The following is a 461,373-nucleotide window of genomic DNA, read 5'->3' as shown; positions in this document are numbered from 1 at the left end:
TACAGCTTTAACCATAAAAAAACGGCACATACCTGATGATATGTGCCGTTAATGGCTTATAACGGCTGGTTTCAGTTAGAAATTATATTTAACCCCTAACGTGATACTGCTGTCGCTGTAGCCATTATTACCCACTTGCTGGCCGACATTACCCCACAGATTCAGCTTGTTATTGATCTGGCCTTCGACACCCAATTTCAACTCAGCAATATTGGCTGCACCCGCTTGCTTCACGGTTATACCATCGAGGGTGGTGCCAAAATCTTTGGTGTTATGGACCCAATTGGCCTCAACATATGGCTTAAATGCCGGAACGTTGGCTTTTTCAGCGGTAGGTATTGGGCTGATAAAGGCCTTCACACCCAAGCGGGTTTGAATGTTGTTATTCCCCTCGCCGGAGACTACTGTGCCATTAGTTTCTGTATGAGAATCGGCTTTCACTCCCATCCACACCACTTGAGCTTTTGGCTGAATAAAGTAATTTTGGTTAACGCTCTGGCCCACTTTGAAGGCATAGCCACTCTCGACCGCAGCAGTGAACCCTTTCGAGTCATATTTCTCGGTGGTGAGATCTTGTCCATCAACCTGATTATTAAACCAACTGTATTGCAGCCAGGTGTCAACATAAGCACCGGTATTATCCTGACTATCAGCAAACCATGTGCCATATACCCCCACACTGTAGCCATCTACCGAACCGTTGGACCGATAACCGGTTTCCTGTGCCACAGAAGAGCTGCTGCTATTGGCATAACCCGCCATAACCCCGACGCGCCACAGATCTTGTGTGTTGCGGCTCCATTGCGCCACATCACCCCCCAACTGCATCACATATCGGTTATCTTGCGTTTTCAATTCGCCACTGTCATCACGGGAACGGTTATGGCTGCCTTCATTGCGTAACCACAGGCTGGTCGTTTTCTCTTCACCCGTAAAGACATCGGTATACACTGTTTCACCGGAGCGATCAGCCAAACTGGTTACAAACATTGAGTTGGCCGCGGCCAGGTTCGCGGTATAACTTGCCGGTTCAGGGCGGCGCTCATCTGCTTGAGTGCGCAGATACCAGTCACCATCGGTCGGCGAGCTAACACCACCTTGATACAAGAAGTACTCATAGGCACCCGCCACAGCACGACCATTCAGGGTAAACTGCCCGGCAGAATCGCCACCGACATCAATGATTTTGATGCCCTCAGAGGTCCGCGCACCATTACCACCAATATTGTTCACGGTGACAAAACTTTGCCCTGCGGTATTGCCAGTAATCAACAGCCGATCGGTTACTGATGAATCACCGGCCAGAATAGTATTGAAGACCACAGTGCCGTTATCACCGGTATAATTGCCATCAATAATGAAGGTCCCGAAATCGCCGCCGGTTAAGGCATTTGGCATAATCAGGTTGCCACGGTTTTCCACATTCCCTGTCACCTGGCCGTATCCACCTAATGAGCCGGTGTTAGTAATCAACACGTCACTGACCAGATTGACGACATTGGATGCCAGTGTGGCCACCAATGTACGGGCCAATGGTGACTCATTCACCGTCAGGGTCGAGGTGGCTGTTGAACTGCCCAGTTGCAGCAAACCGTTTTCAATCGTCGTCAAACTGGCACTGACTGTACCACTATCAATTTTTACCGTGCCGCTGCCACGTTTAACCAATGTACCGCTACCGCTGATCGCGTTGGATAAATTCCAGACTGACGCCGTATCCAAGATTAGCTCACCGTTGTTTGCAACACTGCTGCTCCCCAGATTGCCTGCATTATTGGCGGTCAACACCGTCCCTGCGTCAGTGGTAAATAAGCCCGAATAGCCACTATTGTCTGCGGCCAGTTGGACATTGGCACTGTTGGAAAGTTGGACGTTGCCGCTACCCGCCAACGCGTTCAGCAGCTCCCCGCTGGTATTATCCAGATTAAGCAGGCCGTTATTGTTAATCGCTCCCGAGCCTAGCCCTTGGACCTGATACAGATGTGCTGTCGCGCCACTGGCAATGTCAGTGCTGCCAGTAAAACCACTATTAGCTTGAGTGATACTCAGTAAACCGCCGGCCAGATCCAGCTCACCAACGCCCGTCAATACGCCATCAACCTGCCCGCCATTAGTGACGGTTAACTTGCCGCTATTGAAGTCCAATGTACTGCCGGTTTCAGTGGCTAACTGACCCACCGTCTGCTGAGTCCCGTTGAGATCCACATTCGTCGCCGTGCTCATCGCCAGCAGAGAAGTTTGCCCCAGTGCTGAATCCGCAGCCAGACGGACATTGCCTGCACGCACCCATGTCGCGCCGGTATAGCTGTTGGTCGAATTCGATAACGATGCAATGCTGCCGTCATTAGCGGAAACAAAGGCCAGGTCGCCACTGCCCGTCACCTGAGCGGAGAGATCATTAGCCTGTGTACCATTGTTTGCCAAGGTTGCCGTTAATATCAGCGCGTCATTACCTGTGCTCTGCAACTCCAACGCCTTCAGCCCATAATTGACGTACAACCCATCAAAACCGGTCCCGGTGGTCATGCCGTAATTAAACGAACCCAGTGCCGCCGGTGAGAGTGCACCAGGGTTAGAAATAGACTGATAAACGGTCGCACTTAACGGGTCACCAAGTGCATCAGATAACGTCAGCTCATGCCCGGTTCCGGTCGCAGCGCCGGAGGCCAAGGTCACAATGATCTCCCCTTCATCCAGTTGCATCACCGACAAACCGCCAAGATCTGGTGTGACATTCGCTGGTAAATTAACCCGAACCTCACCGCCACCGGTGGTATCGATATTATTCGCCGTGAGGGTTCCTAAGGAGCTGATGATACCTGAGTTATCCACCAGATTATTAAACAGCAACGTACCGCCATTGAGCGCCAGCCCACCGATATTCTGTACACCGTCGGCCACGGAGGCCAGACTGCCGCTGGATAATTTCAGTGTGGAATTCGTCAACGCTGTTGTATTCAAACCATCGATATTGAAAATGGTATTTTGCAAATTCACAATGCCGCTGAATGCGCCGCCCACTGAAGAGCCGAAATCAAATGCCGTGCTGGCATCATTCTTCGCCACATTCAGTGTGCCGCTGCCGGTCAGTACATGGTCAAACAGCGCGATATCAGCCAGATTCAAGGTGGCATCCGTGATATCCACCGTGACCGCATTGTCCACACTGTTGGTGTTATTCAGGGTCACATCACTGCTGTCGGTGACCTGCAAGATACCGCTGCCGGTGACCGTATTACCAAAGATGCCGTTAAAGCCGCTCAGCGCCAGAATATCCTGTGCGCCCGCCAGGGCCACAGAGGAAGCAGCCCCCAAATTATTGGTTGAGGCCACCGTCAATTTACTGCTGTCCGCCAGCGCATACTGACCGAGGAAGCCACTGTTATTGCCGGTCAGCGACACATTCGCACCATTGTTGATATCAACAGTCGAATCCGCCACGCCGCTGAGAGCATTGGCAACCGCGCCGCTAAGACCGTTTAGCACCAGATTGGAGGTGGCGGTATCCAGATTCACAGTAGCGGTTGAAGCACCGAGATTACTGGCTTGACCGACGCTCAACGTACCGGCAGCACCGATATGGTGTGCGCCGCTAAAGCTGTTAGTGCCGGTCAGGGTCACCGCAGCGTTGGTATTGATGTCGCCCGTGCCGCTCAGCACATTGGCCAGTGCCGCATTGGCCCCGTTCAGGTTTAAATCACCCAGCACATTAATGGCACTGCTGCCCAGCGTACCGGCCCCGTTCAGGGTTGCCGACGCGCCCGACGCAATCAGGGTCTGGCCGCTTAAGCCGCTGTTAGCACCACTGACTGCCAAGTCACCGCCGTTGATGTTCAGAGTACCCGCACCAGTCAAACCGCCGGTCGCGGTTGATACTCCGCCCGCCGCCAGGTTCAGTGTCCCGCCCGCAATATTCAGGCTACTGCTGTTGGACAGCGCCCCTGTACTACTCAGTACGCCGCCCGTACCCAACGTTACCGTACCAGCATTGGTCAGTGCGCCCACGGTTTGAGTGTGACCGTTGATGTTGGCGCTGGCACCGCTGGCGATATCCAGTAATGACGTCTGACCAAAGGCACCGTTAGCCCCCAGGATCAGCTCACCGGCATTGACCGTGGTCGTGCCCTGATAGCTGTTACTGCCGTTGGCCAGCGTCAGCGCCCCATTGGTGGCATCCACCTGCAAACCACCCACCCCTGATACCAGTGCATTCAGCTCTTTATTCGAGGTCGCGCTGCTGTCTGTTGCCAGCAACAAGGCATCGGCACCGTCCGTTAACAGTTCCAGCGCGCTCAGGCTGTAATTGACATACAAACCATTACCACCGCTGCCGTTGCTGCTGGTCAGACCGTAATTATGGGTGGCATTCGCTACCGTTGTCCCGCCCTGCAAGATGGCAGAGACCACGCCTTGCGCGGTGTCGGTGACCGTCGTACCGTTGATCATCAGATTAAGACCGCTGGCCGCCCCACTCACCGTACCGGCATTAATCAGCGCCAGCATAATATCGCCCCGATCCTGATCGAGGATCGACAGATTCGGTGCCAGCACCGGATTCTGGTTAGTCCAACTGTCAGTGCCCGTCACGCTGATGGTGCCGCTGTTCAGCGCCAGATCAGTGACCGTCACCACACCGCTGGCCTGTGACTGCGGCGCTGCCCCGTCAAAAATCAGGGTGCCGCCACTCAGATCCAAGCCGTGCAACGTGCGATCATCCGTACCAACGGTGGTCACGTTATTGGCTGAGAGTTTCAGTGTGGCATTTGCCAGCGCGGCTGTGTTGCCCGCGTTTAACGCAAAGGTAGAGTTCGTCAGGTTCACAATGCCGCTGAACGCACCGCCCACTGAAGAGCCGAAATCAAATGCCGTGCTGGCATCATTCTTCGCCACATTCAGTGTGCCGCTGCCGGTCAGTACATGGTCAAACAGCGCGATATCAGCCAGATTCAAGGTGGCATCCGTGATATCCACCGTGACCGCATTGTCCACACTGTTGGTGTTATTCAGGGTCACATCACTGCTGTCGGTGACCTGCAAGATACCGCTGCCGGTGACCGTATTACCAAAGATGCCGTTAAAGCCGCTCAGCGCCAGAATATCCTGTGCGCCCGCCAGGGCCACAGAGGAAGCAGCCCCCAAATTATTGGTTGAGGCCACCGTCAATTTACTGCTGTCCGCCAGCGCATACTGACCGAGGAAGCCACTGTTATTGCCGGTCAGCGACACATTCGCACCATTGTTGATATCAACAGTCGAATCCGCCACGCCGCTGAGAGCATTGGCAACCGCGCCGCTAAGGCCGTTCAGCACCAGATGGGAAGTGGCGGTATCCAGATTCACAGTAGCCGTCGAGGCTCCCAGATTACCGGCCTGCGTTACCGTTAATGCCCCTGTGGCACCGATATGGTGTGCGCCGCTAAAGCTGTTAGTGCCGGTCAGGGTCACCGCAGCGTTGGTATTGATGTCGCCCGTGCCGCTCAGCACATTGGCCAGTGCCGCATTGGCCCCGTTCAGGTTTAAATCACCCAGCACATTAATGGCACTGCTGCCCAGTGTACCGGCCCCGTTCAGGGTTGCCGACGCGCCCGACGCAATCAGGGTCTGGCCGCTTAAGCCGCTGTTGGCACCACTGACCGCCAAGTCACCGCCGTTGATGTTCAGAGTACCCGCACCAGTCAAACCGCCGGTCGCGGTTGATACTCCGCCCGCCGCCAGATTCAGTGTCCCGCCAGTGATATCAAGGATACTGCTGTTGGACAGCACGCCGCTGTTCAGCACCCCACCCGTGCCCAACGTTACCGTACCAGCATTGGTCAGTGCGCCCACGGTTTGAGTGCGACCGTTGATGTTGGCGCTGGCACCGCTGGCGATATCCAGTAATGACGTCTGACCAAAGGCACCGTTAGCCCCCAGGATCAGCTCACCGGCATTGACCGTGGTCGTGCCCTGATAGCTGTTACTGCCGTTGGCCAGCGTCAGCGCCCCATTGGTGGCATCCACCTGCAAACCACCCACCCCTGATACCAGTGCATTCAGCTCTTTATTCGAGGTCGCGCTGCTGTCTGTTGCCAGCAACAAGGCATCGGCACCGTCCGTTAACAGTTCCAGCGCGCTCAGGCTGTAATTGACATACAAACCATTACTACCGCTGCCGTTGCTGCTGGTCAGACCGTAATTATGGGTGGCATTCGCTACCGTCGTCCCGCCCTGCAAGATGGCAGAGACCACGCCTTGCGCGGTGTCGGTGACCGTCGTGCCGTTGATCATCAGATTAAGACCGCTGGCCGCCCCACTCACCGTACCGGCATTAATCAGCGCCAGCATAATATCGCCCCGATCCTGATCGAGGATCGACAGATTCGGTGCCAGCACCGGATTCTGGTTAGTCCAACTGTCAGTGCCCGTCACGCTGATGGTGCCGCTGTTCAGCGCCAGATCAGTGACCGTCACCACACCGCTGGCCTGTGACTGCGGCGCTGCCCCGTCAAAAATCAGGGTGCCGCCACTCAGATCCAAGCCGTGCAACGTGCGATCATCCGTACCAACGGTGGTCACGTTATTGGCTGAGAGTTTCAGTGTGGCATTTGCCAGCGCGGCTGTGTTGCCCGCGTTTAACGCAAAGGTAGAGTTCGTCAGGTTCACAATGCCGCTGAACGCACCGCCCACTGAAGAGCCGAAATCAAATGCCGTGCTGGCATCATTCTTCGCCACATTCAGTGTGCCGCTGCCGGTCAGTACATGGTCAAACAGCGCGATATCAGCCAGATTCAAGGTGGCATCCGTGATATCCACCGTGACCGCATTGTCCACACTGTTGGTGTTATTCAGGGTCGCATCGCTGCTATCGGTGACCTGCAAGATACCGCTGCCGGTGACCGTATTACCAAAGATGCCGTTAAAGCCGCTCAGCGCCAGAATATCCTGTGCGCCCGCCAGGGCCACAGAGGAAACAGCCCCCAAATTATTGGTTGAGGCCACCGTCAATTTACTGCTGTCCGCCAGCGCATACTGACCGAGGAAGCCACTGTTATTGCCGGTCAGCGACACATTCGCACCATTGTTGATATCAACAGTCGAATCCGCCACGCCGCTGAGAGCATTGGCAACCGCGCCGCTAAGGCCGTTCAGCACCAGATGGGAAGTGGCGGTATCCAGATTCACAGTAGCGGTTGAAGCGCCGAGATTACTGGCTTGACCGACGCTCAACGTACCGGCAGCACCGATATGGTGTGCGCCGCTAAAGCTATTCGTGCCAGTCAGGGTGATGGCAGCGTTGGTATTGATGTCGCCCGTGCCGCTCAACACATTGGCCAGTGCCGCATTGGCCCCGTTCAGGTTTAAATCACCCAGCACATTAATGGCACTGCTGCCCAGCGTATCGGCCCCGTTCAGGGTTGCCGACGCGCCCGACGCAATCAGGGTCTGGCCGCTTAAGCCGCTGTTAGCACCACTGACCGCCAAGTCACCGCCGTTGATGTTCAGAGTACCCGCACCAGTCAAACCGCCGGTCGCCGTTGATACTCCGCCCGCCGCCAGATTCAGTGTCCCGCCAGTGATATCAAGGATACTGCTGTTGGACAGCACGCCGCTGTTCAGCACCCCACCCGTGCCCAACGTTACCGTACCAGCATTGGTCAGTGCGCCGACAGTCTGGCTGTGACCATTGATATTAGTATTAGTACCCGCCGCGGTTGTTAATCCAGAGGTCTGTCCCAGCGCATTATCGCTGCCCAGATTCAAGATACCGCCATTCACCAATGTGCTACCGGTGTAATCGTTCGTGGCATTGTTCAGCGTCATTTCGCTGTTATCCGCGCCAATAGCTAAATTACCCGTACCAGTCACTTTCGCCAGCAAGGTGTGATCAGCATTCACCGCGCCCTGTGACGTCAGCGTCAAACTTTGGCCGGAAAGTAACGTCAACTGAGTCAGACTTGACGTCACACTTAAGCCACCGCCATTGCCCGATAATCCGTAGTTATAAAGTGCCTCAGCAACTATATTGCTCCCCTGAGTAATATCTTCAGTTGTGCCATTACCCAGGCTATTACCCAAACTGTCTTGTAATGTCAGGAGCGCCAACTCAGGTGTAGAGAGCGTATTATTACTGCTGATTAATTGGGCTGAACTGCCAGTGTCCTGATCAAGTAAATTCCCGCCAGTGGTGAGAGCCGGATCAACTTGGATGGTACTGCTATTCGTCACCGCCAACGTGTCAGTGACGATTAAGCTGCCAGAGCCAAATACTGTCGTCGCACCATTTAGGGTAAAGTTACCCAGTATCTGATTGCCACTGCCTACGGTCATCAACGTACCGCCAGAGGCCACAAACAACGCATTGCCCAATGTGCTGGTATTATCGCCACTCAGGGCAAAAACAGTGTTTTCCATATCAATCGTACCGGCGAATGCCGTGCCAGTATTAACACCAAAATTGAAAATGTTATTGGCAGTATCAATGTTCAGCGTGCCAGTGCCGGTCAGTACATGGTCAAACAGCGCGATATCAGCCAGATTCAAGGTGGCATCCGTGATATCCACCGTGACCGCATTGTCCACACTGTTGGTGTTATTCAGGGTCACATCACTGCTGTCGGTGACCTGCAAGATACCGCTGCCGGTGACCGTATTGCCAAAGATGCCGTTAAAGCCGCTCAGCGCCAGAATATCCTGTGCGCCCGCCAGGGCCACAGAGGAAGCAGCCCCCAAATTATTGGTTGAGGCCACCGTCAATTTACTGCTGTCCGCCAGCGCATACTGACCGAGGAAGCCACTGTTATTGCCGGTCAGCGACACATTCGCACCATTGTTGATATCAACAGTTGAATCCGCCACGCCGCTGAGGGCATTGGCAACCGCGCCGCTAAGGCCGTTCAGCACCAGATTGGAGGTGGCGGTATCCAGATTCACAGTAGCGGTTGAAGCACCGAGATTACCGGCCTGCGTTACCGTTAATGCCCCTGTGGCACCGATATGGTGTGCGCCGCTAAAGCTGTTAGTGCCGGTCAGGGTCACCGCAGCGTTGGTATTGATGTCGCCCGTGCCGCTCAGCACATTGGCCAGTGCCGCATTGGCCCCGTTCAGGTTTAAATCACCCAGCACATTAATGGCACTGCTGCCCAGCGTACCGGCCCCGTTCAGGGTTGCCGACGCGCCCGACGCAATCAGGGTCTGGCCGCTTAAGCCGCTGTTGGCACCACTGACCGCCAAGTCACCGCCGTTGATGTTCAGAGTACCCGCACCAGTCAAACCGCCGGTCGCGGTTGATACTCCGCCCGCCGCCAGATTCAGTGTCCCGCCAGTGATATCAAGGATACTGCTGTTGGACAGCACGCCGCTGTTCAGCACCCCACCCGTGCCCAACGTTACCGTACCAGCATTGGTCAGTGCGCCGACAGTCTGGCTGTGACCATTGATATTAGTATTAGTACCCGCCGCGGTTGTTAATCCAGAGGTCTGTCCCAGCGCATTATCGCTGCCCAGATTCAAGATGCCGCCATTCACCAATGTGCTACCGGTGTAATCGTTCGTGGCATTGTTCAGCGTCATTTCGCTGTTATCAGCGCCAATAGCTAAATTACCGCTACCAGTCAGTTGAGCAGTCAGCAGTTTATTGGTATCCAATGCGCCCTGTGACGTCAGCGTTAATGTCTGCCCGGAGATTATTGCCAACCGAGTCAGCACAGAGGTTATGCTCAAGCCGCTACCGACGCCGGATAAGGTATAGTTATAAAGGGCTTGTGCTACCGTACTCGCCCCCTGAATAACACTCATTGAAGTATCAGGACCTAAACTCGCACCCGACAAATCCATGAGTGTCAGTCGCGCCAAATCTGTTGCTGATAGGGTATTGCTACTGTCAATTAATTTGACTGAGCTGCCAGTGTCTTGATCGAGTATGTTTCCGGCGGTACTCATGGCCGGATCGACTCTGATATTGCTGTCGTTTGTTACCGCCAACGTGTCGGCAGTAATTAAACTGCCATTAGAAAATGCAGAGGTACCGCCGTTGAGAATAAAATTACCTATCGCCTGATTGCTATTATCCACCGCAACCAGAGCCCCTGCAGACGCAATAAAGGAGGCATTGCTCAATGCGGCTGTATTATCACCACTCAGGGTGAAAACAGTGTTTTTCATATCAATCGTACCGGCGAATCCCGTGCCTGTATTAGCACCAAAATTGAAGGTGTTATTCGCGGTATCAATATTTAATAAACCGGTTCCCAACAGGGAGTTGTTATACGTAGCCACACCATTCAAATTCAGTGTGCCATCCAGTGAAAGGTTACTCGTCCCCAACTGATTGCTGTTGCTGACTGTTAGAGTACCGCTCTGATTCACTTGCCAATCGCCAGCAAAAGTACTGGCCTGGCTCAACGAAACATTAGCACCGTTATCAACAATGGCTAAACCATCCCCGCCGGCAACATGGCCTAATGAGGCGTTCAGTGTGCTATTGAATGTGCTGCCAAAAAGTAACTCGCTACTCGCGCTGATATTAATTGCCCCGCTACCGACGTTATCGTCAGAATTCAGGGTAATTTGGCTATCGATAAGATTGATATTAGTAAAGCCCTGTAACGACGTACCACTCGCCAGAGAATCAAATGAGTTATTGAAGTTCAGGGTATTTGAGCCACTACCGGCATTTAGAGCACCTAAATAAGTGCTCCCCAGCGTCATATTATTAAGAGTAAAAGTATCGTCGCCTGTGCCTGTTGTAATGGAGGATACCTGTGCGCCATTCTCGATAGTGACATTGTTATTCCCGTCACCCAGATTAATCGCACCATTACTTTGCGATGTGCTACCAAGAGCTAATGTATCGCTGCCGGAACCTGTGGTTAATGATCCATTCAATATCGAGTTATTATTGATTATATTTGCCGCTGTTCCGGCAAATGTCACCGCACCATTAATCGTCCCGTTATTATTCAATGTCTTTGCTGTGGTGCCTGCGAAATTAATCGCCGTTGCACCCGTTGCATTGATCAGGGTATTCGCACCAATAGTGGTCGCCGTTACTGCACCATCGGCTACTTGCAGCCCGGTGCCAGCACTGTCGGTCACATTAATGTCCAAATACGCATTACTGAGATCGACCCCACCAACAGAATTTATCCCGGTCCCCGCACCTGTCACATTAATAATATTATTGCCATTAACACTGTTGGCAAATGTCAGACCGGCCAGGCTATTTAGCGCAGTGCCCGTCACCGTGTTGAAGATGATATGGTTTAATGCCAGATTAACACCCGCCGCCTTTGAGAAAGCGGCACCGGTACCATTCAGATTAAGAATCAAGTCAGTCAAAACATGGCTATTGCTAGTGCCAGCAAAAGTTAAAGCATTCGCCGCACCCGTCGTGGTAATCGCCCCACCGACCATATTTAGCAACGCATTGGTTAGAACATTAATACCTGTTCCAGCACTGGCACTCACTGTGCCACCAGTATTATCAATATTGATTGTTTGTGCCGTGGCAGCTGAAACTGCAATCCCCGCCGTGGTGCTAGTAATCGAACCACTGTTGGTCAAACTAGCCGTGCCACTGCCATTATGGGTAAGGACTATCCCGGCAGTAGTACTGTTGATCGTGCCCGCGTTAGTGACATTAACCGTCCCACTACCGGTATCAGTGACACTGATACCGGTTGCTTTTCTGATAGTACCCTCAGCCTCATTACGAACGACCACATTGCCCGATGAGGCAGCACTGATATTAATCCCAGTACCCGCGGTGGTATTTTGCGTGCCATCAGAGATGGTCGCCGCTGAACGGATATAAATATTCCCCGTCCCTGCAAGGGTTTTGCTGGCAATAATCCCATCATTGGCCGCTCCGGCAGCAACAACAAGATTTGAACCCGCGGCCAGATTGTAGATAACATCATTAGGCGAGGCCGGACCATTGTAAATATATGAAGTTGTTGTCGTACTGGGGGCATTACTGATGACATCACCCGCCAAGTTATTCATGTTAATCACTGCACCGGAACCAAATAATCCGGTAACCGGATTATAAGAACCTATCTGTACACCATAGTTAGCCACCCCTAACGGGTTTTGGCTATCGATAGTCAGGGTTAATTTGGCACCATCATCAATCATATAGTTATACGAGGCCACGCCAACACCAACAACACCGGGTCCATTAGTGAGCCGCGTGCCCGTAATATTAACATCGGCACCATTGGCAAAATGAAGCACGCTATTCGCTGCTGTATCATTACTCCAGAATACCGCCGGATAATCAGGGCTTGTTATCCCTGTTAAGTTGAAATGTCCCGTAAATGTAATATTACTGCCTAAAACTGATTGTCTATAAGTGCCAAAATTTAAGGTAATAGGCTGGGTAATATTGCCGAATATCACTCTACCGATCTTATTGGGTGCGACCGCAGCGCTATCAACACCCATCGCAACCAGTTTTCCATTGGGTACTGACTTGATGTTATCCAAAGTGACGTCTAACCGAGTCGTGTCGTCTTGTACATACACCAGTCGGGAAACTATGCCGCTTGTGATCGCAAGCGTTGACGTAATGTCGCCAAAGTTGACGAGTTGGAACGTTGCATTTTGCGAACTCCAGGCGGCATTGTTTGTGGTTCCTGCCGCCATGAGGAAAGCATAGTTCGCGTAGTTTAAGTTATAGCCACCACCATCAATCACCAGATTTTGCCGGGCATTTGCGGCTTGGTTTACTGTGATCCCCCCAGCATATGCAGTTGCAAGATTGATATCTGCTGTCAATAGGATCGTGGTGGCAGTACTTCCCGCCCCCGCACTACTTAATGCAGCGACTAAACCTGCCGCGGTTGATACCGTCACGCAGTTTGTGCCCATAGCAGCACAATCGCCGACACTGATAGCAAAAGCAGGTTGAATACCAAACACCCCCATCACGGCGGCGGCTACAATAGCTATTTTAGGAGAAAGATGTTTACCTGATTTCTCAAGTAAAGGTGTGGCTGTGGAGCCTCGCTGGGTAGTTTTTGATTTTTTTTTTCCCTTGGCAAACTCACCGACCGCAACCCATATACTCAAGGATATATTCCAAATAACTTTAAAAATTGCGTTCATATATATCCTTAAAAGATTAAAATCTTATTGAAAGTGTATTGATGGCATCGCACCTTACAAATCAGACGAAAGAGGAAAACGTCATAAACTAATGATTCAATAAGTAAGCGATTTTCGTTTAGAGGAGAGAGAGTCCCAGGCTATCAGTCGGCGAACACACCCAAGGTGCTTCGTTTTAAATCCAGCCATCTAAAGACTAAAATAAAGTTAACATCCAACATACCTTATCTATATGTCTTTATTTATACGTATATTTAAAAAATAGAACAAGATTTGTCCCATAAGAAAATATATTGAAATGGTTATTTTTATCGGAATAAAAAACTACAAATAAAGAAAAAGTCAGCATTTAAATCCAACTTAAGAAAAATATCAAAATCAATCACCAACTAGACTTCAATTTACAGATGTATATTTTTTATTGATTATCATCAAAAAAAGATTTATCACACAAAGAAAGAGAATAATCCTACAAGGAATTAGGAATTACATTACTTTAATTACAATGCATAGTCCCATAAATCTTATATAAAATACGCCATTCGTGTTCTATGAACACAAGATTAATTCTTGATATTTCTCTATTTTAAAGATAAAAAAACATGGATGGGTGATAAGAGAAAAGAATAATATCAGCGAACCTTACCAAATCATCAGTACCGTAGACGTAATCTGGATGGTGTTTACTTATTCCTACTCATCATTTTTATCTAGTGTATCGCATCAGACTATGGGCACACATCACCTAATAAAATAGTGCTAAGCGAGTATGCCCAGAGGAATTTAATCCAGCCAGTCAGCGAGAATCTGCTGCGTCGTTTTTACTGTGATACGGTTCCCCGGAATGGACAGCTCAGACCAAACCTCATTATGTTGCGCGATAAGCTGCTGAGCCGTGGCATATTTCCGGTCCGCAGTGGTATGGGCATCAGAAGCGATGGTCAGAGCATACCCTTTACTGGCGGCAATTTTGATGGTGGTATCAACACAGTAATCCGTGGCACAACCACAAATAGTCAGATGAGTAGCCCCTAGCTGGGCAATAATAGTGTCGAGCGAGGTAAGATAAAACGAATCACACGCTGTTTTGGTAACAGAAATAGCATTCTGCGGGTAATGTAATTCCGGTAGCAGTTGCCACAATTCACTCCCTTGTGTCATTTCATCTTCTGCATGCTGTATGAAAATGACTTGGTCAGCATGGTCGATCAACTGATTAATACGAACGACGCGACCTTCACGATCAAAACGTGGATTAGCAAAAACCCCATTTTGCATATCAATGACAATAACAACATGTTCTCTGGTCACCGCCAACCTCTACAATGTATGTGGACCCGCTGTTAAGCTACAAAGGCCTTAGGGGAAAAGCCTATGCTAAGTTAAAGATCCTGACTTACACAATGGCCTAATCATACAAAACCTAATGAAAAACAACTTGATCTCGACCACCATTCTTCGCTCGGTAGAGTGCTTTGTCGGCTGACTTAATCGCATCATCAAATGAGGTGTCTTTAACATATAAAGCTGCACCGATAGATATCGTAATGTTGAGAGAGTGGTTGTCCGGTGTAATAAACAGCGTATCGCGGATATGTGTAGTTATCCGCACCAAGATCTCACTGGCAATTCTGTTATCTGCGGTATGTATTAACAGCAAAAATTCTTCACCGCCATACCGCGCCAGAAAATCATTTCCTCTAATCACTGACGTTAGTTCCTGGGCGATATCATATAAAATTTTATCACCGGCAGAATGTCCATGATTATCATTAACCCTTTTAAAAAAATCTATATCAATCAAAGCAATAAAGCAGTCCTTATGCGTTTCTCTAAAATTATCCAAATGGTGATTAATACTGAATCTATTAGGTAATTTAGTCAGTTGATCCGTCGAGGATTGGAATTGCAAAATAGAGAATTTACTAAACGTTTTTTGAAAGCGGCTAAAAATAAAATAGAGTATCGAGAGTAAAATAATGCTCATCGCGGATTTAAATATTGAACGGGGAAGGTATCCTAAAGAGATTAGCCGTTCAAAATTCAAAGCAATATTTATACATTGTGGAATGAAAACCGAAAGGAAAAAAGTAGCATATCTTTTATTATCCCAAATTTTTAGCGCTATAGATAAAAACATGAAAGACATAATGAAAATATCATAAAATGGCGATAATCCAAATACAAATACCGCATGGATAGCATAGCTTATCAATAAGGGGATTGGGCCAAAAATTAATGCTGTCAGGACAATAGGACTAATGATTAACCCATAGAGTGTCGCACTGGTTTGGTTATGAAAATCAGCAAGATAGGTTGCAGTAAAACCGGCAATCACGCCCATTAGAATTTTATAATGTAACTGATTAGGTTTTTGTCTGGTAATAATATAAAGATAAGGTAATGATATGCAAAGATAGATAATACAGACCGCATTAAAGGAACTTGTCAAAACACTCTGCATCAATTGAAACATAATATAATCTTCTACACTTAATGAACTCGGCTATAGAGACAGGTAACCAAGTAAACAGAAAAAGGAAAGTTATAACGTATGCGGATAGGTTTCCTTTAATTTTGCGTATTTTCACCATAAAGGAGCGAACTATATCGTAAAAATAATAATTTATAAATAATTATATTTCTCTTAGTCATTTCATTTAGCATAACGTAAACTTAATATCACTTACGCCAGATATTATCCCTCGTCATAAGGAGTATAAACAGGATTTAATAATTTAAAAAATACTCGAGAGTGGCAAGAAAAACATCTATTATTACAGCCACGAGGAAATAAAAAACCAGCCGCTAAGCTGGTTATTATTATTCTATCGATTGTTAAGATTTGCCGTTAAGTCGTTTATTTTTTTAGTTGCAATGTTGTCATGCAGGTTTGGCTTTCAGCTTGGGTCGCAAAAGGTGATACAGCTTTGAGGCCTTGATAACTCACTTCGATAGTCCCTTCAGTATTGCGTGGCAACCACACACCAATAAAACCATTCTGATAGCTGGTCAGTGTATCTTGCAGGATAACTTTCCCGGCTTTATCGGTAATTTTCACATCAAATGCGGTATTCGCCAATTCACCACGACAGCCAGACAAACTGTGATTGAAGCATGGGTGAGTTTGGTTTACATAGGGGGCGAATGAGAGATAGAACTTATCACCCAAGGGAAAAGAATACCGCTGTTGTTCATCGGATAAGGTGAGTTCCGCACTCGTTACCGAAGCTGAATATGCCAAAGGGCGTTCTTGTTTGGATTGATCGATGGTCTCAATCATTTGCTCAGTAGTTTTTCCCGCTAAGCCATGTTGAGTCAAAAATTCCGTTTGTGTCGTCGCCGCGGCGAAATGGCTAAAAGTGACTGCAGCTAAAGCAACAATAGCCAGTCGGGCTGTTGTTGCAAATGTCTTTTTCACTGTCATGGTATCCTTCCAGTAAGAGGAAATGTTCTAGATAAGTTGGAATAATGACTGATAATCTAAACCCTCCCCTTGGGGGAGGGTCAAAGACAGATTTGAATAGAAAGGTAAACCATTGTATAGAAATGAATTTTATTGATATAAATCAAATTAACACTCTGACGTACCCCTCAAAACTGATTAATTAATATCAGGATGTTGAGCGATAAGATTCTTTCTCTTTTTCTCAAGTTCGGCTATTTCTTGATCAATATCATCAATGTTGTGTTCGATATGATCATGGTGTTCCTGCAATATCTCTCTGGCCTCCGCCCGATCAGACGCGGCTGGCGTCGCCCCTTTCAGTGGCATATTGGCAGTCTCTTTCATAAATATTCCAGTAACCAAACCAATAACCGCCACCACCATTAAGTAATAAGCGGGCATAAACAGATTTTGCGTTGTTTCAACCAACCACGCTGCGGCCGTTGGTGTCAGCCCTGCAACCAACACCGACACATTAAATGCGATAGCTAATGCGCTGTAGCGGATATGGGTTGGGAACATTGCGGGTAATATTGAGGCCATCCCCCCCGTAAAACAGTTAAGCAAAATAGCCAGGATCAACAAACCACAAAATATCAAACCGATGATGCCGCTATTAATCAAAATAAAGCTGGGAATAGCGAGAATAAACAGCCCAATACTGCCACAAATAACAAAAGGTCTACGGCCGAATTTATCGCTCATTAATCCCATCACAGGCTGAACGAATAACATACCCAGCATGATTGCAATGATAATCAATACACCATGATCTTCAGAATAATGCAGACTATGGGATAGGTAGCTTGGCATGTAGGTCAGTAGCATGTAATAAGTGACGTTGGTGGCAATAACCATCCCGACACAGATAATCAGGCTTTTCCATTGTTTGGTTAAAATCTCACGGAAAGAAACCTTAGGTGGCTCGGCAATATTGTGGCGTGAATCATTATCAATTTTATCGACGTGCTGTTGAAAGGTCGGTGTCTCTTCAAGTGCATGACGCAAATAGATACCGATTAATCCTAATGGCGCAGCAACGAAGAACGGAATACGCCATCCCCACTCAAGGAAACTGGCTTCACCCACAATGCTGGAAATAAGCAGAACGACTCCAGCGCCTAATACGAAACCTGCAATGGAACCAAAATCCAACCAACTACCAAGAAAACCACGTTTTCTATCGGGTGAATATTCAGCCACAAAAATAGCGGCTCCGGTATATTCGCCACCAACCGAAAAACCCTGTGCCAGTTTTGCCAATAACAATAATATCGGTGCCCAAATACCTATCGAGGCATAAGAGGGAATCAGACCAATACAGAAGGTACTGACCGACATAATAATGATGGTGACGGACAGGACTTTTTGCCGCCCATATTTATCACCTAACGCACCAAAGAATAAGCCACCAAGGGGCCGAACCAAGAAAGGAACGGAAAAAGTCGCCAGCGCAGCAATCATCTGAATACCGGGATCAGCACCGGGGAAAAATACCTGACCAAGTGCAAAAGCGACAAAACCATACACCCCGAAATCGAACCACTCCATGGCGTTGCCCAACGCCGCTGCGGTGATTGCCTTCTTCAGTTTGGCATCATCAATGATTGTAATATCATTGAGTTGCATAGGTTTAACACTCTTTCTTCGTAGTCCCATTGTTTCTTCCTTATGTTCCCAATAGCTCCACTGCATAAAGCATGAAAATGATGACGCGGAGTAATACCTGTTAAAAATTCAAATTTAGTGAGATATTTATAAGAATAGTTGTAAAGCGAGGCGATGTGTAGGATAGAGCGGCCTGCAACATTTAGATAGAATAACTTAACATTATCCAAAATACATGTTAAAAGGCGAATTAAAAGCACAAAAAATAGCAATTTCCGCCATTAAATCGTAAACATCCAGACACATATACTACTCATGTTATCAGTGGGTAAATTGGCCTTACCCGCCCGTGCAAGGCCGAGTTATCGCTTTCATCCTTAAGCTGCACCCCCGATAAATGCCGTTGGAAAGATTGCTCCAACAACCAGGCTAACTTAAAAGCCGCCTGAGGATAATCCAAACCCTCTGGCCGGATATTAGAAATACAATTGCGCTCGGACTCCAACCGCCGCGTGTTCGGCCCCCAAGTCATATAAACCCCCAAACTATCCGGGGAAGAAAGCCCCGGCCTTTCACCAATCAACATGACAACCGCTTTGGCTTGTAAACACTCCCCTGCATCATCCCCTAATGCTACCCGTGATTGATGAGCCAACACTATCGGGGCCAGTGATAAGCCGAGCGTTTGCAAATAAGGTCGTAAGGCCATCACCAAAGGAATTGCCTGCCGGTGTACCGCTTTCGATGACAGACCGTCACCAATAACTAACAGAATATCGGCTTGCTTATCAGGCCATGCACACAACTGTTCACGGCTTTGCGACGATAGCTTTCGGCCAAGATCCGGGCGGCGCAGATAAGTTGCACGATCCGGCGCGGCACTGTTGACGGTAAGTGTCTGTAATCCTGAATCTGCCAGTTGATTAGCAAGATCCTCGCTGATAAAAGGCTGGTGCACGGCATCCCGTGCCTGCGCATGTGCCAAACCAAATTTCAACAGCTCTTCAGTAGGTAAGCTTGCTCCTGTACGGCCAAGAGCAATACGCGCCGCCGTGAACTGGCGCAAAACCGCCCACGAATTGCGATGTAACACCCCGTTTATTATCTCATTTCCGCTCATCAGAATGCCCCCATAGGTGGCAACTGTGCTAATAACGGATGATTGGCCGCGGTATCACGCAAGCGCCCCTGAGCATCCATAATATTCATTTTCTCTAGCCACAGACCAAACTCTGGTGCATGTTTCAGACCGAGCAATTGCCGGATATACAACGCATCATGAAACGACGTACTTTGATAATTAAGCATGATGTCATCAGCTCCCGGCACCCCCATCATAAAGGTCAGTCCAGCGGTCCCCAGTAAGGTCAGCAAGGTATCCATATCATCCTGATCCGCCTCAGCATGGTTGGTATAGCAGACATCACAACCGAGTGGGACACCCAGTAACTTGCCACAGAAATGGTCTTCCAAACCGGCACGGATAATCTGCTTACCATCATAAAGATATTCTGGCCCGATAAACCCGACGACAGTATTAGTCAGTAACGGTGAGAAGCGGCGAGCAATCGCATAAGCACGCGCTTCGCAGGTTTGTTGATCAACCCCGAAATGAGCATTACCGGAGAGACAACTGCCCTGCCCAGTTTCAAAATACATCACATTGTCACCGACAGTGCCTCGCTTGAGGCTCAATGCCGCACAGTGTGCTTCTTCCAACAAAGCCAGATTGATGCCAAAACCGGCATTTGCAGCTTCACTGCCCGCGATAGACTGGAACACTAAATCAACCGGTGCTCCGCGTTCAATCAACTTAATCGTGTTAGTAACATGCGTTAATACGCAGGATTGAGTGGGGATCTCAAAGCGACTTATCACGTCATCCAGCATATAATTAAGTTTTTCTAACAATGGCAAGCTGTCACTGGCGGGATTGATGCCAATCACAGCATCACCGCTGCCATACAGCAGGCCGTCAAGCATGCTGGCGGCGATACCCGGCAAACTGTCCGTGGGGTGATTGGGCTGTAGCCGCACACTTAAGTGGCCGGCAAGGCCAATAGTGTTACGGAATCGGGTAATAACACGGCATTTTTTCGCCACCAGAATCAAATCCTGATTACGCATTATTTTACTTACCGCGGCGGCCATTTCTGGGGTGATACCAGCACTGACTTGCGCTAGCGTCACACTGTCGGCCTGCTCGCTGAGTAACCAGTCACGAAAATCGCCGACGGTCAGATGCGCTATTGGCGCAAAAGCCTGCGGGTCGTGGCTATCAATAATCAGCCGTGTGACTTCATCCTGCTCATAAGGAATCAGCATTTGCTGTAAAAACGTTTTTAGCGGCAGATCTGCCAGCGTCATACGGGCAGCCATGCGTTCTTCAGCACTTTCTGCCGCAACGCCCGCCAGATAATCGCCCGAACGTGCCGGTGAAGCTTTAGCCATCAAATCGCGTAAATCGCCAAAGTGGTAACTACGATGGCTCAGTGTTGTCTGGTACATACTGCGTCCCTTAGTTGTTCAGGCTGCATAAACAGCCTGAACAATGATGACATTAATAGCAAGAATGGATCACTCGGCAGCACTGAGCTGTGGATCAAATGCGGCAGTAGCGCGTGAACGGTGGGTAAGACGAAAATAAATATAACCGACCAACATCATTCCAGCGAATATCAGAGCCAGCAGCGGGTTGTAATAGATCATCGCAATCAGACAGACAACCGCCAAAACTAACGCCAATGCTGGCGCAAACGGATAGAACGGCGCGGAGAATGGGCGAGTCAGGCGTGGCTCTGTTTGTCGCAGTTTGAATAATGACAACATTGAGATGATATACATCACGATGGCACCAAACACCGACATAGTGACAATATTTGCCGTCAGTGGCATGCCGCCAATAATAATCAACGAGTCAGAAAAAATAGCACCAATCCCGACAACACCACCAGCCAAAATAGCCAGGTGTGGGGTACGGAAACGGCGCGGGCCAAGGCAAAAATCTGGCGGGAATAGCCCATAATGATGCCATGGAACGAGGCTATCAGACCAAACAGCCCAAGCCATACCAGCATGTGTAACCAACCGCTGTCGCTGCCAACGATAATTTTCATTGCTTGTGGCAGTGGGTCGTTGATATTAGATAGCTTAGTCCAGTCGCCCACCCCACCGGCAAATACCATCACACCTAATGCCAGTAGCACTAAGGTCAAAATACCGCCAATAAAGGCGCGCGGAATGGTACGTTGTGGCTCTTTTGCTTCCTCTGCAGCCATCGAAGCCCCTTCAATCGCCAAAAAGAACCAGATAGCAAAGGGAATAGCGGCAAAAATCCCCGATAATGACCCGATACTGAATGTATCCGCGCCAGCCCAACCGCCTCTGACAAAGTTACTGATTTCAAAGCCTGGTGCGACCACGCCCATAAATACCAGCAACTCAAAAATGGCCAATATCGTCACCAACAGTTCGAAGGTTGCAGCAATACTGACACCCAGAATATTCAATGACATAAATATCAGATAGGCCCCAACCGCCACCCACTTTGGGTCAACTGCTGGGAATTGAACATTAATATAGGCACCAATTGCCATGGCAATGGCGGGAGGAGCAAATACAAACTCAATCAACGTCGCAAGACCAGCAATAAAGCCACCCGTTGGGCCAAAAGCGCGGTGAGCGTAAGCAAACGGCCCTCCGGCATGAGGAATAGCGGTGGTTAATTCGGTAAAACTAAAAATAAATGCCGTGTACATCGCGGCCACACCCAGAGCAGTAAACAGGAACCCTAAGGTCCCCGCTTGCGCCCATCCGTAGCTCCAACCAAAATATTCGCCGGAAATCACCAACCCGACGGCAATACCCCATAATTGAAAACTGCCCAACGTACGTTTTAATTCCGGTGCTTGTTTCGCCTGTGACATACCTTATCCCTATCAAAGAAATTTAATGGTAATAGTGCGGTCTATGGCTAAAGCAATGTTTGTACCAAATGCTAGATAACCGCTGAACAACGGAAATACCCGCACTTTAAGTAATGGGAAAAGGAGATGTAACGGGAGATAGCACTGTATGTGCGCTTTTCCCGCACTTTTTAGAGGCAAATGCACGAAGATGCAGCACCGCGAGGAAGGTACGCCTCATCCAGTCAAAAAAAACATCGTTTTGCTGCTGGGAGTACAGCACTCACTTTAATTTTCATAAATAATGCATTACGCAATGCCATAAACAAGACATAAATCACAAAATAAATAATTTATTAAAATTAAATATTCGTGATGCACTGCAAATTTAGGCTATTGCATTTTTATACAAATACTAATTTATATAAAATAATTGTGATCACAGTTACTGTTTTTCAGTGTTTGCATTTCATTAGTATCACAGATCACATTTTTTCATCGATTTGATTAAGCGCGTCGTCAAGAATAAGCTCAATTTCAGTTAATGCCCACGAGAATGAATTAATGGGTCGCCAAGATAAAATAATAATATAAGGACTCCCTATGCAGGCGCTTATCGATTTCTTTCCTGAAAATAGTATTGCGATATATCCTTCCGCCGAGCATTGGGAACACGCTATTGATTTATCAATGGCAAGCCTAATCGATAATCATGCGGTTAAACCTGAATATAGTCAGGCGATCAAAGATGCCACCCGTGAGATAGGGCCTTATTATATTTTGGCACCAGAAATAGCTATGCCGCATGCCCGCCCTGAAAATGGCGTGAACCACACCGCACTCAGCCTGACATTGCTGCGTAAAGGCGTGATTTTCGACGCTGACAGTGAACCGGTAAAATTACTAATAGGCCTGGCAGCAAAAGATGCGGACTCCCATATTTATGCTATTCAGGCATTAAGTGAAATGTTCTGTGACGATGAATCTATTACATCATTACTGAATGCTGCCAACACCGAAAATATAAAAGATATCCTTAAGCGTTATTAACCTATTCCGATAATACAATAACAAGGAATTAATATGGCTAATAAATCAATACGCGCCAAAGTACAATCCTTTGGCGGTTTTCTAACAGCAATGGTAATACCTAATATTGGGGCTTTTATTGCATGGGGGTTTATCACTGCATTATTTATCCCGACTGGATGGACGCCGAACGAACACTTCGGCAAGTTGGTCGGCCCGATGATTACCTACCTGCTACCGTTAATGATTGGTTCTACCGGTGGGCATTTGATTGGGGGTAAACGCGGGGCCGTGATGGGCGGTATTGGCACTATGGGGGTTATTGTTGGTGCTGATATTCCGATGTTTATCGGCGCGATGGTGATGGGGCCACTAGGGGGTTATTTAATTAAACATATCGATAAGCGATTGGAGAAACACATTCCAGCCGGTTTCGAGATGGTAATTAATAATTTCTCCCTCGGTATCAGCGGCATGTTGCTCTGCCTGCTGGCCTATGAAGTGATCGGCCCGGCGGTGATGGAGGCGAATAATCTGGTCAAACAAGGCATCGAAGCACTGGTGTCTACTGGCTTCTTACCCCTACTGGCGGTGATTAATGAACCTGCCAAAGTGCTGTTCCTGAATAATGCCATCGACCAGGGAATCTATTACCCACTGGGAATGCAGGAAACTGCTATCCACGGCAAATCAATTTACTTTATGGTCGCCTCAAATCCAGGGCCAGGGTTAGGTATTCTGCTGGCTTTCTCACTATTTGGCAAAGGTATGAGTAAGAAGTCAGCACCCGGCGCGATGATTATTCATTTCCTCGGCGGTATCCACGAGCTCTATTTCCCTTATGTTCTTATGAAACCACTGATGATCATTGCCATGATCACCGGTGCCATGAGTGGCATATATGTCTTTGAATTATTAGGTGCTGGCCTGGTTGCAGGTCCGAGTCCTGGTTCTATCTTCGCGTATCTGGCATTAACCCCTCGCGGTGGTTTCCTAGCTACCTGTGCGGGTGTCTTTACCGGTACTGCAGTTTCGTTCTTGGTGGGTTCCATCATCTTGAAAATGGACAAAGCCACCAGCGAAGAGAGCTTTGAAGAGTCGCAAACCGCCATGAAGAATCTAAAAGCCGAGGGCATATTGGCCAATCACCTCAACAATGATCATCCGGTACGGTTGATAGCCTTTGTCTGCGATGCCGGGATGGGGTCCAGCGCCATGGGAGCAACCACGTTTAGAAAAAAACTGGAGAAAGCCGGTTACCCGATTGCGGTAAAACATTACGCCATCGAAAACATTCCAACCGATGCTGACATCATTGTTACCCACGCCAGCCTTGAAGGCAGAGCACAGGGCGTGACGGACAAGCCATTGATTCTAATTAAAAATTATCTTGGCGACCAGGCTCTGGATATTTTATTCGAGCAATTGACTACAAGTGATAAGCCAAAGGAATCAGTATGAAAACGAAAGTGGCTGCAATATACGGTAAGCAAGATGTCCGCCTACGTGAGTTTGAATTACCCCCGATCAGCGATGACGAATTACTGGTTAGCGTCATTTCCGACAGCGTCTGCCTGTCGACTTACAAAGCAGCTTTGCTGGGTAGTGAGCACAAACGAGTACCGGGTGATGTGGCGCAACACCCTGCCATTACTGGCCATGAATGTGCGGGGGTCATTGTTGAAGTCGGTAAGAATTTAGCCACCCGCTATCGTGCTGGTGAACGTTTTGTGTTGCAACCTGCGATGGGGCTACCCAGTGGCTATTCAGCAGGTTACAGCTACGAATATTTTGGCGGTAACGCCACCTACATGATTATTCCCAAGCTGGCTATTGATCTCGGCTGTGTACTGCCTTATCACGGCAACTATTTTGCCGCCGCATCGCTGGCTGAACCGATGTGTTGCATTATTGGAGCCTATCACGCCAGTTATCACACCACACAATATGTTTATGAACACCGCATGGGCATTAAGCCCGGCGGTAATCTGGCCCTATTGGCTTGTGCCGGGCCAATGGGAATGGGGGCTATCGATTATGCCATCAACGGTGATATCAAACCGGCCCGCGTGGTGGTGGTAGATATAGATGAAGTCCGTCTGGCTCGTGCTGAGCAACTACTACCAAGAAAACAGGCAGCAGATAAAGGTATCGAACTGATTTACATCAACAGCAGCAAGCTGGATAACCCCATCGATACATTACGTCAACTCACGGGGAATCAGGGTTTTGATGATGTATTTGTCTACGCAGCTGTGCCAGCAGTCATTGAATTGGGTGATGATTTGCTGGCAGAAGATGGTTGCCTGAACTTCTTTGCCGGCCCGACAGATAAGCACTTTAAAGTGCCGTTTAACTTCTATCACGTCCACTACTCCAGTACGCATATTGTCGGTACTTCTGGTGGCTCTACCGGTGACATGGAAGAGGCACTTACGCTTTCTGCCCAGCGACGCATACAACCCTCTTTTATGATTACTCATATTGGCGGTCTGGATGCTGTACCTGAAACGGTGCTCAACCTCCCCCATATACCGGGTGGCAAGAAACTGATTTATAACGGCATTACCATGCCCCTCACCGCCATTGACGATTTTGCCGAACGAGGTAAAACGGATCCATTATTTGCGCAATTAGCCGAACTGGTCGCCGAAACTCATGGGGTCTGGAATGAAAAAGCAGAACACTATCTGTTAGCGCACTTTAACGTGGATATCGGAGTCGAGAGTGAAAACACTGGCATATGATATTTTCCGCACCACCGAACAAGCAGCAATGGCGGCCTGGCCACTGCTCGGCTGCGGTAACAAAAACCTTATTGATGGCGTTGCCGTCAGCGCCATGCGCGAGGCCTTAAATCAGATGACGATGCAAGGAAGCATTGTTATCGGAGAAGGCGAAATTGACCATGCGCCGATGCTGTATATTGGCGAACAACTCGGCGCCGGTGGACCACCTGTTGATATTGCTGTTGATCCTATTGAAGGTACCCGCATGGTCGCGATGGGGCAAGCCAATGCGCTGGCTGTGATTGCTTTTGCCCCACGAGGGATGTTGTTACATGCGCCTGATATGTATATGCGAAAATTAGTGGTAGGTGCACAAGCCAAAGGTTCCATTGACTTGCGCCGTTCACTGGCAGAAAACCTGCGCTGTGTGGCGGCTAAGTTAAACAAACCTTTAAATACGTTACGCATGATTACCCTCGACAAACCGCGCCATCAGCAGGCTATCGAACAGGCCAATGCACTCGGTGTTAAAGTTTATGCTATTGCGGACGGCGATGTGGCCGCCAGCCTGATGACCTGCTTATCCAACGGGCAGGCCGATGTGATGTATTGCATCGGCGGCGCACCTGAAGGCGTTATCTCGGCCTGTGCCATTCGTGCTTTGGGCGGCGATATGCAAGCTGAATTGATCGACTTTTGTCAGGCCAAAGGGGAAAGCGTGACAAATCGGGATATTGCCCTCACGGAGCACCAACGCTGCCAGCAAATGGGAGTTAACCTTAATCAGGTCTATTCTCTGACCGAATTGGTGCGCTCCGGGCAGATTATTTTTTCCGCAACCGGCATAACTCAGGGTGATATCGTCACCGGTATTAAGGAAAAAAATGGGGGCCAACTTCAAACCCAAACACTTTTGATTAACGGGCTGGATAACACCTGTAATATCATCAACTCCCTCCACTATCGATAATGGTGTTAAGGGTAGGATGACTGCATTAACTGAAGATGACGTACTCGAAAGGCTCGCCAGCCCTGAAAATCTCAATGATTTTCTGCTGAATGCCAATGAGATCTTATTTCAGGGTATTAAAAGCCTTCTGCCCTATTTATTTATCAATAATGATGAAGATATTCAGGAATACGCCGTCAAGCCTTTATTAGCCAAGTCAGGCCCACTGGACAGTCTGGATGTTTCTTTGCGCTTAATTTATGCGTTGGGGCAAATAACAAAAGCGGTTTATGCCGATATTTTGTTATTTTCTCAGCTCAGTGAGCATTTGCAGGAAACCGGAGATATTACTGAGTTTCATGACGATATCGTTTATGAATTTATGGGTAATCTCAATGCCGTGACCCAGAATAAAACCTTATTTCAAATGATTGAAAAGATGAAGTTTTCTGACTTCACCATTTTTAATCAGACCCGCTACGGGAATATGGTGAAAACCGGGCTGACGTTGGCAGTGACGTCATTATTACAGGAACTGACTTATGAGAGTGGAACTTAACATTAATGGGCTACAGAACAGCGCGCATTTTCCCGACCGCGATATTACTCATCTGCATCTGCCACTATTAGCCTCACTGTCTCAGCAACAACAGCAGCTTCAGCGCCGCATGGTGGTTTTTTTATGCGCGCCACCCGGTACCGGTAAATCCACCCTCGCCACATTTTGGCAATGGCTTTCCCAACGTGACACCACTCTAACACCGGTACAATGTCTGCCTATGGACGGCTTTCACCACTACAATCACTACCTTGATGCCCACCAGTTACGCAGTAAAAAGGGAGCACCAGAAACCTTTGATTTGCCTAAGCTACGTCAGGCTATCCACAGCTTGCAGCAACCTGGAGCGACCTGGCCTGCCTATGACCGCCGGTTACATGACCCGGTTGAAGATGCCATTATTGTCGACGCACCGATTATCGTGCTGGAGGGCAATTGGTTATTACTGCAACAACCCGGTTGGCAGCAGTTGAAAGCACTGGCTGATTACACTATTTATATTAATGCCGCCCCAGAATTACTGCGGGATCGCCTGATTGAGCGCAAGATCCGTGGCGGTTTATCGCCACAACAGGCCGAGGATTTTTACCTCGCCACTGACGGCCCTAATGTGTTCAAGGTATTGCAGTTCAGCCAGCCCGCCGACTGTCATTTAGTGATGGATAGCGATATGAGTTACCACAAAGCCTGAGCCACAATAAGGAAAAACCCGCCAGCGGCGGGTTTTCACTTTTACACATCGGCTCAAGGTTGCGGGTCGCTGCCAGAATCCTCTTTGCGGGTTTTCACCCATTCTCGCAGTCGCTGAATATGCAGATACAGTGCGGGAATAAACAGTATCCCCACCGCAGTGGCCATCAACATGCCACCAAACACGGTGATACCGATAATTTGACGGCTCATCGCCCCGGCTCCACTGGCAAAAACCAGTGGCATCACCCCGAGGATAAACGAAATAGCAGTCATCATAACCGCACGAAAACGCTGCTTAGCACCTTCCTGTGCCGCATCACGGATACTCGCGCCCTCTTCTCTGCGGGCTTTAGAGAATTCGACGATCAAAATCGCATTCTTAGCTGCCAGCCCTATCAGCAACACTAAGCCGATTTGCGCGTACACATCGTTGGCAAACCCCATTGCCGCCAGCCCTGCTACCGCCCCGCCTACGGCAAACACCACCGAGAGGATAACCACCAGCGGAATACTCCAACTCTCATATTGGGCGACTAAAAACAGATAGGCAAAGACCAATGCAGCAAGATAGATAAACACCACTTGCCCGCCGGTTTGCTGCTCCTGCCACGACATTCCGCTCCAGCTATAGCTGTAACCTGACGGTAAATTCTGTGCCAATAACGACTCCATAGCCGCCATTGCCTGACCAGAGCTGGCACCATCAGCCGCAGAACCGCTGATGGCTACCGAAGGGAACTGGTTGAAATTACTGATAAAGGGCGCACCCACCGAGGGGGTTAACGTCACCAGATTTGCCAGACTGACCAATGCACCATTGTCACTGCGCACATTCAGACTATTTATCTGAGCGGTGCGCTGGCGGAAATCCATATCATTTTGTAATTGCACCCGGAACATACGGTTATTCAGGGTGAAATCTCCCGCATTCATTCCCCCAAGTGACGTTTGCAAGGTTTGGAAGATTCGGCTGACCGGTACCTGTAGCAGCGCGGCGCGGTCACGATCGATACTCAGATTAGTTTCAGGCACCGAAGCGCTGAAGGTGGTAAATACCCGGCTGAGTTTCGGGTCCTGATTAGCGGCAAAAATAATTCCCTGGCTCACCTGCGCCAACTCTTGCGGTGACTGGCCTAACAGCGCCTGAATACGTAAATCAAATCCAGAAGCACTGCCCAACCCGGCAATAGCCGGTGGGTTTACTGCCATGATCATCGCCGAAGGGATAGCGGCCAAATTGGTCTGAATACTGGCCAGCACGCGATCAATATGAGGCCGTTGCCCCCAAGGTTTTAGCATCACAATGGCAAATCCGGCATTGGGCGAGTTGTTGCCGCTAAGCAAACTGAAGCCAGTGATTTTTATCACATCCTCGACGGCATCATTATCAGTAACCACTTGATACATCTGGTCCATCACCGTCTGAGTCCGATTAAGCGAAGCCCCATCTGGTAGTTGTAAACTGACAAAGAAGTACCCCTGATCTTCCTCCGGCAGGAACGAGGTGGGTAAACGCGTGTAACCCCACCAGGTTGCCAGCCCCACCAGCAGTAGCGCGGCGATACTGAATACCGCTCGGCTACTGATACGGCTGGTCAATGAAACATAACCGTCGCGGGCGCGATCAAGCCCACGATTAATACCGCCGAACAGACCGGTATCTGCCAATGTGCGCCGTTTCAGCAATACCGCACACAGCGCCGGACTTAAGGTTAATGCATTGATACTGGATAAAATCACCGCCGCCGACAGTGTTACCGCAAACTGCCGGTATAGCTCACCGATAATCCCTGGCAAAATGGCAATCGGCACGAATACCGCCATCAGTACCAGGGTGGTTGCGATAATCGGCCCGGCAATTTGAGTCATTGCCTGTCTGGTTGCTTGCGCCGGTGACAGATCAGGGTCATTCGATAATAAGCGCTCGACGTTTTCCACCACCACAATAGCGTCATCAACCACAATGGTTAGCGCCAGAATAATGGCAAACAGGCTCAGGGTATTGGCCGAATAACCAAAGATATACAGTACAGCGAAGGTGCCGAGCAGGGAGACCGGAATGGTAAGCGCGACGATAAAAGTCGCCCGCATACTTTGCAAAAACAGATACACCACCGCCAATACCACAATTAAGGTTAACGTCAGTGACACTGCGATTTCATGCAATGTTGCGGTAACCGGCAGGGTGGAGTCGTAATTGATTTCATACGTCAGGTCTGGCGGGAAAGAGGCTGATAGCCGAGCCATTTCATCCCGTACCCCATTAGCCACATTTAACGCGTTGGCACCCGGTACCGGATAAACTACTAAAAATGCCGATTCAGTCTGGTTTTGCGCAGCACTGACCTGATAGTTCTGCGCCCCCAGCGCCACGCGAGCAACATCACCTAACCGAATCATGCCGCCCTGAGGATTGCTACGAATAATCACATTAGCAAACTGTTGTGGGTCCGTTAGCCGCCCTTGTCCACTGATGGTCAGGGTTTGCTGCTGACCGGGCACCGACGGTGATGAGCCAATCTGCCCGGCAGCCGCCTGTACGTTCTGCTGTTGTAATGCTGCGACAATATCCTGCACGCTGACATTCAGTGATTCCATCCGTTGCGGATTGAGCCAAACCCGCATGCTGTAATCACGCGCGCCAAATACCTGCACATCGCCGACACCATTGATACGCGCAATGGCATCACGCAACTGAATACTGGTGTAATTGCTGACAAACAGCGCATCATGGGTTTGTTTCGGTGAAAAAACACTGACTCCCAGCAACAAGTTAGAGGCCCGTTTGCGCACGGAAATACCGTTTTCATTCACCTCCGCCGGCAGCTGAGCACTCACCTGAGAAATGCGGTTTTGCACCTCAACCGCCGCCATATCGGGGTCGGTACCACTGGCAAAGGTAATACTTAACTGATAACTGCCGTTATTAGCACTGGTCGATTCCATATACAGCATATTGCTGACACCGTTGACCTGCGCTTCCAGTGGTGAGGCCACAGCTTGTGCAACATCGCGGGCACTGGCTCCGGGGTAGACGGCACTCACGGAAACCACCGGTGGCGTAATATCAGGATATTGTTCCACCGGAATCACATACAACGACACCCAGCCAACAATGGTTATCACCAGTGCAATAACAATGGCAAACTTGGGCCGACGGATAAAGAAATGCAGCATCTGGCCTTCCCCTTAATTTACTGTCAGTGGTGTAGCAACGCTGGCGCTAACCGTCATCCCTGGCCGGACATGTTGTAGCCCTGCCACAATCACTCGTTCGCCCACTTTCAGCCCGTCAGTCACTTCATATTGTTGTTCAAACTGCTCACCCAACGTCACTTGCCGCACATCGACCTGATCTTTATCGTTCACCACCAAAACAAAGTGTCCCTGCTTATTCTGCTGCAATGCGGCAATCGGTATGACAGTAACCGGTTTTGCCATTTCTGCTGCCAGCGACACATTCACCACCCCACCGGGCAGTAATAAATGCCGTGGATTGGCAAAACGGGTACGCAGGGTAACGGTACCGGTCTGTTTATCAATTTGATTATCAACGGACTCAAAAACGCCGCGTTCCGGGTACTGCTTACCATTCGCCAGTTGAATACGAGGAGTAAAGTTGCCAAACGGCAATGTACTGCTGTCCGCAGAGGGACCTGCAACCGACAACTGATAGGTTGCTGTAATGTAATCTCGTTCATTCACTGCGATAGCTACCCGAATCGGATCAAGTTGGACAATATTGACCAACGTGCCGCTGGCAGGATTAATTAGGCTACCGACATTAAAACGGCTGTGACCAATCTGACCGGTTATCGGCGCGTAAATACGGGTAAAACTGAGCTGTAATTGCTGGATTTGCAGGTTCGCCTGCGCCTGAGCTACCGCCGCGCGGCTGATATCGCGCTGCGCTTGTGCTTCGTCAACTTCCGCCTGGCTGACCGAGCGATTACTTCCCAAACGCTGTAAGCGGGTGAGGTTCACCTGAGCATGATTAGCACTGGCAGTCGCACTGTCTAACTGCGCCTGGGCCTGCGTTACTGCGGCCTGATGCAACGCGGGATCAATTTCATACAATAGAGAGCCCTGCTTGACCATCTGCCCTTCGGTAAACAACCGCGCAGCAATAAACCCTTCGGTGCGGGTCGTCACATCCACCGACTGAATCGCCTCCACGCGCCCCAAATACTGTAACGCAGTATCCGGTGTGATTGAGGTTACGACCGAAACAGTAACCGCAGGCAGCGGTGCTGCTGCAAAAACCTGATGTGTCACAAGACTCAACAGCAAGAGCAAATTCAGCCGAGTCCGTAGGATTCGTGGCACGTAATTGATTAGCGTGGACCAAACCAAATTCAGTGTAACCATGGTCATTCCTTACTCTCGGCAAAAAGTGATAATTTCATAAAGAGCGCGCAACCTTTTGCGGGCCAAAGAGAAGGTAACGTATTACACCTATAATGATAAGAGACTAAGATTATATTCATGTTAGTTTATATTTCTTCTGAGTCTTCACTTCCTGCTGATTAAATGGATGTTTTATCCTATTTAGGATCAGCCTAAATTTTGTAAGTGCCAAGGGAACTCACTATGACGGACTCCAGCCAGCCAGAATCACCATCACGGGCAAAAGGAGATAATGTTTTCTTTGCAAAACAAACTTTACAGGCTATGGCCTTGCTGGTTGGGGCAACCATCATTATTGCAGCGGTAGGCATTATCTATATCGCCTCGCAATTAAATGAACGAGCGACATCTCAAAGTCGTTTTCTGGTAGAAAAAGCCTGGAAAATGCGGCAAGACTCAATAAAAACCCGAATAAAAGACAATGCTTTCTGGGGTGATGCTTATGAACATTTGCATGTAAAAGTCGATCCTGACTGGGCTTTTGTCAGCCAAAATCTGGGGCCTTCACTGTATAGCGACTTTAATTATGAGGGAGTGTTTGTTGTTGATGGGCTAGGAAAAACCCGTTATTCGGTCATCAATGGGCAACTGAAAGATATTAGCCTGCCCGATTGGCTCAACAAAGATATAACCCCGTTGATTGACGCCGCCCGAGCGCGGGCAGACAAACAATATATTGCAACTGAAACCATCGACGTGGCTGGGCAACCGGCCATTGTTGCGGCTGCGGCCTTAACTACTGGTAGTGATCCACGCGTTAAAACAGTGGCTGGAGCACCCTCTGTTCTGGTGTTTATCGATTTACTGACACAGCCCGAGCTAAATACCTTGGGCGAAGATTATGGTATTCATCAACTGCGTACCCCTGAGGATGAAAAAGACGCGGCATCCAGCCCGTCAGTTCTATTATCTGCCAGTGATAACAGCGCATTGACGCTGCATTGGAATCAGGATATGCCCGGCGCGCAACTGCTCAACATATTACTCCCACTACTGACGCTGGTTGCATTGATTCTTGGGCTGACCGGCTGGTTAGTTCTGCGGCGGGCGATGTCAGAAGCACGGGTAGCGGATGAAAACAAATCTGCTTTAATCGCCAGCGAAGAACGCTTTCGTCATGTCGCCGAAGCTGCTACCGACTGGTTATGGGAAACCGATGCCGATTTACGCATCACCTACCTGTCGCAACGGTTTTTGACCATTACCGGATTAAGTGTGGAGCGCTGGCTGGGGCGTAATCTTGATTCACTGTTAAATTGCGATATTATCCCGCTGCGCTCTTGGTTACAGCACACCCATCTGACTGAATCTCGCAATGAGTTGCAATGCACTTATTTCTCCGCCAAAGGCGATAAACGCATTTGCCGTATTTATGCCAAACCTATCATCCAAAACAACGAAACCATTGGGTTCCGTGGCACCGCATCGGATATCACCCGTGAAATAGAAGCACAGGAACGGATTCAGCACCTCTCTCTACATGATGCATTGACCGGTTTACCCAACCGTCTGCGAATGAAAGAATTCCTGGAAAATAAGTTACGCCATTTAGCTGCGGCCCCCCACCCGCTGGTTATCCTCAATGTTGACTTGGATAAGTTTAAACCTGTTAACGACACTTTTGGTCATGTTACCGGTGATCTGGTACTGCATCAGGTATCTGAACGCCTAAGAAGTTGTTTGCGTGATCAAGATTTAGTCGCGCGTCAGGGGGGAGATGAATTTGTTCTAATTATCACAGGTCTTGCGTCACGCAAAGAAATTGAACAGCTTTGTACGCGCGTTATCACCCGAATCGAAAGTCCTTACGTGATAAATGATCAGGATATTTATATCGGGGCCAGCATTGGTATTGCACTGGCACCTCAAGACTCAATGCAAGCCGAAGAGCTATTACGATTTGCAGATATTGCCATGTATGAAGCTAAAAACAGTGGCCGTAACCGTTGGAGCTTCTACTCCAGTGAAATGAATGAGCGCCTGATGCAACGCAGTGAGCTAGAGCGTTTTTTACGTCAGGCCGTTAAGCACAACGAATTTAACCTTTATTACCAGCCACGCTACCGTATTGAGGGAACACAACTGACGGGTGCTGAAGCCTTGGTGCGCTGGAACCACCCGATTTTGGGGCTGCTGATGCCGGATCAATTTATTGCGCTGGCCGAAGAGACGGGGCTTATCACCTCAATTAGCGACTGGACCATGCTACAGGCATGTCAGGATGCATCGACATGGCCCTCGTCACTGATTGTTTCCGTTAATATTTCTGCGGTTGAATTCAGGAACCAGCGCCTGATAGAACGAGTGCGCCAAGTCCTGCTGCTCACTGGGCTACCTAGCCATCGATTGGAGCTGGAAATCACCGAGCGGATAATGATTGAAGATGCCGATGGTGCCTTTAAAACCATGACAGCATTGAAAACCCTGGGTGTGCGCTTATCGATGGATGACTTTGGTACTGGATATTCCTCACTGAATTATCTGCGCCGCTTCCCGTTCGATGGATTGAAAATTGATAAGAGCTTTACCGATGAACTGGCCGAGTCACATGAAGGCCAATCAATTGTCGAAGGAATCATTAACCTCGGCCATGCGCTGTCCATGACGGTGACCGCCGAAGGGGTAGAAACCGCCGAGCAGCTCGGGCAGTTACAGACTCTGATGTGTGATGAAGTTCAGGGTTATTTCTTGGGTAAGCCAATGAAACTGGATGATTTATTAGTTCTTATCCGTAATACACATTATGATTGAGGGCCGTTCAGCCGCTGGCGCTCAAGGCGATAGGGCTGAGCGGTAACGCTATTTTTAAGAGGTTAACCGGGGAGAGGCTATACCAGATCGCTTATTTTCAGTTGATAAAGGCCATCTAGAAAAGCTGGAATAAAGCTACCAGGGCCTGCCACCTGCTGAGATACCTGCCCGCCGACTTGTGACATCACCCGGCAAGCCGTTGCCACATGATGTAAACGGTCGCCTTCCAGTGCGCAAAATGCCGCTACCACGGCAGAAAGTGCGCACCCCGTCCCCACTACCCGGGTCATCAGTTTATCGCCACCGGTCACGGCAAAATCACGCAGGCCGTCGGTGATATAATCCACCTCACCGGTAACCGCAACCACAGTCTGCACCTGTAGTGCCAATTGGCGAGCAGCAGGCAGTGCACTCACCGAAGAATCGACACTATCCACCCCACGCCCCATAGTCGCCATACCGCTTAATGCCATGATTTCCGAGGCGTTACCCCGTATTGCCGCCGGTTTTAGCGCTAATAATTGATGGGCAAAATCAGTACGATAGACAAGCCCGCCGACCGCAACGGGGTCCAGCACCCAAGGGGTAGAGGATTGATTTGCCGCCTGGATTGCCGCCAGCATGGATTCGGCCTGAGCGCGGTGTAACGTGCCGATATTGATAAGTAAACTGTTCGCCATTGTACTAAATTGTGCGGCCTCTTCAGCTTCAACCACCATGGCAGGAAAAGCCCCTAATGCCAGTAACACATTGGCAGTGAAGGACTGTACTACCTCATTAGTCAGGCAATGGACTAATGGCGGTGTAGTTTGGAATTGTTGCAAACAGGCCGCCGCCAGTGCATCAGGGTACGGGAGAGGAGCGATTGAAAAGTCAGAGCGAATAGTATTCATGATATCCCCCACCGGCGAAGAAGAAGGGGGACCGTTGTTTATGGACTCAACAACGATACCGCGACTTCCCTCCGCTGGTATAATCCAGATCAGGTAATACGGGTAAAATCTCAGCCATTACGCATTTAGCGGCAGGCACCCCGAGTCAACGAGCTTTATTATTAACACAATTAGCGGTAATCAAACACCATTAGCCATAATCATCACTTATGGCATTTTGACGCAGCGGCAATCAGTGCTTGCCCTAGAGACAGCCCACCATCACCGGCAGGCAGACGCTGGGGCAGCAACAGTTGGAAATCATGCAGTTGTGCGCTAAGTAACTCACGCAGTAACCGGTTATGTAGCACCCCACCTGAAAAGACAATAGTATCAATACGATAATACTGGGCCGCCTGCCGCGCCAAAGTAGCAAATCCCTGGGCCAGAGCAAAATGGAACGCATAGGCCCGCTCAGCCGGAGTGGCATTATAAGCCAACCATTGCTGCCAGAAAGTGGCTAAGTCCAGTTGGTTATCGCACAGCGGCATCGTCACTGGCGGTACTGAAACCGCACTTTGTCGCGCCAGTGCTTCCAACTGGCAGGCGGCTTCGCCCTCCCAACTTATCGATAGCGGGGCAAGATTGAGTGCAGCCGCTACTGCATCAAATAAGCGCCCAGTTGAAGAGGCCAACGGCGCATTAATCCCCCGCTCAATCGCCCGCGCCAATACCCTACCCTCCGGCTGAGGAATCACCGCACTCTCAGGCAAATGTTGCCAATTGGGGACATAGCGCTGTAACTGGGCCAGCAGGTTACGCCACGGTTGACGCGAGGCCAGATCGCCACCGGGTAGTGCCACTGCGGGCAAGCCACCAATATATTCACAGCTCGTATAATCTACTCGTAGGCATTCACCGCCCCACAATTGACCATCAGCGCCATAACCCAGCCCATCCAATGCCACACCAATCACCGCCCCACCCTCGCGAGGCCAGCCATGCTCTGCCAGACAAGCCACCAGATGGGCATGATGATGTAGCACGTCAACACAAGGGATATTCCACTGTGCTGCCAGGGTTTTCCCTAATTGGTGGCTGACGTATCCGGGGTGAGCATCCACCGCTATCACCTGTGGTGTGAAATGGTAAATATCACAAAACAGCGCCACTAACTGCTGCTGTTGCTGTGCGATATCGCGGTCTTCCAGATCCCCCAGATGTTGACTCAACACTGCATTACCATCACGCAGCAGGCAAAACGTGTTTTTCATATCCGCACCCAGCGCCAGAACTGCTGGCTGCTGGCTAAATCCCGGAGGTAACTCGAAAGCATCTGGCACATACCCTCTGGCTCGGCGTAGCATTTCAGCACTGCTGCCGGTGAGTCGCACTAATGAGTCATCGGCCCGCTGCACAATTTGCCTATCGTGCAATAACCAGTGGTCAGCAATATCTCTCAGGGCACCTAGCGCCTGCTCATTACTCAATGCCGGGGGTTTACCACGGCCATTACCGGAGGTTATCACCAGAGGCCGTCCGACCTGTTGCAGCAGCAAATGTTGTAACGGATTGGCGGGTAGCATCACGCCAATTTCAGGTAAGCCCGGTGCCAGCGCCGTACACAGCGGGCTATCAGCCCGCGACGAAACCAACACAATCGGAGCCGCAGGGCTACGTAACACGCGTAATAACGCGGCGCTATCGTTACTTTGCACGCAGCGTGATAACCAGTCGGCGTGCGGTAACATCACCGCCAGCGGCTTGGAAGGCCGTTGCTTGCGCTGCCGTAAACGGGCCACCGCAGCAGCATTGGTGGCATCTACCGCCAGATGGAATCCTCCCAGCCCTTTGACGGCAACAATATCTCCTGCCAACAGGGCGGCTGCGGCTTGCTCTAGCGCCGCAAAGTTGTGCGCAATCGATTGTCCCTCTCGCCCCGTTAGCCACAATTGCGGGCCACAATCGGCACAGGCATTGGGTTGGGCGTGAAAACGGCGATCGGCCGGATGGTCATATTCTGCCTGACAGGCGGCACATAGTGGGAATTCGCGCATGGCGGTATAAGGCCGGTCATAGGGCATGCGGTGAATAATAGTAAAACGTGGGCCACAATGGGTGCAGTTGATAAACGGGTAGCGGTAGCGACGATTGGCAGGATGGTTCATTTCAGCCAAACAGGCGTCGCAGGTTGCAGCATCCGGTACAATTTGCGTATCCATCTGCCCGGCACCGCTGTGATGAATCACAAAATCCAGTGGCGGCTGCGCCCAATGGTAGGGCGAGGTGGTGACACTATCAATTTGTGCCAATGGCGGGCAATGACGCGGCAGTGCCTGTAAGAAATCCGCCAGCGCCGGTGATTGCCACAAGTGAATCGTCACGCCCGCACTGTCGTTACTGACATCGCCCCTTAGCGCAAAGCGGTGGGCAAGCTGCCAGATATAAGGGCGGAACCCCACGCCTTGCACCTTACCTTTTACCCGCAGGCAGAGGCCATTTTTATCCACAGAAACTCCTTCACAAGGCTGCCAGCAACCTGTTTTATAGCTCGGAGATTGCGGGGCGACTGCACCGATGGGCGCTTCGACGGCTCACGCCGTTACGACCCATTCGGCACATTTCCCCACTTATCAAATAGTTAATCGCCTGTCACTTCAAGTGCGAATGGGTTCCCAAAAGTCATTGGAGTTACAGGTAGGCAGCAAGTAAGCAAATCCCGATGAGCTGACATCAGTCAGTGATTCGGGTGAGCGAACGCAGCTAACACCCCTGCGGCTTCAAGGACGAATGGGTTCCCAAAAGTCATTGGAGTTGCAGGTAGGCAGCAAGTAAGCAAATCCCGATGAGCTGACATCAGTCAGTGATTCGGGTGAGCGAACGCAGCTAACACCCCTGCGGCTTCAAGGACGAATGGGATCAGCAAATACGGGGCAATGGCTCATCCAGAGGCAAATCCAATCTACGCGAAACACCATACGCACCGCATAAGCGCACTTGTTTATTCTCAGTCACCTGCCCGATAACGGCGGCATCCTGGCCGAGTGGATGGTTATGGAGCGCTGTTAATACCACTTCTTGTGCCTCTGGTGACACCACCAGCACCAGCTTACCTTCGTTGGCAAAGTTGAGTGCATCCAGCCCCAGCAATTCGCAAATACCCCGCACCGCCGGTTTCAGGGGGAGATCTGATTCGTTGATCTCCATGCCGCAACCGCTGGCGGCCGCAAATTCATGTAGGATCGCCGTCACGCCGCCACGGGTAGCATCACGTAACGCCCGCACTCCGGGAATAGATCGCAGCGGAGCGATCAACGGTGCCAATAGTGCACAATCGCTCACCAGCTCTGCTTCCAGCCCCAGCCCTTCACGCAGGTTCAGAATGGTCGCGCCATGATCACCTAAAGTGCCACTGACAACGATCCGATCACCAGCACGGATCATCGCGGTTCCCCAGTGAATATCTGCGGGGATCACGCCTATGCCGGTGGTATTGATAAAGATCTTATCCGCCGCGCCACGCTGCACGACTTTGGTATCACCTGTAACTATCTGAATCCCCGCCTGCCGCGCGGTAGCCGCCATTGATTGCACAATGCGCGTGAGAACATCCATCGGCAAACCTTCTTCCAGAATAAAACCGCAGGAGAGATAGCGTGGTGTTGCGCCACTGACTGCCACATCATTTGCTGTGCCGCACACGGCCAACTTGCCGATATCGCCGCCGGGGAAAAAGATCGGATCAATAACATAGCTGTCGGTGGATACCGCCAGCCGATCGCCCTGTACAGTTAGATCCGCCAGCGCGATACGCGCCTGATCTTCCCGTTCATTCAGCGCCGGATTGGAAAATTCCGCCAGAAACAGTGATTCGATCAAGCTCTGCATTGCCCGACCACCGCTGCCGTGGGCCAGAGTAATCTCTTTCTTATTCATTTAGTTGTGACCTTATTAATAACCCAAAGTCATTGAAGTTGCAGGTAGGTGCGGCAAGCGAACGCAGCTCCCCCCAGCAGCTTCAAGTACCAAGGGTTATCGATACTGATAATAAGCGGCGCAGGCCCCTTCGGATGACACCATCAGCGCGCCAAAGGCATTGTCTGGCGTACACTCACCGCCGAACAGTGAGCATTGATCAGGCTTGCAACGCCCAGTCAGCACATCACCACAGCGAGATCGTGGAGAGTCTGCCACCTGCTGCTGCTGTGGTTTGAAACGTAATTCGGCATCAAATTCGGTATAGTCAGGGCTGAGTTGTACGCCGGAATCCGCGATTTCGCCCAAACCACGCCATTCGCTGCTGGCTTTAGCAACAAAAACCTCTGTCATTGCCTGTTGTGCCAGTAAGTTGCCGCTGTCCGGCACGATACGCCGATACTGGTTCTCTACCACACAACGCCCGCTGACCATCTGTTCAAGCAGCATTACTAGCCCCTGCAAGATATCCAGCGGCTCAAAACCGGTAACCACCAATGGCTTGTGGAATTGGTCACAAATAAAGCCATAGGGCGTGGTGCCAATCACCATACTGACATGACCGGGAGCCAGAAAAGCGTCGATACGCACATCCGGTTGTTGCAGCAAGCTACGCAAGGTAGGAATGATGGTGATGTGCTGGCAGAACACAGTGAAATTGGTCAACCCGAGCCGTTTGGCTTGTTGCAGGGTTAAGGCACTGGCAGGCATGGTGGTTTCAAAGCCGAGGCCAAAAAACACCACTTGGCGATCAGGATTATGCTGTGCCAGCGTCAGTGCATCCAACGGCGAATAGACCACGCGAATATCCGCGCCGCGCCGTTTGGCATCCAGCATCGAACCATTGCGCCCTGGCACACGCATCGCATCACCGTAAGTGCAAAAAATCACCTCAGGATGCGTGGCGATTTCCAAACAGCTATCAATGCGGCCCATCGGCAACACACACACCGGGCAGCCCGGTCCATGGACAAACTCCAACCCCTCAGGCAGCAGTTGATCAAGGCCGAATTTGAAGATCGCATAAGTGTGCCCACCGCAGACTTCCATAATTTGTAGTGGCAAGCGCTGTTGATCCGCGATCTGCGGCAATAACTGTTCGATCCGTTGCAATAATGCGCTCACTAATGCGGGATCACGAAACTCATCAACGTAACGCATCGCGTGCCTCGCTTGCAGCGCTGGCATCCCAATCCAGCCCAACTGCCTGCATATGTTCCAGCGCGGCCAGTGTCTGTTGTGCCTCTTCTTCGTCAAGCAGGCTCATGGCAAACCCAACATGCACCAACACCCACTGACCTAGCAATGCCGCCGGGGTATCGTCGCATACCAGTGCGATATTGATTTCACGCTTCACTCCGCTCACTTCCACCCATGCCAGTTGGTGAATGTCTTCACCCACCGCCACAATTTTGCCGGGAACGCCTATGCACATCGCTGTGTCTCCAGCCATTCCAGCCACAAATCCATCCCCTCTCCGCTACTGGCAGACAGCGCAATCACCTGAATATCAGGATTCACCTGACGGGCATAGGCAATGCACTGTTCAATATCAAAATCCAGATAGGGCAGCAGATCGATTTTATTGATAATCATCAGGGTGGAAGCTGCAAACATATGGGGGTATTTCAGCGGCTTATCTTCGCCTTCAGTAACTGACAATACCGCCACTTTATGGCGTTCGCCCAGATCAAAGCTAGCCGGACACACCAAGTTGCCGACGTTTTCAATAAACAGCAGGCTATCATCAGCCAGAGCTAAACGGTGTGCCGCATCGTGCACCATCTGCGCATCCAGATGGCAGCCTTTACCGGTATTGACCTGAATCGCGGGTACGCCTGTGGCGCGAATACGTTCGGCATCATGGGTGGTTTGCTGATCACATTCAATTACCGCGCAAGGCACTTGCCCGGCCAGCAGTTGCAAGGTCGAGGTCAGTAGCGTGGTTTTGCCAGAACCGGGGCTGGAAACCAAATTCAGCGCCAGAATATGTTGTTCGACAAAATGCTCACGATTATGGTGAGCTAACTGGTTATTTTTGCTCAGCACGTCTTGCTCGATTTGCAGCAAGCGGCGCTGACCCATGCCCGGTGCGTGGCTGCCAGCCTCGCCCTGTCCGTAATGCAGCCCTTGTTGATCGGCATGCACTTGTGGCGCAAAGGTTTCAGCTTCCGGCTGAGCTGATTCCGGTATCGCTACCGGTTCAGGCGTTTTACCGTGGTAGTGATGATGAACATCGCCCTGATGGTAATAATAGTGATGATGGACAATGACCGGCTGCGTGCCTTTGGCAACATATTTATGTTTATGCTGAGTTTTTTGCGGCTGGGCATCGTTGGGGTGGTCATGATGGTGATCATCATGGTGGTGGCCATCGTGATGATGGTGGCCGTGACCATCATCATGATGGTCGTGGTCATGATGGTGACTGTCGTCGCCTTCGATCTTTGTTTCGCCGCTGGCGCAACCACAAGTCGTGCACATAGGAATTCACTCCTTCAGGATTATTCCACTTCTATCTGTTTTACCTGCAAACTGTCACCACTCTCCACTTGCAGAGCATGGCTGCCACAATGCGGGCACCCGGCATCGTGCCGTTCAATCTGAACACTGGCGCTACACTCCCAACACCAGGCTTGTGCGGGTAAATAATTGATATGCAATTGGCAATTAGCTGCCAATGTCTCACGGCTGGCCGCGTCAAAACTAAAACGCAATGCGCTCTCCTCAATACAAGAGAGCGCACCAATCTCCAGCCATACCGCCGTTATTCGTTTGGCCCCGTTAAGCCTGGCCTGTGTTTCAATCAGCTCCAGCGTACTGAGGCATAAACTGATTTCATGCATGCTGATTCGTCATTTGACTAAACAACGCCCGCCGCCGTGGATTAGCCGGTGCATCAGCATTGCTAATGGGCAGTGAAAGCACCATGCGAGCGCTCTGTTCTGCCAGCAGCAGCGCCTGTTCCGCTTGCAGCGTAGTGTCCAATGGCGACATCAGCGAGCGGCTCAGGTACTGGCCGCAACCGGCTATTTCGCCGAGCGTAAAACTGATGGTGCCGCATGGCAGTGCCAGCATCAAGCGCTCACCCACCACCCGACGCGGCCAGCTTTGCTGCGGCCCCGGTAATACCACTAAACTCAGCATCCACGGGGTTAATAACGCGCCCACCCATTGCTGCTCAAATAACTGAAAGCCACAGGCGCGTAGCGGTATGTGGTCACGGTAGAATGGCAAGCCGCGCATCTCATCCGCGGCAATCTGGCTGAAAACCTGCTCCAGTAAAGGAGCCGGGTTTTGCGTCAGCCCGATAATGCCAGTGTCGTCGAAGGAGTCAGACATGGTTTTGCTCCCGTGCGTTGAGCGTAATTCCGCTTAAGCGCAATGCGACCAGAATCTGTTCCAGCGCGGGTTCCATCGCCTGTATCACCGTCGGTGTCAGGCCAATTCCTGGCGCCAGAGATTCTGGCACCACGCCCACCAATGTCAGTTGGCGCGGGGATTCACCGGTCAGTTGCAGTGCCATCAACACATCGCATAGCCCCAACTGGTGGGGCGAGACTTTGCGGCTGAACATAGCCGGTATCTCTTTATCATGCAGCACCGCGACACTGCCCGGAGGCTGGCCGGTGAATACCGCATCAGCAACAATCAAATGTTCGCGGTTTGCCATCGCTTCCATCAGCTCTAAACCGGCGGTACCGCCGTCCAACACCTCAACACCTGGGGGTATCTCAAAGCGTTGTTCCAATGCTTCAACCAGACGTACCCCCACCGCTTCATCGCTGAGTAATAAGTTACCTATACCTAATACCAAAATCCCCATCACAGCACCTTGACTTTGGTCACTTCGTTGCCCGTTGTATCAACAATATGTACGGCACAAGACATACACGGGTCGAATGAGTGAATGGTCCGCACCACTTCGAGCGGTTTGGCCGGATCAGCAACCGGTGTACCCACCAGCGCTTGTTCGTATGGCCCGGGTTCGTCATTGTAGTTACGCGGGCCGGCGTTCCAGGTGGAGGGCACCACCGCCTGATAGTTGGCGATTTTGCCGTCTTTGATGACCACCCAGTGCGACAACATGCCGCGTGGCGCTTCTTCAAAGCCAACACCGCGGATTTCGCCAGTTAACGGAATATTCGGTTTGATAAAGGTTTCTACGTCGCCGGTACCGATATTGGCCACCAGCGCCGTCCATTGCTGAGCCAGCGTTTCATGCAGCACGCAACAATGCACTGCGCGGCCAATGATGCGACCCAGCGTCGATGGCAGTTGATCTTGAGTGATAGCCTGCCCGCTCAATTTCTGATAGGCCGCGCCAATATCGCTGAAATGCTGTTTAGTCGGCGCGTGGTCAGCCGCCAGACCGCACATCAACCATGCCAGCGGCCCAACTTCTACCGTTTTGCCGTAGAAAGTTGGCGCTTTTACCCACGAGTATTTGCCCTCTTCCTGCCAGCCGGTGTAGTTCGGGTTGGTTTTGCCCTCCCACGGTGCCAGCGGCTCGTCATCTTGATACCAGGCATGTTTGCCGCTCTCGGCAATCCCTTTGATCAGATAAGGATCGTTATGGTTGGCAATCGGCCGGAAAGTACCCTTATCCAGATAGCCGCCCGGCAGCAGGAAAGTCTCCCCTTTGCGATCGGTCGGTAGCTCCGGCACGCTGAGATAGTAATCCGCCCCTTTACCCAGATTGAGCCAACCTGGATAGTGGGCAGCGATCACCGCCGTGTCCACTTTATAAACTTGCTCGATAAAACTGCCCAGTCGGTCGATGAAGGATTTCACCAACATCAAGCGCTCCAGATTAAGCACACTTGGCATATCTAGATTGATTGGATTGGCAACGCCCCCTACAGCCAGATTCTGAATGTGCGGTGTTTTGCCCCCCAATACCGCCACAATGCGGTTGGCATCGCGCTGGCACTCCAGTGCTTGCAAATAGTGCGCTACCGCAATCAGGTTCACTTCTGGTGGCAACGCCATTGCCGGATGGCCCCAGTAGCCGTTGGCAAAAATGCCTAACTGCCCACTGGCCACCAGGTCTTTGATTTTCTGCTGTACACGGCTGAACTCTTCCGCGCTGTTCAGTGGCCAGCTCGATAAGCCACTCAACATGGCGGCCGCCTTCTGTGGCGAGGCTTGCAGCGCTGAGGTGACATCCACCCAATCCAGTGCCGACAGTTGGTAGAAGTGCACGATATGGTCATGGATGCTATGCGCCGCCAGAATCAAATTGCGGATATGTTGCGCATTGACTGGGACTTCCATCCCCAATGCATTTTCCACGGCGCGCACCGAGGCGATAGCGTGGATGGTGGTACATACGCCACAAATACGCTGCACAATCATCCAGGCATCGCGGGGATCATTGCCTTGTAAAATCTCTTCCATGCCACGCCACATGGTGCCGGAGGACCAAGCTTTAATGACCTTGCCGTCCTCAATTTCGCAGTCGATCCGCAGGTGTCCCTCAATGCGGGTGACGGGATCAATGGTGATGCGTTGGCTCATGCTTTACCTCTGTCTGATTATTCTTATGTAATTGCCCGTGAGCAGGCAGCACCGGCAATAGCCGAATCAATAAAATGTAGGCGCAGACCTCAATGGCGACAAAGCCAATTGAGATCAGGATTTCACTGGTGGTTGGGAAGTAGTTGTAGCCACCGCCGGGGCTAAAGGCCAGTAGCGAGTAGTTGAGCCGCCATAGCGCCGCGCCCGCAATCATGCACAGCGCACCGATAAACAGTAAGCGGCTATCTTCTCTGGCCCGCCGGATACGGAAGATGATGAGCGGCAAAGTCATCAGTCCGATTTCAGCCCAAAAGGCGATAGCGTAGCGGTCGAAATGCAGCAGATAATCTATTTTGTGCCGCACTACCACTTCACCCAAGCGCAGCAAGACAAATAGCAGCAGGAATAGGTCGATAATGGTGGTCAGCCGGGTAAACAGCGGTGCTTCATTGGCACCTCGCCCACGCAGTCCGGCCTGCACCAAAGAGCCTTCAAAGATGACAATAGAGAAGCCCAGAATGGCGGCGGTGAGCAATGAAAATAGCGGTAACATTTCATAGCTTTGCCACAGCGGATGAATCTTCGCACCTGCGGCAATCATCAATGAACCCATTGAGGACTGATGCATAGTCGGCAGCAGCGCACCCAATGCAATGACGAAAAACATCACTTTGTTCAGCCGCTTGAGCGAAACCTTCCAACCGAGGCGTTCAAACAGTGCGGGGGCAAACTCCAGCGCCATTACACCGATATAAATGGTCATACAGACGGCGGTTTCGAATAATACCGAATTGACGTTAAAGTAACCGGGGATAAAGAAGTAAGGCAGGTTCCAATAGCGGCCAACATCAATGGTGATCGACAATCCCCCCAGCGCATAGCCAAATAAACTGGCTAACAGCGCCGGGCGTACCAGCGGGTGATATTCGCCCCGGTTAAAGACATAAACCGCCCAGGCCAACGCCCAGCCGCCACAGGCCAAACCGGTTCCCACCAATAAGTCGAAAGCGATCCAGATCCCCCACGGGAAGCCGCCGTTCAAATCACTGACTGAACCCAGCCCGAGCACCAAACGTTTAACTATCAGCAGCGCGCATAACACAACAAAAGGCGCTAGCAGCATCACCGGCCAACTGACCAGCCGCCCACCCAATGGACTGGATTTATGCATCGTCATCTGGACCGTCCTTTTTATCGTGCGTGTCGGCATCACTGTCTTTGCGCTCATCGCGGGTATTGCGATGCACCAGCGCCGTCACACCGGCCAGTACCGCCAGCGGCAGGATCATGCCTTTGTACAGGGTGTGCTGAACATGCTCCGAACGCGCACCGGTTGCCAGTTCTGCCAACGGTGGCAAATCAAGTTTCTCGGTCGGAATACCCGCCAGTACCAACACCTGCGTACCACCGCCCTCTTTTTCGCCGTATACGTGCGGATCATAATGGGCAACCGGATGCTCGTATGTGTCGTTGGCACTGAGTGTCTGACGTGGGAAACGATAGTTCTCACCCGGTGTTAACGTCAGCCGCCGTTTGGCTTCTGACAGCAACGCTTCACGGGTACCAAATATCACCGCCCCGGTCGGACACACCTCAACACAACCAGGCAAACCGCCTTTGTCGAGCCGCTCCACCCCTTTCTGATTACACAACTCACATTTATGGATCTTGCCAAAGGGATTATCGTAATCGTATTTCGGCACATTGAACGGGCAGCCAACCATGCAGTAGCGACAGCCGGTACAGATATCCGGGTCATAGTGAACGATGCCGGTTTTGGCATCTTTGCGCAGTGCGCTGACCGGGCAGACGGAAACACAGTTGGGATCAACGCAGTGCATACACTGCTTTTTGATATAGGCGTAACCATCTTCCAACTGATCTTTATGGATACCTGCACCACTGGTCCACACCTGAATAATGTTGTTGGTATAGGGGCTAAGTTTGTCGTTATTTGACCAGATAGCATCACCACCGGCGTAGGTTTCACCGTGCGCGGCAAACTCGCTGTGATTAATCTCTTGGCATTTACTGACACACGCCTGACAACCGACGCATAACGTCGAGTCATACAACATGCCAAGCGCACCGGGGATCGGTGGTCGGTTTTGGACCTCAGCTTTACTGCTGGGGGAAAGTCCCGCCAGCAAGACACCGCCCGAGGCTAATTTGAAAAAGTGACGTCGGTTCACGGCTATTCCTCCCGCGATGAGTGATCGTCATCTTTACGGCGCTGCTTCTGTTGCCGCCCCAGCTCACGCACCGTCATCAGGCTGACACCGGCAACCAATCCCACCACCCCACCCAGCAACGCGGTGGCGGTGGTAGAAACCTTGCCACCTTCCACATTATGGATCTGTGGTTTTTCAGCGCGTGGTGTTGGGTTTTCGACATTGGCTAATTGAGCAATGCTTTTGGTAAAACCAATCCCCTCTTCGTTACAGCCGTAGCACGGATGACCGATGCCGACCGGCCAGATGCCACCACCAACATCGCAGAACTCTAGGGTTGGACAGTTACCGTAGGTCTCCGGCCCCTTGCAACCAAGGTGATAGAGGCACCAGCCCTGACGATGCCCTTCATCACCAAACTGACGGGCAAAACGACCGGCATCAAAGTGCGGGCGACGCTCGCAGTTTTCATGGATCAGACGGCCATAGGCAAAGGTAGGACGGTTCTTGGCATCCAACGCCGGCGGCCGCCCAAAGGTAATGATATGAGCGACGGTTGCCAGGAAGTTATGCGGATTCGGCGGGCAGCCGGGAATATTAATCACGGTTTTCCCCGGTAGCGCCGCTTGCAAACTGACCGCGCCGGTTGGGTTGCCACCAGTGGCTGGCACGCCCCCCCAGGCAGAACAGGAGCCAATGGCAATAATAGCTGCCGCATGTTCCGCCGCTTCGCGAATATGCTCGACAATAGGTTTGCCCGCCACCATGCAGTAAATCCCACCATCTTTCAGTGGGATAGAACCATCCACCACCAGTATGTACTTCCCTTTATGCTGTTCAATAGCGCGGTGCTTATTCTCTTCCGCCTGCTCACCAAATGCTGCTGACAGCACTTCGTGATACTCCATTGATATAACACTGAGCAGCAAATTCTCCAGGGTGGGATGCGTTGAGCGCAACAGTGACTCGGTACAGCCGGTGCACTCCTGAGCACCAATCCAGATGACCGGCGGCCGTTGTGGTGAACCGACCATATTGGCAATTTCTGCGGCAGCCTTACTGCTGAGCCCCATGGTGGCAGCCAGCGCTGCACAAAGCTTCATAAAATCACGACGGTTAACGCCATGCTGGGAAAGCATGTTTTTTCCCCTGTCATTATTATTATATTGTTCACATACCCGATACTAATGATGGGTATATCCCTATAAAAAGCATGGTCTTATATCCAATAGATTTCGAAATGCTGGGCGGCCGCAAACGAAAGAACCCCGATGAACTTACATAAGTAAGTGATTAGAGTAAGTGAGAGCAGCCAACACACCTGCACTTTGAAAAAAGATGAAGGATATTCTGTTAATAGTTTGTAACTCTGCAAATATAATTAAGTTGATCTTTATCAATGGATAATTGATTGAGTCTGAAAGGGGTAAATATCTGTGAACTAAAACCGTTTCAGCAAAACATTTCATTTGCCAGAAAATAAAAAGTCTGTCAGGAAGATATGCGGTAGATGCAGATGGCATTCAATATCATTAACCCAAAAGAGTGGATTAATGCAATAACTTTAATTATATATTACTTACTTTAGTTATTTAACTGGAAATGAAAATTCCATCCAACTTAAAGATGAAATGCATCATTTACCTTTTTTAAGTGAATTTAATTGATCATCAGAATGTAATTTGCCATTGAAAACGTTGAATTAACACACTTTGAAATACGGTCAAAATGCGACAAACCCTTGCGGGGCCTGACGCTTGTCGATACTCACCACCAGCGGTAAAAATCTGTACGAAAAACAATCTTTAGGTCGCCATGTTGGTATCAATTATTAACTAAAACTGATTTTTTTAACATTTCATTAGGTCATTATTCTACCTAAAAAGTGTTAAGCATTAGCCCTTCCCTGAACATTTTATAAAAAATGAAACCAACCAGACCTGCGGATATAAATCATACAAGATGATTAGTTATTAATTTAATCATTATTCCTAGTGCGAATTGTTAAATCAGCCAGAAAATCGGATTCTTATCAATTTCATTCAGTTTGAGAACTCTAACAGACTGTTTTGTCATTTTTAATGATAAATCTTAATGTTACAAAATGGATCATGGCGATGACAGTGATAGCGAATACTTGCCAGAGGGACAATCTGTTATAGGTGTATTGGGTTATAAATTTCACTTAACGCAGAGTTAAATCTGTTTCCACTGCCGTGATTTTACTTTCGCCGGTAAATTGTCGGCCAGAGAGACGATAACATGCCCTCTGATTGGGGCTAATCGTCCTATAAAATTTGAGTTAACTCTACTTTTTATCTATCTATCAATTAATAAGCAAATAAGTCGTGCTATGATTATTTTACCGGTCAATATTCAATCGGTTATAAGTTAGCAACTTCAAGTAGGAAGGGTCTTTATGATAAAACCATTCATTGTTGTAACCCTCGCCATCGCCACTCTCAGTGGTTGCGCCAATAATAATACCCTTTCGGGCGATACTTTTAGCAGTTCTCAGGCCGGGCAGGCTCAAGCTGTAACTTACGGAACCTTGGTTTCTGTCCGTCCAGTCACTATTCAGGGCGGAGATGGGAATAATGTTGCGGGTGCGGTCGGTGGGGCTGTGGTGGGTGGTTTTCTGGGTAACACCATTGGCGGCGGTACTGGTCGCCGTCTCGGAACCGCAGCAGGTGCCGTTGCCGGTGGCGTAGTCGGCCAACAAGTCCAGAGTATGATGAATCGCAGTAGTGGTGTTGAACTGGAAGTGCGCCGCGATAACGGTACCACCTTCCTGGTGGTTCAAGCTCAGGGCGTTACCCAATTCCAACCGGGGCAACGTGTCACCATTGCTACCCATGGGAATACCGTCACTATCACACCACGTTAGGTTTTGCCGCCTGAACTCAGCGTGTAGGTATGGCAACTTAAGTTAAGTCATTGTATTAAAAAGCACCGCCCAGTCCTGAAGGTTCGAGGGTAGACTGGGTGGTGAAAAGATGAACATAACTATCCGGCTTTTTTCGCTGCCGGTTTCACTACATTCTCTCCGTGGTTGCCAAAGAACTGATATAAGGTGTCTGAAGCCGTTTTGGTTAAGACCATAATTTCAATACGGCGGTTTTTAGCCGCAAGAGGTTCGACTGAGTCCAATAGCATCTGATCAGCCATCGCATTGATTTGTAATACCCGACCGTCATCCAGCCCGCCTTTTACTAGCGCTTTATGCGCCATCAAGGCCCGCTCGCCAGACAAGTTCCAGTTGTTGTACAACACCTGATCACGGTAGCGGGAAGCATCGGTATGGCCGGTAATAATGATTTTATTGTCCATCTCATTAAATGCCGGAGCCAACTCAGCCAGTAGACGGCTGAAGAACGGCGTCAGTACAGCGCTACTGCGCTGGAACATATCGCGCTGCTTATCATCCTGAATCAAAATACGTAGCCCTTGTGGCACCACTTCCATTTGCAGGTTGGATTGCGCATCGTAGGCAGAAGTAATTTGCATAATGATGCGTGATAACTCTTCCATTTCTTTACGTGATTTATCCACCACCTCTTCCAGAGATTGCTCCGGTTCCGGCACCTCAACTGCCAGATTACTTTTGGTCTCTTTCGCTTGCTCCTTACCATCAATGCTGTCAGAGAACTTGCCGCCGCCACTTTTGCTTTTAGAGGGAATTGAAATAAAGGATTGCTGCGAAAAGATGGTTTGCCCATTCAGTTGCGCCACAATCTCTTGCCGCTCCTCTTCTGATACCACCCCGACAATCAACTTTGTGGTGGTAACCAAGGGTGCTGAGCGAATTTCTGAAGTGTCGGCCCGCTTTACCTTGGATGCACTGCCGGGTAAACAGATGGCGATTGATGCCGACCTTAATGCCGGGTTAATCAATCAGGAGCAAGCGCGCTTGCGCCGTAAAGAAGTGGCCAGCGAAGCTGACTTCTACGGTGCGATGGATGGAGCATCCAAGTTTGTTCGCGGTGACGCCATCGCCGGTATTATGATTCTGGTGATCAACGTGATCGGCGGTATCTGTATCGGTATCTTTAAATACGATCTCAGCGCCAGCCAGTCGTTTCAACAATATGTATTGTTGACCATTGGTGACGGTCTGGTGGCACAAATTCCGTCCCTGTTATTAGCAACCGCGGCGGCAATTATTGTCACTCGGGTGAGTGATGGCGGTGACATGACTGATGAAATTAAAGATCAGTTGTTGGCAAAACCGACTATCTTGTATGCTGCGGCATTCGTGATGTTCATACTCGCCATTGTGCCGGGGATGCCCCATCTTGCCTTTCTCAGCTTCACCGGATTACTCCTGTTCGCCGCTTGGCAGCAAAGTAAAAAAATTCAGCAAGCGGATGCTGAGCCCGATCTTACAATCCTCGACCAAGCCATTTCTGAAGATAATGCCCTGAACCTCAACTGGGAAAATATTCCGATAGTTGAACCTATCGGCCTGAATTTGGGCTATAAGCTGGTCACACTGGTCGATGAATCAAAAGGCCGACCGCTGATTCAGCGGCTGCGAGGGGTGCGGCAAATCATCTCCAAAACCTGCGGAATTCTATTACCGGAAGTCAAAGTACGGGAAAACTTCCGCTTAAAACCGTCCCAATACACCATCAATATTAATGGTGTCAAAGTCGCCGGTGGCGATGTTTATATTGATAGACTGATGGCGATTCCAACAGCGGAACAATACGGCGAGGTTGATGGTGTACTGGCAATCGATCCGACTTACGGCCTGGCCGTGGTATGGGTAGCACCGGAAGATAAGCCCACGGCACTAAACTTCGGTTATCAGGTGGTGGATTGTGCCAGTGTGGTCGCGACCCATGTGAATAAAGTGGTACGTGACCATTTATCTGAACTGTTTAATTATGATGATATAACCCTATTACACCAACGGCTTGAGTCGCTGTCGCCACGTTTGGCTGAAGATTTGGCTGGCGGATTGAATTTTAGCCAATTGCTGAAGGTGTATCGTCAGCTATTAACCGAAAATGTGTCGCTGAAAGATATTGTCACCATCGCCACCACCTTAGTAGAAAGTGCCACTATCACCAAAGATTCACTGCTCCTCACCTCAGATGTGCGTTACGCATTACGTACCGGTATCGTCAATGGTATCAATGGCGATGACAAAAACCTGGCGGTTTATACCATTAATAACGAATTAGAAAATATGTTGCTTGGCTCGTTGAATCAGGCGCAGCAAGCGGGGAAAGTGGTATTGGATAACTTCCCAGTCGACCCAAATATCCTGACCCAGTTGCAGCAGAATATGCCGATCATTAAAGAGCAGATGAAAGCAGAGAATCACCAACCTATTTTATTGGTAACCCCGCAATTGCGGCCATTAATTGCACGCTATGCACGACTATTCTGCAATGGGTTGAATGTGTTGTCTTATAACGAAGTGCCTGATGATATGGCGCTGAATGTGATTGGTACCTTAGAGTAAAAGTAGATGAGCCTCAAGAATGAGGCTCATTAATTCCTACCGCTTCAAAGGCAAAGGGGATAATTAGTTATCCATAAAGGTCTGCTGCCATTCAACAATCGTTTTGGGTCTTTTATCTTTATCTTCAGGCACATTGGTAAAATAGTGAACCCGCAGCGTGCCATTTTTTTCAGGCGCAACATACGCGGCCCACATCAAACCGGCACGGTTATACATAATGATTGATGCACGCTTATTGGCTGCACCTCGCACCCAGGTGGATAATACTTTTGCCCCCCGGTTATCCCGGTCATTGCTATAAATATAGACGTTGGCTGAGGCGACAAACTGGGCGTAATGGTCGCCGACTAACTCACGGAAAAGTTTATCGTTGTTGGTATCAGTAAAAATACCGACCGAGAGTAAGCTCGGAGTCTCACGCGGATCTTTTTCAGCCCGAATATACTGCCCGTCAATAAAGACATCTTTAGGCATCGAAATTCGGCAACCCCAACTGCCATTGCTGTGCACCTGAATTGAACCATCTTTTATCGGGATCAGTAATAACCGGCAGCTTGCTGTATTTTCAATAAGATCAACAACCGCCAACCCTTCAATTTTACGCGCTTCAGCTCTAAAATTACCGGTATTCTCACCGGACCAGGCGCGGCTATCGATACTAAATCCCCACTCAGCAACCCGGGTTATTTTGATAACGCCCCCCCGGTCATTCCCTTTGGTGACATTCCACCACTGCCCAGCCCAGTCAAATTTTTTGTCAATATCAGACATGGAGGCAATGCCCTGAAAATAGGCGCGCTGAATACAGCTATCACTGGTACAACTGTTAAGGGATTTTTCCCATATTTGTCGTTGCTGATACACTGTTTCTGTATCATATTTAACCAACATGGACTGATAGATATCGCTAAATGTCTGATCCAGCCAGTGTAAATCCTCATTACCACATACAGTATATTCAACCGGTGTCGCTGCACGCTGGCAGTTAATGGCAAAAGATGACGATGAAATAATCATCGCCAGTAAAAATAAAATGCTGCGAAAGTAAGCAATTCTCATTGTTTAACCCGATTAAAACATGAATTTTTTTATTATTGAAAGCTAATAACAACCTAGCTCACTATATCGTTTTTGTGGCTAAATACCTAAAACTGGTAATAGAAAACCACCAGACGGCGCTGACTCTTAGCGCAATCCGGTGGCTGTTCTCTACTATTTATTACGACAATAATTGTTATTTATTAAATTGAATCAAAGCGTAACTAAGAATGAGTGGCTTGCATATTATCTGATAAATTAAAAACAGAGACCGCTTCTGTCAGTTGCCGTGCCTGTTCTTCTAACGAGGCAGCCGCAGCGGCAGACTCTTGTACCAGGGAGGCATTTTGTTGTGTGACGCCGTCCATCTCGGCGACAGCTTGCCCAATTTGACCAATACCGCGGCTTTGCTCATCAGAAGCAGAGGCAATCTCGCCCATAATGTCGGTTACATTGGTCACCGCCTGCACGATGCTATTCATCGTCTCCCCTGCTTCAGATACTTGCTGTGAGCCAATATTCACTCGGGATACCGATTCACTGATCAACCCTTCGATTTCTTTCGCCGCTTGTGCACTACGTTGGGCCAAATTACGAACTTCACTTGCTACTACCGCAAAACCGCGCCCCTGCTCACCAGCCCGGGCCGCTTCAACTGCTGCGTTCAGTGCCAGAATATTGGTTTGGAAGGCGATACTGTTTATCACACCGATAATATCCGCAATACGGCGTGAGCTTTCCGTAATACTGCTCATAGTGGCAACGACATCGTTGACAATCCGCCCGCCATTTTTCGCTGTTGCAGAGGCATTCTCAGCCAACTTACTGGCTTGATGGGCGTTTTCAGCGTTCTGTTTCACCGTTGCATTCAGTTGTTCCATACTGGCCGCGGTTTCTTCCAGTGCCGCCGCTTGTTGCTCGGTACGGGAAGAGAGATCCGCATTTCCTGCTGCAATTTCACCGGCTCCGGTATAAATCGCATCGGTACTGTTGCGAATGGTTGATACCGTATTCACCAAACTATTTTGCATTTCACGTAAGTAAGGGATCAGTTGCCCGACGCAGTTACGGCCAAACTCAGGCATTGGCCGGCCTAACTGCCCTTCAGCTAAGCGTTTAAAGTGCACCTTGATCGACTCCAGCGGACGCACCAAATAACTGACGATATAGCGATCGGTTAAGAACAGAATGATAACACCGGCAATTAATGCAGCAAAAAGCGCCCGTTGACACCAGTCGACTAATGTCTCCACCCGCAAACTGGCAGCCTCTGTTGCAGTATCAACCGCAGAATTGTACTTCTCGACGGTAGCGCCAAACTCTCGGCTTAATGGTGGATAATCTTTGTTAAACAAATTGTTATAATCTTCGAAGCGATTCTCGGCCACCGCTTTAGCCATCGGTTCAATCCCATTACTCAATAATGTTGACCAGCTTTGAATAGTTTTATCTGTCAGTAATGGATCCATCGACTCATGAGATTGCAGTTTAAATTTCGCCAAACTCTCTTGGGTATTTTTTAGTGCTACACCGGCTGAAGCCAATTCACGATCAGCATCGGCAGTTGCCCCGCTTTGACGATATGCCGCGGCACGACTTAAACGAGTAACCACACGAAAATATTGGTCATTACCCCGATTAATAATATTAATGTTTTTTTGTTGGTTAGAACTCAGATGTAATGAATGCGTCAATTGGTTAAGTGAAAATAATGTAAAGGTCGAGACACCTCCCCAAAGCAACAAAAATATAACAAGAATAGATAATAACGCCATCCTGATGGTGATATGTTTTAGAAAATTCACGGGAATACCCCTGTGTCTTATTTTTTTAGTTTATTTCCTTGAGATTTCAAGGTGTTTATCGCTGATAATCCCCGCAGGGAAAAAGGTTAATTATCAGGACTCATCACCAAAATAGCATGAAACCAACACAAAAGATCAAGATAACCGATCAATATTAAACAACCGATTGATTTCACCTATTAAAATGTAAATAACGTTCGATAATCTTGATCGAAAACTGATTAACAACGTTCAGTAGTTTCCACATTATATGTATTTATTCTGAATATAAATACAGCGCCCCATTACCTATTAACTCTTAGAATAGTTAGCCAATCAATTAATTTACTTACAGATAGAGAATTACCTGTTTTTGCAATTGCAGAATTAAATATCTTATTAAATGCGATTGGGCGAGATAAATAAAATAATAACAAAAATCCATATCAAACCATCAGGCACGCGATACAGCAAAATTTAACTATTTATTTGCTATGGTTGATTCTGTATTTTTTTAGCAAGGAAACCAGGCTGGGGAAATAACAATTTTATTCATTGCAATATAGGCATGTGCTTAGCACGGCGACGGTGATACTAAAAGAAGAGCGGCCAACGATCACTGGCCGGTATTACACCTTAATTCGCGCTAGCCGCAGCCCCCAGAGGCCGGCTGAATTGGCTTAAACCATGCTAATGAGTCATGGCCAGCATGCGACTGATCGTCCTCTAAATGGTTTGACTGGTGCGATATTTCGCTAGGTTTCCTGTCTTGGAGATGAGAACGCCAATCCTCCCTTTCACTCACCACATTGCAAATAGTAATAGGAATAATAATTACTACCATTCATTTTATGGCATGATAAATTACGACCTAGCACCGTTAAATAGAAAGAGAAAACGCCGTTATGTCCCACTATATGCCTGCCTGTAAAACATCCCGTTCTCTGCCTGCCCTACTGGGCTTGCTGTGTCTGACATTTTGGTTATCCGGCTGCAAACCCGCGGAGGAGAACAACGCATCAGCGGCAGACGACAACTCACCAGCATGGTCCCGGACGGTGGAAACGGCTAAAGGCCCGGTCACATTAACTCAGCAACCTACACGGATTGTTTCCACCAGCATCACCATCACTGGCACCTTATTGGCGATCAATGCGCCGGTGATTGCCAGTGGAGCGACCGCGCCCAGCTCCACCGTCGCAGATCATCAAGGGTTCTTTACTCAATGGTCGGCTGTCGCACAGGCAAAAAAACTGGTACCGATATATCAGACTGAGCCAAACGCCGAAGCTGTTGCCGGCATGAACCCTGACTTAATTATTATTTCTGCCACCGGGGGGGATTCGGCAGTGAAATTGTATGAGCAGTTATCTGCTATCGCGCCAACCTTAGTGATTAATTACGATGATAAAAGCTGGCAAGAGTTAGCAATGATATTGGGGCAGGCAACTGGCCATGAAACCGATGCGAAAGATGTGATTGATAAATTTGCCAACCGGCTCAATGAGGTGAAACAGAGTATTACCTTACCACCGCAGCCAACGTCGGCTTTTGTCTATCAAGCCGCCGGTAGCACCGCGAACTTGTGGACTGAAGACTCGGCACAGGGCAAATTGTTGCAGGAGCTGGGCTTTAGGCTCGCTGAAATACCTGAAGCCGTGAAAGGTAACACCAGTATGGGACATCGTAAGGATATTATTCAGTTAGGTGGCGAGAAGCTGGCTGAAGGTCTGAACGGTGAGACTATTTTACTCTTCTCCGGTGATCAACCGTCAGTTGATGCATTGAAAAGTAATAAATTTTTAGCTCATATTCCAGCGATTGAGCACAACCGTGTTTATGCCGTGGGTTATGACACTTTCCGCTTGGATTATTACAGTGCGAGTAATCTGTTAGCCCGAATTGAAGGGATGTTTAAACCTGCTCATTGATTGGGTAAGTCCCGCTTCTGACGTTGAGCGCATTCAGGAATGTGACCGAGCACGCTAAATTTCCCCCTGCGTTACCACAGCGATGCATTCTAACAATAATGCGTGCTAACATATCTCACCCAAATAATAATGATAATCAAATCGATAACAATAATCATTTGTTAAAGAAGAGTTACAATGCCTGCTGATTATTCTCCAGATCAATATTCAATAAAACCGCTGACACTGGTGTCGACGTCAGAGGTACCAACAGCGCGCCGACGCGGGCTGTTGCTGCTGTTCAGCATTGTTGTGTTGCTATTGGTCATGGCTGCCAGCCTGATGCTCGGTGCCAAAGCCATCCCTTTCTCCGTGGTCTGGCAGAGTTTGCTCGGCACAGAGCACAGCGCCGATAGCATTTTGATCGTTGAATCACGTCTGCCGCGAACCTTGATTGGTGTACTCGCCGGTGCAGCGCTGGGGCTATCGGGTGCAGTCATGCAAGCCCTAACCCGTAACCCACTGGCTGACCCCGGTATTCTTGGCGTCAATGCCGGAGCCAGTTTTGCCGTCGCCGTCGGGATCATTTTTTTCGGCGTTAATGCCATCCAGGGCTATATTATTTCCGCTTTTATCGGTGCGATGTTAACCACACTGGTGGTGTATTGGGTCGGTGCTCAGGGCGGCGGGCGCGTTAATCCCCTGCGCCTAACACTTTCCGGTGTCGCGATTGGCGCTGTGTTAATGGGGATTTCCTCTGGCATATCACTGACACATCCACTGGTCTTTGATCGGGTGCGCTTCTGGCAGGCAGGGTCATTGGATATCCGCAGTATGTCAGTGGTATTGGCCGTCACTCCGGCAATCCTGCTCGGCGGTGTGATCTCCCTGTTGCTGGCTCGGCCACTCAATGCGATGCATATGGGAGAGGATCTGGCGGCCGCGATTGGGGCCAGAATTATCCAAACCCAATTTTGGGCGGTCATCGCCGTCACCTTGTTGTGCGGTGCCGCTACCGCAGCCGTTGGCCCTATCGCCTTTGTTGGCCTGATGGTCCCCCATATCGCCCGTTGGATTGTTGGGCCGAATCAATGTTGGATTCTCCCATTCACATTAGTGATGACACCTATCCTGTTGCTGGTATCTGACATTATTGGCCGCTTCTTGGTGCCGGGCGAGTTACGGGTTTCCGTCGTAACGGCATTTATTGGCGCGCCTTTGCTAATCTGGCTAGTTCGACGTAACAAAAGGATGACCGCGCTATGAAGTCTGTCACCTCGCCGTGGCTATTTGGTCGCCCCGATGGCGCGATAAATTTACGCATCCGACCACGCAGTTTAGTTGTTTGCAGCCTGCTGCTACTGGCCTGTTTGTTGGGCGCACTGCTGGCATTAATGGCGGGGACTCTGGCATTAATGCCTCAACAGGTACTTAATGCCTTGTTCGGGCAAACCCGCGGTGCAGTGGATATTATCGTCAATCAATGGCGCTTACCCCGCGCAGTGATGGCGCTTATTTTTGGTGCCGCACTGGGTATCAGTGGCGCAATATTTCAGTCATTAGTACGTAACCCACTTGGCAGCCCTGACATCATCGGCTTTAATATGGGTGCCTATACCGGTGCGTTAGTGGCAATTACGCTGTTCAATGGTAACTATTTCGAGATTGCCAGCAGCGCCTTGGTTGGCGGCTTACTGGCAGCTATTGCGGTGTATCTGCTGGCATATCGACAAGGGATTCAAGGTTTTCGGCTAATTATTGTCGGCATTGCCATTGGCGCGATGCTCACTGCATTCAATACCTGGCTGACAATCACGGCATCACTGGAGTCAGCGATGACTGCCGCGGCTTGGGGGGCGGGGTCATTGAATGGTCTGAGCTGGGCTAAGGGCCTGCCATCACTGATGTTTATCTTTGCCGCGACGATAGCCGCAATGCTGCTTAGCCGCCGCATGCCACTGCTGGAAATGGGCGATGATGCCGCTGGTGCCTTAGGGGTTCCCGTTGAGAAAACTCGCCTGAGCCTGATGGCGATTGGCGTCATTCTAATGGCCGCCGTCACCGCCGCCGCCGGGCCTATCTCCTTTATTGCATTAGCCGCCCCACAAATAGCACGGCGTCTGGCGGGCACATCTTCAGTGACGTTAACCACATCGGCACTGATGGGCGCCTTATTACTGGTTGCCGCCGATCTCTGCGCCCAACACCTATTTCCACCTAATCAATTGCCGGTCGGCGTGGTTACCACCAGCATCGGCGGCCTGTATCTTATTTGGCTTTTAATCCGGGAGTCCGGGCGATCATGAGTATTGTTACCCCTGCAGCCACCCTACACCACAGCGTTTTTTCCTCCCGCTTACAAGCCGACGCCCTAACACTGGGCTACGACGGTAAGATAATCAGCCAGAACCTGAGCATCTCCATTCCTGATGGTGAATTTACGGTGATTGTCGGCCCCAATGCCTGTGGTAAATCAACGCTGCTACGCGCACTGAGCCGTTTGCTGAAACCGCAAGCAGGTCAGGTAATTTTAGACGGCAAGAATATCGCCAGCATTGATACCCGGCAGGTGGCACGTCATTTGGGTTTGTTGCCACAAAGTTCGCAAGTACCCGACGGTATCAGCGTGTTAGATTTGGTGGCGCGTGGCCGTTATCCCCATCAGAAGTTATTACAGCAATGGACACAGGCCGATAAACTGGCGGTCAATAATGCTATGCAAGCCACCGGTGTCAGTGAACTGGCTGACCGATCAGTGGACGCATTATCTGGCGGGCAACGCCAGCGAGTATGGATAGCTATGGTATTGGCACAGCAGACGCCGCTGCTGCTGCTGGATGAACCCACCACCTATTTAGATATCGCCCATCAGATTGATTTATTGGAGTTATTCAGTAACCTTAATCAGCAACATAACCATACCTTGGTTGCTGTTCTGCATGATCTTAATCATGCCTGTCGTTACGCTACCCATATTATCGCCATGCGCGACGGGCAGGTAGTTACACAAGGTCACCCGCGCGAGGTGATCACAGCAGATTTGGTCGAGCAGGTATTTGGTATGCCGTGTTTGATCATTGATGATCCGGTTTCACATACACCATTGGTGATACCGAAGGGGCGATTTAAAATTTAATCCACAAGCGAGCAGAGAGCGAGTCTGCCCTCTGCTCGCCGAAGGCGGTTAAAACTCAGTCGATCAGGTTAACAGACAGCGTAATCCATCAATCAAGCCCCCCCGCCAGCATAGAGCATCATGCCCACCCGCATAGACTCGATACTGCAACCGATGCCCTGCCTGACGAAGCGCTGCACTCATGGCTTGATTGACCTGATAAATCACATCTTCACGGCGACCTGCTTCCATAAAGATATTCAATGGCTGACTCGCCCCCAATCCCTGATACACCTGCTCGGTCAGCCAGCCCTGACGTTCAGCAGTCCCCGCCGTCAGTGCCTTGAAATTATCAACATCAGGCCACCAGAACGAACCGGACTGACTCAACACACAACCAAAACGCTGTGGCCAATGTAATCCAGCGTACAACGATGCCAACCCGCCAAAACTCTGCCCGGCCACTACAGTACGAGACGCTTGTTCCGTAAAAGCCTGTTGCAATGCAATCTGCGGCAGTAATTCTGTTTGCAATGCCTGCCAGAAATCCTGATTACAAGGCAGCTCTTGCGAACGATGAGTCTGGTCAATGATGTCGATCAACACATAGACGCTAGCAGGTAAATGCCCTGCGGCGGTTTCACTATCCAATATGCCAAACACCGGCTGCCTGAGTGCCCAATATTGGCCATCCAGCAAGATAGCCAATGGGCGTTCGGCTTTATCTTCAGCACCGGTTGTCGTTGAGTAAATCCACACATTGCGACTATTGCCCAATAACTGGCTGTGCCAACTAATCAGTTGTAAACGTTGCGGTTCGGCGGGCAGAATTTTACCCGCATCGATTGGCTGCCAGGCCGTTTGCGGCAAAGCATCGGCTAAATGAACCGCAGAAAGTGGCATTCCGCGATAACTGCAATGCGCGGCGATCGGGTTTAACGGATCGTTCTCAGCGAGATCCATCAATGAGATCCACCAATCGCGCTGTGCCTGACGCTGTTCTTGCGGATTACCGGCCGGCAAATTCAAACATTTCTCTGCTGAGACGGGAATAAAGCTGTAACTGCCACGAAAATCAGACTCTACCTCTGCCTGCCAATACCAAACATCCGTCTGGCCCAGCCGAGTGAGCGATTCAGGATTAACACTGTGATGATCTGTCACGCCGTTAACATCGATATACACGCAGCTATATACCGAATCACGCGCCTTTCCTTGTCGGTCGCGCCACAGGAAAGTCAGCTTTACTTTGCCAGCTGCTGCCGGTTCAGTCAGGGGCGTTCCCCATTGTGCGATGCGCTGCCACCATGATTCACTGCCCGCCGAAGGATCCTGTAATAACTGCTGACTCTCTGGATATTCGCTCGCCACTCTCACACGCTGCCCTCTTTATGTCATCACACCGGTCACGGTCTATTTATGATTACGTCTTTATTCATTGATAGCGCAGCGACTGTGCGCCATCACAAATGGATATAAGACTTAATATATATAAGGTTATTACCTAAATACAAATAATATTGAGAAGTATTATTATTTGCAATAACATAGTAAGCATTCTCTCCAGTGTGCCAGCCTATCATCGTAATTTAGATATGGCCGATGTGCTATGCGACGGTTATTGGATTGGAATATAACGTTTTTTTGTAACAACCAAGCTAAATAGAGGCAAATAAAGCCCGGTTGGCATCAAGAACCTGACGTATGAGGTTCAAATACTTTCCATTATTGTACTTCCAGGTAGGGATAAATCATGTTTGATATTTCTGGCAAGAAGATACCAACAACATTGCCATTTCGCGCAGGCTGCACAGCAAAGACCTTATTATTCACCACCACCTTGATACTGATACCGTCACTCAACGCATTAGCGGCCACTGCGGCTAAAGAAGATAAATTAGTGGTTGTCGCCAAACCGGGCAGCGGCCAACAAGATGATGGTTTCGTCGCTAAAAACAGCGCCACCGCGACTAAAACTGACACACCACTGATCCGCACCCCACAATCAGTTTCAGTTATTACCCGCCAGCAAATGCAAGATCAAGGAGCGGCTTCTGTGGCACAGGCCCTGCGCTATACCGCCGGTGTCGTGCCGGAATACCGTGGCGGCTCGAATATGAATGACGAAGTGATCATTCGTGGTTTTGGCTATGCCCCGCGTTTTCTCGATGGCTTAAGCTACAACTCATTAGGTGGTGCACGCCGTGGAGGCCAGATAGACCCCTGGCTGCTGGAACGAATTGAAGTAATCCGCGGCCCAGCATCAGTGCTTTACGGCCAGGTGAACCCCGGCGGCCTGATCAATATGGTCAGTAAACGCCCAACAGCGGAAAGTATTCATAAAGTGCAGGTGGGTGCAGGCAATAATAGCCTGGCTGAAGCAGCATTCGACTTCGGTGGCGTGTTGGATGATGAAGGTAAAGTACTCTATCGTTTGAACGGGCTTGGCAGAACACAAGATGATGCCGTAAATACCTTTAAACAGGAGCGTTTTGCTATCGCCCCGGCATTAACCTTTATCCCGAACGAAGACACCACCTTTACCTTACTGACCAGTTATCAGAAAGAACCCAAAGCCGGTTCACGTAACTTCTTGCCAGCCACTGGAACCGTGTTTGGTACTGCATACGGCCATATACCTTACGATTTTAACGTTAGCGACCCGTCATTTGATCAGTCTGAACGCGAGCAGACCTCTGTCGGTTATGCCCTTGAGCATTATATCAATGACACCTTTAAATTCCGCCAGAACCTGCGCTACAGCTATAACAAGCAAGATTACAAGTATCTGGTCTTTATGAATTTGCTGCCAGATAACCGCACCATGACTCGCCGCCCGCAAATCGAGCGCCAGACCATGGCTGAGTTTGCCGTTGATAACCAACTGCAAGCTGATTTCTGGACCGGGCAGTTAAACCATACGGTGCTGACTGGGCTGGATTACAAACGTAGCCGTATTGATAGTCAGTTCTTTATGGGCACCGTGCAGACAAAATACAATCTGGATTGGGTATCACCTGTCTATGGTCTGAATATTAAAGAGAGTGACTTGTCACTCAATAGCAGTGATCTGACCAAACTCGATCAGGTGGGGGTCTATTTACAAGATCAAATTGAACTGGATAAGTGGAATTTCCTCTTATCCGGGCGCTATGACTGGTCACAGTTAAAAACGCTAAGCCGCAAAACCGCCACTCAGGATCAACAAGACGACCATGCCTTTACCGGCCGTGCTGGTGTGTTGTATGCCTTTGATTCAGGTATCTCGCCGTATATCAGTTACAGTACTTCATTTGAACCTAGCACCGCCAAAGGCGCGCCGGGGACTGGGGCATTGGACCCGGTTACCGCGCGTCAAGTTGAGCTTGGCCTCAAATACCAGATACCGGGCAGCAGCACCTTGTTGACGACCGCATTGTACGATTTACGCCAGAAAAATATCAGCCAATACGACCAGGCACTGGCCTACAACGTCCCAATTGGTGAAGTGCAATCTCAGGGGATCGAAACGCAGTTAAACAGTGAGATTAACGACAATATCAACCTGATTGCTGCCTATACCTACACCAAAGGGAAAGTGCGTGAAACCAAAACACTGGCTGAATTAGGCAAAATGCCAGCCCGCACACCAAGCCATTCCGCCTCACTGTGGGGAATGTATACCTTTGATAAAGGAGTAGTCGATGGCTTATCCACCGGTGTTGGTGTCCGCTATATTGGCACCAGTTGGGGTGATGCCAAGAACAGCTTTAAAGTCCCGGCGGTGACATTGTATGACTGGATGATGCGTTATGAACTGGGACAAGCTCTGCCAGCGATGAAAGGCATCAGTTTGCAGGTTAACGTCAACAATGTGTTCAACAAAGAATATGTTGCCAGTTGTGCACAGATGGCAGCTTGCTTCTATGGCAGTGGCCGTGTTGCCACCGCTACTGTCAGTTATGCCTGGTAAGGCTTAGGCTTATTCAGCCCACGCCGATTGATGCATAGCGGTGTGGGCTAATAACTCAGCGGGCGTTGGATAATAACTTAAAGAAAAGTAAATATTTCTTCTAATCAACCCCCATTGCGACTTCAGATATCGAAATAAATAGAATAAATTCAGCATACTAACGTTTTGGTAACCTTTCATTTCACTCAGTGCAACCCGATAAAACCATTCTAAAAACAGGGAGATGGTCCTATACTCGCTGGCAGCATTATTTAATATCACCACACATTCAGGTTAAACATGCCAGCATTTAGGGGAGTACCACAGCTTATGCACCGGATGCGCGCCAGTAAAATGCGCATGTGCGGTATGCTGCTGGTTGCCTGCTGGCTAATTCTCAACGCACAGTTGGCCATCGCCAGCCATCAGTGTGATATTGCCCCTTCTGCCTCGCCGGTATTTACCCAGCATCAAGGGCATATACAGCCTGACCCTTTAGCAACAGAAAACCAAATGCACGACATGCCATCAATGATGGATATGTCTCATGGTCAGGCGCAAGACTCCTTATGTGAAAAACACTGCATCCCTGACTCTGTCCAGTCTGACAGCGGCATGTTGGTGCTGGCAGCCTTACCCACCAATACGGAGCTAGTATTGGCTGATAGGCAACAAACACCACGCGTCCAGCGCGTTGACTGGCATACCCCCCCCATTGTCGGCCCCCCCACTGAAATCGCTTTCTGCCGCTTTAGAGAATAGATCCAGACATAAATAACCGTTTTCTTCAGGCCACTTAATCGTGGTGTGTTGTGCTTATTCTATGTTTTGGAGTTATTGCTATGCGTATCTTATTTAGCGCTGTATCTGCTGTATTACTGTTTTCTTCTCCGCTGTTCGCCGCCAGCCCGGCCATGAGTGAAAATAGCCCGATGTCTCATGATAGTCATACAATAATGGCGGATTCTGCGCCAGCAGAGAGCTATCACTCCCAGGGCCAGATAAAAACCTGGCATGCCACCCGCGTATCTATTGCTCATAGCGCCATTCCGGCATTGAACTGGCCACCGATGACCATGACATTTGACCTGCCGGAGAGCCTGGCCGCACAGCCATTACCCGCAGGTACATCCGTGACATTCAGTTTCCGCCAGACCGAACAAGGTTATCAGCTAACTGCCATTTCAGCACAGCGGCCATAAGGCGGGATAATGATGACCCCTTTACTGAATCACCCACAGCAGGTGCGCCCCACGGCTGCGCTGCCATTCGGATTTACCGCACTGTTAATGGCGGCACTTTTCACTCTGCCAGCGGTGAGCTACGCGGCAGATATCACACTGGAACAGGCGCTGAGCTCCGCTGAACGCTACTCGGCTGAGCTGTCAGCTAATCAGCATCAGGTCAATGCACTGGAAAATATGGCCAGTTCAGCCACGCAACTGCCCGATCCAAAATTGAAGTTTGGTATTGAAAACCTCCCCGTCGGCGGCAGTAATGCCCGCCGCTTCACCCGCGAGGGCATGACCATGCAGCGGGTCGGTATCATGCAGGACTATATCAGTAGTGATAAGCGACAAAGAAAGGCTGATACCCTGAGTGCTGAAGCGCGCAAAACGGCAGCAGGCAGTGAAACTATCCGCACCAGGCTGCAAAAAGAGACGGCTCAGGCGTGGCTTGATCTCGCCCTGACCGAACAGGCGGTGGGCGCAGCGCAAGTGCTGGTAAAAGAAAGCGAAAAACAGGTCGCATTGCAACGGGCCGGTGTTGCCAGTGGTGGTGCATTACCCAGCAGTGTATTGGATGCGCGCCTGACGTTATCTGCCATGCAGGATAGATTGACCACCGCACAACGTGATGTTGCCTTGGCACAAACCCAATTGACGCAGTTAACCGGTGTAGAGGTCAAGCATATCAGCGGCCCGTTGCCTCCTTTCGCCCGCCTACCGGCGGATATCACCGTGTTGCGTGATGCCATCCAACAGCACCCTGAAGTATTGCTTGCCAGCCGTGAAGCTGACGTTGCCAAAGCCCGCTCCGCACAATCAGCCATTGCCGCCACACCGGACGTTGGGATCGAAGTCTATTACGCTAAACGAGCTGACGAGTATGACGATATGGCGGGCGTCATGATCACTGTTGATTTGCCACTATTCCGCTCACAACGTCAGGATAAAGACTATGCCGCCGATGTGTCGCGCTCAATGGAAGCCAACGACCAGCTTACATTACTCACCCGCGACCACCGGGCGCAACTCGATACTCTGCTGGCGCAATATCAGGCCACACAGCAATTATGGCAGCGTCAGACTGATGAAGTTATACCACTGCAAAAACAACGGGTTAAATTGGTTATGGCGCAGTATCAGGCCAATAAAAGCGATTTAAGCAGTGTGCTGGAAGCACGGCGCTCCCTGCTCGATAGCCAGCTCAATACCAGTAATGCCGCCAGAGAGTTAGCCCGTACCTGGGCTGCCATCCGTTATCTGACCCCGCAGGAGAGCATGCGATGAAAAAGCTATCTAGTTTGACGCTGGTGGCCGTCGCCGTGATCAGTGGCGTTGCCGGTTATCTGTTGGCTAAACCCACCTCAGAGCACTCCACCACGGCAGCCATAGTGGTTGAAAAAACACCAGCAGAAAATAGCCGTAAGGTGCTGTATTGGTATGATCCTATGTCCCCCAGCCAGCGTTTCGACCAACCTGGCAAATCGCCATTTATGGATATGGAGTTGGTGCTGCGCTATGCCGATGAAGCCGTAGCGCAGGGCGGCGTTAGCATCAGCCCCCGCCAACAGCAGAATTTAGGCGTGCGCACTGCCGCGGTGGAAATGCGATCACTCAACTATCGTCTTGCCGGTTACGGCACAGTGGCAACCGATGAGCGCAGCGTGCAGGTTATCGCGGCGCGGGCTAACGGCATTATTGAACAATTGTATGTACGCGCCAATCAACAACCGGTCAGTAAAAATCAGCCATTGGCGCAATTATGGGTTCCCGATTGGAGTGCCGCGCAACAAGAGTATCTGGCAATCCGCACCTTGGGTGATAGCCAATTAACGGCCGCCGCTCGCCAACGGCTACAACTGCAATTTATGCCAGAAGAGGTGATTCGCAGTGTCGAAAAAAGCGGCCAGCCGCAAACGCGGGTCACATTACGATCTCCGTCTGAGGGTTATGTGAGTAAGTTGGATATTCGGGCCGGTTCACAAGTGACTGCGACACAATCACTGTTTGAGTTAGCCAGCCTTGATCCGGTATGGATAGTGGTGGACTATCCGCAATCACAAGCCAGTTTAGTCACTATCGGCAGTACGATTGCCGCCACGACCGCCAGTTGGCCGGGTGAAACCTTCCACGGCACCGTCAGCGAGCTATTACCTAATATGGATCTCGCTACCCGCACCTTAAAAGCGCGCATCGTCCTGGAAAACCCGCAACAAAAGCTGAAACCGGGCATGTACCTGAATGTACAATCCGCGCCAGCAGATAATCTAAAACCGGTATTGGCTATTCCACAAGAAGCCTTGCTGATGTCAGGCAATAGTAACCGGGTGCTGCTGGCTGAAGCTAATGGCTACTTTAAGCCGGTGGATGTCAGTACCGGGCAAACTCAGGACGGCTGGACAGAGATAAAATCCGGGCTAAACGCCGGTCAGTTGGTGGTGACCTCAGGCCAATTCCTGATTGATTCAGAAGCCAGTCTGCAAAGCGCTCTGCCACAAATGGAGGATACCCCCGCCTTAACTGAGAATACCACGCCAACAGCGAATAACACTGCCGTAGCACCTGTTGATATCTACTCGGTGCAAGGAACAGTCACCGCTATCAACGGCTCAACAATCACCTTATCCCATGGCCCGATCGCGGCGTTGAAATGGGGGGCGATGACGATGGACTTCCAACTACCGGCAGAGCCGTTATCACCGGAAATCGTTGCTGGTAGTCAGGTTAATTTCACTTTCACTCTCAATGAACAAGGGGCACAAATCCGCCAAATCCAGCCGGTAACAAGCAATAGCAGCACCGATACCCACAGGAGCCACCTATGATTGCCGCCATTATCCGCTGGTCACTGCGCAATCGGCTGTTGGTACTGCTTGGCGCGGTGATGATGGCCGCGTGGGGAATTTGGTCACTGCAACAAACCCCGCTGGATGCGCTGCCAGACTTGTCAGACACCCAAGTGATCATCCGTGTCAGTTATCCTGGTAAAGCACCACAAGTGGTCGAGGATCAGGTGACTTATCCACTGACAACCACCATGTTATCAGTACCTGGTGCTAAAACCGTACGCGGTTTCTCGATGTTCGGCGACGCCTATGTCTATGTGCTGTTTGATGATGGCACTGATCCTTATTGGGCACGTTCACGGGTGCTGGAGTATCTCAGTCAGGTGCAGGCTACCTTGCCGGCTGAAGCCAAAGCCTCGTTGGGACCGGATGCCACGGGGGTGGGTTGGATCTATGAATATGCCTTAATCGACAGAACTGGCAAACACAGTCTGGCCGATCTGCGTGCCTTGCAGGATTGGACACTAAAATTTGAGTTGAAAACAGTACCCAATGTCTCTGAAGTGGCCAGTGTCGGGGGCATGGTGCGCCAATATCAAGTCGTTCTCGACCCGGAACGGATGCGGGCGCTGAATCTATCCCATCAACAAATTGCCAGCGCCATTACTGATAGTAATCAGGAAGGCGGTGGCTCGGTGCTGGAAATGGGGGCGGCAGAATATATGGTGCGCGCCAGCGGTTACCTGAAAACGCTGGATGATTTCAGGAATATCGTGATCACTGCTCGTGCAGGTATTCCCATTTTACTGTCCGATGTCGCTACCGTGCGGATGGGGCCAGAAATGCGCCGTGGCGTGGCGGAGCTTAATGGTGAAGGGGAAGTTGCCGGTGGCATCATTGTGATGCGCTATGGCAAAAATGCACTGGAAACCATTAACGGCGTGAAGGAGAAGCTGCAACAGATTCAGCGCAGCTTACCGGCTGGGGTAGAAATCGTACCGGTATATGATCGCTCACACCTGATTACTCAGGCCATCGACAGCTTATCATTCAAATTGCTGGAAGAGTTTTTAGTGGTGGCGGTGATCTGTTCACTGTTTTTGTTCCACTTCCGCTCAGCATTGGTGGCTATCATCACCCTGCCCCTGGGGATTCTTGGCGCGTTTATCGTCATGCACTATCAGGGGGTCAATGCCAATATTATGTCGCTGGGTGGGATAGCCATCGCCATCGGGGCTATGGTGGATGCCGCGATCGTGATGATCGAAAATATGCACAAAGTGTTGGAGCAATGGCGGCGAGATAACCCGGGGAAAACACCGGTCAGTCAGGATTACTGGCGCATTTCAGAGCAGGCGGCCATTGAAGTCGGTCCGGCGCTGTTTTGCAGTTTACTGATCATCACCTTATCGTTTATTCCGGTATTTACATTACAGGCGCAAGAGGGGCGGATGTTCTCTCCGCTGGCTTTTACCAAAACCTATGCCATGGCTGTTTCGGCGGGGTTAGCCATTACGTTAGTACCGGTATTAATGGGCTATTTTATTCGCGGCAAAATCCCTGATGAGAATGCCAACCCCATTAACCGTGGGCTAATCGCCCTTTATCATCCGGTGTTAACCGCCGTACTGGCGCGACCAAAAACTACATTGGCTATCGCGGGTATATTACTGCTGGCAACCCTGTATCCATTAAGCCGTCTGGGGAGCGAGTTTATGCCCGCGTTGGATGAAGGTGATTTACTGTATATGCCTTCTACACTGCCGGGGATTTCGGTACGCGAAGCCAGCCATTTACTGCAACAAACCGATCGTTTGATAAAAACCATACCGGAAGTAGCGACAGTATTTGGTAAAGCCGGGAGAGCAGAGACGGCAACAGATCCGGCCCCTCTGACCATGATCGAAACCACCATTCGTTTTAAACCCAAGGATCAATGGCGGCCTGGCATGACCATGGACAAATTGATCGAAGAACTGGACGCCACCGTCAAGGTGCCCGGTATCGCCAATCTGTGGGTGCCTCCGATCCGCAATCGGCTGGATATGCTCTCTACCGGCATCAAAAGCCCGGTTGGGATCAAAGTGAATGGCAAAAATGTGCACCAAATTGAGCAGGTGGCACAGCAAATCGAACAAGTGGTGCGCAAAGTACCAGGTGTGACTTCGGCCCTTTCGGAACGACTGGCAGGTGGCCGCTATGTGGATATCAACATTGACCGTCAACGGGCCGCTCGCTATGGCGTTTCAGTAAAAGAACTGCAATCACTGGTGGCAACCGTGATTGGCGGGCAAAACATCGGTGAAACCATTGAAGGGCGTGAACGTTATCCAATCAACCTGCGCTACCCACGGGAAATACGTGATTCACTGCAAAAATTGCGTGATTTGCCGGTAGTGACTGCCGGTGGCGGGCAAGTCGCACTGGCGGAACTGGCCGATATCAAGGTGACAGAAGGCCCACCGATGCTGAAAAGTGAAAATGCGCGCTTATCTGACTGGGTCTATGTTGATCTGCGCGGGCGAGATTTGAAATCAGCCGTTACTGAAATGCAGCAAGCGGTGGCACAACAAGTGGAACTGCCGGAAGGCGTCTCCCTTAGCTGGTCTGGGCAGTTTGAATACCTGGAACGGGCAACAGCAAAACTGAAAATTGTGTTACCGGTTACCCTGATGATCATTTTTGTCTTGTTGTATGTCACGTTCAGCAGTGTCCGCGATGCCGCATTAATCATGGCGACGCTTCCCTTCGCACTGATTGGCGGGGTGTGGCTGCTGTATGGCTTGGGGTATAACTTTTCCGTTGCCGCCGCGGTGGGCTTTATCGCCCTGGCCGGTGTGGCCGCTGAATTTGGTGTAATAATGGTGCTGTATCTCAATCAGGCGGTGAAAAAACATCAGCAACCCGGCATTGCTATGACGGCCAGCCAGATGAGTGCAGCTATTCATGAAGGCGCGGTGCTGCGGGTGCGACCAAAAGCCATGACTGTCGCCACTATTATGGCCGGCTTGCTTCCCATTATGTGGGGCGGCGGGGCAGGGTCAGAGGTCATGCAACGTATTGCCGCACCGATGATTGGCGGGATGGTGAGTGCACCACTGCTTTCGATGCTGGTTATTCCTGCGGTGTATATGTTGCTGCATAAAAAAGATAGTCAACAGCAATAAAACTCTCATCGCCCTTACTCTTGCCAGATAAGATTGAGGGCATTCTCACACTTTCTTATAACCTCTCAAATCAGCGAGTGCGACGGAAGGTTAAGTTAATTCGATAAGCGCCGGTCGTAGCGGAAAAACCGGCTTTCAATGGCAGTACACCGTGATAGTTCAAACGGGAAGGCCCACCCCAGACCACAACATCCCCTTCCGTTAATAAGACTCTCTGGCATTTAGCCTCACGCGTCAGCCCACCAAATTGAAATACCGCAGCTAGCCCCAGCGATACCGAAACTATTGGCTGACGCAGATCCAGCTCATCTTTATCCTGATGTAATGATAATTTAGCCCCTGCCTCGTAGCGATTTATCAGGCAGGCATCTGGCTCAAATTGAGAGAAACCCGCTTGTTGCGCGGCATCAACAGCTAATGTCATAAAACTTGCCGGAATGGCAGGCCAGCTTTTCTCAGTCAAAGGATCAACCGGGCTATAGCGATAACCTTGCATATCACTCACCCAACCAACCTGACCACAATTACTCATGGCAACCGACATCCGGTAACCACCGGGGGTGATGAGATGGCGAAAAGGCGCGGCAGTGGTGATAGCAATAACATCAGCAAATAATAATGCGGCCTGCTGCCGTGCATAATGATGTAAAACAACCGCACCGGGCGCTAACGTTTCAATCCAGGGATCATGAGGCAACTGATCAAATAAATCCATGGTCATAAAGGTACCTACTGTAGTTATCACTGTTTAGCGATTAAGACTTTAACAGTTTACTCTTCACCCCACACACTATCACTTGCGATCAATTCATATCGGTTAGCCCAGTTGTTATCGCCCTGCCAGAGAAATTTATCCTGCCAAATTATCGTCTATTAACTTTCGCCACCAATAAAAACAAATATTATATTTAATAGAGTAAAATTATAAAAATGAAAGACTAAAAGCAAAAACAGAAGAATAATAGCAAACTAAATTTATTTAACTCTTTAAATAAAAGGAAAAGAGAAATTCAGGTAAGAATATGTAATGAAACATAATAAACAACACCACAACAAAATTAATTAACTTCTTGTTAAGAATAATTATCAAATGCAAAAATACACACAAATAGCCTTTAAAGAAGATTGAGAATTAGAATAGAGACAAAGCATGGCACTCTTAATAATCTTAAATTACTGAAAGAACACATAACGTCTTATATAGGATAGGTAACCATCAGTATGGAGACAAATGAGATTATGTTTAAATTAGAAGGAACGGTGCTATTTTCCCCTACGCAACGTTGCTTAAATGGTCCTGACGGTTCGGTGGTAATATTAACTGAAAATAACCTTAGATTTTTACAACTGCTACTTAGTGGTGTAACAGAAAAAGAGCAGATTATTAATCAGGTATGGAAAGAACAGCGCGGAGCTGTAAGTGAAAGTAGCTACTATGGGCAGATCTATATGTTGCGAAAAGCATTTCTTCAGGTCGGGCTGAAAGAATCACTTATACATACCATCCCACGTAAAGGTGTCCGCTATACCGGTTCTGTTAGTCAGATTGTCATCAATGATGAAGCTGAACAACAAATGCACGCAGACCCCCTTATCACTGCTGCATCTAATAAGGAGCAGCTTGCGCCAGTAACCCAACCATTCAAGCCAGGGGCTAGCGTAATATCACCTATCGCGACACAACAAAGTTTTTTACACAGTTACCGTTGGAAGAAACTTATTTCTCTGTTGGCCTTTTTCTCTTTCTGCTGGCTCTCATTTCTCTCAACGCTAATTATTATTATCTTATTTAGTGGGGATAAACCGCACTTCTGATAGTGATAATAAGATGAGGGTGATTTAAAAAGATTAAATGATGGTAATAAAAAGGCCAGCAAGCGAAAAAAAACGTTAAATAGGTGTCACTACCAGCAAGGCTGATTATATCAAGTCGGATAGTAGCTAAATAAAGAGCAGTGACTCTTTACATTTAAAACTTAAAAATGGGGAATACTCCCCTACCATTTAACAGGAAAACGAACATGATGGATTTAATCAATAAAGGTTGTGTTGCTACTCGACTTAAAACCCGAGGATTTCTGAAAGATACCCGTGGTTCTATTATTGAGTACGTTATGGTGATTGCATTAGCGGGCGTATTTATTACGTTAGCAAGGCCAACCCTAATCGAGTTAGTAAATGGGGCCGTTGCTAGTGCTAGAACAGCAGTATCAGCGCCAGGGGGCTAATAGGGGTAACAGCGTCGCACCGTCATTCTAATATTTATCAGGATTTTCACATGGCAACTTATCGTTGCCATGTTTTTGTTTTAGGAAAAATGATGGATATAATAAAATCATCCTTAATACTACTGCTAGCATTACAGCTACTGTTCGTTTGTTATAGCGATATATGTAATCGAATTATCAGTAATAAATTTATCATTTCTATTATATTCAGTTCCATAGCATTGGGGTATACAACAAACAGCACGGTTAACATCACCATTCCACTTTTTTCCTTACTAATGGGCTATATAATATTTCATTTTAAACTTATCGGTGGTGGCGATGTAAAACTCATTACTGCATTGCTGCTGGCACTCACCGCAGAACAATCACTAGATTTCATTATCTATACCGCCATTATGGGCGGTGTGGTAATGATAATAGGTTTATTGATTAACAAACACGATATTCAACAACGAGGGGTTCCCTATGCTGCTGCAATTACCTCGGGTTTTACATTGTCGCTATTCACCTAAAATATCAAGCCACATTAACTTAATAATGACACAAGGTTATTTTAATGAATCGTAAGTTTCTTTTATTATTTTCAATTTTGATTGTCGCCATCGGGGCTGCCGGCATTATGATCAATACCAAGCCTGATGTGCATACACCCTATAATTTCGTCGATTTAAATAAAGAAAAAGAAGTTGAGATTGTCCTGGCACAGTCAACACATGATCTCTCTTCAGGTACCCTACTCACTCAAAACGATTATGCACTAAAAGCCATCATGGTACCTGAATCAAGTGAATTAATAAAAAGCAACATATCAGGAAAAACAGATATCAACAGTCATTTATTGAAAGTAAACCTTGTAGCGGGTTCTTATATTACACCCGTAGTTTTGGCTTCACCCGATAGTAATGAATTCAATTACCTTAATTTAAAGAAAGGTGAAATTATTTATAAATTCACTATTAGTCAGAAAAATGGGTATTTGTTAGATACATTGCAAGTAGGTGATTCCCTCTCATTTCAATTAAGAGTGCTTGAGACAGATAAAAATAAAGGCATGAGTAGTGGCACAGTCATTAACACGAAAGAATTGAGTGATAAAAAAAGTCAAACCTTTTCGTTGAATGAAATCATACCCGCCATGAGAATAATAAGAATAAAAAAGAATTCGACAGACGAATTACCAGAAAAAAACAACAAAAATCAAAAGACCGGAGAAGTCGTAACTGGTTATATATCCGTCATAATTAAAAGAGAGGAACTTGACATCATTCATATCGCAGAAAAGTCGGGAGATATCGTTCTGGCGCCGAGTATAGTTACTGGCAATAATCAATCAACAAATATATATGACATCATACCTAAACTACGCATAACAAGAGAGCTAAGAGGATGAGAACACCCAGGCCAGAATATATCAGTTGGAATAAACTGTTTTTACTCTTCGCCATTGCAACCTGCCAAATAGTTGTCAATCATGCATATGCCAAGCCTGTTTATTTATCATCAGGCGAGTCATATATAATAAAAACAGATGAGGCGATTGATACTGTTTTTGTCTCTGCCGCTGCTATTGCTGATTATGAACTGGTTGGTAAAAATAGCATTATTGTTTATGCAAAAAAAGAAGGAATAGCAGAGTTTATCTTATTTAATAAAGATAATAATCCAATGATAAAAACTGCCGTCATGGTAAATGACATCATTACTTCAGCATATCAGAGAATAAAAATTGAATATCCTGATAGCAACATAGAAATCAATAAAATTGGTAATGGCTATCTGCTGACGGGTAAGGCAGAGTCAGAAGAGGCGAAAGACACTATTGCAGCTATTGTCGGTGAAGCAATAAACAAGAAAAGAGAGAAAAATCGCGAAGACCAACATTTTAATAACCCTGATTACTTAGGGGTAATTAATAAGATTAAACTCCCTGAATCTAACCAAGTAAATGTGAAATTAACCATTGCTGAGGTGACTAAAGACTTTAGTGAGAATATAGGGGTAGATTGGAGCAGTATCAACGAAGCATCCGTTGGCTCCTTTCAATTTTTAAAGTTCAATGCCACCGGAATTAGTACATTAGTTCATGCCATTAATGATGACTCAATTGCACGTATTCTGGCCGAACCCAATCTATCGGTACTGTCCGGTGAAAGTGCCTCATTTTTAGTTGGTGGCGAAATACCACTTTTTAATACCACCCAAAGCAGCACCGTAATTAAATACAAAACTTATGGTATCAAGCTAAACATTGCGGCCAAGGTAAATGAGAAAAATCGTATCCGCATTAGTATGGAAGAAGAAGTCAGTAGTGTAGATAAAGTCTTTAGCGTCGAAGGGGGTAATGCTTATCCTTCATTACGCACACGTAAGGCAGCGACCACATTAGAACTTGGTGATGGCGAAAGCTTTATTCTAGGTGGATTGATCAGTAAATCAGAGCGGGAATCCCTTAAAAAGATCCCCTTCATAGGTGATATTCCTATTTTAGGGGCATTCTTTCGCAATGCACAAACGCAAAAAAATCAAACTGAACTGGTGGTCGTCGCCACCGTCAGCCTGGTGAAGCCGGTTGCCGGAAAGGATGTGGAATTACCTGATTTTATGCACACATCAACATTGGAACGCTTATTTAATTTCACTCATATAATGGAAATAAAAAGGAAAAAAGTGGCTAAGGAATTCCTACGAAAAGGAGGTTTCATAAAATGAAACTATGGATAGTTAGCAGTGTTATTTTTTTCTCTAGCGTTGTGCATGCCTCATTTATTATCGAGCCAAATGAGAATGACCAAGCCTGTTCATTAGCTAAAAGAGACTTGTTAGCAACAGATAAAAACCAGTCATTATCTACACCTGTTTTGCAAAGAGATAACGAGCGACGATGCAAATATCAACGCAATGATTATCGGATGTCCCGGGATAGCGAAGTAGGATGCGCAGTAAATAAAAATAGAATTCTTTCAAAATAACGCAATCAAAGTAATTTCCTTTAATGGTGACATATGCAATTAATTCTTAACAAAGATGCAATAAACAAAAAAAATAATAAGATAAAAAACACCATTGCTATTATTTCCAGCAGGGAATGGCTGCGCGAAGAAACCGCAGAGAAAGTCAGGCTTGCCGATATTAAGGATATTAAATCATTTGATGAGAGTATTTTTCTCGTGCCAAAAATAAATTTATCCGATAAAACCATTGGTGCTATTATTGACATCGGGAGTAATGATAATATTGAAAAAACATTGGATTTAATAAAAATTCTTATCCCGCGTGACTGTTGGTGTGTTTTAGTTGGCGATATTGATTCAATTGGTATCGCCCAACAATTCATTCAGCGTGGCATATTATACTTAAATATAAAGTCGCAGTTGTCTGAATTGACGCAACATTTACTCAAAGGCATCCCTATCGAGTCTGAAAGGAAAGCCTTTTTTATCAGTATATTGGGCTGTAAGGGAGGCATCGGAACCACCCTGATCAGTTATCACTTAGCAACCGCGATCACACAGATAAAGCAATCACCAACTCTATTATTACAGGGCAATAATGGATCTCAGGATCTTGATCTTGTTACAGAAAAAAAGATGGTTACAGAAATAACCGAATATCAAAATAATTTATCTCTTATGTTTGGTAAAGGGCAAGATATAGCTGAAATTGATGGACACAGAGATATAAAGCACAATTTTATTGTATTTGATCAACCGATTCATAACGTACCGAAAGAAAAACTCACTGATTATATAGAACACGCTAATTGCATTATCGTATTGCTTGATAATAGTATGATGTCAGTCCGTGTCGCTAAAACGTTTATTGTTATTTATGAAAAATTTAAACGAGACAACAGGCAAGCAACCCGACTATTAGTCTGTTTAAATGAAAGCAGACCAATAACAAGAGATATGCTGGATACTTCAGATATCCCGTCATTACTTGGGCGTAAGATAGATATACGAATCCCTTTAATACATAAAACAACGGAATCATTAAGTGATAAAAATTACTTTGGCCGAAAGAAAACCATAATAACCGAATTGGCTAAATACACATTAGGCATAACCATTGATTTATCAAACAAGAGAAAATCATGGTTAAGAAAGCTTCTAAAAGGTAAAAATTAAAAATGAACATATCATTAATCATCCAAGAAGAAATACGAGAAAAAATGCTGGCTAACATTGATATCGATAAAGTAGAACATCTGGTTGATGATTATGACAAACTTTTTGGTTTACTTTCAATAACCTACGATGATTTATTTAATGACAATGAATATAGATTAAATACTCAGCAGCAAAAAGATATTATTGCAACGATCGCCGATGAGATTACCGGTTTTGGCCCGTTAAGAGAACTGATGGAAGATGAGTCTATTAGCGATATTATGGTCAATGGCCCTGAAAAGATATTTGTTGAACGTTATGGGTTGCTAACCTTAACCAACCGCCGTTTTATTAATAACAGTCAACTGACTGATATTGCCAAACGCCTGATGCAAAGAGTCAATCGCCGTATTGATGAAGGTAGACCGTTAGCAGATGCACGCCTAATTGATGGTAGCCGAATCAATGTGGCAATCGGTCCAATCACATTGGATGGCACAGCACTTTCAATTCGAAAATTCAGTACCAACAAACGAAAACTAGAAGATCTGGTTAATATGGGTGCTATGAGCAGTGATATGGCTAATTTCTTGATAATTGCAGCCAGTTGCCGGGTCAATATTATTATCTCTGGTGGCACAGGCTCAGGAAAAACAACACTGCTCAACGCATTATCAAAATATATTTCTGAAAACGAAAGAGTTATCACCTTAGAAGATGCTGCCGAGTTAAATCTTGAACAACCCCATGTGGTACGGATGGAGACACGACTCGCCGGGCTAGAGAATACTGGGCAAATCACGATGCGGGACTTAGTAATAAACTCACTGCGTATGCGCCCCGACAGGATCATTATCGGGGAGTGCCGTGGTGAGGAAACATTTGAAATGCTTCAGGCAATGAATACCGGCCATAATGGCTCTATGTCCACCTTACATGCTAATTCTCCCCGCGATGCTATTGCCCGACTCGAAAGCATGATCATGATGGGTCCAGTTAATATGCCCATATTTACTATTCGCCGAAATATTGCCTCCGCCATCAATCTTATTGTGCAAGTTTCACGCATGAATGATGGTTCACGAAAGGTACGCCATATTAGTGAAATTATGGGAATGGAGGGGGACAATGTCGTATTACAAAACATATTCTCATTTGAACCGTCCAAAGAGCGTGACGAACAGGGAAAAATCCAAGGAGAATTTATTAATCATGGTTTATTCAGCCGATCTGCTGTGAGGGTGAATGCTGATATATACAGCTTATCAAATGAACTAAGTAGTATTTTTTCCACGGTGAAATAATGATTTACAACATAATACTTTTATCTGGGATTCTATTACTTTTACTCATTAACTTAAAATGGATAAAAATAAAGAAGACCATAATTAAAAACCCAAAAAAAACCACTACCAATGATTTTTTCCTTACGTCATTACTAAAAAAAACAGCCAATGAATGGGTGAACTATTTATTAAGCATTGATATAAACAAAAATAAAATGCATATAGCCATACCTATCGGTTATGCAATATGCATTTACATTATAAATAAAACATGGGTTGGGATAAATACTTTGGTGGTATTGACATTTATTTTGTTCAGTATCATATTTTTTCAAATACACTTTTCGCGTAAAAATAATCACACGCTATTTAAAAGAGATTTCCCAGAGGTTTTGTTGATGATTAATATGGCTGCCAGTAGCGGTGCCAGCATTAACCAAGTATTAGAACGTTGTGGGAAAGAGGTAGGTGGGCCATTAGGGAATGAATTAAGCCTTATTTGCCGCCGATTGAATGTAGGTGAGTCTCCTGAAACTGTTTTTTATGATGCCTATCAACGCTTTCGTTACCCCGAGTTTTACTTTCTTATCACCATCATTTTGCTTAACTTGCAACAAGGTGGGCAATTAAGAGAACTGACCAGTCGTTTGTCCCAAGTGATCACAAAAAGCAAAACATCCGAACAGAAGAAAGCCGTTATGACGGCACAAACACGGATGTCAGTAAATATTCTCTCTATCATACCTTTTGTATTCTCTCTTTTTCTTTACTTTATGGATCCAACGATTATTGAGTCAATGTGGAACCATCCTACTGGTAGGATTATTTTTTATTATATTATCTCCAGCGAGATAATTGGGATAGCACTGATAAGGTCAATGCTTAGGAAAGCACTATGAATATAATTTTTATTGCCATGGTACTATTTGGTTTTATCTCATTACTCATTAGCAAGAAAAAATACAATAAGAAAGAAATATATAATAAAATTAACAATGACCATATTTTATCCTCTAAACGTGAAATAAAAAAGTCAAAAAATAAAAAAGAAATAGCGCTATCTTCTTTTATAAAATTACCTTATATACTTCATAAGGTGACTTATTTAAAGATATTGATTATTTCGCTATTTCTGATAGTGATGATTATATTGGTAAAAACTAGTTTCATAGCGACTAGTAGCATGAGTTTCCTTATGATTTGTTTGCTTATGCTGATAACAACTATATATCTACCAAAAGTTATTACCATAAATATGGTGAATAAAAAAATAAAAAAAATGTTAAATTCGCTACCCTTTTTTATCGATATTACCGCTGCCTGTGTCCAATCAGGAATGACTATAGATAGCGCACTAAGCTATACGGCTAAAAGATTCAAATTAATAAATATCGATTTAAGTTTAATCGTAGAAAAAATAACTAAGCGCGCAGAAATTAATGGGCTAGAGAGTGCGATTAAAGAATTTCAACAACTATCAACCGAAACAGAAATAAAAATGTTTTGCAGTGCATTACAATATAGCATCAGTTTCGGCTCAACCGTTTATGAACAACTAATAAAACTCTCTCAAGATATGAGAGAAATGCAATTGTTAATTACAGAAGAAAAAAACAGTAAGCTATCAACAAAACTGACTTTCCCTATGTTTCTTTTTATTCTTATTCCTTTTGTTGTGTTAGTTATATCACCTAGCGTTTTGGAGTTACTCAAATATGTACAAACAATGTAAAAAAACTATTACCGTTTCACTTTTAATTTTTATGATAAGTGGTTGCTCCACGAATAGTGGCATAAGTAATAAAGAGTTTCTATATCGTGAGAGTATCTTGCTAAAGGCAAATAATCATGCCGGATTGGTCACTTTATACCGAACCAGATTAAAACAAAAAGAAGATGATGCGATAAGATTAAAACTGGCTAACGCCTACTATCTTACCGGCGACACCAAGTCATCTTTATATTATTTACAACCGATGATTAACAAACCGAGTGAGCCTGTATATATTTTGCAAGCCAAAAACTTGATTAACAATAATGACTCGACAAATGCTATAACAGTTATAAATAAATTATTAACTATTTCTCCTAATAATGCAGAAGCTCACAACTTACACGGCATTGTATTGGCTAATAGTGGTGAAGTGCATAAAGCAGAAGTGGCTATTGAAAAGTCGCGAGCCTTATTTATTTCTGATGGGACGGCAATGAATAATCTTGCTGTAGTAGCAATGCTTGATAACCGTTATAGCGATGCAGTGAGAATATTATTACCTGATTATTTGTCGGGTAAAAAAAACTCGTTAAGGTTACATAACCTGGTCTTTTCACTGATTCAACTCGGTGATACAACCTATGCAAAAAAAATCATTATTGCTGAAAAAATGGCTAAAGACCCGGATGAGTTAATACTCGCCCTAAGTCAAGTTCAGAGCCTTCAGCAAGAGAGATTAAGTGATAAAGGTGCGTAAATGAGTAAAATAAGAGAGCAATTCTCCCGTTCGAATGAGGGGTCGGTCACTATTGATTTTACGGTAGTCTTTGTTCTATTTTTATTGACGTTACTCTCTTGTGCAGAGATAGGCCGTTTGCTCTATATCTCTGCCAGTTTAGATCTGGCGGTTTCAGAAGCGGTAAAATCGACTAAGAATAGAGAGGGCAGTAATAGTGCCATATTGAGGCAAAGTTTAAATGCTCAGAATGGTATTTTAGGTGTTTTCATAACAAATAATAATGCGATTAATACTACTGTAGAATTTAGCAATAGTATATCTGACCTCATTAGTCAGATATATTCAGGCTCAGAAACGTCGCCACTGGCCAAATACACAGTAACTTACATCTATCAACCTCTTTTTTTTCCTATCCCCTCACGCTGGGCTAATATCCAACTATCTCGCGAGGTGATTTTTGTACAAGAAAATAAATAACATAGACTTTATTGGAAATAATAATGGTTCAGCTATTATTGAGTTTTCATTTGTCATTTTCATAATAATGCTATTAATAAAACTATTTATTTCAGTGACTGAATATCAATCAACCGTAGGTAAACTAGACCGGATATCATATTCGCTTGCCGGAATAATTCGGGAAAGGAACAGGTTATATTCTGATGATGAAATACTAACTCAAAATAATGTTAATGATTTAACAACTCTGGCGAGCAATATGCTATTAACTTCGGGTATATTCAGTGATAATTTCGCGATAAAAGTTGAAACATTACATTTTAATCCCGCTGAATCGGCAGCACCTGGTAATAAGATTATTAATGATACTAAGAGTGAAGAGTTTATCGTCGGTACTTGTCACCCCATTAGGTCATTGCGTGAAATGGCCGATTTATCACCTTACAGTAATCGTGGCCGATGGGTGCCACTGTACCAGGTAACCTTATGTTTACCTGCCCCCACAGGGTATCAAGCGTTGTTTAGCCAGATAGAACCCATCCCTATATTAAGGTCATCAGCGGTAACTATCGAGCGTTAATCCTAGCGAGGATGAACTTATTTATAAAAAAGGCTATTTATGATAAAAAATAGATTTACTCACATTAAAGTACGACTATTGGTGCCATTGATAAAGAATGAGCAAGGGGCTATCTTATTTCCCTTTATTATATTTTTGCCCTTGGTTATTGGGCTAATATTTTTTTCTTTTGAGCTCACTCATTTTTTACAGAAAAAAGCCAAACTCTCAGATGCAATGGAGCAAGCAACATTAGCACTGACAGTAGAAAATAACCATAGTACTCCGAGTTTAACTCAAATAGCGCAGAATAAAGCCATAGTGAGTTCTTATGCTCATGCTTATCTGCCAGCAGAAATATTTTCAACACCGACTATAGATATAATCAATAATAATGGCAGAATTGAGTATGCGGCTGAGATCAACATGAGCTACTCAGCTAGATTTTTAACTAACAATCCAGTAACCAATTTTAGTGCGATGATAAATGCAACAGATAGAGGAGCAGCAAGAAAAAATATAATCAGTGCACCGATAGAGAATATAGATGTAGTATTTGTCGCAGATTACTCTGGTTCAATGGATGATCATTTTAATCATAATGAATCCGAGCCAAAAAAAATAGATGCGTTGAGAGACATATTTAACCGCCTCAATAATAACATCTTAAAAAATGAGAATATACATACCATAGGGTTTATACCATTTTCATGGGGGACTAAACAGCGTATTGGGAACGGTGCACAAACGAAGGAGTATTGCCATTTACCTTTTGTGCCAAAGCAACATAGCCCAAATGGTGATTACCTTCGTAAATATACATTATCTGGGTTAAAAAAATTCCCTGGATTGGAGGGATTAGAAAATATTGACCATATCGCATATGGGAAAGTAACCAGCGAGATATATAATGACACTAAAAATAAAATTGATGAATTAAATATTGAAGATGCAGAGTCTGCTTATACATTCCTTTCCCGCTCACAAAAGATCCTCCAACAATTATATCAACTTGAAATAATAGGAGAGAGTATTGATTACGTTGCAACGATAAACTCAATACCACGCAACAGCGCAGTGATACCACCGAAAGTAATTAACTTTCCAGTTGATGACATATTCAATAGCTACGTTTGTTTAAATCGAGCAAACTCCTACTCATTAAATGAACATGATAGTAATGAGATTATCGATGATATGATTAATATGTCCCCTTTAGGCGGTACACTAATAAGTTCAGGGATATTATCTGCTAATAATTTGTTTAATGAAAGCAGCTCTAATACCAATAAAAATCTGATGATAATTCTTTCTGATGGTAATGATAGCTTTGAAAGTGCGCATAAAGAAAATAAAGGGTTTTATGTCACACAAAGCCTTATCAAAAAAGGTATGTGCGAAAAAATAAAAGAGAATGGGATCACCATGGTTTTCATCGCTATTGGATATAAACCTTTATATAACACCCGTTCGCCAAGATATATCGATTGGAAAGAGTGCGTAGGTGAGGAGAATTACTACGAAGCACAAAATACTCATGAACTGGAAGGCGACCTTCTACAAGCGTTGGGGGCGGTAGATACCAGTGAAGTGGGCCGTAATACGCCGAAAGATTAATGTCAGGCGCGGCAACCGTAACCGCGCCTGCGTTGCAGGCTATTTTGCCATGCCCGCTTCCATACCGACTAAGCCAACCTTGAGATAACCTGATTTGCGTAGCGCATCCATCACGCTCATCAGAGTTTCATAATCCACCACTTTATCCGCCTGGAAGAAGATAGTGGTTTCTTTATTGGATTGCGTCATTTTATCCAACGCCGCGGCCAGAGTGTCGCGGTCAACCTGCTGGTCACCGACATAAAGCTGATTATCGGCTTTAACTGTCAGGAATACCGGTTTTTCCGGCCGCGGCTGTGGTACCGCTGAAGACGCTGGTAAATCCACTTTAATATCGACTGTTGCCAATGGTGCTGCCACCATAAAGATTATCAGCAGTACCAACATTACATCGATAAAGGGTGTCACGTTGATTTCGTGTAATTCACCGCTTTCATCAAGATTGTCATTCATACGCATGGCCATAAATCACCCCGCACGCAATTGGTGAGGATGCTTAGATGACTTTGCCTCAGCGCTGCTCGCCAGATCAAGATCGCGGCTTAATAGCAGCAATACTTGGGCGGCAACGTCACCCACCTGTGCACGGTAACTACCAATTAAGCGAGCAAATATATTGTAGATAACTACCGCAGGGATTGCTGCGACCAGACCTAACGCCGTTGCCAGCAAGGCTTCTGCGATACCCGGTGCAACAACAGCCAGATTGGTGGTTTGCGAATGAGCAATACCAATAAAGCTGTTCATAATGCCCCACACGGTGCCAAACAACCCGACAAACGGTGAGATTGCACCGATAGTAGCCAGGAATCCATTGCCTTTACCCATTTGGCGACCAATGGCTGCTACACGGCGTTCCAACCGGAAAGCCGTACGCTCTTTAATGCCATTGTTATCATTGGATTCTGTCGACAATAGGCGCTCGTTTTGCGCTTCTCGTAGCAGTAAGGCACTAATGCTATCGGTGCTAAAAGCCTCCGCCCGCTCAGACGCGGTATCCATATCAGTCACAGCCCCGATAACTTCATGTTCTTGCTGCAAACGGCGGCGAGCACGGAATAATTCAGTACCTTTGGAGAACAAAATAGTCCAGGTTACGATTGAGGCTAACACCAGACCAATCATCACCCCTTTAACGACGACGTCTGCATGCTGATACATGCCCCAGACAGATAAGTCCATTGCCAACCCTTGTGGCACAGGTGCCGCCAGAGGCTGGACCATAGGTGCTGGGTTTGCAGGTGCAACAGCTTGTGCATTTGCAGCGACCGGTGTGATTTCCGGTGTAGGTAGTGGGGTTGACGTTGCAGTTGTTGGTGTAGCAACAGATGCAGCGACTGCACTGCTGTTGCCTGGCGCGGCCTGTGCATGACCTGCCAAACCGGCCACCAGCAATAATGCCATTACGCCTGCTATCATCCGGCCTTGCACGAATGATTTATCTTTAATCTCTTTGCCAGCTATTTTCACGCTGTGCCTCCACCCAATATGCATATCAATTTAAGGACGAAATCAGGTGCCGATCATATCAAACAAATCGGGAATTGATAGTAATTATCATTAGTATTTGAGACGATTTTTTAAGAATGAAAGAGAATTATTCTGATTGAAACAATTATGTAAATTAATAGAAATGATAGCGACCTTAATTATTCCATGCCGATAACATTAGATATAAAGATAAGAAGTGATTGATTGAACTAAAGAACTCTCACCAAGACTCCTTAATAAATCCCTTGTTTTGCCACTTACACAGAATTTCTCCATTACAAACCGTCAGAAAACAGCGCGTCACTCTCTTTAGTTTTTTTCATGGTGAAAGCTGCCCCCACATAACAATCATCATGCTAACGTAAGGAATATATCTCTAAAATGAATGCTGGCTCTGGAACTACAGCATATCCTATATAAAGGTGACGACACGATCATGTCTGCAAACAAAGAAACGACAGAAAAACTGGAAACAGCCTTAGTCAGTGCGGGCAGAAGTAAACGATTTACTCAAGGCTCAGTGAATACGGTGATCCAGCGAGCTTCATCGCTGGTTTTCGACTCGGTAAAAGCGAAGAAGCATGCCACTATCAATCGGGGAAAAGGCGAATTATTCTATGGCCGCCGAGGCACCCTGACTCACTTCTCGCTGCAAGAGGCGATGACAGAGCTGGAAGGTGGCGCAGGTTGCGTCCTTTATCCTTGCGGTGCCGCGGCTATCAGCAACGCAATTTTGTCATTTGTCGCAACGGGTGACCATGTGCTAATGACCGGTTCTGCTTATGAGCCGGCCCAAAGTTTTTGCGATAAAATTTTATCACGCATGAATATCACCACGACCTATTTTGATCCGATGATAGGTGCCGGGATCGACTCATTAATTACCCCAAAAACCAAAGTGGTATTCCTTGAGTCACCCGGTTCCATCACCATGGAAGTACAAGATATTCCGGCAATGGTACAAGCCATCCGGGCCGTTTCACCAGACATCATTATTATGATGGATAACACCTGGGCTGCGGGTGTGCTGTTTAAAGCACTGGATTTTGGTATTGATATCTCTATCCAATCAGGAACTAAATACATCATTGGTCATTCTGATGCGATGCTGGGGATTGCCGTTGCCAACGCGCGTTGTTGGGAGCAACTGCGGGAAGACTCTTATCTGATGGGGCAAATGGTTGATGCTGACACAGCTTATCTTGCTAGCCGTGGATTGCGCACACTGGGCGTGCGTTTAAAACAACACGAGAAAAGCAGTATTGAAATTGCTAACTGGCTGGCTCAGCGCCCGGAAGTTGCCACTGTCTATCACCCTGCCCTGCCAAGCTGCAAAGGCCATGAATTCTATAAACGAGACTTCACTGGCTGTAATGGCTTGTTCTCTTTTGAATTAAAAGAAGAGTTAAGTCAGCAACAGTTAGAGGCTTATCTCGACCATTTCACCCACTTCAGTATGGCCTTTTCATGGGGCGGTTTTGAATCCTTGATTCTGGGTTATCAACCGGAGAATATCCGTGCCATTCGTCAGTATGAAGGGGACGGGATAAAAGGCACACTGTTCCGTCTGCATATTGGTCTGGAGAATGTGCAAGATTTGCAGGACGATTTGGCCGCAGGATTTGAGCGCATCAAAACAGTGCAGTAAGGGTTTCTGAACGATTGATTTGTTAATGCGCGGTAACAATATCCGCGCATTAATCCTCTCTTACACAAATAGTCTCATCGACACGTATATATCCCTCAAAAATTCGATTATTGAGGATAAGATCAATGTGGATCCGCGCCATTACGGATACACTAGACCAGTCCTTACAACAATATCCTCACACGCTAGGCAAACAGGAACAGAAATGGATGTATTACGCGAAATCCTTCATGCCTTATGGCAGCAGGATTTTAGTAAACTTGCCGATCCGAATGTGATTTGGGTCATTTACGGCATTCTCTTTACCACCCTATTTTTAGAAAACGGTTTGCTACCGGCTTCTTTCCTCCCCGGTGATAGTTTGTTGCTATTGGCGGGTGCATTAATTGCCAAGGGAGTCATGGGGTTCTTACCGACCATGATAATTTTAACCACTGCTGCCAGCTTGGGTTGTTGGCTCAGTTACCTGCAAGGGCTGTGGTTAGGCGATACTAAAATAGTTAAAAGGTGGCTGTTACAGCTACCGGTTCATTATCGGCAACGCGCCCATACTCTGTTTGTACGCCATGGTTTGGCGGCCCTGATAATTGGCCGTTTTCTCGCTTTTGTACGGACTTTACTGCCAACGCTGGCGGGTATTTCTGGCCTGAACAGTGCACGTTTTCAGTTCTTTAATTGGTTAAGCGGGCTGCTATGGGTGGGGAGTGTCGTTGGGTTAGGTTTCGCGCTAAGTCATATCCCATTCGTTAAGCACTATGAAAACCAGGTGATGACAGCACTGATGATTTTACCAATAGTGTTGTTGCTGATTGGTTTGGTCGGCACACTGGTGTTGGTGTGGTGTAAACGTAAAAGTGTCACTGAGTAACCCTGTGTTTGCCTCGTGACTCAAGCAGTTAAACGGCGCTCACTGCGCCGTTTTTTATTGCCATTATTAGCTGGGCCGTAAAATCAGTTAGTCCGCAGTTTAGCGACCTCTTCACTGGGTGTGAGGCCAAAATAGCGTTTAAACTCACGGCTGAACTGTGAAGCACTCTCATACCCTACTTTGTTGGCTGCGGTACTGGCTTTTAGCCCATCGTGCAACATCATCATTCGTGCGCGATGCAACCGGTAAGATTTGAGATATTGCAGTGGCGAGGTATTAGTGACGGCTTTGAAGTTATGATGAAACGCCGAAACACTCATGTTCACATCTGCCGCTAATTGCTCAACATTCAGATTATCTGCAAATTGATTTTCAATACGCCGCAAGGTTTTGGTAATTTGATTAAAGTGCCCATGGCGGTTAACCAGCGCCTGCAAGGCTCCTCCGCATTGACCACACAGTACATAGTAGAGAATTTCCCGCACAATTTGTGGGCCGAGCACTCTGGCATCACGGGGATTGGACATCACATCCAATAAGCGCTCGGTGGCACACAGCATCTCTTCGGTCAGCGCCGATGAATTGACGCCAGAGGTATTACCGAACGGTTTATCCAGCTCATCATCACCTATATCTATCAGCAGATCCTGTAGCATCTGGCTGTCTATATGAATCGATATTCCCGCCAGAGGTATTTCAGGGCTGGCAAAAGTTTCACATTCAAACGGCAGTGGAACCGTCAGAATAAGGTAATTTTTCGGATCATACTGAAACACTTTACTGCCCAGATAACCCACTTTGTGCCCCTGGAATATGATGACTACACTGGGGGTGTACATTACCGGAGTGCGCGGCTGGTGCACTGTGGAGTACAAAATTTTCACCCGTGGCACAGCAGAGGGCGTTAAGCCATTCCCCTTAGCCAAACGTGTAATTTTTTCGGCCATCTGTACCTGAATATCATTAACCTCAACCATATACTCTCACTTACTGGAGTTATCTGAGATAATCTAGCAACTAAAACGATCAGATATAAATTGTGCAATATTTACCGCATTTTCTACAGTGCTTTGGAGAAATAGGCAAGAGCAAGGCAGAAATGTGCATTGAGGTATCGCGCTAAGTTGCCGACAATGGCTGCCAATGGTACGGCAATAAACAATCATTGCATCACCGGCTAATACGTCGCGTTTTGATTACCATAATTGTTCATCACCCATAAGCTGGAAGACAAATAATGCAAAACTTTACCCTCCATACCCCCACTAAAGTGCTGTTCGGTACTGGTCAAATAGCACAATTGAGTAAAGAAATTCCTGCTGATGCCCGCATCTTGATTACCTATGGCGGCGGCAGCATCAAACAAAATGGTGTGCTGGATCAAGTCCATCAGGCACTGAAAGGCTTTGATTTCCTGGAGTTTGGCGGTATTGAGCCGAATCCAACCTATGAAACCCTGATGAAAGCTGTTGCGCTTTGCCGGGCGGAGAAAATCGACTTCCTGCTAGCGGTGGGAGGGGGATCAGTATTAGATGGCACCAAATTCATCGCCGCTGCCGTCAATTACCCACAAGAACCATGGCATATTCTGCAAACCACTGGCAGCGATATTAAAGAAGCACTGCCAATGGGTTCAGTACTGACTCTGCCTGCTACCGGTTCTGAAGCTAACAATGGCGCAGTTATCAGCCGCCGTGAAACTGGTGATAAGCAGCACTTCTTCTCACCCTTTGTCCAGCCACTGTTTGCCGTGCTGGACCCGGTTGTCACTTATACTTTGCCACCGCGCCAAGTCGCGAACGGTGTTGTCGATGCTTTTGTACATACCATTGAGCAATATCTGACTTACCCGGTTGATGCAAAAGTGCAGGATCGCTTTGCTGAAGGGCTGTTGTTAACCCTGATTGAGGAAGGTCCGAAAGCATTGGCGGAGCCAGAAAACTACAATGTGCGCGCCAATATTATGTGGAGTGCCACTATGGCATTAAACGGCCTGATTGGGGCCGGTGTGCCACAAGACTGGGCGACACACATGTTAGGCCACGAACTGACCGCCCGCCATGGTCTGGACCATGCTCAGACGCTGGCGGTAGTACTGCCCGCTCTGTTAGTGGCGAAGAAGCAACAAAAGCGCGCCAAACTGCTGCAATACGCGGAGCGTGTCTGGGGCCTACGTGACGGTAGCGAAGAGCACCGCATCGATGCCGCAATTGAAGCTACCCGTCATTTCTTTGAAAGCATGGGCGTTGCTACTCGCCTGTCGGCCTACAAACTGGATGGCAGTTCTATTCCTGATTTGATTAAAAAACTGGAAGAGCACGGTATGACTCAGCTTGGCGAACACAGTGATATCACTTTAGCTGATAGTAAACGTATCTACGAAGCTGCGGTCTAATAATAGCATCAGCCCAGTTTACAGTTTTCAACACAGAAGGCATCGTTGAACAGGATGCCTTCTGTTCAACATCTACTTACTCTTTTCACTTACCGTTAAAAGGGTGCTATCGTTATTAACTGCTAGGCTTTAGCTTATTACCACGCATTTTGCTGTTCATCTCTCAGTGGCAGATCGCCGATAGATCTGTGCACATTTTGATACTTCTCACACATGATTAATCGCTAGCAAGATCATAAATAGAATGATCACGACTAAACTTACATTACGGGTAAACAGGGCAAACACAGCCCAATCAGTCAGCGAAGGAGATAGACATGGCAACACAACCCATTATCAAATTGCACGATGGCAACCTGATGCCACAACTTGGCCTTGGCGTTTGGCAAGCAACGATTGAAGAAACACAGCTTGCTGTCAGCAAAGCACTCGAGGTGGGCTATCGCTCTGTCGATACTGCGGCAATTTATAAAAATGAACAGGGTGTCGGCTCGGCACTGAAGGCGGCGGGTGTGGCTCGTGATGAGCTATTTATTACCACTAAACTGTGGAATGACAGCCAGCAGGATCCGAAAAAAGCACTAGAAGAGAGCCTGAGCAAACTTCAGCTCGATTATGTCGATCTCTATCTGATCCATTGGCCCAACCCAACACAGGATCACTACGTTAGTGCCTGGCGTGAACTGATCAAATTGAAAGAACAAGGTTTAATTCGCAGCATTGGTGTCTGTAACTTCCAGATTCCTCATCTGCAACGGCTGATTGATGAAACGGGTGTGGCGCCAACCGTCAATCAGATTGAGCTACATCCACTGCTACAGCAGCGCCAGCTCCATTCGTGGAATGCCACCCATCATATTGCAACCGAATCCTGGAGCCCGCTGGCCCAAGGTGGTGAGGGCGTTTTCGATCAAACCGTTATTCGCCAGTTAGCGCAAAAATACAATAAAACACCTGCACAGGTCGTGATCCGCTGGCATCTCGATTGTGGGTTGATCGTTATCCCGAAATCGGTAACACCGGCGCGTATCAAGGAAAACTTTGAAGTGTTTGATTTTAAATTGCATAAAGATGAACTGACGGCAATTTCGAAGTTAGACAGCAATAAACGCCTCGGGCCAGACCCGGATGTTTTCGGGTCTGACAACTGAGTTCAAGGCGATGTATTCAGTTTAATGATGCTTAGCTTTGCCCTTTGCGCCGGCAGCCGTCTGATTTGCCGGGGATTTTCTCGCCCCAGTTTTGCTTACTGACGGTTTTGCCACTGGCGTGCTACTGGCAACCTGCGGTTTTTTGCTGATAGCAGACGTTGTGCTTCGGCTACCTGGCTGACGCTGGCGGGTGATAGCAGTGTGCTTCGTCAGGGCCGGAGTATGGTGGCGCAGCGCCCGACGAGCTTCACGTTGTTCCTCGATTGTCGCTGCCGGAACCAGGCATTCCCGGCGGCCGCCAATCAGATGTTGCAACCCCATCTCCTCTAATGCAGTACGGATCATTGGCCAGTTAGCCGGATCATGATAACGCAGCAAGGCCTTATGTAACCGCCGCTGGCGATCCCCTTTCGGTACAACGACGTATTCACTTTTATAATCCACTTTCGCCAGCGGATTTTTACCGGTGTAATACATGGTCGTAGAGTTAGCCAGTGGCGACGGGTAGAAGTTCTGTACCTGATCCAGACGGAAACGGTTTTTCTTCAGCCATAGCGCCAAATTGACCATATCTTTATCCTCAGTGCCCGGATGGGCAGAGATGAAATAAGGGATCAAATACTGCTCTTTACCTGCCTGCTTGGAATAGGTATCAAACAACTCTTTAAAGCGTTGATAGCTGCCCATTCCCGGTTTCATCATTTTGGAAAGTGGCCCTTCCTCGGTGTGTTCCGGTGCAATTTTCAAATATCCACCCACATGATGGCTGGCTAATTCTTTGATATAGCGCGGATCTTCTACTGCTAAGTCATAGCGGACCCCCGAGGCGATCAGGATCTTTTTAATCCCTTTAAGATCACGCGCCCGGCGGTACAAAGAGATAGTCGGCTGATGGTTAGTATCCATATGCGGGCAAATCTCAGGATAAACACAGGATGCACGCCGACAGGTCTGTTCTGCCCTCGGCGACTGGCAGCGCAGCATATACATGTTAGCCGTTGGGCCACCAAGATCAGAGATAATACCGGTAAAACCAGGGACTTTGTCGCGAATCTCTTCGATTTCACGAATAATAGAATCTTCAGAGCGGCTTTGAATAATACGCCCTTCATGCTCAGTGATAGAGCAGAATGAACAGCCGCCATAGCAACCACGCATAATGTTGATCGAGAAGCGAATCATGTCATAGGCGGGGATCGGCGATTTGCCATAGGCTGGGTGCGGCACACGCTGGTAGGGTAGCGCAAACACGCTGTCCATCTCTTCCGTACTCAGTGGAATAGCCGGTGGGTTAATCCAAATATAGCGATCACCATGTTTTTGCATCAAGGCCCGTGCACAACCGGGGTTGGTTTCATGATGCAAAATCCGCGAGGTGTGGGCATATAACACTTTGTCTGCCTTCACTTTTTCATAAGAAGGCAGCAAGACGTAGGTCTTTTCCCATGGTTTGGGTTTGGCGGCACGAACAGTAACCGGTTTAGCTTCGGATTCAGGAATGCTATCAGTGGCGCACGGCAGATCTTCACCGTACGGATTGGGAATGGCTTCAATACGCCCCGGTTTGTCCAGGCGAGTAGAATCAACCCCACTCCAGCCCGGTAATGCAGTTTTGCGCATCACAACCGTGTTGCGAACATCCTGAATATCGGCAATTTTCTCACCCGCCGCCAGGCGATGAGCCACTTCAACCAAAGGCCGTTCGCCATTGCCGTAGACCAACATGTCCGCTTTGGCATCCACGATAACCGAACGGCGCACAGTATCAGACCAATAGTCATAATGAGCAATGCGGCGCAAGCTGGCCTCAATACCGCCGAGCAATACCGGCACATGGCTATACGCTTCTTTGCAGCGCTGGCTATAGACTAAAGTGGCCCGATCAGGTCGCTTACCGCTTTGATTATCCGGCGTATAGGCATCATCGTGGCGCAACTTACGATCGGCTGTATAACGGTTGATCATCGAGTCCATGTTGCCAGCCGTAACGCCGAAGAACAGATTGGGTTCACCCAACCGCATGAAATCGTTTTTATTGGTCCAGTCCGGCTGAGCAATAATTCCAACCCGGAAGCCTTGCGCCTCCAGCATACGACCAATGATCGCCATGCCAAAGCTGGGGTGATCCACATAGGCATCGCCGGTGACAACAATAATGTCGCAACTGTCCCAGCCCAATATATCCATTTCCTCCCGTGACATGGGTAAGAATGGCGCGGTGCCATAACATTCAGCCCAATAAGGCTGATAGGAAAACAGGTCACGTTCTGGTTGGATCAAGCTGGTACTCATGGCAACACTCTTTGAATTGAGGAAAGTTGAGGTGGTTCGGGTTAAGAAATCATCACCGGGCGGCGATTATACGCATTTCTCCACGTAAAGAGGAAGGATATATCTTTTGATTACCAGGCTCACACCATCAAGTGAGTGAATGTAGAGTGGATTAGGTTGCGGTTGATATTCGCTCTTTGCTCATCTGAGGCCAAGTAAGCACTAATCTTATATCAACCGAACCCGGTAACCCTTAACCTAACGCCTTACCCAAGTGTTGGTGCGGCCTGTGTCACTAACTGCCCCGCAGAGCCACGATCCGCCATCTCAAGTGTCTGGCTGTAGTACAAGAACGGGAAGTGCTCAGAGGAAACCTGATTGAAATACACCAGTAGCTCTACATCACCATCAACCCAAACAGTATCCTTCCAGCCGCGATCCTCGGCCATCGCCGGCGCGCCGTTGACATTCTTCACCAGGAAGGAGACCCCTTGAATATGGAATGCCTGTGGCATGTCGGCATACAGAGTCCAGCGCTCCCAAGTCCCTTGCTGGGCCTGAGCATCCACACGGCTCATATCCCAAATAGCACCGTTAATGCCCGGTAAATCATCACCCAAACGGAACTCACGGGAACGAATCACGTTGCCGTCCAAAATCTGGTCGGCTAATAAACGCATCGGCAGATTATCGGTCACCAGCGGCAATAAACCGGTTGGTTTTAATGTTAGCACTAGCGTAGAAATCAAAATACTTGAGGGTTCGAACAGCCCACGGAGCCTATCCATGATACCGGCAGATTCACCCGCCGTGATGGAGACTTCATTGCCTTGTGACATATCAATCACCACTTCGCGCCGCTCACCGGGAGCCAGCGAAAGCTGCTGTACGGCCACGGGCGCAGGCAAGAAACCCTGATCACTGGCAACAACATGCAAAGGGCGGCCATCACTGAGTTGCAAGATGTAGCGACGAGCGTTAGAGGCATTTAATAGACGTAATCGAACCCAACCACGAGAGACTTCGACAAACGGGCTTTGCACCCCATTGACCAGCAATGTATCGCCAACAAAGCCACCTTTGGCTGGCGGGTCATATTCAGGCACGCCAAAATTATCAAGCCGCTTGTCCTGAATAATAATCGGGAAATCATCGACACCATAATGACTCGGCAATGGCATCGCTTTACTGACTTCATCTTCCACCAGCCACATCCCTGCCAGCCCGTTATATACATGAGGTGCCATACGGTTAGGGGTATTGGCGTGGTACCAACAGGTTGCGGCCGCTTGCCGTACCGGCAATACCGGCGACCAGTCAACACCAGGGGAGATCATACGTGCCGCGCCACCCATTAGAGTACCAGGAACCTGCAACCCACTGATTGTCATGGATACCGGTTCAGCCAGACGGTTGCTATAAATCAGCTTCACATCATCGCCGCTGAAAACCCTGACTGTCGGCCCCAGATACATGCCGTTAATCCCCCAGACTGCGGCTTTTTGACCGCCACTGAATGCCCAATGTGCACGCTGTAGCGTCAAAAACAGCGGTTGCCCACGACGAGACTCCAATAAGGGTGGAACCGGTAATGGGGGTTGCTGGGTACTATTAGCCTGTGCCCTCAATGGCAGCGAACCTGCGCCTAGCGCTAAGCTCGTAGCCTGAATGAACTGGCGACGACTGAGTGACATATCTTCTCCGTGAAAACCACAATCAAACCTACTGCAAAATTTTGCCTGACTGCGAATAACGCTGAAGGACGGCAAAACGCTCACGACCAGAGTCGTTTAAATGGAAATCCAAAATTTACTTTAAGCAAAACAAGCCGCGCAATAACCTATCAATAAAAGCCAATAGTATTATTTTCCCGCCGCTTGCTGCTCTGCCTGTTGGGCAATTTCGGCATCGAGCTGCTCAATTTTAGCCAGCATCAGGTTGCGGCAATGTTCCGATAATTCACGCACGCGCTCTTTGCCATAGCCACTGGTATCAACGGGCGGCATTATCTCTACAATGACTTTGCCATTTGACCAGCGGTTTAAATTGATATTATTGGTGCTGGACACGCAAATAGGCACAATAGGCACACCAGCAGCTATAGCGGCATGGAAAGCACCAGTCTTAAATGGCAATAACCCACGGCCACGGCTACGTGTACCTTCTGGGAACATCCAGATAGAAACATTTCTTTTTTTGACCTGCTCAACCACCTGAGCAATAGTGCCATGCGCCTTGGCGCGGTTATCACGATCAATCAGCAAGTTACCAGTCAGCCAATATAGCGGGCCAAACAGAGGCACCCATAGCAGGCTCTTTTTACCTACCGTGACCGTACCGGACTGAACCACATTCGACATGGTGACCATATCGTAATTATTTTGATGGTTGGCGATATAAATACAGGTACCGTAGTCCGCCGCTTCCTTGGGGATACGTTGTTCAACTGTAATCCCGAACAATACCGACATCCGACCGAACAGATGCGCAAACGTCGCAAGATTACGTGGGTTTCGCGGCCTAAACAGGCAATAAATCGAACCAAACACACACACCAGAATACAATATAAAACTGCCAGCACCGTGCGCAAAATTAATAGCATAACAACCTCTTAAACACTCACTCTTAGACATGCGATCGACGCTAGTATAACGGCTTACCCACAAAATACCGCGCAGATTCATCGCCATAATTATGTAACGCGACAACGCACGCAAATTGCGCCTGCCATCGATTACATTCACGGGGTGATGCCTGACTAACAATATAATAATGACCACCACAGCAACTCAAGCCGGGTGGTCATTCATTTCTAGCGACGATTACTCTTCGGTATTGGTTGGTACTGGCGGCGCATCAACATCAACCCGATCAATACGCTGCAAGCCACGTGGTAACGGCGAACCTTTCCGACCCCGCTCTGCCCGGAATTTCTGTAAGTCTTCTGGGCGCAAGGTGAGCTTACGTTTACCAAAATGAAGAGTGATGGAGGTCTGAGGTGGCAGGACAAACAACCATGCCAGACGATCTTCACCCGCAGCCGCTTGTGCCGATGGGATGGAGACTATCTTATTACCCTTACCTTTTGATAACTCAGGCAGATCCGCGACCGGGAACATCAACATACGACCGGCGGCAGTAATAGATAACAACATGTCATCCGGCCCATGAATTTCTAACGGCGTCAACGCTTTGGCATTTTCCGGCAAGGTTATCATGGTCTTACCTGCACGGTTTTTAGCAACTAAATCATTAAAGGTACAGACGAAGCCATAACCGGCATCCGATGCCATCAATAATTTCTGGTCATCCGGTGCCATCAATACCTGTTCAATGGTTGCTCCCGGCGGCGGAGTCAGCTTACCGGTCAGTGGCTCCCCTTGCCCACGCGCAGAAGGCAAGGTCAGCGGATCCAATGCATAACTACGGCCAGTTGAGTCAATAAACACCACCGGTTGGTTACTCATACCGCGAGCCGCAGCACGGAAACTATCACCCGCTTTATAACTCAATCCACTCGGATCAATATCATGGCCTTTGGCACTGCGCACCCAACCCATTTCAGACAGTACAATGGTAACCGGCTCTGAAGGGACAATGTCATGTTCGCTCATCGCTTTGGCTTCACCACGTTCGGTCAATGGTGAACGGCGATCATCACCGTAAGCGGCCGCGTCAGCTTGAATCTCTTTCTTAATCAGCGTGTTGAGTTTACGTTCTGATGCTAACAATGCCTGTAGTTGATCACGCTCTTTGGCTAATTCATCCTGCTCGCCACGAATCTTCACCTCTTCCAATTTGGCTAAATGGCGAAGTTTCAATTCGAGGATAGCTTCAGCCTGCGTTTCCGAAATGGCAAAATGCTGCATCAGCAGTGGCTTTGGCTCATCTTCGGTGCGGATGATATGAATAACTTCATCAATATTAAGGAAGGCAATCAATAAACCTTCTAAAATATGCAGCCGTTTCAGTACCTTTTCCAAGCGGTAATTCAGGCGGTTACGTACCGTTTGGCGGCGGAATACCAGCCACTCAGTCAGGATCTCTAATAGCCCTTTCACTGATGGGCGATGATCCAGACCGATCATATTCATATTGATACGATAACTTCTTTCCAGATCAGTGGTAGCGAACAGGTGGTTCATCACTTGATCCAGATCGACCCGGTTGGTACGTGGAACTATTACCAGACGTGTAGGGTTTTCATGGTCAGATTCATCGCGTAAATCCTCAACCATTGGCAATTTCTTGGCGCGCATCTGGCTGGCGATCTGTTCCAGCACTTTGGCACCAGAAACCTGATGCGGTAACGCAGTAATTACCGCGCTGCCGTCTTCTTTCTTCCACAATGCCCGCATACGGACTGAACCACGGCCATTCTGGTAAATTTTACGAATTTCATCACGCGGCGTGATAATTTCGGCTTCAGTTGGGAAATCCGGCCCTTGTACAAACTCCAGCAACTCTTCCAGTGAAGCCGTGGGTTTATCAATCAGTGCCAGTACCGCCTGTGCAATCTCACGCACGTTATGTGGCGGAATATCGGTTGCCATACCGACGGCGATGCCCGTAGTACCATTTAGCAGAATATTAGGCAGGCGCGCAGGCAGCATTTTCGGCTCCTGCATGGTGCCGTCGAAGTTTGGCACCCAGTCAACCGTCCCCTGCCCCAGTTCGCCCAGTAAAACTTCAGCGTATTTGGATAAACGAGATTCGGTGTAACGCATGGCGGCAAAGGATTTAGGGTCATCCGGTGCCCCCCAGTTCCCTTGCCCATCCACCAGCGGATAGCGATAGGAGAAAGGCTGCGCCATCAATACCATCGCTTCATAGCAAGCACTGTCACCATGTGGATGGTATTTACCTAACACGTCACCCACGGTACGAGCTGATTTCTTGAATTTGGCGCTATTGTTTAGCCCCAGCTCGGACATCGCATAGACAATACGCCGTTGTACCGGTTTCAAACCATCGCCGATAAACGGCAACGCCCGATCCATGATGACGTACATGGAATAGTTCAGATAGGCGTTTTCAGTAAAGGTGTGCAGCGGTAAGCGTTCTGCACCGTCATGAGTCAAATCACTCATTACTCAATTATCCTCAGACTCTGGGATGGCGATCACTGGCTTCAGCGGATCGGCACCGCAAGTTCATTGTCGATTTCTGCCCGCGATAGTACCTCATCTGCGGGGTTACTGTCACAACCCACAGATAAACTCAATCTTTCAGCTTTACAGCATTATCTTTCAAGCTTGCAACATCTGCCGCCCTTTCTATCAACGGGGTAACAAAACGATATCATCATGTAGCCTACCGCTTCTCTTCCCTTCATATACTGGCTATGCGCTGGACTTCCTTCCACTCTTACTTGCTCCCCCGATAACGGTGGTTGGGACGACGGCGTGCAAATCAACACACAGCGACAATGTCGTTTTTGCTTGCAGTCAATGTCGTTTCGCTTGCAATAGAAGTAGGAGAATACCCATGGCATCACCCAACATTCTGCTGTTACGCATCGATAACCGGTTAGTTCACGGTCAGGTCGGCGTGGCGTGGTCCTCATCTCTTGGGGCAAACCTGTTATTAGTTGCCGACGACGGTGTCGCGCAGGACAAACTCCAACAGCAAATTATGTCGATGACCGCCGAGTCCATGGGGTTAGGGATCCGTTTCTTCTCCATCCAGAAAACCATTGATGTTATTGGTAAAGCCTCTGCTGAACAGAAGATTTTTATCGTCTGTCGCACACCGGATGAAGCTCGCCGCTTGGTTGAGGGCGGGGTACCTATCCGCGACGTGAACGTCGGGAATATGCATTTTTCGGAAGGCAAACGTCCGCTAACCAAAAAAGTGTATGTCGATGATAACGATCTGGCCAACCTGCACGCAATTCAACAGCATAACGTAAATGTCTTTATTCAGGACACACCGAGTGACGGCAAAGATAAAGTCCAGTAAAAAGCCGCCGCATCAGGGTATAGCAATCTGAGAGTCTCGGACTTAATCCGATAATACCCTGCCCTACAACGCCTTTGGTGACGGAATTATTTATGCATGAAATAACAATGATGCAAGGTATTGGGCTGGCAATCATGGCACTGATTGTCGGGATCGATTTTTGGTTGGAAGCGTTGTATATCTTCCGCCCGCTAATCGTTTGTACCTTAACGGGTGCCATTCTCGGTGATATCCAAACGGGTTTGATTACCGGTGCATTGACCGAACTGGCCTTTACTGGCCTGACCCCGATTGGCGGTACCCAACCACCAAACCCAGTGTTGGCAGGTATTATGACGACCGTGATTGCCCACAGCACCGGTGTCGACGCGAAAACGGCCATCGGACTGGGCCTGCCCTTTAGCTTCTTAATGCAATACATCATTTTGTTCTATTACTCAGCATTTTCCTTCTTTATGCAGAAGGCTGACCGTTATGCAGAAGAAGCTGATGGCGCAGCTCTCGGGCGGCTGAACTTGTTGTTAACCGCCATTGTTGCTGTGACTTATGCCGCCGTGACATTCTTGTGCGCTTACGTTTCACAGGGCGCGATGCAAAGCCTGGTACGATCAATGCCAGTCTGGTTGACTCATGGCTTTGAGGTTGCCGGTGGTATCTTGCCTGCGGTTGGTTTCGGCTTACTGTTGAAAGTTATGATGAAAACCCCGTTCACCCCTTTCTTTATTATTGGTTTCCTGTTTGTCACCTTTATACCGGTACAGAATCTGTTGCCTGTTGCGCTACTGGGAACGGCTTTCGCTATCTACGAATATTACAACCAACAGAAAAAAGCCGCCCATGCTGCTGCCGCTCCTGAGGAGATGAATGATGGAATCTAATACCTTGCCAACAACGACAGATACCAACACTGAACCAACCACCAAGTTGACGCGCCGGGATATCACCAAATTGGGTTTTCGGTCAGCACTGTTACAGTCCGGTTTTAACTACGAACGTATGCAGGCGACTGGTTTTGCTAGTGCACAAGCCCCGTTGCTGAAGAAGATTTATGGCAATGACAAAGCCGCTCTGTCTGCCGCCATGAAAGATAATCTGGAGTTTATTAATACCAACACCAATGCGGTTGGTTTCCTGATGGGGTTACTGATCTCTCTGGAGGAACGCCACGAAAGTCGAGACCTGATCAAAGGGTTGAAAGTGGCGTTGTTCGGGCCACTGGCGGGAATTGGTGATGCTATTTTCTGGTTCACTTTATTGCCGATTGTCGCGGGGGTTTGTGCCTCTTTTGCCAGTCAGGGCAGTATTTTGGGGCCAATCATCTTCTTCGTGGTTTATCTGGCGCTATTTTTACTGCGCGTGGTATGGACCCATCTGGGCTACACCTTGGGGGTAAGAGCCATCGATAAACTGCGTGCCAGTTCGGGGGCTATTTCCAGAGCAGCGACCATCCTTGGTGTGACAGTCGTTGGTGGGCTGATTGCTTCGTATGTCCATATTACCGTGGCGGCAAAAGTCGCGGTGACCGCGGGCCACGAGGTCTCTATTCAGGAAGCCTTCTTTGACAAAGTCTTCCCAAATCTGCTGCCCATGGTCTACACCTTGCTGATGTATTACCTGTTGCGCGCCAAGAAAGTCAGCCCGGTTACGCTCATTCTGGTGACTTTTGTATTGTCTATCGCACTGTCATGGCTCGGTGTGTTGTAGCACCTCAATCAGTCTCAATCTTTAATGCGCTGGCTAACGGCCAGCGCCCAAGGACCTTTTATGGTAAGCATTATCATCACCGGCCATGGGCGTTTTGCCAGTGGATTGTATAACGCGGTGGAACAAGTCATTGGCCCACAACCGCAAATCATTGCGGTCGACTTTCCGGTGGGTATGAGTACTCAACAGCTAGACCATGCGTTACAGCAGGCACTGGATACATTACCTGTTGAGCACGGTGTGGTGTTCTTCACCGACTTGCTCGGGGGCTCCCCATTTCGCAGTGCAGTCCAATTGAGTGTGCATCAACCTCAATTTGAAGTGATTACTGGTACCAATATGCAGATGCTGGCGGAAACAGTGCTAGACCGAGATGAAATCCCTACAGCCCGCGAATTGGTTCAACAGGCACTGGCGGCGGGAAAGCGGGGAATCGTTCATTTTGTCGTTGACAGTGAAACACCCAACAATGAGGAAAATGACGAGCCGGAGGGAATTTAATAATCCCATAATTCAAAATAGATCAGGGGGCTGAAACTCAAGCGACGGATTATCTTAAGACCCTGATGATCACCCGGTTGGCTTCAGACACCAGATAATGGCGGCGCTAAATGGTTAACCATTTAGTTCGCGGATAAAATCAATAAACGCTTTGAGTGGTGAAGGGATAAGACGACGGTCGGGATAGTACAGATATGGGCCTGAAAACTGCTGCCACCAGGGGGTTAGAATTGCTTCAAGTTCGCCACGTTCAATCGCGGGTCGCAGCCACTCTTCAAATAGATAGATTATCCCACCGCCAGCAATCGCCGTTGCCACCGCAAGGTCAACGGCAGCACCAATGCTAACCATTAGCGGGCCATTTGGCTTAACTCGCACCACCTCGCCGTCTCGCTCAAACTCCCATTCAGGCACTATGCCGCTGGCATAACGGCCACGAATACAGAGGTGGTTAAGGAGTTCGCTCGGATGTTCCGGCCGACCATGCAGGTCGAGATACTCAGGAGCTGCGGCAACAGCAAAGCGCTGCTGACGTTTTCCTATCGGAAGCGCAATTACATCCTGCTCGAGACATTCATCATAGCGGATACCCGCATCGCAGCCATCACGGAATACGTCCTGCACGTTGCTTTCGGCCACCACTTCTAACTGAATGTCTGGATAACGTTTCAAAAAAGTAGGAACAATGGCAGGCAACACCAGCCGCGCAGCACTAACAGGGACATTTAGACGTAATGTGCCCGACGGGGTATCACGAAAGCGATTAACAATATCCAGTGCAGCATCAACTTCGCTCATCGCAGGCATTAACCGCTCCATCAGTGCTCTACCTACCTCAGTCAATGCCACCGTTCGAGTGGTTCGATGAAATAGCCGGACACCCAGTTGCTGTTCCACCCGCCGCACCGCATCGCTGAGATACGAAGGATTACTGCCTATCATGCGTGCAGCCTCACGAAATCCGCCAGCTTTTGCCACCGCGACCACCGCATGAAGCAGTGCAATATCAATTTGCATTGTCCGCCACTCCGTACAACTTGTCTTCATTTAGCCAGATAGTTGCACAGCTATAAGCCAGCTACAATCATTGCGTTACTTACTCAGGAGATATCCCATGTCACAACGTACTCTTACTTATCGACTTGGCGATCGGCAGATTAATCGCCTCGGCTATGGCGCGATGCAACTGGCTGGCCCAGGTGTATTTGGCCCACCCTCGAATGAATCTCAGGCGATTCAGGTGTTGCGCGACGCTATCAAATCAGGGGTCCAACATATTGATACCAGTGATTTTTATGGGCCGCATATTACTAACCAATTAATTAAACGAGCCCTCCATCCTTATCCTAATGATCTGTGTATTGTTACCAAGGTGGGCGCACTACGCGATAAGACGGGGAACTGGCTACCGGCATTCAGCGCCGATGAACTCACCCGCGCGGTCGAAGATAATCTACGTCACCTTGGGCTTGATGTGTTGGAAGTCGTGAATTTGCGTAGCATGTTTGCTGTCCACCAACCGGCAGAAGGTTCCTTGGCCGCCCCCCTTGAGACACTGGTCAAACTGCAAGCGCGAGGGCTGATTCGCCATATTGGATTGAGTAACGTGACAGCAAAACAGGTCACCGATGCCCAAAAAATCGCCCCCATTGTCTGCGTACAGAACTTGTATAATCTGGCAAATCGCAATGACGACCTACTTGTCGACGAGCTTGCTGCACAGAATATCGCCTGGGTTCCTTTTTTCCCGCTCGGTGGCTTCACACCATTGCAGTCGACACAACTCAGTGAAGTCGCACAGTCACTGGGGGCCACGCCAATGCAGGTTGCGCTTGCCTGGCTGCTGCAACGCTCTCCAAATATCATGCTCATCCCTGGCACGTCATCACCGCAACATTTACAGGAGAACCTGGCCAGTGCTGAATTGATACTCTCCGCTGAGGTGGTGGAAAAGCTAAATAGCATTGGCTAACATTGCTAACGGTCTAATTATTTTCGCACTCTCTAATTTTGCGCGTACTGCTTTGACGCCTTGAACTTAAGATTTTACCGCGATTAAGGCAGTATTGAGCTGCTGCACAGCCTGCTGCGGAGTCTGCTCTGGATGGATAAAAAAGGAGTTCAGTACGTGGAAGAAGATCTCTTTGGTTTGTGCATCTGTCGCCATCGAATGCGCCATACTCGGCAGCAATTTACCCGAGGCCTCCGCCTGACGGAACGCCTTGCCTGACTGCTGCGCGCAGGAGTCAAAATCCTGCAAAGAAACATCCATTCGGGCGGGGATCGAGCCTTTTAGTTTATTAAACGTAACCTGAAACTGCTTATCCATCAGTACATCAGCCAAATGGCGCTGGCCCGATACCACGACTGGATTACCGTTTTGCTGCAAAATAGCAAAGCTGTCCGTGTTATAAATAAAATAGCCCTGAGTACCGGGAGCCAGCGCACACAAAAACGCTTGGCCGGGATTATCACCATCCTGCATCATCTCGCCTTTGGCCCAGTCGCCCATAATCATCATGGCAGCTTTACCACTGCGCAGCATTTCTACCGACTCATGCCACGGACGATTGGCGGCATCGGGGTCGATATAACCTTTAAGCTTGCGAAACTTTTCCAGCACTCGCACCATCTTCTCGCTGGTAATGGCACTACTGCGCTGTTCCATAAACACCTGGCGGTAGAATTCCCCGCCTTCCATGCCTAACAGCAGATTCTCAAACACCGTGGCGTCCTGCCATGCCTGCCCGCCATGTGCCAATGGAATGTACCCGGCAGCTTGTAACTTATCGGCTACGGCAAAAAACTCATCCCATGTGGTAGGTACGGCTAATTTCAATTTGGCGAAAGGTTTCGGGTTAATCCACATCCAATTGATACGATGTATGTTTACCGGTACGGCAACATACTCACCACGATATTTAATGTTGGCTTTGATGGCGAGAGGCAAAGCCTGATCCCACTCAACGGTTTGCTCCGGCGTATAAGGGCTAGAGAGAAAACCCAGTCTGGCCCACTCCTCAATAGCCTTACCTTCTAGTAACGCCGCCCCGGGAGGGTTACCGGCAATAGCACGCGTTTGCAATACACTGTATGCACTCTCTCCTGCACCACCAGCAACAGCAAAATCTTGCCAGTTATCCCCTTTTTCGGCCAGCGCCTGTTTTACCGATAACAGTGCCGCCTGCTCACTGGATGAAGTCCAATAATGCAGGACTTCAACGTTAACGGCAGTGGCATTGGTCGCGACCAACAGCAGAAAAATAAGAGATAGTGTCTTTAACATGCGTATTAGACTCAGTTATAGCGTTGTAAACGGACTTCAACTATCAGCCCACTGGCGGGATGATTACGTAATGTCACTTCACCACCATGTGCTCTGGCAATGCTACGTGAGATAGCAAGCCCCAACCCACTGCCACGGTTATCCTGTTGCAAACGATAGTAAGGCTTAAATACTTTCTCCCACTGCTCCTCGAGAATTCCGGGGCCAAAATCACGGATAAACAGCATGATGTAATCTCGGTGATCTGACAGGATTATTTCTACTCGCTGCCCATAGTTCAGCCCATTCTCCACGATGTTATTAAGTAGGCGCTTAATCGCCAGAGGGCGGCCAAAGATCGGGCTGGCTTTACCGGAAACAGTAACATTGAGATAGGCGTCCATCGTTTGCCTTAGCAAATTCATGATATCTATGGACTCCATATTTTCATGTAAATCAGTATCCTTCATACTTTGCAGTGCGCCTTTGACCATCATTTCCAAGTCAGCGACATCCCGTTCAAATTTTTTCCCCAAAGTCTCATCTTCTAGCATTTCTACCCGCAACCGTAGGCGGGTTAGCGGGGTTTTCAAGTCATGACTGATAGCGGTAAATAGCATTTCACGATTATGCAGGTAAGCGCGCAGACGGCTTTGCATTTGATTGAAAGAACGGGTCGCGGTAACCAATTCTGCACTGCCTTCCTCTGGCAATGGTTCACTGTCCAGTGAACTATTGAGTTCAAGTGCGCCATGGGCTAGCCGTGCTAATGGTTTCAGTTCACGCCGAATCAGCCACCAGGTAAAAAGTAAAACCAGAAGCAAACTACACAGGGTAAAGCCGACCTGACGCAGGCTAAACAACGGGCTTTCTAACTGATCATAAGGCGGTGGCAGTGGTGCTGCCAGAAACAGCCATTCATTGGAATTCAGTTGTAACTGAATGACTAATACTGGCGCATCTTTATGGGATGTAGTGATACCAAAACGTACCCAGGCAGGGGGGAGATTATCAACCAGAACTCCAGCGTTAAAAACTTTCAGTTGATCTGCGGGTGTCAGGGAGATAATCGCCGCCTGCCGTTCCCCTAATTGTGTTCGCAGTTCTTGTTTTGCCTGCGAGACCACGGTTCTGGCGGCCTGACTGTTCAGCAATTGCACTTCATCCAATACATGGTTATTGATCGAAATAAAAAACTGCGAGCCACCTAACGCCAATTGTTGTTGCAACACTAAATGGCGATAGTTATACGGCAGAGATGACATAAAGTTGTAGCTAGTCAGCATCCCTTGCACCAGCCCTTTGATAGTACTTTCCAGACTGGCCTGATTGCGCAGACTAAACTGACGGTACCAAATTGAACCAGAGATACTTTCTGCCAGCAGCAGGGCAATCACCAGCATGCACAGCATGCGGCTCAAAAGTGAACGCGGCCAGAGTGGCCGGAACATATCCTGTAGCCAACGGACATAACGGCCCGAATCAATATTCACGGGTAACATCACAACACAGCATGTAACCCTGATTACGCAGGGTACGCAGTAGTAAGCGCTGGCTATCTTGTAGACGCTGACGTAAGCGGCTGATTTGCACATCAATCCCCCGCTCCAAAGGGTTATTTTCCCGTCGGCGGGTTATCTCAGAGATTTGATCCCGGTCGAGGATCTGATTGGGATGACGTAAAAATAACGAGAGCAACGTAAATTCAATCCCCGACAACGGCTCACTCTGCTTTTGCGGATCAATAAGCTCCCGCCGGACTAAATCCAGTTTCCAGCCGTTAAAACACAAAAATCGTGCCTCAATGCCAGGGCTTTGCACAATTTGATTACGGCGTAATAACGCCTTAACTCGCGCCAGCAACTCGCGGGCACTGAACGGTTTAGCCAGATAATCATCTGCGCCTAGCTCTAACCCAATCACTTTGTCACTTTCATCAGATGCCGCCGTCAACATGATGATCGGCACTGCCGATACTTGCCGTGCTTTGCGGCAAAGGGTGAAGCCGTCATCACCAGGCAACATGACATCCAAAATGACTAAATCCACGGACTCCTGCTTCAATGTTGTCAGCAAATGTTCGCCATCAGGTAGCGAAAGCACACGAAAATTCGCTTTAGTGAAGTATTCCGTCAGCAAGCTGCGGATCTCTTCATCATCATCAATCACGAGCAAAGTATGAGGGGACATAATGGCGCTGACCTGAGTAAACGAGTGTCGCTAAAAGACAAGCAGTGTACCGCTATAACTTGGTACGCAGCTATATGCTACCAGGTATTAACTTCGTTCTGAGAGCTGCCTCAAAACTGTTGTTCTGCTGTTTCTGTCATATGAAATCCAATGCGGGGAGCTTCGCACATTTACAGCTTAAAAGGTTTAAATAGAGGGTTTTGTTGCTTATTTAGCAATAGTGTTGTGCATTATTGTCCATTTTTCTCTCGCGTAAAAACCATTAGCATACTCAGCATTCCGGGTAGGCCGCTGTTTTGGGTTATTAGCCCACCGTTTCACAAGGATTATATCAATGAGTAATGTATTAATTATTAACGCCATGAAAGCGTTTGCGCACTCCAAAGGGGCGCTTAACCTCACGCTCACGAATGTCGCTGCCGACTTTCTACGTGAAAACGGCCATCAGGTGAAAATCACCACGGTTGATGAAGGCTATGATATTGAAAGTGAAATTGAAAAATATCTGTGGGCCGATACCGTTATTTATCAAATGCCCGGTTGGTGGATGGGTGAGCCGTGGATCCTGAAAAAATATATTGATGACGTCTTTACCGCAGGTCACGGCAAACTGTATGCCAGTGATGGCCGTACCCGTTCTGATGCCACTAAAGGCTATGGTTCTGGCGGTTTGATTCAGGGTAAAACTTACATGCTGTCAGTCACCTGGAACGCACCACTTGCAGCGTTCAATGACCCGAAACAGTTCTTCCATGGGGTGGGCGTTGACGGTGTTTATCTGCATTTCCATAAAGCGAACCAATTCCTTGGTATGGAACCTCTGCCAACATTTATGTGTAATGATGTGATTAAACAACCAGACATTGAAGGTGACATCAGCCGTTATCGTCAGCATTTAGCCGAAAACTTTAACTATCAGGCCGTTTGATTTCCTATCAGAGATAAATAGAGGCAGTAATGATTACCGTTTTTGCAGAAATCAAAGTCAAACCAGGGCGCCGTCAGGCAGTATTACAGGCAATTGAGAAGCTTATTCCGGCGGTACTGGCCGAGGAAGGTTGTGGCGGTTATGTGCCGATGGTTGACGTTCCCACCCAGCTTGACTGGCAAAAGAACTCGCCGGACTCTATTTTCATGCTGGAGAAGTGGCAAAGTGTGCATCATCTGGAGTTACATTTGCAGATGGAACATATGCATCAACACCGTGAAGTGATTAAGGATGATGTGTTGGATGTGAACATTCACATTTTATCTTAGCCTTCTTACTTGAAGCTGCAGCGGTGTTAGCCGCTCTCACTCACCCGAATCACTTACTTGAGTAAGCTCATCGGGATTCATTCGTTTGCTGCCTTGCTGCAACTCCAATTACTTTGGCTAATACCCTTCTGGCTTGAAGCTGCAGCGGTGTTAGCCGCTCTCACTCACCCGAATCACTTACTTGAGTAAGCTTCATCGGGATTCATTCGTTTGCTGCCTTGCTGCAACTCAAATTACTTTGGCTAATACCCTTCTGGCTTGAAGTTGCAGCGGTGTTAGCCGCTCTCACTCACCCGAATCACTTACTTGAGTAAGCTTCATCGGGATTCATTCGTTTGCTGCCTTGCTGCAACTCCAATTACTTTGGCTAATACCCTTCTGGCTTGAAGTTGCAGCGGTGTTAGCCGCTAATATCTGAGCCAATGGCTCCCCTGCAACTGAATCTGCTCACTCACATAATCGAGAAAACAGGTAATCCGCGCGGCAAGTTGTGTATTGCGATAATACACCGCATTGATCGGTTGCCAGGTTTCCAGAGTTTGATCCGCCATAACTTCAACCAAATGCCCCGCCAGTTGATCTTTACGCGTCATAAAATCAGAGAGTTCGACGATCCCTTCACCCTGTAAAGCCAATAAACGTAGCGTTTCGCCGCTGGAAGCCGCTAAATTCGGGATAATCGACGAATGCCCGCCTGGCAAATGAGGTAGCGACCATTGATTAAGGAATTCAGGCTGAGTGAAACCGAGCAGACTGTGATTTGCGAGGTCATCAATAGTGTGCGGGGTACCGTGACATTGCAGATAGTCGGGGCTGGCAAGAATACGCACCCTGCTGGCACCCAGCAAACGTGCATGAATAGTGGAGTCGCGCAAAGCACCAATGCGGATCGCGATATCAGTACGTTGCTCCAACAGATCGATATTAAGATCGTCGGTATTCAGTTCAAGAATGATTTGCGGATATAAGGCGCGAAAGCCGCTGATCATCGGCACGATAACGTGCTGCATAAAGGGGGCTGCTGCATTCACTCGCAACCGACCAGCAGGCTTCAACCGCCGCAGAGCAATCTGTTCCTCAGCATCATCCACCGCGCCAAGAATCTGGCGTGCATGGCTGAGAAACAGCTCGCCCTCTTCGGTCAATTCCAACCGGCGGGTGGTGCGGCGTAGCAAAGTGGTCGCTAGCTTTTGCTCCAATCGGCTCAATGCACGGCTGATACCCGATGTGGTCTGGCTACGTTGCTCTGCCGCCGCGGTAATCGAGCCGCAGTCAACTACCGAGGTAAATGCCTGCAACTCTTCTAACGTCACTTTCATCTATTAAACCCTGCCATCGATCAAACTTCGATTTCAGCGGTATCCCCTTTCTCTTGCAGCCAATTGCGCCGATCTTCGGAACGCTTTTTCGCTAACAACATGTCCATCATTGCTAGCGTTTTATCAATATCATCATCACCAATGGTCAATTGCACCAGACGACGGGTATTCGGATCGAGAGTCGTTTCACGTAACTGCAACGGGTTCATTTCACCCAGCCCTTTAAAGCGCTGAACGTTGGGTTTCCCGCGTTTGCGTTTCAGTTGTTCCAGAACACCAGCTTTCTCTTCTTCATCCAAGGCATAAAACACTTCTTTGCCTAAATCGATGCGATACAGTGGCGGCATCGCCACATAAACGTGACCGTTGCGCACCAACGCCCGGAAGTGACGCACAAACAGGGCGCACAGCAGGGTGGCAATATGCAAACCATCGGAGTCCGCATCCGCCAGGATACAAACTTTACCGTAACGCAGTTGGCTCAAATCTTCGCTGTCTGGATCGATACCAATGGCTACCGAGATGTCGTGTACTTCCTGCGAGGCCAGCACTTCATCTGACGAAACTTCCCAGGTATTTAGGATCTTGCCTTTCAGCGGCATGATCGCCTGATATTCACGATCACGTGCCTGTTTAGCCGAACCACCGGCGGAATCCCCTTCCACCAAGAATAATTCGGTCATGCTCAGATCCTGCGAAGTACAATCCGCCAATTTACCGGGCAATGCCGGGCCGCTGGTCAGCTTCTTACGCACCACTTTTTTTGCCGCACGCATACGGCGCTGAGCACTGGAAATGGCCAATTCAGCCAGTTGTTCTGCCGCTTGTATATTCTGATTCAACCATAGGCTGAAGGCATCTTTTACCACACCGGACACAAAAGCAGCACACTGACGTGAGGAGAGCCGCTCTTTCGTCTGGCCGGCAAATTGTGGGTCCTGCATTTTTACTGACAACACATAAGCACAGCGTTCCCAGATATCATCGGCCGAAAGTTTGACACCACGGGGCAAAATATTGCGGTATTCGCAGAAATCGCGCATGGCATCCAGCAAACCCTGACGCAAACCGTTGACGTGAGTTCCGCCCTGCATGGTGGGGATCAGGTTGACGTAGCTTTCTGTCAACAGTTCACCGCCTTCTGGCAACCACAACAGCGCCCAATCAATCGCTTCAGTATCACCGGCAAAAGAGCCGACAAACGGTGCTTCTGGCAGGGTAATCAAGCCATCAACAGCTTCCATCAGATAATCGGTCAGGCCATCGGCATAGCACCAACGCTGCTCGGTATTATTCACCAGATCTTTAAAGACGATTTCTACGCCGGGGCACAACACGGCTTTCGCTTTCAGCAAATGGGATAAACGCGAAACCGAGAAACGTGGGCTATCGAAGAATGAGACATCCGGCCAGAAATGCACGCTGGTACCGGTATTGCGCTTACCGCATGTCCCGATAACTTGTAGTTCCTGCACTTTATCGCCATTTTCAAAGGCGATACTGTAGATTTGGCTATCACGGCGCACCGTGACCTCTACTCGCTTGGATAAAGCATTCACAACTGAAATGCCTACACCGTGCAAACCACCAGAGAACTGATAGTTTTTATTCGAGAATTTGCCGCCTGCGTGTAACCGACACATAATCAGTTCAACGGCGGGAACACCTTCTTCTGGATGGATATCAACAGGCATACCACGGCCATCATCAGTCACTTCCAGCGATTGATCGGCGTGCAGAATAACGTCAATACGCCGGGCATGGCCCGCCAGCGCCTCATCGACGCTGTTATCAATCACCTCTTGACCAAGGTGGTTTGGCCGCGTGGTATCCGTATACATGCCCGGACGACGACGCACTGGTTCTAAACCGCTGAGTACTTCAATGGCATCAGCGTTATAGCTGGATTCAGTCATGGTTGATTAATATTCGGCTAATGGTTGGAAGGCTGGCGGTGACATGCCTGGTGGGCCATCTCGGCCCCAGTGCAATACCCACTGTAGTAACGATACCCAACGGTAGTAATACCAAAATTGTAGTAATACCAAACCTGCTGTATCGGTGGCACATATACGGCCTGTTATCAGGCAGTCGCTAGCCCTAAAAAAGTTACAATCGGGGAGAAATAGTGATCAAAGCCAACAAAGGTATGATTTCCACCTGATTCTACTGTTTGCCGGCAAGGGGTGTAATAAGCAACCGCTTGACGGTAATCGAGGATCTCATCCCCGGTTTGTTGCAATAACCAGAGTAAATCTGGGGATTCCAACTTTTCAATTTGCATGACCTTCAGGTCGTAAATATGTCGAGACTCTAACACATATTGTTGACCTGTGTAGGGGTTCTCATTCTCGCCCAGATAATCACTGAGCAGCTCAAAAGGCCGCACTGCCGGGTTAACAACCACCGCAGGAATGCTGAAACGCTGGGAAAGCCAGGTAGCAAAATAGCCGCCCAAGGAAGAACCAACAATACCAATAGATTGCCCCGCTTTATCCATCACAATGTTTTCCAACATTTCTGCTGCTTGTGCCGGATACGGCGGTAATTGCGGTGTCAGCATCTCAATATGAGGATGGTGCTGCTGCAACCAACTTTTAAAGGTGGTTGCTTTGAGCGAACTGGGGGAGCTATTAAAGCCGTGAATATAAAGAAGCGTACTCATCAATAACCATCCGAGTCCATGTCCGGGCAGAACTCATCACTGGCTAACCGACGAACCTCAGTTTCAAGTATTCCATCAGGCAGTAAGTCGAGGTAGCGCCATCCCGGGGCCACAGTATCAAGCGTAAAATTAGTACAGTGCGGTTTGAACTGCACACAAGTAGAAGGGCTGGCCAGCAGCCGTTTACCATACCAATCGAGATCCAAATCTTGATGGATATGGCCACACAATAAGGTGGTAACACGCGGATAACGAACCAGCACTGCCGCCAACATATGCGCATTACGCAGACTGTGTTGGTCAAGCCAAGTGCAGCCGGATGGCATTGGGTGATGATGCAATAAAATCAGCGTATAGCGTTCTGGGTAAGCCACCAGACAACGCTCCATCCACTCCAACTGATAATCGCTCAGTTCACCATAAGGAACACCGAATACCTGACTGTCCAATAACAGAATTTGCCAGTTATCACCAACCAGAACCTGCTTCGAAGGCGCAATGCCTGAATCCGCCAGTGCATCTACCATCGCCGGTTGAAAATCGTGATTACCGGGTAGCCATACGCAAGGCGCCGGCAAACGGGAAATACCCTTCGCAAAATTTTGATAGGCAGCAACCGAATGGTCCTGCGCCAAATCACCGGTTGCAACAATCAGATCAAATGGATGTTGCTCAGCAATAATCGCATCCAACACAGCGCGATAACTGCGGGACGTATTCACACCCAGCAAGGTCTCATGTTCACCTGCGAAGAGGTGGGTATCTGTTATTTGTAAAATTCTGACTTTGGCCCCACTCGCCATAGGCAGTTTAAACAGGCTTTCCAAATGGTGTCCTTGTTTTTGCACCCTTCCCAACCAGAATTATCACGATTCTTCACTCTCTGTAGGCAAGGTTATAAGTCTGTCTAACAAACCGGAACTGCCACCGCTCCATGCGCCAAACAATAGCGCAACCAGTCAGCAAGAAACTGGTTAATTTGATGCTTTTCGTCCCGCTGATGCAACTTTTTATTCGGATAATCATAACTTGCTTTGAAGCGGTAGATCTGCTGACTGGCACACACTTCCGCGACCTGTGCATCATGATAAAGCCGCACCACCATCGATGGCAGGCTCCAGTGACTCACCGCAGGCTCGGTTTGCACAATCTCTACTACCGAAGTGTAGCGGGTTGACTCAATAATTGTCAGCCTATAACTGCCGCCATTAACCTGATAAGCCACGTTTTCGCCCACTTCATCGACGCGAGGTATCAAACGACGCAATTGTGCGAAGTTAGTTTCACATATCCGCATCATCTCAGGGAAATCAGGTGTATAGCGCTTACTCATTATTTTTTCTCTTTATGACTGCCATTCTGCTCTCAGCGATTGATGGTGCAACGCCAACCATTGTAATGCAATGATTGAGGCTGCGTTATCAATAGCACCTTCTTCAACCCAACGACAAGCTTGTTCACGACTAACAACATGCACTCGAATATCTTCATTTTCGTCGGCCAAGCCATGAATGCCCTTCGCCGTTGTCGCATCAACTTCGCCCACCATAATAGACAAACGTTCGCTGGTGCCCCCGGGGCTGGCTAAATAGCTGAGCACCGGCTTACAGCGGCCAATGTCAATTCCGGCTTCCTCCTGCGCCTCGCGACGGGCGACCGCCTCAACGGTTTCACCCTCTTCAATCATTCCGGCTACCATTTCTAATAACCAAGGTGACGGGCTACTGTCAATGGCGGCAATCCGTAATTGCTCAACCAATACCACTTCATCACGCACCGGATCATAGGGTAACAACACCGCGGCATGGCCACGCTCGAAAATTTCACGCTTAACTTCACCACTCATTTCACCGTTAAACAGGCGGTGGCGGAATCGGTATAAATTCAGTGAAAAAAAACCACTGTAAAGTGTTTCACGTGCAATAATTTCCACATCATTCTTGTCAAAGGTCACCGGTGAAGATTGTACTGACGTCATTAACTGTTCTCCTTACTTAAGTATCCAAGCTTAATTGTGATTTTTGATGACAGCCAAACTACACAGGCTATACCCTAAATAATTAGAGTTGCAGGAAGGCGGCAATTGAGCGACAAATTGGTTGTAAACCATTTTGCACAGCGCCTGCGCTGGCCCGTAGGGTGAGGCTCATAATCCCCATAAGCTTACATAAGTAAGTGACTGGGGTTAACGAAAGCAGCTAACGCACATGCAGCTTGCAGTATGACGGGTATACAGGATTTTAAAATAGCAGGCATAGAGTTAGCCGATAGAAATGATTTTGATAAAGATTATTTGACCAAGATAGCTCGATACAGATGAGTTGTCTGAATACTCATTTAGCTTTGTGATAGATTTAAGTAAATTAAGGCGAGATGGCACAATCAGCCACCTTATCCCATTGGCAGACTCTGATAGAATCGGCAACAATATCGTCTATCGACAGCTACCATAGTAAAATTGCCGCACAAATGCTGCACAACAAGGACTGCAAATGAAGAAACTGCTCCCCCTTCTTATCGGGCTGAGTCTGGCTGGTTTCAGTACCATGAGCCAGGCAGAGAACTTGCTGCAAGTTTATAAGCAAGCCAGGGATAGTAACCCGGATTTACGCAAATCGGCTGCTGACCGCGATGCTGCATATGAAAAAATTAATCAAGCTCGCAGCCCGCTGTTACCACAGCTCGGTTTGGGTGCAGGTTACAGCCATACTAATGGTTTCCGTGATGCATCCGATAGCCCGGATAGCAACGCGACATCAGGCTCCCTGCAACTGACTCAAACTATTTTTGATATGTCTAAATGGCGCGCCCTGACCTTACAGGAAAAGGCGGCGGGTATTCAGGATGTCACATTCCAGACCGACGAACAGGCACTGATCCTGAACACAGCAACAGCCTATTTCAACGTACTCAGAGCGATTGATAGCCTGTCTTACACCGAAGCACAGAAGCAATCGGTCTATCGCCAGTTGGACCAAACGACCCAGCGGTTTAATGTAGGTTTAGTCGCAATTACCGATGTGCAAAACGCCCGTGCCAGCTACGATACCGTGTTAGCAGCAGAAGTGACTGCCCGTAACAATTTGGATAACGCGTTGGAAAACCTGCGCCAGATCACCGGTGTTTATTATCCTGAATTGGCATCACTGAATGTGAGTCGCTTGAAGACTGAGCGCCCACAAGCAGTTACTAACTTATTGAAAGAAGCTGAAAAACGTAACCTTGCCTTGCTTTCTGCCCGTTTGAGCCAAGATTTGGCTCGTGAGCAAATTAAGTCAGCAGAAACCGGTTATATGCCGACGGTCGATTTGACCGCCTCATCTTCTGTAACCAATACACGTTACAGTGGGGGGTCACCAACCAGCCAGCAAGTGAATAATGATGCTGGGCAAAACCAAATTGGTGTGCAACTGAGTTTGCCACTGTATAGCGGCGGGGCCACCAATTCTGCGGTGAAACAAGCACAGTACAATTTCGTCGGTGCCAGTGAACAGCTAGAAAGTGCGCACCGTAGTGTGGTGCAAACTGTACGCTCCTCATTCAATAATATTTCAGCCTCCATCAGTAGTATCAAGGCTTATGAGCAGGTGGTCATTTCCAACCAAAGTTCATTAGATGCCATGGAAGCCGGATACCAGGTGGGTACCCGTACTATTCTGGATGTATTGACTGCAACGACTAACTTGTATCAATCCAAACAGCAATTAGCTGACGCGCGTTATAACTATCTGATTAATCAGTTAAACATCCAATCCGCGTTGGGGACATTGAATATGGACGATCTGATGCAACTGAATGGCGTATTGGACAAGCCAGTGCCAACTTCAGCCACCAGTCTCGCACCGGACAATGCCAACCAGAATGCTTATGCTGATGGCGAAAGTGCTCAATCAGCACCGCGTGCTACTTCTGTAAGCCAACCAGCTACCGCAGCACCAGCAGCGGCGCGTAGTGGCAATCCATTCCGTAACTGATTTTTACGGACTCGGACTCTCCGGGTGCAGCATCAGGCTGTGCCCGGTTTCTATGCCCTACGTCTTCGCTGCCAAGCACTTTTTGCCAATGAAAAAAGCGAAGCTACTCGCAGCATTTCGTATAGCTTTGTAAAGTCTGCCGCTGGCAAGCCCCCACGCTTTAATTTCGTACATCTTTCCCCTATTCTAGAGCGTACTTACTGGGAAAGGGCACAAAAGCCCTGAAATGAGATAAATAATGATGAAACGGACTCAAAACATCAATCAAGAGACTTTCCGTAAATCCTGGCGCAATTACCGTCTTGCGCCCGTAGCTTTAGCTGTCAGTGCTGTATTTATGCTGGCTGGCTGTGAAAAAACCGATGAAACCGTCTCTTTGTATCAAAATGCTGATGATTGCTCTCAGGCGAATCCGTCCAAGAGCGCGGAATGTACCACCGCTTACAACACGGCATTACAAGAAGCGGCTAAAACTGCACCAAAATATGCGACCCGCGAAGACTGTGTGGCAGAGTTTGGTGAATCTCAGTGTACTCAGGCTCCTGCTCAAGCTGGCATGGTACCAACATCTTCATCATCTTCTGGCGAAACCACGGCGGCCGCACCACAACAAAGTGGCAGTATGTGGATGCCATTAATGGCCGGTTATATGATGGGCCGGATGATGGGCGGTGGTGCAAGCCAGCCACTATTCACATCGAAAGCGCCAAATAGCCCAGCGAATGGCAAGTTTGTTGATGCGACAGGTAAAAACTTTGGTTCAGCCACCACTGGCCGCACCATGAACGTGCCAAGAACCGCCATGGCACCCAAGCCTGCGGTAACCAACACTATCACTCGTGGTGGCTTTGGTGAGTCCGTGGCTAAGCAGTCTTCTATGCAACGTAGTGCCGCGACATCATCTAAAACCAGCACACGCAGCATGGGTGGTTAAGGTCTGATTAATGAAACGTTTAGCGATTAGCGAACGCCCAGACTGGCGCGAGAAAGCCACTGAATTCGGTTTCCGTTTCCACACCATGTATGGCGAGCCGTACTGGTGTGAGGATGCGTATTACGAATTCACACTGGCACAGATTGAAGAGCTGGAAGAAACTACCGCAGAATTGCATCAGATGTGTCTGCAAGTGGTTGAGAAAGTGGTGAATAGCGATCAACTGATGGCAAAATTCCGCATTCCAAAACACTGCTGGGATTTTGTTCGTAGCTCATGGAAAACTCATCAGCCATCGCTCTATTCTCGCCTTGATCTGGCCTATGACGGCATCAATCCAGCAAAACTGCTGGAAAACAATGCGGACACCCCAACGTCATTGTATGAAGCCGCCTTTTTCCAATGGTTATGGTTGGAAGATCAGATCAACGCAGGCAATTTGAGTCAGGATTCTGATCAATACAACAGCATGCAAGAGAAGTTGATTGAGCGCTTTGTCGACCTGCGTGATAACCATGGTTTTAGCTTACTGCATCTGGCCTGCTGTCAGGACAGTGAAGAAGATCGTGGCACGGTTCAATATTTGCAAGATTGCGCGCTGGAAGCAGGTCTGCCAACTGAATTCATGTTTATGGAAGAGATCGGCTTAGGAGAGAAAGGCCAATTTACTGACCTGGATAATCAGGTTATCAGTAATTTGTTCAAACTCTATCCGTGGGAGTTTATGTTCCGTGAAATGTTCTCAACCAAGTTGGAAGATGCTGGCGTGCGCTGGCTGGAACCTGCGTGGAAGAGCATAATCTCTAATAAAGCCTTATTGCCGCTGCTGTGGGAGATGTTCCCAAATCACCCTAACCTGTTGCCTGCTTACTTTGCCGAAGATGACCATCCGAAGATGGACCATTATGTCACCAAGCCGCTGTTCTCACGGGAAGGTGCCAATATCCAGATAGTGGAAAACGGTAAAGAAGTTGCCCGAGTTGACGGGCCATACGGGGAAGAAGGCATGATTGTGCAGCAATTCCATCCGCTGCCTAAGTTCGGCGACAGCTATACCCTGATAGGTAGCTGGCTAGTGAATGATCAACCCTGTGGCATTGGTTTGCGTGAAGACAGAGAACTGATTACCCAAGATCTGTCGCGTTTTTACCCGCATATTATTTTGGGCTAAGGCTGCGCATAATTTAAGGGAAAGCACTCGCTTTCCCTCAGACTGCTGACAAGGTCAAATGAAGGGGAAACACTCCGTTGGGGCTACTTTTAGTTTCAAATACAAGTGTGTAAACCGCCTGAACGCCCGTAGGAGTGGTCACCCCCTGGCTCGCTGACTTTATCAGTTCAAACCTTTCTTTTTATAACGTCGAACTATCCAATTCTTACCGACAACATACTGAGCGATCCCATCTCAATTCCATCAGTGGGAATCGAAATCGGCTCGACGCCGTCCCAGCTCCCCAACACATACAAAAGTGGTAGATAATGCTCTGGTGACGGATTAGATAGCGCAGCCCCTTCATGTTGCATAAAGTTCACTAAAGGATGGTTATCACCTTGATAGTTAAGGTTGTCTCGCACAAATTGATTGAAAGATTCAGCCCAAGGATAAGGACTGCTATCACCCTGCCATCTAACCATACGCAAGTTATGCACGACGTTTCCGCTGGCGACAATCATCACGCCCTGCTCCCGCAGCACTGCCAGCTTGCGACCTAACTCATAGTGATAAGCCGCCGGTTGCGTACCATCAATACTCAATTGCACCACCGGAATATCAGCCTCAGGGTACATTTTAATCAATACCCCCCAGCTACCGTGGTCCAATCCCCATTCACTGGTATCAGCCCGCACAACGATAGGTGCCAATAATTGCTGAACTTGTGCTGCCAGATCCGGTGAACCCGGCGCTGGATATTCGGTATCAAATAACGCCTGAGGGAATCCACCAAAATCATGGATAGTCCGAGGTTGCTCCATTGCCGTCACTGCGGTACCACGGGTATACCAGTGGGCGGAGACGGCCAGAATCGCCTTAGGACGCGGTAAAGTCTCACCCAACGTACGCCATGCCTGAGTGTGACTGTTTTCTTCCAGCACGTTCATCGGGCTACCGTGGCCGAGAAACAGTGCAGGCATACGAGAGCTGTTCATAAGAAATCCTTACTGTTAAGAGAGAAAATGGCGCTTGAAATCATAAGAAATACATTACGCGCTTTTTTTTCATTGCACAGCCAGATAACAGTGATGAAGATATTCAATAAAATTGAATGGGGAAAGTCAGAGAAGGGTTAACTTAGGGGTCAAGACATGATAGGAAATAACCGGGCCGCACTCTATTCAGGAAAATAGAGGCAACCCGGTGTTTAAACCAACACCATCAGCAGGCAATATCCATTGATATCGCCACTCTATTAGCTGGCTTTTCTTGCCTGAGACTGGAGGTAATCAGCCAGGTCATCAATTGTCACTACCGGCATATCATGCAATTTAGCGAACTCAATAACCTCTGGCGCATGGGCCATGCTGCCATCGTCATTAGTCAGTTCACACAACACACCTGCTGGCTTGTAGCCCGCCAGTGTTGCCAAATCGATAGAGGCTTCGGTATGACCACGACGCGATAATACGCCGCCTACCTGACCACGCAGCGGGAATACATGGCCCGGGCGGTTAAGATCAGCAGGTTTAGCGTTGTCAGCAATGGCCGCACGAATAGTCGTCAAACGGTCAGCCGCAGAAACGCCGGTCGTAACACCTTTAGCCGCTTCAATTGTCACGGTAAATGCCGTCTGGAACTGGCTGGAGTTATTGGTCACCATCATCGGCAAATCAAGCTGCTGGCGGCGTTCGTCAGTGATACACAGACACACAATGCCACTACCGTGGCGGATGGTCAGTGCCATTTGTTCAACAGTCATTGCTTCAGCTGCAAAGACGATATCACCTTCGTTTTCTCGACTTTCGTCGTCTAACACCATAACGCCACGGCCATTACGCAGCGCGTCGACAGCACGTTCTACACGCTCAACAGGCGTGCCAAAATCTGATAGAAGGGTCTGATTCATGGTAAAAAACCTCATTAAAATTATGGATTACCAGAATCAGGGCGGTCTTGAGGAGTAAAAGGCCACTCTTTCATATATAACATTGCTTCATATATAAATAGAAATAGCCGAAATAACGCAAGCGAGCTATAAGCCCGGCAGATACCGTTACTCTCTCCCATCCGGACTATAACCGTCGGCCCCGGAATCACACCGGGTCTGCTGACCTCTACCTTGCCCTCTTTAACAAGAGAAACAACGTGAGCGCTCGCGGGCTTTTGCACCACGACACAGATATGCCGCACCACAATTTACCGCCGGTGGGGACTTGCACCCCGCCCTGAGAATAAGCCCTATGACTATAGCGCTATTGATTCGTCTGGGCAATTACCAAAATGTAGATGTTTGGAGGTTTATACAATCAACGTGAGGCATTACACTAATAAGCAGTAATCCATCTCATTAGGGAAATATCATGATTGACCCGAAAAAAATTGAACAAATCGCCCGCCAGGTGCATGAGTCTATGCCGAAAGGAATTCGCGAATTCGGGGAAGACGTCGAAAAGAAAATTCGTCTGGTGCTGCAATCGCAATTAACACGACTGGATTTGGTTAATCGTGAAGAGTTCGACGTACAAACTCAAGTGTTACTACGCACCAGAGAAAAACTGGCGTTACTGGAACAACGCGTGACAGAGCTGGAAGCCAAATTCAACAACGTCCCAGCCGTTATTGATGATAACAGCGGTGATGACAAAACCGGCGAGTAACGCTTGGTCGCATGTCAGTAGTGATAATCAGGGCGCAGTTCGATATCGCGCCCTGAGTTTACGAGGATATCGCCGCTGGCCGCATTCTGGAAAGCAGCACCCACAATAGGAAAAACATCAGTAAAGCGTATAAGCTTTTCCAACCTATCATCACCAGCAATACACAACACAGAATACTGCCAATCACCGACATCACCCGCGAGCGCCCGCTCAATAAGCGAATCCCCGCCAGCATACATAGCAAATAAATCAGCACAAAAATGCCATTGGCATAAACAATCAGCAGGTCCAGTGGCAGCGATAGCCAATAAATCAGTAACGCAAATACCAGGCAACTCCCCACCACGGCAGTAAGTGCGTTAACCGGCGTTTGCCCGGCAGAAAGCTGCGCAAGTTTGCTTTCAGGCCGAACCTGCGCCTGCGACCACACCATGCGGGCAAAACTCTGGGTATAGATATTGACGCTGGCAAAACAGGCCAGATAGCCAATAATGCACGCTATCCACAGTGCATGCTGACCAAAAAGTTGCACTACAATGCCCGGCAACGACGCCGCAGCCGCCTGTTGTTCGCCATAAGCATGGAAATGCAACACCGCCACGGTACAGCCCCAATACACCGCACCAGCAACGAGTAAGCCAACGATCAGTGCGCGTGGGAAATCACGTTCGGGATGGCGGAATTCTGTCGCCAAATGTGCAAAGGCTTCTAATCCGACAAAACACCAGAACATTACGGCCAACGCGTTGAACATATTCGGCGGAGAAATATCTTGTAGCTTTGGCCAAGGTATCTGTGATGGATGAATCTCACCCTGCCACCAAATAGCCACCACCAGCGCAATGACCAGTAATGCTATCAATGTTTGCACATTGGCGCTGGAACCTGCACTGCGCGTGCCAAGCAACCAAATAACCAGCAAAGTGACCAGTTGCACCATCAGCAACCCAGTATCGCTCCAGCCGAATGTTGCCTGCCAGAAACCGGCAGCAATTTGCAAGGCGGCGGGTAAACCAACAGGAATAACAGACAAGAATAGCCAACCAGTGACATTCCCCAACTTCGGGCCAAAGGCCATTGTCACAAAGTGGGCCGCCCCTGCGGCACTAGGGAAATGGCGGCCTAGCGCAGCAAACGCGATAGCAATCGGGAAAACCAGTATAATTAATATCGGCCAGGCCCATAGACTGTCGTCTCCGGCCAGCATCGCCGCCAATGCAGGAACGGCAAAAACGCCCGTTCCCAGCAGTGAAGTGGACAGCAACCCGACTCCCTGTGCCAGACTCAACTCCTGTTTTAGTCCACCCACCTACTAGCCTCGGCCATTCTTGATTGACTGAATAATATTGGTGGTGGAAACTCCATCTTCAAAATTCAGTACTTTAACCTCACCGCCTGCGGCCCAAACCTCGGCACTGCCCGCGATCTCATCCGGCTTATAATCACCACCTTTTACCAGCAAATCCGGCAGAATATCGGCAATTAAGCGCTGCGGCGTATCTTCTTCAAACGGCACCACCCAATCCACAGCTTCCAACGCACCTAATACAATCATGCGCTGATCAAGTGGGTTAACTGGCCGTTTTTCGCCTTTCAAGCGTTTGGTAGAGGCATCGCTGTTCACTGCCACAATCAGGCGGTCACCCAGCTTACGGGCGTTAGCCAAATAAGAGACATGACCCGCATGGAGAATGTCAAAAATGCCATTGGTCATGACCACTTTTTCACCACGCTGACGGGCCTGCGCAACGGCTTTTTTCAGTTGTTGCTCATCCATCACCCCAAAACCGGTTTCCGCACGACCACGGATGGCATTTTCCAGCTCAATCGGTGAAACCGTTGAGGTACCTAACTTACCAACAACGACACCGGCGGCAGCATTAGCCAGGAAGCATGACTCTTCAAGCGTATTACCCGCAGCCAGTGCCGCAGCCAATACCCCAATCACCGTATCACCCGCACCGGTCACATCGAACACTTCCTGCGCCTGAGTGGGTAGATGTAATGGGGGTTTCCCCGGTTGTAGCAGTGTCATCCCTTGTTCGGAGCGAGTCACCAACAGAGCTGAAAGCTCAAAGTCAGCCACCAGCTTCATGCCACGGCTGACCAGTTCTTCTTCATTTTTACAGTGACCGACGACGGCTTCAAATTCAGATAAGTTAGGGGTTAACAGTGTTGCGCCGCGATAACGCTCAAAATCGCTGCCTTTAGGATCGATAAGTACTGGAACTTTCGCATTACGTGCCAGTTGGATCATCGGCTGCACACTGTTCAATGCACCTTTGGCATAATCGGATAACACCAGTGCGCCAATCTGTGGCAGCGCCTGCTGGATGCGATCAAAGATAGGTTGCGGATCAACACCGTCAAAACCTTCTTCAAAATCCAGACGGATCAACTGCTGATTACGGGAAAGTACCCGCAATTTGGTAATCGTTGGATGGGTAGGCACCGAAACAAAGTCGCAGCGCACCTGTACTTCATTCAGCTTGTTGGTCAGCGCCCGCGCAGCATCGTCGATGCCGGTCAACCCAACTAAACGAGAGATAGCGCCAAGGGATGCGATGTTCATCGCCACGTTTGCAGCACCACCGGGGCGCTCTTCGATGGTATCAACTTTAACAACTGGCACCGGTGCTTCTGGTGAGATCCGGCTGGTTGGCCCATACCAATAGCGGTCTAACATGACATCACCAACGACTAATACACCGGCGCGGCGAAAATCAGGCAGCGTGACTTTCATACGTTAGCCCCCCAAAGTGAGCTGTTATTAACCCCGAAAACACACATCTCTTCGCTCCAATTTTGTGTTTGTTATACTCTAAATAATTCGAGTTGCAGGAAGGCGGCAAGCGAGTGAATCCCGACGAGCTTACTTATTTCTTAAGGTCAAGACCAGTAAGTGATTCGGGCGATTGAGCGCGGCCAACACACATGCAGCTTGAAGTATGACGAATATATGTGGTGCCGGATAATATCACAGACACCTTGCATACTATTAATAACCGACGTACCCAGTCATAACGGGCACTGCTGCACTTTATCTTATTCGCTGGCAACAATATCTGACGTCACCAGCCATTTTCGCCAACTGGCAGCAACTTGCTCTCTTTCGGTGATAAAACTGTCAGCAGAAACCTTACTGGATAGCTCCTGCAATGCCAGGTGATGAATCTCATCACGCATGGTGACATAAGCACGGGTCAGTGCTGCTGCCTCTTGCGGTGCCATGATGTCGTAATTAGCCATCAACTCAAAAATGCGTACATTATCTGACCAACGGGTCAACCGTGGCTCGCTGGCCGCATAGCGCAACACCAGATATTGCGCGATAAACTCAATATCGGTAATCCCCCCCTCATCAGCCTTAATATCAAAGATACCACGCTGTTTGCTGCCCAGATGGTTGCGCATTTTCTCTCGCATTTCGCGCACTTCCTGCTGCAATTGTGGGTCTTCTCGGTGGCGGCACAGAATTTGCTGGCGGATGGTATCAAACTGTTGATGCAATTGAGGATCACCATAAACGATGCGGGCGCGAACCAGTGCCTGATGCTCCCAAGTCCAAGCCTCATGCTGTTGGTAATCGGCGAAAGCTTCAACGGTGCTGACCAGCATGCCCGCCTCACCTGATGGCCGTAGGCGAGCATCCACTTCATATAAAATGCCTGACGAGGTGCGGGTGCTGAACAAATGCATCACCCGCTGAGCCAAACGCAGGTAGAACTGACGGCCGTCGATGCTACGCTCGCCATCAGTCATCACATCCAGCGGGCAATCGAGCAAGAACACCAGATCCAAATCTGAGCTGTAACCTAGCTCCCAGCCCCCCAACTTGCCATAACCAATCACGGCGAAACCACGGCCTTCTCGCTGCTGTAGATGGCTCGGCTGGCCATAGCGAGCCACCATCTGCCCCCAGGCTTGCTGAATAACCGCATCAATCATGGCCTCTGCCAGATAAGTTAAGTGATCGCTCACTTTCATTACCGGCAGTGCCTCGGTGATATCACCAGCAGCAATACGCAATTGCTGGGCTTGCTTAAATTGACGCAACGCCTCGAGTTGCTGCTCTTCGTCATCCTCCGGCACCCGCAATAAGTATTGGCGCAATTCATCGCGATAAGCACCGGGTTCCAGTGGTTGATAGAACGATTGCGGATCAAGCAACTCATCCAATAACAGCGGGTAGCGGGCCAATTGACTGGCCACCATCGGCGAGGCAGAACACAGGCGAATAACATGTTTTAGTGCCGCATGATATTCCACCAGTAATTCGAGATAAGTGGTGCGGGTAAGGATACTGAGCAGCAACTGAATCAAGCGGCTGAGGGCGACATTGGCGTCCGGGCGCGAGCAAACCTCGGAGAACAAGCGCGGCATCAGTTGATCCAGCACCTCACGGCCCCGAGGACCAATGGTGCGTTTATCAACGTCATGGCGGAAATCATTAATCGTCGTCAACAACTGCCGGCGGGCTGGTTCGTCTAAATGTGGCGTCAAAGGGGCTAAATCACTCTCTTCGAGCACATCCTGCCATAAGCTTTTATACAAACCATGACGAGGATCTTCACCGATATCGGGAGTATCATCGCCAATCAGGTCGTCAAATACCAACCGTACCGCCTGCATATGGTGTTCCAGTGCAGCACTCATTTCTATCCAGTCGGTATACCCCATGCCCCAAGCCAATCGGGCCTGATTCAGTGCATCACCGGGTAACGTTTGGGTTTGCTCATCAGCAATAGCTTGCAGCAGATTTTCCAAACGGCGCAAAAACAGATAACTGCTGCTGAGGTCGTTCACTTGTTGTGGTGGCAATAAACCCAGCTCGGCGACTGCCTGCAACGTCGGCAGTAAAGCCCGCTCTTGCAGGCGCGGTTCACGGCCGCCACGAATAAGCTGAAATACCTGCGTGATAAATTCGATTTCACGAATACCGCCGGCCCCCAGCTTAATGTTGTCTTTCAGGCCACGCCGCCGGACCTCACGGGCAATCATCCCTTTCATGTTACGTAGCGATTGGATCACGCTGAAATCGATATAGCGGCGGAAGACGAAGGGCCGCAGCATCTGGCGCAGCTCTTTACTGTAGTGGTCTTCAGCCCCGCCCATCAAACGTGCCTTAACCATCGCATAGCGTTCCCAGTCGCGCCCTTGCTCTTGGTAATAATCCTCCAGCGCGGCAAAACTCAGTACCAGCGGGCCACTGTCACCAAACGGGCGTAGACGCATATCCACCCGATAGACAAAACCATCAATGGTTTGCTGATCCAACGCTTTAATCAGCCGTTGCCCCAAGCGGGTAAAGAACTGGGCATTATCCAACTGGCGACGCCCACCCTGGGTCTGGCCGTTTTCTGGGTAGGCAAAAATCAGATCGATATCAGAGGAGAAATTTAGTTCACCGCCGCCTAACTTACCCATGCCCAAAATCAGCAGCGGCTGCGGTACCCCCTCGGCATTAGAGGGGGTACCGAACTCACGGCAACAAGCCTGGTACAGCCAATCGCGCGCCGCCAAAATCAGGCTTTCAGCCAACCCGCTCAGTTGTTGCAAGGTCTCAGTAGTCACACTGGTTTGCTGTGTTTGTGACCAGGCGATGCGCACCATCATCCGGCGGCGAAACAGCCGCAATGCGGCTAATAATGCCGCTTCGTCATGTACCTCGGCCAACGCCAGATTTAACCATTGTGGATAAAATTGCCACTCCTGCGGTTGCGGGGGTTGCTGATGCAACTCCTCCAGCCACTCAGGGTGAATCAGTAACATATCACTGACAAAATCACTCAACGCCAGCACAGAGATATCTTCCTCGTGTAAATCTGGCGGAGCCGGTAACTCATAAAAGCGCTGTCGTATATTCTGCGCCTGAATCTGTAAATCCGAAGAGAGTGGCAACATAAAGCATTCCTCAAGCTGCTATCTATTAACTAGCAGCACCGTTCAACCAAAAGGCTGCCTGCGCAAGCGCTTCCTTACGGGCGGTATCACGCCAGTGACCCTGACGGTGCATAATCTCCTGCTGTAAACCAAACCAGCCATCGATATACGGCAACCATTCACTCTGCGGATAGAAGCCTGAGAGCAATTGGAAAGACATGATCTGCCGGTTCAAGCGAGGGAGTTGCGCCAAATAACCATCGTCATCCAGATGCTGGCCAAAAGCGTCTTTCAGATCAGCAGCGCTGCGGCTCAACATGATGTCGCAGAAGCGTTTGAATGACCCTTCAAACTTGGTCTGTGCTTTGGCATCCATAAATGGCCGCCAGCCAGAGGTAACCAGCCAAGATGTGAGCGCTAACTTACATTTTAGGTAATCACTGCTATAGCAAAGCTGCTCAGCATCGACATTCTTCGGTTCTAACTGCGGTTCAAGCGCCAGCAGCCCGGCACGCAATTCAGTACTGGCTTTGCGCGGGACCAAACCACCAAAAATAGCTAATGACTGACGCACCATTGCCAATGCTTCAATGATCATAGCTTTAGCGGCCGGTTCGCCACGTAACCACAGCTCTTCATGGTATTGCCAATGGTCCAGGGCCATCTCCAGCCCTGCGACCATACCTTGCTCAACGGTGGATTTGGCCGCTGGCTGCAACACCAGTAACGGGCGCAATTCACGAGGTGGATTGCCTTGTGCTAAATGATAGCCACGGGCTGCTTTACTCAGATTGCCCTGCCGTAAACCGCCAATTTGTGCCAGTTCTGCGGCCAATGCCAGCAAATCTGCCTGATTGCCTTTTTTCAGTTCCAGCTCAATTTCGTGCAAGGGTTCCGACAGCTCACCGGCACTGATAGTGCCTTGATCAACAGCAAGCTCTATCTCGCTCTCGCCGTAAGTAATTACCCACTTCTCTCGAGTAAAATCCGTACGGAATAGCGGCTGTAGTTCTGCTTGTAATGTCTCAATCACCCAACCGTTCGGCCAGATATCGGCAGGGAAACGCGCCAAATCCAATTGGTCACTATCAATATCAACATTGTATTCAGGGCGTTGATGTAAACCACCGACCACTTTACCGCCGGTCTTAACCGTCATTTCGTAACGGCCATCATAACCACGGATACGTAAGCCAATATCATGTTGGCGCAGCCGCTTATCGGCAGTTTCAAAATAGATATTGGTCAGCGTCTGCGGCGCAGAATGCTGGCTTCGCCAGGATGTAAGCCGCTCGGGCAAAGCGGCAATGGCCGCAGGAGTAGCAATAAATTTTAATTCTATTTCAACGGTCATAATTTCATTCACACCGGTATGTTGCGAGTTTACGGGCATTATGCCTCTTTCGCGGCGGTTTGCCTGTTTTACACAGACTTCGCTATTTTACACAAAAAAACCGCGTGGCTACCCCGAGTCAGCCTCTATTTTAACAGGTCTGCCATAAGGCTTCATAAGACAAATTTTCAGCGTGGTTAAAATGAACAACAAAGTGGCTAAAGCCGCGCTGGCTATGAGAGTAAGATAGTTCTCATTCCGGTTTATGCGTTGCGTCGGCAAACTGAACACACTACTATCGTTCCATAAATTCACTCATAAATGACTCTCTAATGCTGAAAATACGCCTAATTTGCCTCGCGATGCTAAGTCTCAGTATCTCCTGGGGCGCGCACGCTGAAGAAAAACGCTACATCTCTGATGAGCTGGATACCTACGTTCATAGCGGTCCCGGTAACCAATACCGTATTGTTGGCACGTTAAAAGGCGGAGATGAAGTCGCCCTGATAAGTGTTGATGACAGCACAAATTACGGTCAAATCCGCGACAGTAAAGGGAAAACCACCTGGATCGCGCTGAATCAATTGAGTGAAACGCCAAGTCTGCGTATTCGGGTACCGGACCTTGAACAACAAGTCAAAATCCTGACAGATAAGCTGGCTAATATTGATAATAGCTGGAATCAGCGCACTGCTGAAATGCAACAGAAGGTCGCGGCCAGCGACAGCGTAATTTCCGAGCTGCAAAAAGAAAACGAGTCACTAAAGAATCAGTTAGTGGTTGCTCAGAAGAAAGTCAGCGCTGTGAATCTGCAATTAGATGACAAACAGCGTACCATTATCCTGCAATGGTTTATGTACGGCGGCGGTGTTGCCGGTATCGGCCTGCTCCTTGGTCTGGTACTGCCACATCTGATCCCAAGCCGTAAAAAGAACAATCGCTGGATGAACTGATAGCCGTTTAATAAGACTGTAAAATCGACGCGTTTGGCTGCCCGCCAGGGTGGCCTGGTTGTTTAATCTATTCTCATCCCCAACTATACTGAAACAAGCCTTTGTCGCCAGGCGGTAAAGTGTGATTCAAGTGAGCAGCTAACAACGCTGCAACGTCAAGAACGAAGGATTTATATGAAAATCTATCTGGTCGGCGGCGCGGTACGCGACAGCTTATTAAATCTGCCGGTCACCGAACAGGATTGGGTCGTGGTGGGATCCACCCCGGAACAGTTACTCACACAGGGCTATCAGCAGGTTGGTAAAGACTTCCCCGTGTTTCTGCACCCTGTCAGCCATGAAGAATACGCACTAGCTCGTACCGAGCGTAAATCCGGCGCAGGTTACACCGGTTTTACCTGCTATGCCGCGCCAGATGTCACGCTGGAAGAGGATTTGTTGCGTCGCGATTTGACCATCAATGCCATTGCCCGTAGCGCCGAGGGGGAATTGATTGACCCCTACCACGGCCAACAAGATTTGGAAAACAGAGTACTGCGTCATGTCTCCGACGCCTTTGGCGAAGATCCACTACGTGTGCTGCGGGTTGCCCGTTTCGCTGCCCGTTTTGCCCATTTAGGTTTTAGCGTCGCCGCTGAGACTCAATCATTGATGGCAGCAATGGCACAAAGTGGCGAGCTATCGGCTCTGACGCCAGAGCGAGTATGGAAAGAGACCGAGAAAGCGCTGAAAACACAAAGCCCGCAGATCTATTTTCAAGTGTTACGTGATTGCGGTGCGCTGGCGGTGCTATTTCCAGAAATTGAACGTTTATTTGGCGTACCAGCTCCCGAAAAGTGGCATCCAGAAATTGATACCGGTATCCATACGCTGATGACATTAGCCATTGCGGCTCAACTTAGCCCTGAGGTTGATGTCCGCTTTGCCGCTCTCTGCCATGATTTGGGTAAAGGTCTGACACCAAAAGAATTCTGGCCACACCATCACGGCCACGGCCCAGCTGGAGTTAAATTGGTTGAGCAGTTATGTCAGCGCTTACGGGTACCTAATCCGATACGTGACTTGGCGAAACTGGTGGCGGAATACCATGACCTTATCCATACAGTGAATAAGCTTCGCCCCGAAACTCTACTCAAACTGTTTGATGCCATTGATGTGTGGCGCAAACCGGAACGTCTTGAGCAGATGATTATGACCAGTGAGGCTGATGCCCGAGGCCGTACCGGATTTGAAGAAAATCCTTATCCGCAGGGCGATTATTTGCGCGCCGCATTCCATATTGCCAGCAGCGTATCAGTGCAGGAAGTAGTCGCCAGCGGGTTACAAGGATTGGCCATTCGCGACGAACTTAAACGTCGCCGCCAACAAGCATTAGTCCAATGGAAACAAACTCAAGTAATTGCGTCAGAATAAAGCCATTCATAACGAAAAAGCCCTGATTAATCAGGGCTTTTTTTATATTTCGCTGCACTTTTTATACCCTAAATAATTCGAGTTGCAGGAAGGCGGCAAGCGAGAGAACCCGATGAGCTTACATGAGTAAGTGATTCGGGTGATGAACGTAGCCAACGCACATGCAGCTTGAAGTATAACGGGTATGTTACATAAACACCCAATACACGGCTGCCGCGACCACAAAGCGATAGATGGCGAAAGGTACAAAAGAGATACGTTTAATCAGTGAAAGGAAGGTTTTGATAGCAATCAGAGCCACGATAAATGCCGTGATAAATCCGACGGCAAACATCGGTAAATCACCCAGCGTCAGGAAGTGCAGGCTCTTATAAAGATCCAGTCCACTGGCCCCGATCATCATCGGCACTGCGAGAATGAAGGAGAACTCAGACGCGGCATAACGGTTAACACCGACCAACATACCGCCGGAAATGGTGGCACCAGAACGGGAGAACCCCGGCCACAACGCCAGACACTGGAAGCAGCCAATCGCGAAAGCCTGACGGTAAGTAATATCATCCAAACCAACAGATTTAGGATTTTTAGGTTTGAACCATTCTGCGACTAGCAAAAGCACCCCACCCGCAACCAAGGCATACATGACATTTCTCGGATCAAACAGCGATTTGATGAGGTCATGGAATACCAACCCCAGCCCCACGGCGGGGATCATTGCCAGTAAAATATGGCCCAAAGTCAGGTGACCGCTGGTTTTCCCCTCATGAGGTACCGCGCCGAAATGGATACCAATCAGGCCAAATAACCGCCGCCAGAACACCACGACAACCGCCAGAATCGACCCTAACTGAATGATAACTTCAAAGGTTTTTGCCTTGTCGCCGGTAAAGCCCAATAGCTCACCGACGATAATCATATGCCCAGTGGATGACACGGGTAAAAACTCAGTCAATCCCTCTACCACACCTAAAACAACAGCCACAAACAGCGAATACATATCCGTCATCTACGATACCCAATGCCATGTAATAGAAAACACAAAAAACGGCAATGTTACAAAGCATAGGATTAACAAAACCATATGCTAAAAAAACAATGCCGTTCAAACTCGATAATTATCACACCAACCAATCAGACTACATTATCTATTCAGGGTTGCACTTTTATGTCATCACAACACACAAAAAATCAGTTAGGTCGTTGACCACGTTCAATGAGCACTCCGACATTACGGGCTTGTGCCACCGCCCCTGGTTTACTGACTTTAATCCGCACCCACGGCGATTGGAAACGGACTAATAGCAGCTCGGCTATCTCTTCTGCCACCCGCTCAACCAAGGCAAAACGCTGTGACTCTACATGTTGTATCACCGCATCACTGATATCTGCATAGCTCAAGCAATCATTCACATCATCGCTGGCAGCAGCTTTACGATTATCCCAACCCATTTCGATATCGAACACCAGCTTCTGCTGGATGGTCTGCTCCCAGTCATAAACACCGATGGTGGTTATGACACTAAGTTCTTCAATAAATACGATGTCCATCACGTCATTCTCTGTTTTTGCGCCTGCCGGATACCACTTCCAGCGGAATATGCGTATTATCCACTGATGTTGCGATTAAAACGATCATTATTCAACAGGGCGGTGTTATGAGTGCTATCGCGCTTGGCATGATTATCTTCGCGTATTTGTGTGGCTCTATTTCCAGTGCAATCCTGGTGTGTCGGGTTGCTAAGCTACCAGATCCGCGTGAACATGGCTCCGGTAATCCCGGTGCGACCAACGTGCTGCGTATCGGTGGTCGAGCAGCCGCAGCAACAGTGCTGATTTTCGATGTGCTGAAAGGCATGTTACCCGTTTGGATTGCTTACCTGCTGCACGTTTCCCCGCTGTATCTTGGCTTGACCGCTATCGCTGCTTGTCTTGGTCACATCTATCCGGTCTTTTTCCATTTTAAAGGTGGCAAGGGCGTTGCTACTGCTTTTGGCGCCATCGCCCCTATCGGCTGGGATCTAACCGGTCTGATGACCGGTACTTGGTTGTTGACGGTGTTATTGAGTGGGTATTCATCTTTAGGCGCAATTATCAGTGCGCTAATTGCGCCCTTCTACGTCTGGTGGTTTAAACCTCAATTCACCTTCCCAGTCGCCATGCTCTCTTGCCTGATTTTGATGCGCCACCACGATAACATTCAACGTTTATGGCGCGGCAAGGAAAGTAAAATCTGGGATAAACTCAGAAAGAAAAAGCAGAAAACCCCGGCCGAAGAAGCCGCAGAGTTGGAAGAGAAAGAAGATTGATTCTCCTCAAAACGAGAATGACTGAACGGGAGCGAGGCAAGGCGCAAGGAATGAAAAAACGGCGTGGACTCTCATCCATGAGCATTTTGAATGACTGCGGCAACAGCGCCGCAGCCTCGCTCAGACTTTCGGCACCAATCTTAGAATGGCTGAGCGGGAGCGAGGCAAGGCGCAAGGAATTGAGAGAGCGGAGCATACATCAGTATGTGAGCATCACGAGATGACGCGGCAACACCGCCACAGCCCCACTCAGACTTTCGGCAACTCGGCTAACGGCCAGCGCGGCCTAACCGAAACACTCAACTCACTGCTCACACCACTTTTCAGCCTGATCAACCCAGCATAGGCGATCATTGCACCATTATCAGTACAAAACTCTGGCCGAGCATAGAATACTTCACCGCCCCGTTTTTGCATCATCTCCGCCAATTTTGAACGTAAAGTGCGGTTTGCACTGACACCACCGGCAATGACCAAACGTTTGAAGCCGGTCTTATCCAGCGCTCGTTTGGATTTAATCGCCAACGTATCAACCACTGCATCTTCAAATGCACGGGCAATATCAGCACGGGTCTGATCATCGGTACCGTTAGCACGGATAGTATTTGCGGCGAACGTTTTCAAACCAGAAAAACTGAAATCCAGTCCAGGGCGATCGGTCATTGGCCGCGGGAAAGTAAAACGACCCGCCGTACCCTGTTGTGCCATACGCGACAGCATCGGCCCCCCAGGATAGTCCAGGCCTAATAATTTTGCAGTTTTATCAAAGGCTTCACCTGCCGCATCATCGACAGATTCCCCTAATAGCAGATACTCACCAATACCGGTCACGCTGATTAGCTGAGTGTGACCACCAGAGACCAGCAGAGCGACAAACGGGAACTCTGGTGCGTTCTCTTCCAACATCGGTGCCAGTAGGTGGCCTTCCATATGGTGGACCGGCACCGCCGGAACCCCCCACGCAAATGCCAATGCGCGGCCGACTGTCGCCCCGACCAGCAATGCGCCAACCAAACCCGGGCCTGCGGTATACGCCACACCATCGATGTCTTTAGCGCTCAGATTGGCTTCTTTCAATGCTGCCTGAATCAGCGGTACAGTCTTGCGCACATGATCACGGGAAGCCAGCTCAGGCACTACACCGCCATAATCAGCATGCAATTTAACCTGACTGTACAGTTGGTTAGCTAACAGACCGGCTTTATCGTCATATACTGCAATACCGGTTTCATCGCAGGACGTTTCTATACCCAAAACTCGCATTACATTTCCCATCATTCACGTGCGGCCGATAGTTTAGCATAACAGCGCCGCCAGTCATGATCTCTGACGGTAAAGACGGCATTTTCACGCTTTGAGCACCTAAATGTTGTTGATAGTGGTCATATTTGAAAAGAGTGTTGATTAATTCGATCAACAGCCTTGTTTAGTATATAATCAGCGGCCGTCGCACTCTCGGCACCAACTTTCTTGTAAAGAACGAGGGCGACATCACAGGGGCGTGCCTGTTTCAATTTGCTGTGGTGCTTTACAAAGCAGCATCCATTGAAGTAAAATTCCGCACCATTTTGAGAAGGCTGGCGATTGGCCAGCAGCAAACCGATTTCTATTGAGGTGAGAGGCACATGCCGGTAATTAAAGTACGTGAAAACGAGCCATTCGACGTAGCTCTTCGTCGTTTCAAACGCTCTTGTGAAAAAGCGGGTGTTTTAGCTGAAGTTCGTCGTCGTGAGTTCTATGAAAAACCGACTACCGAACGTAAACGCGCTAAAGCTTCTGCTGTAAAACGTCACGCGAAGAAATTGGCTCGCGAAAACGCACGCCGCACTCGTCTGTATTAATTCTTCGGGGGTAACCCCACCGCGTAGTTTTTTATGTTCTAAGAACGCGCAGATCGAGTAGTTGCATACGAAGGCCGTGCTTTCCGAAAGGAATGCGCGGCTTGTTCTCGTTTATGGACTGACCGAATAGGGGCTTATGGCTGGACGAATTCCACGCGTATTTATCAATGACTTGCTAGCGCGCACCGACATCGTTGATCTTATCGACGCACGGGTAAAGCTGAAGAAGCAAGGCAAAAATTACCATGCGTGCTGTCCGTTCCATCATGAGAAAACACCCTCATTCACTGTTAACGGCGAAAAACAGTTTTATCACTGTTTCGGCTGTGGCGCACATGGTAACGCTGTTGATTTCCTGATGAATTACGACAGACTCGAATTTGTCGAAAGTATTGAGGAATTAGCCACCATGCATGGGCTGGAAGTGCCTTACGAGGCAGGAACCGGCACCACCCAGATCGAACGTCATCAACGACAAAGTCTCTATCAACTGATGGAAAGCCTTAGCGGATTCTATCAACAGTCACTCAACGGCTCGAATGCCAATCAGGCACGCGAATATCTTAAGCATCGCGGTTTGAGTGAAGAAATCATCCAACATTTTGCTATTGGTTTTGCCCCCCCAGGTTGGGACAATGCCTTAAAACGTTTTGGCCGTGATGGTGAGAGCCGTACTGCGCTGAACGATGCAGGAATGCTGGTGACTAATGATACAGGGCGGACTTACGATCGTTTTCGTGAGCGCGTCATGTTCCCTATCCGCGATAAACGTGGGCGGGTTATCGCTTTTGGCGGGCGAATTCTGGGTGACGGAGTGCCAAAGTATCTAAACTCCCCAGAAACAGAAATTTTTCATAAGGGCCGCCAGCTTTACGGCTTGTATGAAGCGCAAGTGAATCATCCCAATCCAACGCGTTTACTCGTGGTGGAAGGTTATATGGATGTGGTAGCACTCGCGCAATTTGGTATTGACTATGCCGTTGCCTCGTTGGGGACCGCGACCACTGCGGAGCATATTCAATTATTATTCCGTGCCACCGATAACGTAATTTGTTGTTACGACGGTGATCGGGCGGGCAGAGATGCGGCATGGCGAGCATTAGAAACGGCGCTGCCCTATCTAAATGATGGCCGTCAGCTACGCTTTATGTTTTTGCCCGATGGCGAAGACCCAGACACTCTGGTACGTAAAGAAGGGAAAGACGCATTTGAACAGCGGATGGAAGGGGCACAGCCACTCTCAACCTTTTTGTTTGAAACGTTGATGCCACAGGTGGATTTGAGCAGCCCCGACGGGCGCGCCAAGTTAAGCACTCTGGCACTACCTTTAATCAGTCAGGTACCCGGTGAGACATTACGTCTTTATCTGCGCCAGCAGCTCGGTAATAAGTTGGGCCTGCTCGATGATAGCCAGCTCGATAAGCTGATGCCAAAACAGGCTGAAAACACGAATACCTACCAACCGCCCCAGCTAAAACGCACAACCATGCGTATACTTATAGGGCTACTGGTACAAAACCCACAACTGGCTACACTTATTCCCTCACTACAGGGCGTCGAGCAAGCCAAGTTAGCCGGTTTACCGTTATTTATTGAGTTGGTTGAGACTTGTCTGGCTCAGCCAGGGCTGACAACCGGGCAGTTATTGGAACTGTATCGGGATAATAAATTCAGCCAACAGCTTGAAACTCTCGCAACATGGAACCACATGATTGTTGAGGACATGGTCGAACCGACTTTTGTCGACACGCTAACGAGCCTGTATGACTCCATCTTGGAGCAACGTCAGGAAACCCTGATAGCGCGTGACCGGACACATGGATTAAACGCCGAAGAACGTAAAGAGCTTTGGTCTTTGAATCTGGCATTAGCCAGAAAAAAATGAAACACCCAACGGCTTAATTGCCGATAAATGTGGGGGCGACTCCCTACAATATGCCGCCATAGCGGGCAGCGGCGACAAAAAAAGGCCCCAAATGCTATTGTTGGCGGTTTCGCCGACCGACACCAACCCAAATACTCTGAAGTGTGGATACCGTCTTATGGAGCAAAACCCGCAGTCACAGCTGAAGCTACTTGTCACCCGTGGTAAGGAGCAAGGCTATCTGACCTATGCTGAGGTCAATGACCATCTGCCGGAAGATATCGTCGATTCCGATCAGATCGAAGACATCATCCAGATGATTAATGACATGGGCATCCAAGTGCTGGAAGAAGCACCTGATGCCGATGATTTGATGCTGGCCGAGAACACCACTGATACCGACGATGACGCGGCAGAAGCTGCTGCGCAGGTGTTATCCAGTGTTGAATCCGAAATCGGGCGTACTACCGACCCGGTGCGTATGTACATGCGCGAAATGGGTACCGTTGAGCTATTAACACGTGAAGGCGAGATTGATATCGCCAAACGTATTGAAGACGGTATCAATCAGGTTCAGTGTTCAGTTGCTGAATACCCTGAAGCGATTACTTATCTGTTAGAACAATATGATCGCGTTGAAGCGGGTGAAGCCCGTTTATCTGACCTGATCAACGGCTTTGTTGATCCAAACGCCGAAGAAGATATTGCGCCGACGGCGACTCACGTTGGTTCTGAATTATCCACCGCAGAGATGGATGACGACGACGACGAAGATGAAGACGAAGACGAAGAAGAAGACGACAACAGCATCGATCCAGAGCTGGCACGCCAGAAATTCAGCGATTTGCGCGAGCAGTACGAAAACGCACGCATGGAAATCAAGAAAAATGGTCGTAGCCACGCCAATGCTGCTGCTGAAATTCTGAAGTTGTCTGAAGTGTTCAAACAGTTCCGCCTGGTACCGAAGCAATTCGACTATCTGGTCAACAACATGCGTACCATGATGGATCGCGTTCGTACTCAAGAACGTATCATCATGAAACTGTGTGTTGAGCAGTGCAAAATGCCGAAGAAAAACTTCGTTACTCTGTTTGCCAGCAATGAAACCAGTGATACCTGGTTTGCCGCAGCAATTGCGATGGGTAAACCCTGGTCTGAAAAACTGAAAGATGTCTCGGACGATGTTCAACGTAGCTTGCAGAAACTGCGCCAGATCGAAGAAGAAACCGGTCTGACAATTGAGCAAGTGAAAGACATCAACCGCCGTATGTCTATTGGTGAAGCGAAAGCGCGTCGTGCCAAGAAAGAAATGGTTGAGGCTAACCTGCGTTTGGTTATCTCTATTGCGAAAAAATACACCAACCGTGGTCTGCAATTCCTTGATTTAATTCAGGAAGGCAATATCGGTCTGATGAAAGCAGTAGATAAGTTCGAATACCGCCGTGGTTATAAGTTCTCAACTTACGCCACGTGGTGGATTCGTCAGGCCATTACCCGCTCTATCGCGGATCAGGCGCGTACCATCCGTATTCCGGTACATATGATTGAGACCATTAACAAACTCAACCGTATCTCACGCCAGATGCTGCAAGAGATGGGCCGTGAGCCAACACCGGAAGAACTGGCTGAACGCATGCTGATGCCGGAAGACAAGATCCGTAAAGTGCTGAAGATTGCCAAAGAGCCAATCTCAATGGAAACCCCGATCGGTGATGATGAAGATTCACATCTGGGCGATTTCATTGAAGATACCACTCTGGAACTGCCGCTGGACTCTGCAACATCAGAGAGCCTGCGCTCTGCCACCCACGATGTGTTAGCTGGCCTGACCGCTCGTGAAGCGAAAGTTCTGCGTATGCGTTTCGGTATCGATATGAACACTGACCACACCCTGGAAGAAGTGGGCAAACAGTTCGACGTAACCCGTGAACGTATTCGTCAGATTGAAGCCAAGGCATTGCGTAAATTGCGTCATCCAAGCCGCTCTGAAGTATTGCGCAGCTTCCTGGACGATTAATCGTTAGCGACAGCAGCAAACACACAAAAACCCCGGCGTGCCGGGGTTTTTCTTTTTGGTCCCAAACCACCGATTCTCAAGCCTGCATCCGCACGTAATTACCTGCTATGTGCGTAAAAAACCTTAATTTTGTGCATAAAACAGCCATCTGATTTATCAGCTCTAGACCGCAGTATAAAAACTACCGTATAATCAGCGCCCAAGTCTGGCCCCTTAGCTCAGTTGGTTAGAGCACGCGACTCATAATCGCTTGGTCACTGGTTCAAGTCCAGTAGGGGCCACCAAATTTTAGCTGTTAAATCAGTACATTAAGCCAACTTTCGAGTTGGCTTTTTTGTATCTGGTAACCTGTGTCGCAGCATTTTCTAGGGTGGGTTGCCATTCATGTACTAAAAATTTTATATCTTAGGCTTTGTTAGATTCACGCCATTCAGTAACCATTTCCTTGGTAACTTCTTTTTTATAGCAAATGGGGGAATAACCACCTGCCCGACTCCACGCGCTACGTTTTCCACAACTACTTCCATTGCTGGCAGAGTTAAAAGGACATGGGCAGTTGCCAGGGTACGACTCTATAGACTCGTTGATAATCATCTGTTTTACATGGTCATCAGATGAATTAGTCACTTTGGCGGAAGTAGGGAAAGAGAATAAAACAAACGCTAATGCCAGAATTGATATTGAATATTTCTTAGGGAAAAACATTATTTTGTACTTCCTTGTGAAAAGGAGAGTATTTGACTATCAGTAGAAATCCTTATTGATTTAGATTAATAAATCATCAATTTGATTATAAAATCCTTGGTTACACAAACATTAAAGTGACGCCGCGCTATATTTGCTCAACTCAATGAAGCATAACTGCACAATCTTGAATAGAGACTGTTGAATGGAATCTCACGGATACAATTACACTTTATCTGATTTTATCTGTCTCAGTGGCTAGCCAATTTAAACGAAAATTGTTCAATGCGGATTGGCTGGATATTCTAGTAGAAGAAGAGAAAAGCACCTTGAAATGGCGATAATGTCATCGATTCAGGTTATAGCAATTTACTCATCCCCCAAGCCTCTCGCTTTACCTAATTATCTTAAGATATATAGGTCATTGCTATTTTCTTGCCGAATATTCAATAGACAGTCCCTTCGTTGATGAAATGTTTTAGTCGGCTAAAATTCAACGCTACTTAACGACCTACAATAATTCTCGTACTATAAAATAGCCATCTAACTCTCCGCTATCGCCAATGTTGATACCGCGGCTTATAAAGATAAACGTCATCTTATGATTCGCCTGATGAATCATATTTATGTAGTTGATCAAATATTTATCGCCAATATTCAGGGAGTTCCCCACCGTTATACTGCGCTGAATACGGTTGAAACACCGCCTCTAGAGGTGCTGAATAACGCCTTTGCTATCAGTGATAATCGCTATCTCGAGTATCTTCACTCTCTGGTTGAACAACAATTGGATGAAATGATTAACTTCAAATTTGTCGATGGGGGAAAAGGGGCAATGAGTAGAAAAGAGATGTTTTCCCATGTTGAGCATCATGGTGCTTATCACCGAGGCGCGGTGGGGTGGCTGCTGTCTGAATGTGAGGTGACACCACCAAAAGATGTGCTAACCCTTTTCTTACGCGACACTTATCAGGCAGAGCAATAATCAATCCCAGAGGCAATTAAATACGTTATCAGTTGATAACGTATTCAGTATAAGAATGCTATGAATTGACCAATTACGTTCTTAAAGCATCAATGGCGGCAGTTGGCATCGATATTACGGATTTGAGACTATTTTCAATACGTTCAACAATTGCCACCCGCGGGCCAGCAAGCCAGCCGTCACTGCTGTAAAAACGTGCCTCAGCATTCACTAATGCCTCTTGACTGTCAAAGGCACGCATCAGGTAATAAGCATCTGGGTCGTGCAGCGATTGACCATAAGCGACGACGTCCATCCCCTCCCTGGCGTGCAAGGGAATGCTGATCTCTTGCATAATTCGGTGGAATTCCACACCACTACCTGGCTTCAATGTGTATTGCAGTATTTCCAGTATCCGAGAATCCATTTTGCCTTTCCTGTCATTAATATCCATTGAGATTATGTTTCCCGCCGCAGATACCTTCCTTACCGCTTAATCACTTTTCCCCGATGGCATTCGCTGGCATCCAATACCTTACCTTTTTGTGAGGATACTGTCAGCTTACTGATGGGATGCCCACTCTGATTATCAACTAAAATAGAGTGCTTTTCGCCAACAGCAAACAAGTGATCTTCGCCCCATTGGCGCAAGCTGACCACAATAGGGAATAATTGGCGGCCTTTATCCGTCAACACATATTCATGGTAAGCACTGCCATCAGAGGCCGGGACTATCATCAGAATGCCGTGTTCAACCAACTCACGCAGGCGACCCGCCAAGATATTTTTTGCCAAGCCAAGGTTATTCCGAAATTCACCAAAACGGCGGATCCCATCAAAAGCATCACGAATTATCATGAGTGACCAGCGATCCCCCAAAACCTTAAGCGCTCTGGCAACCGGGCATTCTTCTGCCCCTATCTGGCCTTCACTCGTTTTAGTCATTCTTTTACTCCGATCATTTGCTGGATAAACTGGTTGCATATTAAAACCACCTCTGTTAAAAATCAATTAAGTGGTTTCAAATAAAAACCAGAAAGGCATCAGGTATTTTTATGTCCATCAGAAAAGAATCAGCAAAGAGTCGCACCCGGCGATTACCACAAACAGCTCTGGCACCACACCTCACATCAATAGTGGTGCCACTCTTGGCGATGGTATCCGCCATGGCGGTCGCCAATGTCTATTTTGCTCAGCCCCTACTCGATACAATGGCAACGGATCTTAACGTTAGTCCGTCGGCGATCGGTCTGGTGGTTACTCTGACGCAGGCAGGGTATGCCTTGGGGCTGATATTCATTGTGCCTTTGGGTGATCTGTGGGATCGCCGAAAATTAATTATCGGGCAGTTATTGTTATCTGCTGTGGCATTGATTTCGGTTAGCCTTGCCCCCACTTTTTCACTACTTTTGGTGGCGATGCTGATTATCGGCCTGATGGCTGTCGTGGTACAGGTGATTGTGGCTTTTGCTGCGGCACTGGCTCCAGAGCAACAAAGAGGCAAAATAGTGGGTAAAATCACCAGCGGTATCGTGTTGGGGATTCTACTCGCGCGCTTTATCTCAGGTACGATGGCCGACTTTGCCGGTTGGCGTTCCGTCTATTTTTGCTCCGCAGCAGTGATGCTATTGATGGTTATTATGCTTTATCGCATTATCCCACCCGTTGCCAAACCGGCTGTATCGTCATATCGGCAGCTACTGCTGTCGCTGTGGGGGTTATTTACCCGTGAGCGCGAGTTGCGTGTACGGTCTACTCTGGCCTTACTGATATTTATGGCTTTTAGTGTGCTGTGGACCGCAATGGTGTTACCACTCAGCAGCCCGCCATACGTATTATCGCCTAGTCAGGTAGGTTTATTTGGGCTGGCAGGTATCGCTGGCGCATTCGCCGCCGCTCATGCGGGGCAGTTGGCAGATCGAGGGTTGGGAGTGAAAACAACGCAAGTCGCCTTGGCGTTACTACTGCTCTCCTGGCTGCCGATCGCTTTTTTGCCTCATTCACTCTGGTGGCTGGTTATCGGTGTCGTGATATTAGATTTTGCCGTTCAGGCGGTGCATGTAACCAATCAGACCATCATATTGGCGCTACGTCCTGATGCCCAAAGCCGCCTGGTTGCTGGCTATATGTTGTTCTATTCCATCGGTAGCGCCATCGGAGCTATCAGTGCAACGATGGTATATGCGAATGCGGGATGGTCAGGTGTTTGTATTCTGGGGGGGATGATAAGTGCCACTGCAATGCTATTTGCACATCTGGCGTACAGGAAATATTCCACAGTATAATTAGTTGAATATCATTGATTTTATTTATACATCTATTGTTCGACCTATACTCATGATAGTTATCGATAACCTAGTTCAGACTATACAGGAGTCATCGTCATGCTGAATATAGATCGGAAATACCTTATGAGCCTTGATGAAAGTACCTTAAAAAAACAACGGATTATCATGCGGGTCATCGCAATCCTGCTATTACTGGGCGGGATCTTTTGCCTTATTAACCCACTGGCCTCCAGCGTTGTTCTCAGCAAAATTATTGGTGCCCTACTGCTACTCAGTGGGATTGCAATGATCGTGGGTATGGTAACCAACCGTTCCCATAATCTTTGGCCAATGGTGACCGGTATTTTACTCGGCATCGCATATATTGTGATGGGTTATGTATTTATTACCAATCCAGCAATAGGGATGATAAGTCTGGCAGTGGTGCTGGCGGTGCTGTTTGCCTTTGGTGGAGTGATGCGGTTGATAACCGGTTTTAGAACATGGGGAATGCCGGGGGCATGGCTACAAATCTTGCTCGGCGTCTTGGATCTGATTATTACCTATCTATTGGTGAGTGCTGGCCCACTGATGTCGATCACCATGGTTACGACTCTGGTCGGGATTGAGATGCTATTTAGTTCATTTAGCTGCTTTATGGTCGCTGGTTTATATAAACAGAATTAATAACACATTATTCGCAGCGGTATCCTGAATTGCGATACCGCTGTCCTGGAAATATTCTCATGTTCGCTACTGATTATCACTACTCAGTTTGTGAACTGCCACTGTGAAATAACAACAACCGACTAATTCTCTCACCCTAGGTAGGCTGCGTGAAACTAACTGATTTTTTAATTGCTCTATGCATTACCGCAATTTGGGGGGCTAATTTTTCGGTAATAAAACTTGGCCTGATTGCCGCAGACCCGCTTATTTTAGCCGGGATTCGCTTCACGCTCTGCGCCCTACCCGCAGTCCTTTTTATCAAAAAGCCTGATACTTCATGGCGATACATAATAGGTTACGGCCTACTGTTTGGTATCGGTTTATGGGGTATCGTCAATCTGGGTATTAAAGCGGGTGTCTCAGCGGGAATCGCTTCGTTAGTGCTGCAATTCGGCGCGTTCTTCACCATGATCCTTGGCGCATTGCTGTTTCGCGAAAAACTCTCAAGATATCAATGTATTGGTATCGCCGTTGCGCTCTTAGGGCTTATCAGTATTATTTTCATCAGTGATGGTTCTGTCACGCCTACTGGCCTGATATTGGTATTGTGCGGTGCAGTGGTATGGGGGCTGGTGAGTATTATAATTAAAAAAGCCAATACCAAACAGGTTTTTGCCTTTCTAGTTTGGTCGAGCCTATTTTCCCCTATCCCACTATTTCTACTGAGCTATTTATTTAATGGCTCCAGCGGTTTTACTGAGTTAGCCACCCAGTTCGATGTAACCACGCTGTTCTCTATTCTATTTCAGGTCTATCCCAATACGCTGTTTGCCTATTGGATTTGGAATTCATTACTGACCAAATACCCGGTTTCCGTTGTCGCGCCATTATCGCTGCTAGTCCCGATTTTTGGCCTGCTAGGTTCCGTGATGATTTTTAGTGAAAGCATTCCCGCCGCGAAAATTGTCGCGATGATACTGATTATCAGTGGGCTGATTATCGGCCTCTACGGTAGGCGGCTTATCGGCTTGCTACAGAGGAAATTCTCAATGGCTCCCTAGTTTTGCTGCCACCCAGTAAAATGGCCTGACTGAAGGTGCTATAGTCAGCTTTTATACTCCGACGAGAGCTATTATGTCCCGCAGCCAGCGTCTGCTTGACCTGATTCAAGTGCTACGCCGCCATCGCTATCCCGTAACAGGTGCTGCGTTGGCGGAGGAACTGGCTATCAGTGTGCGGACACTTTATCGCGATATTGCCACCCTACAACAGCAAGGCGCTGATATTGCAGGCGAACCCGGTCTGGGCTATGTGCTGCGCCCAGGTTTTATGCTGCCGCCCTTGATGTTCTCCGAAGAAGAGATAGAAGCACTGGTATTAGGGTCGCGCTGGGTCAGCCATCGTGGAGATACCCATCTGAGTGCCGCTGCCCGTAATGCTTTGGCGAAAATCGCAGCGGTTTTACCTACAGATTTACGTGACGAATTAGATGCCTCGACACTGCTCATCGGCCCTGTCGGCCATATGCCTGACTGTGAACTGGCGCTACCGGTATTGCGCCGCGCAATCCGTGCCGAGCGCAAAGTGGATATTACCTATCAAGACCTGAAAGGGGCTAACTCATGTCGCCGCATCTGGCCTTTTGCTATCGGTTTTTTTGAACAGGTGCGCGTAGTGGTGGCCTGGTGTGAGCTACGCCAAACCATCCGTAACTTTCGCGCGGATCGAATAAGCGCTATTTCTCTTACGGATCAACGCTATCCTCAGCGCCGACAGCTGTTGCTAAAACAGTGGCGGGAAGCGGAAGGCATCGATGATCAGTCGCTGCTGTCGACACCACCAAAACCGTAGTTTTTTATTGTCACTACAAATCAATAATCACTACTGACAGAAACTGTCAGTATGCCCCGCTAGGATAGAACCCAGTTAAGCGATATTCGGTTAACAAAAAAACTATCCATTTGATTAGATACCTAAAGTATTTGGAATTTCAGGTAGGCCGGTCGAGCACCGATTTGGGCGCTGCAATTTCAAGTACCAAAGGGATAAGGGGAAAAACCATGGCAGATCCGAATTTCATTATTCTTTATGTTGATAGCCCGGCCAACAGCGCGACGTTTTATGGTGACTTGCTGGCAAAGGCACCGGTAGAACTTCACCCAACCTTTGCCATGTTTGCACTGGATTCAGGGGTAATGCTGGGCTTATGGTCAAAACATACGGTTGAACCGGCGGCGACAGCCACGGGCGGTGGCGGTGAAGTGGCTTTTGCTCTGGCCGATAAAGCGGCGGTGCAATCGTTATATAATGACTGGCAACAACGCGGCTTACCTATTTTGCAACAACCATTACAGATGGATTTCGGCTATACCTTTGTGGCTTTAGATCCTGATGGTCATCGTTTGCGGGTTTTTGGTGACTGATTAATAGCCAAGTTATAAATAGCCATCGCGAGAAACGAAGGGGATATACTTTATAGGTATAATTCCTTCGTTTAATACTTCATGTTACTGCCCCTTCCCTGATGTCATATTCATGACGGCTATCACAATCAGCACACTGCGATTTCCCAAGTTGCACAGCACCGTCTAAATTTGAATAAAAAATCTCATCCGACCACTTGCTGCATTCGGCCAGAGCGGCAGAGACATAACAATAACGGTTTGGTGATATTGCGCAGATTTACGTTGCTGCAATATAGCCAGAGTGCACCCGATGGAGACTGCAATGTTAGCTTACCCTCACCTGCTCGCGCCCCTTGATCTTGGCTTTACTACCCTGAAAAATCGCGTATTAATGGGTTCGATGCATACCGGGCTAGAGGAATTACCCGATGGACCTCAACGTTTGGCCGCATTCTATGCTGAGCGGGCCGCCGGTGGTGTCGCCCTGATTGTCACCGGGGGTATCGCCCCCAATAAGCAAGGCGTGGTGTATCAGGGGGCCTCAGTATTAAATGATGCGGCGCAAGTCCCCCATCATCAAATCGTGACGGATGCAGTACATCAGGCGGGCGGTAAGATCGCGCTGCAAATCCTACATGCCGGCCGTTACAGCTATCAGAAACACCCCGTGGCTCCTTCCGCATTGCAAGCGCCGATTAACCCCTTTACCCCACAGGCATTGAGTAGTGATGAAGTACGGCAAACTATTGCCGACTTTGCCAACTGTGCACAGCTTGCCAAACAAGCGGGTTACGATGGTGTCGAGGTGATGGGATCTGAGGGCTATTTGATTAACCAGTTCCTCGCCGCCAGAACTAATCAGCGCGATGATGACTGGGGCGGGGACTTTACTCGCAGAATGCGCTTTGCCGTAGAAATTGTGCGGGCAGTCCGTGAGGCGACCGGAACTGATTTTATACTGATTTACCGCCTTTCGATGCTTGACCTGGTGGAAGAAGGTTCCAGTTGGCAAGAAATTGAACAATTGGCGCAGGCGGTTGAACAGGCCGGTGCCACCCTGATTAATACTGGCATTGGTTGGCATGAAGCACGTATTCCCACTATCGCTACCATGGTGCCACGGGCCGGATTCAGTTGGGTGACGCGCAAATTGATGGGGGCAGTGGCTATTCCGCTGATCACCACTAACCGCATTAATGACCCTGCTGTTGCTGAGCAGGTACTGGTTGATGGTTGCGCGGATATGGTGTCAATGGCGCGCCCGTTCCTCGCTGATGCGGCGTTTGTCCAAAAAGCAGCACAACATCGGGCCGACGAAATTAACACCTGTATCGGCTGCAATCAGGCCTGTCTGGACCAGATTTTCGAAGGCAAACTCACTTCATGCTTAGTCAACCCTCGCGCGTGCCGTGAAAGCGAAATGCCCATACTCCCCACAGAAACACCAAAACGGTTAGCCGTCGTCGGTTCCGGGCCGGCCGGACTGGCTTTCGCCGTTACCGCTGCCAGCCGTGGTCATCAAGTGACGCTATTTGATGCTGCAACAGATATCGGTGGCCAATTCAACATTGCCAAGCAGATCCCAGGTAAGGAAGAATTTTATGAAACGCTGCGCTATTTCCGCCGTCAGTTGGTGCTCCATGGTGTTATTCAGCAGCTAAATACCTCGGTACAGCCACAGCAGTTGGCTGATTTTGATGAAATTATCCTCGCCTGTGGTATCCAGCCACGCCTGCCAGCTATCAAGGGGATTGAGCATCCGAAAGTCCTTACTTATCTGGATGTATTGCGCGATAAAAAACCGGTCGGTGAGCGCGTGGCCATTATTGGTGCGGGGGGAATTGGTTTTGATACCGCCGAATACCTCAGCCAATCCGGTGATTCCAGCAGTCTGGACAGTGCTGCATTCAGTCGCGAATGGGGCATCGATCAACATTTGGCACATCGTGGCGGATTATCCCCGACGGGGTCCAAAGTGCATCCGTCACCTCGACAGATTTTCTTGTTACAACGGAAAACCAGTAAAGTGGGTGAAGGCTTGGGTAAAACCACCGGTTGGATCCACCGTACCAGCCTGGCGATGCGTGGGGTGAAAATGCTTAACAGTGTGAGTTACGACAGCATTGATGATGAAGGTTTGCATATCACCCGTGCAGAACAGGCGAGCTGTTTACCCGTCGATACCATCATTATCTGTGCGGGCCAGGAACCGCGTAGGGAATTACATCAGCCCTTGCTGGATATGGGAAAAACCGTGCATTTGATTGGTGGCGCGGATATCGCCGCTGAGCTGGATGCACGCCGGGCAATTGATCAAGGGACGCGTCTGGCGCTGGTTATATAAGCAGGAATAAGCAAAACAGGGGGTGGCATGACCCCCCTGCGGCTTCAAGCAGGGAATACCCAAAGTAAGTGGAGTCGCAGGTAGGCAGCAAGTGAACAAACCCCGATGAGCTTACATAAGTAAGTGATTCGAGTGAGTGAACATAGCTAACACCCCTGCGGCTTCAAGTACGAAGGGTATTTAGAAATCGCTATACGACATATCAAGACTGCCGCTACCACCACCCTCGGAACGGGATGATGCCGTTTTCACTGCTTTCAGCACCATAAATTTCTGGTTTGAATCTAATGTTTCGCAGTTACCGAACAAACGTTTAAGTTTGTGGAAATAGTCCAGATGGCGATTACCCACAATCATCAGTTCCCCCTCCACCTTCAGACAACGTTTAGCATCACAGAACATCTGCCAGGCCACATGGTCACTGACCGCATGCTGTTGGTGGAACGGAGGGTTACATAGCACCAGTTGCAGGCTCTCACGCTCAACACCGGCCAAACCATGGCTTACCATGAATTCACAGCGTGGTAAGTCTTGTGGGCGGTTATAGGTGATATTCAGCTCACTGGATGCAACGGCCATATAGGACTCATCGACAAACAGCATTTCTGCCAATGGATTTTGTTCCAATGCAATTAAACCGACGACACCATTACCACAACCCAGATCCGCGATTTTGCCCGCCACATCATACGGCAGGATCTCCATAAAGAAGCGCGCACCGATATCCAAATTATTGCGAGAGAAAACGTTAGCATGGTTATGGATGACATATTCGGTATTCGCCAGCGGCCAATCGGTGGTTTCCGGCGCATCTGCCAGTGGAATATCTGCCACTTCGCAGTGAATCAGGCGGGATTTCTTCCACGCCAGCGTGGTTTTGGTCGGGCCAAGAATTTTTTCGAACAATTGCAAAGTTGAATTATGCACATCGCGGGATTTCGCCCCAGCAATAATCACCGTATCTGGGGCTACGACCAGGCGCAATGCGCGTAATTGCTGCTCCAACAGCGCCAAAGCTTTAGGGATCTTAATCACCACCAGCTTAGGAGCGGCGGGTAACGCATCAATACTGCTTAATAGGGTAACGGCATTTTCATCTAACTGATTTAACTGCACGTTATGCGTCGTCGCCAACTGGCTCATATAAGAGTCACTGACACTGAATGGACGATAAGCATGTAAAGCGCAGGCCAGCGTTCCAAACTGATCATTAAATACCAGCACCGGGCGGCCATCAATTTGGCTTAAGTCAATGTTTTGTAGCAGATATTCATCTGCTGCTTCCCACGCCTGTAGGGTATTGGAATTTTCTTGTGGTGGAAAACGCTCAAGCTCAAGGCTTTGCGTTCCCAGTAAGAGTTGGCTCATCACCGCTCCTGAATAATAAATTTGGGCTGTTTATCCCCTAAAACGGGCGATCAGTAAAATGTTTTTTTGCTTAAATGACATTTTAGCAAGGCCAAAGCTAGCTAAAAGGCAGAAATGCCAGAGGCATGACCTGATAAGCAATCTGACCAATAGCTCAACATAGCTTAATCAATGGCGTATTTTACCCTGATACCAATCATTACCAAAGCTTACTTTCATGTTAACTCATTATCAAATGACTCAAATTCTTTTGGCTCAATATAAAATACCCAACCAGACGAACTTAAACAGTTTATTAATTATATATTATTATTTATTCACATAACAAATTAAATAATTAATATATCATTATTTAATTAAATCGCATCAAAAATTATATTTATTTTAACCAAATTCAAATGCAACACATTGAGAGGAAACCAATGTTTGTCGTTGGAAAATAATATATCTCGTCATTGATAAATTTTTAACATTAATTACCAGGAAGGTAAATAAAAAATGTATATGTCAAATATTACTCAGCCCGATAGTGGCAAAGAAACACTGCAACCTACTGACGCCCATTTATCACCTTATCGTATAACGCCTTGTGCTAAAGCTATTGGCGCTCTGTTATTAGTATTGGGTAGCACAACTGCCTGGGCTGATAGTAAAGATAGTTTACTCGATGAAGTAGGTGCTGTATTTACTGAAGCCAGCGATCTCTTCCAGGCGATAAAACCCGTTGCTGCTAAAGTGCTCTCCCCAGAGCCTATTGCTCAAAAACAACAGCAGCTACAAGAGAGAAAAAAACCGAAAGCAGGCATCAATATCCCACGAGCGGATATCGTAGACAATATAGCTAAATCAACACTTGTCATTGGCCACAATCCGCAAGCCGGTAGCTATCTTGCCAACCAAATGGCTGCACAACAGATGTTTATTACTGACGACCTACAGCATCGCCAAGGAGAAACTCCCTACATTGACCCAATGACGGGCGAGCAAAAAGTTACCGGCATGTGGTTAAACACCAATGGGGCGATAACCCGCTTTAGCTCCGGTCAGGACCAACTCCACACCAAAGGCACCCGCTATTCAACTCAATTAGGGGGCGAAATAAGCCAATGGAGCAGCGGTGAACATGATCTAGGAATTCTGGGAATAACTGCCGGTATCGGTAAAGCCAGCAGTCGTAGCAATTCCACCACATCTCAGCATCAAGCTAATGGGTCTGTAGTTGGCTATAACTTAGGGTTATATAGCGTCTGGCATGCCAACAACATCAGTCAACTTGGGCCTTATATTGGTTTACTTGCACAATACGGAATGTTTAATAATCAGGTTAAGGCACCAGAAGTCGTCACCGGTGCGAATTATAAGTCTTATATATTCACCTCGGCGTTAGAAACAGGTTACAAAATTCAATTAATCGAAAAAGAGAAGGCTAAGTTATTTGTACAACCGCAGGCGAAAGTATTGTTGCAACGTAGCAGTGGGCTGCAACATAAAGAACTCACCGGGCCACAGATAAAGATAGAAGAGCACAATACGGTTACGACCAAATTAGGATTACTTACAACGCTAGAACTTGGCACTGATACTTTATCTACTACTAACACCTTAAAAATCAAACCGTTCATTGAAACTAATTGGATAAATAGCAACGGGAATAAAGGGCTATTACTGGATGATGCCCATATTACACCGCAAGGAATTAACAACATTGCTGAGTTGAAACTAGGTGTTGAGGGCAAGTTCAATAACAACCTTAAGCTATGGAGCCACCTTGGTCAGCAGTTAGGTAAGCACAATTACTCAGATACCCAAGCGACTTTGGGTATCAATTACCAATTTTAAATTAGTTAGATACTAATTTCTTAACGAAAAACCAGTACCAGCAAAGTGTAACGTGATGCTGGTACTGATACTTTTTATTTAAGTCATTAGATTTGGCCCAACTGCACAATAGGATTTTGTCTAAACGATGGGAAAACGTTATTATCGGCCCATATCAGCCATCAATTGATTGACTAACTTAGCCAGAGCAAATACATATGCAGGAACTGACTTATCTGCAAGGTTATTCCGAAAACTTACAGTCTCAGGTACGCCAACTCATCACCGAGCAGCGTCTGGGGAATGTATTACGTCAGCGCTATCCACAATCCCATGATTACAATACGGATAAGATGTTGTATCAATACACGGTTGATTTAAAAAACCAGTATCTACGCAACGCTCAGCCGTTAAGTAAAGTGGCCTACGACAGTAAAATTCAGGTGATGAAGCATGCTCTCGGCCTGCATACCGCAATTTCCAGGGTGCAAGGTGGCAAATTGAAAGCAAAAGCAGAGATTCGGGTCGCCACTGTGTTTAAAAACGCGCCAGAAGCCTTCCTAAAAATGATAGTGGTTCATGAATTGGCGCATTTGAAAGAGAAAGATCACAACAAAGCATTCTATAGTTTGTGCTGCCATATGGAGCCGCAATATCATCAGTTAGAGTTTGACACTCGCCTCTATCTGACTCATTTGGATCTGTTTGGTGCGATTTATTAGTATTTGATTTACAAAGCCATACCGAATAGATTTCAAGGGGCAGACAGGCGGCAAGCAAGTGAACATAGCGCCCCCTGTAACGTCAAGTACGAAGGGAATTCGCCAAGAAAATCTCCCTGTGGGTGTAACCATCTGGCGGTTCAACGTGTTTTTCTTCTGTAGTAACGGAGTTCACTATGATTCGCTTCGCTGTTATTGGCACTAATTGGATCACCGCACGCTTTGTTGATGCCGCCCACGAAAGTGGCAAGATGAAACTGGTTGCCGTTTACTCCCGTAAGCTGGAACAGGCCCAAGAGTTTGGCGATGATTACAACGTTACTGACTGCTTTGATAATCTGGAAGCCTTGGCGACGAGTGACCAGATTGATGCGGTGTATATTGCCAGCCCGAACTCCCTACATTATCCCCAGGCAAGATTGTTCCTCAGCCATAAAAAACACGTTATTTGCGAGAAATCGCTGGCATCAAATCTGGCTGAAGTCGAAGCGCTGGTTGCCTGTGCCCGCGAACATCAGGTCGTGCTATTTGAAGCTTTTAAAACTGCCTATCTGCCTAACTTTATTCAGTTAAAGCAGGCACTGCCCAAGGTGGGAAAATTACGTAAAGTCACCATTAACTTCTGCCAATATTCATCACGTTACCAGCGCTACCTGAACGGCGAAAATCCCAACACCTTTAACCCGGCCTTTTCTAATGGCTCAATCATGGATATTGGTTACTACTGTTTGGCTAGCGCACTGGCATTATGGGGCGAGCCGAAATCAGTACTGGCCAGCGCCAGTTTGCTCCCCAGTGGGGTCGATGCCCACGGCACCGTCTGTATGAATTATGGCGATTTTGATGTGGTTCTCATCCATTCAAAAGTCAGCCAATCAGATATCCCCAGTGAAATTCAGGGGGAGGATGGTTCGCTGATTATTGAAAGTATCTCTGAATGTCTGTCTATCGCCTTTACCCCAAGAGGGGGCCATTCGGTGGATCTGACGCTGCCACAGCATATTAATACTATGCTGTATGAAGCTGAGGTTTTTGCCAATTTGGTGGAAAATGCGCAGGTAGAACACGCTGGTTTGCAGTTGTCGTTGCTCACCTCGCGTATTCAAACAGATATTCGCCGCCAGACTGGGGTTATTTTCCCAGCCGATACCCAGCCACCGGCTGTAAGTTAATTTACTTTCAATGATTGACCAGCAGCCCATTTTCCATTATTTTTGCGCGGCAAAGGGGAGTAACTTCATTGCCGGTCAGCCGTCATTACGGTGCGAAAGCACCCGGTTACCGGGCAACCTCATTATGTACTAGCACCTATGGGTGTTGTTACATTATCGGTGTTGTAAGTGAGACCTTGCCGGAAGGCGAGGTTTGCTTGCAGCTCAGACATAGCGGCTAGCGTCTTCCGACGTTGGCCGTTTTTGTTTTTAAGAGGTTTATGAATGATGAATACCGTGGGTACTCCCTTATTGTGGGGTGGTTTTGCTGTTATCGTGACGATTATGCTTGCCATCGATTTACTCCTACAGGGGCGTCGTGGTGCACAAACCATGACACTGCGTCAGGCTGCCTGCTGGTCTCTAGTGTGGATTAGTTTGTCTTTACTGTTTAATGCTGGTTTTTGGTGGTATCTGGCCGAAACAGTGGGGCGTGATATCGCCGACAAGCAAGCACTTGCCTTCCTGACTGGCTATCTGATCGAGAAAGCACTCGCCGTAGATAACGTCTTCGTTTGGTTAATGCTGTTTAGCTATTTTGCTGTTCCTGCCAATTTGCAGCGCCGGGTACTGATTTACGGTGTGCTGGGTGCGATTGTACTGCGTACTATTATGATCTTCGCCGGCAGTTGGCTGGTGTCGCAATTCAGTTGGATCCTGTATCTGTTTGGTGCTTTCCTGCTGTTTACCGGTATCAAAATGGCATTGGCAAAAGAAGACGATACTCCCATCGGTGAGAAACCACTGGTTCGCTGGATTCGTAATCACTTACGCATGACGGATGAGTTACATGGCGACCGCTTTACTGTGCGTAAAAATGGCCTGCTCTATGCAACACCACTAGTGCTGGTATTAATTCTGGTTGAGCTAAGTGATGTGATTTTTGCCGTTGACAGCATCCCAGCTATCTTCGCGGTGACCACCGATCCCTTTATTGTGTTGACCTCTAATCTGTTCGCTATTTTAGGTCTGCGTGCCATGTATTTCTTACTCGCAAACGTGGCCGAACGCTTCTCAATGTTGAAGTATGGTTTATCCGTCATTCTGGTGTTTATCGGTATCAAAATGATGATTATTGACCTGTTCCATATCCCTATTGGCATTTCATTAGGTGTGGTAGCCGGTATTCTGGCACTGACATTGTTAATTAATGTCTGGGTAAATCATCGTGCAGACCGCCGTTTAGCAGCAGATAAGACTATCCACAAGTAAGCTGCCTGACGCTACAATCTATTATGCGGGGGAGTAATAACCCCGCATTTATCCCGTATATTTCGCCACTCACCAAATGTTATTACGATCACATAAATGTAAACGAAATGTTATGCAATATTGATCCGTATTGGATTTTGCTGATTGTCTTTTTCCTCGCCAATAGATTCCCTTATACTGTCAAAGCAAACACACCCAGTTACAAATAATATTAAGTTACAGGTGTGAACATAAGCGCTCAGTCCCGTTCCGGTTTGAGTGCTAAATGGGTAAAAAAATAAAACAAGTTTAACTTGGGAAGAGGCATCACTGGAAAACTATGGAAAAGACACCATCTGGATTTATCGGGTTTATCGCCCGTGGTAGTTTAGTTAAACAAATACTGGTCGGTTTGGTGGCGGGTATCATTTTGGCCGTGGTCTCTACCCCTGCAGCTACAGCCGTTGGTCTGCTCGGTACATTATTCGTTGGTGCATTGAAAGCTGTTGCACCGATATTGGTTTTGATGCTGGTCATGGCCTCCATTGCCAACCATAAACAGGGGCAAAAAACCAGTATCCGCCCTATTCTGTTTTTGTATCTATTGGGTACCTTTTCAGCCGCATTGATTGCTGTGGTGGTTAGCTTTATGTTCCCATCCACCCTTATTCTGGCGACCAATACTGCTGAAATCACCCCTCCCGGTGGGATTGTAGAAGTACTGAAAGGCTTGCTGAACAGCATAATTGCTAACCCGATTCATGCGCTGCTCAATGCCAACTATATCGGCATTCTGGCCTGGGCCGTGGGCTTGGGTATTGCCTTGCGTCATGCTGCGGATACCACTAAAGCCTTAATTAATGATATGTCTGATGCGGTGACCAAAGTGGTACGAGTGGTTATCCGTTTTGCGCCGCTGGGTATTTTTGGCTTGGTTGCCTCCACCATGGCAGAAACGGGTTTTGGCGTGTTACTGGGTTACGCACAGCTACTCATCGTATTAATTGGCTGTATGTTACTGGTGGCATTAGTAATAAACCCACTGATTGTGTATTGGAAAATTCGCCGTAACCCATATCCACTGGTCTTTGCCTGCTTGCGTGAAAGTGGTGTAACCGCCTTCTTTACCCGCAGTTCAGCGGCTAACATTCCCGTAAATATGGAAATGTGTAAGAAGATGAACCTGAATGAAGACACTTACTCAGTCTCCATTCCATTGGGTGCCACCATTAACATGGCCGGCGCGGCAATTACTATCACCGTGCTGACACTGGCGGCGGTACATACGCTGGGTATTCCGGTTGATTTACCCACAGCGCTGTTGCTGAGTGTAGTGGCTGCGGTCTGTGCCTGTGGTGCATCCGGGGTTGCCGGTGGCTCGCTGTTGCTGATCCCATTGGCTTGCGGCATGTTTGGTATTCCAAACGAAATAGCAATGCAAGTGGTCGCAGTTGGTTTCATTATCGGTGTGTTACAGGATTCAGCCGAAACCGCCCTGAACTCCTCCACCGATGTGCTGTTCACTGCCGCAGCCTGCCAGGCAGACGATGCCAGATTGGCTAATCCAGATCCACTGGCGAACCGTAAAAGCATCTGAATCAGGATAGTGTCATAACCCGTGGGGGCGATTACAGCCCCCAGTTTTATTGGGCGGCGTCTTCTTTTACCGCTTTCTTCTCACCCCGGAAAGGGTCTATTCCTTTAAGTTGCAGGCGGCGGAAACGGATAATATTAAAACCGTTTAGCAGTAAGAAACTGCCTTCAATTAATGAGCCACCAATAGAGCCCAACCATACGTTATGGATAACCCAGCAGACGGTGGAGACCCACATCACACAACGGGTGGTCAGCCCATGGGTGCGAAACAGTGCCCAAGTACTAATTACCGTGCCAAAAATGGGCAATATTTCCACCGCATGTTGCATACGCCAAATACCAAAAGTCAGCGTCAGGATGATAAAGACCATCATCGCAATATTACTGCGCGTTTTAGCGGCTACCAGATTACGTAATGCGTTAAGCATGGCACTACTGCCGGCAGCACTGGCTCCCATCAGGAAGAAGTGGCAACCAATAATGGCACTGTATGCGGAAAGTTGAAGTTTGAAACGCCGTTCATCACGGTTGAAAAACATGGTGATACCGACAAAAAATGCCAGTACACCAATGGATTGAGCAAACCAATAGAAGGTCATGGTGGGGAGTCCTGAAGTGCAGTTACCCGCACTGAGTCTGACTGTTAATAATGAACCCCCTTCGTGCTTGAAGCCACAGGATTGTTAGCTGCCCTTTACTCGGCCCATCCATGGGCTTTATCTCGTTCAGGCCACTGCAAGCAGTGTTCAAATCAGCTCGGCAGATTTGTCACCCGAATCACTTACTTGAGTAAGCTCATCGGGGTTTATTCGCGGGCGGCCTACCTGTGACGCCAATTACTTTGGGTATCGGAGCTTATTTATAAAAAATAAAACACCGTTTCATATTATTCGAAAGACATACTATTTACAAGGTTACACCACTTTTAAAGATCGCCAGTTCGCGGAAATCATTCACTTCATTGCGCGCCGGTTTACCATTGGCAATGTCGACAATCAACTCGACAAACTCAGTCAACAAGGTATCCATTGAGGTGCCGTGAATCAACTTACCAGCATCAAAATCAATCCAATGTGGCTTTTTCGCTGCCAATTCACTGTTGGTTGCCAGTTTCACCGTCGGTACAAAACCACCGTAAGGTGTGCCACGACCAGTACTGAACAGCACCATATGGCAGCCAGCACCCGCCAAAGCACTGGTTGCCACCGCATCATTGCCCGGTGCGCTGAGCAGGTTCAAGCCGGGACGTTGCAAGCGCTCGCCATATTTCAGTACATCGACCACTTTGCTCTGACCCGCTTTCTGGGTGCAACCAAGGGATTTCTCTTCCAATGTGGTGATACCGCCCGCTTTATTACCCGGTGATGGGTTTTCATAAATCGGTTGGTTGTGAGCGATAAAGTACTGTTTGAAATCATTGACCATACTGACCGTCTTTTCAAAAGTCGCTTCATCGCGGCAACGGCTCATCAGAATACGTTCCGCACCGAACATCTCCGGTACTTCGGTCAGTACAGAAGTTCCGCCATTCGCAATAACATAGTCAGAGAAGCGCCCCAGCAGAGGGTTAGCCGTAATACCGGACAAACCATCAGAGCCGCCACATTCCAGACCAAATTTCAGTTCACTCAGTTTGCCCGGCACCCGTTGGTCATTACGCATCACCTGATAGAGCGCATGTAAATGCTCTAAACCGGCTTCAACTTCATCATCCTGCTGCTGGCAGACCATAAAGTGCACGCGATCTTCATCAACCTTGCCCAGCGTAGTTTGGAAAACATCTACCTGATTGTTTTCACAACCCAGGCCAATCACCAGCACCGCACCCGCGTTAGGGTGACGTACCATGTTTTGCAGCATGGTACGGGTATTTTCATGATCCTGACCCAGTTGTGAACAACCGAATGGGTGGCTGAACAGATAAACACCATCAATACCTTCTGCATCCTGAGTCTCTTTCAGGAAACGCTGCTGGATTTGGCGGGCGATGCCATTCACGCAACCAACAGTCGGCACTATCCACAATTCGTTGCGAATCCCCACATTACCGTTAGCACGACGGTAGATTTGTACCTCACGATCTGCCATTTGTGGTGGCAGGTCACTGAATTCCGGCTGATATTGATACTCATCCAGATCACTGAGGTTAGTCTTGGCATTTTGCGAATGAATATGTTCGCCCGGTTGGATGAGAATTAATGCATGGCCAATAGGCAAACCATACTTAACGATCATCTGACCCGGTTCGATCGCTGTTAAAGCAAACTTATGGCCACGGGCCACCGGCTGAGCCAGCTTAACGCTGAGCTCACCGGTTTCAATGACTTCATCTGCGGCCAGGTCTTGCAGTGCGACAGCAACATTATCCAGCGGGTGAATTTTTATAATACTTTGCATAGTTAAACCTTTAGCTATAGGCCGCTACCGCAGCTCTCATGCCACGATCAATGATTGTTTGCAGTTGCTCTGTCACCTGGTTGGCCAGTTGTGGAACGGCGGTCAAATCCTGCCCCCAATGGGTCGCATCAGACAGTACGCTGTTAACTAACTCAGCCAGAGTGATATCACTGTGTTTTACACCACTCCACAAGGTGGAAAAGCGTTCCAGCCAGTGAGCATCATCCTGCAACGGGTAAGTTTGACCCTCACGCTCACCACGGTAAAAGGCGATAAGGGCTGCCAGAGCAAAGGTCAGACGCGGTGGTAACTTACCTTGCTGCTGCTGGTAGGTTAGCAACTGTGGCAAAATACGCGTACGGAATTTAGTCATACCATTCAAGGCGATAGACAGCAGTTGATGCTGAATGAACGGGTTGCGGAACCGGCTTAATACCGCTTGCGAGAACGACAATAATTCGTCTTCTGGTAAATCCAATACCGGTACAATCTCTTCGGTAATGGTTTTCTCTACAAAGCTGCTGATTTGTGCGTCATCCATCGTCTGGCCGACAGTGTCCAGCCCAGAGAGGTATGCCACGGGTACCAGCGCGGTGTGTGCACCGTTCAGAATGGCAACTTTGCGTTCTTTATAGGGTTTGATGTCATCAACGATACGCACGTTCAGCTCAAGCTGATCGAGGCGCAGTTCCTGAGCCAGTTCTTTTGGCCCTTGAATAACAAACAGATAGAAGTATTCTGCGGTATCCAGGAAGCTGTCCTGATAACCCAGTTCGGTCTGTAAGGCAGCCACTTCATCACTCGGATAGCCTGTAACGATGCGGTCAACCAGCGTTGAACAGAAAGTATTGTTTTCCGTTAACCACTGGGTGAAAGCGGCAGGTAACTGCCAGTGACTGGCATAACGCAACACCAGTTCGCGCAGTGCTTCACCATTGTAATCAATCAGTTCGCAAGGCAGTAACACCCAACCTTTATCTGCGGCACCGGCAAAATGCTCGAAACGTTCAAACAGTAAACGGGTCAATTTAGCCGGGAAAGAGCTTGGGGGTGCGTCACTGAATTGGTCGGCTTCATTCCAGGCAATACCCGCTTCGGTGGTATTTGAGAACATAAAGCGGATATTGGCATCGCGGGCCAGCGCCAAATATTCATCGAACTGACGGTAAATATTGATCTCACGGTTAACTGAGCGGATCAGGCGGGATTCACGCACCGCTGCGCCCTGCTCATTCAAACCACGGATCACCGCAGTGTACAGACCATCCTGAGTACTGAGTGACGGTGGAAAATCAGTATCGATCGGGCGGATCACCACGATCCCGGCATTCAGATCGGTGTGTTCATTGAGTAAATCAATCTGCCAGTCAACAAAAGCACGCAGGAAGTTACCTTCGCCAAATTGAATGATCTTGTCAGGGTGGCTACGGCCGGGAAAGTCACGACGGTTTAGAGTTTGCATCAGGGTTCACCTCATAACGCATACAGCCATGGACCGGCATTACTGACAGTCCGTGCTTTGCAGGCAATCCTTTCTTTGTAGAGAAGGTCTTTACCGCAGTGCAGCCGGGCGTTAAATAAATAATGAGTTAGAGTTATACAGAGCCGCTAACCGGCCCTGTTATTTGTTATTCAAAGCGATTACAGCTCGATGGCAAAATATTGCTTCGCGTTATCGAAACAGATGTTTTTCACCATTGAACCCAGCAGTTCAATATCTGCCGGAGCTTCGCCATCTTCCACCCAGCGACCAATCATCTGGCACAGGATGCGACGGAAGTATTCATGGCGCGTATAAGACAAGAAGCTGCGGCTATCCGTCAGCATGCCAACGAAGCGGCTTAGCAAACCAAGTTGTGCCAGTTGGGTCATTTGGCGTTGCATGCCATCTTTCTGGTCGTTAAACCACCAGCCGGAACCGAACTGCATTTTCCCCGCAGCACCTTCGCCCTGGAAGTTGCCAACCATCGTGCCGATAACTTCGTTATCACGTGGGTTCAGGCAGTAAAGGATGGTTTTTGGTAATGCATTACGCAGGCCCTGAGCATCCAACAGACGGGACAGTGGCTGCGCCAGTGGTTGGTCATTGATGGAATCAAAACCGATATCCGGCCCCACCAGGTTAAACATGCGGCTGTTATTGTTACGCAGAGCGCCGATGTGGTATTGCTGCACCCATTCACGGCGGTGATATTCGCCAGACAGGAATAGCAACACTGCGGTTTTAAACTGGGCGATCTCTTCAGTAGTGGGCTGATTACCGGCCAGACGGCGCGCCAGAATCGCATCCAACGTGGTTTCATCTGCTTCACCGTAGACCACGACGTCCAAGGCATGATCCGATACTTTACAGCCGTGCGCAGCAAAGTGGTCCATCCGTTTGTTCAGTGCCGTGCACAGATCGGCAAAGCGGCTGATAGAGGTATCAGCGGCAGCTTCCAAGCGTTGCATGTAGTCATTAAAACCAGCGGCTTCAATGTTGAAGGCCTTATCTGGACGCCAGCTTGGCAACACTTTGATGTTGAAACTGCCATCAGCAGCAATAGCTTTATGGTGGCGTAGGTCATCAATCGGGTCATCAGTGGTACCGACCATTTTTACATTCATCTGCTGCATAATGCCGCGCGCAGAGAAACTGTCCTGAGCCAGTAATTCGTTACCGCGTTGCCAGATCTCTTCTGACGTTGCAGGAGATAATAATTTACCTGTAATACCAAATGGACGGCGCAATTCAAGATGAGTCCAGTGATACAGCGGGTTACCAATAGTATGTGGAACCGTGGCAGCCCAAGCTTCGAACTTCTCACGATCACTGGCATCGCCGGTACACAAACGTTCTGCTACACCATTAGTCCGCATAGCACGCCATTTATAGTGGTCACCTTTCAACCAGATGTCATACAGATTCTTAAAGCGGTAGTTTTCTGCGATCTGTTCAGGGGGTAAATGGCAATGATAATCAAAGATCGGCTGATCTTTTGCGTAGTCATGATACAGACGACGGGCGAATTCGGTGTCCAGCAAAAAGTCTTCGGTCAAAAACTGCGACATATTAGGTTCCTCACTTGAGTACATCTTAGAGCACTGCTCTCTGTTATCGCGAAGTTATCACACCAATTTCATCTATCGTCCAGCATTTTTTTATCGATAGAGATCGCAAAAACCTAACAAAAAGAACAAATACTCAACATTTATAATCTATTTAGCCCCTTGCGGCACTAAGTCTGTCGGGTTCTATTATTCCCTAATTGAAAAGTGGTTTTTGTGATATCACTCAACTTTTAAATCTGTATGACAAGTTATTGTTGCGTCGCCCTCTGTCATCTCATCCGCATTGCTCTATCAAATGCGCTGATTTGACCCAAGCGGGAAGACACAAGCAAGAATGAGAGCAGCTACAGCACAGTTGCTCTCAATAGGAAGGGATACCCAAAGCAGTTGAAGCTCGTGACAGCACGTAGCCTCAACGCCAATAAGAAGGTATGACCCAACGTAATTGGTGTTACAGGTCGGCGGCAAACGAGTGAATCCGGCAAAACTGATTCCAGTCAGTGATGCGGGGGAATGAGAGCAGCTAACACCGCTGTAACGTCAATTAAGCAGGGTCGGGTACCACCACATGCACAGCGATGTAGGTTGGACCAAATTGCGCCATGAGACGCCGCTACAGGTCGCGCTTCATAGCAGTAATCTTAGACTGGGAGAAAGTTATAAATGATGCGTAAAATTAAAGGCTTACGCTGGTACATGATCGCTTTGGTCACCGTCGGCACCATATTGGGTTACTTAACACGTAATGCTATTGCGGTTGCCGCACCGACGTTGCAAGAGCAGTTACATATCACGACACAGCAATACTCTTACATCATTGCCGCTTATTCTGCTGCTTACACCCTGATGCAACCGGTAGCCGGTTATGTTCTGGATGTGATGGGCACCAAAGTGGGCTATGCCATGTTTGCCATTATGTGGGCCATCTTCTGTATGAGTACCGCGTTAGCCAGCAGTTGGGGCGGTTTAGCTATCGCTCGTGGTGCGGTAGGTATGGCAGAGGCTGCTATGATCCCAGCGGGCCTGAAGGCTAGTAGCGAATGGTTCCCGGCAAAAGAACGCTCCATTGCTGTAGGTTATTTTAACGTCGGTTCCTCTATCGGCGGCATGATTGCACCACCACTAGTGGTGTGGGCTATCGTGATGCACAGTTGGCAGATGGCATTTATCATCACCGGTGTGCTCAGTCTGATTTGGGCTATTGCCTGGTTAATCCTCTACAAACACCCGAAAGACCAGAAAAAACTGACTGATGAAGAACGTGAATACATCCTCAGTGGTCAGGAAGCACAGCACTCCACTGCTAACGCGAAAAAGATGTCTGCATTGCAGATTATCCGTAACCGTCAGTTCTGGGGCATTGCGATCCCGCGTTTCTTGGCAGAACCAGCTTGGGGAACATTTAACGCTTGGATCCCGCTATTCATGTTTAAAGCCTATGGCTTTAACCTGAAAGAAATCGCCATGTTCGCCTGGATGCCAATGCTGTTTGCCGATCTAGGCTGTATTTTGGGTGGCTACCTGCCGCCGTTGTTCCAGAAACACTTCAAAGTTAACCTGATTGTTTCCCGTAAGTTGGTGGTAACAATGGGTGGTCTGTTAATGATTGCACCGGGGACTATCGGCCTGTTCACTAGCCCTTATGCCGCTATCGCACTGCTGTGTGTTGGGGGCTTTGCTCACCAATCACTGTCCGGCGCACTGATTACGCTATCTTCCGACGTATTTGGTCGTAACGAAGTGGCCACCGCCAACGGGTTAACCGGTATGGCGGCCTGGACTGCCAGTACCATGTTCGCTCTGGTGGTGGGTGCGTTGGCAGACACCATGGGCTTCAGCCCGCTGTTTGCTGCACTGGCGGTATTTGATGTGTTAGCAGTAGTGGTTATCTGGACGGTACTGCAAAACCGCCCGGCGGTTGAACCTGCAATCGATCCGATACAACAGGCACCTGCCGGACAGAACTAATCTGACTAGTCATTATTGAGCCATTGGTTCGACTCCAGCCCGGTAATCATTTACCGGGCTTTTTACTTCTTCTTTGCCCTGAGTTTAGGGCGTATTTTCCATCACAACTGTGATAGCAATGACTAGAACCCAATAGGGATAAGTGGTATAACAAGTCCAATTGTATCTCGTTCGGGATATCATGCCTTCCAGACAAAATGAGCCGCAAAATTTGCTGCCTCAATTGATCCCAAGAGCCTTAATCATGGAATTCACAGAAACCAGACGGTTGTACCAGCAGTTAGCCGCAGAGTTAAAGCAGCGCATCGAAGCGGGTGTTTATCCGGTGGGGGATAAATTGCCGGCAGAACGCTACATTTCAGAAGAGATGAATGTCAGCCGCACCGTGGTCCGTGAAGCGATTATCATGCTGGAAGTAGAGGGTTACGTCGAAGTGCGTAAAGGCTCCGGCATCCACGTGATGTCGAATCAGCAAAAGCACCTCGTGATGCCCAACCACAGCATTGAATTCGCCACCGCAGGCCCCTTTGAGCTATTACAGGCCCGCCAGTTGATCGAAAGTAATATTGCTGAATTTGCCGCCACTCAGGTTACGCGGCAAGATATCGTGCAATTAATCGAGATCCAAAAGCATGCGCGCCAGGAAGATCGCTTCCGTGATTCACAATGGGATCTGAAATTCCACGTGCAGGTTGCTCTGGCCACCCAAAATACCGCCATGGCAACGATTGTCGAAAAAATGTGGAGCCAGCGGGTACATAACCCTTACTGGATCAAATTGCATGAGCATATCGATGATAAATCGATCGAGAGCTGGTGCGAAGATCACGACAGGATCCTTGAGGCACTGATGCGTAAAGATCCTTACGCCAGTAAACTTGCTATGTGGCAACATCTGGAAAATACCAAGCAGATGCTGTTTCGTGCTACTACCGATGATTTTGAATTTAATGTGGATCGTTATTTATTCACAGAAAACCCCGTTGTTCATCTCGATAATCTGATGATGAATAACAATATGGTCGCGAATAGTAAAAGCTGATCCTTGCCCGGATTGTTGCAGGCCATGGGAAGAGAAACTGATTCTTTTCTTTCTCTTCCCGGTCTGATTATGCTGCTTTGTAGTCAGTAAATGTCGACTTCTGTCAACAAACGTCAGTATCAAGCCTATTTTTAAACCATTGCTTAATAAACACCCAGTAGGTCTCTATATTTCCCTGTTTCATATCCCGCTATTTTGCTAAAGTGGCAGCACTTTTTTACTTGGGTGCTTTGGGAGCGAAACGCAAAAACATGCGCTGGTTGTTTGCTCTATTTATTGCAGTGTCTGGCTGGGCCGGTTCGGTCTCCGGCAACCTGCTATCGCCCACTCATTCTACCCCATCCGGCATGGCGCTCTCAGCGCTGAGTTCTGTTTATCATGACCACCACGATGTTAGCGACACGCCATCATCTGTAAGTGCATTCCCACCTTACCTGCACCTGCAAAATAAGGTCATCTCCTCCCAATTACGTCTGATGGGTTTGCCGGTCAAAAAAACGGCCATAAAGAATCGGCTGGGTGCCACCAAGTTTACTGGCTCAGCCAATCCGTCGTTGGCCAATAACTCATGGTCTGGGGCATATCTGCCGATGTCTCGCAACAGTCGGGCGGATGAAATATATAAACAGCCGAGGCAATCACTGCCACTGCTTAACTACTCCAACTGGATGTTCCATGTATCGACACAGCAAAATCGTGTGGGTGGCTGGAAAGAGAGTAATATTCAATATAGCGGGATGCTTACCTACCACCATGATGGTCAGTTGTCGTAGCTGTCCAGGCAGTTACAGCGAGAAGTATATTTACCTATTGATATCAGCGAATTGGTTTGTTTTTAACACATTTATCAAAACCATCGCTTAAACACGAAAAGCCATCCGTTATTTTTGCGAGTCGTGTTTATAAACTAACGAATATACCCAAAGTAATTGGTATTGCAGTCAGGCAAAACGAACGAATCCCGCCCATTGATTAGCATCTCAGTGATTCGGGTAAGAAAGCGCCGCTGCAACGTCAGGTAAGAAGGGTATACAACAATGACGTTTTAGGAATACCAGATGGATATCATTAAAGAACTCTTACATGCTCTATGGGCACAAGACTATGAGACACTCGCGAACCCGTCTCTGGTATGGGCCATTTATATCCTGCTGTTTGTCATACTTTTCCTGGAGAATGGCTTGCTGCCAGCAGCCTTTTTACCGGGCGATAGTCTGCTGATTCTGGTTGGTGTACTGATTGCAAAAGGTGCAATGAGTTTCCCTGTGACCCTCGTGGTATTGACTACTGCCGCCAGCCTTGGATGCTGGGTCAGTTATATTCAGGGTCGATGGCTGGGGAATACGAAAGTAGTACAGGGCTGGTTGTCTCATCTACCCGCTCATTACCACCAGCGCGCCCATAATTTGTTCCATCGCCATGGTTTATCAGCCCTACTGGTAGGCCGTTTCTTGGCATTTGTGCGTACCTTGTTGCCAACTATTGCCGGACTTTCAGGCCTGAACAACGCCCGTTTTCAGTTCTTCAACTGGATGAGCGGTTTCCTGTGGGTATTGATCCTGACAACCATGGGCTTTGCCTTTGGTAAAACCCCCGTATTCCTAAAATATGAAGACGAAGTGATGTTCGTCCTGATGTTATTGCCACTGGCACTATTGGTGATTGGCTTGTTTGGTTCTTTATATGTGCTTTGGCGCAAAAAAAATACGCCGCCGGTTGCCGATAGCAATGACAATAATAAAGGTAAGCCAGAGTGATCAACCTCAGGGGCCGTTTCGGCCGCCCGGTCTGGCACTATCTTATCCTGCCAGTTACAGCGTTGTTGCTGGCAGCCCTGTTGTTTACGCCGATCATTTTGCGCACAGAAAGTGCGTTGAAAATTCGACCTAACCAACAGGGGTTGTCCTTGCCTGATGGGTTTTATCTGTATCAACATCTCGATCAACGTGGAATTCGGATAAAAAGCATCACTCCAGAGGATGATAGCCTGGTGGTGAGCCTGGAATCCCCAGAACAGCAGAAAGAAGCCATTGTCGTTTTACAGGATATCTTGCCGAGTGGTTATGTGATTGTCTCGAGCGAGTCCAAGAAACGTCAGCGTCTGTTGCCTGCATTCAGAAATACCCCACAGAAAATGGGATAATTATTGCTGCGGGGAGCGAAATCCCCGTAGTCATCTCTTGTTTTTCGTCCATTTATTCCGCTGATATCTGATTAATCTATAAAAAATCCTGTGGTAAACTTGGGTATCACATAATTCAGCGCTATGCTTAAACATTCACGGCAACCTGTTTCGTCCCTGACTCTTGCTGTAAAAGGAAGCAATACTATGTTGTTACGTCACTCTCTCCTGTTGGTTTTACCCATTGTCGTGTTTTGTAATGTTGCTCAGGCAGTGGTAGACAATGAATGCGATATAAAAGCCAAAGAAATCCAACAACAGATAGATTATGCCAAACAACATGGCAATACCCGCCGCGCTGCTGGTCTGGCAACAGCCTTAAAAGAAGTAAAGAGCAATTGCACGGCGGAGAGCCTAAAGGCCGAACGACAACAAAAAATCAGACAAAAGCAGCACAAAGTCACTGAGCGTCAGCAAGAGTTAAAAGAGGCTCAGCAAAAAGGTGATGCTAGCAAAATTACCAAGCAGCAGAAGAAGTTAGTGGAAGCACAAGCTGAGTTAAAGCAAGCTCAGGCACAAAAGTAGCAACTCCGGTTTTAAATACGAGAATGGCGACTCATCAGGGTTATTTAAGATTATTAACCTTTTAACCTTGTAAAATATTCGCTACGTTATGTATTCACCTCAGTTATGTTAAGGAGCTATTACATGCCACAAGATAAAACCTCTGAACATTTACGCGCTGAACTTAAGTCACTGGCAGATACTTTGGAAGAAGTGCTGCAAACTTCGACCGATAAGCCGAAAGCTGAGTTAGAAAAGCTGCGAGCCAAAGCGGAAAGCGCGTTGAAAGATACTCGCGAGCGTCTGAGCGAAACCGGCGATAAAATCGCAGCCCAAACTAAAGAAATTGCTGATAAAGCAGATACCTATGTTCACGACAATCCTTGGACTGGCGTAGGCATCGGTGCTGCTGTCGGCGTGGTGTTAGGCGTTCTGTTGTCTCGCCGCTGATTATGGCTGAGCTTCCTCACACTCAGGGCCCCGGTAAAGGGGTCCTCGATACTGTTCATCGTATCGCTACCATTGTGGTAGGCATGGTTGAAACCCGTGTACGTCTGGCTGCTATTGAGCTGGAAGAGGAAAAAGCAACACTGGTTCAGTTGCTGATGATGGCAGGGATTACCTTGCTGTTTACCGCTTTCGGGTTGATGAGTCTGCTGGTATTAGTCATATGGGGTATTGATCCTGCCTATCGTTTAATGGCGCTTGGCACTACCACTGCCGTGCTATTAGCACTAGCGATAATCGGTATTATCTGGACTCTCACCAAGGCGCGCCGCTCCACACTGCTGGGTTCTACCCGTAAGCAACTGGAAACGGATCGCGAGTTATTGGAGAAAGAGCGTTGAGCCGCCGTAAATTAGCACAGGAAAAGGCCGCATTGTTACATGAGATCCAGCAGCAACGTCTGGATCTCGCCAACAGCGCCGCACATTGGCTTGAGGTCACTGCACCTTATGATCGCGGTTGGGCACAAATCGTCGGTATGCGAAAATATTTGATGATTGGCTCCAGCCTGGTCGCGCTATACGGTATCCGCCACCCGAGTAAATTCATCCGCTGGTCGCGTCGGGCGGTTGGGTTATGGGGAACTATCCGATTGTTTCGTAACACTTTTCTCTTACGTTAACCTGCCGTTACTTCACTTGGTGGCATATCGGTATCTCATGCGGGCTACTGACTGCCCTTCCCCATTTCTTATGCCTAAACAGACCGTTTTTCGGCTTTAATCTGCTTACACTTCAGTTTTTTTGATAAAAACAGACAGTTTTACTTGCTAACAACTTCTCAACTTCTCAACTAACATTCTCTCATCAACTCAGGGAGTTTGCGGGATAACACCGGCAAGCGACCACACACAAGCACCTTTGATTAACCATTAACGCCCGCAGATGCCAGGCATTAATAGAACAACTTTTTGGAGAAGTCGTCGATGAACAAATTACAAGATACTGGCCTGTTGGTAGCACGCATTCTGATGCCGATTCTGTTTATTGTAGCCGGTTACGGCAAAATGGGTGATGCCTATGCTGGCACGCAACAATATATGCAAGCGATGGGTGTCCCAGGCTTCTTCCTACCATTGACCATTTTGCTGGAATTTGGCGGCGGTCTGGCAATTTTGTTTGGTTTCCTGACCCGTACCACTGCACTGTTCACCGCGGGTTTCACTATTCTGACGGCACTTATCTTCCACACTAACTTTGCGGAAGGGGTTAACCAGTTGATGTTCATGAAAAACCTAACCATCGCTGGCGGTTTCATTGTGTTGGCGGTTGCCGGCCCGGGTGGTTTCAGTATTGACCGCCTGCTGGGTAAGAAGTGGTAAGGCTATACTATAAAATGCAATCCCCAAAGTAATTGGAGTTGCAGTCAGGCAGCAAGCGAATGACAAATTGGTTTCCAATTTGAACAGCATTTATAGGCTAGCCGTAGGGTGAGCCTCAAGGATGAGGCTCATTAATCCCGATGAACTTACTCAGGTAAGTGATTCGGGTGAATAAGAGCAGCTAACAACGCTACAATTTCAAGAACACGGGGGATTGGATGGGACAGCTCGTAGACGGCATGTGGAAAGACATCTGGTACGACACAAAATCTACCGGTGGCCATTTCAAACGCAGTACCTCACAGTTCCGCAATTGGGTGACTGCTGATGGGCAGGCGGGCCCACAAGGTAAAGCTGGCTTTAAAGCCGAAGCACACCGTTACCATCTGTATGTTTCTCTTGCCTGCCCATGGGCACACCGCACTTTACTCATGCGCACACTGAAAGGCTTAGAGTCACTGATTTCAGTTTCTGTGGTACATCCACTGATGCTGGAGAATGGCTGGACCTTCGCTAATGATTTCCCTGCCGCCACCGGCGACGAACTCTATCATCTTGACTATCTCTATCAGCTTTATCTGCGCGCCGATGCAAATTATAGCGGGCGGGTAACCGTTCCGGTGTTATGGGATAAGCAGCAACAGACAGTCGTTAGCAATGAATCTGCCGATATCATTCGTATGTTCAATACTGCTTTTGATGGCGTCGGCGCCAAGGCGGGGGATTATTACCCTACAGCGTTACGCAGTAATATTGATGATATCAACGGGTGGGTTTACGATCAGGTCAATAATGGGGTGTATAAGGCGGGATTCGCCACTACACAGGAAGCCTATGACGAGGCAGTTAATACCTTATTTGATGCATTGGCCAAGCTGGAACAGATTCTGGCGAAACAGCGATATCTGACTGGAGGCCAACTGACGGAAGCGGATTTGCGTTTATGGACCACATTGGTGCGTTTTGATCCGGTATATGTCACTCATTTCAAATGTGATAAGCGCCGTATCAGCGATTATCTCAGCTTATATGGCTTTTTACGCGATATTTATCAAATTCAAGGCGTCGCTGAAACAGTAGATTTTGCCCATATCCGCAATCACTACTATCGCAGCCACGGCACTATAAACCCTTACGGGATTATCTCCATCGGCCCACAGCAAGACCTGCTGGAGCCACATGGACGAGATACACGTTTCACTTTATTAACAGATTAACGCGCAGTAGCCATAACAGCTTAAGGCGTAGCGAGCTAAGTCAGACTAAGTGCGTACAGCGCGGAAAAACCGGAGCGTACACGTAGTACGTGAGGATTGTGAGCACTGCACAATCTCAGTATGACGACGCGCAGTAGCCGTTTACTTATTAGCGAACAATCTAGGGATTTCTCGCAGGAACCACGACTTAGCCTCCCCCATACTGTCGCGCCGCCATGCCATAATAATATCGGCCTCACGGCTGAACTCTGGCCCGACAACCCGTAAACGGCCCGCTTCAATGTCTTTTTCTACCATTTCATAGGGCATGGTCGCCACACCCAAACCAGCTAATAAGGCCCGCCGCTTATCTTCGATGGTGCTGACCGTCAAACGTTGCTGTTTATCCAGCAATTGCACCGTGATAACTGGCCGCTCACGAGCGGTATCCGCTACAGCGACACCACGGTATTTCACTCGGGTCAGTTCTGACAGAGGTTCTGGTTCCAAATGAATGGGGTGGTCTGGGCTGGCAACATAGACACTGGTCACTTTGTACAGTTTACGGCTGTTAATCTCTGAAGATGCACGGAAATGCATATCGGGCGCAATGACGATATCAGCCCGCCCTTGCTCCAACCGTTCCCATGCCCCGGCCAATACTTCGGTAAATATGGAGACCTGAGTATTAGCTTTGAGCGCCAGTTTGTCGATCAACGGGAACAGTTTCCATGCCGGAGACAATGCCTCACTGACAATCGTGATATGTGTTTCCCAGCCGCGCGCCAGTGCCTCAGCATCGGTAGTCAGTTTGTCTGCGGCCTCCAGTAACACCCGCCCGCGATCCAGTAGCATCCGCCCAACATTGGTAAATTTGGTGCGATGCCCGGAGCGGTCGAACAACACCACATCAAGCTCATCTTCAAGTTTCTGCATGGTATAGCTCAGCGCAGAAGGTACCCGTCCCAATTCATCAGCCGCCGCGGCAAAACTACCACGGCGGTCAATAGCATCCATTACTCTCAATGCTTCTAACGTTAGCGCCCGATCTTTGGCCATCATTTTCTCAATCAGGAAATTTGAATATAGCGACCAGATTAACTGGCTAACAATCCGTCGTCCAGACGCTTACCATCTCTTTATCAATTAATATCAGGATAGGGCAATCATTGTCATGATCACATGCAGAACAGCAAAACAGTGCGGGCAAGCTGACTATGGTTGGCTCCAAGCCCGTTATACTTTCTCATTCGGCCACTATTTTGACCCGAAGCTATTGGGTTATGCCTCACTGCGCGTTTTGAATCAGGAAGTGTTAGCACCGGGATCCTCATTTCAACCACGAACTTATCCGCAGGTTGATATTTTAAACCTGATTTTACAAGGTGAGGCTGAGTATCGAAATAGTCTGGGTAACTATGTGCGCGGTAAAACTGGCGATGTGTTGCTCTTTTCTGCTCAATCAGGTGTCAGCTATAGCGAGCATAATTTGAGTACTGATAAGCCATTAACTCGCATTCAGTTATGGCTCAATGCCTGCCCTGAGCAGGAAAGCAATCCCGCCCAGCACCTGTCATTATGCACGCAGCCACTAAGGCTACTAGCGTCTCCTGACGGTGAGCAGGGCAGCCTAAAACTGCGTCAGCAAGTATGGATTCATCATCTGGATTTAGCCGCGGGCGAACAGTACACCATTGACCTACACGGCCCAAGGGCTTATCTGCAATCCATTCACGGAACAGTAACGGTGGATGGGCCGCAAGCCAGTGAAACTCAGCGCCTGACCTGCGGTGATGGTGCTTTTGTACAAGAAGAACGGCATCTGGTGATTAAAGCTGAAACGCCGCTGCGTGCCCTGCTCATCGATTTGCCTGCGTGAATATGGGCGAGCACGCCAGCTAAGATTTAATGGGAAAAGTGCGAGGTTCCCCCCGCGTGACTCCCAGTATAATTACGGTTTTAACGACGCCATATCGATCACGAAACGGTATTTCACATCGCTTTTCAGCATCCGCTCATAGGCGTCGTTGATATCCTGAATCTTGATCATCTCTATATCTGAAGCAATGCCGTGTTCAGCACAGAAATCGAGCATTTCCTGTGTTTCAGCAATGCCGCCAATACATGAACCGGCCACCGAACGCCGTGCCAGAATCAATGGCATGGTGTTTATCATTGGGCTAAGATCACCAAGAAAACCAACAAATACCAGGGTGCCATCCACATTCAGTGTCGGCATGTACGGGTTGATATCATGGACATAAGGCACGGTATCGATAATCAGATCGAATTGCCCTTTGGTCGCGTCCATTTGTGCATCATCGGTGGATAACACAATATGATGTGCACCTAAACGACGAGCATCAGCCTCTTTACTCGGTGAACGGGTAAAGAGCGTCACTTCAGCCCCTAATGCATTCGCCAGCTTTAATGCCATATGACCCAAGCCACCCAAGCCAACTACCGCGACTTTACTGCCTTTACCCACTTTCCAATGGCGCAGCGGCGACCAGGTGGTAATACCGGCGCACAGTAGTGGCGCGGCAGCTTGCAAATCCAAACCAGCAGGCATTTTCAGCACAAAATCTTCAGAAGCTACAATGGATTGTGAGTAGCCACCATAGGTTGGTGTATGGTCGTGACGATCAACACCATTGTAAGTTTGCACATTGCCCTCTGCACAATACTGCTCCAGACCCTGTTGACAGGGTTGGCACACTCGGCAGGAGTCCACCATGCAGCCAATTCCGGCAAAATCACCCACCTTGAATTTCGTGACACTTTTACCCACGGCGGTGACTTGCCCAACCACTTCATGCCCGGGTACCAGCGGATAGCTGCTGAACCCCCAGTCGTTACGCGCCTGATGCAGGTCTGAGTGACAGACACCGCAATAGAGCACATCCATCACCACATCATCAGGACGCGGATCGCGACGGGTAAACTCGAGTGGGGCAAGGGGAACTTGTGCGGATTTGGCTGCATAACCGAGAACTTTTATCGTCATGATGTATCTCCGGTATCATAAACACTGTGATTTGAAGCTCGATAAACCTTAAAAAACGTCGAGGGTAAACGGTTTGAGTATAGGGAAAGTTAGTTTCAAGGAAATTGCTACCTAGAGAGTATAGGCCTGTAAAGTAGCAATCCTGCCTCTATTTCTGCTCTGATATTAAGCGAACAAATTACAATCCAGTAAGCTTCTCCAATGTTTCGGGATAGCGATCACCCATTATCGTTACTTGTGCAGCCGCGTTATTAATCTGTTGCAGATCAGCAGTGGTCAACTCTACATTCACCGCACCAATATTTTCTTCTAACCGATTCAGTCTGCGCGTACCGGGGATCGGTACAATCCAGGGTTTCTGCGCCAGCAACCAGGCAAGAGCGATTTGCGCAGGCGAGCTACCCTTTTGGTGAGCGACCTGCTGAATCAAGGTGATTAACGCCTGATTAGCGGCCAAGGCTTCGGGAGTAAATCGTGGTAACGTGCTACGAAAATCATCACTGGCAAACTGGGTTGATTGATTCATGTTACCCGTCAGATAACCTTTACCCAGTGGGCTATAAGGCACCAAACCAATGCCAAGTTCTTCCAGCGTTGGTATGATTTCTTGCTCCGGCTTACGCCACCATAATGAGTATTCACTTTGCAGGGCGGTTACCGGCTGAACAGCGTGAGCTCGGCGAATGGTCGCCGCCCCAGCTTCAGATAAACCAAAGTGTTTTACTTTACCCTCTTTGATTAAATCCTGTACTGCACCGGCCACATCTTCAATGGGTACATTGGGATCGACGCGATGTTGATAAAACAGATCAATAACATCCGTTTTCAGCCGTTTGAGTGAGGCTTCCGCCACTTTTTTAATATGCTCTGGTCGGCTGTTTAAACCGATCCATTTTGGCCCGCCGTTCGGATCAGCCTGAAAACCAAATTTGGTCGCAATCACCACTTTATCGCGCAGAGGTGCCAGCGCCTCACCCAATAATACTTCATTGGTGTAAGGCCCGTAGACCTCTGCGGTATCGAAGAATGTCACGCCAAGGTCCACCGCTTTGTGCAACAAAGAGATCATCTCCTGTTTATCGGCGGCCGGACCATAACTGAAACTCATCCCCATGCAGCCTAAGCCCATGGCGGACACGTCGAGATTACTGCGACCCAATGTGCGCTTTTGCATTTCTTTTACTCCTACTTGTAATTTATTTGTCATTACGAGGCATTCATTAAATAAATGTCGGTAGCAAAAAAGGTAGCAAATGTCCGAGCAGAGGATTAGATGGATAAATGCGCATGTGTATATGAATTTAACTCATAAATTTATTTATACTGGAACACACAGGCAGATAAACAGGTATAGAGACTGATGTTAAAAGAGAATTTTAACGATTTAATTTCCTTTCTTATGGTTGCCAAGGAGCGAAGCTTCACCAAAGCGGCGGCAAAACTGGGGGTTTCACAATCGGCCTTAAGTCATTCCATTCGTGGGTTGGAGGAACGACTTGAGCTTCGCTTATTGACCCGCACGACTCGCAGCGTTGCCCCGACAGAAGCGGGCGAAAGACTGGCAAATAGTCTGGGACCACGTTTTGCAGAAATTGAGAGTGAGCTGGATGCCTTAAGCGAAATGCGCGAGCGGCCTGCGGGGAATATTCGCGTTACTGCTGGCGAGCATGCCGTGGACTCGACCCTCTGGCCGGTACTGAAATCATTTCTCGCCGATTACCCGGACATTAATGTGGAAATCACGGTCGATAACACCTTAACTGACATTGTCAGCGGGCGGTTTGATGCCGGCATCCGCCTTGGAGAACAGGTAGCAAAAGATATGATTGCGGTACGGATTGGGCCGGATATGAGTATGGCTGTCGTTGGCTCACCTTCATATTTGGCTAAATATGGCATACCCACCACTCCGGCAGATCTGCAAAATCATCGTTGCATCAATATGCGCCTGCCGACAATGGGGGGCCTTTATGCGTGGGAATTCGAAAAAGAGGGGCATGAATTAAGAGTTCGTGTTGATGGGCAACTGACCTTTAACAGTTTGCGACAACGCATTGATGCCGCCGTCATGGGTTTTGGTCTGGCATTCGTACCAGAGGATGCGGTAAAAGCTAAAATTACCAGTGGCAATCTAATCAGGGTGCTGAAAGAGTGGTGTGAGCCTTTCCCCGGTTATTACCTCTACTATCCGAGCCGCAGACAGCATACCACCGCATTTTCGTTGTTCGTGGATGCCTTACGCTATAAGCGTTAAGACCAAACAAAAACCCCGCCGAAGCGGGGTCTTGTAGAATGAGTGGAGTTGACCGGTAAGCCGGGTTCTGTCGTGGACAGTCATTCCTCTAGGCCAGCAATCGCTCACTGGCTCAAGCAGCCTACCCGGGTTCAGTACGGGCCGTACCATGTGAACCCCTATTTGGCCTTGCTCCGGGTGGAGTTTACCCTGCCACGAACTGTTACCAGCCGTGCGGTGCGCTCTTACCGCACCCTTTCACCCTTACCTGATCCCACTTACGCGGGCCATCGGCGGTTTGCTCTCTGTTGCACTTGTCGTAGGCTTGCGCCTCCCAGGCGTTACCTGGCACCCTGCCCTATGGAGCCCGGACTTTCCTCCCCTTCACCTGTCTCCCCCGAAAGGGACGGCAGCGAAGCGGCGACTGTCTGGTCAACTCCGCGGCGGATTATAATCACATTACTGTTGAATGTCATCTTCCGCTTGCTCTTGAGCACCATCTTGCAGCTCAAGTGCGTACTTATAGAGCGCATTCTTTTTCACGCCATGAATCTCTGCCGCCAACGCTGCGGCTTTTTTCAGCGGCAACTCTTTTTGCAATAATGCCAGAGTACGTAACGCAACGGCCGGTAAAGCATCATCGGCTTGTACTTTATGTCCTTCGACAATCAAGACCATTTCGCCTTTGCGGCGGTTTTCATCTTCCTGAACCCAAGCCAACAACTCGCCAACCGGTGCGCCGTGGATAGACTCCCAAGTTTTGGTTAATTCTCTGGCGAGTACCACATAGCGTTGTGGGCCAAGTACGGTTACCATGTCCTGTAAACTTTCCAACAAGCGATGCGTTGATTCGTAGAAGATCAGTGTTCGAGGTTCCTCAATCAGCGCTTGCAGAGTATCCTTACGTCCTTTGGTTTTCGCAGGCAGGAAGCCTTCGTAGCAAAAACGATCCGAGGCAATACCGGCGGCAGAAAGTGCTGTAATCGCCGCACAAGCGCCCGGGAGTGGCACCACCCTGATGCCCGCTTCACGACAACGGCGCACTAAGTGGTAGCCCGGATCGTTGATAAGTGGCGTACCTGCATCTGAAACCAGTGCAATACTCTGGCCTGCTTGCAGTTTCGCCAGCAAATGATCGGCTTTTTGTTGTTCGTTATGGTCATGAAGTGCAAACAGGCGGGCGTTGATCGCAAAATGCTGTAATAACAACCCTGTATGGCGTGTATCTTCTGCCGCAATCAAATCAACGCCTTTCAGTACCTCTAACGCCCGGTGGGTAATATCCCCTAAATTACCGATTGGGGTGGGTACCACATAAAGCGTAGATGCAGAAATCACTGCTCGATCGTGTTGATTCATTGTTTCATCCGAATTACCGATTTAATATTGAGCATCTTGAAAAAAACATCACTGGATACAGTATGCTTTCCTCAACATTCGTTCGTTCCAAAGCAGGGCTTGTCCCTGTAGTTCTGGCCGCACTGATTCTGGCAGCCTGTTCAGGCAGAGCGCCACAGACGCCGCCACCCGCAAATATACAGGACGAAGCAAGCGCGAACTCTGATTATTATCTGCAACAGTTGCAACAGAGTGGTGATGATAACAAGGCTGACTGGCAATTACTCGCCATTCGTGCCCTGTTACGTGAAGGGAAAACGCCTCAGGCGGCAGAACAGCTCGGTACACTACCGGCTAATCTGAGCGATACGCAACGTCAGGAACAGCAATTACTGACCGCAGAACTGCTGATTGCGCAGAAAAATAACCCTGCTGCTGCTGATATTCTTGGTAAGTTGGATGCGACCCAACTCTCGGCTAACCAGCAAGTTCGTTTCTATCAGGCGCAAATTGCCGCCAATCAAGGTAAAGCCACTCTGCCACTGATTCGTGCGTTTATCGCTCAGGAACCGTTACTGAAAGATAAAGCCCATCAGGACAATATTGATGGCACCTGGCAATCGCTGGCACAACTGACACCACAAGAATTGAACAATATTGTGATTAATGCAGATGAAAACGTGCTGCAAGGTTGGCTGGATTTACTGCGTGTGTATCAGGATAACAAACAAGATCCCGAGCTACTGAAAGCCGCTATTAAAGACTGGCAGAACCGTTATCCTCAAAACCCGGCAGCGAAAACCCTGCCAACGGGATTAACGCAGATCAGTAACTTCAGCCAGGCCTCGACGGCGAAAATTGCACTGTTGCTGCCACTCAGTGGCCCGGCACAGGTATTTGCCGATGCTATCCAGCAAGGTTTCACTGCCGCTCAAAATGGGTTACCGGTAGCCGCACCTGCTGCTGCGCCCCCCGATACAGCAGCAACCACGCCAACTGATACCGCCGCTGCAACACCTGCTGAGGTAGCACCGATTACCACACCGGCGCCGGTAGCTGCTCCTGTTGCCGCCAACAATGCACAGGTAAAGGTCTACGACACAACAACGCAGCCTATTGCGGCATTACTGGCACAAGCCCAGCAGGATGGCGCGACTTTGGTTGTCGGCCCACTGCTTAAACCTGAAGTTGAACAACTGAAGGCCACAACAAGTACATTGAATATTTTGGCATTAAATCAGCCGGAAGCCAGTACTAACAGTCCCAACATCTGTTACTTCGCCTTATCGCCAGAAGATGAAGCCCGCGATGCCGCGCATCATTTATGGGGACAGGAGAAAAGAATGCCATTGTTGCTGACCCCGCGCGGTACTTTTGGCGATCGTATCGCCAAAGCCTTCGCTGAAGAGTGGCAGAAGCAGGGTGGGCAAACAGTATTGCAGCAAAACTTCGGTTCAACTGCTGAACTGAAACAAGCTATCAACAGTGGTGCGGGTATCCGGCTAACTGGCCAGCCAGTTGCCGTTTCAGGCACGCCTGCTGCGGCACCGGCATCTGTCACCATTGCAGGCCTGACAATCCCGGCACCACCAGTAGATGCGCCCGTCGTTTCCACTTCCGCTGGTGGTAACATTGATGCAGTTTATATCATTGCGACTCCGGCTGAACTGACACTGATTAAACCAATGATTGATATGGCCACCAGCTCGCGTAGCAAACCGGCGCTATTTGCCAGTTCACGTAGCTATCAGGCCGGTGCTGGCCCGGATTACCGTTTGGAGATGGAAGGCATTCAGTTTAGTGATATTCCATTGATGGCCGGTGCTAATCCAGCACTAATGCAGCAGGCGTCGGCTAAATATGCCAACGACTATTCGCTGGTGCGTCTGTACGCCATGGGGATCGATGCGTGGACATTATCGAATCATTTTGCGCAAATGCGCCAAATTCCTGGTTTCCAGGTCAGCGGTACAACCGGTGATTTAACGGCATCAGCCGATTGTGTTATTACCCGTAAGCTGCCTTGGTTGCAATACCGTCAAGGTATGGTAGTACCGGCGGCGTAAAGTAATTCGGGTGACAAATCTGTCTGGAACAGATTTGAACGCTGCTTGCAGCGGCCTCGCAGAGGCGAGGCCCATGGACGGGCTGAGTAACGAATGTAGCTAACACCCCTGCAACTTCAATTATAAAGAGTATTCCCAAAGTCATTGGAGTTGCAGGTAGGCAGCAAATGAGCGAGTCCCGATGAACTTACTCAGGTAAGTGATTCGGGTGACAAATCTGTCTGGAACAGATTTGAACGCTGCTTGCAGCGGCCTCGCAGAGGCGAGGCCCATGGACGGGCTGAGTAACGAATGTAGCTAACACCCCTGCAACTTCAAGGACGAAGGGAATATGAGCCAACGGAACACTGGCACACATTACGAAAATCAGGCCCGCAGCTATCTGGAGCGGGTTGGTTTAATTTTTCAGGCGGCTAATGTCACCTACCAATGTGGTGAGATTGACCTTATTATGCGCGACGGGGAAACTTGGGTGTTTGTTGAGGTTCGCTTTAGGCGTAATGCCCTATTTGGTGGCGCTGCTGCCAGCGTCACTCACAGCAAACAACAGCGGTTACTCCGGGCTGCCACCATTTGGCTGGCACAGCGAGGCGCCAGTTTTGCCACAACATCGTGCCGTTTTGATGTTTTTGCCATCACGGGTAGCCAAGTAGAGTGGCTGCCTAATGCTTTCAATACGGATTAACAATTTTTCCGGTTTACTACCGGGCTATGCCCTAAGACGTTGGAGTCGCTGGTTGCCGGCAAGAGAATGACAAATTGGTTGTAAACCATTTTTAACGTCACTTGCATTGCTCCACTGGCTGAGTCGAGTAACGAACGTAGCCAACACCCCTGCGGCTTCAAGTACCAAGGGCATATTAATTTTACTGAGTGGATTAAATCAACGTGCTGGATAGAATCAAAGGCTGCTTTACAGAAAGTATTCAAACCCAGATTGCCGCGGCTGAGGCTTTGCCTGATGCCATATCCCGTGCAGCAATGACGTTGGTTCAGTCACTGCTCAACGGCAATAAAATTCTCTGCTGCGGCAATGGGACTTCAGCGGCTAACGCGCAGCACTTTGCCGCCAGCATGATAAACCGTTTTGAAACAGAACGACCAAGTCTGCCTGCAATTGCGTTAAATGCTGATAATGTTGTTCTGACCGCTATTGCCAACGACCGTTTACATGATGAGGTCTATGCCAAGCAGGTACGAGCACTCGGCCATGCTGGTGATGTTTTGCTCGCTATTTCCACTCGTGGCAATAGCCGTGATATTGTGAAAGCGGTCGAAGCAGCTGTAACCCGTGATATGACCATCGTTGCCCTTACCGGTTACGATGGCGGTGAGCTGGCTGGCCTGTTGGGTCAGCAGGATGTTGAAATCCGTATACCTTCGCACCGCAGTGCACGCGTTCAAGAATTGCACATGCTCACAGTGAATTGCTTGTGTGACTTAATTGATAACACTCTATTTCCTCATCAGGACGATTAAAGGAGCACGAATGAAGGTTGGTTATATTTTTGCCATGCTATTCAGCGCCCTGCTATTGCAAGGCTGTGTCGGTGCCGTGGTTGTCGGCAGCGCAGCCGTTGCGACTAAATCTGCCACAGACCCACGCTCTGTCGGCACTCAGGTAGACGATGGCACACTTGAGGCCAGAGTCGTCAATGCGCTGAGCAAAGATCAGCAGATAAAAAGCCAAACACGCTTTGTGGTGACCGCTTATCAAGGGAAAGTTTTGCTGACCGGGCAGTCGCCAACCGCAGAGCTGTCTAACCGCGCCAAACAAATTGCCGCAGGTGTCGATGGCGCAACGGAAGTGTATAACGAGATGCGCTTAGGCAAGCCGGTTGATCTGACTACCGCCTCAATGGATACCTGGATCACCACCAAAGTTCGTTCACAGTTACTGACCGCAGATTCAGTTAAATCTTCAAATGTGAAAGTCACCACCGAGAACGGCGAAGTGTTCTTGTTGGGTCTGGTGACTCAGCAGGAAGGGCAATCAGCGGCACAGATTGCCAGCCAGGTTAGTGGCGTTAAGCACGTCACCACTGCGTTTACTATTGTAAAATAATCAATTAGTTAGAAAGAGCAATCCTATTATGGGCCGGGAGAAATCCAGGCCCATTTTTAGCTATCCAAAACATCAAGCCATTAATCTAAATCATTCGCCTGTATGAAGTCTTTCCCACCCAACTGCCGCATCTGGCGTAAAATCCACTGCTGGCGGGAAATAACATAACCTGATGGCGCATTAACCTTAAAACGCAGTGGATTAGGCAGGACCGCTGCCAGCAAGGCGGCTTCTGAAGCACTCAATTTACTGGCGGGTTTATTAAAGAAATGGCGTGCAGCGGCTTCCACACCAAAAATGCCCTCACCAAACTCGGCAATATTGAGATACACCGTCAGAATACGGCGCTTGGTCCATATCAGTTCGATACCGGCGGTCAATCCCACTTCCAACCCTTTTCGCACCCAGCTACGCCCGTCCCAAAGAAACAGATTTTTCGCTGTTTGCTGTGACAAAGTCGAGGCACCTCGGATACGATTTTGATTGCGCTGATTATGGGAGAGTGCCGATTCGATAGCACCCACATCAAATCCCCAATGCTCGGGGAATTTTTGATCCTCAGCCGCCATCACTGCTAGCGCCATGTAAGGCGAAATTTCATCCATCGGCACCCAGTCAGAGTGCGCTACATAGGAAAAATCACCGGTCAACCAGGCGCCCAGTTGCCTTTCGATCATCACCATGGAAAAAGGGACCGGCAAAAAAGCGAAAATCAAAATGCCCGCCAACCACAGTGTGACGATGCCGATCACGCCCCGTTTTCCCCAATACCATAGCTGGTTTAATCTGCGTCTGGCTAACGTCATTCGGTTAAATCCAGTACCTTAGTTACCAACTTATCAATCCCTTTAGCCGCTTCAGAAATTGATGTTGCCAACATATAGGCAGGTGTGGTGACCACTTTATTCTCAGCATCGACCACCACGTCATCGGCAGGGCAAATAACATGCTCTCCACCCATAACTTCAATTGCATCAATAGTATCGGGATCGTTACCAATTGTCAGACGGATCGGTTTACCCAACAGTTTTGGCAACATCACTGGCGCAATACACATAAAACCAATTGGTTTACCTGACTTATGCATTGATTGAATAAGTTTATATAAATCTGGGTCAATAACACATTCAGAACCTTGAGTTGCAAAATCGCAGAGGTTCTTTGCGGCACCAAAACCACCGGGTACAATCAAGGCATCCAATTGCTCTGAATTGGCTAAAGAAAGAGGCTTAATCTGGCCGCGAGTAATGCGCGCCGACTCCACTAACACATTCCGTTTCTCGACCATTTCTTCGCCGGTAACATGATTAATAACATGCAGTTGTGGTTTATCGGGGGCGAAGAACAAAACACTTGCGCCCGCACGATCTAATGCCAGGATTGTTAAGACAGACTCATGTATCTCAGCACCGTCAAATACCCCACATCCACTAAGCACTACACCGACCGTTTTCATCACACCTCTCCTTTTCTTACTCTGTCAATCGCTTAACCCGTTCTAGTGACAAAGACGAATCTCTATCACAAATTTTAATGAATCTTGTAACAAGAGCGCTTACATTTGCTATGTTGTTGCTTGTATGATGTATGGAAGAATCCTTACAACCTGCGAATCCACTCGAAATCGAAATAATATACCCTAAGTATTTCGAATTACTGGAAGGCGGTAACTGAGCGAATCCCCAGCGGCTTACATAAGTAAGTGACTGGGGTGAATGAAATCAGCCAACGCACATGTAACTTGAAGTATGACGAGTATCGCAGGTTGACGATTTCCCTGGTGTTGGCGCAGTATTCGCGCACCCCGGCCTCGGTCGGGGTTATTTTTTTTCAGCTTCCGCCGCCCACTCACGTAACACCTGCACATCATTGCGCCATTCTAATTTTAATTCATCGACCCAATCTTGCACGTTATCCCACCATGCTGGCAGTGTCGGGGTTTGGATCTGCTGTGCAAGCTGCTGGATATGACGCAAACCGACAGAACCGGCAGCACCTTTAATCTTATGCGCCTCTTCGGTAATACCCTTTTGGTCCCGTGCCGTCATGTTTGAGTCCAACACCGACAAATAGCTGGGCATCATCTGTTCAAACATTTCCAGGCTTTGATGAATTAATTGTGGGCCAACCAAATCGATGTATTGCTCCAGCATTGCAGTATCAAGTAACGATTCATGGGTTTGCATCACTTTATGCTCCTGTTTTTTCGCCGAGGTTGAGGGCTTATGATCCCAAAATTGCTTAATCATCGCCGTGAGCGCAGGAACTGACAACGGCTTGCTCAGCACGTCATCCATCCCAGCATCTAAATACTCTTTTTTGTCTTTAAGTACGTTGGCGGTCAATGCCACCAGTGGTGGTAATGACTCTGCCACATATTCCGCCCGAATTTGGCGCGCAATGTCCAACCCGCTCATATCCGGCAACTGGATATCCAACAGCACTAAATCAAAATCATCAGGTTTAAACATCGCCAGTGCATCATGGCCATTCATTGCCACCTCAACGCTGTTGCCTAATTTCTCCAATACCGAGCGCGCGACAATGACGTTCAGCTCGATATCTTCCACCAGCAATACATGCAACGCAGGCAGAGGTATGTCATCGCCTGATGGCACACTCGCGGCTTGCTGCACCGCAGGTGCTTTAATGGTCAAGGTAAAGCATGAACCGGCCCCTTGGGTACTTTTCACCGTAATATCGCCCCCCATGCTTTGTGCCAAGCGTTTAGATACCGCCAGACCAATGCCAGTACCGGTTGCCGGGCGGCCACCATTGCGATCTTTCACCTGATAATACATGGCGAAAATCTTATCCTGTTCATCTTCGGGGATGCCCATACCTGAATCTTCTACTTCAAAGATCAAACGGTCACTCCCCTCACGCCGTACCCGCACCACAATTTTACCTTGCTGAGTAAATTTCACGGCATTGCCGATTAAGTTCCACAGAATCTGGCGCAAGCGGGTGCCATCGGTAATCACTTTCTCCGGCAGCGGCAATTGCGGTTCCATAATGAACTTCAACCCTTTTGGCTGAACCAACAGGCCCGAAAGGTTCTCAAGATCTGCCATAAAACCTGTAAAATCAATTGGCTGATTATCAAGCTGGACTTTACGCCTTTCCAATTTATCCATCTCAATAATATCGTTGAAGATATTCCCAAGAGTAATAGCACTGACATGAATGGTTTTCAGATACTTTAGCTGTTCGCTGTCTAATTCGGTATCAAGCAGGATACGGCTTAGGCCAACAATGCCATTAAGCGGCGTACGCAGCTCGTGGCTGATTGTTGAGATGAAGGTAGTCTTATCCCTACTGGCGTTCTCCAGCGCATCCTGATAGCGCTTACGCTCGGTTATATCACGCCCAAACCCCATCAATCCGTGCCGTTTACCAACACGATCATAAAAGGGCACTTTACGCAGTTCAAAGCAGGCTTTGCGGCCATCGGGATAAACCAGCCACTGCTCATAGGTAAGAGAGACGTTATGGCGGAAGACTTTCTCGTCGGTTTCCATCACTTTTTCGGCGATATCCGGCGCATAGACATCTTTGGGCGTCAGCCCAACCAGCTGTTTCTCACTCTTGCCCGTCAACAGCTCCATCGCCCGGTTGCAGCCAGAGAACTCATTATCTTCATTGCGGTAATAAACCAGATCTGGCGACGCATCCAAAAAGGATCGCAATAACGCCGACTGCTGCCCCAGCTCAACCTGCGCCTGCTCACGGTGCCCCATCTCTTCTTTTAGTTTATCAACCACTTGTAGGTGCGCTTTTTCCGCTTTTTCACGCTCAACAATTTCCTGATTGAGTTGAGCAATATTTTCGGTCAGTTGTTTATTCAGCTCTAAATCGCGATAACGCATCACTTCAAGCTTTTCAACCAGACGCGATAAGCGCTGGCGCGACTCTTCCAATTGCTCAACCACTACCGACAAGAAATAGACTGCCCAAGGCGTAATCAACAAACCAAAGAAAATGGAACGTACCAGATCGAGGGTTTCAACAGAGCCACTCAGCACCAACGTCACCGCCATCTGCACCACCATGGCCAGTAACACCAGCACAGAGGCCAGTAGCAGTGAGAAGCGAACCAGTCCTAACTTAACCATTAAATCAACGTAGTACTGGGCTAATACCCTGATTTGCTTCATAGCAACCCCTGTCAGTGTTTCTGAATATGCCTTGGAATCTACACCCAAAGTCATTGGAGTTGCAGGTAGGCAGCCAGCAAGCGAATCCCGATAAGCTTTTTCATGTAGGGTCAACTACAAGTAAGTGATTCGGGTGAGCGAGCGCAGCTAACAACTCTGTAGCTTCAAGGACGAAGGGTATAAATCATACCGTAAAACCGCCAAGAGATAAGATGGCTTGCTTAGAAGTGTGGAAAAGATTGCAAATCACGGTGAGAGATTGGGAAACAAACTGATTATCTACCAATAAACGGTAGGCATAGCCAAAATAAGGCGGGGGTCAAAACTTACGGCGTAGCGAGCTAAGCCAGACTGAGTGCGTACAGCGCGGAAAAACCGGAGCGTACACGCAGTACGTGAGGATTTTGAGCACTGCACAATCTCAGTATGGCGACGCGCAGTAGCCGGTCATAAAGCAGAGGCCTGCCCGCCATGGGCAAGCATATAATTATTCAGCTCATTCATACCGGTCCAGCGATTCTCGCACCACAACGGGGCCAACAACGTGGGTCTGCGCGCACTGGCAGAGATCCGATGATAGACAATCTGCGCTGGAGTATGGCGGATCATTTCACCCGCAGTCACAACATATTGTTCCAACGCCAGTTCCGCCAACCGCCCTGCCCGCCATGCTTTTCCCATCGTGCTACCTTCCACGATATGGAGCGGATGCAGTTTTAACCCATCAACACCGGTTGCCACCACTTGTTCTAGCGTTGCCATATTCTGTGGCTTATCTTCGCTGGGTAAGCCGACAATCAAATGACAGCATACTTTCAGCCCACGGGCACGGGCGCGGCGGGCTGTTTGCTGATAACAGGCGAAATCATGCCCACGGTTAATACGCTTGAGCGTTTTATCATTAGCGGTCTGTAGCCCCAACTCTAGCCAGACTTCATAACCTTGCTGGTGATAACCACTCAATAAATCCAATACCGCATCCGGGACACAATCGGGCCGGGTTCCCACACACAAACCGACAATGTCAGCTTCGGCTAAAGCCTGTTCATACATCACAGCTAAAGCATTAACCTCTGCATAAGTACTGGTATAGGCCTGGAAGTAGGCCAGGTAACGTTTTGCCCGATTAGTTTTTTTTGCCTGCGCCGCTAGCTGCTGCGCAATACTCTGTTGCTGCATGTTCTCATCGGCAAATGAAGCCACCTGACAAAAGGTACAGCCCCCTCGACCGAGTGTTCCATCACGATTAGGGCAACTAAACCCGCCGTGCAACGTGAGTTTATGCACTTTTTCACCGTAACGGCGCTGTAAATCCGCACCAAACATATTGACTAATTTCTGCAACTGCATAATCTTGGCACTGCCTGTCAAAAAGAGCTTAAGGCTACCCGCTAGCGATGCAATTCGCGATGACAGAGATCAACTCCCACGCCCTTGGGTGCAACCTCGCATAACCATTCATTATAAATGCAAATAAAATCACTTGACCAATGATTAAATTTTCTTATTTCCACCAACCTGTTAGCGCTTCTATTACAATTCAGTGAAAAATAGTTTAATAAACCAATAAATATTTAAATAGCAGAGTTTAATTCTAACATCCCCGCCAGCACTAGCATGGTGCAGAGATTTGTCGATTGCACTATAGTGAGACAGCTCACAATTTCACGCCTATCTCATTGAGTATGAGATGGGTTAAAAGTACCAATAAATATATATTTTTCATTGTGATAACCCCATTTATTACCTTAAAGATATATCTTAAGCCTATATTTGACCTGAGTATTCTTTCTCGCTAAGTTGGAGGTCCGCTGGAAGCTTTCTAGACGGGCAAACGTCTAGTCATAATTATGCAGTAATTTAAGACTCCCTCTTAAAACAAGTCTTATACCACTTGTGAGAACCGTCACAAGAGGCCATTGGCAGAGGGCGGAAAAGCAGATTTGTCGCGAAATACGCGGCTCTCAGCCCACCCCGCCTGATGTAACCATGTCCTTCTGGAGTCGGTTTGTGAGAGTCTCGCAGAGCCTGGGGAGGTTCACTGATATGTTGTACGATAAATCCCTTGAGAGGGACAACTGTGGTTTCGGCCTAATCGCCCACATAGAAGGCGAACCTAGCCATAAGGTAGTGCGTACCGCTATACACGCACTGGCCCGCATGCAACACCGTGGCGCGATACTTGCTGATGGCAAGACCGGCGACGGTTGTGGCTTGTTGTTACAAAAACCGGATCGTTTTTTCCGGATGGTCGCTGAAGAACGCGGATGGCGTTTGGCCAAAAACTATGCCGTAGGCATGATGTTTCTCAGTCAGGACGAAGAACTCGCCAAGGCAAGCCGCCGCATTGTAGAAGAAGAATTGCAAAACGAAACGCTGTCGATTATCGGCTGGCGTGAAGTGCCGACCAACCCGGATGTTCTCGGTGAAATTGCCCTCTCCTCCCTGCCTCGGATTGAACAAATTTTTGTGAACGCCCCTGCTGGCTGGCGTCCACGTGATATGGAACGCCGCCTGTTTGTGGCGCGTCGCCGTATCGAAAAGCGTATTTCAGAAGATAAAGATTTCTACGTATGTAGTTTCTCTAATCTGGTGACGATCTATAAAGGCTTGTGCATGCCTGCGGATCTACCGCGCTTCTATCTTGATTTGGCTGATTTGCGCATGGAGTCGGCAATCTGCCTGTTCCACCAGCGCTTCTCAACCAATACCGTGCCACGCTGGCCACTGGCTCAGCCGTTCCGTTATCTGGCCCACAACGGCGAAATCAATACCATCGCCGGTAACCGCCAATGGGCGCGTGCACGTGCTTATAAATTCAAAACGCCATTAATCCCGGATTTGCAGGATGCGGCTCCTTTCGTCAATGAGACCGGTTCTGACTCCAGTTCACTGGATAACATGTTGGAACTGTTCCTCAGTGGCGGTATGGACTTGATTCGTGCCATGCGTCTGTTAGTGCCACCGGCCTGGCAGAACAACCCAGATATGGATACCGACCTGCGCGCCTTCTTTGACTTCAACTCCATGCATATGGAGCCGTGGGATGGCCCGGCCGGGATTGTGATGTCAGATGGCCGTTATGCCGCTTGTAACCTTGATCGTAATGGCTTGCGCCCTGCGCGCTACGTTATCACCAAAGATAAGCTGATCACTTGTGCTTCTGAAGTGGGCATCTGGGATTATCAGCCCGATGAAGTGATTGAAAAAGGTCGCGTCGGCCCCGGTGAACTGATGGTGATCGATACCCGCAGCGGTAAGATCCTCCATTCAGCCGAAACGGATAACGATCTGAAAAGCCGCCACCCGTATAAAGAGTGGATGGAGAAGAACGTTAAGCGTCTGGTGCCGTTCGAAGATCTGCCAGAAGATCAGGTGGGCAGCCGTCAGTTAGATGATTCGACACTGGAAACCTACCAGAAGCAATTTGGTTACAGCAGTGAAGAGCTGGACCAAGTCATCCGTGTGCTGGGTGAAATTGGTCAGGAAGCCACCGGCTCAATGGGCGATGATACCCCATTTGCGGTGCTATCCAGCGGCCCACGTATTATTTACGATTACTTCCGCCAGCAATTTGCGCAGGTCACCAACCCGCCCATCGATCCACTGCGTGAAGCACACGTTATGTCACTGGCGACCAGTATCGGTCGTGAAATGAACGTGTTCTGCGAAGCAGAAGGTCAGGCGCACCGGCTGAGCTTTAAATCGCCGATCCTGTTGTTCTCTGATTTCCAACAGTTAACCACGTTGGAAGGGGAACATTATCGTGCTGATCGTGTGGATTTGACCTTTGACCCTGCCGAAACTGACCTGGAACAAGCAGTTCTGAGATTATGTGAAGAAGCAGAGCGCAAAGTCCGTGACGGTGCCGTGATGCTGGTACTGTCTGATCGTGCCATCGCCCCTAACCGCCTGCCGGTACCCGCACCAATGGCTGTCGGCGCTATCCAGACCCGCCTGGTTGAGAAAAATCTACGCTGCGACGCCAACATTATTGTTGAAACTGCCAGTGCCCGCGACCCGCATCACTTCGCCGTGCTGCTCGGTTTTGGTGCGACTGCGATTTACCCTTATTTAGCTTATGAATCATTGGCTAAATTGGTTGATAGCCAAGCGATTGATAAGAAGTATCGCGATGTGATGCTTAACTATCGTAATGGGATCAACAAGGGCCTATACAAAATTATGTCCAAAATGGGCATTTCAACTGTGGCCTCTTACCGCTGTGCCAAGCTGTTTGAAGCGGTTGGCCTGCATCGTGATTTGTCTAATCTCTGTTTCCAGGGCGTGGTCAGTCGTATCGGTGGAGCTAGCTTCAGTGATTTCCAACAGGATCTGCAAAATCTGTCTAAACGTGCCTGGCTGAAACGCAAGCCGTTGGATCAGGGCGGTTTATTGAAGTTTGTTCACAACGGCGAATACCATGCGTATAACCCGGATGTGGTCAGCACCTTACAAAAAGCGGTTCACAGTGGTGAATACAGCGATTATCAGGTTTATGCCAAGCTGGTTAATGAGCGCCCGATTGCCACACTGCGTGATCTGTTAGCCATTAAACCGCAAGGCACCCCGATCCCGGTGGATCAAGTGGAACCGGCTGAATCACTGTTTACTCGCTTTGATACGGCGGCAATGTCTATCGGCGCACTTAGCCCGGAGGCCCATGAATCATTGGCTATCGCCATGAACAGTCTGGGTGGCTTCTCTAACTCCGGTGAAGGTGGCGAAGATCCGGCCCGTTACGGTACGAATAAAGTTTCTCGTATTAAGCAGGTGGCCTCTGGTCGTTTCGGTGTGACACCGGCGTATCTGGTAAATGCCGATGTTATCCAGATCAAAGTGGCACAAGGTGCAAAACCGGGTGAAGGCGGCCAGTTACCAGGTGATAAAGTCACACCCTATATCGCCAAACTGCGCTATTCCGTACCGGGAGTAACATTGATCTCCCCACCACCGCACCATGATATTTACTCAATCGAAGACCTGGCACAGCTCATTTTCGACTTGAAACAGGTCAATCCGAAAGCTTTGATTTCGGTGAAACTGGTATCTGAGCCGGGCGTGGGTACCATTGCTACCGGTGTAGCGAAAGCTTATGCCGACCTGATTACCATTGCTGGGTACGACGGTGGTACCGGTGCCAGCCCGCTCTCTTCAGTGAAATATGCCGGTTGCCCGTGGGAGCTGGGATTAGTTGAAACGCAACAAGCGCTGGTTGCCAACGGCCTGCGCCATAAAATCCGTCTACAAGTGGATGGTGGCTTGAAAACCGGCGTCGATATTGTTAAAGCCGCGATTCTGGGTGCAGAAAGCTTCGGCTTCGGTACCGGGCCTATGGTGGCACTCGGTTGTAAATACTTACGTATTTGCCACCTGAATAACTGCGCCACCGGTGTAGCAACTCAGGATGAAAAACTGCGTCGTGACCATTATCACGGCTTGCCTGAAAGGGTGGTTAACTACTTCCAGTTTATCGCGCGGGAAACCCGTGAAATCATGGCTGAGTTGGGTGTAAGCCAACTGGTTGATTTAATTGGTCGTACTGACATGCTGCTGGAGCTGGATGGCATCTCAGCCAAACAGAATAAACTGGACCTGTCGCCGATGCTGAAAACCGCTACGCCACATCCGGGTAAGGCACTATATTGTACCGAAAGTAACCCTCCGTTCGATAAAGGCATACTGAACAAAGAGTTACTGTCGCAAGCTGAACCGCACATTGAAGCGAAACACAGCAAGACGTTCTACTTCGATATCCGTAATACTGACCGTTCCGTAGGTGCCGCGCTGTCGGGCGCGATTGCCACTAAACATGGTGATCAAGGTCTGGCAACCGACCCCATCAAAGCTTATTTCTCCGGTACTGCCGGTCAAAGCTTTGGTGTCTGGAATGCCGGTGGCGTTGAGTTAACCCTGACCGGTGATGCCAACGACTATGTCGGTAAAGGGATGGCCGGTGGCCGTATTGCAGTGCGCCCTCCTGTCGGCTCTAACTTCCGCAGCCATGAGGCCAGCATTGTCGGCAACACCTGTCTCTATGGCGCGACTGGCGGCAAATTATTCGCCGCAGGCCGTGCAGGTGAGCGTTTCGCCGTGCGTAACTCTGGGGCTATCACCGTTGTTGAAGGTATCGGTGATAACGGTTGTGAATACATGACTGGTGGTATTGTCTGCGTACTGGGTCGCACTGGGATTAACTTCGGTGCTGGTATGACCGGCGGTTTTGCTTATGTTCTTGATGAAGATGGTGAATTCCGTAAACGTGTTAACCCTGAGCTGGTGGAAGTCCTGGATGTTGATCAATTGGCAATCCATGAAGAGCATCTGCGTGGGCTGATCACTGAGCATGTTCAGTTGACCGGTTCTAGCCGTGGCGAAGAAATTCTGGCTAACTGGCCAGAGTGGGTGACCAAATTTGCTTTGGTTAAACCGAAATCCAGCGACGTGAAAGCACTGTTGGGCCACCGTAGCCGTTCCGCAGCCGAGCTGCGGGTTCAAGCGCAGTAAGGGGTTGAAATGAGTCAGAATGTTTATCAGTTTATCGACCTACAGCGCGTAGATCCGCCAAAAAAGCCGCTGAAGATCCGTAAAATTGAATTTGTTGAGATTTACGAGCCGTTTTCGGAAACCCAGGCCAAAGCACAGGCAGACCGCTGCCTGTCTTGTGGTAACCCTTATTGCGAATGGAAGTGCCCGGTTCATAACTACATTCCTAATTGGCTGAAACTGGCCAACGAAGGACGCATCATGGAAGCGGCGGATCTGGCCCACCAGACCAACAGCTTACCGGAAGTGTGTGGCCGTGTGTGCCCACAGGACCGTCTGTGCGAAGGGTCTTGTACCCTGAACGACGAATTCGGTGCGGTGACTATCGGCAACATCGAGCGCTACATCAGCGATAAAGCCATTGAGATGGGCTGGAAGCCTGATATGTCGCATGTTCACCCGACCGGTAAACGTGTCGCGGTGATCGGTGCTGGCCCTGCCGGGCTGGCCTGTGCCGACGTATTAGCACGCAACGGCGTACAAGCCGTGGTATTTGACCGCCATCCAGAGATTGGCGGCTTGCTGACCTTCGGTATTCCAGCCTTTAAGCTGGAAAAAGAAGTGATGATTAAGCGCCGTAAAATCTTCTCCGAGATGGGTATCGAATTCCAACTCAATACTGAAATCGGTAAAGATATCACCATGGATGCGCTGCTGAAGGAGTATGACGCGGTGTTCCTCGGTGTGGGTACTTACCAATCGATGCGCGGTGGTCTGGCAAATGAAGATGCCTCGGGTGTCTATGATGCGCTGCCATACCTGATTGCCAATACCAAGCAGTTGATGGGCTTTGATGCGACCGTCCACGAGCCATATATCAATATGGAAGGTAAGCGTGTCGTGGTGTTGGGCGGCGGTGATACCGCAATGGACTGTGTGCGTTCATCGATTCGCCAAGGGGCAACAGATGTGGTGTGCGCCTATCGTCGTGATGAGGTCAACATGCCAGGTTCCAAGCGGGAAGTGAAAAACGCCCGTGAGGAAGGAGTTGAGTTTAAATTCAACTTGCAACCATTAAGCATCGAAGTTAACAACAACGGCAACGTCTGTGGTGTGAAGATGGTTCGTACCCAACTGGGCGCACCTGATGCACAAGGCCGCAGCGTGGCTGAGCAGATCCCAGGGTCTGAACATGTGCTGCCAGCAGATGCAGTCATAATGGCATTTGGCTTCCGTCCACACAGCATGGAGTGGTTGGCGGCGCATGACGTGGCATTGGATAAGCAGGGCCGCGTAGTGGCCCCTGATAGCACTGATAATGCGTTTCAGACTAGTAACCCGAAAATCTTTGCCGGTGGCGATATCGTCCGTGGCTCTGATCTGGTGGTGACAGCCATCGCCGAAGGCCGCAAAGCCGCAGATGGCATCATGAATTATCTGGAAGTCTGACAGTAAAAGTATCCTGCCATAGACTTAACACTAGAGGGCTGGTTATCCAGCCCTTTTTACTGCTTTTTTTCCACGCACATCCACTTCAACTCAAGATTTTGTAACAATCTCAACCACCTTATTTGCAGCAATTTATAGCTGAAGCGCTATAGTAAAGGCCGAGCTCCGATAGGTTTATGCTTTCCGTACTTATACTTTCTGTATCTATGTTTTTTGGCCTGACCCCATGGCTAGCCTTATTATTACGCCTTGTTTTAAATAAAGGATTATCTGTTATGAAATCTCACTTACTTTTTATTGCTGGCGGCTTGCTGGCGATCAGCAGCAGCGCATTGGCTATGTCTTTGAATTATCAAGAAGTTGGTTATAATATTGAGGCGCGTGGCGCGCGCGCTGTGGTAGCCGAGCTGGCAAAAGCGGGGCAACTGCCTGCGGTAGAAAATAATATTAAGCTGGGTGATGACAACTGGATTGCCATGGCCCCTAAACTGGTCGATGCCGGTAATGCGAATTTCACTGCTGGGGTGAAATCGGCACTCTCTTCTGCACTGATTTATAACCCGGCCGCAGTACTAAAAGCGGTGAGCGACAGTAAAACACTGACAGTATCAGATATTTGTACCGCACCGGCAGATGTCAAAGACAGTGCCGCCAAAGCCAGCTTCCAACAGCGCGCATCTCATACCTTATCGACTATCAGAAATAGCGATATGATGAGTCAACGTGATAGTTGTCTGGCTGAGTTGAAAAAACTGTCTTAATTATTGGTTATTTGGCAGAAATAATAAGGGCGGCTAATGCCGCCCTTATTGGGTATGGTAACGCTTGGTGCAAGAGAACAGTGTTGTTCGTTACTTAACAACCCGTAATGCTGGGCGACCACCGCTACGTGGCGGTTTTGGTGGCTCATCATCCGGGGAATGACTATCGTCCTGTGATACCTGAGTATCACCAGTGACTAATGTCAGGTTCTCAGCCGGTGCCGTCTCGCTGCCTTCCTCTGTGAAAGCCTCAAAATTGCCATCAGCATCAGAATCGTAAGCTTCTTCAGGCTCAAACATAGTGCCAGAGCCGTTTTCACGCGCATAGATAGCCATTACCGCAGCCATCGGCACGGTAACTTGACGAGGAACGCCACCGAAACGGGCATTGAAACTTACACCCTCGTTACCCAGCTCCAAATTACCCACGGCACGCGGTGCTACATTCAATACAATCTGCCCATCACGGGCAAATTCCATCGGCACCGAAACACCCGGCCGGGTGACATCCACAACCAGATGCGGAGTCAGTTGATTATCAATCAACCACTCGTAAAATGCGCGCAACAGATAGGGACGGCGCGGAGACATATCCGACATCTCCATAACAGTTAACCTCGGGTTTTCAGGTGCATTTCACGTTCAGCTTCAGTCAGGGAAGCCAGGAACGCATCACGCTCAAACACACGTGTCATATAACCCTTCAACTCTTTAGAGCCAGCACCGGTTAACTCGATACCTAAGACAGGTAAACGCCACAGCAGCGGAGCCAGATAGCAATCAACCAGGCTGAATTCTTCGCTCATAAAGAAAGGCATTTCATTAAATACCGGCGCGATAGACAACAGAGCTTCACGTAGCTGCTTGCGGGCTGCTTCAGCTTCCTGAGCATTACCTTGTTCGATCTTATGCATCAGGGAATACCAGTCTTTCTCGATGCGATTCATCATCAAACGACTGCTACCACGTGCAACAGGGTATACCGGCATCAATGGAGGATGAGGGAAACGCTCATCCAAATACTCCATGATGATACGGGATTCATACAATGTTAACTCGCGATCAACCAAAGTAGGAACGGTCTGGTAGGGATTGAGGTCAATCAGGTCCTGCGGCAGATTACCAGCTTCAACCTGCTCAATCTCAACACTGACACCTTTCTCCGCCAGTACGATACGTACTTGATGGCTAAAAATGTCGGTCGGGCCGGAAAACAGCGTCATTACCGAACGTTTGTTGGCAGCGACAGCCATGAAAACCTCCAAGATTATCTAGAAAACAGTGCGAATAGCCCACGGTTAGGTTGCTATCCTGAGTCGTTTTACCGCCGGTTCGTCATCTCGACAGCTGTTGCCGTAAATAAGCCTTGGTCGAGATAGTTATTCAGCCAGGGAGATACACGGACGCCAACAGTTCGCCGAACAGGCACAAAAGTGGGTGATAGTTTACCAGATTTTGCATGTTTTGTGGGGATGGTGCTGCGATTTCGTGATTAATTGTTTATCAGACAACGGTTTAGCAACGAAAATATAATATGTGATGCTATGGAAAGTGGTTTTTCAGGCATAAAAAAACCCGGTGAGACACCGGGTTTTTGCCATTAATCTGATGCCATAAAGGCAAAAAATTAACGTTTGGAGAACTGTGGACGGCGACGTGCTTTACGCAGACCCACTTTCTTACGCTCAACTTCACGCGCATCACGCGTTACGAAGCCAGCTTTACGCAGTTCTGGGCGCAGAGTCTCGTCATATTCCATCAGTGCACGGGTAATACCGTGACGGATAGCACCAGCTTGACCAGAAATACCACCACCTTTAACAGTGATGTACATGTCAAACTTGCTAACCATATCTAGCAGTACGAGCGGTTGCATAACAACCATACGGCCAGTTTCACGACCGAAGTACTCTTCGATGCTACGTTGGTTAATAACGATATTACCGCTACCCGGCTTAAGAAAAACGCGTGCAGCAGAACTTTTGCGGCGACCAGTGCCGTAGTATTGATTTTCAGCCATTGCCATAATCCCGATTAAATGTCCAGAACTTGCGGTTGCTGCGCCGCATGATTGTGCTCAGTACCTGCGTAAACTTTAAGTTTACGAAACATTGCACGGCCCAGCGGACCCTTCGGCAGCATGCCTTTAACCGCGATTTCAATCACACGCTCAGGACTGCGGGCAATCATCTCTTCAAAGGTCGCTTGTTTGATACCACCGACGTAGCCGGTATGACGGTAATAAATCTTGTCTGTACGCTTGTTACCGGTTACAGCAACTTTTTCTGCGTTCAGAACGATGATGTAATCACCAGTATCAACGTGCGGGGTGTATTCCGCCTTGTGCTTGCCGCGTAGGCGACTAGCCAGTTCAGTAGCGAGGCGACCTAAGGTCTTACCGTTCGCGTCAACAACATACCAGTCACGTTTTACAGTTTCTGGTTTCGCTGTGAAAGTTTTCATTATAAAAGCTTACCCAATTAATAAGTTACACGTTGGTGAACACCCAAACGTTCAAAAACAGTTGAGGCTCACACGACCATCAGTCCAGCAAACCTACCCCTTCGAATAGCCAATGCCGGCACTATCAAAGTTTTTGGGAAAAAAACTTTGTTGTAACGTGGGGTCGCAAGATTATAGAGAAGTCGACGTTAAAAATCGAACTGTTTTTGACGAGAAAGGTATAAATTAAACATGTTAAGTTAGGGCGAAGGAAAATCGCCCACCACAGAATAGCATTTTAGCGGGTCAGAAGTGAATAACGGTCGTGCAGATTATCCCTATGGCAGATGCGGTAAAGAGAGATACTCTTCACTTTGCATCTCTTGTAACCGCGATAAACAGCGTTGATATTCGAATTTAAGGCGCTCACCGCAATAAATATCGAACATTGATACTTCTGCCGCAATAATCAATTTTACCCGCCGTTCATAAAACTCATCCACGAGTGCCAGAAAACGCCTGGCCGTATTCTCATCTCGCGTCTCCATGCGGTGGACGTTGTGCAGTAATACCGTGTGATAGAGTTTGGATAGCGCAATGTAATCCAACTGGCTGCGGGCTTCTTCACACAATGTATGGAAATCTACCGCCAGAACACCCTGTGCTGAACAAATAGCAGGCAATGGCCGATGATTTACTTCCAGTATCGGCGCTTGGTCCCCCTCTTTACCGGCCAGTTTGACAAAAATATCGTCCATCGCCTGTTCAGTTTGTGGATTCAAGGGCGTCAGATAAAGATTTGCCTGAGTCAGGGTCCGCAGGCGGTAATCAATCCCCGCATCGACATTCATCACATCACAATACTGTTTAATCAATTCAATGGCTGGCAAGAAGCGGGCACGCTGTAAACCGTTATGATACAAATTATCCGGTGGAATATTGGAGGTGGTAACCAACGTGATACCTCTGGCAAAGAGTGCCTCCAGCAATGTCGCCAGTAACATGGCATCAGTAATATCCGAGACAAAAAACTCATCAAAGCACAGCACATCAGTCTGCGCTTTGAAACCGTCGGCAATAATCTCCAGCGGATTTTCATGACCTTGCAGCTCAGTCAGTTCTTGATGTACCCGTAGCATACAACGATGGAAATGCAGTCGCAGCTTGCGCTCACCCGGCAAGCTGTGGAAAAACAGATCCATCAGCCAGGTTTTACCCCGCCCAACACCGCCCCACATATATAGCCCCTGGGCGGGTCGTATGGGGGTCCGGGGTACAGCTCGCCCAATCAAACGGTTCAGCCGCCCGCGCAGACTCGTGCTGGTCGGCGCTATACTCTGGCGTTGATTTAGTTCCTGATAAAGCCTATCCAACCGTGCTACAGCACGCCGTTGTACCTCATCAGGTTGGTAGTCGCCAGCATCAAGTGCCTGCTGGTAAAGTGCTGTAGGTGTACTTGGTTGCATGTTTATCAACAATCCCTGATAAAATAGTTATCTACTTTTTGCGCGACTTTGTTGCTGATTTATCGGGCAATCGCCGCATTTACCGACACTGCCACTGCGAAGAAAGCCTGATAACCATAAGCAAAGTTGCATCAGGATTCCACTCCGACAAGGTTAACGGTTATAGTGGGTATTATTAAGTGAAAAAGTCCTGCTGAACAATGAAGTCAAAAAAGGAGTCATCATGACCTGGGAGTATGCGCTTATTGGGTTGGTTGTTGGTATCGTGATTGGCGCGGTGGCTATGCGCTTTGGCAACCGCAAATTGCGTCAGCAGCAAGTGCTGCAAAATGAGCTGGAGAAAAGCAAAACTGATTTGGAAGAATACCGTCAGGAACTGGTTGGGCATTTTGCCCGCAGTGCTGAGTTGTTGGATAATATGGCTCGCGACTATCGCCAGCTCTACCAACATATGGCGAAAAGCTCCAATAACTTATTACCGGACTTGCCACTGCAAGATAACCCGTTCCGCTACCGTCTGACTGAATCTGAAGCAGATAATGATCAGGCACCGGTAAAAATGCCACCTCGGGATTACTCTGAAGGCGCATCGGGGTTATTACGCCCGGAGCATCAGACCCGCGATTAAGCACACGTTTAGCTATCATACTGACTACGGTGGGGTGTATCTCACATTACCGTGGTCAGTACATTTACACTTCTATACTTACCTCTCCTTGAATTGCTTCATAGCGAGCCTTATATCAAGCCATATCTTAGGATGCTTATATTTAGGACAGCAGTAGCCTTTTGAAATAAGTGAATTTTTTAGCTAATCCAGAGTCTTAATTTACAACGGGCCTGTAACAGCCATCCATCCTATTCATTCACCGTTAGGTATTGAGAGAGTTTAAATCAATGAAGAAAAAGTCATTATTTCTTAGTGCGCTGGCATTGAGTGTCGGCTTAGGTCTCGCGTCTGTTCCAATGGTGAACGCAGCAGCTCTCCCAGCGGCAGTAGCAGGGCAGGCAGTCCCTAGCCTGGCACCGATGTTGGAAAAAGTTTTGCCCGCGGTAGTCAGTGTTCATGTGTCAGGAACACAGGCACAACAGCAACGTTTGCCAGAAGAATTCAAATTCTTCTTTGGCCCGAATGCACCCGCCGGTAAAGAAAGCAGCCGTCCATTCGAGGGGTTAGGGTCGGGTGTTATCATTAATGCCGAAAAAGGCTATGTGCTGACAAACAACCACGTTATCAATAATGCGGATAAAATTCGCGTTCAGCTCAATGATGGTCGTGAATATGATGCGAAGCTGCTAGGACGTGATGAACAAACCGATATCGCGTTATTGCAGTTAACCGATGCCAAAAATCTGACCGCGATTAAAATGGCCGATTCCGATAACCTGCGAGTGGGTGATTTTGCCGTTGCTGTCGGTAATCCATTTGGTCTGGGGCAAACAGCAACATCGGGGATTATTTCAGCCTTGGGTCGTAGTGGCTTGAATTTGGAAGGGTTGGAAAACTTTATCCAGACCGACGCCTCCATCAACCGTGGTAACTCTGGCGGCGCGCTAGTTAACCTCAATGGTGAATTGATTGGGATTAACACCGCAATTCTGGCCCCAGGTGGCGGCAACATCGGTATCGGCTTTGCTATTCCAAGTAACATGGCGCAAAACCTCAGCCAACAATTGATTGAGTTTGGCGAAGTGAAGCGCGGGCTATTGGGCATTCGTGGCAGCGAAATGACCGCTGACATGGCCAAAGCCTTTAATATTGATGCTCAGCGTGGTGCTTTTGTCAGTGAAGTGCTACCAAAATCAGCCGCATCTAAAGCAGGCATCAAAGCCGGTGATGTGTTGGTTTCTGTTGATGGGAAACCCATCAGTAGCTTTGCTGAGTTGCGGGCCAAAGTGGGCACCACGGGGCCAGGTAAAGCCATTAAAGTTGGCATGCTGCGCGATGGGAAACCGCTTGAAGTCACCGTAACCCTGGAAAACAGCAGCCCAACGTCAACTAGCGCAGAAACCTTATCGCCATCATTGCAGGGTGCATCCCTGAGCAATGGGGAAATAAAAGGGGGCAGTAAGGGCATCAAAGTTGAGAGCGTGACCAAAGGCTCACCTGCAGCGCAATCTGGTTTGCAGAAAGATGATGTGATTATTGCTGTAAACCGTGTCCGGGTTCAGGATATTACTCAGTTGCGCAAAGCCCTTGATGCGAAACCGGCGGTAATTGCACTGAATATTGTGCGCGGTGAAGAGAATATTTACCTGTTAATACGCTAATTTGCAGAAAAATCGGACACAGCACAATGCTGTGTCCGCCAAACTCATGCTATCCTCCTGTCATCCATTCATTTACGCCTTAAACCTCATGTTTCTTAAGCTATTGCGTTCTATTATTTTGGGGCTAATTATTGCCGGTGTCTTGCTGGTCGCAATACCTATGCTCCGTAGTCCGGGCCATATCTTTTCCGGCAAGAGCAATAGCATAGATGAAGAGGCTCCAGCCAGTTATAACCAGGCGGTACGCAGAGCTGCCCCTGCGGTGGTTAATGTCTATAACCGTAGCCTAAGCTCGACACAAGATGGACTGGCTATTCGTACATTGGGTTCTGGCGTAATCATGAGTGATAAGGGATATATCCTTACCAACAAGCACGTTATCAATAATGCTGAACAGATAATTGTGGCACTACAAAATGGCCGAGTATCCGAGGCATTACTCGTGGGTTCCGATGGCTTAACTGATTTAGCGGTACTAAAAATTGATGCGGTGAACCTACCAGTAATTCCAATCAATATTAATCGTGCCCCCCATATCGGTGATGTCGTGCTGGCAATTGGTAACCCTTATAACCTTGGCCAAACCGTCACCCAAGGGATTATCAGCGCCACTGGGCGTATTGGTTTAAGTGATTCCGGGCGACAAAACTTCCTTCAGACCGATGCTTCAATCAATCAGGGGAATTCTGGCGGTGCGCTGGTGAATACCTTGGGCGAACTGATGGGAATTAACACTCTGTCCTTTGATAAGAGCAGTAACGGCGAAACACCGGAAGGGATTGGTTTTGCGATTCCGACAGCACTTGCGACCAAAGTGATGGAGAAACTTATCCGTGACGGTCGAGTGATACGTGGCTATATCGGAGTTACCGGCGAGGAATATCCGCCCTTCAATGCCAGCGGCAATAGTACGGATCGGGTGCATGGGATTAAGGTCAATGACATATCAGCTCATGGCCCCGCAGTAGATGCAGGTCTGCAAATTGGCGATATCATCCTTAGTGTTAATAATAAACCGGCGACATCCGTTATCGAAACTATGGATCAGGTAGCAGAAATCCGCCCCGGCACCACCATCCCTATCTTATTGTTACGTAACGGCCAACAGATGACGGCACAAATCACTATCAGCGAGTTAGATCAAAATGCCGTGCTAGGTCATCAGACAACCCCACAACCGTAATAGTCATCTTGAAATTCGGGTAAAAAAGCAGCCAACTGCACTTACGTCGTGATAGAAGAAGAGTTTAGCCATAAAAAATGCCAGCGCGATATCATCGGCTGGCATCTGTTTTTCTTGCGTTTTAGCGGGTTTATTCGCCTTTTATACGCTCAATCTTGGCACCCAAGGCACGCAATTTATCTTCGATACGCTCGTAGCCACGGTCGATATGATAAATACGATCAACGATAGTTACCCCGTCAGCAATACAGCCCGCTAATACCAAACTGGCTGAAGCACGCAAATCAGTGGCCATCACCTGGGCACCTGATAGTTGCTCAACACCATAACAAATCACGGTATTGCTCTCGATTTCTGCATGTGCGCCCATCCGAATAAGCTCAGGCACATGCATGAAGCGGTTCTCAAAAATGGTCTCAGTGATAACACCGGTTCCTTCCGCCACCAAATTCAATAAGCTGAATTGAGCCTGCATATCGGTTGGAAAACCAGGGTGCGGCGCAGTGCGTAGCGTAACCGCTTTCGGACGCTGCCCGTGCATATCAAGGCTTATCCAGTCGTCGCCAATCTCAATATCAGCACCCGCTTCACGCAGTTTAGCCAATACCGCATCCAGCGTATCAGGCCGAGTTTGACGGCACACAACCTTACCACCAGAGATGGCCGCAGCAACCAGGAAAGTACCGGTTTCAATGCGATCAGGCAGCACACGATAAACACCACCACCCAAGCGAGCAACGCCCTCGATGGTAATTCTGTCAGTACCTGCACCACTGATTTTCGCACCCAGCGTATTGAGGAAATTAGCCGTATCGACAATTTCTGGCTCACGGGCCGCATTCTCAATTACGGTGGTGCCTTCAGCTAATGTGGCAGCACTCATAATGGTAACAGTCGCGCCAACGCTGACTTTATCCATGACGATATGCGCGCCTTTCAGGCGGCCATCGACGGACGCTTTAACATAGCCCTCTTCCAGCTTGATTTCAGCACCCAGTTGTTCCAAACCGGAAATATGCAAATCAACCGGACGCGCACCGATAGCGCAGCCGCCGGGTAAAGAAACCTGGCCTTTGCCAAAACGGGCAACCAGTGGCCCCAACGCCCAAATAGAGGCACGCATGGTTTTGACTAAATCATAAGGAGCGCAAAACTCATCCACGCCGCTGGCATCAACAAAAACTGAACCAGAGTCATTACGCTCAATTTTTGTGCCTAATTGGCTGAGCAGCTTAATGGTGGTATCAATGTCTTTTAGCTGTGGGACATTTTGCAACTCTACTGGTTCTTCAGCCAGCAATGCAGCAAACATTATTGGCAATGCGGCGTTTTTCGCTCCTGAAATAGTGACTTCACCGCTTAGGCGAGTCCGCCCCTGCACACGAAATTTATCCATTGTGACCACTCTCTGTTGTCAATTCGAATTTACTGCCCGCCTTAGAACTGTCGACGCTTCGTTAAACAGCTCCCGGGCCAACAGCATTAAAAGCCGTTTAGTTTGCGATCCCGTTGCCACTCTTGCGGCGTATAGGCCTTAATTGATAAGGCATGAATACGGTTATCAGCGATATATTCCATCAAAGGCGCATACACAGCCTGCTGTTTTTTCACCCGGCTCATATCGGCAAATAACTCACCGACAGCAATCACCTGAAAGTGGCTGCCATCACCGGTAACATGCGCTTCTTGTAATGCTAATGCTTGCATCAGCACGTCTTTAATTTCGTTAGTATCCATAAGATTCATTCTATTTTAAGAGGATCGTTATTTTTAAGTGAAGCATAGCCAGCCAAACATATTAGTGGAATACGGCGAGCTCCGAAACTAAAGAAAAGCCCCTGTTTCGTTGTTACGCACAGGGGCCTTTGAATATCTTTGGCTTTTATACCCTTCTTACCTGGGTATAGCTTTTGGTATAGACGACACAGAAAGCCGCGAACTTAACTAACGAGCCATTTCTACCGGAATGATGTGCTGGAGGTTGTACAGCTCAATTAGAGTAGACAACCGATCACTGACACCAGTAATCGTTAATGAGACACTTTGTTTGCCTGCCGGTTCATGAAGAGAATGCAGTTCGCGAAAGTGCACCAGCAATGCCAGACCGGATGAGTCGACACGCTGTAATTGGCTGACATCAATATGAGTCTTACCCGCCAATAACGCCTCACGCTGCTGCCAAAGTGGTAACAGTGTTTCACGATCTAATTCACCTCGCAGCGCCAGCGTTTCTTGCTGTGACTGCCAGCTCAATTTATCTACCATAATTATTGCTTATCTAACGTAATTGGCTGTTTCGCGGCGATCAACAACTGCTTAGTCAGGCCATCAACCCCTTGCTGACGCAGGATAGAAGCCCACTCATTTTGCTTAGTACTAATCATGCTAACCCCTTCGGCTATCATGTCATACGCCTGCCAGTTACCGGTTTGGCTATTTTTACGCCATTGAAAATCTAAACGCACAGGTGGTCGGCCATTTGGATCAAGAATAGTCACGCGAATAGCAACAATATTGGCATCACCCAGTGGTTGGTCTGGTGCAACATCGTAAGTTTGGCCGTGGTACAGCGCCAATGCCTGACCGTAAGCCTGTTCCAGATATTGACTGAACGCATTGAAGTACGCTTCGCGCTGCGCAGGGGTCGCCGCTTTATAATAGCTACCCAGGACTAACGCACCGGCGTATTTGATCTGGACAAATGGCAACAGTTCTCCACGTACGATGGTGCGCAAATAGTCTGGGTTCTGTTTGATCTTAGGTTGTTCGGTTTTTAAGCGCGTGAATGTTCTTTGCGCGGCTTCATCCATCATTCGGTATGGATTAGTTTGATCGACAGCATTCGCCAGTGGTGCTACCACCAGCAACGCAACCATAAGTAAACGTTTAAACATTCAGAGACCCTCTTAAGGATGTTGAGTTGCAGGTAAGCTGCCGTTATCTGTCGGAGTGGGCGCCGCTGCCGTTGGGGCTACTGGCTCACTTGCTGGCGCATCAGAATTACCATCCCCGCCACTCTTGTACAAGAACTGGCCGATAAGATCTTCCAACACCAGTGCAGATTTGGTGTCTTGAATTATACCGCCATCTTTCAAAATAGTGGTGCCCATATCCGGGTCTTCAAAACCGACATTTAGTGCCAGGAACTGTTCACCCAATAAGCCAGAAGTGCGTACCGCCAAAGAGCTGGTATCCGGGATATGGTTATAACGTTGCTGAATATCTATCGCCACACGTGGGCTGTAGTTTTTGGTATCCAGCGTGATGTCAGCCACCCGCCCCACCACAACACCGCCAATTTTGACCGGCGAATTGGTTTTCAGACCACCCACATTGTCAAACGTTGCATAAATTCGATAAGTCGGCTGGTTGCCTACTGATTTGATATCCGCAACCTTCAGGCAGAGAAATACGACCGCCAGAATAGCAATCAGTATAAACAAACCTACCCAGACTTCACTTTTCTTCGTTTGCATCGACTCAATTCCCAAACATCAGTGCTGTCAGCACAAAATCCAATCCCAATACCGCCAGCGATGAATGCACTACGGTACGGGTCGTTGCCCGGCTAATCCCTTCAGATGTTGGGATCGCATCATAACCATTGAACAGCGCAATCCAGGTCACAGTAATAGCAAATACCAGACTCTTAATTAGGCAATTCAGTAAATCGGTACGCCACTCCACAGCATTTTGCATCGCCGACCAGAAGAAACCGCCATCGATCCCTTTCCAGTCAACCCCCACCACAGAGCCACCCCAGATACCGACGGCAACAAAAATAGCGGTTAATAATGGCATACTGATAAGACCTGCCCAGAACCGGGGAGCCACCACTCGACGCAGCGGGTCGATTGCCATCATTTCCAAACTGGAAATCTGTTCAGTGGCTTTCATCAAGCCAATCTCCGCGGTTAGAGCAGAACCGGCGCGACCGGCGAACAACAGTGCGGTTACCACTGGCCCCAACTCACGTAGCAGTGATAAAGACACCATCATCCCAAGACTGGCTTCAGCACTGTATGTGGTGAGGATCAAAAAGCCCTGTAACCCCAGAACCATGCCGATAAACAGACCGGAAACCACGATAATCAGTAGCGATTGCACACCGACGCTATAGAGCTGTTTAACCAATAATGGCCATTGTTTTCGCGGTTCAGGCCGCCCGACAAGGGCATTGAATAACATTAAACCCGCGCGACCAAAGGATGCGCTGACATTAATGCCCCTACGCCCTAAAGACGCTAACGCCTGTACTAACATGAATACTCCATCAGCCTATCTCCTTCGTATTTAAAGCTACAGGGGGTTAGCTACGATAACTCCCGAACCACTTAACCGAGTAAGTTCATCGGGGATAGCTCGCTTACTGCCTACCTGCAACTCCAATTACTTTGGGTATAACAGCTCAGTTTTATAATCACCGGCTGGGAAACGGAAAGGCACCGGCCCGTCGGCAATACCATCAAGGAACTGGCGCACCCGCATATCGCTATTGGCTTGCAACTGTTCCGGTGTTCCTTCGGCAATAACATGCTGATCGGCAACAATATAGGCATAATCAGCAATACTAAGGACTTCAGGCACATCGTGGGAAACCACCACACAAGTCACGCCTAATGCATGATTCAGCTCATCAATCAGTTTTACCAGCACCCCCATAGTTATAGGGTCCTGACCCACAAATGGCTCATCAAACATAATCAATTCAGGATCAAGGGCAATGGCCCTTGCCAGTGCAGCACGCCGCGCCATACCGCCGGAAAGTTCGGCAGGCATCAGATTAGCCGCCCCACGCAGCCCCACGGCTTCCAACTTCATCATCACCGTACTGTGCAGCAATTCCTCCGGCAAACGGCTATGTTCGCGTAATGGGAAAGCCACATTCTCAAACACGGTCAAATCAGTGAATAACGCACCAGATTGAAACAGCATGCTCATTTTCTTACGCACATCATACAAACGCTGACGTGAAAGCGCCGGAATATTATCACCATCAAACCAGATTTCACCTGCATCCGGTACAAGTTGCCCACCGATCAGGCGCAACAATGTGGTTTTACCAATTCCTGATGGCCCCATAATCGCAGTCACTTTGCCGCGGGGGACCGTCATGTTGATATCGGCGAATATCGGACGCTCACCACGGGTAAAACTCATCCCGCGGATCTCTATCAAATTCGACGACAATTGCTTCATTATCATTCGTCCCTTTAGGCCTTTAATTACTCATCCGAGCGCCAATGCTACATCAAATGGCGGCAACGAGCACAATGGGAAGTATTTTGGCAACTTATTGTCACTTTTTCGTAGCCAAAGTTGCCATAAGTTTTACTTTTCTGGCACTCACAGTCAAAATTAGGGTTAACTCAAAAAAGAGCGTAAAACGCTGTTAGTGGTTTTTACCCATGGGCTAGCTGTTTTCCACCGAAAATGGGTTACCAACAGTCAGCTTCTACCAACGGATCGGGATTATACCTAATAAAGGACTCTGCATGCCTCTTGCGATAACACTATTAATCATCGGCTTGGTCTTATTAGTGTATGGCGCTGATCGATTAGTTTATGGCGCCGCTGTGTTATCCCGTTCTTTCGGCATCCCCCCCCTTATTATTGGGATGACCATCGTCGGTATCGGCACATCGCTACCTGAGTTGATCGTTTCGGTGACTGCAGCACTGAATAATCAAACCGATATGGCGGTTGGGAATGTGCTTGGCTCTAATATTACCAATTTACTGCTGATTGTCGGTGGTGCAGCCCTTATACGCCCATTAACAGTACGATCAGAGATTTTACGCCGTGAATTACCGTTGATGCTGGTAGTGACGGTGCTATGTGGTTTCCTGCTGGCTGATAACCATCTCAGCCGTGGAGATGGTATTATTTTGCTGGTAGCAGCAGCGGCGTTTATTATTCTGATGCTGAAAATTGCCCGTCTGGCCCATGTGGAAGGCAATGACATCCTGACTCGCGAACAGTTGGCTGAATTGCCTCAAGACAGTAGCAATACCGTCGCTCTTTTGTGGTTAGTGTTAGCTTTCATTATCTTGCCACTCTCGGCCAAAATGATTATCGATAATGCCACGGTCATTGCCCGGGTCGCAGGTGTCAGTGAACTGGTTATAGGGCTGACTGTTATTGCCATTGGCACCAGTTTGCCTGAACTGGCTACTTTTATCGCTGGCGCGCTGAAAGGGGAAGATGATATGGCGGTCGGCAATATCATCGGTTCGAACATTTTTAATATTGTGATTGTGTTAGGTGTACCTGCTCTGCTCTCCCCTGGCGATATTAATCCAGAAGCTTTCCAGCGCGACTATTGGGTGATGCTCGGTGTCAGTGTGATATTTACCCTTCTTTGCCTGGGGCGTAAACATCGCATCGGTCATATGGCAGGTGCTCTGTTATTATGTGGGTTTATCGCTTATCTAGCGGTGCTGTTTTTTGCACCCTTTAATGTGGCATAACCATGTTCATTCAATGGGAACCAAGTATGTCTTCTTATGATTTACAGCCAGCAACTGATTCACCGTCGGGTATTAACTCATTGCCAAGAGTGGATTTTCAACAGGCGGGAAAACAGGTGCTGCAGATTGAGCGCGAAGGACTGGCACAACTCGATCAATATATTAATGACGATTTTGCCAAAGCCTGCGATGCAATATTTAACTGCCATGGCAAAGTTGTGGTTATGGGGATGGGCAAATCTGGCCATATTGGTTGCAAAATTGCCGCCACCTTCGCCAGCACGGGAACACCTGCCTTTTTCGTCCACCCCGGTGAAGCCAGTCATGGCGATCTCGGCATGGTCACGCCACAAGATATTGTGCTCGCCATCTCTAATTCAGGGGAATCTAACGAGATCCTCGCTCTCATCCCGGTTCTAAAGCGCCAAAAAATTCCGCTAATCTGCATGAGCAATAATCCTGAAAGTAGCATGGGTAAAGCGGCCGATATTCATTTGTGCATCAAGGTCCCACAAGAGGCCTGCCCATTAGGGTTGGCGCCGACCACCAGTACCACAGCCACCTTGGTGATGGGGGACGCGCTTGCAGTTGCATTGTTACAGGCCCGAGGCTTCACTCAAGAAGATTTTGCTCTCTCCCATCCAGGCGGAGCACTGGGGCGCAAGTTACTGTTGCGAATCAGCGATATCATGCACACTGGTGCAGAGCTCCCGCACATCAGTCCCGATGCGTCATTACGCGATGCGTTACTGGAGATTACTCGGAAGAATCTGGGTTTAACTGTCATCTGTGACGATTTGATGATGATTAAAGGTATCTTTACCGACGGTGACTTGCGCCGAATATTTGATTTGGGTGTCGATCTGAATAACGCGAAAATTGCAGATGTAATGACCAGTGGCGGTATTCGAGTCCCTCCAACCATGTTGGCTGTGGATGCACTCAACCTGATGGAGTTGCGCCATATTACCGCCGTATTGGTCGCAGATGGCGATCAGTTGCTGGGTGTGGTGCATATGCATGACATGCTGAGAGCCGGCGTGGTCTAACCGTGGACTGTCTGGTGAATAAAACAGCTAACAACGCCGCAACGTCAAGTAAGAAGAGTTTCCCAAATTAATTGGGGTTGCAGCTAGGCTGCAAACGAATGCATCCCGATGAGCTTGCATAGTCAAGTGATTCGGGTGAGAGAGAGCAGCTAACAACGCTGCAACGTCAAGTAAGAAGGGAAAAATGAGCGACACCGTATATCAGGACACATGCTATGGACCAGTAGCCGACACTGTGATGTCACGTGCGGCGAAAATTCGCCTACTGATTTGTGATGTCGATGGTGTGATGTCCGACGGCCTGATTTATATGGGTAATCAGGGCGAAGAGCTGAAAGCTTTCAACGTGCGTGATGGCTATGGTATCCGCTGCCTGATAACCTCAGGTATTGAAGTAGCCATTATTACTGGCCGTCGCGCAAAATTACTGGAAGACCGCGCCAACACCTTAGGCATTACCCACCTTTATCAAGGGCAATCTGATAAGCTGGTGGCCTATAACGAATTGTTGGTAGCATTAGCATGCCAGCCTGAGCAGGTTGCTTATATTGGGGATGACCTGATTGATTGGCCGGTCATGGCACAAGTTGGGTTATCTGTTGCAGTCGCGGATGCCCATCCGTTACTTCTTCCCAAGGCACATTATGTGACGCGAATCCATGGCGGGCGCGGTGCAGTACGCGAGATATGTGATTTGATATTATTAGCTCAAGATAAACTTGAAGGTGCCAAAGGATTGTCGATATGAGTAAAACAAGACTATGGATAACATTATCCTTGGCACTGATTGCTTTGGCATTGATTGGCTGGAATATATCCGGCTTTAATCAGCAGGACACACAAACCGTGGCCACTGATAATGAGCCTTCTTCGCAGAGCCAGCATACTGTGACCGTGGTATTCAATCCGGTCGGGCAATTGAATTATAAATTGGTGGCAGAAGACGTACAAAACTTCAGCACTCAAGAGTTAACCTGGTTTACCAAACCGGTCATGACTCTGTTTGCGGAGAATGCAGTCGCTACTTGGACAGTGCGCGCCGACCGCGCCAAACTGACCAATGATAAGATGCTGTATTTGTATGGTCATGTTGAAGTTGATAGCCTGACACCAGACGCACAGTTACAAAAAATTAAAACCGATAACGCCCAGGTTAATTTGATCACTCAGGATGTATCCTCAGACGATGAAGTTACCCTCTTTGGTGTTGGATTCACATCTAACGGCATGAAAATGCGTGGGAACTTGCGGGACAAAACCGCTGAGCTGATTGAAAAGGTTAAAACCTCTTATGAAATCCAAAAATAAACTTCGTCATTTTTTGCTTGCCAGTTCACTTTTGGCCGCAAGCCTGCCCGCTCTGGCGTTAACGGGTGATACTGATCAGCCCGTCACGGTTGACTCCGTTAAACAAGCGTTAGATATGGAGGCCAATACTGTCACATTTACCGACAATGTGGTTATCAAGCAAGGTACCATTGAGATTAAAGCTGATAAAGTCGTGGTTACGCGCCCAGGCGGTGATCAAAGCAAAATGGTCATTGAAGGTTATGGTAATCCAGTCACTTTCTACCAGATGCAAGACAGTGGCAAACCCGTAAAAGGCCATGGGCAGAAACTGCGTTATGAAGTCGCAAATGATTTTGTGGTGTTGACTGGCAATGCTTATCTGGAGCAACTTGATAGTAATATCAAAGGTGATCGCATCACTTATCTGGTGAAAAAACAGCAGATGGAAGCCTTCAGTGATAAAGGCAACCGCGTCACCACCGTGTTATTACCGTCCCAATTACAAGACAAAGGGCCAGCAGCTTCAGGCCAAAAGAAGAGTAAGTAATCATTTATGGCAACATTAATCGCAGAAAAGCTGGCTAAGGCGTACAAAGGCCGTAAAGTGGTCGAAGACGTAAGCCTCAATGTGAAATCCGGTGAGATAGTGGGCCTGCTTGGGCCGAACGGCGCAGGGAAAACTACCACTTTTTATATGGTCGTCGGCATTGTCCAGCGTGACGCCGGGCGTATTGTGATTGATGACGAAGATATCAGCCTCTTGCCTCTCCATGAACGCGCTCGTCGCGGTATTGGTTATTTACCGCAAGAAGCCTCTATTTTCCGCCGCCTGAGTGTATTTAACAACTTAATGGCGGTGCTGGAGATCCGTAAAGACCTCTCTGTTGAGCAGCGTGAGGAACGGGCTGATGAATTAATGGAAGAGTTCCATATCACCCATTTACGTGACAACTTGGGGCAATCGCTTTCCGGTGGTGAACGCCGCCGTGTTGAAATAGCCCGTGCACTGGCGGCAAATCCTAAGTTTATTCTGCTGGATGAGCCTTTTGCCGGGGTTGATCCGATTTCCGTTATCGATATTAAAAAAATTATTGAACATCTACGCGACAGTGGTCTTGGCGTTCTTATTACCGACCATAACGTGCGTGAAACGTTAGACGTCTGTGAGCGGGCTTATATCGTAAGCCAGGGTCATTTAATCGCTCACGGTACGCCACAGGAAATCCTGGCTGACGAACAAGTTAAGCGTGTTTACCTCGGTGAAGAATTCCGTCTCTGACCTTTTTCCAATACCCAATAGATTTCAAGGTGCAGGAAGGCGGCAAACAATAAAATCGGTCATAAATCGATTTAAACAGCATTTATGCTAGCCCGCAGGTGCGGCCAGGTAACCGGCAGCCAATACCCCTGCAATTTGAAAGATGACGGATATTCCTTCATCTATAAAGGAAAATTGATACCGCATTATGAAGCAAGGTTTGCAACTCAAGTTCAGCCAACAACTGGCTATGACTCCGCAGCTTCAACAGGCTATTCGCTTGTTGCAGCTTTCTACACTTGAACTCCAGCAGGAGATTCAGTTAGCGCTGGAGAGTAACCCCCTGCTTGAGCAAACTGATCTTCATGAAGAGATAGATGCAAAAGAGACCGTAGACAGTGAATCGCTTGATACCCGCGAGGCGCTGGAACAAAAAGATATGCCCGAAGAGTTGCCACTTGATGCCACCTGGGATGAGATCTACACCGCAGGCACGCCATCAGGAATGGGCAATGATTATAGCGATGATGAGTTGCCGGTTTATCAAGGGGAAACGACCCAAACGCTACAAGACTACCTGATGTGGCAAGTGGATTTAACCCCATTCTCTGATACTGATGTTGCCATTGCGACCTCTATCGTGGATGCGGTCGATGAAACCGGTTACCTTACGGTGCCACTGGAAGATATTCTGGAAAGCATGGGGGACGAGAACGTCGCACTGGATGAAGTAGAAGCGGTGCTTAAGCGGATACAACACTTTGATCCTATTGGTGTCGCGGCACGTAACCTGCGTGAATGTCTGTTGGTACAGTTGTCACAATATGACAAAGATACCCCCTATCTTGCCGAAGCACGTCTGGTGGTTAGCGATTATCTGGATTTGCTGGGTAACCATGATTTCCGTACGATGATCCGCTTGAGTCGGCTAAAAGAAGATACACTTAAAGAAGCGATCGGCCTGATTCAGTCTCTGGATCCGCGTCCGGGTCAATCCATCAATACCGGGGAGTCCGAGTACGTCATTCCCGATGTTTTGGTGCGTAAAGACAAAGATCAATGGACGGTCGAGCTGAATGCCGATAGCATTCCACGCCTAAAAATCAACCAGCAGTATGCGGCGATGGGTAGCAGTACCCGCAATGACAGTGACGGGCAGTTTATCCGTAGCAATTTGCAAGAAGCAAAATGGTTGATAAAAAGTCTTGAAAGCCGCAATGAAACACTGCTGAAGGTGGCGCGTTGTATTGTAGAGCAGCAAGTAGCGTTTTTTGAGAATGGGCCTGAATTTATGAAACCCATGGTACTGGCCGATATCGCCCAGGCTGTGGATATGCATGAGTCGACAATCTCTCGCGTGACCACGCAGAAGTTCCTGCACAGTCCACGGGGTATTTTCGAGCTAAAATATTTCTTCTCCAGCCACGTCAATACCGATAGCGGAGGTGAAGCTTCTTCCACTGCAATTCGTGCACTGGTGAAAAAATTGGTTGCAGCAGAAAATCCTGCTAAACCTCTTAGTGACAGTAAACTGACCACATTATTATGTGAACAAGGCATCATGGTGGCACGGCGTACCGTCGCGAAGTACCGAGAGTCGTTATCCATCCCGCCGTCAAATCAGCGTAAACAGTTGGTTTGACCTGAACTGAGAAGGAAGACACTATGCAGCTCAATATTACCGGACATCATGTCGAAATAACCGAAGCATTACGCGAGTTTGTTACCACTAAATTTGCCAAACTTGAGCAATATTTTGATCGCATTAACCAGGTATATGTGGTTTTAAGTGTTGAGAAAGTAAAACAAATTGCAGAAGCAACGGTACATGTGAATGGAGGCGAGTTGCACGCAAGCTCAGAGCAGGAGGATATGTACGCCGCAATTGATATTTTGGTTGATAAACTGGCCCGCCAGTTGAACAAACATAAAGACAAATTGAAACAACACTAAGAATCCTTGCGACTGTTATACCCAAAGAACATGGCGTTGCAGGTAGGCAGCAAACGAATGACAAATTGGCCAGAAACCGATTTTAATCGTATTTCTGCAAGCAGGCTTATTCATCTCGATGAACTGACTAAAGTCAGTGATTCGGGTAAGTAAACATAGCGAACAACCCTGTAGCTTCAAGTACAAAGGGTATATTCACCCATAAAGGTTCTACACTCGCTACATAACCGTTTCCAGCGTCGGGAGTGAATCCCCGCCGGAAACGGTTTAAAACAGCGCTTAAGTGAAAGATGAGATGATCAACGATCCAGCATTGCAATTAAGCTCGGTATTAAATATCGAGTGCACCAAAAGCTCCGTACATTGCTCAAGTAAAAAACGGGCTTTGGAAATTATCAGCGAGTTGGCTGCCAAGCAACTTAACCTACCTTCACAGGTGGTTTTCGATGCTGTCTTAACCCGCGAACGTATGGGCAGCACCGGTATTGGTAGTGGTATCGCGATACCTCATGGCAAGTTGGAAGAAGACACACTGCGTGCAGTGGGTGTATTTATCCGTCTGGAACAACCTATTGCCTTCGATGCTATTGATAACCAACCGGTTGATCTGTTATTTGCCTTGTTGGTTCCGGCAGATCAATGTAAAACTCACTTACACACTTTGTCTTTAGTGGCCAAGCGATTAGCTGATAAAACAGTGTGTCGGCGTCTGCGTGCAGCACAAAGTGATGATGAGCTTTATCAAATCATTACTGAATTACCACCGGAAACGGCGTAATTGGGAAAGTGGAAACTATTTTATCCGTTATGCCCGGATCTTGTAGCCGGAATATAGGGTTCTAATGTATACCCAATAAATTTCAAGATGTGGGCAAGCGCTCAACACGCCTACAACTTGAAAGATGACGGGGATAAATACCAAGGGGAGTTACTCACATGGTGCTGATGATTGTCAGCGGCCGTTCCGGTTCAGGGAAGTCTGTTGCTTTGCGCGCATTGGAAGATATGGGCTTTTATTGTGTCGATAACTTGCCTGTGGTTCTGCTGCCGCAATTGGCGAGTACACTTGCCGATAGGAATATCTCTGCCGCAGTGAGCATAGACGTACGTAATATGCCTGAATCACCTGAGGTATTTGAACATGCCATGACTCAACTGCCGGACAGCTTTTCACCACAGTTGCTGTTTTTGGATGCCGATCGCAATACCCTGATTCGTCGCTATAGCGATACCCGTCGCTTGCATCCGTTATCGACCAAAAACCTGTCATTAGAAAGTGCTATTGATGAAGAAAGTGACCTGTTGGAGCCTCTGCGCTCACGGGCTGATCTGATCATTGATACCTCTGAAATGTCAGTGCATGAATTGGCTGAGATGCTGCGTACCCGCCTGTTGGGTAAACGTGAACGCGAATTGACGATGGTGTTTGAGTCTTTTGGCTTTAAACACGGTATCCCCATCGATGCCGATTATGTTTTCGATGTGCGTTTCTTGCCAAACCCGCACTGGGACCCTAAATTACGCCCAATGACAGGTTTGGATAAGCCAGTAATCTCTTTCCTGGATCGCCATACCGAAGTACATAACTTTGTGTATCAGACCCGCAGCTATCTGGAACAGTGGCTGCCGATGCTGGAAACCAATAACCGCAGTTATTTGACGGTTGCCATTGGTTGTACTGGTGGTAAACACCGCTCGGTTTATGTCGCTGAACAGTTGGCCGATTATTTCCGCGCTCGCGGCAAAAATGTCCAATCACGCCACCGTACTCTGGAAAAGCGTAAATAATGACAATCAAGCAGACCGTTGAGATCAAAAACAAGTTGGGGATGCACGCCAGACCCGCAATGAAATTGTTCGAACTGGTTCAGAGTTTTGATGCTGAAGTAATGTTACGCAACGATAGCGGTACCGAAGCTGAGGCCAGCAGTGTTATTGCACTGCTGATGCTGGATTCAGCCAAAGGCCGTCAGATTGAGGTTGAAGCGACCGGCCCTGATGAAATTCAGGCGCTGGCGGCAGTGATTGAGTTATTTAATTCCGGCTTTGATGAAGATTGATTTTCACCGCTCAGGTGAGCGGTGCCCAAACAATCACTAATGGCTGAAGCACACCACCTTTGCTATTCAACATTTTCACACCTATCCCCCTTAACCATCGTTCACGCTGACCGATTCACGTGATTATCGCCTTTTGGTGCTATCCCGGTCCTTTCAATTAAATACAGCGCCCACCCCTTTTCACTGCCAGAAAACCCATGATGCTAACTGATGGCCACCACCAACAGCATGACGCCCATACCAGCACAGATACTCCTCCCTTTCAGCGGCATCGATAAATCGTGGTGTTCTTGTCTGTTGGCCGATACAACCGAGTTTCCTGTTACATCAGTGCCGGTCACACCTGTTGCCCTCTATTCCCTATTGTTCCTCCATTTATAACTCGCTCTAGCTGGATTGATGTTTATTTTTGTGAAAATTTGAATTTTAAATCCACTTTAAATCAAAGCATTACATTACCTCCTTTACCTATTGTTAACAATTGTGAGTTTAATCGCATTTACTTGCTGAAAAAACCCTTACTTTTAACTTTATTAAACATTAAATAACTAAAATTAACATCCTCTATTTCTGTACAACGCCAGCGCGATAACCAAACGGATTTTCGCTGAACCTTGTTCCCCTGCAAATAACTAAAATAAGAGGCTCCATCATGTCTGAATCACCCACTGAACAATTAGTGATACCTAACGTGGTCCCCGCAGAGAACCATGCCTATCGCAAGGCTGCGTGGCATATTTTACCCTTACTGATGCTGTGCTATGTCGTCGCTTATTTAGATCGGGTTAACGTTGGCTTCGCCAAATTGCAGATGGCGGATGACTTACAATTTTCAGAGGCGGTGTATGGATTCGGCGCCGGGATCTTTTTTATTGCCTACTTCTTTCTGGAAATCCCCAGTAACCTGATGCTGCACCGCGTAGGGGCACGGTTGTGGATTGCGCGTATTATGATCACCTGGGGCATCATCTCGGCAGGGATGGCTTTTGTCACCACACCGATGTCATTTTACGTAATGCGTTGCTTGCTGGGAATTGCAGAGGCTGGATTCTATCCCGGCGTCATTCTTTATCTTTCTTATTGGTTCCCAACTAACCGCCGTGGCCGCATGTACGCCTTATTCGCCACCGCCGTTCCATTATCCGGCGTGATAGGCGCACCGTTATCGGGTTGGATCATGGGCGCATTTAATGGATTCCATGGCTTTGCAGGTTGGCAATGGATGTTTATCCTGGAAGGTATCCCATCCGTTTTAATCGGTATTTTGGTGATTTTTAAACTGACTGACCGTATCAGTCATGCCAAATGGCTAACCGACGAAGAGAAAAAGATCTTACAGACCAACATTGATAACGACACACAACATCATGTCCACAGCAGCCTGAAAGAGATTTTCCTGCAACCCCGAGTCTGGTTGCTCACGCTTATCTATTTCTGCCTGATTGCAGGTTTCTACACTATCGGCTTCTGGTTACCGACACTGATCAAAGAGAGTGGGGTAAAAGACGTACTGAGCATTGGTTTGTTAAGTGCCATTCCTTACGGTGCCGCCGCTCTGACCATGATCGTAGTATCACGTAGTGCTGACCGTTTGCGCGAACGGCGCTGGCATCTGGCTTTAACCGCGACATTGGGCGGGATCGGGATGATTATTTCCGCCAGTTTCAGTGACAACATCGTTATTGCCATGATGGGCTTAACTCTGGGTGCCATGGGGGCATTGAGTACCTTGCCACTATTTTGGAGCCTGCCAACTGCGTTCCTCGGTGGAACCGCAGCCGCAGCCGGCATCGCTCTGATTAACTCCTGGGGCAACCTGGCAGGCTTTGTCGCACCTTATATGATGGGCTACCTGAAAGACCTGACCCAAAGCACCACTACCGGAATGCTGATTATTTCCACCATGCTATTTATTGGTGCGGCGCTCGTATTTTTAGTCCCGGCCAAGACAGTAAACCGCTAACAATGCAGATAAAGGATAAGACGATGAACATAATGGTAACAGGAGCTGCGGGCTTTCTTGGTCGTCGGTTGATTGAACATTTACTGACACAGGATTATCTAACCGACCAGCAAGGTCAGCAGCGTCGGATCAGTAAAATTATAGCCTGTGATGTGGTGCCTCTGGAGGCGATTACAGATGAACGGGTACAGGTTTTTTGCGGTGATATCGCTGATCCGCACTGGCTTGCCAGCGTTTTTAATCAACACGTTGACACCGTTTTCCACCTGGCAGCGATTGTCTCCAGTCAGGCAGAAGAAGATTTTGATTTGGGTATGCGGATCAATTTTGATGCTACCCGCAGTTTACTCGAGCGCGCTCGTCAGCTTGGACACTGCCCTAAAGTGATTATCACCAGTTCAGTAGCGGTATTTGGCGGTGAGTTACCGGCTGTCGTGCCGGATGAACAGGTATGGTCGCCTCAGAGTTCCTATGGTACGCAAAAAGCATTAAACGATTTATTGTTAGCAGACTATAGCCGCCGGGGATTTGTTGATGGTCGTAGCCTGCGTATGCCAACCATTGTGGTACGCCCAGGAAAACCAAACCGCGCGGCCTCCAGTTTTGCCAGCGGCATTATCCGTGAGCCGTTGCAAGGTATTGACGTGGTTTGCCCTGTTAGCCTGCAAACACCGTTATGGCTGCTATCGCCGAAGATGGCAATTAATAATCTTATCCATGGTCACCAATTGGATACCAGTCAACTTAAGGGTGGGCGGGTGATTAATTTGCCTGGGCTATCTATTACCGTACAGCAAATGATTGATGCATTGCGGCGTATTGCAGGTGACGCTGTCGCTGATCACATTAAGATTCAGCAAGATCCCTTAATTGAGAAAATCGTAAGCTCTTGGCCTGGGGATTTCGCAGCACATTATGCCAAAGCATTAGGCTTTAAGAGCGATAAGGATTTTGACAGTATCATCAATGATTTCATCCTCGGTAATTTACCTGGCAAGCTAGTCAAATCACTTGAATAGCGGGCGACAAAATCAGGTTGTATTCCCTCCGGTGATAATGCCATCCAGAGGGCGGCCATTGGCGTTAATCATCAGATAATTGAAACCAATCCTGATGAGTAATCGTTTGCTAATCGCAAAAATGCGGCTTTTACCCCTTGCAGAGAAACCACACGCGAGTATAATTCGCCACAATTTGCCGGGAGATATGATGGAAAGCCAAGTGCGTTTTGTTGAAAATGACCCTCTCGATGGTCGACAAAATTGCCTGCCAACAGGCAGCCAACTGCCGTTCTTTCTCCCGTTGCTAAACCGATCCCGTAAGGCCCCTCGTTGAGGGGCTTTTTTTTGTCTGCTGATCGGTGCCGAATTAAGCATTATCACCAATTAAAATATATACCCTAAATAATTCGAGTTGCAGGAAGGCGGCAATTGAGTAAATCCCCAGGAGCTTATTTATTTTAAGGTCAACGACAAGTAAGTCACCGGGGTGAGCGAAAGCAGCCAACACACATGCAGCTGGAAGTATAACGGGTCATAGAGGAGAGCGAAAAATGGCCAACACGTTGTATCACAAACATATCATCTCAATTAACGATTTATGTCGCGACGAACTGGAGTTGGTGCTGCGTACCGCCGCCAGCCTGAAAAGTAGTCCGCAACCTGAGTTGCTAAAACACAAAGTGATCGCCAGTTGCTTTTTCGAAGCCTCGACCCGCACTCGTTTGTCATTTGAAACCTCCATACACCGTTTAGGTGCCTCAGTGGTCGGTTTTTCTGATAGCAGTAATACCTCCCTTGGCAAAAAAGGCGAGACACTGGCAGATACTATGTCAGTCATCAGTACCTATGTGGATGCCATTGTCATGCGTCACCCACAAGAAGGGGCCGCCCGTCTGGCCGCTCAGTTCTCGGGGAATGTACCGGTAGTTAATGCCGGTGACGGTGCAAACCAGCACCCGACGCAAACGCTGCTCGATCTGTTCACCATCCAGGAAACCCAAGGCCGGCTGGATAACATCAATATCGCCATGGTCGGCGACCTGAAATATGGCCGTACCGTGCACTCACTCACGCAGGCGCTAGCCAAATTCACCGGCAACCGCTTCTTCTTTATCGCCCCGGATGCTCTGGCAATGCCTGCTTATATTCTGCAAATGCTGGCAGAAAAAGGTATCGAATACAGCCTGCACGAAAGCATTGAAGAAGTGGTGCCAGAACTGGATATTCTCTACATGACCCGGGTGCAAAAAGAGCGCCTTGACCCGTCAGAGTATGCCAATGTCAAAGCACAGTTTATCTTGCGGGCGGCTGATTTGAATGGCGCGAAAGAGAATCTCAAAGTGCTACACCCGCTGCCAAGAATTGATGAAATAACCACCGATGTCGATAAGACCCCTTATGCCTACTATTTCCAACAGGCAGGTAACGGGATTTTCGCACGTCAGGCACTGCTGGCACTGGTTTTAAACGCAGAATTGGCTCTTTAAGGGGGATTGAACATGACTCAGGATTACAAACTACAGGTTGAAGCGATTAAATGTGGCACTGTGATTGACCATATTCCGGCACAAATCGGCTTTAAATTGTTGTCGCTGTTCAAACTGACCGCCACTGATCAACGTATTACTATTGGATTGAATCTACCGTCTAAACGGTCAGGTCGTAAGGATTTGATTAAAATAGAAAATACCTTCCTGACAGAGCAACAAGCCAACCAACTGGCGATGTATGCACCGGATGCTACCGTTAACCGCATCGATAACTACGAAGTGGTGAAGAAACTGACCCTAAGCCTGCCAGAGCAGATCGATGGCGTTCTCACTTGCCCAAACAGTAACTGCATCAGCCACAATGAGCCAGTCGACTCCAGCTTTAAAGTAAAAGCACAACAAGGTGAAATCCACCTTAAATGTAAATATTGCGAGAAAGAGTTTGATCACCAGGTAGTGCTGCAAGCGGATTAAGTGCTGCAAGCGGATTAATGCTCGGCTTAAGCGAATATTGCTGCCCGTTAATATTTACAATAGTGGCAATATTCGCAGCAATGCAACATCGCAAATTTGATTCGCGTGGGTTGCCGTAACCCACCCCATCTTTATAATATAGAAATAATTAAACCCAATAGATTTCATGGTGCAGGAAAGCGGCAAACGCTGGCCCGTAGGATGAGGCTTATAGTCCCGATGAGCGCAGCCAATATACCAGCAACATGAAAGATGACGGGTTCCTTCCGCATTACGTAACCAGGAGTCAACATGTCACGCAATATCAGCACTGAGCTCGCCCCTGCCGCCATCGGCCCTTATGTTCAAGGTGTCGATCTGGGTAGTATGATCCTCACGTCAGGCCAGATCCCTGTTGATCCAAAAACAGGTTTGGTCGCCGATGATGTATCAGCACAGACGCGTCAGTCACTGGAGAATGTAAAAGCTATCGTTGAAGCAGCGGGTTTGAAAGTTGCCGATATCGTGAAAACCACTGTATTTGTGAAAGATCTGAATGACTTCACCACAGTTAATGCCACTTACGAAGCTTTCTTTACTGAACACAATGCGCCATTCCCTGCGCGTTCATGTGTTGAAGTTGCGCGTCTGCCAAAAGATGTGAAGATCGAAATCGAAGCTATCGCGGTACGTCGTTAATTCTGATGTCATTGCGTCTACGGCTGGTGATTACCAGCCGTTTTTTATTGTTATCCTGCTAATATTTTCTCTGTGCCTTTCACAATGCGCTATTGCAGATCATCATGATCATGATGTGGCAACTTTCTGCTCGGTAATAATGCACTACACTCACTAATTGCACCCTAATAGGGCTGAAATCGCTCTAATCCCCTTTATTTTGCCTGTTTTACGAGCTGGCACAGTTTATGCGTGATCACCAATACAGCCTGTTCTGTTAGCGAGGTGATAATGCTGAACATCGACCTTTCCGTATCACGATTTTTCGATGAAATGTTACTGGCTGAGGGCCAACACCGAGGCCATTACGATGCCTATTGGCAATGGTTACAACAGGCCGATCAGCTAACCATTGCGCGTAAGCGTGAAGAAGCTGCACTGCTATTTCACCGGGTAGGCATTACCTTTAATGTGTATGGTGACGATGATGGCGCAGAGCGATTAATACCGTTCGATAGCGTGCCACGCATTATTCCCGCCAGCGAATGGCAAATGCTGGATCGCGGCATTCGCCAGCGCGTACAAGCGTTGAATGCGTTCTTACATGATATTTACCATGAACAACATATCCTGAAAGCGGGCATTATTCCGGCCGAACAAGTGCTGGCGAATGACCAATATCAGCCCTGTATGCAAGGGGTTAACCTGCACCGTGATACTTATGCACATATCATCGGTGTGGATATGGTCCGCAACAACGATGGTCTCTATTACGTGCTGGAAGATAACCTGCGTACCCCGTCCGGCGTCTCGTATATGCTGGAAAACCGTAAAATGATGATGCGGCTCTACCCGGAGTTGTTTGCACAACAACGCATCGCACCTGTTGAGCGCTACCCTTCTCACCTGTTACAAACGCTGCGCGAAAGCACACCGGTCAACGACCCCACCGTCGTGGTGCTAACCCCGGGGCGCTTTAACAGTGCCTATTTTGAACACAGTTTTTTGGCTCAACAGATGGGGGTTGAACTGGTTGAAAGTGCTGACTTATTTGTCAAAGAAGGGGCAGTATTTATGCGAACTACCGCAGGCCCCTGCAAAGTCGATGTTGTCTACCGGCGGGTGGATGATGCCTTCCTCGATCCGCTGGCTTTCCGCCCTGACTCCATGCTCGGTGTCCCCGGACTACTGTCGGTATATCGCGCAGGTGGGGTGGTATTGGCTAATGCGATTGGTACTGGCGTCGCCGATGATAAATCCATCTATCCTTATGTCCCTGAAATGATTCGTTTTTATCTTTCCGAAGAACCTATTCTGGCGAATGTTCCCACCTGGCAATGCCGTCAACCCACTGATCTTTCATATGTATTAGCTAATCTGGATCAGATGGTAGTGAAAGAAGTTCATGGCGCCGGGGGATATGGCATGTTGATTGGCCCTGCGGCGACACAAGCTGAAATAGCCCAATTCCGCCAATTACTCTTGGCGCGACCACAAAATTACATCGCACAAGAAACCCTCGCCCTTTCTACCTGCCCGACCTTTGTGAATAGCGGACTTGCACCGCGCCATATTGATTTACGTCCTTTTGCCCTGTGTGGTGCAGAAATTCGTTTAGTGCCTGGGGGCTTAACCCGAGTCGCACTGGCAGAAGGGTCGTTGGTCGTTAACTCTTCGCAAGGTGGCGGAACCAAGGATACCTGGGTATTGGAGGACGATGCATGCTAAGCCGAACAGCCAGTGAGCTTTATTGGATGGCCCGCTATCTGGAGCGGGCAGAAAACATCACCAGGGTGCTGGATGTCACCAACCGGTTATCGATGATGCCAACCAGCAATCGGGTGAATTTTGATCTACTGGTGCCACTCAGCCTGAGCAACACCCAGACACTGTTTATCGAGCACTATCCGCAGGTCTCGATGACCCACCTGTTGAATTTCTTCGTGCTCGACAGCAACAACCCCAGCAGTATTTTTAGTTGTTTGCAGATGGCGTGGAACAATGCCCATGCAGTACGCGGCAGCTTATCGTCCGAGGTTTGGGAAAGTATCAATGCCACCTGGATTGAGATGAAACAGCTACGCCGCCAAGGTATCAGCGCTACCGGAATTGATGCCTTTTTTGATTGGGTTAAGGAGCGCTCACATCTATTTCGCGGTGCGGTATATGGCACCTTGCTGCGCAGTGATGCACTGTATTTTATTCGATTGGGTACCTTGATTGAACGGGCTGACAGCACCGCGCGCCTATTGGATGTGAAAAACCAATTACTGGATAGCGACGATGACCCGGTACGCGAATACTACCGGATGGACACCTTATTACGCGCCGTCAGTGCTCGGGAGGCATACCACAGTTTATATAAGCAGCAACTGAGTCGGGAGGCGATTGCTGAGTTACTGATTTTACGCAATGAGATCCCGCGTTCGCTGCTGGCTTGCATTAACGATATGGAACAGCAGTTGGCGTTGATTGGTGGCAATCGTAGCAACCAACCTCGGCGGCTGGTCAATATTTTGCTTGCTGAGCTGCGATTTAGCAGCATTACGGATGTGATGGCCGACGGATTACACAGCTATCTGATGGATTTTTTAGGCAAGATCAACGCTATCGCTGACAGCATCCGCCAAACCTATCTGGAGGTCCAATGAGACTGAATGTCGATCACAGTACCCATTACACCTATGCACAACAGGTGCAACACAGCACCCAGTATCTGCGCCTGACCCCACAGGATTCGGCCCACCAGCGCATTTTATCCTGGCAACTGACCTTACCGGAAGAGGCCATTTGTACCACGGATGCCTTTGGTAATGTGCTACATGTACTCACATTGGATAAACCTCATCAGGCCATCACCATTCAAGCTCAGGGCGTGGTAGAAATTGCGGACAATGTAGAAGATGACAGCGGCGACCACCTCTCTCCACTGGTCTTTCTTCGCCACAGCCCATTGACTCAGCCGGATGCCGCCATTCGCCAGTTTGCTTCAAGTTATTGTCAGGGGGTTACCCATGCCGATGCACAATTAGACTGCCTGACGCAAATGATGGGAGAATTGCTGGCAAAAATGCCCTATAGCCCCGGCACCACCACGGTGCAGGACAGTGCAGCACAAGCTTTTGCCGCCGAACAAGGGGTGTGTCAGGATCACACCCACGTCTTTCTCGCCTGTTGCCGGAGTTTAAATATTCCGGCACGCTATGTGAGCGGCTATCTTTATACAGAATCCTCCAGTCATGTCGCGACCCATGCATGGGCAGAAGTGTGGCTGAATGGGTATTGGCAGAGTTTTGATGTCACCAATAATACCTGCCAACCGAACCAGCATTTGAAACTGGCGGTAGGCATTGATTATCTGGATGCCTGCCCAGTGCGGGGTATTCGCCGTGGTGGTGGTTATGAAGATATGCAGACCATCGCAGCCGTGCATATGTTATCTAATCCGCACCGCGATATGTCGCAATAACCCGCGTTTCTGACAAATAAAATAGCCCTAATGAGATAAGGCTCTAAGGATACTGTGTTATGACCTACTGTGTGGCCATGCGGCTGTCATCCGGGTTAGTGTTTGCCTCTGACTCCCGTACCAATGCCGGGGTGGATCATATTTCCACTTTTCGCAAATTACACCTGTTTCAGCAAGAGGGTGAACGAACGCTGGTGGTGCAAAGTGCGGGGAATCTGGCAACCACACAGAGTATTGTCAGTTTGCTGCAACGCCGCTGTCTGGACCCGGAACAAACTAACCTGCTGAATGTGCGCTCGATGTATGAGGCCGCAACACTTCTGGGTGAGACGGTGCGCGAGGTGATTAACCGAGACAGCGGTGCGCAGCAAAACAGCGGCGGAACCGATTTTAACTGTAACCTGTTGTTAGGCGGGCAAATTAAAGGTGAAGGACTGCGGCTGTTTCATATTTATCCGCAGGGTAACTTTATTGAAGCCACGCAGGACACGCCCTATTTTCAAATTGGCGAAAGTAAGTACGGCAAACCGATTATTGATCGGGTGTTGAATTACCACACCACGTTGGATCAGGCCATGCAGTGCGCGTTGATCTCGATGGACTCAACCTTGCGCAGTAATTTATCCGTCGGTTTACCGCTAGATGTGATGATCTATTCACTCGATAGTTTCAGTACCGAACAGCAATATCGCATCACCGAAGATCACCCCTACTTTATGATGATCCGTAAGGGCTGGGGCGAGGGGCTAGTGAGTATTTTTGCGCAGTTACCCGCGCTAAAGCTGGGAGAGTGATTTAGTTTTGGTGATGGATAGGCTCTGGTTTCGGTTGATATGCATTCAGTGTTCACCTAACCATTGCGGCCTCCATCCTCGTCGGCAATATTCCTGATTACGCTCAACGTCAAAAGAGATTCAGAATCAAAACCATAGCGTTTTGTTTTGAATTGGCCTTTGAAGTTAAAAGCACATTTGAGCTGCCGAGCAAGGAGAGAAGCCACTGATCTGAACTAAATCATTCCCTCACCCAATAAATCCCCTCATATGCCCGCAACACCATCTCCTGCGGCTGGAAAGCACTTTCGCCGTAGCTGCTCATCAACAATTGCCAGTTACCGTCCAGCGCAATCTCCTCTGGCTGCCACTGTTGCGGTTCACCGCTCAGGTTAGCCACCACCAACAACTGTTTACCCTGCCAGTGGCGCAAGTAGCACCACAACTCTGGATGTTGCGGGCAGAGATCACGATAGTCACCAAAAGTGAACACATCATGTTGTTTACGCAGGGCTATCAAATATTGATAGGCATAAAACACCGAGTCAGCATCAGCCAGCGCGCTATCAACATTAATTTCAGCATAGTTACTGCAGGGTTCGATCCATGGGGTTCCCTGACTGAAACCGGCATTACGGCTGCGATCCCATTGCATCGGGGTACGACTATTATCACGAGATTTGGCTGCCAGAATCGCTAATAACTCGTCAGGATCGCGATCTTGTGCACTCAGCTCAGCAAACATATTCAGACTTTCGACATCACGGTATTGATTAATCGAGGTAAAATTAGGATTGGTCATGCCAATCTCTTCGCCTTGGTAGATATATGGCGTACCTTGCATACCATGCAGCACCATTGCCAGCATCTTGGCCGCTGGCACGCGCAGTGCACCTTCGTCACCAAAGCGCGATACAATGCGCGGCTGGTCGTGATTACACCAGAACAACGCGTTCCACGCACGGTTATGCATCCCCTGCTGCCACTGGTTAAATATCTGTTTGAGTTCCACCCGATCCGGCGGCATTAGCGACCATTTGGCCCCATTAAGATAATCCACTTTTAGATGATGGAAATTAAAGGTCATCGACAGCTCATCCCCGCCCAATGCGGCATAACGCTGGCAATGCTCAAGGCGGGTGGACGACATCTCGCCAACTGTCATCAGGCCGCGCGGTTGAAACACATCACGGCTCATTTCTTGTAAAAATTCGTGGATACGGGGGCCATCGGTATAGAAACGGCGGCCATCACCCGCAAAATCATCCGGGAAGTCTTGCTGTTTGGATACCAGATTAATTACATCCAGGCGCAAACCATCCACACCAATATCAGCCCAAAACTCGCACACTTTCTTCAGTTCATCACGTACCGGCTGGTGCTCCCAATTAAGATCCGCCTGCTCGGTAGCGAACAGGTGCAGATAATATTGGCCGCTTTCAGCATGCCATTGCCAGGCATTACCACCAAATTTCGAGCGCCAGTTATTCGGTAAATTATCACCCTCACCATCACGCCAAATATAGAACTGACGGTACGGGCTGTTGCGCTCCGCTGATGCTTTAAACCAGGCATGTTCAGTCGAGGTATGATTGAACACCATATCCATTACGATACGAATACCCCGCTGATGAGCAGCCGCAACCAAAGTTTTGAAATCATCTAAGCTGCCGTAAGCAGGGTCAATGGCACAGTAGTCGGCAACGTCATAGCCGTTATCCACTTGTGGCGAGACATAAACCGGTGTCAACCAGAGGGCATCAACGCCGAGTTTGTGCAGATAATCCAACCGTTGCGTCACGCCAGCCAGGTCACCATAGCCATTACCGGTGCTATCCTGAAAACTCTTCGGGTAAATCTGATAAATGACGCCGTTTTGCCACCAAGGGATAGGATTATTCATAGCAGACTCTTATTCGTAGTAAAAACAGAGAAAATTAAAGAAACAGCTCCGCCACAGGATAACCTTTGGCGGAGAAATACGATTTAGACCGGTAATTCGCCACGACTCTCTTTACGTTTGTAAACCAGTATAGTCAGCACCAATGGCACCACGATCGCCACTAACATTGCCACAGCATAAATCGCCCAGAACTGTGGTTTGATGGATAAAATACCAGGCAGGCCACCGACACCAATACCGTTCGCCATCACCCCAGTCAGACCACAAATGAGGCCCGCCAACGCAGAACCAATCATGGCGCACAACATCGGGAAGCGATATTTGAGGTTGATACCGTACATTGCCGGTTCTGTGACACCCAGATAGGCTGAAATTGCCGCAGGTACCGATATTTCGCGCTCATTGATCTTGCGGCTAATGATAATAATGCCCAATACCGCAGATGCCTGTGCGATGTTAGACAGCGCAATCAGCGGCCATACCGGTGTACCGCCCATGCTCTGAATCATCTGCATATCAATGGCTAACGTGGTCTGATGCACACCGGTAATGACTAGCGGCGCATACAAGAAGCCAAACAGTGCGGCACCAATCGGCGCGAAGCTGCCTGTCATAACAGCTTTCACTCCCCAGGCCACACCATCACCAATCATGCGACCAAATGGCCCGATAAGCGTATGGGCGAGGAATACCGCCAGCAACAGGGAAACTACCGGCACCACCACCAAATAAAGATAGGCTGGAATGATTTTCTTCAGATTAGTTTCAATCCAACCCAGCGCCAAACCCGCCAAAATTGATGGAATGACCTGTGCCTGATAACCTACTTTCTCAATGGTAAACCAGCCAAAGTTCCAAACTTCGGGGATCTGTTGCCCCAGCAGGTAGGAATTCATCAGTTGTGGTGATACCAAGGTGATACCCAACACAATCCCCAATACCGGGGTGCCCCCCATTTTCTTCACTGTCGACCAGCAGATAGCCACCGGTAGGTAGAAGAAGATGGCTTCGCCCAGCAACCAGAGAAAGTCGTAAATGGTTTTCCATGCCGGATACATCTGTGCCAGCGTTTTGCCATCAGACATCGGAATATCGCCAATCACATTACGGAAGCCAAGAATCAAGCCTCCGCTGATCAGCGCTGGCAGCAACGGGAAGAAAATCTCGGCAAAGTGAGAAATACCACGTTCAAACCAAGTCATGTTCTGCCGTGCAGCCAGTTTGGTCTGCTCTTTATCCACTTCATTCAGGCCAATTTTAGCAATCAGCGCTTGATAGTAATCGTCAACTTCAGGCCCGATAACCACTTGAAATTGCCCGGCATTAGTAAAGCAACCTTTAACCATCGACAGATTTTCAATTTCTTTAGGTGAAGCTTTAGAGGGGTCATTCAACACAAAGCGTAGCCGGGTAATGCAGTGGCTGACGGTGGCAATATTATCTCTGCCTCCCACCAGTACGATCAATTGATCGATATCTTGTTGTTTTACTTTGCTCATTTCAACGTACCTTTCGTAAAGGTGAGATAACGTGCGACTTATTCGTTTTTCTTAATAAAAGCAGTAGGGTCAGTCTTAAAGAAAAAATACATCGATAGCCTGTTAAATATACAGCTCATTAAAGATTAGCTATGTATTGATTTTTATGGAATGGGAACGTTCCCAACTTGCGTTAGAGATCACAATTTGACAACTTTTTATGATGTTATTGGCCGTAAACCATGGGTTCGCCCATCACGCACTCCCACCACACAGGGTGGGATTTCAGATAGCATCACGTCGAGAAAAGAAGAATCAGGCCAGTTGACCAGGAATGATAATTTGTTGAATTGATTGACTATGATTAAGTTGATCAAGTAATTGTTGGGCGGCTTTCACTCCTGCGGTGCCATAACCCAGCTCGACTGACAGGGTATTTGGGAACAAAAAGTGCAACAGCGGTGTATTACCAATGCCGCAGACCTGAATGTGTTGCAGGCTCTGCTGTTGTAAATACTTACTCACCCCCATAGCGATAGTGTCAGAGGCACACACCAGCGCCGAGGTATCGGGTTTTATCACCTGAGGTGCGAGCTGGAAGCCACTTTGATAACTCAGTTCACCCAGTGCAACTGTCGGTAGCAGGCCATGTTGTTGGCTGTAATCAAGATAAGATTGATGACGACGCATACCGGTAGTGGCATCCGACGGCTGCACGCCAATATAGCTAATATGCCGATGCCCCGCGTGACGTAATTTATCCATTAACAAGCGCACTGCCCCGTCGTCGTCGTAGCATACGGAAGAAAAACCCGCATACTCGCGCGCCAGCACCACCATTCGTTCCTGCCATGGCGAGAGCATTTCTGCGGTTAACCCAGTGAAACCAAACAAAATGACGCCATCTACATGGCGCTGTTGCAACACATGTAAATGTTCACTGACTAATTCAGGATCAAACTGGCTCTCCATCAGGATAGGGTCATAACCTTGCTGATAGAACAGTGGCAGCATCGTGCGCACCGCCTGATTTTCAGATGGCGAATCCAGACGCGAGACAATAATACCCACAACTTTATCACTCTGACCCCGCATGGCTCGGGCTGATTTGGACGGGGTAAATCCCTGCTGACGGATGACAGCTTCCACTCGTTCACGAGTTTGTGGACTGACGCTACCTTCGTTATTCAATACCCGTGAAACCGTGGATTTTCCAACTCCACTCATGCGGGCAATGTCCTTTATGGTCAAACGGTTTTGCATGGTTTACCTAATGTTTAGGTTTGGAAACATATAATAAACTGATTATTTATATTACCGAAGTTGTGGGAAGTCTAGCATGCGCAGAATCAGACTCAGCGCATGATATCCCAATGACTCGCAGCATATTACTGCCCTAACGGCATATCTTACCGTCGGGGTGGTCTTTGGCGTGGCGAGAACAGTGATGCGGTTTAATGTCTGTTTAGCTGTTAGACAGCCGCTAACAATCTTTAAATAAAACCGGAGGTTAATTACCCAGTGGACCCTGTTCCCTCGACCTACACCTTTTGGTGTGTCCGGTAAGGTAATTCCCCATTCAGGGTGGCTGCTTTATCGGATAACAATCTGATAAGCGGTCACTACGCACGTCCTTGCGTTAGTTTCTGCTGATGATGTTTTTGCTCTCTCTACGGCAGATTTGCCGTGGGCGCAACATAAAGACCGTCCGACAAACGGCTTTGTGACATGACAGTAAGGCTCAAACCATGCAAGTTAAAAATTTCACCCGGCAGTTGCTCAATGTGTTGAGCCGTAACCTGCCTCGCCGCCTAATTCGCCGGGAAACCATGTTAGATGGCTTGCCGCAGGGAAGTGCGACAAAAGATTTGCCCGCAGCGCTGACTCAACAACGTTTGCAGTGCGCGAATGAAACGCCACCACAACTTTATCTGCGTTTTCAGAGCCACCCCGAAGGGTTAACGGAACAAGAAGCAGCAGCCATTCGCCTGCAAAATGGCAGTAATCTCATTGAAAATCAGCAAGCTACCAGTTGGTGGGTCCACTTATGGCACTGCTATCGCAACCCGTTTAACTTGCTGCTCACCATTCTGGCTCTGATTTCCTACGCCACCGAAGACCTGACCGCCGCATTGGTGATTGGTGCCATGGTGTTAATTTCCACCCTGATGCATTTTATCCAGGAAGCACGTTCTAACCGCGCTGCGGATGCTTTAAAAGCCATGGTCAGCAATACCGCAACCGTGGTGCGCAGTGATGCCCATACGGGCAAGAGCGAGCATCGTGAGCTACCGATCTCTCAGTTAGTGCCTGGCGATATCATCAAACTATCTGCGGGCGATATGATCCCGGCGGATTTACGTATTCTGGTGGCCAAAGATCTGTTTATCAGTCAGGCCGCCTTAACCGGTGAGTCACTGCCGGTTGAGAAAGTGGCGCAATGCCGTGAGTGTGAGGAACAAAATCCACTCGAACGAGACACGCTGTGCTTTATGGGCACCAATGTCGTTAGCGGTTCGGCACTGGCTATCGTGGTGGGCACCGGTAACCAAACCTATTTCGGTCTGCTGGCAGAGCGTGTAACGCATCAGGATGAGCAACCTAATGCCTTCCAGAGTGGCATCAGTAAAGTCAGTTGGTTGCTGATTCGCTTTATGTTAGTCATGACACCTATCGTGTTGTTGATAAACGGCTTTACCAAAGGTGACTGGTGGGAAGCCGCGCTGTTCGCGCTCTCGGTTGCTGTGGGTTTAACCCCGGAAATGCTGCCGATGATCGTCACGTCGACGTTGGCAAAAGGGGCGGTGAAACTGTCCAGGCAGAAAGTGATCGTCAAGCGCTTAGATGCTATTCAGAACTTTGGCGCGATGGATATTCTGTGTACCGATAAGACCGGCACCCTGACGCAAGATAAAATTGTGTTGGAAAGCCACACCGATGTGTTTGGGGCCAATTGTGAGCGGGTGCTGCACTACGCCTGGCTCAACAGTTATTACCAAACGGGATTGAAAAATCTGCTGGATGTCGCGGTGTTATCTTCCATGGTTGAGTCAAAAGACTCAGAATCTCGGGCAGCCGATACGCTGGCGGGTTACCGCAAAATCGATGAAATCCCATTCGATTTTGAACGCCGTCGCATGTCAGTGGTGGTCAGCGATAAAGCAGATTATCACGAACTTATCTGTAAAGGCGCGCTGGAAGAGATGTTGTCCATTTGCCGTCATGTCCGCCAAGGGAGTGAAATTATCCCATTGACCGACGCGCTGTTGGCAAGCATCCGCCGCATTACCGATGAACAGAACCAGCAAGGACTGCGAGTGGTGGCGGTTGCCACCCGTATCATGCCAGCTTATCAGCAGGATTATGCTGTTATTGATGAATATGACCTGATCTTGGAAGGGTATATCGCCTTTCTCGATCCGCCGAAAGAGAGCACAGCGCCGGCGCTGCTGGCACTAAAACTCAATGGCGTTAACGTTAAAATTCTTACCGGTGACAACGAGTTAGTTGCGCGTAAGGTATGTAAAGATGTTGGATTATCTGTCGAGCATGTCTTGCGTGGCAGTGATATCGAACAGATGACGGAGACACAACTGACGGAGGCCACCCGCACCACCACGGTGTTCGCCAAGCTGACACCAATACACAAAGAACGTATCGTACAGAACCTGCGTAATGCCGGTCATGTGGTCGGTTTTATGGGGGATGGCATCAATGATGCACCGGCACTGCGTGCTGCTGATATTGGGATCTCGGTGGATTCAGCAGTAGATATTGCTAAAGAAGCCGCCGATATCATCTTGTTGGAAAAGAGCCTGATGGTGCTGGAGCAAGGGGTAATTGAAGGCCGCCGCACATTTGCCAACATGCTGAAATACATCAAGATGACTGCCAGCTCTAACTTTGGTAACGTCTTCAGCGTCCTGATTGCTAGCGCATTTTTGCCCTTCCTACCCATGCTGCCACTCCATCTGTTAATCCAGAATCTGCTGTACGATATTTCGCAGATTGCTATTCCATTCGATAACGTTGATGAAGAGCAACTGGCAAAGCCACAACGCTGGAACGCCGGCGATTTGGGGCGATTTATGGTGTTTTTTGGTCCGATAAGTTCTATTTTTGACGTACTGACTTTTTGCCTGATGTGGTGGGTATTTAAAGCCAATACGCCAGAAATGCAGACATTATTCCAATCCGGTTGGTTTGTTGAAGGACTGCTGTCCCAGACCTTAATTGTGCATATGATCCGTACCCGTAAAATTCCCTTCATCCAGAGCCGTGCCTCTTGGCCGCTGTGTCTAATGACACTGGCGGTGGTGGTTATTGGTATCGGGCTAACCTTCTCTCCACTGGCTGGGTTCCTGCAATTACAAGCGCTGCCACTTTCTTACTTCCCATGGCTGATAGTGATCCTAACCGGCTATATGGTGACAACGCAGTTGGTTAAAGGGTGGTTTGTGAGGAGATATGGCTGGCAGTGATTTGATTATTAACCGCGTGAGTGTTGCGCCATCCACGGTGCAGCGGCTTGTCTCCTGTCACTCCGCGCTTTCACCGGAAATGGCTGTGAAACTGACGGCAGTTCTGGGAAGCACTCCGGCAATGTGGCTCCGCCTCCAGGCGGCTTACGATCTAGGGAAAGCAGAAGAGAGCATCGATATTTCAAATCTGACTAAATTGTACAAACCAGAACCCGTATCACTACATAGCTGATACGCCCCAACGCCCCTCGGTTTTTCAACGGCTGTCTACCACTCACGGATAGCCTTTTCTATTCCATCGCTAGAAATTTGCTTTGGCATAACTCAAATTCGACTCAAACAATCAATCGCTATCGCCTTGAAGCTATCAAAATGCTGACTGCTCAATAAACGGCTCATTGAACGCTCTCGCACAAAAGTAACGAACAAGTCGTAAATCGCCATCGCTTCTTCATAGTCAGTTTTACTGATAGCTAACAGGAAAATGACATGGGCTACCTCACCATCACCCCAGGCAATGCCATTGGGAGCCAACAGGGTAACCACCACGGTCTTTTTGGCTAACAGGCCGAGTGAGTGTGGCAGTGCAATCCCCTCCCCCAGCATAGTGGAGACAATCGCCTCACGCTCCACCACCGATGGGTAAAAGTCCGCATCAACGAACCCTTCCTCTTCCAACTGACTGCACACTTTTTTAAATAACTGCTCTTGTGTCATCGGCTGGTCGATAATCATAAAATGATTACTGTCGAAAAACTTTTCCAACATATAAGGGCGAGTGCGATCCACTAGCACCAACTTACCCAGTTGTTCTAACTGATATTCAGTCGGAAACGGTGACATTACTACCACCGGCTTATTCTTTTCCGCCAGACGTGAATTAGAAATAATAAAATCTTCGTCGATATGGTCGAGATTTTCGTAATCACGCAGGGAAATGGTTTGTGTCATCACGATCTGCGGATACTTACGAACAATCTGTGCCTGAATCATTCGGGTAGTGGAGTTACCGGTATCACACACTAACATCACCTGTGGGTGACGTTGATAACCAATATTGTAATGGCGTTCCAACCCAACACCAATGTGCAGTACCAGATAGCCTATCTCATTCTCACTCAAGCTATAAGGCGTATATTTGCCCCAACTGGATACCGCCGCCAGTGTTACGTCATAAGCCATCGGATAGTGCTGTTTTATATTGGATAACAATGGATTAGGGATAGTTATCTGATACTTCACCCGCGTAATCATGGTCTTGATATGGGTGAGTAAATCAATTCGTAACTGCTTATCGCCCTGCAAATTGTAGTTATAGTGGGCGTTGATATAAGAGAGGATGTAATCCACCAATGTCTCTTCATCATCGGCGTTGATTTCACTGGGGCGACTGGTACCAGGCTGACTGACTTGCACTCGGCGGGCGGCAATATTGACCCGCAAATACGCTTCTTCTGCTGCCGAAATGTCTTTGCCCGATAATAGTTTCAACTCATTTGCCAAACGGCCGGAGGCGAGTTTGACCGCCTCATCCACATCTTCGGCATCAAAATCTGATAACGGATAACCGTCGGCGATGCGTTTTATCGCCACAGCACAGTAGAAAATAAGGTAGTGCTCACCCTCATCAGTTAGCCGTACCGCATATTGCGCCAATAGCTCATGCAGCAATCCCGTTAATTCGGGGATAGTCTGAATGTTAAGAAACTCATTTTTTAATAATGGGTTATCAGCATCTTGCAGATGTAGCTGAAACAAAAGGTCGGTCAAACACGTGCGGACAGCCAACTCGGCACCAAACAATTTCATGCCGTAGCGTGGCTTGGTTTCAATCGTCAGATGGTATCGGTTTAGCCTTTCTCTCACCTCAGCCATATCATTTTGCAATGTGCCACGGCTAACGAACCATTCATCAGCTAAATCTTCCAGCTTCAATGAAAAAGCAGAGGTCAGAAAACGGATTAACAGGTAATGCACTCGCTCATTGGCAGTTCGCGGGGTTAGGTGCATTTTGCGGTTTTGCTGCTGTAGAGCACGAAAGCGTTCAGCATCATCGATCATCAATCGGTAGCCAAAGCCACGGTTATGGATAAAGTGCGCACCATAATGTTCAAGGATCTCATTCAACGCCGTAATATCTGCCCGCACGGTACGTGTCGAAACCGCAAAACGTTTCGCCAGCTCATCCTGAGGCAGCGTTTCCGATTGCAATGCATCGAACATGTAGGCCAGACGTTGATAGGGAAATCTCACTGCTCCACTCCGTTATTCAGGGTGTATGGGCATCCCCCCGCCACCATGGGCAGAGGGGGAGCGTTATCTCACACGGCAACACAGGCCTTCACCGCTAGTGATTTTATATAAGGTAAATCAAATAATTACGGTACTATTTTTTTCACGATAGCTAATAAGGTTCGCACATCTTCTGGGCGAGTATTGCCCGTTTTGCTGTCGATTATCGAACTGTAGATATGCGGGATAATTTTCGTTACCCCAGCATCCAGTGCAATTTGTACGATTTGTTCAAAATTATCCAGACTGATGCCGCCGGTGGGTTCCAACCAGAAGCCGGTAGCAGCACAAGCCTCAGCCACAAAACGGTATTCATCGATAGAGTCCAGCCCGTTCATTGGGAAAAACTTTAGCGAACTGCCGCCCATATCTTTCAACATAGCAATGGCGGTGGTCACTGGAACAATCGCTTCCTTTTGCTGTGAACTGAGTGGCCCGGTGGAGATATTTACGTAACCCACTTTGCCGGTCGGTGAAATCAAGCCATTCACCACAGTATCATGCTGCCCCAATAAAGCACGACTTGGGCCAACACCAGTAAATACCTGATTCACATGTTGCGGTTGCACCTGCTGTGAAATCTGGCTGACCATTGTTGATTGCTTCGGATCCCCCGCGCCCAACCCTACCGACAGGGCATTATCGATAACAGCCGCGTATTCGCGCATATCTTTGACTGCGCTGTCGACATCAGAATAGTTCTTCGATAGCACCCCCACCAGGACATGGCCTTCAGCGGCTTGATAAATCTCGCGTGCATTCTCTTTTGAACCGGCTAACACATTCAGGCACACCCGGTCACGGTAATAATTCGGGGTCAGTTTCATTGGTCAGGCTCCCTTAGCCAGGCGGTTAATGCAGGTATAAATTATCTCGAGTTGTGATGGCGTGACACTGCGCACATCCACTTCAATTTTGCCTTCATTAGCTTTATAGGCGCGGAAGTAGATAGCAATATCGCCATTTTTCAGCGCATCCACCAGATCCGGTGTCGAGCGCCCCATTTTAGCTTCATCAAAACTGATTTCAGTACGGGCAATATCACGCCCGGCAGCATCCCAAACCACTTTCGCAGACACGCCGTCAATGGTATTTAACTGACTGATAAATGGTGTCATTTTTTCTACCATTTGCTGGCCGGTCTCTTTTTCCAGCGTCATATAGCTTTCAATAGCACGGGTCAGGCCGAGAATACCCTCTTTACCCACTTTCATCGCCCGGCCAATACCACTTGATTGCAACTTCACCCAATCAATATAGGTTTTCTTGCCTAACACCAGCCCGCTGGTTGGCCCTTCAATAGCTTTGGCACCGCTGTAAATCACCAAATCTGCACCCATCTGGTAATAACATTGCAAGTCTTCTTCTGCGGCCGCATCAACAATTAATGGCAATTGATGCTTGCGCGCAATCACTACCGCTTGCTCAACGGATAGAATGCTTTTTTGCACACAATGGTGGGATTTTATATACAAGATCGCCGCAGTATTTGGCGTGATCGCCGCTTCCAACTGTTCCGGTAAACATTCGTTGGCATAACCGGCTTCCACCACTTTGCCTCCCCCCAGCGTCACCATGGTATCGACCGGCGCACCGAAGTTAACGTTATGGCCCTTCGGCAGAACAATTTCGTGTGGCACTGCGCGCGGGGCAGCATGTAGATTAACCAGTAAATTGGCATCATCTTTCACGATCACCGCAGCGACCGACTGAGCAATACCGGCAGAAGCACAGGAGACAACCACCGCGCTCTCAACATTCAGCAAATCAGCAATGTAAGCACCGGTCTTATTGACCAAATCTTTCATTTCGAAGTAATGGTTTAGGCCCAAATCTACCGCCTCAACCACATCCTGCCGTGGCGTTGAAACGCCCAACATCGTCATGCGACCAGAAGCATTAATTACATGTTTTAACTGGTATTTTTCATAGACTGAAGACATCTTTTGACTTCCCTTCGTCAGTTAATACTACGTCACCAGCAACGACCGCCGCCAGTGGCACCAGATATGTCTCACCGGTAAGCGATTTACCTTCTGAATCACTGAATAGCTGAGGTTGCTGTTTCAGCTCAAAAATCGTCAGGTCAGCGTCATAGCCCGTTGCCAGCATCCCTTTGTGAGTCAAATTCAGGGCTTGCGCGGCATTTTCTGTCACACAAGCAATAACCTGTTTAAGGCTCAAACCGAGGGTGAAAAATTTGGACATCACCGTCGCCAGGCTGTGCACTGGCCCATTAATACGGTTGCGACAATAGATGTCGGAGCTGATGGTGTGCGGGTAAATACCTTGCTTGATGGCCAGTTCGGCAACATCAAAGCTGAAACTGGCACTGCCATGCCCAACATCCAGTAATACACCGCGTTTCAATGCGCGTTGAATAGAATCACGCAAGGTCCCGGCAGGGGTCAGAATACGATTGGGCTTACCGTTATAGCAGTGAGTAATAATATCGCCTTGCGTTAACAAGTCGGCAATCTCATCCAAGTCCGGCGGGTTATTGCCAATATGTACCATCAAGGGTAGCTGATTATTTTCTTGTTGAATCTCTTTGGCTCGCACCAACGGTTTAATGCCGTTTTTACCGACCACGCTGCTGCTCATGCGGGCTTTAATACCGATAATAAAACCAGGATTACGGGCAATAGCCTGACTGACACTTTGCTTATCAATCTGCGCCATATCCGCTAATTCGTTTTGCGTCACGATGCCGGTTTTCGCAATATTCAGAAAAGCATAAACATGGGTTTTGGCGGTACGGGTTAGGCGGTAAAAATCATCCACATCATTGGCACCAGTGCTGCCGGCATCCACCACCGTCGTCACGCCACTGGCGACTCCGACCAAATCAGCTTCGTCATGATAAATAGGAGATGCGGGGTAACAATGCACATGGGAATCAATCCAGCCAGCACTGATGTAATATTTCCCGGCCAAATCCAACATTTTTTTAGCGCAAGAAACTGAAGGCTCGGCTTGATTATTATCTTCAGTGGTAATAGCCGCATCGACGGCCACAATTTTTCCATCATTAATTACGATATTAACCTGACGGCCGTCAACTAATAGTGCGCGTGTGATAATAAAGTCATACATTATCTTTATTCTCCATTATGTCCTTCTTACTTGACGTTGCAGCAGTGTTAGCAGGGTAAATATCCGGTAATTTGAATATTTACCCCTGACATCATGAAATAGCGACTGGGAAAATAGACCCTAAAATCATGGCACCCAAAATCGCCCCGCCGGTAATTGGTTTATTCCACAGATAAAACAGTAAAGCGCCACCTAAAGAACCAATCCCAATTGGAATTGATGCTGTTATGGCTGACAGGATAATCAATGGCCCGAGGAAACGGCCAGAGGAGTTACCGGCCCCCATCATAACGTCGGCACCATAAGTAGAATTACTTTGGTTAATCGTAAATTTACGCGCCAAAATAATCAGATAGCCGATAGCTAAACCAATAATCAGGCCGGTTACCAGTGAGGCGGCAAAATTAGCCACCGGGAAGACAAATCCGGCGCCCAGTAATAATGCTGGCACACCCAGACCAACACCGGTTTGAATCGCGCCACCAATATCTAAAATACCGACAAGCGAACCTTCAATAATACGGGCGAATAAGAAGCTGGCACCAAATGCCGCCACCGCACCATAAACACCGGTATCCATACCAGCACGTAGCATTGAAACAAATGCCACTTCGTTAAATGCACCGATACCATATAAATAATACATATGAGTACCCGCAAATACGCCGGAGGATAATAATCCTACAAAGATCGGAAATGACCAGTCGGCATACCAGAAATTATTCTTGGTTTGTTCATCCATCATCAAGCTCCTCTCGTTGTATTATTTTCCGCTCAATGCGTTATGAATGGTATCGAGCCAAACCGGCGCGCTCAGGCTAAATGACTCCAGGAATTTCAGATCGAATCCGCGGAAGAAACCACTGAGCACAAATAACAGAACAATCACTGTCATCATGATCTTAGTCACTTTATTCCAGCCGCTTTCCTCAACACCTTTACCAATTAAAATACCCAACACTAGACCAGGTACAGCGTTACCCATAATTAGCTGAGCCAACCCGCCAAAAATAGTGGCCCAGAAACCAGAGCGACGCCCGGCATCAATAGCCGCCAGCCAGAAAATAACCGGCATCACGGTGTTAACCAGAATATTTGCTGCTGGTACCAATACTTTAATGGCCGTAACCTGTAATGCTGCTGGTACCGCAGAAGCAGTGGTGTTTAGGAAACTGACAACAATAACCCCGATAATCCCGCAGGCAATTGCCATCTTTTTCGGGTTATGCATGGTTTCCGCTACATTACGATTTTTAATCATTAATGCGGCGGCACCCCAGTTAGGAATGATGCGGTGGTCGACGTCCTGAGTAAAGGCACCTGCTGCCACCGAAGAGGCCCAGGCGTTGAAGAAGAAACCTAATCCAAAGGAGAAGTGCGATGCAGGATCTCCCTCGCATGAGTTCAGTTCGCCCAGGGTACGAAATGCCCCCATCCCCTGTATTGTCGGTGCATGAAACATACGGGCGGCCCCAACACCTACCCCCACACCGACCAGTCCGCCGATAATAATCGACTTAAAAAGAATGATTAGAAACATCAGTATATCCTTTTCATTTAGATATGAAGACGACCTTATCCGTATTAATAATTGTCACGTTCACGGTAATATCTAATTCAACGCTATATGTCTTTCTTTCACGCGGCAGGAAAAAGAATAAAAACTTCTCATTTTTAACTGATAATTCTGCGTTTAATACTTTTACGTCTTGTGGCTCAATCCGTAACAGAATATTTTGTGTCGATTTCAACACCGTATTCTGGACATTACCGAGTGCATTAGCGAAAGCTTTTTCCTTAGTATCGCCTTTACCTTTCACTTGCACCTGAGTGGTATATTGCTCTTTCATTACGGTTGACCGTATTTCTTGATATAAGCGTCGACTAATCTCTGGCCTAATTCTTCTTTATCCATAAATCCGAAGCCCAGCACTTTGCAGCCTTCATTTATTGCCGTCACGCCTTCTTCAACAGAACGCATGCCGTATTTTGCTTTGTAACCATATTTATTTTGCGCCGTAATAGCGCCCGCACCGCCACTGCCGCAGAATGAAATGCCAAAGTCAGCTTTTTCACTGTTCATCACATCACCCAATTTCATGTCTGCGGCAACACCGGGAATAACCACTACGCGGCCACCAGCCAATTCAACACCCTGGCCCACTTTTTGGCCTTTACCTAAACGGTCGCCAATCACAACGGTAATTTGACTCATAGTCACTTCTCCAGATCACTGTTTTATGGGTTATTGTCTTTCGCTACTTCAAAATGCACCGACAACAAATAGGCTTCTTCAATGGGCAAATTGGCAAATTTATCGACCACTTGCTGGGCCATTTGCATCGAATGTGCTGAAATCTCATCAAATAATGATTTATCCACTTCAGGTAATGGCTCACCAGTTATGGAACGCAATACCATGGCACGGATATGTGATGTCAACATTTGTTGCTGAACTTTATTGGTAAAAATATTTTCACTATTTAACATTGCGGTAATTTCAGCTAATACCCGCTCAGTAATAATCATTACCTCTTCTTTTCCAGGTTCCTCGGCGGCATTTAATGCGGCTACATCATTCACGCTGGCAATCCCCTATTTTTGCTATATCCGTCATACTTCAGGTTGTAGGGCCGTTGGCTACGTTTTCTCGCCCTAGTGATTTACTTCAGGGACTCACTCCTTTGCCGCCTACCCACAACTCGAATTATTTAAGGTCTGTAACAACTTTCTGATGATAAAGATAAGTTCAGTTATCTTCTCTCTGCGCTGTAACATCACCCTACCTGCAAGCGGAATAGCTGTGTAGCGGCTTTTTTTCCAGTTCAAAGTGGAAATGTAATGTACCGGTGGGATCACTTTCGCAAAAAACGCCTGTTAGATAGTTAACTTAATCATTAACAACAAAATAACTTTTATATAAATACGTCAGTGCGGTTTGTAGTGGAAAAAAGTTCGTGATCCTGATCTCTTTCTTTTCTAGTCAGAAGCGCCTAATATCAGATCAATATTAAGCTATTTTCTAACACCCCCTCTCCTATGGCGTGGGGGTGTTGTTTTTATGTTTTGCTGAAATTGAATTGGAGAGTGGTATGACCAAGCCAACCATCACGATTAACGAGCTGGATGCTGAACGTTTGGATGCGTTACTGGCGCAACCGGCTTTTGCCGGTACAGTGGTCGCTCAAGCGCTCAATGAAGAACTGGATCGTGCAGAAATTCTGCCACCAAACGCCATTCCGGCAGATGTGGTGACCATGAATAGCCGTGTGCGTTTTCGCGATCTGAATAACCAGGAAGAGCATATCCGCACGCTGGTGTATCCGGCATCGCTACAAGACAGTAACGAACAACTTTCCGTGATGGCTCCGCTGGGCGCGGCATTGCTGGGGCTGCACGTCAATGATGAAATTAGTTGGAAGCTACCAGGTGGGGATGAAGCCCGCATTACTGTGTTAGAACTGCTGTACCAGCCAGAAGCAGCCGGTGAATATCACCGCTAACACTATTACCAAAGCCATTGGCGTTACCGCCAGGCGGTAAATGGACAAGCCCCGAATCACTGACTCAAGTCAGTGATTCGGGTGAAAGGGATTATTAACGATACTTTTTATGGTAGGTATCGCGGGTCGGTTTAAAGTCTTGCGCTGCTTTTTTAGCTTCATCGAGCTTGCCTTGATTCGCTAATGCCAGCGCACCATCAATCTGCCCGATAAATAAGTCCAAACCATGACGGAAATCCTTCACCTCCGCGCTACCCTCGCCTTTACTCTTCAACTTGGTAGGTATGCCCTTTTGTGCATCCTGCGCCGCTGCACGCATCGCCTGCAAGCCTTGCTTCATCACATCAGTAGAGTCAGCCTTCAACACTTTGCCGTAATTATCAGCAATGGTTTCCATGTTATCAGCCACGCTGGCAGCCATCGCTAAAGTGCTGGCGCTGAGTAACACCGCCGCCATTAACGCCATCATTTTCTTACCCATGCTCACATTCCTTCTATACCCTTCTAACGTGGTGTTGCAGCAGGGTTTCGCAGCAAGACCAAATTGGGGATGGGATTATTGTTATTGAAATACTGATCATTAGTACATTGCTCACACTTAACATAGGCAATAGACACTGAAACTGACAATGATTTCTTGTAATCAATTAAGAAATGAGATGAGGGCTGAATAAAAATCAAAAAAAAAGCCAGCAACCAATGCCAGCTTTAGGTGTGAAGCTACACGATGTTATTCGCCCGCAATCTTCATCGCAGGTAATAAAACAGAGCCACACTGAATGTTACTGCGGGTTTCGATATCACTGCCTACGCTGACAATATTACGCAGCATATCTTTCAGATTACCGGCAATCGTTATCTCACTGACTGGATACTGAATCTCACCGTTTTCAACCCAAAAACCTGCCGCGCCGCGGGAATAGTCACCGGTTACGGTACTGACTCCCTGGCCCATCAGTTCAGTTACCACCAAACCTTTGTCCAATTGCTTCAGCATCCCGGCGAAATCCTGCCCCTGACCGGCAATACGCCAGTTATGGATACCACCAGCATGACCGGTACTTTGCAGCCCCAGTTTACGGGCTGAATAGCTGGTCAACAGATAGGTTTGCAGTACCCCATCTTTAACGATTTCCCGTTGTAAAGTACGCACACCTTCACTATCGAACGGGGTCGAAGCCAGACCACGCAGTAAATGTGGGTGCTCTTCAATAGTTAACCACTCAGGTAAAATCTGTTTACCCAAATGATCGAGCAAGAAGGTCGATTTACGGTAGATATTGCCGCCGCTGATCGCCGAAACCAAGTGACCAAACAAGCCGGTCGCCACTTCAGCGGCAAACAGCACCGGTGATTGCATGGTCGGCAGTTTACGTGGCGATAAGCGGGATAAAGTACGACGAGCGCACTCCTCACCAACCCATTCCGGGCTGGCTAAATCTTCCATCCGTCGGCCAATGGTATAAGCGTAATCTCGCTCCATATCACCATTATGTTCAGCGATAACGCTGCTGGAAAGCGAATGGCGACTTGAGCAATAGCTCTGTAACATGCCGTGGCTGTTACCAAACACCTTGATGCCATAATGGCTGTTAAAACTGCCACCTTCGGTATTGGTAATCCGCTTATCGGCCTGCAATGCAGCCTGCTCCGCCCGGGCGGCCAGCAAGATACCTTGTTCTGCATCCAAATCGCTCGGATGGAACAGGTCCAAATCAGGCGCCTCAAAAGCCAGCAGCGATTTATCTGCCGCGCCAGCGTAGGGATCAGGTGAAGTGTAACGAGCAATATCCAGCGCAGCCTGCACCGTGCGGGCGACTGCATCTGGATTTAAATCGGTGGTAGACGCGCTACCTTTACGCTGCTGGTGATAAACAGTAATTCCCAGCGCACCATCGCTGTTGAACTCCACATTTTCCACTTCACCAAAGCGAGTGCTGACACTAATTCCGGTGGTTTTACTTACAGCGACTTCGGCCGCATCAGAACCCACACGGGCCAATTCCAAAGCCTGTGCAACCGCTTGTTCCAGCGTTTTACGCTGTTCTGCAACTTGAGTGACTACTTTCATCAGTCTGCCATAATTAATGAGATAATCGTTCAGGAAAGAGTCGTAACACGACGACTTACACGGATACAATATAGAACGCCATGGTTCTGAGTCTATCAGAGATCTTTGTACTATTTCGCAGAAAGCCAACAACCTGCTACGATTAGCCTCTTTTTAAGGAATTTGACCATGAACAAACAGCCCGAAGATTGGCTAGATGAAGTCCCAGAAGATAAAGACGAAGATGACGATGAAATTATCTGGGTCAGTAAAAGTGAAATTAAACGTGATGCCGAAGCGCTGAAAGAACTCGGCACCGAGCTGGTTGAGCTGGGTAAAAATGCGCTGGAGAAAATCCAACTGGATGAAGATCTGCTGGCAGCCGTTGAACTGGCACAGAAAATCAAGAAAGAAGGCCGCCGCCGCCAGATCCAGTTAATTGGTAAAATGCTACGTGCCCGTGATGTAGAACCTATCCAAACCGCATTGGATAAGCTGAAAAATCGCCATAACCAACAAATCTCGCTGTTCCACAAGCTGGAAATGCTGCGTGACCGTTTGGTTGAAGAAGGTGATGTCGCGATCCCTACGGTGTTGGATCTATATCCAGATGCGGATCGCCAACAACTGCGTAGCCTGATACGTAATGCCCAGAAAGAGAAAGCCACTAACAAGCCACCGAAATCATTCCGTCAGATCTTCCAATATCTGCGTGAACTGTCTGAAAAGCAGCAATAATCGGGCGGGGCCGGGTCTGACTCGGCTCCCGACTCAAGAAGGCTAATTCACACTATATTGAAACGCAGGCTGCCTGCTAACTCCTCTTCCGCTTCCTCAAGCAGCAGCACAATCGCACCGAAGCGGCGTTTGTGGCGGTGATTGAAATGAATAAATTCAATCTCTACCGGTAAGGCTATCTCACCTGTGACCACATCCCACAGAGCATCCAGATTGGCGCCAAAATCTTCGCTCAGCGCAAATTTTTGGCAAAATGCGCGGTAAAATGCAGGAAGATCGGATATATGGTCAAAATCAAATACCACTTTTACCATCTTCTCACTCCATCCGAATGAAACGCTTGTAGTGATCCTGAGTTAGATAAATCAGGCCATCATTGGAGTACAGCAAACGATCGCTACCGCGATGCCCACAACGATAATTAACATCGGCTTCACGCCAGTTACGGCCTTTCGCCTCAGGCAGTTGGCGTTCACGGTTAGAAAAACGATCGCCGCCAATCGCTCTGCCTGGCAATACTTTACACAGATTGCCGTCTTTGGGATCCCAGCCCTGCGCACGCGCCTGCTGCTTGGTAAGGTAAAAATCCGGCAGGCGATGATGCACTTGTAGGTATTTAGCCACCTGCTGGTGCTGGGTCAATTGTTCAATCGATGCAGATGCCGATAAAGGTGGGCGTTCCAGATCCGCCGATTGACCGATATCACGCGCCGTAACACCGCCAATCCCCTGCAATGCCGCCACTGCCAGCAACAGTATTGCGCCCAGAATGGCCATAAGTCGTTTATTCATGGTTCTCCTTAACCCTCAGGCTGCCAATAGCTGTTGTGCTGCTCATTGCGATAACCCATGCCCACGTTTTATTCACCAATCCAATTTATAAATTACCCAAATGCAGGGTTTTGACTTCCATAAACTCATCTAACCCCAGCACTGACCCTTCACGGCCAAGGCCAGACTCTTTAACACCACCGAAAGGTGCCAGCTCAGTAGAAACTGAACTTTCATTGACACCAATCATACCGCTTTCCAACGCATCTGAAACCCGGAATACACGTTGCAGATTCTGAGTATAGAAGTAAGCTGCCAGCCCGAACGGCGTGTCATTAGCTCGTTTGATAACTTCCTCTTCGGTTTTGAAGCGGAAGCAGGCAGCCAGTGGGCCAAATGTCTCTTCAGAGGCGACTTTCATCTGCTCATTAGCATCGGCAATAACTGTAGGCTGGAAGAAATTTCCCCCCAGTTGATGACGACTGCCCCCCGCCAGCAGGCGACCGCCCTTTTCAAGCGCATCTTTGACGTGATCCTCAACTTTCTCCAGCCCGGCGAGATTAATCAATGGCCCCATATTGACGTCTTTATCCATACCATTACCAACATTCAGTTTTTTAACCTCAGTGGCTAAACGGCTGACAAACTCGTCATACACACCATCCTGAATGTAAAAACGATTGACGCACACGCACACCTGCCCGGCATTGCGGAATTTACACGCCATCGCACCAGCAACTGCGGCATCCAAATCAGCATCATCAAACACGATATACGGCGCGTTACCGCCCAGTTCCATGGAAATTTTCTTCATGGTGGCTGCGGCATTACGCATTAAGGTTTTGCCAACTTCGGTTGAGCCGGTAAAGGAGATTTTACGCACTTCCGGGCTGGCCATGATGGCATCACTGATGGCATGCGTATCGCCCGCAACACCATTGAGCACGCCAGCAGGCACACCGGCTTGCTCTGCCAATGCCAGTAAAGCAAAAGCGGATAACGGCGTGTTATTGGCCGGTTTAATCAATCCGGTACAACCGGCAGCCAATGCTGGCCCCAGTTTGCGGGTTAACATTGCCAGCGGGAAATTCCACGGCGTGATGGCCGCCACCACACCAACCGGTTCGCGAGTAGCCAGAATGCGTGCCCCCTCTTTGGCTGGCGGAATAATCTCACCATTGGCACGTTTGGCCTGCTCACTAAACCATTGAATAAAGCTGGCGGCATAGGCGACCTCGCCTAAGGCTTCTTTCAATGGTTTACCTTGCTCAGAAACCATTATCTCAGCCAATGATTGCTGATGTTCCATAATCAACAAATACCAACGCTGAAGAATTTCCGCCCGCTGCTTGGCGGGTGTTTTTCGCCAAGCGGGGAAAGCCGCACTGGCGGCCTTAATCGCGGCTTCAGTTTCTTGGGTACCCGATTTAGCCACTTTCGCCACCAACTGGCCGGTAGCAGGGTTATGTACGTCGAAAGTGTCCTGCGCCTGATGCCATTTACCACCAACAAAATAGCCGATATGGTACACACCGTCGCTGTGTCGTTGGTTTTGTAATGGATTGTGCAATGGATCGCGTAATAGATTTTGTGCTGACATCTTGTCGACCTCCTGAGGGAAAGGATGCCCCCATCAATGGAGGGCGAGGAAGGTTGCTTCACTATGAAGTATATACCCAAAGAACTTGGAGTTGCAGGTAGGCTGCCAGTGAACGCATCCCGATGAGCTGACTCAGGTCAGTGATTCGGGTCAGTGAGCGCCGCTAACAACCCTGTGGTTTCACTCTAAAGGGGATACTCAAAGTCATTGGAATCACAGGTAGGCTGCCAGTGAATGCATCCCGATGAGCTGGCTCAAGTCAGTGATTCGGGTAAGTGAGCGCCGCTAACAACCCTGTGGTTTCACTCTAAAGGGGATACTCAAAGTCATTGGAATCACAGGTAGGCTGCCAGTGAATGCATCCCGATGAGCTGACTCAGGTCAGTGATTCGGGTAAGTGAGCGCCGCTAACAACCCTGTGGTTTCACTCTAAAGGGGATACTCAAAGTCATTGGAATCACAGGTAGGCTGCCAGTGAATGCATCCCGATGAGCTGACTCAGGTCAGTGATTCGGGTAAGTGAGCGCCGCTAACAACCCTGTGGTTTCACTCTAAAGGGGATACTCAAAGTCATTGGAATCACAGGTAGGCTGCCAGTGAATGCATCCCGATGAGCTGACTCAGGTCAGTGATTCGGGTAAGTGAGCGCCGCTAACAACCCTGTGGTTTCAAGGACGAAGAGTATCGCTAGATAAGCGCACTCTGATAACGATGCAACATATCCGCCAACCGCTTTACCGGGCGGATAACAGAATCAGGCGATTGATAATCGACTAATTTTTGCTGATATTGATCTAATTCCTGTAGTAAACGGGCGAAGTAATAGCGCCGCTTCTGGTCATTTTTGGCATTAATAACCCGATCGGCGGTATAGCGGATCTGTTTGTGAAAAGCACTCAATTCAGCATTAACTGGGATCTCGGTGTTATTGAGCCGCTGATGGGCGATGATCAGCGTCAATGCCAGTCGATACTTATCAATATCACCGGGGAACATCATCAATAATTGATTCAGTTGTTGATACAACGCCGGTAGATGGTTTTCGCTGCGGCGGACTTTATTGGTGGTCAATGCCGATACCGCACTGTAAACAAAGCGGTTTAGCAAGGTTCTGCCGGTTCGGTCCTTGGCATTATCGCGGATCAACAACAGCACAATCAGAGAAACGAAACAGCCGACAATCTGCCCCAACGCACTGTCGAGGAACATACTGACATTAAACTCCATCGGGTTGCTCAACACCATGATATTGATAGTACTGGCCAATGTTCCCAGCGAGCCAAGACGGCGCTTTTGCACTTCGATACCAATAATAAATGCCAGTAATCCCAGACTGATGCACAGCAACAGCATACTTTGCTGGGTCGCAGGGATAATAAACATGAAATAGAGCGCCCCAATAGGCAGCGCCATAATCACCCCTAGCAGGAAGTCGATCGCCACCATCCGTGGATTGGGGGTGCGCATTGCCAGTGAGGTCACCACCGCAATCATGACCATACAGCCCGCCCCAGATGTCCAGCCAGTCCACAGCCAGAATAGGCCGCCGATCGCCGTAGCAATACCGGTACGCAAGCCATTGATCATCGCATGATGACCTTCGGCTGAAACATGTTTGATTGGCTCATCGCCGTCCAGAATACCCTCTTCCACCCGGCTGATACTGCTGTTGGTATGAATCCCTTTTGATAGCAATAAATAACGTGTCGCCGCCCCCACCCAACTGCTGATGGTCGCAGGGATCGCCGCACTGTGACTGCCGCCAATATATTGACGCAATTTCTTCATCTGCTGATGAATTTCAGCCGGCGTCTCTGCCGGTTCACTCAGCATCGCCTTCAGCTCGGCACTGAGTAAGTCGGGATGATTGATCAATACCAGATAGGTTTCGCAGGCTTGAGTGATCAGGGCTAATGACGCCGTGTGCAATACCCGTAAGCGGCGGTTACAGCGCTGCCAGCGGGAAGATTCCATCATCAGATAACTACGCATCCCATTCAGTGCCGTGGTATTTTTAACCAGATCATTCCAGGCCCGATCGATATCGTTTTTTTCTGCCGGACGAATACATAACTGCAATAATTTATATTGATCTACCAGCACCTTATCGACCAGACGATCAATATCCTGCTTGATCGATCGTGGTGAAAACAGCAGATCCGCCATCACCGCGCAGACGATCCCCAGCACAATCTCGCTACAGCGCTCGACAGCAAACTGCGGTGTCAGTAATGGCGTTTCACCGGTGGTGACAATGATAATCAGCGCAGTGTAACCCGCCAGCCCGAATGCGTAAGAGTTCTCAACCCGAACCAGTGAGGAGATCCAAGTACAAACGCCAGCCCACAAACAGCAAAGCATCAGGGTTAATACTGGTGCTCTGATAGTCAGAACGATGATAACCAAACCACCAATACAGCCGATGAATGTCCCGATAATACGTAACCAGCCTCGATGACGAATCGCACCAGAGAATGGCTCACCGCCCGCAGCAAATGCCGGGCCAGCAGCAACAATGGCCGCCGTCAGCACCGACCAACGTGGTGTTTCCAATTGCAGATGAAAGCCCAGAAACAGCGCGGCCACAATGGCAAAACTGAGTTTGAACGCAAAGCGCAGGCGAATAAATGTCGGGCTGTTCATCTTAACCAAACTCACGCAGGCGATGCATCAACTTAACAATCGGTGAAGCCTGATTAGGATTGCGATCAGTCGCCCCGGTTATCACCACGGTAGCCGTCGTCCCTGCGGGATAGGGATGCTGTTGATCTTCACTGTCCAAACGGATCTTCACCGGTACTCGTTGCGCCAACCGCACCCATTCCAGATTATTGTCAATCGTCGCCAACCCTTTGCTATCGACACTGCTGCTGCTGTTGGTGACACCGGCGGAGACACTGTCGACAGTACCGTGCAAAATACGGTTGCTGCCCAGTGGGGTGATTTCCGCCCGATACCCGGCTTTAACCCCCTCCAGCTTGGTCTCTTCCAAATAGGCCAAAATATAGAAAGTATCTTTTTTCACCAGTGCAACAGCGGTAGCGCCACGGTTAATAAACTCCCCGGCATGAACATTCAGATTCGTCACCCAGCCTTGTGCAGGCGCGCGCACGGTGGTGCGTTCCAGATCAAGTTTGGCTAAATCTCGTACCGCGATAGCTTTTGCCAACTGATGCCTGGCGGTTTGTAATCCGTTGTTGGACTGGTCAATTTCTTCTTGTGACATCGCCTGAATCCCCAAACGTTGCCGCCGGCCGGATTCACGTTGTTTCTCCGCCGCCAGTGTTTGGTAATAGGCCACATCGGCCTCGGCTTCAGCCAACGCCTGCTGGTAGCGCGGTTGGTCAATAACAAACAAAATCTGCCCTTTCTGCACCAGTTGATTGTCTTTTACCGGCACATCGGTGATCAAGCCACTGACATCCGGTGCGATAGCCACCACATCGGCAGTAAATTTAGCATCACGGGTCCAGGGTGATTCAGTATAAAAAGCCCAAACTTTGAAAATAGCGATAACCGCCAGTAAAACCACCAATAAGGTGATGCCGATACGGATTATTTTTAATGAAAAAGTACTCACGGCGACCTCAGGAAAAAAGACGGGATATTAAATAGAAAAGGCAACAATACAGCGCGGTATTAAAGAGTGCCGGATGCCAGACAAACTCATAAATACCAGTAGGTTGCAGTACGCGGCGCAAAACAAAAAACAGCGCCAGCGAAAGGAGCAACTCAAAAAATATTGGCGGAAAAGAGAGGCCAAATATCACCATCACCGGAAGCAACGTCATTCTGTAGATCCTTTCTATTATAGGGTGCCGGTGAACCAGCCATAAGACTAACTTATAGGTTAAACTTAACTAAGCAACATGACTGTAACCTTAGCGAGGCGAGATAACACTTCAACTGCGTGGCTTGCAAACCTAAAACGATTCTCCCGACAGCAGTATATTAGCCTGCTTATTATCACCTTATCTACGATGTGTGATCTAAATCACTTTTAAGCTACAGTTAACAATCAAGCGTTAGCAATCAACTCAGGGTGAACCATGGAAAGACTAAAACGGATGTCAGTATTTGCCAAGGTGGTTGAGTGTGGGTCTTTTACTGGCGCCGCACGGCAGTTAGAAATGAGTGTGTCGTCGATTAGCCAAACAGTGTCAAAACTGGAAACCGAGCTGAATGTTAAGCTGCTTAACCGCAGTACTCGCCGCATTGGTTTAACTGAGGCAGGCCGAATTTACTATCAGGGTTGTCGGCGCATGTTGCAGGAAGTACAGGAAGTCCATGAACAACTCTATGCCTTTAACAACACCCCAACCGGAACCTTACGCATCGGCTGCTCATCGACGATGGCACAAAATGTACTGGCAACGATGACAGCAGAGATGTTGAAAGAGTATCCCGGCCTATCCGTTAATCTGGTCACCGGCATTCCGGCACCGGATTTAATTGCTGATGGTTTAGATGTGGTGGTCCGCGTTGGTGCATTACAGGATTCGGGGCTATTTTCACGCCGCCTTGGTTCCATGCCGATGGTGGTCTGCGCCGCCAAAAGTTATTTAGCACAACATGGTACACCAGAAAAACCCAGTGATATGACCAATTTCTCCTGGCTGGAATATAGCGTGCGACCAGACAGTAACTTTGAGCTAATCGCGCCAGAAGGTATTACCACGCAAATATCGCCACAGGGCCGCTTTGTCACCAATGACTCACAAACCATGATCCGTTGGCTTAAAGCGGGGGCGGGTATTGCTTACGCACCGTTAATGTGGGTAATAGAGGAAATTAAACGCGGCGAGGTGGAAATACTGTTTAAAAAATACCATTCAGATCCGCGCCCAGTATATGCGCTCTATACCGAGAAAGATAAAATGCCACTTAAAGTTCAGGTCTGTATCGACTATTTGACCGAGTACTTTAAACGAGTGGCTGAGGTATATCAGGGATATCGCTGAATATACTATAGCTATTGGATGCCCAGTTGAGAACTAAACTGAGCATCCAACTATCAACCCCTACGCCGTGCCACCCACCGTCAGATTGTCTAACTTCAAAGTAGGTTGGCCGACGCCAACTGGCAGGCTTTGCCCCTCTTTGCCGCAAACGCCGACACCTTTATCCAGCGCCAGATCGTTGCCGACCATCGAAATCTGCTGCATGGCTTCGATGCCAGAACCAATCAAAGTGGCCCCTTTCACCGCACGGGTGATTTTACCTTTTTCGATTAAGTAAGCTTCGGAGGTTGAGAACACAAACTTGCCGGATGTAATATCCACCTGACCGCCGCCAAAGTTAGGCGCGTACAGGCCATATTCCACACTGGCGATAATCTCTTCCGGTGTCGATTTACCGGCCAGCATATAGGTATTGGTCATCCGTGGCATTGGCAAGTGCGCGTAGGATTCACGGCGGCCATTACCGGTCGGTGCAACGCCCATCAGGCGCGCGTTCAACTTATCCTGCATGTAACCTTTCAAAATACCGTTCTCAATCAGCACGTTGTATTGGCCCGGCACCCCTTCATCGTCGATGGCCAAAGAGCCACGGCGACCTTGCATGGTGCCATCGTCCACCACGGTACACAGTTCTGAAGCCACCAACTTACCCATTTGGCCGCTGAAGACTGAGCTGCCACGGCGGTTGAAATCACCTTCCAAACCATGACCGACCGCTTCGTGCAACAATACACCCGGCCAACCTGCACCTAAGACTACTGGCATAGCGCCAGCAGGGGCGGCAACAGCCGACAGATTTACCAGTGCCATTCTGACCGCTTCATTGGCAAAGTTATCAGCTCGCACTTCGCCATCCACAGTTTCGAGGAAGTAGTCATAACCAAAACGACCACCACCACCACTGGCACCGCGTTCGCGTTTGCCGTTGTCTTCCACCAATACGCTGACCGACAGCCGCACTAATGGGCGCACATCTGCCGCCAGCGTGCCGTCGGTGGCCGCGACCAGGATTTGCTCATAGACACCGGTCAAACTGGCACTGACTTCCTGCACCCGCTTATCAGCAGCACGGGCCACTTTATCGACCCGATGGAGCAGCGCAATTTTATCTTCGCGCGACAAGCTTTGTAGCGGGTCTAGCAAGGGATAAAGCGCCTGATAGTGAATCTCACCCAAGGTATGCACTTTACCGTTACCGTTATCACGCACAATACTGCGTGCGGCATGAGCACTTTGTTGTAAAGCATTCAGGGTGATTTGGTCGGCATAAGCAAAACCAGTCTTTTCACCGCTGACCGCGCGCACCCCCACACCCTGATCAATATTGTACGAGCCATCTTTGATGATGCTGTCTTCCAACACCCAGGCCTCGTGGTAGCTGGACTGGAAATACAGGTCAGCATAATCGAGGCGGCGTTCAGACAACTGCCCCAACACTGAGAACAAGTCCTGATGGTTCAGCTTGTTAGCAGCGAGTAACTGCTCACTGACAAACGAGAGGCTCATAGTTTTCACTCTTTAATTAGATGATGGTTTATGCGATGACGGCAACGGAGACGGCAGGAAGCGATTGTGCTGCAATACCGGCATCTGATTACGGATAATGTTCAAACCTGTGGTTTCAATTTTTACTTTTAAGGCAGCCACCGCATCTGGGTTCTGCCCTAATATTTTACCCCAGGCATCAACCGCCATAGTGTGGCCCCAGGTGCGGCGGGTGGCGCCATGACGCCCTACCTGTGCTGCGGCCAGTATCACGCACTGGTTTTCAATCGCCCGTGCGCGCAATAAAATCTCCCAGTGAGCTTCACCGGTCATTTTGGTAAAGGCCGCCGGCACCGAAATAATCTCAGCCCCCTGCGCCCGCAAAGCTTGGAATAAGCCTGGAAAACGTAAATCATAACAAACCGTCATGCCCAAGCGGCCTACCGGTGTATCAACCACCGTCAGTTGTTCACCCGGCTGATAAGTATCAGATTCACGATAGCGGCCATGAATATCGTTAATATCCACATCAAACATGTGAATTTTGTCGTAACGAGCTTTAAGTTCGCCCTGGTCATCAAACAGCAAGCTACTGGTAGTGATAAGCTCCGGTGACTCGCGGCTTATCATCGGCATGGAGCCCACTTGAATCCACACTCCGTAATGGCGTGCCATCTCGCGAATTTGCTGTTGCAGCGGCCCGTCATTATGTTGCTCGGCATGGTGTCGATAAGAGGCAGCATTGGCAAATAACAGTGCATTTTCCGGCGTCATAACCAGTTTAATACCAGAGTTTAACTGTTTGATCTGCTGCTCAATTTGAGCCAGATTGTCACGGGTATTTTCACCGCTGCATAACTGCAATAATGCAACATTGGCATTTTTCATGGCGCCTTACTCTCCTTTAGCTGGCGTAATACTTCATGGATGGTTGGTTGATCCAAGCTACCGGTAATCTGGTAACGAATCAGCGAAACCTTGCTCCATAATGGCCCTAATATCTTCGAGGCAGCAAATACCGCAGCCCCAACCACTGGGTTGATCGCAAAGGCTGTTGCGACGCCGACAGTGGCAGAAATCTCTGGTGTAATAACCGCTTCCATGGCTATCTGGCGTTTAACCAAGTCCACATTACCACTCATGGCAATATCGGCCGCCAATCCATCCACCACTAAATCATTGGTGTGCATTACACCATTTTTAATATTGGCCGTGCCCCGAATAGAATCAAACGCAAAGTCACGACTAAACGTATCACTAAAATCAAGCTGGAGCTTACGTAATAGTGCGTCAAAGCTGACCAAACGCAGTAACTGACCGGCGCGCCCACCACCGAGATCGCTCAGTTGGCCTCTGCCCAATCTACTCTTTAATGTCCCATTCAGGGTATTAATCTGTGGCTGCCACGGAACTCCACGCCAGTTAACATCGGCATTGATATCAAAAGAGGCATCTTTTATCGGTGTTGTCAGGCCGAAGAATGAAATGGTTTCATCGATCTTCGGCCCGCTCAGCGCGATATTAAGCGCGGTTTTATCGCCATTGCTGTCTTGCTGCCATTGGCCGGAAACTTTAGCCCGCCCATTGCCAGCCTCAATCAAGCCGTTAGTTAACGTCAGCACCGAGCCTTTCGGCGTCAGATCTGCGTTAATACGCCCAACATTTTGCCCCAGAATCCAACAAGATTTGCAGCGTAATTGCAGCGCAGGCCAATCACGGAACGAAATTTTACTGGCAGTTTGTGGCTCCTGCAACGCAGCTTGCGCCAGGGGATCTTGTGCTTCGTGCGTGGTCCATTGCGGGTTGTAATAAAGATAATCGATATCAGCATGCCATGGCCCATGTTCGGCCATCAGCAGGCTACCATCCACTTCCTGACCTTTTGCCGTGACGTGAGTACCGGTTAATAATGGCTCAACCAGCACTGTCAGTTGGTGCCAAGCCTGCCCACCAACCAAAAGCTGTGGCGTCTGTAAAGTCAGCCGGGTAGGAAGTATCACATTGGATTTATTGCCTTTTATTTTTGCTGGTACTGATGCGCTAAAAGGTGTGCTGACACTGGTAAACTGCGGTGCCAGCAACGCCAACCAACTCTCACCATCCAGTGCCGGTAGTTTAAGGATCAAACCTTTATCCTCCGGCAGTGACGGGACTTTTTTGCTGTCGGATTGCCAGATAGCCCGCGCCAGCTCTACTTGTTCTTTTTGCAACAACCATTGGCTGTTGAATGTATTGTTGCTGCCAGCACTGCCGGAGAGGGTAAACGCCTCCAGCCCCCCCACCACCTGTACATGCATGGGTAATGCCTGACCAATTGTTTTATCTAGTGGAGCAGGTAAGTGACTGCTTACTTTCTTCAGGTCAGCCGTCAGATCAATTTTATAGTCTGGCTTGCCATTTTTCGGTAATTGTACGGCGACTTTGCCTTGCCAATTGGCGCTACCACTGAGCAATTTCGCGACATCAGCGGGAACGCCGGGCAACTTGGCCGGTAACCAGTCACCACGCAACCCAACATTCACCAAAAAGTTTTTTGGCTGCTCTTGCGTAGTGAAATCAACCGTCAATGGCTGCCCAAACCAGTTAGCGGATAAGGTATCGCTATCAAGATTGCCATCGTTGAAGCGGAACTTGCCACTGATGTTTTCCAGTTGGCTTTGCAATGGCTTCACCAACAAGCTGTTGTTATTGAGCGTCACTTCGCCGCTGGCGTGGGTAATACGGTCTTCTTCCAACGGAATATCCAAATGTAAGCGCCCACTAACTTTACCGCCGACTTGCAGCTCTTCCAGAGTTTCCGCCACAGAATCATGCAGTGGTGTCTCCGTAAAGTAGTCATGAATATCACGCCCTTCGCCAACCACTTCGGCGTCGACATACAGCTTTTCTTTCAGATAGTCAGGGATAATCGCGCTGATATTACTGCCAGTGACCTTACCCAACATCGCGTGAGGGGCATCCATCCACAAACCTTCGTTGAGGAAATTGAGGTCGATTGCCAAATTCTCTAACGCAGGCCAATCTGGTTGGAATTGGAAGGTGGCGTTACGCAGTGGCACATAAACCTGGAACTGGCCCTCTTTATGTTTATAAGGAAAATCATGAGGATTGCCGTTATAAATAAGTGTTGCGTTGTCTACCTGCCCACCCTGTAACGCCTCGGTCAGATAATCTGCCAACTTCTTACCCATCAGCGGTTCAGGGAAATAGCGCCATGCATCGGCCGCATCATACAGGCGGATGCCGGCCAGGATTTTCAGCCATGGCTGCCCAATATCGGGTTGCTGATAGTGGAAGCTGCCGTTGCCCCACAGCGATTTAGCTCGGACATCGAGCTGGTCACTCCACAGTTCCCAGCCTTTATCATCAATCTGCCAATTGACTGCACCACTGGCCTGACTAACTTCCAGCGGCGCGCGGAACATATCACCATAAGGTAATAGGCTGTCTTTGAGATTGATATCCAACCGCCCACGCGCTGCGGAACCACTCAGCGCACCGGCAAAATTATTAACCCCCGGCAACAAATCCCATTGTTGCCAACTGATATTGTGCCATTTAGCCTGAAAACGGGTTTTTTCTGGTTGGCTGATAGGAATGTCCAATGCCAGTGCATCAATATTCCCTTGTGGCCGCAAATCCGCCCAACGATTCATCAGCTCAGGGGTAAAAAGTGACAAGGTCGGTAACAGTGGCCCCACCCGCTCCAATTGAATATTGGCGGCGCGAATGCGTAACTCCTGGGATTGGTCTGGGCCAATAAACTGCGTGTTTTCCGGTAACCACAGGGCAGATAAATGCCCTTTAGGCCATGCCTGACCATCGGTTTTCAGTCTTAGCTCCGGCGCATCAACCTGCCAGCCATTACCCTGACGGCGACCTTCCAACACAAAATTATCTACCGCCAACTGATGTGATTTGCCCGCGACAGTCCAATTGGCCTGCCCCTCACTGAGTAACACATTGCCACTGTAAATAGTGCCACTCTCGATACTCAGCCAGGCCGCCAGACTAAATTCCGCATTGTCCAGCCCGGTATTGGTGTGCAGCCAGCGGCTGATCCACGGTTTCAGGTCGATCTTGTCGGCCTGCATATAGACCATGCCATTATTGAGGATGCCCTGATTATCGTGTAGATCCATCCGCACCTGCACCACACCGTGCTGACCATTAATGGTCGACAGGCTGATCTGCCCCTCGGCGCGATGCCGGTTCCGGGAGTTAAGCCAAGTGAGTTGTGGAATCTCTAATTCAGCGCGCGGGCCAGATGGGGTGAGGAATGAGACACGACTGTTACGCAGATCAAAGTGATCTAATTGACGCAGGAAGATATCAGTCAGATTACTCGCTTCAAGATTGCGGCTGCTGTTTTGCTGCATATCCAGTGTGGTGTTCAAATCTAACTGTAACTGATAGAAGGTCATATCGCGGAACTGCCAGCGCCAGTGCAACAGTGACTGCCACACATCAAGCGCAAGGGTCACCCGCTGCACCTGCCAATCGGCTTTCGGCAATTTAGCGCGAATATCGCGCAATTCCAACGTTGGGCCGAACGGTTCCCACGATCCCTGCATGAACCCCACTTCCAGTGGAATACCGCTGATGGACTGAACCTTGGCCACGATTTGCAGACGATAGTCGTTGATGAGAGGCAGCATCATGCGTAGCCCACTGACCAACAGTGCCACCACAACAATCATTGTGGCGCCTGTCGCAAATATTATCCTGGGCAGTCGCCTCACACATCTCTCCTTGCTATCCGCTGCAAGTGTGGCAGCGGGAAATCTTACATCATCACCACATCAAACTGTTCTTGGTTATACAGTGGTTCAATCTGCACTTTGACCTGCTTGCCGACGAAGATCTCCACTTCAGCCAGAGCATGCGACTCCTCACCTTTCAGTGCTTCTCCTACCGCTGGAGACGCATAGACCAGGAAGCGATCAGAATCGTAAGCGTGGTGCACTCGGACAATTTCACGCAATATCTCATAGCACACGGTTTCTACCGATTTAACGGTGCCACGGCCACGGCAGGTTGGACATTCGTTGCATAAAACATGCTCGATGCTCTCCCGCGTGCGTTTGCGGGTCATTTCGACTAAGCCTAGCTGAGAGAAACCATTAATACTGGTTTTTACCCGATCTTTACTCAATGCCTGTTCTAATGAATGCAATACACGACGACGATGCTCTTCATTACTCATATCAATGAAATCAATAATGATAATCCCCCCCAAATTACGCATGCGTAGCTGGCGGGCAATGGCCTGAGTGGCTTCAATATTGGTATTGAAAATAGTCTCGTCGAGATTACGATGCCCCACAAAAGCACCGGTGTTGATATCCACGGTGGTCATGGCTTCAGTTTGATCAATAATCAGGTAACCACCTGATTTTAGCTCAACTTTACGTTCCAATGAGCGCTGGATTTCATTTTCAACATCGTAAAGATCGAAAATTGGCTGTTTGCCCGAGTACAAATCCAGCTTTGCAGTCATTTCAGGAATGTATTCGCTGGTAAATTCCACCAGCAGGTCATAAGTCAGCTTGGAGTCGATTCGGATTTTATCCAGTGCCGCACCGGCAAAATCACGTAGTACGCGTTGCGCCAGTGCCATCTCGCCATACAACTTATATTTGGTGATATTGCGTTTCTTCCGCTCCTGGACTTTAGTCCACAGGCGCTTGAGGAAGGCAGCATCGGCTGATAGCTCTTCTTCGCCAATTCCTTCAGCGGCAGTACGGATAATAAAACCGCCCTGTTCATCGCAGTAAGCCGCCACGGTTTTTTTCAGACGTTCGCGTTCGACTTCACTTTCAATTCGCTGCGACACCCCAACATGGGCCGCTCCTGGCATGAGTACCAGATAACGAGAGGGTAGAGTGATATCCGTGGTCAAACGTGCGCCTTTGGTGCCGAGGGGGTCTTTCACCACCTGCACCATTAAATCCTGTCCCTGGCGCACCAGTTCAGCGATATCGCGCACATTGAAATTTTTCTGTTCATCCCCGGCCACGCATTCGGTGTGGGGCATGATATCGGAGGCATGGAGGAAGGCGGCCTTATCCAGACCAATATCGACAAACGCCGCTTGCATGCCCGGTAAAACCCGGCTGACACGACCTTTGTAGATATTACCGACGATCCCTCTTTTCGCTTCTCGCTCAATATGTATTTCTTGCAAGATGCCACCATCAATGTAGGCAACTCGCGTTTCAGACGGTGTGATATTGACCAGTAATTCAGCTGTCATGTATTCCTCTCACATTACGTAGCGCAATGAAATTACTTAGTAATTCATGGGTTTCTACCAACGGCAGCCCCACTACGGCATGGTAACTGCCGGTAATGGTTCTGACGAAACAACCACCTTTCCCCTGAATACCGTAAGCGCCCGCTTTGTCCATGGGTTCACCGGTAGCAATATAGTCACTGATTTCCAACTGGGATAACACACGAAATGTCACATCTGTCACCACCATGGCAGATAATACATCTTGCCGATCAGCCAGAGACACCGCAGTAATCACCTGATGTTGCTGACCGGACAGCGCATTCAATATTCGCTGCGCATCGGTTTTATCCCGTGGTTTTTCTAAAACTTGCCCATTTAACACCACGATGGTATCGGCCCCTAATACCGGCAGATCCTGTGGTGCGACCTTCACCCCAGCCTGAGCTTTCTCCAACGCTAAGCGCCGGACATACTCTTGCGCACTTTCATCTGGACGGCGTTGCTCTTCGACCTCGGTTTTCAGTACCTCAAAAGGGACATTAAGCAGGGCCAGTAATTCACGGCGACGCGGAGAGCCAGAGGCAAGATACAGGGCAGTCATGGGTCTTAAGTCCTTATTGCACCGCAAATTGGCGGCGAATTTTACGCATTAACAAGAATAGCCAAGGCCACAAAATACCGTTAATTACACTACTCCAGAATACTTCTGGGCGGAATGAAACATTAATCACTAAAAACTCAGACCAGAACACCACGACATCCATGGTGAGTGAAAGCAGCATCACGATGAGCGCCTGCTGCCACAGTGCCATATTGCGGAATAGTTGAAACTTAAAAGCGACCAGATAAGCAATAATACTGAGTGCCAGCGCTCGAACCCCAAGTGTTGAACCCAAAATAAGATCCATAATCAGCCCGAGAACAAAGCCGGTGCCAACATTCACACGGTGGGGTAATGCCATCACCCAATAAATTAATACCAATGCCAGCCATGACGGTCGGAACATATAAATCTGTTCCGGCCACGGCATAATTTGCAGCACCATGGCAATCAGGAAGGATAACCAGATAACCCAACGGCCATTGCTGCTGTAACGGTTCATGGCGATACTCCCGGCGCAGTCACTGCTGTTGGTGTGGCGGTTGTAGCGGCCGATGGTGCAGGTGGCCCCATAGCATCTGCGGCAGGCAGCACTTGTGACATCATCGGAGCCAGTCGTTCATTGGCTACGCGGCGAACTTCAGTTGGCGGCAATGGCATCTCGCCATTACGGTCGGCCCCCCACAATAACAACAAGTAGCGTAGGCGCTGTAAATCAGCGGTTGGTCGAGCCTGAATCACGGTATAAGCCCGCTGATTATCAACTTTGACAGAAGAGACCACCGCGACCGGATAACCTTCAGGGAAACGTCCACCTAACCCGGATGTCACTAATACATCACCAACGCGAATATCTGTATTACTGGGTAAGTGCTCTAGTAATAAATCATCGGTACAGCCACTCCCTGCGGCAATCACACGAATATCATTACGCAGCACCTGAATCGGTAGCGCATGGGAGGCATCACAAATTAATAATACACGGCTGGTTAGTTTACTCACCGCGACAACCTGGCCGACGACACCACGGTCACTGATAACCGGCTGGCCTTCGTATACCCCGTTGTTAGAACCTTTATCGATAACCACCTGATCACTGTAAGGATCTGTCCCGCTGGACATCACCTGCGTGACCATTTTTTGTTCATCCTGACGCAAAGGAGAACCCAGCAATTCACGTAAGCGGTTATTTTCCTGCTTAAATTGCCCGAGCAACTGAAGATCAGTATTTTTAAGCAACAACTCTTGGCGTAATGCACGGTTTTCCAACTCTAGCTGTTCACGGGTAGCCAGAGTTTCAGAAACGTTGTCGAGAACTTTGCGTGGCCCATTGGCCAGAAAATAGAAAGGGCTAACGGCAGTGTCCATATAGGTACGTATTTTGACAAACGTGCCCAATCGGCTATCAGCGATAACCAAAACAATGGCTGCAAGAACGGCAAAGAACAGTCGCAATTGCAGGGATGGACCCCGGCTAAAAATCGGCTTCATAAATTATGCGTATTCCTCGACGACAAAAGGAGGCGCTAAATCGGGCGAATTTATCCTTCTTACGTTGAGTAAGCTGGATATCGATTCATCTGATCTAGTTCTCCTCCTTTTTGGCTGACTATTATTCTTCGCTGAACAAATCGCCGCCATGCATGTCGATCATTTCCAACGCTTTGCCACCGCCGCGAGCGACGCAGGTCAATGGATCTTCTGCCACCACTACCGGAATACCGGTCTCTTCCATCAGCAGGCGGTCCAGGTTACGCAGCAATGCACCACCACCGGTCAGCACCATACCGCGTTCAGAGATGTCAGAGGCCAATTCTGGCGGACACTGTTCCAGCGCAACCATTACCGCGCTAACGATACCCGTTAGCGGCTCTTGCAGCGCTTCAAGGATCTCATTGGAGTTCAGTGTAAAGCCACGAGGTACACCTTCAGCAAGGTTACGACCGCGCACTTCAATTTCCAGAACTTCATCACCCGGGTAAGCAGAACCGATGCTGTGCTTGATACGTTCGGCAGTCGCTTCACCAATCAATGAACCGTAGTTACGGCGCACATAATTAATGATCGCTTCATCAAAGCGGTCGCCACCGATACGGACAGAAGAAGAGTAAACTACGCCGTTCAGAGAGATAACGGCCACTTCTGTGGTACCGCCACCAATATCCACAACCATCGAACCGGTTGCTTCAGAAACCGGCAGCCCGGCACCAATAGCCGCAGCCATAGGCTCTTCAATCAAAAACACTTCACGAGCGCCAGCGCCCTGAGCGGATTCACGGATCGCACGGCGCTCAACCTGAGTAGCCCCGACCGGTACGCACACCAATACACGCGGACTTGGGCGCATAAAGCTGTTGCTGTGAACCTGCTTGATAAAGTGTTGCAGCATTTTCTCGGTAACAAAGAAATCGGCAATAACGCCGTCTTTCATTGGGCGAATAGCTGCGATATTGCCGGGGGTACGCCCAAGCATCTGTTTGGCATCATGGCCCACAGCCGCAACGCTCTTCGGTGAACCGGCACGATCCTGGCGAATAGCAACCACTGAAGGTTCATTCAGTACAATGCCTTGTCCTTTAACATAAATAAGGGTATTGGCGGTACCCAAGTCGATGGACAAGTCGTTGGAAAACATGCCACGAAATTTCTTAAACATAACGAAAGGATAATCCTGCAAGCTGGGGGCGGAAAATAAAATCCGCCTACTTTACCAACCACACGAAGCAGCGACAAGGCGCAAAAACGTCCTGATTCGGTGAAAAAGTAGCTGCGTTGTTGACATCTCGTTCCATCACGAACCCATATCGCTTGAAAAGGTTGAATAAACCCTCGGCACAACACAGATTCTGCGTAACGACCGGCGTAACACAGCACATAAAATCTAACATTTAACCTGATTCTCGTCGGAAGTAAGCGCCCACCAACGATTTACGGAAATGACTGGCACATTCTACGTTAATTTTTGCTCAACGATCAGGCTAAACATAGCCCTAATACGAATATTTTTTCTTTCCGGGGTTCAAAAGTGTTGGCGGAGCAAAAAAATTGCCCTGTCCACCATAAATCCCCTTATCCTTCAGCGTTTGCCATTCTTCACGGGTAAGCACTCCTGCGGCAAAAACTTTTGTATCCGTCCCCGCACAGGCACCGGTCAGACTTTCCACAAACAACTGATTTTCATAACGTAAATTAATGCTTCTTACTAACCCAGGATGAAGTTTAATCATTTCAACCCGCAGTGATTTGATGTAAGAGGTGCTAACAACCGTTAATCCGGCCTGCGACACCATCACCTTGCAGCCCACGCCAAGCAATAAACGCATCATCGGACGGATTTGGTCGATATGTTGACACACATCTGCCTCTGCAAGTTCAAAGATAATTCGCTTTCTATCAGACTTTCTGCATTGTAAGAGCGTATCACGCAGCCAACGCTGGAAAGAACGCTGCAATAATGAATCAACGCAGATAGAAAATGCCAGAGTTTCGTCCGGCCATAAAGCTAATAAAGGAATTATCCGATCAATTTTTTGACGGTCATAACGCTCAGCCAGACCGAGCAACTGCACTAATGGTGTAAATTCAGCAGCCAACAACTCTTGCTCACCATCATATATACGGCTGATTATTTCACGGTGATGAATTTTACCGTCAACAGTAATCACCGGCTTCTGATAAAGCCTTGGCCCGCCGTTAGCCAGCGTCTGCTCCAGCAAAGTACGCCATTTGACACTACCACGCCCTTTTTCTGACACTTGAGTATCGAATACATACCAGCCATTCCCCCCATACATCGCCGCATTTTTAGTCGCTTGTCCAGCATTATCCATAATCTGTTCAACGGAATCACCACTGCGATACGCCACAATCCCCATATGCAGCAATGATTCGCGGTCAATAACATGGGGTTCAGGTAACGCCCCGACCGCATGAACCAATTGGGCAGCCATAACATCGGCATCTTTCAGCGTCTTATGGGGCAGCAAAATCGCGATATCACTCTGATGGTAACGCGCTAATAGTGCAGAGGGATGACGAGCAACAAAAGAAGAAAGCAAGTTAATCAACGAATGCATCAGTTCTTGTACCTGCTGATGGTCATCCGTATCATTTAAACTATCAAAATCAGGCAACTGCACCATGATTACTACCCCATGGGCGCCCTCTTCCTCCAATTGGGTAGTGAGTTGATTATCAAAAAACTGGCGATTACTGAGACCGGTTTTGGCATCTCGGGCGGCAAAAGCGCGAATCAGTGTATCAACACGGTTACGCTCCTCCCTCACCTCTATCAATTCGGCCAATAGCCGATCAATGGCACGACTGGCGCAAGGCGGCCATTCATGTCCGTCGCTACTGATAGCATATTCACGTTCGCCGTTAAGAATACGCCTCGCTCGGCGCTCCAGTTTTTCCTGGCCTGCGGTCTGATCACGCAACCAACGAAAACTTAGCAGTAGCATCATGGCAATCACCACAACCACCAGCGATAAAACAGCCGCAGCGTACAGAGAGCGGGCGTAGCTGCTCAAAGGGTCAATATAGGTGAAATGCATCGAAGCCCCGGGTTGATGCAGCATCGGTACCACCAGGTTGCGGTGCCTGCTTTCGCTATTCCAGGGTGTATAAATTGCAGGGAGCTTGAGATGATATAGCGTGTTGGCTTGATCCTGAATGCTAAGCTCCACCACACCAACTGTTCGCATCATAATAGGCAGCCACTCTCGCGCTTTATCCGCCGGTTGCAGCAGAAGCGACTGATCATAAGCTGTCACGATACTTTGGAGACGATGCTCCATTTTTTTCTGGCACAAATAGAAGAAACTTACCGTGCTACCCAGTAGCACTAAGCACATAGCCGAGACGACCAGTAGCGTCATAAACGCAGAAAGTTTGGTTGTAAATCGCATCCCTTAGCCTTGCGAAGCGCAATTAAGTGAAGAAAAGTCCTCATTTCCCTTGAGGAGCACACTATATGACAAAAATAGGCTATAAAACTGACTTTTTACTTCATAATGCGACAATAACACAATATTTTCGCCCCTTTCCCTGATGTTCGATTAATCCCTCTTCAAAGGATAGCCATGATAAAAATCAATGAATTGATTTTTGTTCTTGATCAGGCTCGAAGGTTGCTGTTACCGCTATATTAGCTCACTCTTAACCCATCCCTTTTTTGAATTATCCACACTATTTATACCCAACGTTATTGGCGTTGCAGAAAAATATATCGGGAGAGTGATACATGCGAGCACTTGTACTTGAGCAAATTGAAGGCCGTACTGTCGCCGAAGTGCGTGAAATATCGCCCTCGCAATTGCCAGCCGGTAATGTCACGGTTGATGTCAATTGGTCCAGCCTGAATTATAAAGACGCGCTAGCCATCACCGGTAAAGGGAAGATTATCCGCGAATTCCCTATGGTTCCAGGCATTGATTTTGCTGGCACTGTTCACAGCAGTGAAGACCCACGTTTTCATATCGGTCAGTCAGTGTTACTGACCGGCTGGGGGGTGGGCGAAAATCATTGGGGCGGTTTAGCCGAGCAAGCGCGTGTTAATGGCGACTGGCTGGTCCCCATGCCTGAAGGATTGGAACCCCGAAAAGCCATGATTATCGGTACCGCAGGGTTCACCGCCATGTTGTGCGTCATGGCTTTGGAAGACGGTGGTGTCACCCCTGAAAGTGGCGAAGTGGTGGTCACCGGGGCCAGTGGTGGCGTAGGTAGCACTGCAATTGCCTTACTGTCGGCGCTCGGTTACCAGATTGCGGCGATCTCGGGTCGTGACAGCAACAGTGACTACCTGAAAAGTCTCGGTGCGCATCGGGTGCTCTCCCGCAATGATTATCTTGATGCGTCGCGCCCACTGGAAAAACAGTTGTGGGCTGGTGCAATCGATACTGTCGGCGACAAATTGCTGGCCAAAGTGCTGGCACAGATGAATTACAACAGCACCGTTGCCGCCTGTGGCTTGGCGGGTGGCTATACTCTGCCCACCACCGTGATGCCATTTATTCTGCGCAACGTGCGCTTGCAGGGCGTGGATTCGGTGATGACACCTCAACCGCGCCGCCAGCAAGCCTGGCAGCGGCTGCTGAAAATCTTACCTGACAGCTTCTATCAGCAGGCATCACAGTCCATCACGCTGGCAGATGCGCCAACTATCGCCGCACGCCTGCTGGCGAATGAAGTCACTGGCCGGACGTTGGTTAAAGTTCGCTAATTATTGATTTTACAAAAGTCACCGGGTGGATATTGCTACCACCCGGCCCTATCACTCCGCTCTCAGAAATTTCATATTTTTCCCAGCAGCCTCGCACTTGTGTCCATAAGCCGCCATGATTAATACCATAATGGTCAGTATGACTCCCCTGCCCGATGGAGTAGGTCTATGCACAACTTGTTCTCTCATTCAAAAAATAGTCTCCGTGGTAGCAGTACCAAACCACGCAAGCTGACCGAAGCTGACGTCACGCCGGAAAGTATTTTCTATCAGCGCCGCAAGGTGTTGCAGGCGTTGGGGATCACGGCGGCGTCACTGGCCTTGCCCACCGCGGCACAGGCCGACTTGTTGGCATGGTTTAAAGGCAATGATCGCCCTAAAGCGCCCTCAGGTAAGCCACTGGAGTTTACCAAATCAACGGTGTACCACCCGGATCTGGCGATGACGCCGGAAGAGAAAGTGACTGGTTACAATAACTTCTACGAATTTGGTCTGGATAAAGCTGATCCCGCCGCCAATGCTGGCACGCTAAAAACTGAGGGTTGGCAGATACGTATCGACGGTGATGTGGCTAAACCAATGACACTGGATATCGATGACCTGATAAAACGCTTCCCGCTGGAAGAACGCATTTATCGTATGCGCTGCGTCGAGGCCTGGTCCATGGTGGTGCCATGGATTGGTTTTGAGTTAGGGAAACTGCTCAAGCTGGTTGAACCGACCAGTAATGCCCGCTATGTCGCATTTCAAACGCTGTATGCACCGGATCAGATGCCGGGACAGGAAGACCGTTTTATTGGTGGCGGGCTAAAATATCCGTATGTCGAAGGCTTACGACTGGATGAAGCTATGCATCCACTCGCCTTTATGACTCTGGGGGTGTATGGCAAAGCCCTGCCACCGCAAAATGGTGCCCCGCTGCGGCTTATCACACCGTGGAAATATGGTTTTAAAGGGATAAAATCTATCGTTCATATTCGCCTGACCCATGATCAGCCGCCCACCACTTGGAACCTCAGTGCGCCTAACGAATATGGTTTTTATGCCAATGTGAATCCCCATGTCGATCATCCGCGTTGGTCGCAAGCTACTGAGCGTTTTATCGGCGCCGGCGGTATCCTTGATGTGCAGCGCCAACCTACTCTGCTGTTCAACGGTTATGCGGACCAAGTTGCATCCCTCTACCGTGGCTTGGATCTGCGGGAGAATTTCTGATGCGCCTGAGTCTACGGCAGATTAAAGGGTTAAAAGTGGCTATCTGGCTGGCAGCAGCGCTGCCTTTGCTGTGGCTTATTTTATCGGTTAATCAGGGTTGGCTCAGTGCCGACCCCGCCAAAGATATTCAGCATTTTACCGGCCGCATGACACTGAAACTATTGCTAGCTACTTTAGTGGTCACGCCGCTGGCGCGTTATGGTAAACAGCCCCTGTTGATCCGCTGCCGCCGGTTATTAGGCTTATGGTGTTTTGCCTGGGGAACCCTGCATTTAGTCAGCTACTCTTTGCTGGAACTGGGCCTGAGTAATATTGGCCTGCTGGGGCGCGAGCTGGTCACCCGCCCCTATCTGACATTGGGAATTATCAGTTGGTTATTGTTACTGTCACTGGCAGTCACCTCCACCTTGTGGGCGCAACGAAAAATGGGACCCAACTGGCAAAAACTGCATAATTTGGTGTATGTTGTCGCCATCCTTGCGCCAATTCATTATCTTTGGTCGGTGAAAACGCTTTCGCCACTGCCGATTATCTACGCCGTGGCGGCGGTTATATTGCTGGCACTACGCTATAAAAAATTTCGGCAATGGTGCCGTTAGTGGCCGGAACTTATCATGATTCTCCCCGTCATAAATAATGCTGAACGCACAGTTCGCACTCTTTTCTATTGAATATCTTCGCTGATAAGACCAGTATTTAGCTGCTAATTGCTACGATATCATTATAATGCCCGACCTTAGTGCCGATCGCAGTGTCAAATTCGTCGTAAAAAGGTGACAAATCGGTGACATCAGGTTATTTTTTACGATGATGGACTAATTGCCGGAGATACCAGCACAATGTCGGATAAGTTGCACATTTTGCTTCTGAATGGCCCTAACCTGAATCTGCTTGGAACGCGTGAACCGGAAAAGTACGATTACACTACATTGGCTGAGATTGTCAGTCAGTTAGAGGCTCAAGCTCAGGGATTGGATGTGGCGCTGTCTCATTTGCAGTCAAATGCAGAACACGCGCTGATCGATAGAATTCATCAGGCACGGGGTAATACCGATTTTATCCTGATCAACCCAGCAGCGTTTACGCATACCAGCGTGGCACTGCGTGATGCATTGTTAGGTGTACAGATCCCGTTTATCGAGATCCATTTATCTAACGTGCATGCCCGGGAGCCTTTCCGTCATCATTCATATCTCTCTGATATTGCAGTTGGCGTAATCTGTGGACTTGGCGCAGATGGCTACAACTTTGCTTTACAGGCAGCGGTAAATCGCTTGTCAAAATCCAACTAATGCAACACACAAAGAGTACGGAATCACACTCATGGATATTCGTAAGATTAAGAAACTGATCGAACTGGTTGAAGAGTCCGGCATTTCAGAGCTGGAAATCTCAGAAGGCGAAGAGTCAGTACGTATCAGTCGTGCTCCCGCCGCACCAAACTACCCAATGATGCAACAGCCATATGCTTTTGCTGCACCACAGCAACAGCCCGCACTGGCTGCCGCCGTTGCACCAGCACCTGCTGAAGCGGCTGCACCAGCAGCAATCAGTGGCCATATCGTGCGCTCCCCAATGGTCGGTACTTTCTACCGCACCCCGAGCCCGGATGCTAAAGCCTTCATTGAAGTAGGTCAGAAAGTTTCTGCTGGTGACACTCTTTGCATCGTTGAAGCGATGAAAATGATGAACCAAATCGAAGCAGATAAATCCGGTACTGTAAAAGCCATTCTGGTTGAAAACGGTCAGCCGGTTGAATTCGACGAGCCTCTTGTCGTCATCGAGTAACGAGGCGTTCCATGCTTGATAAAATCGTAATCGCTAACCGTGGTGAGATTGCGCTGCGTATCCTGCGAGCTTGTAAAGAGCTGGGGATCAAAACTGTGGCAGTTCACTCTACTGCGGATCGTGATCTTAAACATGTGTTATTGGCTGACGAGACTGTTTGTATTGGTCCCGCGCCTTCTGTTAAAAGCTATCTGAACATCCCGGCAATCATTTCTGCGGCTGAGATCACCGGCGCGGTGGCTATTCACCCCGGCTATGGCTTCCTGTCTGAAAATGCTGATTTTGCCGAACAGGTAGAACGTTCAGGTTTCATCTTTATCGGCCCACGTGCCGAAACTATTCGCCTGATGGGTGATAAAGTTTCAGCAATAAGCGCGATGAAGAAAGCTGGTGTACCTTGCGTACCTGGCTCTGACGGCCCATTGACTGACGACACTACCAAGAATAAAGCCTTTGCCAAACGTATCGGTTACCCGGTCATTATCAAGGCATCAGGTGGTGGTGGTGGTCGTGGCATGCGTGTGGTTCGTCATGATAAAGATCTCGAGCAGTCCATCAACATGACCCGTGCGGAAGCCAAAGCGGCTTTCAATAACGACATGGTTTATATGGAAAAATACCTTGAGAACCCACGCCATATCGAAGTTCAGATTTTGGCTGACGGTCAGGGTAATGCTATCTATCTGGCTGAGCGTGACTGTTCTATGCAGCGCCGCCACCAGAAAGTGGTTGAAGAGGCACCAGCACCGGGCATCACCAGCGAATTGCGCCGTTATATCGGTGAGCGCTGCGCGAAAGCCTGTGTAGAGATCGGCTATCGTGGTGCGGGGACTTTCGAGTTCCTGTATGAAAACGGCGAGTTCTATTTCATTGAAATGAACACCCGTATTCAGGTTGAACATCCGGTTACCGAAATGATCACCGGTGTGGATTTGATCAAAGAACAACTGCGTATCGCTGCGGGCCAACCTCTCTCCATCAAACAAGATGAAGTGAAGGTACACGGCCACGCCGTGGAATGCCGTATCAACGCCGAAGACCCGAATACCTTCCTGCCAAGTCCGGGTAAAATTACCCGTTTCCATGCGCCGGGCGGTTTTGGTGTGCGTTGGGAGTCTCATATTTACGCCGGTTATACTGTGCCACCATATTATGACTCCATGATCGGCAAGCTGATCACTTACGGTGAAAACCGTGACGTGGCGATTGCTCGCATGAAAAATGCGCTGGCGGAACTCATTATCGACGGTATCAAAACCAACGTTGAGTTACAGCTGCGCATCATGAACGACGAAAACTTCCAGCACGGTGGCACCAATATCCACTATCTGGAGAAGAAACTCGGGTTACAAGAAACCTGATATTTCGCCCTCCATGCTGTTAGTCTTTTATATCAAGGCCGGTTAATCACCGGTCTTTTTTCTTTTGAGACTTTATTTCGACTTATCTATCTGAAGTTATTGGTGTTGTAGTCAAGCGGCAATCTAATGAAATCCGATAAGTAAATTCGGGTGGGTGAGAGCGGCTAACAATGCTGTCGCGCCAAGTACAAAGATATTATTACCCACAGTAATGGGCGTGGCAGCCAGGCAGCAAACGAACACATCCCGATGAGCTGACTCACGTCAGTGATTCGGGTGGGTGAGAGCGGCTAACAACGCTGTCGCGCCAAGTACAAAGATATTATTACCCACAGTAATTGGTGTGACAGCCAGGCAGCAAACGAACACATCCCGATGAGCTGACTCACGTCAGTGATTCGGGTGGGTGAGAGCGGCTAACAACGCTGTCGCGCCAAGTACAAAGGGTATGGGGAGAACAATGGAAACAAGATTCATACAAGCCCACAAAGAAGCGCGCTGGGCCTTTGGTTTAACATTGGCTTATCTGGCTGGCTGGATATTGACTGCGTATTTACCCGGTAATATCCCCGGCATGACTGGCCTCCCGGCTTGGTTTGAAGCCGCCTGTATTGCGCTGCCACTGGTGTTTATTGTGTTGTGCGCTCTGATGGTGCGTTTCGTCTTCCGCGATATTCCGTTGGAGGATGAGAATGCAAACTGATGTTGTCCTGCCATTAGTGGGCTATCTGGCAATGGTATTTGGCTTATCAATTTATGCCTATACCCGCCAAAAAACCGGAAGTTTTCTAAACGAATACTTTATCGGCAATCGCTCGATGGGAGGATTCGTACTGGCAATGACCCTGACCGCCACTTATATCAGTGCCAGTTCATTTATTGGCGGGCCGGGTGCTGCCTATAAGTATGGCCTTGGCTGGGTGTTATTGGCGATGATCCAGTTACCTGCGGTCTGGCTGTCGCTGGGTGTTCTGGGCAAGAAGTTTGCCATTCTGGCGCGCCGCTATAACGCTGTAACCCTCAACGATATGCTGTATGCCCGCTATCAGAGCCGATTGCTGGTGTGGCTGGCCAGTATCAGTTTGTTGGTGGCGTTTGTCGGTGCCATGACCGTGCAATTTATTGGTGGTGCACGTTTACTGGAAACTGCGGCAGGCATTCCTTACGATACCGGCTTATTAATATTTGGTATCAGTATCGCGTTATATACCTCTTTTGGTGGTTTCCGCGCCAGTGTATTGAACGATGCCTTGCAAGGGCTGGTGATGTTGATCGGCACTATTTTGCTATTGGTTGCAGTGATCCATGCCGCAGGCGGGTTGCATAAAGCCGTCGATACACTACAACATATTGATCCAGCGCTAGTTTCACCGCAAGGTGGTGACAAGATCCTTGATTTGCCGTTTATGGCCTCGTTCTGGATCCTGGTGTGCTTTGGCGTGATTGGCCTGCCACATACTGCCGTGCGCTGTATTTCGTATCGTGATAGCAAAGCGGTACATCGTGGCATTATCATCGGCACCATTGTGGTCGCCATCCTGATGTTCGGCATGCATTTGGCTGGCGCATTGGGCCGGGCTATCCTGCCGGACCTGAAGATCCCCGATCAGGTGATCCCGACACTGATGATCACCGTGTTGCCGCCCTTTGCTGCCGGGATCTTTCTGGCGGCACCCATGGCGGCGATTATGTCGACCATCAATGCCCAGTTGCTGCAATCTTCTGCAACCATCGTGAAAGATTTATATCTCAATCTGTGGCCAGAAGAGTTGAAGAATGAACGCAAGTTGGCGCGTATTTCCAGCTTATCGACGCTTATTCTGGGACTGTTACTGTTACTTGCTGCCTGGCGGCCGCCAGAAATGATTATCTGGCTGAATCTGTTGGCCTTTGGTGGTCTGGAAGCGGTATTCCTCTGGCCATTGGTGCTGGGGCTGTACTGGGAGCGCGCCAATGCTCACGGAGCCCTTAGCTCTATGATTGTCGGTGCGGTATGCTATACGGTATTGGCCAGTTTCAATATTAAGATAGCCGGCCTACACCCGATAGTGCCGTCACTGGTGCTTAATCTGCTGGCGTTTTATATCGGTAATCAGTTTGGCGACAGGGCTAGAGCGCGGCAGCCCGTGGTAGTTAGCGCTGATTAGAAACGATTAATTTATATCAGCTCAATTATATACCCAATAGATTTCAAGATGCAGGAAGGCGGCAAGCGAGGGCATCCCGATGAGCTTACACAGTCAAGTGATTCGGGTGGCGTGAGCACAGCCAACACCCCTGCGACTTGAAAGATGAAGGGGATTGAGCTTTTGAGAGAAAAGTCATGCCTTGGATTCAACTAAAATTAAACACCACCGGCAATCAGGCCGAATCCCTTGGGGACGCATTGATTGAAAGTGGCGCGGTGTCAGTTACGTTTCAGGATACCCACGATAATCCGGTGTTTGAGCCGCTACCAGGCGAAACTCGACTGTGGGGCGATACTGATGTGATTGGCCTGTATGATGCTGAAACGGAGATGGCCGCAGTGATCGCCATGCTGGAATACAACCCGCAACTCGGTAAAGGCTTTATCCATAAGATTGAGCAGTTGGAAGATAAGGATTGGGAACGTGAATGGATGGATAATTTCCATCCGATGCGTTTCGGTGAGCGCCTGTGGATCTGCCCGAGCTGGCGTGATGTGCCGGACCCAACCGCGGTCAACGTGATGCTGGACCCCGGTTTGGCATTTGGTACCGGTACCCATCCAACCACCGCATTGTGTCTGCAATGGCTCGATGGCCTCAGCCTGGACGGTAAAACTGTTATCGACTTCGGTTGTGGCTCTGGCATCCTGGCAATTGCAGCGCTAAAACTCGGTGCAACGCGCGCTATTGGCATCGATATCGATCCGCAGGCCATTCAGGCCAGTCGTGATAACGCACAGCGTAACGGCGTTTCAGAGCGTCTGGAGCTGTATCTCGCCAAAGACCAGCCAGCAGACTTATCTGCTGATGTGGTGGTCGCCAATATTCTGGCAGGCCCCTTGCGCGAACTGGCGCCACTGATTAGTGTACTACCGGTAACCGGCGGTCATTTGGGTCTGTCTGGGGTACTGGCGACCCAGGCTGTGGGCGTCGCACAGGCTTACGAGGATAAGTTCACCCTCGACCCAGTGGCAGAGAAAGAAGAGTGGTGCCGTATTACCGGTATCAAGCAGTAAACGCGCAAAAACCGACTCCCCTGCCAGGGCTGTTAAACCTTAGCAGGGGCCATCACATCCCTTGCTGAGTTAGCATTTCTGGCAATCCACCACACTCTCTTTTTAATCAAAATGGGAGGTCTGACTCATTTCCATCTGTGCTTTATCATTGATTTGATGAATAAATCAGCACTTTCGACCAGACAGATGTAGCATAACTAGTCGATAATTGTGATGTTTAGGAGAAAATCCTGAAGCGCACAAATTAATCAATTTTAGTTAACACCATGTTATATATGAATAAATAATTAATTAGCACAGCTTGGCGGGTATTTTATCGCTCTTTTTTCATCAATTGGTCAAAGTTTGGCCTTTCATCTGGGCGCAAAAATGCGTAATATACGCGCCCTTACGGACACAGTGTGGTCATTCTTTGTCTATGCGTATTGGACACTTCCAGCTTACAAATTGCCTGATTGCCGCCCCGATGGCTGGTATAACAGACCGCCCCTTCAGAGCGCTATGTCATGGCATGGGGGCTGGGATGACGGTATCTGAAATGCTCTCCTCGAATCCCGAGGTCTGGCGGACGGATAAGTCACGTTTGCGTATGGTTCATAGCGATGAGCCTGGGATTCGTACCGTGCAAATTGCCGGTAACGACCCGGATGAGATGGCAGCAGCAGCCAGAATCAATGTGGCTAATGGTGCACAAATCATCGATATCAATATGGGATGTCCGGCCAAGAAAGTGAATCGCAAGCTGGCAGGTTCTGCATTATTGCAACATCCTGATTTGGTTAAACAAATCCTCTCCGCGGTGGTTAATGCGGTAGATGCGCCAGTAACGCTGAAGATCAGGACGGGTTGGTCGACCGAACACCGTAATTGTATAGAAATTGCCCAACTGGCCGAAAATTGTGGTATACAAGCCCTGACGATTCATGGCCGAACCCGTTCTTGCCTGTTTAATGGTGAGGCGGAATACGACAGCATTCGGGCAGTTAAGCAGATTGTTTCCATTCCCGTTATCGCGAATGGCGACATCACTGACCCGCATAAAGCCAGAGCGGTGCTCGACTACACTGGGGCTGATGCTCTGATGATAGGACGTGCCGCTCAGGGAAGACCTTGGATCTTCCGGGAAATCCAGCATTATCTGGACACTGGGGAGCTGCTGCCACCGATGCCACTTGGCGAAGTGCAGCGCTTGTTAAACGGGCATATACGGGAATTGCACGACTTTTATGGTCCAGGCAAGGGATTTCGTATTGCACGTAAGCACGTCTCTTGGTATCTCCAGGAGCACGCCCCTAACGACCAGTTTCGGCGCACATTCAACGCCATTGAGGATGCCAGCGAACAGCTGGAGGCGTTGGAGGCATATTTCGAAAATCTTGCGTAAACAGAAAAAAGAGCTGACAGAACTATGTTCGAACAACGCGTAAATTCTGACGTACTGACCGTTGCAACCGTAAATTCACAAGATCAGGTGACTCAAAAGCCTTTGCGTGACTCGGTTAAACAAGCACTGAAGAACTATTTTGCTCAACTGAATGGTCAGGATGTGAGTGACCTGTATGAGTTGGTACTGGCTGAAGTTGAACAGCCATTGTTGGACATGGTGATGCAATACACCCGTGGCAACCAAACCCGCGCTGCCCTGATGATGGGCATCAACCGTGGCACGCTACGTAAGAAATTGAAAAAATACGGCATGAACTGATACTAGTCAGTTAAGTTGTTGTTTAAAAAGGCGTACTCCACACGGAGCGCGCCTTTTTTATTACGCAATCTCTACCCGATTGCGCCCTTGCTGTTTCGCTCGATATAGGGCTTCATCCGCCAGTTTGAGCGAATCTTCCAGCATACCCTCGCCATTCCAGTACGCCACGCCTAGCGAAATCGTAATAGGATGAATGTCCGATATCACCATCCTTTCTACATTTTGACGCAGCCGGTTGGCGACCTGTGTGGCCACATCCAACGTAGTACCCGGCAGCAACATCAGGAACTCCTCCCCTCCGCTACGACACAAGATATCCGTGTCACGGGAGCTATCGCGGATTTGGACTGCCAATTGCTTAATAACCTCATCACCAACGTCGTGGCCGTAAGCGTCATTAATCGACTTAAAGTGGTCAATATCCAGTGCAATAACCGAAAAATGCTGCCCAAGCTGTGAGATAGGCTCGAGGGTGATGGCCAATCCACGCCGGTTAAACAGGCCAGTCATGGGATCAGTTTGTGCCTCAAACTTCAATTTACCGATTTTCTTTTGCAACAAACTGATGCCAATCAATAGCGCCCGTTTGAGTTGGGTCGATTCGAAATACCAGGAAGGAATTTCCTTGATGCTGCTGGCAATATCGGGCTTATCCATATGGTTGGCACTGCCGGCGAGCAACCACAGCGGGCGGGCAATTAACCGGGATAACAGCCAAACACCCAGCAAAGTGAGTAGCGCCAATGGCGTGATATGACCAAGCCCTTTTAGCATTAAACCTTCCAGTGGCTTCAACGTTGACGCTTCGGGCCGCAAGGTAATGATTTCCCAACCGGAGGGTTCGACAATGGCATAGCCCGCTAGCATTGATTCGCCGCTAGTACTGGTAACCATCAAGCTGCCGTTAGTGGAGGTTTTTATCGCTTCCGTGATGGGTTTAGGTTCAAGTATTTCCCCGATACGGCTGGTATCTTGGTGATAAAGGATGCGCCGATCGCTGTCGAGCACCACGATATAGGAGCCATCACGATAATAATGCTCACCCAATAGCTCATTTAAAATACTTTGCTTGCGCAGGTAAATAGTACCGCCGATATAACCGCGATAACGTCCATCCGGCGTAAAGATGGGGGTCGAGATATTGATAACCAGATTATTTGCTGCCGATACATAAGGCTTACTAATTACCGGGCGACGTAGTTTTAACGCCTCCACTGACCCTGGTGATGTCAATACGTGACCTAATAACTGGAGATTGTCCGGGGATGTTGCGCGGATAACACCATGCGCATCCGTTATTACCACCGAGTTAAAACTATCGGTTTGGTATTTTAGCCGTGCGGTTTCCGCTTGCAGCGCCTCATGATCATCAAAATTCTTGGCGACAATCATACTGCTGTAATGCAGTTGCTTTTGCGCGCTTCTCAGGAAAATATCCGTACTGGATGCCAGTTTAGTCGCATAGACACGATTGGCTTCGAGTGTGTTATCAATCAGTAGCTGCCGCTGTACCCGATAACTGGCATAGAAACTGTTCGCTAGCGTCACAAAAGCGCTCATTACAGCTAGAATAAGGATTAGTCGACCTAAGTCGAGGCGGAAAATTTTGGCGGCAAGAATAGAGCGTAGCAAGACAGCCTTCCTGAGTCGATAAATGACTATGTTTAGCATGACGGTAACATGAAAATAAGGCGAGAATCCGCCTATATGTACACTGCTATCATATTTATCTCCTCAGATTAAGAGTTCTCACGCTATAGTCATTGTTAACAATTATCTATACTCAAAGTAATTGCCGTTACAGTAAGGTAACAAGCGAATCTCGTTGAGCTGACCAAGGTTCAGAGTGAAAACAGCTAACACTGCTGCAACGTCAAGTAGGAAGGGTATTGCTGACGAAGTCTGATTTGTACCGATAATAGGGGTTTGATTATGAATAAGCTGGTCATTGCCGTAGCACTTACAGCGACAGTATTAAGTGGATGTGCCAACAACAGAACTGCGTCTGGTGATACTTTCACCGCCTCTCAGGCACGACAAGTACAGACCGTAACCTACGGCACCGTTATCTCTGCACGGCCAGTCACCATTCAGGGCGGCAGTGAAAATAATGTGGCCGGTGCCATTGGCGGTGCTGTAGTCGGGGGCTTCTTGGGTAACACTATAGGTGGTGGCCGTGGTAATAGCCTGGCAACGGCAGGTGGTGCGGTAGCCGGTGGTATGGCAGGTCAAGGCGTGCAAAGCGCCATGAACCGTAGTGAAGGTGTACAACTGGAAATTCGCCGAGATGATGGCAGCAGTATCGTCGTCGTACAGGCACAAGGGCCAACGCGTTTCAGTGCAGGTCAACGCGTCATGATTGCCAGTGACCGTAGCGGCACAGTAACAGTTTCTCCCCGCTAAATTAACCAGCCGGGGGGATCCCCCTCCGGCTATGAGCGCATTAACACAAAATATTACCCCACAATTTAGCAACAACTTTTATCGGTGTAATAGGCTGTTTAGTAACATAAAAGGCATTACGTCGCACCCCATTCCAGATGAAAAAACCATTGATACTGATTATGATAGTCAAATATTGTGTTGCCACGAGGAATGTGTTGTGGTTAAATAGCCTCATCGGTTTGGAACACAGACCTTATGAAAGCAGTTTTAGTAAAGCAGTCCTCAGTTCAAGCGTTATCCATAGATATCCCTTCTCCGTGAGTCTCCTCCTAAGTGCCCAAATAAGTAATCCGCTGAAAAACAGACCACGTTCGCCGCACTATTGTGGCAAAAAATAATTGAAGGAAGTATCCCTATGTCTAATAAAATGACTGGTTTAGTAAAATGGTTTGACGCTGGTAAAGGTTTTGGTTTCATCACCCCTGCTGATGGTAGCAAAGATGTGTTCGTACACTTCTCTGCCATCCAGAGCAATGATTTCAAAACGTTAGATGAAGGTCAAAAAGTTGAGTTCTCTATTGAGAACGGCGCTAAAGGCCCATCAGCGGTAAACGTAGTCGCTCTGTAATACAGCGTGATTAGGGGAGCAGGTTGCCGATAGCGATGACGGCCAGACCCGAGCAGTGTAACCCGCTCTCCAAATAAAGTAATAAGCAGTACCCGGTTGACAGTAACATTTATGCAAGCAGTTTTAGTAAAGCAGTTCTCCGTATTAGCGTTATCAGACAGATACCTCTTCTTCGCGAAATTCCTTCTAAGTGCCCCATAAGTTGTACCCAAGCCTATCCGTTCGCCTATGGCGGCAATCAAAAATAATTGAAGGAAGTATCTCTATGTCTAATAAAATGACTGGTTTAGTAAAATGGTTTAACGCTGATAAAGGTTTTGGTTTTATCTCTCCTGCTGATGGTAGCAAAGATGTGTTCGTTCACTTCTCTGCCATCCAGAGTAATGATTTTAAAACCTTAGATGAAGGCCAAAACGTGGAGTTCTCTATTGAGAACGGCGCTAAAGGCCCAGCAGCGGTAAATGTTATTGCGCTGTAACAGCCAATAATAGATACCAAAACTATTGGAATAACGTACGATAGATGAAGGTGATAGCTCTGAGCAGTTACGTTATTCTGAATAAAAAGAACCCGCCTTGGTGCGGGTTTTTTTGTTGCCAAAAATAGAGCTACACTCAGAATAATATTCAATTGTCAGTAGGCAAAAAGTAATAAATCCAATAAGCAACGTTTATGTATTAATCTTTACCAATAGATTTAATCTGTCCGACGTTCCTCTACTCAGATTTACCCTGGCTTTACCTTCTCGTCTATTAATGCAAAATCACGTTGTTTTAACAGATAAAATCCCGCATAGGATAATTAATAAAGTAGAGTAACCGCTAAATTTCGTCTGAATTGTTCTCGCCAGGATAATATATATCTCCCGCTACGCATCCCCACCACTAACAATATAAGAATGACTTTGATCAAAATGACTACGTTATTTTGTCTATACAGTTATTTCATATAACCATCACCTTAATCATCTCATTATTACCGTTTTTTTCACTGGCGATGATTAACACTGCACATAAAATAGCATCAGGGTAAATAATCATGTCGATATTCAAAACACGTATAGGAAGGATGTTACTTATCCTATTTATTGGGATAGGTATCTGGTTTAGCCCCGTCCCGGAATCGGTAGACCCGCGCGCCTGGCACCTCATGGCGGTTTTTGCAGCGACGGTTATCGGCCTGATCTTGTCGCCATATCCGTTAGGCGCAATGGCGATATTCAGCCTGACAGTCGTTGCGGCTACAGGCTTGCTGAGTATCAAAGAAGTGTTAGCCGGTTTTGCTGACCCGACAATCTGGATGATCGCTTGCGCCTTCTTTATCTCACGCGGCTTTATTAAAACAGGTTTTGGCCGCCGGGTCGGTTATCTGTTTATCAGTAAGTTGGGCCACAGCTCGCTAGGTCTGGCTTATGGTTTGGTGCTGACCGATTTGCTATTCGCACCGGCGATGCCGTCTACCTCCGCCCGATGTGGTGGCATCATTACGCCGCTGTTTCGCTCAATTTCTGAAGCCTATGAATCGACACCAGAACGCGGTACCGAACGCAAAATCGGGGCATTTCTGGTGCAATGTATCTTCCAGTGTAATGCCATTACCTGTGCGATGTTCCTGACCTCAATGGCCGGCAACCCAATGATTGGCAAACTGGCCGGTGAAATGGGGATTACCATTACCTGGACCAGTTGGGCATTGGCCGCCATCGTCCCTGGTTTAATCTCTTTGGCAGTAATCCCGTTGTTGCTGTATCGCTTCTACCCGCCAGAAATAAAGAAAACCCCGGAAATGCGCGCCTTGGCAATGGTGAAATTGAAAGAAATGGGGCCAATGAGCCGCAACGAATGGATTGTATTATCTGTCTTCGTCGGGCTGGTGACGCTGTGGGTATGTGGCGCAGCACTGAATATTGATGCCACCATGACCGCCTTTATTGGACTGGCAATTCTATTACTGAGTGGCGCGCTGACCTGGGATGATGTGATTGCCGAGAAAGAAGCCTGGCATACGGTGATTTGGTTTGCGGTACTGCTAACACTCGCCAGCCAACTGAATAAGCTGGGTTTTATTACCTGGTTTGGCTCATCAATTGCCGGTTCAGTGCAGGGGATGAACTGGGTGCCAATGATGGGAATCCTGCTGCTGGCGTACTATTACAGCCACTATATGATGGCCAGTGCCATCGCCCATATCAGTGCCATGTATGCCATTTTTGTCTCCATTGCTATTGCAGCAGGTGCTCCGCCAATGCTGACAGTATTGGTATTTGGTATGTTCAGTAACCTGTATATGGCAACTACCCACTACTCTGGCGGCCCGGCCCCTATCCTGTTTGGTTGTAACTTTATCCCACTGGCGACCTGGTGGAAGATTGGTTTCCTGATCAGTCTGGTGGTTATCCCTATCTGGCTGATCATCGGTAGCGCCTGGTGGAAAGTGCTGGGTTTCTGGTAATACATTGAAATATTGAGAATAAAAAACACCGCGCGATGACACTGGCGCAGTGTTTTTTATCGGTTAATTACTGCTGTTTACGTAATTCGATACCCACATCTCCACCAGGGTGCACCGCCAGTAGGGCCTGTTTAGTAAAACCTCTGCGTGCCATCAGGCAGGCACAGATAGCATCGAACAGGGCTAATACCAGAACAATAGATGTGGTTGCTAACATATTCAGCGGGTCTATCTCTTGCTTCACATGTGTTTTCAGCACCAAGGCAGATACCTGCGCGATAGCCGACTGCTCGTTTTCCGTTACACTGATAATCTGCACTTGCTTGCGTTGCAGCGTTGGCAGCAACCGGGTCAGCTCATCGGAATTCCCGCCACGAGAGATCAAAATGATGATGTCCTGTGACCCGAGGAAACCCAAATCGCCGTGCGCTGCATCAGTGGCATTCAGGTAAATCGCCGGTTGCTCTACGCAAGCCAGCATATGAGCAACCTTTCGTGCGGCAATACCTGATGTGCCCACCCCAGTTACCGCGATTTTGCCACGGCACCCAGCCAACATCTCCAGCACCTGCAACCACACCTGCGGATCGACATTATCCTTTAACGCCGCCAACTCGCGGCTATAAGTCATCCATGCGTCACTGGCTATTTGCCATTCATCACTCTGGCTCATCCTTCCTCCTGCATCAGTTCCTGATAACGCATATGGTCGTGATACATCTGGTGGAACACGCGGTATTTACGGTCGTAATAGGCTTTGATTTTGTTAGTTTGCGGTGTGACCGTTTTACCAATGCGGCTCATGGCAGCCATCGCCTCCGGCAGCGACTCAAACACACCTGCTGCGACCGTGCCCATCATGGCGCTGCCGAGCAACATGGCTTCACTCTCTTCCGGCAGTAGCATGGCACAACCCGTCGCATTAGCGTGTTCTTGTACAAAGATCGGGTTTTTAGTTCCGCCGCCGCTGGCCATCATAGTGTCAATGCAATAGCCGTTCTTATTCATGGTTTCGATGATATGCCGCGTTCCCAGCGCCAGCGCCTGAATGGTCGCCAAATAGCGTAACGCCATATCTTCAAAGGTGGTAGACAGCTTCAAGCCGGTAATAATGCCCGTCAGATTCGGATTCGCGCGCGGTGAACGATTACCGTGGAAGTACGGCAAAATGTGAATATCTTTGGTGAGGAAGGCGATATTCTCCGGTTCACCGGCAAGCTGGCGCAGAATATGATTTAGCGCCTCGTAAATAGTCTCACCTTTGCTTTTGGCCTGTGCCAACAGCTCTGGGTAACACGGATGTGTTTGAATAATATGGTCAATTAATGCTCCCGTCGCCGACTGTCCGCCCTCATTTAGCCAGTACTCCGGTAGAATAGCCGAATAATAGGGTCCCCAGATGCCGCCAATAAAATGCGCGGAACGTGACATCGCCATATGTGCCGTTGAGGTACCACCAATCAGCGCAATGCGCCGATCAAAATTGGCATTTTCGCCAGTCACACCACTGGCACCGAGGATGCCAATAGTGCCAGCATGGGCATCAATAATAGAAACACTGACCGCAGTACCAGGGATCAATCCCATTTCTGATGCCGCCCGTTGGCTAAGTCCACGGCCCAACGGCTCGCCCATCGGTTTAACGCTAGCACCGATTTTCGCCGCATTGTTGTCCAGCAAATCAGCCAGCCCGACCAATTTAAAATAGGACGGATCCCAGCGATCCTCATGGCCCAGATAAGTCCATTTACACACCGTAGAACAAAGCGAACGGGTTTCGTCTTTGGTCGCTCGCCAGGTGAGAAAATCCGGTAAATCAAACAGATGACCGACATTGCTCCACGTGGTTGGCATATGCTGTTTCAACCACAGCAGTTTTGGAGTTTGCATTTCAGGTGAAATCACGCCGCCAACAAACTCCAATACCGGATGTTTGGTGGCATTAATTCTTTCAGCCTGGGTAATGGCACGATGATCCATCCAGACAATTACATTCTGTTCGCTGCGCCCCGACGGGCTAACGGTCAACGGGTTGCCTTCTTTATCCAGCACCACCAGCGAACAGGTGGCATCGAACCCCAGCCCTTTCACTTGGATCGGGTTGATATCAGCCTGATTCACCGCATCTCGTACCGCATTACACACCGCCTGCCAGATATTATCGGAAGACTGCTCAACAAAATCCGCCTTGGGCTTAAACATGGTAATTTCACGGCTGGCCTGCCCGACCATGCGGCCCTGCAAATCGAATACTCCGGCCCTTGCGCTGCCGGTCCCTACATCTACGCCGATAAAGTAACTTGCCATTGTTGTATCCCTCAATTCTTAAGCCTTACGATTCTGTAATGCGATAAAGAGGATCAGCACCCCACCCCATAACGCCATGGTCAGGTAGCTACTCACCCCCAGCAAATTCAGGCCACTTTCCAATAGTTGCAGTACCACCAGCGCCAGGATCAAGCCGATGATGCGACCAAAGCCGCCATCCGGGTTAATGCCACCCAATACCGATGCCAGAATGGTGACTAATAGATAGGATTCGCCGTAACCGGCTTTGGCCGAGTTAAATTTCGCCATCATCAGGATAGCCGCCCCCCATCCTAATATGGCTGACAGGATATAGACCGCGACCTGTACCCGATGGGTATTCACGCCACTAAAACGGGTGGCCTGCTCATTGGAGCCGACCAGATAGATGCTACGCCCCAAGGTCGTGTGTTCCAAAAGCACCCACAGCCCAGTGGAGACCAGTAAAAACAAGATCATCGCGACTGGAATACCGGCGATATCACCACTGCCAATGTATTGAATCACCGGTGGGAAATCAGAGATCACGTCACCGTTGGACAATAAAATATTCAGGCCGGTAATCAATGTCATGGTGCCCAACGTCGCCAGAATTGGCGACACCCCGACCACTGAAATCAGTAAGCCATTCAACGCACCAATCACCACCGCCACCAGCAAGCCAGCAACTAATGCCAGTAACAGGAACAGCGGCTGATCAGGGTGGCTGACAATGATGGCAGCCATGACTAATGAGCAAGCGTTCGCTCCGGCAATAATGGATAAGTTAATACCGCCGGTCAGCATGGTCAGCCCCATCCCCAGCGCCAGCATGCCTAAAATCGGCAACTGCGAGGAAATAGACTGGAAGTTACCCAAGCTGAAGAAGCGTTGGCCCAAGGTCAATGAGAAGGCCAACATCACTGCCACCAGAATCAATAATTGCAGGCGGATAATGCGGTCGTTAGGAATAATTCGGTTTAGCCAGGTCATATCAGTGCTCCCTCAGCAATTTGCGTTTTTCATTCCATGCGGTGGTACTGATACTCACCAAAATGATTGCGCCGCTGAAAACCGTATGCCAGTAAGAGGAGACACTCAGCAGCGTCAGACCGTTTTGCAAAAATGCCAGCAACATCACGCCGAGCACGGTGCCACTGAGGGATCCACGGCCCCCCGTCATACTGGTGCCACCCAAGACCACGGCGGCCAGCACGGTCAGCTCAAACCCCATCAATGAGTTAGGTGCCACTGACTGGGAAATCTGCGCCTGTACCACCGCCGCCACCCCTGCCAGCATGCCCATGTAGCCATAGACGTAGAGATGCAAACGCAGAATATTAATGCCCAGGCGGGAAGCCGCATCCTTATTGCTGCCCATGGCAAAGATCTGCCGCCCAAGACGGGTGTAGTTCATCAATACACCTGTGAAAATGATGGTCGCCGCCAGGCAGAACAGCGGTAGTGTCAAGCCATAGTCATAGCCGTCACTGCCGGTAAACGAGAACCAGTTAATCCCGGTCATAAACCAGTCAGGGAAACCGTACAACCAGGTACCGTTGGTGAAATAAACCAGCAGGCCATAGAACAGATTCAGTGTGGCAATGGTGATAATTATCGCTGGGACTTTCAACCAATACACCAGCAACCCATTGATCAGCCCCAGCACTAAACCAACTGACATGGCCAGAACAAACGCTAGCGCGAAGCTGCCGCCATGGGTAATCACCCACGACGCCATGACATATTGCGCAATAGCCGTTACCGCCGGAAAGGAGATATCAATACCACCGGCAATCAGCACCACAAACAGGCCACAGGCCAGAATACCCAAAATGGCATAACTGGTGGCGACATCGGTCAGATTCCCTAAGGTCAGGAACTCCGGGCTTTTTACACTCAGTCCGATGACTAACAGTAATACCAATAGCCCAAGATAAAACTCATGTCGCCCCGTCAGTTGCCGCAGTTTTAGCTTATCCATTGACCACCTCGGCTACCTGTTGTTCGGTGCACTGATGCGGGTAAAACTCGGCCACCAGTTCACCTTTGCGCATCACTAATATCCGGTGACTGTTGTAGTAAGCCTCCGGGATCTCGTCACAAATCATCAATACCGCCATCCCCTGCTCTGCCAAGGCTTTGGCAATATGGTAAATCCCTTCTTTGTTGGCGATATCTACGCCGACGGTCGGAGAATCGAGGATCAAAATACGCGGTTGCGTCGCTACCCATTTAGCAATAGCGATGCGCTGTGCATTACCGCCCGATAACGTTTTGACCGGCAGGGCGGTATCGGACACTTTGATGTTCAGATCTTGCACCAGTTTTTTCACCAGCGCTGCGGCTTTGGCATGATCCAACAACCCACTGCGGGTATGTAATTTGTCAAAAACGGACACGATGGTGTTGTCATAGATCGATTGCTCCATGATCAATCCCTGTGTCAGGCGATCTTCAGAGACATAACCGATCCCGTGGCGGATCGCATCACGGTTGTTACGGAAATGCACTTGTTCACCGGCGACCCACACCTCGCCACTATCGGGTTGGGTCATGCCAAACAGGCTCAGACACAGTTCAGTACGCCCCGCCCCCAGTAACCCGGTGATCGACACAATTTCGCCCTGATGTAGGGTCAAATCGATGTTACGAAACTGCTCGCCACGACTCAGTTTTTTGATTTCCAGCAACGGCGTGGCTTCTGCCGCCAGTGGCGGTAACTGGCTGTAGGTAAAGCGCTGGCCGGTCATTAGGAACGCCAGCTCATGGCTGTCCAGTTCGCTGGCCGGCCAGGTACCAATTAGTTGGCCATCGCGCATGACACTGATTCTGTCGGCCACTTCCATCACTTCATCCAGCCGGTGGCTAACAAACACCACGCAGATACCTTGTGATTTGAGATCACGTACCACGTCCAGCAAGCCTTTCACTTCCTGACTGGTTAGCGAGGCAGTAGGTTCATCCATAATCACCAAGCGGGCATCGGCAGCGATAGCGCGGCAAATCGCCACTAACTGGCGGTCAGCAATAGAGAGCTGTTCAACTTTTTTATCAGGATCAAGGGTGACACCCACTCGCTGCATGGCGGCTAACGCACGCTCACGCATACTTTTACGCTTCACCCAAAAATCACCACCTGGTAGATAACGGTGGACGGCAATATTTTCCGAAACGGTGAGATTAGGAAATAGCGACAAGTCTTGATATATCACCTGCACGCCATAGAAGAATGAGAGTTGCGGCGTAAACTGATGGAACAGCTTGCCGTCTATCAGGATACTTGCGCCTTTCTCTGGCTGATAAACTCCTGAAATCACTTTGATAATGGTGCTCTTGCCGCAGCCGTTCTGGCCTGCCAGACAGTGCACTTCTCCTTTATTCAGTGTGAGATTCACCTGATCCAGCGCCAGCACGCCGGGGAATCGCTTACTGATATTTTCAAGAGTGATAAATGCGTTGGCCTGAGTCATGACAATACCTTCCCTAACGCCATAAGCATGGCGCTATTTTTACAGCAATTCGGTGATGATGGTGAGGGCAACGGGGATGCTCTCCCGCTGCCTGATTTACTGCCAAGCACGGCTCGTTAGCCGGTAATTCCCTGGTGTGGCGTCTGAAAATCAGAAACCTAATGTTTTCGCATTATCTTTAGTGACTTCAAGGATCTTGTTGAAACGGATCACGCCTTTCTCGCTATCCACATCGGCTTTACCCAAGCCTTCGATGGTCAAGTCTGGCGTGATTTTTTGGCCTTTCAGTAATTGATCTGCAATCTGCACCACAGCAAAACCGGCGTCTTTTGGATCCCACAACAGGGCTTTTTTGATATCACCACGCATCAGGTATGGCGCTGCCTGTGCAGGCATAGCGATACCCACTACCGCGATTTGATCTTTCGCGCGTTTCTTAGCCACTGCTTGACCGGCACCAATTGGCCCCAGTGAACCAAAACCAATGATCCCTTTCATTTTCGGATAGGTTTTCATCAGATCCAGAGTGGTGGAGTAAGATTTATCAATGTTCTCAGCCACTGGCAGGCGTGGAGTGACTTCGAACATATCGGGGTATTTTTCTTTCTGGTATTTGATAGCATAATCCGCCCAAGCGTTATGCAATGGCACAGTCAGGGAACCCACATAAATCGCATAACCCCCTTTGCCCCCCATGGCTTTCGCCAGTTCGTCCATGTTGGCCTGAGCATATTTTTCACTATCGATGGTCTCAACATCCCACTGCCCGATACGTTGATCAGGAGATTCGTGAGTTAACACCACAATGCCTTTCTCTTGCGCTTTTTTCAGTACTGGTTCCAGCACTTTGGCATCGTTCGGCACCACAATGATGGCATCTACATTTTTGGCAATAAGGTCTTCAATGACTTTAACTTGTTGCGCCGGGTCTGGCGTGGCAGGCCCAACCTGATAAGCATTAACATCCAGTTTTTTTGCTGCTTCATTTACGCCAACTTCCATACGGGTAAACCAAGGAATACCGGTAACCTTCGCGACAACAGCAATTTCATATTTTTTCTCTGCCATCGTTTGCGTAGTGAACAGCATGCATGCGGAAACGACACATGCATTCAGTAATGCGAGATTAAGTTTCATAGCAATACCTTCTTGTTTTCTTTCAGATAACGGGTTGGTTGCGAGGTGAGAAGCCCGTAGTGTGACACCGTGACTGTTTTATTTTCATGTGACTGCTTTTCACACACATGAGATTAACAAAGGAACACAATAGGCTGCGCGACGAGTCAGAGTGAATTGTGATGAAAGCCCAAAAAAGTAAAATTTAATGATTTATTATGTTAATAATTGGTTAATTAAATATAAGAAAGAATAAATGTGATCAAATACAAAGATAATAAACACAAATAAACATCAAATTAATAACATTAAAAACACAAATTGAATTTATAACTCCCTCTGTGGCACGTCAATAACCCAAAAATAGAACAACGGTAACAATAATTAATCGAAATTGAGATGAGTCTCCCATTTTCCAGCCAGTTGACTTATTTTTCCTCGATTCTAAGGCACCATTTTCTGCGATATGCCGAACAGTAACGCAGTTTATATCGCGATAATTCCGCCAGCACATCTAGCGTTGATCTTTTTCTTTCATTTATCGCGAATATGGTATAATCCTCTGAAAGCCCCCATCGCTTATAGATAGCCTGCCTTCATGACCATCCCCTACGCGACCCCGCTTTTAATGTAAAAATTATGTCAATTGTCGTATTCACCAAAACGATAGTTGACCACCGGTGTCTGAAGAAATGTATCGCTATCGAGTTACATCCATATGCGTTACAAACCCGCACTTAACGCATAACGATAGAGTTCATATGATAAAGCCGCAGAAATTCCATATCTCACTGCTCCACCCGCGCTACTGGCTGACCTGGTTTGGCCTGGGGGTATTATTTCTGTTAGTCCAACTCCCCTACCCGCTGTTAAACAAGTTAGGAATTTGGTTGGGGCGTACCTCAATGCGCTTCCTGAAACGGCGGGTATCTATCGCCCGGCGCAATCTGGAACTTTGTTTCCCTGATATGGATAAGCAGACTCTTGAACGGACTATCGTCGGTAATTTTGAATCCTTAGGCATGGGGTTGCTGGAAACCGGCATGGCCTGGTTTTGGCCCGATGCGCGCATTAAGCGCTGGTTTACCGTGACGGGTCTGGATAACCTGAAAAAAGCGCAGCAAGGACAGCGCGGCGTACTGGTGATTGGCGTCCATTTTATGTCGCTGGAACTTGGCGGCCGCGTAATGGGGCAATGTCAGCCAATGATGGCGATGTACCGCCCGCATAACAATAAAGTGATGGAATTGGTGCAGACCTGGGGCCGTATGCGCTCGAATAAGGCCATGCTGGACCGTAAAGATCTTCGTGGCATGGTGCAGGCATTGAAAAAAGGTGAGGCTGTGTGGTTTGCACCGGATCAGGATTACGGCCCACGTGGCAGTGTGTTTGCACCACTGTTCGCCGTCAATCAGGCCGCGACCACCAGTGGCACTTTTATGTTGGCCCGGCTAGCCAAACCGGCACTGTTGCCATTGGTTTTACTGCGTAAAACAGATGGTAGCGGCTATGACTTGCTGATCCAGCCAGCATTAGAAGACTATCCGCTTGATGATGAGATAGCGGCCGCCAGCTATATGAACAAAGTTATCGAAAAAGAGATCATGCGCGCACCTGAGCAATATCTGTGGCTACACCGCCGCTTTAAAACCCGCCCAGCCGGTGCGCCATCGCTGTATTAAGCATCAACAAGATCTGTCATAAAAACCCGGCCTATGTCGGGTTTTTTATTAGCTAAAATCCACTCAATATCGCGGAGCTATAACTGCGCTTCAGCTTCATCGGGATCATCTATCGCATCGTCTGGTGTGATAAGCGCACGCCCTGGCAACGTTTTGCATGCAGGCCCACCGGTAGGAGGGGCTGTAGTGGGATAACTCTCCTGCGGCGAGACATAAACTGGCGTGGTTGCCACGAAGCCATCATTGAATGTGGCCTCGATAAAGGTCGCCTGCCAACCGGTAGCTGGCGTGCTAAGTGCAACTTCAAGGGTATTACCCGGGGCCACAGCCAACGGAAATGCGCTATATCTTACATCGCACGCATAGCGGAAATCGCGAGCATCGGTGTGGCTTGCCGTAAACGGTTAACAAAGGTGATCAACGACTGTTCGCTAAATGCTTTAATACCGGAGTGACTAGAGTTAGGTGCCACCCGCAACGTTTTATCACCGGGTAATTTGTCATAATAAAAATGCGTATTATCAGGCACGTAGAAATCATCACCACTGGCATTAATAATGTATTTCGCAATACTGAGCCGGGGTTGATACTCGCTCGTCAGGTACTGTAGGGGATCCATAATCTGCATCAGTTTGGCGAAGCCGGGGGTACTCAGTTTCTTATCAATCTCTTCCTGATAGTAGGGGGTGAAGGCTATAGGCCAGTTGCCACCATAAGATTGATACATATGTTCCAATGCGGCGCGGGTATCCAGCAGATCAATCACAAAAGGCACAATAGCCTCCACACGTGAATCCGCAATTGCCGTCAGCCAACTAGTCCAGCCACGCTTGGATAAACCAGTGACAATAAAACTGTCTAAGGCTTTTTCCGGCAAGGCTTGTTGCGCCATGGTCATCGCCTGAGAAATCGCCGCCACCATCGGGACATGTAGCGGTAATATTGAACGGGCTTCTGGGGCATCTATAAATAAAGTCCAACTACGTGCAACACTATAATCTTCCTTACGCGGATTCCCATCTTGTTGATATTCAAGGTACTGATTGGGAATGGTGCTAATGGCAATCACCACCGTGTCAGTCGAGCGGGCAATATTTTGCAAGGTCTCGATAGCAAAATCGCTAGGACCGGAGGGAGGAATGGTTTCAGTACCATAGTTGGTACCATTATTGATGACCACCAGCGCCTTGGTGGACGTGCTATTTTCGGGAATAAAGATCTCCACTTCATGCTGCCATGCAGCAGGGGAGACCAAGCTCTCCGGCGACCAATTCTGCGAGGTCAGTTGGTAACGGCGCCACTCCAACCCCGGCAGGTTTTCCTGACTGAGCAAGTTATAGATAAGTGGCTCTGCGGCCAGCTTTTCTCTGTAACAAGACAGAACCTGAGTAAAATCGGTATCACTGCATTTTGCAGTTTCAATATTCACCTGTGCCAGACAACTGGCGGTAAACAGCAATGGCAGCCCGCACATCAGGGCGGTTAAATAACGAGGCATAATCCTTATCCTTCTCTCTAATGTGTTTACGTTAAAACACTCCCAAGAGGATTAGATAACGGATCAGAGATTTAAAAAATCCGAATTTCACCTGTCTATGCCGCTTTTTATGTTATTACATTGACGAAATGTATACCTCAGTCTGGTTCAATTACTCTTACCTCTCGTTCATCGCTGTATATAAGAATTTTCTGCACTAAAAAGTATCAATCCGCCGTTAAATGCGCCATTTAAGTGCATCCTACCCGGTCAGAAATTACCTACAAAGAGTTAACGCTAAGTAATTACTCATATCATCAATGAAATGCAACTCTGGCATCCCATTTGCTAATACCAAACTGGCTACACGCCAACAGACAGCGACGGTGCATCACTGGTGCGCTACAAAATTAAAATAGGCTCGACTTTGCCTCACAGGACGCTTTCATGAAGAAAATAATGATTTCAACACTGGTTGCCGCCGCCTCATTAGTGGCATTAGCAGGTCAGGCCCACGCGGGCACTACTTTGGATGCGGTGAAGAAAAAAGGTTTTGTACAATGTGGTATCAGTGATGGATTGCCCGGCTTCTCCTATGCAGATGCCAGCGGCAAGTTCTCTGGTCTGGATGTCGATGTCTGCCGTGGCGTAGCTGCTGCCATCTTTGGTGATGCAGAAAAAGTAAAATACACCCCGCTGACCGCAAAAGAGCGTTTTACCGCCCTGCAATCGGGTGAAGTTGATATTTTGTCACGTAACACCACCTGGACTTCATCCCGTGATGCTGGCATGGGGATGTTATTTACCGGAGTGAACTATTACGACGGTATCGGCTTTCTGACCCACAATAAAGCGGGGCTGAAAAGCGCCAAAGAGCTGGACGGGGCGACGGTGTGTATTCAAGCCGGTACAGATACTGAGTTGAACGTCGCTGATTACTTTAAAGCCAATAAAATGCAATACACTCCAGTTACCTTCGACCGTTCTGACGAAAGTGCCAAGGCATTGGATTCCGGCCGCTGTGACACATTGGCCTCTGACCAATCACAACTGTACGCACTGCGTATCAAGTTAGGTAAACCAGACGAATTTATCGTATTACCGGAAGTTATCTCTAAAGAACCACTGGGGCCGGTTGTGCGCCGGGGTGATGAGGACTGGTTCGCCATCGTGCGCTGGACACTGTTTGCCATGTTAAATGCTGAAGAGATGGGTGTGACGTCGAAAAACGTCGAAGCACTGGCAGCAAAACCAACCACACCGGATATGGCACATCTGTTAGGTCAGGAAGGCAACTATGGTAAAGATCTGAAAGTGCCTAACGATTGGGTGGTTAAAATCGTGAAACAAGTGGGTAACTACGGCGAAAGCTTCGACCGTAACGTCGGTTTGGGCAGTGAGCTGAAAATAAAACGCGGCCAGAATGCGCTGTGGAACAATGGCGGTCTCCAGTACGCGCCTCCGGTTCGCTGATTACTGATTACCTCTCCGGCAGGCCCGCCCTGCCGGATGTATTATCCAGACCGAGGCCCACACTATGTCACAACGCCCAACCGTCAAAGGTGTCTTTTCGCTGACCAATCCAGCGGTACGCGCCTGGTTGTATCAAATTATCGCGCTATTGATACTGATCGGATGCGGTGCGTATCTTTTCCATAACACCATTACCAACCTGTCGACCCGGGGCATCACCTCCGGCTTTGCTTTCCTGAATAACAGCGCCGGTTTTGGTATTGTTCAGCATCTTATCGATTATGAGCAAGGTGATACCTACGGCCGGGTGTTTTTGGTCGGGTTATTCAATACCTTGCTGGTATCAGTATTATGTATTTTCTTTGCGTCGATCCTCGGGTTCTTCCTTGGGCTGGCGCGTTTATCTGATAACTGGCTGTTACGCAAACTGTCCACTATCTATATCGAGACATTCCGTAATATCCCGCCCTTGCTGCAAATCTTCTTCTGGTATTTCGCGGTATTACGCAATCTACCAGGGCCACGACAGAGTCTGGATGCCTTCGGTGTGGCTTTTCTCAGCAACCGTGGCTTGTATCTACCATCACCGGAGTTTGCTGCCGGTTTTATACCCGCCATACTCGCTGTGCTGCTGGCCGTTGTTATCACCGTGGCGCTGTATCGCTATAACCATTTCCGTCAGTTACATACCGGTCAGTTTCACCGCACCTGGCCGATTGCCTTACTACTGTTGATAGCCCTACCAGCAGCGGCCCATTTTCTGTATGGCTCGGCACTGCATTGGGATCTACCGCAGTTACGCGGCTTTAACTTTAAAGGTGGCCTGGTTCTTATCCCTGAATTGGCGGCCTTGACCTTGGCACTGTCGGTTTATACCTCGACCTTTATTGCTGAGGTGATTCGTTCAGGCATTCAGTCCGTGCCCTATGGTCAGCATGAAGCAGCCCGTTCACTGGCGCTGCCCAACACCGTCACCTTGCGCCAAGTTATTCTGCCACAGGCGTTACGAGTCATCATTCCGCCACTCACCAGTCAATACCTGAACATCGTCAAAAACTCCTCACTGGCAGCCGCTATCGGCTATCCAGATATGGTGTCGTTGTTTGCCGGCACAGTGCTGAACCAGACTGGTCAGGCGATAGAAACTATCGCCATTACCATGTCAGTCTATTTGGTTATCAGCCTATCCATTTCATTTTTAATGAATCTCTACAACCGGCGGATCGCGCTGGTAGAGCGCTAAGGGAAGCGAATGACGATGACACTAACCCGTGAACCACCCAGCACAGTACGGCCGGGCAACCCGTTAAGCCGGATGGTGTTTTGGGCGAGAAAGAATTTGTTTTCCAGTTGGACTAATAGTCTGCTGACGCTGCTGTGCCTGTGGCTGATGTGGCAATTGATCCCGCCATTACTGAATTGGACTATTTTTAACGCCAACTGGCTAGGTACATCGCGCACTGATTGTACCCGTGAGGGTGCCTGCTGGGTGTTTATTCATGCGCGCTTTGGCCAATTTATGTATGGCCTTTATCCTATTGAGCAGCGTTGGCGCATCAACACCACCTTGATCATCGGATTGCTGACGCTCATTCCATTGTTCTGGCGCGCTATGCCACATCGAGGCCGCTATTTGGCGGTGTGGATGGTAGCGTACCCACTGCTGGTATGGTTGATGTTATATGGCGGTTTCCTCGGGTTAACCCGGGTTGAAACCCGCCAGTGGGGCGGCCTGACACTGACGCTGATCATCGCCGCAGTAGGTATTGCCGGTGCGCTACCGCTGGGGATTTTATTGGCCTTGGCCCGCCGTTCGAGTATGCCAGTGGTGCGTATTCTGTCAGTGGTATTTATTGAGTTCTGGCGCGGGGTGCCGCTAATCACCGTGCTGTTTATGTCCTCGGTGATGTTGCCACTGTTTATGACCGAAGGCACCAGCATCGACAAACTGATCCGTGCCTTGGTCGGGGTGGTGTTGTTCCAATCAGCCTATGTGGCAGAAGTGGTGCGTGGCGGGTTACAGGCCTTGCCCAGAGGACAGACCGAAGCCGCCGAGTCACTGGGGCTGGGCTATTGGAAAACCCAAGGGCTGGTTATTTTGCCACAAGCCCTGAAGATGGTGATCCCCGGGTTGGTAAACACCATTATCGCCCTGTTTAAAGATACCAGTCTGGTTATCATCATTGGTCTGTTTGATTTGTTCAGCAGCGTGCAGCAAGCCACCGTCGACCCTGCCTGGTTGGGGATGTCGACCGAAGGCTATGTCTTTGCCGCCGCTGTCTATTGGGTTTTCTGTTTCAGCATGTCGCGCTACAGCCAGCATCTGGAAAAGCGCTTTCACACCGGACGTTCCACACATTGAGGCATAACATGAGCGACAATCAGCCAACTCCAGGCGATAAAATGATGATTACGCTGGAAAACGTCAATAAGTGGTACGGGCAGTTCCACGTATTGAAAGATATCAATTTACATGTGCGCCCTGGCGAACGCATCGTACTTTGCGGTCCTTCTGGCTCAGGTAAATCTACCACTATCCGCTGCATCAACCATCTGGAAGAGCATCAGCAGGGGAAAATCATGGTGGATGGCATCGAACTTAACGATGACCTGCGCAATATTGAACGGGTACGTACCGAGGTCGGCATGGTGTTCCAACACTTCAATCTGTTCCCGCACTTAACGGTGATGCAAAACTGCACGCTGGCACCAAGCTGGGTACGTAAGATGCCCAAGAAAGAGGCCGACGAATTGGCAATGCATTATTTAGAACGGGTGCGGATTGCAGAGCACGCCCATAAGTTCCCCGGCCAACTTTCCGGTGGCCAGCAGCAGCGGGTGGCAATCGCCCGTTCGCTGTGTATGAAACCCAAAATCATGCTATTTGATGAACCAACCTCGGCGCTGGACCCTGAGATGGTGAAAGAAGTGCTGGATACCATGATCAGTCTGGCAAATGAAGGCATGACCATGTTGTGTGTAACCCACGAGATGGGTTTTGCCCGTACCGTTGCCGATCGGGTTATTTTTATGGACCGTGGGGAGATAGTGGAACAAGCACCACCCGCCGAATTTTTCTCTAACCCGAAATCAGAGCGCACCCAGGCGTTTCTGGCGCAGGTTATTCATTAACTAATTCATTACGTTGGGTTTTCCATTGAGTACTTGCGGGTGAGGGTATCCTCACCCTTTTTTTGCCTTACTCTGCCACAATATCGTCAAACAGGATTCGGTCACGAGTGATATGCGATTGCGGACACAAGAATATGAACTCGACGTCGGTTTTCGCTGCCAGTTGATGCGCGGTATTAGGGTAGATGCAAAATACAGAACCTTTAGCAAAAACATCTACACGCTTATTTTTTAATTCTCCATCAATGACATCCGCAGTCCAGATAGCACCTTCACCCGAGAGAATAATATACCACTCCTCATCTTGAGCATGACTATGGCAACTCACGCGCTTGCCTTGCTCAACGCGAGTTCCATAAGCCTGCAAACCTTCTTTCTTAAACATTTCTGCAATTGAGATCCCAACGACGGGATCTTCTATAGCATTATCATAATTAAAACCGGATATATTGATCATGTAACACTTCCTTGTGGAAAATAGAGTAAATAATAAACTAGACTGCAAAGGGTAATCGTTATTTAATAACTTAACAACCCCCATTAATACTAAAACATTACCAATCATTAAATAGTAAATTAATTAAATGGTGAAATAATGAAAACTAACTTATTAGAGTCACTTAACGTTTTAATTCGCTTTTGGGCACAGAGTTCAGAGCCTTGGGGAGCGAAAGATAATAATTCAATATTTATTTATGCAAATAAAAAATACCATGAATTATTATCCTTACCGGATAAATTCAACGTAGAAGGACGACTCGATGGCGAACTCCCGGCATCAACATCGGAGTTTCAAAATGAATTTCAACAACATGACCGTAAGGTAGAGTTATCGCAAGATCGTATAACGTCAGTTGAAATACATGCATTTGAGGGGCACCCCTATTTTCAACCTTGGTTTTTTGATAAATATCCATTAATTGATGAAAATGGCGTATCTGTAGGAACTATTTTTCATGGTCGAGCGGTAGATAATATGATATTAACTCATTTAAATAAAATAAAAACACCCACATCTCTTGTATTCACACCACCATCTGACTTATTTTCCAGAAGAGAGTGGGAAGTGTTATTTTATCTTCTACATTCATTTTCCCATGTGGATATCGCCAGAAAAATTCATCTATCACCCAGAACCATCAGTAATACCATCCAAAGTCTCTATAGAAAAACAGGGGTTTCCAGCAAACGACAAATCATAGAATACTGCCATGAGAAAAATATCAATAATTATATTCCTCAGAGTTTCTTTGAATACACAGGTTCCTTCCCATTAACATAAAACCAATATCGAGTGACTCGTCCTTAAGGGTTGCTATTACCATAATAGAATATTCTATTGATTAGTGCGGGCCGCAAAGTTGATTCCGTTAGATAAACCGGCCACCGAACGGCAGCCGGATTTAAGAAGCATTAACCCTCTTTTTCGATCAGTAACGCTTCCAGCAAATCCAAATCGTGCAGCAGTTTTTGCAGCGTTTCATTGCTGATTTTCTGCGTCGCACGCAGGTGATACAGTTCCCCACGCTCGGCTCGTAATGCGGTTAAACGAAAACGCCGCTCCAGATTCTCAACCAGCAAGGTGTTCTCAATTTCATCCTTACTGCCGGTACGCCGTCGCAATGTTCCGATAACTCGTGAACTGATCTCTTTTAGCAACTCCGGGTCAATATTCTCCTCGCTGCTGGCTGCCAGCCGCTCTTCCATTTTATTCAGGCTAACAATTGCCACCTCGGCAGTCGCCGCCCGAGCGAAACGCACTTCTTCACGGCTGGCACTTTTATCTGCTACCACCACACCACGCAGCAATGGCGGCAAAGCAATCACCCCGATAATAACCGACAGCAGAATCACGCCGGTGGCGATAAATACCAACTGGTAACGGGATGGGAAGGCTGAACCATCGCTGAGGAATAACGGAATAGAGAGGACACCGGCAAGAGTAATCGCTCCCCGTACCCCTGCAAACGATGCCACCCACAGTTCACGTGTGGTGTAATTGCCAAACTCCAGTGGCCGTTTGGTCAGGATGCGTTTACTGATTTTCTTCATCGACCATAGCCAGCTAAAGCGCAGTACCAACAACGCACCATAAATAATGGCAACATCCGCGAAGAGGTTCCAGGTTTGAATGGTTGGGTCCAGTTCAGCCTGTATGATTGATGTTTCCAAAATCCCCGGTAATTGCAGCCCCAACAGGATGAACACCATGCCGTTAAACACAAACTCCAGCATCGACCACACGCTGTCGGCACGTAACCGCATCGTCAATGGTGCGTTTCGGATAACCCCGGACTGACTGATGGTCATCCCTGCCGCCACTGCGGCCAGAATGCCGGAGACGCCAATATGCTCAGCAATCAGATAAGAAGCGAATGGCAACAGCAGCAGTAAGACAATTTGTGTTGCCGGATCATCACCACTCCAGCGGCTCATCAGGCGCAGTGACTTACTGTATAGCCAGGTTACCGCCACACCAGCCAGCAGGCCACCAATCGCCACTTTTAGGAACTCAAGTGTGGCACCAGACACGGTAAAGACCATCGTCCCCATTGCCACCGCAATGGCAAACTTTAGCGCAACCAGACCAGAGGCATCATTCATCAACGCCTCCCCTTCTAATACGCCCATAATCGATTTAGGTATGCGCCCTTTCCCCACAATGCCGGATAATGCCACAGCATCGGTTGGCGACAATACCGCCGCCAGTGCAAACGCGGCTACCAGCGGAATACCCGGCACCATCCAGTAAATCAGATAGCCGATACCCACCACGGTGACCAGCACCAATGCCAGCGCCAGACCAAATATCTCCCGCCCATGGTGAATAAACTCTCGTGTCGGTGTTTTCCAGCCGTCGGCAAAGAGCAGCGGTGGAATAAACAGCACCAGGAATAATTCCGGGTCAAAATCGACATGCAAACCAAAGTGGGGAAAGGCCAACAAGGCACCACAGACAATCTGCATCAGAGGAAGGGGGATTTGAAACGGCAACATCCGAGTGACAACGCCGGAAAGCGACACCACCAGAATCAGGATGAGGATTGTAAAAAAAATTTCCATGCTTTCCTTAGACTCAACTCAACACAACTCAATATAAGATTTAACCTCACCCGCCCGTAGACAGGGCCGGAGTTTAGCTTTTGATAGTAGATCACTTTTTTGTTAAACGGGGAAAAAACCTGTAACTGATGGCAGGAAAAAACAAAGAAAATAGGGTTATTAAAAACCGCTGTGGCATCGGGACAGCGTCACCCCGATGCCAGCAAAAACTCATCGCTTAGATTGCCCAGCCACCCGCATAGAATGCCACTAACGCGATAGCGATAATCACGGTACCGATATTCAGTTTACGCCATTCACCGGAACAGATACGGCCAATAACCAGCGAGCTGAAGCCCAACATAATACCGGTGACGATATTACAAGTCAGCACGATAAACACGGCACAAAGCAGGCCAGACATCGCATCAACAAAGTCTTCGAAATCCAGTTTGGAGACGTTGCTCAACATCAGCAACCCTACATACATCAGAGCCGGTGCCGTCGCATAAGCCGGAACCAAATAGGATAGTGGCGACAGGAACAGCATCAGCAGGAACAAAATACCTACCACGGTGGCGGTCAAACCGGTTTTACCACCAGCGGCAGTACCGGCGGCAGATTCGATATAAACCGCAGCAGGCGCAGCGCCCACCAAACCAGCAAAAATGCTGCTAACGGAGTCAGATGTCAGAGCTTTACCGCCGCTAATGATCTGGCCGTCTTTATCCAACAAATTAGCCTGACCCGCTACCGCGCGGATAGTCCCGGTGGCATCAAATACAGCAGTCATCACTAATGCCAATACACTTGGCAGCACCACAGGTTTCAATGCACCCATGATATCAAGGCTGAAAATCAATGAATTACCGTTAGCATCCGCCAGGCTAGGCATCGCAAACAGCCCTTGATAGGTCACACTCGGATCAAAAATCAGGCCGATAACCGAGATGGCGATGATCACCAGCAGAATGCCACCCGGCACTCGCAGTTTTTCCAGACCGAAAATCACCGCCAGCCCTAGCAAAGTCATTATGACCGGGAAAGAGGTAAATGCACCCAGTGCAACCGGTAAACCTTCAATCGGGTTTTTGATAACCAGGCCGACACCGTTTGCTGCAATCAGCAACAGGAACAAGCCGATACCGATACCGGTACCATGTGCCACGCCCATCGGCAAATTACGCAATATCCATGAACGGATACCGGTCACAGAGATAATAGTGAACAGCACCCCCATCAGGAATACTGCCCCCAATGCCACAGGAATACTGATGTGTTGCCCCAGCACCAAGCTGAATGCCGTAAACGCTGTCAGTGATATGGCGCAACCAATCGCCATCGGCAAGTTGGCCCACAACCCCATCAACAAAGAACCAAGACCGGCAACCAGACAGGTTGCCACAAACACCGCTGTTGGTGGGAAACCCGCTTTGCCAAGCATACTTGGTACAACAATGACCGAGTAGACCATGGCGAGAAAGGTTGTCAGGCCAGCCAGCACTTCCTGGCGTACATTACTGCCGCGTTCACTAAGCTTGAAAAATGCATCAAGCGAACCTTTTGGCGTTACTGCCCGGTTCACTTGAGGGTTGGTGCTAGACATGGTTATGTCCCCTGTGTGTCATTTTAAAGTAGTCAGCAAGTCAGGCGCCCTTCCCTACGTAATCGTTTCCGTTTTTGCCGATTAACTCGACAACGCCTCCAACATCTTCATGGTGGAGAAAATAGCAAACGATTAGCTGGAAGCACGCATGACTGAAAAAAATCGAAGAAAAACTACAATAAGCGTCATTGTTGCAGGCAGTTTGGACGCGGCCAGCGCGCAAAAACCGGAGCGTACACTCGGTACGTGAGGATTTTTAGCACTGCCCAAGTTCAAAATGGCAAATAAAATAGCCTTATTGTAAGGCAAACGATTATCTAGCTATTCGTAGCGACTAATCAACACCAGATAGCGACATTTATTGCATTTTTTTACATTAATTTGTCGGGGGAGCATTAATTTGACGGGAAACAAAAGTGTGAGTAGCCTCACACTCATTTACTTTGCGTGGCAATGATGCCGAATCATCGGTTATCAGCCTTCCAGTTTGTAGGCTCCGCCCTTCTCAATCGCCTGTTGGTAGGCTGGGCGCTGATGAATGCGCACTAAGAAATCTTGCAGTTTCGGGAACCCCTCAAGACCACCACGGGTGTTGATTGCCTCGATAGGAAAACTCATCTGAATATCCGCCGCGCTGAAATCACTGCCAGCAAACCACTGATTATTCGTCAAATGCTGTTCCAGATAATCGCGGTGAGTAGCAATTTGCTTATTCAGATAACTTTTCTGTACGCCATCACCCAGAGCCTTGGCAACCGGGCGAATAATCCACGGCACAGGCGGCCCACCCAATCGGCTAAAGATAAGTTTCATCACCAGCAATGGCATCAATGAACCTTCGGCATAATGCATCCAGTAACGGAACTGTTGACGATCATAGTGACCGGTGGGTTTAAATAGCCCCTGTGCATCATAGGTTTCCTGTAAATACTCAATAATGGCACCAGACTCCGCCAAGGTGAGATCACCGTCAGTAATCACTGGTGATTTTCCCAATGGATGGATTTTTTTCAATTCTGGTGGTGCCAGTAAGCTGCCGGGGTCGCGCTGATAGCGCTTCAACTCATAAGGAACTTGCAGTTCCTCCAGCATCCACAAGATACGTTGTGAACGTGAATTATTCAGATGGTGAACCGTGACCATGACCAAGCTCCATATGATGAACATAAGAGTATTGATTATAGTGATAAAAGAATTTTTTGGTTTGCAAAGCTGCCAATACCAATTTTAAGAAAGCAAAACAGATATATCGAGGTATAAAAATCTCATCCCTCAGGCGCGGCTTAAAACCAACAAAAAGCCCCGCCAAGGCAGGGCTTTATTTTCCTAATCAGCACTGTTGTGCTTAAAAAACAGCGCAATCAGAACGGGATATCATCATCGAAATCCATTGGTGGCTCATTGCCGCCTTGTGGTTGTGCTGCTGGTGCAGACTGGGCCGGACGTGAAGTCTGACCGCCGCTGAACTGGTTACCACCTTGTGGCTGCTGAGGTTGACCCCAACCACCTTGCGCCCCGCCGTCTTGTGGTGCACCACCACCTGCCGGAGCAGCGCCGCCCTGACGGCCACCCAGCATTTGCATGGTGCCGCCCACATTAACCACAACTTCTGTGGTGTATTTCTCAACACCAGCCTGATCTGTCCATTTACGAGTTTGCAGTGCGCCTTCAATATAAACCTGAGAGCCTTTACGCAGATATTCACCCGCCACTTCTGCCAGTTTGCCGAACAACACCACACGGTGCCATTCAGTTTTTTCTTTCTGCTCGCCGGTGGCTTTATCACGCCAGCTTTCGGAAGTGGCCAGGGTGATATTGGCAACAGCTCCGCCGTTTGGCATGTAGCGGACTTCCGGGTCTTGGCCCAAATTCCCGACCAAAATCACTTTGTTTACGCCTCTGCTGGCCATGTGAACTCTCCTGATGAAGTAAATTTTGTACAGTATAAACGAGTAAGTTTAACACGCTAACTGCTAAACGGCACAGTAGATCATAACTGCGAAATGTGTTGCAGTTTTATCATGACATCTGCCTTAATTGCACTCGAATACTGGATATCCATTCAGGTTTTTTTGTGTCATAATTATCCGTTTCGTACTGGCTGTGTCCTTTTTTGACGTTGCAAAATGCGTCTATACATTACTCAAAGTAATTGGAGTTGCAGGTAGGCGGCAAGCGAGCGAGTCCCTATGAGCTTACAGCCAGTAAGTGATTAGGGTGAGTGAACGCAGCCAACAACCCTACGGCTTCAAGTACGAAGAGTAAAAAAGGGCGCGGGAGAGGCTCAGTTTACATCCGGGAAGTGTTTGAATGGATAATATAGAAGTTCGGGGCGCTCGCACCCATAATCTTAAGAATATCAACCTGATTATCCCGCGCGACAAACTGATCGTGGTCACCGGTCTATCGGGTTCAGGCAAATCCTCACTGGCTTTTGATACCTTGTATGCCGAGGGGCAACGCCGTTATGTTGAGTCTCTTTCCGCCTATGCGCGCCAATTTCTATCGCTGATGGAAAAACCGGATGTCGACCATATTGAAGGTCTGTCACCGGCAATCTCCATTGAGCAAAAATCAACTTCGCATAACCCACGCTCGACTGTGGGTACCATCACTGAAATCCATGATTATCTGCGTTTGCTGTTCGCCCGTGTCGGTGAACCACGCTGCCCAGATCACGATGTTACGCTAGCCGCGCAAACCGTCAGTCAGATGGTGGATAACGTCATCAGTCAGCCGGAAGGCCGCCGCTTGATGTTACTGGCTCCGGTGGTAAAAGATCGCAAAGGCGAACATACCAAAACGCTGGAAGGTCTGGCTATGCAGGGCTATATCCGGGCGCGGATCGATGGCGAGGTGTGTGATCTGTCTGATCCACCGAAATTAGAACTGCAAAAAAAACATACCATTGAAGTGGTGGTCGATCGCTTCAAAGTGCGTGAAGATCTGGCTCAGCGTCTGGCTGAATCATTTGAAACGGCACTGGAGCTTTCTGGTGGTACTGCCGTCGTTGCCGATATGGACGACCCTCACGCCGAAGAGTTGCTGTTCTCCGCCAACTTTGCCTGCCCGATTTGCGGCTACAGTATGAGTGAGTTGGAACCACGCCTGTTCTCCTTTAACAACCCGGCGGGGGCCTGCCCAACTTGTGACGGCTTAGGGGTACAGCAGTTCTTTGATCCAGACCGTGTATTACAGAATCCAGAGCTGTCGCTGGCGGGTGGTGCCATCCGTGGTTGGGATCGCCGCAACTTCTATTACTTCCAGATGCTGCGTTCACTGGCAGATCATTATAAGTTTGATATCGAAACGCCATTTAACTCGCTCGATAGCGCGATACAGCACGCCGTTTTATACGGTTCTGGCAAAGATACCATTGAATTCAAATACATTAACGATCGGGGTGATACCACCGTTCGCCGCCACCCATTTGAAGGGGTGTTGCACAATATGGAACGTCGCTATAAAGAGACGGAGTCCAGTGCAGTACGTGAGGAACTGGCCAAATATATTAGCAATCGCTCCTGTGCTTCATGCCACGGTACTCGCTTGCGCCGCGAAGCGCGTTATGTGTTTGTCGAAAACACCACTCTGCCCGAGATTTCTGAACTGAGCATCGGCCACGCACTGACCTTCTTCCAAAACATGAAACTAAGTGGTCAGCGGGCGCAAATTGCTGAGAAAGTGCTGAAAGAGATTGGCGATCGGCTGAAGTTCTTGGTTAACGTCGGGCTGAATTATCTGTCGTTGTCCCGTTCGGCGGAAACACTGTCTGGTGGTGAAGCGCAACGTATCCGTTTGGCCAGTCAAATTGGCGCCGGCTTGGTGGGTGTCATGTATGTACTGGATGAACCGTCCATCGGTTTGCACCAACGTGATAATGAACGGTTGCTGGAAACATTGATTCATCTGCGCAATCTGGGTAACACCGTGATTGTAGTGGAACATGATGAAGACGCTATCCGCGCAGCCGACCATGTGATTGATATTGGCCCGGGTGCGGGTGTGCATGGTGGTGAGGTGGTGGCCGAAGGGACCGTTGAGGCCATCATGGCTGAACCTAAGTCACTGACCGGTCAGTTCCTTAGCGGCAAACGAGAAATCGCCATACCTGCGCAACGCGTGCCGGGGGACCCAACCAAAGTGTTAAAACTGATTGGCGCCAGCGGCAATAACCTGAAAGATGTCACGCTGACACTGCCGGTCGGGCTGTTTAGTTGTATTACCGGGGTTTCTGGCTCAGGTAAGTCAACGCTGATCAACGACACCTTATATTGTATCGCCCAGCGCCAGTTGAACGGCGCGACCAGCAACGAACCGGCGCCATTCCGTGAAATTCAAGGCTTGGAGCATTTCGATAAAGTCATCGATATTGACCAAAGCCCGATTGGCCGGACGCCGCGCTCTAACCCGGCGACTTATACCGGTATCTTTACCCCCATTCGTGAGCTGTTTGCCGGTGTTCCTGAATCACGTACCCGTGGTTATACGCCAGGCCGCTTCAGCTTTAACGTCAAAGGGGGCCGTTGTGAGGCCTGCCAGGGCGACGGGGTGATTAAAGTCGAAATGCACTTCCTGCCCGATATCTATGTGCCATGCGACCAGTGTAAAGGTAAGCGTTATAACCGTGAAACGCTGGAAGTAAAATACAAAGGTAAAAGTATCCACGAAGTGCTGGCGATGACTATCGAAGAGGCTCGCGAGTTCTTTGATGCGGTTCCGGCACTGGCGCGTAAGCTGCAAACACTGATGGATGTGGGCCTGTCCTATATCTGTCTGGGGCAATCTGCGACTACGCTGTCGGGTGGTGAAGCGCAACGGGTGAAACTGTCGCGTGAATTATCAAAACGCGGCACCGGTCAGACGCTCTATATTCTGGACGAGCCGACTACCGGCCTGCATTTTGCTGATATTCAGCAACTGCTGGCGGTGTTGCATCAGCTGCGCGATCAGGGCAATACCATTGTGGTCATTGAGCACAATCTGGATGTGATTAAGACTGCTGATTGGATTGTCGATCTGGGGCCAGAAGGCGGTAGTGGCGGTGGCGAGATTCTGGTCGCCGGTACACCAGAGACTGTTGCAGAATGCGCCGCGTCACATACTGCACGCTTCCTCAAGCCAATGCTGCAACGTAAGTAGAGCATCAATTAATCTATCAGCATCCAAAATCATTGGAGCTGCAGGTTGGCAACCCGTGAACAACAAATCAGCCAGGCCCAAGGATGGGCCAAATAATGAACCAGGCTAACAACCCTGCAACTCCAAGTACCAAGGGGGTATCAAACAGCCAGCTCCTGTCGCCTATGTTCCGGTAACCCCTGCAATACCAATTGATAAGAGCGGTCAATTAACGAGTAAAATTGTGAGTTCGGTAATTGTCCATCCAGAAACACCGTGTTCCAGTGCGCTTTATTCAAGTGTTCACTCGGCACGATCTCCGGATGTTGCTCTCGCAAACTCTCCGCCAACTCAGGGCTGGTTTTTACCGAAATAGAGGGCCGCCCACCAATTTCACCCACCATCGCAAACATCACATCGGCTACTTTAATCTGATTGGTCTGCCATTCCTCATGATCACTCTGCTCTGCCCCCGGTTTAGACATGCAGTATTCCAATAATGCTGAATTATTCATTGGGTTATCTCCTGTAATGGGCCAGTGCCGTCTAGCGAAAGGGCCTCATAGCGTATTCATTCCATCGGATACAGCAACATGCTGAAGTATTAGCTTGCACTTATAACAGAAGATTTACTGTGAGCGATGAATGATCATTGGGCATGGGTCTGCCACCTTATTTAGTATATTCTTTAATCGATTTACAGCCATTGGCGAAGAGCTAACCAGACAGGTTATGTAGATAAGTGACGGAAAGATGGTGGAAAAAATAAAGCAAAAAGGCGATATTTCTATCGCCTTAAACAGTTCGTCGTGTTAGATAACGCGATAACTAATTACTGTACTGCCGCAAACGCAGCCGCTACTCGCTGAACATTACTGTGGTTGACACCTGCCATACACATCCTGCCGCTGGCAATCAGATACACGCCAAACTCGTCACGCAGACGATCCACTTGTGCAGCACTAAAACCGGTATAGCTGAACATGCCACGCTGTTGCATTAAGTAATCAAAATTGCGATTGGGTAGTGCCGCCTTCAAGGCTTCCACCAACGTGCTGCGCATTTCAATAATACGCCGACGCATCTGCTCCACTTCAGCCTGCCATTGCGCCCGTAACTCGCTGTCATGCAGTACTTTTGAAACAACCTGTGCACCAAAGTTTGGCGGGCTGGAATAGTTACGCCGCACCGTGGCTTTCAGTTGCCCCAATACCCGACCAGCAGCTTCTTCACTTTCACATACCACGGAAAGGCCACCGACCCGTTCGTTATACAGAGAGAAGATTTTAGAGAAGGAGTTACTGACCAGACAGGGTAATTCCGCTGCCGCCATGGCTCGAATCGCATAAGCATCTTCATTCAGCCCAGCACCAAAACCCTGATAGGCAATATCCAGGAACGGGATCAGATCCCGGTCTTTAGCCACGCCAATAACCTGATCCCACTGTGCATTCGTCAGATCAGATCCAGTTGGGTTATGGCAGCAAGGATGGAGCAAAACAATGCTTCTGGCCGGTAACTGCTGCAACGTTGCCAGCATTTGATCGAATTTTACGCCCAGCTTGTCATTATCAAAGTACGGGTAGGTATTCACCTTAAACCCTGCGCCACTGAAAATAGCGACATGGTTTTCCCACGTAGGGTCACTGACCCACACCTGAGAATCTGGGAAATAGGAATGAAGGAAATCAGCACCCACTTTCAATGCACCGGAGCCACCAACAGTTTGGATAGTCGCTACTCGTTGCTGAGCCAGCATAGGGTGATCGCTGCCGAATAGTAGCTGCTGAATAGCAGTACGATAAGATTGCAGACCTTCCATCGGCAAGTAAACCGGTGTCCCATGTGGCTGAGCATTCAATTGGGTTTCAGCGGTATCCACTGCCTGCATTTGCGGGATCTCACCCTGCTCATTGTAATAAAGCCCGATACTCAGATTCACTTTATGTGCTCGGCTATCGGCTTTAAAACTCTCCATCAATGACAGGATCGGGTCACCTGCATAGGCATCAACATTTTGGAACACGGCGCTGCTCTCCTAGATTGATAATAATTGTCTATACCTTGATTAGTCAGCTTACCTTATTCCCCTAAATATTCCATCGCTACACGGGAGGTCAGCTTGGTGATCAATTCATAGGCACTGATACCGGTGTAAGCTGCGATCTTCTCAACCGGTAAATCCGCCCCCCACAACAGCACTTCATCACCGACTTTTTCGCTGCTATCTGGCCCAAGATCAACTGAAATCATGTCCATCGATACCCGCCCCACAATGTGCACTTCGCGGCCATTGACCCACATCGGCGTACCCGATGGTGCGCTGCGCGGATAACCGTCACCGTAGCCAATCGCCACCACACCCAGGCGCGTATCACGTTCACTGACCCAAGTTCCGCCGTAGCCCACGGGCTCACCGGCTTTATGTTCACGTACAGCAATCAGGCTGGATTTTAATGCCATCGCTGGCAGTAGACCAAAATGGCTGGCATAAGGTTCATCCAGCGGCGAAACGCCATACAGTATGATACCGGGACGAACCCAATCACGATGCGCTTGCGGCCACAGCAAAATACCGCCAGATGCAGCAATAGACTGTTTACCCGGTTTGCCAATAGCAAAGGCGTCAAAACACGCCAGTTGCTGGCGGGTAGTATCCACTTCAGGTTCGTCGGCACGACTGAAGTGGCTCATAATATTAACTGGCTGACTAACGTTGCCACAAGCACATAGCCGCTGGTAGAAGGCTTCGGCCTGCTCAGGACGGACGCCTAAACGATGCATACCGGTATCGAGCTTCATCCAGACATTGATCGGAGCAGGGAGATTGGCCGCTTCCAGCGCTTCTAATTGTTCAATACTGTGTACTGCGGTTTCAATCCGGTTAGCCACCAGAATAGGCAAGTCCTCTGCGGTAAAAAACCCTTCCAGCAGTAGAATAGGTTTTACAATTCCGCCAGAACGTAGCATCAGAGCTTCGCCGATGCGCGCGACGCCATAGCAATCGGCATCCTGCAAAGTATGTGCTGTTTCTAATAACCCGTGGCCATAAGCGTTTGCTTTCACAACAGCAATCAGGCGGCTTTGTGGCGCCATGCGCCGTACCTGATGCAAGTTATGTCGCAGAGCGCGGCGGTCGATTACTGCTGTTGCCGCTTTCATTTCTTATCCTTAATAATTGATGTTATACCCAAAGAACCTGGTGTTGCAGGTCGCCGGCCAGCGAGGGTTCCGCGTGAGTCATCGCCGCTAACAACCCTGCAGCGTCAAGGACTAAGGGGAAACTATTCGTCGTCGTACTGTGGACCGGCATAGTTATCAAAGCGCGACCATTGACCGTTAAATTTCAGCCGGACAGATCCGATCGGACCGTTACGCTGTTTACCCAAAATAATCTGCGCGATCCCTTTCTCATCACTGTTCTCGTGATACACCTCGTCACGATAGATAAACATGATTAAGTCCGCATCTTGTTCGATAGAGCCGGATTCACGTAAGTCGGAGTTAACGGGCCGTTTATCAGCACGTTGCTCCAAACTACGGTTAAGCTGTGATAACGCCACTACCGGGACTTGCAACTCTTTCGCCAGAGCTTTGAGTGAGCGCGAAATCTCGGCGATTTCCAACGTTCGGTTATCAGAAAGAGACGGCACCCGCATCAATTGCAGGTAGTCGATCATAATCAGACTCAAACCACCATGTTCGCGGAAAATACGCCGCGCGCGGGAGCGCACTTCTGTCGGTGTCAGACCGGATGAGTCATCGATGTACATATTGCGTTTTTCCATCAATATGCCCATGGTGCTGGAAATACGCGCCCAATCCTCATCATCGAGTTGGCCGGTTCGGATACGGGTCTGGTCAACATGTGACAGCGACGCCAGCATACGCATCATGATCTGATCGCCGGGCATCTCCAAACTGAAGATCAATACCGGTTTTTCCTGCATCATCGCGGCGTTTTCACACAAGTTCATCGCAAACGTGGTTTTACCCATTGATGGACGCGCGGCGACAATGATCAAATCTGATTTCTGTAAACCGGCGGTTTTTTTATCAAGGTCGGTAAAGCCGGTTGAAACACCGGTCACCCCATCATGGGGCCGCTGATAAAGTTGCTCAATTCGCGCGACCGTGGCTTCGAGGATTTGATCGACACTTTTCGGCCCTTCATCTTTACTGGCGCGGCTTTCAGCTATCTGAAACACTTTGGATTCAGCCAAATCCAGCAGATCTTCACTGCTACGCCCTTGGGGATCATAACCGGCGTCAGCTATCTCATTGGCGACCGAGATCATTTCACGAACTACCGCACGTTCGCGCACAATATCAGCATAGGCACCAATATTCGCTGCACTTGGGGTGTTTTTCGATAACTCTGCCAGATAGGCAAATCCCCCCACCGAATCCAGATCGCCTTTTTGCTCTAGCGACTCAGACAAGGTGATCAAATCGATAGGTTTGCTGTTTTCCAGCAAACGCTGCATTTCAGTAAAGATTCGGCGATGCGGGCGGCTGAAGAAGTCATTGCTGGCAACGCGTTCTGACACATTATCCCAGCGTTCATTATCCAGCATCAAACCGCCCAACACGGACTGCTCTGCCTCCAGCGAATGAGGCGGGAGTTTCAGCCCTTCCATCTGGCGGTCTCGTGGCTCTGTCATATTGTTGGTTGGTTTTTTTGCGGCCATGAAGAGTGTTCTTTACCTTTGTTGCGATAGGAAAATATCGAATAGAAAATATAACGGCCTAGTATATACACAAAGTAATTGGAGTTGCAGGTAGACCGCAAATGAATGGAGCTGATGAGTTCAGAAAGTTCGCTGATGAGGAAAAAAAAAACCGCCCACATTGCCGCACCGTCTTATTCGCAGAGGTAATAATATTCCCTATTACATATCGGTATTAGCCAGATCTTGGCACTCCGTGCAGAACCCTGTAGGGTGAAAATACACCTATCTATAGGAGCTACCATGGCAAAGCATATCCAATTCAGTACCACTGGCGGGCCGGAAGTGTTGCAATACCTTGACTTTACCCCTTCTGACCCTGCAGCACATGAAGTTCAGGTAGAAAACAAAGCGATCGGTATTAACTATATCGATACTTATGTTCGCAGTGGGCTTTATTCACCATCACAGTTTCCCAGTGGGTTGGGAACAGAGGCGGCGGGAATTGTCACTAAAGTTGGTTCGTCGGTTAACACAATCAATGTCGGTGACCGGGTGGTATATGCCCAATCAGCTCTCGGGGCTTACAGCGAAGTGCATAATGTTGCGGCAGAGAAGATTGCCATACTTCCTGACAACATCTCTTTCGAGCAGGCCGCAGCATCATTCCTCAAAGGGCTGACCGTCCACTATCTGTTGCGCCAAACCCACGAGATAAAACCGGGTGAGGTATTCCTATTCCATGCGGCGGCGGGTGGTGTCGGACTAATTGCTTGCCAGTGGGCGAAAGCGCTTGGTGCTAAGCTTATCGGCAGTGTTGGCTCTGATGAAAAGGCCGAATTGGCAAAAGCCTCTGGCGCCTGGGCCACGATTAACTATCGTACAGAAAATATCGCCGAGCGGGTGGCAGAGCTGACTAATGGCGAGAAAGTGGGTGTGGTGTATGACTCGGTTGGGAAAAGTACCTGGCTGGATTCGCTTAATAGCCTTAAGCGCAGAGGCTTGATGGTGAGTTTCGGTAATGCCTCCGGCCCAGTGACAGGAGTAGATCTTGCCATCCTGAACCAAAAAGGCGGGCTATATGTTACTCGCCCCTCCCTCAACACTTATGTCACCAATCGGCAAGAGTTAGCAAGTGCCAGCCACGAACTGTTTTCACTGATTGCTGGCGGAGCCATTAATGTCGATGTGGCAAAAGCACAGCAATTCCCGTTGCGTGATGCTCACCGTGCCCATCAAATCCTAGAAAGCCGCCAGACCACAGGATCCAGCTTGCTGATACCCTGAGTTGTTTGGCCATTCCTAAGGTAATATTGTTGAAAAAACAAAGGGCTCCGATTAGGGAGCCCTTCTTTACAACGCTTTCTTTGATGCACATGTAGGGGTACAGCAGCGTATTCTGTCAGAGCTAACTGCCGTTTATACGGCTATTTTTACCTCTGGCAGGGATGAAAATGCGATACCAAATCGTATCGGTTAGCATCCTAGCAAGCACGCCCGAGAAAAAATACGTTTTCCCTCTGATTCGCCCCACTAATCTTTCAGGCTGTGATCGCTACCGCAAGAAAGGGAAATTTTAGTAACGCCGGACTATCGGTTTCTGCATCGAACGCCATATCCAGACGGCCACAACCGCCAGAATCAACCAAGGTAGCAGCTTAATCATCATGACGAATAAGCCCCCTACCATCATAAAAGCAGCAGCCACCAGTAATGCAGCGAAGATCCCTAACAGGGAAATACCGGTTACCATCAGCATGATAAAAAAGCCGATAACAAAGAGAATTTCAAACATGGCTGGCTCCTTAATAATTGTGTATGTCCCACAACCACATCATTAAATATAACGAACAAATCGGGGATTTTATAAGAAGTATTACAAGAAGCATGCCAACTTTAACATATCAGCTAATTCATTGAATTTAATGATTAAGTAATATTAATACCTACCAGAAAAATGGATAGGCATGGTCAATTTGACTAACTTATAGCTAATTTACTATTCTATTATACTCAAAGTAATTGGCGTCGCAGGTAGGCAGCAAGTGAACGCATCCCGATGAGCTTACACAGTCAAGTGATTTGGGTGACAAATCTGCCGGGAGCAGATTTGAACGCTGCAAGCAGCGGCCTCGCCTTGCGAGGCCCACCGGATGGGCCGAGTAACTAGCGTAGCTAACAACCCTGCGACTTCAAGGACGAAGGGTATAAGGCCGAGTGACCAGCGCTAAGGCTTGCTCTACTACAACAACGCCAGCACCAGGCTTATGGGCATTTTCGCTTAGATGGCGACGCCATTGACGCGCACCAGGAATTCCCTGAAAAATCCCAAGAATATGCCGGGTGATGTGGCCCAAATAAGCGCCGCGAGACAACTCCTGTTCGATATAAGGATAAAGCGCTTCAATCGCCTTAATGCTATCGACCACTGGGGCATTTACATCAAATAGTTCGCGATCCACTTGGGTCAAAATGCTTGGATTTTGGTAGGCTTCACGGCCCATCATTACCCCATCAAGATGTTTAAGATGCTCTTTGGCTTCAGCCAGCGTTTTCACACCACCATTAATGGCAATAGTCAGTGTTGGGAAATCACGCTTGAGCTGATAAACCCGCTCATAATCCAGCGGTGGCACTTCACGGTTCTCTTTCGGGCTAAGCCCTGAGAGCCAGGCTTTGCGAGCATGAATGGTAAAGATATCGCATTCGCCACGGTCCGCCACCGTTTGCACAAACTCGCATAAGAACTCATAGCTATCCAGTTGGTCAATGCCGATACGAGTTTTAACGGTGACAGGAATAGAAACCACATCGCGCATAGCTTTAATGCAGTCAGCGACCAGTTCAGCCTCATCCATCAGGCAAGCGCCAAAACGACCATTTTGTACCCGATCAGACGGGCAACCCACATTTAGGTTTATTTCATTGTAGCCGCGTTGTTCAGCCAATTTGGCACAATGGGCCAGCGCCTGCGGGTCACTGCCTCCAAGTTGCAGTGCCACCGGATGATCCTGTTCGCTATAAGCCAGATAGTCAGCTTTACCATGAATAATGGCACCGGTGGTGACCATTTCGGTATATAACAAGGTCTGCTTGGTTAACAAACGATGAAAATAACGGCAATGACGATCGGTCCAATCGAGCATCGGCGCGACGGAAAAACGTTGTAGAGGGTAGTGTGGCTTATTGGCCGGGGTGCTGGAAAAAGTCTGGGCTGCGTGCATTTACGGTGATTTCATCGGTTATTATTTCATCAAATACCCTTTAAAGTTGCCCGCCGAGCGAACCCTACAAAGGGATGGAATGAGTAATTATACCATAGAAGCTGACCATAGCTGCCTGTGTGATAATTGAACTCTACGACTGATCGTTCTGTCATCGAATCCTGTGAATTAACAAAAGTGTGATACCCACCTTCCCCTCGTTTTTTCACCTATCGGCGATTAACGCTAAATATGGTAAAATCATTTCAATTCAAATGCTGCGGGATGGATATCATGAAACCTATCGATGAGGAAAAGCTGCTGGCTCAGGCTGAAAGTCTGTGTCAACAACGTAACGTCCGGCTGACACCGCAACGTCTTGAAGTACTACGCTTAATGGCACAACAACCTGGCGCAATCAGTGCCTATGACCTGTTGGATTTGTTGCGTGTGTCTGAGCCACAAGCCAAGCCTCCAACTGTTTATCGCGCATTGGATTTTTTGCTGGAGCAAGGGTTTATTCACCGCGTCGAGTCAGCTAATAGTTATGTGCTATGTCATCATTTTGAAGAGCCAACCCATACTTCAGCGCTATTTATCTGTGATCGGTGCAAAATAGTCACTGAACGCACCACCGTGGGCATTGAAGAGGCATTGTCACAGTTAGCAAAACAATCAGGTTTTGTGCTGCGTCACAGTGTGGTTGAAGCGCACGGTTTATGTGCTGAATGCGGGGAAGTTGAAGCATGCGAAAGCCATGAGCATTGTGACCATGACCACTCTATTGTTACTAAAAAGAAATAGCTGCGTACCTAATTGAAGTTGCAGCAATGTTAGCTGCTCTCCAATTACTTTTGCCTTATACCCGTCATACTTCAAGCTGCATGTGTGTTGGCTGCTCTCAATAACCCGAATCACTTACTCATGTAAGCTCATCGGGATTAATGAGCCTCATCCTTGAGGCTCACCCAGCGGGCTAGCATAAATGCTGTACAAATCGGTTACCGCCTTCCTGCAACTCGAATTATTTAGGGTATAGATAGAGATCCCTGGTGGGTATATATCGGTTAGCAAAAAGTAGACTGCCGCGAGCAATGCGACAGGGTAATAATTAATAATAAGGCACGTCCTTGTGCAGATGTAGATATAAATACAGGTGAGCTAGAATAGCTTTTATTAAAATAACCTCACCGCTTCAATATAATTGGAGTTGATACACCAATAACTAGACGGGGTTGATTAACAATGCATATTCTATGAAACGAGAGACCCGATTAATTTATATCAATATCAGTTTAATTCCATTTAATGCTGTTACCAGCGATATTTGCTGTGGTCTTCCCAGGCTTTGACTTCTTTCTCGGCTTGCTCTTTCTGATAGCCGTATTTCTCCTGGATTTTACCCACTAGCTGGTCACGCTTACCTTCGATTACCGTTAAGTCATCGTCAGTCAGCTTGCCCCATTTTTCTTTCACTTTACCTTTAAACTGCTTCCAGTTACCGTCGGCTTGATCTTTATTCATAATATCTCCGTTACCTTGGGATTAGTCAGTTTATTTAATTCAATACGATAAACGTTCTCTATTGATAAAAACAACCACATTTAAATTAGTCACTCACAGTCATAATTTAAAATTAAACTTCGTTGTTTCGCTTACCGTACGAATAATTATAGCAGAGGATACTAGCAATTAAAGTCAGGATAATATTAATCACTGAGATTATAGCTATAAAGTAAAAATAAGCACTGATATTATTCAGTTAAAACAGTAGGTAATAACTTATTGTCGGAATCGTCTCAATCTAAATAACTTTTCCATACTTGGAGCTGTAGCAGGCTAGCTGTACTTGTTACTTGGCCCCTTCCCAGACATCACCTCTGAGAGGCCGCAGCAAGCAGCATTCAAATTTTCTCCCCGCAGATTTGTCATCCAAATCATCTACTTGTCGTTAGCATTGATCGGAATTAGCGAGCTTCTTTGCGGCTGCCTGCCTGCAACGTCAATTAATTTGGGCGTCTGAATCGTTTAATGGGGTCATTAATAATAAAAAGCCGCTCCTGAGCAGGAACGGCTTATCAGTTCAATATAAAACGCTAATGTTAGATCCAGTCACCATTACGGATAACACCGACGGCCAATCCTTCAATGGTGAAGCTTTGTTCGCGCAGATCGACAATAATCGGTTGGAACTCACTATTTTCTGGCAAAAGCTGTACGATATTACCTTGTTTTTTCAAGCGTTTTACCGTCACTTCATCATCAATTCGTGCCACTACAACTTGCCCGTTACGCACATCTTGCGTTTTATGCACCGCTAATAGGTCGCCATCCAGAATACCGATATCTCTCATCGACATCCCATTAACCCGCAACAGAAAATCTGCACTCGGTTTAAACATTGATGGGTCTACTTTGTAGTGCCCTTCGATATGCTGCTGTGCCAGCAAAGGTTCACCTGCGGCAACCCGACCAATCAGTGGCAGGCCATCTTCTTCTTCCATCAGCAAACGAATGCCACGGGAAGCGCCAGAAACAATCTCAATGACGCCTTTACGGGCCAGTGCTTTTAAATGCTCTTCAGCGGCGTTAGGAGAGCGAAACCCCAGACGCTGCGCAATTTCGGCACGGGTCGGTGGCATGCCGGTTTGCGCTAAGTGATCGCGAACCAGGTCATAAACCTCTTGCTGTCTGGTAGTAAGTGCTTTCATTCCGCCCCCTGTTTGTTTATACAGTCTTGCTGTGAGTATATACAGGTAAGCGGGTGTTGGGAACCAAAGAGTGAATAAAAACAGGGATTAATCACAGCTTATTTCTGCGGCATTGTTCGTCATAACATTAACCGGCATGCTGCCAAAGTACGGTTATCCAAACAAATAACGCTAACAAGATAGCGAGGAATACCGCCGCGGACCCCATATCTTTGGCGCGGCCCGATAGCTCATGGAACTCACTGCCAATCCTGTCCACTACCGCCTCAATCGCACTGTTAATGACTTCGATAATTATCACTAAAACCACGCTACCAATTAATAAAAGGCGTGCGATAGCATCTACATCCAGCCAGAAGGCCAGTATGATAGCGATTATGGCAGCAACAGCTTCCTGACGAAATGCCGCTTCGTTTTTCCAGGCAGCCGTTAAGCCTTTCACAGAATAACCGGCCGCTTTATAGACTCGGGCCAGCCCTGTTGATTGATTCGCCATGTTTTATTGCCTTTATCTTAAGTTAATGATGATTTTTGCCGCTTTCTGTTGTCTTATCACCACAGATCTCAAAACCAGTTTCTGGTATCCTTGCGACGAATTGCTAACAAGAGGCTTCATGTAGTTATGTCAGGTTGGCGTAAAATATATTATAAGTTATTGAATTTACCACTTAAAATGTTGGTAAAAAGCAAGGTTATTCCGGCAGACCCTGTGACTGAGTTAGGGCTAGACCCCTCTCGTCCTATTCTGTACGTTTTGCCTTACAATTCTAAGGCTGATTTGCTGACTTTGCGAGCGCAGTGTCAAGCACAAGACCTGCCCGACCCATTGATTCCATTGGAAATCGATGGAGTGCAACTGCCCAGCCATGTGTTTATCGATAATGGCCCGCGGGTCTTTCGCTACTACGCGCCTAAACAGGAATCGGTAAAGCTGTTCCACGACTATCTGGATTTGCACCGCAATAATCCCGAGTTAGATATCCAGATGTTACCGGTTTCCGTGATGTTTGGTCGTTCGCCGGGGCGTGAAGGCCACGGAACACCCCATCTGCGCGTGCTTAACGGAGTGCAAAAATTCTTCGCGGTATTGTGGCTGGGTCGCGATAGTTTTGTGCGTTTCTCTACCACAGTTTCACTGCGCAGGATGGCCAGCGAGCACGGTACCGATAAAACTATCGCCCACAAACTGGCTCGCGTAGCGCGGATGCACTTCTCCCGTCAACGCCTGGCAGCGGTTGGCCCTAGTCTGCCTGCCCGGCAGGATCTGTTCAAAAAGTTGCTGACATCAAAGGCGATTGAAAAGGCCGTCGCCGATGAAGCGCGGACCAAGAAAATCTCCCATGAGAAAGCACAGCAAAATGCCATTACGCTGATGGAAGAGATCGCAGCCGACTTCTCATATGAAGCCGTGCGCCTGTCTGACAGAGTATTGAGCTGGACGTGGAACCGTTTGTATCAAGGTATTAACGTCCATAATGCAGAACGGGTGCGGCAGTTGGCGCAAGATGGCCATGAAATCGTCTATGTGCCTTGTCATCGCAGCCATATGGATTATCTGCTGCTCTCCTACGTGCTTTATCATCAAGGGCTGGTGCCGCCGCATATTGCCGCTGGGATTAACCTTAACTTCTGGCCTGCCGGGCCTATCTTCCGCCGTTTGGGCGCGTTCTTTATTCGTCGCACCTTTAAAGGCAACAAACTCTATTCAACGGTTTTCCGCGAGTATTTAGGTGAACTGTTCACCCGTGGTTATTCAGTTGAATACTTTGTTGAAGGAGGCCGCTCACGTACCGGCCGCCTGCTGGAGCCAAAAACTGGCACACTGTCGATGACCATTCAGGCGATGTTGCGTGGTGGCTCACGTCCAATCACTTTGGTGCCGATTTATATCGGTTACGAACATGTGATGGAAGTGGGTACCTATGCCAAAGAGCTGCGTGGTGCGACCAAAGAGAAAGAGAGCCTGTTGCAGATGCTGCGGGGCTTGCGTAAGTTGCGTAACCTCGGTCAGGGCTATGTCAACTTTGGTGAACCGATCCCGTTGACCACCTATCTGAACACCAATGTACCGCAATGGCGTGATGCCATTGATCCGATTGAAGCTCAGCGCCCAAGCTGGCTGACACCGGCGGTAAATGATTTGGCCGGTAAGATCATGGTGAGAATAAATAATGCGGCAGCAGCGAATGCCATGAACTTGTGTTCTACCGCATTGTTAGCCTCACGTCAGCGTTCACTCACCCGCGAGCAGTTGCTTGAGCAACTTGATTGCTATCTGCAACTGATGCGTAATGTGCCTTATGCGAAAGATGTCACTGTGCCGGATAAAACACCGGAAGAGTTACTTAATCACGCCTTGAATATGAATAAGTTTGAGGTGGAGAAAGACAACATTGGTGACATTATCATCCTGCCACGGGAACAAGCCGTGCTGATGACCTATTATCGCAATAATATCCAGCACTTACTGATGCTACCGTCACTGATAGCCAGCATGGTGATGTACCACCGCCGCATTACCCGTGACGAATTGTTGCGCCAAATCAGTATGATTTATCCGATGTTGAAAGCTGAACTGTTCCTGCATTACAGCAAAGAGCAGTTACCACAGACGCTGGACACGCTGATAGATGAACTGGCCCGCCAGCAGTTGATTTGTGACAAAGGGACCGAACTAGTGCTTAATCCGGCCCGAATTCGCCCACTGCAATTACTGGCCGCCGGTGTGCGGGAAACCCTGCAACGATACGCGATTACCCTGTCGCTGCTCAGTGCCAATCCGAGTATTAACCGTGGAGCGCTGGAGAAAGAGAGCCGTATCATGGCGCAGCGATTGTCTGTTCTGCACGGGATTAACGCACCAGAATTCTTCGATAAAGCGGTATTTTCAACACTGGTCGGTACCTTGCGTGAAGAGGGATATATCAGTGACAGTGGTGACGCGGTTCAGGAACATACGTTGGAAGTTTACAATATGCTGAGTGCGTTGATGACGCCGGAAGTGAAACTGACTATCGAGAGTGTCAGTATGCCAGCCGAAACCAGCAATCAACGGCCAGAATCCGAGGCAGAGGATAAATCGGAAGATTGATTCCTCAAGCCGCTAAACAAAAATGGCCGGATTCATCATCTGGCCATTTTTTTGACTGTTTTCCAGAAACGTATTTACTGCCAATAACTAATCAGAATCCCTAAAAACAACACCAGCCCTACGTAATTATTATTCAAAAACGCACGGAAGCAGGCGTCGCGGTCACGCTGCACAATCATCTTTTGTTGGTGGATAAACAAGGCACCCGCCAGCAGGATTGACCAATAGAATGCGCCGCCCAACCCCATCAGCCAGCCGATAGCAACCATCAACACCAGTGTAGCCAGTTGCAGTAAACCTATAATCAGCTTGTCATGTTGACCAAATAAAATCGCCGTGGACTTAACTCCAATTTTCAGGTCATCGTCGCGATCAACCATTGCGTATTGCGTGTCATAAGCGACGGTCCAGCAGATGTTCGCCAGCAATAACAGCCAACAAACCAAGGGTAAGCTCTCACTCACCGCAGCGAATCCCATCGGAATTGACCAACCAAAAGCTGCGCCTAATACCACTTGGGGTAGATGAGTGACCCGCTTCATAAACGGATAAATCCAGGCTAACGCCAGTGCTGCCAATGATAACCAAATGGTCATGCTATTAAGGGTTAACACCAGACCAAACGAGAGCAGTACCAAAACGACAAACAGGATTTTGCTCTCTCGTTCACTGATAATGCCACTGGGTAACGGGCGGGATGCGGTGCGTTTTACAAAGCCATCAATATTTCGGTCAGCATAATCATTGACGACACAACCAGCCGCACGCATAAAAAACACACCCAACACAAACACAATCAGTATTTTGGTTTCTGGGATACCCTGCCCTGCCAGCCATAATGCCCACAGCGTCGGCCACAATAGCAATAACGAGCCAATAGGCTTATCAATCCGCATTAAACGGCAATAAGCCTGCCATTTGGTCTGAACAGTACTTCCCTTCAATTTATCCATCTCCAAAATCTTACTACGGCTTAAACCGAATACAGTGGCGAGGCCGGTAAAAAAACTTCCGTCAGTAACAGGGGTTTGCCTGACAGACGCAGCAACGAGCGGCGCGCCCAAAGTTCATTCTGCCGCCCTACTTGAATATAATCACGGCTTAAATTGTCCCCACCAAATAAATAGCGCCCGAGTGGGAGGGTGCCCAAATCCACCAGCGCCCTATCCGGCCCAGACAGTGTCTGCTCGGGGATAACCGTGCGACCAAGCAGCCAAGGCTCATTATCACCACACAAAATGATTTCCCGCAGCCAATAGCGTTCGCTTACAGGTAAGTGCTCCGCATCTTCCCCTAACTCATTACGCGTAATAAAGCATTCTCGCTGGGGTTCGACATGAACCCGTTGGCAATGCTGCTCAAAACGCCGGGTCATCGACCCCAACTCCATCAACCAATCAGCGATAGCAGTTGGTAAATTCGGCTGCTCAATGGCACACCATTGGATAGGTTTTATAATTGATGCATCGCCGGTAGACATGCAGTTTGCTCCCTGCTGGGAAGAAAATATCGCCCCCCGCTAATTCGTAGATAAGGGGGCATTGTAGCGCAGATTAGCTCCCCAGCGACATCAGGTTGCTTTTTTTAATACGGCTAACAAACTAAACTCTTCAATATGTTCAAAGATAAATCCAGCCCGCATTTTTATACCCCGATCTGGCTTGCCACTGTTCGGTTCACTTAGTGAATAATACCCATCCTCAGCATCACCGAAATCGATAGGGTAGAAAGTGTTGGTTTTTTCATCATATAAAACATTATTAAAATTCAAGTCATTATGGATGATATTGCAATAGCCTAAATTGTCCAGCATACGTAAAAAGCTTTCCTTCGCACCTGGCGGGAAAACTTTAGTATTAATCTCTGCCAACGTTTTGCCTGGCACTCGGTACATTCTTATATAATGTATATCACCCTTGCTAATTAACTCCGCAGCGCCTTCGCCGTAGTATCGATTAAAAAACTCAACTTCTTTCTTGAATACCTTATCTATAAGGTATGGATCTTTCGTACCTATTTTCTTGAGAAGAAAACCGGGGTTATTGGCATCAAGATAGATTTCAGCTGTCAATCCGCTGCCAATTTTCTTGCCTAATTTAATGGCAGGATTAAATTCAGGATTAGTCGCTTTTGATAGCGTTGGCCCGCCCCCTGGTAACCTGCCCTGCCGGCTAAATTCAGGGCCTTGTTTCAAGACAACACCCACGTCCTTACCGGTGGTTAAGTCGACTTCCCAATAGGTCGCGCCGCCCCCCTGTCTGACCCAAGCTTCACGCATTCCACCAGAGACGAGTGGATCTTTTAGCTCAACCCATTGCACTTCAACTGGCTTTCCAGGCGGGCTTGGTATCGTCTGACGCGTTGGTATCACTTCGCCTTCCGCAACCGGCAAACGGGAAGGTATAACAGGCCGTGACGGAGGAGCCAAAGGACCCGATGGCTTTACGCCCAGTGGCGAATTTTCAATCAATTTCACCCCGCGTTCCATTCCCCTGAGCTGACCCGCCTCCATCACCATAGCCACCATACCCGCTGCCATATTTTCATTTTCGTTACGGGAACGCGGACCTTCGACTCTGGCGATAGTACACATCGGGTTAGGTAGTGGGAGTTTACACACCCAACTCTCTTCTAACGATGTCCAGGCCGTGCGCCAAAAACGCGAATTTTCAGTTTCTGGCCGATAGTCCTTGGCAAGGGCATTGATTTTATCTTGTAGCGCACCACTCTCTGGCCGCTGACCTTTCTCAATTAATGTTTTGATTGCCTGAGAGCGAACTGCCGGATGCGATTTTATCCACTCATGATATTCAGTTTTTTTCGCATCTAGCGTCTTATAAACATCAATCGACCTACCGTTCTTACCAGGCATCGACATATTGGCGACAAAGCGATTGCTTGCATCCCGACGCCGTTTAAATTCATTAACAGGTGAATCATTTTGCTTATGCGGGTCGCTATAACGGTAATAATAAGCTCTGGAATCATCGACTTTTTCCACCCCAGCCTCTGTCAGGATCTCTCTTATCGCCTGATCGTCATCAAAAGCGGCGGGAAGATGGCGATAGGCTAGACGCATATCGAGATAAGCGAGTTGTCGCTCTATTTTTTCTTGCGCTGTTTTATAAAGTCGATAATGCGCCAAAATATATAAGGGGTGGCTTTGCTCAGTAAGTTGAGCCAGCGATTTAAGGTCCGATACAAATCTTTCATGTTCCACGTCAATGGCTGTACCGGCAACGACGTTGTCTACCATTAGATTTATTCTATTAAAGGTGACTTGAGCTGACTCAGACAAATGGGACACATCGATTGATCCGGCTATTCTTTTGATGACACCAGCCGTTTGCTCTACGGTCAGAGGCTCGACTTCATTAGATTGGCTGAAGTGAGATAAGAAGATTGCCGTCGGACTGTAGCGCGCTCCACCGCTCTTATGTAATTGCTCTTCTTCCTGAAGTAATAATGTATACAGTTGCTCGGTATTCTTATCTACCAACTCATCAAAAGCCCTACCTTGCAATTGATAATGTAACTTAAGTGTAGTTTTGAGCGAAAACGCCAAACTGCCTACTGCGTGTTCGAAATCGATAAATTGAGTGAAATCCTGTTGGCTACAGGCATCAAATCCAATCTGTCCGCATCCGGTTAAAATCATTTCCCCCAATTCCAGCGACTCCTTTTTCAGATAGCTGCCCTGGGCATTTTTCGGTGCAAATCCATTAGCAAGATAGGCCTCTGGTGCTTGCAATATCGTAGGCTGAGCATCCATCCCTTCATGGATAACCCTTAACACCCTGGCCGCTCTGGAAACCGCTAGTTCCGGCGAATCTAGATGCTCCAGCCCCCAATCGTTTAAATCCGCAGTGGAAATTCCTGCTGTTTCACCATAGCGATTGCCATAATGGGAATGGTTATAAAGTATCGCCGCCTGAAGCTTGGTCTCTTTATTTTCAGGCCGATAAACTGCCATGGATAATTCAGCCAGCGTGGGCTGATACTCTTGATTCAACCACCAGGCAAGACTCAGGGCGGCGAGTGGCGTCAGTTTTTCTGCTGTGGATAGTGTCAGGCTCTTTTGGCATAACTTAAACAGGATATCCCGCTCCAGGCTGATAACACGAGCTTTTTCATACCCTTGAGCCGCGGTTAACCCAGGCCTTAAATGTGATAAATCATCTAAACTATTTGCAGACTCCAATCCCTCTACAGCATGGAGTTGTAGATAAAAATCCACAATTCGCCCGACTCGGGCGTCACTGATTGCTGGAAATTGTTGCGTCCACGTTTTCTGATCCAGGACTCTGGTACTATCAATTAACTGCATCGCCTGACTGAAAACAGGATCCGACGTCGAACTTACATTGGGCAGCTCTTGTGCCATCTTTTCTAATAACTCATGGTCTCTTGCCGTCACCTTTAATGGCAATATCTTCTCTTCCTGAAGGGATGTAAACTGAGCCATGATAGAACTCATAGTTAACAATGAAAGATTATCTTCTGTGATCGGCGGGGCCCACGGTTGCGCCATAAATGGAATCGGCCACGACTGTAGCGTGGCCGATAGGCAGAGTTGGTTTTCCTTCGGCATCAATAGCACCTTAATTTGAATGGATAAACAATAAACCGTCATTCAATTTATGATATCGGCGCAAGCTCAATCGCATGCCTTTTAAATTCTCATTTAATCTTTTTCTTTCTAGCAAAAAACTAAATAAGTGAGTTTGAGATTTAAAGCAGAATTAACCAAAACAAGGTGTCGCGAAGATAACCAATAGCAAAACGAGGCGTTGCGAGCGGCAGTAGCTGTATATAAGACCCAACGAAAAAAGGTGCGCCAAAGCGCACCAACCATCTAGCCATATTCGGCAGTGCCGGGATTTAACCCTTGCCTTTTACACTACCAATAAAGGTTTTTCGGGCTGAAGTTGAGCCCAAATGTTCCGCCTCGTTCAACAATTTCAGCGCCTTATCGACATCACCGGCTTTCACCGCATCTTTAATCGCCTGGTTGAAGTAGTTTTCAGTGTCGCTCAGCATTGGCTCCGCAGGTTTTATCGGTGCGGGTACTGCGGCTGGCGTAGGTTGAACCGCACTGCCGACCACGACTGGAGCCGAAGCCGGTGCTGACTGTATTAAGCCAATCATAACGTTGCCCATCCCCTGCTCAGCAGTTGCCTTGATTTTCAGGTTGCCTGTCGGGGTGTGTTTCGCAATAGGATCTGGGATATCCGGTACCGCATTGCCGACACCCATGGCATAAGCTTTAGCCGGATCAAGTAACTTGGTGGTTTTTGCTAAATCGTCACGGGTGGTATAAACCAGCAGATAAATTTGTTTCTGGCCCAGTGCCGGGGTCAGTTTCATCACCCCTTGCAGACGATCACTGGTCATAATGCCCGCTTTTTCATAAGTGAAATAGCTGGATGGATAGTAAGCCGCTGGGCGCATTTGCTCGTCCAGCACTAAAACGCTAGGGGAAAAGAGCTGATTATCAGTCACTAAACTGCTAAGTGTAATCTCCATCGATCCACGATCGGCGGGTAAAGCAAAAGCGGCAACAGCCCCTTCAATATTCCCTTGAGAGATTTGTGGACTCGCCGCAGTCAGTTTGATGTCCTGCGTAGTCGGTGGCACTAATGGCTGCCATGGTAACTGCTGTAAGGTGGCGGTACTGATCGTCGGCGCGATAGAAACATTCGCCGGAGAAATAGTTGACTCTGCTTGCACCGCCAGAGGTGCTGTAACCCCTAAAGCCAATGCCAGACAAAGTGACAGTAGATTCTTTTTCATTGTTATTACCCTCATACATTGAGCGTCAGCGCTAACTGTGCACAGGCAAGGTCGGCAGAGTTAACCAAATCCCCGTCATACTTCAAGCTGCATGGGCGTTGGCTGCAACTCGAATTATTTAGGGCATCTCACTTTTCTTGTTTAAACAATCAAACAGCCGCCCCAAAGGGCGGCTGCATCATGCTGTTACCACCAAGCTTCGAATTGCGCACCAAAGGTGACTTCGTTGCTCTTACCGCGGCTATCAGTACCGATAGTCCCGTTTTGTGCCAGACCGTTGTCCGCGCTACCGCTGACATCGTTATAGCCCCACTTCTCATCCCAGTTGGCATAAGTTGCGAAGACACGAATTGCCGGGCGTGACCAGATGCTATCGCCTGCCTGCCACTGTTGTGCCAGAGTCAGTTTGTACTGGCCGTTACGGTCACCGGTACGTTGTGACTTAACATTGTCGTAGCCCGCTTCCAGCAAGGTACTCATGATTGGGGTCCATTTGTACATCGGACGCACCCCCACGCTGTACCAAGTGGTGCCGTTTTGGTTGTCCCAGTCAGTGTCCTGATACAACGCGACGTACATCATGTCCCACTTCTCAGCCAGGTTGATGGCACCGTGGTCGATAACACGTAATCTGTTACCGTTGTTATTAACGTTTGCACCTTCAGAGTGACCTGATTGTGATGATGTCATTGAATCTGTTGCGTATTGCACCACGAACTTGTTAAAGCCACCCATCATGCTTTGGGTATGTTCAACCGTCAGCATGACACCATCTTTAGAGGCATCAGGAGCTAACGCGTAGTCGTCCTGAGTATTGGCGCGGCCATAATCCACACCAAACTCCAAAGTGCCGCCTGGGTTAGTTTCTAAACCGGCTAAACGCACATCGAACACATCATTAGCAGTGTGGTCAGCATCTTTACGGGCATTATCGATCCAGGCACTTGAACCACCCGCTTCTGAGTTACGGGTTGCTGCCAGAGATAACTTACCGAAGCCCAGATCAATAGCTTCTACACCTGCACCTGGACCTGAGATATCCCAGTAGTAGAAGTCAATCATATGGACGTCATGACGTTGATAGAAGCGTTTACCGGCCCACATGGTGGAACCCGGTAACCATTCGATCAGGTTTTTACCCTGCACGTTAGCCTCACGGAATGCAGGAGATGTTGACTCCCAGTCATTCTGTTGTGAAACGGAATACGCCACGTTGGTATCGAAGTAGAAGCTCTTGTCGCCTTCTTTCCACAATTCCTGGCCTAATTTAATTTCCGCATACGTTTCACACTCGTTACCCAGACGGTATTTACTTTGGGCGCCAGTGGCTTTGAAACATTGCTGTTCGCCACCGCTTCCTGTCCAACCGATACCGGAACGTGCATACCCGTGGAAATCAACAGCCATAGCTTGAGTAGAAAGAACACCAGCGGCAACAGCCAGTGCTATCGGTAACTTGCGCAGAGTAGTCATCAGTAATCTCCTGTTATATTTGCCTGTCGGCATGCGTGCTTTACATTCTGCTTTGGCTAGACGCCCAGTTCCTGGTACAACCGCTTACACGCAGTGCCGTCCTCACGGAACAGATGACAGCGTTGCGGCGGCAGGCCAATAGCGAATGTTGCACCTTCTTCTACCAGCACCACGTCGTTCTGGCGGTAGACCAGGTTCTGACGTATTGCCGGGATTTGGATGTGAATTTGAGTTTCATTACCCAGTTGCTCTACCACCTGAATCTCACCTTCCAGCGTGACTTCAGAGGCACTGCTTGGCAGCAGATGTTCCGGGCGAATACCCAAAGACATATTTGCACCGACCTGAACCTGAGTACCTTCCACCGGCAGCCACACTAACTGGCCATTTGGATTTGGCAGTTCAATCTGTACCTGACGAGGTTCAACGGCGGTCACTTTAACCGGTAAAAAATTCATTTTTGGCGAGCCAATAAAGCCCGCGACAAAGCGATTAGCTGGGTAGTGATACAGCTCCAGCGGCTTGCCGACCTGCGCAACATTGCCGGCATCCAGCACCACAATCTTGTCTGCCAGCGTCATCGCTTCCACTTGGTCATGGGTGACGTAAATCATGGTGCGTTGCAGGCGCTTGTGGAGGCGCGAGATCTCAATGCGCATCTGCACCCGCAGTGCCGCATCTAGGTTGGACAGGGGTTCATCGAGCAGGAATACATCCGGCTCAGCGACCAGTGTCCGGCCAATTGCCACACGCTGGCGTTGACCACCGGATAGCGCTTTTGGCCGCCGGTCCAGCAGGTGAGCCAGTTGCAGCACTTCGGCTACCTGATTCACCCGTTGGTTAATTTCGGCTTTCTTCGCACCCGCCAATTTCAGACCGAACGACATGTTCTCTGCTACCGACAGATGGGGATAAAGTGCATATGACTGAAACACCATGCCAATACCGCGTTCAGATGGCGGCACTTCGTTCATCCGTTTGCCACCAATCAGCAGCTCACCCGAGGTTATGTCCTCAAGACCGGCAATCATCCGCAGCAGCGTTGACTTTCCACACCCTGATGGGCCAACAAACACCACAAACTCACCGTCATCGATTTCCAGATTGATATCTCTGGAGATCACCGCCTCACCAAAGGCCTTATAAACGCCGCTCAGCGTTACATTAGCCATCTGTTACTCCTTTGCTTACGCAAACAACTTTTCATATGAACCTGAATGAAGAAAAATGGCGGAAGCAAACCCCGGCATAACCCATCGATTACTCCCAGCCCCTGATGACTCTCGCACTACGCGTCGTACCGCCATGCTTAGAGCAGGTTGCCTCGGACGACGTCGCGGCCTGAGTATAGGGCTGCACATTGCTTAACGCTTCAAGGTGCTGATCTGTCTGGGTGATAATTAACCGAACAACCACATTTTGTTGGCGACGGTGTTTCAATGCTGCCGATAGTGCGCGAGTGGCACTATTTGGTAATCATCCGTAACAAAGTTTTTCATGGGGGAGGAGATGGGAGGATGAGGGAACGACCCGCGTGGGCAGAAGTTCCACTGGAAAGACAAATACGTGATCTGGCTTGCAAATTTCGACCTGCATTAATGTGTCTGACACCACAGAATAGGCAGCAGTGTTAACTGGGTCACAATAACCTGCTGGGGGGCGTAGAGGGGGGGAGGATGATGGTATATCCGGTTGTGACTCAATATGTCGGCGTAGTGTTTTGGTCAGTGTAATAAATAATTTGCAGCCCAACATTTTTTGCAGCGCTGCCACACCCTCCTCACTTAGTGATTCACGGCTACACCAGCCTGAAAATGGGCTACAGAATTCGCAGCTAATGATTCACAAGAAAGTCGATACCCACAAAATTGGATAAAAGGATTGGATTATGACTCGCAGCTTCACAAAATCCGGCATTGGTAAGACCGCACGTGTTTTGGCTCTTTCAGCATTAGCCACGCTGGTGCTCTCTTCCTCTGCTTTTGCCAAGATTGAAGAAGGTAAACTGGTTATCTGGATCAATGGCGATAAAGGTTATAACGGGTTGGCGGAAGTCGGTAAGAAGTTCGAGAAAGATACCGGCATCAAAGTCACTATCGAGCATCCAGATAAATTGGAAGAAAAATACCCGCAAGTGGCTGCCACTGGCGATGGCCCGGACATTATCTTCTGGGCTCATGACCGCTTTGGCGGTTACGCACAATCCGGTTTACTGGCTGAGCTACACCCTTCTAAAGCCTTCCAAGATAAACTGTTCCCATTCACTTGGGACGCCGTTCGCTTTAATGGCAAACTGATTGGTTACCCGGTCGCGGTTGAAGCACTGTCTCTGATTTACAATAAAGACTTAGTGAAAGAAGCACCAAAAACGTGGGAAGAAATCCCAGCGCTGGATAAAACCCTGCGTGCCAATGGCAAGAGCGCCATCATGTGGAACCTACAAGAACCGTACTTCACCTGGCCGGTTATCGCCGCTGACGGTGGCTATGCCTTCAAACTCGAAAACGGTGTATATGATGTGAAAAACGTTGGCGTGAACAATGCTGGCGCGAAAGCGGGTCTACAATTTATTGTCGATCTGGTGAAGAACAAGCACATCAATGCCGATACAGATTACTCCATTGCAGAAGCGGCCTTCAACAAAGGCGAAACAGCAATGACCATCAATGGCCCATGGGCATGGTCCAACATTGATAAGAGCAAAATCAATTACGGTGTGACCTTGCTGCCAACCTTCCACGGCCAGCCATCCAAACCGTTCGTCGGCGTGTTGACTGCCGGTATTAACGCCGCCAGCCCGAATAAAGAACTGGCAACTGAATTCCTGGAGAACTACCTGTTAACTGATCAGGGTCTGGCTGAAGTGAATAAAGACAAACCTCTGGGCGCAGTGGCACTGAAATCATTCCAGGAACAACTGGCAAAAGATCCACGCATTGCTGCAACCATGGATAACGCCACCAAGGGTGAAATCATGCCAAATATTCCACAAATGGCGGCTTTCTGGTATGCCACCCGCAGTGCGGTACTGAACGCCATCAGCGGGCGTCAGACAGTTGAAGCGGCATTGAACGACGCAGCAACGCGTATTACCAAATAACAGTTTCACCTGCAAAAGGGCACGATTCGTCGTGCCCAGCACCACTTGCTGTAACACTATAACAATACTCAAAGTACGAAGGGAATATTATGCAGTTATCCCACACCGAGTTCGAAAGTCGTAAAAAGAAAACCGCCTGGTGGCAGAGTGATGTGCTTAAATGGCTGATTATCGGCACATTAAGTCTATTCACCTGCTACTTGATCGTCTTGATGTATGCTCAGGGTGAATATCTTTTTGCCATCGTGACGCTAATTTTGGTGAGTCTGGGGCTGTATGTCTTTGCCAATCGTCGCGCCTATGCCTGGCGCTATGTTTATCCCGGCGTGGCAGGTATGGGGCTGTTTGTGCTGTTCCCACTGATTTGCACTATCGCTATCGCTTTTACCAACTACAGCAGTACCAACCAATTAACCTTTGAGCGTGCCCAATCAGTATTAATGGATCGGCAGTTTCAGACCGGTAAAACCTTTACCTTTGGCCTTTATCCCAGTGATAACCAATGGCGTTTGCAGCTTACCAACCCTGATGACAGCTCTGTTCTGATTTCCGCACCTTTCAGCCTTGATACGACGGGTGAGAAAAAAATCACAGTCGCCCCCACCAGCACTGAACAGACCGGCGAACGCGCGTCACTGCGTATCATTACTCAGAATCGCCAGGCACTCGCTGAGTTGGTGGCACTGCTGCCCAGTGGTGGCGAACTGCGCATGAGTTCACTGCGCCAGTTTTCAGCGACCAGCCCGCTCTATAAACTGGGCGCTGACGGTAAAGAGCTGCTCAATCAGCAAACCGGGGTTATCTATCGGCCAAACCCTGATGTCGGTTTTTACCAAGCCATTAACGCCGACGGCCAGTGGCAAAACGAAAAACTCAGTCCCGGCTTTACTGTCACTATCGGCTGGAAAAACTTCCTGCGGGTGCTGCATGATGAAGGGATACAGAAGCCTTTTATCTCCATCTTTATCTGGACCATTATTTTCTCGCTACTGACCGTGGTACTGACCGTTGCCGTCGGTATGGTTTTAGCCTGCGTGGTGCAATGGGACTCGTTGAAAGGCAAAGCGGTTTATCGCGTGCTGTTAATACTGCCCTATGCGGTACCGTCGTTTATTTCAATCTTGATTTTCAAAGGGTTATTTAACCAAAGCTTTGGTGAAATCAACCTGATGCTAAGTAGCCTGTTTGGCATCAAGCCCGCCTGGTTCAGTGACCCTATTACCGCGAAAAGCATGATTTTGATCGTCAACACCTGGCTCGGCTATCCCTACATGATGATTCTGTGCATGGGGCTACTCAAAGCGATTCCCGAGGACTTATATGAAGCCTCGGCAATGGATGGCGCAGGCCCGTTCCAGAACTTCTTCCGTATCACGTTGCCACTGCTGATTAAGCCGCTGACACCGCTGATGATTGCCAGCTTCGCCTTTAACTTTAACAACTTTGTGTTGATTCAGTTATTGACCAATGGCGGCCCGGATATGATTGGCACCACCACGCCAGCAGGCTATACCGACTTGCTGGTCAGCTACACCTACCGTATTGCCTTTGAAGGGGGCGGCGGCCAGGACTTTGGCTTGGCGGCAGCGATTGCCACCCTGATTTTCATTCTGGTCGGCGCGCTCGCGATACTGAATCTGAAAGCCAGCAAAATGAACTTTGACTAAGGAGGAGATGCAAATGGCAATGGTTCAACCTAAATCCCAGCGTTTGCGTCTATGGGGCACTCATTTTCTGATGTTGTGCTTTATCGCGCTGATTATGTTCCCGTTACTGATGGTAATTACCATCTCGCTGCGGCCCGGCAACTTTGCGACCGGTAGCCTGATCCCAGATCAGATTTCATGGGAACACTGGAAACTGGCGCTGGGTATGAGTGTGACTCACGCTGATGGTAGCGTAACCCCACCGCCGTTCCCGGTGATGTTGTGGTTATGGAACTCCATCAAGATTGCGGTCATTACCGCCATTGGGATTGTCACGCTCTCCACTACCTGCGCTTACGCCTTTGCCCGCATGCGTTTTCGCGGTAAAAGCACCCTGCTGAAAGGCATGTTGATCTTCCAGATGTTCCCAGCAGTGCTGTCACTGGTGGCGTTATATGCTTTATTCGACCGTATCGGACAGTATCTGCCATTTATCGGGCTGAATACCCACGGCGGGGTGATTTTTGCTTATATGGGCGGCATCGCCCTGCACGTCTGGACCATCAAAGGCTATTTCGAAACCATTGATAACTCACTGGAAGAAGCCGCGGCACTGGATGGCGCAACCCCATGGCAAGCTTTCCGACTGGTGCTGTTACCCCTGTCGGTACCGATTTTAGCCGTGGTGTTTATTCTGTCGTTTATCGCTGCTATCACCGAAGTCCCGGTGGCATCACTGCTATTGCGTGATGTGAACAGCTACACGCTGGCGGTGGGTATGCAGCAATATCTGAATCCGCAAAACTATCTGTGGGGCGATTTCGCCGCTGCTGCGGTACTGTCTGCCATTCCCATCACCGCAGTCTTCCTGCTGGCACAACGCTGGCTGGTAGGTGGCTTAACGGCCGGTGGGGTGAAGGGTTAACGATATCATCATTCTAAATTTCATCACCCAATACCCAAAGTAATTGGAATTGTAGCAAGGCAACAAACGAGTGAAGCCCGATGAGCTGACTTAGGTCAGTGATTCGGGTGAGAGAGTGCAGTAAACAAAGCTACAATTTCAAGTAAGAAGGGTATTTTTTCCCTCTGGTACTGTGTCTTTAGGGCGGCCGTAATGGCCGCCATTTTTATTCTCTTTTTAATCTTTCGGTATTCGCCAAATACAACGTCACCACCAGCAACAATATCGAACCAGAATAAATTAATGTATCGATTGGGTTTTCATGATCAACGATGATCAAGCGGATAATCGCGGTGATGCCGATATAGATAAAATAGCGCAACGGGAAGTGATAACCCGACTCAAAATACTTAACAATCAAAGCAATAAACTCAAAGTACAGGAAATAAATTACAATCCCTTCAATCAGCATGTAAGAAGATGCATCCTGATTATTGACGAATAAGACCTTACCAAGATGGAAGGTTTCTTTTATCAAAAAGACCACCAAAATAGCGGCCAATGCAATCAACCCCACATTCAGTAAACGCTGTAGATTTTTGGCTATCCATTGAGAACGCGAATTTTTGGCCATAAATACTCCCATTGAAAGTAGGTGAAATAATCCGGGCCGAAAAAAAGCCCCTTACTGGGTAAGGGGCTAATAAGCACGGATCAAAGAGCTTAAGCCCGCAAGCTTAACGCCAGTTCTTGAAACGGTTAATCAACGCATTGGTAGAACTGTCATGACTGGTTACGTTTTTATCATCTGTCAGTTCTGGCAAGATGCGATTAGCCAGTTGTTTACCCAGCTCAACACCCCATTGGTCGAAGGTATAGATATTCAGGATAATCCCTTGGGTGAAGATTTTGTGTTCATACAGCGCAATCAATGCACCCAGGCTGAACGGCGTAATTTCACGCAGCAGGATGGAGTTGGTTGGGCGATTGCCTTCAAACACTTTAAATGGCGCGACATGAGCCACTTGCTCAGGGGTTTTGCCTGCCGCAGCAAATTCAGCTTCAACTTCAACTAGTGATTTGCCAAATGCCAGTGCTTCGGTCTGGGCAAAGAAGTTCGACAGCAGCTTCGCGTGATGATCACTCAGTGGGTTATGACTGATAGCCGGTGCAATAAAGTCACAAGGAACCAATTTGGTGCCCTGATGGATCAACTGATAGAACGCATGTTGGCCGTTAGTACCTGGTTCACCCCAGATAATAGGGCCGGTCTGGTAATCCACTGGGGTACCGTTACGATCCACATACTTACCATTAGATTCCATATTGCCCTGCTGGAAGTAAGCTGGGAAACGGTGCATGTACTGATCGTAAGGCAGGATAGCTTCGGTTTCTGCACCGAAGAAATTGTTATACCAGATGCCGATCAATGCCAGCAGGATAGGCAGGTTGTGCTCCGCAGACGTTTCGGCGAAGTGTTTATCCATGGCATGCGCACCACTCAGCAGTTGTTCGAAGTGTTCGAAACCAACCGACAGCGCGATAGACAAACCAATGGCGGACCACAGCGAGTAACGGCCACCAACCCAATCCCAGAATTCAAACATATTGTTGGTATCAATGCCAAACTCACCCACAGCTTTGGCATTGGTCGACAATGCAGCAAAGTGTTTGGCGACATGTTCCACAGAAACCGCAGTAGACAGGAACCAGTCACGCGCACTGTGGGCGTTGGTCATGGTTTCTTGGGTAGTGAAGGTTTTTGATGCCACCAGGAACAGCGTGGTTTCTGGGTTCAACGGTTTCAACGTTTCAGCAATATGGGTGCCGTCAACGTTTGAAACGAAATGCATATTCAGATGATTTTTGTACGGGCGCAGTGCTTCAGTCACCATGTAAGGGCCGAGATCTGAGCCGCCGATACCGATGTTCACCACATCAGTAATCGCCTTGCCGGTATAACCTTTCCAGTCACCGCCAATCACGCGGTCACAGAACTGTTTCATTTTAGCCAGCACCGCATTCACTTCTGGCATCACATCCTTGCCATCCACCACAATCGGGGTGTTAGTGCGGTTACGCAAAGCAATATGCAGTACTGCGCGGTCTTCAGTGCGGTTTATTTTTTCACCGGAAAACATGGAGTTAATCGCACCGGCCAGATCAGTCTCCTTCGCCAGAGCTTGCAGCTTTTCCATGGTTTCGCTGGTAATGCGGTTTTTGGAGAAATCCACCAGCATTTGATCATCAAAAGTGGCTGAAAACTTGCTAAAACGCTGGTCGTCCTCGGCAAACAGACTGCTGATGGTGACATCTTTCATCTGCTCAAAGTGTTGCTGTAACGCTTTCCAGGCAGCGGTTTGACTAGGATTAATATTTTTCATAGCGGCGCTCTTCTAGGCTTAAGGATAATGAAACGAATGGGTTAATTGTATCCTGTTCGGGTGTGATTGAGATCTCTTTTCTTGCGATAGGTGCTATCTCTCGAAACAACACTTGATCTCATCCCTGTTTTCGCAGTGTGTCATTGTCTAACAGTATCTATTGCCAAAGTAATGGTAGTGGCAGGTAGGCAGCAAGCAAACGCATCCCGATGAGCTTACTCGGGTAAGTGAACGTAGCTAACACTCCAGCAGCTTCAAGTACCAAGGGAATAGTCAATTTAGTGATATCACAGCGCATATTATTAAAGATGAAAATACCTCATAGCCATTTCATTGACAGAAAGTCGATAACCCGTTATTTCCTTGTACAGAGATAAATACTGATGCCCTCCAAGATGGCATCCCTGATACGAGGTTTTTTTAGATGATTCAAGCAGCACCCCAGCAGAGCCGCAGCGCCCCTTCTGCGACCGTGGTTGCCAAATTTGGTGGCACCAGCGTGGCAGATTTTGCTGCCATGAGTCGCAGCGCCGATGTGGTTTTATCGAACCCGGACGTTCGTTTGGTTATCTTGTCAGCTTCGGCTGGAATTACCAATCTGTTGGTCGCCCTTGCCGATGGCTGTGAGCCTGAAAAGCGTGAACTTCATTTAGCAGAAATTAGTCGAATTCAATCCGATATTCTAGCCAAACTCGGCAATCCGGTGGTTATCCGCGATGAAATTGAACGCATGCTGGAAAACATCGCCATGCTGTCTGAAGCGGCCAGTCTGGCAACGTCTGCGGCGTTAACCGATGAACTGGTGAGTCACGGCGAATTGATGTCTACACTGCTGTTTGTCGAGCTAATACGCCAGCGTCAGGTGGCAGTGGAATGGTTTGATGTACGTAAAATCATGCGAACCAATGACCGTTTTGGTCGTGCTGAACCGGATACCCAATTGCTGTCTGAATTAGCTCAAACGCAATTGGCCCCGCGTATCGCGCAGGCCATTGTTGTCACACAAGGCTTTATCGGCAGTGAAAGCAAAGGGCGCACCACTACCCTTGGCCGTGGCGGTAGCGATTACACCGCCGCGTTACTGGGTGAAGCACTGAATGTTGGCCGCATTGATATCTGGACAGATGTCCCTGGGATTTATACCACCGATCCACGGGTGGTTCCGGCAGCAAAACGCATCGATAAAATTGCTTTCGAAGAAGCGGCTGAAATGGCGACATTTGGTGCCAAAGTCTTGCATCCGGCCACCCTGCTGCCAGCCGTGCGCAGTGATATTCCAGTGTTTGTCGGCTCAAGCAAAGACCCAGCGGCTGGCGGCACCTTAGTCTGTAATGAAACCGAGAGTCCACCACTGTTCCGTGCCTTGGCATTGCGCCGCAAACAGACGCTGCTGACCTTACATAGCCTGAATATGTTGCATGCACGTGGTTTTCTGGCGGAAGTATTTAATATTCTGGCGCGCCACAATATTTCAGTTGATTTGATAACCACCTCTGAGGTGAGTGTCGCACTAACTCTCGATACTACAGGCTCGACATCAACGGCAGGCAGTCTGCTGACTACCTCACTGCTGACTGAACTCTCCTCACTATGTCGGGTTGAAGTGGAAGAGAATCTGGCGTTGGTAGCGATTATCGGCAATAACCTGTCACAAGCTTGTGGCGTCGGTAAGGAAGTATTCGGTGTCCTTGACCCATTCAATATCCGCATGATTTGCTATGGCGCCAGCAGCCATAACCTGTGCTTCCTAGTGCCAGGGAATGATGCTGAAAAAGTGGTGCAAACCCTGCATCACAATCTGTTTGAGTAACAATTTATTTGAATAATACGCTGTTTGAATAACACGGCTTGAGTCAGAGTAAAAACTAACTATACACTGCTAACAACAACAAGCTGATAACACTGACCGGGCGATTTCGTCCGGTTTTCTTATATCTGACACTGACGACTAAGGACTTTCGCTTCATGTTAGTAAAAATCACCCGGCTGTTCCCGCTGTGGGCGCTGCTGCTGTCAGTCGCGGCCTATTTCCGCCCGACCACCTTTATCGGTATCGGGCCTTATGTCGCCCCGTTACTAATGTTGATCATGTTTGCTATGGGGGTCACTCTGCGGCTGGATGATTTCAAGCGTGTACTCTCGCGCCCAGCACCGGTAGCCGCGGCAACTTTCCTGCATTATCTGATTATGCCGCTCACTGCCTGGATTCTGGCGATACTATTCCGTATGCCACCGGACTTGTCTGCCGGTATGGTACTGGTAGGCAGCGTTGCCAGTGGGACAGCATCTAATGTGATGATTTATCTGGCCAAAGGAGATGTCGCGTTATCAGTGACCATCTCTGCGGTTTCTACCCTGGTGGGGGTTTTTGCCACGCCATTACTGACCCGTTTATATGTCGACGCCACCATCAGTGTTGACGTCGTGGGAATGCTGAAAAGTATTCTGCAAATCGTGGTCATCCCTATTAGCGCAGGGCTGATTATCCATCACACCTTTACTAAAACGGTGAAACGCATTGAGCCTTATCTACCGGCGATGTCGATGGTCTGTATTGTCGCTATCATTAGTGGCGTGGTCGCCGGTAGCCAGAGTCATATCGCTTCAGTGGGTTTCGTGGTGATTATTGCGGTTATCCTGCATAACGGTATTGGCCTGTTAAGTGGTTACTGGGGCGGGAAACTGTTCGGCTTTGATGAATCTACCTGCCGCACACTGGCCATTGAAGTCGGTATGCAAAACTCAGGACTCGCGGCTACGTTGGGTAAAATTTACTTCTCGCCACTGGCTGCCCTACCCGGCGCATTGTTCTCGGTCTGGCATAACCTCTCCGGTTCACTACTGGCGGGCTACTGGTCAGGTAAACCAGTAGAGAAAGATAAAAAGTAATACCAAAGAGTATAAATGCCCGAACCATTCGGGCATTTTCAATTTTTCTGTTTCTTTTTATTCCCCGCTTTAGACAGAAAAACAACATCAATAACACCCAGCATTACCCTGATAATATTTAAAATAATTCTGAAAACAGTCACTCAATAACCGCTTAATATTAAAAAATTATTATCTTTCCCTTCTCTCTGAATATTCCTTAATTATTATCCTCAATCCGCCGTCTCTACTCTTTAGGGACGGTAATAGTGCTGCCCGTAAATTTGACTCAAGGACGGAAAGTACTGGGTCCACTCATCGCGTTATACCCAGGAAATTCCCCCCACAAACATCATGATAAAAAAACGTACCGCATTATGTTTTTTATTGAGCACGGGCGCTCACGCTAACATGACTCCGGGGGTAGATATTCCCTCTCCGATCAATGAATCACGCCAGAACTTACAGAACAGCAGCACTGAAATTAATCACTTAATAGAAGAGCGTCGTCTGCCTCATGTTAAACAGCCTGAGGCAGAGATAGAAACGCCCGAAAATAGTGCACCTGAATTAGATGATAACGCGCAATGTCTTCCCATTAGCGGCGTCTATATTCAGGGTATTACCTTATTGACTGAGGCGGATTTAGAGACTTTAAGCCCAATACCGGAGCAATGTATTGGTAGCGAAAACATTAATCTGTTGGCGCGTGAACTCACTCAACTTTATCTTAACAAAGGTTATATTACCGCCCGCGTCCAGTTTATTCCTCCCGATAACGAGGGCGAATTGGGTTTCGATGTAACTGAAGGTTTTATTGAGAGCATCGAAAGTGTTGACCCAGAATTAAACGGTGAAAATGTTTTCCCCAATATGATCGGGGAACCATTAAATATTAAACAACTCGACCAAGGGCTCGATCAAGCTAACCGTTTACCCTCCAATAAAATAACTGTTGATATTTTACCAGGAAAAGAGGCGGGCGGCTCAATTCTCAGATTGAGTAATATCCGGTCAAAACCCTGGCATCTGACAACATCCCTGGATAATTATGGTAATAAAAGTACCGGTAAATGGTTAAGCCGCAATGCATTTTCTTTCGATAACCCCCCTGGGTTATCAGATTCTCTCAGCTTAAATATCAGCAGTACCACCGATAATCCACAGAAAAACCATAGCCGCGCCTATTCACTGTTTTATTCCGTTCCTTATGGCGCATTGACCTTTAGTGGGTTTGGCAGTTATTCCGAATACCTTTATCCGGTGCAGTTACAATTCAATACCATCGAACTACAAGGTAAAACCCAGCAGCATGGCTTACGCACCGATTATGTTTTCTATCGCGACCAAGACCAAATTAATGGCTTAAGCGCACAACTAACCTATAAACAGGCTGAAAACTACTTTAACGAACAGAAAATCGCCGTCAGCAGCCCGACACTGACGGTATTTGAATTAGGTATTAATCATCTGCACATCCTGCCCACCGGCATATTCAATGTGAATGTCAGCATTGAACAGGGATTATCCTTATTGGGTGCAGATCAAAACATATCAGCCAGCTATCAAGACAGCCAATTCACCAAAGCTAAAGCCGCTGTGACTTCCAATCAATATTTCAAACTGTTTGATGATTTCTATCTGTTTAGCAATCAGTTCTATGGCCAATACACCCGTGACCGATTACCGGGCGTTGAATGGTTGAGCGTCACCGACAGCAACGCTATTCGTGGCTTTAGTCGCAATACCTTATCGGCGGATCGAGGCTGGTATCTCCAGAATACCTTGTCGCGCAACTTTACACTCGGCAACACCACCCTAACCCCGCGGTTAGGGGCAGATGTGGGTCGTATACAACAATCATCGCCAGGCTGGAGCAGTGCTATGGGGTTAAGTGCCGGCATCAATCTCAGTTACCGCGATATCAAACTGGATATTGAAGCCAGCCGTGGCCACTTATTGTCCGGTAAAACAGAGAATAAAGACCCTACTCAGATTCTGGCGCGCTTCTCTTATTCCTTTTAATTAATCCGCTGCCAGCGAAAGCCAATTTTTATCAATACCAAACTATATGACAAAAATGGAGAAGTAAAAATGAAACAAAATAAGTTCAAGCTCTCCCCGGCAGGAAAGCTGGCGGCAGCCGTTGCTATTATTTCAGTATCAGTGGCCACCTGTTATGCTGCTGGGATTGTCGGTGCCGGTGATCCTGCCCACAATCCAGCAATTAATACGGTAAATGGCGTCCCAGTCATCGATATCGTAAAACCCTCAGCATCGGGGTTATCACATAACCAATATAATGAATTTAACGTTAACAAAGCGGGAGCCGTGCTTAATAACTCTCTCAGTACCGGTCAATCACAACTTGTCGGGCAATTATCTGCCAACCAGAACTTAAATGGTCAAGCAGCCAGTATTATTTTGAATGAGGTTATCAGCCGTAACCCTTCATTATTATTAGGTAAGCAGGAAGTCTTTGGCATGGCAGCTGACTATATTCTGGCTAACCCTAATGGAATTACCTGTAATAGCTGTGGTTTTATTAATACCAATCGAAACTCACTGGCAGTCGGTAATCCGCTAGTAGATCAAGGTAATTTACAAGGCTTTGATACTCGCAATAACACCAATTTATTAAATATAACAGGTTATATATCAACAGTTGGGCCAATAGACTTAATTGCGCCACGTATTAATATGCTGGGAGCTGTAGACTCCAGAGAGAGCATTAACATCATCCTCGGGAAAAATAAAGTTAGCGTTGACGGGGAGATATTAGAATCACAAAAATATGTGGATTCAGCATACGACAGTAAAATATTTGGTGGTATGCAGGCCAATAGAATTCGTATTGTTAACACCGCAGAAGGTAATGGGGTAAATATGTCAAGTGGGTATTCTGCCCGTGACTCGATAGAAATTTTAACACCGGGAAGATTGAATCTTGATGTTGATTCCGATCCAAATTTGAATTATAACCCGACCCCCGCCAACTTAAGCGGTAAAGATATCACAGTCAGCGCCGGTGATATCTTTACTTCAGGCGATATTATTGAATCATCTTCTGGCGGTTCGACAACACAGACACTCAAACGCACCAAAATTAAAGGCGCAAATATTTCAATTATTGCCAAGAAAAAAAATCATCTTAGTGCCGCCATCATTGATGGTAAAAACATCACTATTCAAGGTGGGGATATTAAACTGGATACAGAGAAACTCACTAATACACAGGCCAATGGCTATTCAGAAAAGGGTGGGTGGGGGCTACATAACTGGAGCAAATCTGAAGATAATAAAAACCAACAACAAACAGTTATTGGAACCACTATTATTGCGGAGAATAACATCTTTCTTAAATCAACCAAAGGGGATATAAAATTATCAAGCTCTTCTGTAAGGGCAGGCGATAATCTTTCAGTCAAAGCGGAAAAAGATTTACAACTCAAAGGCCAGATTGAACAAAGCTCAAAGCATGAAAAAGGCCATAACTATGTGCAAATGAGAGAGGATAAATCTTGGGACAATAAAGAAAACACTCAAACACTCAATAAAACCATGCTACAAGCCGATGGGAATTTGGGTTTAACGGCAGAAGGAAAAATTACCGGCAATGGTGTTAAGGCATCAGCTGGCGGCGATTTATTAATCAATGCCAATGAAGTCAAGATTGATGTGGAAAAGACCAAAAATCAGAAAACAACAAATGGTAAAAATGAACAAAATTTAGGGCTAGGGGGTATCGATCATAATAACAACAATAAGAATGCAGAAACCAATCACCGTTCTGAAATAATCGCTGATGGAACAATTCTAGTTATAGGTAATAAAGGTGTTTCCATTACCGGCAGTCAAGTCAAAGGTACCAAAGATGGTTATATTCAGGCAGATCAAGGCGGCATTAAGATTGATAACGCCATTAGTACCACCACCACTAAAATTGATGAGCGTACCGGTGTCGCCTTTAATATTACTGGCAGTTCCCATAAAGCCAATAATAGCGATGAAAAAGTTATCGGCAGCGAATTAGCGTCAGATGCTAATCTCAAAATAATCAGTAAAGATAATGTTGATGTTATTGGCAGTATGGTAGCAAGTGCCGGTGAACTGGGTATTGAAACGCTAGGTGAAGTTAATGTTAAAGCCGCTCAAGCCCAACAGAAAATTGATGAGCAGAAAAGCAAACTTACTATCTCGGGCTTTACCAGCGATGATGGTAACAACCAATACCAGGCAGGTTTGAAACTGAATCACAGCAGTGAGAGCGAAAAAACTGACAGCATCAAAAATCACGCTGCGTCACTGCAAGGTGGCACAGTCAAACTGGACGCCCAAAAAGACATCACATTTATCGGCTCTAACATCACTGCCACCAAAGGCGATGCAGAAATTAAAGGCGAAAATGTTTCATTTGTCGCTACGCAAGACACTCTCTCCAGCAATAAAACCAAAGAAACCGTTGGGGTTGATTTCCACTACACCGGCGGCATGGATAAAGCCGGCAGTGGTGTAAACGTAGGCTACGAAGATACCCAAACCAGCACTGACAAATCAACCTCCGTGGTCTCGGGTTCACAGGTAGCGGGTAATCTGAATATCACCGCAACACAAGACGTCACCAATCAGGGAACGGACCATAACGTCGGTGGCGCTTATCAGGCTCAGGGCAATAATATCCATAATCTGGCCGCTGAGAATAGTGAAAAAACGCATACCAAAACCACCAAGGTTGATGTCGGTTATGAGGCCAATATTGCTTATGGCGAAGTGACCCGCCCGGTTGAAAAAGTGATAGCCGATGGGCAAAAACTGGATATTGGCGGCATGGTTGAAGCGGTAGGCGAAGTGGGCGCGCCTAACGCTGGGATAGATCTTGCGGCTAAAGGTGGAACCAAAGAGACCCACCTCAACAGTAACCAATCTGTCGTAACATCAATCAAAGGCGGTAACATCGCGCTCAATGCCAACGGCGAAGTCAAAGATCAAGGCACAAAATATCAAGCGGACAAAGGAGCCATTACGCTGGATGCATCGCGTCATACCTTTGAAGCTACCGTTAATCGTGTTGACCAACATGTTACAGAAACCTTCGGCGAAGCAGATATTCGAGTTTACACCTCTACAGGCAAAGACATTACCCTTGATGGTAAGGGCAAAGGGGGATCGACAGATCAGCATATAAAAGGTGAAATTGCGCAAGTTGGTAGCATGAACGCAGCAAATGGCGTCAATATCAATGTGAAACAGGATGCGAGCTATCAAGGCACAAATATCAATGCAGGTAGTGGCAAAACTACGGTTAGCGCAGGCGGTAATATTGTTTTTGATCAAGTCACTAACCACACCAGTGAAAACCATAATAACGTTGAGGCTAATGCCAAAGCGAACCTTGGTACTAACGTCGGCAGTAAAAACTTCGGTGCCGGTTTAGGTGGCGGTAACAGTAAGGGGCAAAGCAGTACCTCCGTTGCCCAAGTCAGTCATCTGCAAGGCCAGCAAGGTATTGAGCTGAATGCAGGGAAAGATTTGACACTCACCGGCACCTCGTTCGACAGTAAAGAACAAGCTACCGGTGATATTCTGCTGGCAGCCGGTGGCAAAGTCGATATTCTGGCCGCGCAATCACAGGGGTCGAAGCAGGATATGACCTGGTCAGCCAGTGCCAATGCGGGTATGAGTACAAGCAGTGGTACCGATAAAAATGGTAAAGGGATAAAGGCAGGCGCAGAAGTTAACGTTGCTAATAAAGACGAGTCAGCCACCAAACATCAAGGCAGTGTGATTAACAGCAATGGCGCAGTCAACATTAAAGCTGGCGGTCACGATAACCAAGCCATCCATATGCAAAATGCCAATATCACCAGCCAGCAAACCACACTGACGGCAGATAATGGCGGCATCATGCTGGAGTCAGCACAAGACCAGGAACACAAAAACAACTGGAACTTCACAGCCGGCGCCAATGGCAACCAAAATAGCTCTTTCAATAAAGATGATAAAGGGGTGGTCGACAAGCAAAGTAGCGAAAAACTCCATAATATCAGCGCTAAATTGGATGTCGGTGTTGAAAAACTGAATGCTGTAATGCAACAAAACACCCATATCAATAGCAACAATATCGCCCTGAATAGCGCCAAAGACACTGCTCTGGCGGGTGCTATGCTCAAAGCTAATGATATTACTGGCACTATCGGCGGTAACTTGAAAGTGCAAAGCCGTGAAGATGTCCGACAGGAAGTTAATGTCAACACTGGCTTGAGTTTCAATCACAGTAACGAGAAACAAGACAGTATGATTAATCAGGTAGCCGATGCGACCCCAATCGGCTCGGATAAAGTGAAAAAAACCCTGACCACTAAATCCAATAAGTTATTCGATAAAGTTAAAAAGCAATATGACCAAGTTTCAAGCTACTTTGGTTCTAAAGAAGAAGATAACGTACAACCCCTCAGCTATACCAAAAAGGGGAGCAATGAAACGCTAACCGAGTCTAAGGAAGAAGCAGAAACCGAAGATAAATGGTGGCAGAAAGGTGCCAAAGCAGCAGGCAAAAAAATCAAAAGTAATGTTCAGGATGAACAAGTCAAAGGTGGCAGCGGCAAAGCTAAAGTTGAAGTGGAAGTCGTTGAAAATAAAGCGGTTGAAGAACAATCAGCCATTAGCGGCACACAGTCAGTTAATTTGAACGTAGCCGGTAAAACTGAACTAATCGGTGGAAAAATAACCAATAGAGACAGCGATGTAAACTTACAAACCAATGGTCTGGAATTACAGGATATCAACGGCAAACACACCCAGGGCGGAGCGAGAGTAAATGCATCGTCTAAAGTTACCGAGATAATTGGTGGTGGCGTCAGTGAAATGATGGAAGGCAAAACACCGCTGCTAGGCGCTCATGGTGGCTCCGAACAGAAAAATGCCGTAGCCGGTGTGACGCGAGGCTAAAGCGCGCAAACCACTTGGTTAAAGAGCATTAAAAAAGGAGATAGTCATCACGGCTATCTCCTTTCATTTTACTTAACAACTAACTTAACTATCAGTCGGCATCATAACCCAAGTTCGGGGCTAACCAGCGCTCAACCTCCGCTACCGGCATCCCCTTACGGGCGGCATAATCTTCCACCTGATCACGCTGAATCTGTGCCACCGCAAAGTATTTACTGTCTGGATGGCTGAAATACCAGCCTGATACCGAGGCACCCGGCCACATGGCGTAGGATTCGGTCAACTTCATGCCAGTGTGAGTTTCTACATCCAGCAACTGCCAGATTTGGCCTTTTTCAGTATGTTCCGGGCAAGCCGGATACCCCGGTGCTGGGCGAATCCCTTGGTAGTTCTCGCGCACCAATTCCTCGTTGCTCAGGTTTTCATTCGGTGCAAAGCCCCAATACACCTTACGTACCCGCTCATGCAGATATTCTGCAAAAGCTTCTGCCAGACGGTCTGACAAGGCCTTAATCATGATTTTATTGTAATCATCATGCTGAGCATCATAAGCCTCGGCCAAGGCATCTTCTTCCAAGCCACCAGTGACAGCAAATGCTCCGTAGTAATCAATCTTGCCACTAGATTTAGGTGCAACATAATCTGCCAGGCAATAGTTCGGGAAGTCGGTCTTCTCGGTTTGTTGGCGCAGATGATGGCTGACCACCAGCACATCCTCACGCCGCTCATCGCGATAAACTTCGATATCATCGCCGACGCTGTTAGCTGGGAATATCCCCACCACGCCTTTCGGATGCAGCAAGTTTTCTGCCGACAATTTATCCAGCAGTTCATTGGCATCGGCAAATAGGCGTTTAGCCTCTTCGCCGACCACCTCATCTTCCAAAATACGTGGGTATTTACCCGCCAACGACCAGGTCATAAAGAATGGCGTCCAGTCGATATAATTGCGCAGAGTTTCGATACTGGCCTCGACAGGCTGCACACCTAATTTATGGGCGACTGGCGGCGTATAACTTTCCCAATCGATTACGGTTTGGTTATCCCGCGCGATTTGTAAACTGACCGGCGGAGTTCGCGGTTTTTTACGTGCATGCTGAATACGGACGGTTTCATATTCTTTGCGCGTTTTTGCTACGAAATCATCACGCTGCGTGTCAGATAACAACGCTGAAACCACGCCAACGCTGCGTGAGGCATTGGAGACGTAAGTGGTGGAACCACTGTAGTTCTGTTCGATTTTAACCGCGGTATGGGCTTTCGAGGTGGTCGCGCCGCCAATCAATAACGGCAAGGTAAAACCCTGTCGCTCCATCTCTTTGGCAACGTTAACCATTTCATCCAGCGACGGGGTTATCAGGCCGGACAAGCCGATGATATCGACCTTTTCCTCCCGCGCCGTGCGCAGGATTTTTTCGGTCGGCACCATCACACCCAGATCGATGATCTCATAGTTATTACACTGTAAAACCACACCCACAATGTTTTTGCCGATATCGTGCACATCACCTTTAACCGTTGCCAGCAGGATTTTGCCCGCGGTAGTGCCTTTCTGCTTACTGGCTTCAATATAAGGTTCGAGATAGGCTACTGCCTGTTTCATCACTCGGGCAGATTTTACCACTTGTGGCAGGAACATTTTCCCTTCACCGAACAGGTCACCAACCACATTCATCCCGGCCATCAATGGCCCTTCGATAACCTCGATTGGCCGCTCAGCCTGCTGACGGGCTTCTTCGGTATCCAGCTCGATAAACTCAGTGATGCCTTTAACCAGTGAATATTCCAGCCGTTTTTTTACATCCCAGCCACGCCACTCCGCTTGTTGAATTGCCACTTCACCACTTTTGCTGCTGCGATATTTTTCGGCCAGATCCAACAACCGCTCAGTGCTGTCGCTACGGTGATTAAGGATCACATCTTCCACCGCATCACGCAGCTCATCCGACAGATCATCATAGATCGCCAGTTGGCCAGCGTTGACGATCCCCATATCCATGCCATTACGGATAGCGTAATAGAGGAAAACAGCATGGATCGCCTCACGTACCGGATCATTACCGCGGAATGAGAAGGAGACGTTGGAGACACCACCTGAAATCATGGCATGAGGGAGCTCAGCTTTGATATCGGCGCATGCTTCAATAAAGTCGACCGCATAGTTGTTATGCTCTTCAATCCCCGTCGCCACGGCGAAAATATTGGGATCGAAGATGATGTCTTCCGGCGGGAAGCCGACAGTTTCGGTCAATATCTTATAAGCGCGGCGGCAGATTTCGATTTTACGCGCACGGGTATCCGCCTGCCCGGTTTCATCAAATGCCATCACAACCATGGCAGCACCATAACGGCGCACCAGCTTAGCGTGATGGATAAAGGCAGCTTCGCCCTCTTTCATCGAAATAGAGTTAACAATTCCTTTGCCTTGAATACATTTCAGGCCTTTTTCGATCACATCCCACTTAGAGGAGTCGATCATGATTGGCACCCGGGCGATATCTGGTTCACCGGCAATCAGATTGAGGAAGCGCACCATCGCGGCTTCTGCGTCCAACATCCCCTCATCCATATTGATATCGATGATCTGCGCGCCGCTTTCAACCTGTTGGCGGGCTACATCCAGCGCTTCATCATATTTATCTTCTTTTATCAGCCGCTTAAAACGAGCCGAACCGGTGACGTTGGTGCGCTCGCCGACGTTAACAAATAGCGAGTTGGCATCGATAGTCAGCGGTTCCAGACCAGCCAGACGGCAAGCCACTGCAATATCCGGCAACGGGCGCGGAGTGACGCCAGCGACGGCTTTAACCATCGCCGCAATATGTCGTGGTGTGGTACCACAACAACCACCGACAATATTCAAAAATCCAGCCCGTGCCCACTCACCAATCTGTTCGGCCATCTCTTTGGCTTCCAGATCGTATTCACCAAAAGCATTAGGCAAACCGGCATTCGGGTGCGCACTGACATAATATTCAGAGATACGGGATAACTCCGCCACATATTGACGTAATTCATCCGGCCCCAACGCGCAGTTCAGGCCAAAAGAGAGCGGTTTAACGTGGCGCAGCGAGTTATAAAAAGCTTCTGTGGTTTGGCCTGATAATGTCCGGCCCGAGGCATCGGTAATAGTGCCGGAAATCATCACCGGCAACAGCACACCCATGGCTTCAAATTCAGACTCAACAGCAAAGGTAGCCGCTTTCGCATTAAGGGTATCGAAGACCGTCTCGATCATAATCAGATCAACACCACCTTCAATCAAGGCGCGGGTAGACTCCCGATAAGCCTCAACCAACTGATCAAAACTGACATTACGGAACGCCGGATCATTAACTTTAGGCGAGATCGACGCGGTACGGTTGGTTGGGCCAAGAACCCCGGCAACATAGCGCGGCTTTTCTGGGGTACGGGCGGTCCATTCATCAGCGCAAATCCGAGCCAACCGAGCAGCTTCATAGTTAATTTCGGCTGACAGCGACTCCATCTGATAATCCGCCATCGCAATGGTGGTGGAGTTAAATGTATTGGTTTCGAGAATATCAGCGCCCGCTTCAAGGTAGGCATTGTGAATGGCGATAATGACTTCCGGTTTAGATAGCACCAATAAGTCGTTGTTGCCTTTCAGATCACTTGGCCAATCAGCAAAGCGCGCTCCACGATAATCAGCCTCTTCCAGCCGATAGCTCTGGATCATCGTGCCCATACCACCGTCCAGCACCAGGATCCGTTGTGCCAGTTGCTGATGCAATTGCTTAACCTTATTGTTTAATACTGTGTCCACCACTGTCTGTCGCCTCTTTACCCTGTTGCTTTGCCATTACCCGACGCATCTTGGTTGTTTATTTGTATCAGACATGCTGAAAAATTCATCCCTATATACCCAATAGATTTCGAGTTGCAGGTCGGCGGCAACGAAATGAACCCAAGGAGTTGAGATAACTCAATGACTTGGGTGAGTGACGGCAGCCAACAACCCTGCATCTTGAAAGATGACGGGTATAAACCCGTCTGTCATCCTAGCACAAGTTATCAATGTAATGAGTCCGCTAGCAGTTGAGACTTTTTCAGGTAGAGAAACCGACTCATCGGATGAGCGTTTTCTATCGTTTGCATGCATAATTGAAAAACGAAAATGAATTCCATAAAAATAGATGAGAGGTGGATTTATGGCGTTACCGATTCCGATTAAACGGGGGAAAAAACCCAAGGCAGCTGCACAAACCACCCCGACAGCAACCGGTCAGGTTCAGTCATTAACGCGCGGGCTTAAATTACTGGAATATATTTCCGAATCACAAGGCAGTGTCGCCCTGACGGATTTAGCACAACAGGCGGGGTTGCCGAATTCTACCACTCATCGCCTGCTGACAACCATGCAACAGCAAGGTTTTGTCCGTCAGGTGGGGGATTTAGGGCTTTGGACCATGGGGGCTCACGCCTTTATTGTCGGCAGTAGCTTCCTGCAAAGCCGCAATTTGCTGGCCATGGTGCATCCGATGCTACGCCGTTTGATGGATGAATCAGGCGAAACCGTCAACCTGGCGGTACTCGACCATAGCGACTACCAGGCCATTATTATCGATCAAGTACAATGTACTGCGCTAATGCGCATGTCAGCCCCCATTGGTGGCAAACTGCCAATGCATGCTTCCGGTGCGGGTAAAGCCTTTCTCTCTACCCTGACAGATGATCAATTAGTGCAGTTGTTACATAAGAAAGGGCTGCACGCATATACCCAACATACCCGTACCAATCCAGCCAGCCTGAAAGAGAATCTGGCACTGACTCGCAAGCAAGGTTATTCATTTGATGATGAAGAACATGCCCTCGGCTTGCGTTGTATCGCCGCTTGTCTGTTCGATGAACACCATGAAGCCTTTGCCGCAATCTCTATCTCCGGCCCGGTATCACGCATTACCGACGACCGCGTCACCGAACTTGGCGCACTGGTTATTCATGCTGCGAAAGAAATCACTCAATCCTATGGTGGCGGGAATCGTAATTAGTTAAAAAATCGAATGCATAAAAACTTTTTCGTTCGGTGAGAACAGGCAGATGGTAAAGACGCCGTAGATTAAGCGCAATGATCAACGGGTTTACCGCGCCTCGGGGCGCTCCGGTCGCTTACGCGCTTGTATTCAATCAAGGCGTAGCGAGCGAAAGGAGTTTGGGTACGCCCTGCGCGCAGAACCCGGAGCGTATATGTAATACGTGAGGAGTTCGAGCACAGCGCAAACCCAAAATCCGCACGCGCAGTAGCCGTTAATTTAACGTCCGCTGTGAGAAGCGCTGCTTACGGCGATAGGCAAAAACATCCTCCACATGCCCGTCCTTAATACGCTGCTGCAACCCACGCCAATAGCTGGCGTGAAACAGGTCGCTGTGCATCTCCTCAAAAAAATGCCGTATTTTCAGATCAGTGCATAAGAAATGACGAAACTCTTCAGGGAATACATCATTGGGCGATACGCTATACCACGGCTCGCTGGCCATCTCATCTTCCGGGTAGCGCGCTGGCGGAATATCGCGGAAATTCACCTCTGTCATATAGCAAATTTCATCGTAATCATAGAACACCACGCGACCATGGCGGGTCACACCAAAGTTCTTAAATAACATATCACCGGGGAAGATATTTGCCGCAGCCAACTGCTTAATGGCATTACCATACTCCTCGATAGCATCCTTTAGTTGCTGATCATTGGCCTGCTCCATATAAAGGTTCAATGGCGTCATCCGCCGCTCCATATAGAGATGCTTAATAATGATTTGGTCGCCTAAATCTTCTAACTTTTCCGGCACTTCCCGTTGTAGTTCGGCCAGTAACTCCGGGCTTATCCGCTGCTTATCAATAACAAAATTCTCATACTCTTGAGTATCCGCCATGCGCCCGACGCGGTCATGCTCTTTAACCAATTGATAGCACTCTAAAACTCGTGCCTGGCTGACCTCTTTTTGCGGCGCAAACTGATCCTTAATGACCTTAAATACCCGATCAAATGACGGTAGGGTAAACACCAGCATCACCATGCCTTTAACCCCTGGGGCGATAATAAACTGTTCACTGGATTGATGAACAAAGGTGAGGTATTCACGATAACTTTCAGTTTTGCCGTGTTTCTGGCAACCAATTGCCATATACAGCTCAGCTGTCGATTTACCCGGTAATATTTCCCGTAGCCATTCCACCATTGCCGCTGGCAGCGGGGCATAAACCATAAAGTAAGAGCGAGCAAAACCGAACACAATGCTGGCCTCCGCTTTACCGGTGAGGCAAGTATCAATAAATAGGGCTCCAGATTCATTGTGATGGATGGGGAGCAGGAAGGGATAAACCCCTTCAGCCAACCGCAACTTACCGACTAACCAAGCCGCTTTATTGCGATAAAACAGTTCATTAGCGATTTGAAACCGTGCGCCTATCAGTTGCTCATCAGGGAATGCTTGCCGAAGAGCCTCTGTGATATAGCCGATATCACGCGGCAGATCTTCCCACGGCAAACGTAGCGGCAAATCACTAAGAACCATCTGCAACATGCCACTCAGATCCCCTTTTGGGGAAAAATCGCGCGCTAACGGGCGGGGGATCTCACGAAAGCGCCGCTCCGGTTGCGAGCTGAAAACAAACAGCTTATCCGGCGTTAAATCACGGTGCTTAAACAAGCGGCAGTAAACAGAATTAAAAAAACTCTCCGCAATTTCAAAACGCGGGTAATCCGGCAACAACTCGGTGTAGATCTCTTTTACCCGTGCCAGAAATTCTGCATCAAAACAGCGCTGATCGGTGATGTGCTTTAGTTGCTCAACCACCAGACCGACATGGTGGTCATAGAGGTGAATACGCTTCTTCATCGCCTGCTGAACGGCATGCCAGTCCGCCTGCTCAAAACGGTGTTGAGCGCTGGCAGTAACCTCTAGAAAGCGACCATATTGTGCATCGAAGCCCTGCAAGATTGTCTGAGCGATTAATCGTTCCAGTTTTACCGCCATACTCACCCCCGCCATACGGAACAGAGCCTGCATATGCAGGCTCCTGAAAGACACGCGTTCAATCAAACCGCATTTAGAATTGCTGTTCTTCCGTCGAGCCAGTCAATGCCGTCACCGATGATTCGCCACCCTGAATGATATTGGTGACTTTATCAAAGTAGCCCGTACCCACTTCTTGCTGATGGGATGCAAAGGTATAACCGCGCTCAGCTGATGCAAATTCTGGCTGCTGCACTTTCTCAACATAGTGCTTCATGCCTTCGCCCTGCGCATAAGCATGGGCTAAATCAAACATGTTGAACCACATGCTGTGGATGCCTGCCAGGGTAATAAACTGGTATTTGTAACCCATCGCCGACAGATCATCCTGGAAGCTGGCAATCTGCTGGTCGGTCAGATTCTTTTTCCAGTTAAATGATGGCGAGCAGTTATAAGCCAATAATTTACCAGGGAATTTCGCATGAATCGCCTGCGCGAAGCGTTTAGCCAGTTCCAGGTCCGGCGTAGAGGTTTCACACCAGACCAAATCAGCATAAGGGGCATAGGCCAAACCACGGCTGATCGCTTGCTCAATACCGGCATGTGTGCGGAAGAAGCCTTCGGCTGTGCGCTCGCCGGTCACGAATTCACTGTCATATGGGTCGCAATCAGAAGTCAGTAAATCAGCCGCATCAGCATCAGTACGGGCAATCAACAAGGTTGGCACACCCAGAACATCGGCGGCTAAACGGGCAGCAACCAATTTTTGAATCGCTTCTTGAGTCGGCACCAACACCTTACCGCCCATATGACCACATTTCTTCACCGCAGCCAGTTGGTCTTCAAAATGCACCCCCGCCGCGCCAGCTTCAATCATAGCTTTCATCAATTCAAAAGCATTCAGCACACCACCAAAACCGGCTTCAGCATCAGCCACAATCGGCAGGAAATAGTCGGTATACCCTTTGCTACCCGGTTCAATATTATTCGACCACTGAATCTGATCCGCGCGGCGGAAGCTATTATTAATTCTTTTAACCACCGCAGGGACCGAGTCTACTGGATATAACGACTGATCGGGATACATGCTAGAGGCGGTATTCGCATCGGCGGCAACCTGCCAGCCCGACAGATAAATTGCCTCAACACCGGCTTTCGCTTGTTGCAGAGCCTGACCACCGGTTAACGCACCGAGACAGTTGATATACCCTTTGCGCGCACCACCATGCAGTAATTCCCACAGTTTATGTGCTCCGTGCTGCGCCAGCGTGCATTCAGGATTTACTGAACCGCGCAGTTTAATCACCTCTTCTGCGCTATATGGTCGGGTGATACCTTTCCAGCGCGGCGATGTCCATTCCTGTTCCAACTGCTGAATTTGTTGAGTACGAGAGGTAGTCATGGCGATATTCCTTATTATTCAATTTTGTAGGGTTAAATAGGGTGTGATACCCAAAGTCATTGGAGTTGCAGGTAGGCAGCAAGCGAACGAATCCCGATGAGCTGACACAAGTCAGTGATTCGGGTGAACGAACGTAGCTAACACCGCTGCGGCTTCAAGGACGAAGAGTGTTTTAGGCCAGTAATGCATAGCCTGGTAGCGTCAGGAAGTCGATAAGCTCGTCTTGTGTTGTAATTCGCTCCATCAGACGCGCGGCTTCTTCAAACCGCCCGCCATCAAAGCGCTCTGCGCCAAGCTCAAGCTTCACTACCTGCATTTCTTCACTCAACATGCTGCGGAACAGTTCTTTGGTCACCGTCTGGCCATTACTCAAGCTTTTCTGGTGATGGATCCATTGCCAAATAGAAGTACGCGAAATCTCTGCTGTTGCGGCATCTTCCATCAGGCCATAAATTGGTACGCACCCATTGCCAGAGATCCATGCCTCAATATATTGCACTGCCACCCGAATATTGGCTCGCATCCCTTCTTCAGTACGATCGCCAGTGCAAGGCTCCAATAACTCAGCAGCCGTGATCGGTTTATCCTGCTCACGCGTGACCTCTAACTGATTTGGCCGTGAACCTAATACCCGATTGAAGACCTCCATCACGGTATCTGCCAGCCCTGGGTGCGCAACCCAAGTACCGTCATGGCCATTGCTGGCTTCCAACTCTTTGTCAGCACGAACTTTATCCAGTACCAGAGCATTCTTTTCTGCATCTTTATTCGGGATAAAGGCCGCCATGCCGCCCATCGCCAACGCACCACGCTTATGACATGTCTTGATCAGCAGGCGAGAGTAGGCACTGAGGAAAGGTTTCGTCATCGTCACTGACTGGCGATCCGGTAATACACGATCACTGTGATTCTTCAGCGTTTTGATATAACTAAAGATATAGTCCCAACGGCCACAATTGAGAGCAACAATATGATGGCGCAGGTGGTAGAGGATCTCGTCCATCTGGAATACTGCGGGTAATGTTTCAATTAATACCGTGGCTTTGATGGTGCCTTGTGGTAAATCGAAACGTTGCTCAGTAAAGTTGAAAACATCACTCCACCAGGCGGCTTCCTGATAGGATTGCATTTTTGGTAAATAAAAATAAGGGCCGCTACCTTTGGCCAGTAATTGCTTATAGTTATGGTAGAAATACAATGCGAAATCGAATAAGCCTCCGGGGATTGCTTCCCCTTGCCATTTAACATGTTTCTCTGGCAAGTGCAGGCCGCGAACCCGGGCAATCAATACGGCAGGATTAGGTTTTAACTGATAAATTTTGCCAGATTCATTTGCATAAGAAATTGTGCCTTTTACCGCATCACGCAGGTTAATTTGACCCTCGATAACCTTATCCCAGCTCGGTGCTAATGAATCTTCAAAATCGGCCATAAAGACTTTCACATTGGCATTGAGGGCATTAATCACCATCTTGCGCTCAACCGGCCCGGTGATTTCCACTCTGCGGTCACGTAAGTCTGTAGGAATACCTTGAATCTTCCAGTCACCATCACGAATGGAATTGGTTTCCGAAATAAAATCAGGTAAAGCACCCTGATCAATGGTCTGTTGCCACGATGCCCGTGCAGCAAGGAGTTTGTTCCTCGGCTCAGCAAACTTCACCACCAATTCGGTCAAAAATTCGATGGTCTCATCTGGCAAAACTTGCCGCTCAGCAGCATTAAAATGCGGTGTGAAAACTAACTCCGTGCCAACTAACTGTTGTGTCATTACCCTTCCCCTTACCAATCTCACTTCATTCACATCAACGCTAACGTAGCGTCACTCTTGGATTCTTATCGGGTAATGCCTTCCGGCTGGAAATTTAAGGCTGGATTTCATGGTTATTTTTCACCCCGACAGGACTAAGAATAATCAATTAATCATTAAAATCAAAAACGATTTCCATTTTTATTTAAAATATTTTTTTAATCTTTATTTATCATATTGTTAACATAGGTATGTGTTATAGACAGATAGGAATAGGCTTCCATTACTAGCGTTTTTCGAAGATAACTCATTGTTTAGCAAAGAGATCAGACCAGTTTATCGAAGGGGAATAAGCTTTTTTACTGGGGAATAATAGACAGGCGGCATCGATTCAGCCGCCTTTATTAACATTTGAGGTGATAAAAAGTCAGTCGAGCGTAGGATTCATATGGCGCAAATCAAATGGGGTGATTTGGTACACGTAGTAGTTCAGCCAGTTCGCAAACAGCAGATGACCGTGGCTACGCCACGATGCTTTTGGTGGTAAAGAAGCATCGTCATCAGGGAAGTAATTGAGTGGAACTTGTGGGTTAAGACCGGCGGCCACATCACGCTGATATTCACCCGCTAGCGTGTCGACGTCGTATTCAGGATGACCGGTAACAAAAGCCACTCGCTTATCTTTACTGGCAAACAAATAAGCTCCAGCCTCTTCTGATGAGACCAGGATATCCAAATCTGTATATTGCTTAAGCACCTCAAGTGGGAAATCGGCATAGCGAGAATGAGGTGCCAGGAATGTTTCATCAAACCCTCGGGTGAGCAGTGCCAGTGGCTCTCGAGTTTGGTGCTGGTAAATACCAGAGAGTTTGGCCTCGCGAGTCATCTTAGGAATGCCATACAGGATATTTAAGGCCGCCTGTACCGCCCAGCATACGAACAAGGTTGAGGTCACGTGGTCCTTTGCCCAAGCAATAATACGCTCGATCTGTGGCCAGTATGCGACGTCACAAAAATCAACTAAACCGAGAGGTGCGCCAGTCACGATCAACCCATCAAAATTCTGATCCTGGATATCTTCAAAGTCACAGTAGAAGTTATTCAGATGCTCTGCGGGCGTATTTTTTGACTCACGGCTATCAATGCGCAGCAATTGGATATCAATCTGTAAGGGTGAGTTAGAGAGTAAACGTAGGAATTGATTCTCCGTCTCAATTTTTTTAGGCATTAGATTCAGAACCAACACCTTCAGGGGACGAATTTCCTGAGTTTTCGCGCGCGATGAGGTCATCACAAAGACATTCTCATTGCGTAAGAAACTCACTGCGGGTAATTCATCAGGAACCCTAATTGGCATGCCTATATCCTCAATATATCCGTTTATACGTTTAGACTTCTAGATGCCTGAAGATAGCGGGTTTTCAGTAAAAAGTCGAGTGATCTGCCACAACCTGAAAATGTTTCATTACCACCATCTCAATAGCACTTAGTGCAGTGAACAGTCGGCATATATTTTCGATACTGCCAAAATGCAAAAACCCTCTACAAATGCAGAGGGTTATCATTTTCTATGACTCTATTTTTGAGGGCTATCTGTGATTTAGCTACATTTTCAGCATACAACAAACTCGTCACTAACATCTATTTTCGGATAGCACAAAAGCAAAAACCCCACGCTTTTGGCATGGGGTCTTTACTTGATTTGATACCTGGCAGTGTCCTACTCTCGCATGGGGAGACCCCACACTACCATCGGCGCTACGGCGTTTCACTTCTGAGTTCGGCATGGGGTCAGGTGGGACCACCGCGCTATTGCCGCCAGGTAAATTCTTTTCTACTACTACCGAACTTTAACCCATGTAACTGGTGCTGATACCCAGAGTCGAACTGGGGACCTCACCCTTACCAAGGGTGCGCTCTACCAACTGAGCCATATCAGCACAACTAAATTTGATGCCTGGCAGTGTCCTACTCTCGCATGGGGAGACCCCACACTACCATCGGCGCTACGGCGTTTCACTTCTGAGTTCGGCATGGGATCAGGTGGGACCACCGCGCTAAGGCCGCCAGGCAAATTCTGTCTAAACTAACCCGCTATATGTCTCCACACAGCCAGCCAGCCCAATCTCGGAACTTCGCTGAAAATTTCTATCTCTCAAATCTAAAACACCTTTGGTGTTGTAAGGTTAAGCCTCACGGATCATTAGTACTGGTTAGCTCAATGCATCGCTGCACTTACACACCCAGCCTATCAACGTCATAGTCTTTAACGTTCCTTCAGGGGGCTTAAAGCCCCAGGGAAGACTCATCTCGAGGCAAGTTTCCCGCTTAGATGCTTTCAGCGGTTATCTCTTCCGAATTTAGCTACCGGGCAATGCCATTGGCATGACAACCCGAACACCAGTGATTCGTCCACTCCGGTCCTCTCGTACTAGGAGCAGCCCCTCTCAATCTTCCAACGCCCACGGCAGATAGGGACCGAACTGTCTCACGACGTTCTAAACCCAGCTCGCGTACCACTTTAAATGGCGAACAGCCATACCCTTGGGACCTACTTCAGCCCCAGGATGTGATGAGCCGACATCGAGGTGCCAAACACCGCCGTCGATATGAACTCTTGGGCGGTATCAGCCTGTTATCCCCGGAGTACCTTTTATCCGTTGAGCGATGGCCCTTCCATTCAGAACCACCGGATCACTAAGACCTACTTTCGTACCTGCTCGAGCCGTCACTCTCGCAGTCAAGCTAGCTTATGCCTTTGCACTAACCTCACGATGTCCGACCGTGATTAGCTAACCTTCGTGCTCCTCCGTTACTCTTTGGGAGGAGACCGCCCCAGTCAAACTACCCACCAGACACTGTCCTCACCCCGGATCACGGGGCCGAGTTAGAACATCAAACATTAAAGGGTGGTATTTCAAGGTTGGCTCCATGCAGACTGGCGTCCACACTTCGATGCCTCCCACCTATCCTACACATCAAGGCTCAATGTTCAGTGTCAAGCTATAGTAAAGGTTCACGGGGTCTTTCCGTCTTGCCGCGGGTACACTGCATCTTCACAGCGAGTTCAATTTCACTGAGTCTCGGGTGGAGACAGCCTGGCCATCATTACGCCATTCGTGCAGGTCGGAACTTACCCGACAAGGAATTTCGCTACCTTAGGACCGTTATAGTTACGGCCGCCGTTTACTGGGGCTTCGATCAAGAGCTTCGCCTTGCGGCTGACCCCATCAATTAACCTTCCAGCACCGGGCAGGCGTCACACCGTATACGTCCACTTTCGTGTTTGCACAGTGCTGTGTTTTTATTAAACAGTTGCAGCCAGCTGGTATCTGCGACTGGCTTCGGCGCCGGGAGCAAGTCCCATTACCTAATGCCAGCGTGCCTTCTCCCGAAGTTACGGCACCATTTTGCCTAGTTCCTTCACCCGAGTTCTCTCAAGCGCCTGAGTATTCTCTACCTGACCACCTGTGTCGGTTTGGGGTACGATTTAATGTTACCTGATGCTTAGAGGCTTTTCCTGGAAGCTTGGCATCAACTACTTCACCACCGTAGTGGCTCGTCATCACACCTCAGCGTTGATAAGCAACCGGATTTACCAAGTCACTCCGCCTACATGCTTAAACCGGGACAACCGTCGCCCGGCTAGCCTAGCCTTCTCCGTCCCCCCTTCGCAGTAACACCAAGTACAGGAATATTAACCTGTTTCCCATCGACTACGCTTTTCAGCCTCGCCTTAGGGGTCGACTCACCCTGCCCCGATTAACGTTGGACAGGAACCCTTGGTCTTCCGGCGTGCGGGTTTTTCACCCGCATTATCGTTACTTATGTCAGCATTCGCACTTCTGATACCTCCAGCAACCCTCACAGGTCACCTTCAACGGCTTACAGAACGCTCCCCTACCCAACAACGCCTAAGCGTCGCTGCCGCAGCTTCGGTGCATGGTTTAGCCCCGTTACATCTTCCGCGCAGGCCGACTCGACCAGTGAGCTATTACGCTTTCTTTAAATGATGGCTGCTTCTAAGCCAACATCCTGGCTGTCTATGCCTTCCCACATCGTTTCCCACTTAACCATGACTTTGGGACCTTAGCTGGCGGTCTGGGTTGTTTCCCTCTTCACGACGGACGTTAGCACCCGCCGTGTGTCTCCCGTGATAACATTCTTCGGTATTCGGAGTTTGCATCGGTTTGGTAAGTCGGGATGACCCCCTAGCCGAAACAGTGCTCTACCCCCGAAGATGAGTTCACGAGGCGCTACCTAAATAGCTTTCGGGGAGAACCAGCTATCTCCCGGTTTGATTGGCCTTTCACCCCCAGCCACAAGTCATCCGCTAATTTTTCAACATTAGTCGGTTCGGTCCTCCAGTTAGTGTTACCCAACCTTCAACCTGCCCATGGCTAGATCACCGGGTTTCGGGTCTATACCTTGCAACTAGACGCCCAGTTAAGACTCGGTTTCCCTACGGCTCCCCTATTCGGTTAACCTTGCTACAAAATATAAGTCGCTGACCCATTATACAAAAGGTACGCAGTCACCCAACAAAGTAGGCTCCCACTGCTTGTACGTACACGGTTTCAGGTTCTATTTCACTCCCCTCGCCGGGGTTCTTTTCGCCTTTCCCTCACGGTACTGGTTCACTATCGGTCAGTCAGGAGTATTTAGCCTTGGAGGATGGTCCCCCCATATTCAGACAGGATGTCACGTGTCCCGCCCTACTCATCGAGTTCACAGCAAGTGTGTTTTGGTGTACGGGACTATCACCCTGTACCGTGCGACTTTCCAGACGCTTCCACTAACACACAAACTGATTCAGACTCTGGGCTCTTCCCCGTTCGCTCGCCGCTACTGGGGGAATCTCGGTTGATTTCTTTTCCTCGGGGTACTTAGATGTTTCAGTTCCCCCGGTTCGCCTTGCATGGCTATGTATTCACCATGCAATAGTGCAACGAATTGCACTGGGTTTCCCCATTCGGGTATCGTCGGTTATAACGCTTCATATCAGCTTACCGACGCTTTTCGCAGATTAGCACGCCCTTCATCGCCTCTGACTGCCTAGGCATCCACCGTGTACGCTTAGTCGCTTAACCTCACAACCCAAAGGTGTTTTTCGTTATTGGTGTGGCTGTGAACACACTCTGCTATGTTGTGCAGTGCGCGCAATCCTCATGAACGTTAAGTTCACTCCGGTTGCTGTGCGCTGTACGCCTTGCTGAGTGTCTTCTCGCTCACACTGCAACAATGATTACCCATTGGCATTGCGATTATTTGAGAGACTCTATTACAGGTTACTCTTTATCTCAGTACATCTACGGAGAGATAAATTTCGGCTGTAATGTTTCAATTTTCAGCTTGTTCCAGATTGTTAAAGAGCAATATCTTAAACACGACTCGTTAAAGTCATCTTTAAGATATTCAGTTGATAATGTCTTTCACACATTATCGGAGTGGCGTCCCCAAGGGGATTCGAACCCCTGTTACAGCCGTGAAAGGGCAGTGTCCTAGGCCTCTAGACGATGGGGACACAAAAATTTCTACTGAATCACTGATTCAGTATTTTTGTGTAAAGGTGAAAATGTGGTGACACATTCGAACGACTGATGCAGTAAAAACTCGATACCGAGGTCTTATTACACAATCATCACCCTCATCAACAGGTGCTCTTGCTCATTTACATTCATCAGACAATCTGTGTGGACACTACGCAATGCGTATCGTTAGGTAAGGAGGTGATCCAACCGCAGGTTCCCCTACGGTTACCTTGTTACGACTTCACCCCAGTCATGAATCACAAAGTGGTAAGCGCCCTCCCGAAGGTTAAGCTACCTACTTCTTTTGCAACCCACTCCCATGGTGTGACGGGCGGTGTGTACAAGGCCCGGGAACGTATTCACCGTAGCATTCTGATCTACGATTACTAGCGATTCCGACTTCATGGAGTCGAGTTGCAGACTCCAATCCGGACTACGACAGACTTTATGTGGTCCGCTTGCTCTCGCGAGTTCGCTTCACTTTGTATCTGCCATTGTAGCACGTGTGTAGCCCTACTCGTAAGGGCCATGATGACTTGACGTCATCCCCACCTTCCTCCGGTTTATCACCGGCAGTCTCCCTTGAGTTCCCACCATTACGTGCTGGCAACAAAGGATAAGGGTTGCGCTCGTTGCGGGACTTAACCCAACATTTCACAACACGAGCTGACGACAGCCATGCAGCACCTGTCTCACAGTTCCCGAAGGCACCGAAGCATCTCTGCTAAGTTCTGTGGATGTCAAGAGTAGGTAAGGTTCTTCGCGTTGCATCGAATTAAACCACATGCTCCACCGCTTGTGCGGGCCCCCGTCAATTCATTTGAGTTTTAACCTTGCGGCCGTACTCCCCAGGCGGTCGACTTAACGCGTTAGCTCCGGAAGCCACGCCTCAAGGGCACAACCTCCAAGTCGACATCGTTTACAGCGTGGACTACCAGGGTATCTAATCCTGTTTGCTCCCCACGCTTTCGCACCTGAGCGTCAGTCTTTGTCCAGGGGGCCGCCTTCGCCACCGGTATTCCTCCAGATCTCTACGCATTTCACCGCTACACCTGGAATTCTACCCCCCTCTACAAGACTCTAGCTTGCCAGTTTCAAATGCAGTTCCCACGTTAAGCGCGGGGATTTCACATCTGACTTAACAAACCGCCTGCGTGCGCTTTACGCCCAGTAATTCCGATTAACGCTTGCACCCTCCGTATTACCGCGGCTGCTGGCACGGAGTTAGCCGGTGCTTCTTCTGCGAGTAACGTCAATCAACCGTGCTATTAACACGACTGCCTTCCTCCTCGCTGAAAGTGCTTTACAACCCGAAGGCCTTCTTCACACACGCGGCATGGCTGCATCAGGCTTGCGCCCATTGTGCAATATTCCCCACTGCTGCCTCCCGTAGGAGTCTGGACCGTGTCTCAGTTCCAGTGTGGCTGGTCATCCTCTCAGACCAGCTAGGGATCGTCGCCTAGGTGAGCCATTACCCCACCTACTAGCTAATCCCATCTGGGCACATCCGATGGCGTGAGGCCCGAAGGTCCCCCACTTTGCTCTTGCGAGGTCATGCGGTATTAGCTACCGTTTCCAGTAGTTATCCCCCTCCATCAGGCAGTTTCCCAGACATTACTCACCCGTCCGCCGCTCGCCGGCAAAGTAGTAAACTACTTCCCGCTGCCGCTCGACTTGCATGTGTTAGGCCTGCCGCCAGCGTTCAATCTGAGCCATGATCAAACTCTTCAATTTAAGATTTGTTTGATTTGCTGCTAATAAAAGCAGCGATGCTCAAAGATTACTTTCTGCAAATAAGCATTCGAACCGAAGTTCAAATGTGTACTGCTTTGGTCACTCTTCAAGACTTTGATATTTCTTCTGCCTGTCGAAACAGGCTTCGATATCGTCTTGCGAGTGCCCACACAGATTGTCTGATAAATTGTTAAAGAGCAGTGCGTTAGCAACAGGTGGTTGGTAACGCGAGGTGCGCATATTACGCTTTCCTCATTCAGAGTCAACTACTAATTTTGTTGAATTTCTCTGTTCTCTTTGCCGGTCACTTAACTACTTGATTCGTTGTGTGCCGTCTCGATGGATGCGCATTATAGGGAGTTCCGCGCCGCCCGCAACCGCTAATTTCAATAAAAATGACTGTTTGCTGCATTCCACAGCAAAACCCCGCTTTATACCCAGTTGTGCACAAACTTATCCACAGATTGAATCTGCACTCAAAATTGACGAGCATCACGCAATCGTTTTCGCTACAATTCCCCGCGGCGAAAAAGAGTGACCTTGTCGGCAAAATATCGATGACATGATGTGATTTTTTATAAAACTGGGGAATACCACTCAGGATAAAGCGTATTTTATTGTGGTAGAGGATGAATCGCCCTGCTGAAAGCAGCAAAGAGTGGCATTGCTCCCTATTTGGGACGTTATCTGAGTTTGTTCCTCTCTATATAGTTATCTATATAAGAAGGTAGGATTCAGATAACGCTCTATTGAATGATTGCGAAGAATAACTGCGACTCCAAAGCCAAGGGATAAAACCATGCAACAACGCCGCCCAATCCGCCGTGCTCTACTCAGTGTGTCTGACAAAGCCGGTATCATCGAATTCGCCGCCGCACTTTCTCAGCGTGGCATCGAGTTACTTTCCACCGGTGGAACTGCCCGCCTGCTGGCCGATGCGGGTCTGCCCGTCACTGAGGTTTCTGACTATACCGGTTTCCCGGAAATGATGGACGGACGCGTTAAAACGTTGCATCCAAAAGTGCATGGCGGCATCTTGGGGCGCCGTGGTCAGGATGATGGCATCATGGCTCAACATGGCATTCAGCCGATTGATATTGTTGTCGTGAATCTATATCCGTTCGCTCAGACAGTTGCTCGCCCGGATTGCTCACTGGAAGATGCAGTTGAGAATATCGATATCGGTGGTCCTACCATGGTGCGCTCCGCTGCCAAGAACCATAAAGATGTCGCTATCGTGGTCAAGAGTAGTGACTACCCCGCCATTATTACTGAGCTAGATAATAATGAGGGTTCGTTGACGTATCCAACCCGCTTTGATCTGGCTATCAAGGCGTTTGAACATACCGCCGCCTACGACAGCATGATCGCCAACTACTTCGGCGCGCTGGTGCCAGCTTATCATGGTGACACAGAGCAACCATCAGGCCACTTCCCACGCACCCTGAATCTTAACTATATAAAGAAACAAGATATGCGCTATGGTGAAAACAGCCACCAGCAAGCGGCCTTCTATATAGAAGAAGAGGTTAAAGAGGCATCTGTGGCTACCGCACAGCAATTACAGGGTAAAGCGCTCTCCTATAACAACATCGCAGATACCGATGCGGCGTTAGAATGTGTGAAAGAGTTCAGTGAGCCTGCCTGTGTGATCGTCAAACATGCCAACCCATGCGGCGTGGCGATTGCTGATTCTCTGCTCGCCGCTTATGAAAAAGCCTATAAAACTGACCCAACCTCTGCTTTCGGCGGCATTATTGCCTTTAACCGTGAATTGGATGCCGAAACCGCCAGCGCCATTATCAGCCGCCAGTTTGTTGAAGTCATTATTGCACCCGCGGTCAGCGCTGAAGCACTGGCATTGCTCGCCGCCAAACAAAATGTCCGTGTTCTGACCTGTGGCCAGTGGCAGGAGCGTGCTACCGGTCTGGACTTCAAACGCGTCAATGGTGGTTTGCTGGTCCAAGACCGCGATTTAGGTATGGTGACTGCAGCCGATCTGCGTGTGGTGTCCAAGCGCCAGCCGACGGAGCAAGAACTGCGTGATGCACTGTTCTGCTGGAAAGTAGCCAAGTTCGTAAAATCCAATGCCATTGTCTATGCGCGCGACAATATGACTATCGGTATAGGCGCAGGCCAAATGAGCCGTGTCTATTCTGCCAAAATCGCTGGTATCAAAGCAGCGGATGAAGGATTAGAAGTGGCCGGTTCTGCCATGGCCTCCGATGCTTTCTTCCCGTTCCGTGACGGTATCGATGCTGCTGCATCTGTCGGGATCAGTTGTGTTATCCAACCGGGCGGTTCAATCCGTGACGATGAAGTCATTGCTGCGGCTGATGAGCATGGCATCGCTATGATCTTTACCGACATGCGCCATTTCCGCCATTAATTAACCCGCTTAACGGAGTCATCTGATGAATATTTTGATTATTGGTAATGGCGGGCGTGAACATGCGCTGGGCTGGAAAGCAGCACAGTCGCCTTTAGCGGGCAAAATTTATGTCGCACCGGGCAATGCCGGCACAGCGCTAGAATCTGGTTTAGAAAATGTCGATATCGCGGCAACGGATATTGCGGGTCTGTTGGCCTTTGCCCAGAACCATGATATTGGCCTGACCATTGTCGGCCCGGAAGCACCGTTAGTTATTGGTGTGGTTGATGCTTTCCGCGCAGCCGGTTTGACCATTTTTGGGCCAACGCAAGCCGCGGCTCAGTTGGAAGGATCTAAAGCTTTCACGAAAGACTTCCTGGCGCGCCACAATATCCCAACTGCGTTTTACCAGAACTTCACCGAGGTGGAGCCTGCTTTAGCCTATGTTCGTGAAATCGGTGCACCGATCGTGATTAAGGCAGATGGGCTGGCCGCCGGTAAAGGCGTGATTGTTGCGATGACGTTGGAAGAAGCAGAAACCGCCGTTCATGACATGCTGGCAGGCAATGCCTTTGGTGATGCAGGCCACCGTATCGTGGTGGAAGAGTTTCTCGACGGCGAAGAAGCCAGCTTTATCGTGATGGTTGATGGTGAAAATGTATTACCAATGGCCACCAGCCAGGACCATAAGCGGGTTGGCGATGGTGATACCGGCCCGAATACCGGTGGTATGGGGGCATATTCCCCGGCACCGGTAGTCACTGATGAAGTTCATCAGCGAGTGATGGAAAGTGTTATCTGGCCGACAGTGCGCGGTATGGCGGCAGAAGGTAATGTCTATACCGGCTTCCTCTATGCCGGTCTGATGATTTCCGCTGACGGGCAACCAAAAGTGATTGAGTTCAACTGTCGCTTTGGTGACCCGGAAACTCAACCCATCATGCTACGCATGCGTTCAGACTTGGTTGAATTGTGCTTAGCCGGTGCGCAAGGCAAATTGAATGAGAAGACCTCTGACTGGGATGAGCGTCCATCGCTGGGTGTGGTGTTGGCCGCTGGCGGTTATCCGGCAGATTATCGCCACGGTGATGTCATTCATGGATTACCACAGCAGGAGGTAGCTGACGGTAAAGTGTTCCACGCCGGAACCAAACTGAATGGCAATAATGAAGTCGTCACTAGCGGCGGTCGCGTATTGTGTGTAACTGCGCTGGGTGCCACCGTCGCCCAGGCACAGCAAAACGCGTATCGGTTAGCTGAAAATATTCAGTGGGAAGGGGCTTTCTACCGTAAAGACATTGGTTATCGGGCGATTGCTCGCGGTAAATAAATCTACCCTTGTATTCTACGGGCGCAGCTTGCTGTGCCCTGCTTCTTATCAGGTCTCACAAACTACCGGCTGTCGGCTCCCAGCGGCAGAAGTCCTGATTGGCAACCAACAGCAATTGCTGACCCTCCGACGAATCCAACCACGCGACGCCCAGAGGTTGCGCACTGCCCTCTCCCCGTTTGCTCAGCCATGCCTGTGAGTTATCGTCAACTTTCAATCGCAACGTCTTCTTATCACAGGTGGTAACCACACCATCTCGCCACTGTCCCTGAATTAACCTGACATTTCCGGCGCGCAGTGCACTGCTCTGTTCGAGAATTCGTTTCGCTTCCAACTGATAGACCGCGATATTATCCGCAGAGAGCTGCTCACGCCGTTCGGCCAACTGGCGCTGCATAAAACTCACCTGTCCTTGTTCATCAAAACGCAGCTCGACGCTCTGCGGGTTATGACCCAAATCGTTGCGCCGAATTTCCCGCAAAATGCCATTTTGATATTCGTAGAAGGTTACGCGAGTGTTGTCCCCGGAATAGGGGCTGTAGACGCTCATCAGCACTTGTGGCTGCTGCTGCGCATTATCCTGACGCCATAAACGAACGACACCGCTATCGGCGATATATCCGCTGGCACTAAATTGAGGGGAACCTGACTGACTGCTACAGGCGCTGAGACCAAAGGCTAAACCGAGGGTCATCAGCACCCGCTGCATAAACAAAAGGGGCTTTGCCACCCCCCTGCTTATTATTTTCACTGACACACTATTAAGATTTAACAGAATCTTTCAGTGCTTTACCAGAAACAAACGCTGGCACATTAGCTGCAGCAATTTTGATTTCTTTACCAGTCTGTGGGTTGCGGCCAGTGCGCTCATTACGATGGTTTACCTTGAAAGTACCAAAACCAACCAATTGTACTGGATCACCGTCTTTCAGAGATTCGGTAATTGCAGCCAGTGTGGATTCCAAAGCAGCTTTAGCTTGTGCTTTAGAAAGGTCCGCTTTGTCCGCGATTACGTCAATCAGTTGAGTCTTATTCATAAGTTATCCTTACAGTGTGTTTATCGTTTGCAAAGCATCGAGTGCGACGGATATGCCGATGGACAGCACTCTCCTGCATACACGCACCGATAGCCACTTTTTTTCGCCCCCCAAATGTAGAACAGACAGGGGGCAGATGTGAAGCCTTAAGACGTGACAAATCAGGCGTTAAATCACGTTTTCTTGCCTTATTGCGTTAAATTTATGCCAATGTTGCTAACAGCCGCTTCCCGCAGGTCAGATCGTAGCCCTTTTATCAGATCTAAGTCGCGCTCTTCACAGTCAGCTAACAGACGGAAAATCTCCCATTGGATATCCCATTCTTCTTCAATCGCAGGCAAAATTTTCAGTTCTTCATCGGTCATTTCTTTACCGGCCAACGTCATTTCCAACATTGCAACGGTACGAATTGATGCTTCGCTGATAGCGACAGCATGTTCCAGTGTTTCACCACTCAAACGCGAATGGATGGCCTCGCCCAATGCAATACAGGCATCGATGGCAGGATAAACACCGTAGATAGCATAGTCATCGGCTGAAGGAATTGCCTCTTCCAGCTTCTCTAACTGGCTATCAAAGTTAACTTTTGCGTCTTTTACGACCAAAGTTTCCCAGATCAGGTCCAGAATGCGCCGGTAAACAGCCGGGTCGCCAAATTCAGTTTCCAGACAAAATTGCTGATAGTTGGGATACATCCGCTCGCATAAGCAAGCCATGAAAGTCAGGTGTTGCCAACTTTCTAGCTTCTCGAGACGTAGATGAATCGGATTACGTATCATTATAAGTTCTCATTATTCATTATCTGCGCGGCAGTGTACCCGAAATTAAATCATATCCCTATGGTTGCCAAGTAAATCAGGATTTTTCCGCACCCAACGCTGAAATTGCGGGCGGTTTGAGGCGATAGCATCAGCCCAACGGGTTGGCTCAGGCAAACGGTAGCCCGCCATGCAAGCCTGTACCCACGCCAAAGCACTGCTAACACTGACCCGATGACCGGGCGAGATAAACAGTGGATTGCAACGGACTTTGCTGCGCCACACCCAGCCAAGTTGCTCATCACCATCAATGAGTGGTTGTAATGCGCCGTTATCGCTCTCTAGCGGCAGAGAGTGCCCACACAGGCGACTTTTGGCGACACCAATGGTCGGGACATCAACCAACAGCCCAAAATGGCTGGCAACGCCTAAACGACGCGGATGTGCGATACCTTGCCCATCAACAAACACCAGTTGAGGCCGTTGCTGCAACTGCTCCCAGGCGGCTAATAATGCAGGATATTCACGGAAAGAGAGTAAACCGGGGATATACGGCAGTGAAGTTGCCACGCGGGCAACCTGATATTCCACCAGTTCTAGCGAGGGATAACGCAAAATCGCGATAGCAGCACGGGTAATCTCCCCCTGCTGCTCAAAACCAACATCCGCACCGGCAATAAAGTGCACTGACCCACTATCAAAATCATCGTGAAGAATAATTTCAGATGCTCGTTGTAACTGTTCTGCCCGTAACGCTTTGGTATCTATCATCGGCCAACCTCCCTCGAGCTTGAAGCTACAGTACGGTTACCTGCCGCCCCAATGACTTTGGGTATAAGCGATTAGTTTTGATGATAAGGCTTTGATAATGTATGCACTGCATCAACAAAAGCCCCTGCATGTTCTGGCGGGACATCCTGATGAATGCCGTGCCCCAGATTAAACACATGCCCTTCACCCTGGCCAAAACTTGCGAGAATAGTACTCACTTCCTGCTCAATACGGGCAGGTGGTGCGTATAGCACAGAGGGGTCCATATTGCCTTGCAGAGCGACCTTATCACCCACCCGACGGCGCGCATCGCCGATATCCGTGGTCCAATCCAACCCTAATGCATCACAACCGGTAGCAGCCATTGCTTCCAGCCATTGCCCGCCACCTTTGGTGAACAAGGTCACCGGCACCCGACGCCCGTCGTTTTCGCGGATCAGGCCATCGACGATTTTATGCATGTAGTTCAAGGAGAATTCAAGATAATCACGCCCTGTCAGTACCCCGCCCCAAGTATCAAACACCATCACAGATTGAGCGCCAGCTTTGATTTGCGCATTGAGATACAAGATGACGCTATCGGCCAGTTTATCCAGTAGCAGATGCAGGGTTTGCGGCTCGGCATACATCATTTTCTTCAGTTTGGTAAACGCTTTGCTACTACCACCTTCAACCATATAGGTTGCCAGCGTCCATGGGCTGCCGGAAAAACCAATTAATGGCACCGCACCTTTCAGCTCACGGCGAATGGTTCTTACCGCGTTCATCACATAACCCAATTCCTGTTCTGGGTCGGGGATGGGTAACTTTTCGACGTCGGCGCGACAAGTAATCGGGGATTGGAAGCGTGGGCCTTCACAGGTTTCAAAATAGAGCCCCAGCCCCATAGCATCGGGGATGGTCAGAATGTCTGAAAACAGAATCGCGGCGTCCAATGGATAGCGACGTAATGGCTGCATCGTCACTTCACAAGCCAGTTCCGCATTTTTGCACAGCGACATAAAATCCCCGGCAACCGCGCGGGTAGCTTTATATTCCGGCAAATAACGGCCCGCCTGACGCATCATCCATACCGGCGTTACATCTACCGGTTGACGCAATAAGGCTCGCAGATAGCGATCGTTTTTCAACTCATTCATGGTGGAGCTCCCTTAATTATCTGGCGGCCATCTTTTAGCGGACCATATTGTAGCATGTCAGATAATACTTTCCTGCTAACTGCCGCCGCTATTAAGGGCGTGATAATGACTCACTCTCGTGGGGTTTAAACTGCGTCGGCTATGAGGTTAGCGCTTCAGCACTCCCTTCTGATTAGATCAACTCACGGTGCTCGCGGCATAACACCACGGTATCTTCAATTAATCGTCGTGCTACGGTGCCTGGCGGCGGCAGTAATGGCAATTGGTCATAACGATACCAACCGGCATTTAGCAGCTCTTTAGGGTCATGTCGCAATTCACCACTGTCATACTCGGCCATAAACGCCATCATCAGTGAATGGGGGAACGGCCAAGGCTGTGATGTTACGTAGCGCAGATTTTTAATGTGAATATTACTTTCTTCTAAAACTTCACGGGAAACCGCCTGCTCCAGAGTCTCACCCACTTCGACAAAGCCTGCCAATACGGTATTAATGCCGCCACGATGCCGTACATGCTGCGCCAATAAAATTTCATCATCACGGCGAATGGCAACAATCACACAAGGGGCGACTTGTGGGTAATAGCGCTCACGGCAGTGATTACACAGACAAGCCCACTCGGAACGGCTGGCCTGCATTTGGTGACCGCAATAACCACAAAAACGGTGAGAACGATAAAACTCTGCCAGTTGCACACCACGCCCAGCCAATTGGAACAAGCCGCGATCCACATCCAGTAATTGCCGCACGGAACCCATATCAGTAGACATCATCTGACGGATCAACCATACCGCCTGCCCTTGCCATTCACCGATTTGCCTTGCCGCTGCGCCCTGCAATGACCAATTAGCGGCATTACCTTGTGGTAACTCCCCTTTCGGCAACCATAATTTGTTTTCATGACTGACAATCCACCAGCCACTTTCTTTACCTGTAAGTTGTAGTTCCATATCGTTGTTGCACAACCTCGACTTCACTGGCAATCTAGAATCCGGCTTGTTACATTTTTGTAACCCACTATTACTTTTCCTTACTCACGGAGTCGTTCATGCTCAACCGACTAGAAAGCCTGACTCAACGCGTTGGCGGCAGTAATGAATTAATTGATCAATGGCTTCATGCGCGTAAAGAACTGTTAGTTTCATATTGCACAGTGATCGGTATTAAGCCGCAAAAAGAAAAGCATACCCCGCTTAACGAAAAAGCGCTGGAGAACTTTTGCCATAATTTAGTGGATTATCTCTCTTCCGGGCATTTTCATATCTATGACAGAATTATCAAACAGGTGGAAGGCGCGTCTAGCCCAAAAATGGCGCTGACGACCAAAGTGTATCCTGCGTTAAAAAATAATACTCAAACGATCATGACATTCCATGATCGTTATACCAACATTGAGATCGATCAGGACAGTTGTATCGAGTTTCAACAAGCATTATCTGATATCGGCGAAGCCCTTGATGCCCGTTTCCGCTTGGAAGATCAATTGATTCAATGGGCAGCCGAGTCATGGCAAGCCGCCCAGCCAGTTATTCAAACAGGGCCGGTAAAATAGCCCGCTGAACAGCACGGGCTTGTAGTTTTAATTCAACCTCATATACTGGGGTTTCTTGTCGGAGTGCCTAGCACCTGTTTTCTTAGGAAAGCAAACGCAGGCTGAGACCGTTAATTCGGGATCCGCGGAACCTGATCGGGTTAATACCCGCGAAGGGAACAAGAGTAATTTATCGCTACAGGCCCGGTCTTTATCCTTACAGGTAGCTGCCGGTTACTGGCCAACATCGTTACTCCCGCCAAGCTCCAGACAAGCAATTTTCCCTATAAACCACACTGGTAGGAATTGCTATGTCTAATAATACAACCACTAAAAGTTCATCACGCCCACGTAAACCTATTCCACGTAAACCTATTCCACGTAAACAACTTCCACGTAAACAACAACGTGAACAAGCTCAACAGTTTATTGATACTTTGCAAGGTGTCACTTTCCCCAACTCCCAACGTATTTACCTACAAGGCTCACGGCTAGATATTCTGGTACCGATGCGCGAAATCCAGCTCAGTCCGACACTGATTGGCGGTGGCAAAGACGCACCACGCTATGAAGATAACGAAGCCATCCCGGTGTATGACACTTCCGGCCCATATGGTGACTCAAATGCCAAACTGGATGTTCACAGCGGGTTACCCAAATTACGCGATAGCTGGATAGCTGAACGCCAGGATAGCGCCGCACTGACCTCTGTCAGCTCTGGCTTCACCCAACAACGTTTGGCCGACGAAGGCTTGGATCATTTGCGTTTTGAGCATCTGCCACACCCGAAGAAAGCCATCACAGGCAAATGCGTCACCCAACTGCATTACGCCCGTCAGGGTATCATCACGCCAGAGATGGAGTTTATCGCGCTGCGAGAAAATATGGGCCGTGAACGTATTCGTGGTGAGGTACTACGCCAGCAGCATCCAGGACAGGCTTTTGGCGCTAACCTGCCAGAAAATATCACTGCCGAATTTGTACGTCAGGAAGTGGCGGCGGGCCGAGCTATCATTCCCGCCAATATAAACCATCCAGAATCTGAGCCGATGATTATTGGTCGTAACTTTTTAGTGAAAGTGAATGCCAATATCGGTAACTCTGCGGTGACCTCCTCCATCGAAGAGGAAGTAGAAAAACTGGTGTGGTCAACCCGCTGGGGTGCAGATACCGTAATGGATTTGTCCACGGGACGCTATATCCATGAAACCCGCGAATGGATCCTGCGCAATAGCCCGGTCCCTATTGGTACCGTTCCTATCTATCAGGCATTAGAAAAAGTAAATGGTGTGGCTGAGAACCTAACCTGGGAAATGTTCCGTGACACACTGTTAGAGCAGGCCGAGCAAGGGGTGGATTACTTTACTATCCATGCCGGTGTGTTGTTGCGCTATGTACCGATGACCGCCAAACGCTTGACCGGTATCGTCTCCCGTGGTGGTTCAATTATGGCGAAGTGGTGCCTTTCCCATCATCAGGAAAACTTCCTGTATCAGCATTTTCGCGAAATCTGCCAGATCTGTGCGGCCTATGATGTCTCACTGTCACTGGGTGATGGCCTACGCCCTGGTTCCATTCAGGATGCCAATGATGAAGCCCAGTTCGCTGAGCTGCATACCTTGGGTGAATTGACCAAAATCGCCTGGGAATATGATGTGCAGGTGATGATTGAAGGCCCCGGTCATGTGCCGATGCAGATGATTCGCCGCAATATGACGGAAGAGTTGGAACACTGCCATGAAGCGCCATTCTATACCTTAGGCCCGCTAACTACGGATATTGCGCCGGGTTATGATCATTTCACTTCAGGTATTGGGGCCGCCATGATTGGTTGGTTCGGTTGCGCCATGTTGTGTTACGTCACACCGAAAGAACATCTTGGCCTGCCTAATAAAGAGGATGTGAAACAAGGTCTTATTACTTATAAAATCGCCGCCCATGCCGCAGACTTGGCCAAAGGCCACCCCGGTGCGCAGATCCGCGATAACGCCATGTCGAAAGCGCGCTTTGAATTCCGCTGGGAAGATCAGTTCAATCTGGCGCTTGATCCAGAAACCGCACGAGCCTATCACGACGAAACCCTGCCGCAGGAGTCCGGCAAAGTGGCCCACTTCTGCTCAATGTGCGGGCCGAAATTCTGCTCGATGAAAATCTCTCAGGAAGTCCGCGACTATGCCGCTACGCAAGAACAGGCTGTGGCGCAAGAGCTAGCAGCGACACAAGAAACAGCAGCCCAACCGATCGAAATTTTACAATCAGGTATGGAACAGATGTCAGCGGAGTTCCGCTCTCGCGGCAGCGAGCTGTATCACAGCCCCGTTAACCTCAAGAGCGAGGCCAATAATGAACCTGTCTAATCATGCCTCATTTTCTGCAAAGAAAGGTTTCCCTGCGACGGTACAGCGTCTTGGTCTCTATCCCGTCGTCGATAGCCTACTTTGGATAGAGCGCCTGCTTGCCGCAGGCGTAACCACAATACAACTACGTATCAAAGAGTTAGATGATGCGCAGGTAGAACAAGGCATTGCCGCTGCCATAGCGTTAGGCAAACGCTATCAGGCACGCTTATTTATCAATGATTATTGGCGGCTGGCGATTAAGCATGGTGCCTATGGTGTTCATCTGGGTCAGGAAGATCTGGAAACAGCCGACTTGGCCGCGATTCAGCAAGCTGGATTACGGCTGGGCGTATCAACCCATGATGAGCAGGAACTGGCGATAGCTAAAGCTGTCCGGCCCTCTTATATCGCCATGGGCCACATCTTCCCCACACAAACCAAGCAAATGCCGTCATCACCACAAGGGTTGACGGTACTCAAGCAGATGGTCGACAACACGCCAGACTACCCGACAGTTGCCATCGGCGGCATCAGCATTGAGCGCGTACCGGCGGTCCTGGCCACGGGTGTCGGTAGTGTAGCGGTCGTCAGTGCTATTACCCTGAGTGACGATTGGCAGCAGGCAACAGCACAATTACTGCACCTGATTGAGGGCAAGGAGCTGGCTGATGACAAACAAGCATGAGTTGAGTGACAGCGAATTCTTGCGCTACAGCCGCCAGTTATTACTGGAGGATATCGGCCCTGAGGGCCAGTTGAAGCTGAAAAATGCCTGTGTGCTGATTATCGGCCTTGGCGGCCTTGGTTCGCCTGCTGCGCTCTATTTGGCGGCAGCCGGTGTCGGTAAGCTATTACTGGCTGATGATGACCAACTGGAACTGACCAATTTACAGCGCCAAATCCTGTATCGCACCACAGATATCAGCCAAACATCCTCAGCTAATCAAAGTAAAGCACGGTTAGCCCAACGTCATTTGCAAAGCCTCAATCCGTTGATTGAGATTGTCCCATTTGATACGCGGCTGCTAGGTGCGGCATTGGCCGATGCGGTAGCTAACGCTGATTTGGTGCTGGATTGCAGCGACAACATGGAGACGCGCCATCAGGTAAATGCAGCCTGTATCACCGCACAAAAGCCATTAATCAGCGGCAGTGCCGTGGGATTCAGCGGGCAACTGCTGGTCATTGAGCCGCCTTATTCTCAAGGCTGCTACGCCTGCCTCTATCCCGATAAGGAATTGCCGCAGCGTAATTGTCGTACCGCTGGCGTATTGGGGCCGGTGGTCGGCGTCATTGGTACCTTGCAAGCACTGGAAGCCATCAAGATGTTGGCAGGACTGCCATCGGCACTGAGCGGGAAATTACGCTTATTCGATGGCAAGCAGCAGAGCTGGAGCACCCTGCAACTGACTCGGGCCAAGCATTGCCCTGCCTGCGGAGGTGCACAGTGAAAACGGGTTATATACAGATTGTGCTCAATGATCAGCCATTAGAAGTGGTGAGCAATATCACTGCGGCAATGCTGCTCAATCAGCTCAAACGCCACCAGCCGGGTACGGCTCTGGCGGTTAATCAGGTCATCGTCCCTCGTACTGACTGGGAAAAATGCCAGTTACACGCGGGTGATAACATTTTGCTATTCCAAGCGATTGCCGGGGGCTGACATGCTGAAGATCGCCGATACCACTTTTACCTCACGTTTATTTACCGGTACGGGAAAATTCTCCACCCCTGAACTAATGCTGGAAGCATTGCGCGCCTCAGGGTCACAACTGATTACTATGGCGATGAAACGGGTTGATTTACGGGCAGGGAACGATGCAATTCTTGCGCCCTTGCAACAATTAGGTGTGCGTTTGCTGCCTAATACCTCGGGGGCCAAAACTGCGCAAGAGGCTGTATTTGCCGCCCGTCTGGCGCGTGAAGCGCTGGGTACCCATTGGATAAAATTGGAAATTCATCCCGATGTGAAGTATTTACTGCCTGACCCAATAGAAACCCTGAAAGCCGCCGAAATACTGGTGAAAGAGGGATTTGTTGTTTTGCCTTACTGTGGTGCGGACCCGGTATTGTGCAAGCGGCTGGAAGAAGCAGGCTGCGCTGCCGTCATGCCATTGGGTGCACCGATTGGCTCAAATTTGGGCTTACGTACCCGCGACTTTCTGCAAATCATTATCGAGCAGGCCAAAGTGCCCGTGGTAGTCGATGCTGGAATTGGTGCGCCAAGCCATGCGCTTGAGGCAATGGAATTGGGAGCTGATGCCGTGCTGGTCAATACCGCAATTGCCGTGGCACGCTCACCCGTACACATGGCGCATGCTTTCCGTTTGGCGGTTGAATCCGGTGAATTGGCGCGTCAGGCGGGGCTTGGCAACCAACAGTTTGGCAAGGCCATTGCCACCAGCCCACTGACTGGCTTTCTCAGCCAGTTAGAGGAGGAGCATCATGTCTGAAGATTTCAGCCAACACTGGCAACAATTAGATTGGGATGATATTTCTCTGCGTATTAACAGTAAAACCGCCGCTGATGTTGAACGGGCCATTAATGCCGTCAAACCGAATCGCGACGACTTAATGGCGTTGATTTCGCCCGCAGCACTGGCTTATCTCGAACCGATGGCGCAGAAGGCTCAACAATTAACCCGCCAGCGTTTTGGTAACACGGTGAGTTTTTATGTACCGCTCTACCTTTCTAATCTGTGTGCTAATGATTGCACTTATTGTGGTTTCTCGATGAGCAATCGCATCAAGCGCAAAACCTTAGATGAAGCAGAAATCATCCGTGAGTGTGATGCTATCAAAGCGCTAGGCTTTGAACATCTGCTACTGGTCACTGGTGAACATCAGGCAAAAGTAGGAATGGATTACTTTCGTCGTCACTTCCCAGTCATCCGTAGTCGATTCAGTTCACTGATGATGGAAGTTCAACCATTGGCGCAAGAAGAGTATGCGGAGCTAAAAACGTTGGGATTAGACGGTGTGATGGTTTATCAGGAAACCTATCACCCAGCGACTTACCAGCAACATCACTTGCGCGGGCACAAGCAAGATTTTCACTGGCGACTGGCAACCCCAGATCGTCTCGGTCGGGCTGGGATCGACAAGATCGGACTAGGTGCGTTGATCGGGCTGTCTAATAGTTGGCGCACGGACTGTTATATGCTGGCGGAGCATCTGTTTTATCTGCAACAGACCTATTGGCAAAGTCGCTACTCTATTTCGTTTCCACGACTACGACCTTGTGCGGGCGGTATCGAGCCAGCATCTCTGATGAGTGAGCCGCAACTGCTGCAATTGATCTGTGCTTTTAGATTGTTTGCCCCGGATGTGGAACTGTCGCTATCTACCCGTGAATCACCTTTCTTCCGCGACAATGTCATTCCGGTCGCGATTAATAATGTCAGTGCGGGTTCCAAAACTCAGCCTGGTGGGTATGCAGATAATCATCCAGAACTTGAGCAATTTGCTCCGCATGATAATCGCACACCGGAGCAGGTAGCACTGGCATTGACACAGGCGGGGTTACAGCCGGTGTGGAAGGATTGGGATCGCCATTTAGGGCGTTCTCTGCAATAAACCGGCCGTTTAAATCCTAAAAAAAGCAAAAAAAAACCGCCCCGTAAGGAGCGGTTTTTACGTTGGTGAACAACAAAGAGATTAGTCTTTGCTGTTACCAAAACCGGCGTTAAGCAATTCAGCCAGGTTAGCCGTTGCTTCATCCGCGCTAACTTGCGGTACAACGGGAACTTCACCCAGAGCTTTACGGCGTGCACGATCCTGATGATAAGCGTAACCGGTACCGGCTGGGATCAGACGGCCCACGATTACGTTTTCTTTCAGGCCACGCAGTTCATCACGTTTACCGGCAACTGCCGCTTCAGTAAGAACGCGCGTGGTTTCTTGGAACGAAGCCGCAGAGATGAAGGACTCGGTCGCCAAGGATGCCTTGGTGATACCCAGCAGGTCACGCGTGAACGTAGCCTCGATTTTGCCTTCGGCTGCCAGCTTACGGTTAGCGATTTTAACGCGAGACATTTCTGCCTGCTCGCCTTCCAGGAAGTCAGTGCTACCTGAATCAACGATGGTGCCTTTACGCAACATCTGACGAACGATAACTTCGATGTGTTTATCGTTAATCTTAACGCCTTGCAGACGGTAAACTTCCTGCACTTCGTTGGTGATGTAACGGGTAACTGCGTGAACGCCACGCAGACGCAGAATGTCATGTGGAGATTCTGGGCCATCGGAGACCACGTCACCGCGTTCTACAATTTCACCTTCGAACACGTTGAGCTGACGCCATTTCGGAATCATCTCTTCGTATGCATCGCTACCATCCAACGGTGAGATAACCAGACGACGTTTGCCTTTGGTCTCTTTACCGAACGAGATGATCCCGCTGATTTCAGCCAGGATTGCAGGCTCTTTCGGACGACGTGCTTCGAACAAGTCAGCAACACGTGGCAGACCACCGGTAATATCCTTGGTACCGCTTGATTCCTGAGGAATACGCGCCAGGGTATCACCCGCACCGATCTGAATGCCGTCTTCCAGCTGTACAATCGTTTTACCTGGCAGGAAGTATTGAGCAGGCATATCAGTACCTGGGATCAATACATCGTCGCCTTTGGCGTCAACGATTTTCAGTGCCGGACGCAGGTCTTTACCGCTACCGGTACGCTCTGCACTATCCAGTACTACCAGAGAAGACAAACCAGTCAGTTCGTCGGTCTGGCGGGTAATGGTCTGGCCGTCAACCATGTCCGCGAAGCGAATGAAACCGCTCACTTCGGTCACAACTGGCATGATGTGCGGATCCCAGTTAGCAACGGTTTCGCCGCCCTGGACTTCTGCGCCATCGCCTTTAGCCATTACAGCACCGTAAGGCACTTTGTAGCTTTCTTTAGTACGGCCGAATTCGTCGATCAGCTTCAGCTCGGTATTACGAGAAGTAATAACCAGCTTGCCCGCTGCATTGGTAACGAACTTGACGTTGCTCAGTTTCAAGCTGCCTTTGTTCTTAACCTGAATGCTGGACTCTGCTGCCGCACGAGATGCCGCACCACCGATGTGGAACGTACGCATCGTAAGCTGGGTACCCGGCTCACCGATTGACTGCGCTGCAATAACACCAACTGCTTCACCTTTGTTGATGATGTGACCACGTGCCAGGTCGCGACCATAGCAGTTTGCACACACACCAAAGTCAGTTTCACAGCTTACTACTGAACGAACTTTAACGCTGTCGACGGAGTTTTCTTCTAACAGATCACACCATTTTTCGTCCAATAGGGTGTTACGCGGAACCAGAATATCAGCCGTACCCGGCTTGATAACTTCTTCTGCAGTCACACGACCCAGAACGCGATCGCGCAGTGGCTCTTTAACATCACCACCTTCGATAACCGGGGTCATCACGATACCGTTATGGGTACCACAATCGTCTTCGGTTACCACCAGATCCTGTGCCACGTCAACCAAACGACGGGTCAGGTAACCGGAGTTCGCAGTTTTCAATGCGGTATCCGCCAAACCTTTACGCGCACCGTGGGTTGAGATGAAGTACTGAAGTACGTTCAAACCTTCACGGAAGTTCGCAGTGATTGGCGTTTCAATGATCGAACCATCTGGCTTGGCCATCAGACCACGCATCCCTGCCAGCTGACGAATCTGTGCAGCAGAACCACGCGCACCGGAGTCGGCCATCATAAAGATGCTGTTGAATGACACTTGCTGTTCGACAACGCCGTCACGGTTGACAACATCTTCTACAGACAAGTTATCCATCATCGCCTTGGCAACACGTTCGTTAGCCGCGGCCCAGATATCGATCACTTTGTTATAACGTTCGCCTGCGGTTACCAGACCAGATTGGAACTGCTCCTGGATCTCGGCAACTTCAGTTTCAGCTTCTTCGATGATCCCTGCTTTCGCTTCTGGGATAACCATGTCATCGATACCTACAGAGGCGCCTGAGCGTGCTGCGTAAGCAAAACCGGTGTACATGATCTGGTCAGCAAAGATAACCGTTGGCTTCAAGCCCAGGATGCGGTAACAGGTGTTCAGCATCTTGGAGATAGCTTTCTTGCCCAGCGGCTGGTTCACGATAGAGTAAGGCAGGCCTTTCGGGACGATCATCCACAAAATAGCACGGCCAACTGTCGTATCGATGATGCTGGTACGCGTAATGCTTTCGCCTTCGACATTACGAATTTCTTCAGTAATACGCACTTTTACGCGAGCATGTAGCGATGCCAGGCCACCACGATAAATACGTTCAGCTTCTTTCGGGCCAGTCAGAACCATGCCTTCGCCTTTGGCGTTAACACAGTCGCGGGTCATGTAATACAGACCCAATACAACGTCCTGAGAAGGAACGATGATTGGCTCGCCGTTCGCTGGTGACAGGATGTTGTTGGTAGACATCATCAACGCACGCGCTTCTAACTGAGCTTCCAGTGTTAGCGGTACGTGAACAGCCATTTGGTCACCATCGAAGTCGGCGTTATATGCCGCACAAACCAATGGGTGCAACTGGATTGCCTTACCTTCGATCAGAACCGGTTCAAACGCCTGGATACCCAAACGGTGAAGGGTTGGTGCACGGTTCAGCAGCACTGGGTGTTCGCGGATAACTTCATCCAAGATATCCCAAACCACAGCTTCTTCACGCTCAACCATCTTCTTGGCGGCTTTAATGGTGGTAGCAAGACCACGCAATTCCAGCTTGCCGTAGATGAACGGTTTGAACAGCTCAAGAGCCATTTTCTTAGGCAGACCGCACTGATGCAGACGCAGGTATGGACCAACGGTGATAACCGAACGACCTGAGTAGTCAACACGTTTACCCAGCAAGTTCTGACGGAAACGACCTTGCTTACCTTTGATCATGTCAGCCAGTGACTTCAACGGACGCTTGTTAGAGCCGGTAATCGCACGACCGCGACGGCCGTTATCCAGCAATGCATCTACTGCTTCTTGCAGCATACGCTTTTCGTTACGTACGATGATGTCAGGAGCCGCCAAGTCCAGCAGGCGCTTCAGACGGTTGTTACGGTTGATCACGCGACGATACAAATCGTTCAGATCAGAAGTCGCAAAACGACCACCATCCAACGGAACCAATGGACGCAAATCTGGCGGCAACACAGGCAGCACGGTCAGGATCATCCACTCTGGCTTATTGCCAGACTGTACGAACGCTTCCAGCAGCTTGATACGCTTAGTCAGCTTCTTACGCTTGGTTTCAGAATTTGTTTCGTTCAATTCTTCACGCAGGATCTCGCACTCAGCTTCCAGATCCATGTTTTTCAACAGGGCCTGAATCGCCTCGGCGCCCATTTTCGCGTCGAACTCATCACCAAACTCTTCCAACGCGTCCAGATACTGCTCTTCAGTCAGGATCTGACGACGTTCCAGGTTGGTCATACCGCCTTCAACAACCACATAGGATTCGAAGTACAGTACACGTTCGATGTCACGTAATGGCATATCCAGCAGTAAACCGATGCGGGATGGCAGCGATTTCAGAAACCAGATGTGCGCAGTTGGAGAAGCCAGTTCGATGTGACCCATACGCTCACGGCGCACTTTGGTTTGAGTCACTTCAACGCCGCATTTCTCACAAATAACACCACGGTGTTTCAAACGCTTGTACTTACCGCACAGGCATTCGTAATCTTTTACTGGGCCAAAGATACGGGCACAGAAAAGGCCGTCACGTTCTGGTTTGAACGTACGGTAGTTAATGGTTTCCGGCTTTTTAACTTCACCGAACGACCATGAACGGATCATGTCTGGCGATGCCAGAGCAATTTTGATCGCATCAAACTCTTCGGTCTTAGTTTGCGCTTTCAGAAACTTTAATAAGTCTTTCACGGATTGGCTCCTGTCGGAGTTAGACCTGATAGGCGCTCAAAACGAAATTTGAGCGCCCCTGTGACCAGTGCGAACCACCAGCAGACTCCCGGCTGTAAGAGTCTGCCGTCTGGCGAAGAGTTACTCTTCTTCCAGCTCGATATTGATGCCCAGCGAGCGGATTTCTTTCAACAATACGTTGAAGGACTCCGGCATGCCTGGTTCCATACGGTGATCGCCATCCACGATGTTTTTGTACATCTTGGTACGGCCGTTTACATCGTCGGACTTGACGGTAAGCATTTCCTGCAATGTGTACGCGGCGCCATAAGCTTCCAACGCCCACACTTCCATCTCACCGAAGCGCTGACCACCGAACTGAGCCTTACCACCCAGCGGCTGCTGAGTAACCAGGCTGTAAGAACCGGTAGAACGCGCATGCATCTTGTCATCAACCAAGTGGTTCAGTTTCAGCATGTACATGTAGCCGACAGTAACCTGACGTTCAAATTGCTCGCCGGTACGGCCGTCAAACAGAGTAATCTGACCAGAAGTTGGCAGACCACCTAGCTGTAACAGTTCCTTGATCTCTTTCTCTGTCGCGCCGTCGAAGACTGGTGTTGCAATTGGCATACCTTTTTTCAGGTTCTCAGCCAGACGCAATACTTCGTCATCGGTGAAGGTGCTCAGATCAACTTTCTGACAAACGTTGTCGCCCAGATCGTAGGCTTTCTGGATGAACTCACGCAGTTTGGCAACTTCTTCCTGCTTCTTCAGCATGGCGTTGATTTTCTCGCCAATGCCTTTCGCTGCCATCCCTAAGTGGGTTTCCAAAATCTGACCGATGTTCATACGCGATGGTACGCCCAGCGGGTTCAGAACGATGTCTACCGGCGTACCGTTTTCATCGTAAGGCATATCTTCGATCGGGTTAATTTTGGAGATAACACCTTTGTTACCGTGACGACCGGCCATCTTGTCACCCGGTTGAATCTGACGTTTAACCGCCAAATACACCTTGACGATCTTCAGCACGCCTGGTGCCAAATCATCACCTTGGGTGATCTTACGACGCTTGGCATCCATCTTCTTCTCGAATTCGGATTTCATTTCGTCGTACTGCTCTGCCAACTGTTCCAGTTGGTTTTGCTTGTCTTCGTCGGTCAGGCCCAGTTCGAGCCAACGATCACGTGGTAACTTGCTCAGCTTGTCAGCTTCGATGCCACCAGAAACCAGTACTGCATGGATACGTGCAAACAGGCCCGCTTCCAGGATCTGCAACTCTTCAGTCAGGTCTTTCTTAGCCTGCTTCAGTTGCATCTCTTCGATTTCTAACGCACGTTTATCTTTTTCTACACCGTCGCGAGTAAAGACTTGTACGTCAATAACCGTACCGGAAACACCGTTTGGTACACGCAGAGAAGAGTCTTTAACATCAGACGCTTTCTCACCGAAGATCGCACGTAACAGCTTCTCTTCTGGCGTCAGTTGGGTTTCACCTTTAGGTGTTACCTTACCAACCAGAATGTCGCCGCCAGTCACTTCAGCACCGATATACACGATACCGGACTCATCCAGTTTGGACAGTGCAGCTTCACCCACGTTCGGGATATCAGCCGTTATCTCTTCTGGCCCCAGCTTGGTGTCACGGGACACACATGCCAGTTCTTGAATGTGGATGGTGGTGAAGCGATCTTCTTGTACCACGCGCTCGGAGACCAAGATGGAGTCTTCGAAGTTGTAACCGTTCCAAGGCATGAACGCTACGCGCATGTTCTGACCCAATGCCAGTTCGCCCAGATCTGTTGATGGGCCATCTGCCAGCACGTCGCCGCGCTCGATTGGCTCACCCAGATTCACACACGGCATCTGGTTGATACAGGTGTTCTGGTTTGAACGGGTGTATTTGGTCAGGTTATAAATATCAATGCCTGCTTCGCCCGGATACATTTCGTCTTCGTTAACTTTAATAACGATACGGGATGCATCTACGTATTGAACCGTACCGCCACGTTTGGCTACAGAGGTTACCCCTGAGTCAACCGCTACTGCACGTTCCATACCAGTACCCACCAGCGGCTTATCAGCACGCAGAGTAGGAACCGCCTGACGTTGCATGTTCGCACCCATCAATGCACGGTTGGCGTCATCGTGTTCCAAGAATGGAATCAGAGAAGCACCAACAGACACCACCTGTTGAGTGGAAACGTCCATATAGTCTACTTGGTCGCGGCTAAACAGGCTTGATTCGCCTTTGCTACGACAAGTGACCAAGTCTTCAATGAAGCGGCCGTCTTCGTCCAGGTTGGAGTTCGCCTGAGCGATAACGAAATTGCCTTCTTCAATAGCAGACAGGTAGTTAATTTCATCGGTCACCACACCATCGCGTACGCGACGATAAGGTGTTTCCAGGAAACCATACTCGTTGGTCTGTGCGTAGACAGACAAGGAGTTGATCAGACCGATGTTTGGACCTTCTGGCGTTTCGATTGGACATACGCGACCGTAGTGAGTCGGGTGTACGTCTCGAACTTCAAAGCCAGCACGTTCACGGGTCAAACCGCCCGGGCCCAATGCAGAGATACGGCGTTTATGCGTAATCTCAGACAACGGGTTGTTCTGGTCCATAAATTGTGACAACTGGCTGGAACCGAAGAACTCTTTCACCGCCGCCGAAATCGGCTTGGCGTTGATCATGTCCTGAGGCATCAGAGTGTCGAGGTCACCCAGAGACAAACGCTCTTTAACTGCACGCTCAACACGAACCAGACCTACACGGAACTGGTTTTCAGCCATTTCACCAACGGAACGAATACGACGGTTGCCCAAGTGGTCGATATCATCCACTTCGCCGCGACCATTACGGATATCGATGAGCTTTTTCATCACTTCGGTGATGTCTTCTTTGCTCAGGATACCGGAACCTTCGATTTCGTCACGCAGCAGGGAACGGTTGAACTTCATCCGGCCAACCGCTGACAAATCATAGCGGTCTTCAGAGAAGAACAGGTTCTCAAACAGATTTTCAGCAGCTTCACGTGTTGGTGGCTCACCAGGACGCATCATGCGGTAGATCTCAACCAAGGCGCTCAAACGATCGCTGGTTGGGTCAACACGCAGGGTCTCGGAGATATAAGCACCGTGATCCAGGTCGTTGGTGAACAATGTTTCGATATGCTTGTGGCCAGACTGGCTCAGTTTAGCCAGTAAATCCAGTGACAGCTCCATGTTGGCTGCACAGATAAGCTCACCGGTGTTCGTATCGATATAGTCTTTTGCAACCACTTTACCGGCAATGTATTCAACCGGAACTTCGATGCGATCAATGCCGTCTTTTTCAAGCTGGCGAATATGACGCGCAGTAATACGACGCGCTTTCTCGACGTAAACTTTGCCATTCGCTTCAATATCAAAGGATGCCGTTTCACCGCGCAGGCGCTCTGGAACTAATTCCATCTGCAGCTTGTTGTCACGAATCTCAAAGACCACTTTCTCGAAGAACAGATCCAAGATCTGTGCAGTGGTGAAACTCAATGCGCGCAGAATGATGGTTGCAGGCAATTTACGACGACGGTCAATACGGACAAACAGGTTGTCTTTCGGGTCAAACTCGAAATCTAACCATGAACCGCGGTAAGGGATGATACGTGCGTTGTACAGCACTTTACCCGATGAATGGGTTTTACCCTTATCACTGTCAAAGAATACGCCAGGGCTACGGTGTAGCTGAGATACGATAACCCTCTCAGTACCGTTAATGACAAAGGTACCGTTTTCGGTCATGAGTGGAATTTCACCCATGTAGACTTCTTGTTCTTTGATGTCTTTGACCGTACCTTCAGGAGCTTCGCGCTCATAGATTACCAGACGCAGCTTAACGCGTAGCGGTGCGGAATAGGTCACACCACGGATCTGGCACTCTTTAACATCAAATACAGGTTCACCAAGACGGTAGCTAACGTATTGCAGCTCCGAATTGCCACTGTAGCTCTGAATTGGAAAAACAGAACGGAATGCTGCTTCCAGACCGTGCTGCCCTTCGGGATCTTGCTCGATGAATTTCTGGAACGAGTCAAGTTGGATAGAAAGGAGATAAGGTATGTCCAGAACTTGTGGACGTTTACCAAAATCCTTACGAATACGTTTTTTCTCGGTATAGGAGTAAACCATAGGGTTCCTCAGCTCGCTGAAAAGTCGACCCACTCTGTCTGCCCCGAACATAGGACAGTTCATGCAACACTATTATTTAGAATGAGAAGTTGAAACACTTCTCGAAATACTCTTTTCTATCACTCTTAAACCATTTCATCGCGTTACTTTGACTACCGAGCTACCCGAGTGGGTCGTAGCTGAGAACGCAGTATATTAAGTCGTAAATAGAAAGGAATATTGGGGGGTTAGTCAGCCGCTAAACAGTGTGAAATGCGACTAACGCCCTACAGCGCAAAAAGGCTGATGACTAAAAAGTCACCAGCCATCAGCCTATAAGTTAGGCTGCGAACTCAAAGCTAAACTTACTTGATCTCAACAGAAGCACCAGCTTCTTCCAGAGATTTTTTCAGAGACTCAGCTTCGTCTTTGTTCACGCCTTCTTTCAGAACTGCAGGTGCAGACTCAACCAGATCTTTAGCTTCTTTCAAGCCCAGGCCAGTTGCGCCGCGAACAGCTTTGATTACTGCAACTTTGTTGTCGCCGAATGAAGCCAGAACAACGTTGAATTCAGTTTGTTCTTCTACAGCTTCAGCAGCAGCAGCAGGACCTGCAGCAACAGCAGCAGCTGAAACGCCGAATTTCTCTTCCATAGCAGAGATCAGTTCAACGATTTCCATTACAGACAGAGCTGCAACGCCTTCCAGAATTTGGTCTTTAGTGATAGTTGACATAACAAGTGTTCCTAAAATACAGAAATAGTTTATACGTTAAAAAGCAGTGACTGACAAAAGTGAGGGCGATTAAGCCGCTTCAGCTTCTTTCTGATCACGCAGCGCAGCCAGAGTACGAACCAATTTGCCAGCAGCGGCTTCTTTCATGGTTCCCATCAGACGTGCGATTGCTTCTTCGTAGGTTGGCAGAGTTGCCAGGCGGTCGATCTGAGCCGCAGGGATTAACTCGCCTTCAAAGGCTGCTGCTTTAACCTCAAATTTTGCATTATCTTTAGCAAATGCTTTGAACAGACGAGCAGCTGCGCCCGGGTGTTCAGAAGAGAATGCGATCAAGGTTGGACCAACAAACGTGTCTTTCAGGCATTCGAATTGAGTGCCTTCAACAATGCGGCACAGCAAGGTGTTACGAACAACTTGCATGTGAACGCCAGCTTCACGACCTGCTTTACGCAGTTCAGTCATTTTGTCAACGGTAACGCCACGAGAATCCGCAACAACCGCAGACAGCGCACCTTTGGCTACTTCTTTAACTTCAGCAACAATCGCTTGTTTGCCTTGAAGATTTAGTGCCATTAGTTCTTGCTCCTGGATTAACCGGAGAGTAATTCCCCGGAACTCACGTCACCCAATCCACTACAAAATGCAATGAACGGGCGTTGAAACACGGTGAGCAGAATTCAGCAAGGACAATTCTTTATAGGAAAGAAAAAAATGCTTTAGGTTCTGTCACCGTCTACGCAGGAAATTAAGTGTCTTACGACACACCTGCGGTCTTGGACGGAGGCTTGGATAAGGCCAAGCTCCAACCGAAAATTCTGGTGTTCTGCTGATAAGTAACCCCATCAACAGAAGCATGGGCGTAAGATTCTAGACAAACCTTACGCCCACGTAAAGCGATAAAATCAATTCGTGATTAGATCACTACTGCTGACAGACCGCTTTGATCGATTGCAACGCCAGCACCCATGGTGGTGGAGAGGCTGATTTTCTTGATATAAACGCCTTTCGCTGTAGCAGGTTTAGCACGCTTCAGCGCAACAACCAGAGATTCTAAGTTTTCTCTCAACTTATCTGAGTCGAAATCAACTTTACCAATGGTAGTGTGGATAATACCGTTTTTGTCGTTGCGATAACGAACCTGACCTGCTTTAGCATTCTTAACTGCTTCAGCAACGTTAGGAGTAACAGTACCCACTTTAGGGTTAGGCATCAGGCCACGTGGACCCAAGATTTGGCCCAATTGACCTACAACGCGCATTGCATCTGGGGAAGCAATAACAACGTCGAAGTTCATTTCGCCTTTCTTGATCATATCAGCCAGATCTTCCATACCTACCAATTCAGCGCCTGCTTCTTTCGCAGCTTCAGCGTTTGCACCCTGAGCGAAAACAGCAACGCGTACTGAACGGCCAGTACCATGTGGCAACACAGTTGCACCACGAACGTTCTGGTCAGATTTACGTGCGTCGATACCGAGGTTAACGGCAACGTCTACACTTTCTACGAATTTAGCAGTAGCCAGCTCTTTCAGCAGGGCAACAGCTTCGTTGATATCGTATTGCTTAGTCACATCAACTTTGTCACGGATCACGCGCATGCGCTTGGTCAGCTTAGCCATTTATTAACCCTCCACTACCAGGCCCATGGAACGAGCAGTACCTTCGATTGAACGCATCATGTCGTCAATTGAAGCACCAGTCATATCCGCAGCTTTGGTTTCTGCGATTTCACGGACCTGAGCACCGGTCACAGTCCCTACTTTGTCTTTGTTCGGCTTGCCAGAACCAGACTTAATACCTGCCGCTTTTTTCAGCAGAACTGCTGCTGGCGGGGTTTTAGTAACGAAAGTGAAAGAGCGATCAGAATAAACAGTAATAACAACAGGGATCGGCAGGCCTTTTTCAATGCTTTCAGTCTTAGCATTGAACGCTTTACAGAATTCCATGATGTTAACACCCTGCTGACCCAAAGCTGGACCAACTGGTGGACTTGGGTTCGCCATACCAGCTGCTACTTGCAGCTTGACATAGGCTTGTACTTTCTTAGCCATTTACGATTTCCTCGATTTGGGTAGTATCGCCTCGCGTTCGAGGCTCCCCGTGTTTTGTCTCGCTATTATTTACGATGAAATAAGTTGCCACGGATGACAAAAAGCAAGACATCTAAAAACAAAAGGCGCGAAATTATATTTTAATTTCGCGCCTAAGACAAGACTCAAATTTCAATCACTGCTGAAAAATGAATCAGCCTTTTTCTACCTGACTGAAATCCAGCTCGACCGGTGTTGCACGGCCAAAGATAGAAACAGATACTTTCAGGCGGCTCTTCTCGTAGTCCACTTCTTCAACAACACCGTTAAAGTCGGCAAATGGACCATCGCTGACACGCACCAGTTCACCTGGTTCAAACAGTGTTTTAGGACGTGGTTTATCACCCACTTGTTGAAGACGATTCATAATCGCATCAACTTCTTTATCACTGATTGGTGCAGGGCGATCGGATGTACCACCGATAAAGCCCATTACACGTGGCACGCTACGCACTAAGTGCCAGCTGGCATCGTTCATCACCATCTGGACCAGTACATAGCCTGGGAAGAATTTGCGTTCACTTTTACGACGTTGACCACCACGAATTTCGACGACTTCTTCCGTTGGAACCATGACTTCGCCAAACAGCTCTTCCATGTCATGTAACTTGATATGCTCACGCAGCGATTGAGCTACGCGGCCTTCAAAACCGGAAAACGCCTGAACGACGTACCAACGCTTTTTTGGTGCTTCAGACATCTTAGAACCTCAGGCCAGTAATAAATGATACCAGGCGGACTAGGATACCATCTAGCCCCCATAGAATCAGTGACATTACAGCAGTTACCGCAGCAACGATTAACGTTGTATGCAGAGTTTCCTGACGGGTAGGCCAAATCACTTTACGCACTTCCGTGCGTGCTTCACGAGCAAACGCTACAGTGGCTTTACCTTTTGCCGTCATCAATGCAACAGCACCGGCAACAGCGATAATTACTACAACTGCCAACGCACGCAACGGCAGGCTGTAATCACGGAAATAATAGTTACCAACAATAGCTGTAACTAATAATACAGCAACGATTAGCCATTTAGCCGTTTCCAGGCCGCGTCCGCTCCCTGGAGCCTCGGTATTCGCACTCATAAACCAACCTGTCACTATGATTCAGAACAACAACTTTGCTTCGCATCGCAAAGCAAACCAAGCCGAAGGATGCTCTAGAGACTCTCTAATCGGCACCACTCGGCACTATTCGCCGTATTTCCAGAGCCCATCTCACCAGTAATTATGATGAAAAAACCACTGATGAGATAGGTTCTAGCATGACAACGTAGAAAAAGGGCATCAAATGATGCCCTTTTATCGCATGTCGCGTCAAATCTTATTCAATGACTTTAGCAACAACGCCGGCACCTACCGTACGGCCGCCTTCACGAATTGCGAAACGCAGACCATCATCCATTGCGATAGGCGCAATCAGGTTAACAATCATTTGAATGTTATCACCTGGCATCACCATCTCAACGCCGTCTGGCAATTCAATAGTACCGGTTACATCCGTTGTACGGAAGTAGAACTGAGGACGGTAACCTTTGAAGAACGGAGTATGACGGCCGCCTTCGTCTTTGCTCAGAATATAAACTTCTGATTCGAATTTAGTATGTGGCTTGATAGAACCTGGCTTAGCTAATACCTGACCACGCTGTACGTCATCACGTTTAGTACCACGCAGCAGAACACCAACGTTCTCACCCGCGCGGCCTTCGTCCAGCAGTTTGCGGAACATTTCAACGCCAGTACATGTTGTTCTAATGGTATCGATAATACCAACGATTTCAACTTCTTCACCAACTTTAACAATGCCACGCTCTACACGGCCAGTGACAACTGTACCACGGCCTGAGATAGAGAATACGTCTTCGATTGGCAGCAGGAATGGTCTATCGATTGCACGCTCAGGCTGTGGGATGTAGCTATCCAGTGCCTCAGCTAATTCAATAATTTTTGCTTCCCATTCTGGCTCGCCTTCTAACGCTTTCAGCGCTGAACCACGGATAACGGGAGTATCGTCGCCAGGGAAATCGTATTGAGACAGAAGTTCGCGGACTTCCATTTCTACCAATTCCAGCAATTCTTCATCGTCAACCATGTCACACTTGTTCAGGAAGACCAGGATATAAGGAACACCAACCTGACGACCTAACAAGATGTGCTCGCGAGTCTGTGGCATCGGGCCATCAGTTGCAGCAACAACCAAAATCGCGCCGTCCATCTGAGCAGCACCGGTTATCATGTTTTTAACGTAGTCGGCATGCCCTGGGCAGTCAACGTGCGCATAGTGGCGCGACGGGGTGTCATATTCAACATGTGACGTGTTGATGGTGATACCACGCGCTTTCTCTTCCGGAGCGTTGTCGATCTGGTCGAATGCACGAGCACTACCGCCGTAGGTTTTAGCCAGTACGGTGGTGATTGCAGCAGTTAGGGTAGTTTTACCATGGTCAACGTGGCCAATAGTACCCACATTAACGTGCGGTTTTGTACGTTCAAACTTTTCTTTAGACATCGATTGTCCCTCTAAGACACGGAATCGGTGGTTTCACCACATCAACCAAGCGCATGCTTGCTGAATCCATAACACAGAAAGAAAATCAGGGGACGAGAGAATGAGAAATGGTGCTGATAGGCAGATTCGAACTGCCGACCTCACCCTTACCAAGGGTGCGCTCTACCAACTGAGCTATATCAGCACATCTTGGAGCGGGCAGTGGGAATCGAACCCACATCATCAGCTTGGAAGGCTGAGGTAATAGCCATTATACGATGCCCGCATCTTAGAACTCGGCTACCTGACTTAATCTGCAGAAATTTGAAAGGAAGGGCTTGGCCACTTCACTCTTCATCGAGAGCGGTGCTCTCGCCTTGAGTGTGTATTAGGAGTTCGATCTTCTGAATCACCCTGAGACTCAAGGTTAAATATGGTGGTGGGGGAAGGATTATTCGTCACTTCGCTCCTCACCCTTCGGGCCGCCGCTGCGCGTCGTTGACTCGCTACGCTCGGCTCGAACCTTCGTCGAAGGTTTTCACCTTCCCCTTAAGTAACTCATTTAGATTCATGACACTGAATCGGCTTGAGACTCAAGAGTAAATATGGTGGTGGGGGAAGGATTCGAACCTTCGAAGTCGATGACGGCAGATTTACAGTCTGCTCCCTTTGGCCGCTCGGGAACCCCACCTAAATTTTAGTACTTGAATGGTGCCGGCACCAAGAGTCGAACTCGGGACCTACTGATTACAAGTCAGTTGCTCTACCAACTGAGCTATGCCGGCATCAAGTGCAGCGCATTCTAGGTAGAGCGAGCTTATGATGCAACAAAAAAATTGCATAAGTCGACCTTTCGCTCACAAAACAGCCACTTTTTAAAAGCCAGATGTATTATTAACCATAGTTAGCTCATTTCACATCCAGCACACCCGCTTTTGTAATCAACGCCATGAATGAAAAATTCCCCCTTAAATGAGTTCACCTCTCATTGTGCCACCAATTTTAGTACCACTGACTGAGTATAAATTTAGTTTTGCGCCTCAAAAAAGGGAGAGTGCCCCAATTGAGTGCATCTCGTCTAAAAAAATATTGCTCCAATGAGGGTAATCACACTACTCATATTTGGCTTGTTTATTGCTTAAACATAGACATAAGCATAGACCAGCAGCGGTTGAGGAGTTTTATCATGAAGATAGTTTTACTTAATGCGGCAACATTGCCTATATATCGCAGTGAGCTGGCAAGTTTACTGATTGATGCCGTAGCTCATGGGGCATCTGTAGGCTATGACTCCCGCTCTCTGTCGCAGAAAGAAGCTGAGAGCTATTACGATGGTCTGCGCCCGGCCATCGCCAAAGGAGCATTACTATTATGGATAGCACGCGATGAGATGGGGATTACTGGAACTATCCAATTAGACCTTTGCCAAAAGCCAAATGGTTTAAATCGAGCCGAAGTGCAGAAATTATTGGTGCATAGCCGTAGCCGTCGTACTGGTATTGGGCACAAATTGATTCTCGCGATGGAGAGTACCGCGGTTCAACTACGCCGTGGATTGCTATATCTCGATACTCAAGCAGGTTCTCCTGCTGAATCTTTTTACCGTGCACAAGGTTATCGTTGCATGGGAGAAATTCCGGATTATGCCTGCACACCCGATGGCAGCTATCATCCGACCGCAATCTATTTCAAACGTTTATTTTCAGTAAATCAATCACATACTGCCATAGCCAGTTGATGACCGTGATTGTTATCTATAAAAAGGGTAGAACCTACCATCTGTGTTCTTAATTGATTGGAATAGCAACGTACATCAAATAAATCACTCACTAAGCACAAAAATGTCTACGCCAAAAAGCAAGCTGCCTATAATATGCAGCTTGTTTCTTATCTGGAGTTGGCGTCCAGCGCCTTTCCCAACCTGCGTTAACAGGCAGAATTTGGCTTATGACAAAAAGAGATCAATCTTTAGCGACGCCTTATCTACAGTTCGATCGTACTCAGTGGGCAGCCTTGCGCGACTCAGTACCATTGACACTAACAGAAGAAGAAATCGTTAAACTCAAAGGGATTAACGAAGACCTTTCATTAGATGAAGTGGCACAGATATACCTGCCACTTTCGCGCCTGCTTAACTTTTATATTAGTTCTAATTTGCGGCGACAGGCGGTTCTGGAACAATTCCTTGGAACTGATGGCCAGCGTATTCCCTATGTCATTGGCATTGCAGGCAGTGTTGCTGTCGGTAAAAGCACCACCGCGCGCTTACTGCAAGCGTTACTGAGCCGCTGGCCGGAACATCGCAGTGTAGAACTGATTACAACAGATGGTTTTCTTTATCCCAATAAAGTCCTGAATGAGCGTGGGCTGATGAAGAAAAAAGGATTCCCACAATCCTATGATATGCATAATCTGGTGAAGTTTGTCTCAGAAGTAAAATCAGGGACAGGTTATGTTACGGCGCCGGTTTATTCTCATTTAATATATGATGTTGTCCCTGACGGTAATAAGATCATCAAGCAACCTGACATTCTCATATTAGAGGGCTTAAATGTTCTACAAAGTGGAATGGATTACCCTCATGATCCGCACCATGTATTTGTCTCTGATTTTGTAGACTTCTCTATATATGTCGATGCCCCTGAAGATTTACTTCAAAGTTGGTATATAAACAGGTTCCTTAAGTTTAGACAGGGTGCATTTTCCAATCCTGATTCTTATTTCCATAATTATGCTAAATTGCCTGAAGCAGAGGCAATCAAGATTGCCACTCAATTATGGAAAGAGATTAACGGATTGAATTTAAAGCAAAATATACTACCAACGCGTGAGCGTGCCAGTCTGATAATGACTAAAAGTGCCAACCATGCCGTTGAGAGTGTACGTTTGAGAAAATAGCCAAAGTGGGAGGTTCTAGCCTCCCATCTATTATAAGATTAAACGCCACGTAGAGATATTTCACCGCCAATATAAGGTTTTACATTGCCATTTTGCTCTAATAATAATGCACCTTGTTGGTCAATACCTCTAGCAATACCAAATATCTCTTGATTGCCAATAATCAATTTCACAGGGCGATCAAGGTAATTGTCCATTTCTCGCCAACGAGAAATAAAAGCAGATAAGCCTTCGTTTTCAAATTTAACGACTGCAAGTCGTAATTCAGATAACAGTTCAGCCGTCAGTTTATTACGATCAATATTAACACCCGCTTCCTGTAAGTTGATCCAATCCTGACTGATGACGTTAGTCGTTGATTCACGCATTGTTAAATTAATGCCGGCACCAATTACCAACTGAGCAGCATCTCCTGTTTTCCCTGTGAGTTCTACCAATATACCTGCCAGTTTTTTATCATTTAAATACAGGTCATTTGGCCATTTTACACGAACCTGCTCAGCTCCGAGTTTACGTAGAACCTCAGCCATAACAATCCCAACCACCAGGCTTAATCCCATTGCAGCAGCAGGGCCTTGCTCCAGCCGCCAGAACATAGATAAATAGAGATTCGCACCAAAGGGAGAGATCCACTGACGTCCCCGTCTTCCTCGCCCTGCATGTTGGTATTCAGCCACACAAGCATCGCCAGACTTCAATTCAGTAATGCGGTCTAATAAATATTGATTCGTCGAGTCGACGACAGGCAAGATAGCCACCTGGCCTGCGGGGAGATAATTTAATATTGTTTGTTCATTAAGCAGTTGAATAGGTGCAGGTAAACTATAGCCCTTACCAGGGACAGTAAAGACATCTAGTCCCCACTCTCTGATAGTTTGCATATGCTTGTTAATTGCGGCACGACTCATCCCAAAGGTTTCGCCTAATTGCTCTCCTGAATGGAAAGCACCATCAGCTAATATGCCAATCAACCGTAAAGGGATTTTAATATCTTTCACGACAAACACTCCACAGCATTAACCTCACCATTACTTGCGATAAATCGCACTTCTGGTTCCAACCAGATTGCAAATCTCTTAGCAACTTGCTGACGGATATAACTGGCAAGGCCTATCACATCCTGACCTGTCGCTTCTGCTAGGTTAATCAACACTAGCGCCTGCTGCTGATGCACCGCCGCACCGCCAATCTGATATCCCTTAAGCGCACATTGATCGATAAGCCAACCAGCAGCCAGCTTAACAGACCCATCGGGTTGCAGGTAATGGGGCGCATTGGGGTAGCGCTTTACAATCTCTTCAGCTACAGCGGCATCCACAACTGGATTCTTAAAAAAACTGCCTGCATTGCCGGTCACTGCGGGATCGGGTAGCTTACTACGCCGCATGGTACAAACTGAGTTGAATATCTCTTCTGCTGTAACTGTCGATGGATCCATTCGCGTTAGATCACCATAGCCCAATGTTGGGATCCATGATTTTACCAATTTAATGCCTACGGCTACGATGGCAAATCCATGACCATAGTGATGCTTAAAAATGCTGTCGCGATAGCCAAATTGACAATCTTTAGCGGAAAGGCGTAGCACTGTACCCTTATCCATATCAAGTAAATCAACGTATTCGCATACCTTTTGCAGCTCAACACCATAAGCACCAATATTCTGAATGGGTGCAGAACCGACACAACCTGGGATTAACGCCAGATTTTCTAGGCCTGGCATGTTATTTAGTAATGAATAACAAACCAATTGATGCCAATTTTCTCCAGCCCCAACATGCAGGTGCCAGGCAATATCATCCTCAGTAGAAGTGATACCCTTAATCCGATTAAGTAATACTGTTCCTGAATAGTTTTCAATAAACAGCACGTTGCTGCCTTCGCCAAGTAAAAGCACTGGCTGATGCTTAGAAACAGACTCATGCCAAGCATTAATCAATTCTTCAGGTGAGTTAACGCTAATTACTTTGCTCGCATAAGCTGCTAATGCAAAAGTATTGAGATGTTTTAGCGGGGAATGTTGATTCGACATGACATTGGATACTCATTCTAACTAGTTCTGGCGCTAGTCTAACCGATCATAATACTCATATTGTATTTTGTTTTAACTGAAGGTAAAAAAAGCCACCTATCAAGGTAGCCTTTTATTTTATTCATCGCTGTGACGGCCGGATTTGACTCACCTGCCCCTGCAATATTTGACTCGTCTGACTATGAGCCCTGCGACGCAACCACTCTAAGGTCACTATTTATACCTATTTCACTATTCTGCCCATAGCAAAAACCCCATGCTTTTGGCATGGGGTCTCGGCTTTATTTGATGCCTGGCAGTGTCCTACTCTCGCATGGGGAGACCCCACACTACCATCGGCGCTACGGCGTTTCACTTCTGAGTTCGGCATGGGATCAGGTGGGACCACCGCGCTAAGGCCGCCAGGCAAATTCTGTCTAAACTAACCCGCTATATGTCTCCACACAGCCAGCCAGCCCAATCTCGGAACTTCGCTGAAAATTTCTATCTCTCAAATCTAAAACACCTTTGGTGTTGTAAGGTTAAGCCTCACGGATCATTAGTACTGGTTAGCTCAATGCATCGCTGCACTTACACACCCAGCCTATCAACGTCATAGTCTTTAACGTTCCTTCAGGGGGCTTAAAGCCCCAGGGAAGACTCATCTCGAGGCAAGTTTCCCGCTTAGATGCTTTCAGCGGTTATCTCTTCCGAATTTAGCTACCGGGCAATGCCATTGGCATGACAACCCGAACACCAGTGATTCGTCCACTCCGGTCCTCTCGTACTAGGAGCAGCCCCTCTCAATCTTCCAACGCCCACGGCAGATAGGGACCGAACTGTCTCACGACGTTCTAAACCCAGCTCGCGTACCACTTTAAATGGCGAACAGCCATACCCTTGGGACCTACTTCAGCCCCAGGATGTGATGAGCCGACATCGAGGTGCCAAACACCGCCGTCGATATGAACTCTTGGGCGGTATCAGCCTGTTATCCCCGGAGTACCTTTTATCCGTTGAGCGATGGCCCTTCCATTCAGAACCACCGGATCACTAAGACCTACTTTCGTACCTGCTCGAGCCGTCACTCTCGCAGTCAAGCTAGCTTATGCCTTTGCACTAACCTCACGATGTCCGACCGTGATTAGCTAACCTTCGTGCTCCTCCGTTACTCTTTGGGAGGAGACCGCCCCAGTCAAACTACCCACCAGACACTGTCCTCACCCCGGATCACGGGGCCGAGTTAGAACATCAAACATTAAAGGGTGGTATTTCAAGGTTGGCTCCATGCAGACTGGCGTCCACACTTCGATGCCTCCCACCTATCCTACACATCAAGGCTCAATGTTCAGTGTCAAGCTATAGTAAAGGTTCACGGGGTCTTTCCGTCTTGCCGCGGGTACACTGCATCTTCACAGCGAGTTCAATTTCACTGAGTCTCGGGTGGAGACAGCCTGGCCATCATTACGCCATTCGTGCAGGTCGGAACTTACCCGACAAGGAATTTCGCTACCTTAGGACCGTTATAGTTACGGCCGCCGTTTACTGGGGCTTCGATCAAGAGCTTCGCCTTGCGGCTGACCCCATCAATTAACCTTCCAGCACCGGGCAGGCGTCACACCGTATACGTCCACTTTCGTGTTTGCACAGTGCTGTGTTTTTATTAAACAGTTGCAGCCAGCTGGTATCTGCGACTGGCTTCGGCGCCGGGAGCAAGTCCCATTACCTAATGCCAGCGTGCCTTCTCCCGAAGTTACGGCACCATTTTGCCTAGTTCCTTCACCCGAGTTCTCTCAAGCGCCTGAGTATTCTCTACCTGACCACCTGTGTCGGTTTGGGGTACGATTTAATGTTACCTGATGCTTAGAGGCTTTTCCTGGAAGCTTGGCATCAACTACTTCACCACCGTAGTGGCTCGTCATCACACCTCAGCGTTGATAAGCAACCGGATTTACCAAGTCACTCCGCCTACATGCTTAAACCGGGACAACCGTCGCCCGGCTAGCCTAGCCTTCTCCGTCCCCCCTTCGCAGTAACACCAAGTACAGGAATATTAACCTGTTTCCCATCGACTACGCTTTTCAGCCTCGCCTTAGGGGTCGACTCACCCTGCCCCGATTAACGTTGGACAGGAACCCTTGGTCTTCCGGCGTGCGGGTTTTTCACCCGCATTATCGTTACTTATGTCAGCATTCGCACTTCTGATACCTCCAGCAACCCTCACAGGTCACCTTCAACGGCTTACAGAACGCTCCCCTACCCAACAACGCCTAAGCGTCGCTGCCGCAGCTTCGGTGCATGGTTTAGCCCCGTTACATCTTCCGCGCAGGCCGACTCGACCAGTGAGCTATTACGCTTTCTTTAAATGATGGCTGCTTCTAAGCCAACATCCTGGCTGTCTATGCCTTCCCACATCGTTTCCCACTTAACCATGACTTTGGGACCTTAGCTGGCGGTCTGGGTTGTTTCCCTCTTCACGACGGACGTTAGCACCCGCCGTGTGTCTCCCGTGATAACATTCTTCGGTATTCGGAGTTTGCATCGGTTTGGTAAGTCGGGATGACCCCCTAGCCGAAACAGTGCTCTACCCCCGAAGATGAGTTCACGAGGCGCTACCTAAATAGCTTTCGGGGAGAACCAGCTATCTCCCGGTTTGATTGGCCTTTCACCCCCAGCCACAAGTCATCCGCTAATTTTTCAACATTAGTCGGTTCGGTCCTCCAGTTAGTGTTACCCAACCTTCAACCTGCCCATGGCTAGATCACCGGGTTTCGGGTCTATACCTTGCAACTAGACGCCCAGTTAAGACTCGGTTTCCCTACGGCTCCCCTATTCGGTTAACCTTGCTACAAAATATAAGTCGCTGACCCATTATACAAAAGGTACGCAGTCACCCAACAAAGTAGGCTCCCACTGCTTGTACGTACACGGTTTCAGGTTCTATTTCACTCCCCTCGCCGGGGTTCTTTTCGCCTTTCCCTCACGGTACTGGTTCACTATCGGTCAGTCAGGAGTATTTAGCCTTGGAGGATGGTCCCCCCATATTCAGACAGGATGTCACGTGTCCCGCCCTACTCATCGAGTTCACAGCAAGTGTGTTTTGGTGTACGGGACTATCACCCTGTACCGTGCGACTTTCCAGACGCTTCCACTAACACACAAACTGATTCAGACTCTGGGCTCTTCCCCGTTCGCTCGCCGCTACTGGGGGAATCTCGGTTGATTTCTTTTCCTCGGGGTACTTAGATGTTTCAGTTCCCCCGGTTCGCCTTGCATGGCTATGTATTCACCATGCAATAGTGCAACGAATTGCACTGGGTTTCCCCATTCGGGTATCGTCGGTTATAACGCTTCATATCAGCTTACCGACGCTTTTCGCAGATTAGCACGCCCTTCATCGCCTCTGACTGCCTAGGCATCCACCGTGTACGCTTAGTCGCTTAACCTCACAACCCAAAGGTGTTTTTCGTTATTGGTGTGGCTGTGAACACACTCTGCTATGTTGTGCAGTGCGCGCAATCCTCATGAACGTTAAGTTCACTCCGGTTGCTGTGCGCTGTACGCCTTGCTGAGTGTCTTCTCGCTCACACTGCAACAATGATTACCCATTGGCATTGCGATTATTTGAGAGACTCTATTACAGGTTACTCTTTATCTCAGTACATCTACGGAGAGATAAATTTCGGCTGTAATGTTTCAATTTTCAGCTTGTTCCAGATTGTTAAAGAGCAATATCTTAAACACGACTCGTTAAAGTCATCTTTAAGATATTCAGTTGATAATGTCTTTCACACATTATCGGAGTGGCGTCCCCAAGGGGATTCGAACCCCTGTTACAGCCGTGAAAGGGCAGTGTCCTAGGCCTCTAGACGATGGGGACACAAAAATTTCTACTGAATCACTGATTCAGTATTTTTGTGTAAAGGTGAAAATGTGGTGACACATTCGAACGACTGATGCAGTAAAAACTCGATACCGAGGTCTTATTACACAATCATCACCCTCATCAACAGGTGCTCTTGCTCATTTACATTCATCAGACAATCTGTGTGGACACTACGCAATGCGTATCGTTAGGTAAGGAGGTGATCCAACCGCAGGTTCCCCTACGGTTACCTTGTTACGACTTCACCCCAGTCATGAATCACAAAGTGGTAAGCGCCCTCCCGAAGGTTAAGCTACCTACTTCTTTTGCAACCCACTCCCATGGTGTGACGGGCGGTGTGTACAAGGCCCGGGAACGTATTCACCGTAGCATTCTGATCTACGATTACTAGCGATTCCGACTTCATGGAGTCGAGTTGCAGACTCCAATCCGGACTACGACAGACTTTATGTGGTCCGCTTGCTCTCGCGAGTTCGCTTCACTTTGTATCTGCCATTGTAGCACGTGTGTAGCCCTACTCGTAAGGGCCATGATGACTTGACGTCATCCCCACCTTCCTCCGGTTTATCACCGGCAGTCTCCCTTGAGTTCCCACCATTACGTGCTGGCAACAAAGGATAAGGGTTGCGCTCGTTGCGGGACTTAACCCAACATTTCACAACACGAGCTGACGACAGCCATGCAGCACCTGTCTCACAGTTCCCGAAGGCACCGAAGCATCTCTGCTAAGTTCTGTGGATGTCAAGAGTAGGTAAGGTTCTTCGCGTTGCATCGAATTAAACCACATGCTCCACCGCTTGTGCGGGCCCCCGTCAATTCATTTGAGTTTTAACCTTGCGGCCGTACTCCCCAGGCGGTCGACTTAACGCGTTAGCTCCGGAAGCCACGCCTCAAGGGCACAACCTCCAAGTCGACATCGTTTACAGCGTGGACTACCAGGGTATCTAATCCTGTTTGCTCCCCACGCTTTCGCACCTGAGCGTCAGTCTTTGTCCAGGGGGCCGCCTTCGCCACCGGTATTCCTCCAGATCTCTACGCATTTCACCGCTACACCTGGAATTCTACCCCCCTCTACAAGACTCTAGCTTGCCAGTTTCAAATGCAGTTCCCACGTTAAGCGCGGGGATTTCACATCTGACTTAACAAACCGCCTGCGTGCGCTTTACGCCCAGTAATTCCGATTAACGCTTGCACCCTCCGTATTACCGCGGCTGCTGGCACGGAGTTAGCCGGTGCTTCTTCTGCGAGTAACGTCAATCAACCGTGCTATTAACACGACTGCCTTCCTCCTCGCTGAAAGTGCTTTACAACCCGAAGGCCTTCTTCACACACGCGGCATGGCTGCATCAGGCTTGCGCCCATTGTGCAATATTCCCCACTGCTGCCTCCCGTAGGAGTCTGGACCGTGTCTCAGTTCCAGTGTGGCTGGTCATCCTCTCAGACCAGCTAGGGATCGTCGCCTAGGTGAGCCATTACCCCACCTACTAGCTAATCCCATCTGGGCACATCCGATGGCGTGAGGCCCGAAGGTCCCCCACTTTGCTCTTGCGAGGTCATGCGGTATTAGCTACCGTTTCCAGTAGTTATCCCCCTCCATCAGGCAGTTTCCCAGACATTACTCACCCGTCCGCCGCTCGCCGGCAAAGTAGTAAACTACTTCCCGCTGCCGCTCGACTTGCATGTGTTAGGCCTGCCGCCAGCGTTCAATCTGAGCCATGATCAAACTCTTCAATTTAAGATTTGTTTGATTTGCTGCTAATAAAAGCAGCGATGCTCAAAGATTACTTTCTGCAAATAAGCATTCGAACCGAAGTTCAAATGTGTACTGCTTTGGTCACTCTTCAAGACTTTGATATTTCTTCTGCCTGTCGAAACAGGCTTCGATATCGTCTTGCGAGTGCCCACACAGATTGTCTGATAAATTGTTAAAGAGCGTTCGTTACCCGTTTGCCTTTCGGCGAATCTTACGGTAACGCGGGAGGCAGATAATACGCTTTCCCGCTGAAGAGTCAAGAGTTTCTTTGGTTTCTTTCGAAGTCAAAATCATTCTTTTCGCTTCCTGACCCGGCGAAGTCTGTTTCGTTGTTCCCAGTCAGTGGAGGCGCATTATAGGGAGTTCCTGCCAGCCTGCAACCCCTAATTTGAAAAAACTTTTCAACCGCGTTTTATTTCAACGATTTGCCGTGATAAACGGCATTATTGCTATTTTTTGTACTGTAGCGCCAAGAAATCCTGAGAAAAACTGCTTACCTGTTGCCAATCCGTATATTCAACTTCTTTACTGGTATCCGTTTCGCCGCCCGTCATACGCATAATAAGTTGAATCATCACCCGATCTATCCAGCGATAACGGGGATAACGCAAAGCGCCCGCAAATACCGTACATAGCGTTGGCTGCCACGGGGTACTGAGTAAGAACTTACGCACATAGGCATTGGTTTGCGGAGATCGATTTTCCGGCTTGCGTGCTGTCAGATTCACTGCAAAGAACGCACTCGGCATCTGATTAAGTTGTTCAACGTGTTTGTTGACGAATTTACTCAATACTGGGCTGAAGTGCCCATAACGCACCGACGCACCAATCATGACTTGCTGGTATTGATTCAGATCGATTTGCCCTACCTGCGATAAGTCCTGTATTTCACAGGTAGCTGCCGCTGATAACTGTTTAGCTATATAAGAAGCAATAGTCTGTGTTTGGCCATCTCGGCTGGAGTAAAGAATCAGAACTTTCATTGCAATGTTCCTTATGCAGAATTACTCACGCCAGAATGTTGGAGTGAATAGAACCAGCAGGGTGAAAACTTCTAACCGACCAAATAGCATGGTGATCACCAATATCCACTTAGCGGCCGGGTTCATCGACGTGAAGTTATCAGCTACCACCCCCAGACCAGGGCCAAGGTTATTCAGCGTCGCAGTCACCGCTGCGAAAGCAGAGAACTCATCAACACCGGTCGCGATAATAGCCAGCATGCTAATAATAAATACCAGAGCATACGCGGAGAAGAATCCCCAGACCGCCTCCAGGATTCGTTCCGGCAGCGCCCGCCGCCCCAATTTGATGGTATAAACCGCATTCGGGTGGACCAGTCGCTTTAACTCACGCGAACCTTGCAGGTAGAGCAACAGAATACGGATAACTTTCAGGCCGCCACCGGTTGAGCCCGCACAACCACCAATAAACGCAGAACATAATAAGAGTATCGGCAGGAACAACGGCCATTTTGAAATACTGTCAGTGGTGAAACCCGCAGTAGTAGCCATTGATACTACTTGGAAAAATGCCTGATTTATCGTCTCCAGACCGGATTTATAGACATTATGATACCAAAGCACCAAGGTACACACGGCGACCAGTGTCAATTGGACAAAGATAAACATACGGAATTCAGGGTCACGCCAATAAACTTTTAAACTGCGCCCACTCAATACCGCGAAGTGCAAACCAAAGTTACAACCAGAAATCAGCAAGAAGATAGCGATAATGGTGTTAATAGTTGGGCTGTTGAAGTAACCGATACTGGCGTCATGGGTCGAGAAGCCGCCAATCGCAATTGTCGAGAAGCTGTGGGAGATTGCATCAAATACCGACATCCCTGCCCCCCATAAAGACAGCGCGCAAGCAATGGTCAGTAAGACATAGATAAGCCACAGGGTTTTAGCCGTCTCCGCAATGCGGGGCCGCATTTTATTATCTTTCAATGGGCCAGGCATTTCCGCCCGATAGAGCTGCATTCCCCCGACCCCCAAGATAGGCAGGATAGCCACCGCTAACACGATTATCCCCATACCGCCGAGCCATTGCAGCATTTGGCGATAAAATAGAATGGCTTTCGGCAGTGAATCTAACCCTACTAATGTGGTCGCGCCAGTAGTAGTCAGCCCGGAGAATGATTCAAAGAATGCATCCGTTAATGAAAGATTAGGCCGCTCTGAGAATAAGAAAGGTAATGCCCCTACACTGCCCAGCACCGTCCAGAACAGAACCACGATGAGAAAGCCCTCACGAGGCTTTAACTCATGCTTCTGTTTTCGGTTCGGCAACCAAAGAAAGAGGCCAATTGCCAGAGCAACAAAAAAGGTTTCGCTGAAGGCACGGCCGGCACCATCACGATAGATCAATGCCACCAGTCCGGGAATAAACATTGTTCCAGAGAATAAGATGACCAGCAGACCAACAATACGGGTTATGGCACGAAAATGCATTCCGGCACGTTCCTTAGCAATTCACTTGGATGGGGATTATTGCGAAATGGGCGTCAATTGCAACGTACCACGACTGAGATCACGCAATTTGTCCCCAACCTGACTGGCTTGAGTTGCTGGCAAAGAGAGATGAAGCGTTACGAATTGTGCGTACTCACTCCGTATAATCTGGCCTTCAACCTGCTGTAACAAGGTTTCTACTATGGCAAGCTGCCCATAGTCACACTGCAAAGTATATTCTACCTGTGGGACTTTATATTTTACTTCGATCTGTTTTAACGCTTGTTGAACACCGCTACCATAAGCCCTTACTAACCCACCAGTACCGAGTTTGATGCCACCATAATAGCGCACAACTACTGCGGTTATCTCACCAATGCCACTCCCCATCAGTTGAGCCAAGATAGGTTTACCCGCAGTACCTGAGGGCTCACCATCATCAGAAAAACCTAATTGCTGCGAATCCGTCGGCTTGCCGGCAACAAAAGCCCAGCAATGATGCCGGGCGGTGGGATGCTGCTGCTTAACCTGCTGAACAAAATCTTTCGCTTCACTCACCCCACTGGTATGGGCCAGCAAGGTGATAAAACGACTTTTTTTGATCTCTTCGCTGATAGTCACCGGACTTGCAGGGATTAGATAAGGCTGCATCAGGCCAGTTTCAGGTCACGTGTCATGTTCTCAACCCGGTTATCGTGAATAACGATATTATCTTCTATACGAATACCGCCATAAGGCTTCAGCGCATCAATACGTTCCCAATTGAAATACTTGCTGAACTCACCGTTACGCCAAGGTGCCAGCAGAGATTCGATGAAGTACAGACCCGGCTCAATAGTCAGTACCATACGCGGTTGTAAAATACGCGTACAACGCAAGTAAGGATATTTGGATGGTGCGCCAAGATGGGTGCCTTTATCATCTTGCATAAAACCAGCAGTATCATGCACTTGTAGCCCAAGAGGATGGCCTAACCCGTGCGGCAGGAATGGGCAGGTAATGCCTTGTTCGACCATGGCCTCTTCACTGATACCGGTAACCAGATGATGCGTACGCAATAACTTCGCAATGCGCTGGTGCATCTGGATATGGTAATCGGTATAGCGCTCACCACTTTTAATGGTTTTGATCAGTTCAAGCTGCTCGGTATTAAGGTCATTAACCAACGCGGCAAAATCGCTATCACTGTTTGCGGCGTAAGTGCGAGTCAGATCTGCGGCATAACCGTTATATTCCGCACCGGCATCCATCAAGAAACTACGCATTTCTGCCGGAGGCTGATGTTCGAACGTGGTGTAATGAAGTACCGCCGAGTGTTCATTCAGCGCAACAATATTATCGTAAGGGACATCAGTATCACGATGACCGGTAGCCATCAGATAGGCCAGATTGATATCGAACTCACTCATACCGGACTGGAATGCTTCATGTGCTGCACGATGGCCGACAACTGCCGTCTTTTGTGCTTCACGCATACAAGCCAGTTCATAATCCGTTTTATAAGAACGATAGAAATGCAGGTAATCCAATACTGGTTGCGGGTTAATGTTTTCAGCACTAAACCCCAGCGCCTGCGCACGTTGTTGGGCATAACCGATATAGGCCACACGCTCCCGTTGCACCGGTAATTGCTGGGCAATATCATCTGCATTGGCTAATGGCTGGATATCGATAGCCTTGGTCCAGAAGCTATCTGGTAATGGCTCAACACTGTGCCAATAATCAACTGGGGAATAAAACCATAATTTTGGTGTATTAACCCCATCGACCCATAACCAACAGTTTGGTACTTGAGTGACCGGCACCCAAGCTTTGAACTGCGCATTGGCTTTAAAAGGATAGTCACGGTCATCGAGAAAAATACGTTGTAACTCACCGGAATGAATCAGTAAAGCGTCTAACTGATGGCGTTCCAGCACATCGCGGGTGCGCTGTTGTAGAGTGGATAAATGTTCGTTATATAAAGAAGCCAGCGTTTCCATCACAGTACCCTTTGCTATTAGAACTTAATTTTTTTCATCTTATCATAGTCGCCAGAATCATGTTTTAGCGACCGCTTATCTGCCTATCAAATACATTACCCGCCCCCCAAAACTGAATATTTCCCCCTCTAATCCACTGCGAATAAATATGATAGAAATCAATTACCCCATCTGAATGACTGTGATCTTCACTGCAAAAAATCAATCTCTTATTTGCAATTCGTTAACAAAATATCCACACTTCCTGAATATCTGGTCATACCAGATCACATGCGCTTATTCAGGAGATAGATATGCTCTACCAAAGCGAAACACTACAGCTTCACTGGTTGGAAAACGGCATTGCCGAGTTGGTGTTTGATGCACCGGGTTCAGTAAATAAGCTGGATACTAAAACTGTAGCCAATCTGGGTGAAGCCCTAACGGTGTTAGAGAAACAAAGCGAACTCAAAGGGTTGCTGTTGCGCTCCGCCAAAGCGGCCTTTATCGTCGGTGCCGATATCACCGAATTTTTATCCCTGTTTAATGCCCCACCAGAAAAGCTGCACCAGTGGTTGGTTTTTGCTAATGATATTTTCAACCGTCTGGAAGATTTACCGGTTCCGACCATTTCTGCGATCAATGGATATGCATTAGGTGGTGGCTGTGAATGTATTCTGGCCACAGATTTCCGTGTTGCCTCGCCAGAAACACGGATCGGTCTGCCGGAAACCAAGTTGGGCATCATGCCAGGCTTTGGCGGTTCTGTGCGGTTACCACGTTTGTTAGGTGCGGACAGTGCATTAGAAATTATTGCCGCAGGCAAAGATGTGAATGCCGCTGAAGCATTAAAAATTGGTTTGGTTGATGCCGTTGTCACCCCCGAAAAACTGGCCGATGCCGCCCTAATCATGCTGAAACAGGCGATTGACGGCAAGCTGAACTGGAAAGCCGCGCGTCAGCCGAAACTTGACCCACTGAAACTCAATTCAACTGAAGCGGCCATGTGCTTTACCATTGCTAAAGGCATGGTGATGCAAGTCGCCGGGAAGCACTACCCAGCACCACTGGTTGCAGTAAAAACCATCGAAGCTGCCGCTAAACTTGGCCGAGCTGAAGCATTGAAACTGGAAACCAACAGTTTTGTCCCGTTGGCAGGTTCCAATGAAGCACGCGCGTTAGTTGGGATATTCCTCAACGACCAATTTGTGAAAGGGCAGGCGAAAAAACTGTCGAAAGGTGTTAGTGCACCGAAACAAGCAGCAGTTTTGGGCGCCGGGATTATGGGGGGTGGGATTGCCTATCAGTCAGCACTGAAAGGTGTGCCAGTCATTATGAAAGATATTAATGACAAATCCCTGATTCTGGGGATGAACGAAGCGGCCAAATTACTGAATAAACAGTTGGAACGCGGCAAAGTGGATGGCCTGAAAATGGCAAACATTTTAGCGACTATCCAACCCACTCTGGATTACACCGGCATTGAGCGTGCTCAGGTCATTGTGGAAGCGGTAGTGGAAAATCCCAAAATCAAAGCTGCGGTGCTGGCAGAGGCTGAAGCACTGATCGGCGAAGATACGGTACTTGCTTCTAATACCTCTACAATCCCTATCGACCAACTCGCAAAATCACTTAAACGCCCTGAGAATTTCTGCGGTATGCACTTCTTCAACCCCGTGCACCGCATGCCGTTGGTTGAAATCATTCGTGGCAGCAAAACCTCAGATAAAACCATCGCTGCGGTGGTGGCATACGCCACACAAATGGGTAAAACACCAATAGTGGTTAATGATTGCCCAGGCTTCTTCGTTAACCGCGTGTTATTCCCTTATCTGGCTGGCTTTGGCATGTTGGTTAGAGACGGTGCTGACTTCCGCCAAATTGATAAAGTGATGGAAAAACAGTTTGGCTGGCCGATGGGACCAGCCTATCTGCTAGATGTCGTGGGTATTGATACCGCACACCATGCACAAGCCGTGATGGCCGTTGGCTTCCCTGATCGGATGAACAAAGATTATCGCGATGCGGTTGACGTGATGTTCGATAACCAACGATTTGGCCAAAAAAATGGCCAAGGCTTCTACCGCTATACCCAAGATGCAAAAGGTAAGCCGCGTAAAGAAAATGACGAAATTGTGGATAACTTGCTGGCAACAGTTAGCCAACCGATTCAGAAATTCAGTGACGACGATATTATTGCCCGCACCATGATACCGATGATCAATGAAGTGGTGCGATGCCTGGAAGAAGGCATTATTGCCAGCCCAGCCGAAGGTGATATGGCGTTGGTATATGGTCTTGGCTTCCCTCCTTTCCACGGGGGCGTGTTCCGTTATCTCGATACTATCGGCAGTACAAACTATGTCGAAATGGCCCAGCGCTATGCTCACCTTGGCGCGCTGTATCAAGTCCCCGCAGGGCTGAGAGCCAAAGCTGAACACAACGAAAGCTATTATCCTGTGGCAGCAGCGCTGCTTGATGTTTCTACCAGTCAACCGGCATGAGGTCTGAAAATATGGAAAATGTAGTCATTATTGATGCCGTCCGTACACCTATGGGCCGCTCCAAAGGGGGCGCATTCCGTCAGGTTCGGGCTGAAGATCTCTCCGCTCACTTAATGCGTGAGGTTCTGAGCCGTAATCCTGGGCTAAACGCGGCCGAAATTGACGATATCTATTGGGGTTGTGTGCAGCAGACATTGGAGCAGGGTTTTAACATCGCTCGCAATGCTTCTTTACTGGCAGAAATCCCCCATAGCGTACCAGCCGTTACTGTTAATCGCCTGTGTGGTTCATCAATGCAAGCTTTACATGATGGTGCCAGAGCCATCATGGTGGGTGATGCACAAATCAGTTTGATTGGTGGCGTAGAGCATATGGGTCATGTGCCAATGAATCACGGTGTGGACTTCCATCCTGGTATGGGCCGAACTGTGGCTAAAGCCGCCGGAATGATGGGATTAACTGCTGAAATGCTGGCAAAAATCTACAATATCAGCCGCCAATCTCAAGATGAATTTGCTGTTCGCTCTCACCAACGCGCTTATGCCGCGACTCAGACGGGCCATTTTGCCAGTGAGATTGTCGCCACCAATGGGCATGATGCTGATGGTATCCTGAAACGTTTTGATTTCGATGAAGTTATTCGCCCGGAAACTAATCTCGCAGGTTTGGCAGCATTGCGCCCAGCCTTTGATCCGGTCAATGGCACGGTGACTGCCGGAACATCATCTGCATTATCCGACGGCGCTTCTGCCATGCTTATCATGAGTGAATCCCGAGCTAAATCATTAGGTTTAAAACCGCGAGCCCGTATTCGCTCAATGGCCGTGGTGGGTTGCGATCCGTCAACCATGGGTTATGGCCCCGTGCCCGCTAGCCAATTGGCATTAAAACGTGCCGGGCTAACCTTGGAAGATATTGGTTTATTTGAATTAAACGAAGCGTTTGCAGCTCAGTCGCTGGCTTGCATGAAAGGGTTGGGTCTGCTGGAAAGCATGGATGACAAAGTGAACCTGAATGGGGGCGCTATTGCATTAGGCCATCCACTGGGTTGTTCAGGTGCTCGTATCTCTACCACCTTACTTAATCTGATGGAACGCCGTGACGTGCAGTTCGGTTTGGCAACCATGTGTATCGGTTTAGGCCAAGGCATTGCTACCATTTTTGAACGCGTATAACCTCCAAACGAATTAATCTGAAAAATATTAAGGGCCTGAATACAGGCCCTTATAACCGCTGTACCTGGTGTTTAGTTGCCGTTTTCCCGCCTGTCAGGGGCGGGCTTTTTTTATCCGCGATACAAACAACAATATGGATAAAATTTTAATATACCCAAAATAATTGAAGTTGCACTAAGGCAGCTAACACCGATGCAGCTTCAAATATGACTGGTATATTAGATAAAGGCGAAAGCATCACCATAGATATGCGCTTCCTGAGCGCCGCGCTCAGCACAAAAACGCTCACGAGCAATTTTAGCCATTTCAAAACGGCCAGCGATATAGATATCTTGCTCAGCAAGAGAGCCATAGTCTTGTAATACAGCACTCAATACCGTTCCTGTGCGGCCACGCCACCCATCTTCCGGCTGCTCTACCACTGGGATAACTTTCAACTGTGGATACTTAATTGACAGCGCTTCCAGCTCGTTTAGATCATATAAATGCACGGCTTCGCGCCCACCCCAATAGATAGATACTTCACGGTCAGGTTGCTCGGCTAATGCCGCCAATAAAATTGAACGCACATAGGAAAAACCAGTGCCGCCAGCAATCAGGACCAATGGACGTTCACTGCCCTCACGGAACCATGCTTCTCCGTGAGGAATATCCACATCCAGCGTTTTCTCTTTCAGAATACGGTCCATCACTGCCATGGCGTACAGATTCAGTTCCGACGCCCCGATATGCAGCTCGATAAAGTCTTGCTGCAACGGCGTGGATGCCATAGAGAATGGGCGCTTATCACGCTCGTCCATTACTACCATCAAATACTGCCCAGCACGGAAAGAAAACGCAGATGCAGGCACCAATTGCACCCGGTACACCGTATCGGTAATGGCCTCTACGGAGGTTACTTTACAGCTTAAAGTTGTCATGCCTTCCCTCTGTCGGGTCATCAAATGCAAAACCAAGGACAAAATCGACGCCGGTTAGCGTTTCGTCTCTTTGTCACTGAAAATGGCGAGCTCATCCCAAATAGCATCAATACGGGCGCGAACGTCTTCATCCATTTTAATTGGACGCCCCCATTCACGCGAAGTCTCAGCAGGCCACTTATTGGTGGCATCCAGCCCCATTTTCGATCCTAAACCGGAAACCGGTGAAGCGAAATCCAAATAATCTATTGGTGTATTTTCAATCAACACCGTATCGCGGGATGGGTCCATTCGGGTCGTAATTGCCCAAATGACATCATTCCAATCACGAGCATTAATATCATCATCACAAACAATAACAAATTTTGTATACATAAACTGACGTAAAAACGACCAAACCCCCATCATTACGCGTTTAGCATGCCCTGCATATTGTTTCTTGATGGTTACAACAGCCAGCCGGTATGAGCACCCCTCGGGCGGAAGATAGAAATCAACAATTTCCGGGAATTGCTTTTGTAAAATAGGAACAAACACTTCATTCAGCGCAACCCCCATCACCGCAGGTTCATCCGGTGGACGACCCGTATAAGTGGAATGGTAAATTGCATCTTTGCGCTGAGTAATATGTGTGACCGTAAAAACAGGGAAGCTATCTATCTCATTATAATAACCCGTATGATCACCATAAGGGCCTTCTGGCGCCATATCACCCTGCTCAATATATCCTTCCAATACAATTTCTGCACTCGCAGGAACTTCAAGTGAGTTGGAAAGGCACTTTACGACCTCTGTTTTATGCCCGCGCAACAAACCAGCAAAAGCATATTCAGACAGCGTATCGGGAACCGGGGTTACCGCAGCCAGAATAGTCGCAGGATCTGCGCCCAAGGCGACGGCGACGGGGAAACGTTCACCGGGGTGTGCTTCACACCACTCTTGATAGTCCAAAGCGCCGCCACGATGGGATAACCAGCGCATAATTAATCTGTTTTTACCCAACACTTGTTGGCGGTAGATACCCAGGTTTTGCCGTTCTTTATGCGGGCCACGCGTAATAGTCAGCCCCCACGATACTAACGGAGCTGCATCCTCAGGCCAGCAATGCATAACTGGAATGCGGCTAAGATCGACATCATCGCCCTGCCAAACTTGCTCCTGACAAGGAGCCGAACTCAAGCATTTCGTTGGCATATTCAACACTTGCTTAAATTTCGGCAGTTTATCGAATAAATCACGGAAACCTTTCGGCGGATCCGGCTCTTTCAGGAAAGCCAACAACTTGCCAACATCTCGCAGTGCGCTGACATCTTCTTGCCCCATGCCCATGGCAACCCGTTTGGCCGTACCAAACAAGTTACACAATACGGGCATTGTGTAACCCTTAGGGTTTTCAAACAGTAATGCAGGCCCACCGGCGCGTAAGGTACGGTCGGCAATTTCTGTCATTTCCAGATAGGGATCAATGGGCTGGCTAATACGTTTAAGTTCACCCCTCTGTTCCAGCAACGAGAGGAAGTCACGTAAGTCACGGTATTTCATGCTGATCATTTCGGCGGCTATGTGATGCGCCATTATAGGCTGTCTTTATAGCAGTTGCTGTCTTTTTGTTAAAAATGAATACAGGCTCACTCAAAAAAATATCATGCTGCAATTTATCGCTAATTATCATCAGTACAAATATGATTTTGTCGATATAAAATAGACTAAATCTTTGTATAACAAACTATATATCCTGACTGATGTATTCTTCCTCTCTATATATATCCTTCTACTTTTGTTATGCTGCCAAGTAGTACTTAAAGGCATGTGAAATTATGAAACACTGGCATTTATTATATTGTAAACGTGGTCAGCTTTTGCGCGCCAAAGAACATTTAGAGCGGCAAACTGTGGATTGCTGGACACCGATAGTGACTATCGAAAAGATAGTGCGAGGGAAACGCATTGAGGCGACTGAGCCCTTATTCCCTAACTATCTGTTTGTGGAGTTCGATCCTGAACATATTCACACCACAACAATCAGCGCAACACGTGGTGTAAGCCACTTCGTCCGTTTTGGCGCACAACCCGCGGTGATCCCAGCAATTGTTATTGCCGAGATGCAATCTCATACAACGGATAAAATCATTGCTCCAGAGGTGCCGGTTCCAGGCGATATCGTGACGATCACTGAGGGTGTTTTTGCTGGGTTACAGGCGATTTATACTGAACCAGACGGTGAAGCGCGCTCAATGTTGTTACTGAACATGCTTAATAGCCAAGTGATGCAAAGTTTGGATAATCGTCAATTCGAAAAGCAATAATATATCTGCCAAGGTAGGCACGCTCGGTACCTACCTTATCAACAACCATCCCCATGGCTTAACGTTGCATATGATCGTCATGTAACCATTGTGCGACTTGCTTGGCGAAATAAGTTAATACCCCATCAGCACCGGCACGCTTAAAGCACAACAGAGACTCCATAACGGTTGGTTTCTCTTGCAGCCAGCCATTCTGGAAGGCAGCCATATGCATAGCATATTCGCCTGACACCTGATAGGCGAAGGTCGGCACACCAAAGGTATCTTTCACCCTACGTACCACATCCAAATATGGCATCCCCGGCTTAACCATTACCATATCAGCACCTTCCTGCAAGTCCTGAGCAATCTCTTGTAAAGCCTCATCACTGTTGGCCGGGTCCATCTGATAGGTTTTCTTATTCCCACCTTTCAGATTACTGCTAGAGCCAATGGCATCACGGAATGGGCCATAGTAGCAAGACGCATATTTCGCTGAATAGGCCATAATTTGCGTATTCACCAACCCTTGTAGCTCTAGTTGATCGCGCACTGCACCGATGCGTCCATCCATCATGTCGCTTGGCGCGACAATCTCGGCACCAGCCTCGGCGTGTGATAACGCCTGACGGACTAAAATCTCTTTAGTTATGTCATTAATGACATAACCATCGGTATCAATTACCCCATCTTGCCCGTGGGTTGTATAAGGATCGAGAGCAACATCAGTAAGGATACCTAACTCTGGTACTGCGTCCTTTAACGCACGCACGGTTCTTTGTACTAAGCCATTCGGATTATAGGCTTCTTCGGCATGTAATGATTTCAAGCTAGATTCAATAACTGGAAACAGCGATATGACCGGCACACCTAGCTTAGCTATGGCCTCAGCTTCTTTCACTAGCAGATCGATCGTCATACGTGAAACACCCGGCATTGACGGGACGGCTTGCTGCTGGTTGGTCCCCTCCATAACAAACACCGGATAGATCAGATCATTGACTGTCAGCTGATTCTCTGCGACCAGACGACGACTGAAATCATGACGGCGCACACGGCGCATACGGCGACCAGGGAAGGTGCCCGGAAATGCATAGCTCATCTTGTTCTCCTAACTCAAACCAACCGGAAAATCCGGCGGGCGTTTTCATCAGTTTTCTGCCCCAGCCATTTAGGGTCTTCTTGTCGCCAGACAGCAACCTGCTGTACGATATGGGGTAGAAAGCAGGGTTCATTGCGGCGGGATGCCGGCTTAGGATGTAAATCCCTTGGCAATAAATAGGGGGCATCTGTTTCTAGCAACAATTGCTGAACAGGAATACGTGGCAGTAACGCCCGCAGCTCAAGACCACGACGCTCATCGCACACCCAACCGGTAATACCAATAGATAAGCCTAATGCCAGACAAGAGTCCAACTCATCAGCCGTGCCAGTAAAACAATGCACAACCGCAGCGGGGAGCTTATCTAGCCAAGGCGCAAGCAAGGCAATGAAACGTTCGTGGGCATCGCGGCAATGTAAAAATACCGGCAGTTCGAGTTCGGCAGCCAGCGCCAGCTGTGCTGTAAATGCGACTTCTTGTGCTACTGGAGTAGAAAAATTGCGGTTAAAATCCAGTCCGCATTCACCAATAGCGACTACTGCCGCATTCGCTGCTAATAATCTGATTTGCTGTTCAACATCTATTTGCCAACAACTCGCCTGATGGGGATGAACACCCGCAGTTGACCAGCAGTAGCCGGGATAGGCAAGGGTAAGCTCCAGTGCTGCCTGGCTTTCTTCAGCATCAGTACCAGTAATAAGCATACCGGTAACTGCAGCATTTTTGGCTCTGTTGACCACTTGATCGTAATCTTTGGCAAATTGCGCGCTGGTTAAATTCACACCAATATCAAACATGAACGTTCCAAAACAGAAGCCGCCTCAAAGGGCGGCTAAAATATCCAGGCATATACCCACAGATTTAAGGCACTTTCGGATGGCTATCCGCTTCTTCATCCTCTTCGTCAATATCTACCCGGCGTTGCTTACCCGTATAAAAACGAGCAAAGAACACCCCAACCTCAAATAGCAGATACATCGGGATCGCCAATAATGTCTGAGACAGCACATCTGGCGGGGTGAGAAGCATGCCGACAACAAAAGCGCCGACAAATACATAAGGGCGTTTTTTCTTCAATGCCTCGGGCGTTGTAACCCCTGCCCAGCACAGTAGAATTATCGCAATTGGGACTTCAAAAGAAATACCAAAAGCCATAAAGAGCGCCATAACAAAATCAAGGTATTTAGTGATATCCGTGGCAATCAGCACGCTTTCCGGTGCTGTTTTGGCAAAAAAACCAAAAGCTAACGGGAAAACCACAAAGTAAGCAAATGCCATACCCAGATAAAACAATAGGCTGCTGGAGATAAGCAGCGGCACCATCAGACGGCGTTCATGCTTATATAACGCTGGGGCAATGAAAGCCCACACCTGATAAAGGATCATCGGTGCGGAAACAAATACCGAGACCATCATGGTCAATTTAATCGGGGTAAAGAAAGGCGATGCAACATCTGTTGCGATCATACTGGCACCGGCGGGCAACTGTTTGATTAACGGTGCTGATACCAAGTGATAAATATCATTGGCAAAAAATACCAATACCAGAAAAACCACCAAAATAGTGATTATGCAATTCAATAGCCGCTTACGCAGTTCTATCAAATGAGTGATTAAGGGTTGGGTATCATCAACAGCCATGTTTACCGATCGCCGCCAGGTTGGTGAGTTCGAGATTGTTCAGTACTGAATGAATCAGTGCTATGGGAGTCAGTTGCGGTAGTTTGGACCTTGGTTACGGATGGATTCGTAACAGTCACAAGATCCCCGGCTACAGTAGGAATAGGCTTAACAGATTCCTCAACCTGAACTACGGGTTTCTCAACGCCAGCAGGCACAGTTTCAACAGTTGGTTTAATTGTCACCAACGCGCCCGCATTATCGACATCAGGAATTTGCGGTGATGCCGAAACTTGAGTTGCGGACTCCGCAGGCGTAACACCATCATGAATCGCTTCCGGCTCAGTCACCAGTGGATTATGGATAGTATGCGGTGCCTGGGAGCTAACGTCTGAGTGATAAGAACGTTTCAGCGCTTCTGCGGCTTCCTTAAGTTCATCCATCGAAGCTTTCAACTCCGGTGTCAGATTCTGCAAGCCAGCCTGTTCTGCTTTTTTCAGGCTGTCTTGCAACTCTTGAATCTTAAGTTCTTGTGCCAACTCGTTTTGTACGGTTGCCGCCAGTGAACGTAGTGTACGAATCCAACCGGCAACCGTTCTTACAGCAACCGGTAATCTTTCCGGCCCAAGCACGACTAGGCCGATCACAAGTACCAGCAGCAGTTCACTAAACCCGATGTCGAACACAGCTTATCCCTGCTCTTTGTCGTGACTCTTAGACTCTTCAGCTTTAACTACCGGCTGCTGTTTTTCAGTAATCGATTTTGCAAAATCAGCATCATTGCTGGTTTTATCAGTGTTAGTTGGAGGAGTCTGTGGATCATCACCAATTGCCTTTTTAAAGCCTTTGATGGATGCACCCAGGTCTGACCCCAAAGTCCGCAGTTTGTTCGTGCCAAACAGCAGAACGACAATCACGGCAATGATTAACAACTGCCAAATACTTATACCGCCCATCACATTCACCTCTATATTACAGGGGTTATTCCACAGAGGGCCGCATTATACGTCATACTGCCTCTTTGGATACTAATCTAACTTACCGCATTTTGAACTCGCGCATAGCGTTTTTAACTGATGAATGACTTCTTGAACAACTTTTACATAACACTCATACATAACGCCCAAGCTATGCTCTCGCCCATTAACCGGCACTCTTAGCAATAAACAAATTAACTGGTTCGTCGCCAACCGATAAACCAAGCCAATGCGCCTGCGATAATACATCCCGTAGAGATTTCTACCGCATCCGCCAAAAATAAAATGGTACCACTGACTAATAGTGTAGCGCCAACACCGAACAAATACCGTGACTGACCCTGACGTTGTTGCTGACCTTGCATCTGGGTGGTTAGTTTATCAACACTTTGCTGTAATAATTTATGTTGCTGCAAGCTGTCGTAAACCAATTCCGGCAACTCAGGAAATTTTTCTGCCCAAAAAGGTGCCTTTTCTTTCAATGCCCGGATAACAGCAGGCAGACCGACTTGATCCCGTAGCCAGCTTTCCAGGAACGGTTTCGCTGTTGTCCAGAGATCAAGCTGAGGATACAACTGACGACCCAAGCCTTCGACATACAATAAGGTTTTTTGTAGCAGAACCAACTGTGGCTGCACTTCCATATTAAAGCGGCGCGCAGTGTTAAAGAGATTCAACAACACATGTCCAAACGATATTTCGGCCAGTGGTTTTTCAAAAATGGGTTCACAAACAGTGCGAATAGCGAACTCAAAATCCTCAACATTGGTATCACGGGGAACCCAGCCTGAATCAACGTGCAGTTCCGCAACCCGCCGATAATCCCTATTAAAGAAAGCAATAAAGTTTTCAGCCAGATAGCGCTTATCTGCTTTGTTCAGTGAGCCTACAATACCGCAGTCAATACCGATGTAAAGTGGATCATGAGGATGCTCATAGCTGACAAAAATATTCCCCGGATGCATATCTGCATGGAAAAAACTGTCACGAAAAACTTGGGTGAAGAAGACTTGAACCCCACGTTCGGCCAGCAACTTCATATTGGTACCTTGGCTTTCTAAAGCCGTAATATCAGATACCGGAATGCCGTAAATACGCTCCATCACCAATACACTTTCCCGGCAATAATCGGAATAGACTTCGGGAATATAGAGCATTGGGCTGTTTTCAAAATTACGACGTAATTGGATAGCATTAGCTGCCTCACGCAGCAGGTTCAGCTCATCAAGCAGGGTTTTTTCGTATTCACGCACCACTTCGCGTGGCCGTAATCTACGTCCATCAGGCAACAACTTAGGTACCCAGCCAGCCAGCCGGTACATCAAGCGCACATCTGCTTTGATAATCGGCAAGATATCAGGGCGAATCACTTTCAGGACCACTTCCTGACCGTTCTCTTTTAAACGCGCCGTATGTACCTGAGCAATTGAGGCGGAGGCCAAAGCTTGCTGATCAAAATCGTCAAACCAGGTTTCTAATGGCCCACCCATTGCTATTTCAATATACTTTCGTGCGAGTGCGCCATCAAATGAAGCAACCCGGTCTTGTAATAGGGCAAGTTGATCGGCAATTTCCGGTGGGAAGAGATCACGGCGAGTAGACATCATCTGACCAAATTTGATCCAGACTGGTCCTAATTCTTGTAAGGCAAGGCGTAAACGCTCACCCAATGGCTTATCTTTATGTCGATTCGGCAACCAGAAAAACAGATGACGGCCAATACGTAGTGGTAACGTCAAACGGATATTCGGGATTAACTCATCTAACCCGTAGCTCAAGAAAACCCGAATAATTAGATACAGGCGCCGAAGTTCTCCTGGCGTCATTATTTTTTCTCCATGGTTGCCAATCTGGCATTCAATGCCTCAGTTGCACGGGCTGTGGCATCAACCTCTTCGTTAAACCACACCACTTCCAGCGGTGCTGGAGCCACTTTCCATTCTTCGGTTATTGCTTCAGCCAGATAGTGTTGTTGCTGCTGCAATTGCCCACTCAGAAAATAGCTACTTTTATGCACAACCTGCCCGATGGTTTCCGCGGCAATATCACCGATATAGGGCGCCAGCCACTCAGCCGGATCCCACTCAGCAAGATCCAAAAGCGCGACAACTTGCTGAACCACTTGTATATCGCCTTCAACAATCAGTTTACCGCTACGCATCAAAGGTGAAAGTTGCTGGCGATCCCGCAATTTTGCCAACACAGCAACTTCCGTTTTAACTATGCAATCAGCATCACCATCCCATTGACTTAACACGTCAACCTGCCGTTCACTAAATACCAACAGCAAAGGAAAATTGATCTCACGTAACTCGATCCGCAGGACTTTCCCTACCAAGCGTAAACGTGCAGCCTTCATGCTTTTATCGCGAAACAGCACACTGTTTAATGATGTTTCTATCGCAGCAGTAATGAGTTGCGACAGCAACATAGGTTTCAGTGAGAAGGATTTAGATATCAGTGATTTTAGCGGCATAGCCATATTCCTGTTAAAACTTAAAGCCCCGATGTAACGCAACAATGCCACCGGTTAAATTGGAATAGGTTACGTTTTCAAACCCGGCATCTACCATCATGCCTTTCAGCGTTTCTTGATCGGGGTGCATCCGAATAGACTCCGCTAAATAACGGTAACTTTCAGAGTCCTGGGCCACAAGTTCGCCAATCTTGGGCAAAATATGGAAGGAATAAGCATCGTAGGCTTTGCTCAAAGGTTCCAGAAGTGGTTTGGAGAATTCGAGAACCAACAAACGACCACCGGGCTTTAATACCCGAAACATAGAGCGTAAGGCTTTTTCTTTTTCGGTTACATTTCGCAGGCCAAATGAAATGGTAATACAATCAAAGTAATTATCAGGGAAAGGTAAAGCCTCAGCATTAGCCTGCACATAACTGACATTACCTACAATACCTTTGTCACGTAGCTTTTCTCTACCCATACGCAACATCGATTCATTGATATCAGCCAGAACCACTTCACCCTGCTCACCCACAAGGCGAGAGAACTTGGCCGTTAAATCTCCGGTGCCACCCGCCAGATCTAATACCCGTTGACCGCGCCGAACACCACTACAGTCAATGGTAAAACGCTTCCAAATACGGTGAACACCGAACGACATCAGGTCATTCATCAGATCGTATTTGGCGGCTACGGAATGAAAAACTTCTGCCACCATGCCTTCTTTCTGTTCTTTGGCTACGGTGCGGAAACCAAAATGAGTGGTTTCCTTCTCCTGATCTACCATTTTCTGTGCCTGCTTTTCAGTCAATCTTTCGAGGAAGTGTACCAGAACTCCGATGAAAGCCCCACCTCACCTGGTATTAAGGTAACTACTTATTCGCAGTATTCTCAACATCATACAGAAGAGGACCATGCAACTAACCCTGATACTTCAGCGGTGCCGAATCATTTATATCCTTCTTACACAAAACTACAGCGGCATTAGTAGCTCTCATCCGCGTCACTGATTATAAGCTAACTCAGCGGTGCCACTCATGTTGCCTTACTGCAATCCTGATTGCTTTGGATATGTCTCTGACTCAGCATCATCAGATAGCGCTAAATCGCCTTCTGGTTGATGCTCAGCGCTGGCTCTTTCTGCCAGTAATGGGCTAATAGGCCGTTTTACCTCGACCCCCAGAGTGCGAAAACTTTCTACTTGCCCAATCAGGTTACCACGGCCTTGCGACAGTTTGTTCATTGCCTGACGATAACTTAGGTGCGCTTTATCGAGGCTTTGCCCCAACGACTCCATATCATCAACAAATAAGCGCAACTTGTCATAGAGTTTGGCTGCCCTATCGGCAATACGCTGTGCATTCTGGCTTTGATGCTCGTAACGCCATAAATTAGTAATCGTCCGCAAAGCCACCAGCAATGTTGTCGGGCTAACCAACATAATATTGTGCTGTAGTGCTTCACTTATCAACTCTGGCTGGCGATCAATGGCCACCAGAAATGCAGGTTCCACCGGAATAAACATCAATACATAATCAAGCGACCGCAACCCCGGAAGTTGTTGGTAATCCTTACGGCCTAACATTCTAATATGGGCGCGCAGCGATGATAAATGCTCATTGAGTGCTACTTCTCGCTCAGCGTCATCTTCGCTATTAAAATAGCGCTCATATGCAACCAACGACATTTTAGCGTCAATCACCACATCTTTACCCTGTGGTAAGCGCACAATGACATCTGGCTGCATACGACTGTTGCTATCAAGCTTTACACTTACCTGAGTTTGATACTCATAACCTTCACGCAGCCCAGAAGCTTCAAGCACTTTAGCCAGAACGACTTCCCCCCAGTTCCCCTGCGTTTTATTATCACCTTTCAGTGCTTTAGTCAGGTTTAGTGCTTCTCGCGCCATTTGAGCATTCAATTGTTGCAGACTGCGTATTTCATGGGTCAGCGTGTGGCGCTCTCTGGCTTCTTGTCCAAAGCTATCCTGAACCTGACGGCGGAAACCATCCAACTGTTCCCGTAAAGGCAGTAATAAGCGGTCCAGACTTTGTTTATTTTGTTCGTCCGCACGACGGCCAGTTTGTTCAAAGATGCGGTTCGCCAGATTTTCGAATTGTGTGGTCAGCCGCTGTTCACTGTTAATGAGAAGTCGCTGTTTTTCCTCGCCAGTCAGACGTGTTTCTTCCAAACGGATAGTGACTTCGCGCAGTTCCGCCTCTTGGGCGCTATTCACTTCTCTTTGAGCACGGAGTTCTTGATTGAGTTGATCACATTCATTACGCCAATGAGCTAACTGTTGCAGTTTTTCAGCATTTGCTGCCAATTGGCTGTGCAAACTACGTTGTTCCAATTCATCTTGCCGTAATTGCTGCTCATTGCGCTGTAAAGCAGTTTGTAGCTCGACAATATTCTGCTGCGCCTGCTGTAAGGACTGCTCTAGTAATCGCCGTTCTATATCCTGTTGCGCTTTATTCCGTTGCTGGTACAAGCTGGCAATTAGCCAACCAATAAGTCCACCGATAAGGCAGCCTGCCAGTCCATAAAATAAACTGATATCCACGGTTATCTCCCCATTAACCTATTGTCAGTCAAGGTAAGGGGATACTGTATGGATGTCCAGAGTGTTTTTCCGTTACATGCTATCTTGCGAAGCTGTGCGCATAAATAACACACAGTCCAAAAAACGCTCACCTTGCGACCCCAAATAGGTTAAAACAGCTATCCATTGACGAACGGCGTGCCACTTACGTACTTAATCTATCCAGTGAGATAGCCATTGAATGCCGAACGCGCCCGGAGCCAGAATACCGAAGGCCCAAATTAGAGCGGAAGTGATGTTGGCTAACTGAAAGTAGAACTTTGGCATAGCACAGATCCCGGCAACCAAAGGAACAACTGCGCGTAGTGGGCCAAAGAAGCGGCCAATAAACGCGCCAAAGAATCCCCAACGCTCAAAGAATGCATGGCCACGAACGAGTAACTGAGGATTGCGAGAAAGTGGCCACAAAGTGCCTACTCGGTCTTTGTAATGGACACCAACCCAATAGGAGAGCCAGTCGCCAAAGAAAGCACCTGCCGCAGCAGCGGCCCAAATGGGCCAGAAAGAGATACCACTTTCACCGATTAGCGCCCCCAATCCGAGCAAGATAACCGTTGCAGGTAGCAGTAAAGAAAGAAAGGCGAGCGACTCACCAAAAGCCAGAATAAAGACGATAGGAATCGCCCATGCTTCGTGTTCACGAACAAAATCGATAACGATAGTAATGACATCATTCAGGGTCACATGCATTTTCCTGTTAGCAACATAGTTGCTATTAGCATACCCAATGTGTCGTGATCTTTGTTTAACAAAAAATAAACGGCCGGAAGATTCCGACCGTTTATAGACTCAAGATCATTGCCGTTACAGCAAGGCTGCCAACGAACGAATCCTAATAATCTGACTCAAATCAGTGATTCGTTTAAGCCGGAGCCACTAGCCACACTGCAACTTCAAGTAAGAAAGAGTGCAGGTTAATACAATGAATCAAAGATATCAGGCGTTAGCCGTCACTACTTTATTGCCAGCCATTTCAGCAGAGCGGCGGATCCACAATTCACGCCATTTTTTCAGTGCTGATATCAGGATAATGACGCCCAGTGTCATCATAATAATCGAGATGATGCCATTGAACAGATTGTAGCCCTTAGCTGCTGAGTTGAAATACACGTGAGTGATCATCCAGTAACCAGCATAGTTTACGGTTACAAACAGATAGGCCAGTGGAATAACACAGGTCAGCATGTAAATACGTTTGGTTGCCAACCGCAGAATAATAGTGGCACCAATGATTAAACCAACAGAAGCCATTAATTGGTTTGATACGCCGAATAACGCCCAGACAGAGTTGATATCACCTGAGTTAAGCAGGTAACCCCACAGTGCGCAGGCAATAACACTGCATGCCAATGTACCTGGTAACCAATCAGTACGTTTCAGTGGTGCCCAAATATCACCTAAGAAGTCTTGCAGCAGATAACGAGCAACACGCGTGCCGGAGTCAACAGCAGTCAGAATAAATACCGCTTCAAACATAACAACAAATTGGAAGAAGTAAGCCGCCAGACTGCTGAACCATGGCACACGAATGAAGATATCCGTCATACCAACAGCTAAGGTTACCGCACCACCGGTACGACCATAGAGATCCAGGCCAATTTCCTGACTCAGTTTTGGCAAGTTCACCACTTCCATACCGAGCATGCTCCAGGCTTCAGCGGAAGAGTTAATCGCAAAGTAGTCAGCAGGATGCAAGGAGGTTGCCGCGATCAAGGCCATAACCCCAACCATACATTCGGCCAGCATCGCACCAAAGCCGACGGGTAAGATATCACTCCATTTGTCGATCTGTTTTGGTGTTGTCCCTGAGCCGATAAAGGCATGGAAACCAGAAATGGCACCACAGGCAATGGTAATAGAGATAAACGGCCAGACTGGGCCTGCCAACACCGGGCCTCCACCATGAATAAACTGGGTCAATGCCGGGAATTGAATTTCAGGGTTAATAAATACAACTCCAACAATCAACGCACCGAATACACCGATCTTCATAAAGCTGGAAAGATAACCACGAGGGGTTAATAGCATCCACACAGGGAGGGCGGTCGCAAAGAAAGCATACATTGGCAGGATGATACTGACGGTATCCGCTTTCAGCATTAACCAATCGCCCAGCCAGGTTCCTTCAATATAAGGGCCGACAAATACGCACACCATGATAGCAGCGATACCGACATAAGAAGCGCCCTTCATGCTGCCAGTCATGCGCTCCCATAAGCCAACGCAGATAGCGATAGGGATTGTCATGAACACGGCGAAAGTACCCCAAGGGTTACGTTCCAGTGCATGTACCACCACCATCGACAACCCGGCCATGGTAATAGTAATGATGAACAACATTGCCAGACCGGTACACCAGCCAGCAACCGGACCAAGCTCTGATTTTGCCACTTCCGACAGGGATTTCCCCTGATGTTTCATGGAAGCAAACAGCACAACCGTATCGTGAACCGCGCCGCCGATCACACAACCGATCAGCAACCACAGAAAACCAGGTAAATAACCATATTGGGCTGCCAGCACAGGGCCGACCAATGGACCAGCCGCAGCGATTGCCGCAAAGTGGCTACCAAAGTTCACCCATTTTTTAGTTGGAACGTAATCTTTACCATCTTCGAAGGTGTGGGAAGGTGTTACTTCACTGTCATCGACGCGCAAAACCTTACGAACAAAAAAGATACCGTATAAACGGTAGCAGATCATAAGGATACACGCTGAAGCGATAACAAAGGTAATCGCATGTTGCATGAGCATTCTCTCCAGGGAATTTGTCAGGCGTTAACATACGCCTGACCCCTAAGAGAAATATCAGCGATCTGGTTAAGCGGTAGTTTGTATCATTAAGCGGTTAAAAAGAGCCACCCAGTGGTGACTCAATATCATAAAGATCAGAAAGAGTGCGGGTAGATAAACCACTACTCTAAAAAATAGGACTGTAACTTTTTGCGCTCAGCGCTACCCAGGCCGAACTCCTGTTGCAACCACTGTTCACGACTACCATAACGCTGTTGAATACTACGCAGAGCAGTTTGAATAAACTCTTCTTTGGCCGATAAGACAAAAGCGAATTGCCCTAACGCTTGGTCATTCAGTTTGAGTGCCAACTCTGCCAGCATATGCTCACGGAAAGGGGCCAGAGTGGTTTCAGTCAACAGATAATCTTCCAATACCGTCGATTCATCGGCACCCAAGGCAAATAACACCAGTGCAGAACCAATACCAGTACGGTCTTTCCCGACAGCACAATGTTGTACCACACCCGCAGCAGCATGCTCCGAAGATGCGCAATTTTGCAACAATCCAACCAGTTGTTTATAGGCTTGATTATTAAAAGGCAGCCGGCGATAAAGCTCTAACATAAAACCACGGGCATCAAATGCCGCTAATGTCTCGTTAGTCAGTTTTTCCAAATTGGCATTGACTTCACTGCTCAGCGGGTTGGCCGGAATATTGTGATAACTGGCGCCAGTCCACACCACATCTGGTTTAGCCTGAACTTCATCGGCATCGCGATAATCAAGAATTTGAGCGACGGAGCCACTACTGAGGAAATCACAATCTCTGGTACTTAAGCGGTCGAGTGAACCTGAGCGGAACAGCAATCCGCGCTTGATACGCCGCCCATCAGCAGCCTGATTACCGCCAAGGTCACGAAAATTAATACCGCCATCAAGTGCGATTAGGGAGGGATGGGATAGAGCAGTTTTCGTCATATTTTCCTCTTATTATTGTTCTTTATAAGAGTGATGACCTTAGCAGATAAACCGGAAAAATAAAAAACGGGCCAGAAGACTGACCCGATAACAGACAGTTTGTTGACTCGCCAATCGTCGCTATTAGCTCAGACGGCGGGCCTAGATCAAATGACGAGCTGCTTCTACCACAATTTTCACCGCGTCACTTTCAGTCGCTTTCATAGTTTCTTCGTTTGGGATCTCTTGCTGGGTGCGATTTACAATTACCCCTGCGACCATGCCGGCACGCAAGCCCTGGCTGGCACACATGGTGAGCAAGGTTGCAGATTCCATTTCATAATTCATCACGCCCATAGATTGCCATTCTTCCATGGAGCCTTTAAAACGGCTGACAACACGACCAGAGAAGGTGTCATAACGCTCCTGCCCCGGATAGAAGGTATCGGAAGAGGCGGTCACACCAATATGAGTAGTCGCCCCCACTGATTTGGCAGCATTAACTAATGCAGTGGTGCAGGTAAAGTCAGCCACTGCTGGGAACTCCATCGGCGCAAAGTGCAGGCTGGCTCCGTCTAAACGTACAGCGGCGGTGGTAACCAACACATCACCAACATTAATATGTGGCTGAATAGCACCAGTGGTACCAATACGTAGGAAAGTCCGTACACCAAGCTGTGCCAGCTCTTCAACCGCAATAGAAGTCGATGGGCCACCGATACCCGTTGAGCAGACGATCACTGCTTTGCCATCCAATTCGGCGCGCCACGAAGTAAATTCACGATGAGAGGCCAAATGTACTGGGTTATCCATCAATTTAGCGATTTTCTCAACACGCTGTGGATCACCCGGAACGATAGCCAGAGTCGCCCCTTGCAGATCATTTTTAGTCAGGCCCAAGTGAAAAACGTCAGATTTAGCCATGTGTGAGAGTCCTCTTTCATGAGAGATGTTGTAGGGAGGTGCAAAGAAATACTTTACTCAAAATTATCACTTTATTTCGTGATGACAGTCACCTTGCCAAAAGAAATGAATTACACGATACATTTTAAATGTGACAAAAATCACATTTAATGGCAGTTAAGACTATTTTTTAGACAAAGCTGGCGAGAAATGACAATTATACCCAAGCTGATTACAGTTGCAGCTAACACCACTGCAACGCCAAGTACGAAAGGTATATTTCTCTATAAGCAGGAATGATAGACCAATATCCTGCTATCAATTGCTAACTGCTATCAATTGTTAAACTCTATCAACTATTAGTCTGAGTTATAAAATTCAAGATATGAATCACCAAAAATTATAATTACAAAAAACCTGATCTCATTAATCTCAAAGATTACCTATAGTTAAACTCGGCAATAGCAAAAATCGGGGAGTAATGGGTAATTCAACTCGGTAATTTTTTCTCATATCGCAAGGAGACTACAGTGAAAACTGATCAACTTATGACTCCCAGGCAGGCGGCAGACGGTTTCACCTCTGCGGTAGGCCCACTGGCCTCGACGACCCGCCATACCGATCAACAAGGTATTCACTGCACAGAAACCACCATTCCGTCTCAGGGCGATGAATTACCGGCCTATATTGCCAAACCGGCCCAGCAAAACGGGTCATATCCGGTGGTTATTGTCGTGCAAGAAATCTTTGGCGTACATGAGCATATTCAGGATATCTGCCGCAGACTAGCTAAACAGGGGTATCTGGCCATTGCACCTGAGCTGTTCTTCCGCCAAGGCGATGCCAAAGAATATGATGACATCAATGCATTAGTGAAAAATCTGGTGGGTAAAGTGCCAGACCGTCAGGTTATGGTGGATCTTGATCATGCAGCGCATTGGGCATCACGCCATGGTGGGGATACCAGTAAACTGGCCATTACCGGATTTTGCTGGGGTGGACGGATTGCGTGGTTGTATGCGGCCCATAACCCACAGTTAAAAGCGGCAGTGGCTTGGTATGGCAAACTGGTCGGTGAAAAAACCTTACTGTTACCCAAATCTCCGGTTGATGTCGCGATTGATCTCAATGCTCCGGTGCTAGGGTTGTATGGCGGCAAAGATGGCAGTATTACGCAAGAACATATCGATACTATGCGTCAGGCATTACGTGCAGCAAATGCCGATGCAGAAATCATTGTTTATCCAGATGCTGGGCATGCTTTTAATGCTGACTACCGCCCAAGTTATCACGCCGAATCCGCACTGGATGGCTGGCAGCGGATGCTCGATTGGTTTGATCAACATGGTGTTGCCGCCAATCCCATATCTGAATAAGTGAAATAACGGCAATAAAAAGGGCGCGAGATGCGCCCAGAATTTAACGATTAGACTGAGATAGCATCAGAGTTGTTCTGCACGCAAACGCTGCGCAGCCAGTACCATGTTTGCCAGTGCCTGACGGGTTTCTGGCCAGCCACGCGTTTTCAAACCACAATCCGGGTTAACCCACAAACGTTCTGCCGGGATACGTTGAGCGGCTTTACGTAGTAATGCTTCAATCCACTCCACACTTGGCACATTCGGCGAGTGAATATCATAAACGCCGGGCCCAATTTCATTCGGGTAAGCAAAATCTTCGAATGATTCGAGCAATTCCATATCTGAACGAGAGGTTTCGATGGTAATCACATCAGCATCTAGCGCAGCAATGGAATCCATGATGTCATTAAACTCGCAATAACACATATGAGTATGAATCTGGGTGTCATTCTGCGCGACAGCCGCATTCAGTTTAAAGGCATCGACGGCCCATTGTAGATACGCTTGCCAATCGGCACGGCGCAGGGGTAAGCCTTCACGCAGCGCAGGCTCATCAATCTGGATGATACCAATACCGGCTTTCTCCAGATCTTCCACTTCATCACGCAGCGCCAGTGCAATTTGTTTGGCGATGGTTTCACGGCTAACATCTTCGCGCGGGAATGACCAACACAGGATAGTGACCGGGCCGGTCAACATGCCTTTTACTGGTTTGTCCGTCAGCGATTGAGCATATTTGGCCCATTCAACCGTGATAGCTTGCGGGCGGCTGATGTCACCAATAATCACTGGCGGCTTAACACAACGGGAACCGTAGCTCTGCACCCAACCATTTTGGGTAAAAACGAATCCATCCAGATGTTCGCCAAAATATTCAACCATATCATTACGTTCTGCTTCACCATGAACCAATACGTCCAGACCTAAACGCTCCTGTTCAGCAATGGCTTGCTTGATATGTTCGCTGATACCGGTGCGGTAGTTTTTCCCATCCAAACGGCCTTGCTTGAAGTCCAGACGCAGGCCACGGATCTCAGTAGTTTGCGGGAATGAACCGATAGTGGTGGTTGGCCAGGCCGGTAAGTTAAAGCGCTTACGCTGCGCTTCAGCGCGGCCTTCATAAGGCAGTTGGCGTTCAATATCCTGTGCAGTAATGGCCGCCAGACGTTGCTCCACCTGCGTATTATGAACACGACTGGAGGATTGACGGGCACGGATCGGCGCACTGTACGCAGCTAACTCGGCCAGTTTGGCTTCGCTCGGCGCGTTTAATGCTTGTGTTAATAATGCCAGTTCAGCGCATTTTTGCAGCGCAAAGGCAAACCAGCTTTTCACTTCTGCATCAAGACGTGTTTCTTCACTTAAATCAATCGGGCTGTGTAATAAGGAGCAAGAGCTACCCAACCATAATGGGCGACCATTAACCTGTGGTTGCAGGCGCTCGAACCAGTTGCTAAGGTCAGCACGCCACACGTTACGGCCATTAATCACCCCCAGCGAGAGCAGCCACCCTTTTGGCAATTTTGTATCCAGAACAGCAATATCATCTTTGCCTGCAACCACATCAACATGCAGACCTTGCACTGGCAACTCACGGATAACGTCAAGGTTATGGCCGATGCTGTCGAAATAGGTGGTCAGCAACAATTTAACCTTGCCTTCCAGCACCTGATAAGCCGACTGATAAGCGTCCAGCCACTCTGGTGGTAACTCCAGTACCAGTGCAGGTTCGTCAATCTGTACCCACTCAATGCCACGTTTCGCTAATTCAGCCAGCACTTGTTGGTACACCGGGAGGATATCTTGCAGCAGAGAGAGACGGTCAAACTGCTCGCCTTTAACTTTACCCAGCCACAGATACGTTACCGGGCCCAGCAATACTGGTTTGATTTTGTGACCTAATGCCAGCGCTTCGTCCACCTCATCCAGCAGTTGAGTCCAGCCCAGTTTGAACTGCTGACCTAGTTGGAACTCTGGCACCATGTAGTGATAATTGGTGTTAAACCATTTAGTCATTTCCGCCGCTGCCGCAGGCTTACCGGTTGGTGCACGGCCACGGCCAATACGGAAGAGCGTATCCAAATCAATAGAACCATCCGTATTTTGATGGCGCTCTGGGACGTTGCCCAACAGCAGGCTGGTGGTCAATACATGGTCATACCACGCGAAGTCACCGACCGGCACCAAATCAATACCTGCTTGCTGCTGCTGTTGCCAATGGCGGGCGCGCAATTCACGACCCACATTGAGCAGTTCTTCTTGCGTGGAGTTGCCTGCCCAGTAACTTTCTTGTGCTTTTTTCAGTTCACGTTTCAGACCTACACGCGGAAAACCCAGTGTGTGATTTAAAATTGTCATCGTCATATTTCCCATTTAGCCATCCAGATGTTTACACATCCATAATCAGCAGGTACTGTATAATCCACAAGCGCATTTTGTTCACTGTCACTGTGAAGGACTCTCATGATCGAACTGAAACACTTACGCACCCTGCAAGCTTTGCGTAATACCGGCTCGCTGGCGGCGGCGGCAACGCAACTTCATCAGACACAATCGGCCTTGTCTCATCAATTCAGCGATCTGGAACAACGTCTGGGCTACCGTCTGTTTGTGCGTAAAAGCCAGCCGCTACGTTTCACTACGCAGGGAGAGATCTTGTTACAACTCGCAGAACAAGTGCTGCCACAAATTAAACAGGCACTGCAAACCTGCAATGAGCCGCACCAAACTGCGCTGCGCATCGCCATCGAATGCCATAGCTGTATTCAGTGGCTGGCACCTGCCTTGGATAACTTCCACAAAAACTGGCCGCAAGTGGCGATGGACTTCCAATCAGGCGTGACTTTCGATCCTCAACCCGCCTTGCAGCAAGGGGAGCTGGATCTGGTGCTGACATCAGATATCTTGCCGCGCAGTGGTCTGCACTATTCGCCAATGTTTGATTTTGAGGTGCGTCTGGTGCTGGCACCAGACCACCCATTAGCCAATAAGGCCCGCATCGAGCCGGAAGATTTAGCGCAAGAAGTGTTAATGATTTATCCGGTACAGCGGCAACGGTTAGATGTCTGGCGGCATTTCCTGCAACCCGCGGGGGTAAATCCGCCGCTGAAGAATGTGGATAATACTTTGCTACTGATTCAAATGGTGTCAGCACGCATGGGGATCGCCGCCCTACCACATTGGGTGGTAGAGAGTTTCGAACGTCAGGGATTGGTCGTCACTAAAACGCTGGGAAATGGTTTATGGAGCCGGTTATACGCGGCCGTCCGTGATGGAGAGCAGCGCCAACCGGTTACTGAAGCTTTTATTCGTTCGGCCCGGCAACACGCTTGCGAGAGTCTGCCGTTTGTAAAGAATGCGGAGCGACCCAACGCCGGTGTACCCATAGCGAAGCCATTATCACAATGGCCCCAATGATAAAACTGGGCCAATGGGGCTTTTCTTGCCAAATCGCCAGATTCACCAGCAGCCCAGCCGGAACATGCACGTTATTCATGATCCCCAAGGTGCCAGCATCGACTTGTGTCGCGCCATAGTTCCACATGAAATAACCTAGCGCAGAAGCCCCGACGCCCAGCCACACCAACACGCCCCACTGCAATTGCGTCGTGGGTAGTTTTTGTGGGTTACCAAAGGCAAACCAGGCAACAACCGCGACGGCGAAAGCACCAATATAGAACCATGAGAATGCCACATGCTGTGGGATCGGGTGGACTTCCATCAAGCGTTTGTAGCCCACTTGTCCGATGGCAAAACAGAGGTTTGCCGCCTGAACCAGCAGTAGCCCCCACCAAAAATGCTCGCTCAAATGGTCGTAGCGAATGATAGCCGCCCCGACTACTGCCAGTAACGCACTCAGAGCATAGCCCCAGCGCAGACGCTGGCGGCGCAGTAAATCATAGATCAAAGTGACATACAGCGGGGTCATCACCGTGAACAGCAAGAATTCCGGTACCGTCAGGTAGAGATAGGCACGGAAGCTGAACAAGTACATGATACCTAACTGAATTGAGCCCACGGCCATGTACAGCAGAATCACCCGCCAGTGGATGTTTTTCCAGCGCAAGAACGGCAAAAAGACCAGCGCGGCTAGCCCAACCCGCATTAGCACAGAGAACCAACTATCCACCTGTCCTGCCAGATATTCGCCAATCAGGCTAAATGAAAATGCCCATAAAATGGTGGTAACGACCAGTAACAACACGATAGTTTGGCTCATTGAGAATGATAAAGTGCAATTGTAGCGGAAGCCACAACGCAACTTTGCACAAACTAGGTTTACATCTGCTCGTATTTAACCCAGTCGAACTATCTTCATCTCAGGTACTATTCCAATAATCACCTAAGAGTTACATTCCCACGCCGATAATGGTCAGGATTAACGGTGTTGTGACCGCGGCAAGCACTGTAGACATCACCAAACTGGCGGCGGCTGGGCCAGTCAGTACATTAAACTGGCGTGACATCAGATACACATTCACGCCGGTAGCCATTGACCCCAGTAATACCACCACCTGCGTTTCCAGCGCTGGCAGGCCCATCGCCCATGCCAATGCCCAGATCACCATCGGCTGAACAATCAATTTGAGAAAACAGATCGCACTGCTGATTTGCCAGCCTTCCGTGACGCGATATTCCGCCAGCCCCATTCCCAATACAATCAGCGACAACGGCGGTGCTACCTGCCCTAACATGGTTACAGGTTGATCAATAAACTGCGGTAATTGCAGACCAGTCAGGCTGAATAAAGTGCCGGAAATAATTCCTATAATCAGAGGGTTAGTCAGCACGCTACGAGCAGTTTTCGCAAAGCCCTCCAGTGTTGGCGAGCCATTGCGCGCCCACTCCACCGAGATGGTGACTAATGTCCAGAGGATCAGGCCGTTAAACACCAAAACCAGCGCCACTGCTGGGATAGATTTCTCCCCCAACATAATGGTGGCAATAGGCAGGCCCAGCATCACGTTATTAGAGAAAATGCCGCCGAGGGCAAAAACGGAACCGGACACGCCATCCAGATGAAATATCCGGCTGGCAACAATCCGCCCGATAACAAACACCACTAGACAACTACCAAAAAAGGCAATCAGCAGGCGTGCATCCACCGCTGGGCGCTCAGAGAAATCGCACATCATACGAAACAGCATAGCGGGCAATGCGAGGGAGAAAACAAAGCGGGTCAGGCCATCAGTTATGGCAGAGGGCCACTTACCAAATCGTACCAAACAGTAACCCAGCGCAAGCAGCACAAATAACGGTGAAGACAACACAATCTGGTGCCAGAGCGAAATAACAAAGGCGGGCATGGTTCACTTCCTGTCAAGCCGGGCCAGGTCAGCCCGTAAATGTAAGAATGACTGACCTACTCTGTTTCCTGTTTTATTTATATCAAAGTCATTGGAGTTACAGGTAGGTATGCAGCAAGCTAACCCCCTGTAGCTTCAAGGACGAGGGCATATCAAATCTATACGGTCAGTACAGATACAGTCAACGCCCCACTTTAACAATTCCTGCGCGCGCGCTGGTTGGTTGACGGTATAGACCAAAATACGCAGCCCGGCGGCTTTGAGTAACGCTACTCGCTCCGCGGTCAACTGTTTGTAGTTAATGTGCAAAGAGACACAATCCAACTGACGGGTCATCGCCTGCCAGTTGTCATCCCATTTATCCAACAATAAACCACGTGGCAGCTCAGGTGCGGCCTGCTGGGCTGCAGCTAATGCATCAAACGAAAAAGAGGACAATAACGGCGGTATCGCCTGACCTTGCCACAACAAGCGGGCAGCCAGTGCAATAGCTCGGCCAGTGGCTATTTCAGTGCCAGTGGTGGGTTTAATCTCGATATTAGCAGCCATATCATGCTGTGCACAGCGAACTGCCACTTCGGATAAAAGAGGCAGGCGCTCACCACGAAATGCTGTGCTATACCAGTCTCCGGCATCTAATTGAAAAAGTTTTTCCCATGACAAATCACCGGCAACTCCCCAGCCATTACTGGTGCGTTCCAGCGTATCGTCATGCAATAGAAATATCTGGCCGTCGTGCGATAATTTTACGTCAAACTCAATCATCTTGTGGCCATAACGAGCGCCAACATCAATGGCTGCTAAGGTGTTTTCCGGTGCCAGTGAACCACCACCGCGGTGAGCGACGATCGAAGGGTAAGGCCAGTTTTTACTCATGATTCCATCCGTAGTCCGCTATCTGAATCAAAAAAGTGCAGCGCCGTTGGTGGTAAATATAAATGTAATGTACTGCCCACCACAGGCATTTCCTCGTGGGATAGGCGGGCAATAACACTCTGTCCACCCCACTGACCATGTGCCAGATTATCTGCACCCAACAATTCCAGCGTCAATAGTGGCATCGGTATACCCTGCGCCGAAGTTACCTGCTGAATATGCTCCGGACGAATGCCGAGGGTCAAGCGCCGATCCGCCCATTGTGGCCGAGGCTGTTCCAACGGCAGAGTTAGGCTATCAGATAAAATAAAGGCGTGCCCATCTGGGCTGACAGTGCCAGCTAACAGGTTCATCGCCGGTGAACCGATAAAACTGGCCACAAACAGTGTCGCTGGCCGTTGGTAAACCTCGCTTGGCGTACCAATTTGTTCGGCAACCCCTTTATTCATCACAATCACCCGCTGAGCCAATGTCATCGCCTCAACCTGATCATGGGTCACATATAGACTGGTGGTTTTTAGTCGGCGGTGCAACTGTTGCAGCTCAAGGCGCATCTGCACCCGCAGTTTGGCATCCAGATTGGAAAGTGGCTCATCAAACAAGAAAACCGCCGGTTCACGCACAATGGCCCGCCCCATTGCCACCCGCTGCCGCTGGCCGCCAGATAGTTCACGCGGTTTACGTTTTAGTAGCGGTTGCAGTTCCAGAATACGTGCGGCTTCATCCACTCGCTGGCGGATCTGCTCTTTGCCAAAACCACGAATTTTTAGGCCATAAGCCATGTTGTCAAACACACTCATGTGGGGATACAGCGCGTAGTTCTGAAACACCATCGCGATGCCACGATCTTTGGGTTCCATATGGGTAACCCGCTGATTATCAATATAGATATCACCACTGGTGGTGCGCTCCAATCCAGCAACCATACGCAGCAGCGTCGATTTACCACAGCCAGAAGGGCCAACCATTACGATGAATTCACCGTCGGCGACATCTAAATCAATTTGTTTAATCACTGGCGTGACGCCGTCATAAGATTTGGTTACTGCCTGAAGTTTTAAACATGCCATATCAGATTACTTCTCACTGTCTACCAGGCCGCGTACAAACCAACGCTGCATCAGAAGGACCACCGCGACCGGTGGAATTAAAGTCAGGATCATCGCTGCCATCACCTGATTCCATTGGGTTGGCGCACCTGAGCTAGAGATCATGCTCCTTATCCCAGCCACCGCGGTGCCCATAGAGGTATCGCTGGTAATCAAAATTGGCCAAAGATATTGGTTCCAACCATAGATAAAAGTGATCACAAACAGCGCGGCCAAATTAGTTTTAGATAGTGGCAATACGATATCCCAAAAAAAGCGCATCGCCCCGGCACCGTCAATGCGCGCCGCTTCCAATAGCTCATCGGGCAGGGTCATAAAGAACTGGCGGAATAAGAACGTTGCAGTGGCTGACGCCATCAGCGGCAGGGTCAACCCGGTATAACTGTCGAGCATATTCAGGTTCGCAATCACCTGAATTGTTGGGAAAATACGCACTTCCACCGGCAGCATCAGGGTCAGGAAAATCAACCAAAAAAACAGGTTACGTAGCGGGAAGCGAAAGTAAACGATGGCATAAGCAGACAACATCGACACGGTGATTTTGCCAACAGTAATCGCAAACGCCATCACGAAACTGTTAAACAGCATCAACCCGAAAGGCGCACTGTTATTCCCCACCCCGACATGCCAGATGTGGCTAATGTTCTGCCACAAATAGGGCCCGGGGATCAGGGTCATCGGTACCTGAAACACTTGAGTGTCATCCAGCGACGCGGCAACAAAAGCCACATACAGTGGGAACAGGATCAGTAACACGCCGATAATCAGCATGACGTGACAAAAAATGTCCAGCCCACGACGATTCTCAATCATTGGTAACGCACCTTACGTTCAACAAAACGGAACTGGATAACCGTCAGGCCAATCACCAGTAACATCAGCACCACCGACTGAGCGGCAGAGCTAGATAAGTCCAGGCCAGCAAAGCCTTCGCGATAAATTTTATAAATCAGGGTCGTCGTGGCTTGCATCGGCCCACCGCCCGTCGCCGCATCGATAACGGGGAAAGTATCGAAGAAGGCATAGACCAGATTCACCACCAGCAGGAAGAAACTGACCGGTGAAATCAGCGGCAGCACCAGATTAAAGAAGCGGCGTACTGGTCCGGCGCCGTCAATTGCAGCGGCTTCAACCAATGAGCGCGGAATGGATTGCAGCGCGGCAAGGAAAAACAGGAAGTTATAACTGATTTGCTTCCATACTGAAGCCAACACCACCAAGAACATGGCCTGCCCGCTGTTTTGCGCGTGGTTCCAGTTGTAACCCAATGTGGCAAGGAAATGTGTTATCAACCCCAGCCCCGGATTAAACAGGAAAATCCACAATACAGCAGCGATAGCAGGGGCCACCGCATACGGCAGAATCATTAAGGTTTGATAGATACGGCTGCCGCGCAGAACGTAATCCACCATGGCGGCCAGAAACAGCGAAACAATCAAACCAATACCAGCCACCAACGAGCTAAAAATCAGCGTGGTATAAAACGAAGCCAAATAGTATTCATCCTGAAAAAGCTGAATAAAGTTACTCAGCCCGACAAATTTATTGGAGAGGCCAAAAGGGTCCAACATTTGTACCGAGTACCACAGCGCCTCCCCGGCAGGCCACAGGAAGAAAACAGCGGTAATGGCCAGTTGGGGCAATACCAACAGGTAAGGCAACCAACTACAGGAGAAACCGGGACGGGAAGGTGACATAAAATTAACCGTTTCTCAGATGTGATATTGATTACACCAGCGTGCTAATTGAAAACGTGACGCCCTAATTTAATACCGCACAGCACTATTTGTTGGCGTTATTGGCGCAGGCAGTTTGGGTGCGAACAGTGCACCCAAACTGGCAAGTAGAGTAGCCAAATAACCTTATTGATTAGCTTGTTCAAAGCGGCGTAGTAACACATCACCACGTTTAACGGCGCTATCCAACGCTTCTTGAGCTGTCTTCTTACCGGTCCACACCCCTTCCAACTCTTCATCTACCACGGTACGGATCTGTGGCATGTTGCCCAGACGCAAGCCTTTGGTGTACGGCAATGGCGGTTTGTTCAACATCTGGCGAGTCGCCACGTCAGCACCTGGGTTCTTATCATAGAAACCTTGCTGTTTAGTCAGCTCATAGGCTGCCGTCGTAATCGGTAGGTAACCTGTCTTCTGATGCCATTCAGCAGCAATTTCCGGTTGAGCCAAGTATTGCAGGAATTCAGCGACACCTTTGTAAGTATCTTTATCTTTGCCATCCATCACCCACAGACTGGCACCGCCGATAATGGCGTTTTGTGGTACATTTTTCTCGTCAGAATCGTAAGGCATCATGCCAACGCCATAGTTAAATTTGGCGTAATGGCGAATATCCGCAAGGGAACCTGAAGAAGCAGTGGTAATGGCACAATCACCGTTATAGAACTTGGCAGTGGACTCATCTTTGCGGCCAAAATAGGTGAAATCGCCTTTTTTATTCATATCTGACAGCAACTGGATGTGCTTAATCTGTACTGGCTTATTGAATTCCAGTACCGCATCGGTGCCATCAAAGCCATTGTTACGGCTGGCAATAGGTTGGCCGTGCCAGGCACTGAAGTTTTCAATTTGAATCCAACCCTGCCAGCCGCTGGCGTACCCACAGCTTGAACCCGCAGCGCGCAGTTTTGCAGTATCGGCCGCCAATTCCTGCCATGTTTTTGGCGGTTGATCCGGGTTCAGCCCTGCTTTCTTAAAGGCATCTTTGTTGTAGTACAACACGGGAGTGGAACTGTTAAATGGTTGAGATAATAAGTGACCGGTTTTGGCATCGGTGTAATAACCGGCCACTGTTGGCACAAACACCGATTCATCAAATTTGATATTGGCATCTTTAAATACTTGGAATACCGGCTTAATCGCCTTGCTGGCCATCATGGTGGCAGTGCCCACTTCATACACCTGCAAGATTGCGGGGGCTTTACCCGAGCGAAACGCGGCTATCCCTGCCGCCAGGCTCTGTTCGTAGTTCCCTTTATATACAGGTACGATTTTATAGTCGCTATGGGACTGGTTAAATCGGTCAGCTAATGAATTAACCTCGACACCTAACTCCCCTTCCATCGAATGCCAAAAAGGAATTTCAGTCACTGCCATCGTATTGGCACTAAATGCCAATGTCAGCGCAATACCAAGCGATGTCTTACGAATGATTTTATTAAACATATTGGCCCCTGAATAAATCCGTATAGCTCACATCAATGAATTACTGTGGACAAGTGAGCGAAATAAATCAGTTTTTGTTCGCAAGCAAACATGACACCCTTTCATGACGGAAATATAACAATTACATGACATAAAAATGACATAAAAATAAACAAGACATGTCAACATCATTAATTACCCCAATAACACAAACCATTATAAAAATAAAATTACCACCATTTAAAAAACAATATTAAATTAAAAAAACTTAAAAACCCACACGTAAACACTAAAAATTCCATCAAGAATAAATATTAATAATATTACACCAGCCATCCATAACAATATTAAATGCAATATAATCAGCACAATAAAATAGGACTAACTCTTACTTGAAAAAATACCATTTAAAATGTTAGTGTTCTTTCCGGCTTATGTGGAAGTGTATTAACATGACTTTTAACACCCTCATTATCATCACCATAAAAGCCACAAGCATCATTAATCCCTTTCCAGTTGGATAAGGATTTTATATATAACGGACTATCAGGTATTTAATAATGAAAAAGACGCTACTTTCTATTATTACTATGGCGATATTAACCACCAGTGTTAGCGCCAATGCGAATGTAATGGCAAGTTTACAATCTGGTATAAATAACGCTCAAATTCAAGGTATTCAGAGTATGAATCAGTCTGATCAGAGTGTATATTTCAAACCTGCATTAACGAAAGAGATTACGGTTGAATTAGAAGTACCTCAAATAGTCAAATTTTCCAAATCAAATGGTGACGAACTGAGTTTAATTAAACTTAGCATGAACTCATACAAGGCGACAGAGAACATCCGAGTAGAATCTAATGGCGACAGTAAAGTTCGTATTGGCCTTGGAAAACCATTTGATTTAGTGTCTAACAATGGTTCAAGAATACAATCTACCCCTACCGTAATGATAGGTAATACGATGCTGAGTAGAGCTGCTAATGTTGGGCTTGGTGGTCATATGGCAACATTCCCCTTAACTAACTCAGTACTCGATACCACTCTAGACATTAGCGTAAACGGCAACGGACTTAAGTCTGCCGAAGTATACACTGGCACACTTAATCTAGTTATTGAAACGGCTGCATAACTCAGTAAAACATTATAATTTCCTTATTATTAACACATACAGTCAGGGGGTAAACTCCTGGCTGCATGCTCCTTTGAACCAAAAACATAACGTAATGGTGTAACCAGAACCATTACCATAGAAATATATTATTCAAAGGGAGAAGGCATATCGCAATAGTAGTTAACAGTGGAATGGAATCCTATGACAAACAATCTAATAATTAATAAGGCCACTTTACTTGTTTTATTACTTGCTACAATTATTCCAGCACAGGCAGAAGAGATAACAATCGAACAATTAATACCTGTTGGTTTTTCCGCTGTGGAAGAAAATAATACACTACAATTACTGGGTATATTAGAGGGCAAAACATTACCCAGTCCATTTTTTTTCTCGGAAAAAAAACAGCAGTTAAGTTTTGATCAACAACAATATCGCAACAACCATATTGATGAACAATCAATTATTCTATTAGAAAATATTTTACCCCAAATACCTTATTTGCAATGCCAGAATGGCTGCGATTATATCTTATCTAATCATCGCGTCACCGTAGATAAGGTCAATAATGTAGTAACGGTAACCAATAACAGCAACCGTTATTTAATGCCTGTCACCACTTGGGGATTGGTCCATAATCAATCCTTTGACCTGCGTATGACTACAGAAAATTACCGCGCTATTTCAGGCCGAGGGCAAGGATATATTGGTCTACCCTTGCAATCTTTTGGCTTCGCTAATTGGTTTTATAACACTAGCCGTTCAAAAAACAGTTATCACGCCACACACCAGCCCCAATATCAACAGCAAACTCAAATAGGTATCGATAGTTGGTATTTGCAAAATAACTTCCAAGCACACTACCTACGGGCAGGTAAACAAAATAATCTGGATAACAGTGCTGGCAGCATTCATACCCTGATTAACCCTGCTTTAGACCAATTCGTGACGCTGGGTAGCCAAAGTTACTTAACTATTAATAAGCCCTCCGCGGGCAGCTTAGTGCTATATGCCACCAGCGATGGCGATTTCGAAATCTATCGCGATAACCAACTTATCCGCCGAATCCCTGCCCAACTGGGCCGTAATGAAATTGATTACAACCAACTTCCCGGCGGCTATTACAACGTTGAGGTCCGGTTAGTCGACCGTACAGGGAAAGTCGTCAGCCAGGAAAGCCAAACCATCAGTAATATTAACACTCAAACCAATAATGGCTGGTTCCTGACTATGGGTAAAGGAATGGCGCGTAGCCATAGCTCTCCCCACCTGATGCAGTTTGGCCGCAGTATGAACCTGCAAAGCGTGCAAGCTAATATCACGCTACTCAAAGATAGCGCCAGCCACTGGGCAGCAGAAGGGAATATTTCGCGCCCCTTTATTTTTTCTGATCTCGACCTTACCCCTACTCTGGGCGTGATGTCTGGCGAAAAACGTGATGGCGGATATCTGCGCATAACCGGTGGAAGCACCGTACTAGGATATGCCTCTGTATCCCGTTATCAAACACCAGGTGTGTCTATATACGCACCAAATGCGGGTAGCACATCAGCTTCTTATAGTCGCCAATTGGGGCCAATCCAACTGAGCTATCAATTCAATCAATTTAGCACCAGCCAGCAGCACCGTATCCAAAGCCGCTGGGACTGGCGACGGCCGCAATATAACCTTGCGCTGTCCCTTGGTGTACAAAAAGGCAGGCAATGGAACAACCAGAATAATTACGGTGTATTTCTTAATACCACACTCTCCTTTCTCAAAAGCAGCGCCAGCATCAACAGTGCCTATGATCAGCAGCAGTTGGTTACCAGTGCCAGTTATCAAAAAGAATTTAACGATAACTATGGCAACAGCACCTTGGGTATTGATGGCAGTGCCAGTGGGAAAACATCCAGCATCGGCAGCTTTGCTCATCGCAGTGGCAGCCGTGGTGATGTATCGGCACGAATGGGAGTTGATAACAAGATAGCCAATGGCAGCATCAGTTATAGCGGCATGCTGGCTATCAGCCCGCAAGGCATGGCATTAGGCCGCAGCAGCTACAGCGGAACCGCATTACTGATAGAGACACCGGACTTAGCTGGCACGCCATATAGCTTCAATGCGGAAGGCCATCCGATAACCGGCGCGGGTACTTACGCTATACCGATTCCACGGTATCAGGACCGTTTCTTTGTGCAAACACATATCGAACGCAATGACCTGGATATGAATATTCAGTTACCCGTCAATATTGCTCGCGCCCATCCTGGGCAAGTTTTTTCCAGTAAGGCCGATATCACATTGAACCTGCTTTACAGCGGTTTTCTCAAGGATGAGCACGGGCAACCTGTTAGCGGGGTTATTCAGGAAACTGGAGATACCGTCCACCCCAATGGACTATTTTCTATTCACTCTCGTGCCAAGCTGAAAAATATTCAGGTTCAAAACCACTTAGCCCGTTACCGCTGCAATATGAGCCAGCAACGCGATCATATTTATCTTTGTCACTTAGATTAATACCAACAGGAATTGTTATGAAATATGCCTATTTACTCTCCACTATCGCCTTCTTGTTGGTACCGATTACCGCCACTTATGCGCAGTTAGTGGCTATCCCTACCCGTACCACAGTGGAATCACTGGACCAACACCGGACAATCCAAGTCTATAACAGCGGTGATAAGCCACTGTATCTGGATATCACACTACAACGAGTAGACAACCCCGGGGTGCATCCTGAACAGAAAACACTGATAAGTGATATCTCGCAGCCTGAAATGATTTTTAACCCCAACCGGATTACTTTAGGACCGAAACAGAAGCGTAATATTAGACTATTGCCCTTAAAATCTCCGACGCAGGAAACGCTGTATCGGCTGTATATCAACCCGGTAGTCGATATCAAAGCTGTCGGTCAGCATGAGGACAAAAGCAAAATCCATGCTCCCATGACCATCAGTATTGGTTATGGTGTGTTGATTCATCATGTACCCCCCTTAACTGCACAGACTCGTCACTGGCAGCATCAATGCTTGCCGGGCGGTCATCTCATGCTTACCTCCAGCGGCACGGTTCATAGCAAATTTGAGCAACTGAACTCCGGCGACAAGACAGATAGCCTGAATCTATATCCCGGAACCCCCATCACCCTGTCAACCAAACGACTCAGCGGTAAGGTAGATAATGAAACGTTTACTGTTCATTGCGGCTAGCCTCCTGCCGCCCTCGGTTTTCAGTGCCATAGATATTCAGCCACATGTGCTGGAAATAGAGCAGGAAAGTACGGTGGTGACAGTAACTAATTACGGTTTAGACCCTGAGTACGTGACAGTTCAACTGTACCAGCTTAATAACCCAGGTGAGTCGCCAGAACAAGAATCACTAACCTCGGTAGGCGAACAGCGACATCCCGCACTATTTGCATTCCCAGCAAAACTGACTCTGGGACCAAAGCAGAGTGGGAGAATATTTCTTAAAGCACTTAGCACGCCGGATAAAGAGCAGGTATATCGACTCGCAGTAGTACCGGTTAATAACTTGCAAGTTACCGGTGGCCATACTGCCGTGTTGGGGGTGCAGTTAAGTTATATGGGATTGGTCAGGCATCTGGCGGCATCACCGCAACCCCAGTGGGCACACCGCTGTCTTGACGGGGGGATGGTGTTGGAGAATACCGGTAACACCCGCCTACAGTGGCGTCAGTTGAAAACCCAGGAACAGGATATAGAGGACTTTAATCTCTATCCCGACCAACATCGGCAGCTGGCGGTCAGTGATGTACGAGGAATGATCGAGGATAAGCCCTTCAACTTGCGATGTATCGCAGGGTAAAGATAAGGAACATTATGAATATCATAAAAATCATCGCCCTATCCCTATTACTCCCCTCACAGGCAAGGGCAGATTCAATTCCTCTGGGGAATATCGATGTCAGGTTAGAAGTGACAGCACACCCCAGGATCGAGGTTGAAAAGCCACAAGGGGGTTGGTATAGCAGTATAAAACTGGAAAGTAGCCCCGAAAATCACTTGCTGTATCAAAAGGAACTCCCAGTAGTCGTCAAGCTACGCAGGCAAGAAGGATTTCGAATTTCGGTGAAAAATCCACTGATACTGACTCGTCACTCTACTGTATTGACGGGAGCAGATCAGGCATTCTCCCCCGCGCAAGTGCGCTGGGGCACGGATCGCGCCAACCTGCGCGTGTTATCAGCCATCCCTGAGACATTCAACATAACCCAGGGTAGAACCCGCCAAACCAGTACCGACTATATATTACATATTTCAGCATTAGCGCCCAGTGGGCCAAATTCCGCAGGGAAATATCATGGGCAGCTAACATTAATATTTGAAACGAATAGCTGAAATAAATAACTGATAGTCATGGAGAGATAATCAAGTGAATGTTAAATACAGACTATTCCTTATGGGGCTATTATTGCTAATAATTCAGCCTATAGCTATGGCAAACCTCTATTTTTATCCCTACACCCAACAATACTCTAATTGCAAAATCAAACTAAACGCTGATGACAGCGTGGAGGTTTATTTTCGGGCGATGCTGAAAGATTTATATTCCTCATCAGGAACAATGGTAAATGGAAAGCATATATTAGCCTGGGGAAAATTACTAAATATCCCAACTGATGAGATGAGAAATATCGGGTTACCTAACCGGCGTGCGCTCCTGTCACTTTATTTCTATAAAGCTGATGGTTCACGAGATTTCAGTATTCAATTTAATGATATCACTAATCTTTCGCTCAATGGCGAAGCGCCCTCAGATTCGAATGATAATACTCAGGAAATACTGTTCAACCGTGATCTCAAATCATCACCCTTTGACAAGAAGTATTACTATGTTTCATTCAAGGTTGCCGCACATGTCCTCAAGGATATCAGAATCGGTGCAACTGTAGGAGGTGCGATCCATTACAAAGGGCAATATCACTCATTAATGTCATCTACTGGCGTTTCCTTTGGTCAGAATGGCAAACAATGCACACTCTTTAATCCTCAGGCAGACGTGGCACCAGAAGCCCTTAAAATTGATCCTAAATTCCGTATGGACGCAAAAACATGGCAATTGAAGTCTTTCGATTTAGATGAATTACTTGAGAAAATTGAGCGCGGCGCTAAAGGGAAAAGCGTACACGCGCCATTGATTAATCCAGTAGGTAACCGTTTTTGTATCCGCTATCGCGCCACCGGGATTCAACGGACGCGTTATATGATTAGCGCCACCAACCGAAATGGATTAGCAGCAAACACTGTACATTTTCAGTTAAAGGAAGCTGAGAGTGATAAGACCATCGGTTATACCGTGGAATTTCAAAGCCAAGCAGGTAATACGAAAAACTTTTTACTGCCAAAAGAGAAAAAGTTTATTCAGTTGAGAAATGATAATAACGGTGAAATGTGCTGGTCACCACGCATACGGCTTTATAATACCAAGACAACCGATAAAGGAAGTTATAGCGATACACTCAATTTCACTATTACACCACAGGCATGATGCCGAACAGCTAGAAGATAGCTTTATGATTAGCTAATAACTAAGGCCCGGAAACGGGCCTTCATAGATAATGAAAAACGACGATTTAACCGCCCAGATAAGCTGAACGCACGGCTTCATTAGCTAACAACGCAGCCCCCGTGTCCTCCAGAACAATACGACCATTCTCTAGTACATAGCCACGATCTGCTAACTTCAAAGCCTGATTCGCATTCTGCTCAACGAGGAAAATAGTCATCCCTTCTTCTCGTAATTGTTGAATAGTATCAAATATTTGCAGAATAATTATCGGTGCTAATCCTAATGAAGGTTCATCCAGTAACAGTAATTTTGGCTGGCTCATCAAGGCACGGCCTATCGCCAACATCTGTTGCTCGCCACCAGACATGGTTCCTGCTCGCTGAGCCCGACGTTCAAATAATCGCGGGAACAAGTCGTAAACCCGTTCAATACGTTGCTGATATTGCTGACGATCAGCGAAAAATCCCCCCATCGCCAGATTTTCTTCAACCGTCATCCGGGAAAATACCCGTCGGCCTTCAGGAACAATCGCAATCGCCTCACGCATAATGCGTGCGGTCTGCCAATCCGTAATATTCTGCTCACCAAAAACAATACTGCCCTCGGTCGCACGAGGCTCACCACACAATGTCCCCAACAGTGTGGTTTTACCCGCACCGTTAGCACCAATCAGTGTAACGATCTCACCTTGTTGAATATGCAGGCTAACCTGATGCAATGCCTGAATTTTGCCGTAATGGGCTGAAACGTTATTAAATGACAACATGTTATGTTTATGCCTCGCCCACTTTTTATTTACCCAAAAATACTTCTACTTAAAAATAAGTTATTCGCCCAAATAGGCCCGGATCACATCCGGGTTATTACGGATTTCGCTGGGTGTGCCTTGTGCTAACGGCGTTCCCTGATTGACCACATAAATGCGATCAGAAATTCCCATCACCAGTTTCATATCATGTTCGATTAACAATACCGAGACTTGGTGTTGGTCACGTAACTCCATAATCAACTGATTCAGTTCATCAGTCTCTTTGGGGTTCAATCCCGCAGCGGGCTCATCTAACATCAATAGCTCAGGGCGAGTCACCATGCAGCGGGCAATTTCCAGACGACGCTGCTGACCATAGGCCAAATTCCCCGCCTGTCGGTTTGCCAGCTCTAATAGGCCGACACGCTCCAACCAAGTGGCTGCACGCTCCAACGCGTCGGCCTCTGCTCGCCGAAAACCGGGGGTTTTCAGCAAACCGGCAAAAACCCCACTTTTAAGGTGCTGATGCTGAGCCACCAGCAGGTTCTCCACCACCGTCATTTCACGGAACAGACGCACATGCTGGAAAGTACGAATCACCCCCATTCGGGCAATCATCTGGCCGGGCAGCCCTTCAAGATGACGATCACGTAACTTAATCGTGCCGCCAGTCGGGCGGTAAAAACCGGTTAGGCAGTTAAAAATTGTGGTCTTACCTGCCCCATTAGGGCCAATCAGCGAGACAATCTCACCCTGATTGAGGGTCAGACCCACATTGTTCACCGCCAGTAACCCACCAAAACGCATGGACAGCCCTTCAACTGCTAACAAAGGTTGCGTATTCATACCTGCTCCCCTTTTTTAGCTTTTATCTCTGCGACTTTTAGCTTTAGCTGTGGCCGTTTCATTGGCAGCAACCCTTGTGGACGCCAAATCATCATCAGTACCATCAATGCACCTAACAGCAACATACTGTAAGCATTGAGGTCACGCATTAATTCCCGCGAAACCACCAGCAATACCGCCGCCAGGATGACCGCGAACTGCGACCCCATGCCACCTAACACCACAATCGCTAGCACGAAAGCCGATTCAACAAAGGTGAAGGATTCAGGACTAACGAAACCCTGTCGGGCGGCAAACAAAGTACCGGCAAAACCAGCAAACGCGGCACTGATAGTAAATGCGGTCAGTTTGATTTTGGTTGGGCTAAGGCCCAATGAGCGGCAGGCGATTTCATCTTCACGCAATGCTTCCCATGCTCGGCCCAGCGGCATACGCAGCAGTCGATTGATCACAAACAAGGTCAGGATCACTAATAACAACGCCACCATATACAAGAAAATGATACGGTCACTAGGATCATAAGTCAGGCCAAAGAAGTTGTGGAAAGTATCCCAACCGCCATCCTTCGCAGTGCGGCTGAACTCTAAACCAAATAGTGTTGGTTTTGGAATTTGGCTAATCCCATTCGGGCCACCGGTGATTTCCGTATTATTGAGCAGCAAAATACGTACAATTTCACCAAAACCCAAAGTGACAATCGCCAGGTAATCCCCCCGCAAACGTAATACTGGGAAGCCCAACAAGAAGCCAGACAGTGCTGCGACTATGCCAGCCAGCGGTAAACTCTCCCAAAAACCTAAACCGTAATAGTGATTCAACAGCGCATAGGTATAGGCACCAATGGCATAAAATCCACCGTAGCCTAGTACCAGCAGGCCAGATAGCCCCACGACAACGTTCAATCCCAACCCCAACATGACATAAATCAACGTCAGGGTCGCAATATCCACTGAACCTCTGGAGACCAGGAACGGCCAGGCGATTGCGGCGATAATAATTGCTGCGGCTAATAGTTTTTGACGGGGGCTGGTGCCATCAAAACTAGGCAATACCCATGCCGGACCAGAGACTTTTTTAATACCTTGCTGGATGTACGGGCGCACCAGTTGGAAGAAAAACACCACGATACAACCCGCGCCAATCCACAGCCAGCGGACTTCTGCCGCCCCTTGCACAATGAGTTTGGTGCCGTCTAACTGCAACTGCAAACCCATTACAAACGAGGCAAGGACGAAGAGCACAAAACTGGAAATAATGGCATTAACAAAGTTGAGTTGTTTCATACTTTTTCAACCTCTGGACGGCCTAAGATCCCAGTAGGCATAACAAGCAGCACCACAATCAGCAATGCGAATGAAACTGCATCTTTGTATTCAGTGCTTAGATAAGCAGAAGTTAATGCTTCAGCCACACCCAGAATCAAGCCACCGATCATCGCGCCAGGAATACTACCAATGCCACCCAATACGGCTGCGGTGAAGGCTTTCATACCGGCCATAAAACCAATATATGGGTTGATAACCCCATAGAACTGGCCAAGTAATACCCCTGCCACGGCGGCCATCAATGCCCCGATAACAAAGGTCAGCGAGATAACCCGGTCAGTATTAATACCCAGCAGGCTCGCCATTTTTAAGTCTTCAGCACAGGCACGGCAGGCACGCCCCATACGGGAATAGCGGATAAATAAGGTTAATGCCAGCATCGCCAAGAAAGTGACTACCCAGATGGTCAGTTGCATGGTGCTGATGGTCGCGGCAAACCCATTGGTTTCTGCCAAAGTCCATTGCCCAGTAACCAAACTCGGTAGTGCTAAATCCCGTGAGCCTTGCGTCAGGCTGACGTAGTTTTGCAGGAAGATTGACATCCCAATCGCCGAGATCAGTGCAATCAAACGCTTGGAGCTACGAACCGGCTTATAGGCCACCCGTTCAATACTCCAACCATAAGCACTGGCGATCACGATAGAGACGAGAAAAGCAGAGCCGATCAATAACCAGCTAGCGTCGATCCCCATCATCATCAATGCGGCGATCACGATAAACGAAACGTAGCTGCCGATCATATACACTTCGCCGTGAGCAAAGTTGATCATGCCGATAATGCCGTACACCATGGTATAACCAATGGCGATCAGCGCATACGTGCTGCCCAACGTAACACCGTTGAACATCTGTTGCAGAAAATAAAGAAACTGCTCTGACATACCCTAACCCTTTGATTCACTTGCCTGGCTGCCCTAGCCAACTGCGCCAAATCTACTGTGTGCAGAGAGGAAAATCCCCCCGAAACATGGGGGGATGCAGTTGGTAAAAGGGGCCGGGTTGCTGCGAGAGCAACCCTACAACTTAATGATTCTAATATTATTGTTATTTGACCGCAGTTGAAGAACCATCTGCGTGCCATTCAAAAATACCGAATTCAAACCCTTTCAAATCGCCTTTTTCATCCCAACTCAATGGCCCCATCACTGTTTCAACCGGCTTACCGGTTTTCAGATCTTTGACCAAATCAGCCGGCTCTTGGCTGCCGCTACGTTCCATTGCTGTGGTTAGCGATTGCAATGCAGCATAGGTTGTCCAAACAAACGGACCGGTTGGGTCAAGTTTCTTCGCTTTCAGCGCATCAACAATAGGCTGGTTAGTTGGCACCTGATCATAACGTTTCGGTAATGTCACCAGCATGCCTTCAGAAGCGTCACCAGCGATATTAGATAGTGAGGAGTTACCAACACCCTCTGGCCCCATAAAGCGAGCTGTCAGACCTGCTTGCTTCGCCTGACGCAGGATCTGCCCCATCTCTGGGTAGTAACCACCAAAGTAGACGAAATCGACATTCTCTTTCTTCAGACGAGCCACCAACGTAGAGAAATCTTTATCACCCGCGGTCACGCCTTCAAACAGCACCACTTCGGTACCTTGCTTTTTCAAGCTGTCACGTACAGAACGCGCCAAGCCTTCACCGTACTGCTGCTTATCGTGTACCACTGCAATACGTTTAGGCTTAATAGTCTCAATGATATATTTGGCAGCGGTTGGGCCTTGATCAGAATCCAAACCGGTGGTGCGCATGATCATTTTGTAACCACGCGTGGTCAGATCGGCATTGGTTGCAGCAGGAGTGATCATAATCACACCTTCATCTTCATAAATGTCTGAAGCAGGCTGAGTTGAAGAAGAGCACAGATGGCCGATAACATAACGAATACCGTCGTTAATGACTTTGTTGGCAACGGCGACAGCTTGTTTCGGGTCGCAGGCATCATCGTACTCCACGCCAACCAGTTTATCGCCTTTGATTCCACCTTTGGCATTGATATCAGCAATAGCCTGACGTGCGCCGGTAAATTCCATGTCACCATATTGGGCAACCGGGCCTGACATCGCGCCAACAATGGCGACTTTAATGTCTTTAGCCAGTACAGAGTGGCTCATCGCCATTGCTATACACCCAGCCAGCAACACTTTACCTTTTGTTAATTTCATCCGCGAATTCCCCATCTGTCATTGTGAACGTGCTTGTTGTGTCGGTCTTAACGTTTTATCGAATGTAACGTTTTATTCATAAGTAATAATGATTTAGTCTCAAAAGTAATAGATTTCTCTAATAAGACTTTATTTTTCATGTCATTAAACAGGAGTTTTATGCTGCAAATCAACTAGGACAAGCAGAAACAAGCGGTGTAAACAGCATAAAATTAGGATTAAATTGAATGGGTTTTACTCAAATGATAGTGGGTTGTGCTGGTTATGTGATCTTTTACTCCGGTAAAACTCGGAAAATGCAGTAGCGAAAAAACATTTTCCGCCGTGAACGTACAGAAAAACTTACACAACGCTCTAGTCTGTGATCTAGTACAATAAACCACAGCCCCATTACCCTTACTTTTTTGTGGTCTCTCGACGATGAAACTGACTATTGAACGATTAACAACCCTTACTCATCAGGATCTTATCGATTTAGCGAAGATCTGGCCTGAACAACAGCCAACACTCTGGCAGCAGTGGATTAACGATGGTAAGCCGCTGTTTGGCGCGCGTTTTAACGAGCGTCTATTAGGTGCAGTCAAAATCACGGTGAATGGTCAGCAGGCTGAGTTTCAGGATTTGTATGTCAGAGAGGTGACTCGTCGCCGTGGCGTGGGATTATATTTGATCGAAGAAACGCAGCGTCAGTTACCGACAGTACAGCACTGGCAACTTAAGGATGAGCAGGTTATAGCCGAACAACATGAGGCGATGGATGGTTTTATGCACGCCTGTGGTTTTAGCCGTGGCACACAAGGCTGGCACAAATAGCCAGTATCAATAAAATAGCGATCTCAGCTCATTTGGTTTTGCTAGATAAAGCGGGTTTTGCTAAATAAATTTTGTTGATGGAGAGTGCCAAAAAAGCAAAAGGGCGACATTAATAAATAATATCGCCCTTCATGTTACGTCATATCCCGTTGTAACCTAACATCACAGTTGTGTTTAGCTGCAATGCTAATGGTTTTGGGTATGTGTATTAGGCTTCAATCGCCATGCGTAATTTTTTCATCGCGTTCTTTTCAAGCTGACGCACACGTTCAGCAGATACACCGTACTGATCGGCCAGTTCCTGCAACGTTGACTTGTTGTCATCGTCCAACCAACGGGCGCGAATAATATGCTGGCTCCGCTCGTCCAATCCTTCCAACGCATAAGACAATTTATCTGCCGCATGGTTATCCCAGTTATCCTCTTCAATGCCATCAGCAAAATCAGAGGTTTTATCCTGTAAATACAGGACCGGCGCCATGGATTGGCCATCACGTGCTTCGTCATCTGGAGATGGATCAAATGTCATATCCTGTGCGGACATGCGTGATTCCATCTCGCGAACATCTTTACTGGTCACACCCAGTTCTTTGGCAACCAGCTCGACTTCATCCTGATTAAACCAACCCAGACGCTGCTTGGTTTTACGCAGGTTGAAGAACAATTTACGCTGAGCTTTGGTGGTTGCGACTTTGACAATTCGCCAGTTACGCAGAACATATTCGTGAATTTCTGCTTTGATCCAATGTACCGCAAAGGACACCAGACGTACCCCGACTTCAGGGTTAAAACGGCGAACTGCTTTCATCAAGCCAATATTACCTTCCTGAATAAGGTCAGCCTGTGGCAAACCATACCCGGAATAGTTGCGGGCAACATGAGCGACAAAGCGCAGGTGAGACAGGATAAGCTGTTTAGCCGCTCCCAGATCGCCCTGGTAATGCAGCCGTTCAGCCAGCTCCCGTTCTTCCTCTGCGGTCAGCATCGGATAGGCGTTGGCGGCCCGAATATAGGCTTCCAGACTACCTTGGGGTACTAAGGCTAAAGTTTGCATTTCTTTGGTCATTCAAAACCCTCTCATTGCATGTTTAGTGCAGTTTTGTCTCAGCGCAGATATTTTAGCATCTGCTTAAACAGATTCAAGCGCTGGGCACATTATCATTTCACTGTGTTATTGGACTGGTTATTGCCGTAAAAGTTCATACTAGATCACACTTTTTGACTCTGGATCTTAGCAGATAACCGGTCAAGCGGATCAGGGAGTATAGATGGAATTCACTACAGCAAATACCTCTTTCCCTGCTTTAGTTCAACACCGCAGGGAAAGAGTATAACAAACATTCTTTACTGCGGTGTAAATCGACGTAAATGTTGGACCGTTGCCAGCCACGCTGCAATCCAGCCGATCATGGCAGAGATCAACACCAGCAACAGGCACTCATCCCAGCTCAAGCCATGTAAGGTAAATTGGGTACCGAACACCGCTGCCACCTGCGTAACCACCGAGCCAAGCTTCCATACCAGCCCTTCTGATAGGATCAGAGATAACACCGCACCACCAAATCCCAGCATTGCCCCACCGTTCAGGAACGGCCGCAGAATGAACCCATCCGTTGCACCAATCAACTTCATAACATTGATAGTATCGCGGCGGCTAAAGATACTCAGACGCACACTGTTACCAATTACCAGGAACACGGCAACCACCATCAAAACACCAATCATGGCCGCGACCTGCCCGACCAGGCCTGTCAGCGCGGCCAAACGGGCAAACCAGCTATCATCCATGCGGACTTCAGCCACCCCTTCCACCTTACTAACCCGATCACGCAGGGTATCCAGCGTCCCTGAGCTCTGGAAATCCAATTTAGGGGTGATGATGGCAACAGCGGGCAGCGGATTTTCTTCCAGCATATCCAGCGCTCCACCAAAACCGGACCAGTTGCGGAACTCACCCATCGCTTCTTCCCGCGACAGATAATTAACCTTCTCCACACCTGCTTCCGCTTTCAGCGTAGTCACCACGTTCTCAGCTGCGTTATCGTCCAGTGCTTTATCTAAATAGACCGTCAGTTGTGGGGTTGGATACCATTGATCTGCCGCCTGACTGACGTTCTTCCACACGATATAGCATACGCTTGGCAGTGTTAACGAAATGGCAATCACCATCACCGTTAACAGTGTCGCCAATGGCTGGCGCATCATATCGGCAATGGCATTAACCCACGAATAGCGCCACTGTTCACGCCAACCGCCTTTTAGCGCTTTGGTTTTTGCTTTCTGTGCGTTATTCGCCATGATGCGCTCCTAACATCCGCCCCTGACTCAATGTCAGAATCGGGTAGCGCCGCCGGGCAATCAACGACGTATCGTGGGTTGCCATCAACACGGTAACGCCCACACGGTTAAATTCTTCAAACAAACGCAAAATACCTTCGGATAATGCATCGTCTAAGTTACCCGTCGGTTCATCAGCCAGTAATACTGCCGGTTTATTCACTACCGCCCGAGCAATGCCTACACGCTGTTGCTCACCGCCGGAAAGTTGAATTGGGAAGTTTTTCGCCTTATCCAGCAACCCTACTTTATCCAGTGCTGCGGATACTCTGCGGCGAATATCTTCAGTGCTGGCACCAGCAATAATCAATGGCATAGCGACATTGTCATATACCGTTCTGTCCAACAACAGGTGATGATCCTGGAAGATCATCCCGATCTGGCGACGCAGGAAAGGTACTTCTCGGTTTTTCAAGCGACTTATATCGTGACCACCAAACCATATATGACCGGCACTGGGGCGCTCGATACCACAAATCAGTTTCAGCAGGGTGCTTTTCCCTGCACCGGAATGGCCGGTCAGAAACGCCATTTCCGCTGGGCGCAGATGAAAATCGACCCCTTGGAGCGCCTGTCGTCCGCCCAGATAAGCTTTACTGACCTGTTCAAAGCGAATCATCCGTATTAGTCCTCTCGGGCAAAAAGAGCCTCAATAAAATCGTCAGCCTTAAATGGCCGCAAATCTTCTATACCTTCCCCAACACCGATATAACGGATTGGGATTCCGAACTGATCTGCGATGGCAAAAATCACCCCGCCCTTGGCGGTACCATCCAGTTTAGTTAGGGTAATTCCGGTCAGACCGACTGCTTCATTAAACAGTTTCGCCTGACTCACCGCATTTTGTCCGGTACTGGCATCTAATGTCAGCATAACCTCATGGGGGGCGTCGCCGTCCAGCTTTTTCATCACTCGGACAATCTTCTTCAACTCTTCCATCAGGTGGGCTTTATTTTGTAAACGCCCGGCAGTGTCCGCCAGCAGCACATCAATACCTCGGGCTTTCGCTGCCTGAATAGCATCGAAAATCACCGAAGCAGAGTCTGCACCGGTATGCTGTGCCACCACGGCAATCTTGTTACGATCCCCCCAAACTTGCAGTTGTTCTACCGCAGCCGCGCGGAAAGTATCACCCGCCGCCAGCATGACAGATTTACCTTCAGCCTGGAATTGACGCGCCAGTTTCCCGATGGTGGTAGTTTTCCCCACACCATTAACGCCAACCATTAAGATAACAAAGGGATTTTTGCCACTGACATCCAATGGCTTGTCTACTTTAGACAGAATTTCAGACATTTCCTCTTTAAGCTTGCCATATAACGCTTCGGCATCTTTTAGCTGCTTACGACTGGCATGTTCGGTTAGAGAGGTAATAATTTTACGGGTAGTTTCGACGCCAACGTCGGCGATCAGGAGCTGTTCTTCTAACTCTTCAAACAGATCGTCGTCGATTTTCTTACCACTAAACAGCCCCATAAAACCGGAGCCAAGATTCTGCTTGGTTTTAAGTAAGCTGCGTTTTAAACGAGCAAAAAAACCTTCTTTGGTTGGGCGTTCTTGTTCCTGAACCGCTACCGGCACAATTTCGTTTACCGCTTCAAGCTCTGTTTGTGACTCAAATTCTTCTTCAATTACTGCTGTTTCGCCGCTAACCTCGACCCACGGCTCTTCCACAATAGCTTGTGGCGTAGAGACATCGAGAACCAGGTTATCTTCTGTCAATGGCAGTTCTGGCGCACTGACGGTGCCTTCATCCCATTGAGCAACATTATCGTCTTCATTCTCATGTTGTGAGAAATGATGTTGTAAATACTGAGGATCAGAAGAGAAATCTATCGGTTCTTCAACCCCCTGCGCTGTAGGGTCTACATCCAGCTCAGGCAGAATTTCAGCCGCGGCTTCACTGACAACGGCGCTATCCCATTCACCCGGTGCGGCAGTGACATGCTCTTCTACCTCAACAGGTGGATGCTCAGATGCTATCTCAATCTGTTTCTCACTGATGGCTTGCTCTTCAGCATGCTCAGCAACACCTTCTTTTTCAGTAGCCAATGGCTCTGTTGGTTGTTCTTCATTCTGACGGCCAAGGCCCAGCCAGGAAAAAAAACCACGTTTTTTTTCTTTTGCCATTTGCGACTACACTCCTCGCGGTTTAATCATGGCTTTACCCTTATGACTTCGGGTTTGCATAAAATAAGATAATAGTTTGCAAGTCTATCACTTTCCCCTGAACAGCAACACGCGCACGATGCTGGTTTCTATTGTGAATTCAGTCAACAAAGGTTTAACGTTTCCCCCACACAGCAGTCGTAGGTAGAATAGCGATTAACTCTTTTATTCAGCGCTGCAATACTGACCAACTTTCAAGCAAAGCAATCTATGGCAAAACGACCTACAACACGATCGACAACCCAACGATCTAGCGCAAAACCGGCGGTACATCAGGCAGCGGGGCAGATCCGCATCATTGGTGGCAAATGGCGAGGCCGTAAATTGCCCGTGCCTGATAGCCCAGGGCTACGCCCAACCACTGACCGGGTCAGAGAGACACTGTTTAACTGGCTGGCACCGATGATTCAGGGTGCCCGGTGTCTGGATTGCTTTGCTGGCAGCGGCGCATTGGGGCTGGAAGCGCTATCCCGTTATGCCGGTGAAGCCATATTATTAGAAGCCGATCGGCATGTCGCCAAGCAACTTGGCAGCAATCTGGCATTATTGAGTGCCGAGAATGGTCAAGTAGTGAATACCAATTCTTTACAGTGGCTGGCTCAACCGGGGCAGCCTTTTGATCTGGTATTCCTTGATCCCCCTTTCCGTAAAGGCTTGTTAGCTGAAACCATCACACTGCTGGAGCAATATAACTGGCTGGCAGAACAGGCTTGGATTTACGTTGAAGCTGAGGCTGAAAGTGCCGCTGCGGATGTTCCCGGCAGTTGGCAGTTACATCGCGAGAAAATTGCCGGTCAAGTGGCCTATCGTCTCTATATTCGTAATGAACAGACTCACCAACACGCTGTATCAGCGGAAGAACTGGAGCAACACCATGTGGATTAATCTCGGCCGGTTATTGATGTTAGGGGTATGGTTTTTCTTACTGCTAAATCTGTTCCAACCCTTCCCTAAACCATTGAGATACTTTATTAATGTTGCCATGATATTTATGGTTTTGATGCATGGTTTACAACTGGTTCTACTCAAATCTACACAACCTAAAGATCAACCGATCAGTGGCTTGCAGCAACTTAAAATCTTTGTGTTCGGTGTCTTTGAATTACTGGCCTGGCAAAAGAAGCAACCATCACTGCCTAAAAAATAAACTTATCTGCCGCCTGCAACTTCAAGTCTATTGGATATACCTTGGTTGTAGCGGCAAATTGTTGATTGCAGGCTGACTTATTTGGCGACAGATTTAGTCGGGGACTGACGTCGGGGTAAAACCAATATAGCGGGAGCCTTGTAAACGTAACGTTCCCTGTGCGCCTTGTACAATACTATTATACGCCTGCTGTGGCAGTATCACTTTGATTTCACGGTTAATTTTAACCTCAATACTACTGATAAGTGGCTGGAAAGTAACTTCATAGCGTTTTTCTTCTGCGACAATTTCTTCGCGCTGCCGTGAGCGACGATTGGGCGCTAATACTTCTCGTTTATTAATGACTTCAACTTGTAAACTGCGCACCAGCGCTCGGTCATTTTCTGTATCCTGCCGTTTTTTTTGCCAATACTGACGGGTCGCCAATACGGCTATCAGTACCACCACAGCAATCAATAATAACGGAGGTTTATTCATACACTACCCATCAGGACTTATTGCCCGGCAGATAGGGGAAACTCATCACATTACTGCCCAATTCAGAGATCCGAGCGCTGCCCTTTTCCGTCACGGCATCGATACGAATCACCGAATGAAGAGGAATATAGCTGCGGTTAACACCTGAAAATTCTGTTTTCAGTTTTTCAGTTGAAGGGTCCACCAGCAATGTTGATTGACTATCAAAGACAAAATCAGCAATTTCAATAAACCCAAACAAGTTACTCGGGCCTACCTCACGGACATAGAGCTGATAATTCTTACCGTTATTTATAAATTGAATACGATAAAGCAATTGTTCATTGGCCATGGCGCTACTGCCTCTATCCCTTGATTTAGCGAAAGGAAATCGGCCTTAACATAACATGTGGGCCAAACAACACCAAGATCTCCGCTGGCGGATGGTGCCGCTAAATCTGATTATGCGGACTGTTACGCATTAAGTGGCACAAATCATGCAAATCACAATAGCGTCGCTATCGCTCTTGGCTTCCATCCCTTACACTTGATGAATGTATACTCGGAGTCATTAGCATTACGGATTATCATTACAACACAGGTACTTTCACTAAAACCTGCATAGAAAAAAGGATAAATAATGAGCTGGCCATTCCTTGCCGTATTTTTTTCTGGTTGGTTGTTTGTTGATGCAACTTACCGAGGCCCACGCTGGCAGCGTTGGGTATTCAAACCTGTCACCCTGTTACTTTTACTGTTACTTGCCTGGCAAGCACCTATTCTTGGTCCTGTCGGCTATCTCATTGTCTTGGGCTTACTTGCGACTCTGGTAGCTGATGCATTATTACTGCTACCCAGTGAGCGCTTACTTTATGCTCTGGGCGCATTCTTCCTTTCCCATTTACTCTATACCATCAGTTTTGCCAGCCAGATGACATTCACGCTGTTCTGGCCTCTTCCATTGGTTTTGATCGTGATTGGCGCATTACTGATAGCCACTATCTGGACACGGCTGGAAGATATGCGCTGGCCAGTGATCGCTTTCGTTGGCATGACGTTACTGATGGTCTGGATGGCGGGCGAACAATACTTTGCCCGCAGCACAGATTTAAGCTTCTCTCTGCTGGCAGGTACCGTGTTACTGCTGGTTTCGCATAGCATTTGGCTACTGAATCGCTATCGTTTTTCATTCCGGGCTTCAGATGCAATTGTCGCTGGTTGCTACTTTGTCGGGCATTTCCTGATTGTCCGGTCGCTGTATTTGTAACTAAATCAGTACCGCAATACGTTTTTAGCCGTTTGAGCTGCGTGCTCCACCAAAGGGGCGCGCATTTCAATGCGCTGGATACGCTCACTTTAGTCATACCCTGCCAGGTAGCAAAAATCCCATTTAGCAATTACTCTCATTTCCCTCTTGACTCTGGAGTTGACTCCAAGGTGTAGAGTGCTGCAATACCTGTTACATGCTTTCCAGGAGGCACCATGCATTCACATTCTGAACATCAGCATCCAACGGATACACACAACAACTGTGGCTGTGGTCACACTCATGCCAAACAACAAACCGGTTGCAGCAGCCAGAAAACAACCAGTGCCAGCAATGACAGCTCAGACTCAGTGAGTGAACACTCACATAATGATGGGGGTTGCTGTAGTCAGGGCCAAAGCGATGAGGGTGATGACGAAAGCGACATACTCGCGCCAGCGATATCTGCAGATAACCAGCGCTTCAGTTGGCAGGTCAAAGGGATGGACTGCCCAAGCTGTGCCCGAAAAATTGAAAATGCCGTCAGTAATCTGGTCGGGATTGAAAATGTAAAAGTCCTCTTTGCCACAGAAAAATTAGTGGTTGATGCACGCACAGATATCCGCCCTCAAGTCGTGAATGCAGTCACTCAGGCTGGATTCACTCTGGTCGATACCCAATCAAGCGCAGGAAGTAAAGCCGCTGCGCCAGAATCACGCCTGCGCGAATACTTACCTATCGCATTATTAACCACACTGATGCTTATCAGTTGGGGGATCTCGTTATTCAGCCTTGAACTAAGTGAGTTTGCCTTCACTGCAACCACCATTGTCGGTCTGATCCCGATCACCGCCAAAGCCTGGAAGCTTATCCGCTCTGGGACTCCCTTCGCCATTGAAACCTTGATGAGCGTGGCAGCTATCGGGGCGATGTTTATTGGCGCAACCGCTGAAGCGGCCATGGTATTACTGCTGTTTATGGTCGGCGAACTGCTCGAATCTTATGCCGCAAACCGTGCACGCAGTGGGGTAACTGCCCTGATGGCATTGGTGCCAGAAGAGGCACTGTTGTTAAAAGACGGTGAGCGTAGGTGGGTTCCTGTCGCCAGTTTGCGCCCCGGCGATATCATCGAAATCTCGCCCGGTGGCCGCTTACCCGCAGATGCCGAATTAATGACCCCTTTTGCCAGTTTCGATGAAAGCGCCCTCACCGGAGAATCTATCCCTGTTGAGCGTCAGCAAGGCGAAAAAGTTGCGGCCGGGAGCTTATCGGTCGATCGCGCCACTGAAATGCGAGTTATCTCAGAACCCGGCAATAATGCTATTGACCGTATTCTGCAACTAATTGAATTAGCAGAAGAACGCCGAGCACCCATTGAGCGTTTCATTGACCGCTTCAGTCGTATTTATACGCCAGCGATCATGCTGCTTTCAGCGCTGGTCATGTTAGTACCGCCTTTGGCTTTCGCCGAACCTTGGGAAACCTGGCTGTACCGCGGCCTGACACTATTACTGATAGGTTGCCCATGTGCGTTGGTTATCTCCACACCTGCGGCAATTACATCTGCATTAGCGGCGGCAACCCGCCGTGGGGCATTGATCAAAGGGGGAGCAGCACTGGAGCAGTTGGGCCGAATTCAAACGGTTGCCTTTGACAAAACCGGCACCCTGACCGAGGGCAAACCTAAAGTTACCGATATTCTGCCTATAGCCGGTGTGAGTGAAACCCGCCTGTTAGCGTTGGCCGCCGCCGTTGAAGCTGGCTCCCACCATCCGTTAGCGATCGCTATTATGCAACGCGCACAGCAAAACACCCCAATATTGCCACTGGCGAGTGAGCGTCGAGCTCTGGCGGGGGTGGGTGTTGAAGGTGTGGTTAATGGTCTGACGGTGCGCGTCAGCGCCCCCAGTAAGTTGCCCCCACAGTTATTGACTGCTGAGTGGCAAACACAGCTCGACCAGTTGGAAAGCAGCGGTAAAACAGCCGTCGCCGTGCTGGAAGATGAAACGCTAATTGGTTTATTGGCATTACGTGACACGTTACGAACTGATGCCAGGCAAGCCATTGATGCGCTGAAGAAGTTAGGTATTCAGGGGGTGATGCTCACTGGCGATAATCCACGAGCCGCAGCGGCAATTGCCGGTGAATTGGGGATTGATTACCGCGCCGGATTACTGCCCGCCGATAAAGTGCAAGCGGTTATGGCATTGAATGCGGCACAACCTACGGTGATGGTCGGTGATGGCATCAATGATGCTCCGGCGATGAAAGCAGCCAGTATTGGTATTGCCATGGGTAGTGGCACCGATGTGGCATTGGAAACAGCCGATGCCGCGTTGACCCACAACCGGTTAACCGGATTAGCAGAAATTATTCTGTTATCACGGGCGGCCAACGCCAATATCCGCCAGAACATTACTATCGCACTGGGCCTAAAGGGAATCTTCCTGGTTACCACACTACTGGGCTTAACCGGTCTCTGGTTGGCAGTATTAGCAGATTCCGGTGCTACCGCCTTAGTAACAGCCAATGCGTTACGGCTACTGCGCAAGCGGGATGTTTGAATCAAGCATCGGTTCTGATAATTGGGGCAGAGGCGGGTGTTACTGCGCTTTTGCCCCTTTCTTGACTAAATACCGATACGGCGTCTGCCCGATATCTTGTGCCAACAACTGATGGTCCATAAAACGGCAAAAACCGGGAATATCGCGGGTGGTGGCAGGGTCGTCAGCAATAATTAGTAGAGTTTGGCCATCTTCCATGTGCCGGACCGTTTTTCGCACCATCATCACCGGCTCAGGGCAGCGCAGGCCCAGTGCATCAAGTGTTTTGTCTGGATTGGCAAAAATATCGGTCATGGTGAGTCTCTTGTTGGTCGTTATGGGTTTGCTAGCAGTATAAAGATAAAATATAAGCCCGTGTGCGAAGGCGGATAGTTTACCCCGTCGATTTTTAGGCGCAAGCGACGCTAACGTTTGCGTTAAAATTAGCCATTGCATTCGTTGCGCAAACGCGTATTATGCCGCCGCGTCG

At 48.5% G+C, this 461,373-nt stretch carries 374 protein-coding genes, 8 tRNA genes, 7 rRNA genes, 2 other RNA genes, 5 pseudogenes and 3 riboswitches; of the genes and pseudogenes, 176 read left to right on the top strand and 220 right to left on the bottom strand.

Features of this window, described 5'->3' with window-relative positions:
• Positions 1 to 75: 75 nt before the first annotated feature.
• The 8 genes and pseudogenes from V2A84_RS22335 to eat form a co-directional block, all read right to left on the bottom strand.
• Positions 76 to 13,086 (bottom strand): autotransporter outer membrane beta-barrel domain-containing protein, encoded by a 13,011-nt coding sequence (locus V2A84_RS22335; protein WP_442849065.1) that lies wholly within the window; start codon positions 13,084 to 13,086, stop codon positions 76 to 78.
• Positions 13,087 to 13,869: 783 nt separating this feature from the next.
• On the bottom strand, positions 13,870 to 14,397 hold the full coding sequence (locus V2A84_RS22330; protein WP_083162507.1) for an isochorismatase family protein: 528 nt from the start codon (positions 14,395 to 14,397) through the stop codon (positions 13,870 to 13,872).
• A gap of 112 nt (positions 14,398 to 14,509) precedes the next feature.
• Positions 14,510 to 15,562 carry a GGDEF domain-containing protein gene (locus V2A84_RS22325; protein ID WP_227746581.1) on the bottom strand — a complete coding sequence of 351 codons (1,053 nt, stop codon included), beginning with the start codon at positions 15,560 to 15,562 and terminating at the stop codon, positions 14,510 to 14,512.
• 384 nt (positions 15,563 to 15,946) lie between these two features.
• Positions 15,947 to 16,507, bottom strand: a complete 561-nt coding sequence (cueP, locus tag V2A84_RS22320) for a copper-binding periplasmic metallochaperone CueP (protein ID WP_193784774.1) — start codon at positions 16,505 to 16,507, stop codon at positions 15,947 to 15,949.
• Between the two features lie 183 nt (positions 16,508 to 16,690).
• Entirely contained in the window at positions 16,691 to 18,193 is a 1,503-nt protein-coding gene (proP, locus tag V2A84_RS22315; RefSeq protein WP_442849064.1) for a glycine betaine/L-proline transporter ProP, read from the bottom strand.
• A gap of 262 nt (positions 18,194 to 18,455) precedes the next feature.
• Complete coding sequence (gene eutC / locus V2A84_RS22310; RefSeq protein WP_083162501.1) at positions 18,456 to 19,262, bottom strand: ethanolamine ammonia-lyase subunit EutC; 807 nt, start codon at positions 19,260 to 19,262, stop codon at positions 18,456 to 18,458.
• Positions 19,262 to 20,650 (bottom strand): ethanolamine ammonia-lyase subunit EutB, encoded by a 1,389-nt coding sequence (locus V2A84_RS22305; RefSeq protein ID WP_083162499.1) that lies wholly within the window; start codon positions 20,648 to 20,650, stop codon positions 19,262 to 19,264. Before V2A84_RS22305 ends, eutC begins: the two co-directional genes overlap by 1 nt.
• Positions 20,651 to 20,719: 69 nt before the next feature.
• Positions 20,720 to 22,068: pseudogene (gene eat / locus V2A84_RS22300) on the bottom strand (ethanolamine permease).
• Between the two features lie 582 nt (positions 22,069 to 22,650).
• Here eat and V2A84_RS22295 point away from each other — a divergent pair.
• The 6 genes from V2A84_RS22295 to V2A84_RS22270 are packed head-to-tail and all read left to right on the top strand — an operon-like array spanning position 22,651 to position 28,004.
• Positions 22,651 to 23,097: a PTS sugar transporter subunit IIA gene (locus tag V2A84_RS22295; protein ID WP_083162495.1), complete on the top strand. Its 447-nt coding sequence runs from the start codon at positions 22,651 to 22,653 to the stop codon at positions 23,095 to 23,097.
• A 33-nt stretch (positions 23,098 to 23,130) separates the two neighbouring features.
• The gene (locus tag V2A84_RS22290; RefSeq protein ID WP_442849063.1) at positions 23,131 to 24,537 is read left to right on the top strand and encodes a PTS mannitol transporter subunit IICB; all 1,407 of its coding nucleotides are present in this window, start codon (positions 23,131 to 23,133) and stop codon (positions 24,535 to 24,537) included.
• Positions 24,534 to 25,823: a zinc-binding dehydrogenase gene (locus V2A84_RS22285; RefSeq protein ID WP_372569640.1), complete on the top strand. Its 1,290-nt coding sequence runs from the start codon at positions 24,534 to 24,536 to the stop codon at positions 25,821 to 25,823. The genes V2A84_RS22290 and V2A84_RS22285 overlap by 4 nt, the downstream gene beginning before the upstream one ends.
• A 28-nt stretch (positions 25,824 to 25,851) precedes the next feature.
• Positions 25,852 to 26,775 (top strand): class II fructose-bisphosphatase, encoded by a 924-nt coding sequence (gene glpX, locus V2A84_RS22280; RefSeq protein WP_372569916.1) that lies wholly within the window; start codon positions 25,852 to 25,854, stop codon positions 26,773 to 26,775.
• Between the two features lie 16 nt (positions 26,776 to 26,791).
• The gene (locus V2A84_RS22275; RefSeq protein WP_372560541.1) at positions 26,792 to 27,313 is read left to right on the top strand and encodes an MltR family transcriptional regulator; all 522 of its coding nucleotides are present in this window, start codon (positions 26,792 to 26,794) and stop codon (positions 27,311 to 27,313) included.
• Positions 27,297 to 28,004: a nucleoside/nucleotide kinase family protein gene (locus V2A84_RS22270; protein WP_083162487.1), complete on the top strand. Its 708-nt coding sequence runs from the start codon at positions 27,297 to 27,299 to the stop codon at positions 28,002 to 28,004. Before V2A84_RS22275 ends, V2A84_RS22270 begins: the two co-directional genes overlap by 17 nt.
• A 53-nt stretch (positions 28,005 to 28,057) precedes the next feature.
• On the opposite strand, the gene V2A84_RS22265 is transcribed toward V2A84_RS22270, so the two are convergent.
• Together V2A84_RS22265 and V2A84_RS22260 are read right to left on the bottom strand one after the other, a co-directional pair.
• Entirely contained in the window at positions 28,058 to 31,183 is a 3,126-nt protein-coding gene (locus V2A84_RS22265; RefSeq protein ID WP_083162485.1) for an efflux RND transporter permease subunit, read from the bottom strand.
• 12 nt (positions 31,184 to 31,195) lie between these two features.
• Positions 31,196 to 32,374: an efflux RND transporter periplasmic adaptor subunit gene (locus V2A84_RS22260; protein ID WP_420073224.1), complete on the bottom strand. Its 1,179-nt coding sequence runs from the start codon at positions 32,372 to 32,374 to the stop codon at positions 31,196 to 31,198.
• Positions 32,375 to 32,596: 222 nt separating this feature from the next.
• Here V2A84_RS22260 and V2A84_RS22255 point away from each other — a divergent pair, with 222 nt between their 5' ends.
• Positions 32,597 to 35,164, top strand: a complete 2,568-nt coding sequence (locus V2A84_RS22255; protein WP_193784773.1) for a bifunctional diguanylate cyclase/phosphodiesterase — start codon at positions 32,597 to 32,599, stop codon at positions 35,162 to 35,164.
• 77 nt (positions 35,165 to 35,241) lie between these two features.
• Here the strand turns inward: V2A84_RS22255 and thiM are convergent, their stop codons facing one another.
• From thiM to hybO, 13 genes and pseudogenes are all read right to left on the bottom strand, one after another.
• On the bottom strand, positions 35,242 to 36,057 hold the full coding sequence (gene thiM, locus V2A84_RS22250; protein ID WP_083162479.1) for a hydroxyethylthiazole kinase: 816 nt from the start codon (positions 36,055 to 36,057) through the stop codon (positions 35,242 to 35,244).
• A gap of 49 nt (positions 36,058 to 36,106) precedes the next feature.
• Positions 36,107 to 36,210: riboswitch (TPP riboswitch) on the bottom strand.
• 50 nt (positions 36,211 to 36,260) lie between these two features.
• Positions 36,261 to 38,546, bottom strand: coding sequence for a carbamoyltransferase HypF (gene hypF / locus V2A84_RS22245; protein ID WP_442849062.1), 2,286 nt, complete (start codon positions 38,544 to 38,546; stop codon positions 36,261 to 36,263).
• A gap of 409 nt (positions 38,547 to 38,955) precedes the next feature.
• A complete protein-coding gene (gene hypE / locus V2A84_RS22240; protein ID WP_083162475.1) occupies positions 38,956 to 39,972 on the bottom strand; it encodes a hydrogenase expression/formation protein HypE in 1,017 nt (338 codons plus the stop codon).
• Between the two features lie 96 nt (positions 39,973 to 40,068).
• Entirely contained in the window at positions 40,069 to 41,172 is a 1,104-nt protein-coding gene (gene hypD, locus V2A84_RS22235) for a hydrogenase formation protein HypD (RefSeq protein ID WP_442849061.1), read from the bottom strand.
• Entirely contained in the window at positions 41,159 to 41,446 is a 288-nt protein-coding gene (hybG, locus tag V2A84_RS22230; protein WP_083162471.1) for a hydrogenase maturation factor HybG, read from the bottom strand. Before hybG ends, hypD begins: the two co-directional genes overlap by 14 nt.
• Positions 41,437 to 42,495, bottom strand: a complete 1,059-nt coding sequence (gene hypB / locus V2A84_RS22225; RefSeq protein ID WP_442849060.1) for a hydrogenase nickel incorporation protein HypB — start codon at positions 42,493 to 42,495, stop codon at positions 41,437 to 41,439. The genes hybG and hypB overlap by 10 nt, the downstream gene beginning before the upstream one ends.
• 20 nt (positions 42,496 to 42,515) lie before the next feature.
• Positions 42,516 to 42,857: a hydrogenase maturation nickel metallochaperone HypA gene (gene hypA, locus V2A84_RS22220; protein ID WP_083162467.1), complete on the bottom strand. Its 342-nt coding sequence runs from the start codon at positions 42,855 to 42,857 to the stop codon at positions 42,516 to 42,518.
• Positions 42,850 to 43,353, bottom strand: a complete 504-nt coding sequence (gene hybE, locus V2A84_RS22215) for a hydrogenase-2 assembly chaperone (RefSeq protein ID WP_083162465.1) — start codon at positions 43,351 to 43,353, stop codon at positions 42,850 to 42,852. The genes hypA and hybE overlap by 8 nt, the downstream gene beginning before the upstream one ends.
• On the bottom strand, positions 43,346 to 43,837 hold the full coding sequence (locus V2A84_RS22210) for a HyaD/HybD family hydrogenase maturation endopeptidase (RefSeq protein WP_083162463.1): 492 nt from the start codon (positions 43,835 to 43,837) through the stop codon (positions 43,346 to 43,348). The genes hybE and V2A84_RS22210 overlap by 8 nt, the downstream gene beginning before the upstream one ends.
• Positions 43,837 to 45,531: a hydrogenase 2 large subunit gene (gene hybC, locus V2A84_RS22205; RefSeq protein ID WP_372569650.1), complete on the bottom strand. Its 1,695-nt coding sequence runs from the start codon at positions 45,529 to 45,531 to the stop codon at positions 43,837 to 43,839. The genes V2A84_RS22210 and hybC overlap by 1 nt, the downstream gene beginning before the upstream one ends.
• A complete protein-coding gene (hybB, locus tag V2A84_RS22200; RefSeq protein WP_193784772.1) occupies positions 45,509 to 46,708 on the bottom strand; it encodes a Ni/Fe-hydrogenase cytochrome b subunit in 1,200 nt (399 codons plus the stop codon). Before hybB ends, hybC begins: the two co-directional genes overlap by 23 nt.
• Positions 46,695 to 47,723, bottom strand: a complete 1,029-nt coding sequence (gene hybA / locus V2A84_RS22195; RefSeq protein ID WP_083162459.1) for a hydrogenase 2 operon protein HybA — start codon at positions 47,721 to 47,723, stop codon at positions 46,695 to 46,697. Before hybA ends, hybB begins: the two co-directional genes overlap by 14 nt.
• Positions 47,724 to 47,725: 2 nt before the next feature.
• Positions 47,726 to 48,858 (bottom strand): annotated as a pseudogene (gene hybO, locus V2A84_RS22190) (hydrogenase 2 small subunit).
• A 1,263-nt stretch (positions 48,859 to 50,121) separates the two neighbouring features.
• On the opposite strand from hybO, the gene V2A84_RS22185 reads away from it, so the two are divergent.
• Positions 50,122 to 50,589 (top strand): glycine zipper 2TM domain-containing protein, encoded by a 468-nt coding sequence (locus V2A84_RS22185; protein WP_083162455.1) that lies wholly within the window; start codon positions 50,122 to 50,124, stop codon positions 50,587 to 50,589.
• A 119-nt stretch (positions 50,590 to 50,708) separates the two neighbouring features.
• Here V2A84_RS22185 and lafU read toward each other — a convergent pair whose 3' ends face one another.
• On the bottom strand, positions 50,709 to 51,509 hold the full coding sequence (gene lafU / locus V2A84_RS22180) for a putative lateral flagellar export/assembly protein LafU (protein ID WP_372569917.1): 801 nt from the start codon (positions 51,507 to 51,509) through the stop codon (positions 50,709 to 50,711).
• Between lafU and V2A84_RS22175 the strand changes: the two are divergent.
• Positions 51,472 to 53,175: pseudogene (locus tag V2A84_RS22175) on the top strand (flagellar biosynthesis protein FlhA); the annotation flags it as partial. The gene lafU and the pseudogene V2A84_RS22175 overlap by 38 nt on opposite strands.
• Before the next feature lie 63 nt (positions 53,176 to 53,238).
• On the opposite strand, the gene V2A84_RS22170 reads toward V2A84_RS22175, so the two are convergent.
• Positions 53,239 to 54,234, bottom strand: coding sequence for a lysozyme inhibitor LprI family protein (locus V2A84_RS22170; protein ID WP_083162451.1), 996 nt, complete (start codon positions 54,232 to 54,234; stop codon positions 53,239 to 53,241).
• 203 nt (positions 54,235 to 54,437) lie between these two features.
• Positions 54,438 to 56,018, bottom strand: coding sequence for a methyl-accepting chemotaxis protein (locus V2A84_RS22165; RefSeq protein ID WP_083162449.1), 1,581 nt, complete (start codon positions 56,016 to 56,018; stop codon positions 54,438 to 54,440).
• 884 nt (positions 56,019 to 56,902) lie between these two features.
• On the opposite strand from V2A84_RS22165, the gene fepB reads away from it, so the two are divergent.
• The 4 genes from fepB to V2A84_RS22145 all read left to right on the top strand — a co-directional run bounded on the left by fepB (position 56,903) and on the right by V2A84_RS22145 (position 61,043).
• Positions 56,903 to 57,928 carry a Fe2+-enterobactin ABC transporter substrate-binding protein gene (gene fepB, locus V2A84_RS22160; RefSeq protein WP_083162448.1) on the top strand — a complete coding sequence of 342 codons (1,026 nt, stop codon included), beginning with the start codon at positions 56,903 to 56,905 and terminating at the stop codon, positions 57,926 to 57,928.
• A 177-nt stretch (positions 57,929 to 58,105) separates the two neighbouring features.
• Positions 58,106 to 59,173, top strand: a complete 1,068-nt coding sequence (fepD, locus tag V2A84_RS22155; RefSeq protein WP_083162446.1) for a Fe(3+)-siderophore ABC transporter permease — start codon at positions 58,106 to 58,108, stop codon at positions 59,171 to 59,173.
• Positions 59,170 to 60,213 carry an iron-enterobactin ABC transporter permease gene (fepG, locus tag V2A84_RS22150; RefSeq protein ID WP_372569657.1) on the top strand — a complete coding sequence of 348 codons (1,044 nt, stop codon included), beginning with the start codon at positions 59,170 to 59,172 and terminating at the stop codon, positions 60,211 to 60,213. The genes fepD and fepG overlap by 4 nt, the downstream gene beginning before the upstream one ends.
• Positions 60,210 to 61,043 (top strand): ABC transporter ATP-binding protein, encoded by an 834-nt coding sequence (locus V2A84_RS22145; RefSeq protein WP_153046288.1) that lies wholly within the window; start codon positions 60,210 to 60,212, stop codon positions 61,041 to 61,043. Before fepG ends, V2A84_RS22145 begins: the two co-directional genes overlap by 4 nt.
• A 63-nt stretch (positions 61,044 to 61,106) precedes the next feature.
• On the opposite strand, the gene fes is transcribed toward V2A84_RS22145, so the two are convergent.
• The gene (fes, locus tag V2A84_RS22140) at positions 61,107 to 62,399 is read right to left on the bottom strand and encodes an enterochelin esterase (protein ID WP_083162441.1); all 1,293 of its coding nucleotides are present in this window, start codon (positions 62,397 to 62,399) and stop codon (positions 61,107 to 61,109) included.
• Positions 62,400 to 62,775: 376 nt separating this feature from the next.
• Here fes and V2A84_RS22135 point away from each other — a divergent pair, with 376 nt between their 5' ends.
• The 6 genes from V2A84_RS22135 (at position 62,776) to V2A84_RS22110 (ending at position 72,132) form a co-directional block, all read left to right on the top strand.
• A complete protein-coding gene (locus V2A84_RS22135; protein WP_083162440.1) occupies positions 62,776 to 64,974 on the top strand; it encodes a TonB-dependent siderophore receptor in 2,199 nt (732 codons plus the stop codon).
• Between the two features lie 309 nt (positions 64,975 to 65,283).
• The gene (locus tag V2A84_RS22130; protein ID WP_083162439.1) at positions 65,284 to 65,715 is read left to right on the top strand and encodes a hypothetical protein; all 432 of its coding nucleotides are present in this window, start codon (positions 65,284 to 65,286) and stop codon (positions 65,713 to 65,715) included.
• An 80-nt stretch (positions 65,716 to 65,795) separates the two neighbouring features.
• The gene (locus tag V2A84_RS22125) at positions 65,796 to 66,155 is read left to right on the top strand and encodes a copper-binding protein (RefSeq protein ID WP_083162438.1); all 360 of its coding nucleotides are present in this window, start codon (positions 65,796 to 65,798) and stop codon (positions 66,153 to 66,155) included.
• Positions 66,156 to 66,167: 12 nt separating this feature from the next.
• Positions 66,168 to 67,466: a TolC family protein gene (locus V2A84_RS22120; protein ID WP_083164059.1), complete on the top strand. Its 1,299-nt coding sequence runs from the start codon at positions 66,168 to 66,170 to the stop codon at positions 67,464 to 67,466.
• Entirely contained in the window at positions 67,463 to 69,004 is a 1,542-nt protein-coding gene (locus V2A84_RS22115; RefSeq protein ID WP_442849059.1) for an efflux RND transporter periplasmic adaptor subunit, read from the top strand. The genes V2A84_RS22120 and V2A84_RS22115 overlap by 4 nt, the downstream gene beginning before the upstream one ends.
• Complete coding sequence (locus V2A84_RS22110; RefSeq protein ID WP_083162436.1) at positions 69,001 to 72,132, top strand: efflux RND transporter permease subunit; 3,132 nt, start codon at positions 69,001 to 69,003, stop codon at positions 72,130 to 72,132. Before V2A84_RS22115 ends, V2A84_RS22110 begins: the two co-directional genes overlap by 4 nt.
• Before the next feature lie 70 nt (positions 72,133 to 72,202).
• On the opposite strand, the gene alkB is transcribed toward V2A84_RS22110, so the two are convergent.
• Positions 72,203 to 72,853 carry a DNA oxidative demethylase AlkB gene (gene alkB / locus V2A84_RS22105; RefSeq protein ID WP_083162435.1) on the bottom strand — a complete coding sequence of 217 codons (651 nt, stop codon included), beginning with the start codon at positions 72,851 to 72,853 and terminating at the stop codon, positions 72,203 to 72,205.
• A gap of 500 nt (positions 72,854 to 73,353) precedes the next feature.
• Between alkB and V2A84_RS22100 the strand changes: the two genes are divergently transcribed.
• The 14 genes from V2A84_RS22100 (at position 73,354) to V2A84_RS22035 (ending at position 84,846) form a co-directional block, all read left to right on the top strand.
• The gene (locus V2A84_RS22100) at positions 73,354 to 73,947 is read left to right on the top strand and encodes a winged helix-turn-helix domain-containing protein (RefSeq protein ID WP_083162434.1); all 594 of its coding nucleotides are present in this window, start codon (positions 73,354 to 73,356) and stop codon (positions 73,945 to 73,947) included.
• A 206-nt stretch (positions 73,948 to 74,153) separates the two neighbouring features.
• Positions 74,154 to 74,360 carry a pilus assembly protein gene (locus V2A84_RS22095; protein WP_372569665.1) on the top strand — a complete coding sequence of 69 codons (207 nt, stop codon included), beginning with the start codon at positions 74,154 to 74,156 and terminating at the stop codon, positions 74,358 to 74,360.
• 92 nt (positions 74,361 to 74,452) lie between these two features.
• A complete protein-coding gene (locus tag V2A84_RS22090; protein ID WP_083164057.1) occupies positions 74,453 to 74,875 on the top strand; it encodes a prepilin peptidase in 423 nt (140 codons plus the stop codon).
• A gap of 44 nt (positions 74,876 to 74,919) precedes the next feature.
• The gene (locus V2A84_RS22085) at positions 74,920 to 75,753 is read left to right on the top strand and encodes a tight adherance operon protein (RefSeq protein ID WP_372569666.1); all 834 of its coding nucleotides are present in this window, start codon (positions 74,920 to 74,922) and stop codon (positions 75,751 to 75,753) included.
• Entirely contained in the window at positions 75,750 to 77,072 is a 1,323-nt protein-coding gene (locus V2A84_RS22080; protein WP_442820481.1) for a type II and III secretion system protein family protein, read from the top strand. Before V2A84_RS22085 ends, V2A84_RS22080 begins: the two co-directional genes overlap by 4 nt.
• Positions 77,069 to 77,332, top strand: coding sequence for a hypothetical protein (locus V2A84_RS22075; RefSeq protein WP_083162429.1), 264 nt, complete (start codon positions 77,069 to 77,071; stop codon positions 77,330 to 77,332). Before V2A84_RS22080 ends, V2A84_RS22075 begins: the two co-directional genes overlap by 4 nt.
• A gap of 33 nt (positions 77,333 to 77,365) precedes the next feature.
• Positions 77,366 to 78,490 carry a pilus assembly protein CpaE gene (locus V2A84_RS22070; protein WP_083162427.1) on the top strand — a complete coding sequence of 375 codons (1,125 nt, stop codon included), beginning with the start codon at positions 77,366 to 77,368 and terminating at the stop codon, positions 78,488 to 78,490.
• A 2-nt stretch (positions 78,491 to 78,492) separates the two neighbouring features.
• On the top strand, positions 78,493 to 79,776 hold the full coding sequence (locus V2A84_RS22065) for a CpaF family protein (protein WP_083162425.1): 1,284 nt from the start codon (positions 78,493 to 78,495) through the stop codon (positions 79,774 to 79,776).
• Positions 79,776 to 80,657, top strand: a complete 882-nt coding sequence (locus tag V2A84_RS22060) for a type II secretion system F family protein (RefSeq protein ID WP_083162423.1) — start codon at positions 79,776 to 79,778, stop codon at positions 80,655 to 80,657. The genes V2A84_RS22065 and V2A84_RS22060 overlap by 1 nt, the downstream gene beginning before the upstream one ends.
• Positions 80,654 to 81,490 carry a type II secretion system F family protein gene (locus V2A84_RS22055; protein WP_442849058.1) on the top strand — a complete coding sequence of 279 codons (837 nt, stop codon included), beginning with the start codon at positions 80,654 to 80,656 and terminating at the stop codon, positions 81,488 to 81,490. The genes V2A84_RS22060 and V2A84_RS22055 overlap by 4 nt, the downstream gene beginning before the upstream one ends.
• A complete protein-coding gene (locus V2A84_RS22050) occupies positions 81,474 to 82,229 on the top strand; it encodes a tetratricopeptide repeat protein (RefSeq protein WP_193784771.1) in 756 nt (251 codons plus the stop codon). The genes V2A84_RS22055 and V2A84_RS22050 overlap by 17 nt, the downstream gene beginning before the upstream one ends.
• Positions 82,230 to 82,688: a TadE/TadG family type IV pilus assembly protein gene (locus tag V2A84_RS22045; protein WP_193784770.1), complete on the top strand. Its 459-nt coding sequence runs from the start codon at positions 82,230 to 82,232 to the stop codon at positions 82,686 to 82,688.
• Positions 82,669 to 83,250: a tight adherence pilus pseudopilin TadF gene (gene tadF, locus V2A84_RS22040; RefSeq protein WP_083162421.1), complete on the top strand. Its 582-nt coding sequence runs from the start codon at positions 82,669 to 82,671 to the stop codon at positions 83,248 to 83,250. The genes V2A84_RS22045 and tadF overlap by 20 nt, the downstream gene beginning before the upstream one ends.
• A 39-nt stretch (positions 83,251 to 83,289) precedes the next feature.
• Entirely contained in the window at positions 83,290 to 84,846 is a 1,557-nt protein-coding gene (locus tag V2A84_RS22035; RefSeq protein WP_083162419.1) for a pilus assembly protein, read from the top strand.
• Positions 84,847 to 84,885: 39 nt separating this feature from the next.
• On the opposite strand, the gene exbD is transcribed toward V2A84_RS22035, so the two are convergent.
• Together exbD and exbB are read right to left on the bottom strand one after the other, a co-directional pair.
• Entirely contained in the window at positions 84,886 to 85,311 is a 426-nt protein-coding gene (exbD, locus tag V2A84_RS22030) for a TonB system transport protein ExbD (RefSeq protein WP_083162417.1), read from the bottom strand.
• 3 nt (positions 85,312 to 85,314) lie between these two features.
• Positions 85,315 to 86,316, bottom strand: coding sequence for a tol-pal system-associated acyl-CoA thioesterase (exbB, locus tag V2A84_RS22025; protein ID WP_083162415.1), 1,002 nt, complete (start codon positions 86,314 to 86,316; stop codon positions 85,315 to 85,317).
• 457 nt (positions 86,317 to 86,773) lie between these two features.
• On the opposite strand from exbB, the gene metC reads away from it, so the two are divergent.
• Both metC and V2A84_RS22015 read left to right on the top strand, forming a co-directional pair.
• Positions 86,774 to 87,985, top strand: coding sequence for a cystathionine beta-lyase (gene metC, locus V2A84_RS22020; protein WP_083164051.1), 1,212 nt, complete (start codon positions 86,774 to 86,776; stop codon positions 87,983 to 87,985).
• A gap of 205 nt (positions 87,986 to 88,190) precedes the next feature.
• Positions 88,191 to 88,853, top strand: a complete 663-nt coding sequence (locus tag V2A84_RS22015) for a DedA family protein (RefSeq protein WP_083162413.1) — start codon at positions 88,191 to 88,193, stop codon at positions 88,851 to 88,853.
• Between the two features lie 83 nt (positions 88,854 to 88,936).
• Here the strand turns inward: V2A84_RS22015 and V2A84_RS22010 are convergent, their stop codons facing one another.
• A complete protein-coding gene (locus tag V2A84_RS22010; RefSeq protein WP_083162411.1) occupies positions 88,937 to 89,830 on the bottom strand; it encodes an AraC family transcriptional regulator in 894 nt (297 codons plus the stop codon).
• Positions 89,831 to 90,090: 260 nt separating this feature from the next.
• Here V2A84_RS22010 and yqhD point away from each other — a divergent pair, with 260 nt between their 5' ends.
• Both yqhD and dkgA read left to right on the top strand, forming a co-directional pair.
• Positions 90,091 to 91,248, top strand: a complete 1,158-nt coding sequence (gene yqhD / locus V2A84_RS22005) for an alcohol dehydrogenase (protein ID WP_083162409.1) — start codon at positions 90,091 to 90,093, stop codon at positions 91,246 to 91,248.
• Between the two features lie 317 nt (positions 91,249 to 91,565).
• The gene (gene dkgA / locus V2A84_RS22000) at positions 91,566 to 92,399 is read left to right on the top strand and encodes a 2,5-didehydrogluconate reductase DkgA (RefSeq protein ID WP_083162407.1); all 834 of its coding nucleotides are present in this window, start codon (positions 91,566 to 91,568) and stop codon (positions 92,397 to 92,399) included.
• 21 nt (positions 92,400 to 92,420) lie between these two features.
• Here the strand turns inward: dkgA and V2A84_RS21995 are convergent, their stop codons facing one another.
• The 4 genes from V2A84_RS21995 to parC all read right to left on the bottom strand — a co-directional run bounded on the left by V2A84_RS21995 (position 92,421) and on the right by parC (position 99,761).
• The gene (locus V2A84_RS21995) at positions 92,421 to 94,691 is read right to left on the bottom strand and encodes a YgiQ family radical SAM protein (protein ID WP_442849057.1); all 2,271 of its coding nucleotides are present in this window, start codon (positions 94,689 to 94,691) and stop codon (positions 92,421 to 92,423) included.
• Positions 94,692 to 94,936: 245 nt separating this feature from the next.
• Positions 94,937 to 96,364: a cell division protein FtsP gene (ftsP, locus tag V2A84_RS21990; RefSeq protein ID WP_083162403.1), complete on the bottom strand. Its 1,428-nt coding sequence runs from the start codon at positions 96,362 to 96,364 to the stop codon at positions 94,937 to 94,939.
• 168 nt (positions 96,365 to 96,532) lie between these two features.
• The gene (locus tag V2A84_RS21985) at positions 96,533 to 97,273 is read right to left on the bottom strand and encodes a 1-acylglycerol-3-phosphate O-acyltransferase (RefSeq protein ID WP_083162401.1); all 741 of its coding nucleotides are present in this window, start codon (positions 97,271 to 97,273) and stop codon (positions 96,533 to 96,535) included.
• 220 nt (positions 97,274 to 97,493) lie between these two features.
• On the bottom strand, positions 97,494 to 99,761 hold the full coding sequence (parC, locus tag V2A84_RS21980; protein ID WP_005188260.1) for a DNA topoisomerase IV subunit A: 2,268 nt from the start codon (positions 99,759 to 99,761) through the stop codon (positions 97,494 to 97,496).
• Between the two features lie 397 nt (positions 99,762 to 100,158).
• Between parC and agaB the strand changes: the two genes are divergently transcribed.
• From agaB to agaF, 4 genes are all read left to right on the top strand, one after another.
• Positions 100,159 to 100,632 (top strand): PTS galactosamine transporter subunit IIB, encoded by a 474-nt coding sequence (gene agaB / locus V2A84_RS21975; protein WP_004390117.1) that lies wholly within the window; start codon positions 100,159 to 100,161, stop codon positions 100,630 to 100,632.
• A 92-nt stretch (positions 100,633 to 100,724) separates the two neighbouring features.
• Positions 100,725 to 101,510, top strand: coding sequence for a PTS galactosamine transporter subunit IIC (gene agaC, locus V2A84_RS21970; RefSeq protein WP_083162397.1), 786 nt, complete (start codon positions 100,725 to 100,727; stop codon positions 101,508 to 101,510).
• Positions 101,500 to 102,336: a PTS galactosamine transporter subunit IID gene (gene agaD, locus V2A84_RS21965; protein WP_193784865.1), complete on the top strand. Its 837-nt coding sequence runs from the start codon at positions 101,500 to 101,502 to the stop codon at positions 102,334 to 102,336. Before agaC ends, agaD begins: the two co-directional genes overlap by 11 nt.
• Positions 102,337 to 102,396: 60 nt before the next feature.
• Complete coding sequence (agaF, locus tag V2A84_RS21960; protein ID WP_083162393.1) at positions 102,397 to 102,837, top strand: PTS galactosamine/N-acetylgalactosamine transporter subunit IIA; 441 nt, start codon at positions 102,397 to 102,399, stop codon at positions 102,835 to 102,837.
• 114 nt (positions 102,838 to 102,951) lie between these two features.
• On the opposite strand, the gene V2A84_RS21955 is transcribed toward agaF, so the two are convergent.
• Positions 102,952 to 103,854 carry a LysR family transcriptional regulator gene (locus V2A84_RS21955; protein ID WP_083162392.1) on the bottom strand — a complete coding sequence of 301 codons (903 nt, stop codon included), beginning with the start codon at positions 103,852 to 103,854 and terminating at the stop codon, positions 102,952 to 102,954.
• A 97-nt stretch (positions 103,855 to 103,951) separates the two neighbouring features.
• Between V2A84_RS21955 and V2A84_RS21950 the strand changes: the two genes are divergently transcribed.
• Positions 103,952 to 104,809 (top strand): aldo/keto reductase family oxidoreductase, encoded by an 858-nt coding sequence (locus V2A84_RS21950; RefSeq protein ID WP_083162391.1) that lies wholly within the window; start codon positions 103,952 to 103,954, stop codon positions 104,807 to 104,809.
• Between the two features lie 66 nt (positions 104,810 to 104,875).
• On the opposite strand, the gene V2A84_RS21945 is transcribed toward V2A84_RS21950, so the two are convergent.
• Genes V2A84_RS21945 through V2A84_RS21935 form a run of 3 tightly spaced genes read right to left on the bottom strand, consistent with a single transcriptional unit; the run spans position 104,876 to position 108,292 of the window.
• On the bottom strand, positions 104,876 to 106,123 hold the full coding sequence (locus V2A84_RS21945) for an ABC transporter substrate-binding protein (RefSeq protein WP_083162390.1): 1,248 nt from the start codon (positions 106,121 to 106,123) through the stop codon (positions 104,876 to 104,878).
• An 11-nt stretch (positions 106,124 to 106,134) separates the two neighbouring features.
• On the bottom strand, positions 106,135 to 107,604 hold the full coding sequence (locus tag V2A84_RS21940) for an ATP-binding protein (protein WP_227746580.1): 1,470 nt from the start codon (positions 107,602 to 107,604) through the stop codon (positions 106,135 to 106,137).
• The gene (locus V2A84_RS21935) at positions 107,585 to 108,292 is read right to left on the bottom strand and encodes a response regulator (protein ID WP_442820475.1); all 708 of its coding nucleotides are present in this window, start codon (positions 108,290 to 108,292) and stop codon (positions 107,585 to 107,587) included. The genes V2A84_RS21940 and V2A84_RS21935 overlap by 20 nt, the downstream gene beginning before the upstream one ends.
• A gap of 334 nt (positions 108,293 to 108,626) precedes the next feature.
• On the opposite strand from V2A84_RS21935, the gene V2A84_RS21930 reads away from it, so the two are divergent.
• Positions 108,627 to 109,220, top strand: a complete 594-nt coding sequence (locus V2A84_RS21930; protein WP_083162389.1) for an NAD(P)H-dependent oxidoreductase — start codon at positions 108,627 to 108,629, stop codon at positions 109,218 to 109,220.
• 29 nt (positions 109,221 to 109,249) lie between these two features.
• Positions 109,250 to 109,549 carry a putative quinol monooxygenase gene (locus V2A84_RS21925; RefSeq protein ID WP_083162388.1) on the top strand — a complete coding sequence of 100 codons (300 nt, stop codon included), beginning with the start codon at positions 109,250 to 109,252 and terminating at the stop codon, positions 109,547 to 109,549.
• A 407-nt stretch (positions 109,550 to 109,956) separates the two neighbouring features.
• On the opposite strand, the gene V2A84_RS21920 is transcribed toward V2A84_RS21925, so the two are convergent.
• From V2A84_RS21920 to nudF, 6 genes are all read right to left on the bottom strand, one after another.
• The gene (locus V2A84_RS21920; RefSeq protein ID WP_083162387.1) at positions 109,957 to 110,868 is read right to left on the bottom strand and encodes a LysR family transcriptional regulator; all 912 of its coding nucleotides are present in this window, start codon (positions 110,866 to 110,868) and stop codon (positions 109,957 to 109,959) included.
• 20 nt (positions 110,869 to 110,888) lie between these two features.
• Positions 110,889 to 112,784, bottom strand: coding sequence for a DNA topoisomerase IV subunit B (parE, locus tag V2A84_RS21915; protein WP_050086669.1), 1,896 nt, complete (start codon positions 112,782 to 112,784; stop codon positions 110,889 to 110,891).
• A gap of 167 nt (positions 112,785 to 112,951) precedes the next feature.
• Entirely contained in the window at positions 112,952 to 113,533 is a 582-nt protein-coding gene (yqiA, locus tag V2A84_RS21910; protein WP_442849056.1) for an esterase YqiA, read from the bottom strand.
• Positions 113,533 to 114,360: a 3',5'-cyclic-AMP phosphodiesterase gene (cpdA, locus tag V2A84_RS21905; RefSeq protein ID WP_083162384.1), complete on the bottom strand. Its 828-nt coding sequence runs from the start codon at positions 114,358 to 114,360 to the stop codon at positions 113,533 to 113,535. Before cpdA ends, yqiA begins: the two co-directional genes overlap by 1 nt.
• Positions 114,361 to 114,440: 80 nt before the next feature.
• The gene (locus V2A84_RS21900) at positions 114,441 to 114,866 is read right to left on the bottom strand and encodes a DUF1249 family protein (RefSeq protein ID WP_050086674.1); all 426 of its coding nucleotides are present in this window, start codon (positions 114,864 to 114,866) and stop codon (positions 114,441 to 114,443) included.
• A 12-nt stretch (positions 114,867 to 114,878) separates the two neighbouring features.
• Complete coding sequence (gene nudF / locus V2A84_RS21895) at positions 114,879 to 115,511, bottom strand: ADP-ribose diphosphatase (protein WP_083162382.1); 633 nt, start codon at positions 115,509 to 115,511, stop codon at positions 114,879 to 114,881.
• A 514-nt stretch (positions 115,512 to 116,025) separates the two neighbouring features.
• On the opposite strand from nudF, the gene tolC reads away from it, so the two are divergent.
• From tolC to V2A84_RS21880, 3 genes are all read left to right on the top strand, one after another.
• Positions 116,026 to 117,507 (top strand): outer membrane channel protein TolC, encoded by a 1,482-nt coding sequence (gene tolC / locus V2A84_RS21890; protein WP_083162381.1) that lies wholly within the window; start codon positions 116,026 to 116,028, stop codon positions 117,505 to 117,507.
• Positions 117,508 to 117,748: 241 nt separating this feature from the next.
• Entirely contained in the window at positions 117,749 to 118,441 is a 693-nt protein-coding gene (locus V2A84_RS21885) for a DUF1190 family protein (protein WP_083164047.1), read from the top strand.
• A 10-nt stretch (positions 118,442 to 118,451) separates the two neighbouring features.
• Positions 118,452 to 119,612, top strand: a complete 1,161-nt coding sequence (locus V2A84_RS21880) for a glutathionylspermidine synthase family protein (protein WP_083162380.1) — start codon at positions 118,452 to 118,454, stop codon at positions 119,610 to 119,612.
• A 194-nt stretch (positions 119,613 to 119,806) separates the two neighbouring features.
• Here V2A84_RS21880 and ygiD read toward each other — a convergent pair whose 3' ends face one another.
• Both ygiD and ribB read right to left on the bottom strand, forming a co-directional pair.
• Positions 119,807 to 120,589 carry a 4,5-DOPA dioxygenase extradiol gene (gene ygiD / locus V2A84_RS21875; protein WP_083162379.1) on the bottom strand — a complete coding sequence of 261 codons (783 nt, stop codon included), beginning with the start codon at positions 120,587 to 120,589 and terminating at the stop codon, positions 119,807 to 119,809.
• 260 nt (positions 120,590 to 120,849) lie between these two features.
• A complete protein-coding gene (ribB, locus tag V2A84_RS21870) occupies positions 120,850 to 121,503 on the bottom strand; it encodes a 3,4-dihydroxy-2-butanone-4-phosphate synthase (RefSeq protein WP_083162378.1) in 654 nt (217 codons plus the stop codon).
• A gap of 145 nt (positions 121,504 to 121,648) precedes the next feature.
• A riboswitch (FMN riboswitch) is annotated at positions 121,649 to 121,834 on the bottom strand.
• Between the two features lie 123 nt (positions 121,835 to 121,957).
• On the opposite strand from ribB, the gene ubiK reads away from it, so the two are divergent.
• Positions 121,958 to 122,254 carry a ubiquinone biosynthesis accessory factor UbiK gene (gene ubiK, locus V2A84_RS21865; protein WP_083162376.1) on the top strand — a complete coding sequence of 99 codons (297 nt, stop codon included), beginning with the start codon at positions 121,958 to 121,960 and terminating at the stop codon, positions 122,252 to 122,254.
• 58 nt (positions 122,255 to 122,312) lie between these two features.
• Here ubiK and yjeH read toward each other — a convergent pair whose 3' ends face one another.
• The 4 genes from yjeH to V2A84_RS21845 form a co-directional block, all read right to left on the bottom strand.
• Positions 122,313 to 123,563 carry an L-methionine/branched-chain amino acid transporter gene (gene yjeH, locus V2A84_RS21860; RefSeq protein WP_083162374.1) on the bottom strand — a complete coding sequence of 417 codons (1,251 nt, stop codon included), beginning with the start codon at positions 123,561 to 123,563 and terminating at the stop codon, positions 122,313 to 122,315.
• Between the two features lie 3 nt (positions 123,564 to 123,566).
• Positions 123,567 to 124,997, bottom strand: coding sequence for a bifunctional D-glycero-beta-D-manno-heptose-7-phosphate kinase/D-glycero-beta-D-manno-heptose 1-phosphate adenylyltransferase HldE (gene hldE / locus V2A84_RS21855; protein ID WP_050086680.1), 1,431 nt, complete (start codon positions 124,995 to 124,997; stop codon positions 123,567 to 123,569).
• Between the two features lie 302 nt (positions 124,998 to 125,299).
• Entirely contained in the window at positions 125,300 to 128,158 is a 2,859-nt protein-coding gene (gene glnE / locus V2A84_RS21850; protein WP_372569681.1) for a bifunctional [glutamate--ammonia ligase]-adenylyl-L-tyrosine phosphorylase/[glutamate--ammonia-ligase] adenylyltransferase, read from the bottom strand.
• A gap of 25 nt (positions 128,159 to 128,183) precedes the next feature.
• Positions 128,184 to 129,491: a CYTH domain-containing protein gene (locus V2A84_RS21845; protein WP_083164045.1), complete on the bottom strand. Its 1,308-nt coding sequence runs from the start codon at positions 129,489 to 129,491 to the stop codon at positions 128,184 to 128,186.
• Positions 129,492 to 129,802: 311 nt separating this feature from the next.
• Here V2A84_RS21845 and V2A84_RS21840 point away from each other — a divergent pair, with 311 nt between their 5' ends.
• Together V2A84_RS21840 and V2A84_RS21835 are read left to right on the top strand one after the other, a co-directional pair.
• Positions 129,803 to 130,423 (top strand): TIGR04211 family SH3 domain-containing protein, encoded by a 621-nt coding sequence (locus tag V2A84_RS21840; protein ID WP_083162370.1) that lies wholly within the window; start codon positions 129,803 to 129,805, stop codon positions 130,421 to 130,423.
• A 174-nt stretch (positions 130,424 to 130,597) separates the two neighbouring features.
• Positions 130,598 to 131,836 carry a multifunctional CCA addition/repair protein gene (locus V2A84_RS21835; RefSeq protein WP_083162368.1) on the top strand — a complete coding sequence of 413 codons (1,239 nt, stop codon included), beginning with the start codon at positions 130,598 to 130,600 and terminating at the stop codon, positions 131,834 to 131,836.
• A gap of 187 nt (positions 131,837 to 132,023) precedes the next feature.
• Here V2A84_RS21835 and bacA read toward each other — a convergent pair whose 3' ends face one another.
• Both bacA and folB read right to left on the bottom strand, forming a co-directional pair.
• Positions 132,024 to 132,842 carry an undecaprenyl-diphosphate phosphatase gene (gene bacA, locus V2A84_RS21830; protein WP_083162366.1) on the bottom strand — a complete coding sequence of 273 codons (819 nt, stop codon included), beginning with the start codon at positions 132,840 to 132,842 and terminating at the stop codon, positions 132,024 to 132,026.
• Between the two features lie 182 nt (positions 132,843 to 133,024).
• Positions 133,025 to 133,384 carry a bifunctional dihydroneopterin aldolase/7,8-dihydroneopterin epimerase gene (gene folB, locus V2A84_RS21825; protein ID WP_050086684.1) on the bottom strand — a complete coding sequence of 120 codons (360 nt, stop codon included), beginning with the start codon at positions 133,382 to 133,384 and terminating at the stop codon, positions 133,025 to 133,027.
• A gap of 107 nt (positions 133,385 to 133,491) precedes the next feature.
• Here folB and plsY point away from each other — a divergent pair, with 107 nt between their 5' ends.
• Positions 133,492 to 134,142 carry a glycerol-3-phosphate 1-O-acyltransferase PlsY gene (plsY, locus tag V2A84_RS21820; RefSeq protein ID WP_032911234.1) on the top strand — a complete coding sequence of 217 codons (651 nt, stop codon included), beginning with the start codon at positions 133,492 to 133,494 and terminating at the stop codon, positions 134,140 to 134,142.
• A 249-nt stretch (positions 134,143 to 134,391) separates the two neighbouring features.
• Here the strand turns inward: plsY and tsaD are convergent, their stop codons facing one another.
• The gene (gene tsaD / locus V2A84_RS21815; RefSeq protein ID WP_083162364.1) at positions 134,392 to 135,405 is read right to left on the bottom strand and encodes a tRNA (adenosine(37)-N6)-threonylcarbamoyltransferase complex transferase subunit TsaD; all 1,014 of its coding nucleotides are present in this window, start codon (positions 135,403 to 135,405) and stop codon (positions 134,392 to 134,394) included.
• Positions 135,406 to 135,767: 362 nt separating this feature from the next.
• Here tsaD and rpsU point away from each other — a divergent pair, with 362 nt between their 5' ends.
• The 4 genes from rpsU (at position 135,768) to V2A84_RS21795 (ending at position 140,148) form a co-directional block, all read left to right on the top strand.
• On the top strand, positions 135,768 to 135,983 hold the full coding sequence (rpsU, locus tag V2A84_RS21810; RefSeq protein ID WP_001144069.1) for a 30S ribosomal protein S21: 216 nt from the start codon (positions 135,768 to 135,770) through the stop codon (positions 135,981 to 135,983).
• Positions 135,984 to 136,119: 136 nt separating this feature from the next.
• Positions 136,120 to 137,868 carry a DNA primase gene (dnaG, locus tag V2A84_RS21805; RefSeq protein WP_083162362.1) on the top strand — a complete coding sequence of 583 codons (1,749 nt, stop codon included), beginning with the start codon at positions 136,120 to 136,122 and terminating at the stop codon, positions 137,866 to 137,868.
• A 157-nt stretch (positions 137,869 to 138,025) separates the two neighbouring features.
• Positions 138,026 to 139,864 (top strand): RNA polymerase sigma factor RpoD, encoded by a 1,839-nt coding sequence (gene rpoD / locus V2A84_RS21800; RefSeq protein ID WP_005190373.1) that lies wholly within the window; start codon positions 138,026 to 138,028, stop codon positions 139,862 to 139,864.
• 207 nt (positions 139,865 to 140,071) lie between these two features.
• Positions 140,072 to 140,148, top strand: a tRNA-Ile gene (locus tag V2A84_RS21795).
• Positions 140,149 to 140,269: 121 nt separating this feature from the next.
• On the opposite strand, the gene V2A84_RS21790 is transcribed toward V2A84_RS21795, so the two are convergent.
• Positions 140,270 to 140,569, bottom strand: a complete 300-nt coding sequence (locus tag V2A84_RS21790) for a hypothetical protein (RefSeq protein WP_083162358.1) — start codon at positions 140,567 to 140,569, stop codon at positions 140,270 to 140,272.
• Between the two features lie 535 nt (positions 140,570 to 141,104).
• On the opposite strand from V2A84_RS21790, the gene V2A84_RS21785 reads away from it, so the two are divergent.
• The gene (locus V2A84_RS21785; protein ID WP_442849144.1) at positions 141,105 to 141,533 is read left to right on the top strand and encodes a DinB family protein; all 429 of its coding nucleotides are present in this window, start codon (positions 141,105 to 141,107) and stop codon (positions 141,531 to 141,533) included.
• Positions 141,534 to 141,606: 73 nt separating this feature from the next.
• Here the strand turns inward: V2A84_RS21785 and V2A84_RS21780 are convergent, their stop codons facing one another.
• Complete coding sequence (locus V2A84_RS21780) at positions 141,607 to 141,939, bottom strand: NIPSNAP family protein (protein WP_083162354.1); 333 nt, start codon at positions 141,937 to 141,939, stop codon at positions 141,607 to 141,609.
• Between the two features lie 59 nt (positions 141,940 to 141,998).
• Positions 141,999 to 142,457 carry a winged helix-turn-helix transcriptional regulator gene (locus V2A84_RS21775; RefSeq protein WP_083162352.1) on the bottom strand — a complete coding sequence of 153 codons (459 nt, stop codon included), beginning with the start codon at positions 142,455 to 142,457 and terminating at the stop codon, positions 141,999 to 142,001.
• A gap of 110 nt (positions 142,458 to 142,567) precedes the next feature.
• On the opposite strand from V2A84_RS21775, the gene V2A84_RS21770 reads away from it, so the two are divergent.
• From V2A84_RS21770 to V2A84_RS21745, 6 genes are all read left to right on the top strand, one after another.
• The gene (locus tag V2A84_RS21770; RefSeq protein WP_102970529.1) at positions 142,568 to 143,797 is read left to right on the top strand and encodes an MFS transporter; all 1,230 of its coding nucleotides are present in this window, start codon (positions 142,568 to 142,570) and stop codon (positions 143,795 to 143,797) included.
• Between the two features lie 99 nt (positions 143,798 to 143,896).
• The gene (locus V2A84_RS21765) at positions 143,897 to 144,466 is read left to right on the top strand and encodes an HdeD family acid-resistance protein (RefSeq protein ID WP_050086691.1); all 570 of its coding nucleotides are present in this window, start codon (positions 143,897 to 143,899) and stop codon (positions 144,464 to 144,466) included.
• A 149-nt stretch (positions 144,467 to 144,615) separates the two neighbouring features.
• On the top strand, positions 144,616 to 145,509 hold the full coding sequence (locus V2A84_RS21760) for an EamA family transporter (RefSeq protein WP_372569682.1): 894 nt from the start codon (positions 144,616 to 144,618) through the stop codon (positions 145,507 to 145,509).
• Positions 145,510 to 145,582: 73 nt separating this feature from the next.
• The gene (locus V2A84_RS21755; protein WP_083162348.1) at positions 145,583 to 146,299 is read left to right on the top strand and encodes a helix-turn-helix transcriptional regulator; all 717 of its coding nucleotides are present in this window, start codon (positions 145,583 to 145,585) and stop codon (positions 146,297 to 146,299) included.
• A 209-nt stretch (positions 146,300 to 146,508) separates the two neighbouring features.
• The gene (locus V2A84_RS21750) at positions 146,509 to 146,871 is read left to right on the top strand and encodes a VOC family protein (protein WP_005190478.1); all 363 of its coding nucleotides are present in this window, start codon (positions 146,509 to 146,511) and stop codon (positions 146,869 to 146,871) included.
• A gap of 304 nt (positions 146,872 to 147,175) precedes the next feature.
• Positions 147,176 to 149,197: an oxidoreductase gene (locus V2A84_RS21745; RefSeq protein ID WP_442847503.1), complete on the top strand. Its 2,022-nt coding sequence runs from the start codon at positions 147,176 to 147,178 to the stop codon at positions 149,195 to 149,197.
• 180 nt (positions 149,198 to 149,377) lie between these two features.
• On the opposite strand, the gene rlmG is transcribed toward V2A84_RS21745, so the two are convergent.
• A complete protein-coding gene (gene rlmG, locus V2A84_RS21740; protein WP_442849055.1) occupies positions 149,378 to 150,565 on the bottom strand; it encodes a 23S rRNA (guanine(1835)-N(2))-methyltransferase RlmG in 1,188 nt (395 codons plus the stop codon).
• Positions 150,566 to 151,063: 498 nt separating this feature from the next.
• Between rlmG and V2A84_RS21735 the strand changes: the two genes are divergently transcribed.
• The 5 genes from V2A84_RS21735 (at position 151,064) to sstT (ending at position 157,104) form a co-directional block, all read left to right on the top strand.
• Positions 151,064 to 152,404, top strand: a complete 1,341-nt coding sequence (locus V2A84_RS21735) for an autotransporter outer membrane beta-barrel domain-containing protein (RefSeq protein ID WP_083162344.1) — start codon at positions 151,064 to 151,066, stop codon at positions 152,402 to 152,404.
• A gap of 197 nt (positions 152,405 to 152,601) precedes the next feature.
• Entirely contained in the window at positions 152,602 to 153,105 is a 504-nt protein-coding gene (locus V2A84_RS21730) for a M48 metallopeptidase family protein (RefSeq protein WP_083162342.1), read from the top strand.
• Between the two features lie 176 nt (positions 153,106 to 153,281).
• Entirely contained in the window at positions 153,282 to 154,277 is a 996-nt protein-coding gene (locus tag V2A84_RS21725; protein ID WP_083162340.1) for a Gfo/Idh/MocA family protein, read from the top strand.
• A gap of 264 nt (positions 154,278 to 154,541) precedes the next feature.
• Positions 154,542 to 155,528 carry a TerC family protein gene (locus V2A84_RS21720; protein WP_083162338.1) on the top strand — a complete coding sequence of 329 codons (987 nt, stop codon included), beginning with the start codon at positions 154,542 to 154,544 and terminating at the stop codon, positions 155,526 to 155,528.
• Positions 155,529 to 155,847: 319 nt separating this feature from the next.
• The gene (gene sstT / locus V2A84_RS21715) at positions 155,848 to 157,104 is read left to right on the top strand and encodes a serine/threonine transporter SstT (protein WP_083162336.1); all 1,257 of its coding nucleotides are present in this window, start codon (positions 155,848 to 155,850) and stop codon (positions 157,102 to 157,104) included.
• 46 nt (positions 157,105 to 157,150) lie between these two features.
• Here the strand turns inward: sstT and V2A84_RS21710 are convergent, their stop codons facing one another.
• The 4 genes from V2A84_RS21710 to uxaC all read right to left on the bottom strand — a co-directional run bounded on the left by V2A84_RS21710 (position 157,151) and on the right by uxaC (position 162,551).
• Positions 157,151 to 157,702, bottom strand: coding sequence for a YgjV family protein (locus tag V2A84_RS21710; protein ID WP_442849054.1), 552 nt, complete (start codon positions 157,700 to 157,702; stop codon positions 157,151 to 157,153).
• A gap of 307 nt (positions 157,703 to 158,009) precedes the next feature.
• On the bottom strand, positions 158,010 to 159,500 hold the full coding sequence (locus V2A84_RS21705; protein WP_083162332.1) for a UxaA family hydrolase: 1,491 nt from the start codon (positions 159,498 to 159,500) through the stop codon (positions 158,010 to 158,012).
• Positions 159,501 to 159,510: 10 nt separating this feature from the next.
• Positions 159,511 to 160,962 carry a tagaturonate reductase gene (locus tag V2A84_RS21700; protein WP_083162330.1) on the bottom strand — a complete coding sequence of 484 codons (1,452 nt, stop codon included), beginning with the start codon at positions 160,960 to 160,962 and terminating at the stop codon, positions 159,511 to 159,513.
• Positions 160,963 to 161,141: 179 nt separating this feature from the next.
• Positions 161,142 to 162,551 carry a glucuronate isomerase gene (gene uxaC / locus V2A84_RS21695; protein ID WP_083162328.1) on the bottom strand — a complete coding sequence of 470 codons (1,410 nt, stop codon included), beginning with the start codon at positions 162,549 to 162,551 and terminating at the stop codon, positions 161,142 to 161,144.
• Between the two features lie 663 nt (positions 162,552 to 163,214).
• Between uxaC and V2A84_RS21690 the strand changes: the two genes are divergently transcribed.
• From V2A84_RS21690 to V2A84_RS21640, 11 genes are all read left to right on the top strand, one after another.
• A complete protein-coding gene (locus V2A84_RS21690; protein ID WP_083162326.1) occupies positions 163,215 to 164,519 on the top strand; it encodes an MFS transporter in 1,305 nt (434 codons plus the stop codon).
• Between the two features lie 244 nt (positions 164,520 to 164,763).
• Positions 164,764 to 165,561 carry a transcriptional regulator ExuR gene (gene exuR / locus V2A84_RS21685; RefSeq protein ID WP_083162325.1) on the top strand — a complete coding sequence of 266 codons (798 nt, stop codon included), beginning with the start codon at positions 164,764 to 164,766 and terminating at the stop codon, positions 165,559 to 165,561.
• 251 nt (positions 165,562 to 165,812) lie between these two features.
• Positions 165,813 to 166,334, top strand: a complete 522-nt coding sequence (locus tag V2A84_RS21680) for a hypothetical protein (protein ID WP_442849053.1) — start codon at positions 165,813 to 165,815, stop codon at positions 166,332 to 166,334.
• Between the two features lie 285 nt (positions 166,335 to 166,619).
• Complete coding sequence (locus V2A84_RS21675; RefSeq protein ID WP_083162324.1) at positions 166,620 to 167,318, top strand: DedA family protein; 699 nt, start codon at positions 166,620 to 166,622, stop codon at positions 167,316 to 167,318.
• Positions 167,315 to 167,704 (top strand): EnvZ/OmpR regulon moderator MzrA, encoded by a 390-nt coding sequence (mzrA, locus tag V2A84_RS21670; protein WP_442849052.1) that lies wholly within the window; start codon positions 167,315 to 167,317, stop codon positions 167,702 to 167,704. Before V2A84_RS21675 ends, mzrA begins: the two co-directional genes overlap by 4 nt.
• A 186-nt stretch (positions 167,705 to 167,890) precedes the next feature.
• On the top strand, positions 167,891 to 168,268 hold the full coding sequence (locus tag V2A84_RS21665; RefSeq protein ID WP_102970527.1) for a DUF1090 domain-containing protein: 378 nt from the start codon (positions 167,891 to 167,893) through the stop codon (positions 168,266 to 168,268).
• Positions 168,269 to 168,391: 123 nt separating this feature from the next.
• Positions 168,392 to 168,697, top strand: coding sequence for a DUF883 family protein (locus V2A84_RS21660; protein WP_083162322.1), 306 nt, complete (start codon positions 168,392 to 168,394; stop codon positions 168,695 to 168,697).
• A gap of 2 nt (positions 168,698 to 168,699) precedes the next feature.
• On the top strand, positions 168,700 to 169,095 hold the full coding sequence (locus V2A84_RS21655; protein WP_083162321.1) for a phage holin family protein: 396 nt from the start codon (positions 168,700 to 168,702) through the stop codon (positions 169,093 to 169,095).
• Positions 169,092 to 169,376: a YqjK-like family protein gene (locus tag V2A84_RS21650; protein WP_372560454.1), complete on the top strand. Its 285-nt coding sequence runs from the start codon at positions 169,092 to 169,094 to the stop codon at positions 169,374 to 169,376. The genes V2A84_RS21655 and V2A84_RS21650 overlap by 4 nt, the downstream gene beginning before the upstream one ends.
• A gap of 303 nt (positions 169,377 to 169,679) precedes the next feature.
• On the top strand, positions 169,680 to 170,075 hold the full coding sequence (locus V2A84_RS21645) for a DoxX family protein (protein WP_004714887.1): 396 nt from the start codon (positions 169,680 to 169,682) through the stop codon (positions 170,073 to 170,075).
• Between the two features lie 218 nt (positions 170,076 to 170,293).
• Entirely contained in the window at positions 170,294 to 171,292 is a 999-nt protein-coding gene (locus V2A84_RS21640) for a glutathione S-transferase family protein (protein ID WP_083162319.1), read from the top strand.
• A 141-nt stretch (positions 171,293 to 171,433) separates the two neighbouring features.
• Here V2A84_RS21640 and V2A84_RS21635 read toward each other — a convergent pair whose 3' ends face one another.
• Entirely contained in the window at positions 171,434 to 172,330 is an 897-nt protein-coding gene (locus V2A84_RS21635; protein WP_083162318.1) for a LysR family transcriptional regulator, read from the bottom strand.
• Positions 172,331 to 172,445: 115 nt separating this feature from the next.
• Here V2A84_RS21635 and V2A84_RS21630 point away from each other — a divergent pair, with 115 nt between their 5' ends.
• Positions 172,446 to 173,150, top strand: coding sequence for a pirin family protein (locus V2A84_RS21630; protein ID WP_083162317.1), 705 nt, complete (start codon positions 172,446 to 172,448; stop codon positions 173,148 to 173,150).
• 72 nt (positions 173,151 to 173,222) lie between these two features.
• Here V2A84_RS21630 and V2A84_RS21625 read toward each other — a convergent pair whose 3' ends face one another.
• Positions 173,223 to 174,278, bottom strand: coding sequence for an NAD(P)-dependent alcohol dehydrogenase (locus tag V2A84_RS21625; RefSeq protein WP_083162316.1), 1,056 nt, complete (start codon positions 174,276 to 174,278; stop codon positions 173,223 to 173,225).
• 178 nt (positions 174,279 to 174,456) lie between these two features.
• Positions 174,457 to 175,452, bottom strand: coding sequence for an aldo/keto reductase (locus V2A84_RS21620; protein ID WP_083162314.1), 996 nt, complete (start codon positions 175,450 to 175,452; stop codon positions 174,457 to 174,459).
• Between the two features lie 186 nt (positions 175,453 to 175,638).
• Between V2A84_RS21620 and V2A84_RS21615 the strand changes: the two genes are divergently transcribed.
• A complete protein-coding gene (locus tag V2A84_RS21615) occupies positions 175,639 to 176,532 on the top strand; it encodes a LysR family transcriptional regulator (protein ID WP_083162312.1) in 894 nt (297 codons plus the stop codon).
• Positions 176,533 to 176,572: 40 nt separating this feature from the next.
• On the opposite strand, the gene rnpB is transcribed toward V2A84_RS21615, so the two are convergent.
• Positions 176,573 to 176,951: RNase P RNA component class A (gene rnpB, locus V2A84_RS21610), an RNA gene on the bottom strand.
• A gap of 19 nt (positions 176,952 to 176,970) precedes the next feature.
• Positions 176,971 to 177,870, bottom strand: coding sequence for a 16S rRNA (cytidine(1402)-2'-O)-methyltransferase (gene rsmI / locus V2A84_RS21605; RefSeq protein ID WP_083162310.1), 900 nt, complete (start codon positions 177,868 to 177,870; stop codon positions 176,971 to 176,973).
• 62 nt (positions 177,871 to 177,932) lie between these two features.
• On the opposite strand from rsmI, the gene V2A84_RS21600 reads away from it, so the two are divergent.
• From V2A84_RS21600 to dolP, 4 genes are all read left to right on the top strand, one after another.
• On the top strand, positions 177,933 to 179,915 hold the full coding sequence (locus V2A84_RS21600) for a penicillin-binding protein activator (RefSeq protein ID WP_083162308.1): 1,983 nt from the start codon (positions 177,933 to 177,935) through the stop codon (positions 179,913 to 179,915).
• 331 nt (positions 179,916 to 180,246) lie between these two features.
• On the top strand, positions 180,247 to 180,600 hold the full coding sequence (locus V2A84_RS21595; protein ID WP_083162306.1) for a YraN family protein: 354 nt from the start codon (positions 180,247 to 180,249) through the stop codon (positions 180,598 to 180,600).
• Positions 180,601 to 180,803: 203 nt separating this feature from the next.
• Positions 180,804 to 181,394, top strand: a complete 591-nt coding sequence (gene diaA / locus V2A84_RS21590; protein ID WP_004710884.1) for a DnaA initiator-associating protein DiaA — start codon at positions 180,804 to 180,806, stop codon at positions 181,392 to 181,394.
• Between the two features lie 10 nt (positions 181,395 to 181,404).
• On the top strand, positions 181,405 to 181,980 hold the full coding sequence (gene dolP / locus V2A84_RS21585) for a division/outer membrane stress-associated lipid-binding lipoprotein (protein ID WP_005166550.1): 576 nt from the start codon (positions 181,405 to 181,407) through the stop codon (positions 181,978 to 181,980).
• 80 nt (positions 181,981 to 182,060) lie between these two features.
• On the opposite strand, the gene mtgA is transcribed toward dolP, so the two are convergent.
• The 4 genes from mtgA to V2A84_RS21565 form a co-directional block, all read right to left on the bottom strand.
• Positions 182,061 to 182,786 (bottom strand): monofunctional biosynthetic peptidoglycan transglycosylase, encoded by a 726-nt coding sequence (gene mtgA / locus V2A84_RS21580; protein WP_083162304.1) that lies wholly within the window; start codon positions 182,784 to 182,786, stop codon positions 182,061 to 182,063.
• Entirely contained in the window at positions 182,783 to 183,436 is a 654-nt protein-coding gene (gene elbB / locus V2A84_RS21575; RefSeq protein WP_083162302.1) for an isoprenoid biosynthesis glyoxalase ElbB, read from the bottom strand. Before elbB ends, mtgA begins: the two co-directional genes overlap by 4 nt.
• 364 nt (positions 183,437 to 183,800) lie before the next feature.
• A complete protein-coding gene (gene arcB, locus V2A84_RS21570) occupies positions 183,801 to 186,137 on the bottom strand; it encodes an aerobic respiration two-component sensor histidine kinase ArcB (RefSeq protein ID WP_083162300.1) in 2,337 nt (778 codons plus the stop codon).
• A gap of 447 nt (positions 186,138 to 186,584) precedes the next feature.
• The gene (locus V2A84_RS21565; protein ID WP_083162298.1) at positions 186,585 to 187,487 is read right to left on the bottom strand and encodes a TIGR01212 family radical SAM protein; all 903 of its coding nucleotides are present in this window, start codon (positions 187,485 to 187,487) and stop codon (positions 186,585 to 186,587) included.
• Positions 187,488 to 188,183: 696 nt separating this feature from the next.
• Here V2A84_RS21565 and gltB point away from each other — a divergent pair.
• The 3 genes from gltB (at position 188,184) to V2A84_RS21550 (ending at position 194,833) form a co-directional block, all read left to right on the top strand.
• Positions 188,184 to 192,644 carry a glutamate synthase large subunit gene (gene gltB / locus V2A84_RS21560; RefSeq protein ID WP_083162296.1) on the top strand — a complete coding sequence of 1,487 codons (4,461 nt, stop codon included), beginning with the start codon at positions 188,184 to 188,186 and terminating at the stop codon, positions 192,642 to 192,644.
• A gap of 9 nt (positions 192,645 to 192,653) precedes the next feature.
• Positions 192,654 to 194,072 (top strand): glutamate synthase small subunit, encoded by a 1,419-nt coding sequence (locus V2A84_RS21555; protein ID WP_083162294.1) that lies wholly within the window; start codon positions 192,654 to 192,656, stop codon positions 194,070 to 194,072.
• Between the two features lie 275 nt (positions 194,073 to 194,347).
• Complete coding sequence (locus V2A84_RS21550; protein ID WP_083162292.1) at positions 194,348 to 194,833, top strand: hypothetical protein; 486 nt, start codon at positions 194,348 to 194,350, stop codon at positions 194,831 to 194,833.
• A gap of 90 nt (positions 194,834 to 194,923) precedes the next feature.
• Here the strand turns inward: V2A84_RS21550 and sspB are convergent, their stop codons facing one another.
• From sspB to zapE, 5 genes are all read right to left on the bottom strand, one after another.
• Entirely contained in the window at positions 194,924 to 195,439 is a 516-nt protein-coding gene (gene sspB / locus V2A84_RS21545) for a ClpXP protease specificity-enhancing factor (protein WP_083162290.1), read from the bottom strand.
• Between the two features lie 5 nt (positions 195,440 to 195,444).
• Entirely contained in the window at positions 195,445 to 196,086 is a 642-nt protein-coding gene (gene sspA, locus V2A84_RS21540; protein ID WP_083162288.1) for a stringent starvation protein SspA, read from the bottom strand.
• A 374-nt stretch (positions 196,087 to 196,460) separates the two neighbouring features.
• Complete coding sequence (gene rpsI / locus V2A84_RS21535; RefSeq protein ID WP_049612534.1) at positions 196,461 to 196,853, bottom strand: 30S ribosomal protein S9; 393 nt, start codon at positions 196,851 to 196,853, stop codon at positions 196,461 to 196,463.
• Positions 196,854 to 196,867: 14 nt separating this feature from the next.
• Entirely contained in the window at positions 196,868 to 197,296 is a 429-nt protein-coding gene (gene rplM / locus V2A84_RS21530) for a 50S ribosomal protein L13 (RefSeq protein WP_049612536.1), read from the bottom strand.
• A 317-nt stretch (positions 197,297 to 197,613) separates the two neighbouring features.
• On the bottom strand, positions 197,614 to 198,741 hold the full coding sequence (zapE, locus tag V2A84_RS21525) for a cell division protein ZapE (protein WP_083162286.1): 1,128 nt from the start codon (positions 198,739 to 198,741) through the stop codon (positions 197,614 to 197,616).
• A gap of 223 nt (positions 198,742 to 198,964) precedes the next feature.
• On the opposite strand from zapE, the gene zapG reads away from it, so the two are divergent.
• The 3 genes from zapG to degS all read left to right on the top strand — a co-directional run bounded on the left by zapG (position 198,965) and on the right by degS (position 202,195).
• Positions 198,965 to 199,369 (top strand): Z-ring associated protein ZapG, encoded by a 405-nt coding sequence (gene zapG / locus V2A84_RS21520; protein WP_004714934.1) that lies wholly within the window; start codon positions 198,965 to 198,967, stop codon positions 199,367 to 199,369.
• Between the two features lie 269 nt (positions 199,370 to 199,638).
• Positions 199,639 to 201,012, top strand: coding sequence for a serine endoprotease DegQ (gene degQ / locus V2A84_RS21515; protein WP_083162284.1), 1,374 nt, complete (start codon positions 199,639 to 199,641; stop codon positions 201,010 to 201,012).
• 88 nt (positions 201,013 to 201,100) lie between these two features.
• A complete protein-coding gene (gene degS, locus V2A84_RS21510) occupies positions 201,101 to 202,195 on the top strand; it encodes an outer membrane-stress sensor serine endopeptidase DegS (protein WP_083164037.1) in 1,095 nt (364 codons plus the stop codon).
• A gap of 130 nt (positions 202,196 to 202,325) precedes the next feature.
• On the opposite strand, the gene murA is transcribed toward degS, so the two are convergent.
• From murA to mlaF, 7 genes are all read right to left on the bottom strand, one after another.
• Positions 202,326 to 203,591, bottom strand: coding sequence for a UDP-N-acetylglucosamine 1-carboxyvinyltransferase (murA, locus tag V2A84_RS21505; RefSeq protein WP_083162282.1), 1,266 nt, complete (start codon positions 203,589 to 203,591; stop codon positions 202,326 to 202,328).
• Positions 203,592 to 203,677: 86 nt separating this feature from the next.
• Positions 203,678 to 203,932, bottom strand: coding sequence for a BolA family iron metabolism protein IbaG (gene ibaG / locus V2A84_RS21500; RefSeq protein ID WP_004710915.1), 255 nt, complete (start codon positions 203,930 to 203,932; stop codon positions 203,678 to 203,680).
• 207 nt (positions 203,933 to 204,139) lie between these two features.
• Positions 204,140 to 204,460 (bottom strand): lipid asymmetry maintenance protein MlaB, encoded by a 321-nt coding sequence (gene mlaB / locus V2A84_RS21495; RefSeq protein WP_442849051.1) that lies wholly within the window; start codon positions 204,458 to 204,460, stop codon positions 204,140 to 204,142.
• A 2-nt stretch (positions 204,461 to 204,462) separates the two neighbouring features.
• A complete protein-coding gene (gene mlaC, locus V2A84_RS21490; RefSeq protein WP_083162278.1) occupies positions 204,463 to 205,089 on the bottom strand; it encodes a phospholipid-binding protein MlaC in 627 nt (208 codons plus the stop codon).
• A 12-nt stretch (positions 205,090 to 205,101) separates the two neighbouring features.
• Positions 205,102 to 205,671: an outer membrane lipid asymmetry maintenance protein MlaD gene (gene mlaD / locus V2A84_RS21485; protein ID WP_083162276.1), complete on the bottom strand. Its 570-nt coding sequence runs from the start codon at positions 205,669 to 205,671 to the stop codon at positions 205,102 to 205,104.
• 4 nt (positions 205,672 to 205,675) lie between these two features.
• A complete protein-coding gene (mlaE, locus tag V2A84_RS21480; protein WP_083162274.1) occupies positions 205,676 to 206,458 on the bottom strand; it encodes a lipid asymmetry maintenance ABC transporter permease subunit MlaE in 783 nt (260 codons plus the stop codon).
• Between the two features lie 126 nt (positions 206,459 to 206,584).
• A complete protein-coding gene (mlaF, locus tag V2A84_RS21475; RefSeq protein ID WP_083162272.1) occupies positions 206,585 to 207,394 on the bottom strand; it encodes a phospholipid ABC transporter ATP-binding protein MlaF in 810 nt (269 codons plus the stop codon).
• Positions 207,395 to 207,690: 296 nt separating this feature from the next.
• Between mlaF and V2A84_RS21470 the strand changes: the two genes are divergently transcribed.
• The 21 genes from V2A84_RS21470 (at position 207,691) to V2A84_RS21370 (ending at position 226,123) form a co-directional block, all read left to right on the top strand.
• On the top strand, positions 207,691 to 208,665 hold the full coding sequence (locus tag V2A84_RS21470) for a calcium/sodium antiporter (RefSeq protein WP_102970525.1): 975 nt from the start codon (positions 207,691 to 207,693) through the stop codon (positions 208,663 to 208,665).
• A 26-nt stretch (positions 208,666 to 208,691) separates the two neighbouring features.
• The gene (kdsD, locus tag V2A84_RS21465; protein ID WP_227746579.1) at positions 208,692 to 209,714 is read left to right on the top strand and encodes an arabinose-5-phosphate isomerase KdsD; all 1,023 of its coding nucleotides are present in this window, start codon (positions 208,692 to 208,694) and stop codon (positions 209,712 to 209,714) included.
• Positions 209,715 to 209,898: 184 nt separating this feature from the next.
• Entirely contained in the window at positions 209,899 to 210,462 is a 564-nt protein-coding gene (kdsC, locus tag V2A84_RS21460; RefSeq protein ID WP_083162270.1) for a 3-deoxy-manno-octulosonate-8-phosphatase KdsC, read from the top strand.
• Positions 210,459 to 211,022 (top strand): LPS export ABC transporter periplasmic protein LptC, encoded by a 564-nt coding sequence (gene lptC / locus V2A84_RS21455; protein ID WP_083162268.1) that lies wholly within the window; start codon positions 210,459 to 210,461, stop codon positions 211,020 to 211,022. Before kdsC ends, lptC begins: the two co-directional genes overlap by 4 nt.
• Positions 211,006 to 211,551, top strand: a complete 546-nt coding sequence (lptA, locus tag V2A84_RS21450) for a lipopolysaccharide ABC transporter substrate-binding protein LptA (RefSeq protein WP_050087620.1) — start codon at positions 211,006 to 211,008, stop codon at positions 211,549 to 211,551. Before lptC ends, lptA begins: the two co-directional genes overlap by 17 nt.
• Positions 211,552 to 211,557: 6 nt before the next feature.
• Positions 211,558 to 212,283 carry an LPS export ABC transporter ATP-binding protein gene (lptB, locus tag V2A84_RS21445; protein ID WP_083162266.1) on the top strand — a complete coding sequence of 242 codons (726 nt, stop codon included), beginning with the start codon at positions 211,558 to 211,560 and terminating at the stop codon, positions 212,281 to 212,283.
• A gap of 187 nt (positions 212,284 to 212,470) precedes the next feature.
• A complete protein-coding gene (rpoN, locus tag V2A84_RS21440; protein WP_083162264.1) occupies positions 212,471 to 213,904 on the top strand; it encodes an RNA polymerase factor sigma-54 in 1,434 nt (477 codons plus the stop codon).
• 23 nt (positions 213,905 to 213,927) lie between these two features.
• Complete coding sequence (gene hpf, locus V2A84_RS21435) at positions 213,928 to 214,215, top strand: ribosome hibernation promoting factor (protein WP_004392031.1); 288 nt, start codon at positions 213,928 to 213,930, stop codon at positions 214,213 to 214,215.
• Between the two features lie 295 nt (positions 214,216 to 214,510).
• Positions 214,511 to 214,993, top strand: coding sequence for a PTS IIA-like nitrogen regulatory protein PtsN (gene ptsN, locus V2A84_RS21430; protein ID WP_032906970.1), 483 nt, complete (start codon positions 214,511 to 214,513; stop codon positions 214,991 to 214,993).
• 158 nt (positions 214,994 to 215,151) lie between these two features.
• Positions 215,152 to 216,003, top strand: coding sequence for an RNase adapter RapZ (gene rapZ, locus V2A84_RS21425; protein WP_019212425.1), 852 nt, complete (start codon positions 215,152 to 215,154; stop codon positions 216,001 to 216,003).
• On the top strand, positions 216,003 to 216,275 hold the full coding sequence (gene npr / locus V2A84_RS21420; protein WP_019212424.1) for a PTS phosphocarrier protein NPr: 273 nt from the start codon (positions 216,003 to 216,005) through the stop codon (positions 216,273 to 216,275). The genes rapZ and npr overlap by 1 nt, the downstream gene beginning before the upstream one ends.
• A gap of 652 nt (positions 216,276 to 216,927) precedes the next feature.
• On the top strand, positions 216,928 to 218,238 hold the full coding sequence (locus tag V2A84_RS21415) for an MFS transporter (RefSeq protein WP_083162262.1): 1,311 nt from the start codon (positions 216,928 to 216,930) through the stop codon (positions 218,236 to 218,238).
• A 23-nt stretch (positions 218,239 to 218,261) separates the two neighbouring features.
• Positions 218,262 to 219,257 (top strand): D-erythronate dehydrogenase, encoded by a 996-nt coding sequence (gene denD / locus V2A84_RS21410; RefSeq protein WP_083162260.1) that lies wholly within the window; start codon positions 218,262 to 218,264, stop codon positions 219,255 to 219,257.
• 187 nt (positions 219,258 to 219,444) lie between these two features.
• Positions 219,445 to 219,573 carry a hypothetical protein gene (locus tag V2A84_RS21405; RefSeq protein ID WP_420071122.1) on the top strand — a complete coding sequence of 43 codons (129 nt, stop codon included), beginning with the start codon at positions 219,445 to 219,447 and terminating at the stop codon, positions 219,571 to 219,573.
• Positions 219,574 to 219,790: 217 nt separating this feature from the next.
• Positions 219,791 to 220,726, top strand: a complete 936-nt coding sequence (gene pyrB, locus V2A84_RS21400) for an aspartate carbamoyltransferase (RefSeq protein ID WP_083162258.1) — start codon at positions 219,791 to 219,793, stop codon at positions 220,724 to 220,726.
• 12 nt (positions 220,727 to 220,738) lie between these two features.
• Positions 220,739 to 221,203: an aspartate carbamoyltransferase regulatory subunit gene (pyrI, locus tag V2A84_RS21395; protein WP_083162256.1), complete on the top strand. Its 465-nt coding sequence runs from the start codon at positions 220,739 to 220,741 to the stop codon at positions 221,201 to 221,203.
• A 291-nt stretch (positions 221,204 to 221,494) separates the two neighbouring features.
• Entirely contained in the window at positions 221,495 to 221,881 is a 387-nt protein-coding gene (gene ridA / locus V2A84_RS21390; protein WP_083162254.1) for a 2-iminobutanoate/2-iminopropanoate deaminase, read from the top strand.
• Between the two features lie 270 nt (positions 221,882 to 222,151).
• The gene (locus V2A84_RS21385) at positions 222,152 to 223,588 is read left to right on the top strand and encodes a circularly permuted type 2 ATP-grasp protein (protein WP_442820459.1); all 1,437 of its coding nucleotides are present in this window, start codon (positions 222,152 to 222,154) and stop codon (positions 223,586 to 223,588) included.
• Positions 223,582 to 224,511, top strand: a complete 930-nt coding sequence (locus tag V2A84_RS21380; RefSeq protein WP_083162250.1) for an alpha-E domain-containing protein — start codon at positions 223,582 to 223,584, stop codon at positions 224,509 to 224,511. The genes V2A84_RS21385 and V2A84_RS21380 overlap by 7 nt, the downstream gene beginning before the upstream one ends.
• Positions 224,508 to 225,329 (top strand): transglutaminase family protein, encoded by an 822-nt coding sequence (locus tag V2A84_RS21375; protein WP_083162248.1) that lies wholly within the window; start codon positions 224,508 to 224,510, stop codon positions 225,327 to 225,329. Before V2A84_RS21380 ends, V2A84_RS21375 begins: the two co-directional genes overlap by 4 nt.
• 59 nt (positions 225,330 to 225,388) lie before the next feature.
• The gene (locus V2A84_RS21370) at positions 225,389 to 226,123 is read left to right on the top strand and encodes a proteasome-type protease (protein WP_083162246.1); all 735 of its coding nucleotides are present in this window, start codon (positions 225,389 to 225,391) and stop codon (positions 226,121 to 226,123) included.
• A 220-nt stretch (positions 226,124 to 226,343) separates the two neighbouring features.
• On the opposite strand, the gene treC is transcribed toward V2A84_RS21370, so the two are convergent.
• From treC to treR, 3 genes are all read right to left on the bottom strand, one after another.
• Entirely contained in the window at positions 226,344 to 228,005 is a 1,662-nt protein-coding gene (gene treC / locus V2A84_RS21365; protein WP_083162244.1) for an alpha,alpha-phosphotrehalase, read from the bottom strand.
• An 83-nt stretch (positions 228,006 to 228,088) separates the two neighbouring features.
• Positions 228,089 to 229,504 (bottom strand): PTS trehalose transporter subunit IIBC, encoded by a 1,416-nt coding sequence (gene treB, locus V2A84_RS21360; RefSeq protein WP_083162242.1) that lies wholly within the window; start codon positions 229,502 to 229,504, stop codon positions 228,089 to 228,091.
• 294 nt (positions 229,505 to 229,798) lie between these two features.
• Positions 229,799 to 230,746 carry a trehalose operon repressor TreR gene (treR, locus tag V2A84_RS21355; RefSeq protein WP_083162240.1) on the bottom strand — a complete coding sequence of 316 codons (948 nt, stop codon included), beginning with the start codon at positions 230,744 to 230,746 and terminating at the stop codon, positions 229,799 to 229,801.
• A gap of 485 nt (positions 230,747 to 231,231) precedes the next feature.
• Between treR and mgtA the strand changes: the two genes are divergently transcribed.
• Together mgtA and V2A84_RS21345 are read left to right on the top strand one after the other, a co-directional pair.
• Complete coding sequence (gene mgtA, locus V2A84_RS21350; RefSeq protein WP_442849050.1) at positions 231,232 to 233,964, top strand: magnesium-translocating P-type ATPase; 2,733 nt, start codon at positions 231,232 to 231,234, stop codon at positions 233,962 to 233,964.
• Entirely contained in the window at positions 233,951 to 234,196 is a 246-nt protein-coding gene (locus tag V2A84_RS21345) for a HigA family addiction module antitoxin (RefSeq protein ID WP_083162236.1), read from the top strand. Before mgtA ends, V2A84_RS21345 begins: the two co-directional genes overlap by 14 nt.
• 92 nt (positions 234,197 to 234,288) lie before the next feature.
• Here the strand turns inward: V2A84_RS21345 and V2A84_RS21340 are convergent, their stop codons facing one another.
• The 9 genes from V2A84_RS21340 to V2A84_RS21300 form a co-directional block, all read right to left on the bottom strand.
• Positions 234,289 to 236,217 (bottom strand): BglG family transcription antiterminator, encoded by a 1,929-nt coding sequence (locus tag V2A84_RS21340; protein ID WP_083162234.1) that lies wholly within the window; start codon positions 236,215 to 236,217, stop codon positions 234,289 to 234,291.
• A 125-nt stretch (positions 236,218 to 236,342) separates the two neighbouring features.
• Positions 236,343 to 237,083 carry a 2-dehydro-3-deoxy-phosphogluconate aldolase gene (gene dagF / locus V2A84_RS21335; RefSeq protein ID WP_083162232.1) on the bottom strand — a complete coding sequence of 247 codons (741 nt, stop codon included), beginning with the start codon at positions 237,081 to 237,083 and terminating at the stop codon, positions 236,343 to 236,345.
• 3 nt (positions 237,084 to 237,086) lie between these two features.
• Positions 237,087 to 238,199 carry a DgaE family pyridoxal phosphate-dependent ammonia lyase gene (locus V2A84_RS21330; protein ID WP_083162230.1) on the bottom strand — a complete coding sequence of 371 codons (1,113 nt, stop codon included), beginning with the start codon at positions 238,197 to 238,199 and terminating at the stop codon, positions 237,087 to 237,089.
• The gene (locus tag V2A84_RS21325) at positions 238,183 to 239,352 is read right to left on the bottom strand and encodes an amidohydrolase/deacetylase family metallohydrolase (protein ID WP_083162228.1); all 1,170 of its coding nucleotides are present in this window, start codon (positions 239,350 to 239,352) and stop codon (positions 238,183 to 238,185) included. Before V2A84_RS21325 ends, V2A84_RS21330 begins: the two co-directional genes overlap by 17 nt.
• A gap of 91 nt (positions 239,353 to 239,443) precedes the next feature.
• Positions 239,444 to 240,094 carry a DUF4310 family protein gene (locus V2A84_RS21320; protein WP_032896643.1) on the bottom strand — a complete coding sequence of 217 codons (651 nt, stop codon included), beginning with the start codon at positions 240,092 to 240,094 and terminating at the stop codon, positions 239,444 to 239,446.
• A 21-nt stretch (positions 240,095 to 240,115) separates the two neighbouring features.
• The gene (locus V2A84_RS21315; RefSeq protein ID WP_004392358.1) at positions 240,116 to 240,892 is read right to left on the bottom strand and encodes a DUF4311 domain-containing protein; all 777 of its coding nucleotides are present in this window, start codon (positions 240,890 to 240,892) and stop codon (positions 240,116 to 240,118) included.
• A gap of 13 nt (positions 240,893 to 240,905) precedes the next feature.
• Positions 240,906 to 241,202, bottom strand: coding sequence for a DUF4312 family protein (locus V2A84_RS21310; protein WP_083162226.1), 297 nt, complete (start codon positions 241,200 to 241,202; stop codon positions 240,906 to 240,908).
• A complete protein-coding gene (locus V2A84_RS21305) occupies positions 241,202 to 241,567 on the bottom strand; it encodes a glycine-rich SFCGS family protein (RefSeq protein WP_083162224.1) in 366 nt (121 codons plus the stop codon). The genes V2A84_RS21310 and V2A84_RS21305 overlap by 1 nt, the downstream gene beginning before the upstream one ends.
• A gap of 23 nt (positions 241,568 to 241,590) precedes the next feature.
• Positions 241,591 to 241,935: a PRD domain-containing protein gene (locus V2A84_RS21300; RefSeq protein ID WP_083162222.1), complete on the bottom strand. Its 345-nt coding sequence runs from the start codon at positions 241,933 to 241,935 to the stop codon at positions 241,591 to 241,593.
• Between the two features lie 509 nt (positions 241,936 to 242,444).
• Here V2A84_RS21300 and rnk point away from each other — a divergent pair.
• Positions 242,445 to 242,855 (top strand): nucleoside diphosphate kinase regulator, encoded by a 411-nt coding sequence (gene rnk, locus V2A84_RS21295; RefSeq protein WP_083164033.1) that lies wholly within the window; start codon positions 242,445 to 242,447, stop codon positions 242,853 to 242,855.
• 94 nt (positions 242,856 to 242,949) lie between these two features.
• Here rnk and cybC read toward each other — a convergent pair whose 3' ends face one another.
• Both cybC and pmbA read right to left on the bottom strand, forming a co-directional pair.
• Entirely contained in the window at positions 242,950 to 243,336 is a 387-nt protein-coding gene (gene cybC, locus V2A84_RS21290) for a cytochrome b562 (protein ID WP_083162220.1), read from the bottom strand.
• A gap of 249 nt (positions 243,337 to 243,585) precedes the next feature.
• Positions 243,586 to 244,926 carry a metalloprotease PmbA gene (gene pmbA / locus V2A84_RS21285; protein ID WP_083162218.1) on the bottom strand — a complete coding sequence of 447 codons (1,341 nt, stop codon included), beginning with the start codon at positions 244,924 to 244,926 and terminating at the stop codon, positions 243,586 to 243,588.
• A gap of 168 nt (positions 244,927 to 245,094) precedes the next feature.
• On the opposite strand from pmbA, the gene yjgA reads away from it, so the two are divergent.
• Positions 245,095 to 245,643, top strand: a complete 549-nt coding sequence (gene yjgA / locus V2A84_RS21280) for a ribosome biogenesis factor YjgA (RefSeq protein ID WP_083162216.1) — start codon at positions 245,095 to 245,097, stop codon at positions 245,641 to 245,643.
• Between the two features lie 47 nt (positions 245,644 to 245,690).
• On the opposite strand, the gene V2A84_RS21275 is transcribed toward yjgA, so the two are convergent.
• From V2A84_RS21275 to aaeX, 6 genes are all read right to left on the bottom strand, one after another.
• A complete protein-coding gene (locus V2A84_RS21275) occupies positions 245,691 to 245,957 on the bottom strand; it encodes a barstar family protein (protein WP_083162214.1) in 267 nt (88 codons plus the stop codon).
• A gap of 4 nt (positions 245,958 to 245,961) precedes the next feature.
• Positions 245,962 to 246,435 (bottom strand): ribonuclease, encoded by a 474-nt coding sequence (locus V2A84_RS21270; RefSeq protein WP_193784767.1) that lies wholly within the window; start codon positions 246,433 to 246,435, stop codon positions 245,962 to 245,964.
• A gap of 85 nt (positions 246,436 to 246,520) precedes the next feature.
• Entirely contained in the window at positions 246,521 to 248,014 is a 1,494-nt protein-coding gene (locus V2A84_RS21265) for an NAD-dependent succinate-semialdehyde dehydrogenase (protein WP_083162212.1), read from the bottom strand.
• Between the two features lie 687 nt (positions 248,015 to 248,701).
• A complete protein-coding gene (gene aaeB / locus V2A84_RS21260) occupies positions 248,702 to 250,657 on the bottom strand; it encodes a p-hydroxybenzoic acid efflux pump subunit AaeB (RefSeq protein WP_083162210.1) in 1,956 nt (651 codons plus the stop codon).
• A gap of 1 nt (position 250,658) precedes the next feature.
• Positions 250,659 to 251,594, bottom strand: a complete 936-nt coding sequence (gene aaeA / locus V2A84_RS21255) for a p-hydroxybenzoic acid efflux pump subunit AaeA (RefSeq protein ID WP_050087662.1) — start codon at positions 251,592 to 251,594, stop codon at positions 250,659 to 250,661.
• Between the two features lie 7 nt (positions 251,595 to 251,601).
• Complete coding sequence (aaeX, locus tag V2A84_RS21250) at positions 251,602 to 251,805, bottom strand: p-hydroxybenzoic acid efflux pump operon protein AaeX (RefSeq protein ID WP_083162208.1); 204 nt, start codon at positions 251,803 to 251,805, stop codon at positions 251,602 to 251,604.
• Between the two features lie 258 nt (positions 251,806 to 252,063).
• On the opposite strand from aaeX, the gene aaeR reads away from it, so the two are divergent.
• Complete coding sequence (gene aaeR, locus V2A84_RS21245; RefSeq protein WP_083162206.1) at positions 252,064 to 252,975, top strand: HTH-type transcriptional activator AaeR; 912 nt, start codon at positions 252,064 to 252,066, stop codon at positions 252,973 to 252,975.
• 60 nt (positions 252,976 to 253,035) lie between these two features.
• Here aaeR and tldD read toward each other — a convergent pair whose 3' ends face one another.
• The 9 genes from tldD to csrD form a co-directional block, all read right to left on the bottom strand.
• Entirely contained in the window at positions 253,036 to 254,481 is a 1,446-nt protein-coding gene (gene tldD / locus V2A84_RS21240) for a metalloprotease TldD (RefSeq protein WP_083162204.1), read from the bottom strand.
• Between the two features lie 12 nt (positions 254,482 to 254,493).
• Positions 254,494 to 255,348: a deaminated glutathione amidase gene (gene nit1 / locus V2A84_RS21235; protein WP_083162202.1), complete on the bottom strand. Its 855-nt coding sequence runs from the start codon at positions 255,346 to 255,348 to the stop codon at positions 254,494 to 254,496.
• On the bottom strand, positions 255,345 to 259,202 hold the full coding sequence (gene yhdP, locus V2A84_RS21230) for an AsmA2 domain-containing protein YhdP (RefSeq protein ID WP_442849049.1): 3,858 nt from the start codon (positions 259,200 to 259,202) through the stop codon (positions 255,345 to 255,347). The genes nit1 and yhdP overlap by 4 nt, the downstream gene beginning before the upstream one ends.
• Before the next feature lie 44 nt (positions 259,203 to 259,246).
• Positions 259,247 to 260,716 carry a ribonuclease G gene (gene rng / locus V2A84_RS21225; protein WP_102970524.1) on the bottom strand — a complete coding sequence of 490 codons (1,470 nt, stop codon included), beginning with the start codon at positions 260,714 to 260,716 and terminating at the stop codon, positions 259,247 to 259,249.
• Complete coding sequence (locus V2A84_RS21220) at positions 260,706 to 261,299, bottom strand: Maf family protein (protein ID WP_442847489.1); 594 nt, start codon at positions 261,297 to 261,299, stop codon at positions 260,706 to 260,708. Before V2A84_RS21220 ends, rng begins: the two co-directional genes overlap by 11 nt.
• A gap of 13 nt (positions 261,300 to 261,312) precedes the next feature.
• On the bottom strand, positions 261,313 to 261,801 hold the full coding sequence (gene mreD, locus V2A84_RS21215) for a rod shape-determining protein MreD (protein ID WP_032906981.1): 489 nt from the start codon (positions 261,799 to 261,801) through the stop codon (positions 261,313 to 261,315).
• Positions 261,798 to 262,790, bottom strand: coding sequence for a rod shape-determining protein MreC (mreC, locus tag V2A84_RS21210; RefSeq protein ID WP_083162196.1), 993 nt, complete (start codon positions 262,788 to 262,790; stop codon positions 261,798 to 261,800). The genes mreD and mreC overlap by 4 nt, the downstream gene beginning before the upstream one ends.
• 121 nt (positions 262,791 to 262,911) lie before the next feature.
• On the bottom strand, positions 262,912 to 263,955 hold the full coding sequence (gene mreB, locus V2A84_RS21205; protein WP_002228205.1) for a rod shape-determining protein MreB: 1,044 nt from the start codon (positions 263,953 to 263,955) through the stop codon (positions 262,912 to 262,914).
• Between the two features lie 334 nt (positions 263,956 to 264,289).
• Positions 264,290 to 266,209: an RNase E specificity factor CsrD gene (gene csrD, locus V2A84_RS21200; RefSeq protein ID WP_442849048.1), complete on the bottom strand. Its 1,920-nt coding sequence runs from the start codon at positions 266,207 to 266,209 to the stop codon at positions 264,290 to 264,292.
• Between the two features lie 335 nt (positions 266,210 to 266,544).
• Here csrD and acuI point away from each other — a divergent pair, with 335 nt between their 5' ends.
• The 11 genes from acuI (at position 266,545) to fis (ending at position 276,796) form a co-directional block, all read left to right on the top strand.
• Positions 266,545 to 267,522, top strand: a complete 978-nt coding sequence (gene acuI, locus V2A84_RS21195) for an acrylyl-CoA reductase (NADPH) (protein ID WP_372569711.1) — start codon at positions 266,545 to 266,547, stop codon at positions 267,520 to 267,522.
• A gap of 168 nt (positions 267,523 to 267,690) precedes the next feature.
• Complete coding sequence (gene msrP / locus V2A84_RS21190; protein ID WP_083162192.1) at positions 267,691 to 268,737, top strand: protein-methionine-sulfoxide reductase catalytic subunit MsrP; 1,047 nt, start codon at positions 267,691 to 267,693, stop codon at positions 268,735 to 268,737.
• A complete protein-coding gene (gene msrQ, locus V2A84_RS21185) occupies positions 268,737 to 269,336 on the top strand; it encodes a protein-methionine-sulfoxide reductase heme-binding subunit MsrQ (protein ID WP_083162190.1) in 600 nt (199 codons plus the stop codon). The genes msrP and msrQ overlap by 1 nt, the downstream gene beginning before the upstream one ends.
• 240 nt (positions 269,337 to 269,576) lie before the next feature.
• A complete protein-coding gene (gene aroQ / locus V2A84_RS21180) occupies positions 269,577 to 270,029 on the top strand; it encodes a type II 3-dehydroquinate dehydratase (protein WP_442849047.1) in 453 nt (150 codons plus the stop codon).
• Between the two features lie 31 nt (positions 270,030 to 270,060).
• Entirely contained in the window at positions 270,061 to 270,525 is a 465-nt protein-coding gene (accB, locus tag V2A84_RS21175) for an acetyl-CoA carboxylase biotin carboxyl carrier protein (protein ID WP_004701474.1), read from the top strand.
• 11 nt (positions 270,526 to 270,536) lie between these two features.
• Positions 270,537 to 271,886: an acetyl-CoA carboxylase biotin carboxylase subunit gene (accC, locus tag V2A84_RS21170; RefSeq protein WP_083162186.1), complete on the top strand. Its 1,350-nt coding sequence runs from the start codon at positions 270,537 to 270,539 to the stop codon at positions 271,884 to 271,886.
• A 460-nt stretch (positions 271,887 to 272,346) separates the two neighbouring features.
• Complete coding sequence (locus V2A84_RS21165; RefSeq protein WP_083162184.1) at positions 272,347 to 272,589, top strand: YhdT family protein; 243 nt, start codon at positions 272,347 to 272,349, stop codon at positions 272,587 to 272,589.
• A complete protein-coding gene (gene panF, locus V2A84_RS21160) occupies positions 272,579 to 274,033 on the top strand; it encodes a sodium/pantothenate symporter (protein WP_372560387.1) in 1,455 nt (484 codons plus the stop codon). Before V2A84_RS21165 ends, panF begins: the two co-directional genes overlap by 11 nt.
• A gap of 176 nt (positions 274,034 to 274,209) precedes the next feature.
• Positions 274,210 to 275,091 (top strand): 50S ribosomal protein L11 methyltransferase, encoded by an 882-nt coding sequence (gene prmA / locus V2A84_RS21155; protein WP_083162179.1) that lies wholly within the window; start codon positions 274,210 to 274,212, stop codon positions 275,089 to 275,091.
• 418 nt (positions 275,092 to 275,509) lie between these two features.
• On the top strand, positions 275,510 to 276,475 hold the full coding sequence (gene dusB / locus V2A84_RS21150; protein ID WP_083162177.1) for a tRNA dihydrouridine synthase DusB: 966 nt from the start codon (positions 275,510 to 275,512) through the stop codon (positions 276,473 to 276,475).
• A gap of 24 nt (positions 276,476 to 276,499) precedes the next feature.
• On the top strand, positions 276,500 to 276,796 hold the full coding sequence (fis, locus tag V2A84_RS21145; RefSeq protein WP_002210061.1) for a DNA-binding transcriptional regulator Fis: 297 nt from the start codon (positions 276,500 to 276,502) through the stop codon (positions 276,794 to 276,796).
• Positions 276,797 to 276,856: 60 nt separating this feature from the next.
• Here the strand turns inward: fis and V2A84_RS21140 are convergent, their stop codons facing one another.
• A complete protein-coding gene (locus V2A84_RS21140) occupies positions 276,857 to 278,416 on the bottom strand; it encodes a sensor domain-containing diguanylate cyclase (protein ID WP_083164029.1) in 1,560 nt (519 codons plus the stop codon).
• 312 nt (positions 278,417 to 278,728) lie between these two features.
• On the opposite strand from V2A84_RS21140, the gene V2A84_RS21135 reads away from it, so the two are divergent.
• From V2A84_RS21135 to V2A84_RS21120, 4 genes are all read left to right on the top strand, one after another.
• Positions 278,729 to 279,199, top strand: a complete 471-nt coding sequence (locus V2A84_RS21135) for a glycine zipper 2TM domain-containing protein (protein WP_083162175.1) — start codon at positions 278,729 to 278,731, stop codon at positions 279,197 to 279,199.
• A 397-nt stretch (positions 279,200 to 279,596) separates the two neighbouring features.
• A complete protein-coding gene (gene cspE / locus V2A84_RS21130; RefSeq protein WP_005163090.1) occupies positions 279,597 to 279,809 on the top strand; it encodes a transcription antiterminator/RNA stability regulator CspE in 213 nt (70 codons plus the stop codon).
• 265 nt (positions 279,810 to 280,074) lie between these two features.
• A complete protein-coding gene (gene cspE / locus V2A84_RS21125) occupies positions 280,075 to 280,287 on the top strand; it encodes a transcription antiterminator/RNA stability regulator CspE (protein ID WP_083162167.1) in 213 nt (70 codons plus the stop codon).
• 560 nt (positions 280,288 to 280,847) lie between these two features.
• Complete coding sequence (locus tag V2A84_RS21120) at positions 280,848 to 282,260, top strand: anion permease (RefSeq protein WP_042568990.1); 1,413 nt, start codon at positions 280,848 to 280,850, stop codon at positions 282,258 to 282,260.
• 67 nt (positions 282,261 to 282,327) lie between these two features.
• Here the strand turns inward: V2A84_RS21120 and V2A84_RS21115 are convergent, their stop codons facing one another.
• The 6 genes from V2A84_RS21115 to V2A84_RS21090 form a co-directional block, all read right to left on the bottom strand.
• On the bottom strand, positions 282,328 to 282,933 hold the full coding sequence (locus V2A84_RS21115) for a KpsF/GutQ family sugar-phosphate isomerase (RefSeq protein ID WP_083162165.1): 606 nt from the start codon (positions 282,931 to 282,933) through the stop codon (positions 282,328 to 282,330).
• Positions 282,930 to 284,567, bottom strand: coding sequence for an FGGY-family carbohydrate kinase (locus V2A84_RS21110; RefSeq protein WP_083162163.1), 1,638 nt, complete (start codon positions 284,565 to 284,567; stop codon positions 282,930 to 282,932). The genes V2A84_RS21115 and V2A84_RS21110 overlap by 4 nt, the downstream gene beginning before the upstream one ends.
• Before the next feature lie 18 nt (positions 284,568 to 284,585).
• Entirely contained in the window at positions 284,586 to 285,539 is a 954-nt protein-coding gene (locus V2A84_RS21105) for an ABC transporter permease (RefSeq protein ID WP_083162161.1), read from the bottom strand.
• 1 nt (position 285,540) lies between these two features.
• Positions 285,541 to 286,530, bottom strand: coding sequence for an ABC transporter permease (locus tag V2A84_RS21100; RefSeq protein WP_032907665.1), 990 nt, complete (start codon positions 286,528 to 286,530; stop codon positions 285,541 to 285,543).
• A complete protein-coding gene (locus V2A84_RS21095; RefSeq protein WP_050073816.1) occupies positions 286,523 to 288,019 on the bottom strand; it encodes a sugar ABC transporter ATP-binding protein in 1,497 nt (498 codons plus the stop codon). The genes V2A84_RS21100 and V2A84_RS21095 overlap by 8 nt, the downstream gene beginning before the upstream one ends.
• Positions 288,020 to 288,169: 150 nt before the next feature.
• Positions 288,170 to 289,156 (bottom strand): autoinducer 2 ABC transporter substrate-binding protein, encoded by a 987-nt coding sequence (locus V2A84_RS21090; RefSeq protein ID WP_005191421.1) that lies wholly within the window; start codon positions 289,154 to 289,156, stop codon positions 288,170 to 288,172.
• 740 nt (positions 289,157 to 289,896) lie between these two features.
• Here V2A84_RS21090 and lpxP point away from each other — a divergent pair.
• Positions 289,897 to 290,817, top strand: a complete 921-nt coding sequence (gene lpxP / locus V2A84_RS21085; RefSeq protein ID WP_083162159.1) for a kdo(2)-lipid IV(A) palmitoleoyltransferase — start codon at positions 289,897 to 289,899, stop codon at positions 290,815 to 290,817.
• A gap of 77 nt (positions 290,818 to 290,894) precedes the next feature.
• Here lpxP and V2A84_RS21080 read toward each other — a convergent pair.
• Positions 290,895 to 292,315, bottom strand: a pseudogene (locus tag V2A84_RS21080) (PhoPQ-activated pathogenicity-related family protein).
• 426 nt (positions 292,316 to 292,741) lie between these two features.
• Between V2A84_RS21080 and V2A84_RS21075 the strand changes: the two are divergent.
• The 4 genes from V2A84_RS21075 (at position 292,742) to V2A84_RS21060 (ending at position 296,899) form a co-directional block, all read left to right on the top strand.
• Complete coding sequence (locus V2A84_RS21075; protein WP_083162157.1) at positions 292,742 to 293,767, top strand: amino acid ABC transporter substrate-binding protein; 1,026 nt, start codon at positions 292,742 to 292,744, stop codon at positions 293,765 to 293,767.
• A 64-nt stretch (positions 293,768 to 293,831) separates the two neighbouring features.
• A complete protein-coding gene (locus V2A84_RS21070; protein WP_083162155.1) occupies positions 293,832 to 295,010 on the top strand; it encodes an amino acid ABC transporter permease in 1,179 nt (392 codons plus the stop codon).
• Positions 295,011 to 295,025: 15 nt separating this feature from the next.
• The gene (locus tag V2A84_RS21065) at positions 295,026 to 296,129 is read left to right on the top strand and encodes an amino acid ABC transporter permease (RefSeq protein ID WP_193784861.1); all 1,104 of its coding nucleotides are present in this window, start codon (positions 295,026 to 295,028) and stop codon (positions 296,127 to 296,129) included.
• An 8-nt stretch (positions 296,130 to 296,137) separates the two neighbouring features.
• A complete protein-coding gene (locus V2A84_RS21060; protein WP_042568985.1) occupies positions 296,138 to 296,899 on the top strand; it encodes an amino acid ABC transporter ATP-binding protein in 762 nt (253 codons plus the stop codon).
• A 67-nt stretch (positions 296,900 to 296,966) separates the two neighbouring features.
• On the opposite strand, the gene V2A84_RS21055 is transcribed toward V2A84_RS21060, so the two are convergent.
• The gene (locus tag V2A84_RS21055) at positions 296,967 to 297,356 is read right to left on the bottom strand and encodes a cupin domain-containing protein (RefSeq protein WP_083162151.1); all 390 of its coding nucleotides are present in this window, start codon (positions 297,354 to 297,356) and stop codon (positions 296,967 to 296,969) included.
• A gap of 138 nt (positions 297,357 to 297,494) precedes the next feature.
• On the opposite strand from V2A84_RS21055, the gene V2A84_RS21050 reads away from it, so the two are divergent.
• Positions 297,495 to 298,181, top strand: coding sequence for a helix-turn-helix transcriptional regulator (locus V2A84_RS21050; RefSeq protein ID WP_083162149.1), 687 nt, complete (start codon positions 297,495 to 297,497; stop codon positions 298,179 to 298,181).
• Between the two features lie 131 nt (positions 298,182 to 298,312).
• Here the strand turns inward: V2A84_RS21050 and V2A84_RS21045 are convergent, their stop codons facing one another.
• The 4 genes from V2A84_RS21045 to V2A84_RS21030 form a co-directional block, all read right to left on the bottom strand.
• Positions 298,313 to 299,962 (bottom strand): Na+/H+ antiporter, encoded by a 1,650-nt coding sequence (locus V2A84_RS21045; protein WP_083162147.1) that lies wholly within the window; start codon positions 299,960 to 299,962, stop codon positions 298,313 to 298,315.
• 217 nt (positions 299,963 to 300,179) lie between these two features.
• Complete coding sequence (locus V2A84_RS21040; RefSeq protein ID WP_083162145.1) at positions 300,180 to 301,547, bottom strand: NCS2 family permease; 1,368 nt, start codon at positions 301,545 to 301,547, stop codon at positions 300,180 to 300,182.
• A 474-nt stretch (positions 301,548 to 302,021) separates the two neighbouring features.
• On the bottom strand, positions 302,022 to 302,690 hold the full coding sequence (locus tag V2A84_RS21035) for a glutathione S-transferase family protein (RefSeq protein WP_083162143.1): 669 nt from the start codon (positions 302,688 to 302,690) through the stop codon (positions 302,022 to 302,024).
• Between the two features lie 218 nt (positions 302,691 to 302,908).
• On the bottom strand, positions 302,909 to 303,457 hold the full coding sequence (locus tag V2A84_RS21030; protein ID WP_083162141.1) for a single-stranded DNA-binding protein: 549 nt from the start codon (positions 303,455 to 303,457) through the stop codon (positions 302,909 to 302,911).
• Between the two features lie 400 nt (positions 303,458 to 303,857).
• Between V2A84_RS21030 and uvrA the strand changes: the two genes are divergently transcribed.
• Complete coding sequence (gene uvrA / locus V2A84_RS21025; protein ID WP_083162139.1) at positions 303,858 to 306,689, top strand: excinuclease ABC subunit UvrA; 2,832 nt, start codon at positions 303,858 to 303,860, stop codon at positions 306,687 to 306,689.
• A gap of 140 nt (positions 306,690 to 306,829) precedes the next feature.
• On the opposite strand, the gene V2A84_RS21020 is transcribed toward uvrA, so the two are convergent.
• The 4 genes from V2A84_RS21020 to dnaB form a co-directional block, all read right to left on the bottom strand.
• Positions 306,830 to 307,183 (bottom strand): MmcQ/YjbR family DNA-binding protein, encoded by a 354-nt coding sequence (locus V2A84_RS21020; RefSeq protein ID WP_083162137.1) that lies wholly within the window; start codon positions 307,181 to 307,183, stop codon positions 306,830 to 306,832.
• Between the two features lie 317 nt (positions 307,184 to 307,500).
• Entirely contained in the window at positions 307,501 to 308,694 is a 1,194-nt protein-coding gene (locus tag V2A84_RS21015; RefSeq protein ID WP_083162135.1) for an amino acid aminotransferase, read from the bottom strand.
• 56 nt (positions 308,695 to 308,750) lie between these two features.
• On the bottom strand, positions 308,751 to 309,830 hold the full coding sequence (gene alr / locus V2A84_RS21010; protein ID WP_442849046.1) for an alanine racemase: 1,080 nt from the start codon (positions 309,828 to 309,830) through the stop codon (positions 308,751 to 308,753).
• A 122-nt stretch (positions 309,831 to 309,952) separates the two neighbouring features.
• Positions 309,953 to 311,359 carry a replicative DNA helicase gene (gene dnaB, locus V2A84_RS21005; protein ID WP_005191462.1) on the bottom strand — a complete coding sequence of 469 codons (1,407 nt, stop codon included), beginning with the start codon at positions 311,357 to 311,359 and terminating at the stop codon, positions 309,953 to 309,955.
• A gap of 282 nt (positions 311,360 to 311,641) precedes the next feature.
• On the opposite strand from dnaB, the gene V2A84_RS21000 reads away from it, so the two are divergent.
• The gene (locus V2A84_RS21000; RefSeq protein WP_083162131.1) at positions 311,642 to 312,625 is read left to right on the top strand and encodes a quinone oxidoreductase; all 984 of its coding nucleotides are present in this window, start codon (positions 311,642 to 311,644) and stop codon (positions 312,623 to 312,625) included.
• Between the two features lie 289 nt (positions 312,626 to 312,914).
• Here V2A84_RS21000 and pspG read toward each other — a convergent pair whose 3' ends face one another.
• Together pspG and dusA are read right to left on the bottom strand one after the other, a co-directional pair.
• Positions 312,915 to 313,133 carry an envelope stress response protein PspG gene (pspG, locus tag V2A84_RS20995; protein WP_083162129.1) on the bottom strand — a complete coding sequence of 73 codons (219 nt, stop codon included), beginning with the start codon at positions 313,131 to 313,133 and terminating at the stop codon, positions 312,915 to 312,917.
• Positions 313,134 to 313,530: 397 nt separating this feature from the next.
• Positions 313,531 to 314,562 (bottom strand): tRNA dihydrouridine(20/20a) synthase DusA, encoded by a 1,032-nt coding sequence (gene dusA / locus V2A84_RS20990; protein ID WP_083162127.1) that lies wholly within the window; start codon positions 314,560 to 314,562, stop codon positions 313,531 to 313,533.
• A gap of 273 nt (positions 314,563 to 314,835) precedes the next feature.
• Here dusA and zur point away from each other — a divergent pair, with 273 nt between their 5' ends.
• Complete coding sequence (gene zur / locus V2A84_RS20985) at positions 314,836 to 315,345, top strand: zinc uptake transcriptional repressor Zur (protein ID WP_083164027.1); 510 nt, start codon at positions 314,836 to 314,838, stop codon at positions 315,343 to 315,345.
• 510 nt (positions 315,346 to 315,855) lie between these two features.
• Here zur and V2A84_RS20980 read toward each other — a convergent pair.
• The 3 genes from V2A84_RS20980 to V2A84_RS20970 form a co-directional block, all read right to left on the bottom strand.
• A complete protein-coding gene (locus V2A84_RS20980; RefSeq protein ID WP_004391853.1) occupies positions 315,856 to 316,065 on the bottom strand; it encodes a CsbD family protein in 210 nt (69 codons plus the stop codon).
• Positions 316,066 to 316,643: 578 nt separating this feature from the next.
• Entirely contained in the window at positions 316,644 to 317,252 is a 609-nt protein-coding gene (gene lexA, locus V2A84_RS20975) for a transcriptional repressor LexA (protein ID WP_005191485.1), read from the bottom strand.
• Positions 317,253 to 317,379: 127 nt separating this feature from the next.
• Positions 317,380 to 317,748: a diacylglycerol kinase gene (locus V2A84_RS20970; protein WP_083162113.1), complete on the bottom strand. Its 369-nt coding sequence runs from the start codon at positions 317,746 to 317,748 to the stop codon at positions 317,380 to 317,382.
• A gap of 126 nt (positions 317,749 to 317,874) precedes the next feature.
• On the opposite strand from V2A84_RS20970, the gene plsB reads away from it, so the two are divergent.
• Entirely contained in the window at positions 317,875 to 320,343 is a 2,469-nt protein-coding gene (gene plsB / locus V2A84_RS20965) for a glycerol-3-phosphate 1-O-acyltransferase PlsB (RefSeq protein ID WP_372569722.1), read from the top strand.
• A gap of 74 nt (positions 320,344 to 320,417) precedes the next feature.
• Here plsB and ubiA read toward each other — a convergent pair whose 3' ends face one another.
• The 7 genes and pseudogenes from ubiA to V2A84_RS20930 all read right to left on the bottom strand — a co-directional run bounded on the left by ubiA (position 320,418) and on the right by V2A84_RS20930 (position 329,025).
• On the bottom strand, positions 320,418 to 321,287 hold the full coding sequence (ubiA, locus tag V2A84_RS20960) for a 4-hydroxybenzoate octaprenyltransferase (RefSeq protein WP_083164025.1): 870 nt from the start codon (positions 321,285 to 321,287) through the stop codon (positions 320,418 to 320,420).
• Positions 321,288 to 321,316: 29 nt separating this feature from the next.
• The gene (gene ubiC, locus V2A84_RS20955; RefSeq protein WP_083162109.1) at positions 321,317 to 321,823 is read right to left on the bottom strand and encodes a chorismate lyase; all 507 of its coding nucleotides are present in this window, start codon (positions 321,821 to 321,823) and stop codon (positions 321,317 to 321,319) included.
• 90 nt (positions 321,824 to 321,913) lie between these two features.
• On the bottom strand, positions 321,914 to 324,934 hold the full coding sequence (locus V2A84_RS20950; RefSeq protein WP_083162107.1) for an OspG family effector kinase: 3,021 nt from the start codon (positions 324,932 to 324,934) through the stop codon (positions 321,914 to 321,916).
• A gap of 290 nt (positions 324,935 to 325,224) precedes the next feature.
• Positions 325,225 to 326,136 (bottom strand): maltose operon protein MalM, encoded by a 912-nt coding sequence (gene malM / locus V2A84_RS20945; protein WP_083162105.1) that lies wholly within the window; start codon positions 326,134 to 326,136, stop codon positions 325,225 to 325,227.
• Between the two features lie 186 nt (positions 326,137 to 326,322).
• Positions 326,323 to 327,609: a maltoporin gene (locus tag V2A84_RS20940; protein ID WP_083162103.1), complete on the bottom strand. Its 1,287-nt coding sequence runs from the start codon at positions 327,607 to 327,609 to the stop codon at positions 326,323 to 326,325.
• 56 nt (positions 327,610 to 327,665) lie between these two features.
• The gene (malK, locus tag V2A84_RS20935) at positions 327,666 to 328,781 is read right to left on the bottom strand and encodes a maltose/maltodextrin ABC transporter ATP-binding protein MalK (RefSeq protein WP_005191494.1); all 1,116 of its coding nucleotides are present in this window, start codon (positions 328,779 to 328,781) and stop codon (positions 327,666 to 327,668) included.
• A 15-nt stretch (positions 328,782 to 328,796) separates the two neighbouring features.
• Positions 328,797 to 329,025: pseudogene (locus V2A84_RS20930) on the bottom strand (hypothetical protein).
• Between the two features lie 472 nt (positions 329,026 to 329,497).
• Here V2A84_RS20930 and malE point away from each other — a divergent pair.
• The 3 genes from malE (at position 329,498) to malG (ending at position 333,280) form a co-directional block, all read left to right on the top strand.
• Positions 329,498 to 330,709, top strand: coding sequence for a maltose/maltodextrin ABC transporter substrate-binding protein MalE (gene malE / locus V2A84_RS20925; RefSeq protein ID WP_083162101.1), 1,212 nt, complete (start codon positions 329,498 to 329,500; stop codon positions 330,707 to 330,709).
• Between the two features lie 89 nt (positions 330,710 to 330,798).
• Positions 330,799 to 332,376 (top strand): maltose ABC transporter permease MalF, encoded by a 1,578-nt coding sequence (gene malF, locus V2A84_RS20920; RefSeq protein WP_083162099.1) that lies wholly within the window; start codon positions 330,799 to 330,801, stop codon positions 332,374 to 332,376.
• Positions 332,377 to 332,389: 13 nt separating this feature from the next.
• Positions 332,390 to 333,280, top strand: a complete 891-nt coding sequence (gene malG / locus V2A84_RS20915) for a maltose ABC transporter permease MalG (RefSeq protein WP_032907691.1) — start codon at positions 332,390 to 332,392, stop codon at positions 333,278 to 333,280.
• Between the two features lie 205 nt (positions 333,281 to 333,485).
• On the opposite strand, the gene psiE is transcribed toward malG, so the two are convergent.
• Both psiE and pgi read right to left on the bottom strand, forming a co-directional pair.
• Positions 333,486 to 333,893, bottom strand: a complete 408-nt coding sequence (gene psiE, locus V2A84_RS20910) for a phosphate-starvation-inducible protein PsiE (protein WP_004705335.1) — start codon at positions 333,891 to 333,893, stop codon at positions 333,486 to 333,488.
• Positions 333,894 to 333,996: 103 nt separating this feature from the next.
• Positions 333,997 to 335,643, bottom strand: coding sequence for a glucose-6-phosphate isomerase (gene pgi / locus V2A84_RS20905; RefSeq protein WP_083162097.1), 1,647 nt, complete (start codon positions 335,641 to 335,643; stop codon positions 333,997 to 333,999).
• A 424-nt stretch (positions 335,644 to 336,067) separates the two neighbouring features.
• Between pgi and lysC the strand changes: the two genes are divergently transcribed.
• From lysC to V2A84_RS20885, 4 genes are all read left to right on the top strand, one after another.
• Entirely contained in the window at positions 336,068 to 337,453 is a 1,386-nt protein-coding gene (gene lysC, locus V2A84_RS20900; protein WP_083162095.1) for a lysine-sensitive aspartokinase 3, read from the top strand.
• A gap of 155 nt (positions 337,454 to 337,608) precedes the next feature.
• Positions 337,609 to 338,532, top strand: coding sequence for a ketopantoate/pantoate/pantothenate transporter PanS (panS, locus tag V2A84_RS20895; RefSeq protein ID WP_083162093.1), 924 nt, complete (start codon positions 337,609 to 337,611; stop codon positions 338,530 to 338,532).
• Between the two features lie 333 nt (positions 338,533 to 338,865).
• Entirely contained in the window at positions 338,866 to 340,536 is a 1,671-nt protein-coding gene (locus V2A84_RS20890; RefSeq protein ID WP_442849045.1) for a ShlB/FhaC/HecB family hemolysin secretion/activation protein, read from the top strand.
• A gap of 69 nt (positions 340,537 to 340,605) precedes the next feature.
• Positions 340,606 to 345,459, top strand: a complete 4,854-nt coding sequence (locus V2A84_RS20885) for a hemagglutinin repeat-containing protein (protein WP_442849044.1) — start codon at positions 340,606 to 340,608, stop codon at positions 345,457 to 345,459.
• Positions 345,460 to 345,550: 91 nt separating this feature from the next.
• Here V2A84_RS20885 and metH read toward each other — a convergent pair whose 3' ends face one another.
• Positions 345,551 to 349,246 (bottom strand): methionine synthase, encoded by a 3,696-nt coding sequence (gene metH, locus V2A84_RS20880; RefSeq protein ID WP_442849043.1) that lies wholly within the window; start codon positions 349,244 to 349,246, stop codon positions 345,551 to 345,553.
• 382 nt (positions 349,247 to 349,628) lie between these two features.
• Between metH and iclR the strand changes: the two genes are divergently transcribed.
• Positions 349,629 to 350,468, top strand: a complete 840-nt coding sequence (iclR, locus tag V2A84_RS20875; RefSeq protein WP_083162085.1) for a glyoxylate bypass operon transcriptional repressor IclR — start codon at positions 349,629 to 349,631, stop codon at positions 350,466 to 350,468.
• 256 nt (positions 350,469 to 350,724) lie between these two features.
• Here iclR and aceK read toward each other — a convergent pair whose 3' ends face one another.
• From aceK to V2A84_RS20820, 11 genes are all read right to left on the bottom strand, one after another.
• Entirely contained in the window at positions 350,725 to 352,452 is a 1,728-nt protein-coding gene (aceK, locus tag V2A84_RS20870; RefSeq protein WP_083164023.1) for a bifunctional isocitrate dehydrogenase kinase/phosphatase, read from the bottom strand.
• Positions 352,453 to 352,525: 73 nt separating this feature from the next.
• Positions 352,526 to 353,833: an isocitrate lyase gene (gene aceA, locus V2A84_RS20865; RefSeq protein WP_083162083.1), complete on the bottom strand. Its 1,308-nt coding sequence runs from the start codon at positions 353,831 to 353,833 to the stop codon at positions 352,526 to 352,528.
• 172 nt (positions 353,834 to 354,005) lie between these two features.
• On the bottom strand, positions 354,006 to 355,604 hold the full coding sequence (gene aceB, locus V2A84_RS20860; protein WP_083162081.1) for a malate synthase A: 1,599 nt from the start codon (positions 355,602 to 355,604) through the stop codon (positions 354,006 to 354,008).
• Between the two features lie 406 nt (positions 355,605 to 356,010).
• On the bottom strand, positions 356,011 to 356,940 hold the full coding sequence (gene metA, locus V2A84_RS20855; RefSeq protein WP_083162079.1) for a homoserine O-acetyltransferase MetA: 930 nt from the start codon (positions 356,938 to 356,940) through the stop codon (positions 356,011 to 356,013).
• Between the two features lie 350 nt (positions 356,941 to 357,290).
• Positions 357,291 to 357,406: ribosomal RNA gene (gene rrf / locus V2A84_RS20850) — 5S ribosomal RNA — on the bottom strand.
• 41 nt (positions 357,407 to 357,447) lie between these two features.
• Positions 357,448 to 357,523, bottom strand: a tRNA-Thr gene (locus V2A84_RS20845).
• A gap of 15 nt (positions 357,524 to 357,538) precedes the next feature.
• A 5S ribosomal RNA gene (gene rrf / locus V2A84_RS20840) occupies positions 357,539 to 357,654 on the bottom strand.
• A 111-nt stretch (positions 357,655 to 357,765) separates the two neighbouring features.
• Positions 357,766 to 360,673, bottom strand: a 23S ribosomal RNA gene (locus tag V2A84_RS20835).
• Positions 360,674 to 361,031: 358 nt separating this feature from the next.
• Positions 361,032 to 361,107 (bottom strand) — tRNA-Glu (locus tag V2A84_RS20830).
• Positions 361,108 to 361,305: 198 nt separating this feature from the next.
• Positions 361,306 to 362,848, bottom strand: a 16S ribosomal RNA gene (locus V2A84_RS20825).
• Together the 16S, 23S and 5S rRNA genes with 2 tRNA genes alongside form the textbook arrangement of a ribosomal RNA operon.
• 99 nt (positions 362,849 to 362,947) lie before the next feature.
• On the bottom strand, positions 362,948 to 363,088 hold the full coding sequence (locus V2A84_RS20820) for a hypothetical protein (protein ID WP_193784765.1): 141 nt from the start codon (positions 363,086 to 363,088) through the stop codon (positions 362,948 to 362,950).
• 559 nt (positions 363,089 to 363,647) lie between these two features.
• Here V2A84_RS20820 and purH point away from each other — a divergent pair.
• Entirely contained in the window at positions 363,648 to 365,237 is a 1,590-nt protein-coding gene (gene purH, locus V2A84_RS20815) for a bifunctional phosphoribosylaminoimidazolecarboxamide formyltransferase/IMP cyclohydrolase (RefSeq protein WP_083162075.1), read from the top strand.
• 25 nt (positions 365,238 to 365,262) lie between these two features.
• Complete coding sequence (gene purD / locus V2A84_RS20810; RefSeq protein ID WP_083162073.1) at positions 365,263 to 366,549, top strand: phosphoribosylamine--glycine ligase; 1,287 nt, start codon at positions 365,263 to 365,265, stop codon at positions 366,547 to 366,549.
• Between the two features lie 55 nt (positions 366,550 to 366,604).
• On the opposite strand, the gene V2A84_RS20805 is transcribed toward purD, so the two are convergent.
• From V2A84_RS20805 to nudC, 6 genes are all read right to left on the bottom strand, one after another.
• On the bottom strand, positions 366,605 to 367,258 hold the full coding sequence (locus V2A84_RS20805; RefSeq protein WP_102970519.1) for a DUF1481 domain-containing protein: 654 nt from the start codon (positions 367,256 to 367,258) through the stop codon (positions 366,605 to 366,607).
• 52 nt (positions 367,259 to 367,310) lie between these two features.
• The gene (gene hupA / locus V2A84_RS20800; protein WP_004876782.1) at positions 367,311 to 367,586 is read right to left on the bottom strand and encodes a nucleoid-associated protein HU-alpha; all 276 of its coding nucleotides are present in this window, start codon (positions 367,584 to 367,586) and stop codon (positions 367,311 to 367,313) included.
• Between the two features lie 188 nt (positions 367,587 to 367,774).
• Positions 367,775 to 368,365, bottom strand: a complete 591-nt coding sequence (locus V2A84_RS20795) for a YjaG family protein (RefSeq protein WP_005192306.1) — start codon at positions 368,363 to 368,365, stop codon at positions 367,775 to 367,777.
• Positions 368,366 to 368,410: 45 nt separating this feature from the next.
• Entirely contained in the window at positions 368,411 to 369,115 is a 705-nt protein-coding gene (gene nfi / locus V2A84_RS20790) for a deoxyribonuclease V (RefSeq protein ID WP_083162071.1), read from the bottom strand.
• Positions 369,116 to 369,186: 71 nt separating this feature from the next.
• On the bottom strand, positions 369,187 to 370,254 hold the full coding sequence (gene hemE, locus V2A84_RS20785) for a uroporphyrinogen decarboxylase (protein WP_442849042.1): 1,068 nt from the start codon (positions 370,252 to 370,254) through the stop codon (positions 369,187 to 369,189).
• Between the two features lie 172 nt (positions 370,255 to 370,426).
• A complete protein-coding gene (gene nudC, locus V2A84_RS20780) occupies positions 370,427 to 371,206 on the bottom strand; it encodes an NAD(+) diphosphatase (RefSeq protein WP_083162067.1) in 780 nt (259 codons plus the stop codon).
• 98 nt (positions 371,207 to 371,304) lie between these two features.
• Here nudC and rsd point away from each other — a divergent pair, with 98 nt between their 5' ends.
• The 7 genes from rsd to thiH all read left to right on the top strand — a co-directional run bounded on the left by rsd (position 371,305) and on the right by thiH (position 377,702).
• Positions 371,305 to 371,808, top strand: a complete 504-nt coding sequence (gene rsd / locus V2A84_RS20775) for a sigma D regulator (protein WP_083162065.1) — start codon at positions 371,305 to 371,307, stop codon at positions 371,806 to 371,808.
• A gap of 49 nt (positions 371,809 to 371,857) precedes the next feature.
• Positions 371,858 to 371,983, top strand: a riboswitch (TPP riboswitch).
• A 115-nt stretch (positions 371,984 to 372,098) separates the two neighbouring features.
• On the top strand, positions 372,099 to 374,144 hold the full coding sequence (gene thiC, locus V2A84_RS20770; RefSeq protein ID WP_442849041.1) for a phosphomethylpyrimidine synthase ThiC: 2,046 nt from the start codon (positions 372,099 to 372,101) through the stop codon (positions 374,142 to 374,144).
• Positions 374,131 to 374,811, top strand: a complete 681-nt coding sequence (gene thiE, locus V2A84_RS20765) for a thiamine phosphate synthase (RefSeq protein WP_420073057.1) — start codon at positions 374,131 to 374,133, stop codon at positions 374,809 to 374,811. Before thiC ends, thiE begins: the two co-directional genes overlap by 14 nt.
• Complete coding sequence (locus V2A84_RS20760) at positions 374,795 to 375,577, top strand: HesA/MoeB/ThiF family protein (RefSeq protein WP_442849040.1); 783 nt, start codon at positions 374,795 to 374,797, stop codon at positions 375,575 to 375,577. The genes thiE and V2A84_RS20760 overlap by 17 nt, the downstream gene beginning before the upstream one ends.
• Positions 375,574 to 375,789 carry a sulfur carrier protein ThiS gene (thiS, locus tag V2A84_RS20755; RefSeq protein ID WP_420073059.1) on the top strand — a complete coding sequence of 72 codons (216 nt, stop codon included), beginning with the start codon at positions 375,574 to 375,576 and terminating at the stop codon, positions 375,787 to 375,789. Before V2A84_RS20760 ends, thiS begins: the two co-directional genes overlap by 4 nt.
• Before the next feature lies 1 nt (position 375,790).
• Entirely contained in the window at positions 375,791 to 376,579 is a 789-nt protein-coding gene (locus V2A84_RS20750; protein ID WP_442821352.1) for a thiazole synthase, read from the top strand.
• Positions 376,572 to 377,702: a 2-iminoacetate synthase ThiH gene (gene thiH / locus V2A84_RS20745; RefSeq protein ID WP_083162055.1), complete on the top strand. Its 1,131-nt coding sequence runs from the start codon at positions 376,572 to 376,574 to the stop codon at positions 377,700 to 377,702. The genes V2A84_RS20750 and thiH overlap by 8 nt, the downstream gene beginning before the upstream one ends.
• A gap of 81 nt (positions 377,703 to 377,783) precedes the next feature.
• Here thiH and rpoC read toward each other — a convergent pair whose 3' ends face one another.
• The 14 genes from rpoC to V2A84_RS20675 form a co-directional block, all read right to left on the bottom strand.
• Positions 377,784 to 382,004 (bottom strand): DNA-directed RNA polymerase subunit beta', encoded by a 4,221-nt coding sequence (gene rpoC, locus V2A84_RS20740; RefSeq protein ID WP_005192331.1) that lies wholly within the window; start codon positions 382,002 to 382,004, stop codon positions 377,784 to 377,786.
• Positions 382,005 to 382,124: 120 nt separating this feature from the next.
• Entirely contained in the window at positions 382,125 to 386,153 is a 4,029-nt protein-coding gene (gene rpoB, locus V2A84_RS20735; RefSeq protein ID WP_083162047.1) for a DNA-directed RNA polymerase subunit beta, read from the bottom strand.
• Positions 386,154 to 386,497: 344 nt separating this feature from the next.
• Positions 386,498 to 386,866, bottom strand: coding sequence for a 50S ribosomal protein L7/L12 (rplL, locus tag V2A84_RS20730; protein WP_004876762.1), 369 nt, complete (start codon positions 386,864 to 386,866; stop codon positions 386,498 to 386,500).
• A 69-nt stretch (positions 386,867 to 386,935) separates the two neighbouring features.
• The gene (gene rplJ / locus V2A84_RS20725; RefSeq protein ID WP_083162045.1) at positions 386,936 to 387,439 is read right to left on the bottom strand and encodes a 50S ribosomal protein L10; all 504 of its coding nucleotides are present in this window, start codon (positions 387,437 to 387,439) and stop codon (positions 386,936 to 386,938) included.
• Between the two features lie 340 nt (positions 387,440 to 387,779).
• On the bottom strand, positions 387,780 to 388,484 hold the full coding sequence (gene rplA, locus V2A84_RS20720; protein ID WP_049614735.1) for a 50S ribosomal protein L1: 705 nt from the start codon (positions 388,482 to 388,484) through the stop codon (positions 387,780 to 387,782).
• A gap of 3 nt (positions 388,485 to 388,487) precedes the next feature.
• Positions 388,488 to 388,916 carry a 50S ribosomal protein L11 gene (gene rplK / locus V2A84_RS20715; RefSeq protein WP_004712403.1) on the bottom strand — a complete coding sequence of 143 codons (429 nt, stop codon included), beginning with the start codon at positions 388,914 to 388,916 and terminating at the stop codon, positions 388,488 to 388,490.
• Between the two features lie 193 nt (positions 388,917 to 389,109).
• Positions 389,110 to 389,655: a transcription termination/antitermination protein NusG gene (nusG, locus tag V2A84_RS20710; protein ID WP_002210671.1), complete on the bottom strand. Its 546-nt coding sequence runs from the start codon at positions 389,653 to 389,655 to the stop codon at positions 389,110 to 389,112.
• A gap of 1 nt (position 389,656) precedes the next feature.
• Entirely contained in the window at positions 389,657 to 390,040 is a 384-nt protein-coding gene (gene secE, locus V2A84_RS20705) for a preprotein translocase subunit SecE (RefSeq protein ID WP_005192343.1), read from the bottom strand.
• Between the two features lie 238 nt (positions 390,041 to 390,278).
• A complete protein-coding gene (gene tuf, locus V2A84_RS20700) occupies positions 390,279 to 391,463 on the bottom strand; it encodes an elongation factor Tu (RefSeq protein WP_042568960.1) in 1,185 nt (394 codons plus the stop codon).
• Between the two features lie 108 nt (positions 391,464 to 391,571).
• A tRNA-Thr gene (locus V2A84_RS20695) sits at positions 391,572 to 391,647 on the bottom strand.
• Positions 391,648 to 391,653: 6 nt separating this feature from the next.
• Positions 391,654 to 391,728: transfer RNA gene (locus V2A84_RS20690), tRNA-Gly, on the bottom strand.
• A 148-nt stretch (positions 391,729 to 391,876) separates the two neighbouring features.
• Positions 391,877 to 392,004: non-coding RNA, RtT sRNA (locus V2A84_RS20685), on the bottom strand.
• Between the two features lie 44 nt (positions 392,005 to 392,048).
• Positions 392,049 to 392,133, bottom strand: a tRNA-Tyr gene (locus V2A84_RS20680).
• Between the two features lie 18 nt (positions 392,134 to 392,151).
• A tRNA-Thr gene (locus V2A84_RS20675) sits at positions 392,152 to 392,227 on the bottom strand.
• Between the two features lie 401 nt (positions 392,228 to 392,628).
• Here V2A84_RS20675 and V2A84_RS20670 point away from each other — a divergent pair.
• Together V2A84_RS20670 and coaA are read left to right on the top strand one after the other, a co-directional pair.
• Positions 392,629 to 393,180 (top strand): GNAT family N-acetyltransferase, encoded by a 552-nt coding sequence (locus V2A84_RS20670; RefSeq protein WP_083162043.1) that lies wholly within the window; start codon positions 392,629 to 392,631, stop codon positions 393,178 to 393,180.
• 209 nt (positions 393,181 to 393,389) lie between these two features.
• The gene (gene coaA, locus V2A84_RS20665) at positions 393,390 to 394,340 is read left to right on the top strand and encodes a type I pantothenate kinase (RefSeq protein WP_083162041.1); all 951 of its coding nucleotides are present in this window, start codon (positions 393,390 to 393,392) and stop codon (positions 394,338 to 394,340) included.
• Positions 394,341 to 394,378: 38 nt separating this feature from the next.
• On the opposite strand, the gene birA is transcribed toward coaA, so the two are convergent.
• The 10 genes from birA to pepQ form a co-directional block, all read right to left on the bottom strand.
• A complete protein-coding gene (gene birA / locus V2A84_RS20660; protein WP_083162038.1) occupies positions 394,379 to 395,338 on the bottom strand; it encodes a bifunctional biotin--[acetyl-CoA-carboxylase] ligase/biotin operon repressor BirA in 960 nt (319 codons plus the stop codon).
• The gene (gene murB / locus V2A84_RS20655; RefSeq protein ID WP_083162036.1) at positions 395,335 to 396,372 is read right to left on the bottom strand and encodes a UDP-N-acetylmuramate dehydrogenase; all 1,038 of its coding nucleotides are present in this window, start codon (positions 396,370 to 396,372) and stop codon (positions 395,335 to 395,337) included. Before murB ends, birA begins: the two co-directional genes overlap by 4 nt.
• 290 nt (positions 396,373 to 396,662) lie before the next feature.
• Positions 396,663 to 396,778, bottom strand: a 5S ribosomal RNA gene (gene rrf / locus V2A84_RS20650).
• 111 nt (positions 396,779 to 396,889) lie between these two features.
• Positions 396,890 to 399,797: ribosomal RNA gene (locus tag V2A84_RS20645) — 23S ribosomal RNA — on the bottom strand.
• Positions 399,798 to 400,155: 358 nt separating this feature from the next.
• A tRNA-Glu gene (locus V2A84_RS20640) sits at positions 400,156 to 400,231 on the bottom strand.
• A gap of 198 nt (positions 400,232 to 400,429) precedes the next feature.
• Positions 400,430 to 401,972, bottom strand: a 16S ribosomal RNA gene (locus tag V2A84_RS20635).
• 467 nt (positions 401,973 to 402,439) lie between these two features.
• Positions 402,440 to 402,973: a menaquinone-dependent protoporphyrinogen IX dehydrogenase gene (hemG, locus tag V2A84_RS20630; RefSeq protein ID WP_442849039.1), complete on the bottom strand. Its 534-nt coding sequence runs from the start codon at positions 402,971 to 402,973 to the stop codon at positions 402,440 to 402,442.
• Positions 402,974 to 402,994: 21 nt separating this feature from the next.
• Positions 402,995 to 404,446 (bottom strand): Trk system potassium transporter TrkH, encoded by a 1,452-nt coding sequence (gene trkH, locus V2A84_RS20625; protein WP_083162032.1) that lies wholly within the window; start codon positions 404,444 to 404,446, stop codon positions 402,995 to 402,997.
• A gap of 36 nt (positions 404,447 to 404,482) precedes the next feature.
• Positions 404,483 to 405,097 carry an IMPACT family protein gene (locus V2A84_RS20620; protein WP_083162030.1) on the bottom strand — a complete coding sequence of 205 codons (615 nt, stop codon included), beginning with the start codon at positions 405,095 to 405,097 and terminating at the stop codon, positions 404,483 to 404,485.
• Positions 405,097 to 406,428 (bottom strand): Xaa-Pro dipeptidase, encoded by a 1,332-nt coding sequence (gene pepQ / locus V2A84_RS20615; protein WP_083162028.1) that lies wholly within the window; start codon positions 406,426 to 406,428, stop codon positions 405,097 to 405,099. Before pepQ ends, V2A84_RS20620 begins: the two co-directional genes overlap by 1 nt.
• A 293-nt stretch (positions 406,429 to 406,721) precedes the next feature.
• Here pepQ and fadB point away from each other — a divergent pair, with 293 nt between their 5' ends.
• Positions 406,722 to 408,911: a fatty acid oxidation complex subunit alpha FadB gene (fadB, locus tag V2A84_RS20610; RefSeq protein WP_372569737.1), complete on the top strand. Its 2,190-nt coding sequence runs from the start codon at positions 406,722 to 406,724 to the stop codon at positions 408,909 to 408,911.
• 11 nt (positions 408,912 to 408,922) lie between these two features.
• Positions 408,923 to 410,086: an acetyl-CoA C-acyltransferase FadA gene (gene fadA / locus V2A84_RS20605; protein WP_372569738.1), complete on the top strand. Its 1,164-nt coding sequence runs from the start codon at positions 408,923 to 408,925 to the stop codon at positions 410,084 to 410,086.
• Between the two features lie 218 nt (positions 410,087 to 410,304).
• On the opposite strand, the gene fre is transcribed toward fadA, so the two are convergent.
• Together fre and ubiD are read right to left on the bottom strand one after the other, a co-directional pair.
• Positions 410,305 to 411,006, bottom strand: coding sequence for an NAD(P)H-flavin reductase (gene fre / locus V2A84_RS20600; protein ID WP_083162022.1), 702 nt, complete (start codon positions 411,004 to 411,006; stop codon positions 410,305 to 410,307).
• A 54-nt stretch (positions 411,007 to 411,060) separates the two neighbouring features.
• The gene (ubiD, locus tag V2A84_RS20595) at positions 411,061 to 412,557 is read right to left on the bottom strand and encodes a 4-hydroxy-3-polyprenylbenzoate decarboxylase (RefSeq protein WP_083164017.1); all 1,497 of its coding nucleotides are present in this window, start codon (positions 412,555 to 412,557) and stop codon (positions 411,061 to 411,063) included.
• 266 nt (positions 412,558 to 412,823) lie between these two features.
• Between ubiD and rfaH the strand changes: the two genes are divergently transcribed.
• Positions 412,824 to 413,312 carry a transcription/translation regulatory transformer protein RfaH gene (gene rfaH / locus V2A84_RS20590; RefSeq protein ID WP_083162020.1) on the top strand — a complete coding sequence of 163 codons (489 nt, stop codon included), beginning with the start codon at positions 412,824 to 412,826 and terminating at the stop codon, positions 413,310 to 413,312.
• 58 nt (positions 413,313 to 413,370) lie between these two features.
• Here rfaH and hemB read toward each other — a convergent pair whose 3' ends face one another.
• From hemB to udp, 13 genes are all read right to left on the bottom strand, one after another.
• Entirely contained in the window at positions 413,371 to 414,393 is a 1,023-nt protein-coding gene (gene hemB, locus V2A84_RS20585; RefSeq protein WP_083162018.1) for a porphobilinogen synthase, read from the bottom strand.
• Between the two features lie 14 nt (positions 414,394 to 414,407).
• Positions 414,408 to 415,190, bottom strand: coding sequence for a 3'-5' ssDNA/RNA exonuclease TatD (gene tatD / locus V2A84_RS20580; protein WP_083162016.1), 783 nt, complete (start codon positions 415,188 to 415,190; stop codon positions 414,408 to 414,410).
• A gap of 64 nt (positions 415,191 to 415,254) precedes the next feature.
• Positions 415,255 to 416,034 (bottom strand): Sec-independent protein translocase subunit TatC, encoded by a 780-nt coding sequence (tatC, locus tag V2A84_RS20575; RefSeq protein ID WP_083162014.1) that lies wholly within the window; start codon positions 416,032 to 416,034, stop codon positions 415,255 to 415,257.
• 2 nt (positions 416,035 to 416,036) lie between these two features.
• Entirely contained in the window at positions 416,037 to 416,699 is a 663-nt protein-coding gene (gene tatB, locus V2A84_RS20570) for a Sec-independent protein translocase protein TatB (protein WP_083162012.1), read from the bottom strand.
• A 3-nt stretch (positions 416,700 to 416,702) separates the two neighbouring features.
• Entirely contained in the window at positions 416,703 to 416,969 is a 267-nt protein-coding gene (gene tatA / locus V2A84_RS20565) for a Sec-independent protein translocase subunit TatA (RefSeq protein WP_083162010.1), read from the bottom strand.
• A 215-nt stretch (positions 416,970 to 417,184) separates the two neighbouring features.
• Positions 417,185 to 418,816: a ubiquinone biosynthesis regulatory protein kinase UbiB gene (gene ubiB / locus V2A84_RS20560; RefSeq protein WP_083162008.1), complete on the bottom strand. Its 1,632-nt coding sequence runs from the start codon at positions 418,814 to 418,816 to the stop codon at positions 417,185 to 417,187.
• Positions 418,816 to 419,466 (bottom strand): ubiquinone biosynthesis protein UbiJ, encoded by a 651-nt coding sequence (ubiJ, locus tag V2A84_RS20555; RefSeq protein WP_083162006.1) that lies wholly within the window; start codon positions 419,464 to 419,466, stop codon positions 418,816 to 418,818. Before ubiJ ends, ubiB begins: the two co-directional genes overlap by 1 nt.
• Positions 419,467 to 419,479: 13 nt before the next feature.
• Positions 419,480 to 420,235 (bottom strand): bifunctional demethylmenaquinone methyltransferase/2-methoxy-6-polyprenyl-1,4-benzoquinol methylase UbiE, encoded by a 756-nt coding sequence (ubiE, locus tag V2A84_RS20550; protein WP_083162004.1) that lies wholly within the window; start codon positions 420,233 to 420,235, stop codon positions 419,480 to 419,482.
• A 258-nt stretch (positions 420,236 to 420,493) separates the two neighbouring features.
• A complete protein-coding gene (rmuC, locus tag V2A84_RS20545) occupies positions 420,494 to 422,014 on the bottom strand; it encodes a DNA recombination protein RmuC (protein ID WP_193784764.1) in 1,521 nt (506 codons plus the stop codon).
• A 192-nt stretch (positions 422,015 to 422,206) separates the two neighbouring features.
• Positions 422,207 to 422,737: a DedA family protein gene (locus tag V2A84_RS20540; RefSeq protein WP_083164014.1), complete on the bottom strand. Its 531-nt coding sequence runs from the start codon at positions 422,735 to 422,737 to the stop codon at positions 422,207 to 422,209.
• A gap of 252 nt (positions 422,738 to 422,989) precedes the next feature.
• Entirely contained in the window at positions 422,990 to 424,801 is a 1,812-nt protein-coding gene (locus V2A84_RS20535; RefSeq protein ID WP_372560033.1) for a carbon starvation CstA family protein, read from the bottom strand.
• A gap of 167 nt (positions 424,802 to 424,968) precedes the next feature.
• On the bottom strand, positions 424,969 to 425,766 hold the full coding sequence (locus V2A84_RS20530; RefSeq protein WP_083162000.1) for a tyrosine-protein phosphatase: 798 nt from the start codon (positions 425,764 to 425,766) through the stop codon (positions 424,969 to 424,971).
• 141 nt (positions 425,767 to 425,907) lie between these two features.
• On the bottom strand, positions 425,908 to 426,669 hold the full coding sequence (udp, locus tag V2A84_RS20525; RefSeq protein ID WP_005187884.1) for a uridine phosphorylase: 762 nt from the start codon (positions 426,667 to 426,669) through the stop codon (positions 425,908 to 425,910).
• 509 nt (positions 426,670 to 427,178) lie between these two features.
• On the opposite strand from udp, the gene V2A84_RS20520 reads away from it, so the two are divergent.
• Complete coding sequence (locus tag V2A84_RS20520; RefSeq protein ID WP_372569743.1) at positions 427,179 to 428,024, top strand: dienelactone hydrolase family protein; 846 nt, start codon at positions 427,179 to 427,181, stop codon at positions 428,022 to 428,024.
• A gap of 66 nt (positions 428,025 to 428,090) precedes the next feature.
• On the opposite strand, the gene metE is transcribed toward V2A84_RS20520, so the two are convergent.
• Positions 428,091 to 430,367, bottom strand: a complete 2,277-nt coding sequence (gene metE, locus V2A84_RS20515) for a 5-methyltetrahydropteroyltriglutamate--homocysteine S-methyltransferase (protein WP_420073037.1) — start codon at positions 430,365 to 430,367, stop codon at positions 428,091 to 428,093.
• A 105-nt stretch (positions 430,368 to 430,472) separates the two neighbouring features.
• Here metE and metR point away from each other — a divergent pair, with 105 nt between their 5' ends.
• On the top strand, positions 430,473 to 431,426 hold the full coding sequence (gene metR / locus V2A84_RS20510) for an HTH-type transcriptional regulator MetR (RefSeq protein WP_083161998.1): 954 nt from the start codon (positions 430,473 to 430,475) through the stop codon (positions 431,424 to 431,426).
• Here the strand turns inward: metR and V2A84_RS20505 are convergent.
• The 7 genes from V2A84_RS20505 to ugpB form a co-directional block, all read right to left on the bottom strand.
• A complete protein-coding gene (locus V2A84_RS20505) occupies positions 431,314 to 432,213 on the bottom strand; it encodes a carboxylate/amino acid/amine transporter (protein ID WP_032906902.1) in 900 nt (299 codons plus the stop codon). The two genes, metR and V2A84_RS20505, sit on opposite strands and share 113 nt — an antisense overlap.
• Before the next feature lie 145 nt (positions 432,214 to 432,358).
• A complete protein-coding gene (locus V2A84_RS20500) occupies positions 432,359 to 433,315 on the bottom strand; it encodes an AEC family transporter (RefSeq protein WP_083161997.1) in 957 nt (318 codons plus the stop codon).
• Positions 433,316 to 433,450: 135 nt separating this feature from the next.
• Positions 433,451 to 434,191: a glycerophosphodiester phosphodiesterase gene (gene ugpQ, locus V2A84_RS20495; protein WP_442849038.1), complete on the bottom strand. Its 741-nt coding sequence runs from the start codon at positions 434,189 to 434,191 to the stop codon at positions 433,451 to 433,453.
• Positions 434,188 to 435,261, bottom strand: a complete 1,074-nt coding sequence (locus V2A84_RS20490; RefSeq protein WP_083161994.1) for a sn-glycerol-3-phosphate import ATP-binding protein UgpC — start codon at positions 435,259 to 435,261, stop codon at positions 434,188 to 434,190. The genes ugpQ and V2A84_RS20490 overlap by 4 nt, the downstream gene beginning before the upstream one ends.
• A gap of 6 nt (positions 435,262 to 435,267) precedes the next feature.
• Positions 435,268 to 436,113 (bottom strand): sn-glycerol-3-phosphate ABC transporter permease UgpE, encoded by an 846-nt coding sequence (gene ugpE / locus V2A84_RS20485; protein ID WP_083161992.1) that lies wholly within the window; start codon positions 436,111 to 436,113, stop codon positions 435,268 to 435,270.
• Complete coding sequence (gene ugpA, locus V2A84_RS20480; RefSeq protein WP_083161990.1) at positions 436,110 to 436,997, bottom strand: sn-glycerol-3-phosphate ABC transporter permease UgpA; 888 nt, start codon at positions 436,995 to 436,997, stop codon at positions 436,110 to 436,112. The genes ugpE and ugpA overlap by 4 nt, the downstream gene beginning before the upstream one ends.
• Positions 436,998 to 437,162: 165 nt before the next feature.
• On the bottom strand, positions 437,163 to 438,482 hold the full coding sequence (gene ugpB, locus V2A84_RS20475) for a sn-glycerol-3-phosphate ABC transporter substrate-binding protein UgpB (RefSeq protein WP_083161988.1): 1,320 nt from the start codon (positions 438,480 to 438,482) through the stop codon (positions 437,163 to 437,165).
• A 539-nt stretch (positions 438,483 to 439,021) separates the two neighbouring features.
• On the opposite strand from ugpB, the gene V2A84_RS20470 reads away from it, so the two are divergent.
• The 6 genes from V2A84_RS20470 (at position 439,022) to V2A84_RS20445 (ending at position 445,072) form a co-directional block, all read left to right on the top strand.
• A complete protein-coding gene (locus V2A84_RS20470) occupies positions 439,022 to 439,594 on the top strand; it encodes a hypothetical protein (RefSeq protein ID WP_442849037.1) in 573 nt (190 codons plus the stop codon).
• Between the two features lie 183 nt (positions 439,595 to 439,777).
• Positions 439,778 to 442,075, top strand: a complete 2,298-nt coding sequence (locus V2A84_RS20465) for a TcfC E-set like domain-containing protein (RefSeq protein WP_442849036.1) — start codon at positions 439,778 to 439,780, stop codon at positions 442,073 to 442,075.
• Between the two features lie 17 nt (positions 442,076 to 442,092).
• Entirely contained in the window at positions 442,093 to 442,770 is a 678-nt protein-coding gene (locus V2A84_RS20460; protein ID WP_083161982.1) for a fimbria/pilus periplasmic chaperone, read from the top strand.
• Complete coding sequence (locus V2A84_RS20455; RefSeq protein WP_083161980.1) at positions 442,742 to 443,389, top strand: hypothetical protein; 648 nt, start codon at positions 442,742 to 442,744, stop codon at positions 443,387 to 443,389. The genes V2A84_RS20460 and V2A84_RS20455 overlap by 29 nt, the downstream gene beginning before the upstream one ends.
• Before the next feature lie 14 nt (positions 443,390 to 443,403).
• Positions 443,404 to 443,922, top strand: a complete 519-nt coding sequence (locus V2A84_RS20450) for a fimbrial protein (RefSeq protein WP_083161978.1) — start codon at positions 443,404 to 443,406, stop codon at positions 443,920 to 443,922.
• Positions 443,923 to 443,956: 34 nt separating this feature from the next.
• Entirely contained in the window at positions 443,957 to 445,072 is a 1,116-nt protein-coding gene (locus tag V2A84_RS20445; RefSeq protein ID WP_442848243.1) for a hypothetical protein, read from the top strand.
• 85 nt (positions 445,073 to 445,157) lie between these two features.
• Here the strand turns inward: V2A84_RS20445 and livF are convergent, their stop codons facing one another.
• The 5 genes from livF to V2A84_RS20420 all read right to left on the bottom strand — a co-directional run bounded on the left by livF (position 445,158) and on the right by V2A84_RS20420 (position 450,172).
• Positions 445,158 to 445,859, bottom strand: coding sequence for a high-affinity branched-chain amino acid ABC transporter ATP-binding protein LivF (gene livF / locus V2A84_RS20440; RefSeq protein WP_083161973.1), 702 nt, complete (start codon positions 445,857 to 445,859; stop codon positions 445,158 to 445,160).
• 60 nt (positions 445,860 to 445,919) lie between these two features.
• The gene (gene livG / locus V2A84_RS20435; RefSeq protein WP_083161971.1) at positions 445,920 to 446,687 is read right to left on the bottom strand and encodes a high-affinity branched-chain amino acid ABC transporter ATP-binding protein LivG; all 768 of its coding nucleotides are present in this window, start codon (positions 446,685 to 446,687) and stop codon (positions 445,920 to 445,922) included.
• Positions 446,684 to 447,970, bottom strand: coding sequence for a high-affinity branched-chain amino acid ABC transporter permease LivM (locus tag V2A84_RS20430; protein WP_083161969.1), 1,287 nt, complete (start codon positions 447,968 to 447,970; stop codon positions 446,684 to 446,686). Before V2A84_RS20430 ends, livG begins: the two co-directional genes overlap by 4 nt.
• Complete coding sequence (livH, locus tag V2A84_RS20425) at positions 447,967 to 448,893, bottom strand: high-affinity branched-chain amino acid ABC transporter permease LivH (protein ID WP_083161967.1); 927 nt, start codon at positions 448,891 to 448,893, stop codon at positions 447,967 to 447,969. Before livH ends, V2A84_RS20430 begins: the two co-directional genes overlap by 4 nt.
• Before the next feature lie 163 nt (positions 448,894 to 449,056).
• Entirely contained in the window at positions 449,057 to 450,172 is a 1,116-nt protein-coding gene (locus V2A84_RS20420) for a branched-chain amino acid ABC transporter substrate-binding protein (protein WP_083161965.1), read from the bottom strand.
• A 420-nt stretch (positions 450,173 to 450,592) separates the two neighbouring features.
• On the opposite strand from V2A84_RS20420, the gene panM reads away from it, so the two are divergent.
• Positions 450,593 to 450,985, top strand: coding sequence for an aspartate 1-decarboxylase autocleavage activator PanM (gene panM, locus V2A84_RS20415; protein ID WP_083161963.1), 393 nt, complete (start codon positions 450,593 to 450,595; stop codon positions 450,983 to 450,985).
• A 208-nt stretch (positions 450,986 to 451,193) separates the two neighbouring features.
• On the opposite strand, the gene rpoH is transcribed toward panM, so the two are convergent.
• The 4 genes from rpoH to ftsY form a co-directional block, all read right to left on the bottom strand.
• Positions 451,194 to 452,051, bottom strand: coding sequence for an RNA polymerase sigma factor RpoH (gene rpoH / locus V2A84_RS20410; RefSeq protein ID WP_004391342.1), 858 nt, complete (start codon positions 452,049 to 452,051; stop codon positions 451,194 to 451,196).
• A 278-nt stretch (positions 452,052 to 452,329) separates the two neighbouring features.
• Complete coding sequence (gene ftsX / locus V2A84_RS20405) at positions 452,330 to 453,283, bottom strand: permease-like cell division protein FtsX (protein WP_083161961.1); 954 nt, start codon at positions 453,281 to 453,283, stop codon at positions 452,330 to 452,332.
• Positions 453,273 to 453,941 (bottom strand): cell division ATP-binding protein FtsE, encoded by a 669-nt coding sequence (ftsE, locus tag V2A84_RS20400; protein ID WP_019213191.1) that lies wholly within the window; start codon positions 453,939 to 453,941, stop codon positions 453,273 to 453,275. The genes ftsX and ftsE overlap by 11 nt, the downstream gene beginning before the upstream one ends.
• A gap of 5 nt (positions 453,942 to 453,946) precedes the next feature.
• On the bottom strand, positions 453,947 to 455,452 hold the full coding sequence (gene ftsY / locus V2A84_RS20395) for a signal recognition particle-docking protein FtsY (RefSeq protein ID WP_083161959.1): 1,506 nt from the start codon (positions 455,450 to 455,452) through the stop codon (positions 453,947 to 453,949).
• Between the two features lie 249 nt (positions 455,453 to 455,701).
• On the opposite strand from ftsY, the gene rsmD reads away from it, so the two are divergent.
• Positions 455,702 to 456,376: a 16S rRNA (guanine(966)-N(2))-methyltransferase gene (rsmD, locus tag V2A84_RS20390; protein ID WP_083161957.1), complete on the top strand. Its 675-nt coding sequence runs from the start codon at positions 455,702 to 455,704 to the stop codon at positions 456,374 to 456,376.
• Entirely contained in the window at positions 456,366 to 456,638 is a 273-nt protein-coding gene (locus V2A84_RS20385; protein ID WP_032906890.1) for a DUF1145 family protein, read from the top strand. The genes rsmD and V2A84_RS20385 overlap by 11 nt, the downstream gene beginning before the upstream one ends.
• Before the next feature lie 93 nt (positions 456,639 to 456,731).
• Here V2A84_RS20385 and V2A84_RS20380 read toward each other — a convergent pair whose 3' ends face one another.
• Together V2A84_RS20380 and V2A84_RS20375 are read right to left on the bottom strand one after the other, a co-directional pair.
• Positions 456,732 to 457,115: a DUF2500 domain-containing protein gene (locus V2A84_RS20380; RefSeq protein ID WP_442848244.1), complete on the bottom strand. Its 384-nt coding sequence runs from the start codon at positions 457,113 to 457,115 to the stop codon at positions 456,732 to 456,734.
• Between the two features lie 10 nt (positions 457,116 to 457,125).
• A complete protein-coding gene (locus V2A84_RS20375) occupies positions 457,126 to 457,446 on the bottom strand; it encodes a DUF1820 family protein (RefSeq protein ID WP_083161953.1) in 321 nt (106 codons plus the stop codon).
• Positions 457,447 to 457,734: 288 nt separating this feature from the next.
• Here V2A84_RS20375 and V2A84_RS20370 point away from each other — a divergent pair, with 288 nt between their 5' ends.
• Together V2A84_RS20370 and V2A84_RS20365 are read left to right on the top strand one after the other, a co-directional pair.
• Positions 457,735 to 458,361, top strand: coding sequence for a lysoplasmalogenase (locus V2A84_RS20370; RefSeq protein ID WP_083161950.1), 627 nt, complete (start codon positions 457,735 to 457,737; stop codon positions 458,359 to 458,361).
• A gap of 215 nt (positions 458,362 to 458,576) precedes the next feature.
• The gene (locus V2A84_RS20365) at positions 458,577 to 460,904 is read left to right on the top strand and encodes a zinc/cadmium/mercury/lead-transporting ATPase (RefSeq protein ID WP_442849035.1); all 2,328 of its coding nucleotides are present in this window, start codon (positions 458,577 to 458,579) and stop codon (positions 460,902 to 460,904) included.
• Positions 460,905 to 460,943: 39 nt separating this feature from the next.
• On the opposite strand, the gene tusA is transcribed toward V2A84_RS20365, so the two are convergent.
• A complete protein-coding gene (gene tusA / locus V2A84_RS20360; RefSeq protein ID WP_083161945.1) occupies positions 460,944 to 461,198 on the bottom strand; it encodes a sulfurtransferase TusA in 255 nt (84 codons plus the stop codon).
• Positions 461,199 to 461,373 lie beyond the last annotated feature (175 nt).

It is taken from the genome of Yersinia sp. 2553 StPb PI, from assembly GCF_052217105.1.
Taxonomy (GTDB): domain Bacteria; phylum Pseudomonadota; class Gammaproteobacteria; order Enterobacterales; family Enterobacteriaceae; genus Yersinia; species Yersinia enterocolitica_E.
This window is presented reverse-complemented; position numbering and strand designations above follow the sequence as displayed.

Coding starts and splice junctions, on each gene's coding strand:
- sspA (WP_083162288.1), bottom strand. CDS start 196,086: ATGGCTGTCGCTGCCAACAAACGTTCGGTAATGACGCTGTTTTCCGGC.
- V2A84_RS21070 (WP_083162155.1), top strand. CDS start 293,832: ATGTCACAACGCCCAACCGTCAAAGGTGTCTTTTCGCTGACCAATCCA.
- bacA (WP_083162366.1), bottom strand. CDS start 132,842: ATGACGGATATGTATTCGCTGTTTGTGGCTGTTGTTTTAGGTGTGGTA.
- V2A84_RS21020 (WP_083162137.1), bottom strand. CDS start 307,183: ATGAATAATTCAGCATTATTGGAATACTGCATGTCTAAACCGGGGGCA.
- V2A84_RS21780 (WP_083162354.1), bottom strand. CDS start 141,939: ATGGATTCTCGGATACTGGAAATACTGCAATACACATTGAAGCCAGGT.
- V2A84_RS22065 (WP_083162425.1), top strand. CDS start 78,493: ATGAACATATCATTAATCATCCAAGAAGAAATACGAGAAAAAATGCTG.
- V2A84_RS21220 (WP_442847489.1), bottom strand. CDS start 261,299: ATGACTGCCCTGTATCTTGCCTCTGGCTCTCCGCGTCGCCGTGAATTA.
- tolC (WP_083162381.1), top strand. CDS start 116,026: ATGAAGAAACTGCTCCCCCTTCTTATCGGGCTGAGTCTGGCTGGTTTC.
- thiC (WP_442849041.1), top strand. CDS start 372,099: ATGTCTAATAATACAACCACTAAAAGTTCATCACGCCCACGTAAACCT.
- V2A84_RS22145 (WP_153046288.1), top strand. CDS start 60,210: ATGAGTATTGTTACCCCTGCAGCCACCCTACACCACAGCGTTTTTTCC.
- dkgA (WP_083162407.1), top strand. CDS start 91,566: ATGGCAACACAACCCATTATCAAATTGCACGATGGCAACCTGATGCCA.
- livF (WP_083161973.1), bottom strand. CDS start 445,859: ATGTTGTCATTTAATAACGTTTCAGCCCATTACGGCAAAATTCAGGCA.
- tatD (WP_083162016.1), bottom strand. CDS start 415,190: ATGTTTGATATTGGTGTGAATTTAACCAGCGCGCAATTTGCCAAAGAT.
- V2A84_RS21735 (WP_083162344.1), top strand. CDS start 151,064: ATGTATATGTCAAATATTACTCAGCCCGATAGTGGCAAAGAAACACTG.
- nusG (WP_002210671.1), bottom strand. CDS start 389,655: ATGTCTGAAGCACCAAAAAAGCGTTGGTACGTCGTTCAGGCGTTTTCC.
- ubiK (WP_083162376.1), top strand. CDS start 121,958: ATGATTGACCCGAAAAAAATTGAACAAATCGCCCGCCAGGTGCATGAG.
- V2A84_RS22060 (WP_083162423.1), top strand. CDS start 79,776: ATGATTTACAACATAATACTTTTATCTGGGATTCTATTACTTTTACTC.
- V2A84_RS21345 (WP_083162236.1), top strand. CDS start 233,951: ATGGCTGGCAGTGATTTGATTATTAACCGCGTGAGTGTTGCGCCATCC.
- V2A84_RS22265 (WP_083162485.1), bottom strand. CDS start 31,183: ATGCTGCATTTCTTTATCCGTCGGCCCAAGTTTGCCATTGTTATTGCA.
- sstT (WP_083162336.1), top strand. CDS start 155,848: ATGGAAAAGACACCATCTGGATTTATCGGGTTTATCGCCCGTGGTAGT.
- V2A84_RS21950 (WP_083162391.1), top strand. CDS start 103,952: ATGTCACAACGTACTCTTACTTATCGACTTGGCGATCGGCAGATTAAT.
- uvrA (WP_083162139.1), top strand. CDS start 303,858: ATGGATAATATAGAAGTTCGGGGCGCTCGCACCCATAATCTTAAGAAT.
- V2A84_RS20460 (WP_083161982.1), top strand. CDS start 442,093: ATGAAATATGCCTATTTACTCTCCACTATCGCCTTCTTGTTGGTACCG.
- mreB (WP_002228205.1), bottom strand. CDS start 263,955: ATGTTTAAGAAATTTCGTGGCATGTTTTCCAACGACTTGTCCATCGAC.
- V2A84_RS20795 (WP_005192306.1), bottom strand. CDS start 368,365: ATGATACGTAATCCGATTCATCTACGTCTCGAGAAGCTAGAAAGTTGG.
- ugpQ (WP_442849038.1), bottom strand. CDS start 434,191: ATGAGTAAAAACTGGCCTTACCCTTCGATCGTCGCTCACCGCGGTGGT.
- V2A84_RS22115 (WP_442849059.1), top strand. CDS start 67,463: ATGAAAAAGCTATCTAGTTTGACGCTGGTGGCCGTCGCCGTGATCAGT.
- V2A84_RS20970 (WP_083162113.1), bottom strand. CDS start 317,748: ATGGCGAATCAATCAACAGGGCTGGCCCGAGTCTATAAAGCGGCCGGT.
- V2A84_RS21600 (WP_083162308.1), top strand. CDS start 177,933: ATGCTTTCCTCAACATTCGTTCGTTCCAAAGCAGGGCTTGTCCCTGTA.
- fepD (WP_083162446.1), top strand. CDS start 58,106: ATGCCTGCTGATTATTCTCCAGATCAATATTCAATAAAACCGCTGACA.
- hemG (WP_442849039.1), bottom strand. CDS start 402,973: ATGAAAGTTCTGATTCTTTACTCCAGCCGAGATGGCCAAACACAGACT.
- ftsP (WP_083162403.1), bottom strand. CDS start 96,364: ATGTCACTCAGTCGTCGCCAGTTCATTCAGGCTACGAGCTTAGCGCTA.
- V2A84_RS21690 (WP_083162326.1), top strand. CDS start 163,215: ATGATGCGTAAAATTAAAGGCTTACGCTGGTACATGATCGCTTTGGTC.
- agaF (WP_083162393.1), top strand. CDS start 102,397: ATGGTAAGCATTATCATCACCGGCCATGGGCGTTTTGCCAGTGGATTG.
- V2A84_RS20980 (WP_004391853.1), bottom strand. CDS start 316,065: ATGAATAAAGATCAAGCCGACGGTAACTGGAAGCAGTTTAAAGGTAAA.
- V2A84_RS21055 (WP_083162151.1), bottom strand. CDS start 297,356: ATGATCAATATATCCGGTTTTAATTATGATAATGCTATAGAAGATCCC.
- V2A84_RS22055 (WP_442849058.1), top strand. CDS start 80,654: ATGAATATAATTTTTATTGCCATGGTACTATTTGGTTTTATCTCATTA.
- tldD (WP_083162204.1), bottom strand. CDS start 254,481: ATGAGCCTCTCGTTTGTCAGTGAGCAGTTACTCGCTGCTAACAAGCTG.
- V2A84_RS21550 (WP_083162292.1), top strand. CDS start 194,348: ATGAAATCTCACTTACTTTTTATTGCTGGCGGCTTGCTGGCGATCAGC.
- V2A84_RS21050 (WP_083162149.1), top strand. CDS start 297,495: ATGAAAACTAACTTATTAGAGTCACTTAACGTTTTAATTCGCTTTTGG.
- V2A84_RS21845 (WP_083164045.1), bottom strand. CDS start 129,491: ATGACCGTTGAAATAGAATTAAAATTTATTGCTACTCCTGCGGCCATT.
- lysC (WP_083162095.1), top strand. CDS start 336,068: ATGATTCAAGCAGCACCCCAGCAGAGCCGCAGCGCCCCTTCTGCGACC.
- eutC (WP_083162501.1), bottom strand. CDS start 19,262: ATGAGCGGAAATGAGATAATAAACGGGGTGTTACATCGCAATTCGTGG.
- pgi (WP_083162097.1), bottom strand. CDS start 335,643: ATGAAAAATATTAATCCTAGTCAAACCGCTGCCTGGAAAGCGTTACAG.
- V2A84_RS21635 (WP_083162318.1), bottom strand. CDS start 172,330: ATGGCCAAAGATCGGGCGCTAACGTTAGAAGCATTGAGAGTAATGGAT.
- mlaB (WP_442849051.1), bottom strand. CDS start 204,460: ATGGTAGATAAATTGAGCTGGCAGTCACAGCAAGAAACGCTGGCGCTG.
- V2A84_RS21555 (WP_083162294.1), top strand. CDS start 192,654: ATGAGTCAGAATGTTTATCAGTTTATCGACCTACAGCGCGTAGATCCG.
- nit1 (WP_083162202.1), bottom strand. CDS start 255,348: ATGAAAAATGCCAATGTTGCATTATTGCAGTTATGCAGCGGTGAAAAT.
- V2A84_RS22080 (WP_442820481.1), top strand. CDS start 75,750: ATGAGAACACCCAGGCCAGAATATATCAGTTGGAATAAACTGTTTTTA.
- V2A84_RS21315 (WP_004392358.1), bottom strand. CDS start 240,892: ATGTTTCTAATCATTCTTTTTAAGTCGATTATTATCGGCGGACTGGTC.
- V2A84_RS22035 (WP_083162419.1), top strand. CDS start 83,290: ATGATAAAAAATAGATTTACTCACATTAAAGTACGACTATTGGTGCCA.
- glpX (WP_372569916.1), top strand. CDS start 25,852: ATGGCGGCCTGGCCACTGCTCGGCTGCGGTAACAAAAACCTTATTGAT.
- V2A84_RS20370 (WP_083161950.1), top strand. CDS start 457,735: ATGAGCTGGCCATTCCTTGCCGTATTTTTTTCTGGTTGGTTGTTTGTT.
- metR (WP_083161998.1), top strand. CDS start 430,473: ATGATCGAACTGAAACACTTACGCACCCTGCAAGCTTTGCGTAATACC.
- mreC (WP_083162196.1), bottom strand. CDS start 262,790: ATGAAGCCGATTTTTAGCCGGGGTCCATCCCTGCAATTGCGACTGTTC.
- V2A84_RS21095 (WP_050073816.1), bottom strand. CDS start 288,019: ATGACTCAGGCCAACGCATTTATCACTCTTGAAAATATCAGTAAGCGA.
- kdsC (WP_083162270.1), top strand. CDS start 209,899: ATGAGCGACACCGTATATCAGGACACATGCTATGGACCAGTAGCCGAC.
- V2A84_RS21645 (WP_004714887.1), top strand. CDS start 169,680: ATGAACAAATTACAAGATACTGGCCTGTTGGTAGCACGCATTCTGATG.
- aroQ (WP_442849047.1), top strand. CDS start 269,577: ATGTCGGATAAGTTGCACATTTTGCTTCTGAATGGCCCTAACCTGAAT.
- V2A84_RS21765 (WP_050086691.1), top strand. CDS start 143,897: ATGCTGAATATAGATCGGAAATACCTTATGAGCCTTGATGAAAGTACC.
- V2A84_RS21000 (WP_083162131.1), top strand. CDS start 311,642: ATGGCAAAGCATATCCAATTCAGTACCACTGGCGGGCCGGAAGTGTTG.
- pyrI (WP_083162256.1), top strand. CDS start 220,739: ATGACTCAGGATTACAAACTACAGGTTGAAGCGATTAAATGTGGCACT.
- mgtA (WP_442849050.1), top strand. CDS start 231,232: ATGCAAGTTAAAAATTTCACCCGGCAGTTGCTCAATGTGTTGAGCCGT.
- V2A84_RS21885 (WP_083164047.1), top strand. CDS start 117,749: ATGAAACGGACTCAAAACATCAATCAAGAGACTTTCCGTAAATCCTGG.
- V2A84_RS20455 (WP_083161980.1), top strand. CDS start 442,742: ATGAAACGTTTACTGTTCATTGCGGCTAGCCTCCTGCCGCCCTCGGTT.
- ftsY (WP_083161959.1), bottom strand. CDS start 455,452: ATGGCAAAAGAAAAAAAACGTGGTTTTTTTTCCTGGCTGGGCCTTGGC.
- malK (WP_005191494.1), bottom strand. CDS start 328,781: ATGGCTAATGTAACGCTGAGCGGCGTTTATAAGGCCTTTGGTGAGGCG.
- V2A84_RS21565 (WP_083162298.1), bottom strand. CDS start 187,487: ATGCAGTTGCAGAAATTAGTCAATATGTTTGGTGCGGATTTACAGCGC.
- V2A84_RS20805 (WP_102970519.1), bottom strand. CDS start 367,258: ATGCAGCGGGTGCTGATGACCCTCGGTTTAGCCTTTGGTCTCAGCGCC.
- V2A84_RS22015 (WP_083162413.1), top strand. CDS start 88,191: ATGGATGTATTACGCGAAATCCTTCATGCCTTATGGCAGCAGGATTTT.
- fre (WP_083162022.1), bottom strand. CDS start 411,006: ATGACAACTTTAAGCTGTAAAGTAACCTCCGTAGAGGCCATTACCGAT.
- ygiD (WP_083162379.1), bottom strand. CDS start 120,589: ATGAACAGCTCTCGTATGCCTGCACTGTTTCTCGGCCACGGTAGCCCG.
- V2A84_RS22110 (WP_083162436.1), top strand. CDS start 69,001: ATGATTGCCGCCATTATCCGCTGGTCACTGCGCAATCGGCTGTTGGTA.
- V2A84_RS20430 (WP_083161969.1), bottom strand. CDS start 447,970: ATGAAACAACTCAACTTTGTTAATGCCATTATTTCCAGTTTTGTGCTC.
- hypA (WP_083162467.1), bottom strand. CDS start 42,857: ATGCATGAAATCAGTTTATGCCTCAGTACGCTGGAGCTGATTGAAACA.
- V2A84_RS21630 (WP_083162317.1), top strand. CDS start 172,446: ATGATCACATGCAGAACAGCAAAACAGTGCGGGCAAGCTGACTATGGT.
- V2A84_RS20500 (WP_083161997.1), bottom strand. CDS start 433,315: ATGCCCGCCTTTGTTATTTCGCTCTGGCACCAGATTGTGTTGTCTTCA.
- alkB (WP_083162435.1), bottom strand. CDS start 72,853: ATGACCATGGATTTATTTGATCAGTTGCCTCATGATCCCTGGATTGAA.
- V2A84_RS21625 (WP_083162316.1), bottom strand. CDS start 174,278: ATGACGATAAAAGTTCTCGGTTATGCAGCCAAATCCGCACAAGTTCCC.
- V2A84_RS21105 (WP_083162161.1), bottom strand. CDS start 285,539: ATGACCTGGCTAAACCGAATTATTCCTAACGACCGCATTATCCGCCTG.
- V2A84_RS22210 (WP_083162463.1), bottom strand. CDS start 43,837: ATGGGGATTTTGGTATTAGGTATAGGTAACTTATTACTCAGCGATGAA.
- hypB (WP_442849060.1), bottom strand. CDS start 42,495: ATGTGCACGACTTGTGGTTGCGCCAGCGGCGAAACAAAGATCGAAGGC.
- V2A84_RS20750 (WP_442821352.1), top strand. CDS start 375,791: ATGCTGAAGATCGCCGATACCACTTTTACCTCACGTTTATTTACCGGT.
- V2A84_RS22255 (WP_193784773.1), top strand. CDS start 32,597: ATGACGGACTCCAGCCAGCCAGAATCACCATCACGGGCAAAAGGAGAT.
- V2A84_RS21790 (WP_083162358.1), bottom strand. CDS start 140,569: ATGTTTTTCCCTAAGAAATATTCAATATCAATTCTGGCATTAGCGTTT.
- kdsD (WP_227746579.1), top strand. CDS start 208,692: ATGTCTTCTTATGATTTACAGCCAGCAACTGATTCACCGTCGGGTATT.
- V2A84_RS21665 (WP_102970527.1), top strand. CDS start 167,891: ATGTTGTTACGTCACTCTCTCCTGTTGGTTTTACCCATTGTCGTGTTT.
- rplK (WP_004712403.1), bottom strand. CDS start 388,916: ATGGCTAAGAAAGTACAAGCCTATGTCAAGCTGCAAGTAGCAGCTGGT.
- V2A84_RS21380 (WP_083162250.1), top strand. CDS start 223,582: ATGCTAAGCCGAACAGCCAGTGAGCTTTATTGGATGGCCCGCTATCTG.
- fis (WP_002210061.1), top strand. CDS start 276,500: ATGTTCGAACAACGCGTAAATTCTGACGTACTGACCGTTGCAACCGTA.
- lptB (WP_083162266.1), top strand. CDS start 211,558: ATGGCAACATTAATCGCAGAAAAGCTGGCTAAGGCGTACAAAGGCCGT.
- V2A84_RS22305 (WP_083162499.1), bottom strand. CDS start 20,650: ATGTACCAGACAACACTGAGCCATCGTAGTTACCACTTTGGCGATTTA.
- accC (WP_083162186.1), top strand. CDS start 270,537: ATGCTTGATAAAATCGTAATCGCTAACCGTGGTGAGATTGCGCTGCGT.
- livG (WP_083161971.1), bottom strand. CDS start 446,687: ATGAATACGCAACCTTTGTTAGCAGTTGAAGGGCTGTCCATGCGTTTT.
- V2A84_RS21135 (WP_083162175.1), top strand. CDS start 278,729: ATGAATAAGCTGGTCATTGCCGTAGCACTTACAGCGACAGTATTAAGT.
- V2A84_RS20490 (WP_083161994.1), bottom strand. CDS start 435,261: ATGGCATGTTTAAAACTTCAGGCAGTAACCAAATCTTATGACGGCGTC.
- V2A84_RS22050 (WP_193784771.1), top strand. CDS start 81,474: ATGTACAAACAATGTAAAAAAACTATTACCGTTTCACTTTTAATTTTT.
- lpxP (WP_083162159.1), top strand. CDS start 289,897: ATGATAAAGCCGCAGAAATTCCATATCTCACTGCTCCACCCGCGCTAC.
- nudF (WP_083162382.1), bottom strand. CDS start 115,511: ATGACGTCAGTACAATCTTCACCGGTGACCTTTGACAAGAATGATGTG.
- glnE (WP_372569681.1), bottom strand. CDS start 128,158: ATGTTGCCACTCTCTTCGGATTTACAGATTCAGGCGCAGAATATACGA.
- degS (WP_083164037.1), top strand. CDS start 201,101: ATGTTTCTTAAGCTATTGCGTTCTATTATTTTGGGGCTAATTATTGCC.
- V2A84_RS21415 (WP_083162262.1), top strand. CDS start 216,928: ATGTCTGAATCACCCACTGAACAATTAGTGATACCTAACGTGGTCCCC.
- npr (WP_019212424.1), top strand. CDS start 216,003: ATGACAATCAAGCAGACCGTTGAGATCAAAAACAAGTTGGGGATGCAC.
- psiE (WP_004705335.1), bottom strand. CDS start 333,893: ATGGCCAAAAATTCGCGTTCTCAATGGATAGCCAAAAATCTACAGCGT.
- V2A84_RS21935 (WP_442820475.1), bottom strand. CDS start 108,292: ATGTCCCCTCATACTTTGCTCGTGATTGATGATGATGAAGAGATCCGC.
- treR (WP_083162240.1), bottom strand. CDS start 230,746: ATGCAAAACCGTTTGACCATAAAGGACATTGCCCGCATGAGTGGAGTT.
- yqhD (WP_083162409.1), top strand. CDS start 90,091: ATGCAAAACTTTACCCTCCATACCCCCACTAAAGTGCTGTTCGGTACT.
- V2A84_RS20530 (WP_083162000.1), bottom strand. CDS start 425,766: ATGACGAAAACTGCTCTATCCCATCCCTCCCTAATCGCACTTGATGGC.
- V2A84_RS20365 (WP_442849035.1), top strand. CDS start 458,577: ATGCATTCACATTCTGAACATCAGCATCCAACGGATACACACAACAAC.
- secE (WP_005192343.1), bottom strand. CDS start 390,040: ATGAGTGCGAATACCGAGGCTCCAGGGAGCGGACGCGGCCTGGAAACG.
- V2A84_RS21745 (WP_442847503.1), top strand. CDS start 147,176: ATGTTAGCTTACCCTCACCTGCTCGCGCCCCTTGATCTTGGCTTTACT.
- rsd (WP_083162065.1), top strand. CDS start 371,305: ATGCTCAACCGACTAGAAAGCCTGACTCAACGCGTTGGCGGCAGTAAT.
- V2A84_RS22045 (WP_193784770.1), top strand. CDS start 82,230: ATGAGTAAAATAAGAGAGCAATTCTCCCGTTCGAATGAGGGGTCGGTC.
- V2A84_RS22090 (WP_083164057.1), top strand. CDS start 74,453: ATGGATATAATAAAATCATCCTTAATACTACTGCTAGCATTACAGCTA.
- fadB (WP_372569737.1), top strand. CDS start 406,722: ATGCTCTACCAAAGCGAAACACTACAGCTTCACTGGTTGGAAAACGGC.
- rlmG (WP_442849055.1), bottom strand. CDS start 150,565: ATGAGCCAACTCTTACTGGGAACGCAAAGCCTTGAGCTTGAGCGTTTT.
- tusA (WP_083161945.1), bottom strand. CDS start 461,198: ATGACCGATATTTTTGCCAATCCAGACAAAACACTTGATGCACTGGGC.
- V2A84_RS21680 (WP_442849053.1), top strand. CDS start 165,813: ATGCGCTGGTTGTTTGCTCTATTTATTGCAGTGTCTGGCTGGGCCGGT.
- V2A84_RS20470 (WP_442849037.1), top strand. CDS start 439,022: ATGAAAAAGACGCTACTTTCTATTATTACTATGGCGATATTAACCACC.
- cspE (WP_005163090.1), top strand. CDS start 279,597: ATGTCTAATAAAATGACTGGTTTAGTAAAATGGTTTGACGCTGGTAAA.
- degQ (WP_083162284.1), top strand. CDS start 199,639: ATGAAGAAAAAGTCATTATTTCTTAGTGCGCTGGCATTGAGTGTCGGC.
- V2A84_RS21030 (WP_083162141.1), bottom strand. CDS start 303,457: ATGGCCAGCAGAGGCGTAAACAAAGTGATTTTGGTCGGGAATTTGGGC.
- V2A84_RS22120 (WP_083164059.1), top strand. CDS start 66,168: ATGACCCCTTTACTGAATCACCCACAGCAGGTGCGCCCCACGGCTGCG.
- V2A84_RS21655 (WP_083162321.1), top strand. CDS start 168,700: ATGGCTGAGCTTCCTCACACTCAGGGCCCCGGTAAAGGGGTCCTCGAT.
- hpf (WP_004392031.1), top strand. CDS start 213,928: ATGCAGCTCAATATTACCGGACATCATGTCGAAATAACCGAAGCATTA.
- lptC (WP_083162268.1), top strand. CDS start 210,459: ATGAGTAAAACAAGACTATGGATAACATTATCCTTGGCACTGATTGCT.
- dnaG (WP_083162362.1), top strand. CDS start 136,120: ATGGCTGGACGAATTCCACGCGTATTTATCAATGACTTGCTAGCGCGC.
- mtgA (WP_083162304.1), bottom strand. CDS start 182,786: ATGACGTTAGCCAGACGCAGATTAAACCAGCTATGGTATTGGGGAAAA.
- arcB (WP_083162300.1), bottom strand. CDS start 186,137: ATGAAGCAAATCAGGGTATTAGCCCAGTACTACGTTGATTTAATGGTT.
- aceK (WP_083164023.1), bottom strand. CDS start 352,452: ATGGCGGTAAAACTGGAACGATTAATCGCTCAGACAATCTTGCAGGGC.
- panF (WP_372560387.1), top strand. CDS start 272,579: ATGCAAACTGATGTTGTCCTGCCATTAGTGGGCTATCTGGCAATGGTA.
- ubiD (WP_083164017.1), bottom strand. CDS start 412,557: ATGATCAGCATGAAATACCGTGACTTACGTGACTTCCTCTCGTTGCTG.
- aaeX (WP_083162208.1), bottom strand. CDS start 251,805: ATGACGTTGCTTCCGGTGATGGTGATATTTGGCCTCTCTTTTCCGCCA.
- V2A84_RS21710 (WP_442849054.1), bottom strand. CDS start 157,702: ATGACCTTCTATTGGTTTGCTCAATCCATTGGTGTACTGGCATTTTTT.
- V2A84_RS20950 (WP_083162107.1), bottom strand. CDS start 324,934: ATGCCGAAGGAAAACCAACTCTGCCTATCGGCCACGCTACAGTCGTGG.
- ugpE (WP_083161992.1), bottom strand. CDS start 436,113: ATGATTGAGAATCGTCGTGGGCTGGACATTTTTTGTCACGTCATGCTG.
- rpsU (WP_001144069.1), top strand. CDS start 135,768: ATGCCGGTAATTAAAGTACGTGAAAACGAGCCATTCGACGTAGCTCTT.
- V2A84_RS21595 (WP_083162306.1), top strand. CDS start 180,247: ATGAGCCAACGGAACACTGGCACACATTACGAAAATCAGGCCCGCAGC.
- metA (WP_083162079.1), bottom strand. CDS start 356,940: ATGCCAATTAGGGTTCCTGATGAATTACCCGCAGTGAGTTTCTTACGC.
- ridA (WP_083162254.1), top strand. CDS start 221,495: ATGTCACGCAATATCAGCACTGAGCTCGCCCCTGCCGCCATCGGCCCT.
- zapE (WP_083162286.1), bottom strand. CDS start 198,741: ATGCAACCAAGTACACCTACAGCACTTTACCAGCAGGCACTTGATGCT.
- rpoH (WP_004391342.1), bottom strand. CDS start 452,051: ATGACCAAAGAAATGCAAACTTTAGCCTTAGTACCCCAAGGTAGTCTG.
- exbD (WP_083162417.1), bottom strand. CDS start 85,311: ATGGCCATGCGTATGAATGACAATCTTGATGAAAGCGGTGAATTACAC.
- mlaD (WP_083162276.1), bottom strand. CDS start 205,671: ATGCAAACGAAGAAAAGTGAAGTCTGGGTAGGTTTGTTTATACTGATT.
- V2A84_RS21755 (WP_083162348.1), top strand. CDS start 145,583: ATGTCCCGCAGCCAGCGTCTGCTTGACCTGATTCAAGTGCTACGCCGC.
- V2A84_RS21270 (WP_193784767.1), bottom strand. CDS start 246,435: ATGAATAAACGACTTATGGCCATTCTGGGCGCAATACTGTTGCTGGCA.
- trkH (WP_083162032.1), bottom strand. CDS start 404,446: ATGCATTTTCGTGCCATAACCCGTATTGTTGGTCTGCTGGTCATCTTA.
- V2A84_RS21405 (WP_420071122.1), top strand. CDS start 219,445: ATGATGGAAAGCCAAGTGCGTTTTGTTGAAAATGACCCTCTCGATGGT.
- thiE (WP_420073057.1), top strand. CDS start 374,131: ATGAACCTGTCTAATCATGCCTCATTTTCTGCAAAGAAAGGTTTCCCT.
- lexA (WP_005191485.1), bottom strand. CDS start 317,252: ATGAAAGCACTTACTACCAGACAGCAAGAGGTTTATGACCTGGTTCGC.
- nudC (WP_083162067.1), bottom strand. CDS start 371,206: ATGGAACTACAACTTACAGGTAAAGAAAGTGGCTGGTGGATTGTCAGT.
- tatA (WP_083162010.1), bottom strand. CDS start 416,969: ATGGGCGGTATAAGTATTTGGCAGTTGTTAATCATTGCCGTGATTGTC.
- sspB (WP_083162290.1), bottom strand. CDS start 195,439: ATGGAGATGTCGGATATGTCTCCGCGCCGTCCCTATCTGTTGCGCGCA.
- fepB (WP_083162448.1), top strand. CDS start 56,903: ATGTCCCACTATATGCCTGCCTGTAAAACATCCCGTTCTCTGCCTGCC.
- parC (WP_005188260.1), bottom strand. CDS start 99,761: ATGAGTGATTTGACTCATGACGGTGCAGAACGCTTACCGCTGCACACC.
- mreD (WP_032906981.1), bottom strand. CDS start 261,801: ATGAACCGTTACAGCAGCAATGGCCGTTGGGTTATCTGGTTATCCTTC.
- V2A84_RS21930 (WP_083162389.1), top strand. CDS start 108,627: ATGAGTAATGTATTAATTATTAACGCCATGAAAGCGTTTGCGCACTCC.
- ribB (WP_083162378.1), bottom strand. CDS start 121,503: ATGAATCAGACCCTTCTATCAGATTTTGGCACGCCTGTTGAGCGTGTA.
- murB (WP_083162036.1), bottom strand. CDS start 396,372: ATGTCGAATCAACATTCCCCGCTAAAACATCTCAATACTTTTGCATTA.
- aaeR (WP_083162206.1), top strand. CDS start 252,064: ATGGAAAGACTAAAACGGATGTCAGTATTTGCCAAGGTGGTTGAGTGT.
- rng (WP_102970524.1), bottom strand. CDS start 260,716: ATGACAGCTGAATTACTGGTCAATATCACACCGTCTGAAACGCGAGTT.
- cspE (WP_083162167.1), top strand. CDS start 280,075: ATGTCTAATAAAATGACTGGTTTAGTAAAATGGTTTAACGCTGATAAA.
- V2A84_RS20535 (WP_372560033.1), bottom strand. CDS start 424,801: ATGCAACATGCGATTACCTTTGTTATCGCTTCAGCGTGTATCCTTATG.
- V2A84_RS21330 (WP_083162230.1), bottom strand. CDS start 238,199: ATGTCTTCAGTCTATGAAAAATACCAGTTAAAACATGTAATTAATGCT.
- V2A84_RS20620 (WP_083162030.1), bottom strand. CDS start 405,097: ATGCAGCCTTATCTAATCCCTGCAAGTCCGGTGACTATCAGCGAAGAG.
- hemB (WP_083162018.1), bottom strand. CDS start 414,393: ATGAGCTATGCATTTCCGGGCACCTTCCCTGGTCGCCGTATGCGCCGT.
- V2A84_RS21660 (WP_083162322.1), top strand. CDS start 168,392: ATGCCACAAGATAAAACCTCTGAACATTTACGCGCTGAACTTAAGTCA.
- yqiA (WP_442849056.1), bottom strand. CDS start 113,533: ATGAGTACGCTTCTTTATATTCACGGCTTTAATAGCTCCCCCAGTTCG.
- rsmD (WP_083161957.1), top strand. CDS start 455,702: ATGGCAAAACGACCTACAACACGATCGACAACCCAACGATCTAGCGCA.
- V2A84_RS22075 (WP_083162429.1), top strand. CDS start 77,069: ATGAAACTATGGATAGTTAGCAGTGTTATTTTTTTCTCTAGCGTTGTG.
- V2A84_RS21995 (WP_442849057.1), bottom strand. CDS start 94,691: ATGAGTACCAGCTTGATCCAACCAGAACGTGACCTGTTTTCCTATCAG.
- V2A84_RS21115 (WP_083162165.1), bottom strand. CDS start 282,933: ATGAGCCAGAGTGATGAATGGCAAATAGCCAGTGACGCATGGATGACT.
- V2A84_RS22285 (WP_372569640.1), top strand. CDS start 24,534: ATGAAAACGAAAGTGGCTGCAATATACGGTAAGCAAGATGTCCGCCTA.
- V2A84_RS21385 (WP_442820459.1), top strand. CDS start 222,152: ATGCTGAACATCGACCTTTCCGTATCACGATTTTTCGATGAAATGTTA.
- metE (WP_420073037.1), bottom strand. CDS start 430,367: ATGACAATTTTAAATCACACACTGGGTTTTCCGCGTGTAGGTCTGAAA.
- V2A84_RS21945 (WP_083162390.1), bottom strand. CDS start 106,123: ATGTTAAAGACACTATCTCTTATTTTTCTGCTGTTGGTCGCGACCAAT.
- hupA (WP_004876782.1), bottom strand. CDS start 367,586: ATGAATAAGACTCAACTGATTGACGTAATCGCGGACAAAGCGGACCTT.
- hybG (WP_083162471.1), bottom strand. CDS start 41,446: ATGTGCATAGGCGTTCCCGGCAAAATTGTGGCGGTGGGTGAAGACATT.
- V2A84_RS22130 (WP_083162439.1), top strand. CDS start 65,284: ATGCACCGGATGCGCGCCAGTAAAATGCGCATGTGCGGTATGCTGCTG.
- V2A84_RS21770 (WP_102970529.1), top strand. CDS start 142,568: ATGTCCATCAGAAAAGAATCAGCAAAGAGTCGCACCCGGCGATTACCA.
- V2A84_RS20420 (WP_083161965.1), bottom strand. CDS start 450,172: ATGAAATTAACAAAAGGTAAAGTGTTGCTGGCTGGGTGTATAGCAATG.
- dusA (WP_083162127.1), bottom strand. CDS start 314,562: ATGCACGCAGCCCAGACTTTTTCCAGCACCCCGGCCAATAAGCCACAC.
- parE (WP_050086669.1), bottom strand. CDS start 112,784: ATGACTGAATCCAGCTATAACGCTGATGCCATTGAAGTACTCAGCGGT.
- rpoB (WP_083162047.1), bottom strand. CDS start 386,153: ATGGTTTACTCCTATACCGAGAAAAAACGTATTCGTAAGGATTTTGGT.
- rpoN (WP_083162264.1), top strand. CDS start 212,471: ATGAAGCAAGGTTTGCAACTCAAGTTCAGCCAACAACTGGCTATGACT.
- V2A84_RS21320 (WP_032896643.1), bottom strand. CDS start 240,094: ATGGATGAACAAACCAAGAATAATTTCTGGTATGCCGACTGGTCATTT.
- murA (WP_083162282.1), bottom strand. CDS start 203,591: ATGGATAAATTTCGTGTGCAGGGGCGGACTCGCCTAAGCGGTGAAGTC.
- gltB (WP_083162296.1), top strand. CDS start 188,184: ATGTTGTACGATAAATCCCTTGAGAGGGACAACTGTGGTTTCGGCCTA.
- V2A84_RS21880 (WP_083162380.1), top strand. CDS start 118,452: ATGAAACGTTTAGCGATTAGCGAACGCCCAGACTGGCGCGAGAAAGCC.
- dnaB (WP_005191462.1), bottom strand. CDS start 311,359: ATGGCCGCAAAAAAACCAACCAACAATATGACAGAGCCACGAGACCGC.
- tuf (WP_042568960.1), bottom strand. CDS start 391,463: ATGTCTAAAGAAAAGTTTGAACGTACAAAACCGCACGTTAATGTGGGT.
- ugpB (WP_083161988.1), bottom strand. CDS start 438,482: ATGTTTAATAAAATCATTCGTAAGACATCGCTTGGTATTGCGCTGACA.
- exuR (WP_083162325.1), top strand. CDS start 164,764: ATGGAATTCACAGAAACCAGACGGTTGTACCAGCAGTTAGCCGCAGAG.
- plsY (WP_032911234.1), top strand. CDS start 133,492: ATGAGTGCTATCGCGCTTGGCATGATTATCTTCGCGTATTTGTGTGGC.
- V2A84_RS21305 (WP_083162224.1), bottom strand. CDS start 241,567: ATGAGTCAAATTACCGTTGTGATTGGCGACCGTTTAGGTAAAGGCCAA.
- plsB (WP_372569722.1), top strand. CDS start 317,875: ATGTCAGGTTGGCGTAAAATATATTATAAGTTATTGAATTTACCACTT.
- metC (WP_083164051.1), top strand. CDS start 86,774: ATGTCTGCAAACAAAGAAACGACAGAAAAACTGGAAACAGCCTTAGTC.
- V2A84_RS22070 (WP_083162427.1), top strand. CDS start 77,366: ATGCAATTAATTCTTAACAAAGATGCAATAAACAAAAAAAATAATAAG.
- rapZ (WP_019212425.1), top strand. CDS start 215,152: ATGGTGCTGATGATTGTCAGCGGCCGTTCCGGTTCAGGGAAGTCTGTT.
- hldE (WP_050086680.1), bottom strand. CDS start 124,997: ATGAAAGTCACGCTGCCTGATTTTCGCCGCGCCGGTGTATTAGTCGTT.
- V2A84_RS22290 (WP_442849063.1), top strand. CDS start 23,131: ATGGCTAATAAATCAATACGCGCCAAAGTACAATCCTTTGGCGGTTTT.
- V2A84_RS22275 (WP_372560541.1), top strand. CDS start 26,792: ATGACTGCATTAACTGAAGATGACGTACTCGAAAGGCTCGCCAGCCCT.
- V2A84_RS22010 (WP_083162411.1), bottom strand. CDS start 89,830: ATGGTTGAGGTTAATGATATTCAGGTACAGATGGCCGAAAAAATTACA.
- prmA (WP_083162179.1), top strand. CDS start 274,210: ATGCCTTGGATTCAACTAAAATTAAACACCACCGGCAATCAGGCCGAA.
- V2A84_RS22085 (WP_372569666.1), top strand. CDS start 74,920: ATGAATCGTAAGTTTCTTTTATTATTTTCAATTTTGATTGTCGCCATC.
- lptA (WP_050087620.1), top strand. CDS start 211,006: ATGAAATCCAAAAATAAACTTCGTCATTTTTTGCTTGCCAGTTCACTT.
- agaC (WP_083162397.1), top strand. CDS start 100,725: ATGCATGAAATAACAATGATGCAAGGTATTGGGCTGGCAATCATGGCA.
- cybC (WP_083162220.1), bottom strand. CDS start 243,336: ATGGGTAAGAAAATGATGGCGTTAATGGCGGCGGTGTTACTCAGCGCC.
- V2A84_RS20820 (WP_193784765.1), bottom strand. CDS start 363,088: ATGCGCACCTCGCGTTACCAACCACCTGTTGCTAACGCACTGCTCTTT.
- V2A84_RS21310 (WP_083162226.1), bottom strand. CDS start 241,202: ATGAAAGAGCAATATACCACTCAGGTGCAAGTGAAAGGTAAAGGCGAT.
- V2A84_RS21840 (WP_083162370.1), top strand. CDS start 129,803: ATGCTGAAAATACGCCTAATTTGCCTCGCGATGCTAAGTCTCAGTATC.
- V2A84_RS21640 (WP_083162319.1), top strand. CDS start 170,294: ATGGGACAGCTCGTAGACGGCATGTGGAAAGACATCTGGTACGACACA.
- fadA (WP_372569738.1), top strand. CDS start 408,923: ATGGAAAATGTAGTCATTATTGATGCCGTCCGTACACCTATGGGCCGC.
- V2A84_RS21900 (WP_050086674.1), bottom strand. CDS start 114,866: ATGAGTAAGCGCTATACACCTGATTTCCCTGAGATGATGCGGATATGT.
- V2A84_RS22270 (WP_083162487.1), top strand. CDS start 27,297: ATGAGAGTGGAACTTAACATTAATGGGCTACAGAACAGCGCGCATTTT.
- purH (WP_083162075.1), top strand. CDS start 363,648: ATGCAACAACGCCGCCCAATCCGCCGTGCTCTACTCAGTGTGTCTGAC.
- rpsI (WP_049612534.1), bottom strand. CDS start 196,853: ATGGCTGAAAATCAATACTACGGCACTGGTCGCCGCAAAAGTTCTGCT.
- rpoD (WP_005190373.1), top strand. CDS start 138,026: ATGGAGCAAAACCCGCAGTCACAGCTGAAGCTACTTGTCACCCGTGGT.
- denD (WP_083162260.1), top strand. CDS start 218,262: ATGAACATAATGGTAACAGGAGCTGCGGGCTTTCTTGGTCGTCGGTTG.
- thiM (WP_083162479.1), bottom strand. CDS start 36,057: ATGAATACTATTCGCTCTGACTTTTCAATCGCTCCTCTCCCGTACCCT.
- V2A84_RS21700 (WP_083162330.1), bottom strand. CDS start 160,962: ATGCAAACTCTAAACCGTCGTGACTTTCCCGGCCGTAGCCACCCTGAC.
- dusB (WP_083162177.1), top strand. CDS start 275,510: ATGCGTATTGGACACTTCCAGCTTACAAATTGCCTGATTGCCGCCCCG.
- msrP (WP_083162192.1), top strand. CDS start 267,691: ATGCACAACTTGTTCTCTCATTCAAAAAATAGTCTCCGTGGTAGCAGT.
- hypD (WP_442849061.1), bottom strand. CDS start 41,172: ATGCGTTACGTTGATGAGTTTCGTGATCCCGCATTAGTGAGCGCATTA.
- V2A84_RS21920 (WP_083162387.1), bottom strand. CDS start 110,868: ATGAAAGTGACGTTAGAAGAGTTGCAGGCATTTACCTCGGTAGTTGAC.
- fepG (WP_372569657.1), top strand. CDS start 59,170: ATGAAGTCTGTCACCTCGCCGTGGCTATTTGGTCGCCCCGATGGCGCG.
- V2A84_RS20885 (WP_442849044.1), top strand. CDS start 340,606: ATGAAACAAAATAAGTTCAAGCTCTCCCCGGCAGGAAAGCTGGCGGCA.
- V2A84_RS21325 (WP_083162228.1), bottom strand. CDS start 239,352: ATGTATGACTTTATTATCACACGCGCACTATTAGTTGACGGCCGTCAG.
- V2A84_RS21275 (WP_083162214.1), bottom strand. CDS start 245,957: ATGGTAAAAGTGGTATTTGATTTTGACCATATATCCGATCTTCCTGCA.
- yjgA (WP_083162216.1), top strand. CDS start 245,095: ATGAACAAACAGCCCGAAGATTGGCTAGATGAAGTCCCAGAAGATAAA.
- malE (WP_083162101.1), top strand. CDS start 329,498: ATGACTCGCAGCTTCACAAAATCCGGCATTGGTAAGACCGCACGTGTT.
- V2A84_RS21045 (WP_083162147.1), bottom strand. CDS start 299,962: ATGGAAATTTTTTTTACAATCCTCATCCTGATTCTGGTGGTGTCGCTT.
- rfaH (WP_083162020.1), top strand. CDS start 412,824: ATGAAACACTGGCATTTATTATATTGTAAACGTGGTCAGCTTTTGCGC.
- V2A84_RS21940 (WP_227746580.1), bottom strand. CDS start 107,604: ATGTTACCCGTGAATATTGATTCGGGCCGTTATGTCCGTTGGCTACAG.
- V2A84_RS22100 (WP_083162434.1), top strand. CDS start 73,354: ATGGAGACAAATGAGATTATGTTTAAATTAGAAGGAACGGTGCTATTT.
- pepQ (WP_083162028.1), bottom strand. CDS start 406,428: ATGGAAACGCTGGCTTCTTTATATAACGAACATTTATCCACTCTACAA.
- ftsE (WP_019213191.1), bottom strand. CDS start 453,941: ATGATTCGCTTTGAACAGGTCAGTAAAGCTTATCTGGGCGGACGACAG.
- V2A84_RS21100 (WP_032907665.1), bottom strand. CDS start 286,530: ATGGATAAGCTAAAACTGCGGCAACTGACGGGGCGACATGAGTTTTAT.
- V2A84_RS20385 (WP_032906890.1), top strand. CDS start 456,366: ATGTGGATTAATCTCGGCCGGTTATTGATGTTAGGGGTATGGTTTTTC.
- hybB (WP_193784772.1), bottom strand. CDS start 46,708: ATGACGATGCATAAATCCAGTCCATTGGGTGGGCGGCTGGTCAGTTGG.
- V2A84_RS21370 (WP_083162246.1), top strand. CDS start 225,389: ATGACCTACTGTGTGGCCATGCGGCTGTCATCCGGGTTAGTGTTTGCC.
- V2A84_RS21750 (WP_005190478.1), top strand. CDS start 146,509: ATGGCAGATCCGAATTTCATTATTCTTTATGTTGATAGCCCGGCCAAC.
- mlaF (WP_083162272.1), bottom strand. CDS start 207,394: ATGAAGCAATTGTCGTCGAATTTGATAGAGATCCGCGGGATGAGTTTT.
- V2A84_RS21040 (WP_083162145.1), bottom strand. CDS start 301,547: ATGTCTAGCACCAACCCTCAAGTGAACCGGGCAGTAACGCCAAAAGGT.
- malM (WP_083162105.1), bottom strand. CDS start 326,136: ATGAAAAAGAATCTACTGTCACTTTGTCTGGCATTGGCTTTAGGGGTT.
- agaD (WP_193784865.1), top strand. CDS start 101,500: ATGGAATCTAATACCTTGCCAACAACGACAGATACCAACACTGAACCA.
- csrD (WP_442849048.1), bottom strand. CDS start 266,209: ATGCGATTTACAACCAAACTTTCTGCGTTTATGACGCTACTGGTCGTC.
- V2A84_RS21615 (WP_083162312.1), top strand. CDS start 175,639: ATGTTAAAAGAGAATTTTAACGATTTAATTTCCTTTCTTATGGTTGCC.
- V2A84_RS21620 (WP_083162314.1), bottom strand. CDS start 175,452: ATGCAAAAGCGCACATTGGGTCGCAGTAATCTCGACGTGTCCGCCATG.
- aceB (WP_083162081.1), bottom strand. CDS start 355,604: ATGACACAACAGTTAGTTGGCACGGAGTTAGTTTTCACACCGCATTTT.
- treB (WP_083162242.1), bottom strand. CDS start 229,504: ATGAGCAAAGTAAAACAACAAGATATCGATCAATTGATCGTACTGGTG.
- V2A84_RS21955 (WP_083162392.1), bottom strand. CDS start 103,854: ATGCAAATTGATATTGCACTGCTTCATGCGGTGGTCGCGGTGGCAAAA.
- V2A84_RS22095 (WP_372569665.1), top strand. CDS start 74,154: ATGATGGATTTAATCAATAAAGGTTGTGTTGCTACTCGACTTAAAACC.
- ubiB (WP_083162008.1), bottom strand. CDS start 418,816: ATGACGCCAGGAGAACTTCGGCGCCTGTATCTAATTATTCGGGTTTTC.
- purD (WP_083162073.1), top strand. CDS start 365,263: ATGAATATTTTGATTATTGGTAATGGCGGGCGTGAACATGCGCTGGGC.
- V2A84_RS20940 (WP_083162103.1), bottom strand. CDS start 327,609: ATGACTACTCTGCGCAAGTTACCGATAGCACTGGCTGTTGCCGCTGGT.
- tsaD (WP_083162364.1), bottom strand. CDS start 135,405: ATGCGAGTTTTGGGTATAGAAACGTCCTGCGATGAAACCGGTATTGCA.
- rplJ (WP_083162045.1), bottom strand. CDS start 387,439: ATGGCACTAAATCTTCAAGGCAAACAAGCGATTGTTGCTGAAGTTAAA.
- V2A84_RS22125 (WP_083162438.1), top strand. CDS start 65,796: ATGCGTATCTTATTTAGCGCTGTATCTGCTGTATTACTGTTTTCTTCT.
- V2A84_RS21985 (WP_083162401.1), bottom strand. CDS start 97,273: ATGCTATTAATTTTGCGCACGGTGCTGGCAGTTTTATATTGTATTCTG.
- panM (WP_083161963.1), top strand. CDS start 450,593: ATGAAACTGACTATTGAACGATTAACAACCCTTACTCATCAGGATCTT.
- hypE (WP_083162475.1), bottom strand. CDS start 39,972: ATGAATAAGAAAGAGATTACTCTGGCCCACGGCAGCGGTGGTCGGGCA.
- panS (WP_083162093.1), top strand. CDS start 337,609: ATGTTAGTAAAAATCACCCGGCTGTTCCCGCTGTGGGCGCTGCTGCTG.
- mlaE (WP_083162274.1), bottom strand. CDS start 206,458: ATGTTAGTACAGGCGTTAGCGTCTTTAGGGCGTAGGGGCATTAATGTC.
- rplL (WP_004876762.1), bottom strand. CDS start 386,866: ATGTCAACTATCACTAAAGACCAAATTCTGGAAGGCGTTGCAGCTCTG.
- V2A84_RS21375 (WP_083162248.1), top strand. CDS start 224,508: ATGAGACTGAATGTCGATCACAGTACCCATTACACCTATGCACAACAG.
- V2A84_RS20670 (WP_083162043.1), top strand. CDS start 392,629: ATGAAGATAGTTTTACTTAATGCGGCAACATTGCCTATATATCGCAGT.
- msrQ (WP_083162190.1), top strand. CDS start 268,737: ATGCGCCTGAGTCTACGGCAGATTAAAGGGTTAAAAGTGGCTATCTGG.
- V2A84_RS22325 (WP_227746581.1), bottom strand. CDS start 15,562: ATGTTTCAATTGATGCAGAGTGTTTTGACAAGTTCCTTTAATGCGGTC.
- V2A84_RS20465 (WP_442849036.1), top strand. CDS start 439,778: ATGACAAACAATCTAATAATTAATAAGGCCACTTTACTTGTTTTATTA.
- V2A84_RS21110 (WP_083162163.1), bottom strand. CDS start 284,567: ATGGCAAGTTACTTTATCGGCGTAGATGTAGGGACCGGCAGCGCAAGG.
- ubiE (WP_083162004.1), bottom strand. CDS start 420,235: ATGGTAGATCAGGAGAAGGAAACCACTCATTTTGGTTTCCGCACCGTA.
- V2A84_RS22135 (WP_083162440.1), top strand. CDS start 62,776: ATGTTTGATATTTCTGGCAAGAAGATACCAACAACATTGCCATTTCGC.
- aaeB (WP_083162210.1), bottom strand. CDS start 250,657: ATGAACAGCCCGACATTTATTCGCCTGCGCTTTGCGTTCAAACTCAGT.
- V2A84_RS21090 (WP_005191421.1), bottom strand. CDS start 289,156: ATGAAACTTAATCTCGCATTACTGAATGCATGTGTCGTTTCCGCATGC.
- V2A84_RS21730 (WP_083162342.1), top strand. CDS start 152,602: ATGCAGGAACTGACTTATCTGCAAGGTTATTCCGAAAACTTACAGTCT.
- V2A84_RS21675 (WP_083162324.1), top strand. CDS start 166,620: ATGGATATCATTAAAGAACTCTTACATGCTCTATGGGCACAAGACTAT.
- V2A84_RS21775 (WP_083162352.1), bottom strand. CDS start 142,457: ATGACTAAAACGAGTGAAGGCCAGATAGGGGCAGAAGAATGCCCGGTT.
- dagF (WP_083162232.1), bottom strand. CDS start 237,083: ATGAAACTGACCCCGAATTATTACCGTGACCGGGTGTGCCTGAATGTG.
- V2A84_RS22170 (WP_083162451.1), bottom strand. CDS start 54,234: ATGAGAATTGCTTACTTTCGCAGCATTTTATTTTTACTGGCGATGATT.
- aceA (WP_083162083.1), bottom strand. CDS start 353,833: ATGACTACCTCTCGTACTCAACAAATTCAGCAGTTGGAACAGGAATGG.
- ptsN (WP_032906970.1), top strand. CDS start 214,511: ATGATCAACGATCCAGCATTGCAATTAAGCTCGGTATTAAATATCGAG.
- V2A84_RS20760 (WP_442849040.1), top strand. CDS start 374,795: ATGACAAACAAGCATGAGTTGAGTGACAGCGAATTCTTGCGCTACAGC.
- V2A84_RS21065 (WP_193784861.1), top strand. CDS start 295,026: ATGACACTAACCCGTGAACCACCCAGCACAGTACGGCCGGGCAACCCG.
- uxaC (WP_083162328.1), bottom strand. CDS start 162,551: ATGTCGCAGTTTTTGACCGAAGACTTTTTGCTGGACACCGAATTCGCC.
- V2A84_RS21265 (WP_083162212.1), bottom strand. CDS start 248,014: ATGTCAGCACAAAATCTATTACGCGATCCATTGCACAATCCATTACAA.
- pyrB (WP_083162258.1), top strand. CDS start 219,791: ATGGCCAACACGTTGTATCACAAACATATCATCTCAATTAACGATTTA.
- pspG (WP_083162129.1), bottom strand. CDS start 313,133: ATGTTTGAAATTCTCTTTGTTATCGGCTTTTTTATCATGCTGATGGTA.
- dolP (WP_005166550.1), top strand. CDS start 181,405: ATGAAGGTTGGTTATATTTTTGCCATGCTATTCAGCGCCCTGCTATTG.
- V2A84_RS20380 (WP_442848244.1), bottom strand. CDS start 457,115: ATGAATAAACCTCCGTTATTATTGATTGCTGTGGTGGTACTGATAGCC.
- V2A84_RS21725 (WP_083162340.1), top strand. CDS start 153,282: ATGATTCGCTTCGCTGTTATTGGCACTAATTGGATCACCGCACGCTTT.
- coaA (WP_083162041.1), top strand. CDS start 393,390: ATGACAAAAAGAGATCAATCTTTAGCGACGCCTTATCTACAGTTCGAT.
- ubiC (WP_083162109.1), bottom strand. CDS start 321,823: ATGTCTACCGGCGATGCATCAATTATAAAACCTATCCAATGGTGTGCC.
- V2A84_RS20450 (WP_083161978.1), top strand. CDS start 443,404: ATGAATATCATAAAAATCATCGCCCTATCCCTATTACTCCCCTCACAG.
- V2A84_RS21165 (WP_083162184.1), top strand. CDS start 272,347: ATGGAAACAAGATTCATACAAGCCCACAAAGAAGCGCGCTGGGCCTTT.
- V2A84_RS21835 (WP_083162368.1), top strand. CDS start 130,598: ATGAAAATCTATCTGGTCGGCGGCGCGGTACGCGACAGCTTATTAAAT.
- V2A84_RS21035 (WP_083162143.1), bottom strand. CDS start 302,690: ATGGTCACGGTTCACCATCTGAATAATTCACGTTCACAACGTATCTTG.
- elbB (WP_083162302.1), bottom strand. CDS start 183,436: ATGAAAACGGTCGGTGTAGTGCTTAGTGGATGTGGGGTATTTGACGGT.
- V2A84_RS21705 (WP_083162332.1), bottom strand. CDS start 159,500: ATGCAAAGTATTATAAAAATTCACCCGCTGGATAATGTTGCTGTCGCA.
- zur (WP_083164027.1), top strand. CDS start 314,836: ATGAAACCTATCGATGAGGAAAAGCTGCTGGCTCAGGCTGAAAGTCTG.
- alr (WP_442849046.1), bottom strand. CDS start 309,830: ATGAAAGCGGCAACAGCAGTAATCGACCGCCGCGCTCTGCGACATAAC.
- thiH (WP_083162055.1), top strand. CDS start 376,572: ATGTCTGAAGATTTCAGCCAACACTGGCAACAATTAGATTGGGATGAT.
- treC (WP_083162244.1), bottom strand. CDS start 228,005: ATGAATAATCCTATCCCTTGGTGGCAAAACGGCGTCATTTATCAGATT.
- V2A84_RS22295 (WP_083162495.1), top strand. CDS start 22,651: ATGCAGGCGCTTATCGATTTCTTTCCTGAAAATAGTATTGCGATATAT.
- rplM (WP_049612536.1), bottom strand. CDS start 197,296: ATGAAAACTTTCACAGCGAAACCAGAAACTGTAAAACGTGACTGGTAT.
- malF (WP_083162099.1), top strand. CDS start 330,799: ATGCAGTTATCCCACACCGAGTTCGAAAGTCGTAAAAAGAAAACCGCC.
- livH (WP_083161967.1), bottom strand. CDS start 448,893: ATGTCAGAGCAGTTTCTTTATTTTCTGCAACAGATGTTCAACGGTGTT.
- V2A84_RS21720 (WP_083162338.1), top strand. CDS start 154,542: ATGATGAATACCGTGGGTACTCCCTTATTGTGGGGTGGTTTTGCTGTT.
- V2A84_RS21075 (WP_083162157.1), top strand. CDS start 292,742: ATGAAGAAAATAATGATTTCAACACTGGTTGCCGCCGCCTCATTAGTG.
- ugpA (WP_083161990.1), bottom strand. CDS start 436,997: ATGTCACCTTCCCGTCCCGGTTTCTCCTGTAGTTGGTTGCCTTACCTG.
- V2A84_RS22185 (WP_083162455.1), top strand. CDS start 50,122: ATGATAAAACCATTCATTGTTGTAACCCTCGCCATCGCCACTCTCAGT.
- iclR (WP_083162085.1), top strand. CDS start 349,629: ATGGCGTTACCGATTCCGATTAAACGGGGGAAAAAACCCAAGGCAGCT.
- proP (WP_442849064.1), bottom strand. CDS start 18,193: ATGGGACTACGAAGAAAGAGTGTTAAACCTATGCAACTCAATGATATT.
- mlaC (WP_083162278.1), bottom strand. CDS start 205,089: ATGTTTAAACGTTTACTTATGGTTGCGTTGCTGGTGGTAGCACCACTG.
- hybE (WP_083162465.1), bottom strand. CDS start 43,353: ATGTCTGACTCCTTCGACGACACTGGCATTATCGGGCTGACGCAAAAC.
- V2A84_RS20375 (WP_083161953.1), bottom strand. CDS start 457,446: ATGGCCAATGAACAATTGCTTTATCGTATTCAATTTATAAATAACGGT.
- acuI (WP_372569711.1), top strand. CDS start 266,545: ATGCGAGCACTTGTACTTGAGCAAATTGAAGGCCGTACTGTCGCCGAA.
- rsmI (WP_083162310.1), bottom strand. CDS start 177,870: ATGAATCAACACGATCGAGCAGTGATTTCTGCATCTACGCTTTATGTG.
- malG (WP_032907691.1), top strand. CDS start 332,390: ATGGCAATGGTTCAACCTAAATCCCAGCGTTTGCGTCTATGGGGCACT.
- hybC (WP_372569650.1), bottom strand. CDS start 45,531: ATGAGCCAACGCATCACCATTGATCCCGTCACCCGCATTGAGGGACAC.
- V2A84_RS21925 (WP_083162388.1), top strand. CDS start 109,250: ATGATTACCGTTTTTGCAGAAATCAAAGTCAAACCAGGGCGCCGTCAG.
- udp (WP_005187884.1), bottom strand. CDS start 426,669: ATGGCTAAATCTGACGTTTTTCACTTGGGCCTGACTAAAAATGATCTG.
- ibaG (WP_004710915.1), bottom strand. CDS start 203,932: ATGGATACTAACGAAATTAAAGACGTGCTGATGCAAGCATTAGCATTA.
- ubiJ (WP_083162006.1), bottom strand. CDS start 419,466: ATGCCGCTAAAATCACTGATATCTAAATCCTTCTCACTGAAACCTATG.
- tatC (WP_083162014.1), bottom strand. CDS start 416,034: ATGGCTGTTGATGATACCCAACCCTTAATCACTCATTTGATAGAACTG.
- V2A84_RS21470 (WP_102970525.1), top strand. CDS start 207,691: ATGCCTCTTGCGATAACACTATTAATCATCGGCTTGGTCTTATTAGTG.
- agaB (WP_004390117.1), top strand. CDS start 100,159: ATGGCATCACCCAACATTCTGCTGTTACGCATCGATAACCGGTTAGTT.
- V2A84_RS21120 (WP_042568990.1), top strand. CDS start 280,848: ATGTCGATATTCAAAACACGTATAGGAAGGATGTTACTTATCCTATTT.
- folB (WP_050086684.1), bottom strand. CDS start 133,384: ATGGACATCGTATTTATTGAAGAACTTAGTGTCATAACCACCATCGGT.
- rnk (WP_083164033.1), top strand. CDS start 242,445: ATGACCAAGCCAACCATCACGATTAACGAGCTGGATGCTGAACGTTTG.
- rplA (WP_049614735.1), bottom strand. CDS start 388,484: ATGGCTAAGCTGACCAAGCGCATGCGCGTGATCCGTGACAAAGTTGAT.
- zapG (WP_004714934.1), top strand. CDS start 198,965: ATGACCTGGGAGTATGCGCTTATTGGGTTGGTTGTTGGTATCGTGATT.
- pmbA (WP_083162218.1), bottom strand. CDS start 244,926: ATGAAAGTAGTCACTCAAGTTGCAGAACAGCGTAAAACGCTGGAACAA.
- V2A84_RS21060 (WP_042568985.1), top strand. CDS start 296,138: ATGAGCGACAATCAGCCAACTCCAGGCGATAAAATGATGATTACGCTG.
- V2A84_RS20890 (WP_442849045.1), top strand. CDS start 338,866: ATGATAAAAAAACGTACCGCATTATGTTTTTTATTGAGCACGGGCGCT.
- V2A84_RS22260 (WP_420073224.1), bottom strand. CDS start 32,374: ATGGTTACACTGAATTTGGTTTGGTCCACGCTAATCAATTACGTGCCA.
- V2A84_RS22335 (WP_442849065.1), bottom strand. CDS start 13,086: ATGAACGCAATTTTTAAAGTTATTTGGAATATATCCTTGAGTATATGG.
- accB (WP_004701474.1), top strand. CDS start 270,061: ATGGATATTCGTAAGATTAAGAAACTGATCGAACTGGTTGAAGAGTCC.
- ftsX (WP_083161961.1), bottom strand. CDS start 453,283: ATGGCGAATAACGCACAGAAAGCAAAAACCAAAGCGCTAAAAGGCGGT.
- nfi (WP_083162071.1), bottom strand. CDS start 369,115: ATGATAGATACCAAAGCGTTACGGGCAGAACAGTTACAACGAGCATCT.
- hemE (WP_442849042.1), bottom strand. CDS start 370,254: ATGAATGAGTTGAAAAACGATCGCTATCTGCGAGCCTTATTGCGTCAA.